The sequence below is a fragment of the Marinoscillum sp. HNIBRBA16962 genome (assembly GCF_057801515.1).
This window is the reverse complement of sequence record NZ_CM173603.1, coordinates 2905894-3367266: the sequence shown is the minus strand read 5'-3', so window position 1 is coordinate 3367266 and position 461373 is coordinate 2905894. Positions and strand designations below refer to the sequence as shown.

356 protein-coding genes and 2 tRNA genes (2 of these 358 cut by a window edge) are annotated in these 461373 nt (G+C 43.4%); 191 read left to right on the top strand and 167 right to left on the bottom strand.

The features are described 5' to 3' along the window. The 6 genes from AC3E9V_RS13995 to AC3E9V_RS13970 form a co-directional block, all read left to right on the top strand. Nucleotides 1–2637, top strand: the 3' portion of a protein-coding gene (locus tag AC3E9V_RS13995) for a glycoside hydrolase family 2 TIM barrel-domain containing protein (RefSeq protein WP_488748749.1). Its footprint begins 735 nt before the window's first position; 2637 of the gene's 3372 nt are visible here — the last part of the coding sequence; its start codon lies off the left edge, out of view; the stop codon is at nucleotides 2635–2637. After that, nucleotides 2634–3368 carry an SDR family NAD(P)-dependent oxidoreductase gene (locus AC3E9V_RS13990; RefSeq protein ID WP_488748748.1) on the top strand — a complete coding sequence of 245 codons (735 nt, stop codon included), beginning with the start codon at nucleotides 2634–2636 and terminating at the stop codon, nucleotides 3366–3368. Before AC3E9V_RS13995 ends, AC3E9V_RS13990 begins: the two co-directional genes overlap by 4 nt. 41 nt (nucleotides 3369–3409) lie before the next feature. After that, a complete protein-coding gene (locus AC3E9V_RS13985) occupies nucleotides 3410–4357 on the top strand; it encodes a dihydrodipicolinate synthase family protein (RefSeq protein ID WP_488748747.1) in 948 nt (315 codons plus the stop codon). Between the two features lie 120 nt (nucleotides 4358–4477). Continuing rightward, the gene (locus AC3E9V_RS13980) at nucleotides 4478–5968 is read left to right on the top strand and encodes a sodium:solute symporter family protein (protein ID WP_488748746.1); all 1491 of its coding nucleotides are present in this window, start codon (nucleotides 4478–4480) and stop codon (nucleotides 5966–5968) included. 21 nt (nucleotides 5969–5989) lie between these two features. After that, on the top strand, nucleotides 5990–6979 hold the full coding sequence (locus AC3E9V_RS13975; protein ID WP_488748745.1) for a hypothetical protein: 990 nt from the start codon (nucleotides 5990–5992) through the stop codon (nucleotides 6977–6979). Nucleotides 6980–6990: 11 nt separating this feature from the next. Then, nucleotides 6991–7869, top strand: a complete 879-nt coding sequence (locus AC3E9V_RS13970) for a hypothetical protein (RefSeq protein ID WP_488748744.1) — start codon at nucleotides 6991–6993, stop codon at nucleotides 7867–7869. Nucleotides 7870–8148: 279 nt separating this feature from the next. Here the strand turns inward: AC3E9V_RS13970 and AC3E9V_RS13965 are convergent, their stop codons facing one another. From AC3E9V_RS13965 to AC3E9V_RS13930, 8 genes are all read right to left on the bottom strand, one after another. Then, nucleotides 8149–9537, bottom strand: coding sequence for an aminopeptidase P family protein (locus tag AC3E9V_RS13965; RefSeq protein ID WP_488748743.1), 1389 nt, complete (start codon nucleotides 9535–9537; stop codon nucleotides 8149–8151). A 3-nt stretch (nucleotides 9538–9540) separates the two neighbouring features. Beyond that, complete coding sequence (locus tag AC3E9V_RS13960; RefSeq protein ID WP_488748742.1) at nucleotides 9541–11754, bottom strand: S9 family peptidase; 2214 nt, start codon at nucleotides 11752–11754, stop codon at nucleotides 9541–9543. A 131-nt stretch (nucleotides 11755–11885) separates the two neighbouring features. Next, nucleotides 11886–13139, bottom strand: coding sequence for an NAD(P)/FAD-dependent oxidoreductase (locus tag AC3E9V_RS13955; RefSeq protein ID WP_488748741.1), 1254 nt, complete (start codon nucleotides 13137–13139; stop codon nucleotides 11886–11888). A 410-nt stretch (nucleotides 13140–13549) separates the two neighbouring features. Further along, the gene (locus AC3E9V_RS13950; RefSeq protein WP_488748740.1) at nucleotides 13550–14551 is read right to left on the bottom strand and encodes a 4-hydroxyproline epimerase; all 1002 of its coding nucleotides are present in this window, start codon (nucleotides 14549–14551) and stop codon (nucleotides 13550–13552) included. 16 nt (nucleotides 14552–14567) lie between these two features. Beyond that, nucleotides 14568–15527, bottom strand: a complete 960-nt coding sequence (lhpI, locus tag AC3E9V_RS13945) for a bifunctional Delta(1)-pyrroline-2-carboxylate/Delta(1)-piperideine-2-carboxylate reductase (RefSeq protein ID WP_488748739.1) — start codon at nucleotides 15525–15527, stop codon at nucleotides 14568–14570. Between the two features lie 159 nt (nucleotides 15528–15686). Further along, nucleotides 15687–17267, bottom strand: coding sequence for an aldehyde dehydrogenase (NADP(+)) (locus AC3E9V_RS13940; RefSeq protein ID WP_488748738.1), 1581 nt, complete (start codon nucleotides 17265–17267; stop codon nucleotides 15687–15689). A gap of 32 nt (nucleotides 17268–17299) precedes the next feature. Beyond that, entirely contained in the window at nucleotides 17300–18214 is a 915-nt protein-coding gene (locus AC3E9V_RS13935; protein WP_488748737.1) for a dihydrodipicolinate synthase family protein, read from the bottom strand. 479 nt (nucleotides 18215–18693) lie between these two features. Then, nucleotides 18694–21423, bottom strand: a complete 2730-nt coding sequence (locus tag AC3E9V_RS13930) for a DUF5695 domain-containing protein (RefSeq protein ID WP_488748736.1) — start codon at nucleotides 21421–21423, stop codon at nucleotides 18694–18696. Nucleotides 21424–21837: 414 nt separating this feature from the next. On the opposite strand from AC3E9V_RS13930, the gene AC3E9V_RS13925 reads away from it, so the two are divergent. From AC3E9V_RS13925 to AC3E9V_RS13910, 4 genes are all read left to right on the top strand, one after another. Next, complete coding sequence (locus tag AC3E9V_RS13925) at nucleotides 21838–24108, top strand: S9 family peptidase (protein ID WP_488748735.1); 2271 nt, start codon at nucleotides 21838–21840, stop codon at nucleotides 24106–24108. A gap of 27 nt (nucleotides 24109–24135) precedes the next feature. Continuing rightward, nucleotides 24136–26523 (top strand): beta-L-arabinofuranosidase domain-containing protein, encoded by a 2388-nt coding sequence (locus AC3E9V_RS13920; protein ID WP_488748734.1) that lies wholly within the window; start codon nucleotides 24136–24138, stop codon nucleotides 26521–26523. Nucleotides 26524–26991: 468 nt separating this feature from the next. Next, entirely contained in the window at nucleotides 26992–27852 is an 861-nt protein-coding gene (locus AC3E9V_RS13915) for a helix-turn-helix domain-containing protein (protein ID WP_488748733.1), read from the top strand. A gap of 178 nt (nucleotides 27853–28030) precedes the next feature. Next, nucleotides 28031–31084: a DUF6055 domain-containing protein gene (locus AC3E9V_RS13910; RefSeq protein ID WP_488748732.1), complete on the top strand. Its 3054-nt coding sequence runs from the start codon at nucleotides 28031–28033 to the stop codon at nucleotides 31082–31084. A 175-nt stretch (nucleotides 31085–31259) separates the two neighbouring features. Here the strand turns inward: AC3E9V_RS13910 and AC3E9V_RS13905 are convergent, their stop codons facing one another. The 4 genes from AC3E9V_RS13905 to AC3E9V_RS13890 all read right to left on the bottom strand — a co-directional run bounded on the left by AC3E9V_RS13905 (nucleotide 31260) and on the right by AC3E9V_RS13890 (nucleotide 35284). Continuing rightward, nucleotides 31260–31631 (bottom strand): helix-turn-helix domain-containing protein, encoded by a 372-nt coding sequence (locus AC3E9V_RS13905; protein WP_488748731.1) that lies wholly within the window; start codon nucleotides 31629–31631, stop codon nucleotides 31260–31262. A 26-nt stretch (nucleotides 31632–31657) separates the two neighbouring features. Then, nucleotides 31658–31960, bottom strand: a complete 303-nt coding sequence (locus AC3E9V_RS13900) for a type II toxin-antitoxin system HigB family toxin (RefSeq protein ID WP_488748730.1) — start codon at nucleotides 31958–31960, stop codon at nucleotides 31658–31660. A 91-nt stretch (nucleotides 31961–32051) separates the two neighbouring features. Beyond that, nucleotides 32052–33686, bottom strand: a complete 1635-nt coding sequence (locus tag AC3E9V_RS13895) for a M1 family metallopeptidase (protein ID WP_488753669.1) — start codon at nucleotides 33684–33686, stop codon at nucleotides 32052–32054. A gap of 104 nt (nucleotides 33687–33790) precedes the next feature. Further along, complete coding sequence (locus AC3E9V_RS13890) at nucleotides 33791–35284, bottom strand: sodium-dependent transporter (protein WP_488748729.1); 1494 nt, start codon at nucleotides 35282–35284, stop codon at nucleotides 33791–33793. Nucleotides 35285–35590: 306 nt separating this feature from the next. Between AC3E9V_RS13890 and AC3E9V_RS13885 the strand changes: the two genes are divergently transcribed. The 8 genes from AC3E9V_RS13885 (at nucleotide 35591) to AC3E9V_RS13850 (ending at nucleotide 54291) form a co-directional block, all read left to right on the top strand. Beyond that, nucleotides 35591–38359, top strand: coding sequence for a DUF5695 domain-containing protein (locus AC3E9V_RS13885; protein WP_488748728.1), 2769 nt, complete (start codon nucleotides 35591–35593; stop codon nucleotides 38357–38359). Nucleotides 38360–38371: 12 nt separating this feature from the next. Further along, nucleotides 38372–40084 (top strand): DUF885 family protein, encoded by a 1713-nt coding sequence (locus AC3E9V_RS13880; protein WP_488748727.1) that lies wholly within the window; start codon nucleotides 38372–38374, stop codon nucleotides 40082–40084. A 57-nt stretch (nucleotides 40085–40141) separates the two neighbouring features. Continuing rightward, nucleotides 40142–44224: a hybrid sensor histidine kinase/response regulator transcription factor gene (locus tag AC3E9V_RS13875; RefSeq protein ID WP_488748726.1), complete on the top strand. Its 4083-nt coding sequence runs from the start codon at nucleotides 40142–40144 to the stop codon at nucleotides 44222–44224. A 331-nt stretch (nucleotides 44225–44555) separates the two neighbouring features. Continuing rightward, complete coding sequence (locus tag AC3E9V_RS13870) at nucleotides 44556–46898, top strand: beta-L-arabinofuranosidase domain-containing protein (RefSeq protein ID WP_488748725.1); 2343 nt, start codon at nucleotides 44556–44558, stop codon at nucleotides 46896–46898. A gap of 103 nt (nucleotides 46899–47001) precedes the next feature. Further along, on the top strand, nucleotides 47002–49149 hold the full coding sequence (locus tag AC3E9V_RS13865) for a family 43 glycosylhydrolase (protein WP_488748724.1): 2148 nt from the start codon (nucleotides 47002–47004) through the stop codon (nucleotides 49147–49149). A gap of 15 nt (nucleotides 49150–49164) precedes the next feature. Continuing rightward, nucleotides 49165–51192, top strand: coding sequence for a glycoside hydrolase family 97 protein (locus tag AC3E9V_RS13860; RefSeq protein WP_488748723.1), 2028 nt, complete (start codon nucleotides 49165–49167; stop codon nucleotides 51190–51192). A gap of 56 nt (nucleotides 51193–51248) precedes the next feature. Beyond that, nucleotides 51249–51662 (top strand): energy transducer TonB, encoded by a 414-nt coding sequence (locus AC3E9V_RS13855; protein ID WP_488748722.1) that lies wholly within the window; start codon nucleotides 51249–51251, stop codon nucleotides 51660–51662. Between the two features lie 184 nt (nucleotides 51663–51846). Further along, nucleotides 51847–54291, top strand: a complete 2445-nt coding sequence (locus AC3E9V_RS13850) for a glycoside hydrolase family 127 protein (protein WP_488748721.1) — start codon at nucleotides 51847–51849, stop codon at nucleotides 54289–54291. A gap of 200 nt (nucleotides 54292–54491) precedes the next feature. Here the strand turns inward: AC3E9V_RS13850 and AC3E9V_RS13845 are convergent, their stop codons facing one another. Beyond that, nucleotides 54492–57116 carry an FG-GAP-like repeat-containing protein gene (locus AC3E9V_RS13845; RefSeq protein ID WP_488748720.1) on the bottom strand — a complete coding sequence of 875 codons (2625 nt, stop codon included), beginning with the start codon at nucleotides 57114–57116 and terminating at the stop codon, nucleotides 54492–54494. Between the two features lie 156 nt (nucleotides 57117–57272). Between AC3E9V_RS13845 and AC3E9V_RS13840 the strand changes: the two genes are divergently transcribed. From AC3E9V_RS13840 to AC3E9V_RS13815, 6 genes are all read left to right on the top strand, one after another. Beyond that, nucleotides 57273–59474, top strand: coding sequence for a DUF6851 domain-containing protein (locus AC3E9V_RS13840; RefSeq protein WP_488748719.1), 2202 nt, complete (start codon nucleotides 57273–57275; stop codon nucleotides 59472–59474). Between the two features lie 643 nt (nucleotides 59475–60117). Continuing rightward, nucleotides 60118–63282 carry a SusC/RagA family TonB-linked outer membrane protein gene (locus tag AC3E9V_RS13835; RefSeq protein WP_488748718.1) on the top strand — a complete coding sequence of 1055 codons (3165 nt, stop codon included), beginning with the start codon at nucleotides 60118–60120 and terminating at the stop codon, nucleotides 63280–63282. 20 nt (nucleotides 63283–63302) lie between these two features. Further along, nucleotides 63303–65051: a RagB/SusD family nutrient uptake outer membrane protein gene (locus AC3E9V_RS13830; protein WP_488748717.1), complete on the top strand. Its 1749-nt coding sequence runs from the start codon at nucleotides 63303–63305 to the stop codon at nucleotides 65049–65051. Nucleotides 65052–65092: 41 nt separating this feature from the next. Further along, nucleotides 65093–68194, top strand: coding sequence for a SusC/RagA family TonB-linked outer membrane protein (locus tag AC3E9V_RS13825; protein ID WP_488748716.1), 3102 nt, complete (start codon nucleotides 65093–65095; stop codon nucleotides 68192–68194). A gap of 19 nt (nucleotides 68195–68213) precedes the next feature. Continuing rightward, on the top strand, nucleotides 68214–69881 hold the full coding sequence (locus AC3E9V_RS13820) for a RagB/SusD family nutrient uptake outer membrane protein (RefSeq protein WP_488748715.1): 1668 nt from the start codon (nucleotides 68214–68216) through the stop codon (nucleotides 69879–69881). Nucleotides 69882–69922: 41 nt separating this feature from the next. Then, nucleotides 69923–71302: a DUF1735 domain-containing protein gene (locus AC3E9V_RS13815; protein ID WP_488748714.1), complete on the top strand. Its 1380-nt coding sequence runs from the start codon at nucleotides 69923–69925 to the stop codon at nucleotides 71300–71302. Between the two features lie 696 nt (nucleotides 71303–71998). Here the strand turns inward: AC3E9V_RS13815 and AC3E9V_RS13810 are convergent. Then, a tRNA-Ile gene (locus AC3E9V_RS13810) sits at nucleotides 71999–72075 on the bottom strand. Between the two features lie 175 nt (nucleotides 72076–72250). Between AC3E9V_RS13810 and AC3E9V_RS13805 the strand changes: the two genes are divergently transcribed. Further along, a complete protein-coding gene (locus AC3E9V_RS13805; RefSeq protein WP_488748713.1) occupies nucleotides 72251–72880 on the top strand; it encodes an HAD family hydrolase in 630 nt (209 codons plus the stop codon). Continuing rightward, nucleotides 72873–74045 carry a site-2 protease family protein gene (locus tag AC3E9V_RS13800; protein ID WP_488748712.1) on the top strand — a complete coding sequence of 391 codons (1173 nt, stop codon included), beginning with the start codon at nucleotides 72873–72875 and terminating at the stop codon, nucleotides 74043–74045. The genes AC3E9V_RS13805 and AC3E9V_RS13800 overlap by 8 nt, the downstream gene beginning before the upstream one ends. On the opposite strand, the gene AC3E9V_RS13795 is transcribed toward AC3E9V_RS13800, so the two are convergent. The 8 genes from AC3E9V_RS13795 to apbC form a co-directional block, all read right to left on the bottom strand. Next, the gene (locus tag AC3E9V_RS13795) at nucleotides 74035–76035 is read right to left on the bottom strand and encodes a choice-of-anchor B family protein (protein WP_488748711.1); all 2001 of its coding nucleotides are present in this window, start codon (nucleotides 76033–76035) and stop codon (nucleotides 74035–74037) included. The two genes, AC3E9V_RS13800 and AC3E9V_RS13795, sit on opposite strands and share 11 nt — an antisense overlap. Then, nucleotides 76032–76334, bottom strand: coding sequence for a rhodanese-like domain-containing protein (locus tag AC3E9V_RS13790; RefSeq protein ID WP_488748710.1), 303 nt, complete (start codon nucleotides 76332–76334; stop codon nucleotides 76032–76034). Before AC3E9V_RS13790 ends, AC3E9V_RS13795 begins: the two co-directional genes overlap by 4 nt. Next, on the bottom strand, nucleotides 76331–78238 hold the full coding sequence (locus AC3E9V_RS13785) for a T9SS type A sorting domain-containing protein (RefSeq protein WP_488748709.1): 1908 nt from the start codon (nucleotides 78236–78238) through the stop codon (nucleotides 76331–76333). The genes AC3E9V_RS13790 and AC3E9V_RS13785 overlap by 4 nt, the downstream gene beginning before the upstream one ends. Beyond that, nucleotides 78184–79032 carry a PASTA domain-containing protein gene (locus AC3E9V_RS13780; RefSeq protein WP_488748708.1) on the bottom strand — a complete coding sequence of 283 codons (849 nt, stop codon included), beginning with the start codon at nucleotides 79030–79032 and terminating at the stop codon, nucleotides 78184–78186. The genes AC3E9V_RS13785 and AC3E9V_RS13780 overlap by 55 nt, the downstream gene beginning before the upstream one ends. A gap of 46 nt (nucleotides 79033–79078) precedes the next feature. Then, nucleotides 79079–81730, bottom strand: coding sequence for a D-alanine--D-alanine ligase family protein (locus tag AC3E9V_RS13775; protein ID WP_488748707.1), 2652 nt, complete (start codon nucleotides 81728–81730; stop codon nucleotides 79079–79081). A gap of 354 nt (nucleotides 81731–82084) precedes the next feature. Continuing rightward, nucleotides 82085–85090, bottom strand: coding sequence for a M43 family zinc metalloprotease (locus AC3E9V_RS13770; protein ID WP_488748706.1), 3006 nt, complete (start codon nucleotides 85088–85090; stop codon nucleotides 82085–82087). Nucleotide 85091: 1 nt separating this feature from the next. Then, nucleotides 85092–85379 (bottom strand): NifU family protein, encoded by a 288-nt coding sequence (locus tag AC3E9V_RS13765; RefSeq protein ID WP_488748705.1) that lies wholly within the window; start codon nucleotides 85377–85379, stop codon nucleotides 85092–85094. Between the two features lie 3 nt (nucleotides 85380–85382). Continuing rightward, nucleotides 85383–86474: an iron-sulfur cluster carrier protein ApbC gene (gene apbC / locus AC3E9V_RS13760; protein WP_488748704.1), complete on the bottom strand. Its 1092-nt coding sequence runs from the start codon at nucleotides 86472–86474 to the stop codon at nucleotides 85383–85385. Nucleotides 86475–87004: 530 nt separating this feature from the next. On the opposite strand from apbC, the gene AC3E9V_RS13755 reads away from it, so the two are divergent. From AC3E9V_RS13755 to AC3E9V_RS13715, 9 genes are all read left to right on the top strand, one after another. Further along, complete coding sequence (locus AC3E9V_RS13755) at nucleotides 87005–88816, top strand: 7TM diverse intracellular signaling domain-containing protein (protein ID WP_488748703.1); 1812 nt, start codon at nucleotides 87005–87007, stop codon at nucleotides 88814–88816. Nucleotides 88817–89071: 255 nt separating this feature from the next. Then, on the top strand, nucleotides 89072–92050 hold the full coding sequence (locus AC3E9V_RS13750) for a SusC/RagA family TonB-linked outer membrane protein (protein WP_488748702.1): 2979 nt from the start codon (nucleotides 89072–89074) through the stop codon (nucleotides 92048–92050). 4 nt (nucleotides 92051–92054) lie between these two features. After that, a complete protein-coding gene (locus tag AC3E9V_RS13745) occupies nucleotides 92055–93539 on the top strand; it encodes a RagB/SusD family nutrient uptake outer membrane protein (protein WP_488748701.1) in 1485 nt (494 codons plus the stop codon). A gap of 58 nt (nucleotides 93540–93597) precedes the next feature. After that, nucleotides 93598–94980, top strand: a complete 1383-nt coding sequence (locus tag AC3E9V_RS13740) for an Ig-like domain-containing protein (protein WP_488748700.1) — start codon at nucleotides 93598–93600, stop codon at nucleotides 94978–94980. Nucleotides 94981–95166: 186 nt separating this feature from the next. Further along, nucleotides 95167–97155 (top strand): glucoamylase family protein, encoded by a 1989-nt coding sequence (locus tag AC3E9V_RS13735; RefSeq protein WP_488748699.1) that lies wholly within the window; start codon nucleotides 95167–95169, stop codon nucleotides 97153–97155. Next, complete coding sequence (locus tag AC3E9V_RS13730; RefSeq protein WP_488748698.1) at nucleotides 97148–98512, top strand: glucoamylase family protein; 1365 nt, start codon at nucleotides 97148–97150, stop codon at nucleotides 98510–98512. Before AC3E9V_RS13735 ends, AC3E9V_RS13730 begins: the two co-directional genes overlap by 8 nt. Continuing rightward, on the top strand, nucleotides 98502–99296 hold the full coding sequence (locus AC3E9V_RS13725) for a carboxylesterase family protein (RefSeq protein WP_488748697.1): 795 nt from the start codon (nucleotides 98502–98504) through the stop codon (nucleotides 99294–99296). The genes AC3E9V_RS13730 and AC3E9V_RS13725 overlap by 11 nt, the downstream gene beginning before the upstream one ends. A gap of 38 nt (nucleotides 99297–99334) precedes the next feature. Further along, nucleotides 99335–101659: a beta-glucosidase BglX gene (gene bglX, locus AC3E9V_RS13720; RefSeq protein ID WP_488748696.1), complete on the top strand. Its 2325-nt coding sequence runs from the start codon at nucleotides 99335–99337 to the stop codon at nucleotides 101657–101659. Nucleotides 101660–101788: 129 nt separating this feature from the next. Continuing rightward, entirely contained in the window at nucleotides 101789–103279 is a 1491-nt protein-coding gene (locus AC3E9V_RS13715; protein ID WP_488748695.1) for a sulfatase family protein, read from the top strand. Between the two features lie 190 nt (nucleotides 103280–103469). On the opposite strand, the gene AC3E9V_RS13710 is transcribed toward AC3E9V_RS13715, so the two are convergent. Both AC3E9V_RS13710 and AC3E9V_RS13705 read right to left on the bottom strand, forming a co-directional pair. After that, nucleotides 103470–103628, bottom strand: coding sequence for a hypothetical protein (locus tag AC3E9V_RS13710; protein WP_488748694.1), 159 nt, complete (start codon nucleotides 103626–103628; stop codon nucleotides 103470–103472). A 10-nt stretch (nucleotides 103629–103638) separates the two neighbouring features. Further along, on the bottom strand, nucleotides 103639–104232 hold the full coding sequence (locus AC3E9V_RS13705) for a Uma2 family endonuclease (RefSeq protein ID WP_488748693.1): 594 nt from the start codon (nucleotides 104230–104232) through the stop codon (nucleotides 103639–103641). Nucleotides 104233–104378: 146 nt separating this feature from the next. On the opposite strand from AC3E9V_RS13705, the gene dnaG reads away from it, so the two are divergent. The 5 genes from dnaG to AC3E9V_RS13680 all read left to right on the top strand — a co-directional run bounded on the left by dnaG (nucleotide 104379) and on the right by AC3E9V_RS13680 (nucleotide 109273). Beyond that, nucleotides 104379–106313 carry a DNA primase gene (gene dnaG, locus AC3E9V_RS13700; protein ID WP_488748692.1) on the top strand — a complete coding sequence of 645 codons (1935 nt, stop codon included), beginning with the start codon at nucleotides 104379–104381 and terminating at the stop codon, nucleotides 106311–106313. An 85-nt stretch (nucleotides 106314–106398) separates the two neighbouring features. After that, nucleotides 106399–107622 carry a bifunctional 3,4-dihydroxy-2-butanone-4-phosphate synthase/GTP cyclohydrolase II gene (locus AC3E9V_RS13695; RefSeq protein ID WP_488748691.1) on the top strand — a complete coding sequence of 408 codons (1224 nt, stop codon included), beginning with the start codon at nucleotides 106399–106401 and terminating at the stop codon, nucleotides 107620–107622. 4 nt (nucleotides 107623–107626) lie between these two features. Then, the gene (locus tag AC3E9V_RS13690) at nucleotides 107627–108232 is read left to right on the top strand and encodes a hypothetical protein (protein WP_488748690.1); all 606 of its coding nucleotides are present in this window, start codon (nucleotides 107627–107629) and stop codon (nucleotides 108230–108232) included. Nucleotides 108233–108256: 24 nt separating this feature from the next. Further along, nucleotides 108257–109030 carry a 5'/3'-nucleotidase SurE gene (gene surE, locus AC3E9V_RS13685; protein WP_488748689.1) on the top strand — a complete coding sequence of 258 codons (774 nt, stop codon included), beginning with the start codon at nucleotides 108257–108259 and terminating at the stop codon, nucleotides 109028–109030. Nucleotides 109031–109078: 48 nt separating this feature from the next. Beyond that, on the top strand, nucleotides 109079–109273 hold the full coding sequence (locus AC3E9V_RS13680) for a hypothetical protein (protein ID WP_488748688.1): 195 nt from the start codon (nucleotides 109079–109081) through the stop codon (nucleotides 109271–109273). Nucleotides 109274–109350: 77 nt separating this feature from the next. Here AC3E9V_RS13680 and AC3E9V_RS13675 read toward each other — a convergent pair whose 3' ends face one another. The 12 genes from AC3E9V_RS13675 to apaG all read right to left on the bottom strand — a co-directional run bounded on the left by AC3E9V_RS13675 (nucleotide 109351) and on the right by apaG (nucleotide 120438). Then, nucleotides 109351–110106, bottom strand: a complete 756-nt coding sequence (locus tag AC3E9V_RS13675; protein WP_488748687.1) for a DUF6048 family protein — start codon at nucleotides 110104–110106, stop codon at nucleotides 109351–109353. After that, entirely contained in the window at nucleotides 110078–110812 is a 735-nt protein-coding gene (locus AC3E9V_RS13670; protein WP_488748686.1) for a hypothetical protein, read from the bottom strand. Before AC3E9V_RS13670 ends, AC3E9V_RS13675 begins: the two co-directional genes overlap by 29 nt. Nucleotides 110813–110975: 163 nt before the next feature. After that, entirely contained in the window at nucleotides 110976–113435 is a 2460-nt protein-coding gene (gene priA, locus AC3E9V_RS13665; RefSeq protein WP_488748685.1) for a replication restart helicase PriA, read from the bottom strand. A 38-nt stretch (nucleotides 113436–113473) separates the two neighbouring features. Further along, on the bottom strand, nucleotides 113474–113713 hold the full coding sequence (locus AC3E9V_RS13660; RefSeq protein ID WP_488748684.1) for a hypothetical protein: 240 nt from the start codon (nucleotides 113711–113713) through the stop codon (nucleotides 113474–113476). A 104-nt stretch (nucleotides 113714–113817) separates the two neighbouring features. Next, nucleotides 113818–115905, bottom strand: coding sequence for a thioredoxin domain-containing protein (locus tag AC3E9V_RS13655; RefSeq protein WP_488748683.1), 2088 nt, complete (start codon nucleotides 115903–115905; stop codon nucleotides 113818–113820). Next, the gene (locus AC3E9V_RS13650; RefSeq protein ID WP_488748682.1) at nucleotides 115902–116873 is read right to left on the bottom strand and encodes a GSCFA domain-containing protein; all 972 of its coding nucleotides are present in this window, start codon (nucleotides 116871–116873) and stop codon (nucleotides 115902–115904) included. The genes AC3E9V_RS13655 and AC3E9V_RS13650 overlap by 4 nt, the downstream gene beginning before the upstream one ends. A 78-nt stretch (nucleotides 116874–116951) precedes the next feature. Continuing rightward, nucleotides 116952–117395, bottom strand: a complete 444-nt coding sequence (gene rplI / locus AC3E9V_RS13645; protein WP_488748681.1) for a 50S ribosomal protein L9 — start codon at nucleotides 117393–117395, stop codon at nucleotides 116952–116954. A 7-nt stretch (nucleotides 117396–117402) separates the two neighbouring features. Beyond that, complete coding sequence (gene rpsR / locus AC3E9V_RS13640) at nucleotides 117403–117654, bottom strand: 30S ribosomal protein S18 (RefSeq protein WP_488748680.1); 252 nt, start codon at nucleotides 117652–117654, stop codon at nucleotides 117403–117405. Next, nucleotides 117651–118025 carry a 30S ribosomal protein S6 gene (gene rpsF, locus AC3E9V_RS13635; protein ID WP_488753668.1) on the bottom strand — a complete coding sequence of 125 codons (375 nt, stop codon included), beginning with the start codon at nucleotides 118023–118025 and terminating at the stop codon, nucleotides 117651–117653. Before rpsF ends, rpsR begins: the two co-directional genes overlap by 4 nt. A 192-nt stretch (nucleotides 118026–118217) precedes the next feature. Further along, nucleotides 118218–119150 (bottom strand): chromosome segregation protein SMC, encoded by a 933-nt coding sequence (locus tag AC3E9V_RS13630; protein ID WP_488748679.1) that lies wholly within the window; start codon nucleotides 119148–119150, stop codon nucleotides 118218–118220. 36 nt (nucleotides 119151–119186) lie between these two features. After that, nucleotides 119187–119918, bottom strand: a complete 732-nt coding sequence (locus AC3E9V_RS13625) for an O-methyltransferase (protein WP_488748678.1) — start codon at nucleotides 119916–119918, stop codon at nucleotides 119187–119189. A gap of 133 nt (nucleotides 119919–120051) precedes the next feature. Then, complete coding sequence (gene apaG / locus AC3E9V_RS13620) at nucleotides 120052–120438, bottom strand: Co2+/Mg2+ efflux protein ApaG (protein ID WP_488748677.1); 387 nt, start codon at nucleotides 120436–120438, stop codon at nucleotides 120052–120054. Nucleotides 120439–120519: 81 nt separating this feature from the next. Here apaG and AC3E9V_RS13615 point away from each other — a divergent pair, with 81 nt between their 5' ends. Beyond that, nucleotides 120520–121182, top strand: a complete 663-nt coding sequence (locus tag AC3E9V_RS13615; protein WP_488748676.1) for a uracil-DNA glycosylase — start codon at nucleotides 120520–120522, stop codon at nucleotides 121180–121182. A 198-nt stretch (nucleotides 121183–121380) separates the two neighbouring features. Here the strand turns inward: AC3E9V_RS13615 and lepB are convergent, their stop codons facing one another. The 11 genes from lepB to AC3E9V_RS13560 form a co-directional block, all read right to left on the bottom strand. Continuing rightward, nucleotides 121381–122799 carry a signal peptidase I gene (gene lepB / locus AC3E9V_RS13610; RefSeq protein ID WP_488748675.1) on the bottom strand — a complete coding sequence of 473 codons (1419 nt, stop codon included), beginning with the start codon at nucleotides 122797–122799 and terminating at the stop codon, nucleotides 121381–121383. After that, nucleotides 122800–123522, bottom strand: coding sequence for a 4-hydroxy-tetrahydrodipicolinate reductase (dapB, locus tag AC3E9V_RS13605; RefSeq protein ID WP_488748674.1), 723 nt, complete (start codon nucleotides 123520–123522; stop codon nucleotides 122800–122802). It abuts the gene before it with no gap. A 7-nt stretch (nucleotides 123523–123529) separates the two neighbouring features. Then, entirely contained in the window at nucleotides 123530–124072 is a 543-nt protein-coding gene (locus AC3E9V_RS13600; RefSeq protein WP_488748673.1) for a DUF5683 domain-containing protein, read from the bottom strand. 37 nt (nucleotides 124073–124109) lie between these two features. Continuing rightward, the gene (locus AC3E9V_RS13595) at nucleotides 124110–125003 is read right to left on the bottom strand and encodes a ParB/RepB/Spo0J family partition protein (RefSeq protein ID WP_488748672.1); all 894 of its coding nucleotides are present in this window, start codon (nucleotides 125001–125003) and stop codon (nucleotides 124110–124112) included. A 9-nt stretch (nucleotides 125004–125012) separates the two neighbouring features. Beyond that, nucleotides 125013–125789: a ParA family protein gene (locus AC3E9V_RS13590; protein ID WP_488748671.1), complete on the bottom strand. Its 777-nt coding sequence runs from the start codon at nucleotides 125787–125789 to the stop codon at nucleotides 125013–125015. Nucleotides 125790–125951: 162 nt separating this feature from the next. Beyond that, nucleotides 125952–127796: a membrane protein insertase YidC gene (gene yidC / locus AC3E9V_RS13585; RefSeq protein WP_488748670.1), complete on the bottom strand. Its 1845-nt coding sequence runs from the start codon at nucleotides 127794–127796 to the stop codon at nucleotides 125952–125954. Between the two features lie 17 nt (nucleotides 127797–127813). Then, nucleotides 127814–129439 (bottom strand): CTP synthase, encoded by a 1626-nt coding sequence (gene pyrG, locus AC3E9V_RS13580; protein WP_488748669.1) that lies wholly within the window; start codon nucleotides 129437–129439, stop codon nucleotides 127814–127816. Between the two features lie 164 nt (nucleotides 129440–129603). Continuing rightward, complete coding sequence (locus tag AC3E9V_RS13575; RefSeq protein WP_488748668.1) at nucleotides 129604–130692, bottom strand: hypothetical protein; 1089 nt, start codon at nucleotides 130690–130692, stop codon at nucleotides 129604–129606. A 26-nt stretch (nucleotides 130693–130718) separates the two neighbouring features. Then, nucleotides 130719–131207, bottom strand: a complete 489-nt coding sequence (locus AC3E9V_RS13570) for a hypothetical protein (RefSeq protein ID WP_488748667.1) — start codon at nucleotides 131205–131207, stop codon at nucleotides 130719–130721. Nucleotides 131208–131219: 12 nt separating this feature from the next. Beyond that, nucleotides 131220–131654, bottom strand: a complete 435-nt coding sequence (locus tag AC3E9V_RS13565; RefSeq protein WP_488748666.1) for a hypothetical protein — start codon at nucleotides 131652–131654, stop codon at nucleotides 131220–131222. A 32-nt stretch (nucleotides 131655–131686) separates the two neighbouring features. Further along, nucleotides 131687–132226, bottom strand: a complete 540-nt coding sequence (locus AC3E9V_RS13560; protein WP_488748665.1) for an RNA polymerase sigma factor — start codon at nucleotides 132224–132226, stop codon at nucleotides 131687–131689. A gap of 132 nt (nucleotides 132227–132358) precedes the next feature. On the opposite strand from AC3E9V_RS13560, the gene AC3E9V_RS13555 reads away from it, so the two are divergent. After that, nucleotides 132359–132817 (top strand): MarR family winged helix-turn-helix transcriptional regulator, encoded by a 459-nt coding sequence (locus tag AC3E9V_RS13555; RefSeq protein ID WP_488748664.1) that lies wholly within the window; start codon nucleotides 132359–132361, stop codon nucleotides 132815–132817. Here AC3E9V_RS13555 and AC3E9V_RS13550 read toward each other — a convergent pair. The 4 genes from AC3E9V_RS13550 to serA all read right to left on the bottom strand — a co-directional run bounded on the left by AC3E9V_RS13550 (nucleotide 132804) and on the right by serA (nucleotide 137641). Next, nucleotides 132804–133730, bottom strand: coding sequence for a universal stress protein (locus tag AC3E9V_RS13550; protein ID WP_488748663.1), 927 nt, complete (start codon nucleotides 133728–133730; stop codon nucleotides 132804–132806). The genes AC3E9V_RS13555 and AC3E9V_RS13550 overlap by 14 nt on opposite strands. A 169-nt stretch (nucleotides 133731–133899) precedes the next feature. After that, nucleotides 133900–134973, bottom strand: a complete 1074-nt coding sequence (locus AC3E9V_RS13545) for an aminotransferase class V-fold PLP-dependent enzyme (RefSeq protein ID WP_488748662.1) — start codon at nucleotides 134971–134973, stop codon at nucleotides 133900–133902. A gap of 303 nt (nucleotides 134974–135276) precedes the next feature. Continuing rightward, nucleotides 135277–135666 carry a monothiol bacilliredoxin BrxC family protein gene (locus tag AC3E9V_RS13540; protein WP_488748661.1) on the bottom strand — a complete coding sequence of 130 codons (390 nt, stop codon included), beginning with the start codon at nucleotides 135664–135666 and terminating at the stop codon, nucleotides 135277–135279. Between the two features lie 82 nt (nucleotides 135667–135748). Beyond that, the gene (serA, locus tag AC3E9V_RS13535; RefSeq protein ID WP_488753667.1) at nucleotides 135749–137641 is read right to left on the bottom strand and encodes a phosphoglycerate dehydrogenase; all 1893 of its coding nucleotides are present in this window, start codon (nucleotides 137639–137641) and stop codon (nucleotides 135749–135751) included. A gap of 42 nt (nucleotides 137642–137683) precedes the next feature. On the opposite strand from serA, the gene AC3E9V_RS13530 reads away from it, so the two are divergent. The 23 genes from AC3E9V_RS13530 (at nucleotide 137684) to AC3E9V_RS13420 (ending at nucleotide 162550) form a co-directional block, all read left to right on the top strand. Beyond that, nucleotides 137684–138997 carry a serine hydrolase domain-containing protein gene (locus tag AC3E9V_RS13530; RefSeq protein WP_488748660.1) on the top strand — a complete coding sequence of 438 codons (1314 nt, stop codon included), beginning with the start codon at nucleotides 137684–137686 and terminating at the stop codon, nucleotides 138995–138997. Between the two features lie 50 nt (nucleotides 138998–139047). Further along, nucleotides 139048–140478, top strand: a complete 1431-nt coding sequence (locus tag AC3E9V_RS13525) for a sodium:solute symporter family protein (RefSeq protein ID WP_488753666.1) — start codon at nucleotides 139048–139050, stop codon at nucleotides 140476–140478. Between the two features lie 11 nt (nucleotides 140479–140489). Beyond that, nucleotides 140490–140933, top strand: coding sequence for a GNAT family N-acetyltransferase (locus AC3E9V_RS13520; RefSeq protein ID WP_488748659.1), 444 nt, complete (start codon nucleotides 140490–140492; stop codon nucleotides 140931–140933). A 3-nt stretch (nucleotides 140934–140936) separates the two neighbouring features. Then, a complete protein-coding gene (locus tag AC3E9V_RS13515; RefSeq protein ID WP_488748658.1) occupies nucleotides 140937–142073 on the top strand; it encodes an amidohydrolase in 1137 nt (378 codons plus the stop codon). A 10-nt stretch (nucleotides 142074–142083) separates the two neighbouring features. Further along, nucleotides 142084–143283 (top strand): alanine racemase, encoded by a 1200-nt coding sequence (gene alr, locus AC3E9V_RS13510; protein WP_488748657.1) that lies wholly within the window; start codon nucleotides 142084–142086, stop codon nucleotides 143281–143283. Further along, the gene (locus tag AC3E9V_RS13505; protein ID WP_488748656.1) at nucleotides 143264–144334 is read left to right on the top strand and encodes an alanine racemase; all 1071 of its coding nucleotides are present in this window, start codon (nucleotides 143264–143266) and stop codon (nucleotides 144332–144334) included. The genes alr and AC3E9V_RS13505 overlap by 20 nt, the downstream gene beginning before the upstream one ends. 241 nt (nucleotides 144335–144575) lie before the next feature. After that, nucleotides 144576–145871, top strand: a complete 1296-nt coding sequence (locus AC3E9V_RS13500) for a cytochrome c3 family protein (protein WP_488748655.1) — start codon at nucleotides 144576–144578, stop codon at nucleotides 145869–145871. A 28-nt stretch (nucleotides 145872–145899) separates the two neighbouring features. Continuing rightward, nucleotides 145900–148977, top strand: coding sequence for a TAT-variant-translocated molybdopterin oxidoreductase (locus tag AC3E9V_RS13495; RefSeq protein ID WP_488748654.1), 3078 nt, complete (start codon nucleotides 145900–145902; stop codon nucleotides 148975–148977). A gap of 25 nt (nucleotides 148978–149002) precedes the next feature. Further along, the gene (nrfD, locus tag AC3E9V_RS13490; RefSeq protein WP_488748653.1) at nucleotides 149003–150370 is read left to right on the top strand and encodes an NrfD/PsrC family molybdoenzyme membrane anchor subunit; all 1368 of its coding nucleotides are present in this window, start codon (nucleotides 149003–149005) and stop codon (nucleotides 150368–150370) included. Continuing rightward, a complete protein-coding gene (locus AC3E9V_RS13485) occupies nucleotides 150370–150894 on the top strand; it encodes a DUF3341 domain-containing protein (RefSeq protein WP_488748652.1) in 525 nt (174 codons plus the stop codon). Before nrfD ends, AC3E9V_RS13485 begins: the two co-directional genes overlap by 1 nt. A gap of 5 nt (nucleotides 150895–150899) precedes the next feature. After that, nucleotides 150900–151523 (top strand): c-type cytochrome, encoded by a 624-nt coding sequence (locus AC3E9V_RS13480; protein WP_488748651.1) that lies wholly within the window; start codon nucleotides 150900–150902, stop codon nucleotides 151521–151523. A 26-nt stretch (nucleotides 151524–151549) separates the two neighbouring features. Then, a complete protein-coding gene (locus AC3E9V_RS13475; protein WP_488748650.1) occupies nucleotides 151550–152821 on the top strand; it encodes a quinol:cytochrome C oxidoreductase in 1272 nt (423 codons plus the stop codon). A 21-nt stretch (nucleotides 152822–152842) separates the two neighbouring features. Beyond that, complete coding sequence (locus AC3E9V_RS13470; RefSeq protein ID WP_488748649.1) at nucleotides 152843–153931, top strand: cytochrome c oxidase subunit II; 1089 nt, start codon at nucleotides 152843–152845, stop codon at nucleotides 153929–153931. Nucleotides 153932–153944: 13 nt separating this feature from the next. Further along, on the top strand, nucleotides 153945–155810 hold the full coding sequence (locus AC3E9V_RS13465; RefSeq protein ID WP_488748648.1) for a cytochrome c oxidase subunit I: 1866 nt from the start codon (nucleotides 153945–153947) through the stop codon (nucleotides 155808–155810). Beyond that, nucleotides 155800–156810, top strand: a complete 1011-nt coding sequence (locus tag AC3E9V_RS13460) for a COX15/CtaA family protein (protein ID WP_488748647.1) — start codon at nucleotides 155800–155802, stop codon at nucleotides 156808–156810. The genes AC3E9V_RS13465 and AC3E9V_RS13460 overlap by 11 nt, the downstream gene beginning before the upstream one ends. Further along, nucleotides 156811–157698 (top strand): heme o synthase, encoded by an 888-nt coding sequence (gene cyoE, locus AC3E9V_RS13455; protein ID WP_488748646.1) that lies wholly within the window; start codon nucleotides 156811–156813, stop codon nucleotides 157696–157698. 4 nt (nucleotides 157699–157702) lie between these two features. Then, nucleotides 157703–158287, top strand: a complete 585-nt coding sequence (locus AC3E9V_RS13450) for a cytochrome c oxidase subunit 3 (RefSeq protein ID WP_488748645.1) — start codon at nucleotides 157703–157705, stop codon at nucleotides 158285–158287. 12 nt (nucleotides 158288–158299) lie between these two features. Continuing rightward, on the top strand, nucleotides 158300–159046 hold the full coding sequence (locus AC3E9V_RS13445) for a cytochrome c oxidase subunit 3 (RefSeq protein WP_488748644.1): 747 nt from the start codon (nucleotides 158300–158302) through the stop codon (nucleotides 159044–159046). Between the two features lie 19 nt (nucleotides 159047–159065). Next, on the top strand, nucleotides 159066–159383 hold the full coding sequence (locus AC3E9V_RS13440; protein ID WP_488748643.1) for a cytochrome C oxidase subunit IV family protein: 318 nt from the start codon (nucleotides 159066–159068) through the stop codon (nucleotides 159381–159383). Nucleotides 159384–159461: 78 nt separating this feature from the next. Next, the gene (locus tag AC3E9V_RS13435; RefSeq protein ID WP_488748642.1) at nucleotides 159462–159872 is read left to right on the top strand and encodes a hypothetical protein; all 411 of its coding nucleotides are present in this window, start codon (nucleotides 159462–159464) and stop codon (nucleotides 159870–159872) included. Further along, nucleotides 159850–160431: a DUF420 domain-containing protein gene (locus tag AC3E9V_RS13430; RefSeq protein WP_488748641.1), complete on the top strand. Its 582-nt coding sequence runs from the start codon at nucleotides 159850–159852 to the stop codon at nucleotides 160429–160431. The genes AC3E9V_RS13435 and AC3E9V_RS13430 overlap by 23 nt, the downstream gene beginning before the upstream one ends. A gap of 186 nt (nucleotides 160432–160617) precedes the next feature. After that, nucleotides 160618–161844 carry an AAA family ATPase gene (locus AC3E9V_RS13425; RefSeq protein WP_488748640.1) on the top strand — a complete coding sequence of 409 codons (1227 nt, stop codon included), beginning with the start codon at nucleotides 160618–160620 and terminating at the stop codon, nucleotides 161842–161844. Between the two features lie 13 nt (nucleotides 161845–161857). After that, on the top strand, nucleotides 161858–162550 hold the full coding sequence (locus AC3E9V_RS13420) for an RloB family protein (protein WP_488748639.1): 693 nt from the start codon (nucleotides 161858–161860) through the stop codon (nucleotides 162548–162550). Between the two features lie 252 nt (nucleotides 162551–162802). Here AC3E9V_RS13420 and AC3E9V_RS13415 read toward each other — a convergent pair whose 3' ends face one another. After that, on the bottom strand, nucleotides 162803–163393 hold the full coding sequence (locus AC3E9V_RS13415; protein ID WP_488748638.1) for a YdeI/OmpD-associated family protein: 591 nt from the start codon (nucleotides 163391–163393) through the stop codon (nucleotides 162803–162805). A 411-nt stretch (nucleotides 163394–163804) separates the two neighbouring features. On the opposite strand from AC3E9V_RS13415, the gene AC3E9V_RS13410 reads away from it, so the two are divergent. Continuing rightward, nucleotides 163805–165046, top strand: coding sequence for a DEAD/DEAH box helicase (locus AC3E9V_RS13410; RefSeq protein ID WP_488748637.1), 1242 nt, complete (start codon nucleotides 163805–163807; stop codon nucleotides 165044–165046). 153 nt (nucleotides 165047–165199) lie between these two features. Here AC3E9V_RS13410 and AC3E9V_RS13405 read toward each other — a convergent pair whose 3' ends face one another. Both AC3E9V_RS13405 and AC3E9V_RS13400 read right to left on the bottom strand, forming a co-directional pair. Next, nucleotides 165200–165910 carry a hypothetical protein gene (locus AC3E9V_RS13405; protein WP_488748636.1) on the bottom strand — a complete coding sequence of 237 codons (711 nt, stop codon included), beginning with the start codon at nucleotides 165908–165910 and terminating at the stop codon, nucleotides 165200–165202. Between the two features lie 267 nt (nucleotides 165911–166177). Next, complete coding sequence (locus tag AC3E9V_RS13400; RefSeq protein ID WP_488748635.1) at nucleotides 166178–166546, bottom strand: hypothetical protein; 369 nt, start codon at nucleotides 166544–166546, stop codon at nucleotides 166178–166180. A gap of 210 nt (nucleotides 166547–166756) precedes the next feature. Between AC3E9V_RS13400 and AC3E9V_RS13395 the strand changes: the two genes are divergently transcribed. From AC3E9V_RS13395 to AC3E9V_RS13380, 4 genes are all read left to right on the top strand, one after another. Next, on the top strand, nucleotides 166757–167092 hold the full coding sequence (locus AC3E9V_RS13395; RefSeq protein WP_488748634.1) for a PadR family transcriptional regulator: 336 nt from the start codon (nucleotides 166757–166759) through the stop codon (nucleotides 167090–167092). A 5-nt stretch (nucleotides 167093–167097) separates the two neighbouring features. After that, nucleotides 167098–169659 (top strand): ABC transporter permease, encoded by a 2562-nt coding sequence (locus tag AC3E9V_RS13390; RefSeq protein ID WP_488748633.1) that lies wholly within the window; start codon nucleotides 167098–167100, stop codon nucleotides 169657–169659. Between the two features lie 236 nt (nucleotides 169660–169895). Continuing rightward, nucleotides 169896–170726 (top strand): hypothetical protein, encoded by an 831-nt coding sequence (locus AC3E9V_RS13385; RefSeq protein ID WP_488748632.1) that lies wholly within the window; start codon nucleotides 169896–169898, stop codon nucleotides 170724–170726. Then, nucleotides 170723–171838, top strand: a complete 1116-nt coding sequence (locus tag AC3E9V_RS13380; protein ID WP_488748631.1) for a serine hydrolase domain-containing protein — start codon at nucleotides 170723–170725, stop codon at nucleotides 171836–171838. The genes AC3E9V_RS13385 and AC3E9V_RS13380 overlap by 4 nt, the downstream gene beginning before the upstream one ends. Before the next feature lie 172 nt (nucleotides 171839–172010). Here the strand turns inward: AC3E9V_RS13380 and AC3E9V_RS13375 are convergent, their stop codons facing one another. From AC3E9V_RS13375 to AC3E9V_RS13350, 6 genes are all read right to left on the bottom strand, one after another. Beyond that, nucleotides 172011–173249: an alpha/beta hydrolase gene (locus tag AC3E9V_RS13375; protein WP_488748630.1), complete on the bottom strand. Its 1239-nt coding sequence runs from the start codon at nucleotides 173247–173249 to the stop codon at nucleotides 172011–172013. A gap of 127 nt (nucleotides 173250–173376) precedes the next feature. After that, nucleotides 173377–174420 (bottom strand): M56 family metallopeptidase, encoded by a 1044-nt coding sequence (locus tag AC3E9V_RS13370; RefSeq protein WP_488748629.1) that lies wholly within the window; start codon nucleotides 174418–174420, stop codon nucleotides 173377–173379. Further along, nucleotides 174417–174794, bottom strand: a complete 378-nt coding sequence (locus AC3E9V_RS13365) for a BlaI/MecI/CopY family transcriptional regulator (RefSeq protein WP_488748628.1) — start codon at nucleotides 174792–174794, stop codon at nucleotides 174417–174419. The genes AC3E9V_RS13370 and AC3E9V_RS13365 overlap by 4 nt, the downstream gene beginning before the upstream one ends. Before the next feature lie 387 nt (nucleotides 174795–175181). Continuing rightward, on the bottom strand, nucleotides 175182–176261 hold the full coding sequence (locus AC3E9V_RS13360; RefSeq protein WP_488748627.1) for a hypothetical protein: 1080 nt from the start codon (nucleotides 176259–176261) through the stop codon (nucleotides 175182–175184). Between the two features lie 78 nt (nucleotides 176262–176339). Beyond that, nucleotides 176340–176909 carry a hypothetical protein gene (locus AC3E9V_RS13355; RefSeq protein WP_488748626.1) on the bottom strand — a complete coding sequence of 190 codons (570 nt, stop codon included), beginning with the start codon at nucleotides 176907–176909 and terminating at the stop codon, nucleotides 176340–176342. Between the two features lie 79 nt (nucleotides 176910–176988). Continuing rightward, nucleotides 176989–178200, bottom strand: coding sequence for a DUF2264 domain-containing protein (locus tag AC3E9V_RS13350; protein WP_488748625.1), 1212 nt, complete (start codon nucleotides 178198–178200; stop codon nucleotides 176989–176991). 102 nt (nucleotides 178201–178302) lie between these two features. Here AC3E9V_RS13350 and AC3E9V_RS13345 point away from each other — a divergent pair, with 102 nt between their 5' ends. From AC3E9V_RS13345 to AC3E9V_RS13335, 3 genes are all read left to right on the top strand, one after another. After that, nucleotides 178303–178809: a VOC family protein gene (locus AC3E9V_RS13345; RefSeq protein ID WP_488748624.1), complete on the top strand. Its 507-nt coding sequence runs from the start codon at nucleotides 178303–178305 to the stop codon at nucleotides 178807–178809. Nucleotides 178810–178916: 107 nt separating this feature from the next. Continuing rightward, complete coding sequence (locus tag AC3E9V_RS13340) at nucleotides 178917–180338, top strand: sugar porter family MFS transporter (RefSeq protein ID WP_488748623.1); 1422 nt, start codon at nucleotides 178917–178919, stop codon at nucleotides 180336–180338. Nucleotides 180339–180404: 66 nt separating this feature from the next. Next, nucleotides 180405–181673 carry a serine hydrolase domain-containing protein gene (locus AC3E9V_RS13335; RefSeq protein WP_488748622.1) on the top strand — a complete coding sequence of 423 codons (1269 nt, stop codon included), beginning with the start codon at nucleotides 180405–180407 and terminating at the stop codon, nucleotides 181671–181673. A 106-nt stretch (nucleotides 181674–181779) separates the two neighbouring features. On the opposite strand, the gene AC3E9V_RS13330 is transcribed toward AC3E9V_RS13335, so the two are convergent. The 9 genes from AC3E9V_RS13330 to AC3E9V_RS13290 form a co-directional block, all read right to left on the bottom strand. Then, nucleotides 181780–182586: a hypothetical protein gene (locus tag AC3E9V_RS13330; protein ID WP_488748621.1), complete on the bottom strand. Its 807-nt coding sequence runs from the start codon at nucleotides 182584–182586 to the stop codon at nucleotides 181780–181782. 402 nt (nucleotides 182587–182988) lie between these two features. Next, nucleotides 182989–184299, bottom strand: a complete 1311-nt coding sequence (locus tag AC3E9V_RS13325; protein ID WP_488748620.1) for a DUF6624 domain-containing protein — start codon at nucleotides 184297–184299, stop codon at nucleotides 182989–182991. 67 nt (nucleotides 184300–184366) lie between these two features. After that, entirely contained in the window at nucleotides 184367–185170 is an 804-nt protein-coding gene (locus AC3E9V_RS13320) for a helix-turn-helix domain-containing protein (protein ID WP_488748619.1), read from the bottom strand. Between the two features lie 82 nt (nucleotides 185171–185252). Next, nucleotides 185253–185435 (bottom strand): DUF1905 domain-containing protein, encoded by a 183-nt coding sequence (locus AC3E9V_RS13315; protein WP_488748618.1) that lies wholly within the window; start codon nucleotides 185433–185435, stop codon nucleotides 185253–185255. Next, nucleotides 185405–186016 (bottom strand): SAP domain-containing protein, encoded by a 612-nt coding sequence (locus AC3E9V_RS13310; RefSeq protein WP_488748617.1) that lies wholly within the window; start codon nucleotides 186014–186016, stop codon nucleotides 185405–185407. The genes AC3E9V_RS13315 and AC3E9V_RS13310 overlap by 31 nt, the downstream gene beginning before the upstream one ends. 58 nt (nucleotides 186017–186074) lie before the next feature. Beyond that, the gene (locus AC3E9V_RS13305; protein ID WP_488748616.1) at nucleotides 186075–187652 is read right to left on the bottom strand and encodes a S8 family peptidase; all 1578 of its coding nucleotides are present in this window, start codon (nucleotides 187650–187652) and stop codon (nucleotides 186075–186077) included. 300 nt (nucleotides 187653–187952) lie between these two features. Further along, nucleotides 187953–188255 carry a DUF1905 domain-containing protein gene (locus tag AC3E9V_RS13300; RefSeq protein ID WP_488748615.1) on the bottom strand — a complete coding sequence of 101 codons (303 nt, stop codon included), beginning with the start codon at nucleotides 188253–188255 and terminating at the stop codon, nucleotides 187953–187955. 134 nt (nucleotides 188256–188389) lie between these two features. After that, complete coding sequence (locus tag AC3E9V_RS13295) at nucleotides 188390–189463, bottom strand: hypothetical protein (protein WP_488748614.1); 1074 nt, start codon at nucleotides 189461–189463, stop codon at nucleotides 188390–188392. Between the two features lie 275 nt (nucleotides 189464–189738). Continuing rightward, nucleotides 189739–190194, bottom strand: coding sequence for an SRPBCC family protein (locus tag AC3E9V_RS13290; protein ID WP_488748613.1), 456 nt, complete (start codon nucleotides 190192–190194; stop codon nucleotides 189739–189741). Between the two features lie 222 nt (nucleotides 190195–190416). Here AC3E9V_RS13290 and AC3E9V_RS13285 point away from each other — a divergent pair, with 222 nt between their 5' ends. Genes AC3E9V_RS13285 through AC3E9V_RS13270 form a run of 4 tightly spaced genes read left to right on the top strand, consistent with a single transcriptional unit; the run spans nucleotide 190417 to nucleotide 198077 of the window. Next, nucleotides 190417–190677, top strand: a complete 261-nt coding sequence (locus AC3E9V_RS13285) for a hypothetical protein (protein ID WP_488748612.1) — start codon at nucleotides 190417–190419, stop codon at nucleotides 190675–190677. After that, nucleotides 190637–191020, top strand: coding sequence for a DUF983 domain-containing protein (locus AC3E9V_RS13280; protein ID WP_488748611.1), 384 nt, complete (start codon nucleotides 190637–190639; stop codon nucleotides 191018–191020). Before AC3E9V_RS13285 ends, AC3E9V_RS13280 begins: the two co-directional genes overlap by 41 nt. A 36-nt stretch (nucleotides 191021–191056) precedes the next feature. Then, nucleotides 191057–194659 carry an ATP-binding protein gene (locus AC3E9V_RS13275; protein WP_488748610.1) on the top strand — a complete coding sequence of 1201 codons (3603 nt, stop codon included), beginning with the start codon at nucleotides 191057–191059 and terminating at the stop codon, nucleotides 194657–194659. Beyond that, the gene (locus AC3E9V_RS13270) at nucleotides 194598–198077 is read left to right on the top strand and encodes a DUF8818 domain-containing protein (RefSeq protein ID WP_488748609.1); all 3480 of its coding nucleotides are present in this window, start codon (nucleotides 194598–194600) and stop codon (nucleotides 198075–198077) included. The genes AC3E9V_RS13275 and AC3E9V_RS13270 overlap by 62 nt, the downstream gene beginning before the upstream one ends. Before the next feature lie 81 nt (nucleotides 198078–198158). Here AC3E9V_RS13270 and AC3E9V_RS13265 read toward each other — a convergent pair whose 3' ends face one another. Together AC3E9V_RS13265 and AC3E9V_RS13260 are read right to left on the bottom strand one after the other, a co-directional pair. After that, the gene (locus AC3E9V_RS13265) at nucleotides 198159–198902 is read right to left on the bottom strand and encodes an ABC transporter ATP-binding protein (protein WP_488748608.1); all 744 of its coding nucleotides are present in this window, start codon (nucleotides 198900–198902) and stop codon (nucleotides 198159–198161) included. Beyond that, complete coding sequence (locus tag AC3E9V_RS13260) at nucleotides 198899–199630, bottom strand: MlaE family ABC transporter permease (RefSeq protein WP_488748607.1); 732 nt, start codon at nucleotides 199628–199630, stop codon at nucleotides 198899–198901. Before AC3E9V_RS13260 ends, AC3E9V_RS13265 begins: the two co-directional genes overlap by 4 nt. A gap of 297 nt (nucleotides 199631–199927) precedes the next feature. Here AC3E9V_RS13260 and AC3E9V_RS13255 point away from each other — a divergent pair, with 297 nt between their 5' ends. The 7 genes from AC3E9V_RS13255 to AC3E9V_RS13225 all read left to right on the top strand — a co-directional run bounded on the left by AC3E9V_RS13255 (nucleotide 199928) and on the right by AC3E9V_RS13225 (nucleotide 206676). After that, on the top strand, nucleotides 199928–200644 hold the full coding sequence (locus AC3E9V_RS13255) for an SDR family oxidoreductase (protein ID WP_488748606.1): 717 nt from the start codon (nucleotides 199928–199930) through the stop codon (nucleotides 200642–200644). A 54-nt stretch (nucleotides 200645–200698) separates the two neighbouring features. Further along, the gene (ispG, locus tag AC3E9V_RS13250; protein ID WP_488748605.1) at nucleotides 200699–202702 is read left to right on the top strand and encodes a (E)-4-hydroxy-3-methylbut-2-enyl-diphosphate synthase; all 2004 of its coding nucleotides are present in this window, start codon (nucleotides 200699–200701) and stop codon (nucleotides 202700–202702) included. 84 nt (nucleotides 202703–202786) lie between these two features. After that, nucleotides 202787–203005 (top strand): DUF6728 family protein, encoded by a 219-nt coding sequence (locus AC3E9V_RS13245; protein WP_488748604.1) that lies wholly within the window; start codon nucleotides 202787–202789, stop codon nucleotides 203003–203005. 3 nt (nucleotides 203006–203008) lie between these two features. Continuing rightward, the gene (locus tag AC3E9V_RS13240; RefSeq protein ID WP_488748603.1) at nucleotides 203009–203362 is read left to right on the top strand and encodes an MmcQ/YjbR family DNA-binding protein; all 354 of its coding nucleotides are present in this window, start codon (nucleotides 203009–203011) and stop codon (nucleotides 203360–203362) included. A gap of 2 nt (nucleotides 203363–203364) precedes the next feature. Then, on the top strand, nucleotides 203365–204135 hold the full coding sequence (locus AC3E9V_RS13235; RefSeq protein WP_488748602.1) for an SGNH/GDSL hydrolase family protein: 771 nt from the start codon (nucleotides 203365–203367) through the stop codon (nucleotides 204133–204135). Between the two features lie 274 nt (nucleotides 204136–204409). Further along, complete coding sequence (locus tag AC3E9V_RS13230; RefSeq protein ID WP_488748601.1) at nucleotides 204410–205306, top strand: hypothetical protein; 897 nt, start codon at nucleotides 204410–204412, stop codon at nucleotides 205304–205306. Nucleotides 205307–205371: 65 nt separating this feature from the next. Then, the gene (locus AC3E9V_RS13225) at nucleotides 205372–206676 is read left to right on the top strand and encodes a hypothetical protein (RefSeq protein WP_488748600.1); all 1305 of its coding nucleotides are present in this window, start codon (nucleotides 205372–205374) and stop codon (nucleotides 206674–206676) included. A 4-nt stretch (nucleotides 206677–206680) separates the two neighbouring features. Here the strand turns inward: AC3E9V_RS13225 and AC3E9V_RS13220 are convergent, their stop codons facing one another. Together AC3E9V_RS13220 and AC3E9V_RS13215 are read right to left on the bottom strand one after the other, a co-directional pair. Further along, nucleotides 206681–207124: an LEA/WHy family protein gene (locus AC3E9V_RS13220; RefSeq protein WP_488748599.1), complete on the bottom strand. Its 444-nt coding sequence runs from the start codon at nucleotides 207122–207124 to the stop codon at nucleotides 206681–206683. Nucleotides 207125–207188: 64 nt separating this feature from the next. Continuing rightward, nucleotides 207189–208676 (bottom strand): helix-turn-helix domain-containing protein, encoded by a 1488-nt coding sequence (locus AC3E9V_RS13215; protein ID WP_488748598.1) that lies wholly within the window; start codon nucleotides 208674–208676, stop codon nucleotides 207189–207191. A gap of 182 nt (nucleotides 208677–208858) precedes the next feature. Here AC3E9V_RS13215 and AC3E9V_RS13210 point away from each other — a divergent pair, with 182 nt between their 5' ends. Further along, nucleotides 208859–210310: an alpha-amylase gene (locus AC3E9V_RS13210; protein WP_488748597.1), complete on the top strand. Its 1452-nt coding sequence runs from the start codon at nucleotides 208859–208861 to the stop codon at nucleotides 210308–210310. Nucleotides 210311–210444: 134 nt separating this feature from the next. Here AC3E9V_RS13210 and AC3E9V_RS13205 read toward each other — a convergent pair whose 3' ends face one another. Next, entirely contained in the window at nucleotides 210445–210654 is a 210-nt protein-coding gene (locus AC3E9V_RS13205; RefSeq protein ID WP_488748596.1) for a hypothetical protein, read from the bottom strand. A 226-nt stretch (nucleotides 210655–210880) separates the two neighbouring features. Then, nucleotides 210881–213769, bottom strand: coding sequence for a leucine--tRNA ligase (locus tag AC3E9V_RS13200; protein ID WP_488748595.1), 2889 nt, complete (start codon nucleotides 213767–213769; stop codon nucleotides 210881–210883). A 36-nt stretch (nucleotides 213770–213805) separates the two neighbouring features. Here AC3E9V_RS13200 and AC3E9V_RS13195 point away from each other — a divergent pair, with 36 nt between their 5' ends. Further along, nucleotides 213806–214612, top strand: coding sequence for a lysophospholipid acyltransferase family protein (locus tag AC3E9V_RS13195; protein ID WP_488748594.1), 807 nt, complete (start codon nucleotides 213806–213808; stop codon nucleotides 214610–214612). On the opposite strand, the gene AC3E9V_RS13190 is transcribed toward AC3E9V_RS13195, so the two are convergent. After that, nucleotides 214609–215067, bottom strand: a complete 459-nt coding sequence (locus tag AC3E9V_RS13190) for a peroxiredoxin (RefSeq protein ID WP_488748593.1) — start codon at nucleotides 215065–215067, stop codon at nucleotides 214609–214611. The two genes, AC3E9V_RS13195 and AC3E9V_RS13190, sit on opposite strands and share 4 nt — an antisense overlap. Nucleotides 215068–215217: 150 nt before the next feature. Continuing rightward, nucleotides 215218–217404 carry an efflux RND transporter permease subunit gene (locus AC3E9V_RS13185; protein ID WP_488748592.1) on the bottom strand — a complete coding sequence of 729 codons (2187 nt, stop codon included), beginning with the start codon at nucleotides 217402–217404 and terminating at the stop codon, nucleotides 215218–215220. Between the two features lie 256 nt (nucleotides 217405–217660). Here AC3E9V_RS13185 and thyA point away from each other — a divergent pair, with 256 nt between their 5' ends. From thyA to AC3E9V_RS13150, 7 genes are all read left to right on the top strand, one after another. Next, nucleotides 217661–218566, top strand: coding sequence for a thymidylate synthase (thyA, locus tag AC3E9V_RS13180; RefSeq protein ID WP_488748591.1), 906 nt, complete (start codon nucleotides 217661–217663; stop codon nucleotides 218564–218566). Between the two features lie 72 nt (nucleotides 218567–218638). Then, nucleotides 218639–219316, top strand: coding sequence for an L-serine ammonia-lyase, iron-sulfur-dependent subunit beta (gene sdaAB / locus AC3E9V_RS13175; protein WP_488748590.1), 678 nt, complete (start codon nucleotides 218639–218641; stop codon nucleotides 219314–219316). Nucleotides 219317–219380: 64 nt separating this feature from the next. Next, the gene (locus AC3E9V_RS13170) at nucleotides 219381–220850 is read left to right on the top strand and encodes a TolC family protein (RefSeq protein ID WP_488748589.1); all 1470 of its coding nucleotides are present in this window, start codon (nucleotides 219381–219383) and stop codon (nucleotides 220848–220850) included. 5 nt (nucleotides 220851–220855) lie between these two features. Then, nucleotides 220856–222244: an efflux RND transporter periplasmic adaptor subunit gene (locus tag AC3E9V_RS13165; protein WP_488748588.1), complete on the top strand. Its 1389-nt coding sequence runs from the start codon at nucleotides 220856–220858 to the stop codon at nucleotides 222242–222244. A gap of 68 nt (nucleotides 222245–222312) precedes the next feature. Continuing rightward, nucleotides 222313–222825 carry a GTP cyclohydrolase II gene (locus AC3E9V_RS13160; RefSeq protein WP_488748587.1) on the top strand — a complete coding sequence of 171 codons (513 nt, stop codon included), beginning with the start codon at nucleotides 222313–222315 and terminating at the stop codon, nucleotides 222823–222825. A 52-nt stretch (nucleotides 222826–222877) separates the two neighbouring features. Continuing rightward, nucleotides 222878–223537: a hypothetical protein gene (locus AC3E9V_RS13155; protein ID WP_488748586.1), complete on the top strand. Its 660-nt coding sequence runs from the start codon at nucleotides 222878–222880 to the stop codon at nucleotides 223535–223537. A gap of 29 nt (nucleotides 223538–223566) precedes the next feature. Next, entirely contained in the window at nucleotides 223567–224328 is a 762-nt protein-coding gene (locus AC3E9V_RS13150; RefSeq protein ID WP_488748585.1) for a class I SAM-dependent methyltransferase, read from the top strand. A 243-nt stretch (nucleotides 224329–224571) separates the two neighbouring features. On the opposite strand, the gene AC3E9V_RS13145 is transcribed toward AC3E9V_RS13150, so the two are convergent. Continuing rightward, complete coding sequence (locus AC3E9V_RS13145) at nucleotides 224572–224793, bottom strand: hypothetical protein (RefSeq protein ID WP_488748584.1); 222 nt, start codon at nucleotides 224791–224793, stop codon at nucleotides 224572–224574. A gap of 367 nt (nucleotides 224794–225160) precedes the next feature. Here AC3E9V_RS13145 and AC3E9V_RS13140 point away from each other — a divergent pair, with 367 nt between their 5' ends. The 4 genes from AC3E9V_RS13140 (at nucleotide 225161) to AC3E9V_RS13125 (ending at nucleotide 231980) form a co-directional block, all read left to right on the top strand. Beyond that, a complete protein-coding gene (locus AC3E9V_RS13140; RefSeq protein ID WP_488748583.1) occupies nucleotides 225161–225784 on the top strand; it encodes a sigma-70 family RNA polymerase sigma factor in 624 nt (207 codons plus the stop codon). A 176-nt stretch (nucleotides 225785–225960) separates the two neighbouring features. Further along, complete coding sequence (locus AC3E9V_RS13135) at nucleotides 225961–226941, top strand: FecR family protein (protein WP_488748582.1); 981 nt, start codon at nucleotides 225961–225963, stop codon at nucleotides 226939–226941. Between the two features lie 76 nt (nucleotides 226942–227017). After that, nucleotides 227018–230344, top strand: a complete 3327-nt coding sequence (locus AC3E9V_RS13130) for a SusC/RagA family TonB-linked outer membrane protein (RefSeq protein WP_488748581.1) — start codon at nucleotides 227018–227020, stop codon at nucleotides 230342–230344. Nucleotides 230345–230375: 31 nt separating this feature from the next. Next, nucleotides 230376–231980: a RagB/SusD family nutrient uptake outer membrane protein gene (locus tag AC3E9V_RS13125; protein WP_488748580.1), complete on the top strand. Its 1605-nt coding sequence runs from the start codon at nucleotides 230376–230378 to the stop codon at nucleotides 231978–231980. Here AC3E9V_RS13125 and AC3E9V_RS13120 read toward each other — a convergent pair. From AC3E9V_RS13120 to accC, 4 genes are all read right to left on the bottom strand, one after another. Beyond that, entirely contained in the window at nucleotides 231968–232336 is a 369-nt protein-coding gene (locus AC3E9V_RS13120; RefSeq protein WP_488748579.1) for a DUF4118 domain-containing protein, read from the bottom strand. The genes AC3E9V_RS13125 and AC3E9V_RS13120 overlap by 13 nt on opposite strands. Before the next feature lie 161 nt (nucleotides 232337–232497). Next, nucleotides 232498–233085, bottom strand: coding sequence for a Maf family nucleotide pyrophosphatase (locus tag AC3E9V_RS13115; protein ID WP_488748578.1), 588 nt, complete (start codon nucleotides 233083–233085; stop codon nucleotides 232498–232500). Beyond that, a complete protein-coding gene (locus tag AC3E9V_RS13110) occupies nucleotides 233045–234349 on the bottom strand; it encodes a DUF1015 domain-containing protein (protein ID WP_488748577.1) in 1305 nt (434 codons plus the stop codon). The genes AC3E9V_RS13115 and AC3E9V_RS13110 overlap by 41 nt, the downstream gene beginning before the upstream one ends. Before the next feature lie 3 nt (nucleotides 234350–234352). Further along, nucleotides 234353–235843, bottom strand: a complete 1491-nt coding sequence (gene accC, locus AC3E9V_RS13105) for an acetyl-CoA carboxylase biotin carboxylase subunit (protein ID WP_488748576.1) — start codon at nucleotides 235841–235843, stop codon at nucleotides 234353–234355. A 143-nt stretch (nucleotides 235844–235986) separates the two neighbouring features. On the opposite strand from accC, the gene AC3E9V_RS13100 reads away from it, so the two are divergent. The 3 genes from AC3E9V_RS13100 (at nucleotide 235987) to AC3E9V_RS13090 (ending at nucleotide 238871) form a co-directional block, all read left to right on the top strand. Beyond that, a complete protein-coding gene (locus tag AC3E9V_RS13100; protein WP_488748575.1) occupies nucleotides 235987–237243 on the top strand; it encodes an aminotransferase class I/II-fold pyridoxal phosphate-dependent enzyme in 1257 nt (418 codons plus the stop codon). Nucleotides 237244–237332: 89 nt separating this feature from the next. Continuing rightward, entirely contained in the window at nucleotides 237333–237506 is a 174-nt protein-coding gene (locus AC3E9V_RS13095; protein WP_488748574.1) for a histone H1, read from the top strand. Between the two features lie 186 nt (nucleotides 237507–237692). Continuing rightward, entirely contained in the window at nucleotides 237693–238871 is a 1179-nt protein-coding gene (locus AC3E9V_RS13090; protein ID WP_488748573.1) for a mechanosensitive ion channel, read from the top strand. Nucleotides 238872–238943: 72 nt separating this feature from the next. Here AC3E9V_RS13090 and dapA read toward each other — a convergent pair whose 3' ends face one another. From dapA to ligA, 3 genes are read right to left on the bottom strand one after another with little or no spacing between them, the layout of a single operon-like run. After that, complete coding sequence (gene dapA, locus AC3E9V_RS13085; protein ID WP_488748572.1) at nucleotides 238944–239819, bottom strand: 4-hydroxy-tetrahydrodipicolinate synthase; 876 nt, start codon at nucleotides 239817–239819, stop codon at nucleotides 238944–238946. Then, on the bottom strand, nucleotides 239816–240322 hold the full coding sequence (locus AC3E9V_RS13080; RefSeq protein WP_488748571.1) for a DUF6913 domain-containing protein: 507 nt from the start codon (nucleotides 240320–240322) through the stop codon (nucleotides 239816–239818). Before AC3E9V_RS13080 ends, dapA begins: the two co-directional genes overlap by 4 nt. Nucleotide 240323: 1 nt before the next feature. Continuing rightward, the gene (gene ligA / locus AC3E9V_RS13075) at nucleotides 240324–242366 is read right to left on the bottom strand and encodes an NAD-dependent DNA ligase LigA (protein ID WP_488748570.1); all 2043 of its coding nucleotides are present in this window, start codon (nucleotides 242364–242366) and stop codon (nucleotides 240324–240326) included. A 92-nt stretch (nucleotides 242367–242458) separates the two neighbouring features. Here ligA and AC3E9V_RS13070 point away from each other — a divergent pair, with 92 nt between their 5' ends. The 5 genes from AC3E9V_RS13070 to AC3E9V_RS13050 all read left to right on the top strand — a co-directional run bounded on the left by AC3E9V_RS13070 (nucleotide 242459) and on the right by AC3E9V_RS13050 (nucleotide 250321). Continuing rightward, nucleotides 242459–243079: a TetR/AcrR family transcriptional regulator gene (locus AC3E9V_RS13070; RefSeq protein WP_488748569.1), complete on the top strand. Its 621-nt coding sequence runs from the start codon at nucleotides 242459–242461 to the stop codon at nucleotides 243077–243079. Nucleotides 243080–243207: 128 nt separating this feature from the next. Then, the gene (locus AC3E9V_RS13065) at nucleotides 243208–247029 is read left to right on the top strand and encodes a PKD domain-containing protein (protein WP_488748568.1); all 3822 of its coding nucleotides are present in this window, start codon (nucleotides 243208–243210) and stop codon (nucleotides 247027–247029) included. Next, nucleotides 247026–248054 (top strand): PorP/SprF family type IX secretion system membrane protein, encoded by a 1029-nt coding sequence (locus AC3E9V_RS13060; RefSeq protein ID WP_488748567.1) that lies wholly within the window; start codon nucleotides 247026–247028, stop codon nucleotides 248052–248054. Before AC3E9V_RS13065 ends, AC3E9V_RS13060 begins: the two co-directional genes overlap by 4 nt. A 35-nt stretch (nucleotides 248055–248089) precedes the next feature. Beyond that, nucleotides 248090–249517: a CCA tRNA nucleotidyltransferase gene (locus tag AC3E9V_RS13055; RefSeq protein ID WP_488753648.1), complete on the top strand. Its 1428-nt coding sequence runs from the start codon at nucleotides 248090–248092 to the stop codon at nucleotides 249515–249517. Between the two features lie 96 nt (nucleotides 249518–249613). Then, nucleotides 249614–250321: a hypothetical protein gene (locus tag AC3E9V_RS13050; RefSeq protein ID WP_488753647.1), complete on the top strand. Its 708-nt coding sequence runs from the start codon at nucleotides 249614–249616 to the stop codon at nucleotides 250319–250321. Between the two features lie 2 nt (nucleotides 250322–250323). Here the strand turns inward: AC3E9V_RS13050 and AC3E9V_RS13045 are convergent, their stop codons facing one another. The 3 genes from AC3E9V_RS13045 to AC3E9V_RS13035 all read right to left on the bottom strand — a co-directional run bounded on the left by AC3E9V_RS13045 (nucleotide 250324) and on the right by AC3E9V_RS13035 (nucleotide 253362). Then, nucleotides 250324–250788 (bottom strand): SRPBCC family protein, encoded by a 465-nt coding sequence (locus AC3E9V_RS13045; protein WP_488753646.1) that lies wholly within the window; start codon nucleotides 250786–250788, stop codon nucleotides 250324–250326. Between the two features lie 109 nt (nucleotides 250789–250897). Next, a complete protein-coding gene (locus AC3E9V_RS13040) occupies nucleotides 250898–252277 on the bottom strand; it encodes an MATE family efflux transporter (protein WP_488753645.1) in 1380 nt (459 codons plus the stop codon). After that, nucleotides 252274–253362, bottom strand: coding sequence for a BamA/TamA family outer membrane protein (locus tag AC3E9V_RS13035; protein ID WP_488753644.1), 1089 nt, complete (start codon nucleotides 253360–253362; stop codon nucleotides 252274–252276). Before AC3E9V_RS13035 ends, AC3E9V_RS13040 begins: the two co-directional genes overlap by 4 nt. Nucleotides 253363–253559: 197 nt before the next feature. Here AC3E9V_RS13035 and msrA point away from each other — a divergent pair, with 197 nt between their 5' ends. The 3 genes from msrA to AC3E9V_RS13020 all read left to right on the top strand — a co-directional run bounded on the left by msrA (nucleotide 253560) and on the right by AC3E9V_RS13020 (nucleotide 256602). Beyond that, complete coding sequence (msrA, locus tag AC3E9V_RS13030) at nucleotides 253560–254102, top strand: peptide-methionine (S)-S-oxide reductase MsrA (RefSeq protein WP_488753643.1); 543 nt, start codon at nucleotides 253560–253562, stop codon at nucleotides 254100–254102. An 87-nt stretch (nucleotides 254103–254189) separates the two neighbouring features. Next, nucleotides 254190–255293 (top strand): carboxypeptidase-like regulatory domain-containing protein, encoded by a 1104-nt coding sequence (locus AC3E9V_RS13025; RefSeq protein WP_488753642.1) that lies wholly within the window; start codon nucleotides 254190–254192, stop codon nucleotides 255291–255293. A 187-nt stretch (nucleotides 255294–255480) separates the two neighbouring features. Then, the gene (locus AC3E9V_RS13020; RefSeq protein WP_488753641.1) at nucleotides 255481–256602 is read left to right on the top strand and encodes a carboxypeptidase-like regulatory domain-containing protein; all 1122 of its coding nucleotides are present in this window, start codon (nucleotides 255481–255483) and stop codon (nucleotides 256600–256602) included. 64 nt (nucleotides 256603–256666) lie between these two features. Here the strand turns inward: AC3E9V_RS13020 and AC3E9V_RS13015 are convergent, their stop codons facing one another. The 3 genes from AC3E9V_RS13015 to AC3E9V_RS13005 all read right to left on the bottom strand — a co-directional run bounded on the left by AC3E9V_RS13015 (nucleotide 256667) and on the right by AC3E9V_RS13005 (nucleotide 261568). Further along, nucleotides 256667–257068: a hypothetical protein gene (locus tag AC3E9V_RS13015; protein ID WP_488753640.1), complete on the bottom strand. Its 402-nt coding sequence runs from the start codon at nucleotides 257066–257068 to the stop codon at nucleotides 256667–256669. A gap of 265 nt (nucleotides 257069–257333) precedes the next feature. Continuing rightward, nucleotides 257334–258536 (bottom strand): DUF763 domain-containing protein, encoded by a 1203-nt coding sequence (locus AC3E9V_RS13010; protein WP_488753639.1) that lies wholly within the window; start codon nucleotides 258534–258536, stop codon nucleotides 257334–257336. Next, nucleotides 258533–261568 (bottom strand): DNA polymerase III subunit alpha, encoded by a 3036-nt coding sequence (locus AC3E9V_RS13005; protein WP_488753638.1) that lies wholly within the window; start codon nucleotides 261566–261568, stop codon nucleotides 258533–258535. The genes AC3E9V_RS13010 and AC3E9V_RS13005 overlap by 4 nt, the downstream gene beginning before the upstream one ends. Before the next feature lie 549 nt (nucleotides 261569–262117). On the opposite strand from AC3E9V_RS13005, the gene AC3E9V_RS13000 reads away from it, so the two are divergent. From AC3E9V_RS13000 to AC3E9V_RS12985, 4 genes are read left to right on the top strand one after another with little or no spacing between them, the layout of a single operon-like run. Then, nucleotides 262118–264622, top strand: coding sequence for a M14 family metallopeptidase (locus tag AC3E9V_RS13000; protein WP_488753637.1), 2505 nt, complete (start codon nucleotides 262118–262120; stop codon nucleotides 264620–264622). After that, nucleotides 264622–266052, top strand: coding sequence for a DUF5687 family protein (locus AC3E9V_RS12995; protein WP_488753636.1), 1431 nt, complete (start codon nucleotides 264622–264624; stop codon nucleotides 266050–266052). The genes AC3E9V_RS13000 and AC3E9V_RS12995 overlap by 1 nt, the downstream gene beginning before the upstream one ends. After that, nucleotides 266053–266751, top strand: a complete 699-nt coding sequence (locus AC3E9V_RS12990) for an ABC transporter ATP-binding protein (protein ID WP_488753635.1) — start codon at nucleotides 266053–266055, stop codon at nucleotides 266749–266751. Beyond that, entirely contained in the window at nucleotides 266751–267518 is a 768-nt protein-coding gene (locus AC3E9V_RS12985; RefSeq protein ID WP_488753634.1) for a sulfotransferase family protein, read from the top strand. Before AC3E9V_RS12990 ends, AC3E9V_RS12985 begins: the two co-directional genes overlap by 1 nt. On the opposite strand, the gene AC3E9V_RS12980 is transcribed toward AC3E9V_RS12985, so the two are convergent. The 3 genes from AC3E9V_RS12980 to dinB form a co-directional block, all read right to left on the bottom strand. Then, the gene (locus tag AC3E9V_RS12980; protein ID WP_488753633.1) at nucleotides 267515–267811 is read right to left on the bottom strand and encodes a type II toxin-antitoxin system RelE/ParE family toxin; all 297 of its coding nucleotides are present in this window, start codon (nucleotides 267809–267811) and stop codon (nucleotides 267515–267517) included. The genes AC3E9V_RS12985 and AC3E9V_RS12980 overlap by 4 nt on opposite strands. Then, nucleotides 267804–268040, bottom strand: coding sequence for a type II toxin-antitoxin system ParD family antitoxin (locus tag AC3E9V_RS12975; protein WP_488753632.1), 237 nt, complete (start codon nucleotides 268038–268040; stop codon nucleotides 267804–267806). The genes AC3E9V_RS12980 and AC3E9V_RS12975 overlap by 8 nt, the downstream gene beginning before the upstream one ends. Before the next feature lie 68 nt (nucleotides 268041–268108). Beyond that, nucleotides 268109–269341 (bottom strand): DNA polymerase IV, encoded by a 1233-nt coding sequence (gene dinB / locus AC3E9V_RS12970; protein ID WP_488753631.1) that lies wholly within the window; start codon nucleotides 269339–269341, stop codon nucleotides 268109–268111. A gap of 163 nt (nucleotides 269342–269504) precedes the next feature. On the opposite strand from dinB, the gene AC3E9V_RS12965 reads away from it, so the two are divergent. The 9 genes from AC3E9V_RS12965 (at nucleotide 269505) to AC3E9V_RS12925 (ending at nucleotide 277792) form a co-directional block, all read left to right on the top strand. After that, entirely contained in the window at nucleotides 269505–269834 is a 330-nt protein-coding gene (locus tag AC3E9V_RS12965; RefSeq protein ID WP_488753630.1) for a hypothetical protein, read from the top strand. Between the two features lie 10 nt (nucleotides 269835–269844). Continuing rightward, nucleotides 269845–270624 (top strand): XRE family transcriptional regulator, encoded by a 780-nt coding sequence (locus AC3E9V_RS12960; RefSeq protein WP_488753629.1) that lies wholly within the window; start codon nucleotides 269845–269847, stop codon nucleotides 270622–270624. Nucleotides 270625–270719: 95 nt separating this feature from the next. Beyond that, the gene (locus tag AC3E9V_RS12955; RefSeq protein WP_488753628.1) at nucleotides 270720–273209 is read left to right on the top strand and encodes a DUF5686 and carboxypeptidase-like regulatory domain-containing protein; all 2490 of its coding nucleotides are present in this window, start codon (nucleotides 270720–270722) and stop codon (nucleotides 273207–273209) included. Then, nucleotides 273210–274283, top strand: a complete 1074-nt coding sequence (locus tag AC3E9V_RS12950; RefSeq protein WP_488753627.1) for a tetratricopeptide repeat protein — start codon at nucleotides 273210–273212, stop codon at nucleotides 274281–274283. It begins immediately after the preceding gene. Then, the gene (gene thrS / locus AC3E9V_RS12945; protein ID WP_488753626.1) at nucleotides 274276–276219 is read left to right on the top strand and encodes a threonine--tRNA ligase; all 1944 of its coding nucleotides are present in this window, start codon (nucleotides 274276–274278) and stop codon (nucleotides 276217–276219) included. Before AC3E9V_RS12950 ends, thrS begins: the two co-directional genes overlap by 8 nt. Nucleotides 276220–276301: 82 nt before the next feature. Beyond that, complete coding sequence (infC, locus tag AC3E9V_RS12940; RefSeq protein WP_488753665.1) at nucleotides 276302–276859, top strand: translation initiation factor IF-3; 558 nt, start codon at nucleotides 276302–276304, stop codon at nucleotides 276857–276859. Between the two features lie 11 nt (nucleotides 276860–276870). After that, nucleotides 276871–277065 (top strand): 50S ribosomal protein L35, encoded by a 195-nt coding sequence (rpmI, locus tag AC3E9V_RS12935; protein WP_488753625.1) that lies wholly within the window; start codon nucleotides 276871–276873, stop codon nucleotides 277063–277065. An 86-nt stretch (nucleotides 277066–277151) separates the two neighbouring features. Beyond that, a complete protein-coding gene (gene rplT / locus AC3E9V_RS12930) occupies nucleotides 277152–277496 on the top strand; it encodes a 50S ribosomal protein L20 (protein ID WP_488753624.1) in 345 nt (114 codons plus the stop codon). 101 nt (nucleotides 277497–277597) lie between these two features. Next, nucleotides 277598–277792 carry a hypothetical protein gene (locus AC3E9V_RS12925; protein WP_488753623.1) on the top strand — a complete coding sequence of 65 codons (195 nt, stop codon included), beginning with the start codon at nucleotides 277598–277600 and terminating at the stop codon, nucleotides 277790–277792. Nucleotides 277793–277794: 2 nt separating this feature from the next. Here the strand turns inward: AC3E9V_RS12925 and AC3E9V_RS12920 are convergent, their stop codons facing one another. Beyond that, entirely contained in the window at nucleotides 277795–278817 is a 1023-nt protein-coding gene (locus AC3E9V_RS12920) for an SMP-30/gluconolactonase/LRE family protein (RefSeq protein ID WP_488753622.1), read from the bottom strand. A gap of 254 nt (nucleotides 278818–279071) precedes the next feature. Between AC3E9V_RS12920 and AC3E9V_RS12915 the strand changes: the two genes are divergently transcribed. The 6 genes from AC3E9V_RS12915 to AC3E9V_RS12890 all read left to right on the top strand — a co-directional run bounded on the left by AC3E9V_RS12915 (nucleotide 279072) and on the right by AC3E9V_RS12890 (nucleotide 294309). Then, nucleotides 279072–279833 (top strand): GPI anchored serine-threonine rich family protein, encoded by a 762-nt coding sequence (locus tag AC3E9V_RS12915; RefSeq protein ID WP_488753621.1) that lies wholly within the window; start codon nucleotides 279072–279074, stop codon nucleotides 279831–279833. Between the two features lie 8 nt (nucleotides 279834–279841). Next, the gene (locus AC3E9V_RS12910; protein WP_488753620.1) at nucleotides 279842–290230 is read left to right on the top strand and encodes a LamG-like jellyroll fold domain-containing protein; all 10389 of its coding nucleotides are present in this window, start codon (nucleotides 279842–279844) and stop codon (nucleotides 290228–290230) included. Nucleotides 290231–290262: 32 nt separating this feature from the next. Then, a complete protein-coding gene (locus tag AC3E9V_RS12905) occupies nucleotides 290263–291408 on the top strand; it encodes a caspase family protein (protein ID WP_488753619.1) in 1146 nt (381 codons plus the stop codon). After that, nucleotides 291398–292750 carry a C1 family peptidase gene (locus tag AC3E9V_RS12900; RefSeq protein WP_488753618.1) on the top strand — a complete coding sequence of 451 codons (1353 nt, stop codon included), beginning with the start codon at nucleotides 291398–291400 and terminating at the stop codon, nucleotides 292748–292750. Before AC3E9V_RS12905 ends, AC3E9V_RS12900 begins: the two co-directional genes overlap by 11 nt. A 145-nt stretch (nucleotides 292751–292895) precedes the next feature. Beyond that, a complete protein-coding gene (locus AC3E9V_RS12895; protein WP_488753617.1) occupies nucleotides 292896–293570 on the top strand; it encodes a hypothetical protein in 675 nt (224 codons plus the stop codon). A gap of 64 nt (nucleotides 293571–293634) precedes the next feature. Next, nucleotides 293635–294309 carry an FAD-binding oxidoreductase gene (locus AC3E9V_RS12890; RefSeq protein ID WP_488753616.1) on the top strand — a complete coding sequence of 225 codons (675 nt, stop codon included), beginning with the start codon at nucleotides 293635–293637 and terminating at the stop codon, nucleotides 294307–294309. A gap of 113 nt (nucleotides 294310–294422) precedes the next feature. On the opposite strand, the gene AC3E9V_RS12885 is transcribed toward AC3E9V_RS12890, so the two are convergent. Further along, a tRNA-Asp gene (locus AC3E9V_RS12885) sits at nucleotides 294423–294496 on the bottom strand. 142 nt (nucleotides 294497–294638) lie between these two features. Here AC3E9V_RS12885 and AC3E9V_RS12880 point away from each other — a divergent pair. Genes AC3E9V_RS12880 through AC3E9V_RS12870 form a run of 3 tightly spaced genes read left to right on the top strand, consistent with a single transcriptional unit; the run spans nucleotide 294639 to nucleotide 297049 of the window. Next, complete coding sequence (locus tag AC3E9V_RS12880) at nucleotides 294639–295583, top strand: acetyl-CoA carboxylase carboxyltransferase subunit alpha (RefSeq protein WP_488753615.1); 945 nt, start codon at nucleotides 294639–294641, stop codon at nucleotides 295581–295583. A gap of 4 nt (nucleotides 295584–295587) precedes the next feature. Further along, a complete protein-coding gene (locus tag AC3E9V_RS12875; RefSeq protein WP_488753614.1) occupies nucleotides 295588–296376 on the top strand; it encodes a patatin-like phospholipase family protein in 789 nt (262 codons plus the stop codon). Between the two features lie 7 nt (nucleotides 296377–296383). Continuing rightward, complete coding sequence (locus tag AC3E9V_RS12870; RefSeq protein WP_488753613.1) at nucleotides 296384–297049, top strand: 1-acyl-sn-glycerol-3-phosphate acyltransferase; 666 nt, start codon at nucleotides 296384–296386, stop codon at nucleotides 297047–297049. A 112-nt stretch (nucleotides 297050–297161) separates the two neighbouring features. On the opposite strand, the gene AC3E9V_RS12865 is transcribed toward AC3E9V_RS12870, so the two are convergent. Next, entirely contained in the window at nucleotides 297162–297944 is a 783-nt protein-coding gene (locus AC3E9V_RS12865) for a zinc ribbon domain-containing protein (protein WP_488753612.1), read from the bottom strand. A gap of 6 nt (nucleotides 297945–297950) precedes the next feature. After that, the gene (locus AC3E9V_RS12860; protein ID WP_488753611.1) at nucleotides 297951–299045 is read right to left on the bottom strand and encodes a Nif3-like dinuclear metal center hexameric protein; all 1095 of its coding nucleotides are present in this window, start codon (nucleotides 299043–299045) and stop codon (nucleotides 297951–297953) included. 11 nt (nucleotides 299046–299056) lie between these two features. Between AC3E9V_RS12860 and lpxK the strand changes: the two genes are divergently transcribed. From lpxK to AC3E9V_RS12845, 3 genes are read left to right on the top strand one after another with little or no spacing between them, the layout of a single operon-like run. Then, a complete protein-coding gene (gene lpxK, locus AC3E9V_RS12855; protein ID WP_488753610.1) occupies nucleotides 299057–300076 on the top strand; it encodes a tetraacyldisaccharide 4'-kinase in 1020 nt (339 codons plus the stop codon). Nucleotides 300077–300135: 59 nt separating this feature from the next. Next, on the top strand, nucleotides 300136–302004 hold the full coding sequence (locus tag AC3E9V_RS12850; RefSeq protein WP_488753609.1) for a putative porin: 1869 nt from the start codon (nucleotides 300136–300138) through the stop codon (nucleotides 302002–302004). 1 nt (nucleotide 302005) lies between these two features. Continuing rightward, nucleotides 302006–302605 (top strand): MiaE family protein, encoded by a 600-nt coding sequence (locus tag AC3E9V_RS12845; RefSeq protein ID WP_488753608.1) that lies wholly within the window; start codon nucleotides 302006–302008, stop codon nucleotides 302603–302605. Nucleotides 302606–302820: 215 nt separating this feature from the next. Here AC3E9V_RS12845 and AC3E9V_RS12840 read toward each other — a convergent pair whose 3' ends face one another. Beyond that, nucleotides 302821–303222, bottom strand: coding sequence for a DUF5684 domain-containing protein (locus AC3E9V_RS12840; protein WP_488753607.1), 402 nt, complete (start codon nucleotides 303220–303222; stop codon nucleotides 302821–302823). 162 nt (nucleotides 303223–303384) lie between these two features. Between AC3E9V_RS12840 and AC3E9V_RS12835 the strand changes: the two genes are divergently transcribed. Next, complete coding sequence (locus tag AC3E9V_RS12835) at nucleotides 303385–306768, top strand: HEAT repeat domain-containing protein (protein WP_488753606.1); 3384 nt, start codon at nucleotides 303385–303387, stop codon at nucleotides 306766–306768. Between the two features lie 204 nt (nucleotides 306769–306972). Here the strand turns inward: AC3E9V_RS12835 and AC3E9V_RS12830 are convergent, their stop codons facing one another. The 3 genes from AC3E9V_RS12830 to AC3E9V_RS12820 form a co-directional block, all read right to left on the bottom strand. Then, nucleotides 306973–307761 carry a hypothetical protein gene (locus AC3E9V_RS12830; RefSeq protein WP_488753605.1) on the bottom strand — a complete coding sequence of 263 codons (789 nt, stop codon included), beginning with the start codon at nucleotides 307759–307761 and terminating at the stop codon, nucleotides 306973–306975. Between the two features lie 44 nt (nucleotides 307762–307805). Then, the gene (locus AC3E9V_RS12825; RefSeq protein WP_488753604.1) at nucleotides 307806–308993 is read right to left on the bottom strand and encodes a hypothetical protein; all 1188 of its coding nucleotides are present in this window, start codon (nucleotides 308991–308993) and stop codon (nucleotides 307806–307808) included. Nucleotides 308994–309315: 322 nt separating this feature from the next. Next, nucleotides 309316–310572, bottom strand: a complete 1257-nt coding sequence (locus AC3E9V_RS12820) for an asparagine synthetase B (RefSeq protein WP_488753603.1) — start codon at nucleotides 310570–310572, stop codon at nucleotides 309316–309318. 136 nt (nucleotides 310573–310708) lie between these two features. Between AC3E9V_RS12820 and AC3E9V_RS12815 the strand changes: the two genes are divergently transcribed. Together AC3E9V_RS12815 and AC3E9V_RS12810 are read left to right on the top strand one after the other, a co-directional pair. Beyond that, complete coding sequence (locus tag AC3E9V_RS12815) at nucleotides 310709–311944, top strand: ABC transporter permease (protein ID WP_488753602.1); 1236 nt, start codon at nucleotides 310709–310711, stop codon at nucleotides 311942–311944. A gap of 140 nt (nucleotides 311945–312084) precedes the next feature. Continuing rightward, the gene (locus AC3E9V_RS12810) at nucleotides 312085–312603 is read left to right on the top strand and encodes an adenine phosphoribosyltransferase (RefSeq protein WP_488753601.1); all 519 of its coding nucleotides are present in this window, start codon (nucleotides 312085–312087) and stop codon (nucleotides 312601–312603) included. A gap of 72 nt (nucleotides 312604–312675) precedes the next feature. Here the strand turns inward: AC3E9V_RS12810 and AC3E9V_RS12805 are convergent, their stop codons facing one another. From AC3E9V_RS12805 to AC3E9V_RS12790, 4 genes are all read right to left on the bottom strand, one after another. Next, a complete protein-coding gene (locus tag AC3E9V_RS12805) occupies nucleotides 312676–313035 on the bottom strand; it encodes a hypothetical protein (RefSeq protein ID WP_488753600.1) in 360 nt (119 codons plus the stop codon). Between the two features lie 111 nt (nucleotides 313036–313146). Then, complete coding sequence (locus AC3E9V_RS12800) at nucleotides 313147–314373, bottom strand: sterol desaturase family protein (protein ID WP_488753599.1); 1227 nt, start codon at nucleotides 314371–314373, stop codon at nucleotides 313147–313149. Nucleotides 314374–314425: 52 nt separating this feature from the next. Continuing rightward, entirely contained in the window at nucleotides 314426–315037 is a 612-nt protein-coding gene (locus tag AC3E9V_RS12795) for a hypothetical protein (RefSeq protein WP_488753598.1), read from the bottom strand. Continuing rightward, on the bottom strand, nucleotides 315030–315509 hold the full coding sequence (locus AC3E9V_RS12790; protein ID WP_488753597.1) for an RNA polymerase sigma factor: 480 nt from the start codon (nucleotides 315507–315509) through the stop codon (nucleotides 315030–315032). The genes AC3E9V_RS12795 and AC3E9V_RS12790 overlap by 8 nt, the downstream gene beginning before the upstream one ends. Nucleotides 315510–316131: 622 nt before the next feature. Here AC3E9V_RS12790 and AC3E9V_RS12785 point away from each other — a divergent pair. The 7 genes from AC3E9V_RS12785 (at nucleotide 316132) to AC3E9V_RS12755 (ending at nucleotide 324608) form a co-directional block, all read left to right on the top strand. Continuing rightward, nucleotides 316132–316554 carry a hypothetical protein gene (locus AC3E9V_RS12785; RefSeq protein WP_488753596.1) on the top strand — a complete coding sequence of 141 codons (423 nt, stop codon included), beginning with the start codon at nucleotides 316132–316134 and terminating at the stop codon, nucleotides 316552–316554. Between the two features lie 155 nt (nucleotides 316555–316709). Further along, nucleotides 316710–318575: a DNA topoisomerase IV subunit B gene (locus AC3E9V_RS12780; protein ID WP_488753595.1), complete on the top strand. Its 1866-nt coding sequence runs from the start codon at nucleotides 316710–316712 to the stop codon at nucleotides 318573–318575. A 12-nt stretch (nucleotides 318576–318587) separates the two neighbouring features. Continuing rightward, a complete protein-coding gene (locus AC3E9V_RS12775; protein ID WP_488753594.1) occupies nucleotides 318588–319814 on the top strand; it encodes an alpha/beta hydrolase family protein in 1227 nt (408 codons plus the stop codon). Continuing rightward, nucleotides 319811–320791, top strand: coding sequence for a DUF1028 domain-containing protein (locus AC3E9V_RS12770; RefSeq protein ID WP_488753593.1), 981 nt, complete (start codon nucleotides 319811–319813; stop codon nucleotides 320789–320791). Before AC3E9V_RS12775 ends, AC3E9V_RS12770 begins: the two co-directional genes overlap by 4 nt. 21 nt (nucleotides 320792–320812) lie before the next feature. Further along, nucleotides 320813–321331 carry a hypothetical protein gene (locus AC3E9V_RS12765; protein ID WP_488753592.1) on the top strand — a complete coding sequence of 173 codons (519 nt, stop codon included), beginning with the start codon at nucleotides 320813–320815 and terminating at the stop codon, nucleotides 321329–321331. Continuing rightward, nucleotides 321328–323925: a DNA gyrase/topoisomerase IV subunit A gene (locus AC3E9V_RS12760; protein WP_488753591.1), complete on the top strand. Its 2598-nt coding sequence runs from the start codon at nucleotides 321328–321330 to the stop codon at nucleotides 323923–323925. The genes AC3E9V_RS12765 and AC3E9V_RS12760 overlap by 4 nt, the downstream gene beginning before the upstream one ends. Before the next feature lie 41 nt (nucleotides 323926–323966). Beyond that, nucleotides 323967–324608, top strand: coding sequence for a SanA/YdcF family protein (locus AC3E9V_RS12755; RefSeq protein ID WP_488753590.1), 642 nt, complete (start codon nucleotides 323967–323969; stop codon nucleotides 324606–324608). Here the strand turns inward: AC3E9V_RS12755 and AC3E9V_RS12750 are convergent. Continuing rightward, nucleotides 324598–324912 carry an Hpt domain-containing protein gene (locus tag AC3E9V_RS12750; protein WP_488753589.1) on the bottom strand — a complete coding sequence of 105 codons (315 nt, stop codon included), beginning with the start codon at nucleotides 324910–324912 and terminating at the stop codon, nucleotides 324598–324600. The two genes, AC3E9V_RS12755 and AC3E9V_RS12750, sit on opposite strands and share 11 nt — an antisense overlap. A gap of 55 nt (nucleotides 324913–324967) precedes the next feature. Here AC3E9V_RS12750 and AC3E9V_RS12745 point away from each other — a divergent pair, with 55 nt between their 5' ends. The 4 genes from AC3E9V_RS12745 to AC3E9V_RS12730 all read left to right on the top strand — a co-directional run bounded on the left by AC3E9V_RS12745 (nucleotide 324968) and on the right by AC3E9V_RS12730 (nucleotide 328198). Continuing rightward, on the top strand, nucleotides 324968–325969 hold the full coding sequence (locus tag AC3E9V_RS12745; RefSeq protein ID WP_488753588.1) for an endonuclease/exonuclease/phosphatase family protein: 1002 nt from the start codon (nucleotides 324968–324970) through the stop codon (nucleotides 325967–325969). Nucleotides 325970–326033: 64 nt separating this feature from the next. Further along, the gene (locus tag AC3E9V_RS12740) at nucleotides 326034–326498 is read left to right on the top strand and encodes a hypothetical protein (protein ID WP_488753587.1); all 465 of its coding nucleotides are present in this window, start codon (nucleotides 326034–326036) and stop codon (nucleotides 326496–326498) included. 65 nt (nucleotides 326499–326563) lie between these two features. Continuing rightward, nucleotides 326564–327115: a rhomboid family intramembrane serine protease gene (locus tag AC3E9V_RS12735; protein ID WP_488753586.1), complete on the top strand. Its 552-nt coding sequence runs from the start codon at nucleotides 326564–326566 to the stop codon at nucleotides 327113–327115. A 39-nt stretch (nucleotides 327116–327154) separates the two neighbouring features. Next, nucleotides 327155–328198, top strand: coding sequence for a PA0069 family radical SAM protein (locus tag AC3E9V_RS12730; protein WP_488753585.1), 1044 nt, complete (start codon nucleotides 327155–327157; stop codon nucleotides 328196–328198). On the opposite strand, the gene AC3E9V_RS12725 is transcribed toward AC3E9V_RS12730, so the two are convergent. The 3 genes from AC3E9V_RS12725 to AC3E9V_RS12715 form a co-directional block, all read right to left on the bottom strand. Then, nucleotides 328195–328551: a DoxX family protein gene (locus AC3E9V_RS12725; RefSeq protein ID WP_488753584.1), complete on the bottom strand. Its 357-nt coding sequence runs from the start codon at nucleotides 328549–328551 to the stop codon at nucleotides 328195–328197. The genes AC3E9V_RS12730 and AC3E9V_RS12725 overlap by 4 nt on opposite strands. 81 nt (nucleotides 328552–328632) lie before the next feature. Continuing rightward, complete coding sequence (locus AC3E9V_RS12720; protein ID WP_488753583.1) at nucleotides 328633–329325, bottom strand: hypothetical protein; 693 nt, start codon at nucleotides 329323–329325, stop codon at nucleotides 328633–328635. After that, complete coding sequence (locus AC3E9V_RS12715; RefSeq protein ID WP_488753582.1) at nucleotides 329322–330365, bottom strand: AMP-binding protein; 1044 nt, start codon at nucleotides 330363–330365, stop codon at nucleotides 329322–329324. The genes AC3E9V_RS12720 and AC3E9V_RS12715 overlap by 4 nt, the downstream gene beginning before the upstream one ends. A gap of 17 nt (nucleotides 330366–330382) precedes the next feature. Between AC3E9V_RS12715 and AC3E9V_RS12710 the strand changes: the two genes are divergently transcribed. From AC3E9V_RS12710 to AC3E9V_RS12700, 3 genes are read left to right on the top strand one after another with little or no spacing between them, the layout of a single operon-like run. Then, a complete protein-coding gene (locus AC3E9V_RS12710) occupies nucleotides 330383–330928 on the top strand; it encodes an RNA polymerase sigma-70 factor (RefSeq protein ID WP_488753581.1) in 546 nt (181 codons plus the stop codon). Nucleotide 330929: 1 nt separating this feature from the next. Further along, a complete protein-coding gene (locus AC3E9V_RS12705) occupies nucleotides 330930–332333 on the top strand; it encodes a carboxypeptidase-like regulatory domain-containing protein (RefSeq protein ID WP_488753580.1) in 1404 nt (467 codons plus the stop codon). A gap of 60 nt (nucleotides 332334–332393) precedes the next feature. Next, a complete protein-coding gene (locus tag AC3E9V_RS12700; protein WP_488753579.1) occupies nucleotides 332394–333365 on the top strand; it encodes a FecR family protein in 972 nt (323 codons plus the stop codon). On the opposite strand, the gene menD is transcribed toward AC3E9V_RS12700, so the two are convergent. Genes menD through AC3E9V_RS12685 form a run of 3 tightly spaced genes read right to left on the bottom strand, consistent with a single transcriptional unit; the run spans nucleotide 333362 to nucleotide 336657 of the window. Next, nucleotides 333362–335053: a 2-succinyl-5-enolpyruvyl-6-hydroxy-3-cyclohexene-1-carboxylic-acid synthase gene (gene menD / locus AC3E9V_RS12695; protein ID WP_488753578.1), complete on the bottom strand. Its 1692-nt coding sequence runs from the start codon at nucleotides 335051–335053 to the stop codon at nucleotides 333362–333364. The two genes, AC3E9V_RS12700 and menD, sit on opposite strands and share 4 nt — an antisense overlap. Continuing rightward, nucleotides 335050–336237, bottom strand: coding sequence for a chorismate-binding protein (locus AC3E9V_RS12690; RefSeq protein WP_488753577.1), 1188 nt, complete (start codon nucleotides 336235–336237; stop codon nucleotides 335050–335052). Before AC3E9V_RS12690 ends, menD begins: the two co-directional genes overlap by 4 nt. Further along, nucleotides 336238–336657, bottom strand: coding sequence for a hotdog fold thioesterase (locus AC3E9V_RS12685; protein WP_488753576.1), 420 nt, complete (start codon nucleotides 336655–336657; stop codon nucleotides 336238–336240). Nucleotides 336658–337014: 357 nt separating this feature from the next. On the opposite strand from AC3E9V_RS12685, the gene AC3E9V_RS12680 reads away from it, so the two are divergent. Beyond that, nucleotides 337015–337629: a histidine phosphatase family protein gene (locus AC3E9V_RS12680; protein WP_488753575.1), complete on the top strand. Its 615-nt coding sequence runs from the start codon at nucleotides 337015–337017 to the stop codon at nucleotides 337627–337629. After that, nucleotides 337626–338507, top strand: coding sequence for a DUF72 domain-containing protein (locus tag AC3E9V_RS12675; protein WP_488753574.1), 882 nt, complete (start codon nucleotides 337626–337628; stop codon nucleotides 338505–338507). The genes AC3E9V_RS12680 and AC3E9V_RS12675 overlap by 4 nt, the downstream gene beginning before the upstream one ends. 297 nt (nucleotides 338508–338804) lie before the next feature. On the opposite strand, the gene AC3E9V_RS12670 is transcribed toward AC3E9V_RS12675, so the two are convergent. Further along, nucleotides 338805–338969 (bottom strand): hypothetical protein, encoded by a 165-nt coding sequence (locus tag AC3E9V_RS12670; RefSeq protein ID WP_488753573.1) that lies wholly within the window; start codon nucleotides 338967–338969, stop codon nucleotides 338805–338807. A gap of 79 nt (nucleotides 338970–339048) precedes the next feature. Between AC3E9V_RS12670 and ligD the strand changes: the two genes are divergently transcribed. After that, nucleotides 339049–341367 carry a non-homologous end-joining DNA ligase gene (gene ligD, locus AC3E9V_RS12665; protein ID WP_488753572.1) on the top strand — a complete coding sequence of 773 codons (2319 nt, stop codon included), beginning with the start codon at nucleotides 339049–339051 and terminating at the stop codon, nucleotides 341365–341367. Between the two features lies 1 nt (nucleotide 341368). Here the strand turns inward: ligD and AC3E9V_RS12660 are convergent, their stop codons facing one another. Beyond that, on the bottom strand, nucleotides 341369–341998 hold the full coding sequence (locus AC3E9V_RS12660) for a hypothetical protein (RefSeq protein WP_488753571.1): 630 nt from the start codon (nucleotides 341996–341998) through the stop codon (nucleotides 341369–341371). A 212-nt stretch (nucleotides 341999–342210) separates the two neighbouring features. On the opposite strand from AC3E9V_RS12660, the gene ku reads away from it, so the two are divergent. From ku to AC3E9V_RS12635, 5 genes are all read left to right on the top strand, one after another. Further along, nucleotides 342211–343059, top strand: coding sequence for a non-homologous end joining protein Ku (ku, locus tag AC3E9V_RS12655; RefSeq protein WP_488753570.1), 849 nt, complete (start codon nucleotides 342211–342213; stop codon nucleotides 343057–343059). 4 nt (nucleotides 343060–343063) lie between these two features. Continuing rightward, nucleotides 343064–343672: a tetratricopeptide repeat protein gene (locus tag AC3E9V_RS12650; protein WP_488753569.1), complete on the top strand. Its 609-nt coding sequence runs from the start codon at nucleotides 343064–343066 to the stop codon at nucleotides 343670–343672. Then, nucleotides 343672–344037 carry a hypothetical protein gene (locus tag AC3E9V_RS12645; protein ID WP_488753568.1) on the top strand — a complete coding sequence of 122 codons (366 nt, stop codon included), beginning with the start codon at nucleotides 343672–343674 and terminating at the stop codon, nucleotides 344035–344037. The genes AC3E9V_RS12650 and AC3E9V_RS12645 overlap by 1 nt, the downstream gene beginning before the upstream one ends. Before the next feature lie 63 nt (nucleotides 344038–344100). Beyond that, nucleotides 344101–344307, top strand: coding sequence for a hypothetical protein (locus tag AC3E9V_RS12640; RefSeq protein ID WP_488753567.1), 207 nt, complete (start codon nucleotides 344101–344103; stop codon nucleotides 344305–344307). Between the two features lie 27 nt (nucleotides 344308–344334). Beyond that, entirely contained in the window at nucleotides 344335–344532 is a 198-nt protein-coding gene (locus AC3E9V_RS12635; protein WP_488753566.1) for a hypothetical protein, read from the top strand. Here the strand turns inward: AC3E9V_RS12635 and AC3E9V_RS12630 are convergent. The 3 genes from AC3E9V_RS12630 to AC3E9V_RS12620 form a co-directional block, all read right to left on the bottom strand. Beyond that, the gene (locus AC3E9V_RS12630; RefSeq protein ID WP_488753565.1) at nucleotides 344519–348043 is read right to left on the bottom strand and encodes a caspase family protein; all 3525 of its coding nucleotides are present in this window, start codon (nucleotides 348041–348043) and stop codon (nucleotides 344519–344521) included. The genes AC3E9V_RS12635 and AC3E9V_RS12630 overlap by 14 nt on opposite strands. Before the next feature lie 113 nt (nucleotides 348044–348156). Beyond that, complete coding sequence (locus tag AC3E9V_RS12625; RefSeq protein ID WP_488753564.1) at nucleotides 348157–350739, bottom strand: ABC transporter permease; 2583 nt, start codon at nucleotides 350737–350739, stop codon at nucleotides 348157–348159. Next, nucleotides 350729–351067: a PadR family transcriptional regulator gene (locus AC3E9V_RS12620; RefSeq protein WP_488753563.1), complete on the bottom strand. Its 339-nt coding sequence runs from the start codon at nucleotides 351065–351067 to the stop codon at nucleotides 350729–350731. The genes AC3E9V_RS12625 and AC3E9V_RS12620 overlap by 11 nt, the downstream gene beginning before the upstream one ends. Nucleotides 351068–351224: 157 nt before the next feature. On the opposite strand from AC3E9V_RS12620, the gene AC3E9V_RS12615 reads away from it, so the two are divergent. Then, a complete protein-coding gene (locus AC3E9V_RS12615; RefSeq protein WP_488753562.1) occupies nucleotides 351225–351956 on the top strand; it encodes an MBL fold metallo-hydrolase in 732 nt (243 codons plus the stop codon). A 334-nt stretch (nucleotides 351957–352290) separates the two neighbouring features. Here the strand turns inward: AC3E9V_RS12615 and AC3E9V_RS12610 are convergent, their stop codons facing one another. Together AC3E9V_RS12610 and AC3E9V_RS12605 are read right to left on the bottom strand one after the other, a co-directional pair. Next, a complete protein-coding gene (locus tag AC3E9V_RS12610) occupies nucleotides 352291–352956 on the bottom strand; it encodes a uracil-DNA glycosylase family protein (protein ID WP_488753561.1) in 666 nt (221 codons plus the stop codon). 28 nt (nucleotides 352957–352984) lie between these two features. Next, complete coding sequence (locus AC3E9V_RS12605) at nucleotides 352985–353602, bottom strand: carboxypeptidase-like regulatory domain-containing protein (protein ID WP_488753560.1); 618 nt, start codon at nucleotides 353600–353602, stop codon at nucleotides 352985–352987. Nucleotides 353603–353740: 138 nt separating this feature from the next. On the opposite strand from AC3E9V_RS12605, the gene AC3E9V_RS12600 reads away from it, so the two are divergent. From AC3E9V_RS12600 to AC3E9V_RS12590, 3 genes are all read left to right on the top strand, one after another. Beyond that, nucleotides 353741–354334, top strand: coding sequence for a pseudouridine synthase (locus tag AC3E9V_RS12600; protein WP_488753559.1), 594 nt, complete (start codon nucleotides 353741–353743; stop codon nucleotides 354332–354334). Nucleotides 354335–354622: 288 nt separating this feature from the next. Next, entirely contained in the window at nucleotides 354623–356008 is a 1386-nt protein-coding gene (locus tag AC3E9V_RS12595) for a methyltransferase RsmF C-terminal domain-like protein (protein WP_488753558.1), read from the top strand. 11 nt (nucleotides 356009–356019) lie between these two features. After that, nucleotides 356020–357402 carry an alpha-amylase family glycosyl hydrolase gene (locus AC3E9V_RS12590; protein ID WP_488753557.1) on the top strand — a complete coding sequence of 461 codons (1383 nt, stop codon included), beginning with the start codon at nucleotides 356020–356022 and terminating at the stop codon, nucleotides 357400–357402. Nucleotides 357403–357601: 199 nt separating this feature from the next. Here AC3E9V_RS12590 and AC3E9V_RS12585 read toward each other — a convergent pair whose 3' ends face one another. The 3 genes from AC3E9V_RS12585 to AC3E9V_RS12575 all read right to left on the bottom strand — a co-directional run bounded on the left by AC3E9V_RS12585 (nucleotide 357602) and on the right by AC3E9V_RS12575 (nucleotide 360652). Further along, entirely contained in the window at nucleotides 357602–358351 is a 750-nt protein-coding gene (locus tag AC3E9V_RS12585) for a toxin-antitoxin system YwqK family antitoxin (protein ID WP_488753556.1), read from the bottom strand. Between the two features lie 582 nt (nucleotides 358352–358933). Next, nucleotides 358934–360133, bottom strand: coding sequence for a GAF domain-containing protein (locus AC3E9V_RS12580; protein ID WP_488753555.1), 1200 nt, complete (start codon nucleotides 360131–360133; stop codon nucleotides 358934–358936). 93 nt (nucleotides 360134–360226) lie between these two features. After that, nucleotides 360227–360652, bottom strand: a complete 426-nt coding sequence (locus tag AC3E9V_RS12575) for a hypothetical protein (protein ID WP_488753554.1) — start codon at nucleotides 360650–360652, stop codon at nucleotides 360227–360229. A gap of 225 nt (nucleotides 360653–360877) precedes the next feature. Here AC3E9V_RS12575 and AC3E9V_RS12570 point away from each other — a divergent pair, with 225 nt between their 5' ends. Next, the gene (locus tag AC3E9V_RS12570) at nucleotides 360878–364648 is read left to right on the top strand and encodes a two-component regulator propeller domain-containing protein (RefSeq protein WP_488753553.1); all 3771 of its coding nucleotides are present in this window, start codon (nucleotides 360878–360880) and stop codon (nucleotides 364646–364648) included. 749 nt (nucleotides 364649–365397) lie between these two features. Here AC3E9V_RS12570 and AC3E9V_RS12565 read toward each other — a convergent pair. Then, complete coding sequence (locus tag AC3E9V_RS12565; protein ID WP_488753552.1) at nucleotides 365398–365850, bottom strand: hypothetical protein; 453 nt, start codon at nucleotides 365848–365850, stop codon at nucleotides 365398–365400. A gap of 680 nt (nucleotides 365851–366530) precedes the next feature. After that, nucleotides 366531–366959 carry an acyl-CoA thioesterase gene (locus tag AC3E9V_RS12560; RefSeq protein WP_488753551.1) on the bottom strand — a complete coding sequence of 143 codons (429 nt, stop codon included), beginning with the start codon at nucleotides 366957–366959 and terminating at the stop codon, nucleotides 366531–366533. 181 nt (nucleotides 366960–367140) lie between these two features. Between AC3E9V_RS12560 and AC3E9V_RS12555 the strand changes: the two genes are divergently transcribed. From AC3E9V_RS12555 to AC3E9V_RS12535, 5 genes are all read left to right on the top strand, one after another. Then, nucleotides 367141–367668, top strand: coding sequence for a hypothetical protein (locus AC3E9V_RS12555; protein WP_488753550.1), 528 nt, complete (start codon nucleotides 367141–367143; stop codon nucleotides 367666–367668). A 54-nt stretch (nucleotides 367669–367722) separates the two neighbouring features. Then, complete coding sequence (locus AC3E9V_RS12550; protein WP_488753549.1) at nucleotides 367723–368385, top strand: hypothetical protein; 663 nt, start codon at nucleotides 367723–367725, stop codon at nucleotides 368383–368385. 224 nt (nucleotides 368386–368609) lie between these two features. Then, nucleotides 368610–370379: an SLC13 family permease gene (locus tag AC3E9V_RS12545; protein ID WP_488753548.1), complete on the top strand. Its 1770-nt coding sequence runs from the start codon at nucleotides 368610–368612 to the stop codon at nucleotides 370377–370379. 39 nt (nucleotides 370380–370418) lie between these two features. After that, nucleotides 370419–370739 carry a DUF202 domain-containing protein gene (locus tag AC3E9V_RS12540; protein ID WP_488753547.1) on the top strand — a complete coding sequence of 107 codons (321 nt, stop codon included), beginning with the start codon at nucleotides 370419–370421 and terminating at the stop codon, nucleotides 370737–370739. A 328-nt stretch (nucleotides 370740–371067) separates the two neighbouring features. Continuing rightward, complete coding sequence (locus tag AC3E9V_RS12535) at nucleotides 371068–371541, top strand: hypothetical protein (protein ID WP_488753546.1); 474 nt, start codon at nucleotides 371068–371070, stop codon at nucleotides 371539–371541. Nucleotides 371542–371569: 28 nt separating this feature from the next. Here AC3E9V_RS12535 and AC3E9V_RS12530 read toward each other — a convergent pair whose 3' ends face one another. From AC3E9V_RS12530 to AC3E9V_RS12515, 4 genes are read right to left on the bottom strand one after another with little or no spacing between them, the layout of a single operon-like run. Continuing rightward, a complete protein-coding gene (locus tag AC3E9V_RS12530; protein WP_488753545.1) occupies nucleotides 371570–371704 on the bottom strand; it encodes a hypothetical protein in 135 nt (44 codons plus the stop codon). Then, a complete protein-coding gene (locus AC3E9V_RS12525) occupies nucleotides 371695–371910 on the bottom strand; it encodes a DUF6557 family protein (RefSeq protein ID WP_488753544.1) in 216 nt (71 codons plus the stop codon). Before AC3E9V_RS12525 ends, AC3E9V_RS12530 begins: the two co-directional genes overlap by 10 nt. A gap of 58 nt (nucleotides 371911–371968) precedes the next feature. After that, the gene (locus AC3E9V_RS12520; protein ID WP_488753543.1) at nucleotides 371969–372415 is read right to left on the bottom strand and encodes a helix-turn-helix domain-containing protein; all 447 of its coding nucleotides are present in this window, start codon (nucleotides 372413–372415) and stop codon (nucleotides 371969–371971) included. 13 nt (nucleotides 372416–372428) lie between these two features. Then, on the bottom strand, nucleotides 372429–372758 hold the full coding sequence (locus AC3E9V_RS12515; RefSeq protein ID WP_488753542.1) for a type II toxin-antitoxin system HigB family toxin: 330 nt from the start codon (nucleotides 372756–372758) through the stop codon (nucleotides 372429–372431). Between the two features lie 1134 nt (nucleotides 372759–373892). Here AC3E9V_RS12515 and AC3E9V_RS12510 point away from each other — a divergent pair. Next, entirely contained in the window at nucleotides 373893–374333 is a 441-nt protein-coding gene (locus tag AC3E9V_RS12510) for a hypothetical protein (protein ID WP_488753541.1), read from the top strand. Nucleotides 374334–374507: 174 nt separating this feature from the next. Here AC3E9V_RS12510 and AC3E9V_RS12505 read toward each other — a convergent pair whose 3' ends face one another. Beyond that, the gene (locus tag AC3E9V_RS12505; RefSeq protein WP_488753540.1) at nucleotides 374508–374714 is read right to left on the bottom strand and encodes a hypothetical protein; all 207 of its coding nucleotides are present in this window, start codon (nucleotides 374712–374714) and stop codon (nucleotides 374508–374510) included. A 179-nt stretch (nucleotides 374715–374893) separates the two neighbouring features. Here AC3E9V_RS12505 and greB point away from each other — a divergent pair, with 179 nt between their 5' ends. Beyond that, nucleotides 374894–375373, top strand: a complete 480-nt coding sequence (greB, locus tag AC3E9V_RS12500) for a transcription elongation factor GreB (protein WP_488753539.1) — start codon at nucleotides 374894–374896, stop codon at nucleotides 375371–375373. A 290-nt stretch (nucleotides 375374–375663) separates the two neighbouring features. Here the strand turns inward: greB and AC3E9V_RS12495 are convergent, their stop codons facing one another. From AC3E9V_RS12495 to AC3E9V_RS12485, 3 genes are read right to left on the bottom strand one after another with little or no spacing between them, the layout of a single operon-like run. Then, the gene (locus AC3E9V_RS12495) at nucleotides 375664–376257 is read right to left on the bottom strand and encodes a TRADD-N-associated membrane domain-containing protein (protein WP_488753538.1); all 594 of its coding nucleotides are present in this window, start codon (nucleotides 376255–376257) and stop codon (nucleotides 375664–375666) included. Nucleotides 376258–376260: 3 nt separating this feature from the next. Then, on the bottom strand, nucleotides 376261–376872 hold the full coding sequence (locus AC3E9V_RS12490; RefSeq protein ID WP_488753537.1) for a hypothetical protein: 612 nt from the start codon (nucleotides 376870–376872) through the stop codon (nucleotides 376261–376263). Next, on the bottom strand, nucleotides 376869–381722 hold the full coding sequence (locus tag AC3E9V_RS12485; RefSeq protein WP_488753536.1) for a hypothetical protein: 4854 nt from the start codon (nucleotides 381720–381722) through the stop codon (nucleotides 376869–376871). The genes AC3E9V_RS12490 and AC3E9V_RS12485 overlap by 4 nt, the downstream gene beginning before the upstream one ends. Nucleotides 381723–382246: 524 nt before the next feature. Between AC3E9V_RS12485 and AC3E9V_RS12480 the strand changes: the two genes are divergently transcribed. Beyond that, nucleotides 382247–382915, top strand: coding sequence for a winged helix-turn-helix domain-containing protein (locus tag AC3E9V_RS12480; RefSeq protein ID WP_488753535.1), 669 nt, complete (start codon nucleotides 382247–382249; stop codon nucleotides 382913–382915). Nucleotides 382916–383060: 145 nt separating this feature from the next. On the opposite strand, the gene AC3E9V_RS12475 is transcribed toward AC3E9V_RS12480, so the two are convergent. The 5 genes from AC3E9V_RS12475 to AC3E9V_RS12455 all read right to left on the bottom strand — a co-directional run bounded on the left by AC3E9V_RS12475 (nucleotide 383061) and on the right by AC3E9V_RS12455 (nucleotide 389002). Then, the gene (locus AC3E9V_RS12475) at nucleotides 383061–383642 is read right to left on the bottom strand and encodes a YdeI/OmpD-associated family protein (RefSeq protein WP_488753534.1); all 582 of its coding nucleotides are present in this window, start codon (nucleotides 383640–383642) and stop codon (nucleotides 383061–383063) included. A 102-nt stretch (nucleotides 383643–383744) separates the two neighbouring features. After that, a complete protein-coding gene (locus AC3E9V_RS12470) occupies nucleotides 383745–384407 on the bottom strand; it encodes a GIN domain-containing protein (RefSeq protein ID WP_488753533.1) in 663 nt (220 codons plus the stop codon). A gap of 52 nt (nucleotides 384408–384459) precedes the next feature. Continuing rightward, nucleotides 384460–387123, bottom strand: coding sequence for a TonB-dependent receptor domain-containing protein (locus tag AC3E9V_RS12465; RefSeq protein ID WP_488753532.1), 2664 nt, complete (start codon nucleotides 387121–387123; stop codon nucleotides 384460–384462). Nucleotides 387124–387200: 77 nt separating this feature from the next. Next, nucleotides 387201–388364 (bottom strand): FecR family protein, encoded by a 1164-nt coding sequence (locus AC3E9V_RS12460; RefSeq protein ID WP_488753531.1) that lies wholly within the window; start codon nucleotides 388362–388364, stop codon nucleotides 387201–387203. 95 nt (nucleotides 388365–388459) lie between these two features. Further along, nucleotides 388460–389002, bottom strand: a complete 543-nt coding sequence (locus AC3E9V_RS12455; protein ID WP_488753530.1) for an RNA polymerase sigma-70 factor — start codon at nucleotides 389000–389002, stop codon at nucleotides 388460–388462. A 156-nt stretch (nucleotides 389003–389158) separates the two neighbouring features. On the opposite strand from AC3E9V_RS12455, the gene AC3E9V_RS12450 reads away from it, so the two are divergent. Beyond that, the gene (locus AC3E9V_RS12450; protein WP_488753529.1) at nucleotides 389159–389419 is read left to right on the top strand and encodes a GreA/GreB family elongation factor; all 261 of its coding nucleotides are present in this window, start codon (nucleotides 389159–389161) and stop codon (nucleotides 389417–389419) included. Between the two features lie 443 nt (nucleotides 389420–389862). On the opposite strand, the gene AC3E9V_RS12445 is transcribed toward AC3E9V_RS12450, so the two are convergent. The 6 genes from AC3E9V_RS12445 to AC3E9V_RS12420 all read right to left on the bottom strand — a co-directional run bounded on the left by AC3E9V_RS12445 (nucleotide 389863) and on the right by AC3E9V_RS12420 (nucleotide 403341). Next, on the bottom strand, nucleotides 389863–390723 hold the full coding sequence (locus tag AC3E9V_RS12445; protein ID WP_488753528.1) for a hypothetical protein: 861 nt from the start codon (nucleotides 390721–390723) through the stop codon (nucleotides 389863–389865). After that, complete coding sequence (locus AC3E9V_RS12440) at nucleotides 390720–391415, bottom strand: glycoside hydrolase family 25 protein (protein ID WP_488753527.1); 696 nt, start codon at nucleotides 391413–391415, stop codon at nucleotides 390720–390722. The genes AC3E9V_RS12445 and AC3E9V_RS12440 overlap by 4 nt, the downstream gene beginning before the upstream one ends. Before the next feature lie 229 nt (nucleotides 391416–391644). After that, nucleotides 391645–393918 carry a YCF48-related protein gene (locus AC3E9V_RS12435; RefSeq protein WP_488753526.1) on the bottom strand — a complete coding sequence of 758 codons (2274 nt, stop codon included), beginning with the start codon at nucleotides 393916–393918 and terminating at the stop codon, nucleotides 391645–391647. Nucleotides 393919–395463: 1545 nt separating this feature from the next. Then, nucleotides 395464–400032 carry an alpha-2-macroglobulin family protein gene (locus AC3E9V_RS12430; RefSeq protein WP_488753525.1) on the bottom strand — a complete coding sequence of 1523 codons (4569 nt, stop codon included), beginning with the start codon at nucleotides 400030–400032 and terminating at the stop codon, nucleotides 395464–395466. A 5-nt stretch (nucleotides 400033–400037) separates the two neighbouring features. Next, nucleotides 400038–402899: a carboxypeptidase-like regulatory domain-containing protein gene (locus AC3E9V_RS12425; RefSeq protein ID WP_488753524.1), complete on the bottom strand. Its 2862-nt coding sequence runs from the start codon at nucleotides 402897–402899 to the stop codon at nucleotides 400038–400040. A gap of 109 nt (nucleotides 402900–403008) precedes the next feature. Then, on the bottom strand, nucleotides 403009–403341 hold the full coding sequence (locus AC3E9V_RS12420) for a hypothetical protein (protein WP_488753523.1): 333 nt from the start codon (nucleotides 403339–403341) through the stop codon (nucleotides 403009–403011). Between the two features lie 75 nt (nucleotides 403342–403416). Between AC3E9V_RS12420 and AC3E9V_RS12415 the strand changes: the two genes are divergently transcribed. From AC3E9V_RS12415 to AC3E9V_RS12400, 4 genes are all read left to right on the top strand, one after another. Beyond that, on the top strand, nucleotides 403417–403548 hold the full coding sequence (locus tag AC3E9V_RS12415) for a hypothetical protein (RefSeq protein WP_488753522.1): 132 nt from the start codon (nucleotides 403417–403419) through the stop codon (nucleotides 403546–403548). A 318-nt stretch (nucleotides 403549–403866) separates the two neighbouring features. Beyond that, nucleotides 403867–404493: a hypothetical protein gene (locus tag AC3E9V_RS12410; RefSeq protein ID WP_488753521.1), complete on the top strand. Its 627-nt coding sequence runs from the start codon at nucleotides 403867–403869 to the stop codon at nucleotides 404491–404493. A 9-nt stretch (nucleotides 404494–404502) separates the two neighbouring features. Continuing rightward, nucleotides 404503–406386, top strand: coding sequence for an ATP-binding protein (locus tag AC3E9V_RS12405; RefSeq protein WP_488753520.1), 1884 nt, complete (start codon nucleotides 404503–404505; stop codon nucleotides 406384–406386). 211 nt (nucleotides 406387–406597) lie between these two features. Further along, a protein-coding gene (locus AC3E9V_RS12400; protein WP_488751913.1) for an IS3 family transposase occupies nucleotides 406598–407772 on the top strand; the annotation gives its coding sequence in 2 pieces (ribosomal slippage) (nucleotides 406598–406853 and nucleotides 406853–407772; 1176 coding nt in all). Between the two features lie 357 nt (nucleotides 407773–408129). Here the strand turns inward: AC3E9V_RS12400 and AC3E9V_RS12395 are convergent. After that, the gene (locus tag AC3E9V_RS12395) at nucleotides 408130–409908 is read right to left on the bottom strand and encodes an ATP-binding protein (protein ID WP_488753519.1); all 1779 of its coding nucleotides are present in this window, start codon (nucleotides 409906–409908) and stop codon (nucleotides 408130–408132) included. Nucleotides 409909–410875: 967 nt separating this feature from the next. Between AC3E9V_RS12395 and AC3E9V_RS12390 the strand changes: the two genes are divergently transcribed. The 7 genes from AC3E9V_RS12390 to AC3E9V_RS12360 all read left to right on the top strand — a co-directional run bounded on the left by AC3E9V_RS12390 (nucleotide 410876) and on the right by AC3E9V_RS12360 (nucleotide 420036). Next, entirely contained in the window at nucleotides 410876–411346 is a 471-nt protein-coding gene (locus AC3E9V_RS12390; RefSeq protein WP_488753518.1) for a hypothetical protein, read from the top strand. A gap of 395 nt (nucleotides 411347–411741) precedes the next feature. Continuing rightward, entirely contained in the window at nucleotides 411742–413649 is a 1908-nt protein-coding gene (locus tag AC3E9V_RS12385) for a hypothetical protein (RefSeq protein ID WP_488753517.1), read from the top strand. Nucleotides 413650–413957: 308 nt separating this feature from the next. Beyond that, nucleotides 413958–415190: a hypothetical protein gene (locus tag AC3E9V_RS12380; RefSeq protein ID WP_488753516.1), complete on the top strand. Its 1233-nt coding sequence runs from the start codon at nucleotides 413958–413960 to the stop codon at nucleotides 415188–415190. A gap of 142 nt (nucleotides 415191–415332) precedes the next feature. After that, the gene (locus tag AC3E9V_RS12375; protein WP_488753515.1) at nucleotides 415333–415923 is read left to right on the top strand and encodes a hypothetical protein; all 591 of its coding nucleotides are present in this window, start codon (nucleotides 415333–415335) and stop codon (nucleotides 415921–415923) included. Between the two features lie 165 nt (nucleotides 415924–416088). Then, nucleotides 416089–416667, top strand: coding sequence for an LPP20 family lipoprotein (locus tag AC3E9V_RS12370; protein ID WP_488753514.1), 579 nt, complete (start codon nucleotides 416089–416091; stop codon nucleotides 416665–416667). Beyond that, a complete protein-coding gene (locus AC3E9V_RS12365; protein ID WP_488753513.1) occupies nucleotides 416657–418012 on the top strand; it encodes a hypothetical protein in 1356 nt (451 codons plus the stop codon). The genes AC3E9V_RS12370 and AC3E9V_RS12365 overlap by 11 nt, the downstream gene beginning before the upstream one ends. Before the next feature lie 773 nt (nucleotides 418013–418785). After that, entirely contained in the window at nucleotides 418786–420036 is a 1251-nt protein-coding gene (locus AC3E9V_RS12360; protein ID WP_488753512.1) for a cation:proton antiporter, read from the top strand. A 163-nt stretch (nucleotides 420037–420199) separates the two neighbouring features. On the opposite strand, the gene AC3E9V_RS12355 is transcribed toward AC3E9V_RS12360, so the two are convergent. The 5 genes from AC3E9V_RS12355 to AC3E9V_RS12335 all read right to left on the bottom strand — a co-directional run bounded on the left by AC3E9V_RS12355 (nucleotide 420200) and on the right by AC3E9V_RS12335 (nucleotide 427998). Then, nucleotides 420200–420865 carry a hypothetical protein gene (locus AC3E9V_RS12355; RefSeq protein WP_488753511.1) on the bottom strand — a complete coding sequence of 222 codons (666 nt, stop codon included), beginning with the start codon at nucleotides 420863–420865 and terminating at the stop codon, nucleotides 420200–420202. Between the two features lie 674 nt (nucleotides 420866–421539). Beyond that, nucleotides 421540–422820 (bottom strand): DUF4861 family protein, encoded by a 1281-nt coding sequence (locus AC3E9V_RS12350; protein WP_488753510.1) that lies wholly within the window; start codon nucleotides 422818–422820, stop codon nucleotides 421540–421542. A gap of 39 nt (nucleotides 422821–422859) precedes the next feature. Then, entirely contained in the window at nucleotides 422860–423549 is a 690-nt protein-coding gene (locus AC3E9V_RS12345; RefSeq protein WP_488753509.1) for a DUF6250 domain-containing protein, read from the bottom strand. Nucleotides 423550–423855: 306 nt separating this feature from the next. After that, nucleotides 423856–425289 carry a glycoside hydrolase family 28 protein gene (locus AC3E9V_RS12340; RefSeq protein WP_488753508.1) on the bottom strand — a complete coding sequence of 478 codons (1434 nt, stop codon included), beginning with the start codon at nucleotides 425287–425289 and terminating at the stop codon, nucleotides 423856–423858. A gap of 18 nt (nucleotides 425290–425307) precedes the next feature. Next, entirely contained in the window at nucleotides 425308–427998 is a 2691-nt protein-coding gene (locus AC3E9V_RS12335; RefSeq protein WP_488753507.1) for an exo-rhamnogalacturonan lyase family protein, read from the bottom strand. 533 nt (nucleotides 427999–428531) lie between these two features. On the opposite strand from AC3E9V_RS12335, the gene AC3E9V_RS12330 reads away from it, so the two are divergent. Beyond that, a complete protein-coding gene (locus tag AC3E9V_RS12330) occupies nucleotides 428532–429617 on the top strand; it encodes an ice-binding family protein (protein ID WP_488753506.1) in 1086 nt (361 codons plus the stop codon). 584 nt (nucleotides 429618–430201) lie between these two features. Beyond that, complete coding sequence (trhA, locus tag AC3E9V_RS12325; RefSeq protein ID WP_488753505.1) at nucleotides 430202–430873, top strand: PAQR family membrane homeostasis protein TrhA; 672 nt, start codon at nucleotides 430202–430204, stop codon at nucleotides 430871–430873. A 29-nt stretch (nucleotides 430874–430902) separates the two neighbouring features. Here the strand turns inward: trhA and AC3E9V_RS12320 are convergent, their stop codons facing one another. Together AC3E9V_RS12320 and AC3E9V_RS12315 are read right to left on the bottom strand one after the other, a co-directional pair. After that, nucleotides 430903–431544: an SPOR domain-containing protein gene (locus AC3E9V_RS12320; protein ID WP_488753504.1), complete on the bottom strand. Its 642-nt coding sequence runs from the start codon at nucleotides 431542–431544 to the stop codon at nucleotides 430903–430905. A 264-nt stretch (nucleotides 431545–431808) separates the two neighbouring features. Next, the gene (locus tag AC3E9V_RS12315; RefSeq protein WP_488753503.1) at nucleotides 431809–432399 is read right to left on the bottom strand and encodes a DUF7103 family protein; all 591 of its coding nucleotides are present in this window, start codon (nucleotides 432397–432399) and stop codon (nucleotides 431809–431811) included. Between the two features lie 289 nt (nucleotides 432400–432688). Here AC3E9V_RS12315 and AC3E9V_RS12310 point away from each other — a divergent pair, with 289 nt between their 5' ends. The 3 genes from AC3E9V_RS12310 (at nucleotide 432689) to AC3E9V_RS12300 (ending at nucleotide 433859) form a co-directional block, all read left to right on the top strand. Beyond that, a complete protein-coding gene (locus tag AC3E9V_RS12310) occupies nucleotides 432689–433105 on the top strand; it encodes a hypothetical protein (protein ID WP_488753502.1) in 417 nt (138 codons plus the stop codon). 189 nt (nucleotides 433106–433294) lie between these two features. Next, nucleotides 433295–433522, top strand: a complete 228-nt coding sequence (locus AC3E9V_RS12305) for a DUF433 domain-containing protein (protein WP_488753501.1) — start codon at nucleotides 433295–433297, stop codon at nucleotides 433520–433522. A gap of 1 nt (nucleotide 433523) precedes the next feature. After that, entirely contained in the window at nucleotides 433524–433859 is a 336-nt protein-coding gene (locus tag AC3E9V_RS12300) for a DUF5615 family PIN-like protein (protein WP_488753500.1), read from the top strand. 205 nt (nucleotides 433860–434064) lie between these two features. On the opposite strand, the gene AC3E9V_RS12295 is transcribed toward AC3E9V_RS12300, so the two are convergent. Then, nucleotides 434065–437445: a DEAD/DEAH box helicase gene (locus tag AC3E9V_RS12295; RefSeq protein WP_488753499.1), complete on the bottom strand. Its 3381-nt coding sequence runs from the start codon at nucleotides 437443–437445 to the stop codon at nucleotides 434065–434067. Between the two features lie 176 nt (nucleotides 437446–437621). After that, nucleotides 437622–438308: an energy transducer TonB gene (locus AC3E9V_RS12290; protein WP_488753498.1), complete on the bottom strand. Its 687-nt coding sequence runs from the start codon at nucleotides 438306–438308 to the stop codon at nucleotides 437622–437624. 242 nt (nucleotides 438309–438550) lie between these two features. On the opposite strand from AC3E9V_RS12290, the gene AC3E9V_RS12285 reads away from it, so the two are divergent. Further along, nucleotides 438551–439135: a porin family protein gene (locus AC3E9V_RS12285; protein WP_488753497.1), complete on the top strand. Its 585-nt coding sequence runs from the start codon at nucleotides 438551–438553 to the stop codon at nucleotides 439133–439135. 206 nt (nucleotides 439136–439341) lie between these two features. Here the strand turns inward: AC3E9V_RS12285 and tnpA are convergent, their stop codons facing one another. The 12 genes from tnpA to AC3E9V_RS12225 all read right to left on the bottom strand — a co-directional run bounded on the left by tnpA (nucleotide 439342) and on the right by AC3E9V_RS12225 (nucleotide 457869). Then, nucleotides 439342–439794, bottom strand: coding sequence for an IS200/IS605 family transposase (gene tnpA, locus AC3E9V_RS12280; protein ID WP_488753496.1), 453 nt, complete (start codon nucleotides 439792–439794; stop codon nucleotides 439342–439344). Between the two features lie 179 nt (nucleotides 439795–439973). Then, entirely contained in the window at nucleotides 439974–442229 is a 2256-nt protein-coding gene (gene tamL / locus AC3E9V_RS12275; protein WP_488753495.1) for a translocation and assembly module lipoprotein TamL, read from the bottom strand. Continuing rightward, nucleotides 442213–447201 (bottom strand): translocation/assembly module TamB domain-containing protein, encoded by a 4989-nt coding sequence (locus AC3E9V_RS12270; protein ID WP_488753494.1) that lies wholly within the window; start codon nucleotides 447199–447201, stop codon nucleotides 442213–442215. The genes tamL and AC3E9V_RS12270 overlap by 17 nt, the downstream gene beginning before the upstream one ends. A gap of 737 nt (nucleotides 447202–447938) precedes the next feature. Further along, nucleotides 447939–448652: a DUF6339 family protein gene (locus tag AC3E9V_RS12265; protein ID WP_488753493.1), complete on the bottom strand. Its 714-nt coding sequence runs from the start codon at nucleotides 448650–448652 to the stop codon at nucleotides 447939–447941. Nucleotide 448653: 1 nt separating this feature from the next. Next, the gene (locus AC3E9V_RS12260; RefSeq protein WP_488753492.1) at nucleotides 448654–449475 is read right to left on the bottom strand and encodes a hypothetical protein; all 822 of its coding nucleotides are present in this window, start codon (nucleotides 449473–449475) and stop codon (nucleotides 448654–448656) included. Beyond that, nucleotides 449462–451312 carry a hypothetical protein gene (locus tag AC3E9V_RS12255; RefSeq protein WP_488753491.1) on the bottom strand — a complete coding sequence of 617 codons (1851 nt, stop codon included), beginning with the start codon at nucleotides 451310–451312 and terminating at the stop codon, nucleotides 449462–449464. Before AC3E9V_RS12255 ends, AC3E9V_RS12260 begins: the two co-directional genes overlap by 14 nt. 469 nt (nucleotides 451313–451781) lie before the next feature. Next, nucleotides 451782–453317 (bottom strand): DNA cytosine methyltransferase, encoded by a 1536-nt coding sequence (locus tag AC3E9V_RS12250; protein WP_488753490.1) that lies wholly within the window; start codon nucleotides 453315–453317, stop codon nucleotides 451782–451784. Further along, nucleotides 453317–455815, bottom strand: a complete 2499-nt coding sequence (locus tag AC3E9V_RS12245) for an RAD55 family ATPase (protein WP_488753489.1) — start codon at nucleotides 455813–455815, stop codon at nucleotides 453317–453319. The genes AC3E9V_RS12250 and AC3E9V_RS12245 overlap by 1 nt, the downstream gene beginning before the upstream one ends. 4 nt (nucleotides 455816–455819) lie before the next feature. Then, nucleotides 455820–456617, bottom strand: coding sequence for a hypothetical protein (locus tag AC3E9V_RS12240; RefSeq protein ID WP_488753488.1), 798 nt, complete (start codon nucleotides 456615–456617; stop codon nucleotides 455820–455822). Further along, on the bottom strand, nucleotides 456617–457345 hold the full coding sequence (locus tag AC3E9V_RS12235) for a hypothetical protein (protein ID WP_488753487.1): 729 nt from the start codon (nucleotides 457343–457345) through the stop codon (nucleotides 456617–456619). The genes AC3E9V_RS12240 and AC3E9V_RS12235 overlap by 1 nt, the downstream gene beginning before the upstream one ends. After that, nucleotides 457338–457760: a very short patch repair endonuclease gene (locus tag AC3E9V_RS12230; RefSeq protein ID WP_488753486.1), complete on the bottom strand. Its 423-nt coding sequence runs from the start codon at nucleotides 457758–457760 to the stop codon at nucleotides 457338–457340. Before AC3E9V_RS12230 ends, AC3E9V_RS12235 begins: the two co-directional genes overlap by 8 nt. Further along, complete coding sequence (locus AC3E9V_RS12225) at nucleotides 457753–457869, bottom strand: helix-turn-helix domain-containing protein (RefSeq protein WP_488753664.1); 117 nt, start codon at nucleotides 457867–457869, stop codon at nucleotides 457753–457755. The genes AC3E9V_RS12230 and AC3E9V_RS12225 overlap by 8 nt, the downstream gene beginning before the upstream one ends. Nucleotides 457870–458369: 500 nt before the next feature. On the opposite strand from AC3E9V_RS12225, the gene AC3E9V_RS12220 reads away from it, so the two are divergent. Together AC3E9V_RS12220 and AC3E9V_RS12215 are read left to right on the top strand one after the other, a co-directional pair. Then, nucleotides 458370–459413 carry a helix-turn-helix domain-containing protein gene (locus AC3E9V_RS12220; RefSeq protein WP_488753485.1) on the top strand — a complete coding sequence of 348 codons (1044 nt, stop codon included), beginning with the start codon at nucleotides 458370–458372 and terminating at the stop codon, nucleotides 459411–459413. A gap of 85 nt (nucleotides 459414–459498) precedes the next feature. Further along, nucleotides 459499–460593: a type 1 glutamine amidotransferase domain-containing protein gene (locus AC3E9V_RS12215; RefSeq protein WP_488753484.1), complete on the top strand. Its 1095-nt coding sequence runs from the start codon at nucleotides 459499–459501 to the stop codon at nucleotides 460591–460593. Nucleotides 460594–460713: 120 nt separating this feature from the next. Here AC3E9V_RS12215 and AC3E9V_RS12210 read toward each other — a convergent pair whose 3' ends face one another. Beyond that, a protein-coding gene (locus tag AC3E9V_RS12210; RefSeq protein ID WP_488753483.1) for a TetR/AcrR family transcriptional regulator crosses the window boundary here: on the bottom strand, nucleotides 460714–461373 show its 3' portion. The gene runs 42 nt beyond the window's last position; only the last 660 of its 702 coding nucleotides appear in the window; the start codon falls outside the window, past its right edge — the gene reads right to left on this strand; its stop codon occupies nucleotides 460714–460716.

Sequence of the window (461373 nt, the reverse complement as noted above, 5' to 3'; positions counted from 1 at the left end):
GTGCAGGTCCTGCGCTGGAGTGACGGGGCCTATCTGGAGGACCAGGATCATTGGCGGATGAGCGGCATTCAGCGGGAAGTCATGCTCCTGGCTGAGCCGAAACTGCGAATTGCGGATTTTCACTATCAAACGAAGCTTGATAAAGAGTATGAAGATGCCATTTTTAGTTTGAGACCCAGACTGGACAATTTTACCGGGGATACGGTTCGTGAAGACATAGTATTCAAAGCACAACTCTTTGATACTGAGGGTAAAAAGGTATTCGAGGAACCACTCTCCATAAAAGCTGCCGATATCATTAATGAATCTTATCCGCGACTGGACAATGTAAAGTTTGGCTTGCTTGAAGACTCGGTAGAAAACCCGCATAAATGGAGCGATGAAATGCCTTATCTGTACACTTTGGTAATGTCTTTAGAGGATACGCTCGGTCATGTAAGGGAGGCGAAAAGTTGCAAAGTGGGTTTCCGAAGTATTGAATTTGCAAAGGACAACAGCAAGTTGTTGATCAATGGAAAACAAACCTACCTCTATGGTATTAACCGGCATGATCATGACCCTGTAAAAGGTAAAGCGCTTTCCCGGGCAGATATTGAAGCGGATGTGCAGATGCTCAAGCAATTTAATTTCAACCTGATCCGCACAAGTCACTACCCGAATGATCCTTATTTCTACGAGTTGTGTGATCAGTATGGGATCTTCGTGATGGATGAAGCCAACCTGGAAACACACGGCCTGGGAGGTAAGCTTAGTAATGATCCGCAATGGACGAATGCTTTTATAGAGCGGGTTCAGCGAATGGTCTTACGTGATAAAAACCACCCGAGTATTATCTCCTGGAGTCTTGGTAATGAAGCAGGCAGAGGCCCCAATCATGCTGCCATGGCCGAGTGGGTACATGATTTTGATGTTACCCGGTTTGTACATTATGAACCGGCACAAGGCAATCACCGGGTGGAAGGCTACATTCCTCCGGGACATCCTGATTACCCCAAAGACCATAGTCACAGACTACAGGTTCCGGTGGATCAGTATTATGTGGATGTGGTGAGTCGCTTTTATCCGGGCCTTTTTACTGTAGATCTGCTGGCCAATCAACCAGGTGATAACCGGCCCATCCTGTTTGTGGAATATGCGCACAGCATGGGCAACTCTACAGGAAATATGAAAGAGTTTTGGGATGAATTTAGAACCACCAAACGCATCCTCGGTGGATGTATCTGGGATTTCAAAGATCAGGGGCTGCTCAAGCAGGATTCATCAGGGAATGATTTTTTAGCTTACGGAGGTGATTTTGGTGAAAAAAGACATCATGGCAATTTTTGCCTGAATGGCATTGTATCATCTGACGGCAGGCCAAAAGCTGCCATGTACGAGTGCAAGCGCGTTTATCAGCCAATTGAAACCAGGTATTTGGGTGATGGAAAATTTCAGGTAGAAAACCGGCATGCACACCTCAATAGTAATGTTTATGATGTGAAGCTGCATTTTCTGAGAGACGGAAAGGTATTTTCTGAAAAGTCTCTACCTCACGCTTCGATCGCTTCTGGTGACACGGTAATCATGGATTGGTCGGAACATTTTCCAAAAATGAGCGGGGACCATGAATACCTCGGACAGGTTGTATGGACCCTGGCGGAATCAACACCCTGGGCTGAGGTTGGTCATGATGTTGCCTCGAATGGTTTTTCGTTGACTGGTTTGCGCGCTTCTGAAGTAAAAGTCTCAATAGGAGCGGTTGAAACGTTTGAAAATGACAGTGTTTTTATTGTTGAAGAAGAGGATTTTAAAATCACTTTTAGCACAAAAAATGGAGCTCTCAGTTCCTACATAAAGAAAGGTGAAGAGCAGGTTTTTGCTCCGCTGTTGCCTCACTTTACGAGACCACTCACTGATAATGACCGAAAGGGATGGAAACCTCAAAAGCTGCTGAAACCCTGGTATGAGTCCGAACCAGGGCTGGAGAAAATTGAAGTGGGGAAATCCGATGAAAGTGCACATGTTTCCAGCGCTTATTCAATGATCAATGGAGCTGCCACTGTGAAAGTAGATTACAAGATCTACCCAAATGGTATTATAAAAGTAAGCTATCACCTTTCCGCCAGTGACACTTTGCCAAACATTCCCAGGGTAGGCATGCAAATGGGCATAAAAGATCGACTGGACCAACTCACCTGGTATGGACGGGGACCTTTGGAAAACTATGTGGACCGGCGGTATGGTTTTGATGCAGCAATATATTCCGGGAGCCTGGATGTGGTGAATGAGCCTTACCCAATGCCACAAGAACATGGTAATCTGACGGATGTACGTTGGCTATTTGCGCATGATAAGCAGAAATCAGGATTATTGGTTGTGGCGGATAGCTTGCTGAGCATGAGTGTTTGGCTCTATACTGAAGCAGACATCAATGAAGCAAGACATATTTATGAATTACAGAATCCGGGATATAATGTACTTAATATTGATCTGATTCAAATGGGAGTGGGGGGAAATGATAGCTGGTCTCCCGTGGCTGCCCCGTTGGAAAAATATCAAATCCCCGCAAGAGATTATTACTATGCATTTTACCTGGTTCCAGTTGAAGAGCAGGTGAGAGATGTTCAGAAAGCCATCCAAAAATATTTTGAGGAATGAAGGTAGCGATTGTGACAGGCGGAGGGTCCGGAATTGGTTTAGCCATTGCTTCCAGGTTTGTAAATGGAGGGTATCATACGGTCATTGTTGGTAGAAATGAAGAAAGACTTAAATCTGCCGTTTCAGAGCTTGACAGGAATGCTTCGTATGAAGTATGTGATCTCTCTTTGTTAGAGGCTATCCCTGCCTTCGTCCAAAAGGTTTATGAAGGATACGGGAGAATTGATGTGCTTGTCAATAATGCAGGTATCAATATGAAGAAGCCTCTGCTGGAGGTTACAGATGCAGATTTTTCAAGCGTCATCACCACCAATTTACTGAGTGTGTTTGCGCTTACCCGTGAGGTGGCCAGGGTCATGGTTGGTCAGCAATCCGGGAACATTATCAACATCAGCTCAATGGCGGCCCGGTATGGGATACCAAAGATCATTGCTTATACGGCTTCAAAAACTGCGGTTGAAGGGATGACACGCGCCATGGCTACAGAGCTGGCCCCGCAGGGCATCCGTGTTAATTGTATTGCTCCGGGCTATATCACCACGGAAATGACGGATAAAGCGCTCAATAGTGATCCTGAGAGAAAAAGTAAAGCCTTGGGAAGGACACCCATGGGGAGAATGGGACTGCCATCTGAGGTTGGAGACACTGCATTGTACCTGGCGTCAGATGCTGCAAGCTATATTACCGGAACGGTTATTCCCGTAGACGGGGGAAACTCAATTGGGTTTTGAATGAATAAAGGAGCCGGAAGGGCTACAACCATAATAAAAAAATGAGCGAAAGTTATTTCAATACATACAAAGGGGTGATCGTACCATTGGTTACACCTCTGAAAGATACGGACACATTGGACGTAGAGGGGCTGGAGCGGCTTGTGGAGCATGTACTTACTGCCAGGATCTCCGGTATCTTCATTTTGGGAACGACAGGTGAATTTTCTCACCTCAGTATAAAGCTGAGAGAGGAGTTGATAGATCGTGTATGCAGGTTGGTGAATGGACGTACCAAAGTCCTGGTGGGAATAGCAGATACATCCATTACCGAAAGTGTAAACCTGGCTAATAAAGCTACAGCTGCCGGAGCCAGCGCAGTAGTGGTAACACCACCATATTATTTCAGCACTTCACAGGCAGAGCTGACCTATTATTTCAACGCACTGGCTCAGCGGCTGTCTTTGCCATTGTTTTTATACAATATGCCTGTCCACACCAAAACAGTTATAGAACCAGCTACGGTCAAGGCTGTAGCTGAGGCCAATGAAAATGTGATCGGCCTGAAGGACAGCTCGGCAAATATGAATTACTTCCGTTCGGTACAGTTTCATATGAAAGGGCAGGATTTTCCATTGTTTTGCGGACCTGAGGAAATTACCGCTGATGCTGTCTTGCTGGGAGGAGCCGGGGGTGTAAACGGAGGAGCCAACATGTTTCCACAGCTTTATATAAAACAGTACGAAGCAAGTGCAAAAAGAGACTTTGAAAAGCTTGAGCTGTATAGAAATAAGGTGCTGGAAATCAGCTCATTGATCTATTCAATCGGAAAGTACGGTTCATCCACCTATCTGCAAGGGTTGAAATGCGCTTTGTCTGTTCTGGGCCTGTGTGAGGATTATCTTCCGGAACCATTTCAGCGATTTGACCCGGAACAGCGAAAATTGATTGAAGAAAACATTGAAAAGCTGGATATGAAGTCCTTTGAAAGACAGTATTTAGCTGATTAAGACTAATTTATCTCCTGCAGATGGCGCTGATTTTCGCGGACTCATTTTCTGCGCTGATCTGTGGCATCTGCGGGCGATTTAACCCCAATCCAAAATCTAGAAATCCACAATCCTTTAAAAATGAAGCTAAGCATCATTGATTTATCCGTTTTCCTTGTCTACATGCTTGCCATTGTAGCTTTTGGAAGTAGCTTCTATTTCCGAAGTAAAGACAGCAACTCATTCACTTCCGGCGGGGGTAAGGTGCCCTCCTGGGTTGTGGGTATGTCCATTTTTGCCACGTTTGTCAGCAGCATAAGTTTTTTGGCCATTCCTGGCAAAGCCTACCTATCTGACTGGAACGCATTTGTCTTCAGTTTATCCATTCCAATAGCTTCAATCATGGCAGTGAAGTTCTTTATACCCCTATACAGGAGTATAAATAGTATTTCCGCCTATACCTATCTGGAACAAAGATTTGGTTTATGGGCGAGCAGGTATGCATCCATTTGCTACATGCTCACACAACTCATGCGTACAGGCTCCATTCTTTACCTGCTGGTTTTACCGCTCAACCTCATGTTTGGGTGGAGCATCCCAACAACTATCGTTATTACGGGTCTGACTGTGGTTGCATATTCCATGCTAGGTGGAATTCAGGCTGTTGTATGGACGGACGCTATTCAGGGAATTATTCTGATCGGCGGGGCACTTACCTGTGCGATGCTTTTGCTGTTTAATATGCCGGCAGGTCCTGATCAACTATTTGCCATTGCATCTGCCAAACAAAAGTTCAGTCTTGGTTCTTTTGACCTGGGGGTTTCCGAATCCACTTTTTGGGTGATGCTGATATACGGTATTTTTATCAATCTCCAGAATTATGGGATCGATCAGAATTACGTGCAGCGCTACATGACTGCAAGGACTGATCGTGAAGCTAAAAGTTCGGCTCTTTTTGGTTCATTGCTTTATGTGCCTGTATCCCTCGTCTTTTTCTTCATCGGTACGGCTCTTTTTAGCTTTTATCAGGCTCAGCCGGACTTGATTCCGGATGGTTTGGAAGCTGATAAGGTTTTTCCTCATTTCATTGTAAACCAGATTCCTGTGGGGGTCACGGGGCTTTTAATAGCTGCCATTTTTGCTGCAGGAATGAGCACTGTTTCCACAAGTGTCAATAGTACAGCCACAATTATTTTGACTGATTACTATAAGCGAAAATTTCCGGGATCATCAGAAAAGACCAATATGCGGGTGCTTCGTCTCTCTTCCTTGATCTTTGGGTTATTAGGTATTTGTGTAGCACTGGCAATGATCGATGTAAAAAGCGCTCTGGATGCATGGTGGTCACTTGCCTCCATATTCAGCGGAGGCATGCTGGGGCTGTTTTTGCTGGGGTATTTTGCAAAGCGGGCTACACGATTTAGTGCTATGGTGGGTGTAGCTGTGGGGATATTGATCATCCTGTGGATGAGCCTTTCTTCCATGATCTTTACAGATGGTTTCATGGAATATCTCCATAATCCTTTTCATCTGAACCTGACCATTGTGATAGGTACGACCGTCATCTTTTTGGTTGGCTTTCTTCTGGCCAGTGGGATACCGCAGGATGGTGAAAAAAATGCTCAGGGCTAACTTGGAAGAAATTCGAAAGTTATGAAAAGACCATTAGCATGTATTATCCTGTTATTATGTGTAACATTTTCATATGCGCAGGAAACCTTTGAGTTTATCGGATCAGAAGTAGAGCCTCAACCGGAGGGGTTTTATATCGGGGGCATAGAGTTTGATTTCAACGAAGATGGAACTGCTGAGACTGAAAGTGGGTGTCCGTCAGTAGATGTGGACCCGGAAGACTATGAAAGAAGAGATCCACATAATGTGACCTACGATGCGCACAATGAAACCGGAACCCATCAGGGCTTTTCTTATAAAAATGTAATGATCCTGCCCGATTGTGATCATAAATATATTGATGATGAAGAGCAGATCGATCCGTTGGTCAGTCATGGGTTTGTGCAGCTAAGGCCGCTCATTGATACCTCCGATGTAGATATCGCGCAGAGTTACATCACCAGCCCTTATGTACGTAACTTGCAGTCGATAACCATTGAAACATCAGCTGATATCAGTATTCAGCCGGATAACAGATACATTCCTTACATCATCGAATATTCACTGGACAGTGGTGAGACCTTTGTTCAGGATTACTACATACTTGACCTTGTAGATGTAAGAGGGGGAACACGAAAAACATACGATGAGAGTGAGCCTAATTTTGAGCAGATGATGGCTGATTCCAAAGATAAGAATGTTCTGTTGCGCTTTACAGGTAACTATGACAACCCTGATCTGGATGCCTATAAAGGGCAATACGTAAATATCCATAAAATTTCTATCGTGGCAGATTCTGCTAAAGCGGAAGAACCTGAGGACAAGGTAATATTAAGCTCTAAAAACGTTCCGGAAGGGTCGTCAATTGGAATTACCAATGGGTCTGTATACGTGGAAAAAGGATCATTATCTGTTTTTACTTTGTCAGGTCAACTTGTAGGAAAAGGCCGGTCTGTTCCATTAAGAAAAGGCCAACTCTATCTGGTTAAAACTACTCTGGGTGAAACCAGAAAAGTATTCATAAGCCACTAATTGATGAGTGTGTGATCAAAAACTGCAATGACAGGACAGGAAACAAACCCTACTTAAGGTTTGATCTCAACTACTGGAACACAGCTGACTTGCCTGAGTTTTCTGCGGGGCCTGTAAGGGGTGATGATCCGGATAAACATAAAGCTATTAAAGAAGCCGGCTTTACCGGAGTGCAAGACGGAGATCCGGAGTTTTGCGAAAAAGCAGGACTTAGCCTCACCGGTCAGTTTCGAGTGAATGAAGTAGGTGATCTGGATGAAAAAATCAAGGAATGGACGTCCGGACCTTATGATTGTGCAACAGTCCATGTGGGCTGGGGAATGGAATCCGAACGGAAAGTAGATGCTTTGATTGGGTATGTGATAGGGCTTTCGGAAAAGCATGATCTCCCCATTTACGTGGAAACGCATCGATCCACTGTCACTCAGGATATCTGGCGAACGGTTGAGATTATTAAGCGATTTCCGGAGATACGATTTAACGGGGATTTTTCACACTGGTACACAGGTCTGGAAATGGTAAATGGGGGTTTTGAGAAAAAGCTTGATTTTATTCAGCCTGTGTTTGAAAGGGTAAGGTTTATTCATGGCCGGATCGGCAATCCCGGATGTATCCAGGTAGATATAGGGGAAGACACTGATATTCCTTACGTGCGGCATTTCAAAGAAATGTGGACACGGTCTTTTATGGGATTTTTAGCCACTGCTCAACCTGGTGATTACTTTATATTTACACCCGAGCTGCTCTCATCGGAGTACTATTATGCTCAGCTTGTCCAAAGTAACGGGAGCTGGGTAGAGGCAGGAGATCGATGGACCCAGGCTTTGCTTTATTGCGATATCGCCCGAACATGTTGGAAGGAAGCAGAAAAAGCTGTTTTAAACGTTTGATGGTTCAGGACACACCGTTTTTACTGGTCTTTGCGTCTCGACACCTCCGTGAAATCATTCAGTACCACACAAAAATCACTGCGGACCATCAAAAAATCATTCACAACCGGGTAAAAATCATTGCCGACCATGTAAAAATGACTTCCCACCATGTAAAAATGGCTCACGACCATGTAAAAATGACTGCCGACCAGTCAGTTATCATTCACTGTTGCTCCAAAGGTTCGAAGGGCTCTCAGGGGGGTCCCTTTGGAACAAATGCGCGCTAGCACTGAGCAATCATTTTGACCGGATTGTTTCTATCTCAGCTATCGTTTTGGCCACAGGCTGGCCCAGGAGTTTTGGTCCGTTTTCGGTGATCACAAAGTCCTCTTCGACACGTATCCCACCGAAATTCCTGAATTTTTCCAGGGCGGAATAGTTGATGAATTCAGCGTGTTTATTCTGAGATTTCCACAGATCGATGAGCTCAGGGATGATGTAGATACCCGGCTCTACTGTGAGGACATAGCCTGGCTCCAGAGCCCGACCCAGACGAAGAGACTTCAGGCCAAACTCTCCGGATTTTTTCAGCGCTGGAGTGTAGCCTACATTTTCTTCTCCAAAGTTTTCCATGTCGTGAACGTCCAGCCCCATGAGGTGACCCAGACCGCATTGGAAAAACATGGTATGTGCACCCTGACTTACTGCTTCCTCCGTGTCTCCTTTCGTTAGCCCGACCGCTTTTAATCCTTCAAAAAGCTTTTTGCAGGCCAGTAAGTGTATTTCCTTATAAAGCACTCCCGGTTTTAAAGCTGCAACCGCGCTATTATGAGCGTTCAGCACGATCTCGTACAGCTCAGCTTGCTGCGGAGTAAACTTTTCGCCCACAGGAAATGTACGGGTCATGTCCCCACTATACCCCATACTCGTTTCAGCGCCCGCATCACAGAGTACCATATCACCTTCCTTGATGGTATTTCCATGATAGTGATTGTGAAGCGTCTGGCCGTCTTTAGTCAGGATGACCGGAAAAGCCAGCTGACCTCCGTACTGGGTAGTAGCTCCGTATACTTTGCTGAGAACCTCATATTCTTTCATGCCTGGCCTGGTTGCGGTCATGGCTGCCAGGTGCATTTTGCCGGTGATCTCTACGGCTCTTTCAATCTCCGCTACCTCTTCTTCTGATTTGATATTGCGCTGGGCTGCAATAGCATGGATAAGCTCTAAGGATATGTTTTGAGAGATCTCCTCCTGATCCCACCCGGTAAGGGTTTTGAGTTTTGCCGTATGCTCAGCACGATAAGGTGGAAGCAGGTGGATTTTTCGGCCCGCATTGATGGCTGACTGTAGTTTAGACTGGAGCTTGTCAAAGGGAGCGGAGCTACTTAAGCCAGATCGCTCAGCCAGTTCATGAATGGACGTTTGGCCACCTGTCCAGATGATCTCGTCTATCGATGCGTCATTGCCAAACAATATTTCCTCACCACTTTCACAATCGATTACTGCGCAAAGTCCGGGGCGTGATATCCCAAAATAATACAGGAAGGTACTGTCCTGCCGGAATGGGTACCAATTGTCCGCGAAATTGATGCTGCTTTCTTCGTTGCCCGGAAAGAGGATGAGTCCTTTGTCCAGTTTGTTTTTAAGCGTTTTGCGTCTCTGTGTGTAGGTTTCTTTTGAAAACATAGCTCACAAGTTTCTTTTGATAAAATCAAACATGGTTTCATAAAGGTGCCTGGAGGTATTGTGGCCTTCATAGATCCCATGGGACCTGTTGGGGTAGGCCATAAAGGAAAATAGCTTATTGTGCCTGATAAGCTCATTGATCAGTAGCTCAGCGTTTTGATAATGGACATTGTCATCACCAGTTCCATGGACCAGCAGGAGCTTTCCTTCCAGGTTTTGAGCAAAGTTGACTGGCGAGCTTTCATAGTACTCAGCCTCTTTTTCTGAAGGCAGGCCGCAGTACCGCTCCTGGTAGATGTTGTCGTAGAGATGAATGTCCGTAACGGGGGCGACACTGACACCCGCTTTGTAGATTTCCGGGTACCTGAATAAGGCATTGAGGGTCATGGAACCACCACCGCTCCATCCCCAGATGCCGATGCGGTCAGCATCTGTAAATGGAAAGCGTTCAATGATCTTTTCAGTGACTGCCGCCTGATCTGCCGAGGAGATTACGCCCAGTTTGGTGTAGATGCTTTTTCTCCAGGATCGACCCTTTGGTGCTGGAGTGCCCCGGTTGTCAATACTCATTACGACATAGCCATTTTGGGCCAGCATCTGGTGGTAGAGGTAGCGTGTCCCGCCCCAGCTGTCCACCACTGTCTGGCCCCAGGGTTCACCATAAACATAAAAAAGGACCGGATACTTTTTTTGAGGATCAAAGTTTGGAGGTTTGATGATAAAACAGTCAAAAGAGAGGTTTTCATTTGTTTCAATGGAGAAAAACTCCATTGGGTTTATATCCAGCTTGTCCAGTTTTTCTTTCAGGTCCTGGTTGTCTTCCAGCACTTTTATGACCTTGTGATCAGGTAGTGAGATCAATTCTTCTACCGGAGGAGTACCTGCTTTGGACCAGGTGTGAAATGCCCACTTTCCATTGGGGCTTATATCATAGCTATGGGTGCCCGGCTCATCTGCAGGCGTCAGGCGTTTAGCTTTTTCCGGTTTATTAAGGGGATTTCGGTAGAGGTATCGCTGCGTGGCATTAGTGGGGGAAGCCAGGTAATATACCCAGCCGTTTTTGGTATCGATCAGCTCTACATTGATCACATCAAAATGGCCGGGTGTGAGGAGTCTCTCCCTTTGACCATCCCTGCTGATTTCGTACACATTTTTCCATCCGTTTTTCTCGCTCACCCAGGTAAATGCTTGCCCGTCTTTGAAAAACTTCAGGTCGTCCACCACATCCAGCCAGGCTTCATCTGTATCAGTATAGATGTTTTCTGTTTCACCTGTTTGCGCATTGCACAGCATGACTTTGTTGGTGTTTTGATGCCTGTTTAGCTGCTGGATGATCAGTTCCCGGGAGTTGTCCGCCCACTCCATTCTGGGGATGTAGTGATTGCGGTTGTCTCCGGGCACATCCATCCATTTTGTTTTTTTCGTTTGCAGGTTTAATACACCGACTTTACAGGCGGAGTTGGTGGTCCCTACTTTCGGGTATTGGATAGGGATGGTGTATGGATAGATGGAATCCGTGTTGTTGATCATCAGGAAATCCCGAATCCCTTGAGCGTCTAATTGCCAGAAAGCAATTTGTCTGCTGTCCGGGCTCCAGCGAAAGCCGTCTCTGCAGCCAAACTCTTCCTCATACGCCCAGTCAAAGGTGCCATTGATGATCTTATCCGTACCATCAAAAGTCAGTTGCGTCATTTGCCCGGTTTCCAGTGATTCCACATAGAGGTTGTTTTGGCTTACGTAAGCTATATTTTTATCATCGGGAGAAAACTTCGCAAACATTAAAGAGGATTTCGGGAGCGTTTTCCCCAGCTGTCTGAGGCTTCCTGATTTTAAGTCTTTTACCCAGTAATCCCCTCGGGAATTGACGCGCCAGACTCTTTTTGAGTTGGTGTAAATGAGGAGTTTGGTTTTGTCATGTGACCACTCGTAATTGTGGATAGGAAGAGGTGATTCGGCTCCAGCCGGAATCAAAGCAGATGGAGCCAGTAAGACCTCACGGTTTCCTGAGGAGGTTTTGTACTTTATAATAGCCGTACCCTCTCTATTTCTTTCAAGAGTAGTAAAGCCTTCGCCCTGGTCGATCCAGCGTTTTTGTCCCGAATGGCTGGTCCTGTATTCCTGATCCGTAATGATCTTTTCCAGAGTGAGTTGACTCTCCTGAGCGAACAGGGAAATATTGAGTAAAAGGACAGTTAATGTCAGGGTGTAGAATTTCATGTGTATATAATTTAGCTTTTAGCCCTTAGCTTTTTGCGAGAGGGACTTTGATGTTTTTATTCTCTAAATTCTTTTGTCTTATGTCTTTCATCTTTTTTGCCTATTGCGTTTTGCTTACTGCCTATTGACTATTATTCATATCGGTCTACTTTTAGCAATGACAGGTCTATGTCTTGAGACGCCCCTGATATAAATCGGGCAACAATCTCTCCTGAAACCGGACCAAGAGTCACACCCAGCATGGCGTGGCCTGCGGCGATGGTCAGATTGGAATATCTGTCTGGTTTTCCCAGATAGGGGAGCCCGTCCGGAGAGCAGGGTCTGAAACCTGCCCACGGTTTAATATTATCAAAATCTGACAGTTTAAACTGAGGTAAGAAACTCATTACGGTTTCAATGATCCCTTCGATCCGCTTGTTATTAATTTTTGGGTTGTCTCCGTCTATTTCCATTGTTCCTGAAAAGCGCAATCCATCCACAAGGGGGGACATGGATACTTTGCCATCAGCAAGGATAGCCGGGGTTTGCGGGGTAACAACGGGGGAGGAGATCGTGAAGCTGTATCCTTTTCCTCCCTGCATCGGTAATTTAAGCCCGAGTGGTTTGAGAAAAGTGCTGGTGCCGCTCCCGGCTGTTACTACATATTCGTCGGCCTGGAAAAAGTCCTTCGGGGATTCGATACCAATAATTCGACCATTTACAGCTTTGATTTTTGTGGCTTTGGTATTGAAATGGATATCCACACCTTTGTCCATCAGCGATTGCTGGAAACTTTTGATAAAAACATGCGGCGAAACCATCGTGTCATTCGGATAGTATACCGCGCCGACCATGTTTACTTCCAGGCCGGGATTGAGCTTTTCGGCCTCACTGGCAGAAAGTATTTCCACCTCCTGTCCAAAAGAGCGGGCTATTTCGGCCGTTTCCATTTCGTGAGAAAGCTCTTTTTGACTTTTACAGATCATGAGCAGTCCCGATTTGGTATACCCAACATCAAGGTTTCCTTCTGATATGATCTCCTCTGCCAGCGCCTGGCTTCTGGTGGTCAGGGCATGTAAGATCGGTGCAGCTTTTTCCACCCTCGCTTTTGTAGCAGCTTTCCTAAACTTCAGTCCCCAGGAGATCAGGTCTCTGTTGAGCCTGGGTCTCACATAGAACGGACTTTTCTCATCAAGCATCCACTTGAGTCCCTGAGTGATAATACCGGGGGAAGCTAGCGGCACCACGTGGCTGGGGCAAAAGAAACCGGCATTTCCCACAGAACAGTTTTGGGTGCCGTCCCCGGCGTCCAGGATAGTGACCTGATAGCCTTTTTTGCTGAGAAACCAGGCACTGCTTAACCCGACAATACCTGCTCCAATGATTAAAACCTTTTTTTCTGACATGAGTAGTGTTTAATTGCGTTTTACCATAGCCATTTTTTCTCTCCCGCAGATCTCGCTGATCCTCGCTGAACGTTCTGATTATAAAAATCTAAATCTGCGTCAATCTGCGTAATCAGCGGGAAATTAATTTCATAGCAGAAAACGTATCTACACAGAGGGATTTCTCGTTCTTTTCTTTGGACTTGAAAGGGGCATGTTTCCTTTGAAAGGTAGGTAGCAAGAAAGTCGTCCGACGATTCTTTCTGTGACGATATAGTCGTCGGATGACTCTTACCACTTCCATTAAGGATTCCTGGTAAAATGAGCGAGGCGACCAAAGTGGTCGTCCTCTCTGTTTTCTTTGTGTTCTCTTCCCTAAGGGACCCCTTTGGGGGTGGTTTTAAAGTCTTAGACATGATTGTGGGTTCATTTTAAATGACCTGAAATCCGTGTGCATAAGGATCTTCATCATCAATGATGATCGTATTAAACCCCGTGACCCGGGCCCAGCCCTGTATGCTGGGAACAATAGCTTTCCTGGAACCGAGATCAGTCTCCTCTTCAACTCGGCCTGTGAACTGAGAGCCAATGTAGCTTTCATGAATAAATGCCTCCCCAACACCCAGCTTGCCTTTGGCAAACCACTGGGCCATTCTGGCTGAGGTGCCTGTGCCGCATGGCGATCTGTCTATGGCCTTGTTTCCATAGAAAACTGCGTTTCTTGCTGTTGCTTTTGGGTCGATGGTTTTCCCGGACCATAAAATGTGGGAAACACCATTGATCGTAGGGTTCTCAGGGTGTTCGAAATGATAGACCTGATTGATCCGTTCGCGGATTAACTGGCTCCATCTGATGAGGTCTGCAGCCGTATGATTATGGATGCCTGAAAAGTGCTTTTGCTCATCGATAATGGCATAAAAATTCCCTCCGTAAGCCACGTCAAACACCAGCTCACCCAGTTCAGGGCATTCAACCATCATTCCCGAATCAGCCAGATAGGATTTCACATTAGTCAGCCTGACCCAGTCTACTTTTTTGCCTGTTTGCTGGTAGTCCACCAGGACCAGGCCTGCCGGAGTTTCCAGCCGGAGCTTTCCGGGAGTTTTGGGGATGATGAGATCCTGCTCGATGGCGATCGTCACAGTGCCGATGGTGCCATGTCCGCACATGGGCAGGCAGCCGCTCGTTTCTATAAACAACACCCCCGTATCGTTATCAGGGTCAACAGGAGGGTAGAGGATGCTGCCGGACATCATATCATGCCCCCGCGGCTCAAACATCAAACCCTTTCTGATCCAGTCGTATTCTCTGAGAAAATGTTGCCTTCGTTCACTCATCGAAGCACCTTCAAGCTCAGGGCCACCTGTTTTCACAACCCGTACCGGGTTGCCGCAGGTATGTGCATCTATGCACGAAAATGTAGTTATAGCCATTCTAAAACAGTAATAATCAATCTATTGAAGCCCTGGTTTGAATGCTTTCGTAAACCAATGAAGCTGCTGCCAGGTCTTCCAGCGCATGACCCACCGACTTGAAGCAGGTCACTTCTTCCGGGTGCTTTCGGCCTTTTTTACTTCCCTGACAAAGGGAAAACAGATCGGACCGGAGGTCATCCATGGTAATCGTTCCTTCCTTCAGGGGAATTACCAGGTCTCCCGTTTCCGTACTCGCACCTTCATAAGTATCCACATGGATTGAAACGTTGGAAATAAACTCATCGTCCACCTCTCTCATATCTGGTTTGTACGCTCCAACCAGATCGTAATGCTGGCCAGGCCTCAAATGCCTTCCTAAGATAAGCGGAGTAGGGCTTAATGTTGCGCAGGATACCAGGTCAACCTGCGAAATGATGTCTTCAATTTTCTGAACAGGTTCTACCTGAAAGCTACCCCCTGAAAAGGACTCTGCAATGCTTTTGGCTTTCTCAAAATTTCGTCCCCAGACATACACCTGTTTAATAGGTCTGATGGTTGCGTGTGCTTTGATCAGTTCCGTACTTAAAGCACCGGTACCGATCATCAGCATCGAAGCGCTATCGGGATTGGATAATAAGCTTGAGGCTAAAGCCGAAGCTGCAGCGGTTCTTTTGGTGGTGAGTAGTTTGGCATCCATCTGGGCTTTGAGCGTGCCGGTTTGCACATCAAAAAGCAGATAGGTACCCTGAATGGTCGGCAGGTTGTGTTTACTGTTGTTTGGAGAAACATTGACCACTTTTACGCCCAGGTTTTCTCCGTCATCCCAGGCCGGCATCAGCAGCAAGGTTGATTCCGGACCTTCTTTTGGGTTGGGGTATTGATGGTGGTGACGTTTTGGGAAATTATACGTTCGGGTAAAAGCCCTATGAAGCCCCGGGATCAGGGCTTCATACGATAAGGCAGTTGCCAATTCATCATTTGTTGGGTGTACCATTCAATAGACTCTTAGTTCACTTATCATGTGTTCAAGGTTGCTGAAACAAGCGGTTTGCCGCCCAAACTTGATCATACCCGGTTGGTGTTTCTCAATGTTTTGGATTGAGCATCATGCTCATTTCATGAGACATTGGTTTTTTTTGGTTATTCGGGCAGCTCATTTTATGGGTTCGTTTGAAACCTTGCCGTTCACCTTCCTCCAGATGTTGAGGGGGTTTTCGTCTTTCAGCTCATCGGGAAGTATTTCTACAGGTGCATCCTGATAGCTTACCGGTCTGACAAATCGCTTTATAGCGTCAGTTCCTACCGAAGTAAACCTTCCGTCTGTTGATGCAGGGAATGGTCCGCCATGCTGCATACTGTGGCAGACTTCCACACCCGTAGGCACGCCATTGAAGATCAGCCGACCACAGTTTTGAGTTGCCTGTCTTATAGTATTCTGAAAGTCAGCTACATCCTTGTCCGTTGCCATAAACGTATTGGTCAGCTGTCCCGGAAGCCGTTTAGTGATTTCCAGCAGCTCGTCCTGGTCTTCACATTCCACCAATAGGGAAAACGGACCGAAAACCTCTTCTGAAAGCTGTGGATTTTTCATAAAGTCCTTTCCTGGTACCGTTGCTACCAGGGGAGCTCCCTGATTTTCTCCAGCTTCTTTAATTTCTCCGAGAGGTTTTACTCCACCTTGCTCCAGCTTATGCTGCAGATTCTTTTGATAGGCAGATGCTATGCCGGGGTTAAGCATGGTTCCCGGCTGGATTTCTGCTATGGCTTTGGCCAGTGATTCAGAAAAGCGATCGAGGCTTTTTGATTTGATCCCGATCAATAACCCCGGATTGGTGCAAAACTGACCAATACCCAGTGTGACGGATCCCGCATAGGTTTTGGCAAGGGCCTCGCTTTCGTTGCTTAGCTTTTCAGGGAGCAGGTAAACCGGATTGATGCTTCCCATTTCTGCAAATACCGGGATAGGGTCTTCTCTTTTGGTGGCAATTCCATGTAGCGCCATGCCTCCCTTAAATGAGCCTGTGAAAGCTACAGATCTTGTCAATGGATGTCTGACCAGTTCCTGACCGATTTCATACCCTGCTCCAGTCAGACTGCTGAATACACCATCAGGCATTCCGGTCTTTTCAGCTGCTTTGGCAATGGCATCAGCTACCAGTTCATTGGTACCCAAATGCGATTCATGTGCTTTTACGATAACCGGATTACCGGCAGCCAATGCTGAGGCAGTATCCCCGCCCGCTGTAGAAAAGGCTAGCGGGAAATTACTTGCGGTGAATACTACTACAGGTCCTACCGGTACCAGTAGCTTCCTGATGTCTGCTTTTGGGATGGGTTCCCGATCCGGAATGGCCGTATCAATGCTGGCATCCACCCAGGAGCCTTCTCTGAGCAGAGATGCAAAAAGTTTCAGCTGATTGACCGTACGTCCCCTTTCACCCTGTATACGGGCAGGAGGGAGGGCAGACTCAGCTACCGCGCGATCTATCAGGTCATCCCCAAGATTCATTATTTCTTCTCCGATAGCCTCCAGAAACTCTGCTTTTCTTTCCCCGCTAAGCTTGCTATAGGACCTGAATGCTTCCGTTGCTTTGCTGAGCGCCTGCTCCACTTCTCTCGGGCTCACCGTTTGAAATGCTCCCGGTAGGGCTTCCTGTTTTACGGGATCGTAAGCATTTAATACGGTTCCAGTAGTTTCTATCAGACTATATCCTATTCTGTTTTTTCCGTGCATAAATCTGTCTGGATCTTGCTTTTAGTTTGGTTTTATAAATTTTTATAATCAGGTAGTTTTGGCCGGGTAGCCAGGCTGTCTTCTATGATCTTGATCACTTCCTTTCTTCGCTCTCCCTGTAACGGAAGCCTTGGAAGCCTCACGTTTTCCGAGCCTATACCCGTGTAGGTTTCTGCCAGCTTGATATTCTGAACGAGCTGAGGATCGATATCCAGCTCTGAAAGTGGCATAAACCATCTGTAGACCTGCAGTGCTTCTTCGATTCTGCCTGCCTTGGCCAGTTTATAGATGCATACGGTCTCGTGAGGAAAAGCACATACCAGCCCTGCAACCAGGCCATCTGCTCCTGCCAGTAAACTTTCAAGGGCTAGTGTATCCACACCACCCATTATCTTATACCGGTTTCCGAATCGGTTTCGCATTCTGGTGATGTTGGTAATGTCCCTGGTGGATTCTTTCACCGCCTGAATGTTTTCGCATTGCTGAAGCTCATCCAGCATATCCAGTGATATCAGTATTTTATAATCTACCGGGTTATTGTACATCATGATCGGTAGATCAGTAGCGTTGGCTATGGCTTTAAAATACTCCACCGTTTCGTGATCAGTGGCTTTGTACCGCATGGGAGGGAGCATCATCAGGCCATGAGCTCCATTGCTTTTCGCAAGTTCTGCCTGCCGAATGGCTTCTTTGGTTGTCTGCTCTGCTATGTTGACGATCACAGCGATCTTTCCTTCAGACACCTTTAATGCAGAGTGTGTCAATTGTCTTTTTTCATCATCTGTCAAAGCCGTAGCTTCTCCAAGGGTACCACCCACAATCAAGCCTTCAATCCCAGCATCCAACTGGACCTTAAGATTCTTTTCAAAAAGTGGAAGATCTAACTCATCGTTTGAGGTGAACTTCGTGGTGATTGCCGGGTATACACCTGTCCAGTTTACTTTCATCTTGTTCTTTTCTTTGTTAAAATAAATTTCTTCAAAATTAAAGAGAGAGTATGCGGCTATCTTTCAATATCTTGACCAGAAATGATACTATATTAACATATATACAGCCTAATCAAATCAATTTAAGGTATATATTAGATTATTTTTGATGGGACTTAATTGTCATATTGCAAATTGCATTTTGCCCTTGTTGAGTTAAGGGCTTTATTCCTAACTCACCCCTGGCCCTTTTCTGGAAACAGCTAGTCTATGCACACAAGTTTGTGAAGGGATGCGCCATGTACTGACGTACCTTGAAATAGTGCGCAGTTGGCGCATATTCCCTCTGATCTTAAATTTGCCGGGTTTCCTCCCGACGTTACAAATATTTGGCCCTTACAGGGCCTAAAGCTATTTTAAGATATGAACATAGACTAGAGGGGATTTTGACTTAACCTCAACAATGAAGGGCCAACTTGATAAAGGAGGACTATTACGATTTATTCTAAAGTCAACTTTACCTGTCTTTCTTTCTTTTTCAAGTCAATTTTGTAAGCATTTAATTCCTTTTCAGTATTTCCTCTCAAACTGTATGGCTCATCTATATCTGCTGGTTGTTCTATCCGTAGGTAAGCTGATTTTGTGAATGAGTCCTTTGGATACAGTGTTGCTGTGATTGCTTTGCTTTCTGTGTTGTAGGTTACAGATTTAAATTTACCGGCATCCAGGGTTAGCCAAACTCCAGCCGGAGCGATGTACACTTTTGATTTTGCTGCGGTGGTAATTTCCAGTGTGATATCATTACCCTCTTCTTTTACATTTCCACCAAAGCCTAACCAGCCAAATTCATCGTGTTTATATAGGTAAGAAGAAGTATTGATGGCATAGCCCAAAAAGCCTGTTCCGTAATCTCCCGAATAGCCATCGATTTCCAGCGTAGCGGGGTAGGAGTGGAAAGCTGCCGGCCCAAATCCATCTTTGGTGATATTAGCTATGGATCCCATCAACCCACCGTAACCTACCCTGAGCAGATAAAAATCCTCCGGATTTTCGCGGTATTCTGACAGAACAGGGATGGCATTCAGGCCTGAGCCGTAATGATGTAGCTGCCGTTCTACCCTGGATAGCTTGCCACCATAAAGAAAATCCCAGTATCTTCTGGCGCTTCCGTTGTATCCCCAATGTGGTACCGTGGGCATGTAAGCTAAGATGGCATTGAGGGTAACAACTGCTTTGGTTGAGTACCCAAAGTATTTAGACCACATGTATACCTCTTCCTGTCCGGTAGAATCCCAGGGCATTTCACTTCCAAACGGATAGTTTAAGGACTTCCACAGGTCTGCGCGTTTTCGCATGGCGTTTTCCAACTCTTGTGCCATCAGGCTGAGGCCTTCTTTTTTCAGGTCTTTCAGCAACAAAACAAATATGGTACCTTCCATCTGACCAAACTGTGCGTAATGCGGTGCCTGCTCCACCATGGCTATGGCGGTGTTAAAGGCATTCTCAAGGTACCATTCCCAGGAGTAGTCGGTGACCAGACCTTCATGATATCTTGCCAACCGGTACATGACCCAGTGGGCCGCTGCGACGTGAGGGTAGTTGTATGATCTACCGGTAGACTCAGCCTGCTCCTGATTCCATGCTGCCCAGGTATCATAGTTAACATCTGCTGAGTAAGTGCCTTCCTTCATTTTCTCCGGCTCATAGTAATACATACTCTTTCGGACTCCATATTTATTAGGCCCTTCACTGTACTGTATTCCTCCCCAGAGTGTCTTATGAACAAATTCTTTCAGCTTTTGGATTTCAGCTTTATCAGGCTGGATGGATTCTTTCATCATCGCTGCCAGCCAGGAGCCTGACCCTGCTTCATCGCCCAGCCCGGCGATCCAGGCCCTACTGTCATGGAGTACCTGTTTTTTCTCATCATAATCGTAGCTGATCACAGCAGGATTCCGGTTGAAGGGATCGTTTTCATTGTCATACCATTGCTCCGTGAGCAGGAAATTTCCAAAGTCATCGATGACCTGCTCTTCGCTTTTGATCACCTTATAATGGATGGTTTGTACCAGATCATCCTCATAAGTGATGGTTATTCTTGCTCTGCCCCAGCTTTTTCCATTTACCTGGTATTCAGCCCAGCCTTTCGGTGTATTTCTAACTTTTTCCAGGGATACAGCTTCTTTTGGTTCCACACTTATGGATCGGACAGGCTTATTGTAATTGAGAAAAAGCTTTGCATTTACGTCCATCGGCAGTACATAACCCGGCACCCCGATAGCCACGGGTCGTTCCTCCTCCATCAGTTTTTCCTCAATCAGTTTTACGGAGGGAGCCTGTACAAACTTTAATGCGTATTCTGCCTTTTCTCCGGGATTTAGCACCTTAGAAGAGGGTGTGTTCCAGGGAGTGGCTTCAGCCCAGTCGGTGAGGGCATGCGCTTTGCTGTGGATCATCCACTCGTGGAAGCCTTCGAAGGTGATGCCCCTGGGTGTAGGGTCATCATTCAGTGGGTTGTAGGCCTCAAATGCGGCGTTGGTTTCAGGAAGCACCAGCAATACAGGACCTTTACCGTGAAGCCTTACGGCCTGTAGGTAACCAGCATCTTTTCCTATGTATGGATCAAAGAAAACATTTTCTACATGAGCTTCATCCAATGACTTCCCTGACAGGATGTTATTGAATATCATCGGGATACCGAGCGATCCGATCTCTACGGACTGATCCGAAATGTTCTCAAAGGTAAACCTGAGGATCAGCTCTCCCTCAACGTTTTCCCATGAGCGAATGACTTTTACAGGAAGTTCCTCAGGAAAGGTAGCTTTCAGGTCTGCTGCGGCAAGTTGATTGCCTGCTGGCTCCAGGGCAGTAACGTTGCTTCTTTTAGCTGCTGAGGAATAGCTTTTCCATTCCTGATCATTGCCCGTTTTCAGCCGGAAGTTGATATCTCCCAGGTGGTATGCTCCATCTACATCCCTAAGCTGCAGCCGGTCGCCCGGAGTAAAATCAAATCCCGGTTCACTTTTGGGTTCGAGCATACTTACCGTTTGGGAACTTTTCACCAGTTGAAGGTTAAAATCCCTGGTGCTCAGGTTTTGAAAACCAAGTGTGGTATCCAGCGTGGCTGGCATTTCACCCATTCTTTTCCAGGCTCTCTGAGCTAAGCTGTCGGTTGGGTTTAGTGAGATCAGGATAAAAGAAAATAGAAATAATAAGTCTTTGATCTTCATTCTATTTTTAGTTTGGGGTCGGTTTGGTTTAAGCATGACTGCACTTCCTGTTAGTTAAATTTATTGAGTGATTACCTGAAAGTAAAGCTAGCCAATACCGGGTGCCCTGGTTTTCTCAATTTTGACGCTTTGTGATACTATTTTAGCAGGATATTGGGACCACTCCTGAAGAATGAGATAATAAAAACGATTTGTTATCGGATTAGTGATCTTAACCTAACATCAAGTGAAGTCCACCCTTTCCGATTTTAAGAAAATTCTGATTTTTTAACCCGAAATCGGATAAAATAGCACCATCACAAGTCAAAATAAGCAAAGACATCCGTTTTTGCCTGTGCTACCTTTATTTTTTGAATGATTATGTCATTAGGAGCGATCTCCGATCACTCGATAGATTTAAACTAACTTAAATAAATGATTAGGAGAAGTAAGTTGAGAGGCTTAGTAGTTATACTGGTCCTGCTGAGTTTTAGCCTACAGTCTGAGAAGTGTCTGGCGCAGGGGGCTGTGGAGGACTATAAGAGAGCATTAGCGCTTGATACATTATATAGAGGCAAGGTTTTAAATGCCCCCTCTTCATTTCATTGGGTAGAAGATAAGGCATTTTGCTGGTATCGAAATAAGGAAGCTGATGGAACAAAGTATCTGATGGTGGATGCTTCGAACAGGACCCAGTCCGAAGCATTTGATCATGCTAAGATGGCTGAGGCACTTCATGAGATCTTTGAAAAGCCTTTCGAGGCGTATGACCTGGATCTGGATGATCTGGACCTTGACCTTGATTCTGGTAAAGCAACATTTGAAATTGATTCTGCTAAGATTTCGGTTGATCTGGACTCCTATGAAGGTAAGGTGGTAGAGATCAAAGAGCCCGGAGGCAGGAACGGTCATGGCTACTGGGGGAACAGCCGAGACGAGTTAGAAAATGACCCTATAGAGTCACCTGACGAAAAATGGGAGGCCAGCATCAAAGATTACAATGTAGTAGTCAAAAATAAAGAGACTGAGGAGGAATACCAGCTTAGCTATGACGGCACGGAGGGTAATTATTACTCTGCTTATATGGAGTGGTCTCCTGATAGCAGGAGGTTGGTAGCCACAAGAATAGACCCAGGTGAAAAAAACAAGATCTACTTTGTGGAGTCTTCACCAAAAGATCAGCTACAGCCAAAGCTGCAGGAGCGGGAATATTTGAAGCCGGGAGACGAAATGACTCAACGCTACCCTCAGTTGTTTGACGTGGTGAACAAGCGATATCTGGAAGTCCCTGCTGATGACATTTTGGATCAGTTTACGCTGAATGCTGTCCGGTGGAGAAAGGATGGAAGTGGGTTCACATTTGAATACAATCAGCGTGGACATCAGAGCTACAAAGTGTTTTTTGTAGATACTTTGGGAAACCTCTCCACGATCATCAACGAAACCAGCCCTACTTTCATCGATTACAGCGGGAAGAAGTACCGATATGATATGGATAGTACCAATGAGGTGATCTGGGCTTCAGAACGTGATGGTTGGAATCACCTGTATCTGTATGACGGCAAAACAGGAAAAGTAAAAAACCAGATTACCAAAGGGAAGTGGGTCGTGAGAGACGTGGTGCATGTGGATGAAGCCAATCGTGAGATTATTTTTGAGGCCAGTGGGCTTGATAAAGACCAGGATCCTTATTTTATACATTACTGCAAAATAGGATTCGATGGGAAAAACTTCACCAGGCTCACCCGGGAAAACGGAACCCATGAGGCTACTTTCTCAGATGATTACCGGTATTTTATTGATCAGTATTCACGCATAGATGAACCTCCGATTACCTTCTTAAAAAGTGCTGTTGATGGGAAAGAGTTGCTTGCTTTACAAAGTGCGGATATTCAGAAGCTTGAAGATAATGGCTGGAAAAGCCCTGAAGTCTTTGTGAATAAAGCCAGGGATGGCAAGACGGATATCTGGGGGATTATTGTCCGTCCATCTAATTTTGATCTCGGTAAGACTTATCCGGTCATTGAATACATCTATGCCGGACCGCACAGTTCTTTTGTTCCAAAAAGTTTCAGGCCCTATTTGTGGTCGATGCACGGTATGGCAGAGTTGGGCTTTACTGTGGTTCAGATTGACGGCATGGGTACCAGCAACCGATCAAAAGCATTTCATGATGTCTGCTATAAAAACCTGAAAGATGCCGGTTTCCCGGATCGGAAGCTTTGGATAAAGGCTGCTGCCAAAAAATACTCTTACATGGATACGGAGCGTGTAGGGATATTCGGGACCTCCGCAGGTGGACAAAGCTCCGCTGGTGCTTTGGTTTTTCACCCCGATTTTTATGATGTGGCAGTTTCTTCCTGTGGGTGCCATGACAATCGGATGGACAAGATCTGGTGGAACGAGCAATGGATGGGAAAGATAGGACCTCACTACTCTGAATCATCCAATATTGTCAATGCTCATCAAATGAAAGGGGACCTGATGCTGATACTCGGTGAGCTAGATGATAATGTGGATCCGGCCTCTACGATGCAGTTTGTGAATGCTCTGGTGAAAGCCAATAAAGAGTTTGAGTTGGTGGTAATACCTGGAGCGGGGCATACAAGTGGAGGGGAGTATGGCGAGCGTAAGCGGAAGGACTTCTTTGTTAAAAATTTACTTGGTGTTGACCCTCCTTCATGGTCAGAAGTGTACACCGATTGATTTGTTTCTTAATTTAATATCATCAAAATGAACTTTAGAAAAGCATTTATACTACTTCTGTTTTCTCTTGTTGTGATACCACATATGTATGCCCAGTCTTATGTGCCTGAAATCGGAGAAACAAAAATGAAGGTAAAACCAAAGGTGGAGCTGGGAGCCTATTCGTTTAATCTGAGTGATGTACAGCTAAAGGAAAGCATCTTTAAAGAAGCCATGGATGCACATGTGAAATGGTTGCTGTCACTGGAGCCGGACAGACTTCTTTCCGGATTTATGTCCAATGCCGGACTAGAGCCTAAAGCAGAAAAATACGGTAGCTGGGAAAGTGGGGGGCTTGCCGGGCATTCCCTCGGACATTATTTGTCGGGTTTGTCTCTTTACTACTCAGTAAGCAATGACACGGCGGCATTAAACCGGATCAACTATACCGTAGATGAGCTTGGCCGGGCTCAGGAGGCAAAAGGTACTGGCTATGTTGCAGCTATCCCCGAGGGGGATGATCTGTTTTACCGTGTGTCTTTAGGTAATATCCGATCAAGAGGGTTTGACCTGAATGGCGGCTGGGCTCCGTGGTATACCCTGCATAAAGAGATGGCCGGACTGATGGATGCGTATTTGTATACCGGAAATGAAAAAGCCCTGGAGGTCAATATCGGCCTTGCGGATTGGGCCTATAACCTGCTTAGAGGATTGACTTATGAAGAATTTCAGGAGATGCTGAGGTGTGAGTATGGGGGAATGAATGAAGCCCTTGTTAATACGTATGCCCTTACCGGCGAGGACAAGTACCTGGAGTTATCCAAAAGATTTCACGATACATTCGTAATGGTACCTTTGCAGGAGCGGTTAAATCCACTACCAGGCAAGCACTCCAATACCCAGGTGCCCAAGGTGATCGGAGCGGCACGTCGCTATGAGCTGACAGGAGAGCGTGATGACTTTACAATAGCTGATTTCTTCTGGCATACCATGGTGGATCACCATACCTATGCTCCGGGAGGAAATTCGAACTATGAATACTTAGGCTCTGAGGATGAGCTAAATGATAAGCTCACAAACAATACGATGGAAACTTGCAATACGCACAACATGCTGAAACTCACTCGCCATCTTTTTGCTATCGAACCCTCAGCAGAGCTCATGAACTATTATGAAAGAGCGCTGTATAATCACATTCTAGCATCACAGGATCGTGAAAATGCGGAGGTTTGCTATTTCGTTCCGCTAAAGATGGGTGCCAGAAAAGGATTTCACAATTCGTTTACCTGCTGTGTGGGGACCGGAATGGAAAACCATGTAAAATACGGTGAAACCATTTATTTCAGAGGAGCAGATGGCAGTCTGTTTGTAAACCTTTTTATTCCTTCGGAACTCAACTGGAAAGAGAATAATACGGTGGTTTCATTGGATTCCAATATCCCAGAAGAAGCTGGAGTGACATTAACAGTTTCTCCTGAAAAGAAAACCACATTCACAATACGGATTAGAAAGCCGGAATGGGCAGAGTCTGAAATTCAGTTTAAGGTAAACGGTAAAAATGTGAGCGCATCTGTGGATGAGTATGGGTATTATGCTATCAACCGCGAGTGGAAAAAGGGAGACAAAGTGACTTTTGACCTTCCCATGGGACTCTATGCCCGGACTATGCCCGATAACGAAAACCGCATGGCTTTCTTTTACGGACCTGTGATGCTGGCTGGCGATGTTGGAGCAGAAGAGCCTGATCCGGCTGAAGGAATTCCCACGTTTGTCACCAATGCGGAAGAAGTTTCCGAATTTCTAAAGCCTAAAGGGAACAATATCTTTGCTTCAACAAACGTGGGCAAGCCCAATGATGTGGAGTTTAGGCCATTTTATGATTTCTATGAGGATTATTACAGCGTGTATTGGGATGTGTATGATGATGAGGAGTGGGAAAAAGCCAAAGCTGAGCTGGAAAAAGAAAGAGCTGTACAGGCTGCTTTGGAAGCCAGAACAGTGGACATCATGCGGCTAGGAGAAATGCAGCCAGAACGCGATCACAACCTGGAAGGGGATAATACTTTTACCAGAGAGGCCCATACCCGGAAATACAGGTCTGCGAGAGACGGTTATTTTGCTTTTGACTTAGCAGTAGATGCCAATGAGATAAACCAGCTAGTATTTACCTACTATGGTCAGGACAATCGAAATCGCCGGTTTGATATCCTGGTGGATGATGAGAAAATCGCTGACGAAAACCTGGGTAAATTCCATGGAGATAGATTCTATGATATCTTTTACAAGATCCCGGAAAAGCTTACTGAAGGAAATGAAAAGGTACGGATCACCATTAAAAGTCAAGGAAATAGTGAAGCCGGGCCGGTCTATGGTGTTCGTATGGTTCGTGGAGAAGATACCTCAGGAGATGAATCAGACGAAATACAGGGGAGATAGGTTTAAATATGCAAATGGCCAAATTATGGTCAAAAGTCAGGTGCAACAAGCAATAGACAAAAGGCAAGACCCACAAGACAACCGGTTCTCCGGGAGTGACAGTCTTAAAAATGTTCAAGGTAAGGGTCATTTTCCTTCTTTTAAAGTCATCCCGGGGGGGATCTTTAGCAATCTATGGCAGTGAGCAGTAAACCGGTAGCCGGTGTGTGTTGGTAATCAGGAATAGGCAATAAAATGGCCAAAGGTTAACAGTTAGCAGTCAAAAGTCAAAATGTTATGATTCAATTTTGATTCTCCCTTCCTCGGAATTGCAGCCGGGCAGATTCAACCCTTTCATTAAACAATAGTTTCACTTTTTTAAGTATTTGTACAAGTGTGTTAGTCAGAAATTGCTCTATTTTAACCATGTTTTCTTCTGAAAATGAAAATTTTGGTATAAATAGGTGCAATTTCAACTCATTCGTATAAATGAAAGTTCTGCCATTTAAAATACCCCGCAACTTCGGCGAGCCGATTATGGTCCAGCATGATCAGCAGAAATATCTCTACAATACACTGCATCAGCATCCTGAGCTACAGATCATGTACATCAGGGAAAGTTCTGGTACTGCAGTAATAGGCGGTCATATTGGGGAATTTCATCCGGGAGATGTTTTTATCATTGGGTCTAATATACCTCATGTCTTTAGAAATGAGGAAGCTTATTACCTTGACGAAACGGATTTTCAGGCTGACGTTATTTATCTTTTTTTGGATGAGAAGTTGCCCGGGAATGAGTTGCTGAACTTTGCGGAAGTGAGGGATTTTTTTCAGTCAGCCAAGCAAGGGATCAAATTAACCGGGGATCTGCGGGTGCGGATAGGGAAGCAGATGAATAAACTGCTGGAAATGAACTCACTGGATCGTTTTCTGGAGGTTTTGGAGGTTTTGAACGACTTGTCCAAATCATCGGAATTTATCTTTCTGAACAATGAGGTGATCAGGCAGCGCATAGATGAAAGTGATGGAAAACGCTTAAACGATGTGATCCAATACACCTTTAAGCACTATCACGATAAAATTACCCTTGAAGAGGTTTCACAAATAGCAAATCTCGTACCTTCAGCTTTCTGCAGGTTTTTTAAGCAGCGAACTCGCAAAACCTATTTTGATTTCCTAAACGAGATCAGGATACGAAATGCCTGTAAGCTGCTGTTGAACAAAGATCGAACCATCGTAGAGATCTGTTTTCAGTCAGGCTTTAACAACCTGTCTTACTTCAACAGAAAGTTTAAAGACCTTACCGGGTACTCTCCACTGAAATACCACAAAGCTCTTAAAGGTGAATAAGGATAGTTAAACCATTAAATGTAAAAATAATATCATTTTAGGTTTATTTCAGCGTAGAATTCTCATTATTAGCTACTTAGATTTAGACTAGCTATTTAAGAGTAATTTAAAGAATGTCCAGCTGGTTGTAATTACTGCAAAATAGCACAGTGAATTTTTAATTGAAATTAAGAACACTATGAAAAAGCTAATACTTTTATTCATTATGGGAATGGTATGTCTCACGGCATACGCGCAAAAGCAAATTTATATCCCGCAGGAACATCAGGCGGGGATCAATGATTGCTCCTCACAATATTGTATGGGGAGAAGTTACGAGACAGATAATCTATTTTTTTTATGGTCCAGTAGTACAACACCTAACTATGGTGCAATGGATGCATGTGAGACGATTTATGAATTTTTTTATGATGATCTCAAGTTTGCATCCACAGACCCTTCTGCCAATGTCAACAACTACAAATTTGTCATTATGATAGACCCTGCTACAGGCGGGGCCTTCGGGAGTGGTGTAGATGGAGTAATCGGGGCAATGTGGGTAACTCCTACACATTTGGCAAATTTTGTGTTTGCTCATGAGTTGGGACATTCGTTTTCCTATCAGGCAGGGGTTGACGGACCAGGCCAATATGGATTTCAGGATCAGCCCGGACCAGACGGTAGCCGGATCTACTGCGGACCATTCTGGGAGACAACAGCTAATTATATGGCATTTCAAGTACCTGGAATAAGCAGTAATCCTACGGGGGCGCTTGGTTTATACATGCGGACCTATAATTATTTTTTGACCCATGCCAGGAGTAGATACGAGGCATGGCCCATACTGGAAGCTTTTCAGGCTGAGTTGGGCCCTGGTTTTTTAGGAGAAACATGGCTACAGAGTCAGGATCCGGAACACCAGATTGAGACAATGACTCGCCTATTTGCTAATAATGACACGGAGCAGTTTAGCGATTTGTTTGCTAAATGTGCTATGCGTTTGATCAATTGGGATATTCGCCCGGAGATCGGCAATGCCATGCGAAACCACGTGGCGGCTAACCACAACGAGTTTTTACCAATCCATTTTCAAACACTCCTGAGACCGATTGATGTTTCGAAAGGCCGATATGCTGTTCCGGACAATTTTGCTCCACAGGAGTACGGTTACAACGCCATTAAGCTTTTTCCGGAAAGAGACAACAATGGGAATGCAACAGTATATGTCCACTTCAGAGGGTTGGGGATCAACAATAATGCAGGATGGAGGTATGGGTTTGTAACAGAAGACAACTCAGGAAATGTCCGTTACAGCCAGATATACAGTAGTGACCAGCAGATCATCTCAACCGAGATATTTTCAGATGATGTGGAATTGTACCTGGTGGTAGTTGGAGCACCTACAGAGCATACCAACTATGGATGGGAAGCTGGTTTCCCAAAAGTGTATCGGTACCCTTATGAGTTGGCATTGAAGAATGCCGTGCCAGAAGGATACGAAAACGATTTCAGAATGCCTTCCGGAGTTTCAGGATCGAATCATTTCAATGGTGGAGGCTTTGTAGCAAACTCCGCAAACGTATCATCAGGTGCTTATGTGGGTCCTAATGCGAAAGTTTTGGGGAATGCCACCGTAAGTGGAAATGCCCGAATTGAGGATTGGGCTGTGGTAACGGATAATGCTACTGTAAGTGAAAATGCTATAGTAAGGGGACATGCGATTGTTGGAGGCACTGTTTCGGTTTATGATGATGCTGTAGTAGCTGATGAAGCCAGGGTTTCAGGTTCAGCTAACATTTATAACAGTGCTCAAGTATTGGATGGCGCAACCATTGTCTCCGGAACCATTAACGGAAGTGCAATAGTAAAAGGGAATGCCTTTGAATGGGGACAAACCATTGGAGGTACAGCCGTTATGGGAGGTGATAACCAGAATACTTCGGCTACTTCCGGAGTTTACCTTCAAAAACCTGATTCAAATAATGGCCGGGAGGAAGGAGATGGTCTGGGAGCCTCACATGAGAGCAATGTAGACATCAATACCCTTTCTGCTCCCTACGCATCAGATGAGGAAATGGAAATTCCTGACGGAACTCCTGGAAACAATAATATAGCCCTGGGAGCTACAGCTTCTACTTCCTACGTATCCTCCTGGGAAACATTAGACGCCGTGAATGATGGGTCCAGCCCTTCAAACTCCAATGATAAATCAAGTGGGGCTTATGGCAACTGGGATAATCCGAACTCTACTCAATGGGTACAATATGACTGGTCACAACAGTATGAGATCACTTCTGTGGAAGTTTACTGGTTTGATGATAATGGAGGGGTTTTAACACCTACTACAGCCTATCTTGAATATTGGGATGGATCAAACTGGGTAAACGCAGGCAGTGTACCTAAGGTAAAGGACGCATGGAATGCACTTAATGTATCCGGAGTAACCACTGATCGCCTGAGACTTTCTATGCTGAATAGCAGTCAGTCTACTGGAATCCTGGAATGGAGAGTGTTTGGCTCAGCTGTAAGCACCTCTTCTAATATTGCTTTGAGTGCCACCGCCTCTACGTCTTACGTATCTTCCTGGGAAACCCTGGATGCAGTCAATGATGATTCCAGTCCTTCAAACTCCAACGACAAGTCGAGCGGGGCCTATGGCAACTGGGATAACCCCAATTTGACACAGTGGGTGCAGTATGACTGGTCACAATCGTATGACATAACCTCCGTAGAAGTTTACTGGTTTGATGACAATGGTGGTGTACTTACACCTACTACTGCGTATCTTGAATATTGGGATGGCTCATCCTGGGTAAATGCAGGGGATGTGCCCAAAGTAAAGGATGCGTGGAATACGCTTAATGTGTCAGGAGTAACTACTGATCGTCTGCGTCTTTCCATGCTAAATACAAGTCAGTCTACAGGCATCCTGGAGTGGAGAGTATTCGGTTCTTCCAGCTCTTCCAGGGTAATCAATGTGGCTCTTCCACAGAATGACCAGAAAGGAGTGCTCATTTTCCCTAATCCCGTGAATTCCGAGTTTACCATTGAGGTGAATGGATTTGCAGATCGGGAGAACGTTTCGGCTAAGATCCTGGAACTTTCGGGGAGTATTATTTCTGAATTTGATCTAGGAACCAAACGTCAATTGAAATTAAGCAAGAGTCAGCTGACACTCAACAGTAGCCTTTACATCCTTAAAATAGAGGGTGGTGGTAAGGTGATCACAAAGAAACTTATGGTTACCGATTGATATCACTATCGATGAGGAAAGGCCGGATTTTTCCGGTCTTTCTTTTTTCAATAAAGCCAATCAGTCCGAAAATCCCTTCTCTTGGAGTTTTGAAGGCAGACTGCCGCCGGTGGAGTAGTAATTCCGTACTTGTGAAAGCTGATGGAACTAGATACTTCTATAGTCTAGACAACAATTACACCAAAGGGTAATCTTTTATCAATACATCAAGTGGGATTTTTAATTTGCTGTGTAAGTTGCGAATCATTGTTAAGCTAAGTTTTCTCTTTTTGTTAAGGACAAGTGAAACTTTTGACTTGTCTCCAATTATTCTTCCGAGTTCCGTTTGATTCATTCCGGATTCTTTCATTGAATACTTGATGGCCTCAATTGGGTCCGGTTTATCAATCGTGTAGTTTTTTTCTTCATAATCTTCTATCAGAATCTCAAGAATTTCTGCACGATCGTATTCTTTCGAACCCTTTGGAGCCATGAATAATTCCCTTAGTTCATCAAGGGCAACACGGTATTCAGATTCGTTCCTGATTGGTTTTATATCACTGTGCATTTTCCTCTATTAATTTTTTTAACTTATTAGTAATTCCAAACAGTTTCCGGGTCAACTTTATCATATTCACTATGTGTTCCTATGAAACAAACAAAAACTGATTGCCGATCATAATTAACCTGAACGATCAATCTGTAATCATTTTTATTGATATTGAATATCACTCTACCTTTTCCAATTGGTCTGGCATGAGTAAACGTATTCAAGATATCATCAGGCTTTTCCCAGCTCGCTTTTTTTACTTTTTGTATCCAAATTTTCAATCCTGTTTCAGTTTCAGGATGTTCTGTATAGTACGTTTTTAATGTACTGGTCGCTATTAACCTCATCTATTGGAATAAGTAATAGAGTCATTGTCTTTTTTACAAAGATAATAAAAGTTTCCAAAACGGAAACAACGATACATGCTTTGCTTACCCCTCAATACGTGGTAACCCTAAGAATAGCCGCATAAATGTTGGGCTCCAGGTAAATTCTATCTGATTGTTCACTTGTGATGCTGTTCCAGTCATTGGTAGGGGAGACCCAAATTGACTTCTGGTTGTCCAGGATGACTTTTGCAGGCATAGCAAAGCCATCGACGGTATTGTTCCAGCGGAAAAACAGCTTTCCATCCTTGAAGTAATATTCCAGTACAGGGATACGGATATCACGCAAGTACTGGTCAAAAAATGGCTTAAGCTGCATTCCGGACTGGTCACTGATATAGTTTTCGATCTGTGCTGAGGTGACCGTCTGATGGTAAAAGGTTTTGTTCAACCCGCGAAGGATTGCTCTCCATTTTTCATCATCATTGATCACTGTCCTTAAGGTGTTGAGCATATTGCCACCTTTTACATACATATCCCCGCTGCCTTTGTCATTCACGCCATAATCACCGATAATAGTTGCATCATTTTGGATGCCGCGCCGGTTGCCTCGTACGTATGCCTGACCGGCTTCTTTGCCCCAGTAGTACTCTATGAACAAGCTCTCGGAGTAGTTCGTGAAGCTTTCGTGGATCCACATATCGGCCATGTCTTTGTAGGTAATGTTGTTGGCAAACCACTCATGACCCGATTCATGGATGATGATAAAATCAAATTTCATTCCCCATCCGGTACCGCTACCGTCTCGTCCCCGATACCCGTTGGCAAACCGGTTTCCGTACGTGACGGAGCTTTGGTGTTCCATTCCGGTACTTGGCACTTCCACCAGCTTGTACCCATCCTCATAAAAAGGATAGGGACCAAACCAATGCTCAAAGGCTTCCATCATGCGAGGAGCATCTTGGAATTGTTTTTTGGCTTTTTCCAGGTTGTATGGCAGCACGTAATAATCCATGGTGAGATCTCCTTTTTCTCCTTCGTAAATCTCCGAGAAGTGGGTGTAGTTGGCGATGTTTACATTGATCACGTAATTGCTGATGGGGTTGGACACAAACCAATGAAAGGTTTTGGTTCCATCCGGCAACTCGTCTACACCTCTCAGGCGGCCATTAGATACATCCATCAGGTGTCCCGGTACATTTACACTGATAAGCATACTGTCCGGCTCATCATAAAGATGATCCTTGTTTGGCCACCAGATGCTTGCGCCAATGCCCTGGCAATTGGTATGGATAAACTCATTTCCGTCCTTATCCACATCCCAGGAGAAGCCGCCATCCCAGGGAGGACGGACAGCCACTTTCGGCTTACCGCCATAATGGACCACTACTTTATTCACCTCACCTTTTACCTGTGGCTCATTCAATTTGATGAAGTGAGCATTGCCTTCGTGCGTTACCTCCAGCGCTTGTCCGTTATTTCCGGTGACTTTCGTGATCACCAGGGGTGGCTGCAGGTCGATCTGCAGCGTGTTATTACCTTCTAACACCTGATAAACCACATCCACACTTCCTGAGATACTACTATCCCCCGGGTTTACTTTTATATCCAGGTGGTAATATTTCAGATCCCACCAGGCGCGCTCAGGAGTAATGCTGCCTCTGATTGAGTCTTGTCTGGTATACTCCTGACCAAAAAGTTGGCTGGTTATTGCCAGTAATACGATTAAAAAGGATAGATACTTCATGTGCTTATTGTTTTGACTATTGACTAACTGACTGTTGACTGTTGGCCGTTGGCCGTTGACATTTTTCATTTCTTAAGTTTTGCCTATTGCAAGTTGCCTATTGCCTACTGATCTTTAGAGGATATCTGGCGGTTGATCCACTTATTCAGGATAATAAATGTAGCAATAACGACTGTCCATTGCAGCAGACAGGTCATCAGGCTGTAAGAAGAAAACGGATCATACCAGTCTGAAACCCGGGTGGCATCAGCCAAAAACCAAAAAACCAGGATAGACCCACCAATTGGCATAAAGAACTTTATGATATATTTCCATACAGGCCTTATTTTCCAATCGTCATTTCTGTTTTCATTTTCACTTTCACGGAGTTTTTCCAGTCCGTGTAGCGTCAAAACAATGGCGAAGAAAACTCCGGAAAGAAGCAATGCAACACCCCAAACAAAATCCTGGTTGCTCAAGATGTTTAAACTGAGCGCTGAGGGTATTCCTATGAGGTAGCTCACTATCCCAACAGTGAAAATGGCTCGTTTCCTCGAAAAACCAAAGTCAATAAAAATCCGGCTTGGGAGCTCCAGCTGGGCGATCAGCGAAGAGAACCCTGCGAATGTCAGTCCCAGGAAAAACATGATGGCCACTATGCTGCCGCCGAACATTTTAGCGAAGAGCTGAGGCATCCAGATAAAGGTCAGACCCGTGGATGCCGGGCCGCTGGTTTTTACAACTTCCAGGATTTCCGGCTTGCTCATATTCATTTCGCCTTTGAGCACAGCAAACACCGTCCCGAAGATAATAATTGCCGAAATCAATGAGATCAGGTTGTTACCGATCCCGGTAAAGAATGCGTTTTTCACAATGCCTTGTTTTGTGCTCATATAAGCAGCATAGGTGAGAAAAAGCCCCCATCCTGCACCGGTGTCCCAGGCGTTTTGGGTTAGCGCTTCGATCCATATTTTTGGGTTACCCAGTAGACTCCAGTCCGGCGTGAAAAGGTAAGTAATGCCTTCAAGCGCTCCATCCAGTGTTAAAGCTCGTACAATGCAGCCCACCAGTATCACCAGCAGGCTGGGTATAAGCACCTTATTGATCCGTTCAATAGAAGACACGCCTTTTAGAATAGCGAGCCCACCAACACTGAGAGCAACAGTATGAGTGACCAATGGCCAACCACTGTTTTGATAGTTTTCCCATATCATCAAAGCAGTCTGGGAGTTTTCCGGTAGCGAATGTGTGAGCATGTAGATGAAATAATAGATACACCAGCCTACCACCACGGAGTAGAAAAAGGTAATGGCTGTAGCTACCATGGCCATGAAGGCCCCGATCCAGGTGAATTTTCCATTAGTGGCTTCTTTTATAGAGCCGACCAGGCCCAGTCGAAATTTCCTGCCGATAATGTACTCCCCAATGATCAATGGGATACTCCAGACAAACAGAAAAAGGATCCAAACTGCAATAAAGGCCCCGGCACCCTCTTCTGTGCCATTTTGAGCAACTATTCGAGGGAATCTCCAGATGTTTCCCGTCCCAATAGCTATACCCAGAACACTCATCAGGAATGCCAGCTTTGAAGAAAACCTTTGATTTACGCTTTTGTCCATATCTTAAGAAGTATAGTTACAGTTTGGCCTTCACAAAGATATGAGCAGCGGGTACCGGAATATGCCAGTATCTTAACGATAAAGGGTACTATTTTAACTCAATAGAGGTCGCTTTAAGCTGAAGACTGTAAAGATCGGTACAATTAATCATCAGTTTCTGCCCGCTAATTTGCGTTTACAACAAAAGTATTAATACTATCTTAACCAATGATCCCCCTATATTGACTGTCAGGTGTCAATATCACAGCAGCTTCATTAGATTTACTCATAAGGCATTTAACTCATAGCAATAAAGTTTTGTCTTTTATGAACTTAAGAGTCTTTATTCTGCTGATATATATAGTATCTACAGGAGAGGTTATTGGGCAAGCTTGGAACCGATCTCAGCTCCTTGAAAACGAATCCATAAAAGGGGAAGTTTCGATCCGAGGTATGCGCATGTTGGTATCTCCCAAAGACACTTTTCAAGCCAATGTAGTAGGTAGTAGCAGATGGGGGAGAGCCAACGTGACTTACCGGGTGCCGGGAGGAGAATGGCTGTCGATCAATACCTACAATACGACTTTTGAAACTGCTGAGGAAGGCAAAGCCAGGATAATAGATAATCAGCCAGGTATGCCTCTGGTTATGGAGGAAACATTCACACTTAATGAAAAGGGTATAGACCTGGATATTAATGTCCGGGCTGCCATGCAGTTTCCCATAGAAATAGGAGATCTTTCAATCAGCTTTCCCTGGCAGTCTCCCTCGGGAGGCAGCCAGGAATCAATCTTTGAAAAAGGCTATACCAAGCATCAGTTTATTTCCGGTTATGGTTCTTTCATTTATTTCACTCGGCCATCTGGCAAAGGACCTTACCTGATGATCCTTCCCAAAGCGGGTACCAAATTTGAATACTATGAAAATGAAGGCCAGTTTGAGGTTTTCATCCACTCCAAAGTCTCAGGAGTGGATGAAGGCGGAACCTGGCGTCAGGAACATACAAGTATACACCTGAATAGTGAAGAAAAGCCAAAAGAAGTTACTTACGGTGTGCGTTTCTGGTGGGCTGACAGCTGGCAGGAAATGCGAGATATTATTTATGAGGAAGGCCTCTTTGATATCCGCGTGGTTCCTGGTATGACCGTGCCTTCAGATCTTTCAGCGATGTTTTCCCTTCACACTAAACAGGATATTGCATCCGTAGAAGCTGAATTTGCAGAGCAAACTGTAATTGAATATCTGGGTGAAAAGATGCCCGATCATCATGTGTACAAAGTGAAGTTTAACAAGCTCGGGGAGAACATGCTTACCGTCCGTTATGGCGATGGCTATAAAACCTATTTAGAGTTTTTCTCCACAGAACCCTTGGAAACACTGATCAAGAAAAGGAGCGATTTTATTGTAAACCAACAGCAGCACATGGATACTGCTAAATGGTACAATGGCTTATACTCTGTCTGGGATATGCGTACCGCTGAGCTGAGAGGTCCGGACAATACGGATGGATATGAGGGCTGGTGGGGTTATGTGCTTGCCAGCGATGATCCTGCCTTGTGTAAAGCACCCTATGTGGCTGCTAAGAATGTCTTTTTCCCCAATAAAAAGGAGATTGAATCGGTGGAATATTACCTGGAAAATTATGTGTGGGGAGGACTCCAACGAACGGATATGGATGATCCGTATCCTTATGGGATCTACGGAGTGCCTAATTGGAAAGTGGCACGAGACCCTTTAGCTCGGGCAGGTACAAGAAGTCGTCAGCTGGACCGTATGCAGGTATGGAGGACATACGATTATCTGCATATGGTCATGCTGTATTACCACATGTATGAGATTGCCAGAGCCAACCCCGAGCTGGTTTCATACCTGGATGCTGACGGGTACCTGGAGCGAGCATGGCAGACAGCCAAAGCCTATTTCATTTATCCGTACGAGATCTTTGGGGAATACTACGAAACCTATAAACATGGGTGTTACAACGAGCTGGTCATCGAAAACTTAATAGAAGACCTTGAATTTGAAGGTAGGCAGGAGGAAGCTGACTGGCTGAGAAATGAGTACGAGAAAAAGGTAAAATACTTCATTTACGATGATGACTATCCATACGGGTCAGAGTACTCTTTTGACCGGACGGCTTTCGAGTCTTCCTATGCATTTGCAAAGTACGGATACCTGCATGAGATGAAACCGGATACCAATCTATGGTATGATCAAAATGCGGAAAAATGGATGTCTCATCCTGAAGTAAGTAAAGCAGCAGCCCGGGATTTTATGGAGCAGCAGCACCTGGCTAATTTGGCAGTGCGAGGCTGGCTTGAAGCCAAATACTTTTTACTGGGTGCGGATTTTACCCGGAGTTCCGATCGCAATACACTCAGCTATATGGCCAAAATGGGCGGGTGGTCTATCCTGGATTACGGGATCAACTTCGCTGAGTCTCCTGATGACTGGTTGCAGTTGGGTTATGCTTCCTATTTGAGTAGCTGGGCGCTAATGAATACAGGAACAGAAGACTCAAACTATGGGTATTGGTATCCGGGAAAAGCAAATGACGGAGCAATGGGTTGGGCATTTACCACGGCTAAAAATGCCCGGGTGTGGATCAGAAAAGAAACAGAACGTGGAGCATGGATGTATGATGGTGAAGCAGATCTTGGTAATGGGGCCGCCATTCGTATAGCATCTACAATACTTACCAATGATCCGCTATTTGGCTGGATAAGCTATGGAGGAGATCTGAAAACCTCAAAAAAGCGTTTTGAGGTGGTGCCAAAAGATGGTATTCGATCGAGGTTTGCAGTAGTTACGGATCAGGTGAGGCTCCACCTCAAACTTGAAACCGATGGCTTTAAAGAAAATGAAGTTATACAGATTTCATCTGATCTGAAGAAAATTACTGGTGTTCTGGAAAATCGTATGGGCAATACCCACACAACCAGGCTTTGGATAGAAAATTACAACCAACAGGAGATGGTTCTGGAGGTGGATGGACAGGTAGTGCCGTTGAAAAAGGATCCTGATGAGGCGGGAATTTACTTTGCCAATCTTTACATCAGTGAACCGGACCATTCAATCACTTTGACAATAAAATAAATCAATAACACCATGAGTATTCTTAGGAAATTACCGTTATTCTTCGTTCTGATTGGTTTAGGCTCGTTACCCGTTATTGCACAGGAAGGGGCCAGTGAATTGTACTCATCCGTCAGCCAGTTTCAGGAGGACGAGTGGGCATTACGAAGAAAATATAACATTCGGGAGAGCGCGGAGTATTATGAGCGCTTTACCAGGTTGTATGCCGACTGGAGAGAAAATCTGGAAGCGGTCAACTTTGATGAGCTTTCGCTTCAGGGGAAAGCCGACTATGTGCTGCTCAAAAACCAAATAGAAGAGCGTGATTACTTTTTGCAGATCGAATATCAAAAGTTCAGAGAAATAAGCCATGTACTTGAGATAGCAGCCCCATTGTATGAATTTGTGAAGGCGAGAAGGTATGGAGCTATTCCTGACTATAAATCACTGGCAAAGTCCTTTCATGACATTGCCAACTCGCTGGAAGCTTCACGGGAGACCCTGAAGAAGAACCCATTTGAAAACTGGCTGGTGGCTGACAAAGCGCAAGAAGCCGTGCGGTCATTAAGCGAAGAATTAGAGGAAGCTTATGAGTTTTATTACGGGTATGATCCTGAATTTACCTGGTGGATGGAAAAACCTTATGAAGCTCTTAGTGCCTCCTTGAAGAATTACGGGGAGTTTTTACGGGACAACTATACTTCCGATTCTCTTAAGGATGATGGTAGTGGCATCATAGGGAAACCAATCGGGAGACAAGCCATCCGGAAAAGTCTTGAGTTTTCATTCATTTCCTATTCCGCAGAGGAGCTTATAGCTGCTGCAGAGGAGCAATTTCAATACTGTGAAGAGGAGATGCTGAAAGCGGCAAAAGAGCTGGGTTTTGGGGATGACTGGAGAGCTGCCCTTGAGTATGTAAAAGATACTTATGTGCCGGCAGGGGGGCAGCCAAAACTGATCGATTCGCTGGCATGGGAAGCGATCAATTTTATCGAAGAACGTGACCTGATCACCGTTCCTGAGCTAGCTAAAGAAACCTGGAGAATGATCATGATGACTCCAGAAAGGCAAAAGGTGAACCCGTTTTTTACGGGAGGTGAGGTGATCAGCATATCCTATCCCACCAATACCATGGAGCACGATGATAAGCTGATGAGTATGCGTGGTAACAACCCCAATTTTTCTACAGCTACGGTGCATCATGAGCTCATACCGGGTCACCATCTGCAGCAGTTTATGACCAGGCGTTATAAGCCATACCGAAGATTATTTAACACACCTTTTTGGGGCGAAGGTTGGGCGCTTTACTGGGAGATCAACCTGTGGAACAAAGGTTTTCCGGATACACCGGAGGAGCGCATCGGAATGCTCTTCTGGAGAATGCATCGTTGTGCTCGGATCATTTTCTCTTTGAGCTACCACCTGGGCGAGATGACACCCCAGGAATGCATCGATCTTCTGGTGAATCGGGTAGGCCATGAGCATGCCAATGCGGAAGCCGAAGTAAGAAGGTCTTTTACCAGTGGATATGATCCCTTGTATCAAATAGCGTATATGGTAGGTGGGCTCCAGTTTTATGCACTCCAGAAGGAAATGATAGCTATAGGGTGGACTGAAAAACAGTATCATGATGCCGTGATGCGTGAAGGGAGTATACCTGTTGAAATCCTCCGAAAGCTTTTGAAAAAGGAAGATATAAGTGATAATTTTAGTACAAAGTGGAAGTTTTCTACCGGCTTCAAATAACATAGGCAACATTTAACCCCAAAGGGCTCTCCCGAACGAGAGGGCCCTGAAAATTTGATGATTGAAAGACTGAACGTGGTGAAGGCAGCAGATGTCATTTTATGGTTTCTTTGTATCACTCTTGCCGGGCATAGAGCTTACGGGCAAACCGGTGAAATGCGTTTTATCCATTATACCAATCAGGACGGATTACCTTCCTCGTATATAAAGGATATTGAGCAGGATCGTTTTGGCTTTGTGTGGATGGCAAACCGGGAAAACGTATGCCGGTTTGATGGGTATAATTTTTCGAGTTTTCCGGCTATAGACGCTGAGGGGAATGAATTCAATCTTAGAGCCAATACATTATACAAGGCTTTGGATTCTCTTGTATTCTGCAGGTCGATCGATGGTGATTTTTACTATTTTGATTACGCCTCGGAAACATTTCGGTACTATCGGGAACTGAATAAGCTCGGTCCGGTACAGGAAGTGATCGTCTCATCATCCGGCGAAGGCATTTGGTACCTTTTGGATGGAGAACTGGATTACTTGTTGCTGACAGATAATGACAACACCCTGTCGAATCAGACTCCCAACCAAGAATTAAAATCGTTTTCCGGGATACAGCTTTTTAGTGTAAGAAACGGCAATATGGCTCTGATTCACACTGATTCTGCTGCTCAGTTGAAGGTAGTATACTTTCAGGAAGGTAATTCAAGGTCATTCAATGCCCCATTTCCCATAATTTCCATCATGTACCTTGATAGCAATGAGAACATTTGGGTGGGTAACAATGAATTGGGATTATGCAGAATTGACACCCGGTCAGGTACTTTTGAATTTTATTCTAAAGATCAGCCCCAAAACAGGTCTTTAGTCCACAACTATGTTCACGTCTTTGAAGAAGACCAGGATGGTATACTTTGGATAGGTACGGAGGGCGGGTTGTGCAGATGGAATCCCAATGAGAAAATATTTTCGTGCAGCGAACACTCTCTTTCTAATCCAAAAGGCCTAAGCTCTAATCCGATATATTCAGCGCTTTGTGATCGAAACGGCAATGTCTGGCTTGGAATGTATTTCAGCGGTATCAACCTCTGGAGTAATCAAAACAAGTTTTTCAATACACTGTCATCCGGGGTAGGAGAACAGTATCTGGGAGGAAATGCCGTCAGCTCATTTACAGAGGACCATCAGGGAAACATATGGATAGGCCTTGAAGATATGGGCCTTAATCGTCTGGATTGGGAAACCGGTAAGATCAAGAAATATCCGGTTGGGATGGAAGCCGGAGGACTCAGTTACGGTAACATTCATGACTTACATTTTACGGATGCCTCCCATCTGTGGATTGCTACTTATACTGGTGGGATTAACATTCTAAACACCAATACAGGGAAGCTTAAGTATATCAATACACAGAATACACCTGATTTGGTTTCTAATGATATTTACTCTTTCCACGAAGTAGGAGATACCATCTTCATTGCTACTATCAGCGGCATTAATGTCTACAATAAACCAGCAGGGAAGTTTCAGCCGTTTTTTGACCAGGTGTTTAATGGTATTTTAATAGAGAGCATCACCCAAACGAAGGAAAAAATATGGTTCTCCTCCAGGATCGGGATCTATTGTTATGATATGTACACAAAAGAGCTTTTGCCATTTCAGAAACTTAGCCATTTGGATGGCATTAACTTTATCAGGAGAGATAGCAAAGGCCGGTTATGGATTGGAGATAGTTATACAGGTCTCTATTGTTATGATAAGGTCACAGATGAAGTTAAACGATATTATTCTGAAAATGGATTTCCCGGTACGTGGATCTATGGTTTGCAGGAAGGGGCCAATGACTGGTACTGGGTAAGTACGGATAAAGGATTAGTCAAGCTGGACCCTCACTCCGGTATATCATTCCTTTATAATAAGGACTCAGGCATTCCTTTTAGTCAGTTTAACTATCGGGCTGCTTTTCGGGACAGCCGTGGCTTTATCTACTTTGGAAGCAACGAGGGATTGATCTACTTTGATGAGTACAACCAGACGCTTAGCGCCAAGGCAAACGATGTGGTCATGACAGGTTTCAAGCTCTTTAACCAACCTGTAGCGCCGAGGGAAGATAAGGATCGCATTCTCAAAAAATCATTGACCCTTTCAGACAAAATAGAGCTCCTTTATAAAGAGAATGTATTTACGATCGAGTTTTCAGCGCTCAACTATGTCAATCAGGGGAAATGTCATTATTCATACTATTTAGACGGGTTTGAAAATGAATATAACTACGTGGGTAACCGTAACTTTGCGACCTACACCAACCTCAGTCCCGGCACTTATACTTTTAAGGTAAAAGCTTCCCTTGATAACTCTACTTGGGACACACAACCAAGTGAACTAACGGTAGTTGTTCATCCACCTTTCTGGTTATCAAAGTGGGGTTATGCGTTGTATGCGGTATTGCTGGTCGGGGTGCTTGTATTGATTTCTTTCGTCAGTAGCCGCATCCAGAAGTCACGCGCGTTAGCAGAGATCGAGCGAAAAGAACGGGTTCATGCCGTAGAGCTCAACCAGATCAAGCTGGAATTTTTCACTAATATTTCACATGAATTAAGGACTCCACTCACCCTCATCATAGGACCATTGGCCAAGCTGATCGCAGATGAGAAGGTAAGCCCGTTTGTCAAAGAAAAGTTAAGCAGCATCAACCTGAATGCACACAGGCTTTTGCAATTGCTGAATCAGTTGCTGGAGTTTAGAAAAATAGAACAGGGCAAGGAGGAGCTAAAAGTGAGCAAAGCAAGTATTAGCGACCTGTTTAACAATCTGGAACAATCCTTTTCAATGACTGCAGAGGAAAGCCATCTCAACCTGAATTTTAATTGTGATGAAGCTACAGAACCTGTTTGGTTTGATCGGCCTAAAGTAGAAAAGATACTGATCAACCTTATCTCTAATTCTTTCAAATTTACCGACGCGGAAGGGTCTATAGATGTCATCGCGGAGTTGGATAAAAAGTTGATCAATAAAGAAGAAAAACAAGTGCTGAATATCACGATCAGGGATACAGGGAGAGGCATGGAGCCAAGAATCATAAACCGGATTTTTGATCGGTTTTATCAGTCTGAGTCAAATGGTAAACCAGATAGAGAGTACTATGGTTCCGGGATAGGACTCGCGTTTGTCCAAAGTCTCGTACAGCTGCATAAAGGACATATCAGGGTGCGAAGTAAACTGAATGTGGGAACCATCTTTAAAGTTGAACTTCCTGTTTCACAATCAGATTATCTTCCGGAAGAAATTGTCATTATAGATGTAGTAGAAACAGGTGATAAAAACCATATTCTTACTACAAAATTCAATAAATCAGTAGAGCTGGATCAGCCTGAGGATTTTTCTAATAAACCCAAGATACTGCTTGTAGAAGATAATCTGGAGCTTATGGAGTTTATCGCTGGATCTCTGATCGATCAGTATAGCATAGTAAAAGCCATCAATGGAAAAGAGGCACTTGATAAGCTTTCCGAAAATGCCGTGGACCTGATCCTTTCGGATGTAATGATGCCGGTTATGGATGGTTTTGAGTTTACCACCAGTGTGAAGGAGAATTTTGAAACCTCCCACATTCCGGTCATTTTGCTGACGGCCAAAAGTGGGCCGGATAATAAATATGAAGGACTGAAGACCGGAGCGGATTACTATATCGAAAAGCCGTTTTTAGCACACATTCTTCAGCAAAATATTGTGAATGTACTGAAAACAAGGAGAAACCTGATCAAGAAGTTTAAAAAGGATGCGTTTATGCCGGCATCTGAGCTAACGTATTCAGACTCAGATAAGGAGTTTATAGAAAAGCTTACCAAAATCATCAGAGATAACATCGATAAACCTGATCTTGATGTTGGTTTTTTAACCAGGGAAATTGGGCTTAGTCGATCGATGCTCCATATCAAGCTTAAGAAGATAGCTGATTGCTCGGCCACAGAGTTTATCAATACCGTCCGACTAAAACAAGCATTAAATCTGATGGCGGAAAAAGGATGCAATGTCTCCGAAGCAGCTTATCAGACAGGGTTCTCCAGTCCCACCTATTTCACGAGACGGTTCAAGCAGTATTATGGCCAGTCGCCAAGGGACTTTCTGCAAAGAGAGTTGATCCGGTAGCAATCCCTAACCCCCTCAAAAATCATTTAGCAGAAACTTGTTCGAAGCTGCATTCCCCTCTCTTTCAAAGAGAGGGGTTAGGGAGAGTTGGTCTGACGCTTCAAACAATACTATGGTCAATTATTCCCTAAAAAAAGGCTCAAAGACTCCCTATTGACTTCCATTGAATATTTGTTCTTGTTTTGTGAACATACGTTAAGCTTGTTGATCGATTTCAGGATTTGTTTTGTACTGCTGCAAACAAGCTGAAAATATTAACTTCAGAGGGAGTGTATAATATTTTCACTATTTTGTAGTTATGTGTAATAATTGTAGAGTTTTAAAGAAGATAATGAAGATCAATCTTGTCTCAGGCTTATCTATATTGATAGTTAGTGCTGTAATCTATTCATGTGTACGTTCTAAAGCTGACTCAAAGTCTGGTAATACAAGCGTACAGCATTTTGAATTGAAGGATGTGAAGCTGCTGGAAGGTCCGTTTAAGCGTGCCACGGAGCTGAATATCGAAATGCTTACTGAAACCTTTGAACCTGACCGTCTGTTGGCCAGGTTTAGAATGGAGGCCGGCTTAAAGCCAAAAGCGGAACCTTATGACGGCTGGGAAGCAGAAACCATCGCGGGTCATACATTAGGGCACTACCTTAAAGCCTGTGCGCTAATGTATAGCACAACTCATGATCAGCAATTTGCCGATAAAGTAAAATATATCGTGGATGAGCTTGCAGTGTGTCAGCAGGCAGATCCTGACGGGTACATTGGCGCATTCAAAAATGGCAAAAAGATCTTCACCACAGAGATTGCTAAAGGAGAGATCCGTTCGCAGGGGTTTGACTTAAACGGGCTTTGGGCGCCTTATTATACACAACATAAGATTCTTGCAGGATTGATTGCAGCTTATGAGCACTGTGGGTATGAAAAGGGCATTGAAGTGGCAAGTAGGTTTTCAGACTGGATATATACCATCGTAAAAGACCTGAGTCCCGTGGAGATCCAAACGATGCTCGACTGTGAGCATGGTGGCATCAATGAAACTTTTGTTGAGCTTTATGCCATTACCGATAAAGAAAAATACCTGAAGCTTTCCGATATTTTCTTTCATGAAAAAATATTGGATTCACTGGCCAACGGAGTGGATATTCTGCCAGGTAAACATGCAAATACCCAGATACCTAAATTGATAGGGTTAGCGCGGAGATATGAGGTGACAGGAAACCAAACCGATCAGGAAGCAGCGAGCTTTTTTTGGGACAGGGTGGTCAATCATCACTCGTATGTAACCGGCGGACATTCCAATCACGAGTATTTTGGTAAGCCGGATCAGCTGACTAACAGGCTCAGTGCCAATACCACTGAGACCTGTAACGTGTATAACATGCTGAAGCTAACAAGGCATCTGTTTGAGTGGAGCCCTTCAGCCGAAGAAGCGGATTTTTACGAAAGGGCTCTGCTCAACCATATTCTAGCCTCCCAGCATCCTCAGACGGGTAAAGTGATTTACAACTTATCCCTGGAAATGGGCGGGTTTAAGTCCTACCAAAACCCTTACTGGTTTACGTGTTGTGTAGGAAGTGGTTTGGAGACACACTCCAAATACGGTGGAAATATTTATTATCATAATGATTCTGAGCTCTACGTTAGTCAGTTTATCGCCTCAGCTTTAGATTGGGAAGAAAAAGGCCTACTGTTGACCCAGAAGACCAACTATCCGGAAGAACAAGGCACAACTTTGATTGTAAAGGTAGACGAACCACAGGCGTTTGCACTGAAAGTGCGTTACCCGTATTGGGCTCGGGAAGGTATGGAAATCATCGTGAACGGTGAGCAAATAGAAATAGATCAGCAACCAGCTAGCTTTATCAGTATCGATCGTGTCTGGGAAAACGAGGATGTAGTGGCAGTGAAGTTTCCATTCTCGCTTCGCCTGGAGAGTATGCCTGACAATGAAGACAGGATCGCTATGATGTACGGTCCATTGGTGTTGGCCGGGGACTTGGGTGAAGTGGATAACCCGAATGCCAATGATCGCGATTTTGTGCCGGTGATCATGACCGAAAACAGGAATCCGAAACATTGGCTGGAGGCAGTTACGGGCGCTCCGAATACCTTTCAGACAAAGGAAGTTGGCAATCCAAGAAACTTTACCCTAAAGCCATTTTACCAGGTACATGACAGGAGATACTCCATTTATTTCGACCTTTTCACTCAGGAAAAATGGAAAGCTCACCAGGCAGAATACCAGGCAAAGCTGGAAGCGAAAAAAGTCCTTGAGTCCAAAACCGTTGATTTCCTGCAGATGGGTGAAATGCAACCCGAACGAGATCACCAGCTTGAAGGGGATAGCATCTATGTGGATGAGTTAAAAGGTAAAAAGGCACGTGTGGCAAGCAGAGGAGGACACTTTAAATTTAAAATGAAGGTGTTACCTGATGAGGAAATGACTTTGGTGGCTGAGTACTGGGGTGGCTTTACCGGTTCAAAGACCTTTGACATTTTGGTAGATGATGAACGGATTGCTACTGAAAACATCTCCGACAAAAAGCCAGGTGAATTTATCGATGTACATTATAAAATCCCGGAAGAGTTAACAGCTGGCAAGAGTGAGGTTGTGGTAGCGTTTATGCCTCATGTGGGGCACCGTGCTGGGCCGGTTTTCTCCATGAGGACAATAAAATAAAGTATTTCTCATAAGTAAATTCGTTTAGAGTAGTGGGCGAGGGGAATTTCTCCTTGCCCATTTTTTAGATCATGCCGGTGCGATCACAAAAACCCAAAAACCTATGAAAAACCTTAGATATCTACTCTATTTCCTAATTGCAGCTATCCACTATCAAGGTATTGCTCAGTCGTTGGAAGGGGTTGGTCCGGCAGCAGGAAATCCAATCGTACCTGGTTACTTTGCCGATCCTACGGTAAAGAAGTTTGGAGATATTTATTATATCTACGCCACCACAGACAATGAGATGCTGGCTTCCGGTGTGCCTACAGTCTGGTACAGTAAAGATTTTCAAAACTGGTACAACTATACCATGGAGGTCCCTTCATTGTCTTCAGTAAATCTCAGGAATTTTTGGGCTCCGGATATTGTAAAAGGTGATGATGAGAGGTACTATCTATACTTTGGCAATTGCCAGGCAGGCTGTAATATTTATGGCTATGTTTCTGATTCACCGATTGGACCATGGACGAAATTGAACGAAGATGATACCCCGGTGATGGCACATGGCTATCCAAGGGAGGGTTTCCCTTCACTCGATGCGCAATTTTTCCGGGATGATGACGGTAAAGTGTATGCCTACTGGGGCACCTGGGTTCACTATAACGGAGGGTACGCTGTAGGTCAGCTAAATACTGAGACCATGGCCGAAATGATGGATGCTGAAAATATTCCATTGTCTCAAACTCCGGAACCTTTTGAGGCCGCTTACATGATGAAAAAAGGCGATAAATACCTATTGATGTATTCTGGTGGGTCGTGTCATGATGAAACATATAACGTTAGATATTCTTACGCAGATTCACCTTACGGCCCCTTTACTCCTGGTGAAAACAACCCCATTCTCAGTACGAATGAAGACCAATCCGTACACGGTCCAGGCCATCATTCTGTTTTGAAAGAAATGGATGACTACTATATCGTGTATCACAAGCATGATTACCCCATGACCAGGGGAGGCCTGTCACGTCAGATCTGTGTTGATAAAATGGTCTTTGAAAATGACTCGACGATAAAGACTGTGATTCCTACCATTAATGGGATAGATAAGATCATTGAATCGGATGTGCCGGAAGATATGGCCTTCAAAGCAAAAACATCAGCGTCATCTCATTACCATCTGAAATCCCTTCAATACGACTTTGAATATAAACCTTTGTATGCCACAGATGGTAACAATGCCACCATGTGGAAGGCCGGTGACAATACATTTCCACAGGATCTTACGGTTGATTTAGGTTCAGTAAAAAAGGTAAACCGGGTAATGACCCAATTCGAGTTTGCCGGATACTATTATCAGTACAGGATAGCTTATTCTAAAAATGGCAAGGATTGGCAATTGTACGCAGATCGATCGGATAACCGTACACCTGGTAGCCCAATGATCGATGATCGCGAGGTAAATGCCCGGTATTTAAAATTGACCGTTTTGGGAACAGAAAAAACGGGTCTTTTTGCTGCCGTTTGGAACATGAAAGTTTATGATTCACTGTTTGAGATTCCACTAGAGCTCGAAAATAAACCATCGGATGAAGGGCCAGGGGCTGTTAGCAGCAAGAAATTATTGGTAAAAATAGATGCCGGAGAAGTTTCAGAAGACTCATTTGAGACCATTTCCAATAAAGGATATGTAGGTGGGAATTTTGTGAAAAATGGAGATGTAACACTTGTACAGGACCAAAATGGTATAAAAGTATTCAATTTCACCAAAGGCTCCCTGACCCTTGACGTACCTGTTCCCAAAAGCCTCGGGTGGAACGGCGCCTATACCGTGGCGGCCTGGCTAAAAAACCCGGAGATTGGCAAAGAGGGTGAATGTATAGCTTCATGGTGCGACCGGTTTGAGTTTCAACTGGCCAATTCTTACAATGCCCTGTACTATAACAGCAGTAACTATGGTGCGGCGGCACATTTGGATTATCATTTTGACATGAAGTACAACAACCTGCCGGCCAGTGGCGAATGGCATCATATCGTTTTGACATTTGATGGAGTAGTGGAAAAAATATATGTGGATGGAGTTTTGGATAACTCACAAAACATGACTCTTGCATCTGCCATAAATAATGCTGAAATAAGGGTTGGTGCTTCTGACACAGGGGAAAATTATGCCGGTTATATGACTTCTTTATATATTTACGACTATGCGCTTGACCCAACTGAAATAAAGGAGCTGATGATGGGATCAAAGCCAAAACCATCAACGCAATAATCTTAAAGGGACCAGATGACAAAAGTTAGAATTTATGAAACGAACAAGGTGGCCAGCTTATCATTGAATATGCCTTGTAAGAAATATCTCCTATCTATTTTTTTTGCCCTGGTTTTTGTGCATTCAGGATTCGCACAAGAACATACGGTTTCTTCTCCAAACAACTTGATTAAAGCTGTTATAAGCCTGGAGGATGGGGTTTCATTTTCCCTTTCTTACAAAGGGAATACTGTGATCACAAATGCAGATATCTCTATGGAACTGGCCGACCGGTTAATATTAGGTGAAAACCCCACTCTTAAAAAGAAAAATACTGCTAAAGGACAGATATCCAGAAAACCGGTAGTACCCACAAAAGATGCTCAGCTCCAAAATGTATACAACGAGCTGGAATTGGTCTTTAAGAAGAACTTTTCACTTCAGTTTAGGGTCTTTAATGAAGGCGTTGCTTACCGGTTTATTACGGCTGATAAGCCTCAGAATGAAACACTGGTAGTGAATGAAGTCCTTGATATTGACTTTCCTGCAAATACCTGGTCATATTTTCCTAAGGAGCAAAGCCTCTACTCTCACTACGAGCAGCACTTTGAATACCAGCCGCTGGATTCCGTACCAGAGGGTGATTTTTGTGCATTACCAGTTCGGTATGACGTACCCGGAGGTGTTGGTTTGGTGATTACTGAGGCCGACCTGTTTGATTATCCGGGATTGTTTCTGGAGCGGAACGGAAATGGGTTTAAATCAAAATTTCCAAAATATATATTAAAAACAGAGCCCTTACCGAGTCAACCGGATCGATCGGAAATCATTGTAGAAGAAGGTAACTATATAGCAAAAACCGTGGGTGGCCGAAACTATCCGTGGCGACTTTTTCTGATCAGCGATGATGACCGCACTTTCGTGGAAAACGACCTGGTTTTTCAGCTATCGAGGGAGCAGGTTTCCATGGATTTTTCCTGGGTAAAACCTGGAAGGATTGCCTGGGACTGGTACAATGCCAACAATGTTTACGGGGTGGATTTTGAGTCAGGGATCAACAATGCTACCTATAAATACTACATTGATTTTGCGGCTGCATATGGTTTGGAGTATGTGATATTAGATGAAGGCTGGACAAAAACCACTACCAACGTACTGGAGTCCAATCCAGAGATAGATGTGCCTGAACTTGTAGCTTATGGTAAAGAAAGAGGGGTAGGGATTATCCTGTGGCTCCTGTGGCATCCGCTTGATCAAAATTTAGAAGAGATATTGAAATTGTATAGTGACTGGGATGTCAAAGGGATAAAAGTTGATTTTATGCAGCGTGCCGACCAGTACATGGTAAGCTCATATGAGCGTATTGCCAGGGAAGCAGCGAAAAACAAGTTGCTCGTAGATTTTCACGGTGCGTTTAAACCGGCCGGATTGCGATCAGCTTATCCTAACGTAATGACCTATGAAGGAGTGATGGGTAATGAAAACAATAAGTGGAGTGACCAGATCACTCCGGAGCATAACGTGACGCTCCCTTTTACCCGGATGGTTGCCGGACCGATGGATTACACTCCGGGAGCGATGGTAAATGCCCAGGAGAGAAACTTCAATATATCTTTTTACAGGCCAATGAGCCAGGGAACAAGGTGCCATCAGGCTGCCATGTATGTGGTTTATGAAAGCCCGCTTCAAATGCTATGTGATGCTCCGTCCGCTTACCTGGAAGATAAAGAAGCAACAAGTTTTATCTCCCGTATTCCTGCATCCTGGGATGAAACCAGGGTCTTGGAAGGGAAAATTGCTGATTACATTGTTGTAGCCAGACGAAAGGGTGATACCTGGTATATTGGCGCCATGACAGACTGGTCAGCCCGTAGCTTTTCGATTGACCTTTCTTTTCTCCGGGAAGGAACTTATAAAATGGAGGTCTTAAAAGACGGGATCAATGCCTCGAAATATGCAGAGGATTACAAAAAGGAAACGATCAGTGTGACTAATCAGGGTACAGTGCAGGCTGATTTGGCGCCTGGAGGTGGCTGGGTAGCGATTGTTAAACCACAAGAATAATAGGCTGGATCATGCGGGTTCCTGAAAGGATTTTGCCGGTTTTGATTTTTTTCAGTTTGTTTTATCAACAAGCTGCTGCTCAAGATCTGAAGGTACTGTCCACCTGCGATGATTATCCGGCAAAAGGCGAAGTTTTTATGGTGGTGGAGGACCCTCCGTATTTTGGAACGTGTGAGGAATTTGTCAAAACAAAGAAGTCTACCTATCAATGCTCTGATGGTAATATTCAGCGCTTTATCCGGGAACGCATTAGCAGTGAGTCATTCGAGAATAGCTCCGGAGAAGTAGTCATTCAGTTGATCGTGGAAAAGAATGGTTGTCTATCGGGTATTCAAATCCTGCGGGGGAATCAGGATGAAGCTGGGAAAAAGATTCGGGAGATTGTAGCTGAAATGCCCAACTGGTCGCCGGGAACCCAAAGAGGACGGACGGTAAGGGTGAAAATGCAGATCCCTTTCAGCTTTGAGTAATTAGGAAATTAAGTAGAACTTGTCTGTTTTGAACTGCAAGCTGGGCGATAGCCCTCGCCCGCTAAACATCTGTTCATGTTATTTAAACAATCGTATCAGGTTGCCGAGCATTATCCTTTCATTTTTGAGTGGAGGAATAACCTCCGTTTAGACAATTCATATAATCAATCGCTAAGAGAAATAAATGATGAATAACAGGAACTTACTACTGCTCATTTTTACTTTGCTTGCATTTTCCTGCACCAACCAGCCGGAAGAACCACTATATGACGGCCCGGTAGAAGAAGTGCCATTTACATCCGTGAAAATAACCGATAACTTCTGGTCCAGAAGAATAAGTATAAATAAGGAAAATACCATTCCACATACTTTTGGAAGGTGTGAAAGTACCGGGAGAATAAAGAATTTTCAAATAGCTGGCGGACTTCTGGAAGGAGACAGGTATCTGACAGACTTTCCGTTTGATGATACGGATCTTTACAAGATCATGGAAGGTGCCAGCTATTCCCTCCAAAGCGATCACGATCCCGACTTAGTAGCTTATATGGACTCACTTTTGGTCTTTATGAAAGCGGCCCAGGAAGAAGATGGATACCTGTATCCGGCAGGGACTATAGGAGAAGAATACCCTGAACAGCGACACAATTGGTTAGCAGACGAGCGCTGGGAGAAGGAGGAAGACCTAAGTCATGAACTGTATAATTTAGGTCACCTGATCGAAGCTGGTATTGCTCATTTTCAGGCCACCAATGACAGCACCATGCTTAAGATTTCCATGCGCTTTGCGGACCTGGCTGTCAGAGATTTTGGGTGGGGTAAAATAGAGAAAGCTCCCGGCCATCAGATTACGGAAATGGCACTGGCCAAGCTCTACAAACAAACAGGTAAAAAAGAGTACCTTGATCTTGCTAAGTTCTTCCTGGATGTAAAAGGACAAAGTGATATCGTCAAAAATAGTGAGAGAGGTCGTGGACCTGCATACAGCCAGGCTCATGCGCTGGTTGTTAACCAGGACGAAGCAGTAGGCCATGCCGTGCGGGCTACTTACATGTACTCCGGCATGGCGGATATTGCTTCATTGATGAATGATGAGGCTTACAAAGCTGCTACAGATAAGATCTGGAAAAATGCCGTAACTAAAAAGACCTATGTGACTGGTGGCATAGGCGCCTCCGGTAACGGCGAAGCTTTTGGTGACAATTACGAACTCCCCAACATGTCGGCTTACAGCGAGACCTGTGCTTCCATTGGCAATGTCTACTGGAACTACCGCATGTTCTTACTTCATGCTGACTCTAAATATTATGACGTACTGGAGCGAACAATGTACAATGCGCTTTTAGCAGGAATAGGACTGGATGGCAAAAGCTTCTTCTATCCCAATCCGTTGAAATCAGTAGGTCAGCACAGGAGAAGCCCGTGGTTTAACTGTGCCTGCTGCCCATCGAATGTCACCCGGTTCATTCCTTCAGTTCCGAAATATGTGTATGCCAGGCGAGGAAACAAGGCCATTTATGTGAATCTTTTCTTATCAAACGATGCAGAGATACAGCTAGGTAAAACCTCCGTTAATATTGTTCAGGATTCGGAAATGCCGTTCGGAGGTAAGACCAAATTCACGATCAGCCCTGAATCTGATAAGACCTTTGATTTATTAATTCGCGTACCAGGATGGGCCAAAGGAGACCCAATCCCTGGAGACCTCTATGAGTTTATCAATCCGGAGGTTGGTGACATCCCTGTGAAGCTGAACGGGACTGCTATTGACTATGAAACAGAGAATGGATATATCAGAATTTCCAGAAAGTGGTCGGCTGGTGATGAGGTGGAAATCGAGTTTCCAATGGAAGCCAAAACCATAAAAGCACATGAAGCAGTGGAAGCAGATAAGGATAAAGTAGCCGTACAGCGCGGACCGCTTGTCTACTGTGCCGAATGGGTGGATAATCCTGAAGGTGTTCACAATCTAATGATCGATCCCAATGCATCCTTTGAGGCTTCCTATCAGGATGACCTGCTGCAAGGCGTTATGACGCTTACTACTACTGCCCAGGCTTTTGCTTATGATGAAGACCAGAATTTAACAGGGAAAGAAGTAGAAGCAACGCTCATCCCTTATTACTCCTGGGTCAACAGAGGCTCGGGCGATATGACTGTTTGGCTGGCTACTGATACTGAAGCTTTGACCCCCATAAGACCTCCATCCGTAGCCTCAGAAAGTGAAGTAGCACTTTCAGACTCCAGAGGAGCTGTATCTTCTCTAAACGACCAGATCTTACCTAAAAACTCAAATGATCATGAGATCCCTTATTATCACTGGTGGCCAAAAAATAATACGACTGAGTGGATCACTTATGAGTTCAAAGAAGCTCAGGAGCTTTCACAAAGTTCGGTTTATTGGTTTGATGATGGTCCATGGGGTGGTTGTCGTGTACCGGCATCCTGGAAGCTTTACTATCAGGATGAGCAGGGAAACTGGGTTGCTGTTAAAAACACATCGGCATACACCATAGATAAAGACAAGTTAAACACGGTGAAATTTCAATCAGTTACCACAAAGGCCATGAAACTGGAGGTGGAGCTACCGGAAAAGCATGCAGCAGGAATGTACGAGTGGAGTGTTGATTAGATAGAACGCGATCAATAAAAAAACGACGGTGATCAATCAGCGGATCGATCACCGTCGTTTGGTTAGTCGACCGTGGTCATTTTTAAAATGATCGCGATCATTATTTTAGGACGCCTCAGTCATTAGCTATTTTTTGGTGGTCGGGAGCCATTTTTGTCTATTGTCTATTGCCTATTGTCACCCTTTGCCCATTTGGATTTTTATTTAACAATCAGCTTCTCAGCTCTATCTCCTACCTTTAGCAGGTATAACCCCGGTTTTAGCCTCTTATCAAAATCAACGCGAATTTTGTCCTGACCCGGGTAAATCTGTGATGTCAGTACCAACTTACCGGAGGTGTTGAAGAGACGGACTGTTTGTGGCTTCTGATAGCTCTGAGCCGGAGAGGAAATTATAAAATGATTATTTGCAGGGTTGGGAAAAATATCAAACCCTCTATCAGTTAAAGTGGCAGAAGTCACGATTTCCATAGTAGCTGAAATGTATTCGGATTCCGTATTATTATTGTAAGCTTTTACTCGGTAGTAAAAGGGGATGTCAGGAGAGACACCTCTGTCACGGTATGTGGTTACATTTTCACCTACGTTTTGATTGGTAGTAAATAAGAAATCTTCAGTTAAAGATCGTTCGATGATGAATCCCTCTTCATTTTCGGACAAGTCTTCCCATGCTAACCTTAGAGTTGTTGAGTTTTCCGGGATGATTGTAAGGTTTTCCGGAGGGTTTATAAAGTCCGGTGTAGTTATCAGTAGTGTTTCTGAGACGACTGAAGTACTGGTGGATTTTTCGCCTTTTATCCTGTAGTAGTATTTTGTATAAGGAACGACTGATTCATCTGTAAAGGCCGTGTTGTTCTGGGAGATAACAAATGAAACATTTTCACCAAAATCCTTATCCAAGGACCTTTCCAAAATAAAGTGCTCTTCATTGTTCGAATTATCTGACCAGGTTAAAGACACAGTAAAAGGCGTAACACTGGTAAGAGAAAGATCAGTAGGTTGTGCAATGAATTCCTGAGGGGTCAATTGGATCAGGTGACTGTATTCACTAATCAAGCCACCAGCTCCTACCGCCCGGACCCTGTAAAAGTAGCTCTCACCTGTCATCAAACCTGTATCCAGAAATGATCTTTGATCAGCACTTACTTCCATTTGAACAGAGCTTTCAAAATCCACTGTTACGGATCGTTCAATTTCAAAGTGGGTTTCAGATGAAGTCAGAAGGGTCCATGAAAACTGAACTTCAGTGAAATCTACATGAAGCAGCTGAAGGTTATTGGGGGTATGAAGAATGCTTTCGTCGGTGACGGTCAATACTTGATTTGCTGCAACATCCCCGAGTTTTGTTGTAGCTCCTCCTGGCCAGTGGATGACCACTTCATCTACAATGTCTGTACTGCCCACGCCGAAAAATGCTTCGGCAGGTTCCTGGGCATAATAGCTGATTCCTGCTGTAATTAACCGGGTAAGTGTTTTTCCATCTGTTTTTACCTGTACAGTAGCCCCAATTGCATGATGATTGGGCCCCAACATTCTGGGTTTGATAACGAGGTAATTTCCCCCGGATCCATTTTCCATAAGCTGATTTTTAAGGACCCTGACCGCAGTGTTTTCCGAAGCGGTCCACCGGCTGGTTTCGATAAGGTCCAGGTCCCCGTCCCGATCATAATCCAGAGCTATCAATGCATTGGCATCCATCACTTCTGTCAAGCCCACCTGATCGGAGATGTCTGTGAAACCTTCACCATTATTGATCCAGAATTTGGAGGGCATACGAAATGAGATGTCATACCACCCGTTACTCTCTGCCAGATCAAGAAATCCGTCATTATCCGCATCAAAAAAAGTAGCCCCCCAACCCCAGCCACCCTGATCTACTCCATAGTCACGGGCTACTTCTGTGAAAACCAGGTTTCCATCTGATCCATCGTTCCTGAAAAGCTGGTTGTGGGAATTGTTACCGGTAACATTGGTAATATAGATATCTATATCCCCGTCATTTTCAATATCTCCAATAGCTATGCCCATATCGCTATGATCACTATCCAGCTGTAGGGAGCCTGCAATCTCTTTGAAAGAAAAGTTGCCCTGATTGAGCCAAAGTTCATTTTTTCCACCATCCAGTGCAATCAGGATATCATTTAGTCCATCTTTATTGAGGTCATATATGATGGGTTGGAGGTAATTGTCTTTTCTGCCGGATAGTTCTTCCAGGCCAATTTCGGTGAATGTTCCATCCCTGTTATTAGCAAACAAATACGCATATCCGATCCAGTAATTGATCATAAGCTCCGGGTATCCGTCATTGTTCAGGTCTCCGGCAGCAGCACCTCCGGCATGGATAATATGATCCAGCCGAAAACCATGCAACAGGCCTGAACTGGCTGTAACATCCTGAAAGGAATGATCGGGCAGCTGCTTATACAGGCGAAGGACTTCATTATCTTCACAGTCATCCGTCTCCAGTCGGCAATCACCTACTACGAGGAGGTCAAGTAGGTGGTCAGCATTATAATCGAACCACAAGGCTACCCTTGCTTTGAGCGGCTCACCAACTCCCAGTACTTCGGCATTTTCTATAAAAGTTCCATCACCCTGATTGATGTAAAAATGATTCTTTGCATGTTCATCTGTGGGGACATAGAGATCAATATCCCCGTCATTGTCATAATCTGCAGCCACTACACCACTTCCTTCGGGATAAGCCGGACATAACTCTATTCCGGCTGAAACGGAAACATTGGAAAATTTCAACTGTGCTCTGGAAGTGGTATCGAAGAGGAGTAGGAAAAAGAAAACGCTCAGGATATTTCTGCTGTTCAACATGCACGTTGAATTTGACTACTTGAACAAGTTAGGATACTAAAATTGCTCCTGATTAGACAATTGTTCTAAAATCATGAACATATGTTTAATGCGTGTCAAAGTGGTCTTAAGTAAATTACTCCCTTTATTAATCATCAACGTTTTTTCAGAGGTTTTATGGAAAAGAATAGATCATTCCTGTACCGCATTTTTTTTGGTCTTTGTTTTTTGACCTGCATCCATGTTGTTGCAGGTCAACATTCGGTGGCTCGTATGTGGAATGAAGCACTACTTGAATCCATCAGAGGTGATTATGCCAGGCCTACGGTACATGCAAGAAACCTTTTCCATGTATCAGTAGCCATGTACGATGCCTGGGCGACTTATGAAGAAGATGCCAGGCCTTATTTACTCGGCAATACGGTTCATGGGTTTTCAGTTCCTTTCGAAGGTGTGACTCTAACAACGGATAAACAAGAAGCTCAGGAAATCGCTATTAGTTATGCCGCCTATCGGTTGCTTACTTATAGATTCAGAAATTCCCCGCAGGCCGAAAAATCGCAGGCTTACTATGATTCTCTGATGAACGAACTCGGTTATGATATTTCGGTGACTACAGTCAATTATCAGGATAGCCCTGCAGGGCTTGGAAATTACATAGCCGAATTTATTATTAATTATGGATTGCAGGATGGTTCCAATGAGCAGAATCAATATAAAAACACGTATTATGAACCCGTCAATGATCCATTAACACCAGTACAGCCCGGGAATCCCACTTTATCTGATCCTAATCGCTGGCAACCGCTCTCATTTGAATCATTTGTAGACCAAAGTGGGAACGTAATCGGAAAGAATACACCTGAATTTCTGAGCCCTGAATGGGGCAGTGTTTTGCCTTTTTCTCTTCAGGAAAGTGAACTAGACATTTATGAACGAGATGGCGGTGAGTATTGGGTGTATCATGATCCGGGTAGCCCTCCCTTTCTAAGTGACGAAACCACAGCAGATCCTGGTGAATATTACAAATGGGGCTTTAGTTTGGTTGCTGCCTGGTCATCTCACCTGAGCGCTGACGATCCCACCGAATGGGATATCTCTCCGGCATCCATTGGGAACATAGATATTAATGATATGCCTGCTGACTTTGGGGATTTTTCATCTTTTTACGATCGCATCAATGGAGGTGACATAGGTGAGGGGTGGGCTGTAAATCCCCGTACTGATGAGTCTTATACTCCCCAGTATGTAAAGCGGGGTGATTACACTCGTGTGCTTGCTGAGTTTTGGGCTGACGGACCTGACTCTGAAACACCTCCGGGGCATTGGTATACCATCTTAAATTATGTGAACGATCAGCCGGAACTGGTCAGAAAAATGGGAGGAGAGGGTGATGTTCTGGGCTTCCTGGAATGGGATGTAAAATCCTATTTTATGCTGGGGGGTGCAATGCACGATGTGGCTATAACCTCATGGGGTATAAAAGGATATTATGACTATGTGAGGCCCATTTCGGCGATTCGATATATGGCTGATCAGGGACAATCATCTGATCCGGGGGCGCCTAACTACAATCCTGAAGGCATACTTTTAGAGGAAGGATTGATAGAATTGGTGGGAGAAAGTGACCCGTTGGCTGTTGATCGTCCGGAGAATGTGGGCAAAATTAAGCTTAAAGCATGGAGGGGTCATGATTATGTAGCGGATCCGGCTACTGATGTTGCCGGAGTAGGGTGGATACTGGCGGAAAACTGGTGGCCCTATCAGCGCCCAACTTTTGTTACTCCTCCGTTTGCCGGGTTTATTTCCGGACATTCTACTTACTCCAGAGCTGCAGCCGAGGTGCTTACTTTACTAACTGGCGATCCTTTTTTTCCGGGAGGGATAGGGGAGTTTCATGCACCTAAAAATGAGTTTTTAGTTTTTGAAGAAGGCCCAAGCGAAGACGTGGTGCTTCAATGGGCTACTTATCGGGATGCATCTGATCAGTGTAGTCTTTCGCGGATTTGGGGTGGTATTCATCCTCCTGCTGATGATATCCCGGGCCGATTTATTGGTAGGTCAATAGGACAGGGGGCTTTCTTTTTTGCTCTGGATTATTTTGAAGCTAACAAATCGGTATTATCTGCTGACGTAAAATCTGAACTTGAAATCTTTCCCAATCCGGCTACTGATTTTCTGACCGTAAAAGTTCCTGATATGCAATTGCCTGTGTTGGTTCAGGCTTATAACCTATCTGGTCGAGAAGTTCTGCATGAGGTTTTATCATTCGAGAAGGGTTATTGGTTAGACCTTTCTGGCATACATGCCGGACATTATATTCTTACATTAAAGAGTGGGAAGCAGCGATTTTCGCGCAAGCTCATCATTCGAAAATAAAGTATCTGTAAAGCAGCTTTGTGGTCTCCCTGCTTTGAGCTCTTGGCAGAGTGTGGTGGCCTTATGCTCAAAGACTCATCCCGATCACGTTTTCTGCAAAACCTGCTCATCTAACAAGCGAGGAAACTCTGTCACTCAGCTGTTCTTAACTCTATATTTTTTTAAGGGTTTAATCGGTCTTTTTCTGGCACTTTTCATCTATGATTTTTAGTCATTTCAGAATGTTTAAAGCAAAAGAGATCAGCCGGGATAAACAGGTGCGTTAAGGAATTATTGTCGTTTTTTCATGAAAAATGGCGTTTTAGAGCGGGTTAGGACATTTGTGAATGCATATTCAACATTTGTGCGACTATAATACATGGTGATGAATAACCTTTAGAATGTGAATTTCAAAATAGAATACAATCACCAAACGTAACCAAATATGAAGAACACTTTACGAACCACTCTATTGCAATCAGGAACCGATAGTTTTCTGAGAAGCGAAGAATCAATACAGCTACTTATAGTAAGATACATCTAAGGAGGTGTGTCAGAGCCGCTGAGCAAATCTTGGCTCAGAAGGCAGAAAACGTAAGATCAGCAGGCATCAAAGAAAGCCAGCTTAGTTCAAACTTATTCTAAAAATTAACCTAATGAGTTTATGAAGCAAATTGACAAAATTTTTAATCACCGGATGTTACTGCTATGGGCGCTGCTCATAGTAGCTGCCTTGCCATATCCTGCTTTTGCTCAGGATATTGTGACGGGTACGGTAACAGACAGTGATGGAGAAACGATCCCTGGCGCTACAGTTCTGATAAAAGGAACTACCAGGGGTACGACTACTGACATTGATGGTCAGTTTAGAATTCAGGCCTCCTCTGAGGACATTCTTATATTTTCCTTTGTAGGGCTGGAGCGTAAAGAAGTAGAGGTCGGATCCAGGTCAGTGATTGATGTGGCCCTGGGTGTGGATGACAGCCAGTTGGAAGAGGTCATTGTAGTGGGATTTGGGATGAGGCAGGAAAAAGCAGCCGTTGTTGGTGCGATTTCCCAGGTTTCCGGAGACAACCTTCAGCGAGTAAAGATGGGGGGTAGTGTAGAAAACTCATTGCAAGGAGCTCTGCCAGGTCTTACGGTCATTCAGACAGACCCAACGCCCGGAGAAGAAGCTCTCGGAGGTCTATCGCTTTCCATTAGAGGTGTTGCTTCGATGGGCAACAACACTCCATTGTATATAGTAGATGGAGTGGAGAGACAGTTTTCAAACATTGACCCCAACGAAATCGAGTCTGTTTCTATTCTGAAAGACGCCTCAGCTACTGCTGTATATGGAGTAAGAGGTGCCAATGGTGTAGTGATCATCAACACAAAACGTGGCGTGGACGGGAAAATACAACTTGAGTACAGCTCCCAGGTGAGTATGAAAGAACCGACCATACTTCCCGAGTATATGAATGCTTACGAAACGATGATGCTCAGGAATGAAGCATATCGTAATGATGGAAACTGGGACCGTATTGTTTCTCAGGAAGCATTGGATCACTACCGGGATCAGGACTTACCATACCTGTATCCCGATACAGACTGGATGGATTTCCTATATGGTAGAGGCTGGGATCACCAACATAACCTAAATGCAAGAGGTGGTAACGATTTTGTCAGATACTTTGTATCGGTAGGTTATCTCCAGGAAGGGGACGTGATGAATACAGCAAATGCATTTCCTTACCAATATGATGATCTGAACGCAGGTTACAGACACAAGCGTTTCAACTTTAGAAATAACCTGGACTTTAGCATAACCAAAACCACTGAACTGTCCATCAGCCTTGGCGGTAACATCAAAGTATGGAGAAAACCTCAGGACACTTACACTCAGGAAAACTGGTTTGAGCCGGTAACGGCTCTACCATATTATCCGGAAGAGGCTCTGGACCTCTATCCTGACGAGCAGATCCCTTACGATCAGGATGGCAGAAGGCCTTACATTGATCCCTCCCAGGGTGAGGTACGGCTGAGCTGGAATGGTTCCTGGGGCTTTTGGCGCAATAAGCAAAATGAGATCCTGAGTGATATCAAATTAAACCAGAAGCTGGATTTCATTACCGAAGGACTTTCTGTCAATGGTCTGTATTCCTATAATAGTCAGATACGGTATCAAAAGAACTTTAATTTTCCGGATTATTTCGGCTATTACTTAGATCCTGAAACTCAGCAGTGGTCAAGATACAATCGCTTCCCAGGCAGTTTGGATTATGATACACCCACCTCACCTCTCATTGTAGATAATGGCGAATTTATTTCCAGCTCTTTAAAAAGTCACTGGATGCAGGCAAGTATTGACTACACAAGGGCTTTTGGTGAGCATAATGTGGCTGTTTCAGGGATTTTTCAGCGGAGAGAGGTCGCGGATGGGATAGCGGTGTTTCCATCATATCAGGAAAACTGGATTGGAAGAGGTACTTATAATTACGCTGGCAAATATTTCATTGAGGCAAGTGTAGCGCATTCAGGATCTGAAAAATTTGCTCCCGGATTGCGATTTGGTACTTTCCCTGCTTTCGCAGGAGGTTGGATGATCTCAGAAGAGGAGTTTTTCTCACCACTTAAACCAGTGATAAGCAACTTTAAAGTACGATACTCATGGGGTGTAGTAGGTAGTGATGCGGGTATCCCTAGATGGTTATACAGATCTACTTATAGTCAAGCCACCAATGTAAACACAGTTTTTGGTTTTCCACGTCAGGGATATGGCATCATCAATGAAGGGCCTGTGCCTGTAAATGACGCAACCTGGGAAGAGGCCACCAAGCAAAACCTTGGATTCAACCTTGGGTTTTTCAGTGGTCAGTATACCTTGAGTGTGGACCTGTACAATGAGCGCCGTACAGGAATGCTCCAAACCAGGCAGTCAGTACCGGCTTATATTGGTACAACCAGTGCCATACAAGGAAACCTCGGAGAAACCAAAAGCCATGGTATAGAGGTAGAGCTTGGTATCAATAAACCAGTAGGACCTAACATGTTCTTATGGGCTACAGCCAACATTGCTGCAACCGAAAACCGGGTGGTTTTCTTTGATGAATCTGAAAATGTGCCTTTTAACCTGAAAGCGGAAGGCAAGCCGGTGGATATAGCACAGCGACTTGGTAGTTACACACCTGGGACAGGCTTGGTCAATGATGGTTACTATCAGGATTTTGAGGAACTGTTTATGCTTCCTACAGCTGGTGGTAGTCCGATCGTGGGAGACTTGAAATTCATAGATTTCAATGGGGATGGAAATGTGGATCAGCAGGATTATGTAGTGTCACAGTATCCTTTGACTCCTCTGGTCAACTGGAATACGACTGTAGGATTTGATTACAAAAACTGGTCGATCAGTGCTCAGGTCTATGGGATTAGTGATGTGGCCAGGCCAATGCGACAAGGAGGAATGTTCTTTCTGTTCCCATTCTCACAAAATAAGAATAACGCTTATTCTGTGCATGCAGATCACTGGACGCCTGACAACAGAAACCCTGAGTTTCCTGCCGTTCACTCTCAAGCCGTTAATCAATACAACTATCAGATCAGTCAGTTTTCCATGGTTGATGGTAAGTATATAAGGCTTAGAAATGCTCGTCTGGCGTACAAGCTACAAGCTGATTTTCTTTCCCGAATAGGTGTGAGGGAAATGAATTTTGCCCTGATCGGTACTAACCTGTATACGTGGAGAAAACGTAAATGGGGCGGAGATCCGGAAGGGTTCAACTTCGGGCAGGACTTTGGAGCCTATCCGCAGCTGAGACGATACACATTTGAAGTAAGAGCATTTTTCTAAACCACAAATAGATGGAGATTATGAAAAAGATTTTAACAATAACATTAATAGCCGTATCTGCACTTAGCTGTGAAGACTATCTGGACAAAATTGAAGCTTCAGATGGGTTAGTGTCAGATGAGGTATTCACTGACTATCTGAACTATCGCCAGTTTGTAGATGGGATGTATCCGTACCTGCATGATTACCTGGCAGCTTTTGATTATTCATGGATAGCAGCGTTATCAGATGAAGGATTTATGAACTCCGAGTGGGAAACCATGGGGGTGGCTCAGTCCGGAGATTGGCTCAGAGCCTATAACACAGGTCAGGCTTTACAGTTTTACCGGATATGGGATGGTTGGGAAGCAGTCCGCCGGGCAAATATATCCCTGGCAAACCTGGGTATGCTCGAGGGTAATGCCACCCAGGAGCAGATCAATCAGCTGAAAGGGCAGGCTCACTTTATGCGGGCCTGGTTTCATTACGAATTTCTTCGGAGACAGGGTGGAATGCCTTATATCACTGAGGTTTTTGAAGCTTCGGATGATTTTACGAGAGAGCGGCTGTCTTATCATAAAACTGCCCTGAAGATCGCGGCGGATTGTGATACGGCCATGCAGCTGCTACCTAATCGATGGAACTCAGCTAACATTGGACGGCCTACAGAGGGAGCTGCAATGGCCCTGAAGGCTACAGCATTGTTATTCAGCGCTTCACCTACTAACAATCCCGAAAATGATATGAGTAGGTGGGAGCTTGCAGCAGAAGCTTCATGGGATTTGATAGCTATGGCTGAATCTACCGGCAGATACGGGTTACTTCAGTCCAATGGTACGGATCAGGTATCTTATGAGGTGCCTGGAGTCGGGACACAGACCATTTCCTATGCCAGTGGTTTTGATTCTATTTTTATGTATCAGCAGCTACATGACGAGATTATCTGGGAAAACTATGCAGCATCAAGTGCCGGAAACGGAACCTGGACAGTATTAACCGTACCTTCTATTGCTAATGGGGGGGTCATTCAGGGATTTAGCCCTTCTGCAAATTTTGTGGATCAATTTGAGACAGCAAACGGCATGGCTATTGAAGATGATCCTGCATTTGACCCACAGGATCCATTTGTGGATAGGGATCCCCGGTTTTACCATTCCATTTTGTTTAATAATGAAATATGGACTTCTACAAACAGGCCATTGGAGCTTTGGGAAGGTGGTCAGGATCGTGATCCGACTAACCAATTCTCTAATCATACCGGTTATCTCGCCAGAAAATTTTGGGGTAGAAATGTAGATAGTCAGTCCGGAATACAGGCTCCGATCACGCATAAGATCTACTTTAGGTATGCTGATATCCTGTTGCAATATGCTGAAGCTGCCAATGAAATAGGAGGACCGGGTTATGCCATCCCCGGAGCTACCATGACAGCATTAGAGGCTGTAAACATGGTGAGAGCACGCGTAAATATGCCTCCGGTCAATGCGATGTATACGGGAAGTACTGCAGATTTCAGAGAACGAATAAAAAATGAGCGTGCAGTAGAGTTATTCCTTGAAGGGAAAAGATTGTTTGACCTGTCAAGATGGGGTGATGCTCACAAAATAGAACATAAAGCGCTCTATGGATTGAGTTTTACAGAAGATCCCGGCCAACCTACAGGATATCAGATCCAAAGAGAGACTGGTCCTATGGTCATACTGGCATTTGATCAAAAGCATTACAAGTGGCCTATACCACTTGAAGATGCATTGATCTTCGAGGAGTTCGCGCAGAACCCGGGATGGTAATCCAGCGCTCTGATTTTATCATTTGATCTAAAGAAGAAATTATGAAACTAAAAATAATAAGCAGGTATCTCATAGCAGCAATTCTATGCATTTGTGGTCTGACAGATACTTTTGCACAAGTAGAACCAACATCATCTCTGGAAGGCAAGGTAGTTGATGATGAAGGTAATCCGCTAGCCAGGGTCCTGGTCGAGTCTTTTAATACCCAGGATCGTACATATACGACTTCAGACGGAGCATTTTCAGTAAATGTCACCAGTCTCGAGGATCAGTTAATTATAACCCTGGATGGGTTTAAACGACAGACGCTAACGGTAAGTAACGGACAGTTTGATGATGGCGAAACGATCAACCTGAAGGCTAATAAGATATTTGGTGAAACAAATGAAGTCGTACTTCCTTATCAGGATTTTAGTGAGACCAGATCTGTTTCAGCGACTAATGTGATTACCGGTGAAGAGCTATTGTCTTATCCTACTGAGTCACTTATAGAGGCGCTTTACGGGCGACTTCCTGGTCTTACGGTGAACAATGCATTTTCTGATGGTCCGGGTAGAAACACGTATTTTGCTAATGTAAGAGGCCAAAATGCTACTTTTTACGTAGATGGGATCCAAAGAGATCCGACGTACCTTTCCATTTACGAAGTAGACAGAGTATATGTATTCAAAGACCTTTCCAGCCGGGCTTCTTTAGGAATATCCGGAGCGGGACCTGTCCTATGGATCATTACAAAGAAAGGTGAGAGCTTTAACCGGCAGATCAATGTGAATGTAGAGTACGGTGTGAGTTCACCAACGGAAACTCCGGGCTATCTGGATGCTTACAATTATGCGGTATTAAGGAATGAAGCGAATGAGAATGATGGTCTGGCTCCGCAGTTTTCGGATGAGGCATTAGCAGCTTACCAAAGTGGATCAAATCCATTGAGGTACCCTAATGTGGACTATTACGATGAGTATCTGAAAAGTTCTACATCCTTTAGCAGAGCTAATGTTAATTTCTCCGGAGGGGACAGGAAAGTGAATTTCTTCACCATGCTTGATTATACTGGGAACGGGGGCTTGGAAGCAGTGGGAGAGGAAGCTACCTATGACCGGTACAATGCCCGGGCTAATGTAAACCTGAACATCACAGACTACATCAGCATGAATGTGAATCTGGCAGGATCGATTGTGGATACAAGATTTCCCAACTTTAACGGAACTGGTATTTATTACAATTTGTATGAGTACTTGCCGGGACTTCCTTCTAATGCTCACCCGAATAAATACGATGGGCAACTTTTTACGAGTGCTAATTATCCCACCAATGTAGAAAATGAACTGACCAATGGTTTTGGTGATGGTCAGACTTTAAATACACAAAACAATGCAACCTTAAATCTCGATTTGGGAAGTCTGGTTGAAGGGTTGACATTTTCAACTACGGGTGCATTTGATGTAAACAATCAATTGACCGAAGTAAAGGGAGGAACCTCGGATCTGTATCGCCTTACTCAGAATGGTCAGGGTGAAGATTCAGTATTCAGGTTCACTCAGGCTACGGTAGATCCTTCCCTGGGTAATGGTTATGACTTTTACCGACGGGTGACCTCATTGTATTCTCGTTTCAACTATAATCGAACGTTTAACAGGCATGCGATTAGCTCTCACTTGTCTTACTATCAGTCAGTGGATGAAACCAAGAATTTCATTGGGTCAGAGCAACCATTTAAGATCCAGGACATTTCTTTTCGAACCAATTATGCTTTGGATAACAAATACATTGTACAGTTAGACCTGGCCTACTCAGGTAGTATGAAGCTTCCTGATGGGGAAAGGTTCAATCTGTATCCAACAGTTGGCGCTGCCTGGGTAATCAGTGAAGAAGCATTTCTGAGAAATTCTTCATCAATCAATTACCTCAAACTATATGGCTCGTATGGGCAGATGGGGTACAATAGCGCTGGTGGATATACAATAGTGAATGGCAATATCATACAATCCGGGCTGGGAATTGGAGGAGTTAATGAATTTTACCTGAGTGAGACCTTATGGCAGCAAACCGGAAGTGGTTACACTTTTGGGACGTTCACTGAGCGAAGTGCCGGAACTAATATTTATACCATTTCCCAACAGGGGAGTGATGATTATGAGCTGCCTACCCGTAAATACCTGAATATCGGAGTTCAAACGGAGCTGTTCAATTTTGTTTCATTAGAAGCGAATTACTTCTATGAAAACAATTCCGGACAGCTTTCACGAAGAACAAGTCAGATCCCATTAATCTTTGGAGCCCCCAATTTTATCCCTGTAGCGAACTTTGGTGAGAGTACTCAGTATGGTGTAGATGGAATGATTACGTTCACTAAGAAAAAAGGTGATTTCCGTTACGCCCTGGGATTGAACGCAGTTTATCAGACTGGTAAGTTCTTAGTCGTTGATGAGCCAGTGGGTTTAGCTGATTACCGTAAACTAGCCGGAACTAACAGGGATGAAATAAGAGGATACCTGGCAGAAGGGTTATTCCAATCCGATTCGGAAATATCCAATAGGGATGTAACACAAAGCTGGGGAGCTGTACAGCCTGGAGACATTCGTTATACAGATATAAACGGAGATGGTGTTGTGAATGAAGAAGATATCACAACTACAGGTTTTCATACGCCTCGAATCAGTTATGGAGTTAATATTTCCATGAGCTACAAAGGTTTTGGTCTCATTATACTCGGTCAGGGTCAGGCGGATGGACACACACTTTTGTCAAACCCGAACTATTTTTGGATAGAGGGAGAGTTGAGCGATCTGAATAATTCTTCAAGTCCCAATTACTCTGAAGTGATGCTGGATCGTTACCCGGTTACGAACAATTATCCGCGACTTACTACCACTTCATATAACAATTTTCAGCAATCTACTTTCTGGTTAGCTGATGCATCTTACCTGCGGATAAAAAACATTGAGTTGAGTTATACATTGCCTGAGTCTGTTTCTTCGAGATTGGCGATGACAAAAACACGCCTCTTTGTGCGCGGAAGAAACTTATTTGTCCTTTCGGAATTGACCGACAAGTATGGAATAAGCCCTGAACGACAAAGTGCGGGCGCAGGATCTTATCCGATCATGAAAGCCATAACAGGAGGTATTTCCTGCAGATTTTAATCACTAAAGACACAACGAAATGAAAAGAATAGCAATAATACTTTTATCAGCAATTACGGTGGTGTCCTGTGAGTTTTTGGACCCGGAGCCTATTCAGGACCTGACGTCTGAAGAGCTGTGGTCACATAGCACTTTTGGAGAGGGGATACTAACCAATGTTTATGTGGACATAAACTCCAGGACTTACCCGGTAGAGATGGAATACTATACAGATAATGCAGTACCTCAAACACCCGGGGACAATAATCTGGCTCTTGGAGGCTGGACTCTGGAGGGTAATCCTGTCGGAAACTGGTCCGATGCTTATAATAACATAAAGCACCTGAACCTTTTCCTTGAAAACTCCAGGGATCTGCTGTATCGGGTCACAGACGATCGATTGGATTCTGCACTGAAGGTTCAACGGAGGGGTGAAGCCTTTTTTCTGAGAGCCTGGAATCAATGGGAGCTTCTCCAGTACTATGGAGGCCAGGTAGATGGTCAGTACATGGGGTTTCCCATTGTCACAGAGTATCTTGAAATTGATGATGATCTTAACCGCCCGCGCAATACCTATGAAGAGTGTGTAGCACAAATAGCACAGGATCTTGATTCAGCTATTGTAAGGCTTCCATTAACTTATAACGGATCATTAACCAATACATCTATTACAAACCGAGGGCGTGCATCAGGCCTGGGAGCTATGGCCTTAAAGGCTCGTGTATTCCTGTTTGCTGCCAGTCCTGCTTATAGTGATGCATCAATAGATAAATGGGAAAGAGCGGCTATAGCTGCCAGGGATGCTATTGATGCTTCCGGAGGTTTAACTCAGCTTATCCCTTATGGAAACTTCAATGACATCAACTCTTTCGATAACATATGGGTTGTTTCTAATAGAGGAATAAATCCTGCACAGTATTTTCCTCCCTCTTTATTTGGGAATGGACAGGCAAATCCAAGCCAAAACCTGGTAGATGCTTTCCCTGCAGCTGATGGATATCCCATTAGTACAAGTGCTGCTTATGATCCTGCAGATCCTTACGGCAATCGTGACCCTCGTTTCGAGCGGTTTATTTTTCATAACGGGGAAGTATTTAATGGTACTACCATTCAGACCTATACCGGTGGTACGGATGCTCCGGGGGGATTAAGCCAGCTGGGTACCAGAACGGGGTATTATCTGCAAAAATTGATGAGTAACAACATCAACCTCACACCTGGAAATATAGCCACTGATAACAATATGTATGTGATTCTGAGCAGAGCAGAGCTTTACCTGAATTTCGCAGAAGCAGCCAACAATGCTTACGGACCTACTGATGCGTCGCTTGGTTTCTCAGCTGCTGATGTTATGCAAATGTTGCGAATGCGTGCCGGAATTGATTCAGACAATGTGACTGCTGGATATCAGGATCAGTATCTGGATGATCAGGCGGCTGCCGGAACCAGTGCATTTGCTGATTTCATTGAAAATGAAAGAAGAATTGAGCTTTGCTTTGAGGGATTCAGGTTCTGGGATATAAGGCGTTTAAATCAACCACTTAATCATACGGTGCGTGGTGTAGTGATCGACAATAATGGTGGAACTTTCACTTACGATTACGTGGAGGTAGAGCAGCATACTTTTCAGGATTACATGAGGTATGTGCCGGTTCCTTTTAGTGAAACATTGATTATGAGTGAATTAGAACAAAACGATGGCTGGTGATCAAGTTAGGCCAAATCATCATCTATTAAAATAAGATAGTTATGAAAAAGATTTTAACGATTTTAATATTAACCGTATTCATTACTGCCTGCTATGATGATTTCAGGTTGGATTACGAATACACAACAGTCGCCTTTTCCAATGCTGATGGTGGCTCCAATATGGATGGTGTACTTTACCGGACTGCGGTCATGGGTGAGGGTATGCGTATCGATGTGGGAGTTTACATCGGAGGTGTTATAGAAAACCGGCAGGATCGAGTAGTGAATTTCGAAATTGATGAATCACTGCTGGCTGGTACGGGTTTTGAGATGCTGCCAAATGAGTACTACTCATTGAGCAGTGAGGGGCAGTTTGTGATACCCAAAGGTTCACACACCGGACGAATTACGGTCGAATTGGATTCGGCAAGATTTGCCAACGACCCATTGGCTGTTGAGCCACATTATGCCATTCCGTTTGTACTTACAGGTACAGATGATGCGGATTCCGTTTTGGCGACCAATGCTTCTAAGATCGTAGTGATGAAGTATATCAATGAGATGACCGGCTATTACGATCAGGAGGTTTCATATATAACCACTGATCCCGGTGGGGCGGAGCTTTCTAATTCAGAGCTTACCAACGTCATTGAGTTCAAAACTACAGGACCCATGGATTTGCTTTCAGATGGAATGATCTTCAAAGGACCTACTTACCAGATGGAAATTATGATTGCAACTGATAATACCGTATCAATGCAATATGTTCCAAATCCAAATATTGATACTTCTCCGAAAAACATAGCGAGAGAAGATCCGGCTGTTGTCGTATCTACTTCACAAGTTTCTGATTGGGAGACTTTAGAGGCTGTAAATACAGGAGAAGGAGATCCTTCGTCAGTTCCCGGTGAAAGTGATGGAGGGCAATATGGAAATTGGCCTGCGAATGGTGAATATCACTGGGTAGAGTATGATTTTGGTCTGTCGGCTTATAATATGACCATTTCCAGGATATTTTGGGTTTCGGATGGCGGTGGTCTTCTGGCACCAAATGATTCGTATTTGGAATACTGGGATACGGAAACTGAGGTCTGGGTTAGAATTGACGAACCAGTTGGTGTAGCCCTTGATCAGTTCAACGAAACTTCCTTTGATGTAACCACTACCAAAATAAGGATCTATTTTAAATCAGATGATTCCGTTGGTATTTCAGAGTGGGAGGTTATAGGTACTCCTGTTCCTACAGAGCCGGAACAGGCTATAATAGAAAGTGTGACAACTGGGAATAGCACATTTGACCCTGAAACCGGCACATTGGATATCACCTATACAATCAATTATGAGTTCCAGGATTATTCTACCGAAGTTAGTTCCAGGCTTGTGTGGCGAAACAGAATTCGTGACGGGGTGAACGAGTGGAGGAAATATGGTAATGATTGATTTGAAATGATATAACCAGTGGCCATAACTCTAATGGGTCACATACACTGGCAACTACTTCTTCATGTTTTACAGTAAAGAACAAAAAACTCCTTGATTTAGGAGTTTTTTGTTTTTCAGTGAGACCATATTATTGTTGTTTAAAACGGGTTTTACCTTATCTGAACTAGTTGGGATCACGCAAAATTTCTGTGGGAAGATTGTATTTATTCATGAAGAGATCCATTTGCAGAAGTGTAGAATGGACTGCCTTCGTTTATATGATATCCTTCATTCTTTTGCTCTCCCAAAAGAACGAACCGCAGTGGCGGACCGTCGAGTCCACGGTGGACAAGAAAAAGGAGCCCTAACCGGGCCGTCACGATCGAAGACACCTTTCCGGATTAAAGCCAATCGGCCTTATAGTGAAATGTTGCTTAGATAAGCATGGTTAAAATCCTCTCCCTTACCCTCTCCAAAAGAGAGGGACAATAGGAGCTTATCAAAGCAACATTTCAAGCGCCTACCATCCCTCCGCACATTTCGTTTCTGCATATGAATTCAATTTTTCTTCCAAATAGTATTTTCCCCAAGTGGTCCACAACTTTTTGGATTGATCCCTGTCAATTGCGTGACTGTAGATGATATAGCAGAAGTAGTTTACCATATAAATAAAAAAGACCGTCTCAGTTGCTTTTGAGACGGTCTATTAGATGTTGGTGGGCCCACCTGGGCTCGAACCAGGGACCCCTTGATTATGAGTCAAGTGCTCTAACCAGCTGAGCTATAGGCCCGTAAGATCAAAGCCAGATCTTACACTTTATTCTTTTCCTACTCGGGTGATCGCTCCCGAACCGGCGACTTTCACGCTTTCGGCGTGATGTCCCTTCCCAAAAAATAAACAGTCATAGAGGCTGCCTTTGTTTTGGGACTGCAATATTAGATATTTGCCGCTAATTATACAACGAAGTGACTCCAAGACTAAGCGAAATAGATACAATTATTTTTGACCTGGGAGAAGTCATCGTGGACCTTGATCCCCAGGCCGTAGTGAATGAGTTTTCAAGCCTTACCAAAGCAGATGGTCAGAAGATACGTGACCTCATAGTAAAGTCCAACTATTTGTACGAGTATGAGACCGGTGCAATGTCCGATTCAGATTTTGTAGCGGCAGTAAATGAACTCTTTTCGGCAAATGTTTCTGAAGACGATTTTAGAAAAGCCTGGAACCTTATGATCAAAGGAATCTCAACGGAAAGACTAAGTTTCATGAAAAAGCTCATGAAAACACACAGAGTGTTGCTGCTAAGCAATACCAATAAAATGCATGAGGAATACTTTGATCAGCTGGTCAGAAATGAAACCGGTCGGTTAATGAAGGACTATGCTCATGAGGCCTTTTACTCGCACCTTGTAGGCCACAGAAAACCTGAAGCTGTCATCTATGAACACGTCATAGAAAAGCAGAACCTGAACCCCTCTAAAGCTATCTTCCTGGACGATCGTAAAGAAAACATTGATGCCGCAATTGGCGTTGGTCTAAAAGCTGTGCAGGTCCATTTTCCGGATCAAATTTTCGAAATTCTTAAGAATGAATAAAGATCAGAAAAAGCTCCTTACCCATATTGGTTTATTTCTAATTACGCTACTGGCCACCACACTCGCAGGCGCAGAGTGGATGTACAGTAAATACCTGCTTTGGGTTGAGGAAGAATTCCAGATGACGTGGGATGATTTTACCGGAGGGTTTCATTTCAGTATCCCTTTTTTGTTGATCCTCAGCTTTCATGAGTTTGGACATTATTTTACCGCAAAATATCACAAGGTCAGAGTTACCCTGCCTTATTATATTCCTTTTTGGTTAGGTTTTTTACCAGGATTTCCTTCTTTCGGTACCATGGGAGCCATGATTCGTATCAAGGATCATATTTATTCGCTCAAGCATTATTTTGACATAGGTGTTTCCGGGCCAATAGCCGGTTTTGTCATTGCCATTGGGGTGATTTGGTACGGGTTCACCAATCTGCCCGAACCGGAGTATATCTTTCAGATCCATCCGGAATATGAGCAATATGGATTAGATTATGCTGAGCATGTATATGATGACGAGGAAGGAGTGGCTTTTAAGTTTGGGCCAAACCTTACCTACTGGTTTTTTGAAACTTACGTGGCAGATTCTGAACGCCTCCCACACCCAAATGAGATCATACATTTTCCGTATTTGCTTGCTGGTTATCTGGCTTTGTTCTTTACTGCCCTGAATTTGCTTCCTGTAGGTCAGCTGGATGGAGGACATATTATTTTCGGAATGTTTGGTCCAAAACGACACAGGGTCATATCGAGGGTACTGTTTACTGCTTTTGTTTTCTATGCGGGGCTGGGTTTTATTTCCATTTCAGATCTTGAAGATATTTCTATTCAAAGCAGTTTGGAGTATCTCCTCGTACTGGGGCTGTATCTCTATTTTCTTTATGCTACTGCCCGCTCTATGTTCAGAGACAGGCAGGAAAGGTGGATGTTTGCGGCTATCATGATGGCTTCTCAATTTGTGATCAGCTACCTGTTTCAGGTTGAGGGTTATAGTGGATGGTTGCTTTTTGCATTCATTGTAGGACGTTTCCTGGGTGTAGATCATCCACCAGTATTAGATAACAGGCCATTATCTACAGGACGGCAGATTGTAGGATGGATTGCGGTGATAGTCTTTATTTTATCGTTCAGTCCGGAACCTTTTATCCTTGAGTTTTCTGCTCCTACTGAATGACGATCTTCCTGATTTGAGTTTTTTTACCAGAAGTTACTTTGAGTAAATAAACCCCTTTCATGTACGTTTCTAATGAAATGTGATGTGTTCCGGCGGAGACGTTTTTCTGAAGTAATACCTGTCCGCTAAGGGTTAACAATTGTATATCCTGTTTGCTTTCAATATTCAGGATCAGCTGATCTTTGGCTGGATTAGGGAATATTTTTATTTTTTCATCTTTAGCCTCAAGCGACAGGATTACTGAAGTAAATTGTGTCAAAGAGTCAACTCCGCAGTTATTATAAGCTTTAAGCTTGACCTCAAAAATGTCTGATGCAGGAAATAGGTGAGTAGGGTTTTCCTCGGTAGAGGTTTCTCCATCACCAAAGTGCCATTCATATGATGTAGCATTCCGGGTGGTGTTTGTGAATGATACCGTTTTGTCCATTACCTGGAAAGTGAATGAAACATCCGGTAATACATCAGTAAATTCATATTGTGCAGGATAGGAGTAAAAGAGGTTGCCGTTTTGATCGGTCACTTTGCAGCGAATGGGTGTATTTACATAGTCCTCAATAGCTTTCATATCCAGATTTTGGCTGGTGGTTGAACCGATTAAACCGACGGACTCCGTAAGGTCTGCAAATCCGATACCATCAAAAAACTGCCATTGGTATGTAAGATTGCTTTCCTCATTGATCCCGAGTTCAAAAGATGTTTCAGTCCCCTCACATTGCGCTTTATTAGCGGGGCTTTTAGAAATTCTATGTTCCAGAGTGTCTAGTTTGATCAGGAACAGTCCGTTTACCATATCAGAGACGGCAATGGTGCCACTTTCAAAGAACGGGTAATTGCTCCAGGCACCGCCATAATGAATTTCATTTGCTTCAGGATACGTATCGAAGAAAGCTCTTTCTCTTAAAATTCCTTCAGCAATTCGGTCGGATTCCAGAATTCTCAGTCCACTTAAATAGTTGGATTCATACACCAGACCTTGATGAACATACAAATTATGGTCTACCGAGGCTTCTTCATTATAGAATTCGCCGATCAAAACAGGGTTATCGAGATCCTCTACATTCCAGATTAATGTCCGGGGGTTAAACTCAAACTCAAATTCATCCAACTCATCATTCATCAGGAAAAAACGATGATCTTCCGTTAACCAGCCCTGGTGACTATAGCGAGCTTTTTCATAACCTGTTCTGCTGACCAGATTCATATCTTCTTTATTATCCACGTCCACTATAGTGAATGTATCTTCGTTAGAGTTGAAACAGATTTCCTTGCCTTGATAATCTCCGTCCGGACCTTCGTAAATCACACACTGAGCATCATGGGTATATCCGTCTTCATCAAAACAACCAATGTACGCCGGGTTTAAGGGGTCCTGGATATTCAGGATGTGAAGGCCGCCTGCGTTGCAAGTAGAGCCCGTAGTGGCACCCACAATGTAGGCGTAGCCCGTTTCTTCATTGATGACGATGTTATGAGCAGAGTTTATCCCATCGTATCGGGTATCTTCCGCAAACTCCTGAAAAGTGGATCCATCGTATTCGCGAAGCCTCGTCAGATCAAATACCTGCATGCCATGTTCCGCATTGCCATCACTGACCACAAATACATGGTCTTTATAAACTTTCATATCCCGCCAGTTTGATTTGCCGTGTTGTACTTCCTGGGAAGCTGACATACGCTGTGCCGCTCCTGGAGGTTCGATGAGTTTACCAATTACTACCGGGGTAGCAGGGGAGGTAATATCCACAAATGCCACACCATCCGTTAGCCCGACGATGGCATATTCTTTTCCGGTTTCCTGGTCTGTCCAGCCCCAGATGTCATTGAGGTAGAATCCATTATTCTCTACTGCTCCCAGGTCTTGTGGGGATATCCTCGCATAAAAACTGACCTGATTACAGGGGTATCCCTCGGCCAACCCGTCCAAACACGGTGTTTGAGCGTAAACAGGCAGGGTGAAGGTAAATAGTATGATCAGAAATGAAGGTTTCATTTAATCGTAGCGAAGGCCTCTACACCTCCAATTAGACAGCGCACTTTTTCAAAACCCTGCTTTTTCAGGAACTTCCTGGCCTGATTGCTTCGCTTTCCGGATTGGCAATGAAGTATGATCTCTTTATCCTGAAGAGAAGCTATCATGTCTAATTTCATTGGGATCGTGGGCAGGGGCAGGAGTTTAGCTCCTATGTTAAACTCTTCGTACTCCCATTCTTCTCTGACATCAAAAAAATGAATTTGCTCACCTTTCTTCAGTCGGGTTTTTAGTTCTGCCGGGGTAATGTCTTTCATCATTTTCGGATAATCACTTTTTGGGTTGTAAGGGTGTTCCTGTTGTTTATTTGCAACAAATATATCCCATCTTTCAAAAAGTTGAGGTTCAGCTCTTTTTGGTTTCGGACACTGTGAACCTTTCTGCCCATTAGATCCAGAATGACCACTTCTTCCATTTGCTCATGAAAATAAACAGATCCTGTAGTAGGATTGGGGTAGAAAGCGGGTTTTTCCAATAGAGGTTTATTTCCCAAAACGATCTCACCTGCCTCATCAAAAACCGGTCGGATCATTAACACTCCGGAAAGGCGTGTGTTTTGGTCCCAGACACCCTCCACATTTGAGAACATATTTTCACTTCCTGAAATATTATTTCTATCAAATCCGATCCCAATATAGTTATCTATAAACTGCTGATACCCTACAAAAATGGTGTCTTTAACTAGCAGGGGGCGACTTAGCTCTATGCGAACGAATTGATTGATCTTTGCTGGTGGTTGAATATTGTAAGGAACCCGGATCAGTTCTCCATTTTCTGACAGGTTTCGCCAGACCACAATATCTACACTCTTTCCCGATGCATTAGGAGCGATGTTTGGAAAATAGATATCTACGTGTGTCATGGTATCCGGCTCGAGTAAGGCATATCTCATAGCCACTTGTCCGCGATTAGAGTTGATCCCGATTGCAAATTCCGCCCCTCCGTCATCATAGGCGTAGTAGTTATGAAGGGTATATTCACTTTTTATGGTGTCGTTGATACGTAGGTTTACAGGGTAGTAAATAGTATCGTTATCAGCATCAACTTCGTAAAGCAGACTATCACCGCTACTATATAGAAACTGTGACGAGAGCACCAATGAGTCACCTTCAAACGGTGAAATATTGAACGTAACATTTGCGGGGTTTGGACCAGTTGCTGGTTTTATTTCGCCAGGCTCCAGAGCTCCCACGTTGTTAAGCTGATAATTTAAATATGCTTCTTTTGTGTTTTCATTAGTAATACTATATCGCACATCTGCCGGCTGTACTTTATCATCAAGGTTACTTATCAGGATTGATTGTTGGCTGAATATTGTTTCAGGATCATTAAAAAAAGCCGAGGCTGTAACTTGATAGTACTGACCGAGGAGAGGTCCCGGAGACCCGGTAACACTATGATCTACTACGATGCTATCGTTTTGAGTTCTATTCTGATTAAGATAAACGTAATCAATATTCCATGTATCAAATGGTCCTGTCAGGCTACTGAATGATTGGAATTTGAACCGGAAGCTATCGTGAAAGTATCTTGACTGATTGACCTGAATATCCTCGAATGTAAAACGCTCTTTTACATTTTCAAGCCCTCCGGTCATTTGCCAGACGGTTTCCCAAACCAGGTTGGTGTCGATCTTTGCCAAAAACTGCAGCCTGATTGAGTCATCATCATCCGGGATTTCACCAAAACCTTTGGCTTGCCAGTAGAAGCTCAGGTAAACTGTGTTTCTGTTAAATGGGCTGACAGTGGATAAATCTATGGGCTGACTGATAAGGCTATCACCAGCGCCATTGAAATTGGCTGAAATGTTGTGGGCCTGGCCGGTAAAACGCAACCCGTCAAAAGTGGCCACACCCTGGGTAGGGGCATATTGTCCGAGTGTGTTATTTACAAATATGTCTTTTCCTGTCTGCCATAGTAATGTATCCGGAGTTCCTTTTGTCCGGGAAAAATCATCCCAGAAAGGCAGACCTACGGGAATTGCCACAGTTTGTCCTGAAGTTCGGGCATTGGGCTGGGTTTGCTTATCATGAATGGGGTGTACAACCCATTGCGAGTAGGCTGCTACTGTTGAGAAGACAAGGACTATTGAAACAATCCAGTGCTTCATCACTGATCCAGCAAAGTAGGACTTGTATTGAGAGAATCGGGACTGTATATCCATAAATCTATCATCTGACCCAGTCGCATTGTTTGTCCTTCATCAGGACTTTGTTTAAAAACAGCTCCAGGTGAGACATCTCTTTTCATGTAGTTTATTGTGCCATCTTCATTTTCTATTTCTATAACGGCCTTTCCCTCTTTCTCGTATGTAACATTGCCAACTTGTAAGCCAGATCCGATTATCGCAAATTGTGCGCTTTCCAGATCCAGACCAATGAGGTTCGGGGACCTGAGAGACTGGTTGCCCAGTCCGTCACCAGCTACAAGGTCTATCACAGATCCTTTTGGGATCTTTTCTCCTTCCAGCACTTCCCGGCCATCTAGCTTTTGACCATGTATGGAGTTTAATGCTAAATCCGGAATGTAAGTGATTTTTCCTACCTCCAGGTCATACGTTTTTAACACCAGTAAAGCATTTTTTATAGAACCTCCTACCAGGTTTGGCATACGCACCAATGGAGGGTTTTCGGCATTGAGAGTAACGTATATTTTTCTGTTTTCCTTAACCTTGGAATTTGGCATGGGAACCTGCTTCAACACGGACAGGGCGGGCTGGCTGGCAGAGAACCCTGAATCTTCTGTTACTTCGTACCTGAGATTGCGTGCTTCCAGAAACTCATCAAGGTCTTCCAGTGCTACCCCTCTTACATCGGGGACGGTGATGGTTTCACCATGGTTAGTATCCAATGGGAGGTATACATAGAAAAAGAACAATACTAATGAAACCCCGATCACTGTGATCAATCCCAGGTGAATAAGCAGGTCTTTCCAGCTTTTGACTTTAAGTAATTGCATAATTGACTAAACTGGTCTTAAAAAAACGAAGATAAGCAAAGTGAATTTATTGCCGCCTCTGTCTCGCGAATCCAAATTCAATAATTTTATCTATAAACTCATATGGTTTCATATTATTGAGTGCTGATTGATGAAAAATAGCGGTGGCAGGAGTCATCCCGGGCAATGAATTGATCTCGATAATTATTGTTTCCACATGGTCCGGATATATCCTTACAAAGGCGTCAATTCGGCAGTAGCCTTCTACCCCTATGATCTCAGCAGTTTTTCGTAAAGTGTCTTTCACCGCTGATGATATCCTTTTATATTCCTCCGGATCATTAGAAAACCTTGCTGGCGTAATGTTCTGACCTTCTCCGGCCAGGAATTTCTCCTCCAGAGATAGTACCTCTCCGCTTGCTAAAGCTTCTGATGGTTCAAATAGTTCATATGTCAGAGAACCGTCCTCATTGAGATGTGTGAGCATTCCACCTGTAATTTCCATAAACCGAGCTGCGCCTTTAGCGGAGATCAATTCTTCTACCAGGAAGAAATTCTTTTGAGGGAACTCTTCATTAGCCTTCAGATTTAAGGTTTTCATAGGAGCGCCCGGAAATTCCATAGTATCCCTGAACATCATTTGACAGAAGGCTTCAAACTCCTCCCTGTTTTTGATCTTCTTTACTGCGGACGAACATCCGTCATCAGCGGGTTTAGCTATAAATGGGTAGGAAAAACGCGTTTCAATACTTTCTGTCAAACCGGTCGGGTCTTTTTTATAATCTTCTTCTTCCACCAACGCATGATCTGCAATGAGGATTCCGTGAGCTTTTAGCTTTTCATTGGTTTCGTATTTATTGATGGATATTTGCGAACTCTCCACGCCAGACCCATTGTAGGGGACCCCATACCGTTCGAGCTCTTTCTGTACCGCACCATCCTCTCCCGGCCGGCCATGTAAAGCGATGAAAGCAAAGTCTACATCTTCAGAAAGGGTCTTATAATCAAGCTTTTGCAGGGTCAGGGCACTTTCGAAAGCAAATTTTTTCTTCAGACCTTCCGTTTGATTTTTTATAGCCTCAATCACCGGATGTTCTCTGTTCTGGTGATGCAGGATCTTTTCTTTGATGTCATCAGCGTTGTCCTTGAGCATAATGTTGATAGGCAGCTGGTAAAGCTGATGTTCCTGCTCGTTTCCGGTTAGAAATACGGGTACAGGGAGGTATTTTGTCGAAGATGAGAGTTTTTCAAAAATATTACGTCCGCTTTCTACGCTGATGTGTCGTTCGGACGAAAAGCCACCCATGATCACGGCTACCTTGATTTTATCCTGCAATTCCGCCGAAGCCTTTTTAAGGGCCTCGTTAAGGTTGTTTTTTAGATTCGAGATCCTGAAGAGCTGTTTTCCGGAGCTCAGACGTGCTTCCAGACTTTTATCAATAATGTAGGTAAGGAACTGAGATGGATTGAGGCCGATCTCTGCCGCCTGGTGAAAGAAGAACGAAGAAGGGAGCATACCGGAGGTGGTATTGGGGTCGTTCAGGTAGACCTGCTTATCTTTTGTGAAAAAGCCATCTATTCGGGCATATACCTGGCTGTTCAGGCTGGTAAAGAGTTTTTCACATTGCTTTCGTATCAACTGAATGTCTTCGTCCGGAAGGTTTATAGGGGTTATCTTCCGGCTTATTCCGGGCAGGTACTTTGATCGATAGTCAAAAAGCTGTTGGGATTTTCTAATTTCAGTAGGTGGAAGCGCTATGGGGGATCCATCCTCATTTTGGATGACTATGCACGAAAACTCCTGCCCCGCGATAAATGACTCTATAAGCAGTTTGGATTCGCCATCAGGTGATTCCAGGATTAGTTCATCATAGGTGTTTTCCAAAAGCTCCCAAAGTTCTTCCGGATGGGCTATCCACTGATTATTGCATAAAACCGGGAAACCAAGTCCTTCGCGTATATCGGTGAACGAGATGAGGAAATTTCGTCTGGCTTCATCAGTCATGCTTTTCCAGGATGCCGGACTGATTTTTTCAATAAAAAATGAGCGGTTGATCCCTGCTCTTAGCTCTTCAGTATCTTTTACAATAGACACTCCAATACTCGACCCCTGATGCGGTGCCTTGATCACTATGGGGTAAGAAAAGCCAGCTTCCAGTGATTTGATGATCTCTTCAGGATTATTCAGCCATTTCTCCCGGGATATAGCGGTATTTTCGGGGGTTTCAAAACCAGCTTCCCTGAGCAGTTTTCTTTGTATGACTTTGTCTATCCCGATGCTACTTGGCAATATGCCCGCACCCGAATAAGGAATCCCATTCCATTCCAGAATTCCCTGGATATTGCCATCTTCACCGTAGGGGCCATGGAGGGTCAGAAAGGCAAAGTCCATGTAGTCTTTCAATTCCTCAGGCTGGAGCTTTTTACCAATTTGCTCAATGGACTTTTCAATAGCCTCAGGATTGTCTTTAACAGACTCAATATATACCTGAAAGAAATGCGGACTCTCGGGTAAATGGTCACTGGATGGATAAAAATCCCGGATCGTACCCTTGTAAAGGTATTGCCAGTCGAGAAGTATAAACTGACCAAGACTATCTACAAATATGGGAACGGGAGTAAAAAGCGATTTGCTAAGATTGTCATAAACAGTACGTCCGCCAGCAAAAGAGATCTCCCTTTCACGGGATTGACCCCCAAAAATAATTCCGATTCTCATGGCTGGTAAAATTAACCCAAGAAAACACAATAGAAAACTTTAAAGTTAAGGTTAACAGATAAACCGTTGAGTCCTCACGGTTTGGAAACCGAATGCTGACGCACGTGACGTCCTGACCAGAGTCGTGTCAGGATCAGTAGCATCGTTCCGGCCTCAAATCAGAAAACTAATCTGTCTCTTTCCCGAGTGGCCTTTTTTCCCGCAGATCTCGCTGAATTTCGCAGAATTACATAGTTTGTTAGTGTTAAATCTGCGCCGATCGGCGTTCAGAAGATTCGGAATCAGTGGAAAAATTAGTTATATAGCAGGGAACAGAGTTACACAGAGGGAAAGGATAGATAACCTCTGTCCGATCTACCGTTTAATGTAAATCCTTCTGGTCAGCAATACATCTTTTCCAGTTACTCTCAATAAATAAAAGCCACTTTGGGAGGGAGCTCTAAGTGTGTAGGTCTGGTTAATGGTATTTGGGAAGTCCTGATCAAAGACTACACGTCCCGTCATATCAACCAAACGCATTCTGACTATCTGTTTTTCCGGAAGATTAAGTGCGACATTAAATTCCCTCGTTGCGGGATTAGGGTATACGTTAAGGCGGCTTTCAAACTCAGGGAGGGTTGGGTCATTGGTTGTCAGTACTTCGATATCATCCAGGTACAGGTTATTGCCATTTCCGTTTGTAAATACAATAGCAATACGAATGTCATCCCAAATAAGATACTCTGAGATATCTATAAAGGCTGTTTTCCAGTCAGAAGGAGTATCCGGAGCAGGTATCCATTCGGTAGTGGAGCTAGTCACAGCAAGTTGCTCGGAGTTGAGGTTAAATACTTCGGTATCATATGTTCGGCCACAGTTAAAGGAAAGCAAAACCTTCAGGTTATCATTAAAACCCAGGCGCTCCGCATACGAATATTTAAAACGTATAGCTGCTTCACGGTAATTTCCGGTGTTAAGATCTGGTGATACGATATAGCTTTGTGTTCCCGGCAGAATAGCAGTAAATGCTTTAGCCACCAGGGCCGTGTTATCCGATCCGGTGAATGACTCCAGCTCTACAGTATCCAGTATGGATTGATTCGTAGGGGATGTATAAGTCCAGGTAAGCGGGGTATCGTAGTTTTCCTTTACAGGGATGGTTTCTGCAGACTGATCCAATATAACCTGGTAATTCAATATATTATTGGTCATTTGTTCATCGTCCAGTCCATTGATTTCATCTATGGTAAACTGAAATTCATTTATCCCCGGATTGAGTTGGTTTTCCAGGTTCAATGGGAATGATTTGGTGAACCCTGAGAGCAGGTTGAGGTTAGTGTAACTGAAGTTTTGGACGACACCATTTACGGATACATTCACCTCTATATCGTCTATCTTCTCATAGCCAAAGTTCTTTATGTCAATGGTTGTATTGATTTCAGGGGAGCACGTGACTACCGGAAGCTTTTCAATTTTTCTAAATCCTACATCATACGCAAGTAAGTTGGTAGAGGTGATATTGATGTCATCGACAAAAATATTGTTTCCACCACCATTTATACCAATAAAGGCTACCTGCAGATGTGGGTGACCTGCGTAATTGGTCAGGTTAAGGCTTACCTCTTCCCAGTCTGAAAAAGAGTTGGTCGAAAAAGCTGTATCTGTTTCAGATGCAGTAGCCAGTTGTTGGCCGTATCGCTCAAATAAATAGTCAGTGGCATAAAAATCATCTCCACAGTTGGTAGATACTGCCACGATCAGCCCATCCAGGTAATAAGTATTAGTGGTGTTTTCAATGGCTCTTGCAGCATAGGCATATTTAAAGTTGATCTGTGCAGAATTGAGGGATGACAGATCCAAAACTTTTGTGATCAGTAGGTCCTGTAGACCAAAGTTTGACTCCTGCTCATAAAATGGCAAATAGGCTGCTTTATTGGTAGCTGAAGAATCCGTGGCAGTGGTGAAAGACCACAGCGAAGTACTTCCGTTTTCTGTGGTACGATACACAGTAGTAGTTTCTTCAAAGTCTTCTGAGAAGGGTAGAAGCTGACTGGAAACTGGTTGCAATACCACACTTTTTGAGTCGTTTTCGGGGTTTCCATCGGCTCCACCATTTACCCGGGTTATCTGAAAAGTGATTGTGTTTTTCTGACTGGCAGGTATTGTAAGTGATTCAAAGCTTACTTCAGTGGTTGCCAGACTGTCGAGAGTGGTAATTACTTCTTTGGTTTCTATAGAAAATCCGTTTAGGAGAAGCTGGACTCTAAAAGAGGTGATGTCATTTGTCCCGTAGTTTCTTACCTGAATGCCTGGCGTAAACGTATCTTCACATGTGGCCTGACTTGGATTAGAGATCGACTTGATCCCCAGATCATCTGCTACATAAACCGGCTCTGCGAGAGCCGGGGAGGTGAGGAGCGTTTTTCTCCTTGGGCTAAACTCCAGCACCGTACGCATCCTTTCCCGCTGGCACAGGGTAAACAAGTTCATGCACTCGTCATCCGTATAATCCATATAGTTCTGGATCATGTCCTTTGATCCGCAGGATTGTTTATCCAAATCACACCCGGAAGTTGAATTGAGCTGAAACGGTGTGTCATCGCAGAAGTCATCCGTAGTGCAGCTCGTTGGCGTATCGCCCCATATGTGTCTCAACCCCAGGTAATGACCAATTTCGTGGGTAGCTGTACGCCCATAACTGTCAAAACTCCCGGTTTCCGTATTTACACCAATCCACTGGTAATCCAGGACAACACCATCTGTGTGACGATAGTTTTCAAGCTCAGATGCAATGCCTTCCAGGTTAGAAAAAGGAAATTGTGCATAACCAAGATTACCACCGGAGAGATTGGTTATGTATATGTTTAAATAGTCTTCCGGAGGCCAGAAGCTAATAGATTTTAATTCCGCATCGTCTGATGGAGCATACTCCACTTCTCCGGCTACACGGACAATTCCTGAGGTGGGCAATCCTTCCGGATCTCTTTTAGCCATTACAAATTCTATTTCAGTATCTGTAGCTACCGGGAGAAACGCTTCCGGCGTATTGTCTGCATCTTCATTGAGCCGACGAAAGTCTTCATTGATGATATTCAGCTGTTCTATAATTTTTTCATCCGGAAGGTTTACACCATCACCAAGGTCCGAACCATCATGGATTACGTGGAATACTACGGGTATTTGGTATACCTGCTGAAGTGATGTTGAAGTGGCGGCCTGTTTGAATTGTTTTTTTAAGACCATACGGTCCTTGAGCCAACCTTCAAACTGAGTTTTTTGCTCAGATCTAATCTGATTAGCCGGGATTTGGTTTGTTGCACACCGGTCTTGTGCCAGGAGCAAAGTAGGGAGGAGACAGAGGTAGAAAATGATCCCCTTCATTTTACATCATGGTTTGAGGTAATCTTGCATTAGGGTCATCAGAGGAGGTAAGGTTTATCGCTTCCACACCTTCTACTTCCGGAACTGCCTTCTTTATCGCTTCTTCCACGCCTGCTTTCAAGGTCATTGAAGACATAGGACATGATCCGCAATTTCCCAGCAACTCAAGCCTGACAATGTTTTGATCTGTAATTTCAAGAACCTTTACATTGCCGCCATCTGCTTCCAGATAGGGTCTTATGTTGTCTAATGCAGTTTCTATTTTATCGATCAGTTCTTTGTTTGCCATGGGTTACGTGTTGATCTCTACTTTTTTTGTTTCAGCCATTGATGCATTTCTGATCGCAACCTGCTGAGCCAGGGACTGAGCCAGGTCCCGAAATGCCTGTGCTGTTACATCGTCTTTCAGCACGGCAGGATATCCTGAATCTCCGCTCTCCCGGATGGCTTGTACCAGGGGAATTTGGCCTAGCAGAGAAACATCAAATTTATCTGCTAAGTTTCTTCCTCCATTTTCACCAAAAATAAAATACTTATTATCCGGCAGTTCTTCAGGTGTAAAGTAAGCCATGTTTTCCACGATACCCAAAACAGGGACATTAATTTGTGGTTGTTTGAACATAGCAATCCCCTTTTGTGCATCTGCAAGCGCTACTTTTTGGGGGGTGGTGACGATCACAGCGCCCGTTACGGGTACTGATTGCACCAGGGTCAGGTGAATATCGCTAGTGCCGGGAGGTAAGTCTATCAGCAAGTAATCAAGCTCTCCCCAGGAAGTGTCTCCTAAAAACTGCTTCAGTGCCGAGCTGGCCATAGGTCCCCGCCAGACTACAGCGTTTTCCGGATCCGATAGGAAACCTATTGACATCAGTTTTACTCCATATTGCTGAATGGGCACAATTTTGTTTTTTCCATCCTCCTGAATTACGCTAGGCTGCTCGTACTCGCAGTTAAACATGGTAGGCACGGAGGGGCCATATATATCGGCATCAATTAACCCGACTTCTGCTCCTGTTTTGGCCAGGGCTACCGCAAGGTTTGCTGCCACGGTAGACTTTCCAACGCCCCCTTTTCCGGAAGCTATGGCTATGATGTTTTTGACACCCGGAAGGAGAGGGGCATTGTTACGGGTGGTCGTCACATTGCTGGACATTTCGATTTCCGTCTTAATATCACCGAAATGTTTTTTGATGGCATTCTCACAATCTTTTCTGATCATTTCCTTCAGGGGACATGCCGGGGTGGTCAGCATTACGGTAAATTTGATCAGGTCAGATGAGGTTTGAATATTGTGGATCATATTCAGGGACACCAGATCTTTCTTCAGATCAGGGTCCTGAACTTCACTTAGCGCTTTTAGTACGTTTTCTCTGCTTAATTCCATTCAAAAAAAGGTTTACCGTTTTTTCGGTATACAATGTTAATGAAGGTTCTACTGTTGGCAAACAATAGTTTACACCATAATGCTAATAAATGACTTTTAGTTTGAAAATGTAGAAATAAAGTGGTCATACAGGTCAATCCCTTGTAGGATTAAGTATGAAGCACTGTAAAACTGTAGTAGGATCATCAGATTTTAGGATGCCTCAATGCCTCATTCAGTTGATATTTCGGTTCATTGAGATGAGGTTTCGGCGCGTTGAGATAGTATTTCGGTACGTTGAGCAGACATTTCGGTGCATTGAGCACATATTTCGATGCATTGAGACAACATTTCGGCGCATTGAGCAAGCATTTCGGTACGTTGAGATGATGTTTCGGTGCATTGAGACGACATTTCGGTATGTTAAGCGTTTATTTCGGTGTATTGACGCCTATTGCGTAGGAAACGATTCGGTATCATTGTCAGTCCAACGGAATTTAGAAACGGATTCGATAACTTCATTTCTAAAGTAGGACTAACTTTATAGCAGTATGTATTTTCTCCTTTTTCAAATACTGCTCTATGCAGCTCCGGTAGTGGTGTCAGAAGGCACTTCTGAGATTGAGCTGAAGATAACAGATCTTGAATTTTACGAAGATCGAAACCGGTCAGTGACCTTTGACGAGATCAAAAGACCTGCATTTCAGAGCAAATTCAACAAGGACCTGAACTTTACTCCCCAGGATTACAATACCAAAGCTGCGTATTGGGTAAAGCTGAAACTTGTCCTCCCTGAAACGGATAAAGGATACCTGCTTGAGTTTTTTGATCAAACCATTGATTCCCTGGACATATACCTGCAGCATGAGGACGACACCACTTTCAGGGTCTTTCAGATGGGAGACTATTATGCATTTAAGAATAAAGCTTTAACGCATAAAAATTTTCAGATTCAACTACCAAAAGCAGGTAATTACCTTGTCTATTTCAGGGTAGCGAGTCATGAGTATGCAGATATCAGGGTGGCGGTACGTAGTTATGATCGGTTTGTAGGTTATGCCCTCGTAGAGTATTACTTGTATGGTATTTTCTATGGTATGATCCTCATCATCTCGCTTTACAATATGCTCATCTACTCGGCTATAAGGGAGGTGAAGTATCTGTACTACACCTTTTATATTATAAGTGTAGGGCTTTTTGCTATGAGTGTGGATGGGATCGCCTATCAATACCTTTGGCCAAACAGTCCCGGGTGGAACCAGATAGCGCATGGTGTGGCATTATTCTTAATAATATTCTGGGCCATTCTGTTCAGTAAAAAATTTCTCAACTTAAGTGCCAGAGCGCCACGGGTGGACAAACTACTCAATGTGGTATTAGGGCTAAGGATACTTTTGTTTCTGGCTGCACTGTTTTTTGAGCCTTCGTTGTTTCAATACCGTAATATTGAGCTTATACCCCTGGTGATCATTTTCGTGGGCAGCATCTTTGTGTTCAGAAGGGGCTACAAGCCGGCCCGTTTTTTTATTGTGGCGTTTGGGTTTCTTTTTCTTGGATTTATTCTGAAAGCTCTCCTGATGCTTTCCGTCATTCCTTTTTACATTCTATCTTATTATAGCTTACATATTTGTTTTGTCTTTGAAATGCTTTTCCTGTCATTCGCTCTTAGTGACAGGGTACGAATATTAAAGGACAACAGGGATCGGGCCACACGTAGAATCATTTTACAGCATGAAGAGAATGCCCGGTTGAAGGATCGGATGAATGCCAAACTGGAATCAGTGGTAGAGCAGCGTACCCTGGAGTTGAGAGAAAAAAACACCTTGCTGTTTCAGCAGAAACAGGAAATATCCGAAATCAATACCATTCTGGACCTTGATAACTGGAGACTTAGAAATAATATCAAATCAATACAGAGAGAACGTCTTCAGAACAAGGAGATGACTTACCCGGAGTTTAAGGAGGTTTTTTCCGGAAAAGAAGATTGCTTAAAAGCACTCAGTAATATGAAGTGGAAGTTGGGCTTTTCGTGTCATAAGTGTGAAAGCCCTTCGTATAGTGAAGGAGCGGTCCCATTCAGCAGGAGATGCAGCAGATGTGGTTATCAGGAATCACCAACTACGCATACCTTGTTCCATGGGATTCGGTTCCCACTAGAAAAGGCATTTTACATCCTCTACGAAACGCTTAACAAGGATCAGTATACACTGTCTGAAATGTCTGAAATTATCGATCTGAGAAAAAATACCATCTCAGACTTTAAGAAAAGGATAAGGAGCTGCACCAAAGAAGAGAAGCAAAAACTCAATGAAATCTTCTTAAACCTGGAAGATTTACCAAAGCCTGAAAAAAATATTTTGTAATATTTAAAGAATTTTTTCCTGCCTGTTTTTCTGTTATCCATCCGATACGGTAATCAAAAAAAATTGGATGATAGAATTTATATACTTATTATAATTGTTATCCAACCGATATTTTGACTCAAATATTTAGAGATGTAATTTCCATATTTATTGCATTATTCTAATATATAATTTTCCTAATTTTTTTGAAAATGAATGAAAATCTCCTAAAGTTGTACCGTGCAATCGTTGTCAAACTATCAATTTCACAAAAGAATGAAGAGAACTATTACAAGTTTAATTTTCTCTCTTTTAGTTACCCTGTCAATGGCTCAAAGTACGACCGTATCCGGAACCATAACGGATGGGGAGAACGGAGAGGCATTGATAGGCGCTAATGTTGTAGAGAAGGGGACCATCAACGGTACCATTACAGACATAGATGGAAATTATCAGCTTACCGTATCGAGTCCTGATGCGATTTTAACGATTAGCTATGTTGGTTACAAGTCAGTTGATAGGCCTGTTGGCAGTCAAACTCAAATTGACGTTGAGTTAGCATCAGACTTATCACAGTTAGAAGAAGTGGTAGTTGTCGGCTATGGTACGGTAAGGAAAAGCGACCTTACCGGAGCTGTATCCTCGGTAAAGAGTGAGGATCTGGTAAAGGTGCCCAATGCAAACCCTGTACAGGCCTTACAGGGTAAAGTTTCCGGTCTTCAGGTATTAAACACCAGTGGAGATCCCGGAGCCACTCCCGTAGTGCGACTAAGGGGTATAACTACCCTGAATAATAACAATCCGATTTTCGTAGTGGACGGAGTGATCATTGAGGAAGGTAACTCGCTTGATTTTCTTAATGCTAACGACATAGAATCGGTGGAAGTACTCAAAGATGCTTCTGCTACGGCCATCTTTGGCTCCAGGGGGAGCAACGGAGTGATTATTGTCACCACCAAAAGAGGTAAAAAGGGGGATGTGCGGATAAACTTCAGTGCAGAGCGGGGCTGGGAGTCCATTGCCAATAAGATCGGGTTGATGAACGGTCGCGAATTTGCAACCTATGTAAATGAAATCACTCCCGGAACCTACAATAACCTGGATGCCCTGCCCAATACAGACTGGCAGGATGAAATCTACCAAAGCATGACCCCTATAGAATCCTATTCGGCTTCCGTCAGTGGTGCATCGGATAAGATCGATTACTATTTTGGATTGGGGTATTTCGCTCATGAAGGGATCGTACCAAAATCGGGTCTCGAACGAATTACCATTAAGATTAACACAAACTATACGATAGTTGAAGGTCTCGACCTGGGGGTCAATCTTTCAGTAGCCTTAAAAGACAAGCAGAATGCCCCTGGGGTGGTCAATACCGCGCTCAGGGCCTGGCCTATAAGCGAACCGTACAACGATGACGGCTCGTTTGCTGAAGTACGGGGCAGTGCCAACGCTCTGGCGGCTATTGAATATTCCAATAGCAGTACCAAGAGCATGGAAAGTGTGGGGAACCTTTTTCTGAAATATGATTTTTTAGATGGCTTTTCGTTTAAAACCAGCTTTCAGTTCTCGTTTGGAATCAACAAGAATAAAAGCTTCACACCCGAATTTTTTGTAGCTCCTTTGCAGCAAAATGAAACCAGTGATATTTCTCAAGGGTATAGCGATAATAGTTTCGTCCTTTGGGAAAATACACTTTCCTATGTGAAACAGTTCGGGGTTCACAGGATCAATGCAGTGGTAGGATATACCGCCCAGGAAGTCAGGTCTGAGTTCCTGTCCGGTTCAGGACAAAACTTACTCCGGGAAAGTGAAAACTTTTGGTATATCAATGCCGCAGATGGAGATCCTTTACTACAGAGTGTTTCCAATTCAGGAGGTCATTCAGCCATTCAATCGGTTCTCTTCCGGGTAAATTATTCCTTACAGGATAAATACTTATTTACGGCGACCTTCCGACGTGATGGTTCATCGAAATTTGGCGTAGACAACCGGTATGGCTCATTCCCCTCATTTGCCTTAGGCTGGAACCTGAGCGATGAGGAATTTTTTCCGGACATCAATTTCATAGACAATGTCAAGATCAGAACGAGCTGGGGGCTTGTAGGGAATGAAAAAATAAACGGAAATGCACAGTTTTCAACTATTTCTTCCGGTAATGGAGCCGTTTTCGGACCGAATGAGCAGTTGTATCCGGGGGCCACACTATCAGGAGCAGGAAACCCGGCTTTACGATGGGAAGAGACTGAACAGTTTGATGTGGGGTTGAATTTTGACTTGTTTAACGGAAGACTGACTTCTGAGGTGGATTATTATGTGAAAACGACTAATGACATTTTGGTGGGTCTGGAACCAGCAGGTTATACAGGTATCGGGGCATTTCAAAAAATTATTCACAATGCTGCTACAGTTCAGAACCGGGGTTTTGAGTTCAATACCTCCTGGAGAGATCAGATCGGTGATTTCAATTATCAGGTAGGAGTGCTTGGGTCATTTGTAGAAAATGAGGTTTTGGATTTAGGGGAAGATATTGGAGCGGACTCTATCCTTACTGCGGGAGATTTGGGAAATGGACAACGCATAGCACAGACTGTGGTTGGGATGCCTATCGGGTTTTTCTACGGATATGAAGTGGCCGGAGTGTTTCAAAATGCCGGCGATCTGGACAAGTTTCCCAGGCTGTCACAACAGCAGGTGGGGGATTTTATTTACCGGGATACAAACGGAGATGGGGTGCTGAATGCTCAGGACCGTACCGTAATCGGTTCTTCTATTCCTGATTTCATATTTGGCTTTAGCACTTCGGTAGGCTATAAGGGTATAAGCCTGGCCCTCGACTTTCAGGGGCAGACCGGAGTGGACATCTACAATGGCAAGCAGGTCATCAGACATGCATTGTTGAATTATGAAGACAAATTTTACAAGCGCTGGACCGGCGAAGGCTCGACCAATGAGCATCCTAGAGCAAGTCAGGGTGGAGTCAATTTTTCTCCATCTGATTATTTTGTTGAAGACGGTTCCTTTCTGCGCTTGCGTACCGCTACACTGAGTTATAACCTGCCGGCAGCCTGGCTGAATACTATCAACGCACAGTCTGTGCGCCTTTATGCCAGGGGAACAAACCTCTTTACATGGACCGAATTTACAGGCTATTCTCCGGACCTGGGAGCAGGTAGCCCTTTGGATGGGGTGATTGACAGGGGGGTATACCCGGTTACTAAAGTCTACAGTGTTGGTTTAAACTTAACGTTCTAATCAAATGAATTACTTAAAATATTTATTCACTATTCTTTTTGTAAGCGTTCTCTTCTCTTGCGGTGAAGATTTCCTGGACCGCCCGCCGCTCAGCGAACTCACTGCGGGCACATTTCCGGAAACACCTGAAGACGCTGTACTGGCTACAAACGCAGTGTACAACTCCATGAGACAATGGCAGATCAATACCGGGGGGCCTCCATTGCTGGATATCATGTCTGATCATGCTACGAAGGGGAGCAATCCCGGAGATGGATCGGATTTAATAGCCTTTGAAGAGTTTTCGTATGACCCGTTTCAGCCGAGGCTCGAGTCATGGTACAAGACCATTTATCAGGCTATCCGTCGGGCAAACCTCGTTATCACCGAAGTGCCCGGTATATCGATGAATGAAAATCTGAAAACGCGGCTGATCGCAGAAGCTCGTTATTTGAGAGGGTATTTTTATTCCATCATGGCCAGGAGTTTTGGGGGTGTACCCATGGTGTTGGAAGTGGATCCGCCGCTTGACTTAGGACGGACTGATGTGGAAATCATCTGGTCAGAAATTATTTTCCCCGACCTGGAATTTGCAGCCGAAAACCTTCCGGAAAAATCCGAATATGCACCCGAAGATCTGGGGCGTGTGACCAGGGGAGCCGCCAAGGCACTTATGGCCCGGCTTTATCTATATCGGGGTAATTATACGGAAGCTGAACGGCTCGCTCTTGAGGTGATCAACTCCGGCCAGTACACACTTGATCCGAGTTTTGAAAATGTATTCAATGAGGACAATGTCGGAGGCACAGGCTCGGTATGGGAAATACCAGCCGCCCCATTGAATTTCGGAAATGGAGGAAACCAATTTGGAAATACACAGGCGATAAGAGGCACTCCAAACAGGGGATGGGGGTTTAACAGACCGGCTTATCCATGGATCTTGATGATGGAGGCCAATGATGACCCACGTATGGATGCCAGCGTCATTTTCCTGGGTGAGGTGCTCGATGGTGTGGAAACCATAGGGGAAGGACCTACGCCGGATACTACCTACAATGATCAGAACGAGATTATTGAAATTGAATGTTATAACCAAAAGGTTTGGCACCCGGGACAGGGCACACTTGAATCATGGGGTCACAACCGGAGGATTATCAGGTATGCGGATGTGCTGCTTATGGCAGCCGAAGCCTTGAACGAAAACAATAAACCTGACGATGCACTCACCTACCTGAATATGGTCCGTGAAAGAGCCAGAGGTGGGGATAACTCCATCCTCCCTGATGTTACTACTACAGATAAGGCGGCATTACGCCTGGCCATTGAAGAGGAGCGGAATTTTGAGCTGGCTTTTGAAGGGCTAAGGTTTTGGGACCTGGTAAGAACAGATCGTGCGGGGGATCTATTAGGACCACTTGGTTTTGTGGAAGGTAAGCATGAATTGTTCCCAATTCCCCAGGTGGAGATTGATGTTTCTGAAGGGAAGATCACGCAAAACCCTAATTATTGATAAAGAAGAATTTTACTCAATCAAATAATAATTATTTATAACTAAAAGAGAATGAAGTATGAAAACAATTAAAAATTTACTGGGACTTGTTTTGACGGCAAGTCTTATAGTATTTGTTAGCTGTAATAAAGACGATGACGGACCAGCAGCTTTGAGTATTGTAAGTATTGAAGCGACCGGAACCGATCTGAGTACAGGTGAAGAGACAACCGTAGATCTGAATGCAGCAACATCTGCTGCGGGAGTTCCTATTGATGCAGTCATTACTATTACTTTTTCAGCTGAGGTTGATGCTGCTACGGTATCATCTACTAGTGTAGCTTTATCAAGTGATGGTGGGGCTGTTGCTACGACGGTCACAGCTACAGGGGCTGCTGTTACGATCTCACCTTCGGAAATGCTGGAAGGTGGTACTGAGTATACTCTTGCCGTGGATGCTACGGTCAAAGGAAATGATGGTGGGGAGTTTACAACAACTTCCAGAACATTCACTACAGCAGGAAGAGCTGCAGTCGTGCCTCCAAGAGTAGATGATCAAGTACTTTATTTGAGTTTTGATTTTCAAGAGGCAGTAGATGGAGCCGGTTCACACACCGTATCAGCTTCCGGATTAATGTACGGTGAAGATAGGCTGGGTATCCCAGGTTCAGCGGCAACTTTTGATGGTACAGGTGCTAATATCGTTGAAGTTGAGGGTTCTGACCTTATTCCTTCGTCTATCACCATTAGCTTCTGGATGAATACATCTTCTTCTGACTATCATGGTCAAGATGGTCAGGATTTTCCACAGACCAGATTCTTAATGGGATTGGGTGCCGAAAGAGGATACTTCCTTGAATTGGGGCGAAGATCTCAAGACCCTACTGCTGAGGCTTTTGAGGAGTTCTTTTTCAAAGTTCCGACCAATCATGTAAATATTGGTAATAACAGTGAGAGTGTTCCTCAGGCCACCGCTTGGTCAGAACTTAATTCAAACCTGACAGTGAACGAAAATCCGGATGCAAGTGGATGGAGTTATGTACTGGAGCAAATCAAGGACAATCGAGATTACATTAAGAACGAGGCGGTTGATAGCTGGGCTCATTTTGTTATGACTGTTGATGCGGATGCCCAGACCAAGACAATGTATATCAATGGTGTGAAAATTGCCACTTTCCAATGGTTATCCTCCGGAACAGACTGGCTTTTCAAAGACCTTTCATTGAAGGATATTCAGAATGATGGTTCTCCGGCTGACGGTGTTGACGCAACATTAGCTATAGGTTTTGGAGCCGGTAAAGATCATACTGCCACAGGATTCATGAATTATTCAACTGAAATTGAAGAAACTACCGGAAAGTTGATAAACTTCTATAAAGGAAGTGTGGATGAATTCAGGATTTTCAGTGTGGCATTTACTGATACTGAAGTAACCACCCTTTACGATGCAGAAAAACCATAAGTAGATTTAGATTACTTGAGAGCCGGGGATTTCCTCCGGCTCTTTTTTAAAACTATGACTATGAGAAGAATATTCGCTACGATTTTGAGGGTATTAAAGCGGTCCGTTTTGTAAAAAATAACATTTCATAAGCCGCCATTCAGCTTCCCAGACAGGAGCCTGATTGTTGTTCTTAGAATTAAAAGTATGAATTACTTTAAAGTTTTTGTGATTCTGGGTTCCTTTTTTTTGGTGTTGATCTCCTGTAAGGACGAAACACCAGAGGATAAGCAACCACTGACCATGCAACTGACCGCCCTGAGGGTAGGGACCGTGAGCTTGCTATCCGAAACGGAAGAAATACCATTTGACCAACCCATCATTCTGTCTTTCAGCAATCCTATTGATAAAAATACAGTTGAGGAAAATGTGAACCTCAAAGGCCCTGATGATGAACTCCTCGAACTCTCCTTTGCTTACCTCGATAACGACAAGACCATATCAGCTGCTATTCATGAAGGTCTTCAGGTCAACACACCGTATACAGTGTCCGTCACTGATGGAATAAAAGGAATAAATGGGGAAACCTTCCCCGGTATTGAAAAGACATTCACAACCAGCAACCCGCCTTTCTATGTGCATCATGCAACAATTGATGAAACCATAGTGGATAAAAATATCAGGATCAGGGGCATTGACTTTGCACCAACTATCAGCGTTGCCTTTTCAGAAGCCATCTCATCTACTGTATTAGCCGACTTTGTAACCCTTACCAGGGGAGGAAACACATTTTCCTTAAATGCAACCCAGGAAATGGATTCTGTTGTAAGTTTTTCACTTGCAGCAACCGACCTTGATGGATATGGGAAGTACAGGTTCTCTATAAAATCCACCCTGGCAGGGGAGCTAAACAGGCCTTTTGATGGCTATCAATTTGACTTTCACACCAAACTCGACTCTACCCTCAAATTTCCCGAAATAACCGATGAAGCACTTCTCACAAAAGTCCAGGAGCAAACCTTCAAATACTTCTGGGACTTTGGACACCCAACCAGTGGCCTGGCAAGAGAAAGAAATACCAGCGGCGAAACAGTTACTTCAGGGGGTTCCGGATTTGGACTGATGTCTATCGTTGTGGGGATGGAGCGGGGATTTATTACCAGGGAAGAAGGAGTCAACCGGCTGGACAAGATTATTACTTTTTTAGGAGAAAAGGCAGACCGTTTTCATGGTGCCTGGTCGCATTGGCTGAATGGTACTACTGGAGAGGTTATTCCTTTCAGCAGCAATGACGATGGCGGAGACCTGGTGGAAACCGCCTTTATGGTGCAGGGGTTGCTCACGGTGAGGCAATATTTGGACCCTGCTAACACACAGGAAGCAACTATAATTGCTATGATCAACCAGCTATGGGAAGCCGTAGAGTGGGACTGGTATACTCAGGGAGGTCAGAATGTGTTGTATTGGCACTGGTCCCCTAACTTTGGATGGGAGAAAAACCACCGGATCACCGGATGGAATGAGGCCTCAATTGTTTACGTCCTGGCAGCTTCGTCCACTACACATGGTATTGATGCCGAAGTTTATACCGAAGGGTGGGCACGAAGTGGGGCCATGGTCAATACCAATAATAATTCATACTATGGCTACACCCTGGATCTCCGAAGCGATCGGGGAGGACCATTGTTCTTTTCGCATTATTCTTTTTTAGGGCTTGATCCCAGGAACCTTTCAGATCAATATGCAAACTACTGGCAGCAAAATGTAAACCATACATTGATCAATCAGGCATATTGCATTCAAAACCCTAAAAATTATGTGGGTTATGCTCCGTATTCCTGGGGACTTACAGCCAGTGACAATCATCAGGGGTATAATGCACACTCACCAGATAACGATTTGGGGGTGATCACCCCAACAGCTGCCATTTCAGCTATCCCATACACTCCGGAAGCGTCTATGAATGCCATCAGGCATTTCTACTACATCCTTGGTGATCGACTGTGGGGGCCACATGGGTTTTATGATGCATTCAACTTTACGGAGGACTGGGTGGCTTCATCCTACCTCGCTATAGATCAGGGACCCATTATTGTGATGATCGAAAACCATAGAACCGGGCTGCTGTGGGACCTTTTTATGAGTGCGCCCGAAATACAAAACGGACTGGATAAACTTGGATTTACGTATGAATAATTTTTTGAAATTATCACTTCTCATGTTGATTCTGATGGTGCAATCCTGCAACTGGAAGCAAAAAGAAGCTGTGAATAATATTACCACTATAGATGAAGATTCTCTTTTGAACCTTGTGCAGCGGCAGACTTTCCAGTATTTCTGGGAGCGTGCAGAGCCCAATTCAGGCCTTGCATGTGAGCGAGTACATATGGATGATGTTTATCCCAGCAATGACAAGAATGTTGTTACGTCAGGAGGCTCAGGGTTTGGGATCATGGCTATTTTGGTTGGCATTGAAAGAGGATTTATCACCCGGGAAGAGGGAGTGGAGCGATATGAGAAAATCCTGGATTTTCTGGAAACAGCAGATCGTTTCCATGGTGTTTATCCCCATTGGTGGTATGGCGATACAGGTAAAGTAAAGCCATTTAGCAAGAAAGATGATGGTGGTGATCTGGTAGAAACAGCCTTTCTCATGCAAGGACTGCTGGCTGTAAGACAGTATTTCCGGGAAGGAAGTGAACAGGAAAAAGCACTCGCAGAACGTATAGACAAAATATGGAGAGATGTAGAATGGGACTGGCATACAAAGGACACCCTTCAAGGGGGAGCAAAGGAGGATGTCCTCTACTGGCACTGGTCACCGAACTACGGTTGGGAAATGAACTTCCCTGTGGGAGGATATAATGAATGCCTGATCATGTACATACTGGCGGCATCTTCTCCTACTCATAGCATAGAACCGGAAGTGTATCACAAGGGTTGGGCTTTAGATGGTAAAATTGAAAGCGATGCTACTTATTACGGATATGACCTTGTGCTTAATCACTACGAGCATAATGATGCCAAAGTTGGCCCCTTGTTTTGGGCACATTATTCCTACTTAGGGCTTGATCCCAGGGGATTGAAAGATAAATACGGAGAGTATTGGACTCTGAATGAAAGTCATGCAAAAGTGCATCATGCTTACTGTAAAGAAAACCCGGAAGGCTATGAAGGGTATGGTGAAGATTGTTGGGGGTTGACATCCAGCTACTCTATGCGCGGTTATGCAGGCCACAGACCAGGAAATGATCTGGGCGTGATTTCGCCTACAGCCGCACTTTCTTCATTTCCTTACACTCCCAAAGAAAGCATGCAGATGCTGAAGTTTTTGTATGCTCCGGAGCGAGATTCCCTTATCGGGAAGTATGGTCCTTATGATGCATTTAGCTTCGAATCAGACTGGTATTTGCCCAGATATCTTGCTATAGATCAGGGACCTATACCGGTTATGATTGAAAACTACAGAAGCGGCTTACTCTGGGATCTGTTTATGTCTGCTCCTGAGGTGCAGGCAGGCTTGAAGAAATTAGGTTTTTATTATGAAAAATAGTCCGTTAAGCATATTGTTTTGCTCCTTTTTCATATTATCCAGTGGGCTTTATGCACAACCTGATACCGAGCTTTATGAACCAAAACAGTTTCATCAGGCGGAAGGTACGCTGAATTACAGGATCCTTTACCCGGAAAATTTTGATGCAGATCAAAAGTACCCTGTTCTGCTTTTCCTGCATGGAGCAGGAGAAAGAGGATCGGATAATGAGAAGCAGTTAATTCATGGAAGTAAGTTGTTCCTGGACTCCTTATTTCGTAAAGATTTTCCATGTGTGGTGATCTTCCCACAGTGCACTGCTGAAGATTATTGGGCGAATGTGTCTGTCGACAGGAGCAGCTATCCGCTGAACATAACCTTCAAAGATGAAGGCGACCCCACGCAGGCTATGTCCCTGGTAATGGCTCTAATGGATTCTATTTATTCATTAACCTATTCAAAAGATGATCAGCTATATGTTGGCGGTTTATCAATGGGAGGTATGGGCACATTTGAAGTTTTATGGAGAAAGCCTGAAATGTTTGCCGCTGCTTTTCCCATTTGTGGAGGAGGGCATCCGGCGACAGTTTCAAAATATGCCAGCCGGGTGAGTTTGTGGGTGTTTCACGGAGCAAAAGATGATGTGGTTCTGCCTTCGTACTCTACCGACATGGTTATTGCCTTACAAAAAGCAGGTGGAGATGTGAAGTATACCCTTTACAAGGAAGCAAACCATAATAGTTGGGATAGTGCGTTTTCTGAGCCAGGCTTGTTCTCCTGGCTATTTTCCAATAAGCAGAGGTAGAAGTTTTACAAATGAGAGAAGGGAAATCAATAATGACAATGAAAATTAATTTCAAAACACCGAACATACTAATGTTAGTTGGGCTCACCTTTATTTGCAGCTGTCAATCACCACAGGATAAATCAAAAGCATCCGTTTTTCGGCTTAAAGCAGATTCCATCATTCAGCTGATGACACTGGAAGAAAAGCTTGGTCAGCTTAATTTACCTTCAGCTGGGGAGATCACCACAGGCCAGGCTTCTAACTCAGATATCGCTGCAAAAATCAAAGAAGGTAATGTAGGTGGATTGTTTAACATACGGACTGCCGAAAAGATCAGGGAGGTACAAAAGGTAGCAGTGGAAGAAAGCAGGCTGGGCATTCCATTAATCTTTGCCATGGATGTGATCCACGGTTACAAAACCGTATTCCCAATACCCCTGGGCCTGTCGTGCAGTTGGGACATACCATTGATCGAGCAGTCTGCCAGGGTAGCTGCTCAGGAAGCTTCAGCAGATGGCATTGCGTGGACCTTTTCACCTATGGTGGATATAGCCAGAGATCCAAGATGGGGGAGAATTGCAGAAGGTGCTGGGGAAGATCCTTACCTGGGGAGCGAAATTGCGAAAGCAATGGTACGTGGCTATCAGGGTGATGACCTGTCCAGAAACAATACCATAATGGCTTGCGTAAAGCACTTTGCTTTATACGGTGCGGCAGAAGCCGGCCGTGATTACAACACAACCGATATGAGCAGGCTGCGGATGTACAACGACTATTTTCCTCCATACAAAGCAGCTGTAGATGCAGGTGTAGGCACAGTGATGGCTTCCTTCAATGATGTAGATGGTGTTCCGGCCACAGGCAGCAGGTGGCTGATGACAGAAGTTCTTCGTAATCAATGGGGCTTTGACGGTTTTGTCGTCAGTGACTACACAGGGGTTAATGAAATGATAGCCCATGGTATGGGAGATCTGCAGACAGTTTCTGCATTGGCGCTTAAAGCAGGTATAGACATGGATATGGTAGGCGAGGGATTTTTAACTACTTTGGGGAAATCACTAGAAGCAGGCAAGATCACCGAAAAACATATTGATCAGGCGGTTCGCCGGATCTTGATCGCAAAGTATGAATTGGGGCTGTTTGATGATCCGTACCGATACTGTGACCCTGAGCGAGCAAAAGCGGAGATTTTCACTGATGAAAACAGGCAAATAGCCCGAAGGATTGCAGCCCAGTCATTTGTCCTGCTCAAAAATGAGGGTTCTGCACTTCCGCTTGAGAAAAGCGGTTCTATTGCTTTGGTAGGTCCGTTAGCGGATAATAAGCAAAACATGGTTGGTACCTGGAGTGTGGCTGCTGATTTTGACAAAGCGACTTCTATAAGGGAAGGGCTGGAGCAGGTAGCAGGTGACCAGGTGCAAATTCGATATGTAAAAGGAGCAAATATCTATCCTGACCCTAAGCTGGAATCGCGGGTGAGTACTTTCGGTAAACCTACAAATCGAGATGATCGATCTGAAGCTCAACTGATTCAGGAGGCAGTCAGAGTGGCTGCTCAATCTGATGTGGTCGTTGCAGTATTAGGTGAAGCATCAGAGTCATCCGGAGAGAGTAGCAGTATGACTGATATTGCACTCCCTGAAAATCAAAGAAACCTTTTAAAAGCATTATTAAAGACAGGAAAGCCTGTGGTAATGGTTCTGCTGGCAGGTCGGCCCATGGCTATTAAGTGGGAAGCTGAAAATGTTCCGGCAATTCTTAACGTATGGTTTCCGGGGAGTGAAGCCGGGCTGGCCGTGGCTGATGTGCTTTTTGGGGACGTAAACCCTTCCGGGAAACTGAGCGCCACCTTCCCGCAAAATGTAGGTCAGGTACCCATCTATTACAGTCATAAGAATACAGGCAGACCTCTTCCGGAGGGAGCATGGTTTCAGAAGTTCCGGTCCAATTACCTGGATGTTCCCAATGAGCCGCTGTACCCTTTTGGTTATGGGCTTAGCTATACCTCATTTGAATATGGGGAGATTTCGGTATCCGCAGATTCATTGAAGGGTGAGGATTCCAGGTTAACAGTAAAAATTCCGGTGAGCAATACCGGGCAGGTAAAGGGTAAAGAAGTAGTTCAATTATACATACGGGACATAGTAGGCACGATCACCAGGCCGGTCAAAGAACTTAAAGGTTTCCAAAAAGTTGAACTGAATGCCGGGGAGGTCCGGGAGGTGACTTTTGAAATCGATACAGATGATCTGAAATTCTATAATTATAAGAACCCGGGAGGACACGAAATGAAGTTTGACTGGGAGTCCGGAGATTTTGAGATCATGGTAGGTACTAATTCCAAGAACGTTAAAAAGGTAAAAGTGCATTGGGCCAAATGACCATGCTGAAACTTAAATAGCTTATTTCGTTACAGTTTGTGTTTGTGGAATGACTCTTCAGGGAGTTATCCATTATTCTTTTTAATGGATGATTCAGACAGAATCCTCCTCGAATAAAAATGATAATATATGAAATATTTACTTCTATTTTCATCGGTGTTTGTTCTTCTGGGCTGCTCCAGACAATCGAAATCAGTAGAGGATAGTGTTAAAGATCAGAAAAATGTGGTGTTTATTCTGAGCGATGACCATCGTTATGACTTTATGGGGTTTACCGGTAAGGTTCCCTTTCTTGAAACTCCCAATATGGATCGGATGGCAAACGAAGGAGCCCACATTCAAAATGCCTTTGTAAGCACGGCTCTGTGCTCTCCAAGTCGTGCAAGTATTCTTACCGGCCAATATGCTCATAACCACCGGGTAGTGGATAATCAGTCGTTGGTACCGGAGGGTACTACATTTTTCCCTAAATACCTTCAGGAAGAGGCCGGTTACCAGACAGCATTTATTGGGAAGTGGCACATGGGCGAGCACCATGCCGGCCCGCGCCCTGGCTTTGACTTTTGGGCGAGCTTCAGAGGGCAGGGGGTATACTTTAACCCCACGATCAACTTTAATGGGCAAGAGCAAATTTTTGAAGATTCCGCTTATGTAACCGATGTACTTACGGACTATGCCATTGATTTTGTAAGGAACAGAAATAAGGAAAAGCCGTTCTTTATGTACCTGTCGCATAAAGGGGTACATGCGGACTTCAAACCTGCTCCCCGTCACCAGGGTAAGTATGAGGATGGAGAAGTTGCTTACCCGCCCACGATGTTTCCTCCGGACCACCCCAGAAGCACAGTGACTGCAGAAGAATACAATTACGAAGACTTACCAAACTGGGCCAAAGAGCAGCGCTATAGCTGGCACGGTGTGGATTATATGTATCACGGGCAGATCAGCTTTGAAGATTTCTATAAACGCTACTGCGAGACACTTCTGTCTGTAGATGAGAGCATCGGTGCGGTCCTTGATTACCTGGAGGAGGAAGGGTTACTGGAAAATACGATCGTGATCTATATGGGTGATAATGGCTTTTCATTTGGTGAGCACGGATTGATCGATAAGCGGCAGGCTTATGAAGAATCGATGCGAGTACCAATGCTGGCTATGGGTGGTGGAATTCCTGCCACTTCCAAAGTAGAGGAGGTCATTCAGAATGTAGATATTGGGCCTACGGTGATGGATATAGCAGGACTGGAGACCAAATCTCATATGAACGGCAATTCGTTCAAAGAACTTCTTTATCAAAAAAACCTGGAATGGCGGGATACGGTATATTATGAATACTTCTGGGAAAGACCATTTCCACAGACACCTACCGTACATGCGGTGAGGACTTCAAAATACAAATTCATCCGCTATCATGGCGTGTGGGATATAAACGAGCTCTACGATATTGAGAACGATCCAAATGAGATGCGTAACCTGATTCGCAACCCTGAATATCAGGATGTGGCCAATGGACTTAGGGATGCATTGTTTACCTGGCTGGAGGAGACCGGAGGAGAATCCATGCCACTGAAACCTGATCATGGGAAACGATTTGATCACCGGTACCGAGGAACTTATTGATTCACGCGAATATTCGAAACCCCGACTAAAAGTCTGACCGACCGTGTCTGACCGACCGTGTCTGACCGACCGTGTCTGACCGACTGTGGCTAATCTCGGCAACTTTCTGGTCAGGCTTTGGCCAGACCGAAGTTTGTTTTGAAAGAGGGGGAAGGTGAGTGTGATTTAGGGATGGGGTTTTGTAAGTGAATCACAAAATGGCGTAAACGATTAACCCTAAAATACCAGCTGTAGCCACCGTTAAGTAAACAATAAGAATGGAGCCTACCTTTTCAACTATATTTAGTCTCTTTTCAGCTATTTTATTAGCATGAATTAATTCGGCTGTCACTGTTTCTAGATCTTTCATTAAAGGCTATCTACGTTTCTTTCAAAAGGGATAAGTCCAATTCGAATCCAGGTAACACATCTTCACCAGAAAGTTTGGTGTCAAATGTTTTGATAGTTTTTTCCAATCCATTCGGGTTATAGACATATACTTCTTGCTTGTCTATGTCTATCAGCCACCCTAGCTGCACACCATTAGCTACCCATTCGAGCATTTTATCCTGTAGCTGTTTTAATGAATCAGATGGGGATTTTACCTCCGCTACAAATTCCGGGCATACCGGGGCAAACTTCATTTTTTGATCTTTGGTAAGCTTATCCCACTGTTCATTAGATACCCAGGAGACATCCGGTGATCTCATAGATCGGTCAGGTAATGTAAAACCCGTTGAGGAATCAAAGACTCTTCCGAGAGCTCTGGATTCATTCCAAACAGAGATTCTGGTAGCAATTTTGCTATTAAAATAACCGGATAGACTTCCGGTTGGCGACATTATAATGAGGTTTAGGTGTTTATCTCTTTCGATATTCAACTCCGGGTTTCTTTGACAAAACTCAAATAGCTCATCATCACTAAAAGCGAGATTTTCAGGGAATTCAAGTATATAGCCGTTTTCGAGGAGCATTCGTTTTAAGTTTTACCATTAACCAAATATACACAACAGAAGTTTGATTCGTCGTTTTTTCAATTGACTTAAAAAGATATTACTTAAACGGAAAAACCATTCGATCCCTTAAATTTGCCCTGACTTTTCAACCCTAAAACCGATCCATGATCAGTCCCGCTACTATTGAGGAAATAAAGAACAGAATTGATATCGTCGAGGTAGTTGGTGACTTTGTTACCCTTAAGAGATCCGGATCCAGCTTTAAGGCTTTAAGCCCTTTTACGAATGAAAAAACACCTTCTTTTTATGTAGTCCCTTCCAAAGGGATCTTTAAAGATTTCAGCAGCGGCAAGGGTGGTGACGCCATCACCTTCGTCATGGAGGTAGATGGGCTTAGCTACGTGGAAGCGCTCAAATACCTGGCAAATAAGTACGGGATAGAGATCGTAGAAGAGGAGCAAAGTGATGAGGTCCAGCAGGCTCAAAACAAACGGGAAAGCCTTTATATTTTGCTCAACTTTGCCAAGGACCACTTCAAAGAGCTGCTTTGGGAACATGAGGAGGGCAAATCCATAGGGCTTAGCTACTTCAGGGAGCGTGGTTTCTCTGAGGCTACCATCAAAGAATTTGAGCTGGGATATACCATTGATGCCTGGGACGATCTTTTGAAAGCCGCAGAAAAAAAAGGTTACAAGCAGGATCTGCTGGAAGAAGCGGGGCTTATCATCAAAAAGGACGATGGGAAGGTTTATGATCGATTTAGAAATCGTGTCATTTTTCCCATACATAACATTTCCGGGAAGGTGGTCGCATTTGGGGCGAGAACACTCTCTAAAGAAAAAAAACAGCCCAAGTACATTAACTCGCCGGAGACTGAGCTTTACAATAAGAGTAAAATTCTCTATGGGCTGTTTCAGGCCAAGCAGGATATCCGAAAAGAAGACAACTGCTTCCTGGTGGAGGGCTATACGGATGTGATCTCCATGCACCAGACCGGGATCAAAAATGTGGTTTCTTCTTCAGGTACCGCACTCACTGAAGATCAGATCAAACTCATCAAACGGTACACTGAAAATGTTACTGTGATCTTTGATGGTGATGAGGCTGGTATCAAAGCATCAATCCGCGGTATCGACATGCTCCTGGAGGGAGGACTGAACGTACGGGCTGTAGCATTGCCTGAAGGGGAAGATCCGGATAGTTATTCTAAACAACTGGGTACCAGTGCATTTAGTCACTTCATTGAAAGTGAGTCACAGGACATTATTCAGTTCAAAACCAGGCTTTTCCTCAAGGAAACCAAGGATGATCCGGTAAAGAAGGCCGGAGTTATAAAGGATATTGTCAGGTCCATTACCAAGATTGACGATCCGGTAAAGCGAAGTGTCTATCTAAAGGAATGCAGTAATCTGCTGGGCATCAGCGAGTCAGTGCTTGTGGCGGAGCAAAACAAGCTGCTGATAGAACAACGCAGACAGAAGGGTGGCCAAAAAACTTATGAGGAAATTCCACCTCCTTCTGCAGGAAGTCCGGGAGAGGAAGAAGTTTTAGAGGAGGCTGATTTACTTAAAATCATTGAGCTCCAGGAGCGTGAGTCCATACGGGTCCTGGTCAACTACGGGAAAAATACCATCAAAAATCAGGACTATGTGGATGAGGAGCTTATAGCCTATTTTTTATCTGAAGTAGAGGAAATACAGTTTACCAATCCCATTTATAAAGAGATCCTCGAAATTTTCAAAGAACGCCTAAACGCTGGTGAACTTATTGATGGAGATCACCTCATCAAGCACGGGTCTGAGGAGATCAAGAGGGAAGTTGTGGGCCTGATGACTAATAAATATGAGGTGAGTGAAAACTGGGAAAAGAAATTTCAGATTTACGTCCCGGAAGAGATTTCACTATTAAAAGACGTTGCTTACACCAATATTCTCAGGTTGAAATTCCGTGTTGTACAACACCTCATCGAGGAGGAAAATAAAAAGCTGAAATCTGTCACTGAAGATCATGAAATCGACCAATTACTTGATGAAATAAACGATCTGAAAAAGATTGAAATGGATATAGCGAAGATTTTAGGGAACGTGACGGTTAAGTAAATTGTATTTTAGGTGTCTAAACTTCGCCGGATGATTAGTTTTGGGCTAATAAACAACAGATAGTACCCATTTTAGCACTTTAAGCATGTCAAAAGAAACATTATTAGATCCTATAGAAGAAGCCATTGCCGATATAAGGGATGGTAAAATCGTTATCGTTGTTGATGATGAAGACCGGGAGAATGAAGGAGACTTCATTTGTGCAGCTGAAAAAGTGACGCCCGATATTATAAACTTTATGAGTAAGGAAGGTCGTGGCCTTATCTGTGCTTCTTTGGTGGAGGAGCGTTGTGAAGAGCTGGGTCTTGAGCTGATGGTAGGCAAAAATACGGCAGTCCATGAAACGCCATTTACGGTTTCTGTGGACCTCATAGGTAAAGGGACCACCACAGGTATTTCCACAGCTGATCGGGCTAAGACCATCCTGGCTCTAGTGGATCCTGACACTAAACCAGAGGAGCTTGGCAAACCGGGTCATATTTTCCCTCTCAAAGCAAAAAAGGGAGGTGTTTTAAGGCGTACCGGACACACAGAGGCAGCTATTGATCTGGCAAGGCTTGCGGGACTCCAGCCCGCAGGAGTGCTTGTGGAGATCTTAAAAGAAGATGGCGCCATGGCCCGGCTCCCTGACCTGCGGGAGATAGCTGATAAATTTGATTTAAAGCTGGTGGCAATCAAGGATCTCATCGAATACCGAATGAGGAAAGAGTCGCTGGTCACTAAACAGATTACAATCGATATGCCTACCGAGCATGGGGAATTTAAACTCACAGCATTTAAGCAGGACAATACCGGCGAACTTCACCTGGCTCTTTTTAAAGGGGAGTGGGAAGAAGATGAGCCGGTGATGGTCCGTGTTCATTCATCTTGTGTTACCGGGGATATTTTTGGCTCATATCGGTGCGACTGTGGTAATCAGCTGCACAGTGCCATGCAAATGGTAGAAAAAGAAGGGAAGGGGCTGGTGCTTTATATGAACCAGGAAGGACGTGGCATCGGTCTGGAAAATAAGCTGAAAGCCTATCAACTGCAGGAGAAAGGGATGGATACCGTAGAGGCCAATCTGCACCTGGGATTCAAAATGGATCAACGGGATTATGGAGTTGGGGCACAGATCCTTCGTAAAATGGGCATTAGAAAAATCCGGTTAATTACAAATAATCCGAAAAAAAGGATCGGACTTATGGGGTATGGTCTGGAAATTGTAGAGAATGTCCCTATTGAGGTGGTCCCGAATGTACATAACAAGCGATATCTCGAAACGAAAAGAGACAAGATGGGCCACGAAATTTTAAAAACCAGGAAGTAAGCAAATGCGAAAACTATTAATATCGGGATTCCTGTGTCTTGCTTTGTTTTCAGCAGACGCTCAGGAGTTTTCATCAGAAGTATGGCACAATGGCTACCTCATAACTACGGATGAAGATACTGTTCGTGGGCTTATCAAGTATGACATGGAGGCCAATATTGTTCAGCTTATACAAAACAATGTTGTTAAAACTTACAGTAGCCATAAAGTTTTTTATTTCGAGATTTTTGATAAGGTTGTTAAAAACTACCGGCAGTTTTATTCCATTCCGTATAATGTGAATTACAACTACGAGATTCCAATTATCTTTGAAGTATTATATGAAGGACCTCTTTCGCTTCTTTCCAGAGAAGCTGTCGTGCAGGAAACTGTGACCAGCAATACACCTTACTGGACCGGCGGTTCTTATGTAAGGGACCGTATGGCCTATACATTTTACTTTTTAGACAAGGAAGGAAATATGACCATGTATACCGGGAAACGAAACGATTTACTGGATATTATGGCCCGAAAATCCCGTCAGGTAAAAAGCTTTATCAAAGACAATAAGCTTAGAACTGATGAGATTCGCGACCTGATCAGGATCACAGCTTTTTATAATTCAATTTAAGCATCTAATTACACAAAAAGACAAATGTCAAAACCTCTGATTCTCGTTTCCAACGACGATGGAATTACTTCAAATGGAATTCAAAAGCTGGTAAGTCTGATGAAAAAGCTTGGTGATGTGATCGTAGTGGCCCCGGACAGCCCGCAATCCGGCATGGGACATGCCATCACGGTGGGTGATACCCTAAGGCTTAATGAAAATAGAATTTTTGGAGGTGACCTGCCTGCTTATGAGTGTAGCGGGACACCGGCAGACTGTGTAAAGCTGGCAAAACATCACCTTCTAAGGGAGCGAAAAATAGACCTGGTGGTAAGTGGCATTAATCATGGAAGCAATACCTCGATCAGTGTGCTATATTCAGGCACAATGAGTGCTGCCATTGAGGCGGCCATAGAAGGTACACCGGCTATCGGGTTTTCCCTTTGTGATTACCATCCGGATGCCAAAATGGATCATGTAGATGAGCATATTATTAAAATTGCAGATCAAACCCTGAAAAAAGGTATTCCAAAGGGTATAGCGCTAAACGTAAACATCCCTGCCTACCAGTCTCAGAATATTAAAGGCATAAAAGTATGTCGCCAGGCCAATGCCAGGTGGGAAGAGGACTTTGATCAACGTGTGGACCCGCACGGGAGAACCTACTTCTGGATGGTTGGAAATTTCGTTAATCACGATAAAGGGGAGGATAACGATGAATGGGCTATTGCCAATAATTATGTTTCCCTGGTTCCTTGCCAGTTTGATCTTACGGGGCATCACGCAATCAGTATTTTGAATGATGAGTGGGATGTGTAGAATTTCAACCTCTTTTGATTTCATTGTATTATAAAATACCTTAGAGATATGGATAAAGCATTAAATGAAATAGGTAAGCTTCGGAATGAAATGAAAGTTGAGTTTATAGAATTGGAGAATCAAATGAAGTCCAATACTGAGCGAGTCGTGAAGTCAATGGACAAGTTTTCCAGAAGTGTAGAAAAAGGGTTTGTTGCCGTTGAGGAAGCTTTGGATAATGACCTTAATGATCTAAATAAATAGATACTATCAAGAAGCGACTGGATGATGCAAATATTTAGTGCTCTGTTTGGGTCAATCTTATTGCATTGCATTAGTTCCTAAAACACATAAACCTTTAAAAACAGGTTTAAAGCCATGTTAGGATTGTTTACGGTCCTTCCGTATCCGGGGATGGTGTACACGTCATAGATCTCAAAGCGGTCATAAGTAGATAAAAATCTAGCCCTCAGGTAAAATCCCAGAGTAAAAAGCTGATTGATCTTTGCCTCCGGGTTGTCTTTATTCAATATGAGCTTGCTCTCGGAAGTGACCATTACTTCCAGCCACCTGGCTGATAAGTTATCCTCCTGAAAAGTGTTGGTGTAATCATCCTGTACACCACTGGGGCTTGATAGAAAAATAGCTCCACGATGTTCGAACATGCTCGACGCATAAAGTACCCCGATCCCTAACTTACTTTTGGGGCTGATCTGCTTCAGGTAACCTCCACCCAGTCGGTAATAGGATCCTTCTGAAGTGTATACTCCGTTTTTAAAAGCATTTTCCGGCTCCAGAACTCCTTGTCCATATTCTCCCAGGAGATAATATTGATTAAAAAACAGCAGCGTGACACCTGTTTCATATTTTTCATCCCAGCCAGCAATAGTGGTGGCCAGCTTTCCATAATCAGCATTGATAGAAGCCTGAAAAAAGACCTCTTTTTCCTTTTCGACCGTATCCTGTTCGGTCACTTTTACCGATACCGAATCTTTGGGGCTCATGGTGCTGTCCAGGGCCACCTTTGTGGAATCAGTTTGTGCATAAGCCTGGTATGACAGCCAAAGGCTAATAGATAGCAGTAATATTCGTCTCATTGCTTATGCAGTTATCATTTGGACAATTAAAGATCAGGGTATCGCAGGTGTAGCTCTCCGCAACAATATCCTTAGCGATGATACGAAAAACCCGGGCATCGTTTAGCGTTTCGTATGGGAGGTAACTCAATGTAAAACTAAAGGTTTTCTCCTTAATGGAGATTTCATAGGAGGTTTGTTGCGTTTCATTCGGTGTTCCTATGAGTAGGGGCAGGTTATAAACCTTCATACTGTCCTGGTAAGTTAGCTCAGCGCCATTATTTAAGATAGCGACCTTATCTACCAATAAAAGACCTGAATTTATCTTTTTAATAATACTGTTGTAGACATCCACGATGGAGTCCAGTTCATCTAATCTTGTCTCTACCGGGATCAATTCAATTTCAATGTTTTCTATCTGCTCGGTAACTAAATCGAGCGAATCTTCATACGCTGTATTTCCATTTTGTATGGAATCACTCATCCGGGTAATTTCATCTCCCAGTGAATCAATTTTATCATCTAGTGCCTGACTTATTGATTCATAATATTGAATGGTAGCACTGGTATCTGCTTTGGCTGTATCCAGAGCCGTGATGCTGTCCTGGTTAATAAACGTCACTGCGACTGTGGGCTCATAGAGCAATGGCTCACCACACTCATTACAAGGGTCGCATGAAAAGCTAATTAAAGCCCAGAAAATGAAAATATAGATCCAGTTTTTCATGGTTTCTATTGCCTACTTGTATTGTCTGTTGAATATCTGGTTAGTACAAGGAAAAAAAGAAAATGGATTGGTGTGATACAACCTCCTTCATCTCCTTTGGTAAGGAGGATTGATTGTATTTTCTTTCTTTTCCATCTTTCATTGCTCATTGCTTACAGATATCTCAAACCGGGTCAACATCAAACACCACTTTTACACTTTTATATGAACGTTGACTTTGCAACATATTACGCGAATTAAGCAGGAATTCTTTTAATGCTCGCAAGGAGACTCCCTGTTTTTCCACTTTTACCGTGATATCGTAAAGATACTGATTCCTGATCCTGCCAATAAGTGGCTCCACAGGTCCGATCACCCGCATATCTCCCAGCGATCGTTTCAGCTCCCTGGCAAGGAACTGCGCGGCATTCGAGGCGTTGAGCTTATCCGCATCTTTCACAGTGATGCTGATCATTCGATAGAAAGGAGGGTAGTGAAACTTTTCTCTTTCCAGGATCTCAGACTGGTAAAATGAATCATAATCGTGCCGTTTTACATAACCGAGAAGGAACTGGTCCGGATCACTGGTCTGGATTACTACTTTGCCCGGCGTATCTCGTCTGCCTGCTCTGCCACTTACCTGGTGAATAAGCTGAAATGCACGCTCATGAGATCTGAAGTCCGGGAAATGGATCATTCGGTCAGCATCAAATATGCCAACAATAGCCACATGATCAAAATCCAGACCTTTACTGACCATCTGGGTGCCCAGGAGTATATCTATGTCTCCGTTCTCAAATTCATCAATAATCCTTTGATAGCTGTATTTACTTCGCGTTGAATCCAGATCCATTCTCCTGATTCGTGCCGTTGGAATAAGTATTTCCAACTCTTCCTCGAGCTTTTCCGTGCCGAAACTCATGGTTCTGATCTCAGTGGAATTACACTGAACACATTCAGTTAACATACTGGTTTTGTATCCGCAGTAGTGGCAAATCAAAAAGTCCTGATGGATGTGGTACGTCAGGCTAACGTCACAATGGGGGCATTTAGGGATGTAACCACAATTATGACAGGACAGGTAGGGAGCATATCCCCGTCTGTTTTGAAAAAGTATGACCTGCTTTTGTTGATCCAGGGCTGTATTGATCTCTTCCAAAAGTCTGGAGGTGAAATTGCCCTTCAACTTTCTCTGCTTGCGTTCCTGGATCATGTTTGCAAACTCAATAGAGGGGGGGTTGACTTTACTGTATCGTTCATCGATTTTTACCAATCCATACTTCTCACTGAGGGCGTTATGGTAGCTCTCCAGGGAGGGCGTAGCGGTTCCCAAAAGTGTTTTAGCATGAAACAGGGTGGCCAGGTATATAGCCGCATCGCGGGCATGATACCTTGGAGCCGGCTCGTATTGTTTAAATGAGTTTTCATGCTCCTCATCTACTATGATCAGTGAAAGGTCACTAAAAGGCAAGAAAACAGCACTACGAACACCCACCACAAACTTATATTCACCACTCAGTACTTTTTGCCATACCTCTACACGCTCATTATCAGAATACCTGGAATGGTATACCCCAAACTGATTGCCAAATATCCTGGAGAGGCGCTTGATGATTTGTGTCGTTAATGCAATCTCCGGAAGAAGGTACAGAGCCTGACCTCCGTTTTCGATCACATCCAGGATCATGGATACGTAGATCTCCGTTTTTCCGCTTCCGGTGATCCCTTTTAGCAGTACTGTACTCTTCTTTTGAAACTCACTTAGTATTTCCTGTTTGGCCGTTTGCTGAGCAGGCGAAAGAACGGGATGCTTAGTAGCGGTTTCATCTATTTCAAACCGGGAAACTATTTTTTCCCATTGAATTAATATTCCGTTTTTGACCAAAGTCCTTACGGAAGATTCACTTACTCCGTGGTTGATCAGGTCACTTCTTGAAATGCCATTCTCATTGCTTATGGGTGACTCCAGTACAGGCACGTTTTCCAGGTACTTTACCAGCACGTCTATCTGTTTAGTCTTCTTTTCAAGCTGTTCCAGCAGGCTATCTAAAGCTTCCTCCTGTAGAAATTCCTCCGCCAGCCTTATCCTTGTTTCCTTTTTGGGGCTGTATTTGTCTTTGATTTGTTCAAAGACCTGGATGGCATTACTTTTTTTTAGGCTTTTAATGTAGGGGTATGCTGATTTAATGTTCAGGATAGATCCCACCTCATTTACCTTCAGATCTCCTGATTTCAGGTGGTTTAGGATCACATTTTCTTTTTCAGAAACCGGGATATCCTCCAGGTCAATTTCAGGGTTGAGGGAAATATAAGACTCGCTACTCATTTTGAGTCCGGCAGGAACGGCAGCATTGATGACTTCCCCCAGGGTAGCCATGTAATATTCACTCATCCATTGGAAAAAGTGTAGTTGAGTTGGTGTGACTATCGGGTCTTCATCCACCAGATCCAGAATCTCTTTAGGTTGAAAGTTTTTCGGTACCTCATCATGTACATGGTGAATGATGCCCGTATAGATCTTCCTTTTACCAAATTGTACGATCACCCTACAGCCAACCAGCTCATCTGTAGCAGTCCTTATTGGTAACTTATAGGTAAATGTCCCGGGTAGGGGGAGAGGTAATATGACTTCAGCGTATCTCAAATTGTAAATCTAACCCGGATGTCCGAAAGTAAGATTTACTAATTCAAAATATCTTTGCGAATCGATTTTTTGGGGTTTTCCTTTTTTACCTCTTGCTTGAGTTTGTCGTAGTTCATCATCAGCCGATCGATGATTTTGACCGTAACCGAGTTCATCTCAGTCATATCTTCAAATTTATCGATCAACTCGAGTATATCCTCCTGAGAAATATCTTTTCCGGAAAGGATCTTCTCTCTGAATTCCGTAAGGTATTTTTTCTCTTCGTGGTAGACGGTCATTACTGGTCTTTTGCTTTCTTTTTTTTGTTAAGGTAGTAAAAGCTTTGAATTCACACGCCCGAATTTCGATAGAACGGGAATAATAATGGTTGATCGTACGTTTTTTATTTATTACCGGCGTTTTTAATTTCTTTAATTGAAGACTTAGTCTCAAATACCGGTCGTTTACAGGTCTTGTTAAAGCAAACGAATATGGTTGTTTTTCCATCTATGGGCTCCTTGTATGATAATAGCGGTAAATCACTTTTTTCAGATGTGGCCATGATTACTTTATTGGGCAGGTATACCTGTTGTATTTCCAGCGCTTTTTGGTATGCTGAATCCCCAACCACAATGACTTCCGGAGTGGGGTTAGCCATCATAAGAGCTGTAACTCCCCAGTTAGACAAGTACTCCGGCTCCTGGATAATCATGTGATTAATTTTCTCAACCATTGACGTGGCCTTGCTCTTGTAATCTTCGTTATCCATCATAATGCCCAGGCGGTACAGGTTATGAGCCATCAAGGAATTGGAAGAGGGGATCACGTTATCGAAAATTTCTTTTTTGCGTGCTATTAACTCTTCCGATTCATCCCCCGTATAGTAGAAGAAACCTTCATCAGTATCGTAGAAGTCCCGAATAACAATTTCAACAAGCCTGTTGGCTTCCATCAGATAACTTTCGTCAAAGGTAGTTTCATAAAAGTTTATGAATCCTTTTATAACCGCACCATAGTCCTCCAGGAAAGCCATCGTTTCCCCCTGGTAGACCCTCAGGAGACCCTCCTTCTTAATCAGTTTTTTCTTGATAAAAGTTGCATTGTTTTTAGCTAACTCCAGAAACACATCCTCCTTTGTAGCCTGGTAAGCATCACAAAGCCCTGCTAATGTAAGTCCGTTCCACCCGGAGATGATCTTATCATCCAGTCCCGGCCTGATCCGCTTGCTCCGGGCCTTGAGCGCCTTATCATTGAATTTTTCTACAATGCTGATCAGCGAATCCAAATTGAGATTGAGGTCTTTAGTCAGCTGATCATCTGTCTCAAGTCTTCTGAGCACATTCCTGCCTTCCCAGTTTCCTTCTTTAGAAACGTCATAATACTCAGCTATGAGGCTGAAGTCCTCACCTGCCAGTTCTTTAACCTCCTCAAACGTCCATACATAGAACTTACCTTCCTCACCTTCACTATCTGCATCCAGGGCGCTGTAAAAGCCGCCATCCTCACTCATCATCTCTCTTTCCAGCCATTCAGCGGTGCCAGTCAGAATAGGTTTATAGTTTTCTTTCGGGCTTAATTTATATCCGGTAGCATACAGGCTCAGAAGCTGGCCATTGTCATAAAGCATTTTTTCGAAATGAGGAACATGCCACTCCCCATCTACCGAATACCTGGCAAATCCTCCGCCAACCTGATCATAGATGCCACCTTCGGCCATTTTATCCAGAGTGAACAAAAGATGCTCTAAGGCCTTTTCGTTTTGTGATAGATCATAATAACCTGCCAAAAATTCCCAAAGGGATGGCATAGGAAACTTAGGTGCCTTTTTTATTCCTCCCCATGCCGTATCAAAACGCCTGGAAAGGGTATCAAAAGCTGAGTCAAAAGACTCCTTTTCTACCGGGGTGGATGTATTCTGGATACCGTACTTGCTTATTTCACTTTGCTGCATCGCCTCTGCAAAACGATCTGCTGACTCTGAAAGCTTATCATAGTTTTTATCATAAGCTTCAGTGATGCTTTCCAGTAGCTTTTTCCATTGAGCAGGAGGGAAGTAGGTGCCTCCGTAAAATGGTTTTTGCTCTGGGGTAAGAAACACGTTTAGGGGCCAGCCCCCACGCAATCCCATATTCTGGACAGCTTCCATGTAGATCTGATCTATATCCGGACGTTCTTCTCTATCCAGCTTGATGTTTACAAAGTGTTTATTCATGTATGCGGCAATGGTGTCATTCTCAAAGGATTCATGAGCCATTACATGACACCAGTGACAGGAGCTGTATCCAATACTAAGCAGGATAGGTTTATTCTCCTCTTTGGCTTTATTTAATGCTTCTGTGCTCCATGGATACCAGTCTACCGGGTTTTCCGCATGCTGTCGAAGATAGGGACTGGTTTCATTGATGAGTCTGTTGGTATCCTGATTAATGGACATATTTTGATCACAGTTTGTGAGTATCAGTAAAAGCAATAAGAACGAAAAAGTTCTCATTTTTTGACTTGTTTTTCCAGCTCCGTAAGCTCATTTGAAATATCCACCTTGTTTTCGAAAGCCTTTAGCTGCCTGATGGTGGATTTCAAGAAATTCTGGTGGTCAGCCGAGTGTGGGTGAAATGCGCGGTGCGCCAGTGATTTTCTAATCCTGACCCACTCAGCAATAAATTTTTGAGCGTCTGCATCCATAAACGTCTCAGTAAAACGCTCCCAGATATATCGTACTGCCTGTTCATTTGGGTGGATCATATCTTCCTTATAAAACCGGTAATCTCTGAGAACATCGATCATGAGTTCATATGAAGGAAAATAGAAAGCCTCAGGGTCCCTTTCGATGATCTCACTTACTGACTGGAGTAACGTTGCCTTGCTGATGTTGTTTTGAATAAGTCCATCCCGGATATGCCTTACCGGACTTACGGTTAGTATCACCTTCATGTCGGGATTTATACTTCGTACCACCTCCATGGTTTCAAAATAATCCTCAATAATTTCGACTGAAGATAGGGACAGCTTTTCGAAATCTCCCTTTGGCGCCTTATGACAATTAGCTACGATCTTATCACTTTTCAGGTGTTTGTAGACGAAAATAGTACCCAAAGTGATGATCATCCACTTAGAACTCATCAGGCTTTGTTGAGATTCTCTCGCCCGGTTATCCAAAAGGCTTTTAAATGTGTCCATACTGGTCCCTGAAATGACACTATGCGTGTCCCAGTGGTAGTAGATACCTCTGATCTGAGCAAAATTATCTGGATCCAATCCCTCAGAGAGAATCAATCTTATGTTTTTAAATATGGAGTAGGGGTTGTAAATCGTACCCAGAGGATTGGAAAGCACGTCAAACTTATAATCCCGCAGACGATTCCCCATATTTTCAGAGAAGCAGGACCCTATGCAAAATACCGGATCTTTTAATCGGATTTTTTCGGGACTTTCCGGAATATTAAATGGTAAGACAAACACGGATCGAATATAGCTAAGAAACACAAAAAACCCTGACCATTTGCTGATCAGGGTTTTTTAACTAATGGATTCTTATTTTTATTCAGAAACTACGTTGAGCGTGATTTCATGGTGTACCTCTTTGTGAAGGTCCAAAACCACTTTGTATTCACCAAGCTCCTTAATGTTACCTGAAATATTGATTTTCTTTCTGTCGATATCAAAACCTTTTTCTTTTAGCGAATCAGCCACCTGAAGTGGTGTGATTGCTCCAAAGATCTTTCCGGTTTCTCCGGCTTTTGTTTTGATATCCAAAGTAAGATCTCCGATTTTCTTAGCAAACTCTTCCGCATCGTTTTTGATCTTCTCTGCTTTGTGAGATGCCTGCCTTACATTTTCCTCGATCATTTTCCTGTTACTGGTGCTGGCAATGATCGCTATTCCCTGAGGGATGAGGTAGTTTCTACCGTAACCGGGCTTTACGTTTACGATATCATTCTTATAACCTAATCCTTTTACGTCTTCTTTTAATATAATCTCCATCTTGTGCTTACTTTAAAGAGTCAGTAACATATGGCAATAATGCAAGGTGTCTTGCTCTTTTCACAGCCTGAGAAACTTTTCTCTGGTATTTCAGGCTTGTTCCGGTGATCCTTCTTGGCAGAAGTTTTCCCTGCTCATTTACAAAAGCCAATAAGAAATCAGCATTCTTATAGTCAATGTATTTGATTCCGCTTTTTCTGAATCGGCAGTATTTTTCTTTCTTCTGCTCTCTGTTTATTGGTTCGTTCTGCAGTGTCATGCTTTCACCTCCTCTTTCTTAGCTTCTTTTTTCTTGTTGAATGCTCCGTTTCTTCTGCGTTCGTTGTACTTCACAGCGTGCTTATCCAGCGCAGTTGTGAGGAAACGCATTACTTTTTCATCCCTTCTGTACTCGGTCTCAAGTTTGTCAATTACGGATGGTTCTGCCTGAAATTCAAAAAGATGATAAAAACCAGTGGTCTTGTGCTGAATTGGGTAAGCCAGTTTTTTAAGGCCCCAATTCTCCTCATTGATGATCTTGGTACCGCTACCGGTCAAGACGTTTTTGAATTTGTCGACAGCATCCTTCATCTGGGTCTCAGACAAAACGGGAGTTAAAATGAATACTGTCTCGTAATCTTTTACCATGATTAAATAAAATAATGTTTAAATTTTTCGAAGTGCAAAAGTAGGGAAATAATTGATAATGGGCAATTAATAATTCAACAATCCGATCTTCGTTTTTCATGCTCATTTTCATGATTTGAATTGTACTTTAATGCCCTTAAGTTAAGCTCCACCTGTTCCTCTTTGGAGAGGGAATAAGGGAGAGGAGTATCTAGCTTATTTGACTAAAAAAGTACCTTTTCCCATGAGATACTCATCAGTGTATATTTCTACCTGATGCAGGCCTTCTGTATATTCGCTTCCTTTGGTATAGAATACCGTTACTTTCTGGCTTTTCTTATCGTACAGGATCTCTTGCCTGGCCGAGTAAAACATTTCCCTGTTCTCAAACATAAAAGTTCCCGATCCGCGGGTTACATCAAACAGAACATTGCCATTGGGAGCAACAATGCGTATGAGCAGCTCCTTCCCCTCGATAGGAGCCACCTGATTTTCAGTTATGGTAAAGGTGATCTTAAGCTTGTCAATGTGCCGGTCTCTGAATTCACCTTCACGCTCTCTGCCATTTTCATTCACCGCAAAGACTTTCAGTCCTTCTACTTTCAGACGAGCTGCAAATGCTACTTTTTCTGACAGTTGCTCTTTTTCCTTGTTGATCTCCTGTATGGATTGATTGAGTTCCTGGGTTACGGTCTTAAGTTCATTGTTCTCGGTTATGAGCTGATCATTCATTTTTTTCAGTTGCTTGATCTCCTCATCTTTCATTAGTAGCAGCTCTGAGTATCCATCCACTTTCCCCCTCAGGGTAGAAATCATGCTTTTACGATTGTCGATCTCCGTCAGCAGTAGTTTTCGCTCTGTCTGAAGTTCATCTTTTATTTTTTGCAGGGTGTCCACCTGGCCGCCCAGCTCGGAGATGGCTTTAATGCGTTCGTCCAATTCACCGGAGATCGAATCTAACTGCAATATTGTATTGCTCAGTTCTTTAGCCTGAGCTTCCCGTTCCTCTTTCAGGTTGGCATTTTGAAAATAGAAAAAAATGATCACTCCTACCAGCAAAACGGAAAGCCCGATAAATAAAGGAGTTCTGTCCTTTTTTGGATTTTGCTGTGGTGAGTGATTGTATGAGTTTTCTCCTTGTTCGTTCATCGTACTGCTTATTTGGAGGCAAAAATAGTTTTATTGTTAGAATTTCAACGAAAAGTGCTGTTTTTCCATTGGATAGTTCGGAAAAATGACCCCGGCCTGAAACAGATCTAATGTTAATTTATAACGGGGATTTTCGATAATCTTGTTCCAGGTTTGCTTCATGTCCTCAGACCAGTAAATATCATGAATAACAATACATTTCACAGATGCACAAGCCCGGATTTTTTCCAGGTAAAATAAAATGGTTTCTCCCCGGTGATCTGCATCCAGAAATACCAGCTCCGGCTTATACTCAGCGAGAGATTTTTCAAACACACGCTGCACTGTGCCCCGGATCAATTTCACTTTGTCAAAACCCAATTTTCGCAGGTTTTCCCTGGCTAATTGATGCAATGTTTCCGAACCCTCGATGGAGACAACCTGCTCTGCACAAGACCGGGCAAGGTAGGCTGTAGTAATCCCCAGGGAGGTACCGGTTTCAAGCACTGACTTATAATCAAGGAAATTGACCAATCGAAACAGGAAATAAGAAAATTTATGTGAGGATGCTGATTGTACAGCTATTTTCCTAAGGGATTTTTTATGTGTCCGGGAGGTTTTAGGATCTACAAAAACCACTGTCCCTTTATTTTTGGTTAGCTGTTTTCTTAAAGCGAATAGATCTCTTTCTATCTGCCTGTTTTCCTTTCGTATCACCTGCTGATATAGCCGATAGATAAACGGGGAATGCAGGTCATGTGCATTTTGAGCCCTGATCCGGTATTTCAAATAAGCCTTTAAGGTAAAAAAGAGAGAGGACAAGACCTTAGCGATAAATTGCAAAAATGCGGTATACTAAAATGCTTTATAAACAGTTGAATAACAGCTTTCTGTGTTTGATGGATATTTGTGCCATTAGGCACTAGTTGAGCTTGAATGGGACTACCATTTCAAATTCAGGTATATTGACCAGAAACTGTTTCCCATCGACTAACCGCTCCATGGTGTAGTATCCAAACATTTTCCCCAGTCCGGACTTGAGATTACATCCGGAAACGTACTGATGCATTTGTCCGGGCTCCAGAATAGGCTGTTTTCCAACCACACCTTCGCCATCTACTTCTCGTTTTGGGTGAGTCAGGTCTATAATATCCCAGTGCCGTGACAGGAGCTGAATGGTTTTGTCACTGAGGTTTTCAATGGTGATCTGGTAAGTAAAAACGTAATGATCTTGAACAGGGTTGGAATACTCCTGCTGATACTCAGTGTCTACGGTAACTTTTATTCCTTTGGTAGTATCTGTGGTCATTACTGATCTTTATTGGGAAGAAATTTATAAGATTTATTTTTTATTTTGCCAACATTCATTGGAAAGTTTTCACTAAAATATATGAATGTTAAAATAGAGCCTTCCTGGAAGCAATTATTGTCCGAAGAATTTGAAAAGGATTATTTTAAATCTCTGACCGATTTTGTGAAATCCGAGTATCAAAACCACCGAATTTATCCACCGGGCAGTCAGATTTTCAACGCTTTTGATTTTTGTCCTGCAGATAATGCGAGGGTGGTGATCATAGGGCAGGATCCCTACCACGGTCATGGACAGGCCAATGGTTTATGTTTTTCAGTAAACGAAGGTGTACAGATGCCTCCATCTCTGGTCAATATTTTTAAGGAGCTCAAATCCGATCTCGGTAAAGAGATACCCCCTCACGGCAGCCTTGAGCGATGGGCCAGGCAGGGAGTACTACTATTAAATGCTACCCTGACGGTGCGTGCCAGTAGTCCCGGTTCTCACCAAAACAAGGGGTGGGAGGAGTTTACTGACGCAGCTATTCGCAAATTGTCACAAGCGAAAGAAGGACTCGTCTTTATTCTTTGGGGAGCATATGCTCAGCGAAAAGGGGAGGTGATAGATGCGTCTCGGCATTATGTCATTAAATCAGCTCATCCCTCGCCATTTGCTGCCAACCGGGGTTTTTTTGGGAGCAGGCCCTTTTCCAGGACAAATGACTATTTGGTAAAACAGGGGAAAGAAACTATTAACTGGTAAGATTATGAGTAGACATACAAGTCACCACTACATGCCTAGAAGCGAAAGTAATGCAAGGTTAAAGGGTTGCCTGGTACTATTTGGGTTCATAGCCATTATGTTTCTCTTAGTGGCTTTGTTTATGTATGTGTTTTCATGAAAAGGCACAAAAAAAACCTGCACTCAGCAGGTTTTTTACGTAAGCTTTTATTGGGTGTTCTACTCAATTCCGTCGAAAAGGCGACTCCATCTGACTTTACTAAAGAAGGATCCGTTTTCATCCAGTGACATCCAGATAAATGAAGCTTCCCCAACAATGAAATCTTCCGGAACGAAACCCCAGTACCTGGAATCTTCAGAGTTGTGCCGGTTGTCTCCCATCATGAAGTAGTAATCCTTTTTGAAGGTATACTCCGAAACTTCTTCTCCATTGATGTAGAGCTTGTCGATATCTATTTTCACTTCGTCCAGGTCTTCGTAGTTTTGAATAGTAGAACCATACTTAGCGAGACTGTATTCGTCTACCTGTATGGTTTTTCCTCTGCCTGGAACCTCCAGAGGACCATAATTATCTACATTCCATGGGTAATAGCGCGCATCGGGAAAAATTCTTGGTTCCGCTACGCCCTTTTTACTCAGCTGAACATTAACTGAGTCAATGAAATCAAAATTTTTAATCCTGTTTACCACATCTTCTGAGGTATAAACCAGGTAGCCTCTCTGGTCACGCCGACCTATAGTGATCTGGTTGTCGGTGAAAAAGCGGTCCGGGAGTGTCTGCCTTGTCCAGATAAAGTACAAATGTTGCATTAGCTCAGGGTTTTCTCCCTCCTCACCATTTATATAGACCTGGCCTTGCCTTACTTCCAGCACATCTCCGGGGACACCTATGCATCGTTTGATGTAGTGTGTTCTCAGGTCTTTAGGGTGTTCAAATTCCGGAGGGTAGTTGAAGACAACCACATCATTGCGCTCTACCTTGCCAAGTGAGGGGAGGCGGTACTGAGGCAATTGGATTGCAGAAATGTAAGAGGGGATCTCCGTGCCCCAGATCTTTGCATGTGTTAAGGGAATCTGTAATGGCGTTTTAGGAGTCCGTGGCCCGTAATTGATTTTACTCACAAAAAGGAAGTCACCAACCAGCAGTGATCGCTCCATGGAAGGAGTGGGGATCACGTATGCTTCCATAAATACCCACCGGATAAAGGTGGCCGCAAATACAGCAAATACGATTGCCTCAAACCACTCCTGGCTGATGGTACGGTTTCTTTTGGGGAGCTCTGTGGCTTTTCCTTGGTAAGTAGTATCTGAAAATGCTACATAAATCATGTAAAACGGAGCCAGAATCACACCGATGCTTTGATCGAGGTAGGAATACTTTCCAAAGGATTTGAGCAGGTCCAGATGGATCGTTAAGGCTATGAAAAAGTTGACCACCGGTACAAATAATAAAACAATCCACCACAAGGGTCTTCCTACAATTTCCAGGTGAACGTAATAATTGTAAAAAGGGACAAAGCCAATCCAGCCAGGTTTGTCGGCTTTCTCGAAAAATTTGTAGTAAGCAATGGATTGCAACAAATACCATCCGATCACAAGGATCAGTGTGAATGCCAGGCTAAAGTCGTTCAGGTACATTTATAATTGATTTTTTAGAAAGTCTTTAATTGATAAAATTCCAGTTTGGTTAGTCGTCCACTCAGCCACTTTTATTACACCCTCTGCAAAAACTTCACGATTGTGAGCTGTATGTTTGATCTCTATGGTTTCTAAAGGAGAATGGTAGGCTATGGTATGAGTGCCCGGTACATTGGGCTCTCGCAATGAAACGATTCCTACCACATCCTCTGCGTCGGTCTTTTCGTTGACCCATTTTGAAATATTTGGCGTCTCGCGGATGATTCCTTCCGCCAGGGTGATGGCAGTGCCGCTGGGGGCATCTTTTTTCTCTGTGTGATGGATCTCTTCCATGGCCGGATGAAAGCCCTCAAGACCACTCATTTTTTTAGCAAGCCATTCGTTGAGCTCAAAGAAGAGGTTTACGCCAATACTAAAATTAGAGGCGTAGAGGAATGTGCCCTGTTTTGACTCACAGCGTTTTACTATTTCATGGTACTTATCCAGCCAGCCTGTGGTTCCGGCTACTGTTTTCACACCCTGGCTTATCAAAGTGGAAATATTTTCAAACGCTGACGAAGGTTGTGAAAACTCGATGGCCACATCTGTATTTTCAGGACTGATCTTATTGATATCATCCTGGTTATCCTGGTCAATGATGTATGAAATGTCATGACCCCTGGATTTTGCTATGCTTTCGATGGCTTTACCCATCTTTCCATACCCAACAATTGCGATTTTCATTATTCTTCTACCTTATGGTTAATGAAAAGGAAACTCCTACAGCATGCGAAAATAATGGAGTTGATTGAATCGAGGGGTTTATATTCAGAGAAAGCTTCTCATTTATCTCAAACTCGTGCAAATGTGCTGAAACATGGGCATCTACCACATTGAGTAGATAGTAGGCTGCGGCGATGATAATCAGGAAGTCACGATTTCTCCGGAAAGCCTCCCTGTTTCTCGTTAGTGAGTTTTCCGCCATTCTACCCTCATATGGGTTTACAGTGTTGGGGTCATTGTCTTTTATAGCTCTGAGGGCATGATCAAATTCAAAATACAACTTATGGTTATAGTTGATGTAATGCCCAATGATGATTCCACCTCCGTAGATCAAAGGGATCTTCCAGTACTGATTGTTGTAAGCCTGCCCCAATCCGGGTAATATAGCTGACAAAAAAGCCGCTCTGTTGGGGTCCAGATCAGACAGAGACTGAAACGTTTCTATTTTATCTCTATTCAGAAAAGCTGAGTCGGAAGGGGTCTGCTGCGCCCAGCCAGCTGACGATAGCAAAAAAAACAGGGAACAAACGAGGGCTTTGGGGCCTTGCTTAAACTGAGAGTAACTCAAGAATACGCTCCAGGTCATCAGCAGAGACGAAGGGAATCTTGATTTCTCCTTTATTGTTTTGGTCCGCCTTGATATTGACTTTTGTTCCAAAGTGAGATGTTAATTTTTTCTGCAATTTAACAATCTCCGGGTTTTCTGAAGGCTGTGATTTGGGTTCTTCTTTTTTCTTTTCACCAAGACCTCTTACCAGCTCTTCAACCTTCCTTACCGAGAGGCCATCTTTGATGATCTTCTTAAAGATATTGAGCTGCTGATCTACATTTTCGATAGTGATCAGTGCTCTGGCGTGTCCCATACTCAGCGTTCCATCCCGAAGTGAGATCTGAATGTCTGGTGGAAGCTTCAGCAGCCTCAGGTAGTTATTGACAGTTGTTCTGTTTTTTCCTACTCGGTCTCCAAGCTCTTCCTGCTTCAGGTCACATTCTGAAAGTAAACGCTGATAACTTAGCGCTATTTCGATTGAGTTGAGATTTTCTCTCTGAATATTCTCAATGAGGGCCATTTCCAGCATCTGCTGGTCATTAGCTGTACGAATGTAGGCAGGTATAGCTTCCAACCCGGCAATTTTACTTGCCTGCAGTCTGCGCTCCCCTGATATCAGCTGAAATTCGTTTTCGCTTAGAGCCCTGACTGTAATTGGCTGGATGATGCCCTGTACTCTGATGGACTCTGCGAGCTCATTGAGCGATACCTCATCAAAATCAGTTCGAGGCTGAAAAGGGTTTACCTCAATCTGGTCTATGGGTATTTCATTGATAGCTCCACGGATCGTCGCTCCGTAGCCACTTATTTGTTCTTTTTCTTCAGAGTCTTCCAGTAGCGCGCCTAACCCTCTGCCCAGTCCCGATCTTTTCTTCCACTTTTTCTCTGCCATGATCTGATTTTATGCTGCTTTTACCTCGTTTTTTTGCATAATCTCTCTTGCCAGGTTGAGATAGGCAAGAGACCCTTTGCTATCTGCATCGTGTGTAATGGCAGGCAGACCAAAGCTTGGTGACTCACTTAGTTTGATGTTTCTGGGGATCAGTGTTTCAAAAACCATGGACTTGAAATGGGTTTTCACTTCTTCCACAACCTGGTTTGAGAGGTTCAAACGGGTATCATACATGGTCAGCAGGATTCCCTCGATCTCAAGGTCCGGATTTAGCCGGTTTTGGATGATCTTGATGGTGTTCAGAAGCTTGCCAAGTCCCTCCAGTGCGAAGTATTCGCATTGCACCGGTACTATCACTGAGTCAGAGGCTGTAAGTGCATTTACAGTGATCAGTCCAAGGGAAGGAGAACAGTCAATAATGATAAAGTCATAGTCTTCTTTGACTTCAGTTAAAGCCAGCTTCATTTTTTCTTCCCTTTGAGATACACTTACCATCTCTACCTCAGCACCTACCAAATCGATGTGAGATGGGAGCAGGTCCAGGTATTTGATATCCGTATTGACAATGCTCTTCTTGGCATCTGCTCCGTCTACCATGCATTCATAGATGCTTACATCTACCTCTTTTGGGTTGATTCCAACTCCCGATGTGGCGTTGGCCTGAGGATCAGCATCTACGATCAATGTCTTAAATTCCAATGCTGCCAGACTTGCTGCCAGGTTAATGGCGGAAGTTGTTTTACCGACGCCACCTTTTTGGTTTGCTATTGCAATGATTTTACCCATAATTATTCAATGATCTTTTTCAAAGGAAAAGGACACAAATATATTTAATGTAATTACAAGTTACAGAGGGATTCATAAAAGAAAAACCCCGAGAGGTCGGGGCTTTCTTCTAGCGTCTTAGTAATCAACTAATTAACATTCCGATTGTGTATAAATGGTTGATTACTTTTTGTGTTTACTTTTCTTTTTGCTTTCCTGAGCTTTCATTGCTTCTTCAAGTCGTTGCTGGAATGACGACTTCTTTTTATTGGCATTTTTCTTCTTATTTTCTTCCAGCTTCTTCTTGATTTTGTCTTCATCAATGAACTTTCTGAAGAGCGCAATCTGACCAAATGAAAAGATATTGGTAACAAAATAGTAGAAAGTAAGACCTGCTGAGTAGCTATTCAGAAAAAACAAGAACATGATAGGCATGATATACTGCAAAGACTTCATTGGTCCCTGAACGGTGGTCATCTGACTGTTTGACCAGGTGTAAAGAATGGTGGAAACAGTCATCAGAAGGGTAAAAAGGCTCACATGGTCACCATAAAATGGGATGGTAAATGGTAAGTCCAGAATACTGTCATAGGTGGAAAGGTCATGTGCCCAGAGGAAACTTTCCTGCCTTAGCTCAATAGAATTAGGGAAGAAATAAAACATCGCAAAGAGTATAGGCATCTGAAGCAACATTGGTATACAACCACTTAAAGGGTTGATCCCTACGCGCTGATACAGGGCCATTTGCTCTTGCTGGGCCTTTTGCATATCATCGCCATGCTTTGCTTTGATCTCATCCAGTTCCGGCTTTAAAACCCGCATCTTGGCCATCCCCATGTGTGACTTAAATGTCAGAGGTGCCAGTACAATACGAATGATTATCACCATCAGGATAATGATCACTCCATAATTGCTGATGTATTGCTCCAGGAAATGGAAAATAGGGATGATGGCAAATTTGTTAATCCAGGAAAGGATGCTCCAGCCAAGGTCTACGTTTTCAGAAAAGTCAGGAGCAACATCTTTTAAGATCGCATAATTATTAGGACCGTAATAAAATTTAAAATCAGTATTATTTGCCATAAACTGATCATAAGGCAGTTTCATGGACATGGTGACATTTTTGACCGAGGTGGTATCCTGTAGGTTTATACTGGAGGACACATACCCGGAAGGGAAGGGGGTGCTGGAGACCACAGCAGAGGTAAAAAACTTCTGTCGAAAGGAAACCCAGTTTGTAGGCAACTCTAGGTTTTCCTCTTCTTTCTCTTCAGATGTGGCTGAGAGCTCATCAACATCGCCATCTGTGTACCGGTATTTTACTGTAGACCGATTTCTTGCATCTTTGAAATCCATCTCCAGGCGGTTCATCTTTTGGTTCCAGGCAAAGGTTAAATCCCGTCCTATAATTTCCTCAAGTCCCCGCTGGTCTACGGTCATGCCCAGCTCATAACCTTTTGCAGGTATGGAGTATGTGTAAGTTAATCCGCGTCCTTCTCCTATATCCAGTGAAAATCTCACCAAAGTAGTGTCGTTATTCTGCACAACTTTGCTGGAGCTGCCGGTAAAGAAATAAAGCTCAGACAGATCTACTTTTTTAGAAAGGTGGTCAACATAAATGTGCTGTGCGGCATGTTGCTCATCTATAAGCACCAGTGGATTTCCCCTGAAATCCTCAAAGTCCTTCAAAGTAATCTTTTTTACGACTCCACCTTTGCTGGAAAAGGAAACGATCATGTTTTCATTCTCGATCGTTACAATCTTTTCGTTCCCTTCACTCGCAGACGAAAATAAGCCGTATTTTAATTCATTGAGCCTAATTTTTGCACTATCGGATAATGTTGTACCTGCCTGTGGCTGACTTACCTGCTCATCGGAAGTCCGGGGGGTACTCTCTGTAACCACCGTAGTTGAGTCCTGTGTGATTTCCGATACTTCCTGAGGTGTTGGTTCCGGTGCTAAAAAGGTGAAATAAATGGTGATAAACACCAGCATCAGAATCAAACCTGTTAATTGATTTCTGTCCATAAATCTTCTGTAATCTTTTAATTGATATCTTTTTCTTTTCTATACGATATTGCTGCTTTGACAAACTTTACAAAAAGCGGATGAGGATTAGCAACAGTTGATTTGAGTTCCGGGTGGTATTGAGATCCAATAAACCACGGATGGTCTTTGAGCTCCATGATCTCCACCAGGTTGGTGTCCGGGTTTTTTCCGGAAGCGATCATGCCTGCCTGTTCGAACTGCTCGAGGTACTTATTGTTAAACTCGTATCTATGACGGTGCCTTTCGGAAATCTTTGTGTGTCCGTAAACGTTGTAAGCCTTTGTGCCTTTTTTGATCTGACAATCATAAGCTCCTAAACGCATCGTCCCGCCCTTGGTTTTGATATCCTTCTGGTCCTCCATCAGATCTATTACCGGGTGTTTTGTCTTTGGGTCCATCTCCGTACTGTTTGCACTTTTAAGTGTTAGTACATTTCTGGCAAATTCTATTACAGCACATTGCATCCCAAGACAAATACCGAAAAATGGAATCTTATTTTCTCTTGCGTATTTGACAGTGGAGATCTTTCCTTCAATACCTCGCTCACCAAAACCAGGTGCCACCAGGAGACCATCCAGCTCACTGAGGTGACGTTCGGTATTATTTCCATCCAGTTCTTCTGCATGGACCCATTCTAAGATGACCTTGCATTCATTTTCAGCTCCGGCATGTATAAAAGACTCTGCAATGGATTTATAAGCATCTTTCAACTCCACATACTTCCCCACCAGACCGATTCTTACCTGGCTGGTAGGGTTTTTCAGGCGGCCCAAAAATTCCTTCCATTGCTCGATTTTAGGTTCGCGCTTATAGGAATGTTTAAACTTGGCCAGGACACGCTCATCCAGCTTTTCCTTACGCATCAGGATGGGTACATCATAGATGGTTTCCGCATCCAGCGCTTCTATTACTCCATTAATTGGTACGTTGCAGAAAAGGGCCAACTTCTTTCTGATTTCATTGGTGAGTGGAAACTCCGACCTGCAAACCAGAATGTCCGGCTGGATCCCGGCTTCCAGCAGCTCTTTTACAGAGTGCTGAGTAGGTTTGGTTTTCAGTTCACCGGCAGTTTTCAGGTAGGGGACAAGGGTTAAATGAATAGCAATACAGTTGGCCGGGCCAAGTTCAAGGCGGGCCTGTCTTACGGCTTCTATAAACGGCAGAGATTCAATATCACCTACACAACCCCCGAGCTCAGTAATGACTATGTCGTATTTGCCGGTCTCACCCAGTTTGTAAATGTTGTTTTTAATTTCATCCGTAATATGAGGAACTACCTGTACAGTTTTTCCAAGAAATTCCCCCTCACGTTCTTTTTGAATCACGTTGTAATAGATCCTTCCCGTCGTGACATTGTTAGCCTGGGAAGTGGATATACTCAAAAAACGCTCGTAATGCCCCAGATCCAGGTCGGTTTCAGCGCCATCGTCTGTTACGTAACATTCCCCGTGCTCGTAAGGATTAAGAGTCCCCGGGTCGATGTTTATATAGGGATCAAATTTTTGGATGGTTACGGAATAACCCCGGGCCTGGAGAAGTTTGCCTAGTGATGCAGAAATGATACCTTTCCCGAGAGAAGAAGTTACACCGCCCGTAACGAAAATATATTTTACCTTGGACATTCAGCGTGTTGTGATCTGTTATTATTGTTACGGGACACAAAGTTAGCTTTTTCCACCAAAATAAAACCAGATCGATCTATTTTAAAACCAGATTTCTTATTGCATTTTCAGATACAGTTTGTTGAATGCCTGAAAAGCTCTGTTTTTCAGTGAGTTGGCTTGTGTTATTTAACAGGTATCCGGTAGCTGATCGAAGCGCCAAAGTAGCCAATGGGGTCCAGCTCAATTTCTTCATCGGGGAGCTGAATCGGGATGCTGTAAGTGTAGCTGATCATAAAGGAGAAGTTTTTGACAGATACCATGACAGGGAGGCTGAAACTGTAATTCATAATCCCGTATTGGTTTTTCTCCTTGTCAAGAATATCATAAAGGTAATTAAGGACATCTTCGTTTGACAGGTAGATATTTAAGATCCTCAGACGCTGAAACCTGCTTAGGCTTCCATCCCTCGACCGCTGCCTGATCTGCATGACCTGTTGCTGCTCTTCATCTGTCAATAGTGAATATAATATTTCAGAATCAATATTTTGCCGTAGGTATTCGTTGGTTCGGAGTTCTTCCAAAAGGTCACCATCAAATCTCACTATCACCTTTTGGTTCCCAAAATAAGTACTTACCGAAGGTAGTATCAGTACATTATCAAAAATCCACCATTTCTTCAGGCTGACTGTTCCCGTCAGACTTCCGATGATTCGATGGGCGCTATCATTATCCCCGAATAAATAGCCATAATCTATTGTGGCATAGCCCATTTTTGTATTGTAAGTCAGCGAGCCTCCAAGACTATTTTTTAAAGGATTAGCTTCCCGATCAGTATCCGGATTGTGATAAAGCCAACGTTCATAAGCACCTGTGTATGTCCAGTGCTTTCCGATAGAATTCAGATAACCCGCAGAAAATACGGAAAAATTGTAACGGGGCACGAGGTTATTGCTCCAATACCCGGCATAATCGCCAAAAACACCGCTCTTATGATAAAAGCTCACTCCCGGTGAAATGCCGTGCTGATCTAACCCGTAATTGCGCCCAATACTAAGCACGTTGCTGTTATAGGACAGGCGAGCATTGATCTCTGAATATTTTTCATAGGAAGACCGTAGTACACTGTCAAGCATAAAAAAGATGGACATGGAGTCCATTTCGGCTTCCAGTTTAGCCAGTTGGGCTTCAAAAGAAAGGGTGTCCTGTTGGCCAAAGAGGGGTAAGGCTCCCAAAAAGAAAAATATAGCTGCTATGGTTTTTCCAAAGCTCAAAAGGCAGATAGGTTAAAGTCTGAGGTTTAGTTTTGTTTTCTGCGATTGTCGTTATTTCTCATACGGTCTCTACGCAGTTGCTCACGTTGCCTTTGTTGCTGGCGTACCCGCTCCATAAGCATCTCTCTGAAATCATCTTCAGCTTTTCTCAGGCTCATCAGCTGTCTGGTAGTGATCACCTGCTGCATGCGCTGAGCATAGGTCTTCTCCAGATCGAGCTGGCGTTCTTTTATCTGCATACCCATCTCCAGCATTTTTCTGTTTTCTTCTTCTGATGCCGTTTTGGGGTTATGTTTTGCTCTTAGCTGCTGAAATTCCTTCCGAAGCTCCATTTGCTTGTTAGTAAACTCCTTATAGATTGGCCAGAATTTTTCAGCCTGCCCCGGAGTAAGGTCCAGACGCTCTGTAATCAGAGCGATTTTAGCCGCTTCAATTTTCTCGAGGGTTTCTGGAGTCTGTGCATTTACCATGCCTGCCAGACTCATAAAAACCACTAAAATCAATGCCTTTTTCATAATTTCTTCTTTTTACAAGTATTCACTTTCAGTCTCAAGCTGATCGAGAAGCTCATCCAGATCTTCATCTCCCAACTCTATGTCTTCCAGGTAGTTTATCTCTTCTGTGAAAAGCGGTATGTCGTCTCCGGCCAGTGAGGCTATCTCACTTTCAGATATATCACTGTAAGCTAGGTAGGTAAGGATCTCTTCGTCTGAAACTTCAGCAAGCAACTCATTGCTGAAGTCTCCAGTGTTTTTCTGAAGGTTGCTCACTACTAAAACCCCTGAAATCACAACCACCAACAAGGCAGGTACCAGTGCAAGTCTCCACTTTGGAGCAAATACATGCGCTGTTTCCGTACTTACTTTCTCATGGATTTCATTCTCCAGTTGATCAAAGTAACCGTCAGGCACCTTAAATGGTGTCTCTATTTTCTTAATATCATCCAGGCTTACCTTTTTCATCGATTCTTTAGATTACTTTAAAGCTAAAAGGTTTAATCGTTAGTCAATATTTCTTCAATTTTTTTTACGGCATGATGATAGCTGGCTTTTAAAGCCCCAACACTTGTACCGGTAATTTCGGCTATCTGGTCAAATTTTAATCCGTCAAAATACTTCATATTAAAAACCATCCGTTGTTTATCTGGTAGCTTAAGTAGCGCCTTCTGCAGCTTAAGCTGGATCTCATCTCCTGAAATGTTATGACCGTTATCCAGCTTTTGACTGAGCTCTTTACTCACATCATTGATGGGCATGAAAAGACGATTCTTCTTACTTTTCAGGAAATTGAGGCACTCATTTGTGGCAATCCGATATATCCAGGTAAATAGCTTTGAGTCTTCGCGAAAGCCATCCAGATTTTTCCATACTTTAATGAAAACATTCTGGGTGAGGTCATTTGCATCCTCGTGATCTACAACCATTTTCCGCACATGCCAATAGACCCTTTCCTGGTAGGCTTTTACCAATAGGTTAAATCCGTATCTACGGGATTCTTTGTCCCTGATCTTTGCTATGATAAATGACTCTTCCAATCAATTTTCAGGTAGTACGGTGGTTGGACAATAAAAATAATGGATAGTTTAATCACCTTAAGATTTTTATTATTTAGAGAACATCTGTATTTTGAATGTCGTTACATTAAATGTAGTTGTAAATCCGCCAATATGGGTATTTCAGAAGATATAAAGCAATCAAAATTTAAAAGTCAGCTCAACAAAGCAGTTATCAATATCATTTATACGAATAGCTGGCTATTGCAGCAGCAGGTTGAATTATTCAAACCTTATGGACTGACCAGCCCTCAATATAATATTTTAAGAATCCTAAGAGGCCAGCACCCAAAGCCTGCTACTGTAAATCTGCTGATAGACCGAATGTTGGATAAGAGCTCCAATGCCTCCAGGATAGTGGATAAGCTGGAATCTAAGGGTTTGGTGTTACGCCAGCAGTGTAAATCTGACAGGAGGGCTGTGGATGTGGTGATCTCGGATAAAGGTCTTCATTTGCTTCAGGAAATAGACCAGCAGTTAACGGACTGGGAAGAGAATGTTCGTAACCTTACAGAAGAAGAAAGTGAGCAGCTCAATGTCCTTTTGGATAAGCTGAGAGCTAAAGATCCTTGATATATTCCAGAAAACCTGCTCTTTTTCCTTTTGGGCGGACCACCAGCATGGAAATCTCTGAGTCTACCTGGATGAGTCTTTCGGCTTTGCTTCCTATAAAAAGCGCTGTAGTGGCGGTTCGTCCCTTGGCACCAATTACAATCAGGTCAGCTTTTATTTTTTTTGCCGTCTTATAGATATCTGTGATGATATCCTCATCCTTATCCAGACTGTAGACCTCTTCAATATTCAGGTCCTTCAGGTTGATATCATTGATAAACTTCTTGTAATCGTTTTTTGCATGACTTTTCATGATATCAGCAAATTCCTTGAAGCTTTTACCGGTATAGTGATAACCAACAGGTACCTGATACACGTTTTGGATAGTGATCTTCGGATTGGTTTTGGCTTTTCTGGCCAGGGTTGCCACCTTTTCCATTGCTTTTTTGGAATAATCCGAAAAATCTGTGGGTACTAAAATATTTGACACTTTGAAGGTACACCCTTTAGGTATGACCAACAGGGAACACCCCGCGCGTCTTGCGATCCTGTTTATAAGAACTCCCCCTGATTTCTTTTCATTTTTTCTTCCCAGGACAATCAGGTCAATTTTTTCGCTGACAGAAAATTTCAGTAAAGACTTGGTAACCTGTCCCTGCTCTACAATGATGTTTACAGTGGTTGTTTCTTCATTGTATGAAAAGTATTTATCTATTTTAGCCTGGAGTTCGCTTTTCCGCTCCTCAATAGCCCGGTCCAGCAGGAGAGGAAACTCTTTCTGGAGGGGTTCCGGCAGGTTAAAATCCTTAATTATATTAATGAAGAAGATCTCCTTTGAGCCAGAGAGTTCGCTTACATAAGAAGCTGCTTTAATTAAGTTTTCGTCGGTCTCAGTATGATCAAGACCTACCAAAATTTTACTGTATTTATACATTAATTTCCTCGTTGCAGTGAATTAGGGCGCAAAGTTATAAGGAGTTCAATTTATTAAAACAAATTGGCTAAATAAAGTTCTCCAAATAATTATGGTTAACGAGGGAGTAAATCCTTATGATATATTGATCAGTTAGCGGATTTATCAATCAATAACAAATTTTATTTCATTAAAACTGACTTATAGTATCAGCTAATTGTTCGATGAGTTCTTTAGAATGCATCGGAAAATTCGCAATTCGTAAGTGACCTGATTTATATGAGCCGTATCCGCCTCCGATAATCCAGCCCTTGTCTGAGAGCTTTTTAAGCAGCTCTGTATTTCCGCCTTTAGCCTCTGCCACGATGACCGTTTTAGAGCGGTTTGCCTTTTCCGAGACAAAAGGGGAGAGGATGCTGCTTTCTTCTACAGCCTGATACAGGACTGTTGCTTTATAAGTGGTCTCATTTTGTATCGTTTTTGCAGACCGGAAAAGCATATCTTTTGCTACTTTACCCAGCAGGTAAATGCCCAGTGTGTTGGGGGTTTCAGGAGTTTGGTTTTTACTGCCTGATTTTTGTAATGTTTTTAACTGGTGGTAACTACCCGTAACAACCCCGCTTTTCTCGAGCTTTTCTGCCTTTTCATAACATTTTTCATTTACAATCCATACGCCCAGACCCGAAGGGAGCCCAAAGGATTTTTGAACAGAAAAATAAGCAGTGTCCACTTTAGAAAAATCAAAAGGCACGGCCGGAAAAGCGCTGACTCCATCTACGGCCAGTAGTTTGTCGGGATGCTGATCTCTGAGCTGGTAGACCTTGTCCTGCTCAAATGCATAGCCTATACTCGTCTCATTGAGTGTTACAGATATAAGCTCTGCTTTCTCCGGAACGGAAATGTCATTGAATGATTCCCCATCCTTAAGTGTAGTGGAGGTGGACTCCTTTTGATACTGCTGCGTAAAATCAAAAAACTTCTGAGCAAATGACCCATTTACAAAGTGGTGAGAACTTTGGTGCACCAGGTTTTGGATAATTCTTTCCCAGATCTCATTTGCGGACGAGGTGAAGTAAATATCATAACCATCAGGCAGGTCCAGGAGCGCTTTCAGGTTTTCCCTGGTCTCTGCAAATATTTTCTCAAATGCCTTACTCCTGTGGGAAATGGACATGACATCCTCTTTGAGCGCTGATTTCAGATGGTCAGCTACTGTGAAGTATAGCTGCGTGGGACCTGGAGTGAAATATATTTTCTGAGTCATTTATTTCTAAAGTTAAGTGCTTAAATTTAGGAAGCTTTTCAAGGAAATTGTTTTTAAACCTAACAGTAAAACAATACCAAGCTAAGTGGTGTGGCAAAACTGGACCTCATCCGCCGGCTGGCGGACCTCGTTTCACGACTGAAAACGTCGGGATTCAGGTTAACAGTGGATAGTTGACCTACGCTCACAGCTTAAATCCTGATTAATTTGGGGTTTAAATAACACACTTGAAAAGAAATAAGCTTTCGGAAATTCCGAAAGCTTTTTTTATTTCTGAAAAACTGATGGAAAAAGAGTGTGCGCTCAGGCACGAGTTTCCATCCATTTGAAAGTTCTGTTGACAATTTTAAGAGCGAGCTTGATCTTTTTTACACTGATCATGTCTCCGGTTTCGTCATACATCGTAACCCCATCAGCAAAAAGTACGATCTGAGGGAATTCGTGTTGAATGCCGGCCATTTGAGAAATCTCATGCGAGATTTCTTTGTCTTTTATGTCATCCACAATGTAAAGATCCACCAGGTCCTTTGAAATATTCCAGGTGTTCTCCAACTCTACTTTTTTCTCAATGCTTTCCGGAGACGAAGGTCTGTGCTTAAACACTAAAACAGGCTTAAGTCTGGACTGCTCCACAATTTCCTTGAGATCAGCTATGTTCTTTATGGACTTAAAATGCGGTGAATTCTGCGTCATTATATACTATCTACAACTTAAATTTAATCAAGAACGACTTATTCCTACAGCATTATTTGACAATATAAATAAAAAATGTTGTCTAATACAATACACGGAACCTTATTGTTCCCTTTATCTTCCTTAAATTTTTGATGACCTGCTCGTCATAATCCTTGTTAATGTCGGTGATAACGTAACCAATCTCCTCGTTGGTCTTCAGGTATTGTCCTACAATGTTTAAGTTATTTTCAGCTAATTCGTGATTTATTTTCGCTAAAACCCCCGGTTCGTTTAGATGAATATGTATAAATCGATGAGCATCCTTCAAAGTAGGTAAAACAATGTTAGGAAAGTTAACGCTGTTATTGGTGCTTCCGGTATTGATGTATTCAATAATTTTTCCAGGAACAAAGTCAGCGATATTTTCCTGTGCTTCCAGGGTACTACCTCCTATATGAGGAGTTAATATGGTATTTGGAAGTCCTCTAAGCTCAGAAATAAACTCCTCATCATTGCTCATGGGTTCTTCCGGATATACATCTACACCTAATCCGCGTACTTTGCCTGAGAGTACATTTTTCTTTAATGCAGCAATATCCACTACATGGCCCCTGCTAAGGTTAAGGAATATCACACCATCTTTCATCTGACTAAACTCCTTTTCGCCAAAAATATCCCGGTTTTCTGGTCGGCCATCCACATGCAAGGTGACCATGTCAGAGGTAGCCAATAGCTCCTTCATATTTTTGCACTGAGTTGCATTTCCAAGGGCAAGTTTTTCTTCCAGGTCATAAAACTGCACCTTCATGCCCACGGATTCGGCGATTACAGACAGCTGCGCTCCAATGTTGCCGTAACCTATGATTCCAAGGGTCTTACCTCGCACCTCAAAGCTGCCTTTTGCTGACTTATCCCATTTTCCTTCATGCATTTTCATGGTTTTATCCGGGATGTTGCGCATAAGCAGGATGATTTCTGCCAATGCCAGCTCCACAACTGATCGTGTATTAGAAAAAGGGGCGTTGAAAACGGCTACACCTTTTCGCTGACAGGTGACCAGGTCGATCTGATTGGTCCCAATGCAGAAGGCGCCTACAGCCAGCAATCGATTGGCATGCTCCAGGACTTTTTGAGTTACCTGGGTTTTGGAGCGAATACCCAATATGGAGACATCTTTAATGGCCTCACAAAGCTCATCCTCGCTCATTCCGGCAGGGTAAACCTTCACATTATACCCTTCTTCTTTCAGCTTTGCTATGCCATGGTCGTGGATGTTTTCCAGTAGCAGGACGTTGATCCTGTTTTTTGGATATGAAAGTGCTCTTTCCATTTTATTTAAATATAAGATTTCGTCAAGGTTAGGGGCTTCATGGTCCGCATTTTCCAACACATTTTCTCTTCGGACGTTTTCGGTGAAAGCATAAAATTTATGCGCCAGACCAGCCTTCTTTATTTCAAAATCAGTATAACCATCTCCCAAAACGTATACTTCTCCCTCCAGGTTTAGGGATTTGATCTTATTAGGTTTCCCGTTGTTTTTAGAAAGCAGGTTTTCAGGGTCAAAACCCACGATATTTCCATCCTCATCGTACGAAAATTCATTTGCAAAAACCCGGTCTTCAGAGATGCCATAGTGCTCCACGATGGGAACTATAAAATCCTTGAACCCATTGGATAAAATGTATATCTGATCAGCATATTTCCTGATAAACTCCTTGTTTCTTTTGAACGATTCAGAAACCTGTTCACTAAGTCTGGCTATTAATTCCGGCAGATGCGAACGATGGGCTTTGAGGATTTCTATTCTTTGCTCCAGAGATTCGCGAAATGAAAGTTTTCCTTCCATTCCCAGATCTGTAATGTCCTTGATTTTTTGTAATGCTTCATCTTTATCATCTTTATCCCGTAAAGAGATCTCACCCAATACATCCAATGCTTCAACACGTGTGAATGTACTGTCGAAATCTATTACGAAATGTTTCTGATTTTCCATAAGTTCGCTTTTCTCCATAGGCTGGCAAAATTAAGTAGCTAAATGGCATATAAAACAATCATTTTATTTTTATTATCAACATTTTTTCAAAATATCTGTCTGTCGAAAGGAGACTCCCTTATACTTTTAGGGAATTTTGAAAAAAGAATAGATAAAATTGTAAATATCGCAATTGAAGGGGATGCATTTCCCGGTTGTGTTGTATATGCTTCATATAAAGGTGATCCCTTTTACCTGAAATCTTACGGTTTTCATACGTATGATAGCATCCGTGCTGTTTCACATACGGACCTTTATGATCTGGCTTCTGTCACAAAGGTCATGGCTGCTACATTGGCGCTTATGAAGTTATATGATGATGGGCTAATCCATTTGGATGCACCACTGAAAAATTATGTAGACGGATTGTGGCTGAGAAAACTGGGCAAGGTTACCCTTAGAGAGTGCCTGGCTCATCAGGCAGGCCTTAAAAGCTGGATCAAGTATTATGAGGAGATCAGGAGGAGTAATGGAAAATACCGAAATAAAACCGTTTCAGAAGTGCAATCTGAAGATTATCCGTTTCGGATATCTGAAAACCTGTTTGTTCACAAGGATTTTTATAAAAAGATCAAGAAAATGATCAAGCGGGCCGATCTTAAGGAAGATCAGGGTTATGTTTATTCAGGGTTGTTTTTTTACCTGGTACCCGAAATCGTTCAAAAACTGACCGGACAAACCTTTGAAGCCTACCTTAATGAGTATTTCTACCTGCCTCTTGGTGCCCGTACACTCACTTTTAATCCCGATGAGAAATATAAAAATGATCACATTGTGCCTACGGAGGTTGATTCTTTTTTCCGCTATGAACCCATTCATGGGAAAGTTCATGACGAAGGTGCAATTTTGATGAAAGGAGTATCAGGTAATGCGGGTCTTTTTGGAAATGTCGGCGATATAGCTAAAGTGTGGCACATGCTGCTGAATGGAGGAGTGTATGAGGGAGTAACTTATCTCGCGCCCCAGACGATTAACCTGTTTACAACTTGCCAATACCCAAATAATGAGAACAGGCGGGCCCTTGGTTTTGATAAGCCACTTTTGAAATATGATAGCCTGATGAGTAGTGTGGCTCAATCAGTTTCTCTGAATAGCTACGGCCACAGCGGATATACTGGTACTTTAGTCTGGGCAGACCCTGATGCTGATCTGTTGTTTATTTTTTTATCAAACAGGGTTTATCCCGATCGGGAGCACCGGGCAATCTATGAGTTAAATATCAGGCCGCAGATCCATCAGATTTTGTATGATTGCATTGACGAAATTGAAAAATTTAAATTAATCAGAACATTATTGAACTACGGCTGTTGCTTTTAGAAAGATATTTTTTGTATATACCATAAAAGCTTTTAAGAGACGTTTTGAGCATTCACTGGATAGACCTCCTTGTATTTTTTGTATATATGTTAACGATGTTGGGGGTCGGATTTTTTTTCCTCAATAAGAATAAAAGTACAGACGATTATTACGTAGGAGGTCGGTCTATGAGTTACTGGCATGTAGGACTATCCGTAGTAGCAACAGATGTTGGCGGAGGGTTTTCGATCGGGCTGGGCGGACTGGGTTTCACCATGGGACTTTCCGGTTCCTGGATGTTATTCACAGGTCTTATTGGAGCATGGCTGGCAGCTGTAATTTTAATTCCGAAGTTAAGTGAGCTTCCACAGTTTAAAGAGCTGTTCACTTTTCCCCAGATATTTAAGATTTTTTATGACAAAAAGACTGCTTTCCTTGCCGGGATCATTTCAGCAATAGGTTATGCGGGTTTTACCAGCTCTCAGCTTTTGGCAGGAGCTAAACTCGCCAGCTCCACATTTGTGGATCTGTCACTGCAACATGCACTTATAATAATGGGTGTGATTGCAGTGGTTTATACCGTAATGGGTGGTTTAAAGGCAGTGATTTACACAGATACGATCCAGTGGGCTTTACTGCTCTCGGGACTGATTTTTATAGGACTGCCTTTAGGGTATATGAAAGTAGGCGGTTATGCTGAGATCAAAGAGATTTTACCAGATGAGTTTCTAACACTCTCCAATCTGACCTGGCAGGATATGGTTAACTGGGGAGTTACGATTATTCCTATTTGGTTTGTAGGGATGACGCTTTATCAGCGTATTTATGCTTGTAAAAGCAAGAAAGATGCCCAGAAAGCCTGGTATATTGCCGGCTTTTTCGAATGGCCTGTTATGGCCTTTATGGGTGTGCTGCTGGGGATGTTTGCGAGAGTGGGAGCTGATGCCGGCATGTTTGCTTATCTGGGGTATGAAAGCGCAGAGGGAATGGACGCCGAAACCGGGTTGCCCATGTTACTAAGGACCATATTACCTGCGGGATTAATGGGGCTGATGATGTCTGCATATTTTTCTGCGGTATTGTCTACAGCAGATAGTTGCCTGATGGCCTCTTCGGGAAATCTGGTGACAGATATTATAGGCTATAAGGGGGTTGACCAGAAAAAATTCCTCAGACTCTCACAGGTTCTTACTTTCGTAATCGGGGCTTTTGCATTGATCCTGGCCTCTACCATGCAGAGTGTACTGGAGCTGATGCTTTACTCTTATGCTTTTATGGTTTCAGGGTTGTTTATACCGGTTTTGGGAGGCCTGTTTATTAAAAAACCAAATCCCGATGCAGCCTTCTGGTCCATGTTGTTAGGCGGAGGCACCACATTGACGCTGATTTTATTGAATTCTGAGATGGATGTAACGCTTCCTTTAGGACTGGATGCAAACATATTTGGCATAAGTGCCTCATTGATTGTTTTTGTACTATTAAATAAACTAAAACGAAAATAAACGATAATAGCATGCTAAAAATAGATGTACTCAGGCCATCGGCCACTGTAGGCCTTGTAGAAATGCAACAGATCCGCGATTTTCTTTTTAACCATCTCGATGAGTATGGTGATACCAAGGAAGATATCATGAAAGCGATCAACTACTCTTTGAATAAAGGGATCACCCCCGGAGGATTTGTGCTTCGTGGCATAGATGAGGGGGAAATTGTAGGAGCTGTGGTGGTCAATAAGACCGGTATGGAAGGTTATATTCCAGAGAATATCCTCGTTTACATTGCCACACACCGGGAGAAGCGTGGCAAAGGTTATGGAAAAGCTTTAATGCAAAAAGCCATAGATACTGCCGAAGGCAATATAGCTTTGCACGTAGAGCCGGAAAATCCGGCAAAAATCCTGTATGAAAAACTGGGATTTACCAACAAATACCTCGAAATGAGGTTAAACAAGTCGTAATAAATGACGAAGGAGATTCTAGACGATGCAACGAAACTGAGAAAACATCTGCATCAACACCCCGAGATTTCCTGTGAGGAAAAAGAAACCTCTCAATATCTTCATGAAAAATTAAAAGAATGCAATCCGGATGAGCTGATTGTTTTTGAGCAATACGGGCTAGCTGCGGTTTATAAAGGCAGGCAGCCCGGAAAGCGAATTCTGATCCGTGGTGACTTTGATGCGTTGCCTATTGAGGAGATTAATGACTTTGATTATAAGTCAAAGAAACCAGGAGTCAGTCACAAATGTGGACATGATGGCCATGCTGCTATCCTGTATGCCCTTGCCAGAACACTAAGCCAGGACAGGCCCGAAAAGGGAGATGCAATTTTGCTTTTTCAGCCGGCTGAGGAAAATGGAGAGGGAGCTAAAGGAGTGATCAACGACCCTCGTTTTAAAGAGTTGAAACCTGATCATGCAATTGCTTTACATAATTTGCCAGGCTACCCCAAACATGCTATCATTTGGAAGGAAGGCACATTTACAGCCGCGGCAAATAGCCTAATCATTCGACTGAAAGGCAAAACCTCTCATGCTGCAGAACCGGAGTTGGGAAATAACCCGGCAGAAGCGATGGCCGAGTTGACCCAAAAATATCTTAGTGAGAATGTTCCTGACCTTGAAGACCCGGAGTTTAGAATAGCTACACCTATATATACTATAATGGGGGAAAAATCCTACGGAGTATCCGCTGGTTATGGAGAGTTGCATTTTACACTTAGAGCGTGGAATAATGATGTGATCAGGCAGTTTGAAAAAGCATGTGAAAAGCTGGCTCATGAGGTAGGAGAAAGGCATGGGCTTAAAATAGAAACGGAGTGGACTCAGGGTTTTTTTGCAAACCGGAATGATAAAAAAGTAATCGAATCTGTGGTGAGAATAGCAAAAAAACAGAATCTGGAAACTATTCAAAGAGAAAATCCTTTTAAATGGGGGGAGGATTTTGGAATTTTCACTGAAAAATTTCCGGGTGCTATGTTTGGTCTGGGAGCAGGCGAGGAGACACCAGCTCTTCATAATCCCGATTATGATTTTCCTGATCAACTCATTAAAACCGGATTGACTATCTTTTACGATCTGATAGCAGAACTACAATAAACCCTGGCTAATGTTTTCAACATCTACCATTGAGTTAGATCAAGCGGCTCTTGAAAACAACCTGCAATTTATCAGAAGCAGGTTGGGACAAGGGGTGCGCTTTTCTTCTGTGATTAAAGGTAACGCTTATGGTCACGGAATTTTTGAGTTTGTACCTATGGCTCAAGAGGCTGGAATTGATCATTTTTCGGTTTTTAGCGCAGATGAAGCTTTAGAGGTAAATAATATTACAATGAATAGCTCTTCCATTCTTATCATGGGCTACATCGGCAATGATGAAATCGAATGGGCTGTTCTGAATGATGTTGAGTTTTTTATCTTTGAATCAGATCGCTTAAAGAAAGCTATTCAAATTGCAAAAAAATTCAATAAAAAGGCTAAAATTCACATAGAATTAGAGACCGGACTTAATAGAACCGGATTCAGCAAAAAGCAGCTAACGAAAGTAACGGATATCCTAAAAAAGAATAGAAACTACCTTGATATAATGGGTACGTGTACCCATTACGCCGGTGCTGAAAGTATAGCCAACTACCTGCGGGTGACCAATCAGATAAAGCGATTCAGGCAGCTTGATAAATGGCTTAGAAATCAGGGGATAGAAGCCCCTATCAGACATACTGCCTGCTCTGCTGCCGCCATTAGTTATCCGAAAAGCCAAATGGACATGGTTCGTATCGGCATTTTACAATACGGATATTGGCCAAGCAGAGAGACATTTATTGATTGTATAAAAAACCATAGAGACAGAAGAGATCCCCTTAAGCGGGTGATCAATTGGAAGAGCAAGGTCATGGACGTGAAAGAAGTGGCAACAGGTGAATTCATTGGTTATGGAACTACCTTTATGGCTACTGATCATATGAAAATTGCCACAGTACCCGTAGGCTATTGTCATGGATATTCCCGGTCATTGAGTAATCAGGGCCGTGTTTTGATCAATGGTAAACGACTGGCCGTGATTAGTATTGTGAACATGAATCTGCTCATGGTAGATATATCCGAGTGCCCTGAGACCAAAAAAGGCGATGAGGTTGTCTTAATCGGGGACCAGGGAGATCAGTCCATATCAGTCGCCTCTTTCGGAGAGTTAAGTGATCAGTTAAACTATGAGTTGCTTACCCGACTCCCCAGAAACATTCCCAGGAGGGTGATCAACCAAAAAGAACTTGTAACCCAAAACTCAGAAAATGGCTTATTTAAAGCTTAAACGTAAATCTTTAGAACACAATTATAAATTCATTTCCAGGAAGCTTGATGCTGAAGGCATAGAATGGGGAGTGGTTTCAAAACTACTTTGCGGGACACGATCTTATATTCGAGAGTTGATTGATCTGGGAGTTAAGGAAATCCATGACTCACGTGTAAGCAATCTCAAAGCCGTCAAGCAAATTGATGATACCGTACAGACCGTTTACATTAAGCCTCCGGCCAAGAAAGCTGTCCCCAGTGTGGTGAAATACGCCGATGTAAGTTTTAACACAGAGTTTTCTACTATCAAGCTCCTTTCAGCAGAAGCCCATAAACAAGGTAAAACCCACAGGATCATTATCATGATCGAAATGGGGGATCTTCGTGAAGGTGTACTTGGAGAGCATTTGCTTGATTTCTATGGAAGAATATTTGAGCTTCCAAACATAGATGTAGTAGGATTGGGAACCAACCTCAATTGCCTGTATGGAGTCATGCCATCACAGGATAAACTCATCCAACTGAGTCTTTATAAACAGTTAATTGAAGCCAGGTTTAATCGTAAGATCCAGTGGGTTTCGGGAGGTACTTCTGTTGTTTTTCCACTCTTATTAAATAAGCAGCTGCCAAAGGGGATCAATCACTTCAGGATAGGAGAGATGCTTTATTTCGGAAATAATCTATTTACCGAAAAGCAGATAAAGGGAATGAAAGCTGATGTATTTACCCTCCATGCTCAGATCATTGAGCTGATTGAGAAACCCAAAGTACCGATAGGCGAGCTGGCCAGCAATCCTTCCGGAGAACAGTATGAAGTAGACGAAAGCGATTATGGAAAAACCAGCTACAGAGCCATTTTGGACCTGGGGCTGTTAGACATCTCCACCGACTTCCTGATCCCGGTAGATAAGCATGTAGAAGTATCCGGAGCAAGCTCAGATATGATCGTCATTGACCTGGGCAGTACCAAAGGAAATTACAGAGTTGGGGACTGGGTGAAGTTTAAACTTAAATACATGGGTGCGCTGGGTCTGCTCAACTCAAACTACATCGATAAAATTGTTGAATAGATTCTTTTAGAAGCAATCTTTAGCCAGATTATTTATAATGATTCTAAATAGCACTTTTTTTGAATCATAAAATGACTTAAATCATTGATATTCAGTGATTTTAATCAGTCTAAGTTATCCACATACGTAAATGCCAAATTTGGGTTGCAAAAGGGTCTTTGAAATACGTACCCACGGTATTACATTTGTACCCGTTTGATTTCAGAACGGTAGAAAATACATGTTGACAAATAAACAATCCATGTCCATAGCACCTAGATTTGTCTTAATAGCGATCATTTATTTCTTCTCTCTTACTTTATCATTTTTCACTTACGCCCAGGATGCTGAGGATGGCATACCCACCGACGAAGCTTTAGTTTCTGCTGGAAAAAGCCTTTTTCAGGCAAACTGTACGCAGTGTCATGCTATCCATGATCAGATCATTGGTCCGGCTTTGAAAGATGTACACCAGCGAAGGGAAAAGGATTGGTTGATTTCCTGGATTAAGAACTCACAAAAACTGATACAAAGCGGGGATGAAACTGCGGTAGCCTTGTTTGAAGAATACAATCAGACAGTGATGGCGTCTTATCCTTTTTCAGATGAAGAAATCACCTCGATTCTTGCGTATATTAAAGTGGAGTCAGAAAAAGAACCTGCTTCGGCAACCACAGAAGCCACAGCTGGAGAAGAAGTGGCGGCAGGTCAACCGGCGTCTGATAGTATTCCATCAGGTTATTTAACGGCAGTATTGATTGTCCTCATTGTCGTACTTGTACTGATTCTGGTGGTGCTGGGATTGATTGTATCCGTTCTTACCAAGTATATAAGAGAACAAAAAGATCTTGATGAGGATGATGCGGAGATTGTCAATCAGAAAACAGACGTTGCCAAAATTTTAAAAAGCGATTTTGTGATCGGTACGGTGATTTTCATCTTCGTAGCATTACTGCTGAAAACCCTGATAGATGGAGCATTTACTATAGGTGTACAACAAGGGTATCAACCCACTCAGCCGATTGCCTTTTCACATAAGCTACATGCCGGACAGTACCAAATTGATTGTAACTACTGTCATACTGGTGTCAGGAAATCTAAAGCAGCGAATATTCCATCGCCTAATATCTGCATGAACTGTCATGCTGGTATCCAAAACGTAGGAGGAGCATCCGGAGTGTCTGCTGAGATCCAAAAGATTTACGATGCGATTGATTACGATCCGTCTACCGGGAAATACGGAAACAACACCAAACCTATCGAATGGGTGAGAGTGCATAACTTACCTGATCTGGCTTATTTTAATCACTCTCAGCACGTGGAAGTAGGTGGACTGGAGTGTCAGACGTGTCACGGTCCTATAGAAGAAATGGATGTAGTTTATCAATATTCCACTTTGACAATGGGATGGTGTATCAATTGCCACAGAGAAACTGAAATAAATACAAAAGGAAACGAATATTATACCAGGTTGGTCGAGTTGCATGCTGAGCACAGTAAGGAACCGCTCAAGGTCGAGGATATAGGCGGGCTGGAATGTTCAAAATGTCACTATTAATCTAACTTGAAAAGGAATATAGTCCAATATGAAAGGAACTAAAAAATACTGGAAAGGATTAGAGCAGCTTGAAAACAAGCCTGATTTCAAAAACAGAGCGAACAAGGAATTCCCTGAGTACCTGCCAATTTCATCAGGAGAAAATGGCGAGTCTACCCGTCGGGATTTTCTTAAAATGATGGGATTTGGTATTGCAGCTGCTTCTCTGGCTGCTTGCGAAACACCTATCAAAAAAGCCATTCCTTATGTAAAGAAACCGGTAGAAGTAGATCCTACTTTACCAAACTACTACGCTTCTACTTTTGTAAATGGCAGTGATTACTGCAGTGTAGTTGTTAAAACCCGGGAAGGGCGGCCAATCAAAGTTTCCGGAAACAAACTATCCAGTGTCAGTGGTGGTGGAACATCTGCCCAGGTAGAAGCTTCAGTTCTTTCACTATACGATCAGGAGCGATTGAAAAATCCTCAGATTGAAGGGTCTACAGCCAGCTGGGAGGAGCTGGATGCTGCAGTGATGCAGGACCTGGCAGCAGCAGGGAATGTAACGATTGTTAGTAATTCTGTAGCATCTCCATCTACTCTTGCTGCCATTGATGCCTTTAAAGCAAGATATAACGCCACTCACGTAGCTTACGATCAGTATTCATTTAGTGGCTTACTTACAGCTCACGAGCAGGCTTTTGGAAGCCGAATGATGCCCTGGTATGATTTTTCCGGAGCTAAGACCATTGTTTCTTTTGGAGCCGACTTTCTTGGTAACTGGCCCAATCAGACCGGCGTAGCAAAACAATACGCTGCTACCAGGAAACTGAATGCCAGGAAAAAAGACATGTCCAGGCTCTATGCCTTTGAGTCTAACCTTTCTCTGACCGGGGCAAATGCAGACTACCGAACGCCGATCAAACCTTCTCAGGAAGGCGCTTACATAGCTAATCTCTACAATTTACTGGCTAAAAAATCCGGAGCGCCTACTGTAAATGCTCCTGCTGTAGAAGATGACGCTTACCTGGTAAAAGCGGCAAATGACCTGGCTAAATCTCAGGGAAAAGCTATTGTGTTGAGCGGATCCAATGACACAAACATTCAATTGCTTGTCATTGCTATCAATGATCTGCTGGGAAGTTTTGGCCATACCATAGATACCAGCAAAAGCGTCAATATCAGAAAAGGAGATGATGCGCAGTTTGCTGATTTTGTTAAAAAATTAAATGCCGGTTCGGTAGGAGGAGTGATCTTCTATAACTGCAACCCCGTGTATGATCATCCACTTGGGGATCAGATCCAGGCAGGTTTAAGCAAAGCTAAATTTGCTCTGTCTACTTCAGACAGGAAGGATGAAACAGCTTCTTTAGCGAAATACCAGGCGCCTGATCATCATTATCTTGAGTCATGGAATGATTTTGAGCCGGTGACCGGATATTACAGCCTTTCTCAACCTGCGATAAGAAATATTTTCAACACCCGTCAGGCGCAGCAGTCTTTCCTGAAATGGGCGGGAAACAACACTCCTTATTACGATTTTGTGAAAGCCAACTGGAACGAGAAGGTTTTTTCTCTGGCCAATACTGCAGAGTACTTCAACTTCAACGCTTTCTGGGATAAATGCCTGCAGGATGGTGTCTTTGAAGTAACTGTTGATGCAGAAGCAGCCAGACCTGCGGTAGATGTGGCATCAGCTGCTTCCGCTTTACCAAAAGGCGGTGGTGACTATGAATTAGTGCTTTACATGAATAGCAGTGTGGGAGATGGCACACAGGCTAACAACCCATGGCTACAGGAGATGCCTGATCCTATTACCAAGGCAACCTGGGATAACTACCTGACGGTCTCTCCTAAAATGGCAAAAGACTTAGGTATTGAGTTTGGTGACATGAGCACTCAAACCGTGAACTTTACTGCTAATGGGAAGACTGTAGAAGTTCCGGTCCTGGCCCAACCAGGTCAGGCTGAAGGTACCATTGGTTTAGCTTTAGGGTATGGTAGAAGTAGTGCAGGTAAAGTAGCTGATGGGTTGGGGGTTAACGCCTATCCTTTTGCATCATTTACTAATGGGTCTGTGAAGTACACTGTGACATCAGGTGTTTCAGTGGAGCCTACCGGAAACTCATATAAAATCGCCCAGACACAAACCAGTCAGACCTACATGGGGCGTGAGACGGTTATCCAGGAAACTGTATTAAATAAATACCAGAAAGATCCGCAGGCAGGACGTCATTTCCCTAAGATTGCTACTGCTGAGGGATACAAAAGGCCTAACGCTATTTCGCTCTGGAAAGGACATGAGTACCCTAATCACCATTGGGGAATGATGATCGACCTCAACTCCTGTACAGGTTGCGGATCATGTACGATAGCCTGCCAGACTGAAAATAATATTCCGGTTGTCGGAAAAGAAGAAGTGCTGAACCGCAGGGAGATGCACTGGATCCGAATCGACCGGTACTATAGTTCGTCTGCTACTGAAGCTGATGGGCGAAGGGCGATGGAAAAAGCTGCAGAAAATCCGGAGGTTACCTTCCAACCAATGATGTGTCAGCAGTGTAATAATGCCCCGTGCGAAACGGTATGTCCGGTGGCTGCCACTACTCACAGCTCAGAGGGACTTAATCAAATGACTTACAACAGGTGTATCGGTACCCGGTATTGTGCTAACAACTGTCCTTATAAAGTTCGAAGATTCAACTGGTTTAAATATCATGACAATGCCAAGTTTGCCAATAACACGGCCATGAACAATGATCTTGGCAAGATGGTGCTTAATCCTGACGTAACCGTGAGAGCTCGCGGTGTGATGGAGAAATGTACTTTCTGTGTTCAGCGAATTCAGGCAGGTAAGCTTGAGGCTAAGCGTGAAGGCAGAAGGCCACAGGATGGCGAGGTAAATACCGCTTGTGCGAGTGCATGTCCATCAGAAGCATTGGTATTTGGAGACATGAAGGATCCAAACAGCCGAATTTCTCAAATGCTTGATATCAAGCAGGAAGAGAAGATGGTTGAAGCACGTGAGCCAAGAGCATACCACGTACTTGAAGAGCTTAGAGTAATGCCAAATGTGTGGTATTTAACCAAGGTTAGAAATAAAGACGAAGAAGCAGAAAACGCTTAATTATAAATCTGAATTAAGATAAAGCATGATAGCAGAATCAGCAATTAGAGAACCTTTGGTAACTGGCGGGAAGACCGTCCATGATGTTACTGAAGATATTGCAGGTAGAGTAGAAGAAAAACCCGCCAGGTCCTGGTTACTTGCCATGGCTGTTTCCCTGGGAGCTTTTGCTATAGGCGGTTACGCTGTGGCAATGACGCTGTGGGATGGTATAGGCATGTGGGGACTGAATAAAACCGTAGGCTGGGCATGGGATATCACCAACTTCGTATGGTGGGTAGGTATCGGTCACGCAGGTACTTTGATCTCCGCCATTCTTTTACTTTTTCGTCAGCGATGGAGAATGTCTATCAACCGCGCAGCTGAGGCCATGACCATTTTCGCCGTGATTTGCGCAGCGATGTTCCCGGTACTTCACATGGGACGTCCCTGGCTTGGGTTTTACTGGGCACTTCCACTTCCTAATACGTTTGGTTCCCTTTGGGTGAATTTTAACTCTCCGCTTCTTTGGGATGTGTTTGCTATCTCTACCTACTTCTCGGTATCATTGGTTTTCTGGTATATTGGGTTGATCCCGGATTTTGCTACCATTCGTGACAGAGCAACCAATAAAATTTCAAGAGCTATATACGGAGCTTTAAGTTTCGGTTGGGATGGCGCTGCAAAGACCTGGTCAAGATACGAAACGGTAGCGCTGGTTTTGGCAGGTTTGGCTACACCACTTGTGCTCTCAGTACATACGATCGTATCGTTTGACTTTGCTACATCGGTGATTCCCGGATGGCATACCACCATTTTCCCTCCATACTTCGTTGCAGGAGCGATCTTTTCAGGGTTTGCTATGGTGCTTACACTTCTGATCGTTACCCGAAAAGTCTATAAACTGGAAGATTACATTACGATCCAACACATAGAGTTGATGAACATCGTGATCATCATTACCGGATCGATAGTAGGTGTAGCCTATATCACAGAGTTTTTCATAGCCTGGTATTCCGGTGTTGAACCTGAATTTTATGCCTTCTATAACCGGGCTACAGGACCTTACTGGTGGGCTTACTGGTCCATGATGACCTGTAATGTGATTTCACCACAGTTATTCTGGTTTAAAAAGATACGAACCAATATTGCGGCAACTTTTGTGCTGTCAATCATTGTGAATATTGGAATGTGGTTTGAGCGATTTGTGATCATTGTTACTTCGCTCCACAGAGATTTTCTTCCTTCTAGTTGGGCTATGTTTTACCCTACGGCCTATGATATGGGAGTGTATCTGTTCACATTCGGTTTGTTCTTCACCGCCTTCTTCCTTTTTGCGAAGTTTTTCCCGGTGATCAACATGGCCGAGGTAAAAAGTATTATTAAAGCTACAGGCGAAAAAAGTAAAGGATAATGGCTGAAGAAAGCAATTACTTAACAGGTGTCTACGAAGACGAGGATGTGCTTCTGGATGCAATCAAGAAGGTAAGAGAAGGAGGCGTCAAGATACATGAAGTTTATTCACCTTTTCCGGTACATGGAATAGAAGACGCTTTGGGATACAGAAGGTCCCGACTTTCCATAGTTGCCTTTCTATTCGGGCTGCTCGGTACTTCGCTGGCATTGACTATGCAGCTTGGGATGATGTCTGTGGACTGGCCAATGATCATCGGAGGAAAGGATTACGCTCCGATACCATCATTTATTCCGGTTACTTTTGAGCTGACGGTACTTCTGGCCTCATTTGGGATGGTTGGAACCTTCTTTGTCATCAGTAACCTGAAGCCATGGGGTAAGCCTAAGCTATTTGATAAAAGGATTACGGATGATAAGCATATCGTTGCTGTAGATTTAGGAAAAAACACACTCAAAGAAGCTGAAATCACCAGGCTTTTAAAAGACAACGGAGCTTCTGAGGTAAATAAGAAAACGCTTTGATGATAATGTTGAAAAATAACCTTAAAATAACCGTTTTAGGTCTCATTATAGCAGGTTTGGCAGGCTGTACTGCAGGAGTAGATGATACCGGAGTTGAGTATGCTCCTCAAATGTATCACTCTACCCCTTATGAACCACTTTCTCAGATTCAGGATGAAAGTGCAGGAACCTGGCTTGACTCTAACCCTGAAGATGAGCATGGAGAGTTTTATAACTCTAATCCATATAACCCCTTCAAAATGACGATGCTGGAGCCCGTAGAAGGTACGATCAAACGTGGAGAATACATTGATGGAAATGGTATAGCACCGACTGATTATGCTACTGCCGAAGAGCGGCTTGCTAATCCTTATGAAGGAGATGAGGGTGTTTTGAAAGAAGGTAAGGCGCTTTATGATCGATTTTGTATCCACTGTCATGGAGACAAAGGCATGGGAGACGGTAAAGTAGGGCAGGTATACAAAGGTGTGACAGCTTACACTTCAGCCACAGTAAAAGATAAAAAAGCCGGACATATATTTTGGGTAATAACTAATGGTAAAGGTCGAATGGGAGCACACGGGTCTCAGATCAGCGTGGACGACCGTTGGAAGATCGTTAGTTATGTACAGACTCTGCAAAAACAATAAAAAACTGATTTTTATCCATTTTAGATATGGTAGAGGAAAAATTTGAATTTACAGCAAAAGCCAAAAAGAATCTTTTCATATTCTTAGCCGTAGGAGTGTTGCTTACCATTATTGGGATTGTCGCACTGACTATGGGTGGCCATCACGAAGCAGGTCACGGAGGTGGAGAAGGTCATGCCTTTCACTGGACACAACGGTTATTTGCTAATCTTTGGATCAATAATGTGTTTTTTGCAGGGATTGCTCTTATAGGAGTTTTATTCTTTGCGATTCAGTATGCAGCTCAGGCCGGGTGGTCTGCGGGTATTAAGCGAATTCCGCTTGCATTTGGCGCGTGGATTCCTTTTGCCGGTATTCTGATGCTGGCGCTATACTTTATTGCCGGGCACGATCTTTTTCACTGGACACATCATGATCTATACCTTCCCGTTGAAGAGGGAGGTGACGCGATCATAAAACATAAAGCGGCGTATTTCTTCTGGCCTATGGAAGGAGGAACCTTTCCGGTATTCTTCCTGGCCAGAATGGTTATCTTCTTTGCCGTGTGGTATATTCTTTTCTTAAAACTTAAGAAAGCAGCCCTGGAAGAAGACGTGGATGGCGGAGAGCAGAAGTGGTACAAAATGAGAAGCCTTTCGGCTATTTTCATTGTCTTCTTTGCCGTATCATCTTCCATGTCGGCCTGGGACTGGGTGATGTCTATAGATGCACACTGGTTTAGCACCATGTTTGGGTGGTACAACTTTGCCAGCTGGTGGGTAGCGGGTCTTGCGCTCATAGCGCTGATCGTTGTGTTGCTTAAAGACAAAGGATATTTATCTATTGTCAACTCCAACCATATTCACGATTTAGGAAAGTTCATTTTTGCATTCAGCATCTTCTGGACATATATCTGGTTTTCTCAGTTTCTTCTAATCTATTATGCCAATATTCCTGAAGAAACGGTGTACTTCGTGGAGCGATGGAAAAACAGCCACTATGCGCCATTGTTTTATCTGAATCTTATTGTAAACTTTTTCCTTCCATTTTTGATTTTAATGACCAGAGATGCCAAGCGACATGCTAGAATTATCAAAGTGGTTGCACCAATGGTGATCATCGGTCACTGGTTGGATTTCTACCTGATGATCACACCGGGTACACTTAAGGAGAATGGAGGGTTTGGAGTATTAGAGCTGGGCATTATGTTCATTTTCTCAGGAGCATTTATGTTTGTGGTATTGACACAGCTTGCCAAAGCTCCTCTGTTTGCTAAGAATCACCCGATGTTGAAAGAAAGTTTGCATCATCATATTTAATAAGCGATTAACGAATTCGATATGTTGAATTTTATCATAGTATTAGCAGTAATTTTAGTGGTGGCCATTCTGATCTCTGTTTTCAGGGTGACTACTTTGGTGGGAGTTATCAGAGGGGATGATAAAAAGCCTGCTCCATCTACTAATAAATTGAACGCCGCTCTGATGCTTGCTTTTCTGGCAGCAGGGATAATAGGTTTTTTCTACTATTCTTTCGGAGGGCTGAATGATGACTATACTCAGCCTTTGGCTTCAGAGCATGGTGTAGTAACTGATCGCTTATTTTGGATTACCATGGGGATCACCTGCTTTGTGTTTATAGTGACACAAATATTCCTCTTTTGGTTTTCGTACAAGTATCAGCACAGGGAAGGTAGAAAAGCGGATTTCTATCCACACAATAATAAGCTTGAAGTTATCTGGACAGCTGTACCTGCAGTAGTCCTCGCTGTTCTGATCATTTCAGGATGGAAAGCATGGACAGATATCACAGGTCCTGCACCTGAAGATGCTGAAGTGATCGAGATAATGGGCTATCAATATGCCTGGGCATTCAGGTATCCGGGAAACGTCGATAACCAGCTGGGTGATTCTGACTTCAGAAAGATCGACGTGACCAATCAAATGGGAATTGATTTTACTGATAAGGCCTCATTTGATGATTTTCAATCCATACAGCTACATGTTCCCAAGGGTAAGCCTGTATTGCTTAAGATCCGCTCCAGGGACGTGATCCACAGTGTTTATCAACCACACTTCAGACTCCAGATGAATGCTGTACCTGGTATGCCGACCCGCTTTTGGTTTGTACCGACTAAAACTACAGCTGAAATGCGTGAGGAAACCGGCAACCCTGACTTTAACTATGAGTTGGTTTGTAATAAGATATGCGGTAAGTCACACTATGGTATGAAAGCGATTATCGTAGTAGATGAACCTGAGGAGTATGAAAAATGGTACAAATCTCAGGACGCGTGGTTAAAACAAAATCCTGATTACCTGTCACAGGTTCCGGAGGATCTAAAAGAAGTAGCTCGTATAGCTTCAGGCATTGACAATGATGAAGAAGTAGAGCCAGTTGGAAATTCAGTTGTAAGCAGCAGTAAATAAACGAATTAGAAATATGTCAGTAGCAGACATTCATGTACAGGGAGATTTAGCACACGGTGATCACGATCACGACCACCACCAAAGCTTCATTTCAAAATATATTTTCTCCACGGATCACAAAACGATTGCCAAGCAGTTTTTGATCACTGGTATTTTCTGGGCAATCATCGGAGGTGCTTTATCTATTATTTTCCGTTTACAGCTCGGTTTTCCGGACATGCAGCTGGAGTGGTTGCGGCCTGTTTTGGGTAAGTGGATCACCGAGGCGGGAAAACTTGATGCTGAGTTTTATCTTGCCCTGGTAACGATGCATGGTACCATCATGGTATTCTTTGTACTGACTGCCGGGCTCAGTGGTACGTTCAGTAACTTCCTTATTCCGTTACAGATAGGGGCTCGTGATATGGCCTCAGGTTTTATGAATATGCTTTCATATTGGTTCTTCTTTTTGTCCAGTGTGGTCATGTTTATTTCGCTATTCATTGAAACCGGACCTGCAGGTGGTGGCTGGACTGTTTATCCTCCGTTAAGCGCCTTGCCACAAGCTATTTTGGGATCCGGACTGGGTATGACGCTGTGGTTGGTTTCCATGGTGTTTTTCATAGCTTCCACGTTGCTGGGAGGTATCAATTACATCACGACGATTATCAACCTACGTACTGAGGGTATGTCCTTTTCAAGGCTGCCTTTGACCATATGGGCATTCTTTATTACTGCGATCTTAGGGTTGCTTTCGTTCCCGGTACTGTTCTCTGCCGCTTTGTTGTTGGTTTTTGATCGTTCTTTCGGGACGAGTTTCTATTTATCAGATATTTATATTGGGGGTGAGGCCCTGCCGCACCTGGGTGGTAGCCCTATCCTTTATCAGCACCTTTTCTGGTTCCTCGGACACCCGGAGGTGTATATCGTGATCTTGCCTGCATTAGGGATCACTTCTGAGATTATTGCCACCAATTCGCGTAAACCAATCTTTGGCTACCGGGCGATGATCGGGTCCATGCTTGCTATTGGATTCCTGTCCTTTATTGTATGGGCACACCACATGTTTGTGACAGGGATGAACCCATTCCTGGGATCTATCTTTATGTTCCTGACATTGATCATTGCGGTTCCTTCAGCAGTAAAAGCATTTAACTATATCACGACATTGTGGAGAGGAAATATTGTGTTTACTCCTGCAATGCTGTTTTCTATCGGGTTGGTATCCTTCTTTATTTCCGGAGGTTTGACAGGGCTTTTCCTGGGAAATTCCGCAGTGGATATCAACTTACACGATACCTATTTTGTGGTAGCTCACTTTCACCTGGTGATGGGTAGTGCTTCATTTTTCGGCCTGATGGCCGGTGTTTATCACTGGTTCCCGAAAATGTTTGGCCGAATGATGGATCAAAGGCTGGGGTCACTTCATTTCTGGCTGACATTCGTTGGAGTATACCTCGTATTTTTCCCATTACACTATATTGGTATTGCAGGATTTCCAAGAAGATATTATTCGTTTACCAGTTTTGATGCATTCAGCGCGTTTACAGACCTGAACACCTTCGTGAGCGTCGCTGCTATCATTACGTTTGGCGCACAGTTTATCTTCCTGTTTAACTTCTTTTACAGCATGTACAGAGGAAGGAAAGCGCCTGCTAACCCTTGGGGTTCAACAACTCTGGAGTGGACTACTCCAAGAAACCCCGGACACGGAAACTGGCCGGGAGCCATTCCAAAAGTATACCGGTGGGCTTACGATTATTCCAAGCCGGGTGCTGAGAAGGATTTTATTCCTCAGAACGTACCATACAGCCATACGCCTGAGTCAAATCTTCCGCATGAAGCAGAGCAGGCTAAGAGTGAAGATGTGAGTGGTGCGGAGAAAGCCAATGTTAAATAAAAAACCAGCCAACCGGTTTAATTTCTATACGATCAGTGCCGTCTACTTTTTAATCCTTGTGGGCGGCATTGTTCGTAGTATGGGAGCCGGGATGGGATGCCCGGACTGGCCAAAGTGTTTCGGGTCGTATGTGCCTCCTGCCAGTACTGCAGATCTTCCTGATAATTACGAAGAGATGTATGTAAAGGTGAGAGTTGAGAAGAACCGGAGGTTAGCCAATACCTTAAATGCATTTGGGTTTGATCAGCTGGCTGCCAGGGTATCTCAAGACCCCTCCATTTTGAAAACCACGACCTTTGATGCGCAGAAAGCATGGGTGGAATACATCAACCGTCTGGTGGGGGTGCTGATCGGCTTTCTGATCATACTGAATATGGTTTTTTCTTTTAGTTACAGGAAATCATCCCGGTGGATACCTATCCTGGGAGTTATTGGTTTTGTTCTGGTGGTCTTTCAGGGATGGGTGGGCTCACTGGTGGTATCGACCAATTTGCTTCCCGGCTTTATTAGTTTCCATATGATCCTGGCTTTACTGTTGGTGGCTGTTTTATTAATCCAGCAATATATGATGCAGGATAAACCTGCTCAATTGATGAGGGCTAAAAACTGGATAAGTGCATTACTGGTCCTTTTTACCATACAGGTGATCTTTGGGACACAGATCCGCGAACAAATAGATATGATCCATGCAAGTGGTGTAGCCAGGAGTAACTGGATAGAGGAGTTAGGTATGCTTTTTTATGTTCACCGATCCTATTCCCTGGTGATCGCGGCGATTATTGGCTGGATCTTTTATAAAAATTATAGAGCCGGAGTTAAATCTGTTTTGCTTTATGCCTTAGTGGGAGTTTTAATAGCTGAGGTGCTCCTCGGGGCAATTATGGCTTATTTTTCCTTCCCGGCATTTGCTCAACCCAGCCATTTGTTTCTGGGTACTATAGCCTTTGGAGTGATATTTTACTTATTTTTGTGGTCAAATTTTAATCGGTTAAGCGCTTAGATGGCATACATTGAAACCCAAAGTATTTCCACACTGCAGAAAGCAAGAAGTTTCTATGAGCTACTCAAGTTCAGGTTATCTTTCCTGGTAGCTTTTTCCTGCGGGTTTGGCTATTTACTGGGGCATCAGGGCGTGATCAACTGGTTTCATTTCACGGCATTGGTAGTCGGTGGCTTTTTTATTTCAGGAGCCTCTATTGTTATCAATCAGATTATCGAAAAGGACCTGGATAAGCTGATGACCAGGACGCAAAATCGTCCGCTGCCTACTGGTCGGCTGTCTGTAAATGAAGCTGTACAGTTTGCTATCTTATGTACTCTTGTAGGTTTCGGGATCCTGGTATGGCAGGCAAATCCCCTGACTGTAATTCTCGCAGCGGTGTCCATGGTTCTTTACTCGTTTGTTTATACACCACTGAAACGTGTGGGGCCTGTAGCCGTCTTTGTGGGAGCTATTCCCGGAGCATTACCTCCGTTGCTAGGCTGGGTAGCTGCAACAGGTACCATCAGCCATGAGGCGTTGATCATTTTCGGGATACAATTTATCTGGCAGTTTCCTCATTTCTGGGCCATTGCCTGGGTGGCGGATGAAGACTATAAGCGAGCAGGATTTAAGTTATTACCAGGGGGTGGAAAGCAAGACCTCAACACCGCAATCAATATCATGATCTATACGCTGTTTCTGCTTCCGTTGGGTTTGTTACCAACGTATTTTGGTTTAGTGGGAATTACAAGTGGGGTGATTGTCACGCTTTGTGGCGTATTGTTTTTGAGTCAAACATTTTCGCTGATGAAAGATTATTCAAGAAAGTCGGCATTAAAGATCATGTTTGGTTCATTTATTTACTTGCCGATCGTACAGATCGCATATTTAATTGATAAGATCTAAAACTATGGACAAGTCAGCAGATATACCGGTAGGAGGAAATGTGAGAGTGCGGTCCATGCACCCCAAAAAATTTGCATTGTGGCTGTTTATCATCTCCGTGACGATGATCTTCGCCTCATTGACAAGCGCATACATTGTAAAGAAAGCAGAGGGTGATTGGTTGATCATTGATTTTCCTTCGCTTTTTAATGTCACATCGGTGCTGATTATTCTAAGCAGTATTTCGATGCACTTCGCTTATATATCAGCTAAACGAAATAACCTGGCGAGCATCCGCATTGGACTGGCTATAACGGGTGTTTTGGCGCTGGCTTTTGTAGTGGGGCAGTACATGTCCTGGAATCAGCTGGTAAATCAGGATGTCTTTTTTGTAGGAAATCCTGCCGGATCATTTATTTACATCTTTACCGGGCTCCATGCTTTGCATTTGATCGGTGGAGTTATTTTCTTAGCGATTGTTTTGGTAAACGCATTTAAATACAAGGTTCACTCCAGGAGCATGGCTCAGATGGAAATGGCCACTACTTATTGGCATTTTCTGGGTGGACTTTGGTTGTATTTATACTTATTTTTAATCTTCAACAATTAGACCTATTTCACAATGGCAAACACTGCAGTAGTAGTCGATGAAAGTAAATCCAATGCCTGGGGTGGTGGAGTAGAGCCCATGAAGGCGAGCTATGGTAAGCTGATGATGTGGTTCTTCCTGCTTTCCGATGCATTTACTTTCTCCGCACTTTTGATCACCTATGGATTAATCAGGTACAGTCATCCGGCTTATGAAGGCGCAATTGAGGACTTTGCGTTTTCACAGGAATACTGGCCTATTCCTGAGATGGTATTTGAAGCTGTGCCATTCATGCATGGTTTTCATGCGCCATTGGTGTTTGTAGGTATCATGACCTTTATCCTCATTCTCAGTAGTGTCACCATGGTGCTTGCTGTGGAAGCGGGACACAGGATGGATAAAAAAGCCGTTGAAAAATGGATGCTGTGGACGATCCTGGGAGGGTTGACCTTCCTTGGGTGTCAGGCATGGGAATGGACGCACTTTATTATCGGAGCAGATCTTTCCAGCAATGTGGGAAGCAATATGTTGCAGGGAGCCAGCCTGTCTCAAAACCAATATGGTCCGCCAAACTTTGCTGCATTGTTTTTCTTTATCACCGGGTTTCATGGTTTCCACGTATTTAGCGGGGTACTGATAAACTTTGCGATCTTTTACCAGGTGACCGTAGGCGTTATGGAACGAAGAGGACACTACGAGATGGTGGAGAAAGTAGGGTTGTACTGGCACTTTGTAGACCTGGTATGGGTGTTTGTCTTTACCTTCTTTTATTTGGTTTAATTAAAAATATCTAGAAATAATGGATGAAAATATAGTACAACCGAAACCGGCCGATAAGGCAAAGATCTGGGGGATATGGAAGGTAATGCTGATCCTTTTGGCTGTGACAGCTATTGAGTTCGTTTTTGCCTTTACCATGGAAGCCAGTGCACTGAAAACGTTTATCTTCATTGCCTTGACGATCGTAAAAGCATTTTACATAGTAGGAGAGTTTATGCACCTGAGTCATGAGCGAAAGTCGCTGATCTGGTCAATTTTATTGCCGGTGATCTTCATAGCGTTTCTGATCTTTATCCTGATGTACCAGGGCTCAGCGATCTATGATGTTTTGCATTAATTCGCATTAAAAAATTATAAAAATCATGCTCACTACGGGCATGATTTTTTTTTGCCGGAAGGCGTATCAACTATTCAGATGAAAAGGAAGGTTTTAGTTGTTCTTTTTTTTATCGTGGTTTTTGGACTGCCGGTAGCCTGGTACCTTTTTTTACAGGCTTTTGGGGAAAACCAGTTTGCCTTGCCAAAGCTGGAAAAGTGGGATCAAACCTGCAGGACCATTACATCTCCTGCACTGGCGATCAAAGAGGCAGCATTTGCTGATTTCCCCAATCAATGGAAACGGGTGGAGAGCAAGCTTCAAAGCCAAAACCTTATCACGCTTGCGAAGGTTGACAACTGTGAAGTCTCTTATGATATCTATCTGGTAGATGCCGGGGGATGGGTGAGGGGACAGTTTACTGTTTCCCGCGAGGAGATCGATCGATTGTTAGCTGAAATAGACATTTACATTCTTAATAACCAGGATGAGTCAGATAAAGGCCAGTAAATCTTACCTGCGGTTCATTATTAGCATATCCATAGTGGTCCCGCTCACAGTGGCTCTGCTGCTTTTTGTGCCGCTTAACTTCTCTGTGGATCAGGATAGCTGGGTAAAGTCCCTTCCGTTTCTGAATGCTATCCTTAACTCCACTACTACGGTACTACTGGTTCTGGCTTTTATCGCTATCCGGATGAAGAAGATAACAGTACACCGTAACCTGATGACGCTATCACTGATCCTGGGAGCTTTTTTTCTGATTTCTTATATCATTTACCATGCCTCCAGTCCTTCTACGATCTTTGGTGATGCGGATCATGATGGTGTGCTCAACCTGGCTGAGAAAGATGCTGTGGGGACCATGCGAACGATCTACCTTTTTACGCTGCTTTCACATATTGCACTTTCTGTGGTAGTAGTGCCTTTTGTCCTGTTTGCATTCTACTTTGCGCTATCCGGTCAGATCGATCGTCACAAGCGGGTGGTTAAACTTACACTCCCCGTCTGGCTGTATGTGTCCATCACCGGAGTGCTGGTTTATTTGATGATCAGTCCTTATTATGGGTGATGGAGGTTATGAGGGATGAAATGTTCCGAACCTGTGGGTCTTACATGGGATTAAACGTCAGTAGTTATGGAATGTATGATTTAAGTAAAGATTTATTTAAAAGAAGTATTATTATTATTATTAATAAATAGTACAATGTAATATATTAAATTATATATTTGAGAAAAAACCACAAATTTTAAAGTAATGCTAATAGAATTTAGTGTTAAAAACTTCAGATCAATTCGAGAGCTACAAACTTTAAGCTTGGTAGCAGCACCTCTTAAATCAAGAAATCAGAACATTGATCATTCTAACACAATTCAGTATTCTAACGAATTGAATTTGTTGAAATGCGCTGCTATTTATGGAGCTAATGGAAGTGGCAAGAGTAATATGATATTAGCAATGATTCATATGCTAGTTGTTACAAGGGATTTGATGAAAGATGAAAAGCTTTTGGAAACTCTATATGATCCATTTGCATTAAATGAAAATTCTATTGGAGATCCAACATATTTTCAAATTCAATTCATTCAAAATGGTAAAAAATATAGATATGGGTTTGAATTTAATCAAGAGAGAATTGTTAGCGAATGGTTGTTTGGACTAGCAGAAAAAAAAGAAGTTTACTATTTTAAAAGAGATTTAGATAAGATTCAGATAAACATAAATCAATTTAAAGAAGGTAAAGATCTAGAAGATAAAACTATCCCTCAAAACCTTTTTCTAAATGTTGTAAAAACTTTCAATGGTACTATTAGCAAAGGAATTAAGGACTATTTTGTTGAGAATATTGCCATTAGTGGAGGAGTTACTGATTTTGGTTTAAGAACAGTAACATTAGGTATGATGAAAATTGAGAGTCTTAAGAACAAGATTCTTGAACTTTTAAATGTTGCAGACTTTGGGATTGATGATATATCTGAAGAGGAAATTGAGTTAGATCAGGAAAAAAGAATTGAAAAACTAATTCTATCCAAAAGACCAGTATTTGACGATAATGGTAATCCTACAGGTACATTTAGGATGCCTATGGATGGGAGCGAATCGGAAGGTACACGAAAAATATTTAATTACGCAGGAGCAATTCTAAGAGCTTTAAACAATGGACTGACCTTAGTATTGGATGAGTTTGACGCTAGGCTTCACCCAAGTTTGACCAAGAAGATTGTTGAAATGTTTAATTCAAGTTTGAATAAGAAGGGAGCTCAGTTGGTATTCACTACACATGATACAAATCTTTTAGATCCTGATTTATTAAGACGTGATCAAATCTATTTTGCTGAAAAGAATTCTAAGTTCGAGACCTGTTTTTATTCATTATATGATTTCAAAGGGATACGAAATGATGCTTCTTATGAAAAGGATTATATCAAGGGAAAGTATGGGGCAATTCCATACCTTGGAAATATTGACAAAGTGTTGAATTAATCGGAATTCAAAAGTGGTATACATTAAGAAAACCGATAAGAACAAACCATGGGCAATCAGAACGGCTAACGTAAGGAGAACTACCAAAGAACTTGAATTAAGAAATATATTTTTAATCTTTTGTGAAGGAGAGAATACCGAGCCGGAGTACTTCAAAAGCTTTCCGGTAAATACCGAATCAAAAGTGGAAGCAATTGGACTTGGTAGATCAAAAACAGCATTAATCGAAGAAGTTATTCAGCGTCTAGCAGATACCGAGTTTCTTCCTGGACAAAGAAATTATGACCAGGATCGTCAAATATGGTGTGTTTTTGATTATGATGCGAAAGGTCAACCAAATGAGGCAGAGGACTTTAATAGAGCAGTGGAAATTGCAGAACAGAATCAATTGAAAGTTGCGTACTCGAATGATTCATTTGAACTATGGTTCATCTTACATTTTCAATATCTAGAAGTAGCTATTACAAGGAACGAATACTATAAGATTCTAAGTGAACATTTTGGGTGGAATTACCAGAAGGAGGGCAAGAAAAAAGAAATATCGCAAAGTCTTTATGGTATTTTATTAGAAAGAATGGAGACTGGTATTGCTAATGCCCAAAAGCTTGCTCAATCGCATGAAAGTGAGGAAAATCATGCAAATAAGAATCCGATTACGTTGGTTTATAAATTAGTCAATGAACTCAATAAATGCCTAAAAAAGTAATTTTTTTAGAATCAAACAACCGACAGTATTGATAGCGACCTTGTCAGTACGCCTACGGATTGATGATACCCCAATAGTTAGGACAGAAATAACTCATTTTAAATCCTTCCGTCATTCTGATGATGACGCAGGAGGGGAGGAAAAATCTTCTTTTACGAAAGCTTCGTCGTAAGCATTCGTCGGCTGGCGTACCAGAGGCGTATCCTATCAGTACCACTGGTGGGGCCATCTACTCGAATGCAAGCCGTTTTTTTATCTAAATTGATTTGGTCTTACTCCTTTGGCAGCCAATCGTGTTATTTCTGCAATTCTCTTCTTTCTTGTTTCAATTCTTTTAGCAGTTACCACCCAATGCAACATGGCTTTTTTAATGGACTTTGACTGGCTCTGAAAAAATTGCATTGACCTTTCATTTTTATTCAATGCAATTCTTAAATCCTCCGGTATAATCAATTTTTCAATATCATCCATTAGTGACCATGTCCCATTTTGTTTAGCAGTTTTTATGCTGTCAAAACCTGCTTTTGTCATTAGGTTGTTTTGAATGAGTTTGGCAACTTTTTCTTTGTTTATTTTTGACCATGTGCTCTCAGGTTTTCTTCTGCTGAAATATTGCATATACCTTTCCTGGTCAATAGTCTTTCTAGTGCTATCTATCCACCCAAAGCAAAGCGCTTCATCAACTGCTTCACTCCAGCTAACAGAAGCAACTTTTGTTGATAACTTAAAACAAACAAGCCAAACAGACTGTTTTGACCGATGATTTTTTTCTAACCATTTTCGCCAATCTGTTCGGCTCTTAGGACAATATGTTTCGATTTCCTTTTTAAGCATTGCTTCCATCTCTACTTGAAACTTCTTAATAGAACCTCATTGCTCTTGCGGAATGTCGGGATTCCAAACCAGTGAATTGCATTTGTCATTTTTACCTATTTGATACAAACGTATTCCTTATAGTGACAACCTTATGTCATCAAGGATCAGTAAAAAATATCGTACTGGTCAAAATGCTCTTTTAAAGCCAAAAATCGAAATTCCTTCCGCAAACGACACGGTGCAACCAAAAGCCACTTTCCGTTTTTTTCAAGCCATTAAATAAAAAAGATGTAGCTTTGCCGTGAATTCAGTACGCATTCGATGAGAATATCCAATTCTTATCCGGAATTCAGCCAAACAAATTAATCGACTACACGACTGGCAGGGTGCGTCCAGCGCTCAATCGCAAACTCCCGATTTTGGGAATAAAAAATCTTTATGTCATTTGAATCATTAGGGCTGTCCCAGTCCCTGTTGCATGCTGTCAACAAAAAGGGATACACTAGGCCTTCACCTATACAGGAAAAGGTTATTCCAAGAGTTTTAGAAAGAAAAGATATACTTGCCTCCGCGCAAACAGGTACGGGTAAAACGGCAGGTTTTGCTCTCCCCATGCTGCAGCTTCTGTCGGAGAGTCCACAGAAGAACAAGCCGCATATTCGGGCTTTGATCCTGACCCCTACGCGAGAGCTGGCCGCTCAGGTTCATGAGGATGTGGTCAGCTATGGTCAGTTTCTACATCTCCGGTCAACCGTGATCTTTGGTGGAGTGGGGGCAGGGCCTCAGATTAAGACGCTACGGCGGGGGGTAGATATTTTGATTGCTACACCAGGCCGCCTGCTTGACCTTCAGAGTCAGGGCGTTTTGAGTTTAGACAAAGTGGAAATACTGGTGTTAGACGAAGCTGACCGCATGTTGGATATGGGGTTTGTGAGAGACATCAACAGGATCATCAAGCTTATCCCTCAAAAACGCCAGAGCCTTTTGTTTTCAGCTACTTTCTCTAAAGAAATCAAAGGCCTGGCCCGGGAGATGCTTCATAATCCTGTTTCAGTAGAGGCAACTCCGGAAAACACTACGGTCGAAAAGATCAATCAACGGGTCATTTTCGTCAACAAGGAGCAAAAAAATGATACCATTATTAAGCTGATAGCCGATGGTAATTGGAGTCAGGTGCTTATTTTCACCCGAACCAAGCATGGAGCCAATAAGCTGGGCAAAAAGTTGAACCAAAACGGGTTAAAGGCAGCTGAAATTCATGGGAACAAAAACCAGGGAGCCCGAACAAGGGCCCTGGCCGGTTTCAAGGATGGAAGTGTTCGTGTATTGGTAGCCACCGATATCGCAGCGCGAGGGCTGGATATTCCTTTGCTCCCATATGTGGTCAATTTCGAGCTGCCCAATATCGCTGAGGATTATGTGCACAGAATTGGTCGTACGGGCAGAGCAGGAGCCAGCGGAGTGGCCATATCGCTTGTAGCCGGAGACGAAATCGATTACCTAAAGGGAATAGAGAAGCTGACCAGTCAAAACATCCAAAGTGTAACGACCAAAGGTTTCGACCCGAACGTGGCGCCTGCACCAAAGAATAATGGTGGGGGTAGAAGAAGTAATCAAAACGGAGCTCCGAAATCCCGGAACCGCAAGAAATATTATAGTCGCTCCGGGGAAAGAAGCTGAGTGAATTAAGTGGCCGGTAAAAGCCGGGCTTCCGGATCAGAAGAGCAATCTGTTTTTACTGATCCATGCGTCGTACCGTAATAAAAACACTCCATTTAGAACAACAGGGAAGAGGCACTCCATCAGCTATCGCTGGTGGAGTCGTCTACTCGGTTATATGGCGTTCTTTACCATTTTCTCTAAAGACTCTGTTGTCAAATTGCTGTCCATTTCGAGTTCATCGTTAAAACGCAAAAACTGTTTGTCGTCCAGATCATCATACAGGCTTACCCAAAATTTCTTTCCGGTGTTCGTTCGCCCAATTAAGTCGTTATCTCCGTTCGTGTTGGATATGGTTATGAATTTTGTTCGTCCGTTCGAGGCAAATCCAACAATCTCATGTCCTTTTAAATTGTCTGTTAGCCATTGGATCAAAAAGTTGTAACCGTAAAATCCGTTCTCAGGTGTTTCTATCACAGAGTATTTGTTAGTTCTTGAGGTGTTTAGTCGTTCGATGTTCACCTCCGGACAGTACTCATCAGCCTCTTTGAGTTCATCCTCTATCTGTTTGGAGGTTGAATTTACGACTATGTACTTTTTGAAGTTTTGGAAATTGACCTGTTTTCGTTCCTTCGTTTTCTGTTTTGTGCCTGAAGCTTCTCTATTAATAAGTTTAGTCAGGTAAATCACTCCTAGCTTATCTTCAATAAACAGAATCAGTAATTCGAAAGGAAATAGTATTAATCGGACAAAATCCCAAATTCGTTTAAAGGGGAGTAATAAAGTGCCAAGAATTCCTCTGGCTACATCTTTAGGATATTTGATAACTGTTGCAATCAGTGCAACAATTCCAATAATAAATATTACTCCTATTATGTGCTCCATATTACATCATTCCTCCATTTACTTTGGGAGGTACATCGGTAATTCTATAAACCACTTGATTTGTTAATGAGTCAAGTACCGGAAGACATTCTTCTCTTCGTTGCTCTTGCGCAAGAACCACCATTGAGTTTAAAAGAAGTACAGTTAGAATTAATCTCATCATAAATGGCCCTGGTACGAGCCACACATTTTAAATTTACAATTCGTGGCTTCCCAATCCGACCATAGTATCCTGACCAATAAAACCCTATTCATTCATAAGTTTTATTAATTCAATTGACTTTTAGCTAAGAGTTGAAGACTTGCAAACTTTCCTCGAACTAGGTTCACTTCCTCCTTAGTTTTTTGTCTTGCCTGATAATCTTTATAAATGTTGATCCACCAGACAGGTAGTATTAAATACTGCCAAATCTGAATCTGAGTTCGTTTGTAGTTAATGTCCGGTATTTCGTTAGCTGCCTTTTTGAATTCTTCATTTTCAATTCGTTCGCTGACATATTTCTTTAGTTCAAGAGAGTACCTGGCAAAGGATTCTATCTCTTCAGCTGAGTCGTTTCCATTAATGATTCGTTCGGCAGTTGCTAGAATATCCGTTAGTTGACGATTCAACAAGGAGTAGGCTTTTTCTTGGTCCATGCGTTAAATTATTCTTGTTTTTTCATATAGACAAATACTTGAGATAAGACAAACGCATTTGGTATTCACATTTTAAATCTTGTCCTACGCTTCGTTCTTATACTAACAAGTGTAAAGTTAAGCATTGATTATCAGGTAGTAGAGGGCCTTTTATACAAAAGTGAAATAAATATATTACTTTTACTTTTGTATAGAATCTATATTTAAGAAATGGGCCATTCAAAAGGGGTAAATATCGGAGAGTTTGAAGAACTGGTTCTTTTGATCATCGGGATCTTAAAAGACGAGGCGTATGGTGTTTCCATACGTGACGCTATTCTAAAGGAAACCCAGCGGAATGTGAATATCAGTGCGGTTCACGAGGTATTGAAGCGCTTACATAAGAAAGGGTTTGTCCGGTCAGAGATCGGTGGAGCAACATCGGAAAGAGGAGGGAGGCGAAAGAAATTGTTTTTCATCACTGCCGAAGGCAAGCGGGTTCTGGAGCATTCCATTCAGCTACGGAACAGCCTGTATCAGCGGATCCCCGGTTTTAATCTATCATGAATTCCATGGACCACAAACCTCCCAAATGGCCCGACCGGCTGCTGAAATGGTTTTGTCGGGAAGACCTGTTTGAATTCATACAGGGAGATATCTATGAGCTATTTGCTCAAAGAGTGTGCGAAAAGGGTGTTGGGTATGCTAATAGGGCATTTTACTGGGATGTGATCCGGTTTCTCCGACCGTCAAATTTTCGTAGACCAACAATTTTAAACCAAACAATCATGATCCGTAATTATCTAAAAGTAGGGTTGAGAACCCTCCGAAAAAACTGGAGCAATTCACTGATCAATATTTCGGGGTTGAGCCTTTCAGTCGGTTGCGCCATTACCACCTTTCTGTTCGCAGACTTTTTCTTTAACCTCAATTCGATCCACGCGGACCTGGGTAATATCTATCAGGTGGTTAGTCATATTGATGATAATCAACATGAGGTCTTATACGGGCCTTCACCCACTATCCTTGCAGAGAGGGTCAGGGAAGACTTGCCGGAGGTGAAGGAATCTGTGCGGATACACTATAAAAATGCAAATGTGAAGTTTGGTGCCAATGTATTTCGGGAGCGTGTTCAATTTGCAGATCCGGCATTTTTTGAGGTGTTTGACTTCCCGTTACTGACAGGTCAAAAACAGAAATTCATTGATAATGATGTGTTTATCAGTAGTGAGATGGCCACCAAGTATTTTGGCAGGAGTGATCCCATAGGTAAGCGCCTGGACTTTAAGTTTGGTGAAGAGAAAAAATCCTTTATTGTGGGTGGGGTATTTGGGAAAGTTCCGGCAAATACCACGTTCAGGCCACATATTTTGTTGAATTTCAATACGTATCTCAAACTGGAAAATGCACGGGTTAACTGGATTGATGAAGCAAAGGCAACGTTTGTTTTACTGGATCAGGATAGCGATAGGTCGTATTTATCATCTATGTTGGATACATATCTTGAGTCTCAAAACAAAGCCAATACGAAGCAAGAAGTTAACAAGTTTGAGTTGATCTCCTTCCATGAGTTGAGCAACAGGGGTGACATCCGGGAAAAGGTGGTATATGGTAATGACAAAACCGGTACGATCGGGATAGCTGTAACAGGCATACTGCTCATCTTCTTTGCATGTTTGAACTATGTAAATATTGCCATTTCATCAGCCACAACAAGACTAAAAGAGATAGGTGTAAGAAAAGTCCTGGGCAGCTCGCGGATTGGGATTGCGCAGCAATTTTTAACTGAAAACTTTTTGACGTGTGCATTAGCTATGGTTTTAGGTGTAGCCGCTTGCTACTTTTTGTTACTACCAGGTTTTAATCAGTTGTCGCCAATAGCTATTCCTTTCTCCTTTTCATCACTTCCAACAGCTGTCATGTATTTTGTAGGGTTGTTTCTGTTGTTGGGGCTGTTATCAGGTAGTTATCCGGCGGTTTACATTTCCAGGTTTCAGTCTTTGAAAATTTTCAAAGGTGAAAAGCACCTTAAAGGCAAAAACTATTTTAGCAGGATACTACTTACAATCCAGTTTGCACTGGTGTTCATCACCATTCTTGGTTGTTTTGTGTTTACTGATAATGCTGACTATGTCAAAGATATCAGCTGGGGCTATGATCCGAAAGGAATCTTATCCATTCCGATTGGTGATGAATCACAACTGGAGCAAATGAAGTCTGTGGCTTCTATGCATGCAGATATTCAGTTGGTTTCAGCTTCCTACGGCCATTTGGGAGTTCAAAATCCATTGGTTTCGTTCGAGCACCTGGGAGATCCCTTTAAAGTACTTAACTATAGAGTATCTGAAGGTTATTTGAACCTGATGGGTTTGTCTTTAGTATCAGGCAGGTATTTTGAGAAAGAGGAAGATCAGCAGAATGTTGTAGTGAACCGATTATTTGTAGAACAGATGGACTGGAGAACGCCTATCGGTCAGTCATTTGAATTTCAAGGAAAACGAAGGACAGTGATCGGTGTGGTTGAAAATGTGTACCACGAGTTTTTCGATCAGGATATCCAGCGACCAATGCTCTTTACGTTTGCCGGTTCGAAACCCAATTTTCTGGTGATAAAGTCTACTCAGGAAAAGCTGATTCAAGTGAATGATTTTCTGGCAGAGCAATGGGAAGAGGTAGCGCCTTTTGACCCGTATGTGAGCTATTTTCAGGCAGATACATTTAACGGCCATTATGCGAATGTAGATGCCAATATTTGGTTTATGGTTTCGCTTTCTGTACTGACCATCTTTTTGTCCTGTCTTGGGTTATATGGTTTGTTGGCATTTACCCTGCAAAACAGGTTGAAAGAGTTTAGCATTCGAAAGGTCCTGGGAGCTTCCGAGAAGGATATTATTATGTTGGCAAACCGTGAGTTTATGTGGATTATGGTTATTGCGTTTGGAGTGGGGGCACCACTGGGAATTATCCTGATGCAGGATTTTGTAAAATCTTTCTTTGCCACCTCCAAGCCCCTGGGAGCGATTCCCGTTGTTATGGGGTTAGGAGTTACGATTGGTAGCATCCTTATTTCTGTTATCGGCCAGATACGTAAAGCCACTCGTGTTAATCCGGTAGATGTGTTAAAAAAGGAATGAAGGGTCCTTTACACTTTCGTCCGCTTGGTATCTTTAATTACTACTTGATGAAGCATTTGCAGAACATGCTGTATTTCAGGTTTTTACTATTTCGTCATTAACCAATTTGCGGCCTCATTCTAAGGAGGTTGGCCTCTCAGAGTGATGTCTGGTTTTGTTTTGAGGGAAGGCCTCTTAATCACCTGTAATAATCATAACCCTGCTTTTTAGTACCTTAATCATTACCTTTATTGATTATGAACCAGTTCGGCTATTTCTTGCTGGTTATATTATTGACCGGCTTTGGTGTATATAAAAGCGCAGGGCAAACTCAGTCCGGCCAATTGTCCATTCTGGCCGGTGCTACGCATGACCGCCTGATTGATGAAGCTTACACAAATAACCGGCTAAAATACACGGGGACAAATTTTTATCTTTATACCTCCTGGGAAAGAGTGAAAGCTGCCAGTTTCTTAAATGTTTCATTTCAGGGAAGTAAGGGTGATGTCCATACTTCTGATACGGAGCTTGAAGCGAATAATTACTATGCCAAGCTGGCCGTAAGTTATGGAAAGCAGGTGGCCAGCTATTCACTAGCTGATAGCATACAGCGCTTATACCTGGGTGGTCAGCTAAGCTCAGCGAATTATATTCTTGAGGATATCCTGGGTTCAACTGCCTGGTATACAGGTAACGTTACAGTCACCTTTAACCACACGCTAAACTTTTTTTTGCATCAAAGCAGGCGGTTGGGTAAAAAAGGAAGGGTGGATATTTCCCTTGTCATTCCGGTAGTTGGCTGGGTCAGGAGATCGAAATACGAGGATGGTATAAACCAGGAGCTAGAATGGGCATGGATTGACAAAAACATCTTTGAGATTCTCTTTGAGCAAGGTCAGTTTAAATTTTTTCGGCCATGGGCTATGCCGGAGCTTACGGTGAGATACGGTTATCGAATTGGAGAGCACGCATCGCTAAGTGCGGCCTATCAGTTTCGATACGTGAGCAATAAAGACCTTGAACCGCTCAATTTTTATTCGAGTGGGCTTACGGTCGGGTTTCAGTTTCATCTTAAATCCAAAAAATGATGCGATTTTTCAAATTAACCTTGCTGCTTTGTGTTTTTTGCACTTCATGCGATGAAGCACTGTTGGGGGAAGAAGGCCACATCCTGACCTATGAAGAAAATATACAACCTCCGGAACAGCTCAATGACGGGCTGGAGGTGTCAACCCTGGAAGCTGAAGGTATAGATGAGTCTGCCATTCACGATATAGTGGCTTATTTGCAGGAGAATGAATCGTTTTATTTTCGTGGGATGTTGATTGCCAGGAATAATAAGCTTGTGCATGAATCATACTACCATGGCTGGAACAAATATCGAAAACAAGACCTCCGCTCAGCTACTAAAAGTATTACCTCTACGGTAGTGGGCATAGCCATTGACAAAGGGTTTATAGAAAGCGTAGACGAACCTATCCTTAGTTTTTTTGATTATGAATCTTACGACAACTGGCATGAACACAAGGAAGAAATGACTATCCGTAATTTTCTGCAAATGCGTACCGGGTTAGCATGTAATGACGACAGTGAAAATTCCCCTGGAAACCAGCAATACATTTATCCTAATGAGGACTGGATCAAATATGTGCTTGACCTGCCTGTGTTACCATCTGGCGGAACGCCTTTTTCCTATTGCACAGGAGCGCCAATAACGCTTGGGGTGGTGGTGGAAAATGCTACAGGTATGCCTTTTGAGGAGTTTGCCCATAAGTATCTCCTGGGGCCGCTTGGGGCTACAGATTACAATTGGGAAATCATGCGTGATGGACGAGTAAGTGCCGGTGGGCAGATGAGCATGATACCCAGAGATGCCCTGAAGTTTGGCTTACTTATTTTGAATGACGGAGTTTGGAAAGGTCAGCGGCTGGTTTCCGAAGAATGGATAACCGAAGCTACACAGCCCTATGATAGTACTTCATCTCGTAGATTTGGCTATGGCTATCTCTGGTGGGTCAACACTTGGGAAGTACAAGGTGTGGAAATCCCGGCCTTTTTTGGTAGAGGCAACGGTGGTCAGATGATCGTGGTAGTGCCTGGTCTGGATGCGGTCATTTTGCTTACAGGTGGCTACTATAGCAAGAGCTGGATGCCATCCAGGCTTAATATAGTTGGCAGGATCTTGTCTGCCTTTAATTAGTGTCTATAAGAAACTAATACATTCCTGATTTACCGACGCTCACCCCTCGATCCTTGAAGAGTCCTCGCTATAAGCGGGTTCACTCCTCCTAAACGAAAAAAACGTTATAACCTCTAGAACAAAGGTTACAACGCAATGAAAATACACGTAAGTATGAATTGCTTGTTATTTGCTAATGGGCATTAAGTTCATCAATTTGATGTTTGTATTTTTCATCTTTGCTAAGCTTATAGGCTTTGGTGAGCTGCTCGATGGTCTTGGTTTTATCTCCCTGTGAGTGGTAGAACTCTGCTAACGCTTCACGTGCACCGGGGCTTTCAGGATAATATTCAGCCCCTAGTTCGAAGAATAATTTGGCTTTTTCTGCTTGTCCCGTTTGCATAAACATCTGTCCGCCCATAGTCAGGAGCTCTTCATCTGCAGGAGGAGCCGGGTATCCGAAATGCTCGGATAAGGTGTTTTCCCGTTCGGTGATCAGTGCCTTTAACTCCTGTAAAGAGGTTCCAGGGTCATTGTATTTGGAGGCATCTTTCAGCTGATACCACTTAAACTGTTCTCGCAATCCATCCAGGATAGATGGGAGGGCTACTGTGCCATGAATGTCATCAGGGTAGTATCTCCAGGAGAAGTTTAGCATATTCTGTTTTGTGGACTCTGCGGCTTGAGCAAACTCAATAACCGACCGGGCGAAGATGGAATGCTCGGATCCTTTTTCCATGACTTCTTCCAACCCCAGCGCTTCATTGGCTTTATCCAGTGGTGCGGCTAGTGACAAGTAGAGTGATTTGCCGGGAAAGTTTTCTTTTTCAAGCTTGTCCAAAGCATTGCGGAGAAACTTTTGATCATCCCAGTCCAGGCTCGGGTCAATAGCGATGTAATGATTAAAAAGCCTGGAATGATTGAGTAGCACGTTAATCGTGAATAGCCCGCCATAAGAGTGGCCGATCAGCGTACGGAAAGGAGCAGTTGGATAGGAGGTATCCACATACGGGATCAGTTCCTCTTCAATGAATCTGGTGAATTTCTCAGCTCCACCGGTTTTCATCTTTCCCATATTCACCTTTGAGGTAGTTAGATCGCGTGTTCTGTTACTTTGGTTCGAGATACCTACCAGTATCATTTTGGGTAGGTAATTGCCCCAGTAGTATTCATAGACGGTCGTCAAAGCGCTCATCTGCACACTGCCGTCCAGCACATAAACCACCGGGTATTTAACACCTGGCTTCAGGTTGCCATTATCCGGGAGATGTACCCAAATGTCTCGTTGTTCTCCCAGTATTTTGGAATGCAGGCTTGCCTTTATTCCGGTCCGGTATAAATACGTAGGGTCTTCATTGTCCTGGGATAGCCCAAGTAATGAATAAATTAGCAAGGCAATTGAAAAGGCTATTTTTTGAATGGTGGTTTTCATTTTTCTACTGTTTAAAATAATTACAAATCGTTTAAAATATGGACATAAGAGGGCTGTTATTCTGCTGGCTGCAGAATGGAATTACAGGCTCTCGAATGTTAATCAGGTACTATTTCTGAATGGGGAATTAATTGCTTTCCACAGGTTCCAAATACGGTGGAAGTTTATAGACGGACTCTTTCTGCGTTTTATTCATTCGACTGTAGATGTCTATTAGCTGGTCATACTGTTCCCTGTTTTCAATTGGTTTGATCACACCTTCTTTCAGGTCTTCCTCATTCATCGTTCCTGTTTTCAGGATTTCTTCCATATTGGCTGTATAGCGCCAGTAGTGGAGCATCTCTTTTCCGGTAACTCCTTTATTGTCCGAGCATGCCAGGATGATAAGCACAAAGACTGGAATGACAAGCAGTTGCTTGATCAGCAGGGTTTTATTTTTCTTCTTTGTCATCATTGAGAATCTTTTTTTGGTGAGTGAAAAATTCAGGCCGCTGGTTACGGTTATGGGCCTGGGTTTGCTTAAGTAGCTGAGGAGTATTTCCTGGTAGCGTTTCACATTTTGGTGCTCGGTGATTACGTGGTGGTCCGCCAAAAACTCATGATTCAGCTGCATGGCTTTTTTATATCCGGACAGCAACGGGTTGATCCAGAAAAATATTTTTACCAGCTCGATCAAAAACACGTCCAGTGTATGCCACTGCTGTACGTGGGTGAGCTCATGCCTCAATAGCTCCGGCTGGATATGTTCAAACTGGTCTTTGTGGATAAACACATAATTCAGAAAAGAGTAGGGGGGTGTGGGTTCTTCGGTAAGGATTATCGTAGCCCTGTCAAATACACGACGTTCAGCACCCCTGATTTTCCTGAACAGAGCAGAGACATCATGGGTGAATCGTACAGACAACACGAATGTAATTGCCAGATAGGTGTAAGTGATCCCGGTTTCCCACGGGAGAAGACTATGCTCAATACCTGGCTGGCTCTGCCCGATAAAGTTTTTGATCGGTTCGGATCCACCCATTGAAACAAGTGGTATGATCATCGAGACAATGATTCCCGAAAGCAGGTAATAGCGATTGAAGGTGTACCCTTTTTCCTTTTCCAAAAAGAACTTGTAAAAAGTGTAAAGTATGCCGAGTGAGAGGCTAAAGCGGATGATGTAAAGGATCATTTTTCTGTGTCTTTAATTTTGTGATCGATCAGGTCTCTAAGCTCCAGGAGTTCCTCTTTGGACAAACTGATATTGTTAGTAAAAAAAGAAGCAAACCGGCCAGCGGACCCCTGAAAAAAGGTGGATATCATGTTTTTCAGGTAAGAAGAGGAGTACTCATTTCGGTTGATCAATGGGTAATACTGGCGAGAATTACCGGTCAGGTTAAAACCAATTGCCCCCTTCTCAGACAGCCTTTTCAAAAGAGTGGCCAAGGTAGTGGGAGCGGGTTTTGGCTTTGGATAAGCATCCATGATCTCTTTCATGTAGGCCTTTTCCAACTGCCAGATGAGGTTCATGAGTTGCTCTTCTTTTTGTGAAAGTTTTATACGCATTCCTTCTATAGATATAGATGTTATTCTACAAATATAGAAACTGTATTTAATTCTACAAATGTAGAATGAATTTTATAAAATGAATCACTCTGTAACATGTGCTGTTGAACAGAGGATCAGAGCCAGCAGAGAGTGCTTTTTCTTGTATTCTTCAAAGTCCCTTTCAGGAGATTCTGAGTGGAAGGAGGGATTTCCCGGATAACCTTCATGTAAACAACTTGAGAGAAAGGTCGGTCCCTAAGTGTGCCAATCAATTCCCCATTTTTATAAATGCTGTAACGATCGGAAAAGACGCCTTTTTTTCAGGTGAATTCAGTTTTCATCACAAGTTTTCAGGTTAAAAATCAATTTTCAATAATACCTTTTATGGTTGTAATTGTACTTTGTTTACTGATAGTAATCCAATATTCTATCGGTCAACTCCTGATATTCCTTTTCACCCGTAAGTACCGAAAAGTAGTAGAATGCTCTCACCGTTTTTTCAACATCCACACCTTTTTCTTTACCAAGAAATGATTCGCCTCCAGGATACACGCGGGTATTTCCTTCAGTTGATATCTCACCACTAGCTAAAATTCTTGTTTCCTGCCACTTTGTAGCGCAGGTAAGATGGTTTCCTAACAGGTCTTTGGTTGGATGATCAGAAGGTAGCATGGTAAATAGCTCGAGTCCCAGCTTAACAGCCACTCCGTTATAGCTACTGTCCCAGCCACCACCTTCTATAAAATACCCCTCTTCTTTACTTGTCAGGCTAAGTGCATGGTTCAAAAATTCCACTGCCAGTGATTGGGCGTCCGTATTCCCGGTATATTTCCCAAGGCCATAAATGGCAATGGCATCAAAAAGCAACCTGTTTGGAGCTTCAGCGTCCACCTGCCTCAGAATGGACTCATTCTCCATGAGAAAAGTTAATGTTTTATCTATGTGCTGCTTATAGGACCCAATATCACTTTTGATCTCGGCTATTTCATCGTTGTTTTTATACCACTCCGAATTGTCCAAAGCATTGAGGCTAATGCTCAAAGCATAACCAAAAAAGGCAATAGCACTCACAGAGTCCCCTCTGGTCGGCGGATTCATCAATTCTTCCGGTGGAATCAATTCATAGCTCCCGTCCGGGTTCTGATGATCAAAAGCATAGGCTAATGCTTTGCTATACTCCACCAGGGCATCAGGTCTTTCCAGTGCAATGGCCACATCTGTTAGTTTAGGTATATTTATCTGAAACCTTACACTGAAGTACCCATCCTTATTTCTCGACAATGCGCCGTTCCCGTCAGGCTGCTCAGTGGTTTGTAGCAGAAACTCAGGATATATACTGCCAATGATGTCTTCATATTTCAGGTTTTTGTTCAGGTTTATATCCGCACAATCAGTCGGTTGGGCGGGGTCTTGCCCTGAATTACAGGAAGTCATCAATAATGAGATAAGTAGGATATGAACGGATGGCATATTCAGCTTATTCATTAAGAAAATTACTGGCATTTGACTAAAATTGGATATGATCAGGAACATACGTTTAAATGAAATGATAATCGTCCTTCACTAAATCGTAGCTTTTCTCTTTTTTGCTGTTTTTATTCCGAGTGTTAAAAGGACAATAATCAATGCTACAAAATAGACCGTAGTTGTCATGCTTTTTGTGATTGAAAAAATATTTGTGGATTTCATTACCGGTTGTGACATAGCAGGATAGCTGTTCAACATCGTGATAATCCCAAAATTCTCCAAATAATCTGATATTCCAGCAATTACAGGCAGGAAACACAGGTAGAAAAACGGTGTATCTAATTTGTCTATTTTTTTCAAAAAGTATCCGGCCAACAGGCAGTAGCTGGCTCCAAAGAGAAATGGATAGATCATATCAACGGGCAGCTGGTTATACAGATAGACATACCGTCCCTTTTCTCCTAATGCTTCGAAAAGAGCATTTATATATTCCGGATCATATCCTGTTGGCATCATATCCAGCAGTTTCATCCCATTTGAAAAACCCATTGTTTTTGGAATGGTTACTAACAGCATAATCGCATAGACCAGGTTTGTCAGGATAAAAAGCACCAGGACCTTTTTTCCGGTTGAATGTTTATGAATTATCTCCCTTATGCTCTTCATTTGTTAAATAAATAACTGTTAACTACGTCCTCCAAGATAACGGAGTCTACTGCACAAGTCAGATTTCTTTACCGGACAATCAATGCCCATGCTGTACATTCTCGCCACTCCAGATCTTTTTGGAGCTCCATGCTTCATCCGGTGCTGTCCAGAACGGATCATCTGCTGGTAGCCCTAAAGGCAAAAAGATGGCTGAACACAAATACAAACTACCGGTGTTGTTGTAGAAGTCGGCCAGGCTGTGCTGCTTTCCATAAAGCCCTATCGTTAGCCATCCGTCTTCTGTAAAAGTACCGGGTGCACTCAGCACTTTATCCATCACAGCCGTAAGTCCACTACGCACCTGGGCAGGAGAGAGGCTTTCGGGTAGTCTTTTCAATAAAGCCATGTTGGCCAGGTGATGAAAAGCTCCGGTTCGGTACACAATGGATCTTCCGTAGGCCGGGAAAGTGCCATCCGGATTGATGGACCGCTCCTGGATCTCTGCAAAGCGTGAATTGATCCGGCTCAGCTCATCTTTGAACCAGTTAAATCGGCGATCCTTCGGACTGACAGCATCCATGATGTCCATCAGGTAGGGCTGAATAACGTAGCTGTTGTAATAGTCGAGTGCAAATTTATTGCCGTCTGAGAACAGTCCATCCCCAACATACCAATGCTGGGAGAATTCACGAAATCCATACTCGATGCGGACCGGATCGTAGGGCAGATCATACTTGCAGAAAAAGGCCTCCACCATGCTGGAGAAGAGGATCCAGTTGGAATAGACCGGGACGGTAGCTCTGGATTTCTTTAGACAGTAAACTACATTTTGTTTCGTGGTTTCATCCAGGTTTTCCCACAACCAGGGGCAGCGGATCAGTGCCTGGGCAAAGAAAGAAGCGTCCACGAGGGGTTGACCGCCTTCCCATACCATGTAATCGTTTTTGGTGGAGTCTGTTGCATTGGCAATGGCTTTTAAAGTCCATTCACGATACTGTTTGCGAAGTGCAATTTCATCTTTTGTTCCTCCCTCACCATTGAGCCATGGAGCAATGCCACAAAGTGTGCGACCAAGAGCTTCCAGATAAGCTACCTTAGCCCGATGCTCCGGATTGTCTGATGATTCGGGAAGGTTTACAGGCATTTCAGCCTTTAGCTGATCTTCTGCCAGGTTGGACAAAACAGGTCTCGATATCTTGTCCATATGGTCCAGCCATATTTGCCGTGTTGTCTTTGCTTCTTGTGAAAGCGATGTGAAGGCCAATAGTGATAATAGGAAAAATAATGATGTGTGCCGTGTTCGATTCATGTCAAATAAGGTATTGTTGAAAATGAAGAGCTAAGATAAGAATTTTGAAATGCGGCAAATCATTAAATTCAGGTAATTTACATCAAACCAAACCTCTGAATAATGAAAAATACTGTTATCCTGACTGTCCTCTTTTTCTGTGTAATGTCCGGTTATTCCCAGGAGTCCAGCGCTGACCTGGGCGTTATGGCTATTGGTCTGGTGGTTTCGGATATTGAAAAGTCCGAGCAGTTTTATACGGAAGTTATCGGTATGGAACCAGCGGGAAGTTTCAGTCTGGATTCCCAGTGGAGCAGGGAGGCGGGAGCAGCCAATGATAAGCCTTTCGCGGTTAAGATGTTTAAAATGGTTTCCAGGAATACAGCCACTGTATTAAAGCTGGCCCATTTTGACGAAATGGAGCCCAGACCGAAGCAAACCGGAGTAGACGGGTATGCTGGAGTAAACTATCTCACGCTGCATTTCAAGGATCTGAAGCCGGTCCTGAAAAGGATAGAAGAAGCGGGTATTGAAAAACTTGGGTGGGTCAAACGGGATAGCTACCAGTTGGTATTTATTCAGGATCCGGATGGGATTTTTATCGAGCTGGTGGGGCCGCCGGAGAGATGAATATTTACACCATCAATCGATCGTGAAATTTCCATCATCCTTGCCTTTTGTCTCGTTTTCCCTATTATATTTGGCTGAAATTTTAAAACTAACCTGAACCTATAGTCTTGGAAACATCTTCAAAAACCAATAATCTGTATATCATTATCGTCTCCCTGGTGGCTGCTTTAGGAGGATTCCTTTTTGGGTATGATAGTGGTGTTATCAATGGTACGGTAAAAGGCCTGGAGTCGGCATTCGATGCAGATAATCTGGGTAGCGGCTTCAATGTAGCTTCCATGCTTCTTGGATGTGCCGTCGGAGCCTTTTTTGCCGGACGCCTGGCGGACTTATATGGTCGGCGATCCATGCTGATCCTCTCTGCTATTCTTTTTATCATATCAGCCTGGGGATCAGGTATTGCTACTACATCCCCGGAGTTTATTTTTTACCGGATTTTAGGAGGGCTGGCTGTAGGAGCTGCTTCGGTAATGGCTCCAGCCTATATCGCGGAGGTCGCTCCGGCGAGGTATCGTGGAGCATTGGCTACCATACAGCAGGTAGCGATCATCTCAGGCCTTTTTATGTCATTTTTAAGCAACTATCTGCTGGCAGATATTTCCGGTTCGGCAGAGAATGTATTGTGGATGAATTATGAAACCTGGCGATGGATGTTCTGGGTGGAGCTGATCCCGGCTTCTGTATTTTTACTGTCCCTGCTTTTCATTCCGGAGAGTCCTAGGTTCCTGGTGTTTAAAGACAAAAAAGAAGCTGCGTTAAAGGTGCTTAGTAAGCTTTATGGTGGTGGTGTAGGTCAGGGTAAGCTTGATGATATCAGAGCCTCACTTGCAAAAGACAAACACCGACCCAAGCTGTCTGACCTTTATGATAAAGTGAAGGGTAAGATCCGACCGATCGTATGGATCGGTATTGGTCTGGCCACTTTTCAGCAGTTTGTAGGGATCAATGTGGTATTTTATTACGGAGCTGTTTTGTGGCAGGCTGTAGGGTTCGGAGAAAGTGATGCCTTGCTGATCAATGTGGCTTCCGGAGCATTGAGTATAGCAGCGGTGGTTGTTTCTTTACTGTGTGTGGACCGGATGGGACGAAAACCCATACTGGTTATTGGCTCCATTGGGATGGCGATCACGTTGGCGCTGATGGTCATTGCCTTTGCTACAGGAATGCTTGTGACGGATCCGGCAACAGGAGAGACCACTCTGAAACTTAGCGATTCTATGGGGCTGTTAGCGCTGATCTCGGCTAACCTTTACGTGGTTTTCTTCAACTTCTCCTGGGGACCGGTGATGTGGGTAATGTTAGGAGAGATGTTCCCTAACCAGATCCGTGGGTCCGGGCTGGCGGTTTCAGGTCTCGCCCAGTGGCTTTCTAACTTCCTGGTTACGCTTACATTTCCGTTGTTGCTCGGGTCCATGGGGCTGTCGTTTGCTTACAGCATTTATACCCTGGGTGCGATACTCTCTGTTTTCTTTGTCTTCAAATTCGTTTATGAAACGAAAGGACGAGAGCTGGAAGAAATGGAGGGGTAGGGAATACCTTTTTTGGCTAAATAAAAAGATATATATAGCTCGTAATGGTTTTATGGTTTTAGAATAATGAAGAAGTCAACTCACATTTTTTATCTGCTTATTGTCCTTGTTGCTTGTCAACAACCTAAAGAAACGGATGTATCGGACCAGGACCTTGTTATTGATCAGGAAGCTAAGGAACGCCTTGATTCCGTGCTTCAGTCCTTCATTGCTGACAGCATCGTGGTTGGAGCCTCAGCGCTGATCTTTGAGAAGGGTGAAGAAGCTTACTTCAATGCTTACGGTTATGCAGACCGGGAAGCTGGTGTTCCCATGGCCAGAAACACGATTGCTACAATCTACTCCATGACCAAACCCATTACGGGGACAACTCTGATGACTTTGTACGAATATGGTGCTTTTCAGCTGGAGGATTCTTTGTCTACATATGCTCCCGAGTTTACCAATATGCAGGTAGTTACCGGACTGGATGACTCAGGGGAAATGATCCTTGAACCAGCTGACCGACCGATCACGATAGCGGATATTACACGGCATACTGCCGGGTTTTCCAGGCGATCTGATCTGGGGCTGGACAAGGTGACCGGAGATGCTGATCTTCTGAATATGGAAACTACACTGACGGACATGGCTGCAAAGCTGAGCAAAATACCACTGGGCTATCAGCCGGGCCAGCGATGGGAATATGGTATCTCCGTAGATGTGCAGGCATACCTTGTGGAGAAACTAACCGGTAAGCCTTTCGACGAGTACATGCGGGAAGTTGTACTGGACCCACTGGGAATGAGCGAAACCGGCTATTACGTGCCGGAAGAGAAGAGAGACCGTGTTGCAGCGATCTATGTCAAAACAGACAGTAGCCTGAACAGGGTTCCGGATGAGCAGGTACACACGATCAATTATGATAACTGGCCTATGAAACCCGGTGGGTGGGGGTTGAAAGCAACCATTGATGATTACATGAAATTTGCTCAGATGCTGGTCAACGAGGGAACCTACAACGATACGACCATCCTCAACCCTGAGACGGTCAAACTGATGGCCACCAATCACTTACCAGCTGTTGAGGATAGTCTCTGGCTACCAAGCAAAGGTCAGGTGGGCTTTGGAATTGATTTCGCTGTTCGTACCGCTCCTCCAAAATCTGCTAAAGAAAACAATGGAACGGTAGGGGAGTTTTTCTGGGATGGAGCCGCCAGCACGTTGTTTTGGGTGGATCCGGAAAATGAGCTGACCGCCGTACTTTTCGTCCAGGTATTTCCGTTTCAGGGAATTGTGCATAAGCGCTTTCGTGATGCCGTTTATGGTAAGTTTCAACCCGAAGTGGCGGAGTAAGCTGTGATTGCTTATGACGTATGAGGGTCTCCTCATCTTTATAGTCAGTAGGTAAGTCAGTCGCAAGTTAAGTGGTCCAAATAGTCCCTCGTTTAAAAGATATGTACTAGCGTAATGCCTTTCCCATTTTTTCTATGAAACCTTTTGGTTCGTCTATATGCAGTGCTATGACCCTAAACTTCTTTTTCACTCCATAAATGCCAACGAGTTCCCTCTCTCTGTTCAAGTGAATTATCATGTTGTGACTTTCTATTTCACTCAGAGGCGAAAGTGTTGTTGTTAATTCATCTTTAGCTAGTGGTTTCCTTGAAAATTCTATATTATCAATGTCTGAAAATGAGATCTCAACTTCATTTAAGATACCATACCTTAAAATCAAACTGTTTTGGCTGATGGAAACCAATCTTTTGGAGAGTGATTTTGCTACACCTAAAACCTGAATGGCAGTATAAATACTCACCGTTGATAAAACCCAGGCTGCAATTATATTCCAGTGAGCAAGCAAGAAGTGGACAGCAACCGTCTCTATTCCAATAATCAGGATAAAAGCGCCTAATAGTGCAGGGGTTCCGCTTTTTTTGTGGTAGGTAAATTCATTTTCCTGAGGTTGCCGGGTTTTCCAGGTAATAAAACCGTAATAGATCACAGCTATTTCCGTGGCAATCGGCATTACGAGTCTCTTCGGGAGAAACTCATAGCAGGTGCTTTTCAAAGCATTGAAAAAGTCTGGTGCTGCTTTCTTTAAAAGCGTATACTTTTTAATAGCCCTGCGGACTTTAATGATCATGTAAGTCAGTATGGATATTTCAATTACCGGCAAGGCCAAGGTTTTGAATATTGTTAAGTAAGTCTGACTATCCTTTGGTAAGAAATATGAACCAATTATTAATCCCGCTATCATAACAGGGATCACGGTGGTGGCAGGAATTTGTGTTTTACGAATAAGCAGAAAATAGACAAGTGGAATGGTTATCAATAAATCAACCGTGACCGCAAAGCTTAGCACGCTGTTTCCTGTCAGAAAAGGTGACCTCATTAGAAAAATCAAGACCCCTAAAAAGGATAAGGGTATGCCAAAAGTGATCAGGTTCCTGTTAAATTTTAAAATTCCCGTCATTGTATTTTTTTGAGTTACTTAAGCATTGAAGGTTTTTCATCCTTCGTTAGACTGAATCTTTGGTTTTATGATTCTGAAATTTATAAATAAACTTAACTATATGTACGTAGCTTCTGGCATACTGATCATTTAGTATTTGTTCCAGTGGTAGAAAATATGTTTTAGTGTTAAAAAGCTACGGCCTGAGAAGCTCTGGAGTCATTGTTGAGTGCTTCTGCTGAGTAATTGTTTGATCTCCTTCCATTGACCTTTAGGAAGGTTTTGAAATTCAGTTTGTTCTAAAATCATGTTTCTATCTTCCCACCTTCTCCAAATGAGGACTTTTAATATTCTTGCTGCAAGTCTTTCAGCTCTGTCATACCCAATACCAGCAAGCTGGATTGCAGCCTGAAACAATTGATCGTTAGAAATATCACCATAATGATCAATTGCTTTTTGTAAATACAATACAGCCGAATCTTCCTCTGTGCTATTGAGCTGGACTTTAAATTTTTTATAAAACTTTTGGGCCGACTCATAGGCATATAAAGAATCCTCTTTAGCTTTTTTATCGTCAGGCTCATGGTAAGTGATTCCATGGTAAAGGGCATAGACCTCAATGGGTTCCGGCAAGCCCAGTTGATAGCGCCTTTGATTAACGTGGGATGGGTCCGAAATAGGGTGAGGGGCTTTACGATTCATGCTGGCGCCATACTTCTGTTTTTGCCAGGTGTCACGAGCGATGCGATCATTGAGCTCGGCATAGAAGTTAGGATCCGTGTCATTTTTTTTCAATGACTGCTCTATCAGCGCAAGACACTTTTTCTTGAAGAAAATATCAGGATGATGTTGTGGTATGGCCCAGCTTATCTTAGCTCCTTCTTCCCCTACCAGGCGGTATCCCGGCCAACCGTGCTTTTCGATAATACTATCAAGTTTTTCTTTGTTATCCCTCCATATTTGCTCCACAGGTTGAAAGAACCTTTGGTGATCGGCCCAACGTGCCTGCTTACCCAGCGACCTCATGCTATCTTCGTATGAGCGTAACGCCGCCTGATCATTTTTCCACATTTCTTTTAAAAGTGAAAGAAGCTCCGGGTTTTCGATGTAATCCAGTTGCTGTTGATGATTTTTACCGGCCTTTTGAATCATTAACTCCCATCTGGGATCTTCATGCAATGCCTTTAGTTCGGTCAGTGATCCCAACAATTCAGGATCTTTGAATCCGGCTTCTATAGCTTTTTGGATAGCATCAAATGCCTTATCATGTTTATCAGCCGGAGCATAGATCGTTGCAACCACCAGGTATATTTCCGGGTTTTCTTCAGGCATTAGCTGCGCAGCCCTATAAAGTTTGTTAGCTGCAGCTACATCATGATCTGTGTGAAAATGCTTATACGCAATAACCAGACTATCTACCCATTGTGCATTGTAACCACCTTTACTTTTAGCATTCTGATCCGGATTACATGCTATTGTTATTATCAGAAACATGCAGATCAGAAAAGTATTGATTGCCCGTTTTTCCATATTAATTCTTTTCTCTGCAAATAAACACAAGAGATCAGGTGAAAAATAGAACAGAATTTGCCTCCGTCTAAATTTTCATAAACGCCCTGGGCAGGAATCCTGTAACAGATTTAAATACTCGGATAAAGTGACTTTGATCTGAAAATCCACAATGAAACGCAATTTCGGCGAGGCTGTGGTTATGAGACTTTATCATGCTAATGGCCTTATCTACTTTAAGCTTTCTGCAGTATTCGCCGTAGGTACTCCCAAAATACTTTCGAAAATGCTTTGAGATGGTTGTAGGGTGTACGTTGACTAGCTTTGAAAGCTCGTCAAGTGAAATGTTTTCCTTCCACCGGTCATGAAGTATATCTTTCATTTTCAAGGTCCATTCTTCAGGTTTAGTGCCTTTCAGCTTTTCAGTATCTCCCATTAGTTCCAGGAGCAGCATTTCCACTGAAGTGGGAACTGAAGCATCACCATAGCTGGCCTCACTTAACAATCTGATCAGGGGATGTGGTGCCTGGTGATGTCTGAAAGTGGAATCCAGATCGTGTTCGTTGTAACCGTATTGCGACAGGAAGGATGGAATTACCTCAAGGCTGATATGTGTGGAAGGAAAAACCTTGTAGATGTTTCGGTGAGGTTCATGAGCATGGTAAAAGTTAATGGACCCATTGGTTCGTTCAATCTTTTTTCCTTCACGGTATTCCAGGTTCCCTCCGTGCAGGACCAAACTGACAAAAGGGTTTTCATGGGTGTGCCAAAAACCAGTTTCAGTTGGGGTTTCATACCTGGTGATCCCAAGAGTAACCCTTCCGGCATCATAGGTCTTATTTACCGGAGCCAGAGACTGACCTTTCCTGAGGTTAAATACTTTTTTGTTCAAAGTCCTGAATTATTTTAGCTGAGTTTTTGATTGCTTATTTAGACCCATTTGGAGTTTGAGAACAAATAAAGATAAGGAAACCTTAAATCCAAACGACGACTTTTACTCGTTCACCAACCTGTAAGTTTTCCCGCTTTCTGATTTCAGCTTTCAAAGGAAGCAAATAAGCATTTTGTTTGGTGTCAAACCATATAGCTGTTTTCCGCTCACTATCCCCGATTTTTGCAGTTGCTTTTAACCTTCCGCAGCCTTCTTCTCTTTCCATGACCTGTAGTCCTTTGGTATATCCAGTTTCTTAAGTTTTTCCCATTCATTGATCGCTTCTTGTTTTGTCACACCTTTTTCGTTTGCTAAAAAGTCAGAAACAAAGTTTATGTAGCGACCTACTGCAACTTTTTCAAATTTTCCATCTGTTTGATTCAGCTTTATAAACTGATTTACCAGGTCACCATAAGTGATCTTTTTGCCTTTTGTGATCTGCTCGTCCCGCCATCGGTTTAGCCGATACCATACTCCTGATCTAATCTTTAGTTCAGGGACAACCTTGATTGCTTCTTCCCTGATGAAATTCTTTGTCTGTTTGTTGCTGGTATAATTGATAATCGGGAGGGAGGTTGTCAATCCTTTTTCAATGTCTTTTGTCCCGGTTTTCACAATATTTCTTCTGTTGGCTTGTTTGACTTGTCCGGTACGGATGTAATGTCTGATGAGCTCTTCCAATTCATCTTTGCGAAGTTTACTGGAGTTGGCAATGCCAATTTCTTTTGCAAATGCTTTTATCTCATCAGCATACCAATAGCCTTTGTCAAACGCTGCTTCGGTTATGTCTCTTCTAAGTTTAGGCATGGTCGCATAAGCCCCCTAAATTATTGATGAAGACACCAAAAGAAGATAGGTTCTGAGCTTATTGTATATTAGTATTCCTTTCATTAGCCTCAACCAATGCATTGTAAGCATTTACTATTCCACCGCTTTTTGAAAGTTCCGTGAACTTAATTTTCTTTCTCTTTTCGTTTGTTAAGGAGGGTCGTAGAACTTTTTTGGGTTTCTTGAACTTGAAAGAACTTTCCATCAAAATGTCTATAATTTCTTTAGGCTCTAGTTCCGGGAAATAAGATAATACAAGTGCTGCAACCCCAGTTACAACAGGTGCAGCAAGGCTGGTTCCACTATTTCGGCTATAGGTGCTTGTTGAATCAGTTGAAATAATGTCAACACCCGGTGCAAAAATGTCTACATGTTTTCGTCCGTAATTTGAAAATATGGCAACTACTTCTTTATCTAATCTCATTGTGGAAGCTCCGACATTCAGCCAGTTTGTAGCTTCAGATTTATCAAGATAACGATCACTAGGGTAACTTTCTTTGAGATCTATGTTATTTCCGGAATTTCCAGAGCCATGAATTATCAGGACTCCTTTTTCCTCAGCATATTTTACCGCATCATCAACAAATTTTTTATGTGGGGAAAACTCTTTACCAAAACTCATATTAATTATGTCAGCCCCATTATCAACAGCATAATAGATACTTAATGCAACGTCTTTATCTCTTTCATCACCTCTAGGGGTGGATCTTAAACACATAATTTTAACATTCAAGGCGATCCCATCTATGCCAATTCCATTATCTCTATTAGCACCAATAATACCTGCAACAGATGTTCCATGATCTGATCTTGGTCCTTTTACATCTGGATTACCGTAATCTTTATTATTAATGTCATTAGGGTTATCCCCTGTAAGACTCCTGGCTTCAAATTCTATATTTAAGAAATAATCTAAATACTCAGCGTTTGAATTAATTAAACTTTTTAATCGATCTTCGGTGAATCCTGCTGAATATTTTTCTTGCAAAAAGCTTTTAGCCCCAAGTACTTGTTGATCTGTTGATTTGATGGAATTTAAGTCTTCGGCAGAATTCACTGAAATTCCAACTTTGGATTTGATAATTAACTTGGCTTTGTTGTACACCTGTTCAAACTTATCTATGTTTTCTTTTTCCTTTCTGCGTTTTAGTAATTCTGATCTGTACAATTCTTTAGCAGCTTCCAGACTTGGGTTTTTGGTATCATTCTCTCTAACAATTCTGGTATATTCTAAATTTTCATAATAAATATTTTCTCCATTAGCATTACCAATAAAATTCCATCCATGAATGTCATCGATATATCCATTTTCATCATCATCAATTCCATTATCAGGTAATTCACCTTCATTTATCCATATTTTTCCTTTTAGGTCTTCATGGTCAATATCAACACCACTATCAATTACCGCAACTATTATTGTTTTTCCTTCCTTGGGATTGAGCTGGGTAAATTCATATGCTTTGTCTACACTAGTACCAAGAACTCCGACCGATTGGTAATCTTTGTTGTACCAGTTCAGAAATTTTGAATCAAGTTCATCCACCGATTGTACCTGGCCATTTGCCAAATTCAGACTGATTAAAAAGGATAAGAATATTGCTATTTTTTTCATGGATATTGGTAATTGCTCCTAACTATTTAATGAGCTTTCCTGATCGCTTTAACATTTTGTATTATACATTCACCCTCCAAAATAACAGATTCCACCGTATGAGTCAAGAAATTTTTTAAAGCAGCGTCACAATCATACTTTATGTTGCCCTAAACATGAATGAGAAGAAATTTCTGTGACAATTGACAAGAGCCTAATTGTTGGTCCGACTCCATTTTACTTTATTCAGAGTGGGGGTCTTTTTACAAGAGATTAGGGGATAAGCTAAAATTGATTCAATATGGAAGCAGGAATTCTTAGTTAAATCCAAACGACGACTTTTACTCGTTCACCAATCTGTAAGTTTTCTCGCTTTCTGATTTCAGCTTTCAATGGAAGCAAATAAGCATTTTGTTTGGTGTCAAACCATACGGCTGTTTTCCACTCACTATCCCCAATTTTTGTGGTTGCTTTTAACCGTCCCCAGCCTTCCTCTTCTGATCTGAATGCATTTCGTATCTCCTCAGAGAGTGTTTCCGGCAAAGAGACAAAGTGCCAGCCACCGGGACCGGAATGTTGCCAGGGTGTGGCAGTAAACTCATATTTTATTCCTTTGATTATCATTTAAGCGATCGTATCAGGCTTTCCCTGATCGGGCATTTTTTTGTTTTTCATTCTTCGAATTTAGCAAGGTAAAGGTTGTCATGAAAATGAGTTCAGGGGGAGAGAAGAGAAACACCAACAATGAGGATGAAACATTAAAAATCAAAATTTCGTGGTTCGCCTTTGGCTTCCCGGCCATCCAGGATATGCTGCGCCATGAGTTTACGGAGGCTTTCACCTCGCTCTTTCTTGTTAGTGGTCAGGGGGATACCAGAGGCTCTTTTCATCAGATATTCTTCATAGATTGTGGGAAGAATATCCGCTGTTTTATTCCTTTTGTGATGGACGGCTGCAAAATAAAGCGCTTCTTTCCAGTCACTATTTGCCTTGATAGGGACTTTCTCGGGATAGACGTCATGCAGGTATTCAAAAGCCCACTCAAAGATCAGGTCGGGTTTCTCATACAGCCATTTTCTCCAGTCTTTTATAAAGTTGGCAGTCTTTTTATCGCCAAACTTCTCTGCAAATTTGATCAAATCATCATCAAGCGCTGAGAGGTAAGGCTTCTCAGTTTTCTGCTTTTTTTGTATTGCTTTACTTCTATTGCCTACTGAATGACTGAGATATTCCATTTCTTTTTTGCCACGGATATCAGGGAGTAAGAGTAGACGCTGGCGACCCGTGCAGGTATTGTGAAAATCCGCGTAATCACACATGGTATGACCTTCTTCTTCATAGGCCTTTTTTGCACTCATGTAATCGGGGTATTCCGCATAGGAGAGAGTATAATATATAGTATCCATTGGCTTTCGCAAGTACTCCTGGTAGAGGGTGATGTCTTCCTTTGAAACAGGAGGGATGCCCTCATAATCCAAAATGTGATTGGTGATAACCTGGAAATCATAGCTGATCTCGACTTCAGCCAGATTTCTTACTTCTTCCGCCCGCCATCGGCACTCCATGTCAAACAGTTTTTTGTACTGGATGTCCTTCAGGCTGACCCACGCATCTTCATAGTGCCTGTCCATGACACGCTGGTGGTGAAATTGCGTATAGTCTCCATAAACCTCCAGGTTGGCTTTGTGCCTGGCATACTGCTTGATAAAATGATCAACAGAAGACTCCCGGTACTGGCTGAAATATGTTTTGTACCGGGTGTCTTTTTTCATTTGTTCGGAAATCCGCATTTGGGCTGCTTCCAGCTGTTCTTCAATATCTTTCTTTGCCATACGAGACAGGAATGATTAACGCCTGTGAGCTGTGATGATCTCAGAAATCGTATTGTTCAGCAGGTTGATGTTTGGTAAAATCATAAAAGATGGCCTAATAAATAAAAAAAGCGAAACTAACAGACATCTGGTAGTTATGCAAATTTTTATAACACATCAATGGTTTAATGATATGCTATTTACTGTTTGAGCACGGTAATTTCGTTGCTGCAAGTCTGCAGGAAGGTTTTGACGGAGAAGTAATTTCCGCGACAAAGAACTGGGCATTCGTTGCTTTATTCTTTTTTTGCTTTGGCTTCAAGTATCTGCTTCAGTTTTTTAAGGTCTTTCGTATTTGCTTTTCTCATCATTGTCGACATGAATGGTGCAAGTAGTTTTGAAAACCCGGTCGGCTGTCCGGTATTTCTCAAAGTCATGTGTGTCTGTCCGTCTCCGGTCTTGTCCCAGGTGTAAATTGTCTTCATCGGGAACGGCCCGTCAGCCGTTTGCATGACCAGTTTTTGTCCTGGAATAAACCCGGTTATTTCATAGGTGTATTCCAGTTTTCGTCCAAGAAATTGTGCGTTAAACTTCAACTGTGAACCAATTGCCAATGGTTTTGGTGTTTTCCACTTGACTGACTTGATATTTACATACCATTCTGATGCGTTGTCAGGGTCTGATGCATATTCTGATACCATGTCAATTGGAGCAGAAATGGTAGTCTCTGTTTGTACGTCAACTGTCTTCATGATTTTTACTTTTCATAATAACGATTTTTGTCCTCCGATTTGGACACTATTCTTGCTTTTTTGGACCAACTGACACCCGTAAGCCGAACACCCCTTCAAAATAACGGAATCCACTAAGCCAGTCAAGAAGTTTTTGCTAAAGCAGCAGAATGAAGCCCAAAACTATGGCCTCATTTATTACCTTTGCCGAAACCATAACATCCATCAAGCTGTTGATCTGGTATGAAAGTTTTGCGCTTCGTTTTATTGGCTGCCATCGTCCTGCTGCCCATGCTGGCTGATGCACAGTGTGTGATGTGCCGCACGCAGGTGGTAAACAATGTGAGTCACGGGGAAACGGCCCTGGCTGCCGGGCTGAACCTGGGCATTATGTACCTTTTTTTTACGCCCTACGTGGTACTCGGAACAGTGGCTTTTTTCTGGTTTAGAAACTCCAAAGTGAATGAAAGAAAGAAAAGCCTGGCAGGCCGTATTACAAGGTAAATGCCCCCAATGCCGGGAAGGGGATATGTTTCCTGAACCCATTCACCAGTCACCTCTGAAGATGAATGACCACTGTCCCAAATGTGGGTTGCAGTTTGAGCGAGAGCCCGGCTTCTTCTATGGAGCTATGTATGTGAGCTACGCACTCTCTGTAGCCATCTTCATTACTACGGTTTTTGTCCTGTATTTCATTGTGGGTGATCCTGGTCTGTTAACTTATATCATCACCATCTCCGTTGTGGCATTAATCTTGTACCCATTTACGTATCGGTATTCGCGGATTTTGTTTATTTATATTTTCGGAGATATGCGGTACAGGCCTGAAAAAGCTCAAAGCGAGTAGCCAAAATCATTTATCTTCGGAGCTATGCAAACGCATATGAAGGTAAACCTTTTGCTTTTTGTGTTGGCTGCACTCTCGGTGCTGGGACTCACGTTTATCACCTCATACCCGGATGACTCAGAGCTGGTATACCAGGAGATCGAGGATAATATTTTCCAGGCATTGCAGGACCAGTCAACCGACCTGGATCAGTTTGAAAATCAGTTGTCCGTTTATTCCAACCCGTTTTTTATACCCGAAGAATCCAGCTACGCCAAACGCGTCTTTGTCAATGGCAGCCTGGTTTACTGGAACAGCAACGAATACCTGGGTAACTACAGCCGACTGAAATCCAAAGACTCACTATATCTGTACCGAAACGAACACGGCCTCAAGATCATCCAAAGGAGGGAGGTAGTTGCAGACAGTGACCTGGTAGAGATCTACTCGTTTCTGGACGTGTATGATGATCCACAGGTAAAAAACCAATACCTCGTGCAGCGGCCCAATCCGGTTATTTTTGAACGCTACCCGGTAGAAGTGAGCGAAAACGGAAGCTACCAGTTTTTTTACCATGGGAAATCACTATTTGGAGTGACACTGGGTGAGGAGTCCAGTTTCTGGAATGAGCTGGTTAGCCTCAGCTTCATACTTGTCCTTTTTGCCAGCCTGAGCCTCCTTCTCCTTCGTTCTCAGCCGGTCAATAAGCTGGTTCCGGCCATTCAGCTTGCTATCCTGGCGGCAGTTTTTATTTTAGGCCGGGTAGCTATATGGTACTGGACCAAAGACCACCTGACCCACTGGAGTGTATTCAAACCGATCAACTTTACGGCCGAGCCCATCTTTTACTCACTGGGAGACACGATCTTCCACCTGGCGCTCTCGCTGGTATGGCTGGTACTGATCTACCGAAATTTCTTTCTCACTCCGCCGCTGAAGGCACCAGAGAGATTCGTTACCCGATTATCGATTGGCGGATTTCTCGTTGGGCTGGTCCTTTTAGCCAGCTGGCTTAGCTATGGCGCGATATGGATGCTGATGGAAAACTCACAGATCTTACTCGATGTGGCACAGAGCATCCGGTTTGATGAGCTGCGGATCTATGCATACCTGTACATCCTAATGGTAGGCCTCAATGCTATTATGCTTTTCAGCATGGCAATCCGGGTTTACAACTGGCTAAACTTTTCGCGTTACTGGCATTATGGGATCATTATTGGCCTTTACCTGACTTTTGGCTTTGTGGCGGGAAAGTACAGCTGGGTTTACGGAGGAGCGTTTGTAGCGGCATGGTTCATGATTGACTTTTTTGGTTTCAGCCGCCGGTTGCGGCTGTTTCGGTACCAGACCTTTGTATACCTGATCATATTGATCACCTCCTATGCGGCTATTTGTTCATTTACCATTTATAAACACACCGAAAAGGACAACCGGGTGGCTAAAGAAAAATTTGGGAACCGGTTACTGATCAAAAACGATATACTGGGAGAGCTGTATCTGAGTGAAATTATCAAGGATATCGAAAATGACCGGTATGTGAGGACCCGGCTCTTGAGCAGGTTGCTGTCACGGCAAAACATCCGTGAGAAGATCCAGCGACAGTTTTTGAGTTCCTATTTTAAAAAATATGATGTAAACGTTTACCTCTTTGATAACAACGGAGCTTCGTTGCAGACCGAGACCAGTCCGGACACCTACCAGCAGTGGGAGGAACGCTTCAGGAAAGATTCGCTGGCCACAGATTACGAAAAGATCTACTTCATCCAGGACCTGGGAGACAATGTGCGCAACAAGTACGTCTGTTTCCTCAGTATCGATGCATACGGCAGAAACGTCGGTTACATCGTTCTCGAGCTGACACTCAAAAAATACATTCCCAGCAGTGTATTTCCGGAACTGCTGGTAGAAAGCCGCTACTTCATGAGTAACGGGGACGAGTTTGATTATGCCGTTTACAAAAACAAGGAGATACTCTACAAACAGGGGCGTTTTAGTTTTGAAAACAAGCTTGCCAGTGAAGACCTCAGCCAGGAGCGGCTTTATAAAAAAGGGGTGGAACGAGACGGTGTTCATTACTACGGCATCAGAACCCAGGACGGGCGGCAGATCATCATCACCTCCGACACGTATGAAAACGGCGCCCTGATCGCCAATTTCTCTTTTGTTTTTCTGATTTTATTGTTCTCTTTTGGGATAGCCCTGTTTGGGTTCCAGCTATGGACAGATCAGTCCAGGTTTAATCTTTCTACCAAGATCCAGCTGTACCTGGGGCTATCCTTTGTCCTGCCCATGCTGATAGTGAGTGTGGCTCTACTCAATACACTGAACCAGTCGTACCGGGAGGAGATCGATCGTAATTTTCAAAAACGATCATACAACCTGGCAGAAAACCTTATTGACCCCACGGAGGCTTTTGTAAACAATCAGGTTAACATTGACGAATATGCCAATGCCATTTCACAGGCGGGAGCGCTGGCCCAGTCCGACATCAATATTTATGACATCAAAGGAAAGCTGATCACCTCCAGCCAGCCGGAGATCTTTAGGCTGGGGCTTCTTTCTCACCTGATTGATCCTGATGCCTATCGTGAGATCAGATACAAGCGTGAGCAAAACCTGATCACCGAAAGAACCATCGGGACACTGGATTTTAAGACTTCATACACTGCTTTACGCGCGTATGATGATGGTCGGTTGCTTGCTATCCTGGCCATGCCGTATTTTGACTCTAAAAATCACCTCAGAAGGCAACAGGTAGAGGTTTTTAGCAATTTGATCTCCATTTTCACATTGATCTTCCTGATCTCCATTTTTGCCGGCAACATAATCGTGGGCAATCTGATCCGGCCGCTTAAAAAGATCGGGGAGAAGCTACGAAGCACCAGCCTGGAAGAAGAAAACCAGCCAATAGAGTATGACTCAGAAGATGAGATCGGTAGTTTGGTGAAAGAGTACAACCTGATGCTGATCAAGCTGGAAGAAAGTAAGGCAGCTTTGGCTGTAAGCCAGAAAGAATCAGCCTGGAAGGAGATAGCCCGGCAGGTGGCTCATGAGATCAAAAACCCGCTGACACCGATGCGCCTAAAGATCCAGCGCATGATGAGCTCCTTTGATCCTGAAGATAAAAACTACAAAGCCTGCCTTACGCTCATTGACCAGGTGGATACGCTGAGTAGTATCGCAGATTCTTTCTCAGAGTTTGCCAAGATGCCGGCTCCTAACAGCAAACCTGTAGATATCTGTAAGCTTCTGGACAGCGTGGCAGGCCTTTACCAGTCAGAAACCGTCCATATCAAAAAATCCTTTCAAAAGGGGTGCCCGAATGTGTATGTAGATCCGAAGATCTTCACAGGGATTTTCACCAACGTTATCCTGAATGCTATCCAGGCACAGGACGGTGAGGCGCTGATTATATCCATCAGAGTGGAAGAATCATCCGCCAAAGTGCTGATCTCTATCCGGGATAATGGCAAAGGGATTCCGGAAGATTTGAGAGAAAACATATTTACCCCTTATTTTAGTACCAAAAGTCAGGGGAGTGGGATTGGGCTTGCCGTTGCTAAAAAAGGTATTGAAAACGCAGGAGGAAATATATGGTTTGAGACAGAAGAAGGAGCGGGCACCACGTTCTTCATTTCCCTTCCTGTACATCAGGGGTAGTGTTTTCACATGTCTATTGGTTTTTGCACTTAGTGTTTCAGCACAAAATTACAATTGCCGCAAGCTGGCTACCGGCTCGGTAGTTCAGCTGGACACACTTCCTGTTTCAGAAAAGAGCCTCTCGGTTACGCCTTTCGTTTCGTTTGAGTTTGATGCGGTAGCTAATACCTTAAAGCTGAGCGCGGCAGAGGTAGACAGTGTGGAAGTATGTTATCGCGCTATTTCTCCTCGGTTTTACGAGCCGATCTACCAACGGTCCATTGACACTTACTCACACGGGCGAATAAGCAGACAGCAAAAGAGAAGTCCCTATCAGTCAGCCATCCGGGAGGAAGAGCTATTCTCATTTAGTACGGTAGAAACCTACGGGGCCATTACCCGGGGAGTGACTTTTGGCAACCGCCAAAACCTTTTTGTCAACTCATCCCTTAACCTGCAAATGGATGGGCAGCTCGCCGATGACCTCAATGTAAGCGCTGTGATCACGGACCAGAACATCCCATACCAGCCTGAAGGCAATACCCAGCAGATCCGTGATTTTGATAACGTATTTATCAAGCTTTACAATGATGATTTTGAAGTAATAGCCGGGGATGTGGTCTTGCAAAATCCTGTTCAGGACAGCTATTTCCTTCAATATTATAAGAACGTCCAGGGGCTGAGTATGAAATACCGATACCAGCTTAGTGACCGCTGGAAAGCTACCTCCCAGGTGACCGGTTCCATTGCCAAGGGACAATTTGCTTCGGCTGTGATTGAGCCACTGGAAGGTGTGCAGGGACCTTACAAGCTTCGTGGCCCCAACGGGGAGCGCTTTATCATTATCCTGGCCAACTCTGAGAAGGTCTACCTGGATGGAAAGCTCCTGCAGCGGGGGTTTGATCGTGACTATGTGATCGACTACAACCTGGGGGAGATCACCTTTAGCAGCCGGGTGGTCATCACGCGTTTTTCCCGCTTACGGGTGGATTATGAATATGCAGACCAGTACTACACCCGCTCCAACATCACGGCGGTACAACAGATCCGGAGTGACCGGGCGAAGTTTTACTTTAACTATTATCGCGAAAAGGACAATGCCAGCTCTACGCTTGGTTTTAACCCAACAGAATCTGACCTGATATTATTGAGAAATGGAGGCGACCAGAACGGGCTTGCCCGCATCAGCGGGGTGGATTCTGTGGGGTACATTGAAAACTCTATCCTCTATGCACGGAAAGATACTGTGGATAATGATGGAAACGTGGTGGAAATTTTTGAATACAGCAATGATCCGGACCGGGCGGTGCTGCGGGTCAGCTTTTCGCAGGTGGGGCAGGGAAATGGCGATTATGTGCTTTCTAACTCTACAGCTAATGGACGGGTTTACCGGTGGGTCAGCCCGGCCAATGGCCAGTCGCAGGGCGACTATGCACCTGTTCAACAAATCCCCACGCCAAACCAGAAGCAGCTAATGGTGATCGGTGGGCAGGTGGATCTGAGTGAGCACGAATCTGTTTTCCAGGAGCTGGCTGTTTCCTCCTTTGACCAGAACCTTTACAGTAATCTGGAAGATGGCGACAACCAGTCTTTTGCCTGGAAGGGTGGCTTTCGCACCAAAGATCGATCGGTTGATTTTTTGGCCGACTATAAGCTAAGTGGTTCCATTGATTATGAGTTTGACCGAAAAGGATTTCAATCCATCGACCGGTTCAGAAGTGTGGATTTTGATCGGGACTGGAGCTATGATGTGTTTTCGGATACGCTGAGGCGGCAGGACCAGATACTCAATGGCTCGCTGCAGTTAAGAAAAGATACTCGAAACGGACTCTATTATAATTTTAGTCATCGAAACAGGGAAACGGTGATCAATGGAGTTCAGCAAGACCTCCGGCTCAACCATGAGCTGGGACCATTCATTATTCACTCTAATAATTTTTACCTGAACAACCGGCCTGATGAAACAGAAGCCAGCTGGCTCCGGCTCACTGAAACCATCAAGCTGACGCCTTTTCGATTACAACCGGGCTACACATTCAGCGTGGATCAGCACCAGCGCGTGACTGCTGCCAATGATAGCGTGATAAATACCCTGATGCATTTTACTGCTCATGATTTTTTTGTAGAAACCCCCGATACCTCTCGAACAAGCTTACGGGTTGATTATATCAGGCGAACGGACCAGTTGCCGGTAAGCGGCGAGTTGACAGATTATACGGAAGCCGAAGAGTTTCGTGTGCGCTTTTCCGGGACCTATTACAATAGCCAAAATATACGTGCCGAAATCAATTACCGAAAGGTGGATGAGCTTATTGGTGAGCGGGAGACCTCAAAAAACCTGCTGGGGAAAGTAGACTGGTCCGGTAATTTCTTCAATAATCTGATCCGCAACAATATCAGTTACTCCACAGCCAACAGCCGGGAGCTGAAGCGGGAATTTGTGTTTTTACAAGTCGCAACGGGAGAGGGTACACACACCTGGCGGGATGAGAATGAAGATGGTGTACAGGACCTGAGTGAGTTTTATGAAGCCATAAACCCGGATGAGAAAAACTACATCAAGCTGTTTACACCGACGGACGAATACATCAATGCCTATCAGACTACTTATGTACAAACACTGGATGCGGGTTTTCCGTCAAAATGGAAACAACGAAGCGGTTTTCTGAAGCTTCTTTCCAGGTTTTCCCTCAACCGAAACCTGAGGTATAACCAAAAGACTACGGATTCAGGGATTGGTGACCGGTTAGTACCTTTCCGGAAAGACCTGACGGATGAGTCTGTTTTATTTTTCAGGGGATTGTCCAGAAATACTGTATTCTTCAACAGAAATGCTCCCGGTTTTGGAATGGACCTTACCCAATCAGGTCAGAAAAGTAAATCACTCCTAAGCAATGGCTATGAGATCAATGAAAAGGAAGATTGGTCCGGGTCTGTCCGGGTAGGGTTTGGCGCAGTATTTACCATTCGCTCCACTGCAGGCGTTGGTAAAACGTTTAACTCTTCAGACTTCCTGAATAACCGAAACTTCAACCTTAACCGCAACTCCGGCTCGCTGGAGCTTATCTGGCAGCCGTTAAATTCATTTCGTGTTATATCCGGGTATGAACGAAGGGCCAAAGCTACCGATAACTCAGAGCTGACAGGAAGCTCTACGATCAATGAATACAAAGTGGAAACCACGTGGGTACGGGCCGGTCAGGGCAATCTGAATGCATCATTTAACTGGCTGGATATACAGTTTGAAGGAGAGCGTAATACTTTTTTAGGTTATGAGTTGCTGGAAGCCCTGCAACCGGGGAGTAATCAACGCTGGCGTGTAAACTGGCAGCAATCGATCGGGAAGGGGCTGCAGCTTTCCGTTCAGTACAATGGCCGGAAGTCATCTGAGAGCTCCGCAGTGCACACAGGCACCATGCAGGTAACGGCTTATTTTTAAGTTTACAAGTTGCGAGTTAAACGGGTTGCAAGTTGTCGGGTTTGGGGATTAAACTCGTAACTCGACAACCCGCAACACGTCTCACCTAAATTTCTTCATCATCCGGTTAGCAAACACAAAGTCATCCAGCTCTTTTACTCCTGAGTCGGTGATGTTTTGGTTGGTTCCTTCCCATAGCTTGCGGCCTTTGTAGAGGAACATGACTTTTTCGCCGATCTCGATTACCGAATTCATATCATGAGTTACCACCACGGTGGTGATGCCGTATTCTTCGGTTATCTCCTTGATCAGGTCATCAATAACCATACTGGTTTGGGGGTCCAGCCCGGAGTTGGGTTCATCGCAAAACAGGTAGTTTGGTTTGTTGACAATAGACCGGGCGATACCCACCCGTTTTTTCATCCCTCCACTGATCTCGGAAGGCATTTTTTTATTGACATTTTCCAGGCCTACTCGCTGAAGACAGAAGTTGACGCGTTCCAGCTTTTCTGCCAGGGGCATTTTTGTGAGTACATTCAGCGGAAACATCACATTCTCTTCTACATTTTTACTGTCGAATAAGGCGCTTCCCTGGAAAAGCATTCCAATTTCTCTCCGGATATCGGTCTGCAACTCCATATCCGCTTTAGTGAAGTCACGTCCGTCATAGAGGACATTTCCTTCATCAGGTCTTACCAGACCCACAATGCATTTTAGTAAAACACTTTTACCTGTTCCGCTGGAACCAATGATCAGGTTGCATTTTCCAGGCTCAAACGAACCGCTGATGTCAAAAAGGACCTCTGCATCTTCAAAAGACTTTGATATATTGTTGATCTCGATCATCCTAAAAGTAGTTGAGCTAAGAGATAATCAGCCAGTAGAATGGCAATACAACTATTGGTTACTGCTGCTGTGGAGGACTTACCCACCTCCAAAGCTCCGCCAGAGGTGTAGTATCCTTTGTAAGCAGAGATGGCAGCTACCAGAAAGGCAAAGACGAATGCTTTGATCATGGCAAAGAAAATATTGAACTCTATAAACTCATAGCGGATCCCGTAGATATAGTCCCTGTCTGAGATGATACCAGTAGCAATACTGGTGAGATATCCGCCGTAAATGGTCAAAAAACCTGAAAGAATTACCAGCATGGGATACATAAGCATTGAAGCGACAATCTTGGGCAGCACCAGATAAGACGTAGAGTTGATACCCATTACTTCCAGCGCATCAATTTGCTCGGTGATTCGCATCGTCCCCAGCTCTCCGGCAATGTTGGATCCTACTTTACCGGCAAAAACGATCGCAATGATGGTAGGTGAAAGCTCGAGGATGGTCATGTCCCGTACGACCAGTGAGATCACATAATCCGGAATGAACGGGCTTACCAGGTTGTAAGCGGTTTGTATGGTAGTAACCGCACCCATAAACACCGAAACGATCGTTACGATGAATAAAGAGTTATAGCCCACTTTGATACACTCATTGATTACCAGAGAAACATAGGTGGAAAAAGTTTCTCTTCTTACAAATAACTGACCTGTGAAAATTAAAAATTTACCTAGTGACTTCATGAAGGTTTCCCTGCCTTAGAAATGTTAGCTTTGCCGAAATTAATAATACTATTGCAAACCAACGAGGTTTGACCAATAGTTATAAGGGAATCCTGGAAGAATTGTTTAACTCGAATTTGTCAATACAAATCTGCCGGTGAAAAATGAACAAGTGTAAGATTTTTAAAATCAGGGAGTTATAACAAATTTTCTAGTGAAGTTACTTAGATGAAACTTAATATTTTATGGTCCGGACTTACCTCCGTGTCATAGAAGTCAAAATTTTAATGACTTTTTTGAGCTTAAGAATAAGAACTAATGAGTGAAAATGCTTCAAAACTTGTAGTCGTTACGGGTGGCACCAAGGGAATAGGAAAGGCCATCATTGAAAAATTTTCAGAAGATGGTTATGCCATTGCCACCTGTGCACGCAATGAAAAGGATCTGGATAATCTAAAAACTGAAATGGAAGAAAGGTATGGTAACAAGGTTATGATCCAGGTAGCGGATGTGTCTAAGAAAGATGATGTCAAGGATTTTATTGATTTCGTAACCCTGGCAGGTAAGCCGGTAGAGGTTCTGGTCAATAATGCCGGTAAATTTGTACCCGGCCAGGTCCATACGGAAGATGACGGAACCCTCGAAGATCAGATTGAAACCAACCTGTACAGTGCCTACCGGGTAAGCCGGGGGCTGATCCCTGATATGAAAAAGGAGAGAAGAGGCCATATTTTTAACATGTGTTCTACGGCCAGCATGATGGCTTACAGTAATGGTGGAAGCTATTGCATCAGCAAGTTTGCGATGTATGGCATGTCTAAAGTCCTCCGTGAGGAACTGAAAGAAGATAACATACGGGTGACTTCCGTAATGCCCGGAGCTACTTTCACTGCCAGCTGGGAGGGGGTTGATATCCCTGAAGAGCGATTTATGAAGGCTGAGGATGTAGCGGAGATGGTCTTTGCCACCTTCAAATTAAGCGATCGTACGGTTGTGGAAGATCTGGTGATCAGACCACAGCTTGGAGACTTGTAATCCGTGCAACTTTTATCGTTATTTAGTGTTTAGTGTATTGAAACTGAGATCCCTATGAATGCCGCAGATGAGCTTCTGACCAAAAAGGTCGATTTTTGCAACAGCCTCACTGAGTACAAGCGCAGAAAAACACGTGAAGTTTTTATCGGAGATGTGCCTTTAGGAGGAAATAACCCCATCCGTGTACAGTCTATGACCACCGTAGATACTATGGATACGGAAGGGTCGGTTCAGCAGGCTCTCCGTATGGTAGAGTCCGGTTGTGAATATGTACGGATTACTGCGCCCAGTGTTAAGGATGCTGAAAATCTGCGGAATATTAAAAATGAACTTCGAAAGCGTGGTTGCAACGTTCCCCTTGTCGCTGATATCCATTTCACTCCCAATGCTGCCGAACTGGCTGCAACCATCGTAGAGAAAGTCCGGGTTAACCCGGGAAATTATGCGGATAAAAAGCGGTTTGAAGAAATAGAATATACCGATGAAACCTATCAGGCAGAGCTCGACCGTATCAAAGAGAAGTTCACGCCCCTGGTAAAGATCTGTAAGGAGCATGGAACAGCCATGCGGATCGGTACGAATCACGGTTCCTTATCTGACCGGATCATGAGTCGGTATGGAGACACCCCACTGGGAATGGTAGAGTCCGCACTGGAGTTTATCCGTATCTGTGAGGAGCTGGAGTATTATGACATTGTGATTTCCATGAAATCCAGCAACCCGCAGGTAATGGTTCAGGCATATCGGCTACTAGTTAAAAAACTAGATGAAGAAGGGCTGCAGTCTTACCCGCTGCATCTCGGTGTGACAGAAGCCGGTGAAGCGGAGGACGGGCGTATCAAAAGTGCAGTGGGAATAGGTACGCTGCTGGAAGATGGACTTGGCGATACAGTACGGGTTTCGTTAACTGAAGAACCCGAAGTGGAGTCTCCGGTTGCCAGGATACTGGTGGACCGCCTGATAGGACGGGAAGGGCATGAGCCTATTGAGCAGACGGATCCTGATATTTATAATCCTTACGATTACCAGAAACGTGATACGGATGAGGTTCTCAACTTTGGGTTGGAAAATGTCCCGCGGGTTATCGCAGATTTTTCAAAGATCGATAGGGTAGACGTAAAAGATCTGAAGGGTATCGGCCATTTTTACATGCCTGAGTTGGACAAGTGGACCATGAATGATGTGGGCTGTGACTACATTTATTCCGGGAAGAATCCGATTGACTTTATGTTGCCCAATGGCCTGAAGGAAATTGTGGATATGGAAGCCTGGGATCTACTGGAAGATAAGAAAAATAAATTTCCATTACTTACTGTAAATCAGTTAGATAAAGCTTTCCATGAGAAGCTGAATTTCGTTCTTGCAGATACCACTGGGGTAGATAAAGTATTGCTTGAACAGCTGAAAAACAGAAGCAATATTGTACTGGTTTTGAAAACGGAAAATCAACATGCTTTTGCTGCCCTTCGAAATGCATTTTTTAAACTGATGAATGCAGGAGTAAAGACACCAGTAGTGATACAACGAGCATATGAAGATCTCCCGGATGATGCACTCATGATGTATCCATCCACGGATATGGGAGGCCTTTTAATCGATGGTTTTGGTAACGGTGCGATGCTCAGCATGGAAAAACTGTATGGGGACAGGCATTTTTACCTGCATAAAACCCGTCAGTACAATGACTTGCTTTTTGGAATACTCCAGGCAGCCCGAACACGGATCACCAAAACAGAATACATCTCTTGTCCATCCTGTGGTCGTACTCTTTTTGATTTACAGGAAACCACCGCAATGATCAGAAAACGTACGGATCACCTGAAAGGAGTGAAAATAGGCATTATGGGCTGTATCGTAAACGGGCCGGGGGAGATGGCTGATGCCGATTATGGATATGTAGGTTCAGGAAAAGGTAAGATCACGCTGTATAAAGGCAAGGAAGTGATGAAACGAAGTGTGCCTTCGGAAAGAGCACTGGATGAACTGATAGAATTGATCAGGCAAGATGGTAAATGGATGGAGCCACAGGCGGTAGAAACTAGTGCCAATTATCCATGAAAACATATGGGAATACCACCCGACTCATAGTCAGTGAGTTATATATTTTCAATGATTAATTCCCGGATTATCCGGGCTAAGGATATGGAAAACCAAAAAACAGAATCAAACGAAGAGAAAAAAGACCTGGGGTATTACTTTAACCTGAAAGAGGTCCTGACCTATTATTTCAGAAAAAAAGATCCAAACAGGCCTACCAATACGAATATAAAGATGATGCATGGGATCAATAAGATCTCGATGATCATGTTCCTGATCTGTTTGATCGTGATCATTACAAGATTTATTGTCCGAGCTTTCTAACAAATGAATATTGAATCCTACCGAGATTACTGCTTAGCCAAGCCTGGTGTCACCGAAAGTTGCCCGTTTGGACCTGACGTGCTGGTATTCAAAGTAATGGGTAAAATGTTTGCGCTATGCGATATTGAGCGATTCGAAAGCATCAATCTAAAATGTGACCCTGAACTTGCAGGGAGGCTTAGGGAAGAATATGATGGAGTAAAGCCAGGCTACCACATGAATAAAACGCACTGGAATACTATCATGATGGATGGGTCTGTCCCTGATGCCAAAATCCAACACTGGATCAACCACTCATATGAGCTCATAGTAGCTGGCTTACCAAAAAAACTGAAAGAAGAACTCAAAAAGCTATGAGAATGCTGGTATATCTGTGTTTATTTTGGCTGATAGCCTGCAATGATCCTGATGACGTTGCTGACCAGGGTACCTCACAAATGGAAGAAGACACTATCGATATGAACGATACTCCAGACACAGGAGAAGACCATGAGGAAGATACTACCGATACCGGTACGGATTCTTTGACATTTTTGGCCCTGGGGGACTCTTATACCATTGGAGAAAGTGTGCCGGAGGACCAAAGGTGGCCTGTGCAACTCAGAGACCTGCTGGTAGATAGCACTGAAACTCCTTTAAAATCACCAAAAATCATTGCGAGAACGGGGTGGACAACCGGTGAGCTTCAAGAGGCGATAAATGGAGCTGATATTGAGGGACAGACCTTTAGCATGGTATCATTGCTGATAGGGGTAAATAATCAGTACAGAGGGTACCCTGTAGACCAATATCGTACCGAGTTTCCTGCCCTGCTAAATCAGGCATTGTCGTTTGCAGGAGGAGATGCCTCTAAAGTTTTTGTGGTTTCTATCCCTGATTATGGCGTGACTCCTTTTGGTCAAAACATGGACTCTGAGAAAATAGCTAAGGAGATTGACCTGTATAATGACCTGGCAAAAGGTTTTGCTGAGCAGTTTGGAGTTACTTATTTTAACATCACGCCGATCTCCAGAGAAGCCGCAGATAACCCGGATCTGGTAGCGGAAGACGGACTTCATCCTTCAGGAGAAATGTACCGTAGGTGGGTAGAAAAGATCTATCCATGGGCCGAAGACATCTTGGATCAGTGATATTCGTTTTTAAATCAATCTTTATTGGGTTACCAGAAATACCTTCATTTTTATTTAATTTAGACCTGAAAAGACTATAAAGTACAGGTTGTCGTTTTATTAGGTAATAATCAGATTCTGTTGGATTATTACAATAATTGATCGAATAAGCTTGATGAAATCAGCATTTTTCGGAGTATTTTATGGTTTTGTTTGTCAAATAGTGTGTTTGTAATGCAATTTTGGGCAGAAATAGCTCTATTTTAGGGCAGATTTTTTGCACGGCCGTTAACCTATGAGGCATATTATCGCATTTGTGTTAGGCATCGTCCTGGTCTCAGGATGCAGGGATAAGATTATTTGTCCAGCATTTCAGAGTACTTATATCCTTGATGATTCGGTACGAGGTGTCTATTACTCCTACCTCTGGAAAATTGATAAAGACGAGCGTCTCAAATACCTGGCAGACAGAAGGCCTGTAGCGGATACCACTACTGTAATAGCCGGACTCACACCCAATGCGACAGACTATTTTGCCTATGTAGAGCCTTATGTGGTGCCCCCAAATGAAGTAAGAAAGTCCAGGTTCGGCATTGTGAAATATGAACCATACTGGTTGAAGAATTATGAGCTGAAAACAGCCCCGATGGAGAATGTCCTTTCACCACCACCTCCTGTAGAGGAAGATACCGTAGTGGATGTCGGTGAGTTTGTTGCATCAGACTTTGGGGATTCCCTCTCGGTAGAGCCAGTGTTGGATTCAACTGCATTAGCCGTTTCGGACACATCTGCTCTTGATACTACTACGTTTGAGTTGCCGAAGATTGCACAGGCAAAACCACCCGAAACCCGGACAGAAACCACCTACCTCTACCGCTATGATCCAAAGGATGAAATGCTTAACGTAGAGCAGGAATATTACAACTGGTATTTTGGAGAGCAGCTTGTAAGGACCCGTCAGGTGCCCGTTAATCCCCAGGTACAGGAAGCCGTTCCGGAAAGCAATTTCTGGGCGAAAATACAGCAATTCTTCACATTTAAATGGTTATTTAACAAAGAGGAGGGAACTGATTCGCTTGAGGCCGGTGTAGAGGGCTCGGTGGAAGCCGGAACCGATGCAGAACCAACAGAACCAGTGGATCCTCCGGCTGAAGAAGCCGGCGAGGAAGGGGACCCGGATGATGGTTTTTGATTTCTTATTACCATTACAATATATCAGCCAGTCAAGCGTAATAACATTGCATCTATCGCCTTGCTATGTTAAAACCGTTTTTAATTTTCACCATCAGTTGGTGTAGTATCTTTTCCTGCTTTTCCCAGTCAAAAAAGAAGTTTGTAACCTATAAACCCGTCCACTTTGGAATAGTCCAGGGTATCGGGACGAATGGAATACATGATCTCAGGGTTGAAAACAGCTTCTCTTTTAACCTCTTTTCAGGACAGTCCTATAGCAATAAGGTCTTTTGCCTGGCTGGGATCAGTCATTATCAGATTCAGGAATCTTATGGTATAAATGTCGCCGGAGTAGCCAATATCGTGGGTGGTTTTCCTTTTGTAAGGCCACAGGATCAAAAGGATACACTGGCTACATTCAATGCGCTGCAATTCTCAGGCTTGATCAATGTAGCCAATGGAACCGGGCTGGGGGGACAGGTAACCGGAGGACTTAATGCCATAGCTAAGGATCTGAATGGTGTCCAGATTGGCGGGCTTTATAATTTTATTGGCGGCAACTTCTCCGGAGTGCAATTATCAGTCGTTGCAAATAAGTTTAATCGTTTTGGTCTGGGTGTACAGTCCGGGCTGATCTATAACTATGGCGGCTGGCTTAGTGGTGTACAGCTATTTGGTTTAGTAAATGTGGCTAAATATGAACTGGATGGGTTCCAAATGGGCATCTGGAATTATGTCGGAAATGGACAAAGTGTCACCTACAGGAGAAACCGATTTTACTGGATGCAGCTGGGGTTGTTTAACGTGGCCCTTAACAATGGCGATGGAACACAGCTTGGACTAATTAATTTCGGAAAGGATGTGGGTTTTTCCCAGGTGGGCCTCATCAACATTTCGGATAAAATGCCTCAATACCCTTTTGGGCTCTTAAATCTTGCCAGCGATATGGAAGGGTTTGTTCGGGCGCATACTGACCGTTTTTTCCGGTATAATTTTGAATTGGCTACCGGCTCAAAGAAAATCCTGAATGGTATTTCATACAGTTTTGACAAGCAGAAAAACAGGTGGGGATTGGGTTATTTTCTGGGCAACCAATGGAAAGGCGGATATAAAAAGAACCGATATTTTGTGGATGGGTTTTTAACGGTTAAGCAGATCGTATTGGATGACAAACGTTTTCTGGACCCAAATCTTTTGTATGGAACTAAAGTTGATTTTGGTTACAATCCGTTTTTAATGACCAGGTTTATAGACATGTTTTTCTTTATAGGGATCGAAGGAAACTATAAAAGGAGCAAAGGGAATGAGCCATTATCCGATAGCTTTTTATCCTTTGGTAATGAGAAAAATGAATGGTTGGCTAATTTTAACTTTGGGGTTCAGTTGTAACAGATCAAAGCCTCACTTCATCGTCAAATTCAACGGGCACATCGTAAGTGAACCCGTAGACGGACACTTTGATAGACCCCTTGTAATGAACTTCTACTTTCTTACCACCTAATACACTGATAATTCCATTTAACAGACCGATATCCCGAATATCAAACGTGGCGTCTAATGGCACTTTAAATTCATCCATGGCTGGTATTTTGGTTCGCATGGATTGATTGATCACACCTATTCGTTTCCCTTCCAGCTGGATTTCAATATCCACTTCCTTTAGCTTCATCCGTACATCATTGGGGTTGAAGAAATACGCATCAGCATTGAGTAAAGCTTCTTTACCTGTCACATTGGTTACTTTGATGTTATCAATTCGAAGAAACTCCGGTTCCTGCTCAGGTTTATTACAGGCTGCTAAAACAATCAGGAGTATAAAGAATGGAACGCGTTTCATATTTTTCATTAACGGCCTACTATCAGGAATAATGCCAAAAGCGCCAAAAATAAATGGCAATTTATTAATCCTTAAAAAAAGCTCTTGGTGTTTTTCCTTTTACTTTCTTAAAAGCACGGTTGAAAGTGGGCTTGGAGTTAAAGCCTACACTCAGAGCAACTTCAAGGTAGGAGGGGTTTTGTGATTCCTGAATTCTGCAGATGAAGGCATTCACCCGATAAGAATTAATGAGCTCCGAAAAGCTTTTGTGATATTGCTCATTGATGATCCTGGAAAGGGTATGGGTAGCGGTAGGTACCATATGAGCAAGGCGCTCAAGTGTAAGGTCCTGTTGCTCGTACACTTTCTCCTCATCCAATAGCTGTTTCAGTTTCCCCAAAATAACAGATACCTCATCAGCTTTCAGTTCATAGTCCTGGTATTTTTTCTTTTCCCGTAATACTTCAGGATGTTTTACAGCATAGTAGGCTAGCGCAAAAATGATGAAAGAGAAAAAGAGCCAAAGAACATCGATTAAGTTTTCAGAGAGGTAGAGCAGGTCTTTGCCTATAAACTTTCCGGTAATGTAAATCAGCACGGTCAGCGCCCAAAGCCCAAGGTAGACTGCTTTTATAGAAAGAACACCTTTCAGAAAACCGGTATACTTTCTTTGCTTTTCCGAAAGGTGATTTTGTTGTTTGTACTTAAAGATCAGGTTTTTGCACCCCCACCAGTAACCTGCATTAAAAAACAGCGCAATGACTCCCGTTATAGCAAAATACGGGAAGAGCTCCTTATCGATCACCCGAAAAATAAAGGTCTGGTTTTCCATAGGCAGGTAAGGAACATACAGGGAGATGTGAACCAAAGCAGGAACGAAATGCATCCAGCCCCATTTCCATGAAAAACGAATAACCAGGAGCTTATGTATGTAGAGGTAAAATAGTGGCCCGTAAGTAAAAAGGATCAGCTCCGGAACAAAAAGGAGCTTTGGCTGCCAGTTGAAAACCTCCGGATCAAAGGTGGAAGCTCTGCCCAGCAATGATACGGTGATCAGGATCAGCAGGATCGAAAGTATGGAGTTTGCAGTCTTGTTTTTATTCCTGATGGTGTTGATGGCCACAACCAGGAGCAGCCCATGTATAGCTGCCACCAGGAGAAAAAACATGTAAACGGTATACGGGTGGTAAGAGATATCCTCCCAGGCATCTACAGATATCTCCACCTCTTCATATTGTTTCATAGCAATAAAGAATCGGTTAGGGCGTGCTCTTCCATTCTGACGGGCTTCCACCGCATCCCAGTTGCCACGGGTCAGCTTATACTCGATGGTATCCTGATAGTGCTCTACCAAAAGTTCGTACTCACCGTTGATCCTTTTTTTGAATTTTCGGTGAGACAGGTCTGTAGCCCAACCATCCATGTCTGAAGCCAGGTAGATGGAAGCGTCATGAGGGGTATTAGCAGGTATATGTTTTATGACAAACAAAGTACGGTGCAGTGTATCGGAGGCCGCACCAGGCAGCACACACCAAAGCCAAAAGCAAACCCATAAGATGATCTTTCTACTCACCGCTGTACTCATTTATGAATTTCGTAATTCAATTGCTTATGGAAAGTTAATCGCTATTGAATTTATAAAGAGGCACCACCTGTATTTTAAAAGTTTCAATTTATAAAGTGAGGCGATTGCGTAATTAAAAATGTGAATATTAGTTGCTCAATATTTCTAAAAAATTAAACCTAATTCATGCGATGACAAATTTTATACACAAATGGAGTCAGCTGTTTTCAGTAGCTTTTGCTTTTATTTTCAGTGGAATATTACTTTTCTCATGTGAGGAAGAGACTGCAACCTCACTGCAAGATCAAAGAGATGACATTCAGATAGTGGACGTAACCACTCATGATGGTCGCCCATTTTCTACGCAGACAGGAGATGCCTCTTCCCGATTTACAGCCGGTCCCGGAGGCGGAGTGATGATGCAGGCTTTTTACTGGGATGTTCCGGCTGGCGGTACCTGGTGGCAGGCTATCGAAGGGAAGGTGGACGATTGGTCCACTGCTGGTGTGCAGTCCATCTGGCTTCCACCAGCTTCTAAAGCACAAAACGGAGCATATTCTATGGGCTATGATCCTACGGACTACTTTGATTTTGGAAATTACAACCAAAACGGGACGGTGGAAACCCGCTTTGGTTCAAAAACCGAATTACAGTCCCTGATAGGAGCAGCACACTCTGAAAACATGGAAGTGTATGCGGATATAGTTCTCAACCATAACAGCGGCGGCCAGTTGGAGGCTAACCAATATACCGGTACCAATACCTGGACTGATTTCACCGGAGTGTCGTCTGGTAAGTTTACCCGAACTCAGCACGATTTTCACCCTAACTGGGTACATAACAATGATGAAGGATATTTTGGTGGTTTCCCTGACCTGTGTCACGAAGTACCTTATGTACAAGACTGGTTGTGGGGACGATCTGATGGTGTTGGTAAATATTACAAAAACACGATGGGCTTCGATGGTTGGCGATTTGACTATGTCAAAGGCTTTGCTCCATGGGTGGTAAGCACCTGGAACAATGAAGTAGGAGGGTTCTCAGTGGGAGAGCTGTGGGACTCAGATGTCAACTACCTCGAGTGGTGGGCCAACCAGGCTAACAGTTCTGTGTTTGACTTTGCCGCATACTACAAAATGAATGACGCCTTTGATAATGGTAATCTCAACCTGCTCAATGACGATATGATGTGGAAGCGAAATCCGTACAAAGCGGTAACCTTCGTGACCAACCACGATACGGATGAGATCTGGAATAAGATGTTGGCGTATGCCTATATTTTAACCCATGAGGGTTATCCATGTATCTTTTACCGGGATTATGAAGAGTGGCTGGATAAGAACAAACTGAATAATCTGATCTGGATCCATAACAACAAGGCCACAGGAAATACGAGCATTCTATATACCGACAATGACGAGTACATCGCTCGCAGAAATGGCTATGGTGGTAATCCGGGACTGATCGTATATCTAAACAACTCCGGCAGTTGGGTAGAGCGATGGGTGCCCACCAACTGGAGCAGTACCCAGATCAAGGACTTTACTGGTCACTCGGGATGGTATCCTACTACCCAAAGTGGCGGCTGGGTGAAGATCCATTGTCCACCAAACAGCTATAGTATCTGGTCACCGAATATTTAAGAATGTAATGAGCGTAAAATCAGAGGTTGTGCCGAATTGGTTGCAACCTCTTTTTTGTTTTACTTTTCTTTCAGTACTTCCGGTGATTGTCTGGTACCAACAATATCCATAACCATAATGGTGTTTTTGGATTCTTACCAGTTCTCAGCTTCTTTTTCCAAATCTTCCTGGGACAGATAATCCCCTGAGGCTATTTGCTGCTCCGCCTTCTCCAATCGGAGATTGTAGTCTTTTTTTGTCAGAGGTGCTCCTTTTGCTGTATAACCTACAATCATTTCTTCTTCCAGCAACTTATCAATCTTTTCCAGTAACGATTCGGTCGATACATTCATAATTTTTTGCATCACCTCCAATTTTACGGCTTTTAAGTCCATATCAATAATCTTTTCTACAAAGTAACGATTTATTACTGTTTTTCAGTTCGTCCATGCGAATGAAGTAGCAAATCCTCCGCTCTTTTAGTAATGAGTCTGGTCACCAAATATTTAGGCATCAAAGGAACTCCCACAGATTACGCTGATTACCGCAGAGGGTATTTTTCAGCGAAATTCAGCGTAATCTGCGGGAGACCTACACCACTACATTTACGATCTTCTTCGGTACGATGATCACCTTCTTGGGTGCTTTGCCTTCCAGCCACTTCTCTACGTTGGGGTGAGCGAGAGCCTGTTTTTGGATCTCGTCCTGAGCCAGGTCTGCCGGAAACTGGATCTTCGCTCGCATTTTACCATTGACCATGATGGGATACTCAAAGCTATCCTCCTTGAGATACTCTTCCTTAAACTCAGGGAATGAAGCATTGAAAATGGTATCCTCATGCCCCAGCAGACTCCAAAGCTCTTCCGTCAAATGAGGTGCATAAGGCGCTAACGCAATGGCCATCGGTTCCAGAATAGCCCGCTTATTGCATTTAAGTGCCCCCAGCTCATTAGTAGCGATCATGAAGTTACTCACGGAGGTATTCAGTGAAAGCCGATCGATATCTTCTTCGATCTTTTTCAGGAGTCCGTGTAGCACCTTCAGCTCGTCTTTTGTTGGCTCAGCGTCAGAAATGCTAAACTGATTGTTGCTGTGAAACAAGCCCCAGAACTTTCTCAGGAACTTATAAACCCCTTCGATACCGTTTGTGTTCCATGGCTTACTCTGCTCGATCGGTCCGAGGAACATTTCGTACATGCGTAGGGTGTCCGCTCCGTACTTTTCTACCAGGTCGTCGGGGTTGACGACATTGTACTTGGACTTGGACATTTTTTCGATTTCTGGAGTACATTTTACAATTTCAGGAACGAAATAATGATCCTTAAATTCAGGCCATACTTTAATAAGATCATCCTTGCGAACCATTTCGTTCTTTACAACCTCAATAGGAATACTTCTATGCCTTTCTACTTCAACTCTGGAACCTGTCCATAATCCTTTGCTTATATCAATTTTGTACTGTTCCTTTAAATATTTTTCTATTTCAGCTGTGGGGGGATCCGATTTTAGATAATCACCTGAGGCAAATACTTTGATGTGATTTTCCCTGTTTCTGAAAATAAACTCCCAAGCATACATTGACCGCCCCTGGATCATCCCCTGGTTGACCAGTTTCTTCGCATACTCGTCCACTTCGATGTAGCCCATATCGTAAAGGAACTTGGTCCAGAAGCGGGAGTAGAGCAGGTGACCGGTTGCATGTTCGCTACCACCCATGTAGAAGTCTACCTGCTTCCAGTATTTCAGGGCTTTTTCCGAAGCAAATGCTTTATCGTTTTCCGGATCCATGTACCGGAAGAAGTACCAGCTGGAGCCGGCCCATCCAGGCATGGTGGTCAGCTCGTACGGATGTCCGTCCTTTGTTTCCCAGTTTTCAGCTCGTCCCAGAGGTGGCTCACCGTCCTCAGTAGGTAAGTATTTATCCACTTCAGGAAGCTGAAGGGGAAGCTCATCATCTTCAAGCAAATAAGGAATATCATTTTTAAAATAGACTGGGATCGGTTCGCCCCAGTACCGCTGACGACCAAAGATGGCATCACGGATGCGGTAATTAACCTTGGCTTTACCAATGCCCTTATCTTCAATAAACGCTATCGCTTTCTTGGTAGCTTCTTCATAGTTCAGGCCATTCAGGAACCCTGAATTGATCATTTTACCCTCTTTGGTAGGGTCAGCTTCCGTATCAGTGACCTTTTGCGCATCGAGAATTTGGGGTTTTTCCAGTCCAAAATGCGTAGCAAAATCAAAGTCCCGCTGGTCACCGCTTGGCACAGCCATTACTGCTCCTGTACCATATCCTGCCAGCACATAATCAGCAATGTATATGGGTACTTTCTCTTCATTAAACGGATTAACTACATAACTACCTGTAAATACACCGGACACGGTTTTCACATCACTCATCCGCTCTCGTTCAGAGCGGTTTTTGGCCGCTTCTACATATTCCTCTACTTCTTTCCTACGATCTTCCGTGGTTAGTTCGGGTACAAGTTCATGTTCGGGAGCGACGACCATAAAGGTTACTCCGTAGATGGTGTCGATCCGGGTAGTGAAGACGGTGATTTTTTTGGCCTCATCCCCATCTTTAAGGTCTGGGGAGAGAACCTCAAAGTCTACTTCTGCCCCAAACGACTTGCCGATCCAGTTGCGTTGCATCTCTTTGATAGGCTCAGGCCAGTCCACTTTATCCAGGTCATCGGCAAGTCGATCAGCATACGCAGTGATCCGCATGCTCCACTGTGGCATGGTCTTTTTGACTACCGGGTGTCCGCCTCGTTCGGAAAAGCCGTCTTTTACCTCATCGTTGGAAAGTACCGTCCCCAAAGCTGGGCACCAGTTTACAGTGGTCTCTGCGATGTAAGTCAGCCGGTACTTGAGCAACATTTTCTGCTGATCTTCCTCAGACCAGCTCTTCCAGTCATCCGCAGTAAAAGAAGGCGTGTCTTCATCGCAGGCAGCCTGTACCTCAGTATTTCCTGAGGATTCAAACTTCCGAATAAGCGTATCAATGGATTCCGCTTTATCGGCCACTTTGTTGTACCAGCTATTGAAAAGTTGCTTGAAGATCCACTGGGTCCATTTGTAGTAAGACGGATCAGAGGTTCGGATCTCCCGGGACCAATCATAGCTGAAGCCAAGGCCTCTGAGCTGCTCTTTATACCGTTTGATGTTTGTCTCCGTGGTAATCGCCGGGTGCTGACCGGTCTGGATCGCATATTGCTCAGCCGGTAAACCAAAGGCATCAAATCCCATCGGGTGGAGAACATTGTATCCTTTCAGGCGCTTGAAGCGAGAAAGGATATCTGTGGCAATGTATCCTAACGGGTGCCCCACATGCAAGCCTGCTCCCGAAGGATAGGGGAACATGTCCAGCGCATAAAAAGTGGGTTTACTTTCATCGATGGATACTTTGTATACCTGCTTTTCGTCCCAGGTTTTTTGCCATTTTTTCTCTACCTCTTGATGGTTGTATTCAGCCATTGGTCTTCGTTGGATTTTTAAGGTTGGCAAAGTTAAATGATGGGAGTAAAAACGAGCACGAAATACACACCTTTTAATGGTTCAATGATTTGGAGCAGAGTATGTAGCTTTGCAGATTCATCAGCTTTTGGAATTTTATCAATGATTGCAGCGCTTAGGGTTTTGTTTTGTGTGGGTTGGAGTATCTTCTGGATCTCCCTTTCCATCATATTATACCTGTTCACTTTTCGATCTTCCGTTCCCGTGGCAATGGCCAGAACCTGCTGGGCTCCCGGTATACTCTGGGCCTGTAGAATTAAGCTGGAACGTGAAGGGGTGGCAAATATTGACACTTCCAAACCTTTTGTATTTATATCCAACCATCAGTCCTTCCTGGATATTCCTGTGCTGTTTAGAGCCATTCCCCAAAACCTCTACTTTGTCGCTAAAAAAGAGTTGAAGAGGATCCCCTTTTTGGGGTGGTACATGCTGGTGACCGGGATGATTTTTATTGATCGCTCAAATAGGCAAAAATCAATTCAGAGTTTGAAGAAAGCCGCCTCTCTCATAGCTAAGGGAAAGTCTGTGCTTATGTTTCCTGAGGGGACCAGGAGTAGCGAAACGAATATCGGGACATTTAAGAAAGGTCCATTCATGCTGGCCAAACAAGCTGAAGTGGAAGTGGTTCCCGTAGGAATTAAAGCGATAGGAGAGCCCTTTTCGATCAATAAGCTCAGCAAAACCACGTTACACATCGGAGCAGCGGACCCTGTGCTTTGTGAAAATCAGGTAAATGAATTGATTGAGGAAGTGCGGGAGCAAGTGTGTCAACTGGCTGGTAAGTCAATGGGAGCAATGGCTTAGGCCTTCAGTGCCTTTAGCGCTTCTTTAATGTGACGTGTAGCCTGGGTTGCTGAGTTGAAAGTGGAAACAAGCTTTCCGTCATCGCTAAAGACAAACGTTACTCTTCCTGGTAGTAATCCAAGAAAATTTCGAGGAACTCCGAATGCCTTTTCTGCTATTCGTTTTTTATCGCTTAGCAGGGTAAAGTTTAGGTTGTGCTTTTCAGCAAAGCGTTTATGGGAAGCTACGGAATCACCTGAGATGCCCACAACCTTTGCACCTGCATCCTGAAAATCTTCGTAGCTGTCCCTGAAGCTGCAAGCCTCTGCCGTACAGCCGGGCGTATCATCTTTGGGATAAAAATAAACGACTAATGCCTGCCCATTAGCGTGATCTTGCAGACTGACCTTCTGATTATTTTGATCCGATAAAGTAAGGTCGGGAATCGGATCTCCGGGTTGTATTGATTTACTCATGATCGGATAACGCTTTGTTCCTTTTCTTGTTTGAAACGGAGATGAATTTCTTTTTTCAAAAACTTACCAGAAAGCATGAAAAACGAAATTCATCGGAGAGCGAAGCGATTCCTGAACGAATAGGATGATTCGCTAAACTTCCAAAGCGAATCAGGCTTTTTCGGAAGAATAATGTAAAAGTAAAGGCAGCAGGGTAAGGTCGGTGATCAGTGCCACAATCAGCGAGAGGCTCATAAACAATCCCAGAAAATAAGTAGCCCCAAAAGAGGAGAAAATAAATAACCCAAATCCTGCCACAATGATCACCGTCGTGATGATTATGGCTTTACCTGCAGAACGAAAGGTCTGTACCATTGCTAAAACACGATTGGAGAATTTTGCTCTCTGTTTCTGATAGACCGACACAAGGTGGATCGTGTCATCCACAGCAATACCAAAAGCTACCGCAAAGATGATAGCGGTAGTCAGTTTCAGCGGGATACCCGTGATCCCCATAAAACCAGCCGTGAAAAGCAATGGAATAATGTTGGGTATCATGCTGATAATCAATATCTTAAAGGATCTGAAGTAAAGGCCAAGGATAAGAGAGATAACCCCAATGGCAATCAGTAACCCTTTGAGCAGGTTATCCGACAGCAGTTCGTGACTTTTATCGATCAGGTAAGTTGTTCCTGTCAACCGATACTGTAAAACATCTCTATTGATATTCTCATTTAAAAAGTTCAGTAAAGCCTTATTTCGCTGAATGGTCTCGTATGACCCATATTCCGGGATGTAGCCAGCAAACCTCGCATAATGTTCACCTTCAGCTATTAGTTTTGGTATTTCATTTCGCTGAGTAAACTGTCTGATCGCATGTCTTGACCTGTTGTAGGATGACTCATTTGGATACTGAAAAGCACTGTTTACCCCTCCGTTGATCATCTGATGGCCGTACTTCAGAAAGGTAACAGGCGACCATAGGCGGTCGATCGGGTATTCTTCATTTAGATACTGCTGCATTTTTAATGCCTCATCCATCACCTCCTTGTCCCAGATGGTTTTAGAGCTGTCCGTAGACCAGTAAGCCAATTCCCACGGTTTTGACCCGGCATACTGCTCGTCGACGAACGTAAAATCCTTTCGTACCTGAGAATCTTCAGGAAGATCTTTTAATAGATAAGCATCTGTTTTCAACAATGAAAAACCATAGATGGAGCCGCAGATCAGAAGAACCGTAGTGATCAAGATAGTTCGCTGGTGATGAAAGACCCACAACACAAGTCTTCTTTGCTGCTTTGAAGGTTCCCGGGCGGGATAGGACTGCCTGATAAGCAGTGGTCCGAGACCAAATGTGATAAGGAAAGCGAAGATCACTCCGATACCGGTAAATATTCCGAGATTTTGAATCGGTACGGTGTTGATGGAGATCAGGCTGAAGAACCCTATGGCTGTGGTGACTGAGGTCAGGAGCGTGGGAGCGAAGACTTTATTTACAGACTGTTTCAGACGCGGTATGAATTCACGTTCAGGATTATCTCGATATGAATTGATCAGGTGAATGGCATCTGATGAAGAAACAAACAGTATTACCGGGGGGATCAACGAACCCAAAATCGTAATGGGGTATCCAAGCAGACTCATCAGGCCGAGCAGCCATACCAGAGCAGTTATGCTGATCAGATAGGGGAGCAGTGCAATCTTCACCGACCGAAAAATGATTACCAGAAGGAGAAAACTCAAAATGAGCGCGGCTACCAGAAACAAGGTAAAATCTTTGCGGATCAGATAAATGAACTCATCCTGTGCTACCAGCTTTCCGACGATTCGCATGTTGTCAAATGAATGACTGTCAAGGATTAACCTGATCCTGGCCAATAACTGGTCAGATGCTTGCGGATCCCCCAGGTGATCATGGATTAGCTGCACCATCAGAGACTGACCGCTTTTGTCGAAAAAGGATCGATAAACAGGATGCTGAAAAATTCTGGTGCTGTCGGTGGAGTACCTTGAAGGACTGTCGGGGTGAATCAAAGGTATGGGTGTAATTCCCAATGGTCCGGAGATCAGGTGCTTAAAATCGATTGGGTTAATGACTTGTTTAACCCCGGGAGTAGCCATCAAACTATCTGCTAACTGATTTACTGAGTTTAAAAAGGACTTTTCAAAAACTCCATTCTTGTTCTCCAGTATCAGCAGCAAGTAGTCATTATCATAGTTGAATTGCTCCAGGTGCGATTCATAAAAAGCAATATCCGGATCATCGGTAGGGAAGAACTTTTCAAACTCAAAATCGGGGGTGAGATACCGAAGCTGATAGCCAAAGAAGGAGGTGAGCAGAAGCCAAATAACAATCACCAGAATTTTGAAATTCCTGTTTTCGAAACGCTCGTAGAAGTTATTTAGAAAAGGCCTCAGTGTTTCTCTGTTTTAAGGGTTAATTTAGCGAAAGTAATAAAGATGGAGTTGCAAGTTAGAAGCTGGAAGCTGGAAGTTGGAAGTTGGAGGTATAAAAGAGGTTTTCTGGTTACTTCAAGCTTCCAACCTTCCACATCCAGCTTTTGTTAAGCGGAACCTGAATTGAATTTTAATTTAATCCTACAAGCACGAAAAAATGAAACAATACCTCGACCTGATGCAACATATTTTAGATAATGGAGTGGATAAAAGTGACCGCACAGGAACGGGTACAAGAAGCGTTTTCGGCTACCAGATGCGGTTTGATCTACAGGAAGGGTTCCCATTGGTGACAACCAAAAAGACCCACATACGCTCCATCATTCATGAGTTGCTTTGGTTCATTCAGGGTGATACCAACATTCAGTACCTGGTCCAAAACGGAGTGAATATCTGGAATGACTGGCCCTACCAGAGTTACCTTGTACAAAATGGTCTGGAAGAAGAATACCCTAAGTACTCAGATGCCTGGAAAGCCAAAATGAAAGCGTTTGTGGAGCAGATAAAGACAGACGATGCCTTTGCCAGGAAATGGGGAGAATTAGGGCCGGTTTATGGCCATCAGTGGCGCAATTTTGAAGGGGTAGATCAGATCACTCAGGTGATTGAAGACATTAAAAACAAGCCTGACTCCAGGAGGCTGATTGTCTCAGCCTGGAACCCGAAAGATATCCCGGTGATGGCCAAATCGGGACTACCTCCATGCCATACCTTATTTCAGTTTTATGTGGCTGAAGGCAAGTTGTCCTGCCAGCTGTATCAGCGAAGTGCAGATGTATTCCTCGGCGTGCCATTTAACATTGCCTCCTATGCCCTTTTTACCATGATGGTCGCTCAGGTTTGTGACCTGGAATATGGAGATTTTGTACATGCTTTTGGAGATGCTCACCTGTACTCAAATCACTTTGAACAGGCCAGACTTCAGCTTACTCGTGAACCAAGACCGCTCCCTCAAATGAAATTAAATCCGTTGATCAAAAATATATTTGAGTTCAGCTACGAAGACTTTACCTTAGAGAATTATGATCCGCACCCTCACATAAAAGCTGCCGTTGCGGTGTAATTTTTCACAGTAAAATACTACTAATAAAATAAAGGGTATCGAAATCATTTTTTATCCGTATAAAAATCAGGAATGTCTGAAAGAAGTAGTGTTTTCGATATGATCGGTCCAGTAATGATCGGTCCATCCAGTTCTCATACCGCTGGTGTAGTTCGGATCGGCAGGGTAGCTCGTCGTATCCTGGGAGAAGCCCCCAAAGAAGCTCATATCACTTTTTATAATTCATTTGCCAGAACATACGAGGGGCATGGGAGCAATCGTGCTATTCTTGCCGGACTCATGGATTTCAAAACCGATGACGAGCGCATCAAAGAAGCCCTTGACATTGCTGAAAAAGAAAAACTGGTATACAAATTTAAATCCGTGGGGAATGCATCCGTTTACCACCCCAATACAGTAAGATTAAGCCTGAAAGGAGAAGAAAATACGGCTGAGGTCGTTGGAGAAAGCAGAGGGGGTGGGGTCATACGAATTAAGGAGGTGAATGGATTTGACTCCTCCTTTAGCGCCAGCGCTCATACGCTGATCGTCAATGCAGATGATCAGAAAGGCAGCATTGCATTTATTTCTGATGTGATCTCTCATGATGATTGTAACATAGCAACAATGACAGTATCCAGAAAAGGCAAAAATGAATTAGCCTGCCTTGTTTTTGAAATGGACTCAGGAATAAAACCTATTTCTTTGGAATATATCCGTAACCTTAGTTGGGTTAGAAAAGTCATCTATATACCTGACATTGATAAATAATCTTAAAACTCCAGCCAGCTATCTTTTTGATCATAACATCATAACAGCTAGTAACTGAAAACACATGAAAAAACTCATTTTTACTGCAGCGATCAGCTTCTTCGCGTTGGCTGGATTTGCACAGCAGGATTCGGTCATTGTACTCAACTTACAGGAATGCATAGACATTGCCATTGATAACAATCTCAGTGTAAAACGTAGCATGCTTCAGAAAGAACAGGCAAAGATTGATCTTACGCAGTCCAAAGCTAACCGTCTTCCTGATCTGAATATTGGTGGAAACTATGGTTACAACTGGGGTCGGTCCATTGACCCTACCACTAACCAGTTTATAACGGAGCAGATTACTTTTTCCGGGTTGAGCGGAAACTCAAGCGTAACATTGTTCAACTGGTTCAGGCTTACCAATGCCGTAAAGCAAAATACATTGAACCTGGAGACATCAGAATACGATGTAGAGAAAGCTCAAAATGATATCTCTCTGAACATTGTCACTTTTTACCTCAATGTGATCTTCAACCGTGAGCTGCTGGAAAATGCTCAATACCAGCTGGAATCAAGCCAGGGGCAGCTCGAGCGTACAAAAAAGCTCGTAGCTGGTGGAGCCTTGCCCAGAACCAATGAGCTGGAGCTGATCTCTGAGGTAGCTACTAACGAAGTAAATGTGATCAATGCTGAAAATAACCTTAACCTTGCATTGCTTAATTTAAAACAGGCTATGCTTATCCCCGTGTCTCAGGAAATAGACATCATAGTGCCTGATCTGGAAGTAGAGCAGGGTCCTGACCTGAAGATTACAGTTGGAGAAGTGTATACAGTAGCTCTGGAAGCCATGCCGGAGATCCAAAGCGCTCAGCTGCAGGTGGAAAGTGCTGTGATGGGGGTGAAAATAGCTGAAGCAGGATATGCACCCTCTCTTTCTTTAAGTGGAAGTTTCAGGACTAACTACTCCTCAGCATTTCAGCAGTTTATTCCCGATGCAGATAATCCCTATATAATTGATACGGATGAAAATGGAAACCCCATTACCGATCCTACATTTTTCGTTACTGAAAATGGCGCTGCTGTAAGACAATATTCAGTTACTCGGAATGGGTCAGTTGAAACTGTTGGTTTTAACGATCAGATTGACCAGAACCTGAGCCGTTCTCTTTCATTAAACCTGTCGGTACCCATTTTTAATAACCTGCAGGCAAAATCCAATGTGCAGCGAGCTAAGATCAACCTGCAGCAGGCTGAGATAGCGGTAACCGAGCAGAAAAACAATTTGAGGCAGGTGATCGAGCAGGCATATAACGACGCTAATGCGGCCTCCAAAACCTATGCAGCTTCTCTGAAACAAGTAGAGGCCCTGGAAGAAACTTTCAGGTCTATTGAAAATCAGTACAACCTTGGCGCTGCCAATTTTACTGATTACCAGGTAGCATCCAATAACCTCTTTCGAGCTAAGTCAGACCTGGTTCGAGCTAAATTTGACTTCATATTTAAAAAGAAAATCCTTGATTTCTATCAGGGTAAAAACATTACATTCTAATCACCATGGCTAAGAAGAAAAAATCAAAAAACAGAATCCTTTATATCCTTTTAGGTGTAGTTGTGTTTCTGATCCTGTTTGCTGTTATCGGCAGATCTCAGGGGTGGGTAGGGCAGAAAAAAGCTATCCAGGTAGAGGCTGCTACAGCTAAGAAAGCTACTATCATTGAAAAGGTGAGTGCTTCCGGCTCGGTGCAGCCCGTTGTGGAGGTGAAGATCAGCCCTGAAGTTTCAGGTGAGATCATCAAACTGACAATAGAGGAAGGAGATTCCGTTGTGAAAGGGGACTTTTTACTGAAACTCCGTCCCGATAACTTCATTTCAATTCTGGAAAGGACCAGGGCGAACCTGAACCAACAAAAAGCAAACCTTGAAGATGCCAAAGCACGTGAAGCACGAGCTCAGGCTACTTTTAAGCGAAACGAACTGGAGTTTAATCGTCAGCAAAAGCTTTATGATGAAAAAGTGATCTCTGACGCAGATTATCAACTTGCAGAGGCTAACTACAATGTGGCCAAGCAGGATCTCCTGTCTGCGCGGCAAAATGTAGAAGCAGCACGATACATCGTGCAAAGCGCCCAGGCATCTGTAAATGAAGCTTTAGAGAACCTGCAACTTACCGAGATCAATGCGCCAATGACGGGTATCGTATCCAAGCTTGATGTAGAAGAAGGAGAGACTGTGGTAGGTACTTCCCAGATGCAGGGTACGGAGATGCTTCGGATAGCCGACCTGTCCAACATGGAAGTCCGGGTCGATGTGAATGAAAATGATATTATCCGGATCGGTAATGGAGATACGGCAATCATTGACGTGGATTCATACTCATACATGGATAAGACATTTAAGGGAGTGGTTACGCAAATAGCCAACACGGCAAATACCAAAGCGTCTGCGGATGCGGTAACCGAATTTGAAGTACGCATTAAGATCCTTAATTCCTCTTATCAGGATCTCGTCAAAGAGAAAGGATTGCAATACCCATTCCGTCCCGGTATGACGGCAAGTGTGGATATTATTACTGAGACTAAAAAGGACATCCTTACCGTTCCGCTTTCAGCAGTGACCACCCGCAAAGTTGAGAGTGAAGGAGGAGAAGGAGGGGCACCATCAAACGAGGCAGCTGACGAGGAAAACTTATTGGATCAGGAAGTAGATGAGGTGGTCTTTAAACTTGTAGATGGGGTAGCAACCAAAACGATTGTGAAAACAGGGATCAGCGACTTTGAACGCATAGAGATCACTGAAGGAATAGAAGAAGGAGATCGCATCATTTCAGGACCATTTCTGGCTGTATCTAAACGCCTGAATGACGGTGACCAGGTAGAGGTTACCAACGAAGAAAAGAAGAAGCCTCAGAAAGAAAAGCCAGCAGAGGAGGATAGCGAAGATTAATTTTAGTTCACTTCTAAATATTGAGAGATTGCCGGCTTTGTGCCGGCATCTTGCACCCCTTATGTAAAATGATTGTTAAACTTGGCCAAAGCACCCTGCGAACAAAATTTGGAGAGTATAAGGAATACCTTTACTATGACGGACAAAAAGAAACCATTGCCATGGTTCTGGGAGAAGTAGAAGAAGGTAAAGATATTTTATGTCGTATCCACTCATCCTGCATTCACGGTCATTATTTCAACAGTCTGGAATGCGATTGTCAGCAGCAGATGGAAGCTGCTCAAAAACTCATAGAGAAAGAGGGGAAAGGGATTATTATCCTGATGGATCAGGAAGGTAAAGGAAATGGACATTTTGCCTTGATAAAAAGCATAGCGCATAAACGAAAGGGAGTTAAACAGGCAGATGCTTATTTAGCTGCAGGTTTTAGTAAAGACAATCGGGATTTTAGCGCTGCAGCAAAGATCCTCAAAGACCTGAAGGTAACATCCGTGAAACTCATTACAGACAATCCTAAGAAGCAGGAATCCCTTGCCCAATACAGGGTAGATGTAAGTGGGATGGCAGGTTTTGGGAAATAGCCAAAGTCTGTTGAAATTATTGTTCTATTTATATAGGTTGTGATAAAAAAACATGATAAAATACTTATTCTCTCTTCTTGTTGTTATATCATCCATTCATTCACAAGCTCAAATAAGCGATAGTTCTAAATATATAGGAGGCTCATTAGGTTATTTCCAATCAAGTAAGAATAGAGATTTTTTGATAAGCGACAATATTGAAAGGTCCCAGGAAAAGTCTTTTGTTATATCACCAAAGATTGGTTTCTTTTTGAATAAAAACATAAGCTTAGGCATTCAACTAAGTTATAGTTATTATCAGAATGAGTTTACAGTAAGAAATCGATTAAACCCATTTGCCGTATCGTATGATGATAGGTTAAATAGTAATTTAACAACCCTGTCTATCCCGGCCAGGTTTTACAAATCTTTATCTAAAAGTTTTTATTTATACATTGAAACATCTTTGTCAGCAGGAGTTGGAAAAATCAAGTTTGGAACAAATCAAGGTTTAGAAGCAGATGTCTTAGAGTATAGTATTCTTGCAAGACCTGGCGGTATACTATTTATTAATGATAATTTGGGATTAGAGGCATTTATTGGACAGTTGGGATACAAAGCCTCTAAAATGACTAGAGAAACTGAAGATTTCACTCAAGAAAACACTGAAAACAGTTTTGGTTTAGAGGGAGGACTTGAAACGCTTCAATTGGGAATACTTTACTATTACTGAAAAATTTATTTTAAAATCAGATATGTGTAATGCTCAAAGACCACTTCTCTTCCGATGCTGATAACTACGCCAAATTCCGCCCGGATTATCCACCCGCGTTATTTCAGTATATCAACTCAATTGTCCCGGAAAAGGGAAATTGCTGGGACTGTGGTACTGGAAACGGTCAGCTGGCAAAGGAACTTTCCAAAAGCTTTGAAAAGGTGTTTGCTACTGACATCAGCGCCCGGCAAATAGCACAGGCACCAAAACTTCCCAATGTCCGGTATTCCGTTCAGCCGGCAGAAAAAACCGGGTTCCCGGCAGATTTCTTTGACCTGATTATCATTGGACAGGCTATTCATTGGTTTGATTTTGAAGCCTTTTATCAGGAAGTGAATCGGGTAGGAGCTCCGGGGTCTTTTCTGGTAGCTGCTGGTTACGGACTTGTAAGAATAGATTCGGCAACAGACCCGATCATTGATCATTTTTATACAGAAATAATTGGAAAGTTTTGGGACCCGGAAAGAAGGTATATAGACCAAATGTATCAGACAATACCATTTCCATTTGAGGAGATCCATCCCCCAAATCTTCAAATAGCTTATCAATGGACTCGAGATCAGCTTCTGGGTTACCTGAGCACCTGGTCAGCTGTGAAGCATTATCGGGATCAGCATGGTACAGATCCGGTGGAGCGGATCAAGGATGACCTGAACTTTAATTGGGGGAAAGTCGAGACTAAGACAGTCCAATTTCCTCTGCTGCTCCGTGTAGGTAAAATTAAGCCTAAAACCCCATTGGCGACATGAATATCACACTGTTTGCACAGATTTTTGACTTTTAGGATGGCCTTGCGCTTCTTGATTTGAGCCTGAATGACAGGCCTGAGAAAACTCAGAAGAATGAAGATTATTTTTTCATTTTAACTGAAATCTTATTTCGTATGAATCATGAATCTTTGGGATTTTGAACCAATAAGTTATATCAATCTCCTTCTTACATTTGCAGGATAAACTACTGGATTTATGATCAATGCAAATGATAATAATCTCTTAAGTATCATGTATGGACAGGTTTTGAAGTTCATAACAACTTCTTCCACAAGTTCCGCCATATAGTTCTTTGCCAATTACAGAATACTTCTCAAAATCGATATCCGGTAGGTCGTTGACTGGCATTTCGGTGGATGTAGTATCAAGTCTGGTATTGTATTCTGAATCATTGTTGAATACATAAGCAGAATCTCGTTCTATGCAACACCAATCAATTGCCAACTGCTCATATTCAACAGATTCGTAGCCTTCCGGCAGTTAGCACCCGTCATCTACTCCCATTTCTTTACAACTATGAAATGTGGTAAAAAATAACAATATTTGAACCACATAGATAGATTTAATCACAATCTTTATTTCCATCATTTTACTTTTAACTGGGAAGGTTTTTTTCATCCTGAAGCACCTAATGGACATTAAGCACGTAATGGACATTCGTTGGAAAAATGGAAGTCCGTTGAAAAATTTAGAGAGTGATTCATCCAATACGCAAATTTAATTTATGATTTTTATACAATAAACAAATCAAGTCTAATTATTAATTTTTTAGAAAGCATTAACTTACAATACAATCTCCGCAAAAGTAAGGATGAAAAAACAAGAGAAAATCAATCATTTTCAACCAGATGTTTTAACAGAGGAAGTGTTTGATGGGATCTATCACAGCAATTTTGACCATCTCTTTGTTTTTGCAAAGTCACTCACAAAATCAGAAGAACTCTCCAGGGATGTTGTTTCTGAGGTATTCCTGAATCTATGGAAGAACAGAGCAGAATTTTCTCAGGTCAGGGAGATAGAATCTTATTTGTTTATTGCTGTTAAAAACCATTCTATCCGGGCATTAACCAGTGCCTACAATAGAAAGGTTACTATTGGATTTGATAATGCTGTCAAAATGATTGATCAGGTTGATCCTGAGGCAGTACTATTGGAAAAAGAATTATTGCAAGAAATTGAGATGGTCGTATCTGACCTCCCTGATCAATGTCAATTAATTTATCGAATGGCCAAAGATCAGCAATTGAAATACAGAGAAATTGCTGTTAATTTGGGTATATCGATTGCTTCTGTTAAAACTCAATTGGTAAAAGCAATCGGCATTATTCGCAAAACCATTAGAAAAAAATATGACAGCCATTCGCTGGATACTCCAAGTAGTAATGTGGCCAATGGTATTTCTATCCTTCTTGTCCTGGGTTGGGTATGCACTTAAATATAACCCGATCAATATTTCCCTATAGGTATCATATTTTCAATGATTTTAACATAAATATGTAAATTCATTAAAACTTTGTGGTCTATTAAGGGGATATTGTATTTATTTCAACATTCTTCAACCGGTTTGCATTCAATTTGATCTTTAATAATACATCCGCTAAATAAATGTTGATGGATCAGATTATTCTTAAATACTTGATGGGTGAGCTCACTTCTGAGGAGCAACACAAACTTTCGGCATGGCTTGAGGAAGATTCATTGAATCATCTGGTACTTGAGAAATTTGAGCATCACTGGAAAACAAGAATGCCGGATTTAAAAGAACAAAGAAGTGAAGTATTAAAAAGAATTAAATCTGAAATTAAGGATGAATCATTTACAGCACCCAAATCAAAGTTCAGGATCCCGATTAACCTTTTGAAATATGCGGCAATTCTTTTTATAGTTTTTTCAGGGACCTATATCATCTATGAACTTTCTGAAAAAGCCCAGCTTTCAGCACAAGTCAGGTATATAGAAAAGACCAGTTTAGCAGGTCAGAAGATCAACCTGAAATTGCCTGATGGTAGTACGGTAAAGTTAAATGCTGATAGTAAACTGATCGTCCCGGAAAGATTTAGCAGCGATAGACGAGAAGTTGAATTAGTAGGTGAGGCTTTTTTCGATGTAGCGAAGAATGTTGATAAGCCTTTTATCATAAAGATGAATGATTTTACTGTGGAAGTAAAAGGCACTTCATTTAATGTAAGGTCTTATCCTAATGAGGATAATAAAGTAGTGGCTGTAAAATCTGGTGTGGTAGTCGTATCCAGCAACCGGGTGGGGAGATCTGTTGAGATCGTTAAAGATGAAATGTCAGTAATCTCCTTCTCTAACAATACCCTCGAAATAAGCCAAATTATGGATTCGGATTTGATTTTTGGTTGGGTCGATCAAAACCTTGTATTTAAGAATCAATCTTTACCTGAAGTACTGAGGACGCTTGAAAAATGGTATGGTGTCAGTGTTGAAAATAAGAGTAAGCTGACAACTCAAAAGCTTTATACGGCTAAACATGAAGATAATCCAACCTTACAGCAGGTGATGGAAAGTGTAGCTTTTGTATTTGAAATTGGATTTGAAATAAAAGGAAATGACTTAATAATAAAATAAAGGAAAGGGGGCCGAAGAAACTTTGGAGAGTGATTCGGCCCCCTGATAACAGTTTTAGTAACTAAACCAAAACTATATGAATGTAAAATTACACAAATTCGTGATTCGCATGTCCAAACTGGGGATTTATGTGATAATTATGTTCCAGTCACTATCCATGTGTCTGGCAACAGAGATAACCGCACAAAGAAAACTTCTTAAGGAGATCAGCATTGAATTGAATGGTGATCAACATTCAAGATCACTTCTTGATTTGATCAATGAAATTGAGTCATTGACTGATTTCAGGTTTGCTTACTCTAAAAGAGAGATAAAAGATAAGACCATTGAGGTAGAAAGTAGAGTTTGGAATTTAAATGACCTGCTGAAAGAAGTCTCTACTCAGGCTCGTATCTCTGTTAAAAGAGTGAATGAGTCTATCTCTTTTCTGGAAGCAAAAAACCCGGATCAATTACCACAAGTTGTGGAAAATGTTGATGTTCAGTTAAGTGTGAGTGGTAAAGTAACCGATGAAAACGGGGAGCCCTTACCAGGAGCTACAGTCATAGAAAAAGGGACCTCAAACGGGACCATTACGGATATAGAAGGGAATTTCTCCCTCAATGTACCCGAGGATGCAATTTTGAAGGTTTCATTTGTAGGATACGTATCCGTTGAATATCCTGTAAATGGTCGATCACAGGTTGAAATCAATCTTGAGGTTGATGTATCTGCATTGCAAGAAGTAGTGGTCATTGGTTATGGTTCAGTAAAGAGAGAGGATTTAACAGGAGCCGTTTCCTCCATTGGGCCAAAGGATTTCAACAGAGGATTAGCTGTAGCTCCGGAGCAACTGATGCAGGGTAAAGTGGCCGGAGTAAATATTATCCAAAACAGTGGCCAGCCAGGAGCTGCTACTACGGTGCGTATTCGGGGCTCCAGTTCTATCTCTGCCGGTAATGATCCATTATATGTCATTGATGGTGTGCCCATGCAATTCAGTACCGCTAATGAATATGTAAATGTAGCTGGAGAATCGTCCACCTCTCCATTTTCATCTGAAGGCTCAAATCCTTTGAATACGATCAATCCTTCGGATATAGAATCAATTGAAATACTGAAAGATGCATCAGCTGCAGCAATATACGGATCCAGGGGCGCTAATGGGGTGATTATTATCACAACAAAAGGACAATCATCCGGAGAGGCAATTACTTACAATACGTATGTAGGCGCTTCATTTGTCCCTAACCAACTTGAAGTCTTATCGGCTTCAGAGTACAGGAATTACGCTGAAAGTAATGGCCTGGCATATCCGGATGAGGGAGCCAACACCAATTGGCAGGATGAAATATTCAGAACAGGCATTAGCCAGAACCACAACCTGTCTTTTGGGGGTGGATCCAATACATTAAATTATCGGGCTTCTGTCGGTTACAACTCACAAGAAGGAGTGATTAGATCTTCAGGAATGGAGAGATATACTGCACGCTTAAATGCCTCTCACACTACAATGGACGGGAAGTTAAAAGCGGATGTTAATTTAACCTATGGCAACATCATTGATGATATTGTGCCAATTTCATCCAATATTGGTAATGAAGGTGGTAATGTATTAAAAGATGCAATTCGCTGGGCTCCGACACTCCCTGTTAAGAATCCGGATGGAAGCTTTTACCAGATTGGAGAACTGCGGGTTAACCCTGTTTCGTGGGCAGAGGAAATTAAAGATGAGCGAAACACAAATTTGTTCCTCGGAAACCTAAACCTCAACTATGAAATCCTTGAAGGTTTAAATATAAGCGTCAATTTGGGCAGAAACGATCAGGCAATCAATCGCTACACAAGCGTACCTGCTGACCATCCCATAGGCCAGGCAGAAAATGGAAGGGCATCAATTAGTAAGTTGCTCAACACAAGTTCCTTAATTGAGACAAACCTGACTTATACCAAAGAGTTTGCAGGTAATAGTGTACTGACTATTTTGGCTGGTTACTCTTATCAGCGGTTTACTACTGAAAATACCTTTTCAGCAGCCAATCAATTTGTGTCAACTTCAGTAGAATGGAATTTACTACAATCCGGTAATACAATCGCTAATACCTCTTTTAAATCAGCCAATCGTCTGGCATCTCAATATGCCCGGATAAATTATAAATTGTTAGGTAATTATTTGTTTACAGCTACTATAAGAAGAGATGGCTCAAGTCGTTTTGGTGGCAATAACCAATATGGCTTGTTCCCCTCAGGCGCTTTTGCATGGAAAATATCTGATGAGGCTTTTTTCAATAGTTCAACGATCAGTAATTTGAAGCTTCGGCTGGGTTATGGTGTTACTGGTAATCAGGAAATTCCCGATAACCTGTTTCGTGAGCAGCTTTCTATTTCCGGGTCTTCTGTGTACGTTTTGGGCGGTCAGACAATCCCGAGTGTTTTACCTAGCAATTATCCAAATCGTGATCTTAAGTGGGAAACTACCAGCCAAACAAATGTGGGTCTGGATTTTGGATTATGGGGAGGCCGTATATCCGGATCAATGAATTTCTATAAAAAGCATACGACAGATCTGTTGTTGGAATTTTCCACCGCAGCTCCCTCAGTAGTAGCCACTCAATGGGCCAATGTTGGTACTGTGGACAATACGGGATTTGAATTGACTTTAGATGGAAATGTCATTAATACCGATGATCTTCTTTGGAAAATGAATTTGAATTTTTCAACCAATAAAAATGAAGTTATCTCCTTATCCAATGATGAGTTCTCAAGGGAAGAAATTCTGAGAGAGAGTACTTCTGGAGTAGTAAGTAACGGTGTAAATATTCAAATTGTTACTCCCGGAGAAGAGCTGGGAACTTTCTATGGCAGAAAATATACCGGGCTGGATGCTGATGGTATGGAAACCTACCTGGATGTGGATGGAGAGGATGGAGCAGACCAGGTTATACTGGGCACGGTAAATCCTGATTTTACTTATGGATTTAGTAATAGCGTGTTCTGGAAGAATTTTGATTTGTCAGTCTCTATTAGGGGAGTAGCCGGAAACAAAGTATATAACAATACAGCTGCGGAATTTTCTTATGTAAATGCTGCACCCGGTGTCAATGTGCTTAAATCAGCGCTTGATCTTGGTATGAGCCGTGATCAAATCTCACAATTTTCCTCCCGATGGATCGAGAATGGAAGTTATTTGAGGCTTGACAATATCAATATTGGCTATACCTTCCAAACAGATAATATTGACTTTTTGTCCAATGCACGGATTTATGTGACAGGCCAAAACCTGTTTGTCATTACAAAATATACCGGATTTGATCCGGAAGTGCGCACAAACACAAACAGAGGAGGCACACCACCTCTTGGTATTGATTATTTATCCTATCCAAGACCCAGAGTCTTTATGCTAGGAGCAAGCCTCTCATTTTAACTGTTATTGTGAACATTAAAAGAATTTAGATATGAAATTTTTAAATATATTGATCAAACGGAAATTCATTTTAAGCATCACTTTCTCGATGTTACTTATTTCGGGATGTGAAGTTGAGGAAGATATCTATTCAATTTATACCCCGGATAGTTTTTACTCAAATGAGGCTCAGGTACTGTCTTCTTTATCAGGTGCTTATCGTAATTTTGCTGGAATTCCAACCTTTGGAGTTGAGTACAGAACCCTGGAATTGTGTACAGACCAGGTAGTCGTACATGGAAAGATCCAAGGGTGGTGGGCTAATAGTTCTTTTGAACAACTGGCCGAGCACAAATGGGAAAGTGACCATGGCTACATAAGAGGTTTTTGGAATACTTTATTTCGTACCGTAGGTCAGGCCAACGCTTTAATTGCCTCTCTTGATGCATCCGGACTGGCAGAGGAAAATATAGTTGGAGCAAAGGCAGAGTTAAAGGCATTAAGGGCCTATGCATACTTCTATTTGATGGACCTCTTTGGTAATGTACCAATATTCACCTTACCAAAGGTTGATCCAAATAACTTACCTGAGCAAAATACCAGACAAGAGGTCTTTGATTTTGTGATAGCCGAATTGAATGAAGCGGTAGTTGATCTGCCGTCCCAAAATGATGTGGGTGGCGAATATTATGGTCGGCTAACCCAAGAAGCAGTCTATGGTCTGTTGGCATTGGTTTATTTGAACGCTGAAGTATACACGGGAACAGCCCAGTGGGATAAGGTGATTGAAAATGCTGATCTGGTAATTAATTCAGGAGCATTCAGTCTGTTGGATAATTATTTTGACAACTTCGCCCATGACAATGAAGGGAATGCAGAAATGATCTGGGGAGGTGTGTACACCCCTCAGATCACAGGAGGTATTGGTCATCCAATTGTTCAGAAAGTGCTTCCCGGAATAGGCCCTGCGCCTGGCGGAAGCGGTAATGGGTTGTTTGGGCTACCTTACACTCCACAAAATGGCTTTGGAACCAGACCTTCAGTGCCCGCATTGTACGAACCCGGGGATGACAGAATGGGAATGTATATGATGCCCGGGGAATTGGTTGACCCTAGAAACGGTGAAACGGTGATGGTGGAAGAAATAGTACCTGATGGTAATTCTTTCTTGTATGAAGAAGGAGTATCTGAGAAAGGACCGGTACCGTATGAGATCATATTAGCTACTGGGATAAGAAATCAACCCATGAATGCCGGGATCAAATGGATCAAGTGGGGGCTGGATCCTGATACCAACGGTGGTAACGCAGGAAATGATATTGCTTTCTTAAGACTGGCTGATGTTATCCTGATGAAAGCCGAAGCACTTGCTCGTGACGGACAATTTGGGGCAGCATTGCCATTGGTTAATCAGGTTAGGGAAAGAAGCAATGCATCGACTCTAACTTCAGTGACATTGGATGATATCTTTGAAGAAAGAGGTCGGGAGCTCGCTTTTGAAATGAAAAGACGTAATGACTTAATTCGTTTTGGCAGGTTTAATGATGCCTGGGAATTTAAGGAAGCATCAGAGTCTTTTCGTACCTTATTTCCAATTCCTAAAGCAGCAATCGACGCGAATGATAAACTACAACAAAATCCAGGTTATACCGAATAACCTAACCGTAACGTAACACAAAAAAGTCGGAAGCATGTGCTTCCGACTTTTTTTTGTGTTTTTTCACCTTTATCCCTTGCCTTCTTTTCAAAACTACGGATCTTAGATGTCAGTACAATATTGATCATGGCAATAGCGAAATACATAAGAAACATCAGTACATCTTCCGGCGATCCCACATGAAAAGTAAATTTTGGCGGGATAAAAAAGAAGTTCCAGATCAAAGCACTGAAAATAGCCGTGACCAAAACGGGGTAAATATCAAATGTCATGGCCAGTAGCAGGATAAGGGCGATCACCCGGTACTCAAAAAGACCGATGGTAAAATAGGAAGTAACAGCAATAACACTGATCATGGATAGGCTAATCAGGTATTGACTGAAAAGGCTTCGTCTTTTTACATGGAAAAACACTCTGTGCTATTTTTCATGCAAATTTACAGTCCAGGGTATAAAGATTTCGTAAGGATGTCCTGATTGATACAATATAGTTTTATGAGATGGGAGGAAAGCGTAACTTAAGAGGCCTCTATTCCAAACTCTCCCGTCAACACCTCATAAACCTTATGTGTAGGTAAACCCATCACATTGTAGTAGGAGCCTTTGATAGAGCTGATCCGGGTCATACCGATCCACTCCTGGATGCCGTAAGCACCCGCTTTGTCAAAAGGCTTGTAAGTTTTGATGTAATGATTTATTTCTTCTTCGGTAAGGCGGTCAAAAGTAACTTCCGTGGTGTCTGAGAACGCAATTTGCCTGTTGGGTGCAGAAATGCATACTCCACAGATTACCTCATGAGTATTGCCGGAAAGCTTTGAGAGCATCTGGTAAGCTTCATCCGCATCTGCCGGCTTGTTAAGCACTTCGTCTCCAAGGACAACTGTCGTATCTGCTGTAATGATCAGTGCATCAGGCTTTAGCGGTCGATAGCTCTTGTTCTTTTTCACTGCCAGATACTCAGCTACTTCTTTTGCTGCGAGGCCTTCCGGGAATGATTCATCAAAATCCCATACAAACACTTCAAACGCAAAACCGGCCTGACGAAGCAGTTCCTGCCTGCGTGGACTATTGGAAGCGAGAATCAAAGGGTGTGTGAAATTCATCATCTTTTATGGAGCTAAATAAAAAGCCGCAAATAACCTTTGGGTAAAAATAAGTGGATTTCTGTGGCATGGTATAGCCACTATAGCAAACCTGCTTTACGGTATCGATGGAAATATCCTTTGTGATAACAGCAAACTGTGCCTCACCCGTAACAACTTCCTTCAGGCACTCGGTGAAATTACGCTGAAAGCAGATATTCCGTACTTCCGTTTGCTTCTTTCCAGGAATGCCCATGATTTTTTCAAAGATAAAATAATGCATTACGGTAAGGTCCAGTTCATTTATTTCACGGGGAAAATTCCAGGTGATCTGGTCAATTTTTTCTGGTTTAAGCCGGATCTTGTATGCATTATCACCTACCAGCAGCCCAAATGCCCATTGTTTGCCCAGAATAACCTCATTCACATCAGGAGCATTCTGTATCGGTTTGATGATGAAGTCTTTCTCCAGCTTTTTCAGCAGCCACTCTTCTGAAAAATCCTTCAGATCCTTTACGATCCTGTGGGTGGGCAGTATCCTCAGGTCTTCAGACTCGGTATTGGTCAGGTACATCATGTGGAAGTTATAGCCTTCCTCGCCAGTATGGTTTGGGTTTTTAGCTCTCTTCTGCTTCATATACTCCAGTGAACCTCCATACCGGTGATGACCATCCGCCAGGATGATCTGTTTGTCTTTAATGATCTCGACAATTCTCCTGATCACGTTCACATCATGGATAGCGCTCATAACGTCCTTTACGCCCTGGTAGTCTTCTGATTCATAGATCGGGCTTTTCATGCTTTCATCCAGGTAGGACTCGATCTCCCTGGAAGGGTCCGTATAGAGTCCATGAGTAGGAGAAACGTTAAGCTGTGTCTGGTCCAGGATGTTAATGCGATCATTCACTGAAAAGGGCATGGTGCTTTCGTGCCTCAAAAGAACTTTTTCCGGCCAGTCATAAATGCGGATGTTGCAGACAAAGCCTTTTCGGCAAAAGATATTGTCAGATCCTGCTAATGAAAAATACTGGTAATACACGTAAATGGCCGGAAGCTTATCCTGTACTAATACCTTTTCTTCTTTCCAGTGTTTCAAAGTTTTCTCCGCTGAATGAGCAGCCACATCACCTTCCGGTACGGAAAGATGAATGCTGTTGAGTGGATTTCCGTACAATGCTTTTCGTTGTTTACCAGAAACGACATCAAACAGGGGAGAAGTAAGCTCTTCGATCTGATGTTTGAACCGTGGATGATACCGCCAGGCGGCCAGGGGACGAATTTCTGCCATTTACTAATTCAATCTTTTTCTCCAGGCTGAACTTTTTCGGCTGGTGTCCTTTTGGACAAAGTTTTGTGATCTGTTTTTGTATTGCTCAAAGGCAAATAGTGCAGCCACCTTTTTCATATCTTCTGAAGGCTCTTTCCTGAGCTTTTCAGGAGTGAAGTGCTGCTCTACAAATTTTGTAGTGAAAGAGCCGTCTTTGAAGTCAGGGTGATCCAGCACAAAATCACAAAAGGACAAGGTGGTTTTCACCCCAATGATTTTATACTCGGCGATAGCACGCTTCATACGAACGATAGCTTCTTCCCGGTCTTTGCCATAGGTGACTAACTTACTGATCATCGGGTCATAATAGATCGGGATATCCATACCTTCTTCATATCCGTCATCTACCCGTACTCCCGGTCCCTGTGGCCTCACATACGTCTTAAGTGTACCCGTATCCGGCAAAAAGTTATTTTCAGGATCTTCTGCATACACGCGTGCTTCTATGGCGTGTCCATTAATTTTAAGGTCTTCCTGTTTTACGGATAGCTTTTCGCCCTGCGCAATTTTTATCTGCTCCTTCACCAGGTCTATACCTGAGATTTGTTCAGTAACCGGATGCTCCACCTGAAGTCTGGTGTTCATTTCCAGAAAGTAGAAATCCAGGTTTTTATCGGCGATAAACTCCACTGTTCCCGCTCCGTAGTAGTTGCAGGACCGGGCTACGTTGACGGCAGCTTCGCCAAATTTCCGGCGTTGCGCTTCATTTAGGACCGCTGAGGGGGCTTCTTCGATAACCTTTTGATTGCGGCGCTGAATGCTGCATTCCCGCTCAAATACGTAGATCACATTGCCGTGCTGGTCTCCAAGTATTTGTACCTCGATGTGCTTGGGAGAGGTGATAAATTTTTCTATGAACACTGCATCGTCCCCAAAAGAGCTTCTGGCTTCACTAACCGCCCTGTCCATCTGTTCTACAAAGTTTTTTGGGTCATTTACGATCCGCATCCCTTTGCCACCTCCGCCGGCACTGGCTTTGATCATAATCGGATAGCCAATGGTATCGGCTATTTCCCTGGCCTTTTGTACATCACTTATAGGTTTGTCCATCCCGGGTACCAGAGGAACGTCAAACTCCTGCACAGCCTGTTTAGAGGCTAATTTATCACCCATGACCTTGATGGCCTCCGCAGACGGACCAATAAATATAATCCCTGCTTTTTCCACTTTTTCAGCAAAAGCTGCATTTTCTGATAAAAAGCCATATCCGGGATGTATAGCATCTGCACCGGTAGTCTTACATGCCTCGATGATTTTGTCCATCACCAGGTAGGATTTGGCAGATTGGGGTGGTCCTATAAGGATGGCTTCATCAGCGTACCTAACATGGGGTGCGGTGGCATCTGCTTCACTGTATACGGCTACTGTTTTAATGTTCATCTCGCGGGCCGAGCGCATGACCCGGATGGCAATTTCACCGCGATTTGCAATGAGTATCTTCTTGATTTTCATCATTTATCTGGGGTAAAGTACAATGCTAATGAATATTTTTAACATGAATGATTGATGATGAAAAGACGTTTGGAGGGTTTGTGCTATCTCGAATTAGTGTTAGTTTTGCGTTGTACTTTAGGTAAAGGTTTATTAACAGTCAATAGATGGATTTATTTGAAAAATTACTTCAGGATCGGGGCCCGTTAGGTTCGCACTCCTATTATGATGACAATTTCTACATGTTCCCAAAGCTGGAGGGTGAGATTGCTCCGAGGATGCAGTTTAAGGGAAGGACAATGTTGACCTGGAGTCTGAATAACTACCTGGGTCTTGCTAACCATCCCGAAGTAAGAAGGGTTGATGCGGAAGCAGCAGCAGAGTGGGGGTTGGCCTACCCGATGGGAGCGCGGATGATGACTGGTAACACCAAATATCATGAGCAGCTGGAGACGGAGTTGGCACAGTTTGTTAAAAAAGAGGCTGGTATGCTTCTGAACTATGGTTACCAGGGTGTGATGTCTGTGATCGATGCCTTGGTAGACCGTAAAGATGTGATCGTCTACGATGCTGAATCACATGCCTGTATCATCGACGGCTTGCGTATGCATATGGGTAAGCGCTTTGTGTTCCCTCACAATGATATGGAAAATCTGGAACGTCAGCTGGTGAGAGCTGAGCGACTGGTAAAAGAAAGTGGCGGCGGTATCCTGGTGATCACAGAAGGTGTTTTCGGCATGTCCGGAAACATGGGTAACCTGAAAGACATTGTTAAGCTAAAAGAAAAATACAATTTTCGTCTCCTTGTAGATGATGCGCACGGATTTGGCACTATGGGATCTACAGGTGCAGGTGCGGGAGAAGAGCAGGGAGTTCAGGATGGCATTGATATTTACTTCTCTACATTTGCAAAATCAATGGCAAGCATCGGCGCATTCATTGCGGGTGATACGGATATCATTGATTATTTGCGATATGTGGTCAGATCACAAATTTTTGCCAAGTCGCTACCTTTGCCTATCACGATTGGCAACCTGAAGCGACTGGATATCTTAAGATCAGAGCCTCAACATAAAGAAAAGCTCTGGACAATTGTTAATGCCATTCAAAATGGATTTAAGGAGAAGGGCTATAATATCGGGACCACACAATCTCCGGTGACACCCGTGATTATGAATGGGGACACCATGGAAGCTGTGAATCTGGTAAAAGATCTACGGTTGGAACACAATATTTTCTGCTCCGTTGTAGTTTATCCTGTAGTACCAAAGGGTACAATCATTCTGCGAATTATCCCTACTGCCGTACATTCCTTAGATGACGTGAAGGAAACTATCATCGCATTTGAGGCTGTAAAAGAGAAATTAGACAGTGGTGTGTATAAAAAAGCAGGTGTAGCAGGGGCAGCGATTGCTCAGATTTAGCTTTTTTAGCTCATTATGCTTGATTTTTGAACATTTTTTATAAATTGCCTCATCGAATAATTATCAGTAACCTTTAAGATATTATTAATATGAAAAGATTCGAACAATTAAAAGAACTCGTTGACTCACTAGAAGGAGACTTCAGTAAATTTTATGAAAAGCAAAATTCCGCAGCAGGAACTCGAGTAAGAAAAGGAATGCAGGAGCTTAAAAATATAGCTCAGGAAATCCGAATCGAGGTCCAGAATATGAAGAATTCTTAATTTCAGATTTCGTTAAGATTATAAATAAAAAGGGGCCTTGAGCCCCTTTTTTTATGTTCTAGCGTACAACCCAACCCCTCTACATGCAGATTATGCTCCGGTCAATTCATAAATAGAGCATGGAATAGTATTTTGCAATGAAAAATTTGCTATTTTCCAATTACAACCAAACCTAAACTCATCATTATGAATTTACCTAGCTATTTAGAAAGTCTTGTACACACGGTAAGTACAGCTCTTCCCGGGGTATTTGGAGCTATCGTTGTATTTATTATCGGCTGGCTACTTGCTATCCTTATACGAAAGATCGTTCACGGCCTTATGAAGAAGACAGAGTGGGATGAACGATTATTAGGGAACACTATAGTAGATACGAATAAGTTCATAGCCAATCTCGTCTATTACATCCTGATGGTGGTAATCTTACTCATTGTCCTGGAGATGCTGGGTGTAAGCTATGTGCTGGACCCTATCAGAAATATGCTCAATGAGTTTTTGGGATTTGTTCCAAATATTCTTGCAGGACTTGCTATCATCTTTATCGGGTATATTCTTGCCAAGTTTGTTTCCAATCTTGTGAAGATGGCCGGTAGCTTTTTCGACCGCTTTGCTAACAGCATGGGCTTTAAAGAAACCGATAAGTTCGTTTATTTCATTCAGCAGATCGTTTTCTTTGTTTTATTTATTCCGTTTATCATTCAGGGACTGAATGCCCTGGAGCTGGATGCCATAACCCAGCCAGCAAACAACATCCTTCATCAGCTGCTGGATGCCATTCCAAGCATTATAGGAGCGATATTGATCATCACGATTTTTGTTATAGGAGGGAAGTTCATAACGGCCTTCCTAAAGGACCTGTTGACCAATATTGGTACGGATGACCTTACCAGGAAACTAAAACTGGAATCCCTGATCGGTAGAGATCAGTCACTCTCCGCCATCATAGCCAATATCACCTTTTTCTTCCTCATCTTTTTCGGTGTGATCTCAGGAATAGAAATGCTTGGTTTTGAGCGATTGACTCAGGCGCTTAATGCTATTCTTAGCCTGTCCGGAAACATCTTGTTTGGCTTATTGGTGATGGCTATTGGTAATCTCATTGCCTCGATGGTTTTCAATGCACTGAATACTTCGGAGAACAATCGTTTTACTGCAGGGGTCGCCCGGGTAGCCATTATAGGGTTATTTCTGGCAATTGCCCTGCGTACCATGGGAATAGCTAACAGCATCGTGGAGCTGGCGTTTGGCCTTACCTTAGGCGCCCTTGCAGTAGCAGTAGCCTTGTCTTATGGGCTGGGAGGCCGTGAAGCCGCAGGAAAGCATATGGAGAAGATCCTGAAGCGGTTTAATAAGGATGATAAGTAGGGAGACGAACGGAAAAGAAAAGACTAAACAAAAAACGCCGGTCATAATGTCGGCGTTTTTTGTCTGTTTATTTTATTTCTTTAAATAGGCTTCAAATGCTTTCTTAAGATTATCGGATCCTTTGTACAGTGGTAGCCGAACATCATTATGGATCAGGCCAAGCACCTCCAGTCCGGTCTTTACGGAAACGGGGTTCCCTTCCTTGGTCATTAGCTCATAGCCTTCAAGGAGTTTCACATTGATTTTCCGGGCTTCTTCGTAATTACCTTCCAGTGCGGCTCTGACCATTGAGGAAAACGGCTGTGGCTGCAGGTTAGCAATGACCGAAATAACTCCCGATCCTCCAAGAGAAATGATAGGCACCGTGAGTGCATCATCCCCGGAGATCAGTAAAAAGTCTGCGGGAACTTCCTCGAGAATGTTCGAGCACTGGGTCAGATCACCGGCAGCTTCTTTTGTACCAATAATGTTTGGATGAGCTGCCAGGCGCACAGTGGTCTCTGCGGCTATATTGGCAGCTGTACGGCCAGGTACGTTATAAAGTAACACCGGGAAAGGGCTCTTATCGGCGAGGGCCGTATAATGCCTGAAAAGGCCTTCCTGCGATGGCTTACTGTAGTATGGGCTGGTGCTGAGCAGTGCTGTAACAGGGAAGTCCTTCAGGTCTTCCAGTTTTTCGATCAGGTCTGCAGTGTTATTGCCACCATGACCAAAAACGATGGGCAAGTCTTTGGCATTGTTATCAAAAACAAACTGCAGGACTTCCAGCTTTTCCTTCCAGCTGAGTGTTGGGGATTCTCCGGTAGTGCCAAGCACCACCATGTAATCTACTCCGCCAGCGCTTACGTGGTTTAATACCCGCTTGAATCCATCAAAATCTATGGAATAATCATGATTCATTGGTGTGACCATCGCCACTCCTGTCCCTTTCAATTTCTCGATACTCATACGCTTTGGATCATTTTCAGGTATCTCAAAACTTCTCCACTCAGCGCCGTTTCACTTTGTTCGGCATGTACCATCATTTCAAAAAGTTTGTCTCTGGTTGGATGCATGAAGCCTACCCGGCATTTAGCTTTTAACAGCGAAAATATATAATCTATCAAAAAGTGATTGGATTCATCAAGACATAGTGCAAAATCGTACTCTTTATTCAGGAAATTAGTCAGGCTGTCATTGTGGATCTCACCTGTCATGGATATGTCTTTGGCTGTGAAATGCGGGTGTTTGGTATTGACTTGCTGAGGATTATGACAATAAACCAAAACACGGGTCTCTTTGCCTTCAGCATTCAGGTCACCGACCAGTTTATCTATGTTTTCTTCCTTTTCAAAAAGATCGGAATAAAGGATAGCTATCTGTTTACTGCTTTTGAAATCAGCGTTTGTCTGAAGAATCCTTTGCTTTAGGTTTTTCCTGGTCTTTAATTTCAAAATTGTTTTCTTCAGCATGCTATTCGATCATTGCTTTGAATTCTTTCTCACTCAGTATAGTAGTGCCCAGCTTTTCTGCTTTTTCCAGTTTTGCCGGCCCCATATTTTCACCTGCAACTAAAAAATCGGTGCTTCCGGAAATAGAGCTGGCCACTTTTCCTCCGAGGTTTTTGATCAGTTTTTTGAGCTCCTCTCTCTCATAGTTTTCAAAAACCCCGGAGACAACCAGTGTCTTTCCTTCAAATATCTGATTTTGTGCGGAATTTTCAGCGTATTCTACCTCAAATTGTAATCCCGCTTTTTTCAAACGTTCCACTAATGTGACATTTTCAGGATTTCCAAAGAAATCAACGACACTCTCCGCGATCCTTTCGCCAATCTCATGAACGGCTACAATCTCTTCAAAATCAGCTTTCATAAGCTTGTCAATGTGCTTGAAATGCTCGGCAAGCTTCTCAGCCACCGTTTTACCCACATACCGGATCCCCAGCCCAAATAGTACACTTTCAAAGGCGATGTTTTTTGAAGCTTCCAGCGAATCAATGATATTCCGGGCTGTTTTGTCTTTGATAGACCGGATTTTTACCTCTCCGGTCACTTCATCTATGTCTTCAAATTTTAAGCCATTCAGATCATCAAATTTTAATGTATAGAGGTCAGCAATGCCGGCTATCTTATTCGCTTTAAACAACCCTCTGATCGTTCGGGGACCCAGGTGATTGATGTCCATAGCATTGCGGGAGATAAAGTGCTCTACGCGTCCCTGTACCTGTGGTGGACACTCATCACTATTCGGACAATAGTGGACAGCTTCACCTTCCTTACGGATAAGCCCGGCTCCACATTCAGGACAGTTGGTGATGTATTTGGTGGATTTTGAGTTAGCGGGCCGTTTCTCTTTGTTTACTCCGGTTATTTTAGGGATGATCTCTCCGCCCTTCTCTACAAATACTTCGTCACCTATTCTTACATCCAGTCGTACGATCTCATTGGCATTATGCAAAGATGCCCTTTTTACGGTGGTGCCGGCCAGCTGCACTGGCTCCAGCTCAGCTACCGGTGTAATTGCTCCTGTTCGGCCTACCTGATAGGTGATGCCGTTTAGTCGAGTCTGAGCTCCTTCAGCTTTGTATTTATAGGAGATAGCCCATCGCGGGCTTTTTGCTGTGTAGCCAAGCTCTTGCTGCTGATCAGAGCTGTTTACCTTGATGACAATTCCGTCCGTTTCCACAGGCAGTGAATGCCTGTCCTGTTCCCATTTTTCTATGTAGGCGAAAACCTCTTCAATGTTTTTACATTTCTGGTAAGTAGGGGAAACGTTGAATTTTAGTTTTTCCAGGAAGTGAATTGCATCGGAATGATTCTTTTCTTCCAGATTTTCTCCAAGCAGTGTATAGAGGTAGCAGTCCAGCTTACGACTGGCCACTACGGAAGAGTCCTGCATTTTCAGGGTGCCAGAGGCTGTGTTCCTCGGGTTAGCAAGCAATGATTCTCCATCTTTTGCACGCTGGTCGTTGAGAGCGGCGAAGACCTTTTTAGGCATAAAAACCTCTCCGCGTACTTCAAAGGATTCAGGATATTCCCCGGAGACCCGGAGAGGGATGGTTTTGATGGTTTTTACATTATTGGTAACATCATCGCCTTTCACGCCATCCCCGCGAGTTACGGCCTGCTTAAGCAGCCCATCTTCATACAGGATGCTGATAGCCACTCCGTCAAACTTGAGTTCGCAAAAATATTCATAGTCAGTCGTCCCCAGGCCTTTCTCCACTCGCTTATCAAACTCCACAAGCTCTTCTTTAGAGTAAGTGTTCCCAAGGGAGAGCATCGGATATTTGTGATAAACCGTATCAAAACTCTTGGTGATGGTGCCTCCAACACGCTGGGTAGGGGAGTCAGCTCTTTTGAGTTCAGGGTATTTCTTTTCCAGCTCCTCTAATTGCTTCAGCTTCTGATCAAACTCATAATCTGAAATCTCAGAGCGGCTTTCCTGGTAATACAGATAATTATGGTGGTTGAGCTCTTCGGTGAGCTGATCTATCTTCTTCTTTACTTCGTTCATTTTGCGGTTAGATTGCTACAAATCTAACAATATGGATCGTTCTTGAAATTATATTTTATGGCTTAATTTTGCGGTTCAACTCAGCCAGCAAAATGAATAGAAGGGAACAAATAATTGATGCCGCAGAGGTATTATTTAGTGAAAGAGGCATACGTGACACAAAGGTAATAGATATAGCCAATTACCTGAAAATCAGTAAAAAAACCATTTACAAACACTTCCAGGGAAAGGATGAGATCATCCGGATATTGTTTCGGACGAAATATACCTTTGTAAACGCTGAGGTCGAAGCTATTATCAAATCAGAATTATCATTTGTCGCGAAACTTGCTTCTTTGGTTTTATTTTTCAGGATGGTATTTGCCAAAGCTAATCAAGTGTACTTCAAAGATATGAGGGCTTTTAACCCCCAGGTGAATCAAATGATAGAGCGATGTATCCAGCATGCTGTATTCAATCGTTTCAGGGTGTTTTTAACAGAGGCGATTGAGGATGGAGTTTTGAAGTCCGGAACCAATATCGACTCAACTGTCTTGTTGTACCGGGATACCATTTTTTCATTTTACACCATGAGAGCCAGTGAACGGTTACCGGAAAACCTTAACTACTTAAAGCCCGTTGATATTTTATGTGAAAATTTGATCACAATCTTTCGAGGTATTTTAAATAATAGTGCTGAGAAAGAGTTTAATTTGCTTTTGACAGGCAAATAATATCGTGCCGCCTTCCAGCGTTATTACCTTTTCAACCTTTAAAGTCTAACGAGTTCATGAAATAGCCAGCTAGAGACAAATATCGAGACCGCCTTTTTGTAAGTTTTTCACCTCAAAAAGTTGCGAAATTGAGAAAGTTACAACCAACCCTTGGTCTCATTTTAAGTCTTTTTTGCTACGAGTTGTTTGGACAGTGTGGAGCCATTCGTCAGCAAAGAAATATTACGTTCAATACGGATAAGGATTGTGCGCCGGTAACGGTTACAGACTTTACGATCACTTATTTTTTCAACGTTCCTCAGGATCCGAATGACATTCGCATTCGGTTTGAGTGGAACGACCCGTCTAATTCCGTAGATGAATACGGAGTAGGGGATCCGCAATTTTTGGTAGATGCTACCAACACAGAGTTTACTGCCACGGGTACATTTACCTATCCTGAAGATGAGAACTGTGTTTTTGAACCCACATCACTTGTCATAGCGATAGGGGATGTGTGTGAAACTTCCGAACAGTTACAGCTGGTCACTTCCTGGGCAGATGATAACAGCTTTGGAGGTGTCATGGATATTAACCCCAATTTCTATGATGTCTGTTACGACAATGCAATAGTTGATGCTGTTTTTGCTGACAACTCCACGTTTAACTGCAACATCAATCAAAACCAGGATACACCCAATCGTCAGGAGCGCTTTACCCAGTTTGTATATGGCACCAACCACGATGCGGCTAACTCCATAAGAAACCTTAGTCTTGTGGATGGTGGCGGAAGCACGGTTAACCTGACAGATGGAACAGCTAATCTTTCATCCACAACCACCGTAAATGGTGTGACCGGGGCTTATTTCGGGCCTGTTGAAAACATACCATTCCCTGCAGACGGGCCTATATCCGTTACTTTCCCCATCAGTGCACCGGCAGATGCCAATAATCTGGTAGGAAATGTATTTGAGGTAACATTATTTAATTGGAACATTTGTAACCCTTACAATGGAAACCCTGCAAGCCCTAACTATGCTGATGCCGTACAGACTCAGGCTTATCTCAGGATTGTGGATCCGCCGGTCCCTGACTTTCAGACCAGAATAAACGACGCATCAGGTACGCTGGAAACGGTCTTTTGCCTTGGAGATGACATTTATTTTGAAAATCTCTCTACGGATGCTACAGATTACACCTGGGAGTTTTATGACGATGCTACGGGCACAGACCTGATCACAACCTCCAATGCGGTAAATCCGACATTCAATTTTACAAGTTCTGGTGATAAGCTTATCAGACTTACTGCGGATAACAACGGTGCCAATGGAAACTGTGAGGTGTTTATTGAAAAGACTATTTCCCTCTCACCGGCAGCTATGGCGGCTATTGGTTTTTATGACCCTACTTTAACCAACGCAATCTCTCCTGTATTTTGCTCGGTGGACGGCACCCAAATGATCACTGTAGGCTTTAAGGACGAAACCACTAACATCGAACCACAAACGGAGTGGCGTTGGGAGTTTTATGATCAGAACGAAGCCCTTCAGGAAAGCTATCCTTCCGGAGCAGGTGCATTCGGGGCTCAGGTAACTGATTTCACGCGGGATTATACCAGCCATGGAGAATATCCTGTCCGGCTAATTGCCCGAAACAATACCAGTGGTTGCGAGTCTATTGCTGAAGATACTATCCGGATCTACGACACCCCTGAAGCTACTTATGACTTTGATGATGTGTGTGTGGGTGAACGAACTCCATTTTATAACCTTCCTGACTCTGTGCTGAGCCTGAGCCCCAGAATCAATGGCGATTATATTACAGCCTACGAATGGGATTTTAGCTATGACGGATCAGTATTCAATGCCGAAAGAACTACTGCAAGTGATGACGATTTTTCTTTTTTTCTCAGCGGTAATGACCTGCCCCCTGGCACTGAACCTGCCAACTCTGTAGCAGGTACTAATACCGTGGCTCTGAGAGTACGAACGGCCCTGGGTAACTGCAGTGACATCATTCAGCACCAGGTGACGGTACACCCCCTTCCCGAGCCTATACTTTCTTCTGATTATACACAGCCCATCTGTCCGGGAGAGGTTTTGTTCTCCAATGGTTCAGACCTTTCCAGTGCTTCGTTTAGTCTGATCATTACAGATAGTATCAGCAGTGATACGCTGAGCTTTGATCAGGCAGATCTACAAGTGGACTTTCAAAACGAGCTGGATACGACTAAAAACTATTATGTGAGCATGTATGCGGAAACCAGTGCAGGCTGTGAGGCGACGGATGGCCCGATAACCATAGAGGTTTTACCTTCTTCACTATCCGGGTTTGAGGATCCTTACTATGTGTTTTCCGGTGCAAACTGCTCTGTCTGGGAGAGTGTTATGCAAGTGGACGAGTCTACTCAAAATCTGGATCCGGATACCTATACCTGGACCATTAGTGATGCAAATGGTGTGCTAACCGGCTATCCGGTCACAAAAACTTCGGGGGATACTGAATTCCATCAACTGGACTATACGCTCACGAATAATACTGCCTCTAACCAGGTGTTTATAGTCAATCTCGAGGTAGAAAAACCCGGCATATGCATCACAGGCAGTCAAAGAGAGTATTTGATCAATCCTTCTCCTGACAATGGGTTTAGCGTAAGTGTGATTGACTCATGTGATTTTGAGGTGGTGACCCTTGAGGCGGATCAGCCTGGTCTTTCGTCTTATCAATGGAATATTACACCTACACCTGATGAAAGAGTGGATGATGGCAGTCGTCAGGTGTTGACCTACTACCGGCCTGCATATGGCAGCCCGGACCTGACGGTGGGTATTTCGCTGGTTACGGAAAACCTGGCGGGCTGCGCCGGTGATACTGCAGAAGCTCAATTAGCCATTGAGGCTATGGAGCTTTCTCTGGTTGCAGATTTTCAGATAGAGAACAATACAATAATGCAACCGGATAGTGTAGTTGAAATAACGAATCTTAGCTCCAGCTACACGGGTGTAACTTATCAGTGGGACTTTGGCGATGGCACAAGCGATACCGCTTATGATCCTGGCAGTCACATATACTCCGAAGCGGGAGAATATCAGATCCGCCTTACGGTAAACAATGCTCATTGCAGTGAGCAAATTAGTCAGCAGGTGGTGGTACAACCTGCGGATCCCATTATTGACTTTTCAGCTGATCTTCGGCAGGGATGTAGTCCGCTAACTGTTCAATTCACCAACTTATCGCGCTTTGCGGTAGCTGGTTCTTTTGTGTGGGATTTTGGGGATGGGAATACCTCTACTGCCATCAATCCGGTTCATACTTATGCGCGCAGCGGGGTTTACACTGTTTCCCTGTACGGTGAAAATAATGTTGGGAATGGGGCTGACACAGTGAAAACAGACTATATCGAAGTATTCAGTCAGCCAGTAGCCAGTTTTGAGGCCAACCCTACAAGGGTAAAAATACCTGGCCAGGAGGTCTACTTTAGAAACAACTCTCACAATGCCACTGCTTTTCGGTGGGATTTTGGAGATGGAAACACTTCGGAAGAGGAAGCCCCCATTCATCAGTATGAAACGATAGGTACTTATGATATTCAGCTAGTAGCTTCAAATGATTTTGGGTGCTCGGATACCTTATCTGTTCCTGCTTTTGTAGAAGCTATAGCAGGAGGAGAGGCTGAGATCCCAAATGCCTTTTCACCCAGCCTGAACGGACCTGGAAGCAATGGAGGAAACTCAGGAGAGACTATAAATGATGTATTTATTCCACACGTGGAAGGAGTCACCGAGTTTCGAATGTTGATTTATAATAAGTGGGGCGAGCTTCTTTTCGAAAGCAATGATCAGACTGTAGGATGGGACGGGTATTATAGGGGGCAGCTCCAGCCATCGGACGTGTACGTCTATAAATTGGAGCTCACCTATACAGATGGTCGGGATGGAATAAAAGTGGGGGATGTAACGCTGGTACGATGAGGAAATTTCTACTAATTGTTTTTTGTTTAATATCGGGTGTGAGTTTGTCGCAGGACATTCAGTACTCACAATACTATGCTAACCCATTGTACTTAAATCCCGCATTTACCGGGGCAATACCAAATCACCGGGTTACCGTTAATCACCGCATTCAGTGGCCATCCTTACCGAGAGCTTTTAATAACTACAGTGCTTCGTGGGACTATAATGCTGAAAATCTAAATAGTGGCTTTGGGATACTTATGAATGCTGATCGTGCCGGATCAGCTAATTTGCGTAACACCTCTGCAACGTTCAATTATAGCTACACGGTCAACTTTGATCGCAAATTTATTTTCAAACCTGCCGTCTCTTTCGGGTATGTAAACCGAAATATAGATTACGATAAATTGATCTTTGGGGATCAGATAGACTTTGGGGTGGATGGCGCTCCCTCACAGGACCCTGCCGTGGGTGCAATAGAGTCTACTTCCTATATTGACCTGGGCACGGGTTTACTTATGTATACCGAAAAGCTATGGGCCGGAGTGGCAGCTTTTCACTTAAATGAACCCAATAATTCAATTATCAATGGTCAGAATTACGTACCTATGAAGATCTCGGTACATGCAGGAGCGAGATTTGAGCTGGGAAATGAATCATTTAAGGATGTCAAAAAAGTCAATATAGCTCCGAGTTTTATTTACAAACGCCAGGGAGAGTTTCAGCAGCTTGATCTGGGCGCTTCTTTCCATTACGAACCCATTATTTTCGGGGTTTATTATCGAGGTATGCCTTTTATAGAATCTGCAGTACCGCAAAGTATAAATCATGATGCGGTGATCGTGTTGTTCGGAGTGGAGTTTAACAACTTCCAGTTTGGCTACAGCTTTGATAACAACGTTTCCGAACTAAGTACTGATACAGGAGGAGCTCATGAGTTTTCCCTGCAGTATTACTTTGATATTCGCAGCAATCCCAACAATGTATCCCGAAGCAAAAAGTTTTTACCATGTCCGGCCTTTAATAACAAGTCATTCCACTAAGCCATTTGAGCTAATGTTATAATTTTGCCTCAGAGATGGTGCAAAAAGTTCTAGATAAGTCGGTAGCTAATCAGCCGGTCATAAAAAAAGTGGGGGAAGTCGCTCAACAGCTTGGTTTGAGGACTTTTATTGTTGGTGGTTACGTCCGCGATCATCTTTTAAATCGCCCTTCCAAAGACATTGATTTTGTATGTATAGGTAGTGGCATTGCGCTGGCTGAAGCCATAAAGAGCCACTTAGGGAGTGAAGCTTCTTTGTCGGTTTATAAAAACTTTGGTACCGCGGCGATCAAATACCATGATTTTGAGCTGGAGTTTGTTGGCGCCAGAAAAGAGTCTTACAGGAAAGATTCCCGAAAGCCAATTGTGGAAGACGGGACCCTGGAGGACGATCAAAACAGGAGGGATTTCACCATCAATGCCCTGGCTATTAGTCTGAATAAAGAAGATTATGGTGAGCTCATCGATCCTTTCGGTGGTATAAATGACCTTGAGAGCAAGCTCATAAAAACTCCTTTGGAGCCGGAGGTTACTTTCTCAGACGATCCTTTGAGAATGATGCGTGCCATTCGGTTTGCCAGCCAACTGCGGTTTGATATTGCTCCGGATACATTTGAGGCTATACAAAGTCAAAAGGAGCGCATTAAGATCATATCTCAGGAACGCATTACCGACGAGCTTAACAAGATTATTTTATCCAAAACTCCATCATACGGATTTAAGTTGCTCTTTACCTGTGGATTATTGGATTATATTTTTCCTGACATGGTAAAACTCCATGGTGTAAAAAAGGTAAATGGTAAAGGTCACAAGGATAATTTTTATCATACGTTGCAGGTTCTTGATAATATCAGTGAAGAAACGGATAATCTATGGCTGAGATGGGCGGCGATCCTGCATGACATTGCTAAACCTGCCACGCAGCGATTTTCTGAAAGTGTCGGATGGACATTTCATGGTCATGAAGACCTGGGAGCCAGATGGACACCTAAGATCTTCAAAAAGCTGAAACTGCCATTGAATGACCGTATGAAGTACGTTCAGAAGCTTGTAAAATTACACCTGAGGCCTATCGCCCTGGTCAATGAAACGGTGACTGACTCAGCCATAAGGAGATTATTATATGAAGCGGGAGATGATATAGATGACCTGATGACGCTTTGCAGAGCGGATATCACCTCTAAAAACCCGGACAGGGTCCGTCGGTATCTTGCAAACTTCAAGAAGGTAGAAAAAAAGATCAAAGAGGTGGAAGAAAGGGATCATGTACGTAATTTTCAGCCGCCTGTATCCGGAGAAGAAATCATGAAGACCTTTGGAGTGGAGCCATCTCGAGTGATTGGAGAAATTAAATCAGAGATCAAAGACGCAATCCTGGATGGCAAGATCAGAAATGATCATAGTGAGGCCTACGAATTGATGCTTGAAATTGGAAAATCAAAAGGTTTGAGGGTCAATTCATAGTAATTCCTATTTTTGCATCTTTGTATAAAGTTAAAAACGTTAATTCAAAAGATACAGGTCTTAATATTGAGACCTTCAAGAAACTAAAATCATAGCATGAAATATCTATTTTCTATTGTCCTTTTGTTCTCTATCCTTGCTGTAACTGCACAGAAACAGCAGGTAGAATCAGCTGCACCTGCGGATTCCATTCCATTAGAAATCCGGAAACAGGCGTACATTTATAATCTGGCAAAAAAATACAACGATCCGGCTGTAGCGCGAATGGCGCTGTACAACCTTGTGGCCTCCAGCCCAAACAGTCTTCACCTGATGGATACGCTGGCTCTTTCATATCTCGAGTATGAGCAGTATGCTTCTGCGGCACTGATTGCTCAGGATATCCAAAACATTAACCCTAATGATCTGTTTGCAGCTGAAATAGCTGCTGTAGCTTTTGAGAGTCTGGGTGTGAGAAATAAAGCAGTCACCTATTATGAGAAGCTTTACCTGAACAACAATGATCTGAATACTCTTTATAAGATTGCTTTTTTGCAATATCAACTAAAGCGATACGGTGAAGCTATAAACAATGCCGACATCATCATAGAATCATCTGAATCTGATGAGGTCCAGTTGATTTTTCCTACTGATGACAGAAAGAACCAGCAGGTATCTATGAAGGTAGCTACGATACGACTGAAAGGGATGATCGAACAGGATAGGGGAAACACATCACTGGCCGGAGACCTGTATCAGAAAGCTCTTGACATGCAGCCTGATTTTGAGGTGCTGAAAAAGCAGATTGCAGAACTCGAAAAATAAGATTATTTCTTTATTTCAGCCTCAGCACGTTGCTTTAGCCTGGACAGCCAGTTGAGTAACGTGCTGTGTAGTTTTTGGTGACCAAAGAAGAGTGTAAGGAAGCCCTGAATGGATTCTTCTGTAGAAACAATGGTTTGGTTTACCTCCGTTTCTTCAAGTCGCCAGACATGAATGGCTTTCACGCCCAGAGCAGATCCGGTCCAGCTGATTAGTTCAGGCTCACTGATCATCCTTAAAGTAGATGTAATATTTGAGCCATTGATGTTCCACTTAAATTCACTTCCGGGCTCAAACTTATCCAGTTTTACTAAGCGGATATCCTGATTCCAGTCCGGCCAGTGTTCCATATCAGCCAAAATATCCCAAACTTTTTGAATTGGAGCATTGATAATCGTAGACTGACTATCTCTGATACTGGCTTCTGCATTGATCTTTCCTTTTTCTGCGAGTGGTGCTAATACTTTCATCGGACGGTAGTTAAAAGTGGATACAGTAAACTTACGATTTTCTACAATTTTTCAGAAGTACTAAACGATGTAATTGTAGATATGGACGATAAGATGCAGATTCCCTCTTTTAACCGTTTAGTCTAGGAAGCTGATGCAGCTGCTGTTCCCTGTAAATTTGCTTCATGATCCTTCCGTTGAAAAATATGGAAATTATACCCCCAATAACATAGGTAAGGGCTATAGCTCCATAAATACCTTCTATATCAAACAGGTAATTACCCAGATGGAGGGTAGGAATACCGATTACCAACATCTGTATCATTACAATGAATGAAGCTGAAATGGGCTTGTTAAGGGTATTGACATTACTATTGACGACCTGCACCATTCCCTGAAAACCAAAACTGACAGGAACGATGGTGAGAAAAAGCCTTGTTGCTTCTATTACCTGGAGGTCTGATGTAAATATGGAAGCAATGGGCCTTGCCCATACATACATTACTGCTGCTGCCACCAGTCCCCAAACAATGCTGAACACATTTCCGAATTTCACACCCTTGTATATCCGCGCGATATTCCCCGCACCAAAATTTTGGCCGGTAAACGGACCTATAGAAGCTGATAATGCAAAAAGGAGACTCATGGCTAAAAACTCCAGCCGTGTACCTACACCATAAGCCGCTACAGCATACTCTCCATGAGTAGCCAAAAGCGCCGTGATCAACCCTGTAAAGAGTGGGGTGATCATCCGGCTTAATCCGGAGGGCAATCCGATCCATAAAATAGCTTTCCAGCAACCTGATAACACCTCCCAGCTTGGAATATTCCAGACGATGAGTTTTTCTCGATAGTTTAGAATAAGTATGGCCAATACCATGGTCATGCCCCGGGATATAGCTGTGGCTATTGCAGCTCCTTTAAGTCCCAGCTCTGGGAATGGCCCGTATCCAAAGATCAGGAGCGGATCAAGGATGGCATTAATGATTACAGCAAAGATCATAATAAGACTGGGAGTCATGGAGTCACCGGTAGACCGGATGGCGCTGTTTCCCACAAAAGGGATGGTCACAAAAAACAAGGCAAAGTACCAGATGGTCATGTACTCGGTAACATATGGTAAGATCTCCTCACTGGCACCGAGCAGTCTGAAGGTCGGCTTGACCGTAAGGAGTCCGATGAATATAAAAAATCCGGATATAGCTACGGAGAGCGCCAGACTATCTGTGGTCTCCCTGGCTGCCTTTTGGTGGTCATTCTTGCCTATGGACTTGGATATCAGTGCTGTTGCTCCGATCCCGAGTCCCTGAACGATGCTGAAGATCACCATAATAACCGGGAAAGTAAAACTCAGAGCAGCTAACTGCAGGCTGCCAAGCTGCCCCACAAAATAAGTGTCGATCAGGTTAAAGGCAACGAGGCTTATGATCCCAAACATCATGGGGATGGTCAGTGCGGTAATCTTTTTGGGAATAGATCCGGTGGTAAGGTCTCTCTTGTTTTGTTTCAAAATGCTTCGTTGATGTTGATATAAAATCCGTCAGTATGGTATCCGCGAGCATAATCTATACGGATTCTGATGTGCTCCACATCATTGATTTCATATCTTAGACCAACACCGTAACTACCCAAAAGTTTCTCATAATCACCAAACTTTTCAGTGACTGAGCCGACACCTCCAAAGGCCGCTAAAACAAACCTTTTGAAAACATACCTTCTTACTTCTCCCTGGAGTACCGTCTGGTGATGATCTCTGAATGCACCTTTGTAGTAACCCCGCATCAATTTGCCACCTCCCAGAAGCGCATAGTTATAGAAAGGCGGATTTCCGATTATGCTTTGATGATACAGCTGGATGCCTGTTTCCCAGGTATCATTCAGGTGAAAATACTTTCGAACATCCAGGTAAGTATCGGTAAAAGCAAAGTCTCCAATGGCTTTGTTTTCATACCTTAAAAATCGACCTTCGAAATAGTATCCGGAATATGGACAAAAAACATTATTTCGCTTGTCCAGAATAAATGAAAGCCCGTAACCAAACAATCTCCCGGGTGATATACCCAGTATGTTTTCTGACTGCAGCTGACCGTTTTCCTCCGTGTCAATCTTGAAGTACTGATCCAGAAAGAGGGTAGGTCCCAAATAAAAGTCCTCTTTTAAACGGCGAAGGTAGTTGGATTCAAAGCGTAGATAGTCTGCAGTATAAAGCTCGGCATCCTGCTCAGCGATAGAAACATCTGAACCAATTCCATAGTACTCATATGGATAAATATATAAACTGAGCTCACCTCTTAACCAGTATTTTTCCTGATCCAGAAAGATACCGTATGGGTTCGTAAATAAGATTTGATTTTCCAGTGTATAAATGAAAACACTTTGAATATTGGAAGGTCGGTAGTTTTGGGTGGTATCCTGATCCGTCCGGAAATAAACCAAACCTGCACCCCCAAACCCAAGGCTGGTCTCTGGTGAGAAAAAGATAGCTGGCAATATTACCAGGCCATTTTTTTCAGATGCTTTACTTAAAGAGTCAGCCTTTTGCGCTTTAACGAGAAGAATACAGGTAGAGAGAAAAGCCGCAAATATTAGCTTCATGAAGTGACTATTGATAGTAGTTGATTTTCAGGGTCCGCAATTTAAACCCCAAGCAGGCAATATACGAAGTATTGTCTACAAGAGAAATCAGACGATTCGGTGGACGTTCGTTTTCAAGACATGAGTGTGATTTTTTTCACCGTGATGGAAAACAAAATGAAAGTTTGCCTTGTTTTGAGGCTTGAATTGATTGATAAATGGAAGTAATAACATTAGGCTCAGGATGCTTCTGGTGCACGGAAGCAGTATTTCAGCGATTAGAAGGGGTAAAAAGTGCAGTCTCCGGGTATTCCGGGGGCAAAACCAAAGATCCTTTTTACCGGGAGGTGGTCACAGGAAAGACCGGGCATGCTGAAGTAGTACAGGTCACTTTTGATCCTGAGGTAGTGTCTCTGGCGGAGATCCTGGAAGTTTTTTGGAAAACGCACGATCCTACTACGCTAAACAGACAAGGAAATGACGTGGGCACCCAATACCGGTCCGCTATTTTCTATCACACAGGACACCAGCGAGAGGTTGCAGAGGCATTGAAGGCTAAATTGGACGCATCAGGCGCCTGGGGAGACCCGATTGTCACAGAGATCACCAGATTTGAGGCTTTTTATCCGGCAGAAGATTACCACCAGGATTATTTCAATGAAAATACCAATCAGCCATATTGTCAGTTTGTAGTAGCACCGAAAGTAGAGAAATTTAAACAGGCCTTCGGAGACAAGTTAAAGAAATCGCACAACAAGTAACGGAATAGTGGAATAATTGAGATTCACTGAAAATACCTTTGGTGGGAACACCGAAGATATTTATTTTTACTATCAAATGATATTACCGTGAATCTGAAAAGCACCGCCACTTGCCTCTTCCTATTCACAGTTTCTTTCGCATTATTGGCACAAAAAGTACGCCTGAATGGTGTAGTGAAAGATTCTGTAAGTAGGGAACCGGTCCCGTTTGCACATGTAGTAGTGGGACAAACTGTTACGCTTACAAATGTTAATGGAGCGTTTGTATTATCATTTGATAAGATTCCTGTAGAAAGCCTTCAGGTATCTCATATGGGATACCATCTGCATAAAGAGGAAATTCTCACTGATAACCAGACCTTTGAAGTTTACCTAAATCCTTCTGAGCTGATTTTAGAAGAAGTGACCGTAACGACGGGAAACAGTCTTATGGATAAGGTATTCAGGAGGATACCGGCAAATTATGAGCACCAGCCACAAAGCATTCTGAGCTACTATAAAGAAAAGCTTTTGGGTAATAATTCCCTTTATTATTTAGCTGAGGGCATTCTGGATATCTATCTCCCTTCAAATGTTTCTAATGAACCGGTAAGAGTAAGCCCGATCAAAACCCGCAAAAAAACTGTAAGATCCATAAACCGCGAAGAGGTAACAATGATTAAAGGACATGCCTCAGATATGGCAAAATCATCGATCTGGCGGGAGGGTTCCTTTTTAAGTGAAAAGAATAGAAAAAATTACGATTTTGATTACTCGGGGAAAAAGCTTCTGGGTGAGCGTGATGTTTACATTGTGGATTTTACGCCAAAGAATAATAAGGGGTATATCTCCGGAAATATTTATATAGAAGATGGCACTTATGCTATCTTAAAGCTGGAATACCACCCCGATGCGGATAGGAGTGGGTTTTGGAGTGAAATTAAGTGGACTGAGGAATTTGACAGCTTTGATGGCATTTATCATCTGGTTCGCACTTCTTATGAGGGCGTATGGAAAGAGGATGACGATGAGTTCGTATTCAGTTCTTTACTGGTAAATAACAAGATGCAGACAGTCGATATGCAGCCGGCTATGGGGTTATACCTTGGTGAAAAGGATATCTTTTTTGAAGCTGCAAGCAGTGACTTTTCGGAAAGTTTTTGGGAAAATTATAATTTTATCAAGCTGGAGGACGAGGAGTTGACTTTTTGATTTGATCGCTCACTTGTACTCATAACTGATTTATTTACAGTAAGATAGGTTGATTAGTGTTATCTAATAGTTTGTCTTGTAAATTCACCTCGAAAAAACTCCCGATCATTGTCAGAATTGACTTATTGATCGATTATTCTTTTGATTGGCACTGATTGTTTCATTACTTAATGGTAAAACCAGTGTGATGACAGCAGTGAAATTGAAGTTTTGGGGGTTAGTTATTTGTATTTCCTGTTCTGCCATGTTAGTAGCTCAGCCACATCATATTCGCGGAACGGTGATCGATCAACAAAGTGGGGAACCGGTGTCTTTTGCACATATTTACCTGGGGAAATACACAACGGTGACCAATGCATCTGGCGTATTCGTGTTATCATTTGATAAAATACCTGATGACAAACTTTCGGTATCTTGTCTGGGGTATCATCCATTCAAAATGGATTTTGATCCGAACAAGAAGGAATACCAAATTAAGCTTGATCAATTTGAAGTAATACTGGAAGAGGCTTCTGAAGCAGCTGGAGAGAGCATCATGCTCAATGTATTCAGCAGATTTCCCCTCAATTACGAACAGCGATCCAAAACACTGCTTAGTTATTATAAAGAAAAACTTACAAGTAATGGTGAGTTGTGCTACCTGGCTGAAGGCATTTTGGATATTTATCTTCCATCAAACATTTCTAAAGAACCGGTAAAAGTAAGCCCGATAAAAACACGGAAAAAAGTGGCTCACAAAGATGTGGAGCATGAGATCACACTGATCAGGGGGCATGCCTCAGATATGGCCAGGTCTTCTGTCTGGAGGTCAGACTCCTTTTTAGAAACGAATGATTTTTTCACCAGGGAGGGCAATTACACGTTTAAGTACACAGGTAAAAAACTCCATGGGGAAGAGGATGTGTATATTGTAGAGTTTCATCCGAAAAATGCAAAAGGCTACGTATCGGGTGTGCTTTACATAGAAGATGAGACCTTCGCCATAAGAAAGATGGAGTATTACCCGTCAACTGATCGAAATGGTTTTTGGGATCAGGTGAAATGGACTGAGGAATTTGAAAGACAGAATGGAATATACCACATGGTAAGCTCTACCTTTGAGGGGAAATGGCATGAAGGTCAAAAAGAGTTTATCTTTCGGGCGGTCTTAGCCAACAATAATATTTCGGTTACGGATGGTCATCCGGCTGCTACAGACTATCTGGATGAAAAAGATATGTTCTTCCACGCAGCCAGTGATAATTTTTCAGACAGTTTTTGGGAAAACTACAACTTCATAAAGCTAGACGGTGTAGAGCGATCCTTTTAAGAGCCGTTTATAAACACAAAAAGCCTGAATGTCAGGCCTTTTGTGTTTGAGTTTTTTCACGTGATTATTTCTTACCTCGCAGTTTCCACATTTTTGCCTGGATGTCTGAACTATCAAACCAGAAATTTTGCTCCTTACCAGTAGTAATGGCTTTGTAATAAAGTTTCATAGCTTTTTCACTTTCTCCAATGGAGTTGTAGTAGTCACCTTTCACCTCCAGGTTGAAAGGATCCTTGTTGATTTCGATAGACTTATCAATCCACTTGAGTGCTAAGTCTACATTTTCGTTCTTTTTGAAACACACCTGAGCGCTTTCTGCTAATGTTCGCCAGTCATAAGGCGCAGCTTCTTCCACAGCTTCTTTTGCTTTTTTCACTGCATTGCTATCTCCCGAATAACCGAGAGCCGTAAACGAACACGCTGCAAAAATGGCAGCCATCCAGTACATTTTTTTAATTGATTTCATACCCGCATTATTTTAATTAAAAATATTTTACAGACTTTGATGCTTCAAGATTGTGCCAAAACCACTAAAGCGCTGATTTACAGTGCTTTAATAAAAGTGCAACAAACTAATTCTGTCCGAGAACGCATAAAAGCGTGCGCATTTGCGGACACTCACCTCAAAACGGACACTTTAAAAAGTTACGTTTTTAGCAGTTTTTAACGCTTTTTTAAGCTGAATCGGGATATTTGGATACTGAATCGGATGCGCTAAAAAGTGGCGGAAACTAGTCAAAGAGCCTTAGTTGGTTTTTGGCTGGTCTTGCCCAGCCCTTTACAGTCCTGCCACCGTACTTGTGAGAATCAATACGTTCCTGCTCAATCACCTTTTTAAGATCCCCTTTTGGGGTAAAGCCTTCCTCCATTTTTCGGGCAGCATCAGAAAGCGACCTGATAGCTTTCATTTTATCGGACCGATCAATTTTGGCTTTTTCCACTGCATTTTTAAGTACGGAGATACTCTCATCGTATACTTTAGTGGGCACAGGAAATGGATGCCCGTCTTTGCCTCCGTGAGCGAACGAGAACCGAGCAGGGTCACTGAAGCGGGAGGGGGTCCCGTGAATCACTTCACTCACCAGGGTGAGGGACTGCAGGGTTCTCGGGCCGAGCCCTTGAAGCAGTAACAACGATTCAAAATCATGGGTGGGTAAGTGCTGAGCCAGTGCCAGAATGGTTCCCAGGCGTTTGATGTCCACATCTTTTTGCTGTACATCATGATGACGTGGCATGCTGATCTTTCGTATTTCGGCAATCATTTTATCCGGATTTTCCCTGGCGATTTCCAGGATGCCCGTTTTTGTATCACGGGCTTGAGTATCTGTCAGATTGAGTATTTGCCCCTGGTTTTGACCATAGATGAATGTGTGTGGTGTTTCCGTAAAGCTTTTTAGACCTGCTGAATGCCAGTGATACCTTCGTGCATAGCCGGAGGCGCCGTTCATGCCTTGCTGTACTACGGCCCATTCACCTTCATCTGTGAGGATGAAAGAGTGGAGATAGATCTGAAATCCATCCTGAATGGCTGTATTGTCCACTTTTGCAGAAAGTCGGCTGCTTTTCACCAGCTCATGACCGTTCAGTCCGGTTTGTTCAGCAACCCGCAGCAGCTCATCGGGTGTTTTACGGCTGTGCTTACCACGGCCGCCGCAGATGTAAATGCCGAGTTCTCTGGATAGGGGGTTAATTGCCGACTTCAAAGCTCCCATGACGGAGGTAGTGATCCCGGAAGAGTGCCAGTCCATACCCATAACGCATCCCAGCGACTGAAACCACGCCGGGTCACTTAGCCGACGGATCATTTCGGATTTCCCATACTCCAGCACCACAGCCTCGGTAATGGCTCCACCAAGCTTAGCCATGCGTTCTGCCAGCCAGCGGGGCACCCGGCCATTGTGTAAGGGTAAATCTGCATGTCCGGATCGTTTCATTTCAATTCTACTCTTAAGTGCATTTCCTTCCTCTGATCCTCATATCGATCTCTATAAGGCAGCTTATCCATCCAGCTTACCTCGATCATCGGGTAGCCAAAGTCTTCTACCACCTTTCCTCTCAGCCGGTAAAAACCTCTGCCGCGGAAAGGATAACGCTTAGCCACAGGAGGGAAGTTCACCGTATCAAATACTTTCCCTTCCCGGTCGTAAAACGTGCCGAAATGCATGCGTTTACCATCTTTAGTGCTGGTGTCTTTGGTACATATCAGATAACCTACCATCATTACGATACGCCCCAGCTTATTCATCAGATCAACAGAACGTGTGTCTCCCAGATCACCTGTCTTCAGCAACAGGAACGGGTCACACAGCGGAAAACCCAGTAGTTCGATCTCAATGAAAGCATCTTCCAAAGGAGGGGTGTCCAGTACTGGAAGTTGATAATCTTCCGGAACCTCTTCAAACAGGTCCGTTCCGTACTGGTAGTGATTTTTCTGCCCCTGGCCAAAGTATAGCTGAGCGGTCCACAGGAGTTCTTTCCTTGTTTTTCCCGTAAACCGGAAAGCGCCTATCTTGATCAGTATGCGGATTTGTTCCAGACCAACAGGTATTCGGCGTATAAAATTATCGAGACCTTTGTAAGGACCATTCTTTTCTCGCTCCGGACCGATCCGCTGAGCAATCTTTTGTTCCAGATCTTTTAGGTGGATGAACCCAATGTAGATGGTTTCTCCATAAATATTAGTCAGGTAATCTGAGTAATTGATGCAGGGAGCCTCAATCTGTGCGCCCCACATGCGTGCTTCGTGAAAATAGAATTCTGTCTTATAAAATCCTCCGAAATTATTGATCACACCGACCATAAATTCCAATGGATAGTGAGCCTTCAAGTACAGACTCTGATAGCTTTCTACTGCATAGCTGGCTGAGTGTCCTTTGGAAAAGGAATAGCCTGCAAAGCTTTCGATCTCATACCATACCCGGTCAGTTACATGCTGTGGGTAGCCTCTTGCCTTGCAGTTATCAAAAAACTGATCTTTCACGAGGTGGAATTCCTTTCGTGATCGGTACTTCCCGGACATTCCGCGTCGTAGTACATCTGCTTCCGTGAGCGTAAGTCCACCGAAGTGATGAGCCACCTTGATCACATCTTCCTGATACACCATCACTCCATAGGTTTCTTTCATGAGCTCATCCATTTTTTCATGGATCGACTCGTAAGACTTGCCTGCATTGGCTAAATGGTGCCGCTCGATATAAGCCCGCATCATGCCTGAGCGAGCCACTCCGGGCCGAATGATCGAGCTGGCCGCAACGAGGGTGAGGTAATCATCACACCCCAGCTTTCCGAGAAGCATACGCATGGCAGGAGACTCCACATAGAAGCAGCCCATGCAGTTGCCCTTTCTGAGCAGCTCTTTGATCGCATCGTCTTTTTTGAACGCATGAAACCGATCGACATCCTCTTCAATACCCCGATTTTTAGAAATGATCTCTATTGTGTCTTTGATGTGTCCCAACCCACGCTGACTCAGAATGTCAAATTTATAGATACCAACATCTTCTGCATTATGCATTTCAAAATGAGCAACGGGATAACCTTTGGGCGGCAGGTCCAGCGCCGTATATGCGTAGATGGGTTTTTCAGTGATCAACACTCCGCCTGCATGGATAGAAAGGTGATTGGGCATCCCTTTGATCAGTTCAGCACACCTGAAAATCAGTTGGCTGATCTGGTCTCCTTTGTAATAGTCCGGGTAGGGGTAAGCCACGATCTTATCAATTTCTTCTTTAGGTAATCCAAAGACCTTTCCCAACTCCCGGATATTAGAACGCTTCTGATAGGTCGTATGGGTGCCGAGTAGTGCCACATGGTCATCATGATACTTATCAAAGATGTATTCATAAATGCGGTCCCGGTCTTTCCAGGAAAAGTCCATGTCAAAATCCGGGGGAGAAGTACGTTCGGGGTTTAAAAACCGCTCAAAATACAGATCCAGCTCAATGGGATCAGTATTGGTAATGTCCAGGCAGTAGGCGATCAGGCTGTTGGCTCCACTGCCCCGACCTACGTATGAAAACCCTTGCTGTTTGGCATGCCTGACAATGTCATAGCTGATCAGGTAATAGGCTTCAAAGCTCTTTTTTCGTATGATGTCTATTTCCCGCTGAAAGCGTTCGCGGGATACAGGGTTGTCGCGCTTTCCGGTGTATTTTTTATCAAAGCCCTCCTGCGCTTTAGTAGTCAAAAAGTTGATATCATCTTGCTTGCTTCCCTTAAAATACATTTTGTTTTTATCCTCGCCCATCTTCATGTCAATGGTACAGGCATTTACAAGGTGAATAGCATTTTGGATGAGCTCGGGAAAATCACTGAATGATGCTTTCAGTACGGGCTCGGGGAGCATGATTTCGGATGGGTCAGCCTGAAATTCCTGTGGCAGTTTACTGAGCAGGGTGTTTTCACTGATGGAGCGTAGCAGACGGTGGATGTTGTAGCTGATTTTGCTGGCAAAAGGACCATCTTCCGGCTTTCCGGGAGGAAAGGTTACCGGATGCCAGGCGACCATTTTGCTTTTCAGGTGGCGAAAAGGAGAGAAGAGTATCTTTTTTTGTTCCTGCTGGCGGATACCGATGTACTCATAATCCCGAAGTGTTTTGGGAGCGTTAGAAAGCGGGTAGATGATGTAGGCATGATTGAACTCCGGGGCTTTTTGAAGGAGTGGCGTTTTTTCTCGCTTATGATAAGAAAGGTAACGGTTTAGCTCTTCGAATCCTGCATTGTTTTGGGCCAGGCCGATGTAGAGCAGCTCGTTTTTATTTCTGAACTCAATTCCCAGCGCAATTTCCAGCAACCACTCATTTTTCCGCTCATCACAGACCCGCAGTAGTTCGATATAGCCACAGGTATTATTGATATCGGTCAGGATCAGCTTACGCACACCATTTCGCTTCGCCTCATCAAACAGCTGATGAATGGAGAGGGTCCCGTATTGGAAGGAAAAATATGTGTGGCAGTTGAAGTGCATTTAGCTAATTTAATTGGTAAAATTACTAAAAAAATTAGCTTAACTGAAAATGATTTATTAAAATTGTCATAGAAGGGCTTAAATGTGTCACCCCTTCGGGGTTGGTGAAAAATTGGTTATCGGTCTATAATCATTTCATCCCTTCGGGATTTAATTATTCAGGAATTTGATAGCTAAGAACTTTAAGTTTTCTGTCTCACAGCTTCTTAGTTTTTCCAGCCTTTCAGGGTTCAGAAGCTGGATTATTCATTTGAGAAAAATCAGGTGTCTTGAATTTCCGAAGGGGATGAAACATTGTTTAAAATCGAAGAGGTGAAAGTTTTAGTTTTGCTTATACCGTACTCTTGGTTTTCAACCCTTCAGGGTTATGATTACCTGAAACCGAAGGGATGAAACATTTATGGATAAGTTCAAACAGATCGATAAACCCCGAAGGGGTGAAACAAACCCCAGCTAATCAACCATATCTGCCACTAAACACATTCTTCTAGATTTTCTGTTAAAACTTTTGGCTTCCGGCTATTTTAGCTGTTCGCTAAATCAAGAAACATGACCAGACGCCTACTAACATTTCTTTTATCAGCTGTTGCAACCTGTTCCATCGCACAGCTAAAATCTCCAAAAGACTTTCTCGGCTATGAGCTCGGCGATCAATTCACCCGCCACCATCAGGTAGTCGACTACTACAAGCATGTAGCCGGGCAATCCCCCAAAGTACAGCTTTCAAAATATGGTGAAACCTACGAAAAACGACCACTTTACCTGGCTTTTGTATCCTCTGAAGAAAATCTGACTCAGCTGGAAACCATCCGGACCGATAACCTGAAAAGAGCTGGCCTGATGAATGGCACCCCTGAAACAAACATTAGCATTGTCTGGCTTAGCTACAATGTGCATGGCAATGAGTCCGTTTCCACAGAAGCGGCTTTAGCCACTATTTATGAGTTGGTCAGGCCAAATTCGGATAAAGCCTCCTGGCTGGAAAACACACTGGTCGTTTTAGATCCCTGCATCAACCCGGATGGGAGAGCCCGATATGTAAATTTTTACTGGGAAAAGGGCAATCAGCCATACAACCCTGATCCCAACTCCTGGGAGCATCATGAACCCTGGCCTGGTGGACGTGCCAACCATTACCTGTTTGACCTGAACCGTGACTGGGCATGGCAAACACAGATTGAAAGCCAGCAGCGAATGGCCGTTTACAACCAGTGGTTGCCACAGGTCCATGTGGACTTTCATGAACAGGGTGTAAACTCCCCGTACTATTTTGCCCCGGCTGCTGAACCTTTTCACGAGCTGATCACTGACTGGCAAAGAGATTTTCAGACCCGGATCGGGAGAAATCATGCTAAATATTTTGACGAAAACAACTGGTTTTATTTTACCAAACAGTATTTTGACCTGCTGTATCCCAGCTACGGGGATACCTATCCGACCTACAATGGAGCCATTGGGATGACTTACGAGCAGGGTGGATCAGGCAGGGCAGGACTAGGTGTGATCAAGCAGGAAGGCGACACCCTCACTTTAAAGGATCGTATTGCTCATCACTACACGACCGGCCTCTCAACCATCGAGATCACCTCTCAAAGCAATCAAAGAGTTCTTGATGAGTTTCAGCAGTTTTTCAGCCAGCCGACACCTGCTAAATACAAAAGCTATGTCCTGAAGTATGATGGAAACATCGATAAGTTCAACAAGCTGAAAAAATGGCTAGATGCTCAAGGTATTCAGTATGGCTCAGCACAAAGCTCCACAGGCTTTAGTGGATACAACTACCGGGCAAAGCGAGAGCAATCTTTTACGATCAATCGAAAAGACCTGGTAGTAAGTACAAATCAACCAAAATCGGTATTGACGACCATTCTTTTCGAACCCAAAACAAAATTGGCTGATTCCCTGACCTATGACATCACGGCCTGGGCAGTGCCATATGCCTTTGGTGTGGAAGCCTATGCTACCACAACCCCGATCAGTGTTAGCGGGGATTCACCACTGACCACTTTCGATCCGCTTCCTTTAGAAAATGCATATGGTTATATTTTCAAATGGAATAGCCTGGATGATGCTCGTTTTCTGGGGGCTTTGCTGCAAGCTGATTTCAAGGCTCGATACACTACACGGCCTATTACTATATTGGGTAGTACTTTCGAGCAGGGCTCGTTTATAGTAACAGCTCGTGATAATGAAAGGCCTGATTTTATAGAAAGGCTCACCAGTCTGATCAACGAGCATGAGGGGATTGCCACAGCCATCCCCTCCGGTTTTGTAAGCGGTGGTCCGGATATTGGATCCAATGATATTCGCTTCATTGAAGCCCCTAAAGTAGCCCTGATAGGAGGAGATGGAACTTCTTCACTGGATTTTGGGGCTACCTGGCACTTCTTTGAGCAAAACCTGGAGTATCCGGTTACGACGATTTCTACTGATTATTTCAGCCGGGTAGACCTCAGCGAGTATGATGTGCTGATCATGCAAAATGGCTGGTACAGCAGCTTTGGTGAGTCTGAAATGAAGAAGGTAAATGACTGGGTATCTGCCGGAGGTACGCTGATTGCCGTTCAGGGGGCACTTCGCAAGTTTACTTCGGAAGAGAGCTTGCTAAAACCTCATAACTCAGAGGAAGAGAAAAAACAATTTGAGCAGCTGGAAGCAGAAATAGAAAAAGAAATGCAGCTGATTCCGGAAAGCGAAGAAAACCGCTACCAAATACGCGAATACGTAGCAGGAGCCATTTTTTCCGTAGCATTGGACAATACCCATCCCCTGGCTTATGGCTATGAAAAGACTTATTACTCTTTAAAAACTTCAGCTCAGCGCTATGGGTATTTACCGGATAATAACGTAGGGGTGATCACCTCCAGTGATGCACATTTGAGTGGCTTTGCCGGACAGTTTGTTTTGGAAAAGGTGGGGGAATCCCTGGTTTTTGGGGTAGAAGAAAAGGGACGAGGACAAATCGTTTACATGGTAGACAATCCGCTTTTCCGATCATTCTGGGAAAACGGAAAGTTGTTATTTGCCAATGCGATTTTTTATGTTAGCAATTAATGGATCTATTCTACTTAAAACATAGCTGGTTAGCGTTTAAAAGAGACCCTTCTGCAGGTCAGTATGGATTAATTGCTATGATCTCTTTTTTTCTGGTTATAGCAATTAACTCTGGTTTGTATTTTGAGCTGGATAACTACCGGCTCATGGCTAAAAGTTGGCTGGGTATCGCAAATCCGGCTAAATTCCTCTGGGTAGCATTTACGGTATTCTGGCTGATAGACCTGCTTACCAAAATTGCACTACCGGCAACAATTCCGAAAACCAGGCCTTATTTGCTTTGGGAAGTAAAACGGAGGGATTGGGCCTTTTCATTCTTGCTGATATCAGCCACAAAATTTTGGAATCTCTTAATCCTGCTTTTTCAAATTCCCTTTTTTATCAAGTTTTCTCAGTGGTCGCTGGCATTTCCATCTCCGGTGCTTGCTTTTTTACCGATCATGATCGCTTTTGCATGGCTGACCAATCACTACCTGGCTATTGCTGTAAACCTCGTTTCCAACAAGGTCAAGGTCATTGCCATTTTGGTGGTAGTACTAATAGCATTCATTCTATCGCAGTTTGGAGGTCACCTTTTGGTCAGCTTTCTGGAAAATGCATGGAGTATCCCTGTGATTGTTATCGGATTAGCATTAGCTGTCACTTTTGCATACTATACTACATTGCATTACCTCAAAAGATCCCGAACTGAAGAAAAGAAAGAAAACAGCTTTGGGCAGTCATTCTATTTCAGCATCTCTAAAAACCCGCTGATCCAACTGGAATGGGCCCTAATTACCCGTAACAAGCGGGCCTATACTAACTTCCTGGCAGGGTTATTAGTTATCCCATATTTTTTCTATGTCATGCCCATGTCGAATAAGAGCGAACTGAATTTTGCTTTTCTCTTAATCGGGATAGTCTGTACCGGTTTCACCCTTGTTCAGCACGGAGTGTATACATTAGCATGGGAGGGGAGCTTTTTTGATCTGCTAATGACCCGAGTCAGTATTCGGGACTTTTTGAAGCATAAGTACAACTTCTTCCTGTATACCTCACTCATTGCCTTAGCCATTTGCATGATCTTTCTCATCAATCAACCCGTAAGATTACTGGTCATCATAGGAGCTTTCCTGTTTAATATTGGGTGGAACCTTCCTGTGATCCTCAATAACTCATTGAAAAATACTACAAAACTGGATCTGGGTAAAGGCACTTTTTTTAACTACCAGGGACTGAATGGGACCCTCTTTCTTACATCCATGCTTGTGATGATAGTTCCTGTCATTTTATTCACAATATTGACTCTTTCTTTGGGTGAACTATATGGCATTATTGCTTTTGCAATACTCGGGCTGACAGGACTGCTATTAAGAGATTTTTTTATACAAAAGATCACCAAAAAGTTCGAAAAGAGAAAGTATCATTTATCACACTGTTATCGCAATTAAATGAGCATTATCAGCATCAGAAACATTAAGAAGTGTTATAATGAAAAAATAGCCTTGCATATCGAATCCCTGGATATAGAAGAGGGAGAGTCTGTAGGGATCGTAGGAAATAACGGAGCTGGAAAAACGACCATGTTCCGCACCATCCTGGATTTGCTAAAGCCTGATGAAGGAGTAGTATGGGTAGGAGATGAGCTGGTTGCAGGATCAGATCACTGGAAAAACATTTTGCACGCTTTTATTGATGAGTCTTTTCTGATCGATTTTCTAAAGCCAATGGAGTATTTCTATTTTATTGGCAAAACTATTGGGCTGACGGAAGAACAAACCCAAAGTCAGATCGAGTCGTTTTCGGAGTTTTCAAATGAGGATATCACACAGAATAAAAAGCTCATCAGAAACCTGTCGACTGGCTCTAAGGTGCGTGTTGGCTTGCTGGCAGCTTTTCTGGGCAACCCCAAAATCATTTTGCTGGACGAGCCTTTCGCCCATCTGGATCCGGGCTCGCAGGCTAAGCTCAGTAAAGTTTTGAAGCGGCTCAACGAAGAAGGCAAAACCATTATTCTCTCCAGCCACAACCTGCACAATATCACCCAGGTGAGTAAACGGATCATTTTGATTGAAAATGGAGAGATTATCAAAGATCAGCAAGCGGAAGGATCAACTTTAACAGAGCTGAGTAGCTATTTTGAAGCCTGATGAATAACCTGTTCAAAAAACACATCACCAGCCCCATTATCAATGCGCTTGGACAGAAAAAGGAGCAGAAACATTTTACCAGAGCTCCAATTTTCATAGGAGGCTGTGCTCGTTCGGGAACTTCACTGCTACTTTCGATCCTGTCAGCTCACCCAAAGCTCTTTTGCTTTCCGAAAGAAACCGACGCTTTTACTGAATGGGAAGAGAAGGATGGTAAACTTCGGCCTGTCAGAATAGATCGCATGTATAGAGAGTTGCTTAAAGCTCGGGTACCGAAAGGAGCCCATCGCTGGTGCGAAAAACGTCCATACAATATCCACCATATTGCAGAAATTTTACAATACTTTGGATCTGAGGCTCAGTTCATCCACATCGTTCGGGACCCCAGAGCGGTTTGCACGTCTGTGCATCCGGAGAGGCCAGGTGAATACTGGGTAGAACCGGAAAGGTATGCTAGAGATGTAAGGGCCGGACTGGCTTTTAAAGGCCATCCGCAGGTATTTACACTTCACTATGAGGATGTGATCACAAACTATGAGCCTGTTATCCGGCAGCTGTGTGCTTTTCTGGATGAAGAACCTCATGACCGACTTTTAAATTGGTATAAACATGCTACAGTCCGTTCCAGTCGTGCCTGGTTTACGGACCTGAAAACCTTACAAACCGATTCACTCGAAAAGTGGAAAGCTCCCGGGCATGCTGAACGAGTGAGCGAGGTGGTAGAGAATGAAGAGATTAGAGATTTGATGAAGGAGTTGGGGTATTAAAATTGTCCTTTTATATCTCTGTGACCTTCCAAAACTCTGATAATATGAATACCATCTTCTATCGGAACGTAGTAAATAGCGTAGTTCCCATAAGGGAACATCCGTAGATCTTTGTGATATTCATTTCTGGAGGCACCAATATTTGGACTTGTAGCTAGACTTATAAATTTACCGTGGAGCTTATCTATAAATTTATCTGCGGCTTCACGGCTTCTGTTTTCCACTGCGATAAAATACCAGATATCAAACAGGTCTTCATGAGCAGTATCTGAAATTAAGATGTTGTTACTCACTTCCCTCAATTTGATTCATCCGCTGGTGAGCCTTTTTTAAAAAATCATCTTTATCCCATTTGGAAGATTTGCTTTTTAAGCCCTCATTTATTTTAGACTTAAGCAGTTGTTCTTGTTCTTCTAATTCACGCAGACCCTGTCGGACTACTTCACTGGCATTTTTATATCTCCCTGATTTCACCTGTTCTTTAATGTATTTTTCAAAATGCTTCCCTAAATAAATATTCATATTCATTGTATTTGCACTTAAAGATAATATTTATGTCTAAAATAGACATACTAATATTGGCTGATAAACTATCCCGCAAACATATTATTATCCATCCTGATCCTGCCATCCAGTCCCAGTGAAGCAGCCCGGGTCACTTTCTCCACTCCATGTTTTGATTTGATCAGGTCCAGTGCCTGATACAGCCGAATTGTCTCTTCCGTATCTTCAAAAAGATTGATCTGATAGTTACCATGTACTAAATGGCTTAGTCGAACACCAACCAACCGAAGCAACATCCTTCGGGTATAGAGCCTGTCAAAAAGATCCATGACCTCCTTGATGATCACCTGGTCTGAAGAAGTGTAGGGGATGTGTCGTTGCTTGGTCTCCGTATCAAAGTTGGCATAGCGGATCTTCACGGCCACACAAGAGGTAAGCTTTTGCTCTTTGCGCAGCTTGTGACAAAGCTTTTCCACCATGGTCAGCAGGAGAGTCTTCATCTTTTTTACATCGATCGAGTCTTCTCCAAAGGTGCACTCCGTAGAGATCGATTTCCGCTCACTGTATGGCTCTACAGGTGTGTAATCTACAGCATTAGCTTTATTCCAAAGAACCCGTCCATTTTTACCAAAGGCTTTTTCCAGCATCTTCACAGGCATTTCTCTGAGAATATGAACATGTGTCACACCCATCTCTACGAGAAACTGTGTCGTTTTTTCACCCACCATAGGGATTTTGCTCACATGGAGAGGTGCCAGGAAGCCCCGTTCCTCACCTCTGGGCACATACTTTTCACCATTGGGTTTAAACTCTCCAGTTGCCACTTTAGAGACCAGCTTATTTATGGAAAGCCCCATGGATATAGGAAGACCGGAGTTATCGATGATCTTTTGGCGCAGCTCCTGGGACCACTGGAACGTACCAAAAAACCGATCCATACCACTCACATCGATATAAAACTCATCGATGGAAGCTTTCTCAAACAGGGGTGCATCTTCTCTGATAATATCTGTGATCAGCCGGGAATGATAACTGTACGCCTCCATATCACCGGAGATTACTTTAGCATCCGGGCATAGCTGCAGGGCCATACGGGTAGGCATAGCTGAATGCACGCCAAACTTACGTGCCTCATAGCTGCAGGAGGCCACTACACCTCGTCCGCCGCTTCCTCCAATGATCAGCGGAATGCCCTTGAGACGATTGTCTCGCAGGCATTCTACTGATACAAAGAAAGCATCCAGATCCATGTGGATAATGGCCCTGGAGCCCAGGTTGGGAGCCTGACTGGTGGTTATATGGTGGTTTATACTTTTCAAGCAAGTCAGAGGCCAAAATGATAATGTAGACAGTGAGTTTTCTTTTCCATACACATTCAGACACCTGATAACCTCATTAGGCTAATATTATTGGCATTTTTTCGTTTTCATTATTGCTTTTTACTAAAATTATGATCAAATTTACTAAATAAACGAGCAGGATATGCAAGAAGTTGCTAATAATTTTAGGGTAAAAGATTTGCAGACTATGAATGCAGATGTGACTTTTGATGATCATTACAAACTCAAGCTCACTTCTAAAAAGCTGAAATCAGGCAAGTGTCAGGTGAAGTTTTTTGCCTCGGTTCGGGAGCGAAAGGATATGTACGGCTATGTACTGGTAGATGCAGACAAAACGTTAAAAGATGTAGTTGTCAATATCAAAGAAAAGCTCCACACGATCAGGCAGACCCGGGATTTTCACCATTTGCATTTATATTCTATCGGAAAGAGTGGGAAAGATGACCTGAATTTTATCATCTTTGACTCATAAAGCTAAAAAAATGAGCATAATAGCCGAAAATATCAAATACCTGCGTAAACAAGCTGGTTTTACTCAGGAAAAGTTTGCTAACGAAGTTGGGATCAAACGATCTGTTGTAGGTGCCTATGAAGAAGCACGGGCAGAGCCTCGTTTGCAAACACTAATGAAAATCGCCGAGGTACTCAATGTTACCTCAGATGATCTGATCAGCACAGACCTGACCAAAGGTGTACCCGCATCTGCTCAGAAAGAGCGGGTAAAGATCCTATCCATCACCGTGGATCAGGAAGACCGGGAAAACATAGAGCTTGTGCCGCAAAAGGCTGCTGCAGGCTATCTCAATGGCTACTCTGATCCGGAGTACATCTCTGAACTACCCAAGTTCAAGCTACCAATGCTTCCGCCAAATGCTACCTACAGAGCATTTGAGATCTCAGGAGACTCTATGCTGCCGATCATTTCAGGATCAATCATTATAGGGAAGTATATGGAGTCGATCAATGACATTAAAAATGGAAAGACCTATGTGCTGGTCACCGAACAGGAAGGAGTGGTCTACAAACGCGTATTTAACTACATAGAGGAAAAAGGTAAACTTTTCCTGGTTTCTGACAATAAGGCTTACTCACCTTATGAAATTTCTCCAAAAGAAGTCCTGGAGATCTGGGAAGCCAAGGCCTTTATCAGTGTGGAATTTCCCAATCCTGAGGCTGCTAACGAGCTTTCCATGGAAAAAATAGCAGGAATGGTCTTTAACCTCAAGCAAGAAGTAGACGAAATGAAGAAAAACATTCGTTAATAAACCGGTTTCTGCAGAACAGAACCTTCATTTATTCGTAAGAATGTTTTTGTTTTGCGGATGTTTACCGCTTTGTGAAATTAACAGATGCTTCCTTGAGCAAAAATACGTTACTACTCGCTTTCTTTCTGCTTATCTCAATTGTTGCCAGTGCACAACTTACTGTTGTTTCAGGCAAAGTAACTGAAGCAGCTACAGGTACCCCCATCCCTTTTGCTAATGTGGTTTTTACAGGCACACAGGATGGGGCAATTACCAACTTTGAGGGAAATTTCACAGCCAGGACCAGCCAACCTGTAGACTCTATAGAAGTTCGTTACATCGGATTTATAAAAAGAGTCAAGCCCCTGATCCGGGGGGAAGATCAGATCATTAATTTCCAACTGGATGAAGATGTGCAAACACTTGGAGAAGTGGTTGTATACGCCGGAGAAAACCCTGCCTTCCCGATCATGCGAAATGTGGTTAGAAATAAAGAGCTGAATGATAAAAACACTTTAAGTGCTTATGAGTATGAAAGCTACACGAAGGTAGAATTTGATGTAGATAACATTTCTGACCGCTTCAGGGATCGCAAGATTGTGAAAAAAATCACGAATGTACTGGACAGTATTCAGCAGCTGGCTGGTGATGACGGGAAACCCATTCTCCCGGTATTTATGTCTGAAGCCATCTCCCGGTTCTACTATAAAAAGGACCCAACCTTCCGGCACGAAAACATCATTAAAACGAAAGTCAGTGGGGTAGGATTGACTGATGGAACCACCACTTCGCAGGTAATAGGTTCTACTTTCCAGGAATACAACTTTTACCGCAATTGGCTGAATATCGTCAGCAAGGAATTTGTTTCCCCGATAGCTGATGGCTGGAAGCTTTACTACGATGTCTACCTGGAAGATAGCGCCTATATTGCAGACGATTTTTGCTATCGACTGGACTTTTACCCTAAGCGGGAGCAGGATCTTGCTTTTACCGGGACCATGTGGATTACCAAAGAAGAGTATGCCCTTAAACGCATTGATGCCCAGGTGCTTAAATCAGCCAACCTGAACTTTATTGAGAAGATCAAAATCCAACAAGACCTCACACAAACTGACGCAGGTCCCTGGCTCCCCGAAAAAACACGTGTGGTCGTAGATGTTGCCCAGCTAACCGATCAGACAGCCGGAATGCTCGCTAAGTTTTATGTCTCCACTAAAGACCATGTAGTCAATCAACCAAAGGATAATAGCTTTTACCTGAATCCCGTAGCTATGGAAGAAACCATACAGGACTATGATGAAAGCTACTGGGCCGAAAACCGGCATGACTCATTGACCGAAGCTGAGCTCAATGTCTTTAAAATGATTGACACGTTGAAAAAAATTCCGATAGTAAAAACCTATATGGATGCCGCAAAATTTGGCTTTACAGGGTATTACAAGGTTGGGTTTATAGACCTGGGACCTTATACCACATTTGGTGGAAAAAACAACGTTGAGGGAATCCGTGTCGGATTTGGAGCGAGAACCAATTTTGCGTTTAGCAAGCGATGGACACTTGGTGGACATGTGGGCTACGGTTTTGATGACGAACGGTGGAAATATAAATTTTATGTGGATCGCATTCTGGATCGACAGCCGTGGACCAATATCCGGTACGAACAACAAAGTGAAGTAGAGCAGGTTTGGATGCTTAATGAGCAAATCGAGCCCACCAGCCTTTTTTATACGCTGAGCAGGTTTGGATCACTGGTTCAGCCCTTTTACATTAAGAAATACCGGTTAAGCCTATTCAGGCAAATCAGTACAGGTTTAAGTGGACAGGTAGCTGTAAAACATGAATCTTTCAATCCGGCGTTTGATTTTCAATATTTCGAAGAGCCGGGAGATACTGAAACTAATAGTGGATACAAAGTCAGTGAGGTCACGCTGACCACACGTTATGCAAAAGATGAACTTTTTGTAGTCAATGATAATGAACGACTCAGTTTAGGAACCGTTCGCTGGCCAGCCTTCAACCTGGATTACACCTATGGCTTCAGGGGAGTGCTTGGGAGTAATTTTAGTTATCACAAATTCAAGCTGTCCGTTGAAAAGCGTCAGAAGATGGCTCTTTTGGGTGTTTCAAACATCAAACTTACCGGAGGCTATATTTTGGGTGATCTGCCGTACACCATGCTATACAATACCATAGGAAATGAGACACCAATTTATGTGAACTTTGCCTACAATCTGATGGATTACTTTGAGTTTTCTACAGATAAGTACCTGGAGCTGCGGTATCGGCACTCTTTTGAAGGGTTCATTCTAAACATGATACCTCTTATGAAAAAGCTCAAATGGCGACTGATCGGAAGCGCCAATATGCTTACCGGTCAGATCAGTGATAAAAACATCAATATGGCTCAGTACAAAACCAATCCTGATGGAGAAGAGGTGATCCCTTTCAATCGCCTCGACTGGCGACCCTATGTAGAGCTGGGCTATGGTGTGGAAAATATCTTCAAGGTTTTTTCTGTTGAAGCTTTTCACCGTTTGACCTATCTCGACCGGCCGGATGTTAGTAAGTTTGCTTTAAAGTTTAGCGTCCAAATTATTCTGTGAGTGAGCCGGTTAGTTTTTATAATTATAGTACTTGTTTTTTCCGCATGTAGCCATGCTGATAAGGTTCCGATCGAAGAAATGGATCAGGACGCCGGTTTTTATATTCTTCAGTTAAACCATGTTAATGACCAGCTTAAAAAAGGAAAGAAAGAATCCGAATTACTCTATAAGAAACTCTATGCTTCACAACATCTAAACTGGCCTGAGGACGTAGAAAAAGAGATACGGCTACTGATAGACCGTGACAAGCTTAATTTTGAATTGTATAATTATGCTGCTGACTTCTATATTACTCACAGTAAGTATGAGGCCTTAAATGACCTGGTTGACAACTGGCTAGAGAAACGGTCTGCTACAATCGACGATTTCAGATGGAAGATCATGGCGCTGAACGGACTCCAGAGAAGTGTGGAAGCCAGTGATTTTTTATGGTCTTTACTACAGGGGAGTGATAAGTCTGAAGATCAGCTTTTTGTAGCTCAGACTTACCTGCAGTTAAGAGATACAGCCAGGGCTCTTTATGCTTATACGAAATTTGCTTCTGGAAATCCGGGCCATCAGGCCATATTGGGTGAGTATGTACCAGTCCTTTTGCAACAGGGATATCCTCAAAAGGCAAAAGATCTTTTGACGAAACAGAGCAACGCAATAAAAGGATATGAAAATACAGCCCTTTTAGCCCGGACTCTATATTCGCTAGGTGAAAGGCACAAAGCTATTGGGCTGCTAAAAGGATACGACGAGGAAGAAGGATCCCTTCTCCAGTTAGCGCACTGGTATCACCAGTTAAATAATTGGGATTCAGCAGTTTATTATACTGATAAATTAATTGTAATAGATTCCACCAGACAAGCACTTTATAAAAAAGCGGAAATCCTTGAGGACCGCGGCTGGCTCAATGCTGCCCTTGGGAACTATCATGCCATCACCCGATTAAACCCTCATGATTCAATTGCTATTTCCCGGGCTCAGATAGTTGAACGAAAAATTGCATATTTGCGGAGATTTCGGGAAAAAGAGAATCCTACGCCCGTTTTAGATATTTCATCAAAGAAATCAACAGAGAATGAGTGAGATAAAGATCACTTTACCAGACGGAAGTGAGCGTATGTATCCTAAAGGAACTACATCCCTGGATGTGGCTAAAGACATAAGTGAAGGCCTTGCCAGAAACGTGCTGGCAGCTAAAGTAAATGGTGAGGTACGAGATGCCTTCAGGCCTATAGAAGAAGATGCTACATTGAGTCTTTTAACATGGAATGATGATGAAGGTAAGTCCACTATGTGGCACTCTTCAGCGCACCTGATGGCTGAGGCTCTGGAGGCTTTATATCCGGGTGTTAAACTGGGTATAGGACCACCTATAGAAAATGGTTTTTACTATGATGTGGATTTTGGAGATCAGGAATTTGACTCAGAAAACCTGAAAGCCATCGAGGATAAAATGCTCGAACTGGCGCGGGAGAAGAATGAATATAAACGTCTGGAAATCAGCAAGAAAGATGCTGTAGATCACTATCGGAAAAAGGGTGACGAATACAAGCTGGAGCTACTTGAAGACCTGGAGGATGGTCAGATCACTTTTTATGAGCAGGGTAATTTTACGGATCTTTGTCGGGGACCACACATTCCAAATACAGGTTTCATTAAAGCTGCCAAAATCCTTAATGTGGCCGGAGCATACTGGAGGGGTGATGAAAAGCGCAAACAGCTCACCCGCCTGTACGGCATTACCTTCCCCAAGCAAAAAGAACTGAAAGAATACCTCGAGCTACTGGAAGAAGCCAAAAAAAGAGATCACAGAAAAATCGGGAAAGAGCTGGATCTTTTTACCTTTTCCGAAAAAGTAGGGAAGGGGCTTCCGCTTTGGTTGCCTAAAGGGGCTGTACTTCGTGAACGGCTGGAAAATTTCCTGAAAAAAGCACAGGTAAAAGCCGGATATGAGCAGGTCGTTTCTCCACATATCGGGAGTAAAGAACTCTACGTAACATCAGGTCATTATGCCAAGTATGGTCAGGATTCTTTCCAGCCGATACATACTCCGGCAGAAGACGAGGAATTCCTGCTAAAGCCAATGAATTGCCCACACCACTGTGAGATCTATAAATCTCGCCCAAGGTCTTATAGAGAACTTCCGGTGCGCTTTGCAGAGTTTGGAACAGTGTATAGATACGAACAAAGCGGTGAGCTTCATGGTCTTACTAGAGTCCGTGGCTTTACCCAGGATGATGCGCATATCTTCTGTCGCCCTGATCAGGTAAAAGAAGAATTTGCAAAAGTGATCGATTTGGTCATGTATGTGTTCGGTACTCTGGGCTTTGAGGATTTCACTACACAGGTTTCCCTACGTGACCCTCAGACACCTGATAAGTACATTGGTAAAGATGAAGATTGGGATAAAGCGGAGCAGGAAATCAAAGAGGTAGCTGCTGAAAAAGGATTGAAGACAGTGGTAGAATATGGAGAGGCAGCTTTCTATGGCCCTAAGCTGGACTTTATGGTGAAAGATGCACTGGGCAGGAGCTGGCAGCTTGGTACAATACAGGTCGATTATAACCTTCCGCAACGTTTTGAGTTAGAGTATACAGGTACTGACAATCAGAAACATCGTCCGGTCATGATTCACCGGGCACCGTTTGGGTCCATGGAGCGATTTGTGGCCATTTTGATTGAAAGTACGGGAGGGGACTTCCCATTATGGTTAGCACCTGAACAAATTGCTGTTCTGCCGATCTCTGAAAAGTATCATGATTATGCTAAGGACCTGCACCAGAAGCTGCAGGAACAGGATATTCGTGGATTCATTGATGAGCGTGATGAAAAAATCGGGAAGAAGATCCGTGATGCTGAGATTAAAAAGATACCTTTCATGCTCATCGTAGGAGAGCAGGAGGCAGTAAGTGGGTCCGTGGCTTTAAGAGCGCACGGTAAAGGTGATCAGGGTACCATGAAAGTAGAAGATTTTATTAAATTCTTTGACAAAACAGTTGCTGAACTGGTAAATAATTAAGAATTTGAATTTTTATAAAAGGAAATAATCGCGATATTTGCGTTTTATTTTTCTATGGTAGGACCAAAAAAGGAGGAAAACAATTAGTAGACCATTTAGAAAACCATACAGGGGACGCGTAGAAGAACCCTATAAGGTAAACGAAAAGATCAGAGCTCGGGAAGTCCGGGTAGTCGGAGATAACGTGAACGTGGATGTTTATTCCATCGATAAAGCGTTAGAAATTGCAAAACAGCAAGGTTTGGATTTAGTGGAGATCTCTCCCAAAGCTGACCCGCCTGTTTGCAAAGTAATAGATTACTCAAAGTTCAAATACGAGCAGAAGAAAAAGCAAAAGGAGATCAAGGCGAAGGCTCAGAAGACGGTGGTCAAAGAGATCCGTTTTGGTCCCAATACCGATGATCATGATTTCAACTTTAAGCTGAATCATGCCATCAAGTTCCTCAAAGAAGGTGCTAAGGTTAAAGCTTACGTTCACTTCGTAGGTCGTACAATTGTTTTTAAAGAGAGAGGAGAGATCCTTCTTCTCAAGTTTGCACAAGCACTGGAGGAGTATGGTAAAGTAGAATTACTCCCTAAGCTTGAAGGTAAGCGAATGTCTATCATAGTAGCACCGAAATCAGTAAGTAAGAAGAAATAAATTGTAGGGAAATGTCGAAAGTAAAAACAAACTCCAGTGCTAAAAAAAGATTTAAGCTTACAGGTACTGGAAAAATTAAAAGAAAGCACGCTTTTAAAAGTCACATTCTTACCAAGAAGGAGACAAAGCAAAAGCGAAATCTTACTCACGCTGCTATCGTTCATAAAAGCGATGAGAAAAACGTTAGGCACATGCTTAACATCTAATGAATTGGTTTTAAATGTTTAACCCGATATCTGGCTTTTAAAGATTCTGGGCTTTCAGAACGCCATTTGTCAAAAAAGAAAATGAAATGAGATCAGTAAATCACGTAGCTTCAAGAGCCCGACGAAAAAAGGTAATGAAGCAGGCCAAGGGGTACTTTGGTCGGAGAAAAAACGTATGGACCGTAGCGAAGAATGCTGTAGAAAAAGGCATGCAGTATTCATACCGCGACAGAAAAGCTAAAAAGAGAGAATTTAGAGCACTATGGATCCAGCGGATCAATGCAGCAGTAAGAGAGCATGATATGTCTTACTCTCAGTTTATGGGGAAATTGAAAGATTCAGGAGTAGAAATCAACAGAAAGGTTCTTGCTGATCTGGCAATGAATCACCCTGAAGCTTTTAAAGCTGTCATTGATAAAGTAAAGAAATAAATAGATTTAAAAGTACTTACTGATATTATAAGTCCCGGGGAGGTTTCTTCGGGACTTTTTTGTTTTTATTAAATTATCTTTAGTGTAAGATCACTGTAGTAATGAATCGTAGAGAGTTTAAGCAAGAGTTAGAACGACACAAAAGTCAGATTGATGCAAGTATTAAGTTCTTGCAAAAAGGATTTGAGGATTTGAATCGAAGAAATTATGAATTCTATGAATTCATTGAGTCCAACTATTGCGACCTGGAAGAAAGGCTGACCAGACTGGAGAAGAAGATTAAAGATATTGAATAGATCTATTGTCTTAATCTTATTCTCATCAGATGCATGTGGGTAGTCATATACAATATAGATTGGTCTTCATTAAAAGCGCAGTTAGCAGTTAGCTGGCCTGTAAGGATGGTGCCCAGGTGCTTGCCCTCAGGCGTGATAACCAAAACACCCCCCGGACCTGTAGCAAACAAGTTGCCCTGATCATCCACCTTTAGCCCATCAGGCAATCCGGGTTTTTCTTCACTTATCATATTCGTCACATCCAGCAACACCCGGCCGTTTACTACTTCCAGGTTTTCATCCAGATCATATGCATAATACCTTGCACGATCAGGGTCTGATACGGCTACATACAGTGTTTTCTCATCAGGTGAGAGCGCTACTCCGTTTGGCCTTGTAAGACTATCTACCTGTAATGAAACCACACCCGCTGTGTCCACTTTATAAACCCCCTGAAAATCTATCTCTTTGACAACATCCTCATGAAGGCCATACGGTGGGTCCGTAAAAAAGAAATCCCCACGCGAGGTTTGAACTACGTCATTCGGGCTGTTAAACTTTTTTCCCAGATATCCATCAGCTATGGTTTCAAATTCCACATCCGGGTTTGAAACAGAGGAAGTCATTCGTGCAAGCCTTCTGTCTCCGTGTTGGCACAGAATTAACTGATCATTATGGTCAATAATCAGCCCGTTTGACCCCATTTCCGAACCTTCTCTCGATTCAGTACCTGTGTAGCCTGATGGTTTCAGATATACAGAAACACTATCTTTCTCAGACCACTTGTAAACAGTATTTTCAGGAACATCACTGAATAGCAGGCTGTTTATTTCAGTAACCCATACAGGCCCTTCAGACCAGGTAAATTCTGAAGCCAATACCTCAATGGTAGCCGATTCACTTATTAGCTTATTGATTGCCGGGTCAAGTTGTTCGATAGAGCCGGTCGTTTCAAAAGTTTCTGTTTTTTTCTCTTTTTGAGTTGGACCTGAACAAGCACTCAGGATTGATACTGCAAGTGACAGGTAAAAAGTTGTTCTTTTCATATAATACATCCGGATAATAATAAGATTAAGTTAGGGGTTTTATATGGATTAAGCTCGTTATTTAAAGGCTATCTTACATTTACTTAAATGTACTTAACTGAATGATAGTGAGTTAAGTCATTCATGTTAGAAATTTATCCACTTATCGAATATATTTGGTTGTACATAGAAAACTGTGGAAGTTCTTGAATAATTAAATATGAATTGGTTAAGATTTTTTTGTAATTTACTAAGCCATTAAACAACCTTTTGCTATGCTGCCGACCTTTAAAAAAGCAATTTTATCGCTAGCCCTGTTTTTACCTTGTTTACTTTGTGCCCAACAATTTGACATTCAGAATATTTATGTAGATAAGGGAAAAGTCTACGTGAACTTCAAAGTAGACGAAAAATTTGAACACGAAAGATACCGGATCCAGCTTTACAGCTCTCATAATGGGTTTAGTACCCCACTGCAGAATGTATCGGGCCCAATTGCTCAGAGGGAGGTAAATGCTACCGATCAGCAGATGCAGGTAGTATGGGATGCACAAAAAGAGCTTAGAGAATTTGAGGGTAACATTCAGCTTGAATTACGCGGTGAGGTTTCGTATATACCGGTACACACTGAAAATTCTAACATTAGCGCAAAGCATAAAAAGACTACCACAATAAGCTGGGAAGGTGGAAGCCCTCAGGATCAGATCCGGATAGATTTAATAAAGCTTGGTGATGTAATAGAAAGCCTCGGCCAGGTGTCTAACTCTGCCGGCCAGTACACCTGGCAGGTCACCAAAGACATCCCCAAAGGTGATAACTACGCAATTAGGCTTACCAATTTGAACAATTCCGGGGAAGAATACGAGACAAATACTTTTAAGATAAAGTCAGGAGTGGGGTTAGCCGTAAAATTAGCCCCGGTTGGCGCTCTGCTTATTGGCGGAGGTGTTTATGCTGTTACTAGTGGGTTGATAGGCCCGGGTGGTGAAGACGGGACACTTCCTGAAGCTCCATCACCAAATTCAAACGGACAATAATTACCGCTATGGAAAGTATTTTAAAAAGTGAAATGAAAAAGTATTGGTTAATCATTGCCCTGGTAATTGTTTCTTTTTTCGCAAACGCACAAAACTGGACAGATCTGTCTTTGCCGGATGGTGGGCGTGTAAATAAGATCGTAAAAGTACCGGACCCAAGTGGTGAACGTTTATTTGCCGGAACCACTCGTGGTCTGTATGAATACAATAGTGGACAGTGGGATAAGATAACCGGTGATGCAGGTTTCAATTTTGAGGATGATTGGATAAATGAATTGTATTATAGTGAAGGACTTGGTATCCTCTATGCATTATCCGGGAGATATATCAACTATTCTTACGATTACGGAAGCACCTGGCAAAATGTATTTCCTGACTACTATGACTATTTCGGAACTTTAATCACAGGTCAAAATATCTACCCCAATACTATGGAAGAGTTTGGTGATGGGGTTGACCAGTTCCTTCTCAGTGGTAATGGCCTGGGACTTTTCATATCCTTTGATGAAGGAATTTCATGGGATAAGTTAGTGGATCTTGATACGGCTGTTAACGATATTGAGGTTACTCCTGATAATAGTACAATATTCTTCGGAGCAAATAACTATTTGTATTCCTATGAGTTGGAACTGGATAACCTGTTAAACATATCTTCCCAAATATCAGGTTATACTTACGGATCAACTGATGGAATGACTGTCGCAGGAGATACCCTTTATGTGGGTTCGTTTGATGGCCTGTATGCATACAGTATCTCGACTCAGACAGGGGTGTTAAGAAATAATGATCAGGAATCGTTTGCCCTGTATTATGACGCATCAAATAATCGGATTTTATCCGGGTCCTATGATGGTGCTATCAGCGCTTACCCAATCAGTTCCGGTTTGAGAACCACTTTACAATTAGGAAATACCCAATTAGGTAACGTAATTGATTTTGAAATTGCCAGTGGAAAGATCTATGCAGCTCTTGAATCAGGTAATAGTATATATTCATCTTCTGATGATGGAAGTTCATGGAGTACTGATTATACCGGGATCAGAAGTTATAACCCTCGAGCTATAGCATCCATTCCATCCACAAACCAGGTCTTTGTAAGTAGTGACAATAATAGTTTGCTAACTACTTCCGATTTGGGAACCACCTGGATCTCGCTTTTTAGTAACTGGAATGGTGTTGAGGTTGGTTACAACCCTACCACAGGATACCTTTATCATGGAGGTGTCTATTCTACAGATTTGGGTGCAAGCTGGTTCAGCTTAACCAATCTTCCGAGTTTTACTTATTTGCCTTATGCATACAGCATCAATTTTTTTGGATTTACTCCTACTGCAACTTTTGGGTATATCTACACGGGTACCGCCGGCCAGCATTCGATCATAAAATCAACAGATGGTGTGGATTTTCAGTCTGTTGATACACAAACTCATAACGATTTTTGGAATAAGGGATTCTATTATTCTTCAACTAACAGTAGTATATTTATTATTCGTCCCAATGGAGGTGATAACTCTCCGTCAGCCCCATTAGTATTAAGATCTACAGATGATGGTGCTAGCTGGACTGATGTATCCCCAAGCCCTTCCAGCTTTAATTATTACCGGTCAGCTATAACAGGTGATGGTGCAGGAAATATTTATTTGATGGGATATGATGGTCTGTATAAGTCTACAGATAATGGAGCTTCATGGACATACCTTGATGATAATTTGCAGATAGAGGTAGCATCACTTGCCTATTATAATGGTATCCTCATCGCGCTTACCTCATCTTATGGTGTTTATACTACTGTAAACGAAGGAGCCACCTGGAAATCAATAAATGGTACCATCCCTGAGATCAGATATGCTGAAGATATGGATGTTTCAGATACGCATTTGAACATACTGATGGCCCCGGATGTTTACTCCCTGGCGCTTTCGGATATTTCGGATCCGGTTTCTGCTCCATCGGATTTTCGTGCAGTTCAAAGTGCCCCGGATGAGGTGCTGTTGACATGGACTCCGGATGCTAATGCCACCCAATATGAAATCTGGGAAAGCGTAAATGGTGGTGAACTTTCTTTAGTCACAGATACCATTACTACCACTCGTTCTGCAATCATTCCCCTGGGAACTGGTAATGAAGTAAGCTACATGCTCAGGGCATCAAATACTTTTACCAGTGATACTGTCACTTCTACTGTAGTCCACAAAGTATTAGATACACCTATCGTTGAAGTGAGCCCTACAGGTTTCACAATGGATGATGAAATTACCATTACTTATTATGCAGACAGATCGTATCCGGTAGATGATTTGGTTGGAGCGACTGAAGTATATTTTGAATCCGGAACGATCAATACAGATGGAGAAGGCTGGCTGGATTTTATCGGTACATGGAGGGATGGTGATCCCACCAAGCTCATGGCCAATACCAGCGGGGATATCTGGGAGATTACATTCATACCCCGGGAATTTTATAATTCTGGTAATTATGCTACGGGTCAGCTGGCTTTCGTACTAAATGATGGGCCAGGAGGTAGTGGAGAAGGAAAAGATGCCTATCTGGCAGATTTTTTTATACCAGTTACCGATTATTCTGCTTCCTATACACTGGATGGCGATTTGCTTGATGATTCGGGAAATGGCCTGGATGCAACATTTACCGGAAATGTGGTCTTTGGTACGGATCGTTTTGGGACCAGTGGAGTGGCTCTTGAATTTGATGGGGAAGATGGAGATACGCTTAAGACCCAGTTCCTTCCCGGTCCAAATCAGCAATTCTCAATCTCTTTTTGGCTTAAGAATAATTTAAACCGAAACACACACCTTTTCGACTTTGGCGAAACTTATGCTTTCCTCTATAATGGTGACATGTTATTTTACGATGGTTCCAACTATTCCTTTCTGGGCCCCGGACCTGATGAACTTCTTGATTGGAATCATTACTCGTTCATATTTGACGGCTCTGGTGGGATATCGGTTTACCTGAATGGTGTCAGCGTATGGGTGACCAGTGGCATAAATGCAAGCTATACGGCATCACTGTCTTTTGGAAATCCCGACCCTAATGCTTATCCGGTTGACGGGACAATAGATGAAATAAATATAGATTCCTATAGCCTAACCTCTGATCAGGTGTGGGAATACTATCAAAACTTCCACGCCCCGACAGGTCTCAGTGCTATAGGTTCCAACAGTCAGGAAATACTGGTAACCTATGACCTGATAAACAGGGCTGGAGTCACCTATGACCTTTACAGAGAAGATATAGGCCTGATCCAGTCAGATGTGGACCTGGACTTTTTCTACGACACACCGGTTACTAACGGTCAGGTTTATACTTACAGGGTGCAGAGTATTGATGATCTGGGTTACGCGAGCCAGCTGTCTGGTCCTGTTCAGGGTATTACTTATGATGGTCTGGAAGCCGTGTTTGGTATGAATGAAGTGCCTCCTGTAGATGAAGGCCCATTCTTTTACACGGCAGAATATAGTGGTGATGTAGCGATCGGTCAGGATCGGTTTGGTGATTTTGCCGCTACTTATTTCGACGGAGACGGAGACTCGATCAAAACCGACCAAACCTTTATTGATAACGCAGCTTTCTCTATTTCAGTATGGGTTAACTGGTCTAACGTCACAGGAAATCCTTATCAGCACATTGTATCATGGTATGATGGAACATTAGCATCCAGGGCTTATCTGGGACCTGCTGCTTCAGGTGAACTTCGATTCACCGACAACTGGCCGTCCACGGGTGTTTTCATTGAAGAGGGTAAGTGGACTCATTTAGTTGCCACATTTGATGGAACAGGCACATACACTATTTATAAAGATGGGCAACTTGCAGGATCAACTACCAGTGCCACCGGATTGCAATTTGCTGAATTGTTCATTGGATCTCAGGGAAATACAGGAGAATATTTTGATGGGGCTATCGATGATTTTACCCTGTTTAATCGTGTGATTACCTCGACGGAAGTACAGTCATTATATTCGTTAAATAACTGGCCCGGAACCACCGTAACCACACTTACCGGTGAAGACAATAAAGTGTCAGCTGGGGCCACGGATTATCCCTTTTTAGTACTGGAGATTACGGCACCCGATTCCCCATCAGAAGGCTTAATAGATCTGTCAATCGATCATATAAATCCGGATGTTGCTGAAAACCTAAGACTCTATCAATCTGATGACGCCACCTTTGACGGATTAGATACTGAGATATATTCATTTCCTAACGAGGAAAGCCTATTGTATGCCGAAGGGTTAAATATTGCTTTAAATTCTACTCCAAAATATTTCATACTGGTAGGGGACCTTTCTGTTGATGCAAATCGTTCAGGTGGATCATTTGAGTTTAGACTGGACGAAAGTTCTGTGGTCACCATACAGGATCAACTCTATACATTTAGCCCGATCAGTGCAGTTTATGATCCAATAGGGGTAGATGATGATCTTTATGCCTATTATCCATTCAATGGAAATGCCAACGACGAATCAGGAAATGGAGCTGATGGAACCGTAGTGGGAGGGGCTACCCTCTCTATTGATAGAAATGGGAATGCAGAGCAGGCTTACAGCTTTGATGGTGTGGATGGGCAAATAACCACTCCTCTGAATGCGCCACCATCAGGTGATTTTACTATTTCAGCCTGGGTAAATTTTCAAAATACAGATGTTACAGGTAATAAGACTATCCTGGAATTTGGCGATGACAACCCTCTTCTCGGAGTTAGCAATGGAAATTTAAGTGTAAAAGGTGTTGTTTCCTCACCAAACAGCCTGCCTCAAAATACCTGGACCATGGTAACAGTTTCCTATTCTGATGACCAGGTCACCATTTATGAAAACGGTGCTGTAGCGGTTACAGCCAGTTATAGTACCCTCTTTACCGGAAGCGGACTGGGCATAGGATTCAATACCGGAGATTCATATTTTGAGGGATTAATTGATGATGTGAGGATATATGATAGAGGATTGAGCGCTGAACTCATTAACTATCTGTATTTGAAATCCAGAAATTCGCTTGTCGCCTATTACCCGCTGGATGAAAATGCCAATGATTCTTCATACCTGTATGATAACCACGGGATCATCAATGGCTCACCGATCACTGAAGCTGAGGATCGTTTTGGTACTGCAAGAAAAGCGATGTATTTCGGAGGTGTGAGTGATTACATTGAAGTAGCTGACGCCGCTCAGCTTGATTTTGAAAATGAATTTTCAATCGCTTTCTGGATAAACACGGGATTTTCCGGACCTGTGCTAAATAAAAATATCGGTGGTGCCGGATTTGTATTTGATGTGGAAGGAAGTGGCTTTTTAAATTTTAGCGTGCAGGATAACCTGGGCAATGTGGTATCTGTATCTTCCACACAGCCGGTAAATGATAACAAGTGGTATCAGGTAGTAGCTATCAAGTCTTTTGATGAAGTAATCATGATCGTCAATGATGAACCGGTCTTTGGTAGTGTAGCAGGACTGGGATCTGTTGCTTCTGACCAGCCAATGTATATCGCAGGAGATGGTGGCACTACTTTCTTTGAAGGGTATCTGGATGATATTCAAATATTTGATTGGGGCCTTTTTAAAAATGATGTGCTAGAGCTTATCAATGCCTCCTCCTCGGGCTTTATTTACAATTTGGATCGAAACCTTGCCTTTTGGAATATCGGAAGTTCGCAGGCTGAATTAGCCAATTCGATGGTTCTGGATACATTAGATAATTCCATTGTCTTAACCGGATATGGAGTGGGGGATGGCCTGTCCACTTCCTATGGAGGCGCGGACCTGAAAGTCATAAAGGTTGACACGGAAACCAATGAGGTCCTTTTCAGTAAAGGTTACGGTGGATCTGATACGGATTACGGGTGGGACGTGGCCCCCACAGCAGATGGGGGTTACCTTGTCACAGGCTATACGTCCTCCACAGATGGCGACTTTATAAGTAACGGAGGTCGGGATATTGCAGTGATAAGACTATACGCAGACGGGACAAAAGCATGGAGCAGGACCATCGGAGGAACGTTTTATGACACTGGCAGGGGCGTTGCTGAATTAGATGATGGGACAATTGCGATCGTAGGTACTACGGCATCAGACGATGGAGACTTTACAGGAAGCCTGGGAGAACGTGATATATTTTTCGTCCGACTTTCTGCTGATGGAAGTTTGATCCTTAGCAGCTATCGATACGGAGGAACCAGCAGGGAAGAAGTATGGAATATGACTAAAACCTCTGATGGGAACATTGTGGTGGCCGCCCAGACTTTTTCAGTAGACGGGGATATCAATAGCGCAAATACTTATGGAGAATCTGACGGATGGGTAGTTAAGTTAAATGCTTCAGATGGATCAATTATGTGGCAAACACATATTGGTGGGTCAGACTACGATGAAGTAGATGGAGTGATAGAGGATGACGATGGAAATATAATAGTGTCCGGATATAGTTATTCATTTGGGACTTCTGCTGAGGGGAATATTACCACCAATTATGGAGATGGAGATGCTTTCATGGCCAAATTAAGTGGAACAGATGGTTTAGTGTTCTGGGTGAAAAATTACGGTGGCTCAGGAAGAGATCTTGGAGATAACCTTAGTGTCACCAGTGATGGTTATGTACTGACCGGCTACACGAATTCAGGGGATCAGGATTTTGCAGGAGAAAACTCAGACTCGAACCAACAATTCCTGATAAAAACGGATTTTGATGGAAACATAGTATATAGCTATTCTTACGGTGGACCGGGTCCAGATGGAAGTAACGATGTGGCTGTTGCATCGGATTCCAGAATTTATACAGTTGGTTATCAGGAAGATGCCGGTGGAGATCTTACTGTTTCAAATGGAGGTATAGATATTCTTATTACCAACCACTTTTCTGATCAGGCCGATCTGGTATCGTTTTCTCTACCTGAGCAAAGTGGGCCTGCTTCCATTGATTTTGTAACTAACACCATTGATGTTAATACTGTGGTGGGAACCGACCTGACAAGTCTCATTCCAACCTTTGAGATATCACCACTTGCCTCAGTGAATATCAATGGGCTGGAAGTAGAATCAGGTATAACAACCATAGACCTGTCAGCTACATCCACTCTTGATGTGGTTGCTGAGAATAATAAGGTGACTTCTTCTTTTACGCTGAATGTAACCAGGACACTGAGTGATGAAAATGATATTCTCACTTTTGAGGTGGATGGCCTGATAGATCCTGCTAACATTAACATCGATAACCATACAGTCACTGCCACAGTATCCACCACCATAGATATAAGCTCTTTAGCACCGGTTATTACGGTTTCCCCGGATGCCGTAATTGATCCGGCATCCGGAGTGGTCCGCAACTTCACTGGAACAACCGGAACCGGAGGTGTGCCTCTGAAGTATACTGTTACTTCATCTTCTGGTATTAGCCAGGTATGGACTGTGGCTATTGGAACAGATGTGAGCGATCAGGCTAATATTATAGACTTTACTTTCGAAGAACAAGTATCATCTGCCACCATTACAGATAATGGCACAGATGGTGTCATTGATATTGAGGTTGCCCCATCTTCGGACCTGACCAGTTTGATCCCAACAATCAATCCATCTGCCGGTGCCACGATTTCTCCTGCATCCGGTGTGGCTCAGGATTTTTCAGTGCCTGTAGTCTACACGGTTACTGCTGAGGATGGCACCACCACCAAAGACTGGACCGTCAATGTAACCAGGCAGCAAAGCGCTGAGGCTGAGATTATTGACTTTGGTATTTCAGGTATGATCTCAGGTACATTGGTAATCAATTCAGCAGATGCTACAATTACAGCTGCTGCATCTACTTCACAGGACCTTACAGCCGTAGTACCAGGCTATACATTATCCAATTATGCTACTTCGAACTATGATGGTGTATCCACAGTAGATTTTACCAACCCGGTAAATGTAACAGTAACAGCTGAAGACGGTACCACCAAAGTATGGACGATCACAATTACTAAGCAGGCAAGTCCTGATGCTAATATAATCAGTTTCACATTTGATGAGATATATGGGGAAGTGACTATTGATAATAACGCTTTAACTGTAGTAGCAGAAGCAGCTTATGGTTCTGACCTGACCAATCTGACCAATGCTTCTATAGAGGAATCGGTGGGGGCTATCATTACTTCGCCATCTACCGTACCTACAGATTTCAGTTCTCCGGTGAGTGTTACTATCGTCTCGGAAGATGGATCTACCACCAATACATGGACTGTTACAGTGACAATGGGCCCTAACACAGAAACAGAAATCCTGGATTTTACTTTTGGGATCTTAAATGAATCGATCTCTATTGATAACGTAACTTCCACCATAAGCGGTGAGGTACCATATAATATGGGGTACCCCAATCTGACTCCTGCGATAACACTTTCTGATCAGGCTACCGTTTCGCCGGAATCCGGGATACCTTTAGATTTTACCAATGACGTGACCTATACAGTGACTGCAGAAAGCGGAGATTCTCAGGAGTGGACGGTTTCTATTAGTGAAGCTCCGGGAAAGGAAGCAAATATTGAAATTTTTGAAATTACGGTAGGTGAAACAACTTATGCAGGAGTTCCTACCCCTTCCGAACTTGTAGTGGAGATCTTGCTACCTAACACAACAGATCTGAGTTCTCTGGAACCTATGATCATTGTATCCGGTGATGCAACATATTCCCCCACAGGGCCACAAAATTTCAATAATCCAGTAGAGTACACTGTGCTATCGGGTGATGGAGAGACAGAAAGGTTATGGACCGTTTATGCCCGATTAGCTGATGGCTCGGGGGGAGTAGGGAGCTCCAATTTTGGAAGTGTTCAGGCCCCCTCTACATATACAAAAGGTGATGGCGGTTTTGAGGCAACTACAGAGGTTGCTGATGGTTCTTTTGATAATGTTAATGTGTATGCCAAAAATATAGAAGATCCGGATTTTGGGTCTGGCCCAATAGGTACAGCCGCTATGAATGAATTTGGAACTTATGTATACCATTTTAATGATGGTAATGTTAACAACATTGGCTTGCAATACTATTTTGAAGGTGAATATACCTTTGCAGATAGCCCAGCTATAGCTATCTCGGACACAATGACTACTTATGTGGTATCGGCTCCCGAAGACAACACCAATATTATTGAATACAATAGCCCGGGAGTCTCCATTTCAAACTATAGTATCATTTCATTTCCTTTTGAAGATCCGGATATAAGTCAGTTTACAGGCGTCCTTCCTCAACAGAAGGATAGTGAATGGAGGCTTGCAAAGTGGGGAGGTAATGGATACACTTACTATAATGGATTTAATTCGCTGGACCCTGGAGTGGGTTATTTCTTTATTTCAAAAAATCACACTGATATCCCTCTGGGAGGTCAAACGGTTAACCTGATAAATGATGCTTTTGTAATGAGTTTGCAGAATGGCTGGAATTTAATTGGAAATCCATTCTTACGGGGGTTGGATTGGAATGAAGTAATTCGCCACAATACAGAGAAGGGTATAATTGTCTCAGGAGATATAAATGATGATGGTAATGGACTAAAAGTTTTCCATGGAGGTTTCAACAACAGCAGTAACATGGATGCTTATGAAGGAGCATTCATTTTTGTAAACCCATCCGGTGGAATTTCAGATTTCGAAATACCTACCTCAGCGATGATAACCTCTTCCGGAGGAAGAAGCGATAACAATGCCAGACAAACAGTAAATCTTGATAAGGTGGAATGGACAACAGATTTCTATTTAGAATCCTCAGACATGACCTACAGGATTGCGGGAATTGGGGTGAAAGCTGAGGCGAAAGATGAGCTAGACCGTTTGGACCTTACTCATCTTCCGGTGTTTGATACCTATATCCATATGGACATAGAAGGAGTAGCCAGAAACTTTAAAGCTCCGGGTGATTTCAAAAAATGGACCTTTACCATTCCAAATAACCTGTCAAGCAACTCCATTAAGCTCTTGTGGGATGATCTGGCAAGTTCATACAACACTCTGATCCTTGTTGATGGAACGAGCAAGCGGATCACCGATCTAAGCAAACAGTCGTCCGTGGATCTGCTCAATGTTCCGGGAGCCGAGCACACCATTTACTTTGGCAATAAAGCGGATATTTATGCCAGGATGGATCTTGATTTCATTGCTTTCCAAAATGTATATCCAAACCCGGTGCAGGACGACCTCAATGTAGAATTCTATTCACCTGAATATGGAGTGGTCAGCTATGAGCTTTTATCCATAGATGGTAAGACCAGTTTGATCGATAATATGGTTGTTTCGAAAGGGATCAACCGTTTAAAAATAGAAAATGCGGGTAGCGATCTTTCCGATGGCTTATACTTCTTGAAAATAGAAGGCTTTGATAATCAGACAGTAATGACTAAATTTATTGTAAAATAGAACCATAATGTGGTTTAAACTACCCTAAGAAGATGAAAAGATTAAGCATTTTAATTCTTACAGTTCTAATGAGCGCCCCGCTTTTGGCGCAAAAGTTTAGTGCGAAAACGGATCCGGTTTATCTAAAGCTGGAAGCAAATGCACCGGAATTGCAATGGATCAACCCTGCAGATGAAAATCTGGTGAGTGTGAATAAATCCCTTACCGTTCAGCTTGGGGTTAAATCCGAAAGTCCCATAACAGATGTACAGTTCACCTTAAATGGTAGTCCGGTTCAGCTGTCTCGAGGCATCAGCTTAAGCGGACAAACGGCAAAAAGATCCGTCATCGACCAGCAGATCATGCTGGAACAAGGTAATAACCACATAGTTGTCACCGTGGAAAATGAAGCCGGGGGTGTTGCCGAATCAAGTCGTACAGTATCTTACAATGTGATGATCACAGACCGCACAGATTACGCATTGATCTTTGCAGTGAATGATTATGATGAGTGGGGAGACCTTAGCAACCCGGTATTTGATGCTAAGGCAGTAGAAGATGAGTTAAGCTCTTATTATGGGTTTGAAACGGAGCTGGTACTCAACCCTAAAAAAGTAGAAGTGCTTACCAAGATCCGGGAGTATGCCGGAAAGAGCTACCAGGAAAAAGACCAGTTGCTGATCTTCTTTGCCGGGCATGGTAAGTTTGATGAGATTACTCGTATGGGTTATCTGGCAGCCGTAGATTCGAAAATAAGCGATGTTGTCAGTGATTCTTACATTTCTCACTCAGCTTACAGGGATTATATAAATAACATCCCATGCGACCACATTCTTGTGGTCATAGACGCTTGCTTTGGTGGTACATTTGACCAGGTGCTGGCCCGTGCAGGGAGCAGGGGAGCAGATGCACAGTATTATGAGCTTACTAAAACTGAATTCATCGAACGAAAGCTGAAGTACCAAACCCGGAAATATTTAACCTCCGGAGGTAAAACATATGTGCCTGACGGGCGACCCGGAGCTCATTCGCCTTTTGCGCGAAAGATGCTTGAGGCTTTAAGAAACTACGGTGGCGGTGACAAGATCCTGACTTACACTGAGTTGCTGACCTATTTTGAGGCTTTAAATCCACAGCCAAGAAGTGGAGAGTTTGGTGCGAATGAACCTGGAAGTGATTTTATCTTTGTTGCGCAGTAAATTATTTTACTTTCTTTTCTTAGGGTTAGTTTTCACCACGCAAGCTCAGACAGAGTACGTCACAGGTACGGCTCTGGATGATGCTACGTATGATTTTCACGAGCAGTTTGATATTACACAGTATACCATCTCTCTGCCCCAGGTATACTCCATGAACCAGTTCGTACCAAAGGTAGGGAATCAACTTAAATTTCCCCACGATATTGGGTGGTCTGTAGCTACTGCAACTACCATAGTAGACGCAGTATATTCCGGTGATTTCAACAAAGAAAATACAATATCCGAGCTCAGGTCTCCTTATTTCATAAATATGCTTTGGTCAGATGAGTTGAACCCATGTAAGGAATCCATGTCATTGAGCAGGTCCATCGATAAGCTCAGAGATACTGGGATACCGAAGCTCCAGAATTATGTGGATCTATGCCCTTCCGGATTGGATTCGCTTGTCATAGAACTGGCTAATGACCAGGATAAATACCGCTATGAAAAAGTCTTTAACCGGGATGCTTCAAACGATGAAAAAACCTATCGAATAAAAACCAAGATAGCCCTGGACCGTCCCGTCATCATGGCATTTCATTGTCCACCTTCCTTTGTGAGTGCCAAAGATTTTTGGTCGCCTAAAGAAAAGATGAATGAGGATTTTCCCCTTCACTCTGTAGTTGTGGTTGGTTATGATGATGAGCTGTACGGAGGATCATTTCAGATCTTAAACTCCTGGAGCAAGAGATGGGGCAATGATGGGCTTATGTGGGTACGTTATGATGATATGGACTTTGTCAGATATGCCTATTCCGTAGGCTATAATGAAGGTGCCAGGGGAGAAACCTTATCCATAATAAAAGGAGAACTCTCTTTTCAAGACGCCATTACTGGAAAAGCACTTTCTTTTAACCGCTTTAATCCACGAGGTTTCTATGAGTTTTCTGTGGGGGCAGAAGACCTTCAGTTCAACCTTAAGGGGAACGTCAGCAAACCCTTTTACATCAAAATGTATTATAAAAACGGAGATGAAATTGTCAGGATCTACCCCATGGATTCGTGGCGAAGTTCACTGTTTGAATACTCGTATATGGGTTTTGAGATTCCGGGGGAAGGAAATTATTACACGATAGAAGAAGACCTTTTTTCAAGTATTTATGTGTTTATATCTCTGAAAAACATAGATAAGATCGACTTTGAAGAATTAGTGAGAAACTCGGAAACCATCTATGACGTCCTGTTTAGTGAAAATCACACATTTTCCAGGGAAGTAATATGGGACAATGACCGTACTAATTTCTACGCCAGGCTGTATGATCAAGAGATTATTCCGCTACTGATCGGACTGGAGTTTAAGTAAACCTACCAGAGATTTACCAGAGAATTAGCGCTCTTACCTCGGTTTTTATTTCAAGCTGCTTAGATTTGCTCACACTTGTAGCGTCATTTTTCAAGCTGCTATTTATTTTTTAACAAGCGTATCAAAAACAGCTGTGATTAAAACGGTGGAAAGAGAATCAAAACAAAGGTCAGCAGAAGCTCAAAGTAAAATAAATGAGGCTCTGCAGGGGCTAAAATTATTAGTTAAAAGCAGAGGTTTCTATGTTGCTGTGGTAATACTGGTAGGGGGCATCTACCTAAACATGCTGTCCCAATGGTATTTACATCAATACATCAATGAAGGAAAAACTTTGCCGGTTCTTTCTGATCTGATACTGGACAATATTCCGTACCTGGACGTAGACTACCTGTATGACTTCTTTTCCGTTGTTGGGTTTGGCATTTTTACCATTTACATTGTCCACCAGAATAAGTACCGGGAAGTACCATACTACCTGATCCTGATCGGTTTATTCCAGACCACCAGAGCGATTTTTATCATCCTCACACCGTTTGGGAATCCACCCATGTTTGATGGCACAGATAGTGTTTTTGAAGGGTTTTCCAATTATGAGCTGGGGGTATATCCTTCCGGCCATACGGGCGTAGGATATTTGTACTTCCTCATGGCAAACAGAACGTATCGTTGGTTTTTACTTGTGTCTTTCCTTGTCATAGTGGTATCGTTATTCCTGGCGAGAGGACATTACAGCATCGATATTTTATCGGGTATTTTCTTCGCTTACGCAATCAAGGCTTTTGGAGACAAGCACTTTAAGCACAAGGTGTTAGCAGGTTAAATACCAGCTGCTCTGTAACTATATTCCTTCAGTCGTGTTATAACCAAAAAAGGAACCCCAAAACATGTCTGAAGAATCACACACTGTAAAGATTTTTAAGGTAGAAAGACTTACTCATGACGTAAAAAGGTATGTCGTTGAAAAGCCCGTAAATTATTCTTTTGAACCCGGACAGGCTACGGAAGTTCGTATCAATCAGGATAAATGGAAGGACGAGCCGAGACCCTTTACATTTATAAACCTCCCCGAAGATGTTCACCTGGAATTTACCATCAAATCTTATTTTGATCATGGTGGAGTTACCAAAGCCTTTGATGGGCTGAAAGCAGGAGATGAGCTCATCATCGGAGATGCCTGGGGTGCTATCACCTACAAGGGGCCTGGCTGGTTCATTGCAGGTGGGGCAGGAGTAACCCCTTTTATAGCCATTTTTAAAAAACTGGCCAACGAAGGTAAGCTGGATAATAACTACCTACTCTTCTCTAACAAGACTGCTAAAGATGTAATCCTGGAAAGTCAGTGGAGAGATTGGTTGGGAGACCGGTTTATTTCTACCCTCACTCAGGAGAAAGCAGCGGGCCACCACAGCAGACGAATAGATCCCGGTTTCCTGAAAGAATACATAAGCAACTTCGGAGTACACTTTTATGTTTGTGGGCCGGACCCGATGGTGAAAGGTGTAATTAAAGACTTAAAGAAATTGGGTGCAAAGACTGATGAGATTGTTTTTGAGGAGTAGGAGGCCAACTCAATCCTGTAGACTTAAAAAATGGTTGAGAGTTTCCGAATACAGAATATCGGTACAGTACAAAAACAAAAAGCCTCTTGATTCCTCAAGAGGCTAATTTTTCGCGGTATGGACGGGATTCGAACCCGCGACCTCCTGCGTGACAGGCAGGCATTCTAACCAGCTGAACTACCACACCGTTTGCTCAATTGCGTTGCAAAACTATACGCTTCCCCTTTTAAATCCAACACTTGAATTCAATTATTTGTGGGAGATTTAATAAAAATTCAAAAACGTGAAAAGGTGATTTCTTAATACCTTTGTCATCTAAAATTTGAGGCATGCATTTAGAATTCGAACAACCGATAGTAGAATTAGAAAATAAGCTGGCAGATATGAAACAGCTGGCTAAGCAAAGTGATGTAGACGTATCCGACGCTATATCAAAACTGGAAACTAAAATCATAAAACTCAAAAAAGATACTTTTAATAACCTGACCAGGTGGCAGCGTGTTCAGCTATCCAGGCACCCGGAGAGACCATACACCCTGGATTATATTTATGAGCTGTCTGACGAGTTCATAGAGTTGCATGGCGACCGTGCTGTTAAAGATGATAAAGCCATGGTAGGCGGTTTTGCAGAGATTGATGGTCAGACCGTCATGGTGATAGGTCAGCAAAAAGGAAGAAACACCAAGCAGAGGCAAGAGCGAAACTTTGGGATGGCCAATCCCGACGGGTACCGAAAGGCTTTGCGTCTCATGAAGCTTGCAGAAAAGTTTAACAAGCCCATACTTACCCTGGTAGACACTCCCGGAGCTTACCCCGGAATAGAGGCTGAAGAAAGGGGACAGGGAGAGGCTATAGCCAGAAACCTGAAAGAGATGATGACACTGAAAGTACCGGTCATCAGTGTAATTATTGGAGAAGGTGCATCCGGAGGCGCTTTGGGGATAGCCATTGCAGATAAAGTGCTCATGATGGAAAATACATGGTACTCGGTGATCTCTCCGGAATCCTGTTCATCCATTCTCTGGAGAAGCTGGGACTACAAAGAGCAGGCAGCAGAAGCTCTCAAGCTAACTGCAAAAGATATGCTTTCAAATAAGCTTATTGACGGGATCATTGAAGAGCCTCTTGGCGGTGCCCATACGGATATGAAAGCAGCTACAGCAGCACTGAAGAAGGAAGTCATGAAGCAGTTTAAAGCCCTCGATAAACTAACAACGGAGAAACGGATCGAGCAGCGCATCGATAAATTTTCCAACATGGGTGTTTTCCAGTAAAAAAATGAAAATCGGTCTGGTTCTTTCAGGAGGCGGCGCCCGGGGAATCGCGCATCTTGGGATCATACGGGCGCTCGAGGAAGAAGGAATTTCTTTTGAATGTGTATCAGGGGTAAGTGCAGGAGCACTTATAGGGGCGTTTTACTGTTCCGGATATTCACCTGATGATATCAGGAAGATCATAGAAAAAACGAATTTCTTCAATGCATTAAGACCGGCTTTTAACTGGAGAAGTCTTCTGAATATAGAAAGAGCCTCTGTGGAACTCAGGAAATATTTCCCCGAAGACTCCTTTCAGGCCTTACAAAAAGACCTTTTTGTTACTACCACAGACATTTCCAAGGGAAAAGTAAAGGTTTATAAAAAAGGCCAGCTGATTAAACCCATTCTCGCTTCCTGTGCAATTCCGGTGATCTTTGAGCCGATCAGGATCGGGAAAAGGACCCTGGTAGACGGTGGAATATTGGATAACTTACCAACAAGCCCTATCAAAAAGCGTTGTGACAAGATCGTAGCGCTTCACTGCAACCCAATTGATAAAGGATATCTTGTGGGAAACTGGCGAGACCTTATGGAGCGATCCATGATGCTGACTGCTACCAGCCTGGTACATACCAAGAAAAAGAAAGCAGATATTTTTATAGAACCGGAGGGGCTTAGTAAATACAAGATCTTTGACTTCAAGCGAGTAAATGAAATCTATGACTTTGGTTATCAATATATAAAACAGGAAATAGATAAGGGATTACTGGAACCATTGATGGCGTCCGGGATAAACCAGATTAACCCATGAAATGAGCATGATGCTCAACCCTGATATTGAGAACACCAACCTGCCTGCAGTAGCCACTTTCGGCAAAGGCAGGCCGGGTATGATCAAAATTGGGTGGCAAACCGCTGATTTCATCAATTTTAAACACATGAAAAAAGCATTCTTCAGTTTTTGGTTTAAGGTTTTCGGCTGGAAAATAAAAGGGAATAAGCCTGATCTCAAGAAATATGTGATTATTGTCGCTCCTCATACCAGTAACTGGGACTTTTTCGTGGGGTTGGCTGCCAAATCAATAATTGAAATCAAAAGTCATTACCTGGCCAAAAAAAATCTTTTTGATATACCAATTGTTGGATGGTTTCTCCGATCGATCGGAGGTCACCCGGTAGACCGATCCAGAAAGACAAACATGGTTGATCAGGTAGTAGAGCTCTTTGACAAGCATGAGTCTTTTATTATGACAGTTACACCTGAAGGGACTCGCTCATACAATCCTGACTGGAAGACCGGGTTTTACCGGATAGCGCATAAGGCGAAAGTGCCAATCGTCATGGTAGGCTTTGATTTTGAAAACAGGGTAGTGGAGTTTAAAGAACCCTTTCTAACAACAGGGGATATGGAGGGTGAAATAGAAATGATGAAAGCCTACTACCGAACTATCAAAGGCAAAATACCTGAAAACGGTGTGAGGTAACCCTTAATGGAGCTATAGTAGAGGTTCCAAAATACCCTGTGATATCCAGTTAGGAATTGCTGCTTCACTTTATAAAGAAAAACCCCAACCGATCTGGCTGGGGTTATGTACTTTATTTTGACCTGGATGTGGTTCTTTTTGTCCTTCTTTTTGGCTTTGGATCCTCTTCGATCTCATCTTCCACATCGGCCAGTATGCGACCACAATGTTCGCAAATAATGATTTTTTTCTTCTCCCGGATTTCAGCTTGCTTCTGAGGTGGCACGATGTTGAAACATCCGCCACAGGCACCTCTTTTTACAGGCACTACTGCCAGGCCATTCCTCATGTTTTCTCTTACCTTCTCATAAGACTTCAGAAGTCTGTCTTCGACATTCTTTGCAGCCTTTTCACGATCCTTGAGGAGCTTTTGCTCATCTGATTCAGACTCTTTCGTGATGGTTTCAAGTTCAGATTTCTTAGAATCAAGATCTTTTTTGCGCTCGTCAAGAATTCCTTTAGTCTGCTCGATCTCTTCCTTTTTCTTGTCGATCTTTTCGTGCGCTTCCTTGATCCGCTTTTCCAGGATCTGAATTTCCAGCTGCTGAAGCTCTACTTCCTTGGTAATCGCGTCGTACTCACGATTATTTCGGACATTCATCTGCTGCTCCTCATATTTTTTTATGAGTTTCTCAGCATCCTTTATTGCGCTCTTATTCCCGGTTATGCTTTCCTCGAGTTCGCTAAGTTCCTGGTTTTGTTTTTCTACTCTGGTTTGGTATCCCGCGATCTCATCCTCCAGGTCCATCACCTCGTCCGGCAAAGCTCCTCTTACCTTTATTAATTCATCGCGTTCTGAGTCAATGGATTGTAATTTTACCAGGTTTTCGAGCTTTTTCGCTACGGTATTTTCCATGCAGTATTACAAATAATTGATTGGATTCGTTTCTACCTCCGTCAAACGGAGTGCAATATTAGTGAATTTTTCTCGTAATATATCATAAAGCAAATCCTTTGTGAATTGTTCACTTTCATAATGCCCTATATCGGCAATGATCACCCGCTGATCCGCCTCAAAAAAGTCATGATATTTAAAATCACCCGTAATAAACACATCAGCGCCTGACGAAATAGCCTTTCCCAAAAGAAAGCTTCCGGCGCCTCCGCAAACAGCAATTTTTGAAACCTTTTCCTTATGAATAGCTGTATGCCTGATCAGGTCAGTCTGCATATCCATTTTTAATCCCCTCAAAAACTGCACTGCTTCTACAGGTTCGGGAAGGTCCCCGATCATTCCCGACCCCACTTCCTGATTTGCATTACTCAGCGGAGTAAGGTAATGTGCCACTTCTTCGTAAGGATGAGCCATGTTCAGTGCATTCATAACCTTCACAGTTAAATGTGCAGGGAATATTACTTCCACCCGCTTTTCCTGAACGGTTTCGTCCTGGTTTTGGGATCCAATATGCGGGTTGGTCCCTTCTCCGGGCCGGAAGGTACCTGTACCTTCTATCTGATAACTGCAATGGTCATAATTGCCCACTTCCCCGGCGCCTGCGGCATAAAGCGCCTTAAGGACTTTATCTGTGTCCTCGTGTGGAATAAATGTCACCAGCTTAGTCAGGGTATCTTTTTTGGGGCTTAGAATTTGTGTGTTTTGTAAACCGAGCTTCTCACTGATCTTTTTGTTTACCCCCAAATGGACATTATCCAGATTGGTATGAATGGCATAAATAGCGATATCATTTTGAATGGCCTTTATCACACATCGTTCCACCCAATGCTGACCTGTAAGTCTTTTCAACCCCTTGAATATCAAAGGATGGTGTGCTACTATCAGCTTACACCCATGTGCAATCGCTTCATCGATTACGGCTTCCGTCACATCCAGTGTCAGAAGAATTTCACTCACTTCAGCCTGGGGGTTTCCTACCAAAAGCCCGGAATTATCGTAAGATTCCTGGTAATTTTTTGGAGCGATCTGCTCTAAGTGATTCGTTATATCTTTGATTTTCATAGGTGAAGTTTATGACTTGGTGGCAGTATCTTCTTTTTCCTTTTGCTATTCTGTATGACCTTATTACAAGGGCCAGAAACCGGCTTTACGATAAGGAAATCATCAAGCCGATACATTTTGACACAAATGTAATTGGTGTGGGGAATCTTTCCGTGGGCGGAACAGGAAAAACCCCGATGGTAAGCTACCTGGTAGAGCAATTCAACAGAGTCGATGCCCGGGCCAGTATTTTAAGCCGGGGTTACGGGAGAAATACCGGTGGTTTTCGTCAGGTAGATGCTGATGATACCCCTGCGACCGTAGGTGATGAGCCATTCATGTATTTCCTGAAGCATCCGGGGACCGGTGTTTTTGTAGATAAAGAAAGGGACCTTGCCATACCCCAGTTGCTTTTTCACAGTCCTGACACGGATGTCATATTGATGGATGACGCCTTCCAGCACAGAGTTGTACAGCCGGATTTACAGATCCTGCTCACCACCTTTCAAAATCCGTTTTACCAGGATTATTTATTACCAGCCGGATATCTACGGGAGCGGAGGTCTGAAGCAAAAAGGGCCGGGGCTGTAGTGGTCACCAAATGCCCCGCGAATTTGGATGATAAAATTCAGAGTCAGATTATCCGTGAGATCAGAAGATTCACCCCGGCTCCTGTCTTTTTCTGCTCAATTGAATTTTTGGACCCAAAACCTTTCTTTGAAAATAACCTGTCCCTGAAGCCTACACAGATTGGTATATCGGGTATAGCACGGCCAGAACCATTTGAAGAATACCTGGAAAAAAACTTTCGGTGCAGGATCATTCACCATTACAAAGACCATCATAAGTATTCAAAGCTGGATATCAGGCATATAACCAATGAGTTGGGCGACCATGTCAGCTTACTTACCACAGAAAAGGATATGGTTAAGCTAAGAGAATTCGAAGATCTAAAAGCTTTCTCATGTTATTATATACCTATTCGTATGAAATTTTTGAAAGATGAAGCGTTATTCTTATCAATAATTGACTCTCATTTAAAACCTTCCTGAAATTCCGTTTTCAAAAGAAAAAGGGTGCTATTGAGGAAGATCCATTATAATTTTGCGCGGTGAGAAAAACGCTAGTCCTTCTATATTCCCTAATTAGCTATGTAGCATTCGGTCAGTTGACGGATGATTCCAGTAAGCTGGTATACGGAGCTAATACTACCCGGATCATTTACGAGCACGACCTGAAAAACAACAAGGAGGTTGAGCGGCATCCGGATACTACCCTGTATAACCTGGAAAGCTACATGAAGATGGATATTGAAGATCATTATTACCAGGACCTTGGTAATAATGGTACGGCGATGATGCCTGTTTTTTATCCGGTTCCTGAAGAAATAGGCCGCACATCCGGGTTTTACGGATATGACCCTTTTTTTAAAAAACCTTCTGAATTTAAGTATTACGATAGCAAATCTCCATTTATGTCTATAGAGGTGGTCTTTGGAGGTGAAGGCAGGGCTGTGGCTGATTTTAGCTATTCGCAAAATGTAAATGAACGATGGAACATTGGCTTTGATATTTTTCGGATCACTTCAGACAAACAGATCGGTCGCTCTTCGACGGGAGATCGAAACGTGGTTAGCACCAGCTTTGATGCCTATACTTATTACCAACATGAAAAGCTCCCTTATTCGGCTATGTTTCATGTGATCCGGATGGCACATAATGTAGAGGAAACAGGCGGTATTTACATCGAGGATCTGGCTACTGCCGATCCTACGGATCTATTTGAGTACCAGGATTCCAATATCCGGCTCAATGAGGCCCGGGTTAGCGATGAGCGGCTCAACTGGCACCTTTACCACCAGTATGAATGGCAGCCGCAGCTGGAGTTTTACCATCAGTTTGACCTGAAGTCTCAGACAGTGGGCTATCAGGATTTTGTAGATGGTGCAGCTGGCAGTGGCTTCAATACATACACGGATTTTTATAACCAGTTTTTGCTCGGAGCAGACAGCACTTACTCCAGGATGGACTGGAGTGAACTGGTCAATGAGGTGGGTATTAAAGGAGACCTGGCAAATCTTTTTTACCGCATTTACCTTAAGCGCAGAGATATTGATATAAACTATTTGTACAGCGACCCTTCAGACCGGTTCAGCGAAAACTTTCTGGGCGGCTATACCCGATTTGACTGGCGGGATAAGTTCAATATAGAAGCCAATGCCCGTATTTTGCAAAGCGGAGAATATGAATTGTCAGGAAAACTAAATTCTGACCTCCTTTTTGGTTCTTATACCACCATACGGGCAAAGCCGGCTTTTATTTATGATCAGTGGTTTGGCAACCACCACTATTGGGATAATAGCTTTGAGTCGGTTTTTAATAATGAGATCAAGGCCGGGGTGCAGCTTAAGCTGAACTGGCTTAAGGTCAGACCACAAGGACGCCTGCTAACCCTGGATAAGTTTTTATATTTTGATGAAGAGATAACGCCCCGGCAAAGTGATGACATTGCCTTACTGACTTCATTGGGTGGGGAAGCGGATATCACAGTATATACTAACCGTGAGCTCAACCATGCTCTCCATTTTGAAAACGAAGTATACTATACTACCAAATCCGGTACAAGTGCCGATAATCTACGAATACCTCCTTTGTTTTATAATAGTCGCCTGTTTTGGAGAGGAGCCTTGTTTAAAAACACCATGAATGTAGAGGTAGGCCTGGATATTCATGCCAGGACCAACTACTACGCAAAGTCATTTGCTCCTGAGATACAGCAGTACTATTTACAGGATGAATTCAGGATTGACAGCTTTATCACCGCAGATGCATTCCTCAATATGCAGGTAAATAACCTGCGGGCTTTTGTTAAATTCACGAATGTGAATCAACCAACTGATGGCGGTTATTTTGTTACACCTTATTACCCCGGCCAGTTTCGGGTTTTTGACTTTGGTGCAACCTGGTTATTCTTTGACTGATATGGGTGAACAGAAAACGACACTGGGACTAAACCTGCCAACCGATCCCCGATGGGTCAATATTGCTGAAATGAATATTGAGGATATCCTGGTAGACCATGCCTACTGTGAGCAAAAAGCTGCCTCTTCCTGCATATCACTCATTGTGCAGTATCCGGAGCGTGAAGAGCTTGTTGAGGTTTTAACTCCCGTGGTAGCTGAGGAATGGGGGCATTTTGAGCGGGTGATCGAACAGCTCAAAAAACGTGGCTATACACTCGGGAAGATGCGAAAAGATGAGTATGTCATTGCACTTGGGCAAATCCTGAAAAAAGGAGGGAGCCGAGAACAACAACTCGTAGAAAAGCTCCTCATGAATGCGCTGATAGAGGCTCGAAGCTGTGAACGATTTAAACTGCTTTGGAAAAACATCCCCGACGAAGAGCTGCAAAAGTTTTATTACGAACTTATGGTTTCAGAAGCCGGTCATTATCACAATTTCATTGAGCTGGCTAAAAGCTACATGCCCGAAGATTATGTGAATGAGCGCTGGAAAGCGTTTTTAAAAGCAGAGGCAGAGATCATGCGCACCCTGGAGGTGAGGGGAGACCGGATGCATTGAGGTTTTGTAGATTTGGGATTTTTGAAATATTGCCAATTGAATATAAACCACCGAAAACGGAGAGAACAGAGGAGAGATTGCAGATCGGAGATTCTGTCCCTCTGGAGGGACTACAGGGAGGATTTGTTTTACTCATTGCTGACTATTCATAAAAAAACACCACCCCGGGGAACCGAAGTGGCATTTTAGATTGATCTTTAATGCGTATATTCCACTTACGCAGTAGCAGGTGACGCCTGAGCGGCTGCCGGGCCCTGGTAGGTGGATCCTCCAAACCCAAGAATGGGCCAAAATATAAATGGAAGAAGTAGGAGCCCTATTGTAAACCCTACTCCATTTCCAAAACTTTTAGATAAGAGGTTAATTGTCCATATAGCAAATATTAGATTCACTATTGGAACAATCAGGATGATAACAATCCACCAGGCAGGCTTACCTACAATTTCAAGTAAAACGATAAAGTTGTAGATGGGTATAATGGCTGCCCATCCAGGCTTACCTGCCTTTGTGAAAACTTTCCACATAGAAGCAATCATTAAAACGATAATTGCAACATAAATGATAATTCCTACTGTTCCAATCGCCTGGAACATTCCACTATCTGCAGATTCGTACATAATTAATAAGGTTAGGGTTAAATAATATTTCTTGAAAGTATGAAAAATCTTCTGCAAGTGCAAAATAAAATGTGAGATGTTATACTTTAAAGGCCCTATAGCTCGGATACAGGATTTTAATTTTTAATTGTAGTTTTGACAATTATAATTTAAAAAAGCTCTATGACTAATCGTTTCCCATTTCTTTTCGCTTTATTATTTATTATACAGAGTTGCTCGGCCCCAAATACCAACTACACACAAAAGGTGGTGACAGAGGATTCCTTAGAGGTGGTGAACAAGGCAAAGGAAATCAGGGAAAACATCCCAATCACTGTGGCTGAAGGTATGGAGGTGGATCTCTGGGCCACGGACAGGCTGGCCCCGGACCCTATAGCTATGTCTATAGATGACTATGGGCGGGTCTACCTGACCAGGACTAACCGGCAAAAAAACTCGGAATTTGATATTCGTTCCCACCTCAACTGGATAACAGAATCCATAAGCCTACAGACTGTGGAAGACAGAAGGGCTTTCTTACGAAAAACTTTTGCTCCTGATAAAAGTGAAGAAAACAGCTGGTTGCCGGATCTGACTAACGATGGCGTTCATGACTGGAGAGACCTTGCTGTAGAAAAAGATGAAGTTTGGCGGATTGAGGACCGGAATAAAGATGGTGTAGCGGACATCTCCACCCGGATTTTAAAAGATTTTAATGAAGAGATCACCGACGTTGCAGGAGCTCTTCTGGTCAGAAGAAACGACCTTTTCGTAGGTATAGGCCCGGATATGTGGCGCATTACTGACAGTGATAATGATGGCATTCAGGACACTAAGGTCTCTATCAGTCACGGGTACGCCGTGCATGTAGGGTTTAGCGGGCATGGTATGTCGGGAGTTGTGGAAGGACCGGACGGAAAGCTCTATTGGGGGATAGGGGATATCGGCGCAGTGATCACCACTAAAGATGGTGTAACTCATAACTATCCCAATCAGGGTGTTTTAGTTCGTTCCAATCCGGACGGAAGTGACTTTGAGGTATTTGCCGCGGGCCTTAGAAATGTGCATGAGTTTGCTTTTGATGAATATGGCAATATTATAGGAGCGGATAACGACGGGGACCACAGAGGGGAGCGGGAGCGCATCCTGTATATCGTAGAAGGCCACGACGCGGGCTGGCGGACTAACTGGCAATTCGGGAAATACACCGACCCAAAAAACAATGATTATAAAGTGTGGATGGACGAGAAACTTCACCTGGCGCGCTGGGAAGGACAGGCAGCTTACATCATCCCCCCATTATTTAACTACCACAATGGACCTGCAGGTATGGTATACAATCCGGGGACCGCTTTAAGTTCAAAGTGGCGTAATAAGTTTTTCCTTGTTGAATTTACCGGCAATCCATCCCGATCCCCCGTTTGGGCTTTTAGTCTGAAGCCTGACGGAGCATCGTTTGCATTTGAGGAAGAAGAAAAGGTGTTTGAAGGGATATTGCCCACAGGCATCCGGTTTGGTCCGGATGGAGCGCTCTATGTAGCGGACTGGATCAATGGCTGGGGCACTAAAAACTATGGGAGAGTATGGCGCCTGGATGTGAAACTCTCAGAGAATGATATCATCCCGGAACGGGTCAGGACGAGAAACCTCATGAAGGATGATTACACTTCAAAATCCACAGATGCGCTATATGAGCTATTGTTTTACCCGGATATGAGAATCCGTCAAAAGGCGCAATTTGAGCTGGCTGATCGTGGAGAGGAAAGCCTTGAAGTGTTTAAAAAAGCCATTACCCAAACTGAAAACCAACTGCCCCGGATACATGGGGTCTGGGGAACCGGGCAGCTGATAAGAATGGGAAACGTATCTGCTGAAGTGCTCCTGCCATGGCTGGATGATAATGACCCGGAAATTGTGGCCCAGGTAGCTAAAGTGATAGGTGAAGTGCGTTATCAAAATGCCGCAAGTTCCCTGGTGCCTTTGCTCGGAGCTGATAATGACCGGGTGAAGTTTTTCGCCGCCCAGGCATTGGGTAGGATAGGTTATAAAGAAGCTGTTCCGGATTTACTTGACCTGATCAAATTGAATAATGATGAAGATGTATACCTCAGACATGCAGCCGTTTTAGCCCTCTCCCGAATTGGAGCCAGTGACGCAATGGTCTCCTTAAAGGGTAATCCGGACGCATCATTACGACTGGCGGCTGTGCTTACATTACGAAGATTACGGGACCCTCGTGTCTCCGGATTTCTCAAGGATCCCGACCCTTACATTGTGACAGAAGCCGCCCGGGCGATCAACGACGATTTCTCCATCCCGGAAGCGCTCCCCGACCTTGCAGCTCTGCTTGACAAGCCTGCTTATTCTAATGAACCACTAATAAGGCGAGCCATAAATGCCGCTTCCAGAGTTGGTGGAGAAGAGGAAGTGGATCTTTTAATCGGATTTATCCAAAATGTGAATGTGGATAGTGAACTCCGTGCTGAAGCGCTGGAGGTCCTGGGGACCTGGGCAAATCCAAGCGTACTGGACCGGGTAGATGGAAGGTATCGAGGTGAGGTAAGCAGGGATGATACCTACGTGATAGCTCAGCTAAAGCCTCAGCTCGCTGGCCTGCTCCGGTCTGACGATCAAAGGGTAGTGCTTTCAGCTGCCCGGGCTATAGGCTCATTAGGTTTATCCGGTCTTTCTGAGCAGCTTGTGGCCATGACTGAAGGCCATGAGTCAGAGGAGATCAGAGCCGAACTGATTGGGATTTTGCATCAACTGGGGTACCCGGAAATGATTTCGATCATTCGTAATGCACTAGGCAGTGAAAGTGAAAATGTGCGGTCAAATGCGCTGCAATATATCGATCAGCTTGATCTGGACAGTACGGAGCTGATGGCTATCATTGAACCTGTATTTGAAAAGGGTTCACTCCGGGAGCAACAGCAGGTACTCAATGTGCTGACGAAACTTCCTTTAGCCACTACTCAGCCTACCTTTGAAGCGCTGATCGACCAATGGATTAAAGGAGAGATACACCGTGGAGTAACACTGGATTTGCTCACCGTCGTAGATTCAACCCATTCTGAGGAGCTCATGGCCATGGTGGCACCTCACAGATCCTCAAACCAGGTGAATTATGAGGAAGTGCTCTACGGAGGTGACGCCAGAGAAGGCGCTAAAATCTTCTTTAATAACTCCAGCGCACAATGTATCAGATGCCACTCGTGGGAAAAAGATCCGAACTCCGTAGGTCCATACCTCAGGAATATAGGCAACCAGCTTACGCGGGAACAGATCCTCCAGGCCATGATAGAGCCCGGCAAACGGCTGGCTCCTGGTTACGGTACGGTATCGCTGACCCTGACAGACGGAGCAAAAGTATCGGGCACGCTGATAGAAGAAACCCATGAAGAGCTTATACTAAAAACCGGTGAAGCTGAGCCTCTGGAAATTCCATTACAGCGTATAAAAGAGCGAAACAACTTCCCTTCAAGCATGCCAGCCATGGGCACTATATTATCCGGAAGTGAGCTTAGAGACCTGGTGGAATTCCTGGCAAACCTGAAGGAGGAATGATGACCTGATCACCTGTACCAGGTAAAACCCTTTAGATACCGGAACTCAACTGGGATGGCATAGTCTCCGTTTGAAAGTTTCGAGCACTTTCTATTGTACAGGAATCAACCCGGCTTTGTCCTTACTTTTTGCTACGATACAGTGTATTTCTGCGTCGTGCAAGCTCCAGTCAAGGACAAAGCAGGGTCAAAACCTTTTCCTATGTCAATCCTCCTTCACGATCGATTCGATCTGCTCCATTTCTTTACTGATAGCCCCTCGCTTGATCAGGGTATACTCTTTCACTCCGATTTTGTTGAACCAGTCTTCCCAGATCCCCATAATCCGGTCCCACTCCAGATCCTTTTCTCTCGGAGAAGCTTCCAGCAGTACAATATGAAGGTTAGGAAACCGGTCTTTCACTTCCCCAAGTTTTACCTGTGTTTTCCCAACGATCGGATATCCATCAGTGAGGATAAAAAGGTAATTATTCACCAGTGTATCTTGTGAATAATCCACCTTGAGATCTTCGTAAAAATACTTCCAGATGTCCGCCCCATAGTAATCCTCCGGATCATTGCTAAACACCGCTTCATCGTATAACGAATCCAGATTAGCTATGAAGTTATTTCGACGTTCCTCTTCATTCTTTTTTCTGAAAATCATTTTGATGTTATCCATATTCACATACAGCCGGTCTTCAAAAATATCCTTCCTCAGTCCTGAACCTCGCTGCGGCGCTATGACCACTTTCATCTCATCACGAGATTTAATGAAAAGCCCGGCTTTTACCCGATCCTCAAAAAGGGAGTAGATGTGTTTAACGATCTTTTTGTCCCTTTCCGGCTGATTTTCCTGCACAATCAACCGGTCTGAAAGATCAAGCAAAACGATGTAATTATGCTTGGTTCGTAATTTTCTTTCCTCTTTAGGTGGTACCTGACAGCTTATCAAAGTACCAAGTATAACACTCAAAGCCAATAGTGAGTATCTCCTCTTTATTGCTAATTGCATGATTTTTCTAATAGTTTATGTGATAATAATATACAAGTCAGGAATCAACCGCGCTTGCTGACTACTTTTACCGTGCCTGGTTTGATGCCATGTTTTTCCTCAAAATTCTTCTTGAGAACTTTGCATTTCTCTTTCACATCTTTCATGTTAGCAGGGGAGAGGTAGGAGATCCACCCGGAGGTAAATTGATCTATGTGCCGTTTTAGATTTCCGTGCATTACCGTAGCTACATCCTCCCGGTAATCTGCAATTTTGTTTTCGAGTTTTGCTGTATTGGTCAGTTTGGATCTCAGTATCTGAATATCTTTTTTCTGATGGTTAATGATCTTTTTAATATTACCTGTCACATGTTTTTTATCCCACTCACGAAGCAATGAGTCTAACAGGATACTCCAGATGATGTATACCAGAAATCCTAAAAACAGGATGATATAAAAGGTGGAGCTTTGCGCCCAGGGAGTAGTGGATAATCCCATCAGCTCTTTGGCATTCTCTGTATTATTATGAATGATCATGGCCAGTAAGAAGTCTACAACAAAGGTCACGCAGATCAATCCGGAAAGCAGGATGTATCGCTTGTTTCCTTTGGTTTCTAATAACACATGAAATGCCCACCCAAAAGCATAAAAGACGAACGGGATCAGGATCAGCATAAAATTAAACTGAATGGCTTCCGCAAGTTCTGCAGCATTGGGCATAATGCTGCCCGTACCTCTACCTTCCGCAATGCCTTCTGCTACAGCCTCAAAGTCCACATACAAAGCTTTGAATCCTGCTGATACGTAAAAGAAAAACAGGTAGACAGAAAGGGCCAGCAGGATGAACAGGTTAATGGTAAACTTAAACACACTGAAACTTTCCTTTTTGAGCTTTTCGGTATCGTTTGCTCTTGATTCCCTTATTTTCAAGAGGTCGTCCCGATGCTCTTCTATTGTTTTCTCTTTGGCCTTGATTTCGGTATTGATCCTGGCATTTTCAGACTCAACAGTCTTGAGCTCTTCCTCCAGTGCCTGGATATCCTGAATCCTTTGCTTTTTTTCCTCATCGGTGATTCCCCGATAATTTTCCTCAACCAGATCGCCATTAACCATTCTATCAAGATAGGTGGCCAGGACATCCGGATCTCCTTTTACATTACCCGATTTCTCATAGCCAAAATCGTAAAGATTAACGCGGTCTATGTTGTGAGTTACCACAACGTTTTCATTATTCCCATTTGCTGATGTTTCCATAATATGGTATTTAAAATAGAAAAAGTTGAACTAAACTAATAAAAATTGATGCAATTCCAACACCAATTACCCGATTATAATAGATGCCGATTTTATAACCCCATAGCTTAGGTAGATACGAATGAACTACGCGATAGTTGGGGAGGGTACAGATAACCCTGCTTTGTCCTATTACTTTTATGCAGGCCTCAGCATACTCACCGAACCTTTAGACTCATGGGAAAACCTACCGCATTTTTGAAGCATTATTTTGTGGCTATTGTACTTCTGTGGTCGCCACAATATTGGGGTTTTCCCCAGGTCGAGTTTTAAGAAACTCTGCCTATGTCTTTTGCTTCTTCTGCTTTGCTGCCGGAAACAAAATGTTATTGAGAATTAAACGATATCCTGGTGATTTTGGATGCAAATTAAGATCTGTGGGTTGCTCATTGACAAAGTGCTGATAGTCTTCCGGGTCATGACCTCCGTAAAAAGTCCAGAAACCTTTTCCCATTATACCATGGATATACCTGGCTTCACCAACGGACCGGTTTTCACCCATAATAATCACATCTGATTTTACAAGCTCCTTTCTGAAAGCAGTTGTCTGCCCCATAAATCCTTTGATGATCCGTTCGTGGTTCTGCGTCAGCATAGTGGGTATGGGATCCCATTTTGCAGAAAACTGAAACAAGGAGAAAAAATCATTTTCCTGTCTTAATCCACGTTCACGGGTCTGCATGTCAATATTAGAGTACTCATATTCGTAAGGATTTTTTTCCAGTATGAAATTTTCAAAAGCAAAAGTATCATCAAAGTCCAGCTTGCTTTGGGCATTTGGATCAGCAGGATCTCCATCGTACATAGACTCCACAATATCCAGCCCCTCTGCAGCGAGAGCGATATCATAGGTATCGGTTGCAGAGCACATGGCAAAAAGAAAGCCACCACCGGCAACATAAGACCTGATCTTTTTCACCACAGCCAGTTTTAAGTGGGAAACCTTGGAAAACCCGTGTTTTTTCGCCGATTCCTCATATTCTTTTTGTTGCTGCTGGTACCAGGGGAAGTGCTGGTAGTTTCGATAAAACTTTCCATACTGTCCGGTAAAATCCTCGTGGTGCAGATGAAGCCAGTCATACTTGGGGAGCTCATCATACATCACCTCATCATCAAAGATCACATCGTAAGGAATCTCCGCATAGGTAAGGACCAGTGTAACAGCGTCATCCCAGGGCTGTTTGCTTTTTGGTGAGTATACAGCGATTTTAGGGTATTTTTCCAGCTTCATGACGTCCATGTTGGAAGTCGGACTGCCAATTTCTTTGAGAATACTATTGGCCTGAGCGTCTGAGATTACCTCGTATGATACCCCCCTAATAACACATTCATTTTCAAAAGTCTGCAGATATTTGACCATGAAACTGCCGCCACGATAGTTAAGCAACCAGTCTACAGGCACCTCTTCAGTCAACATCCAATAGGTGATACCATAGGCTTTCAGGTGGTTGGTTTGTGTTTCATCCATCGGTATAAGGATGTAAGCGCTTTTTGCCTGAAAACAAATAATCAATAAAAGGCCCACTAATATTTTCCGCATACTGAATCTCAATTTGTAATTACAACGTTAATCAAAACGGATCGTTCTCATTAACTTTCCGAATCTTTAATATTTAAAGATAAATGATCGAGATCACAAACTTCAGGCAACCCCAATCTAATCTGCTATATAATCCATGAACATACGGGAAAATGTAAAAGAGGGAATAAAATCCATCAAAGCTAACAAGCTCCGAACCATCCTCACAGCAGCCATCATTGCCATTGGCATTACTTCACTGGTGGGTATCCTCACCGCCATAGATGGTATTCAGGCTTCCATAAACAGCAGCTTCAACAATCTTGGGGCAAATACCTTTGATATGGAGAGTAAACGAACGAACAGAGGCTCCCGGGAAGGCAAGACCGCCAAGGTGTTTCCACCGCTCACTTATGATGACCTCCGGAGGTTTAAGGAAAAATTTACCGGCGGGACGGTGAGTATCAACGCTTATGTGACCGGAATAGCTGAAGCGAAAAGAGGTTCCAAAAAAACCAATCCAAACACCAGGATACAGGGGGGAGATTACGATTACCTTGTTGTGGATGGCTATGACATCAAAGAAGGAAGGGCTTTTTCACAGGCAGAGACAGAAAATGGTGCATTGGTAGTGATTATCGGAAAAGAAATCCGCGATGCACTGTTTGAGGATGCTGAAGACCCCATCAATGAAAATATATCCTTCATGGGATCTAAGTTTAAAGTGATCGGTGTCCTGGAGCCGCAGGGTGGCGCCAGCGGTAATGGCAGCACAGACAGGATGTGTCTGGTTCCCACACTGACTGCCCGCAGGCTGGCGGCAGGACAGGGTTTAAACTATGAAGCAACCGTAGCTATAAACGACCCCACACAGGTAGAAAGCGCCACGGGGCTGGCTACCGGACTGATGAGAGCAATACGCAGGGATCCTGTAAAACAGGAGAACTCATTTGAGATCAATGTAAACCGCTCTCTTGCTGAACGCCTGGGAGACATTACCGGTTATCTCAGGATCGGTGGCTTTACTATTGGGTTTATCACCCTGCTGGGCGCTTCTATAGGTCTGATGAACATTATGCTGGTGTCTGTTACCGAACGAACCCGTGAAATAGGAGTCAGAAAAGCCCTGGGTGCTACGCCATTAAAGATCAGGCAACAGTTTCTCATTGAAGCTATTGTCATTTGTCAGATGGGCGGTGTAGGAGGTATAGTGCTGGGAATCGCAATAGGCAACCTGACCTCTACACTGATCAGTAACAGTGGGTTTGTTGTCCCTTGGGTCTGGATAGTCTTTGGAGTGGTGGTAGGGATGGTCGTAGGTCTCATCTCCGGATACCTTCCTGCATACAAAGCCTCTAAGCTGGATCCGATAGATGCTTTACGGTTTGAATAATTAGTAGGCACCCTGAGCGCTATAGTGTAGTATTTCCAAAACACGTATCTTCCCTCGGAAAGGGATTATAATAAGGCTGGTAAAAGCAAAACCTATATTTTTGCAATGATTTAACTTCGGCCGGATTACAGTAAGAAATTATGATAAACCAAAAACTGGAAAAAACGATCAGGACCATTCCTGATTTTCCAAAACCAGGCATTCAATTTAAAGACATCACACCGGTACTTTCAGATCCTGAGCTTAGTCAGGAGGTCAGCCAGTCCTTTTTTGAATATTGGAAAGATAAAAATGTAGGTGGTATTGTGGGTATAGAATCACGGGGATTTATCTATGGTCTGCAACTGGCTCATCAGCTCAATGTACCCTTTATTCCGGTACGAAAGGCCGGAAAATTGCCATTCACCACAGTAAAGCACTCCTATAAACTCGAATATGGGTCTGCGGAGATTGAAATTCACACGGATGCCATTAAACCCGGCCAAAAGATCCTGATCCATGACGACCTGCTGGCTACAGGGGGCACTGCCAGGGCCGCAGCAGAGCTCATTCAAAAAATAGGAGGAGAGGTGGTAGGTTTTTCGTTTTTGGTAGAGCTGGCTTTGCTGAAAGGTCGGGAAAAGCTGAATGCAGATATTCATTCCCTGGTTATTTTTTAAACGCGGATAATGCTCTGCGGGAACCCTAAACTAACTTCCAAAGCACAATCCCCGGGTTTTTCCGCATGATCCTTAATATTCTACAATCATCAACTCCTTCACCCGATCTAAGGCATCAAACCGGATGCTGAGGCGCTGGGCAACAGTTTCACATTCATCTGAAAAAAGCGTCAGGTTGTAGTAAAAAAACTTCTGGTTTCTTCGATAGAGCTCATGTTCATCGGGTTGTCCAAGTAAAGCCTTGACTTCTGCCTGTCCTTCCCCCAGCAGATTTTCCTGGTGGTCAATGATAGCCTGAGCCTGAGAAACCCTGGAGCTTTCGCAGGTAGTGAGTTCGGCTGACCACTTTTCCCTGTCAAATCCGGGGATGTCCGGTACGGAGTAACACGCTGTGAGAAATAAGCTTAAGGTAATTACTTTTAAATTGGTCATGTATATATCATCTGTTACTTATCGGTCACCGTTTCGCCGGAGCGATGAAATTCAATAAATTTTATTCCTCCTTCGGGTTGGTATATTAGGGATTCTAAAATTTATGCTCATTCACGCTTTACTAACCTGCCTCTTCGTTGAGAACCTGGAAACCTGGAAAAACCAAACAGCGGAGACTAGCGCGTACAGTCCGGTACCAAGCAGCGCAATATTACCAAACCCCATAAAGTAAACCATGAGTGCGGTAAAAGTCAGGCGAATGTACTCCAGCAGAAACCATTTTTGCCTGTTTTCCAGAAACAACCCAAGCTGGGCTACCGACCAGACAATGTAAGCTGAAAATGCAAGCTTCATTGTAAGTGCGAGCTGATCTACCTGGAAAAGAAAAAAAGAGGTGAGCGCCAAAACGATAACAAACTGGATCAGGACATAAACAGCCACTTTCACGGCGGGATGCTCGTTGTACTTGTGGTACGCAGACTTGTCCACTTTCGGAGCTGCCTGATAGCCACCCAAAGACTCGGGCCTCCAGCCGGGCTTATTGAAAATGACACCTAATTTATTTCTCAAACCGGGCATTTCCTTGACCTGATCAGCCATTTCCACATAATGCTTGAGGTTGGCCCACACAGGATTCCAGGTGTTTATAGGTTTGGTAATGCCATAGGTAGGCCGTTCTTCTTCCTCCTGGAAGGTGCCGAACATCCGGTCCCAGATGATCAGGCTGCCGGCATGGTTTTTATCAATGTACTTGGGGTCACGCCCATGATGTACCCGGTGGTGGGAGGGCGTGTTAAAGATAAACTCGATGGGTCGGGGCAGCTTGCCGATGGTCTCCGTATGGATCCAGAACTGGTAAACGGTGTTAAGCGCAGAGATCAGCAGAAAGGTGACGGTATCAAATCCCAGGAAAGCCAGCGGAATGTAAAACCAAAACGTCCACAGGACCTGGAAAGAGCCTTGCCTCAGCGCTACCGAAAAATTATAATCCTCACTCTGATGATGCACCACGTGACCACCCCAGAAAAGGTTGATCTCGTGACTCATCCGGTGTGCCCAGTAGTAGCACAGGTCCACCAGGAATACCAGCAGGATCACTGACCACCAGGTGACCGGTACCGTGGTGACAGACCAAAACTCATACACATACTGGTAGACCGCTATAGTACCTACTTTGAAAAAAGCGCCTGTGATCTGCTGCGTAATGCCACAGGAGATGTTGGTGATGGCATCATTGAGCCTGTAGATCTTCCGGTTTGCAAAAAACTGGATCAGCAGCTCTACCGCAATGAGCAGAAAGTAAATGGGGATGGATAAGATGATGGGGTCAATGTCCATACATCAAAGATAAGTGAAAAGGATTTTTTTTGTCGCCTCCGGTTAATTAACCTCAATCTCCCAATTCTCTGATATTATCCTCCAGTTTCTCCAGATACTTCCCAAAAGCTCTTTTATTAAGCCATTTGGCTGTCCAGTGTCCTAAAATGGTGAACAGAATGATCGTGACGATCAGTACCACCCACTGAAAGGACCGAGTCATGATCTCAGCCTCCCGGTCTACGATCTGCATGCCCAGGAAAAAACCTCCGGAGGCAGATACCGGATATAAGGTCAGCCCGATCGCCTCTTCATAGCGAATGACCCGTTTGATCCTGTCCCGGTAAGATTCCAGTCCCTTCAGGAGGTTTTGGCTCATGTCCACACCTTTGTTAAGGACCTGTAGCTCCTGGTGGAGCAGGATGCTGCCGACCAGGTAGGCCACTACCAGGATGGTCAGTAATATCTGTGACGCCAACGGCATTGCAAAAGGGATGATGATGGCAAACAGGAGTGTAAACGTAATCGCATAGATGAGCTTCGCTTTTACCTTCTTGCGGAGCTTTTCGATGATCCCCGAAGGTCGGGCATAGTTGACCGTACTTCTGATCTCTTCCTCGGAGAGGTTCGTAAAGCCCTCGCTTTTACTTTTTATAGAACCCCATGCTTCTTTCAGTTCATCCATTGGGTCTGCTGATTATTTTCTTTTTCAAATGCTCTTTTATCCGGTGGAGCTTAACACCCACGTTGTTTTTAGAGAGACCGGTGATTTCACTGATCTCCCCGTTATCATAGTCCTCCAGGTGCAGGGTGATGATCGTCTTGTCAATATCATTCAGGCCCCTGACCGCTCTCAGCAGCAGGTCAGACCTGTCCGACTGAGCTGTTTCCTCCTGCCTGATGTCATACTCAGGCAGAGGACCTGTAACGACTTTCTTTTTGCGTTTGAATGTAAGTACGGTATTTAACGCCACCCGGTACAGCCACGTACTAAACTGAGAATCGCCCCTGAATCGTTCTTTGGCTTTCCAGGCCTGAAGCTGAATTTCCTGTTTCAGGTCCTGCTTATCTTCAGGAGTATCCACGTACAGGTACAGTACCTTATGAATGATACCGGAGTGTTGCTGCACCAGATGTATAAATGCTGTTTCAGTCAATTTTATTTAGGTTAGGTGACCTACTTCTGCCTTCGTTAGTAGCAGGAGAGGACTGGAAATTACAGGGAGAGTGAATTTCCATCACATTGGATAATCGTCAATCAACGATTCCCCCTTAATAAAGGGGACAATGGTATTAAGTTAAGGTTTATTGCTCCGAAAAGATCAGTCATTCCAGTGATTCCATCCGGGATTCCATCCGGGATTCCATCCGGATAGGATCTATCAATTATTGAAACGAAAATGCTCAAATACCCAAGACTCCATTCTGGAGTGACCTTAACTTAAGAGTATTGATAAAGGGGGACAGGGGCTGTTCCGCCAACTGACCTTCATTGTAAAGGGAAATAGGGGGTTGTATTGCCCTTCCACCGGGTATCTTCACTCTACCCAATAGATCATGATCATGAAGAAGTTTTAAAGCTGGTAAGCATCTTCAGTAAAAAATGGAAAGGCTGGGAGTAAATAAGCTTCATCCATTTGATGATCCGGAGGTCAAAAAGACCTGGCCAAACTCCCTGATAATTTCCCGGTCAACCACTAAACATTTTCCCCTGCTTAGCATATTTTTGCCGACATTATTACCACCACAGTCTACGGACTACACCACCCGAAAAATATTATGCTAAAAGCAGTCAATATTCTCAAAGTTTTATCCGTCGTATTATTTCTTGGCACCTTATTAATTGTATATGCTTATGCTCCGGTCATGGTAAAACTGCGTCCGGAGACTACTGAGTTGCAATTGCACAAAGAATCGTTTTTCTATTTCTTCATCGCTGTCTTTGTAATTATAAACATAGCATTGCTTGCCTTTGAAAAGCTTTATGAGAAATCCATTCAAAAAACAGAGGTAAAAGCATGGGTGAGAGGGTTCACCTTCATCCTCAATTTCTATTTTGCACTGATCACAGGCTTCATCGGAGTGATCAACAATACACAGCATCTTAAGCTTTCAGGATTTGCTTACCTGAACTATATCGGGCCGATCCTCATTTTTTCATGGATTATCGGCCTGATTTATTTGGTTGTAAACAGGAGCTAAAACTAATTGATTAGCAATCTTTTATAGGTAGTTGATTCAATCAGAAACCTAAGTACAGGCATTTTTAAAGATCTTTTTAAATCTATTTTTTTGTATAAATTCCGATTTGAGTTTATGTCAAATCTTCAAATACTTAACTGATTTTAGGGAAGCGTATGGCAGAAGTACAATATACGGAAGACAGCATTAAGTCACTGGACTGGAAAGAACACATCCGGCTGAGACCGGGGATGTATATCGGGAAGCTGGGAGATGGGTCTGCTCCGGACGACGGGATCTACGTATTGGTAAAAGAGATCATAGACAACAGTATAGATGAGCACATGATGGGCCATGGCCGCAACATCAACATCAAAGTAACTGAACACCGGGTAGAGGTGAGGGACTATGGCCGGGGCATTCCTCTGGGTAAAGTGGTAGACTGTGTAAGCAAGATCAACACCGGAGGGAAATATGACTCGGGTGCATTTCAGAAGTCCGTAGGTCTGAACGGAGTGGGTACCAAAGCGGTAAATGCATTGAGTACTTATTTTAAAGTACAGTCATTTCGTGATGGGGAAACCAAAGTAGCTGAGTTCAAACGGGGAGAGATTGTCAATGATGCTAAAGTGGGCAAAACTCAGGAAAGAAATGGAACGGCTATCATTTTTGAACCTGACGATACCGTATTTAAAAACTATCATTTCATTCCCGAATATTTGGACGACCTGCTGTGGAATTATGCCTTTCTGAATGCCGGCCTGACGATCAACTTCAATGGAAACAAATACCATTCTGAAAAAGGGCTTCATGATCTGTTGACCCGGAAAACAGACGAAGAAGCCATCCGCTACCCGATCATCCACCTGAAAGGCGAAGATATAGAAGTAGCATTAACGCATGCTAACCAGTATGGGGAAGAGTACTATTCGTTTGTCAATGGGCAAAACACCACCCAGGGAGGCACGCACCTGGCTGCTCTGAGGGAAGCGCTTGTGCGGACGGTGAGGGAATTTTACGGAAAGAATTTTGATGCGGCGGATGTGCGGGCTTCCATTGTAGGCGCCATTGCCATTCGCGTACAGGAGCCCGTCTTCGAAAGTCAGACCAAAACCAAGCTGGGCTCACAGAGTGTAGCCCCGGAAGGTCCTACTATGCGTACGTTTGTCAATGATTTTATCAAGCGGGAGCTGGACAACTACCTGCACCGGCACAGTGATGTGGCTGAGGCCATGCACAAGCGTATTCTGCAATCTGAGCGAGAACGCAAAGAGATCGCGGGCATTAAAAAGCTGGCCAATGAAAGAGCGAAAAAAGCCAACCTGCACAACAAGAAGCTTAGAGACTGCCGCATCCACTACAGCGATAAAAAGCTGGATGAAGAAACGCGGGAAAACACCATGATCTTCATTACGGAGGGAGATTCTGCCAGCGGATCCATTACCAAATCCCGTGATGTTCAGACACAGGCCGTTTTCAGCTTGCGCGGTAAACCCTTCAACTGCTTTGGTCAGACCAAAAAAGTGGTGTACGAAAATGAAGAGTTTAACCTGTTGCAACACGCTCTGAATATTGAAGACGGGCTGGAAGGATTGCGATACCGCAAAATCGTGATTGCCACAGATGCCGATGTGGATGGTATGCATATCCGCTTGTTGCTGCTGACCTATTTCCTTCAGTTTTTTCCGGAGCTGGTGAGGAACAACCATGTTTACATCCTCGACACGCCGCTTTTCAGAGTCAGGAATAAAAAGGAAACCATCTACTGCTACTCTGAGAGCGAGCGAAAAGCAGCCATCGAAAAGCTGGGCAACAAACCGGAGATCACCCGGTTCAAAGGTCTGGGCGAGATATCTCCGAGTGAGTTTGGAGAATTTATTGGGGAGAATATCCGCCTGGAGCCTGTAATCCTGCATAAGGACACCAAGATCAAAGACCTGCTGAAGTTTTACATGGGTAAAAACACCCCAGACAGGCAGGAGTTTATCATTGACCGGTTGCGTATCGAAAAAGATACTGAAGAAGAACTGGTTGCCACCTAAAAACCAAAAGTAATGATACCCGGAACCCAAAAAAGATCCATCACCCTTATCCTGGTAACAATTAGTTTACTGTGGCTTCCCGGCTGTAGAGATTCGGATACGGTGGCTCCCGGCCGGGGAACGGTTGATGAATATGAGTTTGATTTCCAGCAATCAGCGTCCAGGCTGAGTGTGTTTATCACCGCAGCTAACCTGGATATTCCCACAGAAGCGCTTAAGTACGACGTGGATCTATACAGGCTGACATATTATACAACGTACAAGGGTGAGGTGATCAAAGCATCCGGTCTGGTTTTTATGCCCAGAACTACTGATGAGGTTTCCACCATCAGCTTTCAGCACGGAACTATTGCCAGCAATGCGGAAGCTCCCTCACAACTTCAAAGTGATAATACCCAGCTTGTGCTGTATGCAGCCTTAGCCTCCGCCGGGTTTGTTACGGTGGTTCCGGACTTCATTGGTTTTGGAGCGTCTCTCGAGACTATGCATCCTTATTATGTAGAGGATATGACGGCAGATGCCATCGTGGATAACATCCTGGCCTCCGGAGAAATGGCCGGGGAGCTTGAACTCAACCTCAGCAACAGGCTTTACCTTGCCGGCTACTCTCAGGGCGGCTATGCCACTATGGTTGCCCATAAATATGCAGAAACAACCGGCATTCCCGGTTACGAACTGCAGGCTTCGTTTCCAGCTGCAGGAGGTTACGATATTAAAGGAGTCCAGGATTTCTTTTTTGAGCAGGAAACCTACGAGCAGCCTTATTACCTTGCCTATGTAGCTCAGGCTTACAAGGTGTCTTTTGATTGGGAGGGTGACCTTTCATTATATTTTCAGGAACCTTATGCTTCTGCGATCCCGGGCCTTTTTGATGGTTCGTTTAGCGGTGGTGAGATCAATGCCCAACTGACTACTTTTGTTGCGGATCTACTCAACCCGGATTATTTAGGCCATGAGCCCTCTGACCCGGATTACCTGGCCGTAAATAAAGCTTTTGAAGAAAACAGTCCCACAGATTTCACCCCTGCAGTTCCCCTTTACATGTATCATGGTGATGCGGATATAACGGTTCCATACCAAAATTCCGTGGATGTTTACCATCATTTTATCGATCGCGGAGCTTCCGAAGAAGTGGTAACGTTTGCTACCATTGAAGGGGGTACGCATTATTCAGCATTTATACCATACCTGGAACATTTCGCACCGGAATTAATAGACATTGAGGATAGCAGAAAATGATACGACCAATTTTAGCGATACTGCTTTCGGTTTATGCACTGACTGCTTTCACGCAGTTCAATAAAGAAAATCCGCTCACTCATACCTATTCCATAGTAGCGTATGATCCTGAAACCGGTGATCTGGGTGTAGCGGTGCAATCGCATTGGTTTTCGGTAGGTACTATAGTGACCTGGGCTGAAGCCGGAGTGGGGGCCATCGCTACACAATCTTTTGCCAATCCGGCCTTTGGTCCCCAGGGGCTCGCCTTATTAAAAACCGGGCTGGATGCGGAAGAGGTACTCAAGGCATTACTCCAAAGCGATGATGGCCAGGCATACAGGCAGATAGGGATCATTGATGCCAGCGGGTTAGCTGCAGCTCATACAGGAACGAAAAACATTCAGGCGGCAGGGCACATTGTAGGAGAAAACTTTGCAGTACAGGCCAATTTAATGGACAATGATCAGGTTTGGCCTGCAATGGCAAAAGCATTCAGGACCGCTGAGGGACCACTCGCCGAACGGATGATACAGGCGCTGGAAGCCGCTCAAAAAGCCGGAGGAGACATAAGAGGAAAACAATCTGCTGCCGTACTGGTGGTCGCAGACCAGCCAACCGGTAAAGTATGGATAGACCGAAAGGTAGACATCAGAGTGGACGATCATGAAGATCCGCTCAAGGAGCTCAGAAGACTATGGAAAGTACATCAGGCCTACGAATACATGAACCAGGGCGATGTAGCCGTAGAAGCGGGAGATTTTGAGAAAGCGGGGAGGCTTTATAAGAAAGCTGAAAATATGTTTCCGGACAACCTGGAAATGCAATACTGGCACGCCATCAACCTGGCCAATACCGGAAAACTTGAAGAAGCGCTGCCTATGTTTAAAAAGATCTTTTCGAAAGATCCCAACTGGAGGAAATTAACACCTCGATTGATCGACAATGGGCTTTTAACCGTTACAGAGGCCGAATTGGAAAGAATTACAAATCAATAGTTGTACAATGGTCATCAGCCTATGAAAAAGGAAAAGACCCTGTCATCCAGGTATTATAAAGCCTACAAAGTCGGACTGCTGGTGTTTATCACCAGCCTTTTAGTACTTTATGTCATCGCAGGAGTTAAATCCCGGATGCCCTGGTTTACTTTAGGAGCAGTGGTAATTTACCTGGCGCTCCTGATCAAATTCTGGCTTCCTTCATTCATGGAAATGCTCAGAGGGTTTAAAAAAGTGAAATATGACAGCAAATATTTATATGTGGAAGAGAATAATTATGATATAGAGATCCCTCTTTATCAGATCAGGGATGTAGAGTTAATTTCTTTAGATGGTATTTATAAATTTACGCTTTATAACGAAGATCAATTTGGGAAAGCCATTTACTGCAAGCCATCCATGTGGTACCCATTTAATTTTCCCGGAGTAGATAAAGAATTAGACCGGATCAGGTCTTTAGTAAAAAGAGAAAAGGAGCGGATGTGGGTAGCTGATCAGGATACAGTTACCCTTTCCAGTCAAAATCATGAAGTGAAATGAGCGAAGAGAACGGAAGAAACGACGAAGAGCTACACGACTCGATTGCCGTATCAGGCATGTATGAAAACTGGTTTTTGGATTATGCCTCTTATGTAATCATGGAACGTGCTGTTCCGGCTATAGAAGATGGTCTGAAGCCTGTACAAAGGAGAATTTTGCACGCTTTGAAGGAGATGGATGACGGTCGCTTTAATAAAGTTGCCAACATCATCGGTAGCACCATGCAGTATCATCCCCATGGTGATGCTTCCATTTCTGATGCCATCGTAAACCTTGGGCAAAAAGACCTGCTGATCGAAACCCAGGGAAACTGGGGTGATGTGCGGACCGGAGACAGTGCCGCGGCAGCACGATATATAGAAGCCAGACTCTCCAAATTTGCCCTGGAGGTTGTCTATAACCCTCAGACTACCGAATGGCAGCTATCTTACGACGGACGTAAGAAGGAACCGGTTACTTTTCCCGTAAAGTTTCCGCTCTTACTGGCTCAGGGTGTAGAGGGTATTGCTGTAGGGCTCTCCACCAAAATCCTTCCTCATAACTTTTGTGAGCTGCTGGAGGGAGCTATCAATATCCTCAAAGGAAAAAAGGTAAAGCTGTATCCTGATTTTCTCACAGGGGGTAAAATTGACGTTTCGGATTACAATGATGGAAAACGCGGGGGCAGAGTACGTGTGAGAGCCACCATAGAAGAGCTGGATTCCAAAACGCTTGCGATCCGGGATATTCCGTACGGGACTACTACCACTTCATTGATTGAGTCGATCATTAAGGCCAATGACAAGGGGAAGATCAAAATCAAAAAGGTCATCGACAACACCGCAAAAGATATTGAGATCCAGATACTGCTGGCACCCAATACCTCTCCGGATATCACCATTGATGCGCTTTATGCATTCACAGATTGCGAGATTTCCATTTCTCCGAATGCTTGTGTGATCCATGAAGAAAAACCTCAGTTCTTAGGTGTTTCTGAAATCCTTCAGCACTCAGTAGACCAGACCGTAACTCTGCTGGAGCGGGAACTTGAGATCAGGAAGGGCGAGCTTATGGAGAAGATCCTGTTCTCTTCACTGGAGAAGATCTTCATTGAAAACAGGATCTACCGGGATATAGAGGAGTGCGAAACCTGGGAGGCTGTGCTGGAAACGATCGACAAGGGGCTGGATCCATTTAAGTCACAATTTTACCGTAAGATCACACAAGAAGATATCATCAGGCTTACGGAGATCAGGATCAAGCGTATTTCCAAATTTGACTCCTTCAAAGCTGATGAGCTAATGCGCAAGCTGGAAGAAGAGCTGAAGGAGACCGAATACAACCTGGCTCACCTCACTGAATTTGCCATAAATTATTACCAGAACCTACTCGACAAATACGGTAAAGGGAAAGAACGGAAAACAGAGATCACCAACTTTGACACCATTTCAGCCAACATCGTAGCGGCCAATAATGCCAAGCTATACGTCAACAGAAAAGACGGATTTATAGGCTATGGAATCAAAAAAGATGAGTTCGTATGCGAATGTTCGGATATAGATGACATCATTGTTTTCCGGAGAGATGGTGTTTGCCAGGTTACCCGGATCCAGGAAAAAGTCTTTGTAGGAAAAGACATCATCCATGCCGGCATCTTCCAGAAAGGAGACGAACGGATGGTTTATAACATGATCTATACCGATGGGAAATCCGGTCGTACCATGATCAAGCGTTTCCAGGTGCTTTCCGTAACCCGGGATCGCGAATATGACCTGAGCAAAGGAGGAAAAGGGTCTAAGGTGCACTATTTCTCTGCAAACCCAAATGGAGAGGCTGAGGTAGTAACTGTCTACTTAACGGCAGCAAGCAAAGCCCGGAAAAAGGTCTTTGATTCTGACTTTTCGGAAATTGAGATCAAAGGGCGAGGAGCTGGCGGAAACATCCTGACCAAGTACCCGGTCAGAAAAATACAATTTAAATCTGCCGGTGTATCCACTTTGGGCGGGCTGGATATCTGGTACGATGAAACTGTGGGCAGACTAAATACAGACGGAAGAGGAAAGAAATTAGGAAACTTCCTGGCAGAAGATCAGGTCCTGGTGTTTTACAAAGACGGAAGCTACGAACTTACCTCATTTGAGCTGACCAACAGGTATGAACCAAATCAGATCCTGGAAATCCAGAAGTTTGAATCCGATAAGCCTGTAAATGCCATTCACCTGGATGGCGAAAGTAAAACGACTTACGTGAAGCGTTTTATGATTGAAACCAGAACTCCAAACAAGCGATTTGGGTTTATTTCCGAGTCAAAGGGATCCAAGTTGCTGTTTGCGACTAACAGTGACGTCTCAACGGTAAACGTAACCTATAAGGACGGTCGTAAGAAGGAATCCAAAGAGGTTGATCTGGCAGAAATCATTGATATCAAAGGGTGGAAGGCCATAGGGAATAAATGCCCGGTACAAAACGTTGTAGAGGCTGAGGCCGTAAAAAAAGAAAAGAAAGAGGATCTTGACCTGGAAGAGCTAAAAGACTCCATCAAGCATGAAGTAGAAGAAGAGGAGGAAAATCAACTGGGTCTCTTTAAGGATAAAAACAAGGATAGCGAGGAATAATCACCGGCAGGAAAGGGGATAGCTCGGCAAAATTGCCATATATGATTTTGAAGGTATTGAAATACGTGCTGGTGGTAGTGGTATTGGTGGCTACTCTGATCCTGGGAGTCAACTTCTGGATTGTTTCCTCAACTCAGGACCACATATATTATACCCTGGATGGTATTCCTCCCCGGAAGGTGGCATTGTTGCTGGGAACCAGCAAACGTACCAGTGCGGGTGGAACAAATAAATACTTCAAAGAGCGGATAGAAGCTGCAGCAAGGCTCTACCACTCAGGGGTAATCAAACACATTATCGTGAGTGGGGATAATCGGACTGTTTACTACAATGAGCCCCGGGATATGCTCAATGCCCTGGAAAAGCTGGGGGTGCCCCAGTCAGCGATCACCATGGATTACGCAGGCTTTCGTACGCTGGATTCAGTAGTGCGATCAAAGGAAGTTTTTGGCCAGGAAGAGCTTCTGATCATTACCCAGGACTTTCACTGCTACAGGGCGCTGTTTATCGCAAGACACTATAATATTGATGCGATCGCTTTCTCAGCGGATAATAAAGACGAGCTCCCGGCAGGTTTGGCAGTGCGCGAAATACTGGCACGCTTCAATACCATTCTGGACCTTTATGTTTTCAGCCGCAACCCCAAATTTTTAGGAGATAAAGAAAACCTGATTATAGATTAAACTCTTTTTTCATATCAGATAAGGCCTGTTGACAGCTTTTTTTGATCGTTTCTATTTTTTCTGCTGTGACCTTGTCCGGATGATCCTGTATATCCAGGCAGGTATCGTAAGTTTCCAGCTTCAGCATTTCCAGCGAGGGTTTTAGCTGATGAGCTTGTTTACCCAATGCTGCATAGTCTTTAGCTGAAAAAGACTGCTCCATTGCCTCTATGAGTTTAGAGGTATTTTTATGAAAAGTATTGATAAACTGGGCGATAAATTCTTTATCTCCATCACTGACGGAAATCAAGTATGAAAAATCCATGGTTTGTTCTTAATTACACTTAAATATACTACTTGCCTTCAAAATAACTGCCCCAATGACCAAAAGGATTTTATTAACCATTGTTGGTATTTTTTTAACTGTTTTTATTGCCCTTTTCCTGATCGGATCATCTGGCAATCTTCCCCGGGAAGAATACGAACAAGTCCGCCAATACCTTGTCCCTCCAAGAAAAGAGGGATCCGATACCCTGACAGTCATGACCTATAATGTCGGCTACTTATCGGGGATGACCAATAACCTTCCGGTAGCCCGTTCCCCAAAACTTTTTCAAAACAACCTTGATAAAGCTCAGGCATTATTAACGCAGCTTTCACCTGATTTCGTCGGTATCCAGGAAATAGATTTCAGGTCAGCAAGGTCATACCATGTAAACCAGCTGGTTAGTCTCGCGAATAGTGCGGGGTATCCTTATGCCTTTCAAAGTGTAAACTGGGACAAGCGATACGTACCGTTTCCATACTGGCCACCTTCAAGACATTTTGGTGGGGTCATTTCCGGGCAGGCCATATTGTCCGGGTATCCGCTAAAAAGGGATACAACGATCCGGTTGGTTAAGCCACTCAATAGCTCCCTGATCTACAATGCATTTTACCTGGACAGATTGGTTCAAATAGCCACGGCAGACGTTAATGGTACGGCAATAAAGATCATGAACGTCCACCTGGAAGCATTTGATGAAGATACGAGGGTTTCCCAGGCAGAAACACTTGTTTCCCTGTACAACCAACTATCTTTTAAAATGCCTGTGCTTTTAATAGGCGACTTCAACAGCCGCCCCTCGGTAGAAGATTCGCTTAATGGAGCTATGGTTAGACTTTCTGGGTTAGATAATTTGGAATCTGCCATATCAAATGAGACTTATCAGTCAAACCCGGATAACTATTACACTTTTAATTCCAGGGATCCGTACCAGATGATCGATTATATTTTTTATAACCCAAATTTCATAGAAATGATTGAAGCAAGGGTGGTGCATGAAGCCAGTGAAATTTCAGATCATCTTCCGGTTATTATGAAGTTTAGGTTTAAGAATTAAATTGCCGGGGAATTCCTATAATTATCCATCCATTTTTTACTAATTTCGAGCAAATTTCTAGCACATGATTAAAGAATTTGAGAACCTGAAAGAAGAAGAAATAGATGTATTGCTCAAAGCGCCTATTCATGTGGCTATACTGATAGCCGGCGCTGACGGAAATATTGATAAGTCAGAACGCAAGGAAGCCATAGAAATAGCAAGAAGCAAGCAAAGCCGCGCCCGTGAGCAGCTGGTGGATTACTTTAAAGAAGTAGGAGAAACTTTCGAGACGGAGTTCAATAAAATGATCGATGAGCTTCCCGGTGACGCAAAAGAAAGAGAGAAAGTTATTACTGCCGAACTGAGAAAGCTTAATTTCGTCTTTCCGAAAATTGACAAAAACTTCAGCATCAAGCTCTATGCTTCACTGAAGGAACTGGCCAAGAAAATTGCAGAAGCATCTGGGGGAGTTTTAGGGTACCTTTCCGTAAGCTACGAAGAATCCAAGCTGGTAGACCTGAAGATGATCCAGGATCCTTCCAAATAGCACTTGTAAAAGCCTAAATCATTCTAAAGCTGCTTCATGCAGCTTTTTTATTTTATCTTGTATTCATGTATAGAAGCAGTATAGTTCCCCCATTACGTCTGCTTTTTCTGATGTGGCTCACCTTTTCCATTGAGCTCTACTTACAGGTAGACCTGGGTTTTTTTGGCATATTACCCAGGACCATAAATGGACTTCTCGGGATCTTTACTGCCCCGCTGATCCATGGAACCACCGCACACCTGATTTCAAATTCATTTCCACTACTCTTTCTGGGAGCTACCTTATATCTCTTTTATGACCGCATTGCCACCCAGGTGTTTTTTCAGTGCTACTTCTTCACCAATTTTTTGGTTTGGCTGTTTGGTAGGCCATATTATCACATAGGAGCCAGCGGACTGGTATATGGCCTTGCCGGGTTTCTGATTTTTTTCGGGATTTTCAGAAGAAATCTTCGGTCCATTATTATATCAGCCATTATTATCATATTATATGGTGGATTGTGGTACGGGATCTTTCCTCAAAACAGCTACGTGAGCTGGGAGTCTCATCTAATGGGAGCACTAGTGGGCATAGGAAGCGCTTTCGGTATGAGCAGGATCAAAAAAGTAAGTAGCTAATATTTTTAGTAAAGCTAAAATAATTAGTATTTTTACCTTATGCTGAAAGGTAAAGGCGCCCAATACAATCCATCAAATCCATACCTGAAAAATTCGCTTAGTTATGAGCATGACGAAGGTATAGACGAGTACACTCAGAACGAAAAACCTAAGATCCAGCTCTTTTTTGAGAGTCCTAAAAATGTGGTCAGTAAAAATACCAGTCCTGACCTGAAGTGGTCTTACTCCGTAAACCCGTACCAGGGCTGTGAGCATGGCTGCATTTATTGCTATGCCAGAAACTCTCACACCTATTGGGGGTTTAGCGCAGGGCTTGATTTTGAGAGTAAGATCATTGCAAAGGAAAATGTAGCTCAAAACCTGGAAAGTCAGCTACTGAAACGCACGTGGAAAGTACAGCCCATTATGCTCTCCGGAAATACGGACTGTTATCAGCCGGTTGAGAAAAAGCTAAAACTCACAAGGAGTGTGCTGCAGGTACTGCTGAAATACAAAAATCCGGTAAGCATCATCACGAAAAATGCTTTGGTCCTTCGTGATATTGACTTGCTTCAGGACCTGGCTAAAGACTCACTGGTCCATGTCTATTTCTCGATTACTTCTCTGGATGAAAAACTAAGGAGCGTTCTGGAACCGCGTACTGCCAGTTACCGCAAAAAGCTTGAGGCCATAGAAGCACTTTCATCAAAGAATATTCCTACGGGAGTGATGAATGCTCCGATCATTCCCGGGTTGAACCACCATGAAATCCCGGAAGTCTTAAGACAGGCTTCCGAACAGGGAGCGCTTGCAGCAGGATATACCGTGGTAAGGTTAAATGGTCAGGTAGGAGAGTTGTTTGACGACTGGCTACACAAGACTTTTCCGGACAGGGCGGAGAAAGTAAGCAATCAGATCAAAGCAATGCACGGTGGAAGGGTAAATGATACAGAGTGGGGCAGAAGGCTGAGAGGTGATGGAGCTTATGCTGAAATGATCGATCAGCTTTTCACGAAATCATTTAAGAAATACTTCAAGGACAAAGAAATGCCCCCTTTGAACGTAAATGCATTCAGAAAAGGGGGCAATTATACTTTATTCTAATTTTTGAGATGGCCACTCATAAAGAATGCTGCACCAGCTAATGCAGTATCTTTCAGAAACATGGAAGTGGATAATTGATCTCCGTTTAAAAAACCACTGAGATGAATCAGCAGTGCAAACAGCAACAGCATGACGCCAAGCAACATAGTGGCCAGTTTGGCTTGTTTACCTATGATAATAGCAATTGCTGCCAGTACCAGCGCTAAACCGGTGAGATAAACCCAAAATATGGGAGCCGGTAAAAATGACGGCACCATGCCTGTCATACTGGAGGCACCCATAAAATGGAAAAATCCAAACATTGCTAACGGTAATGCATAGAGCAGTTTACCAACAAATCCTAAGTTTTTCATGGTAAGTTTCTGGTTGTGGTTTTACAAATACTTTAATGTATAAACATATAATTTAGGTATTTGTGTAATTAAAAACAAGTTTTACCCACTCAGGATACTGAGAAGGGTTTTCTCCACTTTAGCCCCATGCTTCGTATCCATATCCACCACCCGCTGGTAACCGGAAAGCCCATCAGGGTCCACCCAAAGTCCATCTTTTCCAGGTTTTTGCTCAAATCCGTCATGAAAATCCAGTGAGTAAAGTTCACTCATGAGCGTTTGCATAACCTCCCAGGGGATAGTCTTTTCATTCACTTTACAGGTCCGGTCTGTAAAGGACCCTTCTAATTCGTAAAATGTTGATTTTCCATTCAGCCTGTGAATGAACCTGATTTTCAGCGGCATTTCCACATCAGCTTTCTCATAGATAGCCTGAATCAATTCCTGTAGAAGGAAGTCCCAGGTTTCAAAGTCTTTTACGTTTCCTTCTTGTTTATTTGTTTGTATATGTATCCAGAAAGGATCGTTATCTCCCGGTTTTCCTAGTCGAAAAGACTCCAACAGGGGCTTTAAATGCTCTACCCAGGAAGAACCCAGCTCCCCTTTCCAGGCAAAGTCATCATTTGGACTGAAGCCTTCGTTCAGGATCTCCTCTTCGGTGACTGTATCACGGTTCAGGTACTCCAGCTGAAAATCCACTTTTAACCCACTTGCTCCCAGCTGCAAATCCAGCGTATAAGCAAAAGAAAAAGGTGGCGGTACCTGAAGTGTCTGATAAGAAATGGAAGCCTTCATGAGTGAATGAGATTTTTTGTTTTTAAACGATCAATTTTCCCGGAACCTGTGACTGCAAATTTGGGTAAAAAGATGATCTTTTTGGGTTGCTCATAGGGGTGCAAACCATCAAAGTTTAAAGCTGGTCCGGTTTCATTTCCTTCAATCACCAATGTGACCTGCTGCCCCAAAGTGGGATGCGGCAACCCTGTAATAATAAACCGCTCCCTGAGCTGCGAGCTGAGATGAGCTTCTACCCGCTCAGGATGTACCTTGAAGCCACCGGAGTTGATCACAAAATCCGCTCTGCCAAGCCACCGGAATTTATCTTCTGCTACCAGCTCAACGATATCATTCGTTTGAATCCATCTGTTTTCAGTGACTGTTCCACACAGCCGCAGGCAGTTTCTTTCATCCTGCGCGATCCTCACATCACCCATTGTGCAAAAAATTCTATCCTCCTTCGAAAGGTCATCCAGGGCGATATGGGATGCTGTTTCAGTCATACCATAGGTTTGATAGACTTTAGTATTGTCCTGTTTCCCGATATCCGGCAGGTATTTTTTATTCAAAGGTGCGCCACCGATCAGTACCACACGAAATTGGGAGAGGTTTCCCGGGTTATCCTCCAGGATAGATTGCACCTGAAGCGGAACCATGGAAACCAGGTCAAACCGCTGACCACCCATGAATGAAGCTGGCCGGGATGATGGTTCGACCACTGTCAGTTCCAGACCATAGACCAAAGCCCTGATCACAACCATCATTCCTCCAATATAATCCGGGTTGATGCATAACAGGGCACTTGTAAATTGACTGTGGGGGTCCAGCACGGACATGCTGGTTTTCGTGCTATACTCCAGTGTTTTCCGGGTTAACACGATCTTTTTTGGCTTACCTGTAGAGCCAGAAGTGTTAATGGTGAATTTTTTCTGCCCTGAAAGCCATGCTTTTGCTAGCTTTATCACTTTAAGATCATTCTCGGAAAATTTATTTTCACTAAATTTTCCGGATTCAAGGTCTGCTGGAGTCAGCTTTTGATTTTTTATGTTCAATATCATTAATCCCAACTGAAATTTTGCAAGACACTGAGCAAGTATTGGTGGAGCGCCTGCGCAACAAAGATAAGAGGGCCTTTGAACTAGTTTTTAACAATCACTATGGTTTATTAAAATCTTATGCGCTGCGGTTTCTGGATGAAGTAGAAGAAGCAGAAGAAGTTGTTCAGGATGTCTTTGTGAAATTCTGGGAAAAATGCGATTCTCTGGCCCCGGACTCTTCCATTAAAAGTTACCTGTTCCGTTCTGTTCACAACACCAGCCTCAACTATCTGAAACACCAGAAAGTGAAGGACTCTTACCGCCAATATGTCATCACTTTTATGGAAGAGGCTTCTTCTGATCATCCTAGTGAAGGATCCCAGGAAGACCTGCAGGACCGTGTGATGCACGAAATCAATAATTTACCACCCCGATGTGCCGAAATCTTTAAATTGAGTAGGTTTGAAGGACTGAAGTACAAAGAGATAGCTGAGCACCTGGATATCTCCATCAAAACGGTGGAAGTTCAGATGGGTAAAGCGCTGAAAGTACTTCGCGAGAAATTGAGCGATTTAAACACATAGTATGAGCAGGGTATGGCTTATTACTTTTCTTCTGATCGCCAGCCTTACTGGTTTTTGTCAGGAGACCAGATCTCATTTATCAGTAGACTTTAAAGATCAGCCCCTTGAGGTTATCCTGGACAGCATTACTTACAAAACCGGCTATTTCTTTTCTTACAATGCTGATGCCATTCCTGAAGGGAGCCTTTATACGCTCAAAAGAAGTGCTATTCACATTGACTCCCTGGTATCGCTGCTCCTTATCGGTACGAAGCTGGAATACCTCAAAGAAGACGATCAGATAATCATCAGGAAACTCCCCCAAGATTTTTCCTACAAGGTTATCAATGATGGAAATAAAAAAAGTACGCTGAAAGGCTGGGTGAGACATCAGGATGATGACGAACCGGTGGTAGGGGCCAATGTCTTTTTGAACGGTACCACCATTGGGGGTGTCACCGATAAAAACGGAAATTATACCATCCGGGAGGTTCCTCCGGGCACACATCAGCTGGTGATCTCGCACGTAGGCTATGAAACAAATGCCTATCAGATCAAAGCTTATGATGGTAATACGTACGTGCTGAACTCCTTCCTGAAGTTGAAAACACAGGAACTGCCTTCTTTGGAGATCATCTCAAAGCCCCTTGTGGATAGTTCCGAATGGAGAACACATTACCGAACATTTGAAACGGAATTTATCGGATATTCATACAATGCATCCCGGTGCAAGATCCTGAATCCTGAGATTTTAAACTTTACCTATGATAAAAAAGAAGACCGGCTAAAAGCCTATGTTGAGGAACCCCTGATTATTGAGAACAGGACTTTGGGTTATTTAATCAGCTGCCAGATAGAGTCATTCGAAAAGCTCAGATCCGTCACCCGGTTTCATATCAGGGCACGCTTTGAAAATATGGATTACCGAAACAGGCGGGTAAAAAGACGATGGAAACGAAACAGGAAGATCACTTATGAAGGATCATCCACACACTTTTTCAGATCCCTGATAGCTGACAAACATAGAAGAGAAGGTTTCCGAACCTTTTTCATTGGAAATAACACCTATGTAGAAGCCAAAAGAGATGACCTGATCAAAAAAGATGAGCATGGGTATAACTGGGTTTTAGCATTTGACAGCACACTCACAGTGCATTACCTGAAAGAAACTGAAAGCCCGGAGTATCTTGAATACCTGCACAGGATCGAAAATTCTACCGGTGACGAGCTTTTAAATTATAGTAAACCCAACAACGAGCCCGGAGTTCAGGTTTCTGTAGTGGAACTATTGAAAAATCAGGTAATTTTGTTCAGCAACGGACAGGTAGAAAGCCCGGAAGATATCGTTCGCCTTGGCTACTGGTCCTGGGAAAGGACAGCTGACCTGATGCCCATAAACTACGATCCAAAAAATGATGATTTTTAATGAAATTCAGTAGGGGCAAAACAGACGTTAGGTGTTTAAGAGTAAGAGTTAAAGATTGAAATGGAAGAACTATTAGCAAAATACTTTTCAGGAGAAACCTCAGAGAAGGAAAAAGAAGAGATAGAACAGTGGAGAGGAGCCAGTGAAGAAAATGCCCGATCCTTTTTAGCTTATAAAAAAGCGTGGATAGAAAGCAATATTGATCAGCCCGATCAGTCAGTGTTTTCCGCCATCATGGGAGAGGGAGAAGACAATACGGAGGAAAACAGCCCCGTAAAAGTAGTTCCTCTCTGGAATCAAAAGCTTTTCAGAATAGCTGCGATGCTTATTGTGGCTATAGGGCTGATCTTTACCATACTTACAGTTACTTCTGAGCAGCCGTACGGTCAGTTGCTGGCCGAAAAAACCACATTTAGTCTGCCTGATGGTAGTAAAGTAACCGTTCAGCGCGGCGGAATTCTCACGATAGGTGCATTTGAAGAAACCCGGGAAGTAACCCTTTCAGGCAAAGCATATTTTGAAGTGGACAGAGATAAAAACAGACCCTTCATAGTAAAAACAAGAGGTGCGCTTGTAGAAGTGACGGGGACATCATTTGTAGTGAAAAGCTATGAAGATACACCTGTAACAGAGGTTATGGTCAATAGTGGTTCTGTGTCGCTAAGCCAGAACCCGGAAGTGTTTTCAGGCCAATCATTAAAGATAAAGCTGGAAAGAGGAGAAATGGGAGAGTTGGAGATCGGAAAACAGGGTATCCGAAAGCGAAAGATCAATGACGAAAATTACCTCGCCTGGAAAACTGAGATCATCACTTTCCGACGAAGCTCACTCAGAGAAGTTTCTTCAGTGATAGAAGATGTGTATAATGTCAAACTCGCATTCGACAATCCGGCACTGCAAAACTGCAAACTCACAGCGTCATTTAAAGAAAAATCTGCTGATGAAGTGGTGGGGATCATAGCGGAAACATTTAAGCTTCAGCTGGATCAAAATGGCAGCACTTATACGCTGGCCGGAGAGAGTTGTAATTAATCAGCGATCCCTTTCTTCACTTCCTGGTAAACCTGCTTATTGATATCAGGGTCAGTGAATATTTCAATGAGTTTTGGCGCATTATCCTTACTAAAGGTTTTACTCAGTGCTTTTGAAAGGCTGTTGGTATCATCTACTCTAAAGTAATCAAAGCCATACTCCATAGCTGTGAACTTTGCAGAATGGTTATGCCTGGTTTCAAAGTGCTGCTCCAGCTCGGGAAGCTGGGAAGGACCATTGATCAGACGAAATATACCTCCGCCTCCATTGTTAAATACGATGATCTTAAGGTTATTCAGGTCATAATGATGAAAGAAAGCATTGCGATCATAGAAAAAACTCAGATCGCCGGTAAGCAGTACGGTGGTCCTTCCACCCACTAAGGCATTACCCACGGCAGTCCCATTTGTCCCGTCTATTCCACTGGTACCCCGGTTACAAAAAACAGCTGTTTTAGGAGCTAATCCCTGTATGAAATTTGCAAACCTTACAGGCATGCTATTTGCGAGATGAAGGTCAATGTCTCCGGGGAGTACATGCATCACTTCACTAAACGCACCAAATTCCGAAAACTCTGCATTTTTCAAAATCCGATTCAGTGATCTGTTGGTCTTTTGTTCTTCTACTTTCCAGTTTTGGATAAAATTATCCCTGAGCTGCCGGCTGAACTCATCAACCGAATCCTCCGTGTCACTCAAAGATTCGAAAAACCCATGTGGTCGACTCTGGATGATCCTGGACATGCTCTTAAACGGATCTGCATGGACCATGCCTTCATCAAAATGCCAATGTTCCGAAGCGGGGTATTTGCGTAGGTACAGTTTCAGGCTTTTTGAGATGACTGACTTTCCATAAGATACGATCAATTCAGGTCTCAAACTTTCCAGCAGCTGCTCTGAATTGCCCGCCAGGAAAAGATCATGATGACTTACAGCATGTACTCCGGTGTTTGCTATCACATCTGATACCACTACCGCCTGCTTGCTCAATCCTTTCAGTGCTTTGCTCAGTGCCGCATCAGGGTGGTGCTGACCGCAAATGATCATCCGTTTATTGTACTGCTTCCAGAGGGGGATAAGCGCTTTAAAATCCACCTGACTTTCAGCATTAAGCGGTTCAATGAGGTGAACCTTATCACTAAATTTGAGCTTCTGGTCCCTGGCCGGGTAAAACGGCTCCCTGAATGGAATATTTATGTGAACAGGACCTTTTGGGGTAATATTCGCCAGGTTGATAGCTTCATTGAGTTTGCGCGTGTACTCCCAGGTCTCTTCAGGACCGGAAAGCTGAGCTGGCAGCTCGAAGGTCTTTTTTACGAAATTATGAAGTGCGCCGGGCTGCTGTATCGTTTGTCCGTCTCGTTGACCCTGCCACTCCGGAGGACGATCTGCTGATAATACAATCAGAGGGATCTCCTGGTAATACGCCTCAGCCACTGCCGGAGCAAAATTGAGCATGGCCGTACCGGATGTGCAGCACAACACCACAGGCTCACCGCTTTTTTGAGCCATCCCGAGGGCTATAAAACCTGCAGAACGCTCATCAATGATGTTGTAAACCTGTATATCCTTATTACGGGCAAAACTGATGGTCAGGGGTGCATTTCGGGAACCCGGAGACAATACCACTTTACGAATTCCCTTTTCTGAAAAGATCCTGGAAGTATCGAAAATAGCCTGGTGCATCATTTCTTCAGCACGTTCAGTAGGGTTTGCAATTTGAATTGGGTCTCCGCATATTCCTTCTCCGGTATCGAGTCCTCGGTAATGCCCGCTCCGGCATAAAGGCGAGCCGTTTTTCCCTGGATCTTCATGCACCGCAGATTCACAAAAAGCCTTGTATTGCCCTCAAAACCTACCGGCCCTAAAAATCCTGCGTAAAGCTCCCGGTCATAACCTTCCGTAGCTGAAATAAACTGATTAACGGTATCCAGCGGATATCCGCATACCGCAGACGTAGGATGGAGTAACTCCAGCATGGTGCTACCCAGCCTGGGGCTGTTTGTTGCTTCCATATCTACTTTAAACGCTGTTTTCAGATGAGCAAGGTTACCCGCTTTTACCGTTTTAGGTCCCAATTCGTCAAATTCCCTTAGCCGTATTCGCTTAAAACAATCGATGATGTAGCGACTCACCATGGCCTGTTCCTCGATCTCCTTTTGTGTCCAGGCTACCTGAGACAGGAGATCCTCTGACTTCAGAAGCTGTGTACCCGCCAGGGAATCTGTGAAGAAATACCTGTTTTGGTCTATGGCTATCAGCCGCTCTGGCGTAGCTCCAATCCAGGTACCATAAGCAGTGCTGGTTACGTGACAAAACGCATTTGGATAGACCCTGCACAACTCATCAAAAAGATCAACAACTTCAAAGTGTTCCGGCAAGTCATGATCTTCAAACCTTGATAAGACAATTTTCCGCGCCTTTCCTTCCTTGATCTGGTTTACTGCCTCGACCACCTTCTTTTCAAAGATGTTTTGACTGTTCTTCGAAGAACCCGAAACAACACTTGCCGAGGCATTTGATTTCCTGACATTCTCCTGAAAAGCTTCTAATGATGATGAAGAAAGGGTAGGACTTACTGCCACGTCTGGCTTTTGGTCCGGCGCTATCGTGATGATAATATCTCCCTGCAAAACCGTCGGAGCAGGAGGGTGACTGTCGCTGTATTTATTGATCACAAAGCACCTGGTAAGATCTTCAATATCCCCGGTTTTGTAATCCTGAGTGATATCAATCAGGGCATAAATTTTGTCCTCGTTAGGAAGTCTCCATACCGCCACGTCATATGGGCTATCCAGGGCTTGTTTTATAAAATCAAATGCCTTTTGTGAGGTCTCTAATTCAGGTAATTCCTGCTCTGCTTTATACTGCATTTATTTATTTCTTTCCAATATTGCCATAGTGATCCGGCTTGTTGCCACCAGCTTATCCTGCTCGTTTTTAATATCAATATTCCACACCTGAGTACTCTTTCCTACGTGTACGGGACGAGCAATACCCGTAACAACTCCTTTTTTTACAGATCTGATGTGATTGGCGTTGATTTCCAATCCTACAGCATAGTGCCGGTTATCCAGCAAAATACTGGCGGCTACACTGCCCAGGGACTCAGCCAGAACAACCGAAGCTCCCCCATGTAACAAGCCGAGTGGTTGTCTGGTTTTGTCATTTACGGGCATAGTAGCCTTCAGGTAATCCGTGCCTACTTCCGTAAACTGAATGTCCAGAAATGAAACCATGCTGTTGGCACAAAAATCGTTTAGCGACTGGGGGGTGATGCCTTCCGGAAACATGTATTAATTATTTGGCCGTAAATCTAAACGGAAAGCTACCAAAAAACACAAATTCCAATCCAATCGTCGAAAGAACCCTGAAAAAAATAATCATGCTTTTAATTTTAAATGGTGGAATCGAGCGTAATAAGAGCAAGAGTGGAACGTAAACTTCAAATGATGCCTGCCGAACAAAAGGTGGAGATCTTATGGGACCTGATATGTTTGTACCGTCAAAACCATCAAATTGACCTTGATGACATGCATTTTTTGAGGCGAATAGCATTGAAATTGCAAATCGATAAATCAATTATTGAACTCATGCTAAAATAAGTCCTAAGTTTGAGGCTGTTTTTTTGTAACTCAAATCACAGTTTTTTGAAAAAACTATATATCCTAAGACACGGACAAACAGAATACAACAGGAAAGGCATGGTACAGGGGAGCGGAATTGACGCTCCGCTAAATGATACGGGTGAGGAGCAGGCGGAAGCGTTTTATCGAAACTATAAGGATCATCCATTCGACAAGATCTATCTTTCTAACCTGATTCGTACGGAACAAACCATCACAAAATTCATCAGGCAAGGTATTCCTTATGAAAAACTCGAGGGATTAAGAGAGATCAGCTGGGGTATTCAGGAAGGCGTCGCATTCACTCCGGAAACTTCTACGGCTTATCAGCAGATATGTGAGGAATGGAGACAGGGCAACTACGAAATAAAGATAGAAGGAGGCGAAAACCCTCTTGAAGTAGCTGAAAGACAAAAGACAGCCATGAACCTGATCCTCTCGAGGCCCGATGAAAAAAACGTACTGATATGTACGCATGGGAGAGCCATGCGCATTATGTTATGCTGGATGCTCAACTATCCATTTAATCAAATGGACCATTTTAAGCATACAAATACCGGTCTGTACGTGGTAAATTACACGGGAAGTCAATTTTCTGTTGAAATTTTCAACGAAACTTCGCATCTTGAGTATGTATGAAATTCGGAGCACCGGAAAATTTAGACGATCTGGATAAACTCGATCTGGGTTTGCCCCCGGATCACCCCTCAAATGCCTCTGTGGTAAAACCCGGAGGAACTACCCGGATGTACGTAGGTTGCAGCGTCTGGTCACACGATGCCTGGGTGGGCGATCTGTACCCGGAAGGGACCAAAAAGAAGGATTTTTTGCAGGAGTACATCAGTAGAATGAGCTCCATTGAACTCAACAGTACCTTTTACAATATTAAGAAAGCATCCATGCAAAATTGGGCAGATGCTGCCCGGGGAAAGGATTTTAAGTTCTGCCCAAAATTTAACCGCAATATCAGCCACATCAAGCGACTCAAAGAAGAAGTCTACGAGCTTACCGACTATTTTGTGGAGATGTGTATGGGGTTTGGTGAAAACCTCGGTATGACCTTTCTTCAAATGCCTGAAAATTTCGGGCCTAAGTGGTTTGACAGGGTGAAAGCCTTTGTGGATCATATTCCTAAAGATTTCCCCATGGCTCTGGAGCTCAGACATCAGGAATGGTACGAGGGGGAAGCTTTTGATGAGCTGTTTGCTATGCTCCGTGAATACAACAAAACTGCCGTAATCACCGATACAGCTATGAACCGGGGGATTATCCATCAGCGATTTAGCAATGATAAGGTGTTCGTACGCTTTGCCGGCTACCAGGAGCACCCCACTAACCACACACGCCTGGATGCATGGGCGGAGCGGCTAAAAAACTGGATAGACCAGGGAATTTCCGAGATCTACTTCTTCACAAAACAAGATGACGAAACCTTCGCTCCACGTCAGGCTGATTACCTGATAAAAAAAATGAATACGCTTACCAAATTAGGACTTCAGTCTCCGTATGAAATTTGACAAGATCGCTTCTGGTGTCGTGCTCCCTTGAGGGGTCTGTCGTTCCCGAAGGTGCCAATGCAAGTCATCCTGAAAGGATCTATCATATTTGGAAGACTAATGAGCATAGATTCCTCCGGAATGACTTTCGAGGGCTTAACTTAATAGAGTTATAGGTGTAGGTGGGAGCCACAGCTAGTGGTGTTCATGAAAAAAGAGTTTTTTGTAAACCCGCTGAAATAAAGAGACAGTGCGCAAGATTGCCCCTTTAGGGGTTAGGGGTGCGCGGGAAGTTGACATTTTATCTTTGACAAAACTCTAGTGGAGTCCATTCCTGTTCATCCGTTCATCAAGCTCACGGATTTTATTGTAAATAAGATGCAGCTCCTCATCGTCGACTTCCTTCAATTCTTCAAACGCCTGATCGTGTAATTTTGAGTGATCCCTCAAATATTTCAATTTGGCATCCGTAACTACTCTCATTCGTTTTATCTTATCATTTAATTCATCAATCGTCATAATTAAAGATATAAATCTTTCAACAATCCATTAGTTTCTCTCCATGGCCAAACAGAAAGTTCATGTAGAAGTCGGAAAGCAAAAACTAGAGCTCTCAAACCTCGATAAGATCCTGTACCCGGATGATGGCATCCCTAAGGCCCAGGTCATTGAGTACTATCTAAAGCTGGCTCCAACCATACTCAACCACATCAAAGGTCGTCCGCTTTCATTGGTGCGTTTCCCGGATGGGATCTACGGTGAGCAGTTCTTCCAAAAAAACCGCCCGGACTGGACCCCTGACTGGATCGACTATATCCGGCTGGGAAAAGAACGGAAAAAGGAGTACATCGTAGCGCGGGAGGAAGCTACGCTTGTTTGGCTGGCTAACCTGGCTTGCCTCGAACTGCACCAGATCCATAGTTTTACCCAACATGCCGACAAGCCAGACTACATCGTTTATGACCTGGATCCACCTGAAGGAAAGGATGATTTTGAAGAGGTAAAAGACCTGGCTTTTAAACTAAAAGAGGAGCTGGAGCGATATGACTATCACGTTTTCGTAAAGACCACAGGGGGGAAGGGGCTGCACTTACTTACGCCTCTGGAAACCAACTATACTTTTGATGAGTGCTTTGAAACCGCAAAAAAAATCGCTGAAGGATTTATCAAAAAACATAAAAACACCACGCTACACCTAAACAAAGAAGCCAGAAAAGGAAGAGTACTGATCGATGTGTTTAGAAACAGGACCTCACAGACCATAGTAAGCCCCTACAGCCTGCGGGGAAGAGCAGGAGCGCCTGCTTCCACACCACTTACATGGGAAGACCTTTCAGCTATAAAAAGCCCAAAGGACCTGAATATTGAGTCCACGCTCGAAAAAGTCCTTAATGAGGGCGATCCCTGGGAAGCAATACGCGGATGGGCAGTACCTCTGCATACCGACGAAAAAAGAAAAACCAGGCACAAAGAGCATCCGGAAAACCCCAGGCATAAATCGCCGGAACAACTTGCAGATTATGAAAAGAAGCGGGATTTCTCCAAAACTCCCGAACCTTACATTCCTGAGGATGACGGCAGTGGCAATCGTTTTGTGATCCAGCGGCATCATGCGTCACATTTACACTATGACCTGCGTCTGGAGCAGGACGGGACCCTGAAATCCTGGGCAGTGCCACGAGGGTTGCCCCCTTTCCCGGGAGTGAAAAGACTGGCTGTACAAACAGAGGATCATCCCCTGGAGTATTTATCCTTTGAGGCGGAGATCCCGAAAGGTCAGTACGGAGGGGGTATGATGTGGATATACGCCGCAGGAAGATATGAGATCACTAAAGAAAAGAAAAACGGATTCTATTTCCGCGTCTCCAGCCCACTGATCAATGCAGAATACCGGATGCACCTGATGAAAGGAAAAGAGTGGCTCCTGGAGCGCGTAGATACGCCTCAGCAGAACCTGCTGGCCCAGGAAGTACAACCCATGATGGCAGAATCCCTCAAAAAGCCTCCGAAAGGAAATTACCACTATGAAGTTAAATGGGACGGGATCCGGGTTATTATCCACTTAAACGAAGGTGAACTCACCATCCGGAGCAGGAATATGAACATCATCACAGATTCCTTTCCTGAACTCAATATCCCTGAAGAAGTTTTCCGGGTTAACAATGGCATATTTGATGCTGAGATTGTCTGCCTGGACAAGGAGGGAAAAGCAGACTTCCGCAAGGTAATCAAGCGGTTGATGACCAAAAAACAGATGGAAGTGGATTATCAGGTAAGAAAGAATCCGGCCTGTTGCTACCTGTTTGACGTGCTTTACCTGGATGGCCGCTCCCTGCTGAGCGACCCCTGGTTGCGCCGAAGAGAATGGCTCACTGATTCCTTCCGTAAAGGAACCCCTTACAGGCTCAGCGAGGCTATTGAGGATGGTGAAGGGCTTTTTGAGGCCACAAAGCAAATGGGTGTGGAAGGGATTATGGCCAAAGAGGTAAATGGTAAATACTACCCTGGCAAACGGTCAAACACCTGGTATAAAGTAAAAGTCAAAAACCTGGCGGATTGTTATATCATAGGGTTTACTAAAGGAAAAGGAGACCGGGAACGATCTTTTGGTTCACTACAGGTGGCTGAAATAGATGACGATGGCCAACTCATCTACCGGGGAGGAGTAGGTTCAGGCTACTCGGATGCTTTATTAAAAGAGCTGACAGACCTTATGGAACCCCACAAAGGTGCGGATAAACCCATAGAGGAAACGCCTCTAGAGCCTGCGATCTGGCTTTCTAAATATTTCCCCTGTGAAGTTGAGTATAGCGAACTCACAAAGGATAAGCATTACCGGGACGGTGTTTTTAAAAAGTTGCGGCTGGATTTGATGGGTTAACCTACAACACCCTGAAACCAATATTGGCAAAAAGGAAGTTATTTCTTAATGCTGAATTAGCGTTTTCTAATAACGGAGTGATCGTTGGACTAAAACCTGCCTCAAAGAAAAGGCGGTCGTAACGATACCCGACTCCAACCATTCCGGCAAAGTTCCAGTTCCTCAAGTATTCGCTTGAAATATGATCCTCTACGGACGATCCGTTTGGGTTTTCCCATTCATCAGGCAGGTCATGCTTTAGCAGCCGCTCATTTCTCAAGCCCCAAAAGCCATACAGCTCATCCTGAAGAATGAAGAGCTTCATCACCTGTTCAAAAGTTACATACCGAAAGGTAACAGGTCCGTTTGGTTCCGGAGTGGAGTACGATTCTTCCCTCACTGTCGCTCCGCTGAAACCTCTTTGCGAATAACCCAGCCTATAATCAAGAGAAAGCAGGCGATTGATTTCCAATTGATAGGATACGCCACTTCCGAAGCCTTCTTCCATCGAATAAGCAAACTGACCATCCGAAGGTCTTTGAGGATTTGAAGCGAGTACGGTTCCGGTATTGCCCTGGACAAAAACGCCCAAATTCTGAGCGCCGACCAGATAGGAAGAAAGTAGTACGATTAAGCAGATCAGGTTTTTCATTACGGTAATTATTGGTTCAACAAATAACAAAACGGCGCACAAACGAAATATTGTATTTTGATGTTAAATACACCTAAGCAGATAAAAGAGGGGAGAGCTTTTACAACAACAGATAAAATTCACAACCATTTGATTAGCAATATTTTAACATTATATACTTGTTTTATTACTTTAAAATTGGTTAACTTTGGATAAAGTTAACTTCCTTAATCATGCGTGCAATCTGGAAAGGTCACATACGGTTTTCTCTGGTTACGATACCCATCCGTATCTACAATGCCATAGACAACCAGCAGTCTGTTAAATTCAATCTTCTGTCAAAAGAAACTCACAATCCGGTAAAGTACGAGAAGAAAGACAAGGTTACCGGAGAAGTCCTGCGCGCGGAAGACATAGTAAAAGGGTATCAGTATGAACCAGGTCAGTTTGTGATCGTGGACAATGAGGATTTCGAAAAAGTCAAGTTAAAAAGTACCAAGGTCATTGAGATCGAAGGGTTTGTAGATGCCAGCGAGGTGCATCATACACTGTTTGACTCACCATATTTTGCAGGACCGGATGGTGATGTAGCTGCGCAAACCTATTCGCTGCTCTGTGAGTCGTTACGGGATTCCGGCAAGGTAGGCGTAGGCAAGGTAGTGCTGAGAGACCGGGAAAATGTAGTGCTGCTTACTCCGCATAAAAAAGGGATTTTGCTCTACAAGCTCAGATATCCGGAAGAAGTGCGGGACATCATGACCGTGCCTAAGCTGGACCAGGAAGTAGAAGCCAACAAAGAGCAGCTCAAAATGGCAAAAACCCTGATTGACAGCATGACAAAGAAGTTTGAAGACATTAAATTAGAGGATAAATACAATGGTGCTCTCAAAGAAATGATCACAAGCAAAATAGAGGGCAAAGAGATTGTATCTATTACAGAGGAAGAGCCTGAAGTAGTGGACATCATGACTGCTTTAAAGCAAAGCATCGAACAGGCAAAATCAGAGAAAAAGCCTATGGAAAAGGCTAAATCAGCTGATAAGAAAGAAAGCCAGAAAAAGAAAGCCAGGAAAGCAAGCTAAATAAATGGCCAGAGTTGTCAAATTTCCTGTTACCCCTCCGGAAAAACTCGGTCCCAAGAAGGCCCGGCGGAGAAGAAAGCCCGATCCTGAGGATTTCGGACAGCTCAACTTGTTTAATCAGCAGATCAAAGAAGCCAGAATCGTCAACCTGCCTCAATCGGACAGTTTTTTCGGAGAAGCCCTTACCCTGGACGAGCAGGGAGATCCCGAAGCGGAGAAATACTACCTGTTGGCCATCAAAAACAAGGAAAGTGAGGAAGATGCGTATTGCAATCTGGGGATCTTAAAATCGCAGCAAGGGGAGCTGGCAAAAAGCATCGATTATCTCACCAAATGTCTGGAGTTGAATCCCAGACATTTCGAAGCGCATTATAACCTGGCCAATGTGTATTCGGATATGGGCAATTTCGCACTGGCAAAAACACACTATGAGGTCTCTATCGAGTTAGACCCTGAATTTCCCAACAGCTATTATAATCTGGGGTTGGTCCTCATTTCACTCAAAGAATACAGGAAAGCCATAGACGCCATCAATCAATACATTGACTTGTCACCCGACAATGACCATAAAATAGCTTCAGAACTCATTAAAACCTTAAAATCCTTTGCCTGATGACTCAGAAAAACAAAGCACTGCAAGACCATTTCGAACGACTCAAAGAGTTGATCCCTGAGGTCTACACTCAAAACTTTCCTAAAGAAGAAGAAAACGAAAAAACCAAACTCTACGCCATCCTGAAAAGGAGCTTGCGAATCATTGAAGCAGTCTACCTTCAGGACCGTGAAATGTTTCATACAGCCCGGATAGAAGAGTACGGACGGATCATCAATGATCTCAAAGCCCTCGGATACGAATATAAGGGCAATGAAGAGCTGCTGGAAAAAGCCACCGGACAGCTGATCATGGCAGCCAAAAAACCCATGGAAAAAGCCAAAGGGAAAGCGAAAAGAGCCTCAGACGACCGAAAAGCCATGTAATTCAGCTTGCTGCTTTGGTTTGGAATGATATTTGGGATTTGAATTCCAAATCAATGGATAAATATGAAAAAGAAACTAAGATTGATGATCTTTGGAGGCGCTCTGATCGCTTCCGCTTTTTTCGCTGGCTGCGGGGATGAGGATGTTGTGGGGACTTGTGCAGGGTGTAAGGCTGATGCCCCCTGGTCAGTATTTGGGTCAGAAGCCTGCTATGAAACACAAAATGATTGCGAGGTGGCGGAAGGAACCGACTGTGAGGTTTGCACCTGATTTTTTAGATCACCAAACTAACCTATTATGAAATCTCTTCTATTTCTGTTTTTGCTTTTCGCAGGTACTCTGGGAGTCGTCTCCTGTGATGAGGACCTGGATGACACCAAAGAATGTACAGGCTGCCCGAACGATGCACCTTATGGCACGGTAGATGGCGGTTGCTATGCTACCTTAAGCGCCTGTGAAAGTGCGGAATCCGGCAACTGCGTCATTTGTCAGTGATCATGGTGAGGACTTCTTTTACAATCTCCTCCGTCAACACATCAGCGTTCACCGCCTCCAGTTGAAAGGTTCTGGCCTCCTGCTGATCCTTTTCAACAGTTACTGTCCCTTTAATTAAACCACCTGTATCTTCATAGCGTCCGTGTACGGTATAGGCTCCGCTAAAACTTTTATCATCTACAAACACAAGCTTCGGATCATTCTTTTTACTCAACTCCAAAAGCTTCTGATCCAGCAGATCACTAATATCCAGATGATCGTAAATCACTGACTGATCCTGGAACCGGCTGTGTACGAAGACAGGCTTTGGGGCCTTTAACATGATCCGGTCACGATCCGCATCCTCCAGCCGACCTATATCAAAGCTTTTGCCATCTTCGGGCAGCCTGAGCTCAGGCTTTTGAACACCTCCTATTTCTTCCGCAAGTTCGGGCACCTTATTGGCTGCAAACTGAAACAACTCCAAAACATCAATAAACCCATCATCTCTCAATGCAGCTCCTTTCATACCAAAAAGCAATGAATAGGTGAGGAGCCCCTGTCCGAAGAGGGTGGTTTCATAGCTCACTGCATCTGCTGCAGAACCCGCAAGCACAAACATGCCTGTACGGTCTTTCATACGCTCCAGCGCCCGGATCTGGGTTGAGCTCATGGCGCTCCTTGTAGCGGCCAGAGAGCTGGCCAGGCGTCCCGAATGACACGCATCTATTACCAGGATCTGCTTAAGCGCCGGTACGGCCTTGATGTATTCCGTAAACTCAGCACTGGAAACAGCCGCATTTTCCCGTAATACAGTATTGTTCATATCGCCGCTGCTTGCCGCACTCGTCAGGTAGTAAAAATCACTCTGATCACCAGAGTGATTCACACCATGCCCCGATAGGTAAACCAGAAGGATGTCTTTTGCAGTGGCCTCTTTACTGAATTGCTGGAAAATGGCAGAAATGTTCTCTTTGGTAGGCCAGGCAGACTTCTCCTGATCTGTAGTTAAAAGGTGAACAGACACATTTTCCTGTCCCAGGTATTTGGTAGCGCTCATCTCTACGGCATTGGCAAAGTCAGCGGCATCTTTTGCTGCATATTTAAGGTCGAGCGCATCACCTTCATAGTCAGACGTCCCGGCTATCAGTGCGAAGAGCTTCGGCTGCTCCACCACTTTCTCTTCACCAAACAAGTAAATGCTTTTGGCTTCACTGCTTAAAGTACCATCCTTGTTAAAGGCTTTGATGGTCACTTTATTCACCCGGTCATTGTATAAGAACGGATGGCCCTCTATAGCATAATCAATCTCCATATTTGACTGATCCTCAAGCGTATTGGCCGCTCTTACGTCACTGGATACTTCCTTGCCATTGATCAGGATAACAATACGGCCGATCCCGCCACCATTGTCACTCAGGTTGATGCCGAGCTTTCCCTCATTTTTCAGCGGATGAGCGATGTTCAGCTCCGGATACAGGTTCAGGGAAGAGATCGCTGCTACGGTCTTCAGAGGCTCTTCATTGTACCCGAGGATCTTGGAGAGCAGGTTGGGTTCATAATATTCCGTTTTCAACTGCTCCAGCGCAATGATATTTCCATCTTTCACATAATGAAGCTTTTTCATCGCTTCAGGAGTAGCATCAAAAAGACCAATGGATGTGGTTACCACATATTCAGGACCATCCAGGGGGATCAGTGAAGCTTTGTATGGCTCTTTATGCTCTACATCCCAGATCTTAATTTGCCCATCCGAAGAAGAGGTAAAAAGAAACTGATCTTTGACGGACTCCAGAGCAGTAACAAATCCCGAGTGCCCGGGGAGTTGCCTCACCAGTTCTCCTTTTTGACTGATCACTTTGAGTGTAAAATCAGGCTGAGCGCCTCTGGAAACGGAATTTCTATAGCCGATTTGGTAATCACCTATTGCAAATACCTTATCTGAAGCAGCGGAGGGTGGTAAAGTAGTTTCGGTTATTTTTTTCAGGTCCTTACCGTATTTCTGAAGAGTAAGATCATCTTTTAGCAAAACTGAAAACGACCCATCCGTGTGAAAAGTAAAATCCTGAAGATTTGGAATGGAAAGCTCTCCAAGCTCTTTTACCGTCACGGGATCATAGATCTGAATGCCATCTCTTAGTTTGAAAAACAGCTTTCTTCCATCAGGGGAAAACTGAAAGTCAGTCCCGTTTTTAACCTTGATGGTACGTGGGTTTTTCCCTTTAAAATCGTAAAAGTCAAAAGCCTCATTGCTGCTTTTTCTGAGGATGTAGCGTCCGGTGGGGTCAAATGCTATCGGAGTAGTGGAGTAATCCCCCCTGGCTTTTAGTGTGAAAACGGCCTGTTTGGATATTACGTCCCTGACCAGGATTCTTTCATCCAGTCCGTAGGTAGCTATAAGGGGATTGACCGGGTGAAAATCGATGGACCGTGTGCCCTGAGGATAATCTTCCAGGAGCAGATCCCCTGAAGCAGCCGTAAGATCAATGATCTTTACAAACTCGTGTCCTGATGCAACAGCAAGCTGCTTTTCATTAAAATTTACCGCAAGATCGTATACGGGAGCTGCCAACCCACGGAACGTTCGGCCAACCCACTTCCTGTTTTTCAGGTCCCACTCACGAATTACCTGGTTATAATCCGCAATCAGCAGCGTTGAGTCCGTCAGGGACATAGCGCTTAAGCCAAAAGAAAATGCCTCTGATTCCGGATCGGCCTCAAAAGCAAACGGCTCAGACTGAGGGTTGAGCTCTCTTGAAAAGACCTTAAAATTCCTCTCAGTATCTCTACCGACAGTATAAATTAAATCATTAGCTACCAGCACTTTATAGTTTCGTATCTCGAAAGCCTTCTTTGTTTTGATTTCACCGCTTTCCCGGTATATGCTCAGTAGGTTTCCGGCGTTGTTTCCCGCAAGCAACAGCTCTTCATCAGGTGAAGCTGCCAGGGTGCCGATCTCTGATTCACCGGTCATATAGGTATTTTCGACGCTGGCCTGAGTTAGATCAACCTGTAGCACCTCTCCATTTTTACATCCCACAAAGGCTGTAGACCCGGAAATGGCCAAACTGGAAGCTGACCGCTTAAGCGTCGTGGATGAGCGCTGTTTTCCATCCTGAGCTGACCAGATATCTAAGGTAGACCCGGTCAGAACCACTAGATCATCATTGACAAACTGAACATCCAGAACAGGACGGGCAATCTCTAAGGTCCGGAGGATCTTACCGGCAGGAGACCATACAATAACGGATCCATCTGATCCGGCTGAAACCAGTTTTGATTCTTTCTTGTGAAAATCCACGAGCGTAACCTGGCCCTTGTGGCCCTGAAGCTGATACTTTTCTTCACCAGTAGGGTAGTCCCAGATTTTGACATGATCAGAACCGTCAACGGTAGCTAACCATTCTCCATTGGCTGAAACATCCATATCCGATACGCGCCGGGAATGGCCCAGGGGCACGATGAGTTGGAGGTCCTGGGCAACTGTGGTGGCGCAAAGCAGTAATAAGAAGATCCAGGTAGTAATTTTCATAACGGTCTAAATTTAGACAAAATTGATTTCCATTTCGCTTCAGAAACGGAATACTCCCTGGATTACAATTTCTATACCATTGTGGTGTCAGCTCCAAAAAAGTGAAACAGACCTTACTCGTATCTGATGCTATCTACCGGATTGGATGCTGCAACTCTAACTGAACGAAAGCTGATCGTCACTAAAGCGATCACCAGGGCAATACCTCCGCTTATCAGATAGACATACCAATAGTTTTCAGGGTTGATTCGATAACTGAAATCCTCCAGCCATCGATTAATGAAAACCCAGACAAGGGGGATGGAAAGGATAAACGATATACCAATTAAGATCAAAAACTCTTTTGAAAACAGTGATAGGATCTGCCGGGTAGAGGCACCCAACACTTTCCGGATACCGATCTCTTTTTTTCGTCTTTGAGCAGAGTACGAAACCAACCCAAATATACCTAAGCTTGCCAGGATCAATGAGATCACCGAAAAAGATGTGAACACAGCATGTTGTTTCTGTTCTGTCTGGTAAAGGTTATGAAGCGAGTTATCGAGGAACTTATACATACATGGGTAGCCGTCTATCAGTTCACTCCATACAGAGGTAATATGATCAGTACCTTCATGAATAGTGTTAGTTTGGAGTTTTATCGCAAGCTTTCTTGGCCGACCTCCAAGCATGATACCCAAAGGCTCAATAGGCTGTTTCAATGACTGGAAATGGTAATCTTCTACTATGCCTATAACCTTTCTTTCGTAATCGTCCCAGATAGGCACCCTGATGGTTTTTCCTAAGACTTCTTCAGCAGTCATACCTAGCTCATGCAAAGCTTTTTGGTTCAAAATCACAGCCCCGTTCATGTCTTCTCCATAGCTCTTATCAAAATCCCTCCCCTGCAAAAGGTTAACATCAAAAGTCTTTAAGTATTGGTAATCAGCGAATAATGTTCTGAACCTTATCTTTTTGTCCATACCAAGGATTTCCATAGTTGAAGCATCATGGAAGCCCCCTGGTTCGCCGCTGATAGCTGTAGTCTCCAGGATATCAGGATAGTGTTCCAACTTCTTTTTCAGCACATCTATCTTTTCCCTGCTTTCCTGGTTATTTAAGTCCAAAACCACGATTTCCTCTTTTGTAAACCCAAGATTTTTGCTATCCACAAAATGCATCTGGATGGCTACTAAAAAGGTCACTGCTACCAGAAAAATGGAAATAACAAACTGAGTGATCACGAGCCCTTTCCTCAAGTAGATGTTTTTCTGCTGGTCAAACAGCTTACCCTTAATGATCCTAAGCGGTTTAAAGGAGCTCAGCAGCAATGCCGGGTACAGCCCTGACACCAGCGCAACCAGCGCAATTATGGCCATAAAGAACAGGCACACGTTGGGATCAGACCATTGGTACTGGACCTCAAGACCAAAGGTGCTATTTAGAAAGGGGAGAAGCACCTGGCTCAACCCACCAGCAAGTACTACGGAAAAGAGGATCAACATTAGCGACTCGCCTATAAACTGAAGGATAAGCCGCACCTTGCTTCCACCCATGATCTTACGAATGCCCACCTCTTTACTTCGCCTGAAAGCCAGTGCAATGGTCATGTTCATGTAGTTGAAGCAAGCGATGAAAAGAATAGCTGCGGCCACCAGGGACAGGATCAGTATATTCTTGATATCGCCGTGTTTGGCTTCATCGTAGCGGGTGTCATTATTGAAGTATACATCGGCCAGTGGCTCCAGAGTAAGTCCCATTTTTCCACCGGTTCGCTTAAAGTCTTCTCCAAAATACTTATCCATAAACTCCTGAGAGTGGTCTAAAATATAAGCGGCATCCTGAGGATCTTCAATTTTAGCATAAGTGATCAGGCCATTGTTCCACCAGTTGTTCATCCACTCTTCATCGTCCACAAGCTCCATTGATAAGAGAAACTCAAACTCGAGATGGAACTTATCGGGTAACTCACCAACGATCCCTGTAACCTCAAAAGAATGTCCGCTTACCTCAATAAGCTTACCCAGTGGATCTTCATTATTAAAGTACTTTTTAGCCATCGTTTCAGTCAGCACAACCGAATTGGGGTTTTTTAATACGGTTTTTGGGTCACCCGATTTCAGCGGAAAGGAGAAGAAAGTAAAAAAATCAGGATCAACCAGTAAGATCTCCTTTTCATAGAACCGATGATCCTGATACTCCACCAGGTCCTCGGAAGGGAGCGCTCTCATGGTTTTTACCCGGTCTTCGCCAAAATCATTTTCCAAAGCCCTGGCATAAGGGCCTGAAGTCACACCAATCTTGTAAGCATTTCCATTATTACTGGACAATCTGAGCACCCTGTAGATGGATTCATAATCCCTGTGAAACCGGTCGTACTGCAACTCCTCCGAGACATAGAAATAGAGAAAGAACACGCAGGTAAGGCCTACAGTGAAACCAAAAATATTGATCACAGCATTTGTTCCTTGTTTTTGGAGGTTGCGAAATGCCAGTTTTGGGTTGAAATTGAACATGTGAAATCGATGATTAAAGGGATGAATAGGTTTAAAAAAAGTGGGACGGAGATACTTCAAAACTTCTATCCAGATCCTCAATCTGCTATTGGCATGCAGATGACAGTATTCTTCCAGGTTTCCAAGAATTTCTTCCTGAAGCGACTCTCTACAGAAGAATCGAATGATCCGTTCGGCTAATTGTGGAAGCTTAGATGCCATAAAACTCAAGTGAAAAATTGGGAACTTGTTTCCATAATGATTCTCGCATTTCGCGGGCATGATTCACGGCCATTTTACCGTCAGCGGAGAGCTGGTAAATACGTTTGCGTCTTCCTCCACGCTCAGTAGTAGCTCCACCCATTTCAGAAGTAAGAAAGCCTTTATCTTCCAAACGGCTAAGGCTGGAATGTAGCGCACCCATAGATGTATTTCGACCAACCTGATTTTTTATTTCCTCCTGGATTCTTAGTACATACGCCTCATCTTCGAGGATAAGCACTATTAGCAAGAGCAACTCTTCAAATTCACCGAGATTTGTTCCTTTCATGGTATTTGTTTCTACTTTGCATGATCAAACGTAAATAGATTCCTTTTGTTCTGAATAATAGAAACAAATTTAATTTCCCAACCCCTTTTGGTGAGAGTTCATTTCGTGTTGAACAAAACCTATCTTCGCTAAGTACTACGATGTAAACGTCAAACCTATGAAACTAACAGTACTTGGTTGTGGTGATGCCTTTGCCGCCGAAGGCCGGTTTAATACCTCGTTTCTCCTGGAAGAGGAAGGCGAAATGATCCTGGTCGATTGTGGAGCTACCACTTTAGTACGATTGCGTCAGCACAGGGTCAACATTGGTGAGATCAATACCATCATTATTTCACATTTTCATGGTGATCACTATGGAGGACTACCTTTTCTGATGCTTACCAACTCCTTCAAGTACGACCGTAAACATCCCCTCACCATCATAGGCCCCAAAGGAATTCGGGAAAAAGCTTACCAACTGCAGGAGGCCCTGTATCCCGGTACCAGTAAAGTAATAGATGATCTGGGTGTCCGGTACCTGGAATATCATGCAAAAGAGGCGCTTTCTCATGACGGAATTTCCATTTATGCTCGTGAAGTCACTCATGCACCACCATCTAATCCGCATGGAATCAGGCTGACCTGGAAAGATAAGGCCTTCGCTTTCTCGGGAGATACGGAGTGGAATGATTCGCTTATCGACCTGGCAAATGAAACAGACCTGTTCATAGTAGAATGCAATAATTACCTGACCGATTCTCCAGGCCACCTGAGCTATAAAACCATTATGGAGCGTAAGGAAGATTTCAAAACGAAAAGACTTATGCTCACACACATGGGATCAGAAGTGATCAATGAGCCAAACCTGGAAATTGACAGGTTAACCGATGGGATGGAGGTGTATTTCTGAGGAATAGGCAGTAGGCAAGTAGGAGCAGGAGGCAGTAGGCAGTAGCAGGAGGCAGTAGGCAAAAAAGACAATAGACGTGAGACGAAAAATTAAAGAATAGCGACAGAGAATAGAAAGTGAATCAATAGGCAAAAAGAAAATCCCGAAGGGATGAAATAACTATAGCTCCTGGCACATGAACCAAAACAACCCCGAAGGGGTGATATAATGGCAATAGGCAGTAGCAGTAAGCAGGAGCAGGAGGTAGTAAGCAGTAGGCAACCAACCATAATTTTCAGATCCTCAATTTCATACTCATTTAAAAGAACAGTAACCCAATCACCTAATAACCTAATCACCCAAGCACCCCCAAATACTGCCGAACAAACTCCTCCTTCCGTTTAAGCCGGTACTGCATCACCCAGCGAGGGTGGGGAACGGTTTTGATGGCTTCAAACAGGTTGTATTCCTGATTCAGGTATTCCAGAAACTTCAGGTTCTGCCCCTGACCGATACAATAGGCCACCTTTCTGCTAATGGGAAAATTAAACTGTTCCCTGATCCGGTCTACAGCATACTTTTCAAAAAGCTTTTTCCAGCCGGGAATATCGTAATAGTTCAGGTTTTTGCCGTCCTTGATGAACCCCAGGGGAGATACCGCTGAGATGAAAAACTTACCATAAAATCTTTCGGGCCCACCATAAGCATGTACCACCTCATAGATAAACCTGGAAGAAAGCTCCGGTCGCTTGTCAAAATCGTTGGGAATGTTGCAGTCCTCTTCCATCTTGATGGGATCAGTAAACGGGACTCCGGTGATCCCGCCACCAAACCTCCCCGGATTGATGCCAAAGAGAATATGCCGCTCATCCATGTCTCCATAATATTTGTGGTAAAAAATGGTAGAGAGTTCACGCGCTTTTTCATCCTTGTAAGGATTCATTACCATAACCTCCCCGGGAAGTTTGGTCGGAGGTTTCAGTGAATCGTTAAACTGTATGATCTTCTCTGCTACGGTCATAGGCGTGAATCTAGAAAAGATCTTTCAGCTACTCCTCTTTTTCACCGTAAAGAGTGGTACTATCCGGAGGGTTTTGTCTTTTTAACCTAAAGTCAGGCAGGTCTGACATTTCCTGGTAGGGCTGGAAGACCGGAAGCTTCTTTTTCAAGTTCCTGAATGCTTTAAACAATCCTTTTGAAGGGTTGCTGGAGAAAATGCTCACCCCTTCAGGCCCCTCAACATACACTTTGTAGCTGTCCGGACTACTCACTGTAGGTGGCCCAAACCCAGCACGAACTAACTTTCTTGCATTTCCCACATTCTTCATTGCATTTCCCTCAGACTTTGTTTCAGTGATTTGTGTTTCTAAGACCATTTTTTTGAATTTCTCCTCTGATGGGATACTCCGAATGGTTATTTCATCCAGAAGAATGTCTCCGGGATCCAGAAAAATAAGCAGAGAATCCTGCTCACGGATGGCCAGCTGATAAGGTTCATAATTCACATGAGAAAAGTAGATGGTATCTCCCTTGTCTACGGGGATTCTGAATTGACCCTCAAGATTTGAAACGGTGCCTTTTTTTGAAGTAGCTACATGAGCAAAAGGAACAGGCTCAAAAGTGCTGGCATCTTGTATCTTGCCATAAACCATGGTTTGCTGAGCCATCAGGAAAGGAGTTAAGCAATTAAATGATATGAGAAAGAAAAAAATCTTGATCACAGAATCCACAGATACAGTTCACTCTAAATTTATTACTTCTGTAAACCAACTCCCTTCTTTTAATATTTTTTAACCTTTGTGCCTATGTCGAAAAACCTGAAGTATTTCATCATCTATAAGCCTTACAAAGTGCTGAGCCAGTTTACCGATGAAGAGGGTAACCCCGGCCTGGGAAGCATTTTTAAGCTTCAGAAAGACGTATATCCCGTGGGCAGGCTGGACCTGGATAGTGAGGGGTTACTGATCCTCACCAATGACAAAAAACTCAATGGAGCGCTTTTGAACCCAAAAAATGAGCACAAGCGGACGTATTGGGCAGAGGTAGAAGGGGAGCCGTCAGAGGAAGCCCTGAAAGAAATGCGAAAAGGCCTGGAAATCAATGTAAAAGGGCTGTACCATACATTACCGTGTGAAGCGAGGATTATCAATCCCCCGGATCTTCCGAAACGTGACCCATCCGTCAACTACACCAAACATCCGGAGCGAACATGGCTGGAAATACGACTCGTAGAAGGAAAAAACAGGCAGGTACGCAAGATGACCGCTAAAATTGGTCACCCTACGCTCAGACTTATCCGCGTAGGGATTGAAGACCTGTCCCTTTTTCCTTTAAAACCGGGAGAGATCACCCAAATCAGTGAAAAGGTGCTTTACAAAAAGCTCGGGATAGTCAGTTAAAGTTCATAACCAATTGGATAAACACGCCAATCAGTAGGAGTCTATAAGAATATGATGGGTTCCCCTTAATAAAGGTGGCAATGCAGTTAGTTAACGACTTCTGATTGGGCACAAGACCAACCAGGGCGGCCGACTGCACATCCGAGCCTCTGTTGGAGTTGTTTCCAACAGGCTAAAGAGCTTAGCTTATTACTCACCTAAAAGAAGACTTTTGCAGCTATTAATCAGCCCGGGGGTGCAACTATTCCCAATCATCCTTTATAATTGCCTCATCAGATCAGTAAACGATTGACACAGCTACCACCCGATTTTATTCAAGCAGTTCAGCAGCAATTTGATAAGACCACCAGTCAACAACTGCTCGAAAACCTGAAAGACCAGTCAGCGCCTGTAAGCATCCGTATCAACACGGCTAAGACTCAACCTCCTGCCGGGCTGCAACAGGTTCCCTGGTGTGAAACCGGTTACTACCTTGAGGAGCGGCCTGTTTTCACTAAAGATCCCATGCTCCATGCCGGAGGGTACTATGTACAGGAAGCCAGCTCCATGATCCTCGGACAAGTCTTTCAACAATCCCGGCCAGAAGGAGCCATTCGAATCCTGGACCTGTGCGCCGCCCCCGGCGGAAAATCAACACATCTGCTTTCGCTGATGAAAGAAGATGACCTGCTGGTAGCCAATGAGGTTATCAGGTCACGGGCGTCCATTTTGCAGGAAAACATAACCAAATGGGGCAATGACAACTGCCTGGTCACCAGCAACGATCCCCGGCTTTTTGCGGGCCCGGAAGGCTTTTTTGATGTAATGGTGGTAGATGCACCATGCTCCGGGGAAGGGATGTTTCGAAAAGATCCGGGCGCAATAGAGGAATGGTCCGGCGCAAATGTGAGCTTATGCTTCGAACGCCAGCAACGCATCCTTACAGATGCCTGGAATGCACTGGCTTATGGTGGTATACTAATCTACTCCACATGCACATTCAATAAGCAGGAGAATGAAGAGGTTCTTAACTGGCTGACAGGGAATTACCAGGTGGAACCTGTCAGCATAAGCTTTCCGAAAGAGTGTGCGCTCAGCCCATACGAACAGTCCGGATTTAAAGGGTTCAGGCTATTGCCCGGAATGGTAAAAGGAGAGGGGTACTGTTTTTTCGTGGTGCGAAAATCCGAAGGACCTGATCGCTGGGAACCGGCTCCCGCAAAGAAGAAAAAGAGAAAAAAAGGACCCGAACCCAAAAAGCATAAAATAGCAGGCATCAGAAATACCGATCGAACGACTATTTTTGATTGGGACAACAAACTTGTTGTCAGCCGGTTTGAGAAAGAAATGGAATACCTTAAACAGCATTTAAACATCCTAAAATCAGGTGTGCTTGTCGGTGAAACCAAAAAGGACAAGCTCGTCCCTTCCCATGAGCTGGCATTGAGTAACATAATTGATAACTCCCATTGGCCTGCCCTCAACCTTACCTATGAACAGGCACTGCATTATCTCATGAAAGAACCCTTTGAGCTGGAAGCGCCGGAAAGAGGCTTTCACCTGGTTTCCTTCGAAGGAACACCTCTTGGGTGGATCAATCACCTGGGTAACCGGTTCAACAACCTGTACCCCAACACCTGGAGAATCCAAAGAGATTTCAGAAATGAGGAGCCGTTTTCTATCTTGCTTTTATGAAGATCAAACAAATGAAGAACCTCCTAACCATTCTAATAGCTGTTACCCTTTTACAATGTAATCAGCCGATGACATCAGAAAAGAGTAAAATGCCCCAAAAACCAGCAATACCCCGGATAACTCACCCTGAATGGATCAAAAACGCTACGATATACGAAGTAAATATCCGCCAGTTTACGCCGGAGGGAACCTTCAAAGCCTTCGAAAATCATATACCCAGGTTAAAAGAACTGGGAGTGGATATCCTTTGGCTTATGCCTGTACATCCCATAGGTGAAAAGAACCGCAAAGGCTCGCTGGGATCATATTATGCGGTAAAAGATCACCAAAAAATCAATCCGGAGTTTGGTACGGAAGAAGATTTCCGCCACCTGGTGGATGCAGTACATGCCGCCGGTATGAAAGTGATCATTGACTGGGTGGCAAACCATACGGCCTGGGACAACTGGCTCACGGAAGAACACCCGGACTGGTACCTGCGTGATCATAAAGGAGATTTTATCCCCCCAATTGGCTGGAACTGGTCAGATGTGATCGTTCTGGATTACGAGCAACAGGGTCTGCGGGATTACATGAAAGAATCCATGCTTTACTGGGTGAAAAACTTTGATATAGACGGATATCGATGTGATGTGGCCGGATATGTACCCATCGATTTCTGGGTAGATGTCCGGTACAGCCTGGATCGGGAGAAGCCGGTTTTCCTGCTGGCCGAATGGGAAGAGCGGATCATGCATCTGGCTTTTGATATGACCTATGCCTGGGAGCTGGAAGAAGCCATGGTAGACATTGCCCGGGGAGAAACCAACGCTACGGCAATCAACGCCTACATCGCAAAGCAGATCAACAGCACACAGCTGAGCGAAATCCGAATGCCACACACCACCAACCATGACAAAAACTCGTGGGAAGGTACTGTATTTGAAAGGTTTGGGAAAGGCGCTGAAATGTATGCCGCACTTTCCTACATAGTGGAAGGCATGCCCCTGATCTATTCCGGCCAGGAGGTAGGCCTGAACCGGTCGCTTGCTTTTTTTGAAAAAGACCAGATCTCCTGGGGCGACCACCCATTTAACACCCTTTACGCCCGGCTCAACAAACTGAAAGAAGATAACATAGCCCTGTGGAACGGGGAGTGGGGCGCCCGAATGCTACCCATACAGACCACCGCCCCAACTCAGATAAATGCAATCTACCGTGAAAAAGCGGGCAATCGCGTACTTGGCCTGTTCAACTGCTCACCGAAACCAGCTAAATTTTCACTGAAAGAAAGCCTGTATGCAGGCAGCTACAAAAGCTTTAAAAGCCGAAGCAGTGTTGACCTCTCTGGTTCTGAGGAGTTCACCTTGCCTGCCTGGGGATATGAAATTTATACCGGAAAGCAAAGTGAGTAACTATCCGCATACCAAAATATTAGATATCTTAAGCCTTCTTCAAATACAGGTAAGATATCCACACACATACCCGATACCATAGGCCAGAGCGAGACCTCCTAAAGCGGAGTAAACAACCCAGTTAAAAACCTTTAGATTCTTTTGTTTCTTCATTTGTTAAATATAGCATTTAACTTCAAATAGTAAAATTTCAGGGGCTTCATTGCCCATCATACACCAACCGTGTCACATACGGGTGACTCCCTTTGGTAGTACAGTCACAGATCAGGTTTACCGGTCCCTTTTCATCAGAAAGATCGAGGTAAGACTCTTTATTTGCCATGGGCAAAACAGTTACATAATCCGGATCGGGGATCAGGTAGCGGTTATTGTAAAGTGATCCTTTGTAAAAGCGTACTTTATTACAATCGGGTGTTTCGATGACCAAAACCTTCCGTCCATTACGGATAGCTTCTTTCAGCTTAATCTGAGGCAGGTCTTTGGGAGTTCCGTTGGTAAAATATTCTTTGAGGCCCGTACCGGGATAACCGCGGTAGTAGGGGACTTCACCTTTCAGCTGCCCGTTTTGATAGTAGGTTTTACGAATCCCGGTTAGCTCATCATCCTCGTAAGGAGTGATCGCATAGACCTTTCCGTTTTTGTAATACTTGATTGATTCACCGGCTCGCTTCCCTTGCTCATAATTCATCTCCAGCATCACCTGGCCATTGGAGTAATAGACATAGGATTTTCCGTCTTTTACCCCATGATCGTAGGTCACTACGGTATGAAGGTTTCCAAACTTATCGTAGGTCTTGACAGGACCGTGTCTCAGACCTCCAGCCGTTTCCTCAGCACCTTCAGCTTCTCCCGCAGGAATTAGCTGCAGGCTGATCAGATCAGTCTTTACCAGGAGAGCAATCAGTAACACCCCGCCCAGAAAGTACCACAATATGTTGTTATGATTCATTATACCTAAGTTACAATGAATAAAGAAAATAAGCCCCTACTTTGTCAAATTGCAATTAAGCAGCAAGGGAGTATATATCAAAGGATTTATCATTTTTGCAGTATTCCCGCCTGGCGGGTGAGGGGTTCCACAAGGGGTTTGCCTGGTACACTTACACCGGAGGTTACGGTGCATAAAAAGGCGGAGGGGTTTTCACCTGGCAAAGCCGGGCACCCCTCCTAAAACAGAATTACCACCCCCAACCCCTCCTAAAACAGGCCCTAAAACAGGAGGGGAGTTGGTTTGCGGTATGATTGGTAGCTACTTCCATCCATTTTTAGATACTTTATAATCTTTGCAGTACATGCTGCTCCCCTTCGAAGGGGAGCTGTCCGCAGGACTGAGGGGTTTGTCCGTACACCTTCGCTAACTGCGTACCTCGAAGCTTTAGCGAAAAGGTAAGCTACGGATAAATATAAAAGGCGGAGGGGTCTACGCAGGGGAGCTCCCGCCAGCGGGTGAGGGGGTTTTCAGGAGGAATCAACCAACCCGCAACATTTTCGCAACCCTCAACCTCGCAACTTACAACTCGCAACCCCCAACCTAATCCGCCCTCACCTGTACCACGGAAAATACGAGATTGATCACATTTCCTGCTACACTGATCCCCACAGCCGGATCCTCACCTGTATGATTTTTCTGAATAAGTACCACCTCATTGATCCGATCGTGACTTAATTGATCGCTGCGAATGGTAATAGCGGCAGATGAGCCCATCTGTACGGAATCCATCCGAAGTTTTTCGGTAAGCCCTTCTCTTAACAATGCTCCGGAAAGCATGGATAACGTGGTTGCTACCAGGGAAACTCCAAGCTGACGAGGGATTGAAATTAATGGATCATAGTTTAGGTCTGGCAAAAAGGCGCCACCACTTTTGGCCAGGTTGTAACGAGCCAGCTCGCGTCCCGAGACAGCAATTTCAGAAAGCAGGGTGGTCGTGGCGGGATTAAACACATGAATGAGGGCATCCAGGGCGTCTTCCATATCCTCGATGCTTACTTCCAGATTATACAAGTGACTTTGACTTGCTTCCAGGGCTTCCTTGGTCTTTTGCATGGCAACTGTCCGGTCCTGAAAGCTCCCCGGGTGATGCAGAGCATACTCCACCATTTTCAGAAAAGTACCCACCTCTACAGTGCTCATATAACCGGATGAAAGGGCTGATTTCAAAGGCACCAGGCTCTTCTTTATCTCAGCTAGGGCAGGATATGCCGTCTCCTGGATCAGTGAAGAACCCGACCTTTTACGCCTTTGGCTTAGTGAAGCCAGCCGCATGTTGACCAACCCGGCAAGCTTTCTCAGGTTATTTTGCTCCTCATCAGAAAACGTTCGTGGTTTTGTATCCAGGACGCATAATGCACCCACTATGGTATCATTTGCCATGATCGGCATACCCAGGTAAGAGCGTATGCCATACTCATCAACCACGGCCTGAGGCAACCGGGTATCTTTACTCGCATCCTCTACGACCAGGGGAGACTCATTATTAACCACAAACTGGCAAAAGGAAATATCCCGATCCGTGCCCCGCGAATGATTAAGATCTTCGGGCAATCCGTAATGGGCTTTAAAATACTGGATATGCTCCATCACCAAAGAGACCAAAGCAATAGGAGTCCTGAGGTCTCTGGCGGCTTCTTCTACAATGAACTTCAACTCATCGTCTTCAGCCTCTGCTAATAACTCCCTGGTAAATGCTTTATGACGGTCAGGACGATGACCCAGTCCATCGATCTTTTTCATAGTTAAGCTTTAATGGCCGTTGACACGAAGATAGGGGTAGAAATTGAAAAAATTCTGAAGTTGAATTAATGATAATTGCTCCTTCAAGACCAATTATCTACTTTCCAGCCACTCATATGCTTTATCTGCAGTAGAAAACACCTCCAGCTCTACGCCTAACTCGCTGTTTTTCTGGATAGATGAAAGCTTAAACATTTCCATAGGGTAATCCGCAAAAATATCCGAGCCTAAAATGACGGCATGCACTTTTACCCCTGCATCCCTGAAAATCAGGGGATCCCATTCATCGTCCAGCCAGGTCTCGTCACTTTCAGAAAGCTCACCGAGCTTCACAGTATCAGCCAGCCACTTCAGGTTATTAAAGGACGACTTGTGTTTTTTGTACTGATCCAGTACCTTCAGAAGGGTAGACCTGAAATCATCTGATGAGGGTTTCTTTTTCCATGTATGTTTCATAATAGAACGCTCGCTATCAAGTTCGCAGCAAACAAATTCATCTTCAAAAAGTATCTGACTCATGGGGTTTTGGGTTAATTCTTTAAAAAATTACATTTTTTTTTTTGAGAGATAAAACTGCCCGGTCGGGCTTTACCTGTTTTTTCACGAGTAGCCCTGCAATTAATCCCATGTTCATACTTATTCAGAACCTAAATACCTACGTTTAACGATTAAACACCGAATTAATTTAAAGGATGATTTTATTTCGCTTAATTATATATGTTTTCCACCCCAATCTTAAACGTTATGAAAACCCTGAGTCCATTCCTATTACTGATCGCATGGTCAGCCGTTTTCGGACAAAACGCTAACCTGAAGTTTAAACAACTCAATACCGAGCAAGGTCTTTCCAATGAGAACATCACCTGCATCTACCAGGATAAACATGGGTTTATGTGGTTTGGAACAGATGATGGGTTGAACAAGTACAACGGATACGAATTTTCCGTTTACAAAAATGATCCGGGAGATTCTTCCACCCTTCCGGACAACCGTATAACTGCAATTGCCGAAGGTCCCGATGGAAATTTATGGGTTGGTACGACAAGGGGGCTGTGTAAGTATATTCGAAAAAAAGAGACTTTTGAGCGGATCTCCATAAATCCGGACAAAGCAGCGTATGAAGATGTAACGGTCAGTAAACTATTTACAGACAGCAAGGGTCGTCTTTGGATGGGGTCTTATGCGGGTCTGACGTTCTATAATCATGAGGATACCACCTTCACTACTTACCCGTTGCCCTCTGAAGAAAATCCCACTTTAAGCGTCATTGTAGCCGACATCAGTGAAGACAGCAGAGGAAGGCTCTGGTTAGCTACAGGAGAGGGTCTCTTTATGATGGAAAGAGAAGGAGCCTTCGTCAACTACAGCAAACAGGGCAAAACACAAAGCTCCAATATCATTTCGGTCTATGTAGACGATCAGGATAGGGTATGGGCTGGTCATTTTACTGCCGGAGTTAGCCAGATTGATATCAACAGTGGAAAAGTCGTCTTTTTGACGGAAGACCAAAACAACCCTAATTCACTGCCCAACAACTATGTCTACCAGGTGCTTACCAGTCCCGATGGCAACACCTGGGTAGGTACGGATAATGGGCTGGCAAAATACCTGGGCGGAGATCGCTTTACTACCATCAGGCACCAGCCGGGAAACGATCAAAGCCTGAGCGGGAACATCATCAACGAAATTTACTTTGACAACCATGGAAGACTCTGGGTGGGAACGAGACTGGGGGGAGCCTGCATGTATGATGAGCGGATGTACAAGTTTAACCACATCAAAAGCAACCCGCTGGATCCCAGAAGCCTGTCAGGCAATACGGTAGGCGGATATGCTGAGGATGCAAGAGGCAACCTCACCGTGGCGGTAGATGGCGGTGGTGTTAACTTCTACAACCGGCAAACCAACACCTTCAGACACCTGCGGCATGACCCCAACAATCCAAACTCACTCAGTAGTGACAAAACTCTGGCGCTGGAGTGGGACAACTACGGTGAACTATGGATCGGTACCTGGGCTGGAGGGCTGAACAGGTACAACCCCGGAACCGGGCAGATAATCAAGTACAGGGCCAATGAAGATAACCCCAAAAGCCTGGCAGGAGACCACATCTTTGACATTCATGAAGATCAAAACGGAAATATCTGGATCGCTACCTGGGGAGCAGGAATAAGCAAATACAACCGGTCTACGAATGACTTTACCAACTATCAGCATGACCCGAATGATCCCAACTCAATCGGCGCATCCGGGATCAACAAAGTAGAAGTAGATAAAAACGGCAATATCTATTTTGCCACAGAAAGCGACGGGCTTAGTGTCTTTAACCCGCAGACAGAAACCTTCCGCCATTTCCGGGAGGGCGAAGCTCAGGGCTCATTGAGCAGCAATTCGCTCTTTAGCATGCTCATCGACTCAAAAGAGAGAATGTGGGTTGGAACAAATGGTGCAGGACTCAATTTATACATCCCTGAAAGCCAATCATTTAAAGTATTCAGACAGGCAGACGGACTGCCCAGCGACAACATCACCGGCATCCTGGAAGACGACGCAGGCAATCTCTGGCTGAGCACCTTCAAGGGGCTTTCCAAAATGGATCCGGAGGCTGTGACATTTGAAAACTACACCCGGAAAGATGGACTGCAAAGCAACCAGTTTATGCCAAGAAACAGCCTGAAGCTTTCTACAGGCGAGCTGGTGTTTGGGGGGAATAATGGCTTTAACCTCTTTGATCCGGCTGACCTTACGGCTAATCCCATAAAGCCTCCGGTATACATCACCGGATTCCAGCTTTTTAATGAGGAGGTGCCGGTTGGCCCAAAATCGGTTTTATCAAAAAGCATCATGTTTACCGATGAAGTAACGCTCAATTATGACCAAAACTTCATCTCATTTGAATATACCGCCATCAACTATACTCAGTCGGAAAACAACCAGTACCAGTATCAACTGGAAGGCCTGAATGATGACTGGGTAATGGCCGGCAATCAACGCGTAGTTTCATTCACCGACCTGGACCCGGGAGATTACACATTTAAAGTAAAAGCCGCTAATAACGATGGAGTCTGGAATGAAACACCTGCCACGGTCCACCTCTCAATCGTTCCTCCGTTTTGGGCTACCTGGTGGTTCCGGGCCATCGCAGCAATTCTGATAACCGGCGGAGTAGTGTTTTTATACCGGTATAAGATCAACCAGGAGCGTCAAAACCAGCGCAAACTGGAAGCGATGATCAAGGAATCTACCGAGCAGGTAAAAGCCCAAAATGAAGAACTGCAGCTGCATAGCAGTAACCTGCAGGCTGCCGTACAGGAAACCAAAGAAGTGATCAAAGAGGCCGTGGAGTCCGGAAACTTCCAGGCACGCATCAACCTGGAAACAAAAACCGGCGAATGGCGCGAGCTCGGTGAAAACATAAATGAATTGTTTGAATCGATCATGAAGCCCTTTAATGGCATCAATCACATTGTAGATGGAATGGCTCACGGAGACCTGTCTTTACGGTACACCGGAGAAGCTAAAGGGGATATTTACAACCTGACAAACAATCTGAACCAGGCCCTCGACAACCTCTCTGAGCTGCTGAACGATATTTCCTCCCAGGTGGACGTGATCGGCAACTCGTCGCATGAAATGGCCGCTACGAGTGAAGAAATGAATGTGAGCACCGGCGAGATTGCTGCGGCCATCTCCCAGATGAGCCATGGCGCCCAGAGCCAGGTAGCCAAGGTGGACGAGTCATCCAATCTGGTAGAGGGCATTCTGGGTTCATCACGCGAGATGGGAGAGCAGGCTCAAAAGATCAATCAGGCAGCCAAAGAAGGATCCGACAACAGTGAAAACGGACTCACATTGATCAAAAGGGTAGGATTTAGCATGAAAGACATTGTGGCATTTTCTGATGATACGGACAGGTCTATCCAGATCCTGAACAACCGCTCCAAGGAGATCTCACGCGTACTGGGTGTGATCACCGAAATCGCATCTCAAACTAACCTGCTGGCACTCAACGCCGCTATAGAAGCAGCTCAGGCAGGAGACGCCGGACGCGGGTTTGCCGTAGTGGCCGAGGAGATCCGCAAGCTGGCCGAGGACTCTAAAAAATCTGCCAAGGAGATCGAACAGCTGGTGGTAGACGTACAAAAGGACATGACCACAACTTCTTCAGCAATAGATATGATGAAAAAGAGCGTGAAAAGTGGGGAAGAGGCTACCCAGTCAGCGTCTGAGGCATTCACCATAATCACGAGCTCCACCACTGAAACCCTGCAGATGTCAGAAGAGATCCGCAAGCGGGTGGATAAACAGCTGGAAGACATCAAAAATGTGGTGAACATCACGGAGTCTGTGGTGGTGATCGCGGAGCAGACAGCCAGTGGTACTGAAGAAGTAGCCAGTTCATCCTCAGAGCTCTCCTCAGGGATGACGGAATACAACCGCCGTACCAAGGAAGTGACCGAAATTGTAGAAAACCTGAAAGCTAAAATGGAACACTTCAAGCTCAAGAACTCCTGAACCTACTGACAACTCCCTTTTGTAAGGTTATTAAGTTAAGAAATGTCATCTCGAGAGGCCAACCTCTTTAGATGAGGCCACAAATTGGCTGATGACGAATTTGTAAAGCCCTGAAATACAGCGCCTTTCATAGATGCGTCATTGGTACGTGAGGAGAGAGCTTCATCCAAAACAGTTTTGGTTAAACTTGAGTAAGATTTCTCGTCCCTCGAAATGACAATTAATTATGTTTGGATCTTAACTTAATAGCATTGCCACCTCCGGAATGCCGGACCACCTCAAGGGAGCACTTCAAATTGGTAGTTTTCTAATAAATAGGATTATGGAAGTCCCTGGTAATAAAGCCTAAACCAGGAGGGGAGTTGATTAGCGTTATTAATTTTAATCCACTCTAACCATTTTCAAAGTATTTATAATTTTTGCAGTGTCTTCTGCTCCCCTGACCAGGGGAGCTGTCCGCAGGACTGAGGGGTTTGCCGGGTACACCTACACCGGACTACGGTGCATAAAAAGGGCGGAGGGGTTTTTCCCTGACAAGGGGAGGTCCCGCCAGCTGCCGGGTGAGAGGTTGTCCAAACATCAAAAGAGAATGAATTTCCTTCCCATTCGATAACCTTCCAATCAGGGATTCCCCCTTAAAAAAGGGGCGCCACACTGTCGCTAGAGCTTCAGAGTAAGAGACCGGCCAGGGGGACAGGGGGTTGTATGAAACCCTTGTTTTCCTTTAATCTTTTTGTCAAAACTTACATTTAATCCATGGAACCCTGTTGCCCCGGCCATTTCTCCCCATGCATCTCCTCAAAATGCTTTGGAAACCAGGCCGGCTCCTCGATGACATTATCATAAATATAGGATGCAATACGCCGGACCTGTGCTTCATCCATGGGCATTTCAGGCATCACACCAAAGCGCTTCACAGGACCTCTTAGCAGCGCTTTCTCATTAGTAGGCTCCATCACAAAGCTGACTATGCGGTCTACAAAATCTTCCTTACGAGTGTATACTGATTTGTATTTATACTTTACAGCCACCAGGGGTGGAGCTATAATGTCATTTTCGGACCTGATCCGTGGATTATGACAAACGTAACACGTGAGCATAAGCGCATCCAGCACTTCATCTGAAACAGCATCATCACTGAGCTCCGGCTGTGCAGTGGTAACCTGGGAAAAACAGGTACTGGCCGCCAGCAGGGTCATCATCAAAAAAGAAATAATCCGGGTTTTCATCATTTTGTGAGCCAGGCTCCTTTAGGTTAAATGTTATCATGCAGCACCAGGCTGTATAAACAGATCTGAATCTAATCGTAAACACCTAAACCCCAAATGACCTAAGTCATATGTAAAAGTGAGTTGAGTCGGGAATACAATTGCAGGGGCCCGTTCCGGCCTCCCCATATTCGATAATCTTCAATCCAGGGATTCCCCCTAAGGTAAAAAAGGGAGACAGGGGTGCATGGCTTAGGGGGTTGTATCGGATTGTCATTTTCCCAATATGATTTATAGAAGTTCCCTTGGCAAACGGAGAATGAATTTCCTTCGCATTCGATAATCTTCAATCCAGAGATTCCCCCTTAATAAAGGGGCGCCCGGCCAGGGGTCAGGGGTTTGTTTTGCCAACAACCTTCAATGTAAAGAGAGACAGGAGCGCCACACGGCCCCTAGAGCTCCTTGCTTCGCTGAAGCTTCCATCGGCCGCCAGAGGCTTACCGACGGCACGGCGCGAAGGCACAGCTAGCGTAAGAGACCGGCTTAAGAGGTTGTTCCGTCAAACACCTTCAAAACCCGCCAATCCAGGGATTCCCCCTTAAAAAAGGGGGCAGGGGGTTGTATCAGACGGACTCGTCCTAAAACAGAAGGGAATTAGCCTTATCATTTCATCCCTAATCACCTCCAGCAAAAGCAGCCTCATAAAGCTTCAGAAACTTCTCCGGGATGCGGGTAGGCCGCTTACTTTCAATATCAATGAAATAGCCACCCTGTACGCCACTGGCATACAGCCGCTTATCTGTTCTGATCTCAAACGAACATTCCCATTTGGATTTGGAAACTGAGGACAACCAGACGAGCCCCAAAGGCGAATCGTGAATAGTCAACGGATACCGATAGCACACCTGCGTTTCTGTCAGTACCGGAGATCTGTTCTCCCTGTACAGTTCCTGAAAAGGATAATAAGTATCCAGAAAATACATTCGTAGATCCTCAAACCACCGTACATATACGATATTGCTCACAATGCCAACGACATCTATGTCATAGCCATGGATCTTAATCGGTTTTTTGAGCAGGAGGGGTTTGACAGTTGTTTCCATAAATTAACTTCATCAATAACGGAAATAAATTTATATATATCCCATCAGGATTATTAACCCTGCCACAAAAAAAGCTGACTAAATCAGAAATTATCCGTAGAGTGGCCCATGAGCACGCCCGGCCAAATGACCGTTTTTGGTTTTTTTATTAAAGTGCTTATGTCGAGTTCACGTTAATTAAATGACTTCCTATCTTTATAAAGTTGTGAGTGAGATCGCTGAAATATTGAAAAACGGGTTCCACAAAGAATCCATTGTCCGTAGACTCAGGGGAAATCCCGAAGAGCTCCTGCAAACCATTCAAATCACACTAAATCCGGATCACCCTCAGGGCTGGCGATCCGCATGGGTCCTGAAAGAAATACTTGGGAAAAATGATCCCCGGCTAACACCACATATGGACCGGTTGCTCCGGCAACTCGCTGACCGTCCGGACGGCCACCAGCGTGAACTCTTTCACCTGATCATGAAATGCGACCTGACCGATGACCAGGAAGGATGGCTGTACGACGCCTGTGTAAAGATCTGGATGAGCATTCGCAAATCATCGTCTGCACGGATCATGGCATTCCGCCAGCTCATCAGGCTTGTGAAGAAATACCCGGAGCTGAAGCACGAACTGAAGATACTCACAGGGGAGGAATACGTAGATGCGCTATCACCCGGAGTTAAGCATTCCTGTCAGAAGCTCATCATTGAAGTGATGTAGGGCAGGTTGCAGTATTTCGTTTTATTTTTATAAACGAAATCAAAAAACCGACCTATGAAACTTCCCGTATTGGGGTGGAGCCACCCTTTGATCAATTATATCATTCAATTCATCTTTATATTCAGCAGCGTCTTTCTGGCCTTTTACCTGACGGATGTTTACGAAACAGACAAACTCCGCACGGTAGAACACAAAGCCATCACAGCCGTCTATCAGGAGCTACAGCAAAACCTGAAAGCACTGGAAGAAGCAGCTCCGTATCACGAGGAAGTCCGGGATATGCTATTTGTCTTAACGGACAGTCTGAACAGAAACCTCATCAACGTTTCCGGGAAAACCACCATCGATATTCTCCAGCAAAGGATCAGGCGTCAGGCAAACAGCCTGGGCATTCCAAATCTTCAGGACATATCCTGGAAAACCTTCCAGGGCACTGAAGCACATGTATTGCTGGATTATGAGGTTGCCAGCGGACTGGGACGTCAGTATCAACTGCAGAAAATAGGTGTAGAAGCTACTTCAGAAAACCTGGGGGAACTCTTCACAAGCCAGGATATTTTTGACCCGTCTATAACCGCTACAAAACTTCGGCAATGTTTCTGGCTTTTCAGGGAATTGCTTGGGCAGGAGACATACCTGATCATGCAAACCTCCGAGACCCTGAAGCTTCTCGAAGAAGCCTATCCGAAATTACTCGCTCCAAAAACCGAAGACTGAGAATTTCCTTCGTATCCGATAATCTTCAAATCAAGGATTCCCCCTTAGAAAAGGGGGATAAAAGGGGGTTGTATTTGGTATTTAAGAAAAACTTTCCGTTAATAGTAATAAAACAACTACTGCTGCTCCCTTACCAGGGGAGCCGCCCTCAGGGAATTAACGGTATTTGTAAAAAACCCAACTGACAGCAGATGAAATCCAACAGATTGAGCTATAATAGCTGAATGGAACATGTCTATGTTTTCCTTACGCTCGCTGCTTCCCTTGGGCTCTTTGTGTGGGGCAGGTTAAGGCATGATGTGGTCGCCTTACTGGCCCTTTTTTCCCTGGTTTTGTCCGGGATCATTCCTGCCGACGAGGCATTTACTGGTTTTGGACATCCGGCGGTCATTACCGTGGCTGCGGTGCTGATCATTGGAAAAGCCCTGGAAAACTCCGGCGTAATTGAAGTCCTGGCCCGATGGGTGGCCAAAGTGGGTGACAACCTGTCCCTGCAGATACTTACACTCTCGCTGCTGGTAACCGTGGCCTCAGCATTTATGAACAATGTGGGAGCCCTGGCTATTATCATGCCCGTAGTGCTTCACATAGCCAGAAAAAGCAATCATGCGCCATCGTACTTATTGATGCCTATTGCCTTTGCGTCCCTCTTTGGAGGGATGATCACGCTTATTGGCACTCCACCAAACATCATCATTGCCTCACTACGTGCCGATGAAACAGGTGCCTCCTTCGGTATGTTTGATTTTGCTCCTGTGGGGTTAGGGTTGGCCTTAATGGGGGTGCTTTTCATAGCGCTGATCGGGTGGAGACTGCTGCCAAAGCGGGTGGCTCCCGACCAGGACGCAGACTCTTTTCATATAGATGATTACATTACGGAGGTGCGGGTCACCAAAAAGTCCAAAGTGGTTGGAATGACCATTGAGGCATTAGGACAGAGCACCAAAGGGGGTGTGCAGATACTGGGACTGATACGTAATAGCCGACGGATCCATGCACCGGATCCCCAGGAAGAGCTACAAATTGAAGACATCATCATTATCGAGTGCGATACCGTGGCACTGAAATCGCTTGTGGAATCCACCGGGTTGGAGTTAGTGGGTGATCGCAAATTTCGAAAAGACGCCAAAGGTTCACACAGCATAACAATCATGGAAGCCATTGTAGTCAATAATGCAGCGATCACCGGACGTACCGCAGCAGGCCTGAGGATGAGGACCCGCTATGGCATCAATCTGCTGGCCGTTTCCAGGCAGGGCAAATCCATCCATGACCGGCTGGACCGGGTTGTATTTAAAAAAGGGGATGTGATCATGGTGCAGGGCCGTACCCTCAACATGGACGAGGCAATACGCTCCATGGGATGTCTGCCGCTGGCACAACGCAAACTACAATTGGGTTACAAAAAGAAAATAACCCTTGCGCTCACTTTGTTTATAGCTTCCATTGCAGTTGTGATCCTGGGGTGGTTACCCGTACATATTTCTTTTTCGATGGCTGCCGCAGGCCTCGTGCTTAGTGGAGTATTACCTGTGAAGGAGACTTATACCAGCATTGACTGGCCGGTGATTGTACTACTTGGAGCCATGCTTCCTGTGGGAAAAGCACTGGAAACCTCCGGAGGCGCTGAACTCCTGACTGAAAAGATACTGCTCTTTGCTGATGGGTTGCCTGTGTGGGCCACTCTGGGATTGCTTATACTGGTGACTATGCTGCTGAGCGGGGTGATCAACAATGCCGCTACGGTGATCCTGATGGCGCCCATTGGTATTGGGATAGGGGTTGGCATGGGGTTATCCGTAGATCCTTTTTTGATGGCCATTGCTGTGGGAGCGTCCGCATCGTTTCTCACACCCATCGGACACCAGAGCAACACGCTGGTAATGGGACCAGGCGGATACAGGTTTAGTGATTACTTCAGGATGGGACTACCGGTGAGCATCATCACCATCTTGCTGGCCGTGCCACTGATCCTGTATTTCTGGCCGGTATAGCAGATTGGTGTATTTTTATAGCCCAAAATAAAGGTAACTATGCTACGACGACTCAGCATGTTTAAAGACGCTTTTCACAACCAGGACGAGATCATCCTGCGAGACTACCTGGCGCTGGAGCGCACTAAACTGGCCAACGAACGCACACTGCTGGCTTACATCCGCACGTCGCTGTACATGATCCTCGGTGGGCTGGCTTTTTTGCAGCTGCGCGACTTCCAGAGCATCCGGTGGATCGGGTATGTGGCCATTAGCATCAGTGCCATCATACTGGTGGTGGGGCTGTACCGATACCTGCAGATCCGCTACCGGTTGATCCGGTTTTACCGGGAGAGCCAGGAAGAGCCAAAGGGTCGTTAGGCAGAGGCAGTAAGCAGTAAGCAGTTTCCTGACTGGTAGGTATTAAACCAAGGCTTGAGGGAGACTTCAAGTAGAATAGATCATTCACACAACAAATCATAAGAGACTGATATAGAGAAATATAAGGGTATAGGTTGAAAATACTTTACTTAACATAATATAAATTATATAACTCGCTGGCGCTCGTTAAATAATAATGTTATGCTAAATAGCTTTTGAAACGATTGAGAATCGAGAAATATTGTTAAGTCGACATCTTGGTCTTAAAATCTAAAATTTTCTCAGGAGAGTTAACTGTAGCAGTACTTTCTATTTTTAGATTTGGCGAATGAATTATCTTTCAGAAAACGACCTGACAGTGTTTTTCGAGAAAAACAACAACAGGTATATAAATGCTGTCGGCATGGAAATTGGATGGACAGAGAAAAATGGAATTTGGACTTATCTCGTCCATCAAACTTATGACCAGGGACCCTGGGAAGTTACTATTGCCACAGAATTTGATACTCTGGAGACATTTACTTCCGGGTTCAAACTGGAATCGTTTCAGGCCATAGACAGGCTGAATTACACTAACTCATGGATGCGTTACCTGAATGGTGACGCAGAAATAGTCATTAAGCCTTTGGAATTGGGAATTCCGGTCTCTTTCAGAATTCATAACTATAAGACCATCATTTTCAGCCTTGAAAAGCACTTTTATGATGAAGAACACAGGCACCTGACTATACCTGAAGATTTTGAGGAGTATTTTAATCAAAATGAATACCTTCTGAACAAGATCAACGAAAGAAATTTGTAAAACGAGTTTAGTAAGTAGAGTCTTAAAATCAGCTTTCTTCATCGTCCAACTCATCCAATAATTCATCCAGCGAAACAGTGTTTCTTTTCCGCTTTTCAGGTGTCATTTTTTTATAGGCCTCTACTGTTACCCGGCCATCTGCGTAACAACCGTCTACATCCACGTAGCTCCCGTCTTCTTCATTGACTTCTGTGAGACGGACGCTATGCCGGACTCTTCGGAGGTTAAACTCAGTAATTGCTCGTACACCTCTTGATACGCATCGATCTGCGCCCTCTGATCCGGATACAACCTGAGCAGTTCTGCCTCAATGCTGAGCCAATGATGATTAGTGATGAGGTCGCGAAATGTTGTGCTAATATGATCCATTTTCAAACACTATTCTGTTGTACCTTTTCCAAATCATAACTCGCTAAAGCAAGTTGTACTAAGCTTTTGCCAAATCTTTTTTGGAATTCATCAGGCTGGCATTCCGGTATTGTTTGTTGACATCTGAGGACAATTTGTAAGTACGATTGAATGCGTCCTGGCGAACCTTAAACCTATCAGAGAGAATGCGAATGACATTCTTGGATAGACCCTTTTTATAACTGAGGATATCAGAAACATGACCCTTGGAAATCTTTAGCAATTCAGCAAGGTCATTTTGCTTCATCTTGTTATCAGCCATTAAGGACTTTAGTAGTTGGATTGGATCAAGCTCCTCCATGGTAGAATGCTCCTCATCATACTTTTCTATTAAAAGTGTAATCGTCTCAATGAGATCATCGAGCTCATCGGATGGCTTTTTCTGGTATTCGGAAGTCAGCTTTTCCAGATCATTGCAATAAGTCCAATATTGGTCTTCAGATCGTATGATTGTATATGCTTTCATAATTCCCTATTTTTCAACTAAAATCGTCTACAGTATACTGTAAATTTTGCTTGCATAATTTTGAGTATTCAGCATGAGTACCGATCCATTTTACATATAAATGAACCATCTTGGGTCCAAACCAATAGCCGCAAATTAAGCGGTAATTGTTACCTCCAATATTAAAAACTATTCGGTCATTGCTGATCAAGTCTGCTGCTCCAAAAGTTTCCTGCACATCATTAATGGATTCCCAATCTGCTTTTTTGATACTTTCTCTGAATTTCTCAAACGAAACTTTAGATCTGGCATGTTCAAAAACAAATTCTTCAATGGATTTCCATTTGATTATATGTACTTTCATAAAACATCAAAGATGAGGAAAAGTTCGCGAAAAGCGAATATATGTTCTATTTATCTTGGCTTAGATTTTTCGATGAAGTATGATTTCCCATCCTCAACCGCACACCTGCCCGTCCGGTCAGGCGAGCATTTGGCATTCCCTTTCTAAAACCACCCCTAAAAATGCCAAAAGAGCCGTCGTGGAACAGTGCCCCCATCTTCCTCGAATGTTAAGGATAAAGAAAAAACCTCCCCTTAAAAAACTTTATCCCCTCTCCCACGACCCAAAGCTATATTAACGTCATTCCGGAAGTAGCGCAGCGGATATTCGGGCGCACGGCTAGTGAATCTCATCAATGTCTTTAGCAGAATCAGAACAGCTCACCGGTTGTCTTTCTTTTATCTGTGTTCGCTGTGTGTCGCTCAGGCCGTGCTCCGTCGCTGAAGCTTTGGCGCAAGCGACCAGGCCCATACCGGGGCGCGCAGCCTTTTCCATTGCCCTTGCCGGGCGCATGAAAAGTATGCAAAAATCTAGCGCTCCACGCCGGACGGTTCCCCGCCGGGACAAAATAATCACTTCCGACCCACAGCCTACCGCGCCCCCGGTATTTTGCCAGGCCAGCCCGCCTGGACGCAAACCGGATTCTACTTAACATAATATCTACTCAACCAGTTTTGGCAGATATGCATGTGGTCCTAAATAATTATAACTAAGTCTATATCTAATTCTCTGATTATTCTTATCCACCTGAAGTTGATTGTTGCTCAGAAATACAAAAGTTCGAGTACTGAATCTTTCTGACTTTAAGTAATATCCGGAAGGAATAATCCTTACGACTTGACCAGTCTCTTCCATATCCTGTGAAGAAAGGTATCTAGGAATAGAGTATTTGTTCTGTTAGTATTTCAAATGTAGATTGAAATGCAGGAAGTTCGGAGCTGCAGAATGGCCGAACTGAAAGGAGAAGTAAGCGAGGAATCTAAATTACTTAAAACAGGGGAAGAGAATCAAATAACCTAATAGCCATTTCACCGACTGATTCATCAAATCACCCATGATGATTACCAGTAAAGTATGCAACTTATTCTAAAAGATGTATAAGCCATTACATTGTAAAAATGCGCAACTTAACACCCAAATAATTTAACCAATGCAATGAAAACAAGAATAAATTGGATTGGAAGAAATATCTTCCTATTGACCATGGCGATATTTTTATTTACTGCGTGTGCAAAAAAAGTTACCTTTTTAAATTCTGCTATTGTACCATCAGCTGAAGGTACGATTACGATTAAACAAGGTGATAACAACAATTACAACATCGAGTTAGATGTTAAACGATTAGCTGACCCTGGCAGACTTACGCCACCTAGAACCATTTATGTGGTATGGATGGAAACCGCACAAAGCGGAGTACATAATATTGGCCAATTGAATACATCCACTTCGGGGCTTTCTAGTATGCTTTCGAGTTCATTAAAAACAGTAACCCCATATCAGCCAACAGGTTTTTTCATTACAGCTGAAGATGACGCTACCGGGAATTATCCAGGCCAGACAGTAGTGCTTAAAACAGGTACTATTGCAAGTAAATAGTTTTTCGTGTTTGTTGGGTGACCTATCTGCTTCGAGAAGAGGATCGTGGATTATTCGGTGTAAGCTGACAATGCAGCTTAGCGGCTGTACCATTATACCTATGGTAAAAATCTGCTAGGTGGTGCCTGGTGCAAGGGGTATAAAAGCTACGGATTTTCCTGTAGAACTGCTTAATTAATTTTTTTGGTTTTCGATCATCTTTCGAAGTGCAATGATCTCTGTTCTCAGTTCTTCAATTTCCTTCGATCCGGCCACAGGTGCATCTTTTTCCTCGGCATCACGACCGATGAAATAGGAGGCAAAAGTCGCAGTGACATAACCAAAAATGCTAAATCCGAAAACGGCAATTAAAAAACCTAAACCACGGCCTTCAGTTGTCATCGGACTAAATTCGTTACCTGCCGTTAAAAACTGCCCTTCTAATCAACAATTCTACTTAACACGCTCCTTTGAATGAATTTCTTCGCAATCTTTTTTGGGGACGCCTGGTACAGCTTAGATTCTATACAAATATTTGCCGTTGATATTCTGATACGAACATTGAATAGCAATAAACGACCATGAGATCACAGTTGATTACACCCCAGGGAATGGAACGTCTTAAAGAAGAGATTAATCACCTCTGGCGTGTGGAGCGGCCAGAAACCACCAGAAAAGTTTCCTGGGCGGCCAGCCTGGGGGACCGCTCTGAAAATGCAGATTACCATTACAACAAAAAACGTCTTCGTGAAATTGATAAGCGCTTGCTGTATTTGCGCAAATGCATCGATAATTTCAAAGTGATCGAATACCACCCTCATCAGGAAGGTAAAGTGAATTTTGGGGCCTGGGTGGAAATCGAAAATGTAGCTAAGGGACTGAAAAAGCGCTTACGGATCGTGGGATATGAGGAATTGATTGGGCATAAAGATTACATTTCCATGGACTCCCCCATGGCCCAGGCGCTGCTCCACAAAAAAGTGGGCGATGAAGCGATCGTTGAAACCAAAGTGGCGAAATTCGTATGGCGCATCAAAACCATTGAGTATGAGAAAAGTTAGTCAACGGATTTGTTGATGTTCAGTCATCCTTTAATAACCATGTGAGTGGACTAGCTATCGGGACAACCGCAACCGCGCTTGCCATGACCGAAGCGTTATGGGTATTTAGCTATTGTAGTACCAACTTCCACTTATCTGATTCAGCGAATTCTTTGATCGTTTCATTCCGTTTGATTAAGAGTTTGGTCATATACCTCTTTAAAATGATGACATCAACCAGCTTACCAAGAATCCCAAACGGTGATTCATAGTCAAATTATTCAAATAATTCCGGTTTACTGGTTTTAATCTCAAGTCAAAGTATCTCCCAGTGATCCAATGATCTCACCGTACGCTTTATTTTTTGCTTCTTCTGAAGAGATAAGATCAATGAATTTGAATGATGTGAGTAATTTGTTAGTCCTGAATAATTCATTTTCAACCACATCTGATTCTTTCTTCACTTTGGAATAAAACAAAAATGCTGTTCCTCCCAAAACCCCAGGAACAATACTGGATATTGAAGTAATTATGGTGATAAGATCTGCACTTTCCCCATTTCGAAAATTTATAATTGCCAATGCAATACTGATACCTAACAATAACAAGGCCGTTGCAATTGAAATCAGGCATAAATTGTAGATCTTGGTGAGTCTGGATTGTTTGTCTTGATAAATCTGCTTCAAACTCACCAATGTGCTGGCTATCGCATTGTATGCTTTTTGAGACCCGGCTTCATCGTAGACAATTCCGTCCAGAATAACTTCTTTGGGATCACCTCCCATTTCAGCCTCATGAATCTTATATAAGTTCTGATCAGTAAGCGCCTCTCGCACTTCATCTAAAAACCACTTGTCGCCAGAGCTTGACGTGATCCATTCCTTTAATAAGTTTGCATTATCCATTCTTTATAAGTTAAGAAATTCTTTCACACTTTTCGCATAGGCCTCTTCCATCTCCAGAGAGTCCATATATTGCAGCCAGGTTTTAATAAATTGAATACTTGTATAAAATGGCATCTTCCAATGGGAAATACTAATATAACTATTCGTATACTCCGTATTCTTTTTGATCTCCTTTAATTCGGTACTCTCACAAACGAAAAAGAATACAGATTTCTGTGTTTCAGAGGATTTTATAAGATCAACAACTTTGCTAAACGCGTAACCTCCATCTGCAAACTCAACATATGAGACATCCTTCCTTTGAAAGTGATGTGCGACTAAAAATATGTACTCCAGTTCAGTTGCTGTTATTGCCTTTTGAAAGTCTCCGAATGTAACATCATAGTCAATTACACAATCAGACTGGGTATGAATGTCATGAACAGACGCAATTGCTCTCATAGCAACATGCTTTTCATAACGATCCCAGCCCTCTCCTAATCGAATGACCTCTGTTTTTAGGAAGTCTTTTTCTTTAGCAAACGGATTATAAGATCTGATTTTGCTTAAATCAGAATCGTACCTCTCCCGGGTAAGTGGGACAGTAATTTGCAAAATGCAAGAGGATGTATTCATCCAAATCTAAAGTTAGACGTTGGTTCAACAATTATCTCACATTTTAGTGTCGGTATTGCCCTAAATTTTGATTTAAATTCTGTAGGCTGAAGCTTAATCTTATCGAGCTGATCTTTTTGATAGTTTTCAAAGAGCTGGTTAATTGATTTTGGTTGATAAGCACCGTTTTTCTTTCTCCATTTTTTTAAAAATTTGCTACTTAAACTTGATTTTTCTTCTGAATTAAGCTTATTAATATTGACTCTGACGTTTTTTGCTTCTACCCTTTCAATTGCCTTTTCTGCACCTTCCTCCCCTATTGACGAAATCTCTTTCTGCCAATGTTTTGTTTTAACCCAGCCGGACTCTCTGTAGGGGTTTAACAAGTAATTCAAAGCCTGATAGCTTGCCAATAGAGACGATTCATCTTGTAAGAAGAAGGTACTGGTGTATACATGTTTGAAATATTGGCTGCTGGCAAAAAGATCTCTGATCAAATCGGACTCATTTGAAATGATGTAGATAAAATCTTTTTTCTCACCGGAAAACTTATAGGCATTAATCAATAATTGCTCCACCGCCTCATAGCTTATTGTATTATCCGAAAATACAAGTCCATCCTCATCACCTCGAACGGTGAAGTAGATTTGATCAAAGTCCGAGTAATACATCATTTCTCGGAATTCATACGTAGTGATGCTTTCAGAAATGTTTAATCCAGCTTCCTGGATTAGTTTCAATTGGTCATTTATTTGACCGTAATCAGTACTTATTTCCAGCGGAATGGTGGAGAAGAATGCTGAAGATGAATAATCCAATTCTATGATTTCGTTGGCATTTGACACACTGGTATCGACATGATATGGGTCATCAGCGAAGATTTTGAGCTTAGTTCCTCCATGATAAGAATAGATCTTCTGAAGATCACCGAAATCTCCCCTTGTGATTATCCTATCAACTCCTGTTGACTCTAATTCAACCAAAAAATCATAAATCAGTCTGGACCTCTCTCTGAATATTACTTCAGCATCCGAGCTTGTCAAGTTTCGATTTGAAAAGATGGATCGGATGTCGGCCAAATAGTTCTCTAGCGGTTCAGCAAGTTTAGTAGCAGATGTCTTGAATACAGGGATATCGCTTACTCCGCTTTTGAATACATACTCAATATTTTCGGTAGAGTTTAGATTAATACTAAGTAAACCTTCATTCGGTTTTAAGTTTCGTGTGTTATTGAAGTAATAATAGTTTTCACTGGTAGCGAAATCTGCAACGTTTTTCATTCTTGAAAGGTCTGTCGGATCAATTGGGTTATATTTCCACAGGTCTTTGTACTTAGGATCCAGTTCCAGTTTATTGCCTATTTCTGTCAAGGAAAAATCGTCCACTTTTGTACCGCCTCTTGGATCCGGTATACTCATCGTATTTTCATTGACAAAACGCACTTCATTGTTATTGTTGAAGATTACATTTCGCACCTCTTTTTCCGGGAGCGAATTCAGAACGCGATTCGCTTCGTCTAATTGAACTTGGGTAATTCTCTGTTGACTAAACCCTAGTCTTCTTCCATCATCACTCACAATTACTCCGGAAACCTCATCACCCTGATTGCGGAGAAAATCGTCTGACTTTTGAATAATTTGGCTTACTTCTCCATCTACTTTATTCGGGAGCACCCAATTAGTTTCGGATTTTACCGCTTCAAAACTCGTATTCCCATCACTGAAATTTACTTTTTTACCCTCAGGCAATCTCCCATTTGTCAAAACCACGGAATTTTCGCCCAAAATATTCTTCTCAATGGTTATCCATTCGAATCTGGAGGATAGCGCCGATGCTTCGTTTGATGTGAGTGGGGCAACATCGTAATAGCTTTTAGAATCCATGGATAGCCTTAGGAGGATGTTTTCATCCATTGGAGCATCAATAGGACCTGCTGGTTTTGGGGTTTCTCTGATGAAGAAATAGCCGTCTGATTCTTTCAGTTTAACGAGGTATTTATTTTCATCGCCAAGTTTTTTTGCGTCCTTCACCAGGTTACTTCCGAAGATTTTGGCATCCCCTTCAGCAGACCAACCTCTATTGGATTCGATTACATCTTCTAACAGCTCCCGAATATTAGTGAGATCGCTCTTCTTCATATCCAGTGAAAGCGTACCTCCTTTTTGTGAGGCTTTAAGTTCTCCGAGGTGAACAAAACCATTGGCTTTCTGGGAAACGACATTTTCAGCTATCTCACGTTCAAGCATCATTTTCCCAAATTGTGCATCTTTCGTTGCGCTTCGTGAAACTTTAGTATTCGAAAGAGTTACTTTAAACTCATCGGTACTTAAGCGAGCAATTTTTCCATCAGTTTTGATCAATGTATTGAATGAGGAACTAGAAAGGTCAACTTTTGATCGATAGAAACCACTCCTTCCCAGCCGAGCGTTGACGAACTTTTTCATACGATCAGTCAATTTTAAACGACTACCCAGGCTAACTCCACCCGATAAAACATAACTGGAGAGCTCATCATAGTAGGGAGCAAATGGCTTTGACTCCAAAATGTCAATACATTCTGTCTTTTCGCCAAGGACTTTTTTGTCCAAAAACTGAATCTCAACATTTGTCTTGAGAGAAGTATTTGTTTGATACCATTCTTCAAAATCAAGATTTCGTTTGATTGTTATGTTAGATTGGTCTAGCCATGTAAAAAGTCCATTTTCTTTGAGCCAATTAACTATTTGAGACCATTTTTGTATTTGATTTAGCCGACTAAATTCAGGTTCATATTCAGCCACAGCACCATAGTTCAAATTCCACCAGCTTGCGAATCGATGGCTTGTGAAGTTAGCCTCTACCTCTATCCCTGGTAACAAATCATTACTTGAAGCATTGAATATCTTGGTACAATAAGGTTCAAAGTAAATTCGATTTCTCCCATGAATATTATAACTGTTTTCATCGAAGGCTAACCAACTTCTTGTCGATGGATTTGCCTCTTCAGCTTTCTTATGAGTCTCATCAATAAGGTAGTTGGTCTCCGGATAAAAACCACTGATGAATACGGGTGCACTTCGCTTATAGTCAAAACTCCAAAGTTTCATCATTAGGTCAGTGTAATAAAGGGTCATACCCACTTCAGTGCCTTGCAAATAGCCATCATAACGCGCTTTTTGGTAGCTGTTGACATGGCGTAGTTCACGTAGGAGACTGTGTAAATTCGAGTAGTTGAAGGTTTGCAAAATAGAAACGAAATAGTGTTCCTCCAGAAGCTTAACCATGAGCTCATTGTTAATCCTTCCATTTGGTTCTATGCCGTGGTTTTGCTGGAAAACTGTTATTGAATCCTTGAGTTGGGGTGAATAAAGTGAGTCTTCTATTAAAAAGAAGCTACTTACATCAGCAACGATTTTACTATATATCCATTTTTCATAGTCTTCATAGGTACTACTCCTTGCGAATTCCTCATTGAAATCATAAAACAACCTATCTTGACAGTATTGACTAAGCGCATAGAAATAGGTAAGTTTTTTCGAAGATTCTGTACTGCTATAGATTTGATCTCTAATATCAATCAATTGGTCCCGATTTTGTCTTAAGGCGCTATATAGGCTTTGCCTGTACAACTCGATTTCTGATTCAATTTCGTCTTCAGTAATTTTCGAGGTTTGCTGGACATAGGAGTTCAAATCAAAGTCCTGCTCATCTTTCAAATAGGTACCATTTAGGAAAGTAGAAAGCGAACTTTCAAATTTCAATTGACTGGAATAGCTGCCTAAACTCGCATCACTTTTAGCTTCCTTTAGCTCACGAATTACTTTATCTCTTTTTTTCTTTCTGACCTTTGTCTCGAACCAATTTGAAAAGCTTAAAGAATCTTCAAGAATGAAAGTGATATCCCTCGCCATGCTTTTTTCTTGAATGGTTGGATCCAGGGAGAAGCCAATGTTAGTCTGAGACTCAGGAGGTATTATGTTTTCAACAAAATAATTGAAGTATGCACGATAGGACAGGAAGTTTCGGAAAAAACGAATATTCTCTTGTGCGATTGCGATCTGTTCCTCTATCTCTTTTCTGACAACAGGAACCTGAAGTCTGTCGCTGGGAGACATTCGGTAATAATTAGCCTCATTCTCTCTGATGATCTCTCTTCCTTCTACTATGAATCTTCTTTCATCGTCAATGAGTGTTGGAATTGAGGAACCGTATTTCTGGATAAGGGCATTTTTTTGATTGATGAATTCACTATACACCCCACGTTTTCCTAGCCTCTCCAAATACTGTTCTTTTGCATTATTATCCGCCTGGTATAAGACATAGATATCTTCAAGGTTTACTGTTTTTGGGGCTGTGTTTTTGTAAAACCTGCCACCTATCAAAATGGAATTATTGGCTTTACTTAAAAAGGATACATCGTGTACTTTCGATAAAAAATCTGATAACTCTTGGGCGTTACTTACCCGCATCTCGGTATATCCGTATTCAGGAGTAAATAAGGATTCACCTTGTATAACTTTATCCTTTCTGAATGAAATTTGAATTTCAGGACTTGTTTCGATTTTGTAGTAAATAGGTAGTACGTTATTAACGATTTTGCCTTGCCCAACTCTACACTTATCTGCGATATTGGCGAGATAATTTGTATTTAAAGCTGAATTATCAGGTAACAGGGCAAACAGTGTATCCTTTGCAAGGAAGTATCGATAGGCTCCATATTCAAAATCTGAAATAGATTCAATTTCCTCATAACGAACAGGGTTAAAATCATATAGTAATTGAAACTTTGTTTCTTTACTGAAATTAAGGCTCTTAATGACCCCATACTTGATCCAATCTCGACATTGTTCTAACTGATCAGATGCATCAAGGCTTTTCAGATACGTTTTCATATCTGTACTCAGTTCTATGGAATTCCAATTGACAATTGGTGCGTTATTAGCAACACTAAATGCTGAGCTTAGTACAGAGAAAGCTAGAATCAGGCTAGGAAGAAATTTGGAATGAAACATATTAGGCGATTTTTTCCTAATTTACTGAAAATGATCAGCAAACTAAATACCCACTTTTAGGTATTTTTCATATACCTATATGATAATAAGAAGAACTTGTTGCAGTTTGAATTCCGGTAGTTCAATTCATTATTTACATAATACTATTTTCGAAATATTACAATGAAGGCAGCACACATTTGCCATTCATTCCCCTTACTTCTCCTACTGCCAAAAATGGCAAAAGAGTGCTCGTGTGTACGAAGAATTGAATTGGTTGCTATTAAGACGAAAAAGGCCTATTAGTCTCCACCCTCAAACCAAAGCTATATTAACCGGGGCGCGAAGGCATAACACAGGCCATTATTGTTTTTCTTTAGCCACAAACCCATAACAATTCCCACTGATTTATAATTTTCATTATTTTGAACTGTAACCAAATCCCACAATCCTATTTTCTTATATCCCTGCTTTCAGACAGACGTTTTCCATCAGGGTATACCGTTTCAGTTAATGAATGTTCGAATACCGCTATGGCTTATGGTTTTCAGGTAAATAACGGTGATGCTGCAAGCATTCTGCCTTGTCTTGGAAGAAATCAGGAAGCTGGCTGTTATACCATGGAATTCTTCTTTCCTCATTTATACGCACCATCTTACGATTTTTCATTTATGGGCCTGGCCGGTGGTGGTGCATTGATATTGTTTGGGCTGTTGATCGGACGCATTGGGAAAACCTCACCTTTGGTACCTGTACAGCATACCAGTCACTCAACGATAACGCCAGCCGCTGAAGAAGTGGTTGCCCTTGGGGACTTCTTTTTTGATGTGAGGAAAAAGCGATTGTTATCAGGCAGCAAGGTGATTGACCTTACGGATAAGGAATGCAGGATTCTCGAATTACTCGCACAAAACCCGGGTGAATTGATCCCCAGGCAAACGTTTATGGAGGAAGTGTGGATCAACGAAGGGGTTATCACGGGTCGCAGTTTGGATATGTTTATCTCTAAGCTGAGAAAGAAGCTGAGCAGTGATCCCCTGCTGAGCATTACAAACGTCCATGGGAAAGGCTATAAATTTGAAAGCCGAAAGTAATTTTATTTTTTCTGCCACACTACTTTTTTTGAGCACTAAACGTGTAGTTTACTTTGATTCCGGATACACCTTAAGCCTGGCGAGCTATTTTTTGGTATTTTGTGTCGATCGAGTTCACAAACCGGACGGTACGCTCGACCGCTTTTCATCTGAATTGATCTGGTCTTACTCCTTTAGCAGCTGATCGTACTATTTCTGCAATTCTCTTCTTTCTTGTTTCACTTCTTTTTGCAACTACAACCCAATGCAGCATTGATTTTTTAATTGATTTTGGCTGGCTCTGAAAAAATTCCATCGAACTTTTATCCTTACTCAATGCAATCCTTAGATCTTCTGGCATAATCAATTTTTCAATAGCATCCATTTTTGACCATGTCCCATTTTGTTTAGCAATTTCTATGCTGTCAAAACCTGCTTTTGCCATTAAGTTGTTTTGGATGAGTTTGGCCACCTTTTCTTTGTTTATTTTTGACCATGTGCTATTTGGTTTTCTCCTGCTGAAATATTGCATATATCTTTTCTGGTCAATAGTCTTCCTGGTACTATCTATCCACCCAAAGCAAAGTGCTTCATCCACAGCTTCACTCCAGCTAAGAGAAGGGATCTTTGTGAATGACTTAAAACAAACAAGCCAAACAGACTGCTTTGACTGATGGTTTTTTTCTAACCATTTTCGCCAATCCGCTCGGCTTTTAGGACAATACGTTTCTATCTCCTGGTCAGGCATTTCTATTTATCAACTTCTTTTTGATTTCTATAAGTCAATTATTCCTTGTGACAAACCTAAACCTGACGAGTGACAACCCTATGTCATTGGGCAAATTACGCCCTAATCAACATTTATCAGGTTCAGGCTGCCTTCCACCTTTTTATTGATTTCCGGTGATCCTGAATACTTCACAGTAGCGCTGCCCTGTACTTTGATAGAAAGCGCTTTGCTCACGGCTATATCTATATCCGCACGGCCATTTACATCAACCGAAGTTGTGCTGCTTTGAAACTCCGCATTTCTGATCTCTCCGTCGCCAGACACCCGTATATGTTGTGTTTCTGCATGACCGGCAAGGGAGATCTCCCCTTTTCCATCAATTTGAACAGTGAATGCATCGAGGATGAGCTCACCATTGCTTACCACTTTGGACGAACCGGAAACATACACCTCGTTGATATCCGGGGTGGTGAGATGAACCCAGACGCCATGGTCGGTTTCAAAACATCCGATATTTCCTTTAAAACCAATTTCCAGCAGTCCCTGTTTGCCGGAGTACTCAAGTTCCTGCATCATTTCAGGCTCTGCAACGACTTCCACGGAAGTTACAGAATCCTGCGTGACGGACAGGTTTACGGGGCCCATCAGGGAAACTTTCCGGATAGACTCAACAGGGAGCTCGTAAACGTAGGCTTTGCCGGACCCAACGAGGCATACAGCTTCTTCGTCACAGCTTGTGATAAAGAAAATAAGGCATAGGGATAACCATATCAGTTTTTTCATGATAATATTTTAATTGAAAGGAAGTAGTTAAGTAAAAGGTGTAGTTAAGTAATCAGAACTCCAGGCGATAGCTAAGGACGGGGATTATACCGGCCATTGGATAATCCATTATTTTGTCCGCCTCCGAATCGTAATACTGGGCCCAGGTGTTCAGGCGATTTGTCGCATTTTGAATATCCAGTGAAATGACATGTTCTTTATCCTTTTTGAAAAAATGCATGCGTAAACCCAGATCAACCCTGAAATAATCCCTGGTTTTTATGGACCATGGACGGTTTTCTAAATAGACCGTTTCTCCATCAGCACGGGACTGATCCAGGTCTATTGGCAGCTGTCTTTTGCCGCCTGACCACATCACCCTGGCGTTGATGTTCAATAACCCGTTTTTATTAAGGGTCCACTCTTTCCCTGCCACAAAATTGTTGACATATTGTATGTTATATCTTGTGTTGTACCATTTCCCGTCCTTTGGTTGATACCTGGAGTCGAACAGCGAGCTGGTGATGAGGAAATAGTATTGATCACTGAAAGACTTTTGGAGTGTCAGTTCCAACCCGTAGTTTCTCCCTCTTCCCGCATTGACCAAGGTATCTTCGTCATCAAATCCGCCGAAAACAGGTGAGTAATAGCTATTGGGGTTGTCGGGCACAGGTAGCCTGTCGATGAGCTGGTAATACGCCTCCGTTTTGAAATGCAGGTTTTGATTGAAGGATTTGGAGTAGCCAAGCACGAAATGATGAGCCCTGGTTAGTTTCAGGTTCCTGTTTGGCAGGAATACATTTCCATCAGCATCCTGAGTCTCTACAAAATAGACAGGAAGGTTTTCATGCCTGCTATGCATGCCGTAACCAAAGGTTAGCTTTTGTCCCGGCTTTAATTCATAGGAAAAACCGATCCGGGGTTCTGTGACAAAGTCACTGTTCAATTCAAAATACGTAAAGTGTTCTCCCAGAGTGGCCACCAGTTTGTCACTGAATTTATACCTGGCCATGACGTATCCCTGGTACATGCTTGTTTTGCCCTTGCTATTGATTTCCGTTCTCCATAATCCAGTGTCATCATCGACCTCTTTGGAATAGTAGTCGTAGTTTAACCTGCTGATAATCAATCCATACCGGGTGCTTAACCTGCTGTTGTGCTTGCGGTTGTAATATGAACTCAGGCGAAGGGACCTTTTATTAAGGTGATCATAGAAATAATCACTCAATTCTCCGTCATCGTCAATCTCTTTGTAATCCTGGGAGCTATAGCTTTCAGAGCTGGACAACACAGTTTCGAAGTACGATTGGTTATCCAGGAAATACGTGTGGGTGATCCCTGAGGCATACATGCCCGTTTTCGTAAAGTCGTCATACCCATTGTCAAAGTCAGCATGGGTGGAATCCGGCAAATAACTTTCCGAAACATCCGAGATCCCGCCTACTCCCCAGAGTGAGAACGTTCCGGCCTTTTTGGTCGGCAGGTTCACTTTGAATGAAAGGTCCTGGTAATTGGGTAGTGCATTTTCAGACACTTCAATATTCAGATTGTTGAGCACGGATAATGTTGAGTAGCGATAGTTGAAAAGATAAGAGCCGGAATAGTTTTTATTAAATGGCCCTTCGGATGCAATATCAAATCCCAGCATCCCGGCCTGGAAGGTGTGCTCCCAGGTTTGGTTGTTGCCGTTTCTGAGTCGTAAATCAAAAACCCCGGATAGCGCATTTCCATAATCTGCCGAGAATGCCCCGGTGAAGAAGTCTGAGCTGCCAAGCATGTTGGAGCTTAGAATGCTGATCGCTCCGGAGGAATATCCTTCCTCTGCGAAATGGTTAGGACTTGGAATTTCCACCCCTTCCAGCTTCCACAGCAGCCAGTTGGGAGAGTTGCCGCGAATCACGATTTCATTGGATATGTCATCCGTAGCGGCCACTCCTGCAAATACCTGGGCCATACGCGCCGGATCGCTAAGACTGGCAGCATATCGTTTGGTCTCCCCGGCATCAAAAGATTTGCCACTTACGATGGCCATTTCATTGAGCATTTCATCATTGGCAGTAGTGACTACAACTTCTTCCAGGGAAGTAAGGCTCTCAGTCAATGGGACAGTAAGAATGGTCTCCTTGCCTGAGCCCAGTACAATTTCTGACAGATAAGCATCCTCATAGCCCACAAACGAGACCATTATGCTGTATCGACCCAGGGGAAGTCCTTCTATCTTGAAATTGCCATCAAGATCGGATGTAGTACCACGCATGGGATCAGCATCTATCACCTGAATGGTCGCAAACGGAAGCGGTGCCCTCGACTCCTGGTCAATGATTTGTCCTCTCAGGTTTTGCTTCAAACCCGGTGCCTCCGGCATGGGGTCTTCTGTAGTTTTAACCGGGGTAATGACAAAGGTGTTATTGATTTTCTGATAGGTAAACCCCGAGTTGTCAAGAATCAGGTTGAGTACTTTTTCGATCGTGCTTTTCTCGACAGTCACATTGACTTTGGGCGCATCCCTGATCATCTCATGATTGAAAATGAGGTCAACATCCAACTGCTCTTTGAGTGTTTCCAATGCCTTTTCCAGGCTTGCGTCTTTGATTTGGAAGTCAATGCGCTTGTCATCCTGAGCCTGTACAGGCGATATAAGTAGCAATATGCCAACTACCAACCCTGTAATCAGGAGCAAGGTTCGTATTAACCCATGTAAACGGGAATGGCTCAAATAGTTAAGTTCTTTTTTCATAAATTTAATTGTTGAAAGATTTTAACAGGTCTTTTAATTGATTAATCGATGGGAGATGTGGCAGCATCTCCCATTTTTTATTTGATGATAATTATGTTTTCTTTTAGTTCAAATTGTATGTCAGCGCTGGCTTCCAGCATCTGAAGAATAGATGAGATCGGCTGTTCGCAATCCACCCTGCCGGTAAAGTGATAGTCCTTTGCCGGGTCATTTTCAAACTCATAGTCGAAATCATACCACCTGGATAGCCGTTTGATCACCACGTCCATATTGTCTTTATTGAATTCAAATTTTCCGTCTATCCAGGAAGTATAAAGGGCAGTGTTCACGCTTTCTATCCGCAGGGTGGATTTTGTTTTATTCAGGATGGCTTGTTTGCCCGGATCCAGGGTCAACCGGTCCTCTCCGGATTCGATCCGGACCTTGCCCTCTACCAGCGTGGTGGTAATCAGCGCTTCATTGGAATAAGCCGAAACATTGAATTGAGTGCCCAGCACCCGGATATTCTGCTGCTCACCTGACACTATGAAGGGAGTTCCCGTGGTGGTCACATCAAAATAGGCTTCACCTGCCAGGTACACCGTTCTGGTGCTGTCGCTAAAAGTTACGGGGTACCTTAAATTGGAGCCTGCATTCAGGGTCACGGTAGTTCCGTCTGAGAGGGTGACCCGATAGCGCCCTCCGAAAGGCGTTGTTAATTCATTGTAAATGACCTCCTTGTTACCTTTCTGACCAGGTGCGGAAGGACCGGACGAATAAACCAGTCCGGTGTTTTCCTTTTTTACTACCGCAGTGCCCTGATTGACCAAATTGGCAGGTCCGCTCTCCTTGAGGTTAACAGTACTGCCATCTGCGAGGGTTAAGGTGGCTTGCTGAATGCCAGGGAAGATTTTATCATCAATCCCGGCAAGCGGGTCCGCAGGTGTGCGGAACATGAAATAGTAAATCATCCCGGCAGAGACCAGGACAGGCAATAAGATCGACGCAGCGTATCTCAGGTACCTTCCGGGTTTCATTGAAACAACCCTGGTTTCTCCGGCCCTCTCTGACACCTGCTCAAAGGCAGACGTAGCATCCAGTTGTTGGTATAGATCCACATGATCCAACAAAGATCCATGAGAAGAAGACAGCCTGTCAAAGAGCGCTCTGTTTTCCTCGCTTTCCTGTATCCACCGATCCAGAATTTCTCTTTCTTCTGCAGAAGCAGCTTGTCTCAGTGCTTTGACAATCAGTTTTGACATATTGAATGACTGGTTCATAATTCCCTTGTTACGAACCTGAAACAACTACTCCCTGAAAGCGGGTGAAGACCCACCCGATATTTTTTAATAAACATTTAGAGGGTTAGCAGAAAGGAGAATAGTTCCGGCTTTATTCTGGCCTTTAATTTGGCATAAGCGATCTTCTTCTGCGTTTTGACGGTATTTTCAGAAATGCCAAGTGTCTCCGCTATCTCACGGTTCTTCAGGCCTCTCAGGACGAGCAGCATGATCTTTTGCGCAGCTTCCGGCAAATCCATCACTTCGGCATAAAGCTGGCCGTAGACTTCTTCTTCGATCACCTTGCGATGAAAATCGTCATCATTTTCCAGTTCTCTGGCCAGTGCCGGCTCATGCTTTTGAACAACCAGCTGGTGTTTGACATGATTGAGACACTTGTTTCGCATGGTGGTGTACAGAAATGATTTCAGCGCCGGTTCATTTTCGAAATCAGCCCTTTTCTGCCATAAGCTCACAAAAGTATCCTGAACCAAATCTTCGGCTACCTGGACATCCTTCAGGTACTGATAGCCAAAGGCACACAACCGGTGAAAATACTGGTTGAATATATGTTCGAAACTACCCTTGTCTCCTGATTTGAACCCTTTTATAATGTCCATCGAAAAAGTTGTCAGGGTAAAATTAAGAGATTGGGTGGATTTTTGTAGCGGTTGTACCGGAAGCGTTTTTCAATTATTCCAGCTTTAGTCTAATCATACAGGGTTGAATCCTTTACGCGATTCTAAGGGTGTGCTTAGGTTATTGATGTATTTAAAGTGATAGCGTACCACCCCCACCAGGAAGGTAAAATCATGTTTGGGGCCTGGGTGGAAATCGAAAATGTAGCTAAGGGACTGAAAAAGCGCTTGCGCATCGTGGGCTATGAAGAATTGATTGGGCATAAAGATTACATTTCTATGGACTCACCCATGGCCCAGGCGCTACTCCACAAAAAAGTGGGCGATGAAGCCATCGTCGAAACCAAAATAGCCCAATTCGTATGGCGGATCAAAACCATTGAGTATGAGAAAAGTTAGTCAACGGATTTGGTGCTGTTCGGTCATCCTTTTAATAACCATGTGAGTAGACATAGCTATCGGGACAACCGCAACCGCGCTTGTCATGACCGAAGCGTTATGGGTATTTTGTTTAGGCCAGTCCTTGATAATTCAACTTTGACTAAAAAAGCCTAATTCAATCTACTATGAAGGTTTTTCTAACCATGGAAGAAACTTCCTTTACCTCAAAACAAGCCATTTATTGCAAATTTTTGAGGTTTTAAGACCGGCCTTGATCGCAGCGGCGAACCGCTAAATTTCTAATAGAAATTTATTCACAGCCTTGATTTTTTTGTCCACCGTGGACTCGACGGTCCGCCGCTGCGGTTCGTTTTTGCATTAAGCCGTTCCCGGCCGGGACAAAAATGAAGGGCCAGACCGGCCTGAGGTCATTCAATGGGAATAAACAAGGAAACCCAACCCTAATTACCTATCTCCTTCCCCACCGCATGCATTTGTTGTTCAAATTTTGGGGTGATCACTGACTTATAAACCGTATAGGCCAGCAACGCATATCCCAGAGGCATTAGCAATAATGAAAAGAGCACCATCGAGCAAAAGATTGTAATCTTTCGGATAAGCTCCCTGCCCCCATCATGAATGAGCATTCTCAGGTGAGTAAATTCACCTTTGATGGATGTTTTCGCCTTTTTTACATCATAAGAAATATCCTCCTTCAGCTTTTTGAAAAACACAAGACCTTTTTTATCTCCATTGCTGATCTCTGTCAGGTTCCTGGCATGTTGCTGAGAAAGTTGTGATTTTTCTTTCTTGAGCTCATCAACCGACTGGTGAAGCTGTGTATAGTAAGCCTGACCGTAATCGATCGAAGCGCTGGCCGACAGCTGGCTCATGGTCACCGAAAAAAGCTGTAAGCCGGGATTTAACGTCAACGCAAGAATGAGTAGCTTGAAACTTAATGAACCTGGTTTTCCGAAAACGGACAAAGCGAATAACACAAGAATGACCCCTTTGATCAACCAACTTTTAGTTATTCCCAGCAGCATCAATTCCATGAGAGAGATTCCATTGGTTATGAGCAGATAATTTTCTGCTTTCCCAAGAGACTCATTCAAGGCCCCGGAATGACCCTTCAGAAAGGGAATCAGGTCGCTAATGCCTGAAAGGATGAACTTTAGTTCGGTAATAAACCCCAAAAATCCAATGTTCTTCTCTGACACCTGCTGAATATAGTTGTAGGCCATTTCCTCAAGCATGCCGGTCAATGCTATCAAAACCAACAGGCCGGAGATTATTAAAAAGGTTAAGGGTTTTCGGTTCATAGTGATTCTACCTGGATTAAATCATTCAGTCTGCCTTTAAAAATATCAAGGTCCATAACCGTGGAATGATCCGAGTATCGTTCGCTTTTCTGCCAGATCAAATATCCTTTGTCCTTCCAGGTGTCAGGTACGGTGGGCTTACTATTGGTGTAATCAGCTAACCAAAGCTCATAGCTGCCAAATACTGGATCTTTCAAATAGGTATTGGCGAATGATGGATCACAATAGATCATAGGCCTTCTGCTAAGTTTGGATTCAACCCTGGATAGAAATGCTTTAAGGTCTTTCTGCATCTGCTTTACATCCACGGTTGATGCAAGACCACCCTCCTCTACATCCACTACCGGGGCAATGTCTGAATTTTCCAGGCCCTGAATGTTTTCAAGAAAATGATCAGCTTGCTCCACCGGATCATCCTTAAACATATAAAAATGATAAGCACCTCGAATGAGCCCCTGCTCTTTGGCCGCTCTCCAATTGTTTCTAAAGTCGGGATCTACATACGTTATGCCCTGAGTAGCCTTGCAAAACACAAAGTGCAAAGTGTCTTTTGAATTTAGTTTTTCCAAAACATCCCCCTGATAGTGGGATATATCCAAACCGTAGTAGGTTCCGGGTTTCCCACCATCAAACCTTTCCACAACAGACTTTACTTTATCTGAAGTTATGTTTTCATCTTCTCCCAAATCCATCAGCGACGTATTTGACGGCTTCTTGTCACAGTCACAGCAGGAGTATAATAGTAAAAGCAGTAAGGCAAAAAATGATCCTCTCATTCCGTAATGTAAATAACTGATGGAATATAACCATAAATCGAGTTATGGCTGTTGGAGTCTGGCAATTCCAAAACCTAATCGTATGATTGACGATTTGCAATCAAACACAATGTCTCTCCTGTCTGATAGTGCAACTCCCGGAAGTTTATTCTTTTATGAGTCTGAAAACAGCTGTCTGCCCCCTATCATTCTTCACCGTTAATAAGTAGATTCCGGAAGGTGCGTTTATATCAAAACTTACTTTTTCAGAATGACTAAATTGATTTGCGTCAATAAGCTTACCTGAGATATCCCTTATTTCCACTTCAACTTTTTCAATTTCATTATCAAAATAAACAGTCAGCTTTCCTGATGTAGGATTGGGGTATACATTTATTTCCTGATCAAAAGAATTGGATAACATTCCCATTATAACCACTGATACACACTTGGATTGCAGAGTGCATTCACCCTTAGTAATCTTTACTGCATAACTTCCGCTTTGCGAAGCTTCAAATGATGCATTCGTTTCATCAGGAATCTCTGAGTTATCACTACAGTCAACCCACTGAAAAGCTACATTGGTTTCATGGGCCATAAGTGTGAAATCCGAAACGCTAACTGTTGTATCAATTGAATTTATCACCAAGTCGACTGTTATGAGAGAATCACAGCCATTTGAGTTCATTATGGTATCCAGATAAGTTCCTGTTTCAGTCCACATTTTACCACTTGGAGATATATAGTTCAGACAGCCTGTATCAGTGACTGAAGAAGCTGATGATTCGAGAACAGTTAGGTCAACTGTAATGACAGAATCACAACCTAAATGATTGGGTATGGTGTCCTTATAGATGCCATTGGAGGTCCATTCCAGGCCGCTTGGAGATATATAATAATTACAGGCACTCTCAACAATTTCCGTCTTTGTTGAATTTATGATTGATAAATCCACTGTGATGACGGAATCACAACCTAAATGATTGGGTATGGTATCCTTATAGATACCACTGGAGGTCCATTCCAGGCCACTTGGAGATATATAATAATCACAGGCACTCTCAACAATTTCGGATGATGACCAGTTAATCTTAAGCTCAATGGTGATCACCGAGTCACACCCTACAGCATTGATCAGGGTATCCAGATAAGTTCCTGTAGACTCCCATACCTGACCGGAGGGTGAGGTGTAACTGTAGCATTCAGCAGCGGCTATATCTGAAAAAGTAGACCGTAGTATCGTAAGATCAATGGTCATTACAGAATCACAACACATTGAATTAGGAATCGTGTCCATATACACTCCTGACTCAGTCCACACTTTATCACTGGGAGAAATATAACGGTCACACGCAGTCTCAGCAAAGGATCGAAATGTATGGGTACAATTAAACTTATAAAAATCACCCACTATTCCTTCTCCGCTACACCCCTCGACGATATATCCGGTAGTACGGTCAGGAAAATGAAGAGCGACGTTCCCGTAAATTTCACTATCAAGAGCTACCTCACTCCAGGAATCACCTCCATCCGTTGACTTTAATATCAGACTTGTGCCACATCCTGTCGGCCCATAGTTAAGACCTGAAGCAAAACCAACCGTCCGGTTGAGAAACTGTACATCCAGCAACATGGCATCCGATGACAATGACTGTGACGTCACTAATTGTGATGACCAGGTACCACCGCCATCATCTGTTCTAAATACTACACCTGATTGAATGGAGAATGATGCAGAAATGTTTTCACCTACTACAAAACCCGTTGATTCATTGATAAAATGAATGCCCCTAAATTGAATTTTGGTATCGGAAGATGGTATTTCCAAAGAAGTCCAGCTGGCCCCGGCATCTGTAGTCTTTAATACTACACCCTTATTCTCATTGAAATTTGATCCAGCAGCATATCCCACATTCTCATTTACAAAATCAACGGCAAACAGCGTTGTTTTTGCATCAAAGGTTCCTTCAATCCAGCTGGCTCCGGCATCTGTTGTTTTGAGGATAGTGGCATTCTGATCTGTATTTTCAGCAATCCCTACTGCATAACCTATCTCAGGGCTTGTAAAATCAACACCATACAGACTCCCGGAAAATGGCGTCTGCTGCATCCATGTTTGTCCCTGATCATAGGTATAATAGATCGTGCCGGATGCACCTACCGCATAACCTGTATCTGTTGTTGGGAAATGTATATTGTTTATTTGACCAAAATCGGGATTTCCGATCGAATCCCAGGTTATTCCCCCATCGTTTGTTTTATAGATCATCCCCGCACCTCCGGCTACATATCCTGTATCCGCATGAGTAAATGAAACACCCTTAATACCTCCAACTCCGACACTGCCTTCAGTCCATTGGGCATTTAGTTTGTAACAGTGTGAAATCAAAAACAGAATGGCTGAAAACAGAAATAACAAGGACTTGTAAGAACGGGACATAAAAAAATGGTAGATATTTAAAAAAAGTTCCGACAAATGTGAATGTTTTTTATCAGTAAATCAAATAGGCACTGAAGATATGAATTTGCCAATCGCTGGAATTACCTTGATTTTTAAAGCACCGAGGGTATGGGATTTGCCCGTTGATACACTTTGCTGGCAACACTAGCATTAATACTGAAGATTGCCGTCAAGCAGATTACAAGAAGTGTAAATGCAAATGCTCACAGAATGATGTATTCTTTTGGTTCAATTGAGATTCTACTTAACATAATAAAGGAAAAGAATTAGCCGACAAACTCAATATCGAAGGAATTAACATTATCGCTCCTGCTAAAATAGTCTAGCTTATGATACTTGGTTTTCATCTTTTTCCCATATACATCATTATATTTTACTTTTAAAATTACTGGTGTCCGACTAAATTTTAAATGTTCAAAAAAAGTACGTTTAAACGAAATGAGAAAAGATTTTTTCGATTTCCTAAAACTACCCCCTGCCCCTAAAGGGGTGATCGAAAGTCCCCTTTAGGGGATTTAGGGGCGCCCGGCTTAGGGGTAAATTTTGACGGATTTTCTTCGAAACCAAAATCTTTTCTCGGACGCTACTATTTTAAAATAAGAGTACAAAGTTTCTTCCTTATTTTCTCGCGAATATTAATCTGCTGTTCCTTGTTTTCATCTAAGTTTAGCTTGATCTCAACTAGTACATGTGTATCTCCTGCCATCACTGCAAAATCTTTATAAAGGGAAGAATAATATGAATAAATCATATGTTTGGGCAATTTCTTAGGGAGCCAATCATAAATGTATTTTCGGAAGCCCCTCCATCTTCATAAACTTCTATGGTGGTTATCAAAGCAGTACCTGATCCCACGTTTTTAATATTTACTACAAGCTTGTTTTCAAAATCTCAGTATCCAACATGAATAATTGGACTCAAAGATTTTCTGAAATGGATTCTTTGTAATCTAAAAGTCAAGAACAATATTATTGCACTAGCAACAGTAGCTATTGTAACAAACAATGTACTTAAGTCTGGTGAATTGCTCATGATTGCAATTTGTGGATTTTTCAGCAGAATCTGTAAACAGCTGATTCGGTTCATTCCAAACTCTGCTAGGAATCCAAAAATCATCCCTTAAGCCTCCTTCAAGATCAAATTTAGAAATAAAAGCATAATAGTTTTTCTCAATATTGATCTGACGACAGAGAACGAATCCTTCAGAAGGTTTTTTTAATTGTTCTGTATCTGTACCACTGGTTATGCTGCCTGATCCATCTCTTCCATCTCCTCTTCTACATCTTCTGCTTTGGGTTCCGGCTGTGGCAGGTTGTAAAAAGCCGCCCGTACCGGGTCATCTTCAAACACAATGTCCGTAGCCCTGTCCAGCTTTAGTAGCCGGTCATAGATGGAGTTTAGCGCCTGTACCCGTGCCTGTGTGGCATTGGCTCGTCCGCCCTTGCTGCTTTCCAGGAAGGATAACGCAGTTAAACCTGAAATATGAAACAGAAAATCTATTCCAGACCTAAAACACTTTGATTCTTAGTGCTCTGTTCCAATTACTTCCACCTCGACTCCCTTCAGCCAGTATTTTTGATCATCCTGGTAATACAGGTAAGCAGAACTGGCTCTTCCCAGGTAGTTGCCCGGAATTTCTGCTTTGAGGTCTAATGGGATTTCAATCTTCTGACCAGGTCCCAGTTCTTTGAAATAAACGACCAAATCCCCTTCCATAATTTCATAGAAATCAAATAATCCATCATCCAGATACTCCCTCAGCTGCCATGTCTGCAAGCTCAAACCTCCGGGTATCCCCAGCCTCGCAATGGTCATAGGTACTCCCTCACCCTGAGTGTTGATCACGGAAGTAGTGAGCCGGACGGTCTCGTTTACTTTGATTTTAGAAGTGCTGAGTTTTTGTCTCAACTTAACAGGATCATCTGTTGATGCTTTGGGTGTTTTATCGCGCCATTCGACAGCCATATAGTAGGGCAAACTCGCATCGCTATAGGGAAATTTAAGCGTAATTTGGTTACCTCCATTTGACCGCAGATCGGAAGAGAAATCAGGGCAAATCAAAGGATCCTTCATTCCGGATTTGTATTCCAATTCACTTGTCAATTGTCCGTTTATCCACACTTCCATGGTGCCCGGAAATGCTTGCTGAGCCGAAAGCAGGTTATATTCAGTGATTGCCTGTAAAGCCAATGCTGTCGCCTGTGTCGTCCCGAAGCGAGCACCATGACGCCTGGACAGCAAATATTCAATCAGATTAGCCACGATGGAAATATCCGTTTTCTCTTCCTTTAAATATGCTAACGCCCATAACGCCGCTACTTCGATGTTCAAATTATAGCCATAACTTCGAACCACCGAATGGTCGGCTCTTAACGAATCAATTGACTTAGTCGCTAATTGTTGCTCAAAGTACGCTTGCAATGTCGCGTAGCTTTCCAGGTCGCCCAGATTATAAGCTGCACTGGCTAAGAGGGCCATGCGGTACAGGTCTTTGCTTTGAAGCACTTCTGACAAAGCCTTGTCATACTCCTTCCCGATTTCGGAAATGCCGATTTCAGAAAGGGCATAAGTGATATAGGCATTGTTCACTTCTTTTGAAGCGGCGGAAAACCCATATTTCCCTTTATATTGATCAAAACCACCCTTTCCATCTCTTCGAGATAGTAGCCACTCCACGGAACGCTGAATCAGCTTTTCGTTAACTCCATCGTACACGTTTTTCATTTGATGGAATTCCAATAAGCCAAATGCGGTTAGCGCTTCATGTGCAGGCTTATGACCGAACCATTCAAAACCACCTCCCTGGATTTCATAAGCTTTGAGTTTTTTATATCCGGAAGCTATATAACCCAAAGCCCTGGATTTGACTGAGGGATCACCAGAGCCGGTTGACTTGAGATACCTCAAAGCGAGGATGCTGGGATACAGAGTAGATGATACCTGTTCAAAGCAGCCGTGAGGCTCGCGAAATAATGATTCTGCAGCAGACTCTAAATCGCTTATCACATTGGGGTAGAGCACCAGTTTGGTTTGAATGGTGCCTGCTTCGACATTGGAAAAATCGAAACTAAACGTACCATTTGGGTTGCTGCCGGAGTGTGACAATGTAGTTGGAAAACCCACCGGACTGATGGTGATTTCTCGTTCCAGTTCATCGGTAAATCGTTTGCTGGAAAATGTAAAGCGGATCGCATGCTTACCGGTTAATTTTTTGGGTTTAATGGTCACAGGCACTGTCAGCTTTTCAGCAGGGGAAAGTACCATGTGATTTTCCAACCGGATATCAAAAGCGTCTGATGTTACCAACAACTCACCGTCAACTTCCTGATCAGTCTCGTTTGTTAAAATCACGTTAGCAACAGCCCGATCTTCCAGGCCCATTTGAAAGGGCAACTTCAAATCAATGCTGATCGGTTTCAGTGATGTATAAGTCTCTTCAGACCTGCCGAGCTTTCCGTTAGGAGAAAAACCTTCGGCGGTGATTCGGAAATTGGACGTTTGATCATTGGTAAAAAAAGTAAGGTCGGCTATACCATCTTCATTGGTAATGACCTCAGGGTTCCAGTAGACCAACTCCTCTATATACTGCCGTTTGGATTTCGAATGACCTTTCCGCTCAGGCAATGAATAGGTGTTGCGCACCAGGGAAAATTCACGACTGGTTATGACGACCCCATTATACTTCCCCTGGCGAGTTACCTGCTGATATTGATACAGCGGAGAAACAGAGGATTTGCTGGTAATAAATAATACCCCATTGACCGCTTTTCCCCCATATTGTAACCTTGCCTCAGGCGAATCCATATAAGTGATTCTTTCTACCTGATCAGGTGTAAACCGGTCGGTCAACAGGAAATTCTTACCAACTGAGGGGCTCATGGCAAACCCGTCCACAACGATCAAAGGAGCTCCATTACCGTAAGCCATGGATCTGGCCTCGCCAAAAGAAATGGATGAGGCAATTCCCGGATCGTTTCCTGCTGTAGTAACATACACTCCGGCGGCCTTACCCATCACCGCATGGAACGAACTAAAATCGGAGATGTTGTTAGTGTTAGTATGGACCTGGACCACGGAGCCAGTCAATCCCCTGACCTGCTGTGCACCATACCCCACAACGACCACTTCTTCCAGCGAACTGACATCTTCCTCCATGGAAACGTCAAACGAGCCTTCAAAAGCATCTACCTCTGATTCAACATCCGGATCGCGTTCATTATCGAGTACCTCAACATCCTCAATGTAGATTTCCTCCGGGATAACCTCGTAACCATAGTCCCGGTAATACTGGTTGCTCACTACAGGAGTTTTGGCTCTCGCATCATCAAGCTTAAGTTGATTTGGCTTTTTTGTGAAAAGGAAAAGCTCTGCAGCAGGATCAAAATCACGAACGATAAACTGTCCGTTAGTAGTAGTTTTAACCTTGATCATTCGTTGCTTTCCGGTCTTTTCGAGTGCATAAACATGCCCCTCTACGGGCTTACCTGTTTTGTCCAGCAACTGACCGGTAACCAGCCGGATCTGTTCCGGTGGATAAATAATCGGATTTGTGTCTAACTGCTTCCAGGAGTAGTTTGCCCATCCTTTGGTTAGCATCAGAAGGTCAAGAGCCTCAAACCTGTCGGCATTTTCCGGAGCGAAATAATACCCGGGTTCATTGATTTCCGCTTCTAATTCACCAGACAGGTAGAAGTAAGACAGGATATGATCACTTCTGTCATCGGCAAAGGAGATTAACTGATCGTCTACCACAGCGACCCCAAGCTTGGATTGTATCGGTTGCCCGTTGGCATCTTCCGTTTTGACCTGAAGTTCCACAGGCTCGCCTGGTAAATATTGGTCTTTGTTGGTAGATAAAGTGATGCGCATGGCCTGATCCATATTGACAAATACCATTCGCTCCGAAATCGGGTGATCGTGCTCATCATAAAGCACAAAGCGAGTGATCCCGATGGGAAGTGATGCTTTTGCCACTTCTATTTCCTTCAAATTATCATTCTCCTGAGCAAACACTTCCTCGCCCCGACTATACCCTTTTAAACTAAAGCCCTCACCTTTCCCCAGTACCTCAAATGTTAATATGTCTTCATCCTGCCTGCTAAGTGAAAGCGTGGGTACTTCTGAAGGAACAGGTAACTCAAAATACTGATCGATATCGGGTGAAGTAATTCGTGCTTTGTAAGATCTGTTTGGTTCGAAATTCATCCAAAACACACCCATACCATCATGTAAGCTTTCAAAATCGGTTACCAGCTCACCTTCATCGTCTATCACATGGCCCTTGATATCTGCACCCTTTCCGAATTCATTTGTCCCTTCAAAAGCCATGAAAATGGGTTCGCCAACTATAGCATGACCACCTTCAGGATAAAAGCTGAGGGTTATCTTGTTTAAAATAATGGGAATAAACCGGGAGATGGATTCGGTAATACCCTGATAGCTAACGATCGCCGTAATCAACACATCGCTGGATTCCAGCGTTTTATCAAGTGGATACCGAATCCTGACTTTACCCTCTGCATCAGTGGAAACCTGGCCGCTATCAAGCTGCGATCCCTCACGCTGAATCTTGTAATCCACTTTTGCATTGGTCGCTGATAAACCTTTAAGGTCCCGGACCTCCAGGGTAAACACGGCCGTATCTCCTGGCCCATAGTTCTCCTTTTCAAAATCCGGAGTAAGCAGTAAACGAGTAGTTAGCACATTCTGAACAGGTATCTCTCTCAGCAAGGGTTGAATATCCTGAAAATTTCTGGACCAGGAAGTGTAGGTTTTTAAAGTATAAACACCTCCTGCTGCAGGCAAATCAAAATCACCTTTAGCTGTTCCTTTTTCTACTGGCAGTGTGAGTTTCTTAAGTACAGATCCTCGCGGATCAATTAATTCTGCATAGACCACGTCACTGGTCTTGGTGGGCAAATGAGTACTGGCATCCAGAACGGTAAGACTAAACCGGATGATATCCCCTTGTCTATAAAATGGCTTATCAAGCTGAACGTAAATCTTTTCCCGGACACCTTCCAGCTCTTCTGATTGGCCATAAGATACCAGTGAAAGCGGTCCTAATAGTATGAATAGGATTAATCTGAGCATCTTCCTCATAGCTTGACAATGATTTTGAATTCGTAACTTCTGACGGAAGGCATATTGAACATATCCAAACCTCTGCCTAATGAATACCCAAATAGCCGGGTTTCGGGATCAACACCAGAATATGGAGTGATCTGAAAGAAGTTGCTCCCAATGAGGGTCAGTGAAATTTCCTTGAAAGTTGATTGGTTCAGGAGTGGTATGGAGTAGCCAAGAGTGACTTCACTCAGCCGCAAAGAGGAAGCATCTTCAATGTATTCTTCAGTCACCCCTCCCCGCCCGTATCGGACCCAGCGATTAGCGGCTATCGGTAGCGTGGCGTCATAGAAATTCACGGGCTGAGCATTTTCCACTCCATTCATATTCACCCCTTCAAAGATGTAATCACGAATGTTGCGACCTGAACCTGTTTTTGAGGAGCGCCCCACGTAATCAAGATAGGCTGCAGTGCCATTCCAGATTTCTCCTCCATAAGACGCTTCCATCAGTATATTCAGCCGCCACCCTTTCCAGGCCAAAGCCCCGTCAAAGCCCATCATCCAATCAGGATTTGGATTGGCAAGCGGTTTGGTCTCTCCACTGGAAATGGGAAAACCCTCATCTCCGATGACCAGGTTGCCCTGTTCATCGCGTTCATAGTACGTTCCATAAACACTTCCTAAAGGTTGACCTTCGGCAAACGCGCTATAGGCGTTGGTAAATCCTGCAAGCGAAATTACCTCTCGGCTACTGGTGGTAGAAATCACCTCCGGGACACTTCGCATCCAGTAAAGTCCTATTTCTACCTGAGGACCATTCCAATACCCAAAGAAATAATCAGCAGAAACCTTATAATTCGTATTGGCTAACTCTCCTACATTATCGAGTTCATAATGATCAATGTTATAGACAGGAAGGATGTAATCGTGTATGGTTTCATAACTAGAGTTGAAGGTTAAATTAAAACCATAGAAGTACTCAAAGCCTACATCCAGGTCAAACTCAAACTTATCGGTAATTTCCGGTCGAAGGCCCGGGTGAAATGTTAATTCAGAGGACTCAAACACCTGGCGAAAATCTCCTGAAGCTAGCCTGGTTGACCTATAGGCCCAGTCATTGTATAGCAGTGACGCCTCCCGGGCGGATCGGGAAAAACTTAATTTAGGAGAAAGAGTAAACGGGTATGGATGTAAGTCCGCCCGCATCCCGATGAAAGGAAGAAAATTGGTAAAATCACTATAATCAATGGTATTGGAAAAGTAGTAAGCATGTCCCAGGTGGATGCGATAGTCGTGATCATAAACAATTTTATGGGTGTTGGTAAGCAGGTGTGAATATCTCGCTCGTTGGTACCTAAGGTCATTCGTAGTTGCGGCTTCTTGCATTTCAGGTTTGGAATTGTCGGAAAAGCCAAATCCATTTTGTCTATAAAGGGACTGATTGGTAGCAGAGAACGCATAGTCCATGTATACTTCGTACTGCCAATAGCCACCACTACTCCTATGCTTAAAATTGGGAGTCAGCTTAAAATCACCCTGATGCCTTTGCTCGGTTCTTTCACTAAAAATACCCTGAGGAAAACCGGCATATCCTGCTGGAACGCCAAATCGTGACATATAGTCCTGTAACTGGTAGCTTCCTTTAGCATCGATTTTCCATTGATTTCGATAGTTATCGTCAGACAACCGCCATTGATAATCAACACCTGTAAAATAGTGGTTAAGTTGATCTATATCCGGGCTGGTCGCCGCCAGTCCATAGGGGTTATTGGCACCACCCGGAGCAAAAGATCTCACCCCGGCAGTATTGAGTTGATAACTGCCTGGGTTATCAAATGCCTCCTTTCGCTGGAATCCATTAGAGGGATCAAAGGTGATTGGAGCGCTCCAGAGGTCCCCGATTGTTCTGGCTATATTCGCTCCATGCGGAAGTAATGTTCCGTCTGAATGATCATACATGGCTCGAACATCCATTTCGCTGTGTGCACTCACAGGTATATCTTCCAGGTCCAGGTGAACGCTCAGCTGCTTCTCATTAGATCCGGTTATGATACCCGAATTGCCCCTGTAATTCAGCCTACTATTGATGTTCATGCCATTGAGTAGGAACTGATTGTACATCAAATGGTGCTGGTGCATAAATCCATGTTTGAAGAAATCCGGAGAACCATAGTTGGAAGCCGGGATTCCGTTTCCGGTACCCTTAGGCACCAGCCTTCCTCCCTGGTCATATGCATAAGTACTGCCATCAAATTCCAGGTTTCGAATGTTCGGTCCCCAGGAAAAAAGTTCCTGATTATCGGGGCCTTGCCACGCCAGTGACCCGTTAACTGATCGGCCCTGAGCATAGACAGATTGTAGCTGAGGGGTCTGAGTGAGATGTGAAAAGCCTATCACCTGCGTGTACTGTATCCCAATTCCCTTTCTAACGTAGGGGTCACTTATTGATTTGATCAAAAAGTGATTTCCGCGTTCAGCAATCCTGATAATTTTCGGAATTTGTACTGATGAAAATGATTTATATTTTTTTGCACTATGGGTAAAACGGCCCACACCCGATTGCCCATTGGTGGTATCGCCTAGTAGATTGACAGGAAAAAATGGAGCCTCTTTTGACTGGTCATTTGACCTATTCAACCTGGTCTCGCCTACCTTCACCTCTCGCGTTGAAAACCCCACCCCGCTAAAAACCAGTGTGGATCCAATGGGTGCATTGATGGAATAATAGCCATCAATATCTGTGACCGTTCCCCTTGAAGTGTTTTTAATCGTAATCGTAATGCCCGGGAGTGGGTCACCGTTGCGATCCGTCAATCGGCCGGATAGGGTGCGTTCCTGGGCGGAAACCCATAAACTAAAAAAGGTAAAAATAAAGGCGGCTAAATATCTCATAAGGTTGTATTTTTCCTTTGAGATGACATGATACTAATAATTCCATAAAAAAATGTGAAAAATTTATGCGATGTGGGATTAGCGTTTAGATTCAGCAGTCAATTAAAACTTAAAACTCGTGTTTGTTGTCACCCTGCCTGCCTCTGTTGATGTATTCCAGCAAGCCATCCAGGTTTACCGATTGCACTTTCTCCGTATCAAAATCCTGCTCCTTCAGCTTCTCAAAATCCACTATACCAGTCTGGTGGAAGAGGTCAAAAAGCTTCTGACCGTTCCCTTCTTCCTGGTTTACAAAACTGCTCAGCCGGTCGATGCGCCAGTACGTAATATCATGCTTGCCAAGCCCAGATATACGGGCCAGCTTATCCCCTTCCGGCGTAAACCGATGCGTAATGAAAAAAAAGGTCCGGAACAGCAGTTTATCATCTACCACTTTTGCCATGAGGTAGCCCACTTTCACGTCAAACAGCTTCACCGGCAGCAGGAAATACCCCTTATAAACTTCAAACTGACTGATATGTTGCCAGATCAGGTAGTTGATCGCCCCTTTGTCCAGCAGATCAAGACGCTGCGACAGGCGCTCAATGACGTGGGACTGGATGTATACCTTCAGCTTAGCACGTTCAGAAATTTACCTCTTAGTCACTGAAGACTCGGCGAAAGTGACCCACTCAACCCAAACCTGTCTGCCGAAGCTTAGCGTAGACAGAGCTATATTATCCGGCACGCGTAGTGATAACGCAGGCCACCTCCCTGACGGCAGTCAGGTTATATAACAATACGTATCATTCGAGCAATGACTTAATAGTAATAGTCCATTGGTGGAACAAAAGCAGGAGTTCATGACTCAAAAACATCGATTAATCTAAGAGATGCATTAATGTGTATCATTTGATAGTATTTTGAACGAAATTTATTTCTTGATGCAACTGCCAATACCCCAATATTACAAACCGCTTAAAAGTCTATGACCACCATCCTTAAATTCCGGAAAGTCCAGCTAGTCGTGTTATTTTTAACCATTCCGTTTTTGTCGTGTAAAGACAATGACATTCCATCGGCTATAGTTGATGAAGTAGATCAGGACATGGAAATAGCTACTCAGATGGCCGATGACTATCTAAAATCAGTCATTGAGCTTCAATATGCAAATGGTTCTACCTCAAGAAATGCAGACAATATTGATGACATTGATCTTATAGAAAAATCCATTACTGTTCTAAAATTTGTCAATAAACAGTTGGTTTATAATACCAATACAGATACAATTAAAGGGTATCAAAGCGTTGTTGAGACCACTATTACAGCCTCAGCACAACCCGGAGAATACATTTTTTGGTTTGCAGGAGCAGGTATAACCTCCCTTGACAGCATCGACTTTGACAATGAATCTGCGGAGTTTTTGGATCAATTGCCGCTCGAAATTCGAAACTACCATTCCTGGGTAGTGCAGGTTCCTATAGACTTTGATCCTGAACGTGATTTCTTAAAATATGACATTGTTTACCAAACCAGAGAGAGCGCTGGTGTTAGTATCCGTTTGGACCCTAAAATCCAGGTGGTAAATGCGGAAGAAAGGAATGGTGCTAATTGATGGTTTTAAATGAAAAGCATAAAATTCTTCCTTTTCTTTTTCTTTATAACCAGCATTAACGCATGGGCTCAAAACCAGATTAAGGCTGATAGTATCAAGAAAGTAATTGACCAGGGAATATTGTCCCCTAGCCAGGAGCTTAATGCATACTACTGGGCTTCTACTTATGCCAGTGGAGCTTACGAAAAACTCGAATATGGTGAGAAGCTACTGGAGTTGGCTGAAAAGGCCAATAGTCTCGAATATCGGATAAAAGCCAATTGTAAGATCGGTATCGCACACCGGTTTATGGGCAATCTCAGTCGCGCACTGGAATATTTATTCAAAAGCGCTGAGGAAGCTGAGGGCAAAGAGCAGTTTCGAAATATACTCGCCGAGGACATCTACAGCGAAATATCAACGTGCTACACCCAGAATGGAGACTCAGAAAATGCATTGTACTACGGCTCCAAAGCCATCAATATCCTCCGTAAGACCAATAGAAGGCAACGTCTGGCTTTAAGTTTATTAAACCTGGGATACGATTACTATCTCATAGGTAATTACGATTCTGCCATGTCATACTATAATGAATCTGAGGCCATCTTAAAAAACATGGACATGAAGATTGGTATGGCCTATATTATCGGCAACCGATCATTGATCTACTGGAAACAGGGAGATTACGAAATGGCTAAAAAAGGTTTGTTTGAGGCCATAGGATTGCTGCAACCGATCGGTGATGACTATGGGATGGCTGATTACTACAATCACCTGGGAAAAATTTACCTGGAAGAAAAACAAGACCAGGAGGCCTTTACCTATACTTTAAGAGGATTGGATCTGGCGAAGAATGCCGGACTGAAAGAACAAGTAAGGGATGCCTCTCAGATTTTGTATCGACTTTCGTTGAAAAAGAACAATCTACAGGATGCGATCCATTATCAGACGCAATACTATGCTTATAAAGACAGCATCCAAAACCTGGAAACCACTCAATACCTTGCGGACCTCAGAACGGAATACGAAGTAGGCCTTAAGCAAAAAGAGGTTAACCTTTTGCTGGAACAACGGAAAAACACAGAAATTGTCATCATCACCGGAGCATTGTTATTGGTTGCGTTTATCATTCTCATCTTTATGGTTTATATATCCTTTAAATCCAAAAAGCGGCTTAGTATACAGCTTGAGAAGCAAAATGAAGATCTGGAGGTTCTAAATCATGCTAAAGACAAATTTTTTTCTATCGTTTCACATGACTTAAGAGGGCCGGTGCATACATTATCCGGTCTAATTACTGTTTGTCAGATGTATCTGAAAGATGGTAACCCTAAACAAATCATCAACATTGTAGATCAAATGGGGGCGAGTGTGCAGCGATTGGTCATGCTGCTCGATAATCTGCTTAACTGGGCTATGAATCAAAGAGGCCAGTTTCCCTATGTGCCCGAGAAACTTGACCTGGGTGAGCTTACAGCCAGGGTAATGGAAATGTACAATGATAACGCCATAGCCAAGAATATTGACTTGAAGTATGAGATAGAGGATAATTTGTACTTATACGGCGACAGGAATACGATCTCTACCATTCTCAGAAACCTGGTGCACAATGCAATCAAATTTACAAATACCGGAGGACAGGTGGAAGTGATTGGCTCAGCCAATAAGGTTGACGGCTTTTGTCGAATAAAAGTATCTGATAATGGTGTGGGTATGACGCCAGAGAAAGTTGATAAGCTTTTCCAGTTTGATGAGTCAGTCACCACCCATGGAACGATCGGTGAATCTGGTCTCGGTCTCGGTTTGCAGCTGGTTTATGAATTCGTTCGAAAGAACAAGGGAAATATAGAAGTGAGTAGTGAACTGAACAAAGGCACTACATTCATTATATCCCTCCCCCTGTTTGAAGCCTGATTTTTGACTCCCTACTTTGTTAAGTTGATTTTCAACGCAAAAATATGCGTATTTAATTCTAAACATCCCTGGCCGGGCGCCCCCCCTTTTACCCTCTTCCAATGTTATTAAGTTAAGACCTCTAAGTCCTTCTTCTTTTGGGAGAAGGATTTTGAACCTGCTACATTTGACCGGACAGTAAGTTAAGCTCGGGTAGCTAAATTTACTGATAATGAAAAGAGAAAGAAGAAACTTCGATAAGGAGTTTAAATTAATGGCAGTGAACCTGTGTTATGGGGATAAATCCACAAAGGAGGTTGCTGAAGAACTTGGAGTCAGACCGGAGCTTGTCAGACGGTGGAAGCGTGAACATGAACAGTACCAGAGTGGTAGCTTTTCAGGCCATGGAAATGCAAACATGACAGCTGAACAGAAGGAAATAGCCAAGCTCAAGAAAGAATTGAAAGAGGCCCAACTGGAAAGGGATATCTTAAAAAAGGCAGTAGGCATCTTCTCCAGGAACGACAACAAATATTCCGGTTCATGAAGGATCACCGCCACAGGTTTGGTGTCGAGAAGATGTGTAAAGTCTTCAATGTAAGCAGAAGTGGTTATTATGATTGGTTGAATAGAAAGCCTTCCAGCAGACAGCTTGAAAATCAACAGATCACTGAAGAAGTACAGATGGTTTACCAACAGAGCAAAGGTCGTTACGGCAGCCCCAAAATAACTGACGAGCTTAGGGATAGAGGATGGAAAGTCTCTCGCCCCAGGGTAGCCAGGATCATGCGCTCAGAAGGGCTTAAAAGCATTGTCAACAAGAAGTTTAAAATACTTACCACCGATTCCAGGCACAACTTGCCAGTGGCCGAAAACTTACTTGACCGGGATTTTGTAGCAGAAGCACCTGGCCGGAAATGGGTTTCGGATATCACCTACATCCCAACTCGTCAAGGATGGATGTATTTAACCATTATTATGGATTTATATGATCGGAAAATAATCGGATGGGCATTAAGTACTACTATGACCGCCAAGGATTCGGTATTGGCTGCCTGGAAAATGGCAGTTCTGAATAGATCTTTTGTCCCTCATCAATTAGTTTTTCATTCGGATCGTGGAATCCAATATGCCTCATCTGCATTCACAGGTAAGCTTAAGCATTATCAAGTGATACAAAGCATGAGCCGGAAGGGCAATTGTTGGGATAATGCAGTGGCGGAAAACTTCTTTAAAACCCTAAAGTCTGAATTGGTCAAACACACGAACTTCAACAGCATTCTGCAAGCAAAAACAGAGTTGTTCGAGTTCATCGAAATTTGGTACAATCGCAAAAGAAAACATGCATATCTGGGGTATAAAACTCCGGAACAATATTGGAAAATCAATTATTCAAAATGCGCTTAACTATTTGTCCAGTTTTTTATTGCAAGTCCAATTAGGATGAGGCCAGACAAAACAAAATCCTTAACTTAATAACATCATTGACCCCGTTCAAAGGGGGATTTAAGGAGTTTTTACGTAAGGTGAGTTAGTAATGATCAGCATGTTATGAATTTGGTTACTATCAAATGATCAGAAATTACAGGAAGCCTATCATTGCTGATCGATCCAGCCAAAGAGAAAGTATCCGTTAGTGAGGGTTCAAACCGGAATCAATGCCGTTTAGTTAAGCATGGTTTTCTTGTATCCACCCCCTTCACCCCCGCCCGCGGGGGACAAAGGGGAGCTTAACCAAACGGCATTGGATCAGGGATATTCATTTCAATCGGTAGATGTTGGTTGATTCAGGAATTGGTTCAGAACCAGTAACAATTCAGCCTTCACAATCGGCTTGGTGATGTATTCTGAAAATCCCATCTTTAGCCCGTTCGCTTTTTGCTCCGCAAGGGCATCGGCAGTCAGAGCGACTACCGGTAGACTACCCAGATTCATTTCGTTGCGTATGTAGCTTAGCGCTTTGATACCATCCATAACTGGCATGTGTACATCCATAAAAACCAGGTCAGGGAGTTTGTCGTTTTTCAAAGCTTCTTTTAAGAAATCGATAGCTTCTTTGCCGTTTGAAGCAATGGTAAAATGAATATTCGTCTTTGCCAAAATTCCTTTAATCACCAGTTGGTTCATGGCATCATCCTCAACAATCAATAGATGCTTATCCGAGGGTAGTTCATTGACTAAAGCACTGCCATCCGAATAATCAGTAACATCCATGCTGGCCTCATCATAAGGGATAAGCACAAAAAATGTCGAACCTTTTCCGGGTTGACTAATTAGTGTGATATCGCCCTGGAGTAGCTCGGCCATTTTCTTGCTAAGTGCTAGTCCAAGACCACTTCCTCCAAACCGGCGTGTGGTTGTGTTATCAGCTTGCTCGAACGAATTAAATATTGCTGATTGCCGGTCCGGAGAAATACCAATTCCCTCGTCGGAGACTGCCAATAGTAATTTTTTTTCCCGGGAATGAACCTGGATTGAGACGGTTCCGGATTCACTGAATTTAATGGCATTGGCCACCAGGTTGTTGAGAATCTGACTTAATTTAATCCGATCAGACAGGATGAATTCCGGAAGCTGGGCATCTATAGTATATTCCAGAGTGAGACCTTTCCTTTGGGCTTGTTGGAGATGTAAATGATAAACGTTTTCAATCAGCCTGCGCAACCTGAAAGGTTGCTTGTACAATTCCATTTTACCTGCTTCTATCTTGGATAGATCCAGCACATTATTAATGAGCTCAGTGAGGTGTTCTCCTGCGTTTCTGATATAGCCTAAAAGCTTTCTTGAATTATCCGGAAAACTGAATTTTTCGCTTTGCTCTTCAAGTAAGAGGCTGAAACCAATGATAGAATTAAGCGGTGTCCTGATCTCATGGCTCATATTGGCTAAAAAATCTGTCTTAGCCTTGCTTGCTTTCTCTGCTATTCGTTGCCTTTTAATTAGCTCCAGTTTATTTGCTTCGATTATTTCATTTTTATGTTCAAATTGAAAAAAAACGGATCTCGTGGCGGCATGCATCCCGCCAATGATAATATTCGCCAGGTTAGTGGTGAAAAAACTTTCATAAACCTGCTGCATGTTGTCAAAAGAAAAGTCTGTAAAGAAATAGAACAGGCAAAAAATAGCGATGTATGACAGGGGAAATAAAAACAGTCCTTTTAGTGGGTCTGCAAGCAAGGCATACAAAGTGACTGCCATCAGGAGGGCCATGCTCCAATAAGGATTCAGTTCATTGGCAAACAGCATGACAGTAAAGGAAGCTGGTAAAGTGACTAACCAAACTCCTTCCAGATACCAATATTCAATTTTTTTGAGCTTCCTTTTTCGGGGCAGGATTAAAAGTGCTGAAAATAATGCAATAGCGACTAGTCTTAACCATAGGTATTCGGTATAATCAGTGAAGTACTCGTGGAATATAAAAAAAAAAGCATTGCTCAATATTCCCATCACTGCGAACAAAGAAAAAAATCTTTGATGCACCTTGTAATAGGGAGTATCGTACGCTTCAATAATTGTACTTAAACTACCGAAAAGCTTATTCATATCACTTAATTAGGGTACAATATAAGAATAAGTGTGTAGTTAAAAAAGATGGATGAATTCAACCCTTTTCCCATATCCCTGTTAAACAATCAAAATGGAAATCCTGTCTAACACCGCAGGCCGGGCGTCCTCCTACACCTCCCTGAAAGGAGGACTAATTATGCCTTCGCTTCGCAACAGCTAAAGCTTCGCACACAAAGGGTATTTTTTGTGAACCCTTCCCGTTAATCAAGGGTTGATACGACACTAGCCGTTCGCAACTAGCCGTTCGCAACTAGCCGTTCGCAACTAGCCGTTCGCAACTAGCCGTTCGCAACTAGCCGTTCGCAACTAGCCGTTCGCAACTAGCCGTTCGCAACTAGCCGTTCGCCTCGTTACTACAAGAAATGATGTGTACGTTTTTAGTTGATGTTAGAAGGCCAAGACCGGGTCGCGTAGACCGGGTCGCGCAGACCGGCCGTCCTCCCCCGCTTGTCGTTCTTCAAAATTTCGTTATTCGGGTACAGGTTAATTGTCTTTTAGATGTGATCAAACCACCCAAACCCCTAAGCCGGTCTCTTACGCTAACTGTGCCTTCGCGCCGTGCCGTCGGTAAGCCTCTGGCGGCCGATGGAAGCTTCAGCGAAGCAAGGAGCTTTAGCGACAGTGTGGCTCCCCTCCTTGAAAAAAGGAGGGGAGCCGTTTACGGTATGATTGGGAGTTTACCGTTAATTTTTTTGATGATCTATAAATTTTGAAGTGCACGCACCTCCCCTTCACAAGGGGAGGTGCCTGTATACCTTCGCTAACTCCGTACCTCGAAGCTTTAGCGAAGAGGTAAGCTACGGATGCATATATGCTCCTTCGCTGAAGCTTCGGCGCAAGCGAAAGGGCGGAGGGGTCCATAAGGGGAGCTCAGTTATACTTGAACCCCTTTTTAAGAAAAAAAACTATATTTCAGATCCTAACCAAATTCAGTCGAAAGCATATGAGTGTACATTCGGTTACCTATATTAGATATTACTTCCCAAGCGGTTTAAGGTGGGTTCTTTCCGTCTTCCTCTTACCCCTGGCCATTTACCTTATGATCATTTACTGGTTTATCGGTGCTCTTTTTTGTCTTATCACAGCTGTCAGCCTTTGGACATTCAAGTACGTGACCACCATTGATCGTAAGAAAAAATTAATCAGTGACAGGTTTTACAGACTGTCCATTCCATCCGGACAAACATACCCGTATACAAAACTGGAAAAATTATTAGTAACCAGGGAAAAGAAAAGTTACAAAGCAGCTTCGAGATCAAGGGATTACTGGGTCAATTACATTGAATATACCTTACACCTGCTGTATGACCAGAACAAGCAGTTGCCTCTATTCACCATCAATGATCATGATACATTTAAAGAACAGGTAGAAAGGTTTGCGAAAGAACTGAACCTGAGTATCGAGAGTATCTGAGCTACCCAAGTTATAGATAGCTCAATGGTCATCTTTTTTTATCTCCGTTCCATGCAGAGTCTCCGGCAGGGACTCTGCGAATAGAGCAAATGAAGGGAATATATCGAAAGACTGGTCTTGAAATCAGTTTTCTGAAATTTTCTCAGGAGAGAGTAAAGGCAAAGGCAGCTTGTTGGTCCAGTTTGATTTTTGTAAAATCCTATTTTTAAAATACTGAACTGAAACTAACCTTCAACAAATAGATTAAAACTATAGTAAACTTTCTTCACTGGTATAGCCCCTTTTTGTACCCAACATCATTGGTATAAAGAAAGTCCTTCGTATTTTGAGATGAAATTTTTGTACCAACCAGGTAATTCCTTCGAATGAAAATCACTGTGTACGTCCTTATATTCATGCTGAGCCTAAAATTGCCTGCTCAGCATCGGTATCCATCTTATCAGGCTGTGGTAAACACCTTTTTCAAAAAATACACCGCCAGTTCTTACGATGACTATAAGGAAATAAGCTTTCAAAAGAAAATAACCGGCTGGCACGTAGCAACTGAGATCTATGAAGATGGAAAATACCGGGAAGCCAAAAGTGAGCTATTCTGGGACCGGAACTCCGGTAGCTTTAAATCGTTGACATTTGAAAAAAGAGCAGACGATCCATCATCAGCGCTTAACCGGTCAGCTGACCTGCTGTCAGAAGAAACGGATCCGTTCCTTCAGGCATGGGATGCATCGCTTTTCGATATTTATCCATACTTCAACTACGATGGTTGGGATAGGGATATCATTAAAGACTATGGTGAGAAGGAGGCCACGCTATCCGATACCACTTTATATGCGCTGGGAAGAGCCTATTCTTCTTATGCATCTCACCGTCTTGGGTTCTCGGAGAGCAATGATCAGTTTGCGCTTGCAAGGCACGAAAAGTTGAGCAAAAGCCAATTACAGGAATATCGAAAGTATCGCCATGGAGCCATCAGGTCATTTGGCAGATTAAAGGATCGTAATCCCGCTTTTCAAACAATTATCGGTTCTATAGGTGTCAAATGGGCCAATGAACATGCCACCTCCTACATTGATCTGATGATGTATAGCGATGAGCAGGAGGCCCTTCGTGAATTGAATGACGATATCTATGACGATTTTCACATGGCTTTGGCAAGAAATTATCTGAATTCATGTGCCCCAAACGCTGTTTTGTTTACCGGAGGTGACAATGATACATTTCCCCTTTGGTACCTTCAGGCAAAATATGGTTATCGTCGTGATGTCACGGTGGTCGTTGTTAGTTTTCTAAACACCAACCGATTCATGGATTTAGTAGCTAAAGAGGACACTCACATTGAACCTCTCAGTTTTTCCATAGACATGGAAAATTATGATATCAATGGGCCCAATGCCTATCTCCCTCAAATTGATCAGGTGGAAGGTCCCATTGATGTAAAATCGTATCTGAACCTGATAAACAATGGCCATGAAGCGCTAAGATTAGATGTGGATGAAAGTTATTACAATATTCTCCCCTCCAGTGAACTGAAAATCCCGGTTAAGACATTTTTTGAGCAAAAATCCCTCCCGGAACCTCTTTCAAAATTTGCATTGGATTCCATCATGCGCGTTTCCGTCAAGACGAAGGGTATTGAAATGAGAGATCTGGCGATTTTGGACTTTATCACCACAAATAACTGGGATCGTCCCATATACTTTAACAATACCTCTCTCCATCATATAGCGCTCGATTTTTCCGAATATGTCGTTCAGGAAGGATTGTGTTATCAACTTTTACCTGTGCAAAAGGAAAATGCTGTTGATTACACGAGAATGTACGACGTTGTGAAAAACACGTTTGATTGGGATTTTTTGCCGCTTACTAATCCGGTCATAGAAGAGGAACGGAATTTCGTGTTAAACTACCGATCCATGATCAATAACCTGGTAGAAGCTTTTCTTGCCGCAGAGGATCAGAAGAAAGCCAAAGAAATATTATTGGCGAGCTATTCGTGGATGCCTAAAGATGTCTTTCCATTAGACTATTTCAATGCTAAGCAAATAGATTACTTACTTCAAATGGATGAGAAGAAGCTCGCAATAAAAATGGCAGATGAGCTATTTTATCAGGCATCTGGTAAACTTGAAAAACTAACATCCGGCGGAACTGAAAAGCCAATGGTCCCAAAAGATATTATGGAAGCACAAAAAAACCTTTATACCATTCGATTGCTAATTGATTCATTTACCAAACATAACATTAATGACCTTGTCAATAAATATGAGTCAACACTTCAAAATTATGAGGTATTGTTCTTTTGATAAGGATTGCTTTTAGGGATATGCTCTTTGGAAAATGATCCCCCTGCTTACTCATCCCTCAGGGTATTTGCAGGATTTTGAACTTCCCATTTAAACTCTTCTCTACTCCAGGGACTAACTCTGTTTTATCAATTTTAAAGAGATAATCGATATAAATGAGGCCCATATGTAAAAAAATATTACTGCTGTTAACGCTTTGTAAACGGTCTTGCCCTAGACGATTTGTAAAGGATTTGTAAAGCACACATCTTTGAAAAGTCCACTATACACGTAGCAAAATCATATTTTTTAACATATAAATAACTCTAATGAATCCTTTAAAAATTATAACATTATTACTCATAATCTCAGTGTCAATGGGTGTCCGGGCACAAAAGGTCGAAAATGGCACATACTACAGAACTGCGAGCGATGGCACTGTAGAGATTTCCAATGTTAGTGATGGAAATAAGTTTACCCTAACATTCAATAATACAGATGGTAGCAAAAAGGAGAGCGAGATAAAAGTGGTACAAGGTACTGATGGACTTTATTTACATGTCGGTGACGGTTTTTTCTACTTCATCACTGTTCAAAATGGCTACCTGGAAAGATATATCTTCAATGGTGAGGTGAATTATGCTACCGCTAAGCCATGTGACTACTATGAAATACTGGCAATGGATAAAAGCGTCGTTAATGCCAAAAAAAGTGCAGCAGAAATGAGAAGAAAGAAACTGGATGACGGTAAAGAAGACCTGTACTTCCCGAAGCTGTTAGCTGAATATGCAAAAGTCCCTGCAGAAGAAAGATTCCAATTAGAAAACGCATACAAAGGCATCTATGCTGATGGTGATAAATCCTTCATGCACCTGGAGCCGGAAATATGGGGTAAAAATACCTTAGGTGTAATAACAGGATCAAGAATAAGATTTGTTGCCAAGAACACCGGTGAAACTAAAGTTTACTACAGACACCACCTTGACCCAAACATGTTTCAACATTATGAGTCGGCTGAGTATTGGGGAAGAAGCACTCCTGCTGAATATGTTTATTTCGGAGATGATGGCCTTAACTTCATGTATCATCCTGGTAGCTCCAGCGTAAATAGCATTTTCATATTTGTAGAAGACAAGAAGAAAAAATGGACACAGGATGAGTTGGATCAGGCGTCCTATGCGGCAGAAGAAAAAATCAAAAGTTTTGAAAAGAAGATGGAGATCTTTGCGAAAAGCATGAACGAAAAGCCTAAAGTGCCTGATGCTGCGATGACAGATGAAAGCATCAGGTCTGCCGCCTTAAAAGCACTTCAAAAACATGCAAAATCTAAAGGCTGGAAGGAAAACATTACCGATGTAGTGATAACTTCCAGTAGCTGGAATACTGTAATTAAAAGTTCGTATACCGGAAGAAGCATAGAAGTAGCTGCGGTGGCTACATGGCCTGACGGGCATTGTTCTTTTCAATATTTTGATCTTATATCCATGTACGAAGGTGGCAGCTTCTCACCTGAACTAAACTTCTATACTGCAGGTAGTCAGTTTGAAACCGACTGCAAATAAAATCATACCAACTAAATTAACGCTTAAAGGGATCGGTAATCATGCCGATCCTTTTTTCTTCTGGTACAATGAAATGAGCATGATCAAAATCAGGAAGCAAACCGCCAACTCGGCCCGGCTGATTTCGAAATTTTTTGAACAAATGAAATACATTATAGCTTACTCTTTAGTATTCATATCAGCAATGATTGCCCATGTCAGTATTGCTCAAAGCAACACTTTTACTATTGATATTATTGCTACCCAGGAAGGTCCTTCAGTTGTAAATGTGTTTGATTCCCTTATATACGAACGACTAACAAAAATGGAATTATCCGTTACGGGTCTAAACAACCTGCCGAAAAGTAACAAAATAAAAATAGCGCTGGCATGTAAAAAGGCTGCCGGCAGTGTCAAAGCTAATAAACCGAATAAGTACCAGATTGAATTTGAATTGGATCAGAATGACAAACCCCTTGATTCAATAAATCTATGTGTTTTTGATATAGAGGGATCTGATGATTGCAGTAAGAAAAACAAAAAGAAATTCAGGAATTTTAGCATTGCCCCTACTAAAAAAAGACACAGAGAAATTTGGGCAGTTTATGAATACAGTTTCATCGTTTACTCTTTTAAGAATAAGAACGGCGCAGAAGACCCGAACGCTTCCACAACCAGTAGAATAGTGGCCATGAGTAAGCCTTTTTACGTGATTTCAGAAAGACGAAAAAAGCAGAAGACTAATGGGTTCTGAATATTAATCTTTCATCCTGTATAAGAAGGCTACTGAGAGAGTAGTTAGATTTAAGGTTTGCAAAAAATACCTTCTTCTCCCTTCCCCTACACCAAGCCAGAACCCCACAAAATCCTCCTTTGGCACGCATTTTGGTTTTTAGCCTTCAAACAAACTTTTTATATCATGAAAAGAAGTATCCTTATCTACTCATTAGTTTTCAGTGCCTTGCTGGTCATGGTAAGTTGTAACAGAAAGCTGAAGCAGACCGATAGCAATTTCAAGAAAATTGATTCGCCATTTGATGGTTCCAAGTACTTTTCGGATAAAAAACACTACCGGGCCACCGGTCAGGGTAAGTCCCTGGACCTGACCGTCGCTAAGCGCATTGCCGAAACCAATGCCAGACAGGCCATGGCCTCCCAGATTGAGGTCAAGGTGAGAAGCGTGGGTGAACAGTTTTTGCAAAACAGGCAGATCTCCAACAAGATCGAAACGACCTCCAAGTTTGAGGACCTTACCCGAACCGTCATCGATGAAACGCTGACCCAGGTCAAGATCATTGATCAGCAATCCTATCAGAACAAAAAAAGAAAATCAGGAGAATACATCCATTATGTAGCCATGGAAATGCCTACTTCGGCTATTGCAGATGGCATGGTTGAAAAAATTTCTGTGGATGATGCGCTGAAGCAGGATTTTGATCTGCAAAAATTTCGTGAGATCTATGAGCAGGAACTAGAGGACTTCAAAAATGACTACTGAGAATTCCCACATCCGGGAATTCCTTCTTTTGCTCCTGTTGCTCCTGGCTTCCCTGGCTTTTAGCCAGCTGAAGAAAGCACCACAATGGGTTCACAAAACACCCTTGACAAATGAGGCTTACTTCGGGATGGGCTCTGTCAGTATGAAGGTGTCTCCGGAGTACCGTACAAAAGCCAGGAAAATGGCGCTCCGGGAGATTGCTGAGAAGATCTTTGTATCGATCAACTCCGAGTCCACCCTGATCATGACGTATGAAAATGATCAGGTGGACTACCTGCTGGATGAAACCGTTTCGCTGGCCTCTACTAATTTCCTGAGCGGGTACCAAAAAGTAGATGAGTGGATCGACAAGCGATCCGATACGTATTACGTACTGTTCCGACTGGACAAAGATGACTACAAAGCCAAAAGGGCCCTTTATTTTAAGTCGCTGGAGGAGCTGATCATTTACATGCAAAATGAAGCCACCGCCCTGTTTGAGCAGGGTGAAGTGGCTCGTGGCGTGAGTAAGCTGAGCGAATCCATCATCCGACTGGATGCAGAGATGGATCGCCTCGTAGAGCCGGAATATAAACTGGCTATGCAGAACTGGCGGCTGGCCAGTATCTATGCCCTGGAGCAACAAATTGATCAAATTGGTTTTGACCTCCGGAGCAGATACCCTTTTCATCCCATTTCACGAGAGCCGCTTACCATCAGCGGTTTCCTCATCGACAAAACCAGCGGGACTCCGGTCAATGGGCTAAACCTCTCATTAAGGGTGATCCAGGGAGATATTTTCAGGTATTCATTCGAACATGATCAATCGGAAGCCCTACGGATCTACGGGCTGTTTCCGGAAAACCGGTCAGCGGTCTTTCAAATTGTAGCGGAACTGCGACTGCAGGACCGGATCAGAAGACTGCTTGATCCTTCCATCAGAACCCAAATAATATCCCCTCCCGTATCCATCGACTTTGTTCCTTACAACATCACCTTCTACCCAAAGCCAACTGCAAGCTTTTCTGCTACACAAGTGAATGGAGCCATTGACTTTTTCAGGACCATTACCAGGGACCTTGGGCTTCAGGAAGTGAGCCAGGAAGCCGACTACCACATCAACATCCAACCAAAAGGTGACCTGGTAAGACGGTCCAGAGGATATTATCAGGGATTCGTTTCCCTGGATGTGACTGTTTACGACCCAATAGCCGATCGGAAGGTCTTCGGATATGAACTCCCTCAAACGGAGGTACGCGTAAAAAACCCCCAGGGTGCCCTGCCCTATGCACTTGAAAAGTACTTCAAACGATCAGATGAATTTCTGGTCAGCTTTGTTACGTTTTTATGCACTTTGCAATTGTGAAGAGAGAACTCACAACAACAGGCGAAAAGAAACTGGTTAGTGTTATGAAACGAGGGAAGCAGGTTGCGATATAAATGTTAGTTTACCTGTTGATTTTTGGATGGTTTGTAATCTTTGCAGCAAATGCTGCTCCCCTTCGAAGGGGAGCTGTCCGCAGGACTGAGGGGTTTGCCCGTACACCTTCGCTAACTGCGTACCTCGAAGCTTTAGCGAAGAGGTAAGCTACGGATGCATATATGCTCCTTCGCTGAAGCTTCGGCGCAAGCGAAAGGGCGGAGGGGTTTTTGAGCATTTGAAGGAGGATTCAAGGTGACAACACCAACAGCGAAAAAGGATAAAACCCGTCAGACGGGTAGTCAATAACCACTGCTGGCGGCACTCCTAAAACGTGATCAAACCACCCCCGAACCCCTCCTTTTCCAAGGAGGGGAGTTGGTTTGCGGTATGATTGGGAGCTACTTCTATCCATTTTCAGAGGACTTATAATCTTTGCAGCCAATGCTGCTCCTCTTCGAAGGGGAGCTGTCCGCAGGACTGAGGGGTTTGCCTGGTACACCTACACCGGAGGCTACGGTGCATGAAAAAGGCGGAGGGGTCCATATCCTATATACCTTAAAAGCTGTTGGTAGACCGCGAAATACATATCAAAAAAAGCAATTTGGAGTTTTAGATTTAATGAGTGAATATTACAATCATCGGAAAACTTAGCTGAAGGCAAATGAATTTGAGATTCGATGACTCCCTGGGTTTTCCTCAACCTCTTAAAGATTACCATGAGTATTTTCAATATCATTACCATCCTGATCATCCTTTCGGCCATTTTTGCCTTCATCAATACCCGGTTCCTGAAACTTCCCTTTACCATTGGTTTGATGATCATTGCGATTGTCTTCACGGTCGGGATCACCATTCTTGGTAGTTTTAATCATTACCTTCTGGATGAAGCCAGACTACTGATCCAATCGGTAGATTTTGAAACGGCACTGCTCGATATCATGCTGAGCTTCCTCCTTTTTGCCGGGGCATTGCATACCAAACTCGACGCACTCAAAAGGCAAAAAGGCCCTATCGCCTTATTTGCAACCATAGGCATTATGCTGTCTACTTTTCTGATCGGTACCATGATGTATTATCTGTTCATTGCTTTTAGCTACCCGATCAGCTATATCTACTGCCTGCTTTTTGGAGCGCTTATCTCCCCTACCGATCCCATTGCGGTGCTGGGCATTTTGAAAGATGCCAATGCCCCCGGAAAGCTTGAGACCAAAATCGTAGGTGAGTCGCTGTTCAATGATGGTGTGGGTGTGGTGGTTTTCATCGTCCTTTTCAAAATCGCTCAACAAGGCCTGGATGCCATGAGTTTTGGTGATGTGAGCTGGCTGTTTCTAACGGAAGTTGCAGGGGGCCTTATCCTTGGTTTACTGGCGGGTTGGGGTGTTTTTCAATTGATGAAAGTCATTGATAACTATGAAACGGAGGTCATCATTACCCTGGCCCTGGTCATGGGTATTTCTGCTTTGGCACATTACTTACACGTATCCGGACCGCTGGCAGTAGTTGTGGCGGGGATCTTTCTGGGCAACAAAGCCCCAAAGATCGCCTGGTCCAAAAACACGCATACCTATGTGGATAAATTCTGGGAGCTCATTGATGTCCTGCTCAATGCCATTCTTTTTGTGTTGATAGGGCTTGAATTATTAGTCATTTCTATGAATGGGAAATACCTCCTGTTTGGCTTGATGGCCATTCCTTTGGCGCTTTTGGCAAGATTCATTGCTCTATCCGGCCCGGTAGCGATCTTTAAAACAAAGCTGGACTTCATCCGCAAAACCAATCTGATCATGACCTGGGGAGGTATCAGAGGAGGTATTTCTATTGCTTTAGCGCTGTCCTTAGAACCTCAGATGAATCGTGAACTCTTTCTTACCATCACCTATGTGATTGTCGTATTCTCTATCATCGTTCAGGGATTAACGATCGGACCATTGGTAAAGAAGGTTTTGAAGGAACCGAAATCCACATGAGGGGTCCATCCCCGTATCATCCTATATGTCTTTAAAGCTGTTGGTGACGATAGCAACAGCGACGAAGAATAGGTGAAGCGCCTTGCTTCGCTATAGCTTCCATCGGCCGCCAGAGGCTTACCGACGGCACGGCGCGAAGACAGCTAAATCCGGATCATACAGCTTACTTTCGGCGTCTCCGGCTCAGCATTTTAGCAAATTCCATTAATCTATCAGTGAGTTCAGCTTCTGAAGTGATACCTTGATCAAAATTGGCTTGCAAATACAAGTCAAGGTCATCAATGGCGGCATTTATGAGGTTCATTTTCTCTGTGAGTATCCCAATATCTTCGGTATGCCAATAGCCACCCCCGTCTTTCACCTCGATGGCACTAAAATATTTCTTTTCCAGGTACTTTAACAATTTACAAAGACAGATATGGCCGTAAGGTCCGGCAAACTGTGTTTTGGTACTGGACCACTTTGCCATCATTTTAAAATCGATACTATGTTGTTTTGTTTCAGCCTGTCCACCTGCGGAAATCTCCGTAACTTCCAAAGTCTCGCTTTCCTGCTGACCGGAAAAGATATTAAATGAAGGCAGCACGCTAAAATTAATCATCTGGCCGGCCTGGTCAAATATCAGGTTGACAGGCTCCATTTCTTTTTGAATAGTTAGTAGAACGCCTTCAGCCTGCACATTTGGCAGACCAGGTAGATTTACTCGTTCCTGCCCTATGCGGTGAACCTTCCACCCAGCTTCTTCGGAGAGATCCTCCATTTCATCCAGAAGGCCTGGCAGTAAGTCCGGGGATTTTAATGTAGCCGTGTAATACAAAGTGACTCCCATGACTGGAAATTTAAACGATAATGCTTTCTCATTCTGATTTTATCAATCGTTTTTTTGATCAGAAATTGGAATATGAAAGTCATCCGATGACTAAGCGCGGGGTTTAAATTTTTGCAGTGCATGCTGCTCCCCTTCGAAGGGGAGCTCCCGAAGGGTGAGGGGTCCATCAGTATATTATCTTATATGTTTTTGTCAAAATCAAGGTTGCAAAGCTGTGACGCGCTACCCGTCTGACGGTTCTGAACCGTCAGACGGTAGTCAATAACCACTGCTGGAGGGTACTCCTCCTAAAACGTGATCTGACCACCCCGACCTCCGGCCACCCCTCCTTTTCCAAGGAGGGGAATTGGTTAGCGTTACTGATTTTAATCCACTCTATCCCATTTTCAGAGGATTTATAATTTTTGCAGTGCATGCTGCTCCCCTTCGAAGGGGAGCTCCCGAAGGGTGAGGGGTCCATCAGTATATTATCCTATATGTCTTTACCGCGGCGAAAGTTGCGATTACACCGTAAGAGAGTATGGGTTTGATAAATTTTTCTATAACCCCCATCGCCCCCTTTGATGAAAAAGGGGGAATATTTGTATCAAACCCATACTCCACTATGAGCATTCAATATAATTAACTTGACAAAGGAATAATGGACTTTACCTGAACTGTGGGTCCATGATTTCCTATTGAACCCGCACTTCCAACTCTACCGCTAGCTGTTCCGCCAGACTGACCACATAATCCTGAAAGTAATCCGGATCATCAAACCCCTTGTCTGCAGCTAATTCCCAACCCGCTACCGCGTAATACGTCAGCGGTGTATTGTCAGAAATTTCTAGTTTTCCATAGTACGTATTGGTCAATTTCGCCGTTGGAGGCGCCTCTCCTGACCCGAGGTAGTTTTTCTGAGGTAATATCAGCGCCATGCCGATGATCCACTCTCCGTTGTAACCCTGATCTCCATGTGTCAGTAAAATGGTCCATTCATCCCCTACCGTCACCTCTATTGGCTGTATTTGAGGCATTGTCTTTACCAATCCCACGAGCAACGATTCATCCGTAATGCCCGAAATTTCGACCGTATTCTGATAGGCGTAGATGCCCGGCCATATGTGCACATTTTCCTTCACCTCAAAGCTTTTTCCTGCCATGGGTTGCCAGTCTTTATAGTGTAGCGAAAAAGACGAATGGACCGGTCCCTCTGTATTGATCCGGAAAATGGACTGTGCCACATTGGTAACCGTATCGCCACTCAGACAACCCAATCTCAGGAGGCTATCACCGGCCATCAGGCCGATTCCACCCAATCCGGCTGAGCTGCCCACCGGCAGGATATCCCTGCCCCAATCTCTCATTTCATGGTAGTTATCCTCTACACCGCCAGATGCATTAATGCCCACATCTTCCGGAGAAATGGCAGGTTTCTTTTTACCAAAAAGGTCCTTTGCGTTCCTGCCATCAAAATAGTGCCGAAAGCCAACCTTGTCATTCTCCCAGGAAGGACCGTCGGCCTGGTACGGCTGATAGCCCAGGCGGGCATGTATCTGATCGGCATATAAGGTGTCACTGGTTCTGGGTGAGACGGGTTGATCTTTGGCATCTCGTTTCCCAAACCTTATGCCGGTCCTTTCAGGATAATCAATCGGATTAGCTGTCCAGGACAGGGAAAGTTCTAAAGAGTCATTTGCATAGATATCAACGACGAAAGTCAGGTCGTCCCACACCTCATCACCATTATGGTCTTCCAATTGTGACGGGATCGTATCTCCATTGTCATTGGTGATCAACGGGTATTGTGCTTTGCTGTCAATATCTTCAAGGGAGGTCCTGCTTATAATGACAGGCTTATCCTTGAGTTCAAGGGGCGAAGGATTGACAATAGTGATAACCGTGTTGTCTTCAGGCACACAAGAAGTGCCTAATAAAGCAACGGCTCCCAGGATATAGATTAGGTTTTTAGACATGTTAGTTAGGTTTTTTATGAAAAATTCGTTTTGCTCTGGCTACTGGTTCTGTTTGTAAATCCGAAAATCATCTATGACCTGTCTGGACTGGGTAGTTCTGAAACCAAAATAGCCAACGGTTAATGGCTGTGGGTCTTCATAAGAAAAAATTAAACGATCATCCATATAGTACTTCGACGTACCATCTGCCACCGTTATTTTGATGGTGTACTCTTTGTTTGGCTCCAGGAGATCTTCCTTGTCAGTCAAATCCTCTAAAAGTACGCGGTTTCCGTCCCCGGTATATTTTCTGAAACGCGTGGTGGTATTTGTATTACCCCCCACTCCTACATAGTATAGTGACAGTGAATCGTATTGCTCGAAAACGCCACTCCTGGTAAATAAATTTTCGTTTCGCGGATCAGTAGCCATCCAAAACTGATTGAGATCGGATACCCTGTCATTCTTGCCATCGTCCAGAACCACCGTGCGCTTATACTCGATAGTAAAGGGAGCTGATAACTTTTTATCCAGCCAGATGGTGGCGCCCGCATCCACATCAACAACCAATTTGTCGTCAACAATGCCAATGGAAGAATTGGGTGAGGAAGGCCCCTCTATTACCCAGTTGTCCAGCGATTGGTCAAAATCATCTTTGTAAATTAACGCTCCCTGGTCTGTACTGCTTTGACAGGCAGTCAAAAAGCAAACCGAAAGGAAAACTAAGTCATACATATTTCGAATATTCATGTGGATATAATTTGGCTATTGACTATGACCATTGGCCTTTGACTATTGGCTTTTAGCTGTTGGTCATTGGCTATAGTTTTATTCATTCTCAGTTGGTATGCCATCAGGCTTATGCTCATTTCATGTGTTCAAAGTTGTGAAATTAGCTATTTGCTTCAACCCTTTGATTGCGGCCGGCTAGGCATACCCGGCCTGCCTGCAGTAGCCACTTTCGGCAGAGGCAGGTTGGCCTGCGCGGCCCGGTATTCTCAATATTTGGGTCGGACCGCGTAGGTTGAGACTACGCGTCCCGGCATCATGCTCATTTCAAAATATATTAATGTCTTCAAATCGATCCGGGTGAGCAGAAATTCCCTTAAAATTGTTCATTTCCAAACCTGTGACATCTTCTGCCTCCAAGGCATGAGTGTAGTATTCGGGAAGATTACTCCCCCATTTTACACTGCAGTTATTCAGGATAATTTGGTCCACAAACCGGAGGTGAAACCCGGGATTATGATGCTGCTCGATTTCAGGGTAAACTTTTGTCGGTCTGTTGTCAAAAAGCCCTCCCTTATAGTTGGTATGTCGACTGAGCGTCAGGTTTACGTTATTCAGATGAACGTCCCTGATCCTACTTTCCTTTGATCCATTGATCCTGGCGCTGTTTTCTGATTTCCCGGATATATTCTCAAAAGAAATACCGGTTATCGATCCCAATTTGGTATCAGTTGTTCTGGGATAGGCCGTCAATGAAATAGCCTCGCCCCGGCCCCACCAGGGATCTGAATGATATCTGGATACGAATGAAATATTTTTGAAAGAAATATCGCTAACATTTCCTTCATCGCGCAACTGAATAGTAAGTCCGCGGCAGCTGGTTAAAATTTTGCAATCCCTAAATTCAATATTATAAATATCCTGTGTGGTTTCTGTGCCAATTTTTAGTCCTGAATCCTGAGTTTCAAGGACACAATCAGTGACCAAAATATCGGATGACGGTCCATAATTTTTTTCCTGTCGTGTGGTCTTAATGACGATGGCGTCATCACCGCACACAATATGGCAATTGCTGATGCGGACATTGCGGCAATGATCCGGATCTATGCCATCACAATTAGGAACATCCAGGTCATTTCGAATTTTAATATTATCAATGGTGACATCTTCACATCCCAACAGGTGTAAACTCCAGCTCGGTGCCTTGTAGATAGAAATATCATGTATTGCCAAATGGTTGCAGGCCGTTAGCATAAACAATCTTGGTCGCCATTTTTTAGGTCGCCACCATTCATCTACGGTATCATAGTGACTCATAAATTCCATGGCCCGACCATTGATGCTCCCGGTTCCACTGATAGTCAAGCTATCAGCGCCATCGGCGACAATAGCAGCCCGACCGGAATAATCCGAAGGGTTGGCGCTGACCAACAACTCCGCATCTCCCTCCAAATGAAAATCAATATTTCCTTTGAGTTCCAAAGTGCCTATCAAATATTTGTAACCTGATTTCACTATCACCCGGGAACCTAACCCTATTTCCGCAGCGGCATCAATCGCCTTTTGAATAGGCAGCGTATCCAGCGTGGCACCATTACCTGTAGCTCCAAAATCCATCACATTAAACACACGCTGTCTTTGTCTACAACCTGCCATCAGGGTGTAAGGTATTGTTTGCAATCCAATGGCTGCACCCAACACCATTTTATTGCCCAATTCCAAAGCACGACGCCTGTTTATAAGTTTGTTTTTTTGTCTCATGGTATCCCGGATCGTTTGTTATTCAGTAAACACGACATGGTCATCAGGAATCTGGTCACCTACTAATTCCAATAATTCAATGGCATTGAGGCACCACTGAGCGGTGTGGTTCGTAGAAACATTTTCTACTTCCACTATAGGCTCCAAACTCTCATGTCCGGTGACCGGCTTCATATCGAAGGTGGTACGCCGTGGTTTTTCATTGGATCCAAGGAAATAACCCCAGGCCTTTTTTGCGTAAGCCTGATCTCCTTTAGCATAGGCATAGTACGCTGGGAGTCGGGCATACCATGGTCCCGGATCTCCGAGCTTTACTTCTTGTCCAAATTCCTTCTTTATTTCTTTGTCAGTGGCCCCGTAAAATTGACAATACTGTAGCCATAACTTATTCCATGTCTGATCCGCGAGCAAATCCGTCAGCTCATAGGCCACCTCCGGTCCCCCCATCAAGACCGCCAAATGTGAGTATCCCATTTCCGTCCCGTCAATTTTAAATAATTCGTGTGAATCCGGATCATACCCATATGCAAAACCGGTAAAGAAGCCCTGCGGCATTTCAGAGAAGTTATTGACACCCGTCATAATCTTTTCGCGGTACTTAGTATCTCCGGTTCGTTCCCAGGCTGTCATCCAGTTGCCGGCAAGCGCCAGCCAATCGGGTCCTAACCTGACACGTGTCTTGAAATCGGTCTCATCAAGCACCATTCTCAAGGGATCCAGATTACCAAGGGCCTCATTGGATGCCTCTACACTGGCTTCCATCAGATCTCCTGTGCGCTCATCGGTGGTCAGGTAATAATAATACCGGTTAAGCGCGGCCTGCGCAACCCTTACTTCTTTGGAGCCATCCCCCCAGTGTCTCACATTGTGGCGTGACCCCAGTCCGTTGAACCGGCCCAGGTGGTAGACGTCCACCTCTGAGTTGTGACGCGTCATAGCCTCAGCCATTCGAAAGATATCTTTCCGACCCGTCCGGAGGTAAGAAGTCCAAAGCCACATGTTGGGCATGAGCTCGGTATTGTCCCAGGCATACCCGCCAATATCGTATCGCCAAACGTGCCTGGTTTCGTCATAGGCATGCATCACATCACCGTAATCCCAGAAGCCATACCAATTTCGAGCATCAATCTCTTTTTTGTAATATTCGATGGCATTGTCTAACTGGTCTTCAATCCAGGCCTTACCCCTGGAGCTTCGATCCGGCAGACTCCAGATACCCAGAGCTGATACTTCGTGCATGTACTCCGGTGAAGCGGTGATCAGGGGCGGTGCTATAGCCTGTTCATTGATCTGATGCAGTTTTTCAAGGGTGGGAACGTCCGGGGAGGCGAATAGCAGGATTTCGCTTGTTCTGGCTACTCCGTGAGGTGTGCTAAAACCGGGCTGAACATCCTCATAGCTTGCTTCCAATCCATGACCATAGGCCAGCGTGTCATAGGGCCGCAGATCCATGGCCTGGCCATCCGGTGACCAAAACCAGGCACGTACTTCAGCGAGATCTGTCCGGGCATTTCTGACTTCCAGGGATGAAGGAACGGACTGCCAAAAATCTTTGACCGCTACGGAAAGGCCACCCGACACATCGCCTGCAAATACCAACCCTCGTGAACGTCCCCCTGCCCCGGCATCTATCCAGGCACTTGCAGTATTGGTTCTTTTCCTGATCGTAAAGCCATCGGCATTACCCTGATACAGCTTGTAGTCGTTCCATGCAGCGAAATCATCGATCAATCCCTGATCCCTTGGCGAAAATGCTGCTCGATTGGGTACACGCTCGCCGACTACCTGGTCCGGATACGGATTTTTACCCTCCTTATCGGTAATCCTTCGACGACCCACTAAGGGCTTAACTGGTTCATCCCAAAAGCCCTGATCTTCACCAGAAAAACGGACATGTCTATTCTGAACTTCCTCATTCATCGGGACATCAAAAATCACTCCGAGACCAGCAATGAAATCCTGATACTGATCGCCATCATAGATGATGGTATGGATCATTTTGATCGTCGGCTGGTCTACATAAAAATATAACCGAACCACAAAAGGCAACCATTTTCGTTGATCAGACACGTGCCTGCCTTCGAGTTTGACGACCGCTCTCACCGGCCCGTTTTGCTCAAGGGTTACTTTGTCAAGCTGACCTATGAATCGCTCCCGTGGCGGTTGAGCACCAAACTCAACATCAGGGCCATTTTGCAAGATGCAAACAAGCCTTCCTCCGGACGAGATCACCTCTTCTCCGATCCGGATCGATGACAGGATCGCATTCCCTGATTTCGGAATTTCACACGAAACAGCGCCGGTATTGATCCGGATACTCTTTTCATTTTCGGTAGCATCCAGTTGCCTGATCGGATCCTGTGTCCCTGTCTGTTTGGTGCTGAGGGTAAATCTGGTCGTCTCCTTACCGCTGGTGACTGTACTAAACCCGGCCCATTTCACTGACCCATCCGGCCAAAAAGCCAAAGGCCATGTTTGGAGCGGCAATTGGCCTCCATCCTGATCGGTGAGCCTGTATTGGTCGCCTGGCTGTATTTTGCCTTTTGCGAAGGGGACGCCCCAGCTCACTCCTGTGGAAGAGCCGGGTGCCTCACCTCCTAGCCAACCAAGGTCTACCTGATCCGTACTTTGAGAATGCGCAACGGTGCTCAATCCCAGGAATACCAGGCAGATCATCAAAATTCTTTCCAGTTTTATGCTAATGCTCATTGCAGCCAGGGTTTATATCGATAATATCCCTGAACATACGATGCCTTATTTTAAAAACCGTCCTGTGCTCTCCCGAATGTGAATTTCATATAGAGAAATTCAACAAACCTGCTCCATTACCGCTTAGTCGCTACTTGACAAAAGACTACTCAGCCTCCGGTGGATATTCCGGTGATACGAGCCCCCTAAAGCGAGGTTAGTCTTCAGTTGGAACTTTTCCAATGGAATGGCTATGCCAAAACATATACCTGCAGGCAGGTTGTGAGCATTCAAAGAATACTCGGCTATAATGCTGTAAAGCTAAAATAAGCCAGTTGCTATTCCGCTACTGACCCTGACGGTGAGCACAGACTCGTGCACAGTCGACCAGGTATCTCCACCCCTACCGAAGGACCTTCCTGATCGTAAACGCCTGAATATCAGTCATTTTTAAGTGATAGATGTAACTCTTTCTTTTTAGTGTGTAATGCTTAGGTAAGTGAAGCATATGACCTTTGTGGTTGTAACAATTACACATTTTAAATAAACAAATTATGAAAATTCAAAAAGGACTGATGGCATTTATTATGCTCTCACTTTTAATTATATTCAATACCGGCTGCAGTAAGGATGCTGATAAAGATCCGGATCCTATGGTGCCGCCTACTATTGCTTCAACGGATCCTGCCAGTGATGCAACCGATATCTCCAGGGATAAGTCGGTAATTATCGTTTTTGATGTGGTCATGGATTCGTCCACCATAAACACCAATACGTTTACGGTTAAACAAGGCACAACATTGCTAGCGGGAGCAGTAACCTATGACGGAACCACTGCTACCTTTACACCAAATAGTAATCTTGCTGCCAGCACAACCTATTCGGCAACCATCACAAATGGTGCAAAGAACCTTGACGGAACAGCTCTGGCACACAATACGACCTGGGACTTTACCACAGGCGGCTCTTCTGAAGTGTTAGGCGTTGTGGAACTTGGTGGTTCGGATAATTATGTGATCCTTGCAAAAACTGCAATCAACAACAGCTCAACTTCGACGATCACGGGTCATTTAGGACTAAGTCCTGCTGCCACCTCATACATTACCGGTTTTGCTTTGGTTGATTTTACAGGTTATGCTACCTCATCACAGGTGACAGGAGAGGTATATGCTGCAGATATGGCAAACCCCACTCCTGCTACGCTTACAACGGCTGTAAATAACATGATTACTGCCTACAATGATGCTGCCGGAAGGCCTTCTCCGGACTTCCTGGAACTTGGTACCGGAAACATCGGAGGCATGACGCTGACTGCCGGCCTGTATCGATGGACAAGTACGGTTACAATACCCACAAATTTGACGCTTTCAGGTGGAGTTGATGATGTTTGGATCTTCCAAATTGCTGGTGACCTGGCGCAAAGTGCAGCGGTAGCCATCACCCTGGAAGGTGGTGCACAGGCTAAGAATATTTTCTGGCAGGTGGCCGGTGAAGCGACTCTTGGGTCCACCTCTCACTTTGAAGGGAATATCCTCTCCATGACCGGAATTACCTTCTTATCCGGAGCTTCCATCAATGGACGCGCTCTGGCTCAAACAGCGGTCATTCTGGATGCTAATACCATTACCAAAGTCCAATAGATTAATGCGGATCTTCGCTTACTATCAAAAAGCCACCCACAATAAACCGGGTGGCTTTTTTGATGATAAATAGGGCCACCAAATCCCTATTCAATTAGCTGTTCCTTCTTAAGAATTTCGTAATGCTAATATTTCCTGAGACTTTTACTAGTTCTTTGTCAAGTTATAATTAAGCAGCAAAAGGGGTATGGGTTTGATGAATTTTATATAACCCCCATCAGCCCCCTTTGAAAAGAAAAGGGGGAATATTTGTATCAAACCCATACCCCACAATGATCATTCGTCATAACTTGACATAGGGCTAGTGTCATGATTCTTAAATAGGCCCACTAATTCATGCCATCACTAGTTGATGAAAACCCCTGTTTTATAAAGCAAAAAGTTGAGTGATGGCATGAATAGTTAGTTTACTTTCTTTGCAATCCCTACACTAGTCCTCATACAATGTCGTTTAATTAAGTCCATTTTATCCCTCTCAAGAGAGGGCAAGGGAGAGCGTCAAAAAGTTCCTTAACTAAACGACATTGAATCCTCACATGACAATTTTATTTATATTAATTTCATAGCAGGTTATTCATATTAGTATGGAAACACAATCAATGATCGGTTTTGAGGAACCAATTGATTCCTGGAGTCACTTACTTGGAGCCGTGGCGGTAGCTGTTCTTGTGGTCAAACTATTCAAAAAAGACGGAATGGGCAGAAGACATCCGGTTCCGATATTGATTTTTGGGTTTTCATGTATTTTCCTGCTTTCTATGAGTGGTGTGTACCACCTGCTGCAAAGGGAGACTACTGCCCGATATGTGTTGAGGATACTTGACCATGCAGGGATTTTTTTACTGATTGCAGGGACATTAATCGCTGCGCATGAAGTGCTGTTTTCAGGGTTAATGAAGTGGGGGGTTATCATTCTTGCTTCAACAATCGCCACCCTGGGCATCACCTTTGGAACCATCTATTTTGATGAGCTGCCCGCTTACATGACCCATACAGTATTTATTGCGTTTGGATGGCTGGGGTTGGTATCTATTATAGGGATTTGGAGATTAAAGAATGCCATATCCGTCAAGTACTTAGCCTATGGTGGGATTGCCTATACAGTTGGGGCCATTATCGACTGGATTGGATATCCGGTCATTTTTCGGGGCTATTTAGGTGCTCATGAACTCTTCCATATAGCCGTATTGGTGGGTGTTACATTTCATTGGATTTTTCTCCTAAACTCAATTAGGAGTATTGAGGAGAAAAGATGAGGTGGCTTTATTTTGATTCCCGGTGAGAATTAATACTCCAATACCCAAACCCCGTTTCCATAGACACTAAATGATGTTAAAGCGGCCTCCGCTTGCTCCCTGGTATCATAATCACCAAGTGACACCCGATAATAAAAATGATTAGGAGCATCATGCTCAATGATTTTGACATTATTACCTTCTTTAGCCAGTTTGCTTGCATAATCCATCGCCAGATCATCATCTATACTACTGGATACGATAATGTAAAAACGTCCGGTACGCAAAGAAACTTTTTCAACTATTCCAGCTGCTCTTCTAGCCTCTCGTGCTGCTATTTCATCCAGTTTTGCATTGACTAATGCCAATTGGTCCTTAGGGTATTGTTCGTTTGGAAAGAGGGATGATGCTTCAGTGTACAGGGACTGTGCTGCTTGCCAGTTCTCCTGTTCAAATTCCACATCGGCATCTTTGATCAACTGGTCATATTTAGCTTTGTTCTGTTCGGCTATTTCCTTTGCTTTTTTCTCAGCCTCTTCTTTTGCAATTTGCTCCAGACGTGCTTTTTCTTTTGCCTCTTGTTCAGGCTTATACATGAACCAATACCATCCGCCTGCCAGTCCAGCCAGAACTAATACCAGGATTACAATGACTACTGCGGCCTTACCGCCTTGGTTAGAGTGCTCACTCATTAGCTTAATTAACTTTTTAGATTAAAACCCAGACAAGTCAGATATCTCATGGGATCATCTGACCCTTATGGTAAATTATGCATTAGAGCATAATTTAGGTTAAAGGTAACTAAATGGTAATAGATTGTATCATTATCCTCACACATCGCTCTTATATAAGCTTGTCCGTGTTGGATGATATAGATAAGTGATTGAAAGAAAGGATTTGTGAACAAGAGCAGTCCTTTGCTCAAAACACTTCCGAACCAACCATCTATTCGTGACTCATTTCTTCCGGATCCCTCTCCTGAGCCAGGCTAGCCCAAATGCCCATAAGGCCACCGTCTCCCCCCAGAAAACCCCGGTTTCATAGCCCTGAAAAAATGCAAAAATGGCAAACGCCAATCCGACCATTACCAGCATCCCCGTTACTTTGTAAAACATCCTGAAATAAGGGGCATTTGCAAATTTTAAAAGCACAACCAATCCCATTAAGAAAAGAAAAAGCACGGCCGAAACATTGTGGATCCATCCCCTAATGGAATCATTATGGACATAAAAGATCTCTGGCAACGAAGTACCTTGAAACTTAGTGGGAACAAGTGCCACAATCAACGCAAATGCTCCTCCAGCGTTTGTAAGGACATTTTCACTAGGTTTTCCTGGCGAAGATTCGGTACCCCGATAGGTAACTAAAATAAGCGCGAAGCTGATAAGTACTCCCGTAAAGACCGTGCTCATTTTTGTATAGTAGTAATAGCTAATTGATCCTTCCACGTAGAATTGGTTCCCGATGATCAGCAGGATGGGAAGGGCAATTCCAAGGATACCAATAGCCCTCCGGAGGGCACGATAGGAGTAGTTAATGGTTTGCATAAGTAGGTGTGGTTAAAGTGCAGTAGTTCTTAATCTGAATTTTTTTATTACAAGATATCCTTTGAGTAAAGAATATCCAATACCCACTTTTAGGTATTTTTCACTTAACAATATGATCTACAGAAGATTAGGTTGTACTAAATAGCGGTATGGAACAATCTGATATCCGGCAAACACCATTATATATTCAAACCCGGAAATTGGATTATAATTTCGTATATTTATTAAGCTGAAATCATGCAAAGACTTCTAATGAATAATCCGGGTTAAAACTTAAAATTTGACCGAAATGAAAACGCAGGTATACAGTATTCCGGGTAAAATGATCGGTGAACATGATACCGACATCAATGGGATGATCGATACGTGGACGGATTTGTTGGTGTCTTTAGAAAGCTTTAAATCCTGTATCTATGATATTGGGCTGTCGTATGCTGAGGAAAACGGGATAACCACCTGGATAGTCGATACAAGCAAAGCTAAGAATGTTTTCAAGAAAGAGGTTCAGGAATTCATCGAAAGCACAGTAGCTCCAAAATGTTCGGAAATTGGGATCAGGTATTTCTTCGTTGTTTTGCCGATGGCGGCATTATCCAGGATATCCGCCCGGCACGTAGCAAAAATCAATGCAAATCAGAAGAGCATGCAAACCATTCAGGTAAGAAGTATCGATGAAGCGCTTGAACTGCTGGCTCAAACCAGCTGAAGCTTTGTGTTCAGGTGTGGCATGGTAAACCTTTTGAAAGTCATCGGATGACTATAGCGCTAAAGGAAAGAGTCATCCAATGACTAAGGGCGGGGTTTAAAAGCTGTTGGTGACAACCCGCCTGCGGCAGGCAGGCACCAACAGTGCGAAAATTCAAATAATAAAAAGCCTTAAATTTGTAATTATACCATGAAAGATTATCTGCAGTACATAAGTATCAATCCGGAAATACGCTTTGGCAAACCTTGTATTAAAGGAACACGCATTGCCATTATGGACATTTTACAATGGTTGGCTTCTGGCATGACAGAAAAGGAAATCCTGAAAGACTATCCATCCATTAAAAAAGAGCATATACAGGCAGCACTCTATTTTGCTGCTAATCGTGAAGATATGATTAAAATGGTTAGCGCCTGAAATGAAATTACTGCTTGATGCCAACCTTTCCTGGAGGCTTTGTAGGGATCTCGCACATCATTTTGATGAGGTAAAACACGTTGACAATATTGGTCTCGAAGTACCAGCAAAAGATCATGAGATTTGGCAATGGGCTTATCAAAATAACTTCCTGATTGTCACGAATGACGAAGATTTCCTTGATCTGCTTATGGTTAAAGGATTTCCACCTCAGATTGTTCTTCTTCGCACCGGAAATCAAAGTAATCAATTCATTATGGATCTTTTGATTCGACACAAGGAGGATATTCTGAGTTTGTCGGGATCGGATCATTATGGTATTATTGAGATTTATTAGATGAAGGACAAAACCACAGCCGTATAGCAAAGGAAAGAGAAGGGAAATCACCCAAAGAGAACCTGGAGTATTAGGAAGCTGATGGTGACAACCCGCCTGCGGCAGGCAGGCACCAACAGCGGCTAAAAGGGCGGGTTCTTACCCTAAAAGGCTTATGGTGACAACAGCGACTAAACGCGTCTGACAGATATCACCGGAAAAAAAATCACCGCAACAACCCCAACAGGTCTTTCCTGGAAAGTGACTTAAAAAATCCATTATCTGATGTAACGAGCCCACCTGCCAGCGCTTTCTTGGCAGCCTGAAGCTGCATGATCTTCTCCTCTACCGTGTCCGGGCAGATCATGCGGATGGCGGTAACGTTTTTTTGCTGCCCGATCCGATGTACCCGGTCTATCGCCTGATCCTCTACAGCAGGATTCCACCAGGGGTCTACCAGGTACACATAGCTGGCTTCCACCAGGTTGAGGCCGGTCCCTCCTGCTTTCAGGCTGATCAGAAATACCCGTTTCTCATCCCTGGACTGAAATGCATTCACCACCGCTTCCCGGTCCCGGGTGCTTCCGGTGAGTATGGTATAGCCGATATTCCGCTTCTCAAGCTCAGCTTTGATGAGCTCCAGCATGGTAACAAACTGCGAAAAAACCAGCATCTTGTGGTGTGGGGCGTTGTCCTCGATCTGCTCCAGCAACACTTCCAACTTGGCGGCCAATCCCATGCCTTCCACCTCGCGATCATCGATCAGTCGCGGAGAGTTGCAGATCTGGCGTAACTTGGTTAATCCACGTAGCACGTACATGGTCTGCTTATCCACGTTATCAACTGGAGTAGCTTCCAGAAAGTCTCGAAATTCCTTCTCATGAGCATCATAGATCTTTCGCTGCTCCTCCTTCATCTCGCAGTACAGCACCATCTCGGTCTTTTGCGGTAGTTCGCTCGCTACCTGCTCTTTGGTCCTTCGAAGCAGAAATGGCTTGATCTTTCGCTGAAGCTCTTTAGCTCGACGATCGTCTTTGAACCGGTCAATGGGCACCGAATACAGCTCTTTGAAAAACTGCTTGCTCCCCAGCAACCCCGGACAGGCAAACGAAAACTGACTGTAAAGGTCAAACGTGTTGTTTTCCACCGGTGTACCCGTTACAACCAGCTTATTACGGGACTTCAGAAGACGCGCGGCTTTGTAACGTTGTGATTCAGGATTCTTAATCTGCTGGGACTCGTCCAGGATCACGTAGTTAAACGCATAGTCTTTGAGGAAATTGATATCCGTGAGCAGGTTGTTATAAGAGATCAGGATCACCTGATGCTCATCAAAACCGGAGGTGGTTTTTTGCCGGTCCGGTCCGTGCTGGCTATGGACTTTCAGCGCGGGCGCAAACTTTGCGAGCTCTGCCCGCCAGTTAAACATCAAAGTGGTAGGCACCACCAGCAGGTTCGTGTTCTTGCCGACTTTCTTTTGCTGGAGCAGGAGAAATGCGATAAGCTGAACGGACTTACCGAGTCCCATATCATCGGCCAGGCATCCGCCAAAGTTGAAGTCGTCGAGGAAATTGAGCCAGCTAAGACCTTCCCTTTGGTAAGGTCTTAAGGTGCCGTTAAGCTCCTTCGGAACTTCCGCTTCTTCTATAGCGCTGAAATCATTGATTTTCTTTCGGTAAAGCTGCAGCTCCTGGAGCACAGATTCATCCAGCATCCTGTCTTCAAACAGCTGCTCGATGGATTCAAAGTTGACTTTTGGGATACCCAGCGTATCATCGTCGATGATCTCTGCGGCATTGAAGTAATCCGAAAACTTATCGACCCATTCCTGTGGCAGGATGCCAATGGTCCCGTCACCCAGCCGGATGTATTTATTTCGGTTCTTAACGGCAATATGCAGCTGCTTCAGGGAGGCTTTTTTCTTGCCAAATTTCACGGCTATTTTGGCATTGAACCAGTTGAAGCCGCTTAAGACCTTAATGTCTACTTCTCCTTTCTGCGGATTGAATTTATTCCCCGGGATCTCATTGAAACCCAGCACGGTGATCCCGTGATTTTCCCATTCTTCAAAGACATTTAAAAACCAGGTGTCATCCAGAAAGTCCCGCTTATGCAGGTAAAAGTGATCGAGGCTGTTTTCCAACTGATCTTGAAAATCCGGATGCTGACGCGATACCAGTGAAAGCATGGCAATTTCAAGCTCTTTGTTTCGTCTGACGAAAAAGGACTCCCCCTTGTCGTCAGTTACATACACCTGCTGCTTTGTGCGAACAGAGATCTCGGACTCACCATAGCGTACTACAGGAACGATCATCACATGCTGCCCAAAATCCGAGAGGTAAATGAGCTTTTCTGTTTGATTATCAATCAGTTGCAGCTGTTCAGCGCTGGCCTCCGGCAGGTAATTATAAGTCACCGGTACCTTATCGTCTATTCGCTCCAGAAAGTGTGCCTTAAACTCCTGAAAACGAGACGCATAAACGGTAATACTTCCCTCCTTCTTGCGAAACATGCTGATCAGTCCAAGCGAGGCAGGATTGTCCACCAGGTAAAAGGTGCTGTCGATCTCCAGGAAACAGCCGTAATGCACCGGGATGTCTTTCAGGTCATAGTTCTTTTTACCGCGTGAGACTTTGGCCTTCAGCTCATACACTTCATCTGTTTTGGATACATCCAGAGTTACCTCACCATCAAGGATACTCACCTGGACCAGTCGCAGAGACGTTGCTGTCACCTTTTCGGAAACATCCGGGAGGTGGTAATAAATGGGATAACGGAGCGGATTCCGGATGATGGCCCTCAAAGCCGTGAGCTCCTGGATGGACAATGCTTCTTCTGAGCGCCGCTGAAAGCGAACAAGTCCCATCAGGAACTTAAGCTCCTCCGGGTCGGTAGCATTCCAGAAGCGCTCCTGTGCATTGACCTGCCCGATCGGATTTTTCAGTTTCCCGTCTTTGGTCTGCTGAGCCTGATGCAGATCCACTACCAGGTATTTGTAGTATTTATGGTGTTTGAGTACAATGAGATTATCACCGCCAGTGCTGACGACTTCCGGAGGTTTGGAAAGACTGTTTGGAAGGATCTGCTCCTGTAGCTCGCCAAGGCTTTCCCTGGTGATGGGGATTAGTCCGGCCTTTTTCGGTGAAATACGCGCCTTGCCACGAACGAGCTCCACCTGGAAATGCGGATCCAGGTCTTTTTCTTTTTCCAGCCCATAGTCAGCAGCTATCCGTCGCATCCGGTCGTTACGCAGAGACGAGTTGAAGAAAAGCTGCAGCTCCTCACCCATCAATGCATTCAGCGCCTCGATCTCATGCGGGCAAAGCCTGCCGGGATCACTGTCACAGTCACAGAAAAGGATCGTCTGCCCCTCTGCCAAAGGCATGCCTCCGCACTGCTGAACGATGGTGACCAGGTGTGACTTGTTAGCCTCCGGGATCAAAAAGACGGCCTGGTTGATGGAGATGTCTTCCGGGTAAAGCTGACGAGCGCTGCCTCCTTCGGCAAGAGGTGGAATGTGGTAAGCGGGATTATCTCCCTGGTCAAAGACCGGGAAATCAAATACAAACCGATGTTTTTGGAAAGAAGAGCCGGCTATCTGGTTCATTGTTTACCACAGGTGTTTCTATGGAGGGGACAATCTAGTAAAAAGTGGTTAGGTATTGAATGGTGTGGTATGAAAAACCCCTGGCAGCTGAAAGGTTCAGCTAAAATGCAAAACAACAATGCCAATAGCTATGTCCACGAGTGGGTAGCTATTGGCATTGGAAGTATGGCTAAATATCAGTGAAGCCTAAAAGTAATAGGCAGTACCATGCGCACCTTTACTTCTCGTCCACGTTGCTTGCCTGGATTCCACCTGGGTGAGTTTTTCAGCACCTCTGCTGCTACCTCGTCGCAGCCTGCACCCAGCCCTTTTACTACTTTCACATCAGTTATAGAGCCATCCTTATCGATGACAAACTCCACAAAGACTTTACCGGAGATGTTTAACTTCCTGGCCATATCAGGATAAGTAATATTTTTGGATACATACTTGTAGAAAGCATCTACTCCTCCCGGAAATGAAGGCATGGTTTCTACGAATACCATTGTCTCGTCTACAATTTCTTCAGGAGGACCTTCTATAATATCCACTAGTACATCCAGGTCCGGATCCAGGTCCACCGACACTTCTTCTTTTACAGATTCCGGAAGTTCATCCACTACGAGTACGGATTGAGGATTTTTGACCTTTGGCTTAGGGGGCATTGGTTTGGGTTTTGGAGGTTTTGGCTCAGGTATTTTTGTGATCGGCACCTCAAAGATGTCTTCAAACTCATCCGCAGGCGCGTCCAGATCCATTCCTTCAATTTCCCCTTTCCAATTAAAGGCTACAATGACTACTGATAGTGCTACTACCAAACCGATGTTGAAGAAAAGTGGTCGCTTTCCTTCCAGATCATGTGATTCATTTTTCTTTTGTTCCATTATATATTGGATTTAAATGGTTATTGATTTCAGAGCATGGAGATACTCTTTTTATTGCTATCAATCCCGATTTTCTGAAAAGTCACATTAGATGTCGGTTTCTCGCCCATTACATATGTAAAATATTGGAGGTTCTGTGTAACATTTTAGACGGTGAGAACGCTCACCTTTGGTTCGGCTAAGCCTCTGTTCCTTAAAATAAGGGATAGGCCTCCTGAGCCAAAAAAAACTAACATATGCATATGAAACTCTTCCAAATTATTCTTATCGCAGCAGCCATCATGGTTACGACTACTGTAAAGGCTCAGCGTTCAAATATAGGGATTAAAGGTGGCCTGAATTTGTACAACCTTGTCAATGAAAACAGTAACACGGGCAAAGCTATTGTGGGTATTCACCTGGGTTTGATCAGTCATATTCACTTAAATGATCAATTTGCTATTCAGCCCGAAGTTGTTTTGTCTACCCAGGGATCGGAATTTGAACCCGGTGGTTCTAAAATGCGCTTAAACCTGAATTACATCAATGTACCCGTATTACTACAATACATGTTTGATAATGGCTTCAGGCTTCAGGCTGGTCCTCAGATTGGTTTTTTGGTAAACGCAAAAACCGAAGTGACAAATGCTGAATTCAACCACAAAGATGACTTTGAAACGATTGATGTAGGAGCTGGTCTCGGCATGGGTTATATTAATCCTGGCTCTAACTTCGGAGTTGATGCCCGGTATAACCTGGGGCTTTCTGACATCAATAAAAACAGTTCGGTCATTTCTTACAACCGGGGATTTCAGGTGGGTGTGTTCTACCTTTTCAGACATAATTAATACGCCCCGGTCACCTGGTAGATATAGGGATACCACATCAGGTCCCTTTTCTGGCAGCTATCTATATTCATAAGTATTACTAAAACAAACCGATAATTTTATGACAAAGCTCCAAAGGAGCGGTATCAATAGCGGAGGGCAAAGCCCTGCGATAAAGATACATTCCCGTAGCAAAGCCCTGAAGGGGCGTAATCATTGGAAGCAACTCAGTCCCAAACATACCTTTCATCATATTCCACATCGTATTTCTTTAAAAACATCCGATACTCCTCCTGGAAAGTCTTCTTTGTATGATGTTCGTCCTGGTTGATAATGTAATTTCTAACAACTTCAATTTCCGTTGGATTAATTGAAAATGCACCATACCCGTTTTGCCAGTAAAAATTAGCGTATCGTTTTCCTTTTGTTTTCATCCATTTGGAAGAGTGAGCCTTAGTTTCCTCTAACAGTTTCATCAAAGCAATTTTTCTGGATAGGAGGCAAAGTATATGAACGTGATCTTTATGCCCTCCGACAATGATAGGATGGCACTCCAAATTTTTACATATACCGCCAATATAAGCATATAATTCATTTTGAATTTCTTTGTCAATAAGGGATTGCCTGTTTTTTGTTGAATAAATGATATGAATGTAATTTTTGACTAATGATTGTGGCATAGTGCACTTTATTACACCCCGTTGGGGCTATGGTTGAACATTGCAATAACTTTGGGCTACACCCTAAGCTATTTGATTCCGCTCCTTTGGAGCTCTCATAAAACTACTATTATTTTCTTAAGTAACGACTATAATGAAACACAAGCCCAGACGGCGATGTTAAACTTGACAAAGTAGGATTAAAAAGGATACCCAAAGGCAAAATTGAAAAGCAGCTCGTCGATACCAAACAGGAACCTGTCCCCTGCGGGCCGGGTAGGTTTTCGGATCGGGAATGCAAAGTCTCCCCGGATGACAAAACCCTGGATATCTACACGTAGGCCTACGCCTGTGCCCATACCTAACTCAGCCAGGAAGTCGGATGAGAATTTTCCACCGGGCAGGTCTTCGTTAACCTGCCTTAACCACACATTGCCGGCATCTACGAAGGCCGCACCGTGCAATATGCTGATGATCGGGAAGCGGTACTCTATGTTGGCTTCCAGCTTGATGTCCCCCGTCTGGTCGAAGAAGGACCCCACATCATTGGACTCTGGCGAGTAGGTGCCGGGCCCAAGCGCCCTGATCCGAAATGCCCTGACACTATAGGGCCCGCCGGAAAAGTATTGCCTGGAATACGGCATGGTTTCCGAATTGCCATAAGCAACACCTATACCACCGAAAAGCCGGGTAACGATCTTTTGGCTTCCAAAGGTGAATTGGTAATGAATATCTCCGTCTACTTTGGAATACTGAGCATATTGCAACCCTAGAAATTCTTCTTTCCCAGTCAGGCTCAATAAGCCGCCGACCGTTTCAAACGTACCAATAATGAAAAGGGGGTTTTTGATCTTATTATTACTTAGTTCACTGTAAGTAAAGCTGTAGTTGAGCCCGCTGATGAACCGCTGGTCGAAGCTGCTTGCCAGAAAAGAGTTGCCTTCAAGAATGTCTTCAAATTCGGGTGTGGTATTGGACAGTTTTACCACATTCACATCTACAGGATTCAATTGATGATAAATGTATTGGGAGGCATTCCAGGTATAGCCGAATGAACCGCTAAACGTCTGCAGGGTGTATAATTGGCTGCGGTTGAAATACTCCACACCCAGGGATATTTTTGTTTTTGGAACTTCATATTTATACTTATCTACAGGGTTTATGGGGATCAGGCGTGGTAATATGAGGTTCGTATTCAACCCAAACTGAGTGCTGCTAAGCCCGGAATTTTTACCATCAGTGAGTTGGGTCAGGTAGCCTACGTTCCCGCTAATGTTGAGTAATTCGCCACCTTTGAAAAGGTTTCGGTTGGTGTATGTGAGCAATAAGTTTGGCCCTGTAAAGTTATTGGATTGCATTATGGCCTGCATTTCCGCGCGGATGGAGCGTTTATTCAAAGGGGATAAGAATATCTTGGTATTTAAATAACCAAGGGTATCGGTAGAGTCCGGTTTACCTACCTCTTCATAGCGGATGTTGACAAATTTGTAAGTACCAATAGTAGAGAGCCTTTTACTGGTGACTTTTGATTCTTGTGGATCGTATTTTTCTCCCCCATCCAACAGGATGTAAGTAGTCAGGCGTTTGGGTTTGAAAAAGATTCCGTTTTGAATGAATTCGATGTTTCTGAGGGTGATCGTATCCATGCCGGAGGTGGTTTGACTTTCCAGCGAGTAGTTGGGGTAAACTTTGATGGAGTCAAGCATGTAGGGAATGGTTGACTTATGCGGCACTTCATTTTTCAACCGCAGGAAGAGGTCAAACTGACGTGTTTCATATTGGTTGGTATCTACCTCGAAGATCAGAAAGTCCGAATTGAAATTGTAGTAACCATTGGATTTGAGGTATTCGTCTATCCGCTCCCGCTCGGATTTGAATTTTTGCAAGTCAAACCTCGTACCCGGCTTTAGCAGGGTTTTTTCCATGGAGTTTTTAATTTCGGCATGTATCCGGCGGGCAGAGGTATCGAGGCTGTAGGTCTTTAATTCGTATGGAGGGCTTACTTCCACGTCATAGTTTACCCCTGTAAAATGCTTTCCCGGCCGAGTCAGTGAGTTTACCTCGCTTCGGAAAAACCCACTATTTTCCAGTCTATTGGAGATGAGTTCTTCTGTTTTTTGTATGTCTATATCCGAAAAGTATACGGGTTCTTCACCGATCTTCTTATTGATGAACTTTGTGATAAAGCTCCCTTTGTCATGCCGGACCCTGTAGTGTACTAGTAGCGGAAGCCGCCATCCCAGGAACTTCGAGTTTGGTTTTGGGTACAGCAGGTTTTCCAGCTCGCGCTGTATATCAGACTTGTCTTTTGCCTTTTCTGCAAAAGAAAGGTTAATATTCGCGCCCTTATAGAGCTTTTCATCCTCGGGGATGTATTTGGTCACGCTACAGCTAAATACCAATGGCCAGAGCAGCAACCAGTACATGTATTTTTTGGAATTACTTTTCCGAGTCATTTGCAGCTTCTTCTTTTTGCTTATCCGTATTACCCCACAGGTCGCTGAATGTGTTGAATTCCCTGTTAAAAATAAAACCTAGTCCGGTAACGATCAGCTGGCCGTCGATCACATTTTCAAACTCGTTTTTGCGAAACCCTTTAAGTCGATAGCGGCCATTTTCAGTGAGCAGGTATTCCAGGCTGACATCTCCCAGCATAGGCACTCCCTGCGAAGTTTCCTGGCCACTTCCTTCAATGTTTACTTCACTGCCTACTTTTACAACGAGCCGGTCATTAAAAAGCCTTTGCTGGGCGCTCACGTCCAGTTCGGTCCGGGCCTGACCATCTCCCTGGGTGTATGAGCTAAGCCCAAAATCCAGGTTAAAACCACTATCGCCGACCAGTTTGTCCGATAGGGTGTTGAGCTGGCCGGAAAGGATCTTGCTCACATTGTCCCGGGCGATGGATTCTGCCCCTCCTCTGCTGCCATCACTTCCGGATGCCGGAAAGAAACGGTTCATTACCAACAGGGCAAAGACCTGCTTGTTCAGTTGCTCTTCCTGACTGTTGATCTGCTGGATGCGGGCATATACCTGACCGCCCAGTTTCCCCTGCTCGCCCTCAGGCATATCCAGCCGGAAGCTAAGCGATGGCTGTAGAAGGGAGCCTTCCACATTGAGGTAGACCAGAAAGGGCAAACGCTCCTGGTAACGTAGAGCTTCCGTTTCACTTGCGGAGGAGGTCTGGGTAGCCATCAGGGGGGCGGCCGAAGTGCTCACCTCATAGCGGGCAGTTACATTAAGTTGTGCTTCTGTCGGTTCGCCGCTCCAGGTAATGCTACTCTCCGAGTCAATACCGAAGCGTCTCTTCACCAGGTTGTAAAGGCTGGCCTCATAATGTCCGTCACTGATGTCATATCTGCCATACAGGGAGGTGCGCCCATTCGGATCGATATTCATGGCAAAGTCACCGGTGCCGGATACCTGGAAATTGTCCCCGGTGCGTTCATTGATCACGATCTTAAAAACGGAATTTTGCTCCACCTTCAGCTCTATATCCACATCCGTGCCTTCCAGCGCTGCGGAGGTGGTCTGTTCTTCTTTTATCCGTGTGAGGATGTCATCCGGGTTTTCCCTGTTGACAAACAACACCACCCCTTCACGTTCTATCACCTGAAGCTGTGTTTCAGGTACTACAAAGGTAAAATTTGAACCTTCGTTTACAGTGGCATTTCCACGAACGATGGGAACATTGAGATCACCACGGATGGTAAGGTCTGCGTTCAGGCTTACTTTACCGTAAAACAATTCAGCAGCTTTGTCACTGGAATTTAATACCTGGAACCTGGTTGCTTTCAGCGAAAGGTCAAATCCGGGATTTGTAAAGGACTCGGTGGTGATTTGCCCGTCCAGGGTAAAACGGTTTTTGTCAGCATCCAAAACCGTGAAGTTATTCAGCGTGATGGCTGCATTGTCAATGCTCAGTTGCTCAGCTGGTAAAGTAAACCGGGTACTGACAGCAGTAGCTATAAAAGTAGCCTGGTCGAAGTTGATCTTCCCGGAATACTCCGGAGATCCCGGGCTACCCGTGATATTCATGTTCCCGGTAATGACCCCACTGGCTTCAGAAATATGCTCAGGAGCAAATTTTTCCAGTACCTTCACCTGAACTTCGTTGAGCGCCAGATCGAGATTTAGTGAAGTATTTTGTTCATCTACGATATAAGAACCCTCCAGCTCCAGCTCGGCATTGCCTCCTGTAAGGGCCATGTTGAAGTTGTAATTATTTCCGCCTGCTGAGGACCCTTTCATCGAAAGTGACCCCATATCAGCCTGCCTGATCTTAAAGCTGTCAATCCGCAGATCTGCCAGCAGGGCTGATTTGTTAAACACATCTTCCACTGTTATTTCCCCGTGTAGCATGCCGTTGGCAAGCGGTTCTTCCTGGTTGAGGTAGTTCGTAAGTGTGCTCAGCTTAAAGCCCTGGAATGCTATGTGGATATCCTCATGGCCGTCATTTAAAGATCGTTTTACTTCCACTTCCTGTCCATTACGGTGGAGCCGGAAATTCCGGAAATCGATGTGATTATCAACCATGATGATCCGGTTGTCCGGCGGTACTGACCACTCTTTTTGGCTAAGTAGCAAGCCTTCAGGCTGGATGTGGAAGTAGGTAGTGTCCCCGGATAATTCAAATACGGACTCAATGCGTGAGAATGGTTCTCCGTCATCCAGCGCATGCAGGGCCACATGGAGCTTTTCCTGGTCCAGCTTCCCGCTTAGAAAGGTTCTTTCGATCATCAACGGCGCGGCATCAATGGCTGTCCATCCGGCCTTAAATTCCAGTTTGCCGCTGTCTCCCTGTACCTCAAGACCCAGGCTGTCTATCACATTGCCGTCGTAATCAATGTACGGGGCGCTGAAGTAAGCGGTGAGCTTGTTTTTTGCCTCCTGAAAATCCATTGACAGGACTACTGGTTCGTACCTGTTCAACCGGGTCAGGAATACATCATTGATAAGCGGGTCCTGCTTGAGGGCGATGTTCGCCTGCATTTCGACCGGGTTTCTCACCGAGTCGCGTTTAGTGTCCGGGTCCAGGTATTCAGCTAACTGGCTCCGGACTGCCCGGTTGATTTCGGTTGGGCCTGCATTTGAAAACAGGTTGATATCGATCAGGCGGCTTGTCACTTTGATGCCCGTGGTGTCCTCGCGGATGTGCAGATCAGCCGTTAGTTGATCGAACGGGTAGGAATCCCGCTGGTAGACGACCAGGGCATCTGCTACGGTCATATTTGCATCAAATTCCTCCGGGTTTCCAATAAAGTCTATAGTAAACTTCAGCTGGGTGCGGATATCCTGCCGGGTGATGCCGAGTCTTTTCAGATCAGCACCTTTCAGGTTAAGGACCAGGTTTATATTGGAGCTGGAGGAGTCCAGGGTAAACCTTGAGTCCAGGTCCATATCGAGGTTTTCATCCTTGTAATTCACGGTGACTTTTCCATCACCATTTTCCATCTGTCCCTGGAGAGCTAGGGCCGAGAAGTCATACCCGTTGAGCTCCAACTGGTGGAAATCAGCTGTCAGCCGGGCATCCAGGGTGGCCAGCTCGGTCCCGCTTCCTTTCAGGTTCAATACTGCAGACACTGCTCCCACTTGATCGTATTGGAGGATCCTATCCAGTCGCAGGGAATCCGTCTCCAGCCTCAGGTCAAATGAAGTGTTGTCGTTTTTGTTTTGGTAATCGCCACTTAACCTGACTGTACCCTCGGAGGTGTTCAGGGTGTTTTCCGTGTGGATCTTGTTGAGCGCGCCTGCGGCATTGCCTGTTAGTTGAACTTTAGCAGGCACCGAAATACCCATACTGTCAGGCAGAAAGGTCATCAGGTCCCCTTTGGAACTGGTGATGGAGTACCACAGCTTGTCCAGCATAAGCGTATCAGGCGAGGTGATATTTCCTATCGTCCCGTCAATGGATATTTCGGTGGCACTACCCCACTTGATGTGGGTTTTTTGTGTAGTTATTTGATTGCGGTCGCCGCTTGCCTGAATGGTAGCGTTCAGAGGTTTGGCAGCAATTGACCTGAAATAGGTGTTTCGGGAAAGGGAGGGTGCAAAATAATAAGCTTCCCCGATGTTGATGTCAGCCAGGTCGAGCTTTAGATCAAAGGACGCTGCTTCCGGGCTTTTGATCACCGCGGCAATGGACGGGCAGGAAACAGTGACAGCTCCGGTGACCTGGTTTCCTTCCGTAACAAGGTGCAGGTCCGAGACGGCCAGCTTTTGGTCGCTTATGTCGAGCTGGAGATCAAGGTCTTTCAGCATGAACCCGCTTCTTTCCCAGAAATTCAATGAAGAGATGCGGACGGAGGCCTGCCGGTCTTGCAGGGACAGGTCTGCTATTTCAACCCCAAATCCATTTACGGCAAGTACCGAAGGCTCAAACACGCCGGGTGTAGGGCGAATGGTATCGGTATGAATGTGGATGTTGTTGTCCGATAGCGTAATGTCTTTAGCCACTACCGTCCAGTCGGGCCATTCAAATGATGAGGAAGAAGTGACTTTAGCGGTATCCGCCGAAGTAGACGTGGCAGCGGTTCTTAGCTTGAATTCCGTGTTTGCCAGGAAGAGTCGGTCAAGGTCGATTTTCTGTGAAGCAATGTCTGCCAGGGGCAATTCCATTTCCAGCTCCCCGATGTGGGTGTCTGCATGAAATTGGTCCGGCGCAGCGCTATAAGTGGCTTCTACGTTATAGATGTTGAGTTCTTCCACCATAAATACCGGTGCAGTGGATCCGGAACTGGCGTCAGTAGATGCAGGTAGCGATTTGTGCTGTTCGTAGGACATCCGGGAGTTTTTCAAAGTCAGCTCCTCCACATCGAAACGCATGCCTTCCAGGTCAAGCTCATTCATTTCCAGGAGCAGATTCCCCAGGCTGAGTGATGCTTCTATTCCCATTTCCTTGTCTATAAAGGACAGGTCAAAATCGGAAAGGGAGATTTCCCCAACCTTTATTTCCGGGTTGGATGCGCTTTTTGAAGTTTGGTTGTCCGTAGTGTCTGATGGCGCAAAGGCCTCAACAATGAAATAGAAATTGTACTCACCAGCCTCTGGCCGGGAGACGTTTGCGGTAAGCCCCGACCAGTCCACGAACTTCACATCGATGGTTTCGCCCTTTATCAGGGGGAGCAGCGCCACGGATACTTCCAGCGACCGGGAGTACACCAGGGTATCTCCCTGCTGATCTTCCAGATAGAGCCCTTCCAGGTAGGCATTTCCCGTAAAGGTCAGAAACAGCCTGTCAATGGAAAATTTCGTATCAATCTTCCCGGATAGAAAGTCTGATGCTTTGGATACGATAAAGTCCTGTCCCCAGGAACTTCTGATCACAAGGACCAGGGTGATGAAAAGGATCACCAAGCTCATGACGATCCATCCTAATATCTTTAGGGTCTTTAGCGTATATTTTTTTAAGATCCTTCTTGCTTTGGTCATATATGAGTCACAAGGACTATTGGTCAATTAACCTAAGGTACCATCAGATATGATAAGAATTTTAAACCGTATTTGTTTAAGCGCGGTTGCTTCTGTGATGGCGTTTAACGCGGATTATGCATTACAATTTCGTTATAGGGGTTAAAAACCTTAACAGGATTACCAGATAGCCTGTAAAGCTGAATTAGTATTACGATTTGAACTGTAAAGCCAATGAAGGATTAACAACCTGCGCCAGACGAGAAGCAAGCTGCGTTCTGGCAGTTAATACCTGAGGCCTCCGCGTGGTATCCTGCGTTCTCCGTGTTATAAGCTGCGTTCTCCGGGAAGCAACCTGCGCTGTACGAGAAGAAGGCTGCGTTATAGTAGCTAATGCCTGAGGTCTCCGTGTTGAACACTGCGTTCTACGAGAAGCAACCTGCGTTCTCGGGGTTATAAGCTGCGCTCTACGAGAAGCAACCTGCGCTGTACGAGAAGAAGGCTGCGTTCTCCGAAATGTCGCCTGCGTTACATTTAGGGGGCTAGCTCTATGGGATCGTATGTGGGGCGGGACAGGCTGGTTATTGCTGTTGGCTTACGGATAAAATGCGAATAACATTTTTTGAAAGGCCTTTCTATAACTGAGGATATCAGAAACATGACCCGTGGAAATTTTTAGCAATTATGGTCCCTTAAAGCTGATCGATATTAGAAAGTGGGTGGAGTTGGGACCATTTGTTCATGAAACAATTTCTTTGCTAAACGATTGCAGCGATTTCTGTTCGTATTTCTGATTGATTCAGTAAAGGGATATTTTTAACCCCACCCATAAGGTTAATCTTTCTGAGCAACTCTCTTCTCTTATCCTCTTTTTCAAGAAATAGCTTATTTTCTAAAAGAAATTGTAAAATGGATTTTCTAATGTTCTCACTAGATCCCAAATACCTTTCCAATAATCCAGCTATAAGGTCCGCTCTTGACGCTAGAACTCTCGTTAACTCATACTTATCTTTTCTTGTCTCATCAACAGTCAGATATGCAATCCACCATAACCTGGAGATTCCATTTCTTGATAAATTGTTTAGAGAAAGGTTTCTTAAGTGGTATCTATTGTTAATGCGACTTTTCATTTTCTGCTTATCAAGACCCTCTAAAGGCCATCTTTTTTTCATATAACTCCAAAACATGGTATGAGTAAGACAAGTCCAGAGCCTTGGGTCAGATGCTGTGGTTAAATTGATGTCCAATGCTTCAAAAATTTTAATTGAGTTGTCAATATCCTCCTTTGGTGATCCTGAAGAATTATTAATCTCATCCAATGTCTTTTGATCAACCACCAACCCAGTTTCACCAACAGCATAAGAATCATTTTGAAAACTATTTTCTTCGATCATATATGAATCGGGATTCTGCTGAGACTCAGTATAAAGCCGCTCTATAAAGCTGTTTGTAAAAACTCTTATCTTATTCATGTCAGTAAATCATTTGAAGTTCTCTCATAGAGTTAAAAGTACGCCTTAAAGGTAATTCCAGTATTTTTTGAGCCCTTGCTAAAGAGTCTTCCTCACTTTGATTATTTAGTATTTCACTCAGAATTCCATACCAAGTTGTATGTTGGTAGTCAATAGACTCTTCTGTGTCCATAAATGTAATAACCTGCTGAAGGGCTGGTAGTACTAGTGACGAATGAAGGATTGCCGCAAACTTTTTCAGCTTAATTTCCTGATACAATTCATAGTCTTCCAGACATAAGTATATGGTTATCTTTTCATCACCATAATCCAAATAAAAGGAATGATTGGATTTCCCATCAGTGTTAATATTCATTAATGATGAAATTGATGTGGTTTCCTGGAAAGTCTTATTGGCGAAAAACTTTCCTTTGCCCAAATAGGCCAGAATATCACCTTTACTTAGGTTAAATTTTGTGTCATCGTAATCATCATTACTTTCTTTGTTGTAGTATTCGTTAATATCTTCTTTTGCACAAACGAAATAGTCCAATTCAACCTCTCCATTAAGATCAGATGACTTAATTTTTATAGGGTCAGTTAATTCTTTGTCGGAAGTGTAATTAATTCTGAAAAATGTTCCGGCACAGGTCAAGTGTATGGAGTAGCAAGCCTTTTTTTCTTCAATTAACTTTAGAAGGTCTTCATTATTAAGGGAAAATGTATTTTCCAAAACAATATATTCAGAATCAGAAGAAACTTTAAGTTTAACCTGAACATCCCCATTGATATCATCTCCAATTCCAAGTACCGGATGTGGATAGTGTCTATTATTGTAAATCATTTATCTGAAGTTTAAGGGATAGTTTAAATTTTGATTCCAGTTCAACATAAATTTTTTTCTTCTGCTCCTTTTCTAGTCTGAGAAGGGAAATTGTGCTGTTGCTAAACCTCAAATCAACGTTCTGCTCGTCTTTAGCGGACCTTATAATGATTTGTTCCTCTCCTTCTTCTCCTACTGCTGACAGTTTCAAAGAACATTTTATGCTCTCTTTAGGATTAAGGACGATGGCATATTTGAGAATTGTTTCATTCTTATCAACAACAAATGATCTGGCTTGAACCGGAGAGTGCCGGATCGCTGGAGTGTCACCACTTCCACCACCTTTTCTTTTTTTCTTTGTTGTTGTCTTCTTTTTCTTTCTTCTAACAACAGTTCCATCACCACCTAATCCCTTTTCAGGAGAGTTCAGAATAGAAACAGAATAGGGGTTTATTACAGGAAAGCTTTCGAATATATTTTTCTTCTGCATCAGAGAGACGGTTTCTTCATCAGACTCAATTTCTGTTGTTTCACTATCACCTCTGTCTTCACTTTGATTATCATCATTAAAAGGGAGGTATTTTGAAAGACCTGGTATTTCCTGAAAGCCTGATGATTGAATTTCTCTTAGCTCTTTTAGCTTTCCACGAATCCAATTACCAATTTCTTCTATTATTAGATTACCATTTTGCTCATTTCTTTCCGGATCCCATTTGTCATGAGCGGGTGGCTCCATTTTTCTTAATTCATCATTCCCTAAAGTATTATCACATATAAAAACCCCGGCAAATGCGTCAGGGTGTCTGTATTGTTTGGAATAGATTACCATATGAGATTTTCTAATCATTGCAATATGATTAAGGTGCTCAGTGGTTTTATAGAAATAGAAAAGTACCTTACCAATGACTGGTAATTCAGTTTCAAAAGGCTTTCCTTTAGTTACTGCCTCATAATATGTTAATGGGTTGCCTACTGGTTCGATGTGATCTTTAGTTGGTTGATCTTCAAAATGTTGAACAAGCAACCTTTCAAGAGTATCTTTTGAGATTTCAATATCTCCTACCTCGACAATCAACTCATTTCTGTAAATAGCATACCAAAAGTTTCTAAGAACTGATTTGATCAATTCATCAGACTGATTTTCGTTTAATGTTGCACCAACTATGTAAATATCCAAGCCCATTTCCTTCCTAAGGAAAAATTCGGGGATATCAATCGGATTCTTGATAGAGCCATAGTTACTTGAACCAAATGATCCGGTACCCCTTCTTGGGCTTTCAGATTCTTTGAAGGTGACAAGCTCTGCTATACCCTGAAATTTTCTAAATCCGTCTTTACTGTATGTCGAATAAAGTACAGTTCGTAAAGGAGAAGTTTTGAATGCAGCCCCTTTTCCTATTCCAAACGACCCCCCTTCTCCGGTTCTTTTTGAGCTAGCACCTCGTGACTTTACTAATGAGAACCAACCGCCAGTCATGTCATTATCTTGTCCTTCAAGTCCTACAGTATTATAATCTGATATTTTCAAAAGTGGCAATTCTGGTTTACTCAGTACATTTCTCGCTGTTGTTATGAATTCTTTCACCTCCGGGTTCTTGTCCCAGCTTTCAAGGCAGGATTTGAGAATATTATCAAATTTTTCTACCCCAGGGAAAAACTTCCTGGGAATCATTTCTTGAGAAAAAACAACTTTAACAGGTTTAGTCTTATCATTCGGAGCATCAATAGAATTCTGTATCACCTCTCTTGCCAAATGATAATACCCCCCTGAGAAATGTTCTATCATTGGATTGTTTAGGCCATCGAATAGACTAGTCCTTTCAAAATCCCAACTGTATTTTTCGTCAAACTCTCTCATAATATTGGATCCTTTCTGATTTCCGATGTTAATCTCAGATCTTTCTTAATATAGAACAGTTGTTTTAAAGTTAATTCAGAAATGACTGATTCTAACTTTTGATTCACTACAATTTTCTTTGGTGGTCTATTATTCATATGCTTTAAAATTTGAATGTTTTCTTAGTCTTCCTATTGATCTCCTCGTTGAATTTTGACTCAGCCAGTTTCACTTGATCTCGAATTACAGCGAACATTTTTCTTACATCATCTTCGCTGTATTCATAGTTATTTCTATTTGAGCAATTAGAAAGTAATTCCAGCTTGTCTATTATATACTGAACTCGTTTACTAGCAACTTTTTCAAACCTTGATCTTTTAGTTTCCATAGGAATAATATTTACACATGAGTAATATGTACGGTACAAATATAAAATAAGTTGCATAAACTTACTACATATTTAAAATATAGTAAATAATAAAAATGTGTATTATCCGAAAAGACTATAGACTAGCTTTGATATTTGAAAAGCTAGATATGGTGGGACAGCATTTCCTACCTGATGAAATTGTTGAGTTCTACTGCCTCTGAATAGATAGTTGTCGGGAAAGGTTTGTATTCTCGCAGCTTCTCTTACTGTAAGACTCCTACATTGCCTGGCATCATAGTGAATGAAGTAGTGCCCATCCTTTGAAATATGACTGGTTACTGTTGTGGCTGGTTTATTAGCAACTTGAACTCTAAATCGGTCTGTAAATTTTCCAGATTCAACATTTGCATGATCAGGAATCAAATCGGAATGGTGCTTGGCATAATCCTGAAGACGAGGGAAGGTTCCATACTTCTCAACATAAAGGCCGGCAAACATATATCTCATCAAATCCTGTGTCAGATGTGATCTTGATTCATGATTAGCTATTCCGTTAAGCTTAGGATCATGAAACCAGGATTTTAATGGATGATTATTATCAATTGTATCCGTACATTTGACAAATTCACTTCCTACTCCATTTTGATAAAGTGTTGGCCCGTTATTTAATCCGTTTAAAGGAATTTCTCCCCAGTTTTTGAGTTTGTCAATTTGACTTGATATCAGATCCAGCCAGGATTGATCATTGTCCTCAAGATTTGTGTATAACCTTTTCGGCAAACCATTTTTATAAACTTCAGTGTCGTGATATTTACGAAAAGAACGGTTAATCCCGCTTCTGATTGGAGGTAGTTTGTCAATTACAGATTGTAAATTGACATTTTTCGTTTTATCAAGGTATTTACCTTGGTGATTAAAATCATTCCTTACACCAAGTAGGATTACCCTGTGTCTTTTTTGAGGAACTCCATAATGTTCAGCCCTAATCAAAAAATCTTTATCATTCTCAACCGGCTTTACTAATGAATGAATCTTGTACAAACCATTTACCTGTAAATCATTTTTCATCCAGTCAAAGACTTTCTCATCTCCCACCTTGGCTGACAGAAGCCCTTGGACATTCTCCATTACAAATACTGCCGGATTATGCCTTTCAATTATCCTCAAATATTCCTTGTATAGATAAACCCTGTGATCTTCCGGATCGATACCACCAACTCGTGACCTGCCAACGTTTGAATACGCCTGGCAAGGAGGTCCTCCTATAAGAACCCATTCATTTGTAACTCCAAGTCTGTTTTCAATTAATTGATCGATGCGTTCTTTTGGCCATTCCTTAGAACCCAATTCCGCTAAAACAGCCTCGTTGCGAGCTTCTTCCCCTTCAGGATACTTGTCAAGCATTTGCTTAATGAGAGCTTCTCTTCTTTTCAGATCAACTTCTCGTATGGCCTCATAGTATTCTTCCGGAATAGGCCTTGCATTTTTTTTGAACTGCCTGTAAAAACTTCTTAATGTTAATGTCTTATGTGCATTTTCGTCTTTCTCTATCGATAGCTTTATATCAAATACAGAATGATCATTTTCATCAATCAGGCTCATAAACCCCTCTCCCAAGCCTCCTGGTCCGGCGAATAAATCTATTATAGGAATCATTACAAAAATTCAATCTCGTTAACTCCATAGGTTCTCGGAATAACCAAGTCCTGACGATTCCATTCATAAACTATTTCCGGAAGTTTTTGTCCTCCCAAAACTGTTTTGAACTGGATAAAATATGATCTTCTGTTTTTATCATTTTTGATCCTTCCTTCCTGTGTTACAATATAAAAATCAGCTGCACGAACCAAAGCATGGAGAAATGGCGTTTGACCCTTCCTCATCAAAACTGAATCGGAAATAATTTCGCCTCCATTCTTAGAGTAATTCTCGTCGCTAATGATTCTTGAATTTGAGGTGAAATTCGTAAATGTTGTAACCACAGCCACGTCATACCTGGAGAGGATGCTGTAAAGAAGTGGCCAGACCATATCTCTTTCCTGTAACACTTTGAACTGAAGAAATACATTGTGCAGCCCGTCCAAAACAATTCCATTGTAGGGCTCACCCTCCAAGATTGCACCGTCAAGTTTTCGTGTTATCTTGGCAACTAGCTCTTCGGGAGTTAAAAAACCAGGGTAAAAATTTATGAAATCTACTTTTCCTCTAAATGCCTGGTATGACTCATAATTATTCTGAATCCTATCTACAAGAGGATCATAGTATTCTTGGGGATACAGGAAGGACAAGACAAGAACTTTATTTCTCAGTGGTATCTGATTTCTCTTTGCATTAACTCGTTTATCTATTACGTTTCTTGGAGATAATAGAATATTCAGCGCCAATCCTGCCTTACCAGAACTGCCGTACCCATGGATCAGTATCTTAGATCGGGAGTAGAGATCCAGTCGGGACTTTTTATTGATAATCTTTTTATTATCGATGATGTTGAAAACATCCAGAATTAAGCTCTTATCAGGAAGAAGCGTCTTCAGGTTCTCTTTTTTATCTATCTGTGAAGGTACTTGTGGAGCCAAACTGAATCCAACATTAGCCCCTAAATGAAAGATATGGGCCCCTTGCCTTGAAACCTGATGACGGGTCTTGGTAAGCTGGAATATTCGTGCCGGTTTCTCACTAACATCATTGACACCTTTTTGTTCAAGGTGTATTGAAACATCTACCAAATAATCCAGATTTACTTTTTGTGGGATTCCCTCGGCCGAAAGTAAAACAACAATAGCGTTCAGCTTTCTGCATTTATCAATGAATTTCTGTAATTCTTCATATAGAATCTTTTCATCTGATCCAAGTACCAACTCAGTAATATTGTCAATGATAATGAGTGAGGGACAGATTGGAGGAAGTGAATTAGTATTATTTGAAGAAGATTCTGTTTTCTCTGATAGCTCATTAATTATAACTTCTTCAAATAGTTTCAGGCTCCAGTCCTCCTTCATTTCAAGAACGAAAAACCAATCATTGTCCGCTGAAGGATGAGAGTAAATTGTGGTTTTCTTGAGATAGGTAGGTATAAGATTGATCAATCTGTTTCTTAAGTCATTTTTTGATTCCTCCAATGTCAGATAAAGAGTTTTTGTTTTAAAAGGAGAAAGTACTGCTGCTAGATTTAAGGCAATTGAAGTTTTACCACTGCCGGGCTCACCACTAATACTAATTACCAGACTGGAGTCAGATGATAACTGGATTCCACCATGAAACAGAACATCAGCTCCTCTTATAGGAAGGGGTATGCCCCATAGCATGTTGATCAATTCAGAAAAATTAGGCAATTCATTGTATTTGTCTGACCCCCAAAACTTATAATCGGATTTAAGAAATTGATCTTCTATTTTCTTATATTCAAGAAATTGTTTTCTTTTTTTTGATGAAGAAAACCACAGATAACTATAACCTTTTGCTGAAAGAAAGTGACCAATTATGAGATTAGTTTTTTTCGTTTCACTTAGAACCTTCTCTTTGGTTTTTTCAGGTTCATCATCATCACTAAAATCATCATTATCTACTTTATCTTCTTTATCTAATTTTTCATTTACCAGACCTGTAGATTTTGGCCACCTAGCATATTCATTTATGTAATTTTCAAAAGAAGATAGTGCAGCTTGAATATTGTCAAGTTTAAGTTCAGATAAGTTTTTAAAGTCAGTTTTAAGCCTTGAAAAAGGTGGATGAATATTGAATAATTTATATAGTTGAGCCTTTATTGTTACAATGGCATATGAAGCTGACTGAGGTTCTTCTGGTACGGTTAGTGCTTTATATAATATTGAAAGAGGAGATGGTAACAAAAACAATTTACTGTCAATAATATCTTTATAGGACTCAATGGTCAGATTTGCAATTCGAGAGTATATACTGGATCTTGATCTATGAGTAGGTGGAAGTCCAGCTGTTATATGTTTGTCTTGTCCCCTTCTTAGTCCAGATTTATATCGGTTGTAAAGCTCAATGAAAGGAGTATAAAGCTTCTCATTTGTTTGAACTAATTCATTAGGGTCTGAATCCAAACATACGATTAAGCATTTGTTAATTGAATCTAGAATATCATTTACTAAAAATGAATATGGGAGTTCAGAATCACGTTTATCTTTCACATCCTTAGGTTGTGGCAAATTCAAGTAAAGAACTTTTATAATCTCTCAGATCATTAACATACTTTCTTCGAGTATGCCAAATGTTGTATCGTACCGATAAAGCAATGGGATTATGATCGTTATCAATTATACTATGAGCTCTTCCAAATTCCATTAGTTTTCTTTTATCAGTCTCAGTTCTCAGAGCACTAAGAAAGCAGTCAAAAATTCTTTGTTGTAATTCGGACTCATCAAGATTACTATTCCATATACTTTCAATCAAGTGCGAGATGTCGCCAAATTTTAACCTGAGTTCCTGTATAATCTTAGATATTCCATCCTGGAAATTTTCCTTTAGGCTACTTTCATCAGCATTGAAGAGCATTTCAAACCACAGGACCGGATAATGATTCTTCACCAGCCCTTCGGCCCTTAAATCAGACAAACTCAAAACAAATGGATCCAACTGGAGAATAGATTTTAACAATACTGCTCTCTTAACAATATCTTCTTCAGTTGTAAAATTCTTTCGAAGATAATTCTTGATTGATTTAGCCAAACTATTGGACTGGAATTCCGCAAGAGCCAAAAAATTTAATAAGCTGACAAAATCCCTTGGGTTGAGTTCTTTAAAATGTTTTACAATTCCAAGAGACAGATATTCAATTTTCTCAGAATCAGTGTGATCCTCTCTTATTTCCTGGGCGAGCTTAAGTAAATTAGTTTTACCTTTTGTTGTTACCTGCAGACTGTTTTCTTTAATAAGTCGAATCAGGTCTTCAGTAGAATTTATTTTATCTGACATTTTAAAATTTGGTTCCATCAGGAAGTAGTTTCTTTTAAATCAAGTAACATATCAAATTTAACAGGTTTGTGAACAACTTCATCCATTCCACCATCAGATTCACAGTTTGATGCCATTGGGATTGTTTGCCCCCCTGGACTCCATTGATCATTAAAACCAGCATCAAGAAACGTTGGTTTATTTAACTCTAAATTCTTACCTGGATATAATATAGCAAAATATTCACTTTTGTCAAGCCCCAATCGACATGACATTCCATTTAATTCAGCTCCTTTCTCTTCAAGGTAATTCTCATTATCAATTTTGTCTCTAAATGCCCACATTTGATAAGACCTAAACGAAATGCCGTCGTTTCCATATTCTAGTCCCAAGTCTCTCCATTTTTCAGTTTTAAATCTTCGCTTAATTGATGGAGCAGCTGCGACTTTACCAGACTTTAAGATTAACTGAGCAGCAATATCCTCAGAAAACTGGTCTTGATCAGAAAGGTGCCCCAATAATTCATCTTCACCTGTAAGCATGACCGGATCCCCTTTTCTTTGATTCTCTTCTTTCCAAAAAACGCGTTCATTGCATGTGCTTTCGAAACTGTCATAAGTTCGATCAGAATCATTGTATGTTTCTATTAGCTGATCTGAGTATTTTGCAGCATCATCTTCATTCTTAGATAAATAATGGCATTCACGAAAATTTTCCCACAGGTGCTTTTTTCCAAATGCTTCGAAAATATCTTTTAATTCATCCATATGTCTTAATCTTTTTGGATAAATCGATTAAAAAATCTTTAACACTTTTCGAGTTTAATTGACATTCCCAAACAATCAAAACATTATAGCCAATTTTTGTCAGTTTGATGTAGTTATTATTATCTCGTTTCCTGTTTCCATCAATCTTTTCCACCCACCATTTGGTTCTGGTTTTTGGGATTACAAAATACTTGCAGCCCTTATGCCCATGCCAGAAACAGCCATTTACGAATATAACTGTTTTATATTTTTTTAAAATAATATCTGGTTTGCCCGGTAGTCTTTTGTCATGTAGCCTAAATCGAAATCCAGTAGAATGAAGGTATTTCCTTACCAGAATTTCTGGTTTAGTATCCTTACCCTTTATTTGGCTCATGTTATAGCTTCTCACTTCTGGTGAGTGAACGTCAGACATCTCTATTGCTTACGATTAAATCTTTAACATCAACATCAAGAATATTGGCTATTTTATTCAAATTTTCCAAACTAGGCTGCCTCCTATTCTTCACGTAAGAATTCACCATATTATAACTTTTACACAGCTTCTGCCAGCCAGATCTGTTTAATTCCTTTGGATTCAAGGACTTCCTTAAATCCGGTTCATCGTCTCCGGTGTTAATGGAATTTTAAAAATATGAAATTGAGATGGGTTTATCTCACTCTATGGGATATTAATGAAATGAGCATGATGCTCAACCCAGATATTGAGAACACCGGGACGCGTAGTCCAACCGCACATGATCAAAATTGGGTGGGGCACGCCTAGTGGCAAACCGCCTACGCGGCGCGGCTGATTTCATCAATTTTAAACACATGAAAGTAGAATTGGGCGTCCCGCCAGCTGCGGGTCAAACCAAACACATAAGCCCCTTCAAATTACCGGAAAGAAAAATAGCGCTGTCTTAGTTGGCGAAGAAGAGTTAGATTATGAATACGCCGACTCAAATAGATTTTGATTGCGTGACCCGTACCATGATTTAGGTGATAGCTTATATAATAAGTCCGTTTTGGCTATTTTGCCGCTATGCTTGCAAGCGATATTTTTTTAGTTATTGTCAGTGGCCTGGGTGTTATTCATGGGTTGTTTCTGGCTGCATTTTTATGGAGCTATAAGAAAGGCCGCATCCTGTCCAACAGAATACTGAGTATACTACTGCTGGTGCTTTCATTTCGGGTGGGCAAATCGGTTTTTCTTGAGTTTGCCGAACATCTGCATGTAAAACTCATTTTTACCGGGTTAGGCACCCTGATGGCCATTGGCCCGCTTTATTATTTATTTGTGAAGAGTTGTAGCGACAGGGCTTTCCGTTTCAGGCAGAAACACCTGATTCATTTTATTCCGGCTGTTTTAGGTATCTGTTTTGGTTTATGGATTGAAGAAGGTCATCTGAATACACTTCCCCTGTTGCTTTTTGTAGCCGTATTTACCTCCTATTACGGACATTACCTTGTTTATCTTATTGTCAGCCGGTCATACATATTAAAACAAAGCAGAGCCGGACTAAACAAAGACATCTATCACTTGCTTACACTCATGTTTTACGGACTGCTCGTTATTTGGGTGGCCTACGTGCTGAATTTACTCGATGATATTGTTCCTTATGTCATTGGGCCGGTGCTCTATTCCATGGTAGCCTATGTCATTAGTTTTATAGTGATACAGCAGGGCTACATCCAAAAGGTAGACCAGCAAAAGTATAAGACCACTCCCCTGCCGGAAGAACAGATCGACCGGATCTTTCACAAGGTTGTAGAACTTGTTGAAAAGGATAAGCAATATAAGCAGCCCTACATTTCGCTAAACTCACTTAGTCAAACGCTGAACGTCAGCCCACAGGTGCTGTCGATGGTTATTAATCAAAAGAGTAAAAGGAATTTTAATGCATTTATCAATCACTACCGGATAGAAGAATCTATTCTGCGCTTGCAAGACAAGCAATATAATAACCTCACCATTGCCGCCATTGCTTTTGAAGCAGGGTTCAACAGCCTTTCCAGTTTCAACACCGCTTTTAAAAATCACACGGGTAAAACACCCGCAGCTTTTAGAAAGGAGCTGACAAAATGATCTTTTACGCTTATCAAATGATCATTTCGGGAGAAAAACTGCCTACTTAGCCTTTTAATTGCCATAAAAAAACAAAAAAAAATTTATGGCAAAGAAGAAAACAATCATCAAGTGGTCATTGATCACGCTGGCAGGTTTAATTGCCGCTGTTGCAGGCTTTGGGTTTTGGTTTATGAGCTTGCTGGGGCCTGCACCAGACACCGCTGTTTTAGCAGCAACCACTCCGAAAGAAATACCTTATCTCACGACTGACTCTATCGCCAACAGAGGCAAGGTACTGGCTGTGGTTACAAGTTGTGCTGTAATGGGGAGCAGCGGCAAACCTACCGGTTATGAATTGAGTGAACTGGCCAGGGCTTATTATGTATTTATGCACAATGGCTTTGAAGTAGCCATTGCCAGTCCGCTTGGCGGAAAACCACCGGAGATCCGGGATGATGAAGACATGGGCATTTATGATTATGCTTTCCTGAACGACCCTGCAGCTCAGCACAAGGTGAAACACACCATCGCTATGAAAGATGTAGATCCCGAAGATTATGCGGCGGTCTATTTTGTAGGCGGTAAAGGGGCGATGTTCGACTTTCCTGACAATAAGCACATTCAGCAGTTAGTTCGTGAATATTATACTTCAGGAAAAGTTATCGGGGCAGTCTGTCACGGACCCGCGGCTTTGGTAAACGTCACCCTGGACGATGGAAAGCCCATGCTCGTCAACAAAACCGTTTGCGGATTTACCAATGAAGAAGAGTTGTTTTTGATCCCGGAGGCTACGGGCATCTTTCCTTTTCTTTTGCAGGACAAGCTTGCCGAACAGGGCGCCCGCTTTGATGAAGGTTTTATGTACCTGGAAAATGTAGTGCAGGATGGAAATCTGGTGACCGGCCAAAACCCATGGTCTACCTGGTCGCTGGCGGAAACGATGATCAGACAGATGGGCTATGCACCAAAAAAGAGAGCAAAGACGGATGAGGAGAATGCCGTAGTAGTGCTAAAAGCCTATACGACTAGCGGTTATGGTCATGCAAAGCAACGTCTGACTGAATTGTATTTAGACGAGCAGAGGTATGTAAACAGAGAGCTCATTGCCATCCACGGCATTGTAGCAGCCATGCAATGGGACCTTGGTAAGGCAGTGGATCTAATTCGTTTGCTGGCTTATGCTAAATCCGTTTATTGAATAGGGATATGCGGGTTGCTTTGTTTTTATGTCTTGAACTATGATTTTTGCTGATTTTTGATAGACTTTTGATTCGGTTTCATGACTCGTTTTGCTACTGAAATTGATTTGATCAAAAAATCACTTCTGAATAGCCTTAAAAACCAGCTCTGATAAAAACTCCGTAGTGTCATTCAACTGTGTTTGATCGATATCAGTCAAAGACGGTAAATGCTCGGCAAAAAATTTCTGATCATGTGAGCTCTCAATGAGTGTGGAAATAAGCGCCCGGGGAAACCTGTACTCCGGGTTGATCTCCTTGACGATAGCAGCTACACGATTACATAACCGTTTGTAGCTCATAAATAAGCCTTCCTTGTTTACCTTGTCTACCTCCTTGATCAGGTACACTTTAGAAGATTCAGACACCACTATCCGGTACAGGGCTGTTTCATCTATATGCTCAAAGTTTGGGTCTTCCTCTATAGGCTGAGAAAGAAGTCTGATGGAAATACGCAACCGTTCATCAGCAGAATCGATATTGTTGGTAGCCATTAACAATTTGTAGTCCATCCAATTCCAATACCAGGCAAGCAGGTACAGCAATAGCTTGTGTTTGCTCTCAAAATACCTGTACACAGAAGGCTCCGTTGCTTTTATGCGAGAAGCCAGTTTCTTGAATGTAAAAGCTTCAAACCCCATTTGGTCAATCATCTCAATACTAAACCGAATGATCTTTGCCCCAAGCTCTGAAGAGTTCGGATCTTTGAGATAGAGCTTTTCATCCATATCAATATGGAT

Coding starts and splice junctions, on each gene's coding strand:
- AC3E9V_RS13485 (WP_488748652.1), top strand. CDS start 150,370: ATGGCTGAAGAAAGCAATTACTTAACAGGTGTCTACGAAGACGAGGAT.
- AC3E9V_RS12260 (WP_488753492.1), bottom strand. CDS start 449,475: ATGATTTACAATAATAGACACTATCCACATCCGGTACTTGGAATTGGA.
- AC3E9V_RS13285 (WP_488748612.1), top strand. CDS start 190,417: ATGAAAGTTTTGCGCTTCGTTTTATTGGCTGCCATCGTCCTGCTGCCC.
- AC3E9V_RS13050 (WP_488753647.1), top strand. CDS start 249,614: ATGAAATATCTATTTTCTATTGTCCTTTTGTTCTCTATCCTTGCTGTA.
- AC3E9V_RS13985 (WP_488748747.1), top strand. CDS start 3,410: ATGAGCGAAAGTTATTTCAATACATACAAAGGGGTGATCGTACCATTG.
- AC3E9V_RS12815 (WP_488753602.1), top strand. CDS start 310,709: ATGAACATACGGGAAAATGTAAAAGAGGGAATAAAATCCATCAAAGCT.
- AC3E9V_RS13460 (WP_488748647.1), top strand. CDS start 155,800: ATGTTAAATAAAAAACCAGCCAACCGGTTTAATTTCTATACGATCAGT.
- AC3E9V_RS13395 (WP_488748634.1), top strand. CDS start 166,757: ATGGGCCATTCAAAAGGGGTAAATATCGGAGAGTTTGAAGAACTGGTT.
- AC3E9V_RS13220 (WP_488748599.1), bottom strand. CDS start 207,124: ATGAAACGCGTTCCATTCTTTATACTCCTGATTGTTTTAGCAGCCTGT.
- AC3E9V_RS12650 (WP_488753569.1), top strand. CDS start 343,064: ATGGCCAGAGTTGTCAAATTTCCTGTTACCCCTCCGGAAAAACTCGGT.
- AC3E9V_RS13495 (WP_488748654.1), top strand. CDS start 145,900: ATGAAAGGAACTAAAAAATACTGGAAAGGATTAGAGCAGCTTGAAAAC.
- AC3E9V_RS13310 (WP_488748617.1), bottom strand. CDS start 186,016: ATGCCTAAACTTAGAAGAGACATAACCGAAGCAGCGTTTGACAAAGGC.
- AC3E9V_RS13735 (WP_488748699.1), top strand. CDS start 95,167: ATGAATTACTTTAAAGTTTTTGTGATTCTGGGTTCCTTTTTTTTGGTG.
- AC3E9V_RS12230 (WP_488753486.1), bottom strand. CDS start 457,760: ATGTCTGACGTTCACTCACCAGAAGTGAGAAGCTATAACATGAGCCAA.
- bglX (WP_488748696.1), top strand. CDS start 99,335: ATGAAAATTAATTTCAAAACACCGAACATACTAATGTTAGTTGGGCTC.
- AC3E9V_RS12670 (WP_488753573.1), bottom strand. CDS start 338,969: ATGAGAGTAGTTACGGATGCCAAATTGAAATATTTGAGGGATCACTCA.
- AC3E9V_RS12405 (WP_488753520.1), top strand. CDS start 404,503: ATGAAAAGCATAAAATTCTTCCTTTTCTTTTTCTTTATAACCAGCATT.
- AC3E9V_RS13905 (WP_488748731.1), bottom strand. CDS start 31,631: ATGCACAGTGATATAAAACCAATCAGGAACGAATCTGAATACCGTGTT.
- yidC (WP_488748670.1), bottom strand. CDS start 127,796: ATGGACAGAAATCAATTAACAGGTTTGATTCTGATGCTGGTGTTTATC.
- AC3E9V_RS12775 (WP_488753594.1), top strand. CDS start 318,588: ATGATACCCGGAACCCAAAAAAGATCCATCACCCTTATCCTGGTAACA.
- AC3E9V_RS12545 (WP_488753548.1), top strand. CDS start 368,610: ATGGAACATGTCTATGTTTTCCTTACGCTCGCTGCTTCCCTTGGGCTC.
- AC3E9V_RS13925 (WP_488748735.1), top strand. CDS start 21,838: ATGATTAGGAGAAGTAAGTTGAGAGGCTTAGTAGTTATACTGGTCCTG.
- AC3E9V_RS12875 (WP_488753614.1), top strand. CDS start 295,588: ATGAAAATCGGTCTGGTTCTTTCAGGAGGCGGCGCCCGGGGAATCGCG.
- AC3E9V_RS12335 (WP_488753507.1), bottom strand. CDS start 427,998: ATGAGCATTAGCATAAAACTGGAAAGAATTTTGATGATCTGCCTGGTA.
- AC3E9V_RS13130 (WP_488748581.1), top strand. CDS start 227,018: ATGAATGTAAAATTACACAAATTCGTGATTCGCATGTCCAAACTGGGG.
- AC3E9V_RS13205 (WP_488748596.1), bottom strand. CDS start 210,654: ATGCAAAAAATTATGAATGTATCGACCGAATCGTTACTGGAAAAGATT.
- AC3E9V_RS12550 (WP_488753549.1), top strand. CDS start 367,723: ATGAAACTTCCCGTATTGGGGTGGAGCCACCCTTTGATCAATTATATC.
- AC3E9V_RS12795 (WP_488753598.1), bottom strand. CDS start 315,037: ATGGATGAACTGAAAGAAGCATGGGGTTCTATAAAAAGTAAAAGCGAG.
- AC3E9V_RS13670 (WP_488748686.1), bottom strand. CDS start 110,812: ATGAAAAACTGGATCTATATTTTCATTTTCTGGGCTTTAATTAGCTTT.
- AC3E9V_RS13135 (WP_488748582.1), top strand. CDS start 225,961: ATGGATCAGATTATTCTTAAATACTTGATGGGTGAGCTCACTTCTGAG.
- AC3E9V_RS12990 (WP_488753635.1), top strand. CDS start 266,053: ATGAGCATTATCAGCATCAGAAACATTAAGAAGTGTTATAATGAAAAA.
- alr (WP_488748657.1), top strand. CDS start 142,084: ATGTTTTCAACATCTACCATTGAGTTAGATCAAGCGGCTCTTGAAAAC.
- AC3E9V_RS12365 (WP_488753513.1), top strand. CDS start 416,657: ATGACTACTGAGAATTCCCACATCCGGGAATTCCTTCTTTTGCTCCTG.
- AC3E9V_RS13115 (WP_488748578.1), bottom strand. CDS start 233,085: ATGATGAATTTCACACACCCTTTGATTCTCGCTTCCAATAGTCCACGC.
- AC3E9V_RS13160 (WP_488748587.1), top strand. CDS start 222,313: ATGATTGTTAAACTTGGCCAAAGCACCCTGCGAACAAAATTTGGAGAG.
- AC3E9V_RS12360 (WP_488753512.1), top strand. CDS start 418,786: ATGAGTATTTTCAATATCATTACCATCCTGATCATCCTTTCGGCCATT.
- AC3E9V_RS12995 (WP_488753636.1), top strand. CDS start 264,622: ATGGATCTATTCTACTTAAAACATAGCTGGTTAGCGTTTAAAAGAGAC.
- AC3E9V_RS13515 (WP_488748658.1), top strand. CDS start 140,937: ATGACGAAGGAGATTCTAGACGATGCAACGAAACTGAGAAAACATCTG.
- AC3E9V_RS13630 (WP_488748679.1), bottom strand. CDS start 119,150: ATGAACGAACAAGGAGAAAACTCATACAATCACTCACCACAGCAAAAT.
- AC3E9V_RS12495 (WP_488753538.1), bottom strand. CDS start 376,257: ATGGATAATGCAAACTTATTAAAGGAATGGATCACGTCAAGCTCTGGC.
- AC3E9V_RS12575 (WP_488753554.1), bottom strand. CDS start 360,652: ATGAGTCAGATACTTTTTGAAGATGAATTTGTTTGCTGCGAACTTGAT.
- AC3E9V_RS13345 (WP_488748624.1), top strand. CDS start 178,303: ATGAAAAATACTGTTATCCTGACTGTCCTCTTTTTCTGTGTAATGTCC.
- AC3E9V_RS13755 (WP_488748703.1), top strand. CDS start 87,005: ATGTATTTTCTCCTTTTTCAAATACTGCTCTATGCAGCTCCGGTAGTG.
- menD (WP_488753578.1), bottom strand. CDS start 335,053: ATGATGCACCAGGCTATTTTCGATACTTCCAGGATCTTTTCAGAAAAG.
- AC3E9V_RS13415 (WP_488748638.1), bottom strand. CDS start 163,393: ATGGAAGCAATGCTTAAAAAGGAAATCGAAACATATTGTCCTAAGAGC.
- AC3E9V_RS12740 (WP_488753587.1), top strand. CDS start 326,034: ATGATTAAAGAATTTGAGAACCTGAAAGAAGAAGAAATAGATGTATTG.
- AC3E9V_RS12590 (WP_488753557.1), top strand. CDS start 356,020: ATGAAGAACCTCCTAACCATTCTAATAGCTGTTACCCTTTTACAATGT.
- AC3E9V_RS13850 (WP_488748721.1), top strand. CDS start 51,847: ATGATGAATAACAGGAACTTACTACTGCTCATTTTTACTTTGCTTGCA.
- AC3E9V_RS13865 (WP_488748724.1), top strand. CDS start 47,002: ATGAAAAACCTTAGATATCTACTCTATTTCCTAATTGCAGCTATCCAC.
- AC3E9V_RS12890 (WP_488753616.1), top strand. CDS start 293,635: ATGTCTGAAGAATCACACACTGTAAAGATTTTTAAGGTAGAAAGACTT.
- AC3E9V_RS13335 (WP_488748622.1), top strand. CDS start 180,405: ATGAAGAAGTCAACTCACATTTTTTATCTGCTTATTGTCCTTGTTGCT.
- AC3E9V_RS13730 (WP_488748698.1), top strand. CDS start 97,148: ATGAATAATTTTTTGAAATTATCACTTCTCATGTTGATTCTGATGGTG.
- AC3E9V_RS13450 (WP_488748645.1), top strand. CDS start 157,703: ATGGACAAGTCAGCAGATATACCGGTAGGAGGAAATGTGAGAGTGCGG.
- AC3E9V_RS13935 (WP_488748737.1), bottom strand. CDS start 18,214: ATGAAAGTAAACTGGACAGGTGTATACCCGGCAATCACCACGAAGTTC.
- AC3E9V_RS12390 (WP_488753518.1), top strand. CDS start 410,876: ATGAGTGTACATTCGGTTACCTATATTAGATATTACTTCCCAAGCGGT.
- AC3E9V_RS13080 (WP_488748571.1), bottom strand. CDS start 240,322: ATGCTGAAGAAAACAATTTTGAAATTAAAGACCAGGAAAAACCTAAAG.
- AC3E9V_RS13545 (WP_488748662.1), bottom strand. CDS start 134,973: ATGACTCAGAAAATATATTTCACTCCAGGTCCCACGCAGCTATACTTC.
- AC3E9V_RS12330 (WP_488753506.1), top strand. CDS start 428,532: ATGAAAATTCAAAAAGGACTGATGGCATTTATTATGCTCTCACTTTTA.
- AC3E9V_RS12975 (WP_488753632.1), bottom strand. CDS start 268,040: ATGAATATTTATTTAGGGAAGCATTTTGAAAAATACATTAAAGAACAG.
- AC3E9V_RS12610 (WP_488753561.1), bottom strand. CDS start 352,956: ATGACCGTAGCAGAGAAGATCATACAGTTTAACGATTCACTGAAACCT.
- lpxK (WP_488753610.1), top strand. CDS start 299,057: ATGACTTGGTGGCAGTATCTTCTTTTTCCTTTTGCTATTCTGTATGAC.
- AC3E9V_RS13815 (WP_488748714.1), top strand. CDS start 69,923: ATGAAAAAGATTTTAACGATTTTAATATTAACCGTATTCATTACTGCC.
- AC3E9V_RS13305 (WP_488748616.1), bottom strand. CDS start 187,652: ATGAAAAAAATAGCAATATTCTTATCCTTTTTAATCAGTCTGAATTTG.
- AC3E9V_RS12865 (WP_488753612.1), bottom strand. CDS start 297,944: ATGGAAAATACCGTAGCGAAAAAGCTCGAAAACCTGGTAAAATTACAA.
- AC3E9V_RS12905 (WP_488753619.1), top strand. CDS start 290,263: ATGAAAAGATTAAGCATTTTAATTCTTACAGTTCTAATGAGCGCCCCG.
- AC3E9V_RS12720 (WP_488753583.1), bottom strand. CDS start 329,325: ATGAAGGCTTCCATTTCTTATCAGACACTTCAGGTACCGCCACCTTTT.
- AC3E9V_RS12770 (WP_488753593.1), top strand. CDS start 319,811: ATGATACGACCAATTTTAGCGATACTGCTTTCGGTTTATGCACTGACT.
- AC3E9V_RS13745 (WP_488748701.1), top strand. CDS start 92,055: ATGAATTACTTAAAATATTTATTCACTATTCTTTTTGTAAGCGTTCTC.
- AC3E9V_RS12300 (WP_488753500.1), top strand. CDS start 433,524: ATGAAATTACTGCTTGATGCCAACCTTTCCTGGAGGCTTTGTAGGGAT.
- AC3E9V_RS12395 (WP_488753519.1), bottom strand. CDS start 409,908: ATGAATAAGCTTTTCGGTAGTTTAAGTACAATTATTGAAGCGTACGAT.
- AC3E9V_RS13680 (WP_488748688.1), top strand. CDS start 109,079: ATGGATAAAGCATTAAATGAAATAGGTAAGCTTCGGAATGAAATGAAA.
- AC3E9V_RS12685 (WP_488753576.1), bottom strand. CDS start 336,657: ATGTTTCCGGAAGGCATCACCCCCCAGTCGCTAAACGATTTTTGTGCC.
- AC3E9V_RS13150 (WP_488748585.1), top strand. CDS start 223,567: ATGCTCAAAGACCACTTCTCTTCCGATGCTGATAACTACGCCAAATTC.
- lepB (WP_488748675.1), bottom strand. CDS start 122,799: ATGTACCTGAACGACTTTAGCCTGGCATTCACACTGATCCTTGTGATC.
- AC3E9V_RS13830 (WP_488748717.1), top strand. CDS start 63,303: ATGAAAAAGATTTTAACAATAACATTAATAGCCGTATCTGCACTTAGC.
- AC3E9V_RS13590 (WP_488748671.1), bottom strand. CDS start 125,789: ATGGGTAAAATCATTGCAATAGCAAACCAAAAAGGTGGCGTCGGTAAA.
- AC3E9V_RS13280 (WP_488748611.1), top strand. CDS start 190,637: ATGAAAGAAAGAAAAGCCTGGCAGGCCGTATTACAAGGTAAATGCCCC.
- thrS (WP_488753626.1), top strand. CDS start 274,276: ATGAGTGAGATAAAGATCACTTTACCAGACGGAAGTGAGCGTATGTAT.
- AC3E9V_RS12725 (WP_488753584.1), bottom strand. CDS start 328,551: ATGAAAAACTTAGGATTTGTTGGTAAACTGCTCTATGCATTACCGTTA.
- AC3E9V_RS13915 (WP_488748733.1), top strand. CDS start 26,992: ATGAAAGTTCTGCCATTTAAAATACCCCGCAACTTCGGCGAGCCGATT.
- AC3E9V_RS12435 (WP_488753526.1), bottom strand. CDS start 393,918: ATGTCCCGTTCTTACAAGTCCTTGTTATTTCTGTTTTCAGCCATTCTG.
- AC3E9V_RS13675 (WP_488748687.1), bottom strand. CDS start 110,106: ATGAGACGAATATTACTGCTATCTATTAGCCTTTGGCTGTCATACCAG.
- AC3E9V_RS13195 (WP_488748594.1), top strand. CDS start 213,806: ATGATGGGAGTAAAAACGAGCACGAAATACACACCTTTTAATGGTTCA.
- AC3E9V_RS13765 (WP_488748705.1), bottom strand. CDS start 85,379: ATGGCAAACAAAGAACTGATCGATAAAATAGAAACTGCATTAGACAAC.
- AC3E9V_RS12585 (WP_488753556.1), bottom strand. CDS start 358,351: ATGAATCATAACAACATATTGTGGTACTTTCTGGGCGGGGTGTTACTG.
- AC3E9V_RS13740 (WP_488748700.1), top strand. CDS start 93,598: ATGAAAACAATTAAAAATTTACTGGGACTTGTTTTGACGGCAAGTCTT.
- AC3E9V_RS13245 (WP_488748604.1), top strand. CDS start 202,787: ATGGAAAACCAAAAAACAGAATCAAACGAAGAGAAAAAAGACCTGGGG.
- AC3E9V_RS13615 (WP_488748676.1), top strand. CDS start 120,520: ATGAATGTTAAAATAGAGCCTTCCTGGAAGCAATTATTGTCCGAAGAA.
- AC3E9V_RS12825 (WP_488753604.1), bottom strand. CDS start 308,993: ATGGAAACATCAGCAAATGGGAATAATGAAAACGTTGTGGTAACTCAC.
- AC3E9V_RS13965 (WP_488748743.1), bottom strand. CDS start 9,537: ATGTTTTCAAAAGAAACCTACACACAGAGACGCAAAACGCTTAAAAAC.
- ligA (WP_488748570.1), bottom strand. CDS start 242,366: ATGAACGAAGTAAAGAAGAAGATAGATCAGCTCACCGAAGAGCTCAAC.
- rplT (WP_488753624.1), top strand. CDS start 277,152: ATGAGATCAGTAAATCACGTAGCTTCAAGAGCCCGACGAAAAAAGGTA.
- AC3E9V_RS13940 (WP_488748738.1), bottom strand. CDS start 17,267: ATGCACGGAAAAAACAGAATAGGATATAGTCTGATAGAAACTACTGGA.
- AC3E9V_RS12340 (WP_488753508.1), bottom strand. CDS start 425,289: ATGAGACAAAAAAACAAACTTATAAACAGGCGTCGTGCTTTGGAATTG.
- AC3E9V_RS13165 (WP_488748588.1), top strand. CDS start 220,856: ATGGCTAAGAAGAAAAAATCAAAAAACAGAATCCTTTATATCCTTTTA.
- AC3E9V_RS13120 (WP_488748579.1), bottom strand. CDS start 232,336: ATGATCAGTGTTATTGCTGTTACTTCCTATTTTACCATCGGTCTTTTT.
- AC3E9V_RS12580 (WP_488753555.1), bottom strand. CDS start 360,133: ATGAAAAAGATCGATGGACTGGGTCATCGTCCTGACCGTCATAAAGCA.
- AC3E9V_RS13390 (WP_488748633.1), top strand. CDS start 167,098: ATGGACCACAAACCTCCCAAATGGCCCGACCGGCTGCTGAAATGGTTT.
- AC3E9V_RS13975 (WP_488748745.1), top strand. CDS start 5,990: ATGAAAAGACCATTAGCATGTATTATCCTGTTATTATGTGTAACATTT.
- AC3E9V_RS13440 (WP_488748643.1), top strand. CDS start 159,066: ATGGATGAAAATATAGTACAACCGAAACCGGCCGATAAGGCAAAGATC.
- AC3E9V_RS12370 (WP_488753514.1), top strand. CDS start 416,089: ATGAAAAGAAGTATCCTTATCTACTCATTAGTTTTCAGTGCCTTGCTG.
- AC3E9V_RS13990 (WP_488748748.1), top strand. CDS start 2,634: ATGAAGGTAGCGATTGTGACAGGCGGAGGGTCCGGAATTGGTTTAGCC.
- AC3E9V_RS12375 (WP_488753515.1), top strand. CDS start 415,333: ATGAAATACATTATAGCTTACTCTTTAGTATTCATATCAGCAATGATT.
- AC3E9V_RS13950 (WP_488748740.1), bottom strand. CDS start 14,551: ATGGCTATAACTACATTTTCGTGCATAGATGCACATACCTGCGGCAAC.
- AC3E9V_RS12860 (WP_488753611.1), bottom strand. CDS start 299,045: ATGAAAATCAAAGATATAACGAATCACTTAGAGCAGATCGCTCCAAAA.
- AC3E9V_RS12835 (WP_488753606.1), top strand. CDS start 303,385: ATGACTAATCGTTTCCCATTTCTTTTCGCTTTATTATTTATTATACAG.
- apbC (WP_488748704.1), bottom strand. CDS start 86,474: ATGGAATTAAGCAGAGAAAACGTACTAAAAGCGCTAAGTGAAGTTCAG.
- AC3E9V_RS12660 (WP_488753571.1), bottom strand. CDS start 341,998: ATGAAAAACCTGATCTGCTTAATCGTACTACTTTCTTCCTATCTGGTC.
- sdaAB (WP_488748590.1), top strand. CDS start 218,639: ATGTCTGAAAGAAGTAGTGTTTTCGATATGATCGGTCCAGTAATGATC.
- AC3E9V_RS13895 (WP_488753669.1), bottom strand. CDS start 33,686: ATGAAGTATCTATCCTTTTTAATCGTATTACTGGCAATAACCAGCCAA.
- AC3E9V_RS12690 (WP_488753577.1), bottom strand. CDS start 336,237: ATGCAGTATAAAGCAGAGCAGGAATTACCTGAATTAGAGACCTCACAA.
- AC3E9V_RS12515 (WP_488753542.1), bottom strand. CDS start 372,758: ATGAAAGTACATATAATCAAATGGAAATCCATTGAAGAATTTGTTTTT.
- AC3E9V_RS12510 (WP_488753541.1), top strand. CDS start 373,893: ATGAAAACAAGAATAAATTGGATTGGAAGAAATATCTTCCTATTGACC.
- AC3E9V_RS12640 (WP_488753567.1), top strand. CDS start 344,101: ATGAAAAAGAAACTAAGATTGATGATCTTTGGAGGCGCTCTGATCGCT.
- AC3E9V_RS12475 (WP_488753534.1), bottom strand. CDS start 383,642: ATGCCTGACCAGGAGATAGAAACGTATTGTCCTAAAAGCCGAGCGGAT.
- AC3E9V_RS13595 (WP_488748672.1), bottom strand. CDS start 125,003: ATGGCAGAGAAAAAGTGGAAGAAAAGATCGGGACTGGGCAGAGGGTTA.
- AC3E9V_RS13870 (WP_488748725.1), top strand. CDS start 44,556: ATGAAGATCAATCTTGTCTCAGGCTTATCTATATTGATAGTTAGTGCT.
- AC3E9V_RS12320 (WP_488753504.1), bottom strand. CDS start 431,544: ATGAGTGAGCACTCTAACCAAGGCGGTAAGGCCGCAGTAGTCATTGTA.
- AC3E9V_RS13725 (WP_488748697.1), top strand. CDS start 98,502: ATGAAAAATAGTCCGTTAAGCATATTGTTTTGCTCCTTTTTCATATTA.
- AC3E9V_RS12225 (WP_488753664.1), bottom strand. CDS start 457,869: ATGGTGAATTCTTACGTGAAGAATAGGAGGCAGCCTAGTTTGGAAAAT.
- AC3E9V_RS12215 (WP_488753484.1), top strand. CDS start 459,499: ATGGCAAAGAAGAAAACAATCATCAAGTGGTCATTGATCACGCTGGCA.
- greB (WP_488753539.1), top strand. CDS start 374,894: ATGAGATCACAGTTGATTACACCCCAGGGAATGGAACGTCTTAAAGAA.
- AC3E9V_RS12420 (WP_488753523.1), bottom strand. CDS start 403,341: ATGGCAAAAGTGGTAGATGATAAACTGCTGTTCCGGACCTTTTTTTTC.
- AC3E9V_RS12745 (WP_488753588.1), top strand. CDS start 324,968: ATGACCAAAAGGATTTTATTAACCATTGTTGGTATTTTTTTAACTGTT.
- AC3E9V_RS12440 (WP_488753527.1), bottom strand. CDS start 391,415: ATGGATTTGGGAGAAGATGAAAACATAACTTCAGATAAAGTAAAGTCT.
- AC3E9V_RS12810 (WP_488753601.1), top strand. CDS start 312,085: ATGATAAACCAAAAACTGGAAAAAACGATCAGGACCATTCCTGATTTT.
- AC3E9V_RS12735 (WP_488753586.1), top strand. CDS start 326,564: ATGTATAGAAGCAGTATAGTTCCCCCATTACGTCTGCTTTTTCTGATG.
- AC3E9V_RS13820 (WP_488748715.1), top strand. CDS start 68,214: ATGAAAAGAATAGCAATAATACTTTTATCAGCAATTACGGTGGTGTCC.
- AC3E9V_RS13290 (WP_488748613.1), bottom strand. CDS start 190,194: ATGAAGACAGTTGACGTACAAACAGAGACTACCATTTCTGCTCCAATT.
- AC3E9V_RS13530 (WP_488748660.1), top strand. CDS start 137,684: ATGGCATATAAAACAATCATTTTATTTTTATTATCAACATTTTTTCAA.
- AC3E9V_RS13465 (WP_488748648.1), top strand. CDS start 153,945: ATGTCAGTAGCAGACATTCATGTACAGGGAGATTTAGCACACGGTGAT.
- AC3E9V_RS12805 (WP_488753600.1), bottom strand. CDS start 313,035: ATGACCAATTTAAAAGTAATTACCTTAAGCTTATTTCTCACAGCGTGT.
- AC3E9V_RS13690 (WP_488748690.1), top strand. CDS start 107,627: ATGCGAAAACTATTAATATCGGGATTCCTGTGTCTTGCTTTGTTTTCA.
- AC3E9V_RS12235 (WP_488753487.1), bottom strand. CDS start 457,345: ATGGATGAATTAAAAGATATTTTCGAAGCATTTGGAAAAAAGCACCTG.
- AC3E9V_RS13380 (WP_488748631.1), top strand. CDS start 170,723: ATGATGCGATTTTTCAAATTAACCTTGCTGCTTTGTGTTTTTTGCACT.
- AC3E9V_RS12630 (WP_488753565.1), bottom strand. CDS start 348,043: ATGAAAATTACTACCTGGATCTTCTTATTACTGCTTTGCGCCACCACA.
- AC3E9V_RS12560 (WP_488753551.1), bottom strand. CDS start 366,959: ATGGAAACAACTGTCAAACCCCTCCTGCTCAAAAAACCGATTAAGATC.
- AC3E9V_RS12535 (WP_488753546.1), top strand. CDS start 371,068: ATGAATTATCTTTCAGAAAACGACCTGACAGTGTTTTTCGAGAAAAAC.
- AC3E9V_RS13240 (WP_488748603.1), top strand. CDS start 203,009: ATGAATATTGAATCCTACCGAGATTACTGCTTAGCCAAGCCTGGTGTC.
- AC3E9V_RS12270 (WP_488753494.1), bottom strand. CDS start 447,201: ATGACCAAAGCAAGAAGGATCTTAAAAAAATATACGCTAAAGACCCTA.
- AC3E9V_RS12960 (WP_488753629.1), top strand. CDS start 269,845: ATGAGCATAATAGCCGAAAATATCAAATACCTGCGTAAACAAGCTGGT.
- AC3E9V_RS13430 (WP_488748641.1), top strand. CDS start 159,850: ATGAGTCAGATAAAGGCCAGTAAATCTTACCTGCGGTTCATTATTAGC.
- AC3E9V_RS13555 (WP_488748664.1), top strand. CDS start 132,359: ATGGGTATTTCAGAAGATATAAAGCAATCAAAATTTAAAAGTCAGCTC.
- AC3E9V_RS12625 (WP_488753564.1), bottom strand. CDS start 350,739: ATGGCATCTAAGCTTCCACAATTAGCCGAACGGATCATTCGATTCTTC.
- AC3E9V_RS13410 (WP_488748637.1), top strand. CDS start 163,805: ATGTCATTTGAATCATTAGGGCTGTCCCAGTCCCTGTTGCATGCTGTC.
- trhA (WP_488753505.1), top strand. CDS start 430,202: ATGGAAACACAATCAATGATCGGTTTTGAGGAACCAATTGATTCCTGG.
- AC3E9V_RS12555 (WP_488753550.1), top strand. CDS start 367,141: ATGACTTCCTATCTTTATAAAGTTGTGAGTGAGATCGCTGAAATATTG.
- AC3E9V_RS12920 (WP_488753622.1), bottom strand. CDS start 278,817: ATGAAAAGAACAACTTTTTACCTGTCACTTGCAGTATCAATCCTGAGT.
- accC (WP_488748576.1), bottom strand. CDS start 235,843: ATGATGAAAATCAAGAAGATACTCATTGCAAATCGCGGTGAAATTGCC.
- AC3E9V_RS12315 (WP_488753503.1), bottom strand. CDS start 432,399: ATGCAAACCATTAACTACTCCTATCGTGCCCTCCGGAGGGCTATTGGT.
- AC3E9V_RS12265 (WP_488753493.1), bottom strand. CDS start 448,652: ATGAATAAGATAAGAGTTTTTACAAACAGCTTTATAGAGCGGCTTTAT.
- AC3E9V_RS13365 (WP_488748628.1), bottom strand. CDS start 174,794: ATGCGTATAAAACTTTCACAAAAAGAAGAGCAACTCATGAACCTCATC.
- AC3E9V_RS12605 (WP_488753560.1), bottom strand. CDS start 353,602: ATGGCTCAGCAAACCATGGTTTATGGCAAGATACAAGATGCCAGCACT.
- AC3E9V_RS12565 (WP_488753552.1), bottom strand. CDS start 365,850: ATGATGACCCTGCTGGCGGCCAGTACCTGTTTTTCCCAGGTTACCACT.
- AC3E9V_RS13825 (WP_488748716.1), top strand. CDS start 65,093: ATGAAACTAAAAATAATAAGCAGGTATCTCATAGCAGCAATTCTATGC.
- AC3E9V_RS13860 (WP_488748723.1), top strand. CDS start 49,165: ATGACAAAAGTTAGAATTTATGAAACGAACAAGGTGGCCAGCTTATCA.
- AC3E9V_RS12455 (WP_488753530.1), bottom strand. CDS start 389,002: ATGGACATTATAAAAGGGTTCAAATCAGGAGACAAGGGTAGTTTCGAA.
- thyA (WP_488748591.1), top strand. CDS start 217,661: ATGAAACAATACCTCGACCTGATGCAACATATTTTAGATAATGGAGTG.
- AC3E9V_RS13005 (WP_488753638.1), bottom strand. CDS start 261,568: ATGCACTTCAACTGCCACACATATTTTTCCTTCCAATACGGGACCCTC.
- AC3E9V_RS13695 (WP_488748691.1), top strand. CDS start 106,399: ATGTCAAAAGAAACATTATTAGATCCTATAGAAGAAGCCATTGCCGAT.
- AC3E9V_RS12505 (WP_488753540.1), bottom strand. CDS start 374,714: ATGACAACTGAAGGCCGTGGTTTAGGTTTTTTAATTGCCGTTTTCGGA.
- AC3E9V_RS12525 (WP_488753544.1), bottom strand. CDS start 371,910: ATGGATCATATTAGCACAACATTTCGCGACCTCATCACTAATCATCAT.
- AC3E9V_RS12620 (WP_488753563.1), bottom strand. CDS start 351,067: ATGAAAGGAACAAATCTCGGTGAATTTGAAGAGTTGCTCTTGCTAATA.
- rpsR (WP_488748680.1), bottom strand. CDS start 117,654: ATGACACTGCAGAACGAACCAATAAACAGAGAGCAGAAGAAAGAAAAA.
- AC3E9V_RS13070 (WP_488748569.1), top strand. CDS start 242,459: ATGAATAGAAGGGAACAAATAATTGATGCCGCAGAGGTATTATTTAGT.
- AC3E9V_RS12750 (WP_488753589.1), bottom strand. CDS start 324,912: ATGGATTTTTCATACTTGATTTCCGTCAGTGATGGAGATAAAGAATTT.
- AC3E9V_RS13370 (WP_488748629.1), bottom strand. CDS start 174,420: ATGATCCTTTACATCATCCGCTTTAGCCTCTCACTCGGCATACTTTAC.
- tamL (WP_488753495.1), bottom strand. CDS start 442,229: ATGACTCGGAAAAGTAATTCCAAAAAATACATGTACTGGTTGCTGCTC.
- AC3E9V_RS13190 (WP_488748593.1), bottom strand. CDS start 215,067: ATGAGTAAATCAATACAACCCGGAGATCCGATTCCCGACCTTACTTTA.
- AC3E9V_RS12845 (WP_488753608.1), top strand. CDS start 302,006: ATGGGTGAACAGAAAACGACACTGGGACTAAACCTGCCAACCGATCCC.
- AC3E9V_RS13445 (WP_488748644.1), top strand. CDS start 158,300: ATGGCAAACACTGCAGTAGTAGTCGATGAAAGTAAATCCAATGCCTGG.
- AC3E9V_RS12445 (WP_488753528.1), bottom strand. CDS start 390,723: ATGAACCGAAAACCCTTAACCTTTTTAATAATCTCCGGCCTGTTGGTT.
- AC3E9V_RS13010 (WP_488753639.1), bottom strand. CDS start 258,536: ATGAAACGATCCGGACATGCAGATTTACCCTTACACAATGGCCGGGTG.
- serA (WP_488753667.1), bottom strand. CDS start 137,641: ATGGAAAATCAGAAACATTTCGTAATAGATTTCGACAGTACATTCACA.
- AC3E9V_RS13570 (WP_488748667.1), bottom strand. CDS start 131,207: ATGAAAAAGGCATTGATTTTAGTGGTTTTTATGAGTCTGGCAGGCATG.
- AC3E9V_RS12470 (WP_488753533.1), bottom strand. CDS start 384,407: ATGAAAAAACTGATATGGTTATCCCTATGCCTTATTTTCTTTATCACA.
- AC3E9V_RS12985 (WP_488753634.1), top strand. CDS start 266,751: ATGAATAACCTGTTCAAAAAACACATCACCAGCCCCATTATCAATGCG.
- AC3E9V_RS13565 (WP_488748666.1), bottom strand. CDS start 131,654: ATGAAAAAGGTAAGCCTGGATGATATTAAGAAAATAGAGACACCATTT.
- AC3E9V_RS12615 (WP_488753562.1), top strand. CDS start 351,225: ATGAAACTAACAGTACTTGGTTGTGGTGATGCCTTTGCCGCCGAAGGC.
- AC3E9V_RS12345 (WP_488753509.1), bottom strand. CDS start 423,549: ATGAATATTCGAAATATGTATGACTTAGTTTTCCTTTCGGTTTGCTTT.
- apaG (WP_488748677.1), bottom strand. CDS start 120,438: ATGACCACAGATACTACCAAAGGAATAAAAGTTACCGTAGACACTGAG.
- AC3E9V_RS12635 (WP_488753566.1), top strand. CDS start 344,335: ATGAAATCTCTTCTATTTCTGTTTTTGCTTTTCGCAGGTACTCTGGGA.
- AC3E9V_RS13155 (WP_488748586.1), top strand. CDS start 222,878: ATGATAAAATACTTATTCTCTCTTCTTGTTGTTATATCATCCATTCAT.
- rpmI (WP_488753625.1), top strand. CDS start 276,871: ATGTCGAAAGTAAAAACAAACTCCAGTGCTAAAAAAAGATTTAAGCTT.
- AC3E9V_RS12780 (WP_488753595.1), top strand. CDS start 316,710: ATGGCAGAAGTACAATATACGGAAGACAGCATTAAGTCACTGGACTGG.
- AC3E9V_RS13780 (WP_488748708.1), bottom strand. CDS start 79,032: ATGCAATTACTTAAAGTCAAAAGCTGGAAAGACCTGCTTATTCACCTG.
- ispG (WP_488748605.1), top strand. CDS start 200,699: ATGAATGCCGCAGATGAGCTTCTGACCAAAAAGGTCGATTTTTGCAAC.
- AC3E9V_RS12490 (WP_488753537.1), bottom strand. CDS start 376,872: ATGAATACATCCTCTTGCATTTTGCAAATTACTGTCCCACTTACCCGG.
- AC3E9V_RS13235 (WP_488748602.1), top strand. CDS start 203,365: ATGCTGGTATATCTGTGTTTATTTTGGCTGATAGCCTGCAATGATCCT.
- dnaG (WP_488748692.1), top strand. CDS start 104,379: ATGATCAGTCCCGCTACTATTGAGGAAATAAAGAACAGAATTGATATC.
- AC3E9V_RS13140 (WP_488748583.1), top strand. CDS start 225,161: ATGAAAAAACAAGAGAAAATCAATCATTTTCAACCAGATGTTTTAACA.
- AC3E9V_RS13020 (WP_488753641.1), top strand. CDS start 255,481: ATGACAGCAGTGAAATTGAAGTTTTGGGGGTTAGTTATTTGTATTTCC.
- AC3E9V_RS13960 (WP_488748742.1), bottom strand. CDS start 11,754: ATGAAATTCTACACCCTGACATTAACTGTCCTTTTACTCAATATTTCC.
- AC3E9V_RS13790 (WP_488748710.1), bottom strand. CDS start 76,334: ATGATGAAAGACATTACCCCGGCAGAACTAAAAACCCGACTGAAGAAA.
- AC3E9V_RS12760 (WP_488753591.1), top strand. CDS start 321,328: ATGAGCGAAGAGAACGGAAGAAACGACGAAGAGCTACACGACTCGATT.
- AC3E9V_RS12220 (WP_488753485.1), top strand. CDS start 458,370: ATGCTTGCAAGCGATATTTTTTTAGTTATTGTCAGTGGCCTGGGTGTT.
- pyrG (WP_488748669.1), bottom strand. CDS start 129,439: ATGTCCAAGGTAAAATATATTTTCGTTACGGGCGGTGTAACTTCTTCT.
- AC3E9V_RS13035 (WP_488753644.1), bottom strand. CDS start 253,362: ATGAAGCTAATATTTGCGGCTTTTCTCTCTACCTGTATTCTTCTCGTT.
- AC3E9V_RS13425 (WP_488748640.1), top strand. CDS start 160,618: ATGCTAATAGAATTTAGTGTTAAAAACTTCAGATCAATTCGAGAGCTA.
- AC3E9V_RS12600 (WP_488753559.1), top strand. CDS start 353,741: ATGTCGAAAAACCTGAAGTATTTCATCATCTATAAGCCTTACAAAGTG.
- AC3E9V_RS13100 (WP_488748575.1), top strand. CDS start 235,987: ATGGATTTATTTGAAAAATTACTTCAGGATCGGGGCCCGTTAGGTTCG.
- AC3E9V_RS13385 (WP_488748632.1), top strand. CDS start 169,896: ATGAACCAGTTCGGCTATTTCTTGCTGGTTATATTATTGACCGGCTTT.
- AC3E9V_RS13890 (WP_488748729.1), bottom strand. CDS start 35,284: ATGGACAAAAGCGTAAATCAAAGGTTTTCTTCAAAGCTGGCATTCCTG.
- AC3E9V_RS13980 (WP_488748746.1), top strand. CDS start 4,478: ATGAAGCTAAGCATCATTGATTTATCCGTTTTCCTTGTCTACATGCTT.
- AC3E9V_RS13795 (WP_488748711.1), bottom strand. CDS start 76,035: ATGAAACCTTCATTTCTGATCATACTATTTACCTTCACCCTGCCTGTT.
- AC3E9V_RS12700 (WP_488753579.1), top strand. CDS start 332,394: ATGGAAGAACTATTAGCAAAATACTTTTCAGGAGAAACCTCAGAGAAG.
- AC3E9V_RS12485 (WP_488753536.1), bottom strand. CDS start 381,722: ATGAAAACGTATCTGAAAAGCCTTGATGCATCTGATCAGTTAGAACAA.
- AC3E9V_RS12240 (WP_488753488.1), bottom strand. CDS start 456,617: ATGGAACCAAATTTTAAAATGTCAGATAAAATAAATTCTACTGAAGAC.
- ku (WP_488753570.1), top strand. CDS start 342,211: ATGCGTGCAATCTGGAAAGGTCACATACGGTTTTCTCTGGTTACGATA.
- AC3E9V_RS12415 (WP_488753522.1), top strand. CDS start 403,417: ATGTTGCCAGATCAGGTAGTTGATCGCCCCTTTGTCCAGCAGATCAAG.
- AC3E9V_RS13095 (WP_488748574.1), top strand. CDS start 237,333: ATGAAAAGATTCGAACAATTAAAAGAACTCGTTGACTCACTAGAAGGA.
- AC3E9V_RS13435 (WP_488748642.1), top strand. CDS start 159,462: ATGAAAAGGAAGGTTTTAGTTGTTCTTTTTTTTATCGTGGTTTTTGGA.
- AC3E9V_RS12250 (WP_488753490.1), bottom strand. CDS start 453,317: ATGATTCCTATAATAGATTTATTCGCCGGACCAGGAGGCTTGGGAGAG.
- AC3E9V_RS13800 (WP_488748712.1), top strand. CDS start 72,873: ATGAATAAAGATCAGAAAAAGCTCCTTACCCATATTGGTTTATTTCTA.
- AC3E9V_RS13090 (WP_488748573.1), top strand. CDS start 237,693: ATGAATTTACCTAGCTATTTAGAAAGTCTTGTACACACGGTAAGTACA.
- AC3E9V_RS12425 (WP_488753524.1), bottom strand. CDS start 402,899: ATGAGATATTTAGCCGCCTTTATTTTTACCTTTTTTAGTTTATGGGTT.
- AC3E9V_RS13375 (WP_488748630.1), bottom strand. CDS start 173,249: ATGAAAACCACCATTCAAAAAATAGCCTTTTCAATTGCCTTGCTAATT.
- AC3E9V_RS13885 (WP_488748728.1), top strand. CDS start 35,591: ATGAACTTAAGAGTCTTTATTCTGCTGATATATATAGTATCTACAGGA.
- AC3E9V_RS13045 (WP_488753646.1), bottom strand. CDS start 250,788: ATGAAAGTATTAGCACCACTCGCAGAAAAAGGAAAGATCAATGCAGAA.
- AC3E9V_RS13785 (WP_488748709.1), bottom strand. CDS start 78,238: ATGGATATACAGTCCCGATTCTCTCAATACAAGTCCTACTTTGCTGGA.
- AC3E9V_RS13750 (WP_488748702.1), top strand. CDS start 89,072: ATGAAGAGAACTATTACAAGTTTAATTTTCTCTCTTTTAGTTACCCTG.
- AC3E9V_RS13360 (WP_488748627.1), bottom strand. CDS start 176,261: ATGAATAAGCTGAATATGCCATCCGTTCATATCCTACTTATCTCATTA.
- AC3E9V_RS13405 (WP_488748636.1), bottom strand. CDS start 165,910: ATGGAGCACATAATAGGAGTAATATTTATTATTGGAATTGTTGCACTG.
- AC3E9V_RS13480 (WP_488748651.1), top strand. CDS start 150,900: ATGTTGAAAAATAACCTTAAAATAACCGTTTTAGGTCTCATTATAGCA.
- AC3E9V_RS12675 (WP_488753574.1), top strand. CDS start 337,626: ATGAAATTCGGAGCACCGGAAAATTTAGACGATCTGGATAAACTCGAT.
- AC3E9V_RS13930 (WP_488748736.1), bottom strand. CDS start 21,423: ATGAAGATCAAAGACTTATTATTTCTATTTTCTTTTATCCTGATCTCA.
- AC3E9V_RS12715 (WP_488753582.1), bottom strand. CDS start 330,365: ATGATATTGAACATAAAAAATCAAAAGCTGACTCCAGCAGACCTTGAA.
- AC3E9V_RS12820 (WP_488753603.1), bottom strand. CDS start 310,572: ATGCGGAAAATATTAGTGGGCCTTTTATTGATTATTTGTTTTCAGGCA.
- AC3E9V_RS13000 (WP_488753637.1), top strand. CDS start 262,118: ATGACCAGACGCCTACTAACATTTCTTTTATCAGCTGTTGCAACCTGT.
- msrA (WP_488753643.1), top strand. CDS start 253,560: ATGGAAGTAATAACATTAGGCTCAGGATGCTTCTGGTGCACGGAAGCA.
- AC3E9V_RS13055 (WP_488753648.1), top strand. CDS start 248,090: ATGGTGCAAAAAGTTCTAGATAAGTCGGTAGCTAATCAGCCGGTCATA.
- AC3E9V_RS13265 (WP_488748608.1), bottom strand. CDS start 198,902: ATGATCGAGATCAACAATATATCAAAGTCTTTTGAAGATGCAGAGGTC.
- AC3E9V_RS13275 (WP_488748610.1), top strand. CDS start 191,057: ATGAAGGTAAACCTTTTGCTTTTTGTGTTGGCTGCACTCTCGGTGCTG.
- tnpA (WP_488753496.1), bottom strand. CDS start 439,794: ATGCCACAATCATTAGTCAAAAATTACATTCATATCATTTATTCAACA.
- AC3E9V_RS13835 (WP_488748718.1), top strand. CDS start 60,118: ATGAAGCAAATTGACAAAATTTTTAATCACCGGATGTTACTGCTATGG.
- AC3E9V_RS12870 (WP_488753613.1), top strand. CDS start 296,384: ATGATGCTCAACCCTGATATTGAGAACACCAACCTGCCTGCAGTAGCC.
- rplI (WP_488748681.1), bottom strand. CDS start 117,395: ATGGAGATTATATTAAAAGAAGACGTAAAAGGATTAGGTTATAAGAAT.
- AC3E9V_RS12465 (WP_488753532.1), bottom strand. CDS start 387,123: ATGAAAAAAGAACTTAACTATTTGAGCCATTCCCGTTTACATGGGTTA.
- AC3E9V_RS13660 (WP_488748684.1), bottom strand. CDS start 113,713: ATGACCGTCTACCACGAAGAGAAAAAATACCTTACGGAATTCAGAGAG.
- AC3E9V_RS13775 (WP_488748707.1), bottom strand. CDS start 81,730: ATGAGAATCGGAATTATTTTTGGGGGTCAATCCCGTGAAAGGGAGATC.
- AC3E9V_RS13350 (WP_488748625.1), bottom strand. CDS start 178,200: ATGAATCGAACACGGCACACATCATTATTTTTCCTATTATCACTATTG.
- AC3E9V_RS13470 (WP_488748649.1), top strand. CDS start 152,843: ATGTTGAATTTTATCATAGTATTAGCAGTAATTTTAGTGGTGGCCATT.
- AC3E9V_RS13325 (WP_488748620.1), bottom strand. CDS start 184,299: ATGGAAAAACGGGCAATCAATACTTTTCTGATCTGCATGTTTCTGATA.
- AC3E9V_RS12570 (WP_488753553.1), top strand. CDS start 360,878: ATGAAAACCCTGAGTCCATTCCTATTACTGATCGCATGGTCAGCCGTT.
- AC3E9V_RS12295 (WP_488753499.1), bottom strand. CDS start 437,445: ATGAACCAGATAGCCGGCTCTTCTTTCCAAAAACATCGGTTTGTATTT.
- AC3E9V_RS13910 (WP_488748732.1), top strand. CDS start 28,031: ATGAAAAAGCTAATACTTTTATTCATTATGGGAATGGTATGTCTCACG.
- AC3E9V_RS13540 (WP_488748661.1), bottom strand. CDS start 135,666: ATGACGCAGAATTCACCGCATTTTAAGTCCATAAAGAACATAGCTGAT.
- cyoE (WP_488748646.1), top strand. CDS start 156,811: ATGGCATACATTGAAACCCAAAGTATTTCCACACTGCAGAAAGCAAGA.
- AC3E9V_RS13170 (WP_488748589.1), top strand. CDS start 219,381: ATGAAAAAACTCATTTTTACTGCAGCGATCAGCTTCTTCGCGTTGGCT.
- dapA (WP_488748572.1), bottom strand. CDS start 239,819: ATGAGTATCGAGAAATTGAAAGGGACAGGAGTGGCGATGGTCACACCA.
- AC3E9V_RS13475 (WP_488748650.1), top strand. CDS start 151,550: ATGGTAGAGGAAAAATTTGAATTTACAGCAAAAGCCAAAAAGAATCTT.
- AC3E9V_RS12305 (WP_488753501.1), top strand. CDS start 433,295: ATGAAAGATTATCTGCAGTACATAAGTATCAATCCGGAAATACGCTTT.
- AC3E9V_RS12290 (WP_488753498.1), bottom strand. CDS start 438,308: ATGGAACAAAAGAAAAATGAATCACATGATCTGGAAGGAAAGCGACCA.
- AC3E9V_RS13315 (WP_488748618.1), bottom strand. CDS start 185,435: ATGGAAAGAGAAGAAGGCTGCGGAAGGTTAAAAGCAACTGCAAAAATC.
- AC3E9V_RS12645 (WP_488753568.1), top strand. CDS start 343,672: ATGACTCAGAAAAACAAAGCACTGCAAGACCATTTCGAACGACTCAAA.
- AC3E9V_RS13125 (WP_488748580.1), top strand. CDS start 230,376: ATGAAATTTTTAAATATATTGATCAAACGGAAATTCATTTTAAGCATC.
- AC3E9V_RS13845 (WP_488748720.1), bottom strand. CDS start 57,116: ATGTTGAACAGCAGAAATATCCTGAGCGTTTTCTTTTTCCTACTCCTC.
- AC3E9V_RS12785 (WP_488753596.1), top strand. CDS start 316,132: ATGCTAAAAGCAGTCAATATTCTCAAAGTTTTATCCGTCGTATTATTT.
- AC3E9V_RS12765 (WP_488753592.1), top strand. CDS start 320,813: ATGAAAAAGGAAAAGACCCTGTCATCCAGGTATTATAAAGCCTACAAA.
- AC3E9V_RS12410 (WP_488753521.1), top strand. CDS start 403,867: ATGACCACCATCCTTAAATTCCGGAAAGTCCAGCTAGTCGTGTTATTT.
- AC3E9V_RS13210 (WP_488748597.1), top strand. CDS start 208,859: ATGACAAATTTTATACACAAATGGAGTCAGCTGTTTTCAGTAGCTTTT.
- dapB (WP_488748674.1), bottom strand. CDS start 123,522: ATGAAAATCGCAATTGTTGGGTATGGAAAGATGGGTAAAGCCATCGAA.
- nrfD (WP_488748653.1), top strand. CDS start 149,003: ATGATAGCAGAATCAGCAATTAGAGAACCTTTGGTAACTGGCGGGAAG.
- AC3E9V_RS13110 (WP_488748577.1), bottom strand. CDS start 234,349: ATGGCAGAAATTCGTCCCCTGGCCGCCTGGCGGTATCATCCACGGTTC.
- AC3E9V_RS13705 (WP_488748693.1), bottom strand. CDS start 104,232: ATGCTCCTCGAAAACGGCTATATACTTGAATTCCCTGAAAATCTCGCT.
- AC3E9V_RS13840 (WP_488748719.1), top strand. CDS start 57,273: ATGGAAAAGAATAGATCATTCCTGTACCGCATTTTTTTTGGTCTTTGT.
- AC3E9V_RS12755 (WP_488753590.1), top strand. CDS start 323,967: ATGATTTTGAAGGTATTGAAATACGTGCTGGTGGTAGTGGTATTGGTG.
- AC3E9V_RS12915 (WP_488753621.1), top strand. CDS start 279,072: ATGCTGCCGACCTTTAAAAAAGCAATTTTATCGCTAGCCCTGTTTTTA.
- AC3E9V_RS12800 (WP_488753599.1), bottom strand. CDS start 314,373: ATGGACATTGACCCCATCATCTTATCCATCCCCATTTACTTTCTGCTC.
- AC3E9V_RS12460 (WP_488753531.1), bottom strand. CDS start 388,364: ATGTCAAAACTGATTGTCAAAGCACTGAGACAAGCTGCTTCTGCAGAA.
- AC3E9V_RS13500 (WP_488748655.1), top strand. CDS start 144,576: ATGTCCATAGCACCTAGATTTGTCTTAATAGCGATCATTTATTTCTTC.
- AC3E9V_RS12385 (WP_488753517.1), top strand. CDS start 411,742: ATGCTGAGCCTAAAATTGCCTGCTCAGCATCGGTATCCATCTTATCAG.
- AC3E9V_RS13715 (WP_488748695.1), top strand. CDS start 101,789: ATGAAATATTTACTTCTATTTTCATCGGTGTTTGTTCTTCTGGGCTGC.
- AC3E9V_RS13505 (WP_488748656.1), top strand. CDS start 143,264: ATGGCTTATTTAAAGCTTAAACGTAAATCTTTAGAACACAATTATAAA.
- AC3E9V_RS13900 (WP_488748730.1), bottom strand. CDS start 31,960: ATGAGGTTAATAGCGACCAGTACATTAAAAACGTACTATACAGAACAT.
- AC3E9V_RS13015 (WP_488753640.1), bottom strand. CDS start 257,068: ATGAAATCAATTAAAAAAATGTACTGGATGGCTGCCATTTTTGCAGCG.
- AC3E9V_RS13880 (WP_488748727.1), top strand. CDS start 38,372: ATGAGTATTCTTAGGAAATTACCGTTATTCTTCGTTCTGATTGGTTTA.
- lhpI (WP_488748739.1), bottom strand. CDS start 15,527: ATGGTACACCCAACAAATGATGAATTGGCAACTGCCTTATCGTATGAA.
- AC3E9V_RS13655 (WP_488748683.1), bottom strand. CDS start 115,905: ATGAGAACTTTTTCGTTCTTATTGCTTTTACTGATACTCACAAACTGT.
- AC3E9V_RS13260 (WP_488748607.1), bottom strand. CDS start 199,630: ATGAAGTCACTAGGTAAATTTTTAATTTTCACAGGTCAGTTATTTGTA.
- ligD (WP_488753572.1), top strand. CDS start 339,049: ATGGCCAAACAGAAAGTTCATGTAGAAGTCGGAAAGCAAAAACTAGAG.
- AC3E9V_RS12520 (WP_488753543.1), bottom strand. CDS start 372,415: ATGAAAGCATATACAATCATACGATCTGAAGACCAATATTGGACTTAT.
- AC3E9V_RS13955 (WP_488748741.1), bottom strand. CDS start 13,139: ATGTCAGAAAAAAAGGTTTTAATCATTGGAGCAGGTATTGTCGGGTTA.
- AC3E9V_RS12350 (WP_488753510.1), bottom strand. CDS start 422,820: ATGTCTAAAAACCTAATCTATATCCTGGGAGCCGTTGCTTTATTAGGC.
- AC3E9V_RS13300 (WP_488748615.1), bottom strand. CDS start 188,255: ATGATAATCAAAGGAATAAAATATGAGTTTACTGCCACACCCTGGCAA.
- AC3E9V_RS13295 (WP_488748614.1), bottom strand. CDS start 189,463: ATGGCAAAGAAAGATATTGAAGAACAGCTGGAAGCAGCCCAAATGCGG.
- AC3E9V_RS13225 (WP_488748600.1), top strand. CDS start 205,372: ATGTTAAAACCGTTTTTAATTTTCACCATCAGTTGGTGTAGTATCTTT.
- AC3E9V_RS12255 (WP_488753491.1), bottom strand. CDS start 451,312: ATGAGAGAGTTTGACGAAAAATACAGTTGGGATTTTGAAAGGACTAGT.
- AC3E9V_RS12910 (WP_488753620.1), top strand. CDS start 279,842: ATGGAAAGTATTTTAAAAAGTGAAATGAAAAAGTATTGGTTAATCATT.
- AC3E9V_RS13550 (WP_488748663.1), bottom strand. CDS start 133,730: ATGTATAAATACAGTAAAATTTTGGTAGGTCTTGATCATACTGAGACC.
- AC3E9V_RS12925 (WP_488753623.1), top strand. CDS start 277,598: ATGAATCGTAGAGAGTTTAAGCAAGAGTTAGAACGACACAAAAGTCAG.
- AC3E9V_RS12355 (WP_488753511.1), bottom strand. CDS start 420,865: ATGGGAGTCACTTTGTATTACACGGCTACATTAAAATCCCCGGACTTA.
- AC3E9V_RS13355 (WP_488748626.1), bottom strand. CDS start 176,909: ATGAAGAGCATAAGGGAGATAATTCATAAACATTCAACCGGAAAAAAG.
- AC3E9V_RS13875 (WP_488748726.1), top strand. CDS start 40,142: ATGATTGAAAGACTGAACGTGGTGAAGGCAGCAGATGTCATTTTATGG.
- AC3E9V_RS12880 (WP_488753615.1), top strand. CDS start 294,639: ATGCATTTAGAATTCGAACAACCGATAGTAGAATTAGAAAATAAGCTG.
- AC3E9V_RS12830 (WP_488753605.1), bottom strand. CDS start 307,761: ATGCAATTAGCAATAAAGAGGAGATACTCACTATTGGCTTTGAGTGTT.
- AC3E9V_RS12540 (WP_488753547.1), top strand. CDS start 370,419: ATGCTACGACGACTCAGCATGTTTAAAGACGCTTTTCACAACCAGGAC.
- AC3E9V_RS13770 (WP_488748706.1), bottom strand. CDS start 85,090: ATGAAGGGGATCATTTTCTACCTCTGTCTCCTCCCTACTTTGCTCCTG.
- AC3E9V_RS13255 (WP_488748606.1), top strand. CDS start 199,928: ATGAGTGAAAATGCTTCAAAACTTGTAGTCGTTACGGGTGGCACCAAG.
- AC3E9V_RS13060 (WP_488748567.1), top strand. CDS start 247,026: ATGAGGAAATTTCTACTAATTGTTTTTTGTTTAATATCGGGTGTGAGT.
- AC3E9V_RS12310 (WP_488753502.1), top strand. CDS start 432,689: ATGAAAACGCAGGTATACAGTATTCCGGGTAAAATGATCGGTGAACAT.
- AC3E9V_RS13920 (WP_488748734.1), top strand. CDS start 24,136: ATGAACTTTAGAAAAGCATTTATACTACTTCTGTTTTCTCTTGTTGTG.
- AC3E9V_RS12380 (WP_488753516.1), top strand. CDS start 413,958: ATGAATCCTTTAAAAATTATAACATTATTACTCATAATCTCAGTGTCA.
- AC3E9V_RS13520 (WP_488748659.1), top strand. CDS start 140,490: ATGCTAAAAATAGATGTACTCAGGCCATCGGCCACTGTAGGCCTTGTA.
- AC3E9V_RS12840 (WP_488753607.1), bottom strand. CDS start 303,222: ATGTACGAATCTGCAGATAGTGGAATGTTCCAGGCGATTGGAACAGTA.
- AC3E9V_RS13710 (WP_488748694.1), bottom strand. CDS start 103,628: ATGAAAGATCTAGAAACAGTGACAGCCGAATTAATTCATGCTAATAAA.
- AC3E9V_RS12705 (WP_488753580.1), top strand. CDS start 330,930: ATGAGCAGGGTATGGCTTATTACTTTTCTTCTGATCGCCAGCCTTACT.
- surE (WP_488748689.1), top strand. CDS start 108,257: ATGTCAAAACCTCTGATTCTCGTTTCCAACGACGATGGAATTACTTCA.
- AC3E9V_RS13400 (WP_488748635.1), bottom strand. CDS start 166,546: ATGGACCAAGAAAAAGCCTACTCCTTGTTGAATCGTCAACTAACGGAT.
- AC3E9V_RS12285 (WP_488753497.1), top strand. CDS start 438,551: ATGAAACTCTTCCAAATTATTCTTATCGCAGCAGCCATCATGGTTACG.
- AC3E9V_RS13230 (WP_488748601.1), top strand. CDS start 204,410: ATGAGGCATATTATCGCATTTGTGTTAGGCATCGTCCTGGTCTCAGGA.
- AC3E9V_RS12430 (WP_488753525.1), bottom strand. CDS start 400,032: ATGCTCAGATTAATCCTATTCATACTATTAGGACCGCTTTCACTGGTA.
- AC3E9V_RS13200 (WP_488748595.1), bottom strand. CDS start 213,769: ATGGCTGAATACAACCATCAAGAGGTAGAGAAAAAATGGCAAAAAACC.
- AC3E9V_RS12730 (WP_488753585.1), top strand. CDS start 327,155: ATGCTGAAAGGTAAAGGCGCCCAATACAATCCATCAAATCCATACCTG.
- AC3E9V_RS12965 (WP_488753630.1), top strand. CDS start 269,505: ATGCAAGAAGTTGCTAATAATTTTAGGGTAAAAGATTTGCAGACTATG.